The following is a 450,651-nucleotide window of genomic DNA, read 5'->3' on the forward strand; positions in this document are numbered from 1 at the left end:
GCACGGCGAACCTGAGGCGGGTGACGGCGTGGGCGATGAGCGGATCGATCCGGCGCAGCCCGTCCAGGCGGGCGAGCAGCGCCGCCTCGAAGAGATCGAGGCGGCCCGCCAGGGAGGGCGCCTCGGCCAGGCGGTTGCCCAGGGTATCGACCGCCGCGCGGCCCCAGACGTCCACCAGCGGCGTATGCGCCCCGGCGAATTCGCCGGCGGGCGCGCCGGCCAGAAAGGCAGCGGCACCGGGGCGCAGCAGCGCGCCCACGCTGGGCACCGGGTGGGAGATGTCCTTCAGGTAGGGCGCAGCGCGAGGGCCGCCGACCACCGCCGTGCCAAGGGTAAAGCCCACGCGGTCGCCGGCATCGCGGAATACCCGCAGCGGCCGATCCGCAAGCCGAACGACGAGATGGAGGGATCCGGTCGGCAGCACCAGTTCGCGCCGCGGCACCGCCGGACTGTCGCTGGGCCCAGCCTCGCCGGCCCAGACCCGCTCGACGAAGGGCTGCAGCGTGGCGATGGGAGGGCGGCTGAGATGCATCGATCGGCTCCGGAGCACAAGAGGCGCAGACAGCATAGGGGAGCATAGCCGCTTGGGAAATCTCCCTGCGGCGGCTATAGCTGGCGCGCATCCAACGCGGAAGGAAAAGGCATGGATACCGCCGATCTCGCCTGGCGGGCCGAGGAGGCCTGCATGAACGCTTGGCCGTCGCCGCGCGAAGCGATTCTCGATGGCTGGCGGCTGCGCGCGGCGGGCGGTGCCGTCCGGCGTACCAACTCGGTGAACCCGCTGCGCGGCGAGCGGGGCGACCCGCGCGCGATCATCTCCCTGGCCGAGGCGGTCTATACACGCCTGGGGCAGGCGAGCCTCTTCCGGGTGCCTTCTCTGACGGCGGACGTGGACGAGGCTCTGGACGCCGCAGGCTATGCGGCCGAGGGCCACACCCTGACCCTCTTTGCGGAGCTGCGGGCGCGCGCGGCTTTGCCGCACGGTGCCGAGATCTCGGCGACGCCAAGCATAGAATGGCTCTCAGCCCGTCAACGCCTGAACGGCGTCGATGCGCGCGAACAGCGGATCTACGAAACCATGCTGGACAGCATCCTGCTGCCCAAGTCCTTCGCCGCTGCCCGCGTGGACGCCGACATTGCCGCCCTTGCCTATGGCGTGGTGTGCGACGGACTGGCGGTTATTGAGTCAGTGATCACCGATGCGGCCTGGCGCGGACGCGGCCTCGGCAAGCAGGTCGTCGGCGCCCTGCTTGATTGGGCGCGTGAGGCCGGTGCGGCGGGCGCCTGCCTGCAGGTGGTGGCCGACAACGCGCCCGCCGTGGCGCTCTATCGCTCGCTCGGCTTCCAGCGCGAACTCTATCGCTACCACTACCGGCGCCTGCCGTTGGAAAGTCAGCGGCAGGCGTAGGTGACCTCGTAGCCGCCCGGCTCGCGGTCGGTATCGAGTTCGACGGCGTCCCTGCCGTAGGCTTCCTCGCAGTAGTTGTCGGCATACTCATCGGCCAGCGCCCGATCCGAGCTGTCGATGTAGCTGTACTTGATCACCGGTGCGTTCGCCGGCGGCGGCTCGTCGTCGGCCCGGTAGCCGCTGCTGCAGGCGGCCGGCAAGGCGGCCAGAGCCACCGCGCAGGTGGCCAGTATCAGGCTGCGCATTCTCATCTCCATCGCTGTGCTTGGGCTTGTGCGAAGAAACGCCCGAGTGTTTCGCCGGTTCCTCCCAAGTTACGGGACGCGAAAGGTGCGAATGGCGGTTCCGTGCGCGTCTCGGAAAATCAGCGGCAGGCGAAAGTCGCTTCGTAGCCGCCGGAGGTCTTGTCGGTGTCGATCAGGTAGGCGTCCGTGTCGTAGCGGTCGTCGCAGTAGTCGTCGGCCTTGTCGGCGACCTGCTCGGCCTCTTCCGCCTGGGTGTAGTTGAAGCTGACCGTCGGTTCCGTCGTTTCGGTGGTGTTGTAGACGGTGCAGGCGGCGGGCAGTGAGAGCAGTGCCGCCGCAGCGGCCAGCATGCTGAGCTTTGACATCGGGGGATCTCCTAGCGCTTTCAGGCTTCGATTGGCCTGTCAACGCGCGATTGATCGCCGGAGTTCCCATCGCTCCGCAGGTTACCCGGTTCTGTGGGAGTCCACCATGCGCTGCAGCAGCGGGGCGTAATGGGCAAAGGAGGGCGTTGCGCGGCCCGCGACCTTGGCCGCGTCGTCCCAGATGCGCACGCGCAGGATGTCGTCGAGGTTCGCCAGCTTGTGGAAATCCTCGATCTCGGACGGGCTCATCGGGCCGCCTTGCAGCTTCAGGGTCAGTACCGAAGCTTCGGAAAGGCGGGCGAAGTAGCCGGGATCGGTAGCACAGAGATAGCGCTTGGCCGGTACGTGGTAACGGACGCAGTCGGTGACGCGTTTCGGGAAGTAGGGCGCCAGCACGGCGGCACCCGCGACATCGTGGCGATTGTCGATACCCTGGTCCTGGGCGTCCGGCGGGAACTCGCTGGTGTAGTGGCCGATGTCGTGCAGCAGCGCGGCGGCGACCAGCGAGTCGTCGGCCCCCACCTGCTCTGCCAGATACGCGCTCTGCAGCATGTGCTCCGACATGGTTACCGCTTCACCGAGATAGGAATCGGCGCCGCGCCGGTCGAAGATATCGGCGATGAAGTCGACGATGCTCTCCGCGTCGAGTTTCGTCCTGTCGCGAACCGTCATGACGCGGCCTCCTCCAGCACACGCAGGGTGGACAGCAGGCCGTCCTTGTCGGCGTAGCAGCCCTGCAGCCAGCGCGAGCCCTCGCCGGAGAAGCCATGGCGCGCGTGCAGCACCCGCGTGTTGTCGACGATGAAGCACTCACCCGGCTGGAGCTTGAAGCTCACCTGCAGGCCTTCATCCTCAATGATCTCGCCGAAGCGGCGATAAGCCGCGTAATAGGCTTCCATCTCGTGGTAGGGCACATCGGTGATCGGCGCCGCCGAGCGATTGTTGAAACGCACCGCGATCATCTCGCCGTCGGGATTGAGCTCGATCATCGGACGCCGCGCGGCGAGATGCACCTCGGCGGAGCCGGCATAGTCGAAACGTGCGCAGTAGCGCGTCAGCAGGCCGAAGGCTGCCGGATCCTCGTCGCGCAGACACCGGGCGGCATGGAATCCATCGACCACGAAGGAGTCGCCGCCTTCGGCCGAGTTCTCCAGGCAGTAGAGGATCTGCAGGGTGGGCACCGGGTCGCGGTAGGGATTGTCGGTGTGGGCCTGCAGGCCGAGGCCGGTATAGGCGAGGTTGGTGGGGTTCACCTCGGCGCGCACCTCGAACCACTTGCCGTAGTTGGTCTCGCGCACGAAGCCGAAGAAACCCGCCACCGTCACCAGCGCGCCACTTTCGGCAGGGCCGCCCGAGAGCTTGGCAAAGCCATAGCGCCGCACCTGGGCCAACCAGTCGCGCCGCGCTGCCCCGCCCGCGGCAACCGCGTCATAACGCCCTTCGGGTACTTCAGCCGAAAGGGATGCGTCCCAGGTCTCGATCTCGGGCGCCGTCCAGCCGGCTTCGCGAGGGGCAGCGCCGTCGTAGCCATGGCGCCACAGCCAGGCGAGCGGGAAGCGCGTGCTGTGTTGCTCTGGCGCGAAGGTCACCTGCAATTCGTCGCCCTGCAGGGCGGCGGCGGCGATGCGGGTGTCCGCCGGGATCTGCTGCAGCGTCACCAGGCGCTGGCCGTTCTGCGGCGAGCGCGTGCTGTCGTCGAGGGCATTATCCCGCAGCCAGATGGCGTGGAAGCGCCGGCACTCTCCATCGTCCGAACTCATGGCGAGTGCCCTGCCGCCCTCGATCACCTCGACCCTTTGCGTCCCTCCGTTCTCTGTCGCAAGCGCTATCGCCATTGACGGTCCCCCACCCAGATTATGTCCGGTCGACATTTTCGGGGTCACAAGCCATAATGACAATTAAGCTATCTGACCCCTTTGACTAAATTTTTATTATGCCTTCGCGCAAACCTCCGGCGTCGCTGCCGCCGCTCGAATGGCTACGGGTCTTCGAGGCGGCAGGGCGCAGCGGCAGCTTCACCGCCGCCGCCGCGGAACTGGGGCTGACCCAGGCCGCCGTCAGCCAGCGCATGCGCAACCTGGAAACCCGGCTGGACGTCCGCCTGTTCGTGCGCAAGCCGCGCGGCATCGAGCTGACCGCCGACGGCGAGGCCTACCTGCCGCACGTGCAGAGCGCCCTGACGGCCCTGCAGCGCAGCACCGCCGACCTCTTCGCCGCCCCGCGCCGCAAGATCACCATCGCCACGCCTTCGTCGGTGGCACAGCTGTGGATTGCCCCGCGCCTGGCCGGGCTGGCCCGCGCGCTGCCCAACCTGCAAGTTGCCCTCGGCACGGTCCAGCGCCCGGCGGACTACGACATCATCGATGGGGATTTCGAAGTGCGCTTCGGCAGCGGCGCCTGGCCGCGGCGGCGCGCGGTACCGCTGTTCGACGAAGTGCTGGCGCCGGTCGCCGCCCCCGCCCTGCTGAAAGCGGCGCCGGATTGGCGGATGCTGCCGCAGATTGCCGTGGCGGGTCCGCGCGACGGCTGGCTCGAGTGGGCGTCGGCCGCCGGCACCGCGCCGCCTCGCCCGCCGTCACTGCGCTTCGACACCTTCGTTCACGCGCTGGCGGCCGCGCTCGACGGCGCCGGCGTTCTGCTCGCCTCCCTTGCCCTGATCGAACCGCAGCTGCGGTCCGGCGCCCTGCGCCGCCTGCCGGAGCCTGAATCCCGGATGCAGACGGCCTACTGGTTGGCCTGGCGCGAAGAGGATGCCGGTTTCGCCGAACGAGGCGGCGTCGTTGCCTGCCTCAGCGCGCCACGTGCTTCTGTGACGTGAGCACGGTCTCGACCTGGTAGACCTGGCGAAGGCAGCGGGCGATGTAGTCGCCGGTGGCGACGTCCAGGCCGTTCACCTGCACGTCGATGGCGAGCTCGCGGCCCTCGCCTGGCTTCTTCGGCCCGGTCACGTCGCTGTGCCAGCGGGTCGGCGTGAGGCCGCGCTTGGCGAAGAGCTCCAGCACGCGCGGCATGACCCCGGGCTCGGCTTCGGCGAGGATCGAGAAGCAGTAGACGGTCTCCGCCGCGGCCAGCGGCGCGGGAGCGGCAGAACTTCGATCGGAATCGAAAAACTCGGAAAAGGAAGGATGAGCGGCCATCGAAGGGCCCTCCTGTACGGTCACATCGAAAGACGAATCACGGAACGCCCGGCTACCCCCTGGGTGCCGGGTCCATAATTCGAATGATGAGGCCGAACGGAAGATCAGTGCTCATGACGAGGCGATGAAACGCCTTGGCAGCCGAGATGTCAACTGAGGAAGGCATTAACCAAAGGCCCCTCACCCCCGGCCCTCTTCCCCACCGTGAGAGGGAGGGGGCCCGCAGAGCGGAAGGGTGAGGGGGAACTTGGCGGCGGCTAACCCTCCCACACCATGCGGCGCTGGCGCAGCATGGCTTCCTCGAAGGAGCCCTGGTAGTGCGCCGCCTTCCCGGCAAAGTCCATGAAGGACGCGTGGATCTTGCGGGTGAGATCGTCGGTCTCGCCGATCTCCTCGATCACCGCCATGGCGATTTTGCCGAGGCGGGCGATGATCTCGTCGGAGAAGCTCCTGAGCTCAACGCCGTAGTCGGCGACCAGCGGGCCGAAGGCCTGGATGTTGTGGAAGGTGAAGTCGGTGGTGGTGTCCTGCGCCACGGCGGCGGCGGCAAAACGCACGATGGCCTTGAGGTCGGCCGGCAGGGCCTCAAACTTCGCCTTGTTCACCGAGACCTCGAGACCCGGCCCCGGCTCGTGGAAGGCCGGCACGTAGTAGTACTTGGCGACTTTCTGCAGGCCGAAGGCGATGTCGTTCCACGGGCCGATCCACTCCGCCGCGTCGATGGCGCCCGACTGCATGGCCGGCAGGATCTCGCCCGGCGGCAGCAGCACGACCGAGGAGCCGGCACGCCGCATCATCTCGCCGCCCAGCCCGGCCATGCGGATCTTCAGGCCCTGCAGGTCCTCCCAGGTGTTGATCTCGCGGGTGAACCAGCCGCCCGCCTGGGTGCAGCTCGATCCGGCGTAGAAGGGCTGCAGGCCGAAGTCGGCGTAGGCCTCCTCCCACAGCTCCTGGCCGCCGCCGTAGCTGAGCCAGGCCGGCAGTTCGATCGCGTTGAGGCCGAAGGGGATGGTGGTGAAGTAGTTGAAGGCCTTCGACTTGCCGACCCAATAATAGGGCGTACCGTGCAGCAGATCCGCCGTGCCGCCCTGCACCGCGTCGAAGCACTCGAAGGGGGGCACCAGCTCGCCGGCGGCAAAGAGTCTGATGACGAGGCGCCCGCCGCTCATCGCGTTCACCCGGTCGGCGAAGCGCTGCGCGTTCACGCCGACGCCCGGTGCGCCCTTCGGCCAAGGCGTCACCATGTTCCACTCGATGCGCTCCTGGGCAATCGCCGGCGCTGCCAGGGCCCCGGCAGCGGCAGCCAGTCCCGCGCCCTTCACGAATTCACGGCGTTTCATTCTTGTCTCCTCCCAAGGGCCGGACGCGCCTTAGCGGCGGCCCGGTGTCCTGAATTGGGCGGGAGATTAGCGGGCTTGGCAGGAGAAAACTAGGCCGCCTCTTGGGTCGCCCGGTCGACGATCTCGACGATGCTCTCGAGGATGGCCGTGAGGTCGTAGTCCTTGGGCGTGTAGACGGCGGCGACGCCGGCCTTCTTCAGAGCCGCGGCGTCCTCCGTCGGAATGATGCCGCCGGCGACCAGCGGCACACGGCCGAGACCGGCCTTCTCCATGCGTTCCAGCACCTCGCCGACGAGGGCGACGTGGGAACCGGAGAGGATCGAGAGGCCCACCACGTGGACGCCCTCCTCCAGGGCCGCGCCGACGATCTGCGCGGGGGTAAGGCGGATGCCCTCGTAGACCACCTCGAAGCCGGCGTCGCGGGCGCGCACGGCGATCTGCTCGGCACCGTTGGAGTGGCCGTCGAGGCCCGGCTTGCCGACCAGGATCTTCAGGCGGCGGCCGATGCGGCGCGACACCGCCTCGACCTTCGCCCGCACCGGCGCCAAGACATCTTCCTCCGCCGGGGACTGTGTGGCGGCGCCGCCGACACCGGTCGGTGCGCGGTATTCACCGAAAACCCGGCGCAGCACTTCGCCCCACTCGCCGGTGGTGACTCCGGCGTGGGCGCAGGCGATGGAGGGCTCCATGATATTGGCGCCGTCGCGCGCGGCTGCCTCCAGCGTGGCGAGCGTCCGCCGCACGGCCGAGGCGTCGCGCCCCTGGCGCCAGGCCTCGAGGTTGCCGATCTGCTCGGCCTCGGCCTTGGGATCGGGCGCCAGAAAGCCGCCGTCGGCACCTTGCGTCAGCGGCGAGGGCTCGCTCTCCCGGTAGGCGTTCACCCCGACCACCGTCTGCTGACCCGTCTCGATGGCCTCCAGGCGCTTGGCCGCGCTTTCGACCAGCTGCTGTTTCATGTAGGCGTTCTCGACCGCCACGATGGCGCCGCCCATCGCATCGATGCGCGCCAGTTCAGCGCGCGCCTCGGTCTTCAGGTCTTCGACCTTGGCGGTGATTACCGTGGAACCGTCAAAGATGTCCTCGTAGTCCAGCAAGTCCGTTTCGAAAGCGACGATCTGTTGCAGGCGCAGCGACCACTGCTGGTCCCAGGGCCGCGGCAGGCCCAGTGCCTCATTCCACGCCGGCAGCTGCACCGCGCGGGCACGGGCGTTCTTGGAGAGCGTCACCGCCAGCATCTCCAGGAGGATGCGATAGACGTTGTTCTCCGGCTGCTGCTCGGTGAGGCCGAGGGAGTTCACCTGCACGCCGTAGCGGAAGCGGCGGTACTTCTCCTCCTCGATGCCGTAGCGCTCGCGGCAGATCTCGTCCCACAGCTCAGTGAAGGCGCGCATCTTGCAGAGCTCGGTGATGAAGCGCAGGCCCGCGTTCACGAAGAAGGAGATGCGGCCGACCACCTGCGGGAACTCCGCCTCCGGCACCTGGCCGGCGTCGCGCAGGGAATCGAGCACCGCGACCGCCGTCGCCAACGCGAAGGCGAGTTCCTGCACCGGCGTCGCCCCGGCTTCCTGCAAATGGTAGGAGCAGACGTTGGTCGGGTTCCACCTCGGCACCTCACGGTAGGTGAAGGCGATCACGTCGGTGATCAGCTTCAGCGAGGGCTGCGGCGGGAAGATGTAGGTCCCGCGGGACAGGTACTCTTTGATGATGTCGTTCTGCACCGTGCCGGTCAGCTGGCCGCGGGCGGCGCCCTGCTTTTCCGCACAGGCGATGTAAAGCGCCAGCAGCCAGGGAGCCGTCGCGTTGATGGTCATCGAGGTGTTCATCTGGTCGAGCGGAATGCCGTCGAACAGCTTCTCCATGTCGCCCAGATGGCTGATCGGCACGCCGACCTTGCCGACCTCGCCCTTGGCCAGCGCGTGGTCGGAGTCGTAGCCGGTCTGGGTCGGCAGGTCGAAGGCGACCGAGAGGCCGGTTTGCCCGCGCGCCAGGTTCTTGCGGTAGAGCGCGTTGGAGGCCGCGGCGGTGGAATGGCCGGCGTAGGTGCGGATCAGCCAGGGCTTATCCCGTTTGGAGGCCGCCTCTTGGCTCTTGCTTTGCCTGTCGTCGCTCACGCTTCCATCCTCGCTTCCAACCCAAGCTTTTCTATGTTCTCCGGTTCCTCGCTGCGCCGCAACCAAACGCCGTGGCGAGGGCCGAAGATGACCAATTTTAGGTTATCATATTTCGCCTGGCAGCCAAAAATGACAGAAAGTTCCAAAAAAGTCGCTGTCGACGTAAAAAAGAGTACCGTTGTGCATTGCAAAAAAGCGATTGAGCGTCTATGAGTCAAGGAAAATACGGCACTGCAATGAGGGTTTCCCTAGGGTATTTCGGGCCGAGAGCCGCAGTTTTCTGCGGCTTCCCGAATTTACCCACCGCAGATGCGAAGGAACAGGCAGGGCGGCCCCGCCGTTTTTCGAACAGGGGCTGGCGAAACTGGAGGGTTTGAGCGATGGCTAAGGTGCTTGCCGGGACTGCGAGCGGAACGCAAACCGAGGCGGCCCAGGGAGAGTCTCCCGAGGGCCAAATCGGGGCGCCCCTGAAGGACCTCTACGAGGTTGGCGAGATCCCGCCGCTGGGCCACGTGCCGAGTAAAATGCACGCCTGGGTCATCCGCCGCGAGCGCCATGGCGAGCCGGAAAAGGCCATGCAGATTGAAGTGGTCGACACCCCCGCCCTCGACAGCCACGACGTCCTCGTCATGGTGATGGCCGCCGGTGTGAACTACAACGGCGTGTGGGCCGGCCTCGGCGTGCCGATCTCGCCCTTCGACGTGCACAAGGCGCCCTACCACATCGCCGGCTCCGACGCGGCCGGGGTTGTCTGGGCCGTCGGCGCCCAGGTGAAGCGCTGGAAGGTCGGCGACGAGGTGGTGGTCCATTGTAACCAGGACGACGGCGACGACGAGGAGTGCAACGGCGGCGACCCGATGTTCTCCCCCTCTCAGCGCATCTGGGGCTACGAGACGCCGGATGGCTCCTTCGCCCAGTTCGCCCGCGTGCAGGACCGCCAGCTGATGCCGCGCCCGCGCCATCTGACGTGGGAGGAGAGCGGCTGCTACACCCTGACGCTGGCCACCGCCTACCGCATGCTGTTCGGCCACCGTCCGCACATCCTGAGGCCCGGCCACAACGTGCTGGTCTGGGGCGCTTCCGGCGGCCTCGGCTCGATGGCGATCCAGCTCATCTCGACCGCCGGCGCCAACGCGATCGGCGTGATCTCAGACGAGGACAAGCGCGAGTTCGTCATGTCGCTGGGCGCCAAGGGCGTCATCAACCGCAAGGACTTCGACTGCTGGGGCCAGCTGCCGCCGGTGAACGGCGAGGGCTTCGGCGACTACATGCGCAAGGTGCGCGAGTTCGGCAAAGCGATCTGGCAGATCACCGGCAAGGGCAACGACGTCGACTTCGTGTTCGAACATCCCGGCGAGCAGACCTTCCCGGTCAGCTGCATGGTCGTGAAGCGTGGCGGCATGGTGGTGTTCTGCGCCGGGACCACCGGCTACAACCTCACCTTCGACGCGCGTTTCGTGTGGATGCGCCAGAAGCGCATCCAGGGCAGCCACTTCGCCAACCTGATGCAGGCCGCCCAGGCCAACAACCTGATGGTGGAGCGGCGCATCGACCCCTGCATGTCGGAGGTCTTCGCCTGGCGCGACATCCCGCGCGCCCATACCAAGATGATGAAGAACCAGCACCGCCCCGGCAACATGGCCGTGCTGGTCCAGGCCAAGCGGCCAGGGCTGCGCACCCTGGAAGACGCCGCGGCGGACGACTGAGGCGGCGGCAAGGAGAAGTGTCATGGCACTAGCCTGTCTGGCAGCCGAGGCCGAAGGCGCCGGCGACAAGCTCGTCCGGCGCGGCTACGCCCTGATCGACGGCTCGGCGGTGGACCTGACGGCCGCCGTCGCCGCCTTCGATCGGCTGCAGGGAAACTCCGGCGAGCCGCTGCAGATCGCACCGGACCACCCGCTGGTCGCCGCCCTGCTGGAGCAGCCCGCCGTCAGTGACCTGGTGGCCGAGGCCGTCGGGCCCAAGGCCAAGGTTGTCAGAGGGGTCGCCTTCGACCAGCAGGGTCATGCCAGTTGGTTCGTGCCCTGGCACCAGGCGGGCCGCGACGCAGAGGCGGCACAGCGCCTGATCCTGCGCTGGCACCTGGATCTCATCGGTCCCGCCGACGGCGGCCTGCGCGTGCTGCCCGGCAGCCACGTGAAGGGCCGGCTCACCGCCGAAGCCATCGACCGCCTTGCCGCCGAGACCCCGTCCATGGAACTGGCGGTTTCCGCCGGCACGGTGCTGGCTCTGCGGCCCCTGGTGGTGCAGGGTGCGCGCCGCCGCACGACCCGCGGCCACCGCCGCATCCTGCAGGTCGAGCTGGCGCCGCGCGGCTGAGCCCGGCATTCCCCGAGATGTCGAAGGTCCGAGAGATGGTCACCCCACACTCAGAATGTCATCCCGGCCAAGGGAGCGCCAGCGACCGCGAGCCGGGAACCATAGATGGGCCGGGCGCCAGGCGGCGCCATGGACCCCGGATCGCGCTCGCTGCGCTCGCTTGTCCGGGGTGACAGCGGTGGTATCGGGCGCCGTGCGTGCGAGCGCCGCCCCGAAGTGATAGTGGTAGAATGAAGAAGAAGGTTAGAGAGATGCCCGCCGTGCAAGTCATGGCCTGCTGCGAAGCCATAAGCCGCCCCGGCGATCTCCTCGCCCGCGACGGCTACGCGGTGATCGACGGCGCCGGTGCCGACCTGAGGGAGGCTGTCGCCGCCTTCGACAGACTGCGCAGCGACAGCGACGAGTCCGAGCGCATCGCGCCGGACCATCCGCTGATCGCAATGTTGCTCGGCACGCCTGCCATCCGCGATCTCGTCGCCCAGGCAGTCGGCACCGCCGCCCGACCGGTCCGCGCCATTGCCTTCGACAAGACCGGGCAACGCAACTGGTTCGTGCCCTGGCACCAGGATCGCACCATCGCGGTGAACGCGCGTGACGAGATCGCCGCCGTGACCCACTGGACCGTAAAGGCGGGCGTGCCCCACTGCGAGGCACCCATTCCCATGCTAGAGCGCATGCTGACGCTGCGCTGGCACCTTGATCCCGTCGGTCCTGCCGACGGCGGCTTGCGCGTGCTGCCCGGCAGCCACTGCCGTGGTCGGCTGACGTCGGAGGACATCCGCTCTCTTGCCGCCGCGACCCCAGCGGTGGAACTTGCGGCCGCATCGGGCAGCGTACTGGCCATGCGCTCGCTGCTGGTGCATGGCTCGCGCCGCCGCACAACGCAGGGGCACCGCCGTATTCTGCATGTCGAGCTGGCCGCCGGCGATCCGCCCGCGCCGCTGCATTGGGCCTGGGCCTAGGTGCGGGCCTGCCGTGATAAGGTGAAAAGACGAAGAAGGTAGAAAGATGCCTGCCGTGCACGCAGAGGCCCATTCCGAGAGCCTGATCCTTCCCGACCTGTTGCCGCTCTGCGCCGAGGCGCTGGCCGCCGTCGAGGGCTTCGGCGCCGCTGCCCGGCGCGCCGTCGCGCGGAAGGTGGCCCCAGGGGGCAAGGTGGACGCGACGCTGCTGGAGCAGGAGCAGTTCGCCGCCCACGGCTATGCCTGGCTCGCGACCTACGTCGCCGCTCTGCGCGAGATGCTGCACTGGGCCGAGCGCCTGCAGGCGGCGGGACAGCTCGGCGAAATTGAGAAGTTGATGCTGCAGGCCGCCTACGGCGAGTACCTGAACCAGCTGGCCGGCGGCCTTGCCCTCAGCCAGGTGGAGATCCTCCGCCCCGCCGACCTCGGCCTCGGCGGTGAAGACATCCGCGCGCTGGCAACGCCTGCCGTGACCAAGCTGATGGCGGGGGGCAACGGCAATGCCCTGCGCATGGCCATCGCACAGCACCTGGTCGATGGCCGCTTCGGCGAGGCCGGCCTGGCCGACGAGATGCTGGAGATGATCCGCGACCAGTTCCGCAAAGTGGCCGAGGATCACAAGGAAGCCGCCCACGAATGGCACCTGAAGGATGAACTCATCCCGCTGGAGGTCGTCGAGCAGCTCGCCGGCCTCGGTGTCTTCGGTCTGACGGTGCCCGAAGAATTCGGCGGCGCGGGGCTCGGCAAGCTCGCCATGTGTGTCGTCACCGAGGAACTCTCGCGCGGCTACATCGGCCTCGGCTCACTGGGGACGCGCTCGGAGATCGCCGCCGAGCTGATCCGCCTGGGCGGCACGCCGGCACAGCAGGAGAAGTGGCTGCCGCGCATCGCCTCCGGCGAGATCCTGCCGACCGCCGTCTTCACCGAACCCAACACCGGCTCCGACCTCGGCTCCCTGCGCACCCGCGCGATCCGTGACGGCGACGTCTACAGGGTGACCGGGAACAAGACCTGGATCACCCACGCGGCGCGCAGCGACCTCATGACGCTGCTGGCACGCAGCGATGCACAGTCGGGCGATTACCGCGGGCTTTCCATGTTCCTGGCGGAAAAGCCGCGCGGCACGGAGGCCGATCCCTTCCCCGCCCCAGGCATGACCGGCGGCGAGATCAAGGTGCTGGGCTATCGCGGCATGAAGGAATACGAGCTGGGCTTCGACGGCTTCGAAGTGAAGGTCGAGAACCTCTTGGGCGGCGTCGAGGGCCAGGGCTTCAAGCAGCTGATGGCGACCTTCGAGTCGGCGCGCATCCAGACCGCGGCGCGCGCCGTCGGCGTGGCGCAGTGCGCGCTGGAGCTGGGCCTGGAGTACGCCCGTGACCGCAAGCAGTTCGGCAAGGCAATCGTCGAATTTCCGCGCGTCGCCGGCAAGCTCGCCTGGATGGCGGTGGAGACTATGATTGCGCGCCAACTCACCTACTTCGCCGCGCGCGAGAAGGATTCCGAGCGGCGCTGCGACATCGAGGCCGGCATGGCCAAGCTGCTGGGCGCGCGCGTCGCCTGGGCCAACGCCGACAACGCGCTGCAGGTGCACGGCGGCAACGGCTATGCGGAGGAATACAAGATCTCCCGCGTGCTCTGCGACGCCCGCATCCTCAACATCTTCGAAGGCGCCGCCGAGATCCAGGCACAAGTCATCGCCCGCGGCCTGCTGTCAGGGCGGAATTAGCCTGAACGGACGGAGGCGGCCTGCGTCGGCCGCCGTGCCTCACGGCATCTCGACGAAGTCGGCCACCAGGCTGAGCAGGCCGTCGAGCGCCTGGCCGGTCAGCGTCATCGCGACGATGCCGGCGATGGACACGAGGGCGGCGATCAGTCCGTATTCGATCGCCGCCGCACCCGCTTCGTCTTTGGCGAAGCTTGTCAGAGCGTTTCGCATATCCTGTAGCACCCAAGTAACTCGCACCGCTTACCAGACTGCGCTTTTCGGCTTAGGATTCCGTGAAAAATCGCCGCGATTTTCGGGGTTTTCCTGCTGTATTCGCTGCAACTCCGCAAGCGGTTGAAACGCCGGCCTATCCCGCTTGCGGCGACACAATGGCACGCTGCATTGCCGCCGCCGTTTCGCCGTCGGCGGGAAAGAAGGTCTCGATGGTAAGCTCCGCGAGGCCGATGTCGAGGGCAGTGCCGAAGACGGTCGTGGCGCTGAGAAAACGCAGCACGCCGCCTTCCGTTCTCATCTCCAGCGGCACGGCGACGCCGCCCAGCGGGTCGGTTCCCGCGGCGCGGTACGGCTTGGCGTCGGGCGGCAGCGCATAGCCCTTCAGTTCCTCGCGTAGCGCGACGAGCTCGGCGTCGCCGGTTGCCTCGATCTGCCGCTCCAGGCGCTCGATGATGTGCGCGCGCCATTCGCGGATGTTGGCAATGCGTCCCGCAAGGCCCGAGGGATGCAGGCTGAGGCGCAGCACGTTCAGCGGCGGCTTGAGCAGGGCCTCGTCAGCGCCGGCCATCAATGGCGCGACGGCCTTGTTGGCAAAGACCAGATTCCAGTGGCGGTCGACGGCGAGCGCCGGATGCGGTTCGTGGCCGGTGAGGATCAGTTCCACCGCATGGCGGGCGGCGGCGAAACGCGGATCGTCGGCCGCTCGCTCGTGGTAGACCGGCGCGAAGCCGGCGGCCGCCAACAGCGCGTTGCGCTCGCGCAGAGGAACGGAAAGTGGCTCCGCAAGGCGCAGCACCATGTCGCGGCTGGGCGCTGCGCGGCCGGACTCGATGAAGCTGAGGTGGCGCTGCGAGACCTCGGCGGCGAGCGCGAGGTCGAGCTGGGTCAGGCGGCGCCGCTTGCGCCAGTCGCGCAGCAGGCCGCCGATGGGGGAGAGTGTGTCGGCGGTCATGACGCGACACTAGCGCCGGCGAATTCGCCGGTCCATTACCTGCGAGGTAATCGACCTGCAGCGGAATGCGGCCGATCTTCCGACTCAGGCGCCGCGGCCTGCGGCGCCAGCCAATCGGAGGAACCCGCCATGCCCAAGCTGCTGACACTGCGCCCCTTGCTGATCATCGACGCGGCCACCTGCGCCGCCATGGGCCTCGCCCTCTCCATCGGCGCGGCGCCGCTGTCCGCCCTCACCGGTCTGCCCGCGGCGCTGCTGTTTTACGCCGGGCTCAGCCTGCTGCCCATCGCCGTCTTCATGGCACTTGTCGCCTGGCGTCCGCATCCCGGGACGGTGCGGCTGGCCGTCCTCGGCAATGCCGCCTGGGTCGCCGCCAGCCTGCTGCTGCTGGCCTCCGGCCCCCTCTTCAGCTGGGTGGCGCCCAACGCCTTCGGCATTGCGCTTGTCAGCGTCCAGGCTATCGGCGTGGCGGCCCTGGCTCTGCTGGAACAGACCGCTGCGCGCGCTGCACGGCCCCAAGCCGCCTAAGTCTCTTTCCCAAACCAGGATCACATCATGACCGCGCCTCTCAAAGCCTATGCCATCGCCCACCTGCGCCAGGTGGACTTCGGCGCCGGCATCATCGAGTATCTGAAGCGCATCGACGCCACCCTGGAGCCCTTCGGCGGCCGCTACGTGGTGCACGGCGGACGACCGACCGTGCTGGAAGGTGGCTGGGTGGGCGATCTCGTCATCATCGGCTTTCCCGACCGGCAGAGCGCCGAGGCCTGGTACCACTCCCCGGCCTACCGGGAGATCATCGCCCTTCGCACCGACAACAGCGCGGGCGACGTCATCCTGGTCGAGGGGGTGAAGGAAGGCCATTGCGCGACCGGGCTGCTGGCGGAACTCGGCGTCTAGAGGCCTCGGGCCTTGCATCGGCGGGCAACATGGGCCACACCTGCCGCCGAAGTCGCCGCACCCGACTTCGGAGCCTGCCGTGACTGCGCTAAAGAGCCCCTTCCGCCCCGCCACCCCCGCGGATGCCGCCGTCCTTGCCGAGCTGGTGAACCACGCCGGGGAAAGCCTGCCGCTTTATCTCTGGGACAAGATGAAGGAGCCCGGCGAGACCGCCTGGGACGTCGGGCTGCGGCGTGCCGCGCGCGACGAGGGCGCCTTCTCCTACCGCAACGCGGTGATGATCGAGCATGACGGCAGAGCCGCCGGTGCCCTCATCGGCTACGGCATCGCCGACGAGCCTGAGCCGGTCGCGGCGGACATCCCGCCGATGTTCCGCCCGCTGCAGGAACTGGAGAACCTGGCGACCGGCACCTGGTACGTGAACGTGCTGGCGGTGTTGCCGGCCTTCCGCAATTTGGGGCTCGGCGGCAGGCTGCTGACTGTGGCCGAAGAAATCGGCCGCGCCGACGGCAAGACCGGTATGAGCATCATCGTCTCCGACGCCAATGCGGGCGCCCGCCGCCTCTACGAGCGCCTCGGCTATCGCTTCGTGGCCGAGCGGCCGATGGTGAAGGAAGACTGGCTCAACCCAGGCCACAACTGGCTGCTGCTGGTGAAGTGATCCGGCCGCGTCAGCCCACCCAGAGCTGAAACAGTAGGCCGGCGGCAAACGAGCCGGCGAGCGCCAGGGCGAGGTAGAGCAGGAAAACGCGCAGCTTCACCAGCGCGAAGACGGCGATCGCAGCGGGCAGCGAGGTAACGCCGCCGGCGACCAGGAAGGCGAGACCGGCGCCGGGCGCCATGCCCTGGCCGATGAGGCCGCCGACCAGCGGTAGCGCGGCGTAGCCGTTCAGGTAGGCGGGTACGCCGACCAGAGTTGCCGAGACGATGGGCAGCAGGCCCTCGCCGCCGAGCGCCGAGGCGACCCACTCCGCCGGCACGTAGGCCAGCATCAGGCTCTCGATGAGGAAGGCGAGCGTCAGCCACTTGGCGAGGAACAGCGTCGTCTTCCAGCCCTCGCGCGCGAACTTGGCGACCCGGGCGTCCTCCTGCCAGAAACGCCACACGACCGGCTTGGCACTGCGCACCTTGGCGCCGCCGCAGCCGCCGTTGCCGACGCCCTCGCGCAGGGGTTCGGCGAGCCCGCCCGCACGCATCAGCCCCAAGGTGGCGAAGCCGCCGAAGAGGCCGAGACCCACGGCGGCGAGCGTCTTGGCGACGGCGAACTCGCCGCCCAGCACGCCTGTGGTGAGGACGAACATGGAAGGATCCATCACCGGCGAGGCGAGCCAGAAGGCCATGACGGCAGAGAGCGGCACGCCCATGGCGAGCAGCGCGGCGATCAAGGGAATCACACCGCAGGAGCAGAAGGGTGAGAGGCCGCCTGCCAGCGCCGCCAGCAGGATCATCAAGGCCGGCGAGCCGGTGAAGGCGCGGGCGATGAGGTTGTCGGCGCCCGAGGCCCCGGCATAGGCGGCGATGCCGATGGAGAGCAGCAGGTAGGGCGCGGTGTGCAGCAGCGCATCCAAAGTGAAGGTCGCGCTGGCACTGCCCTGGGCCGGGTCGGCGGCGAAGGTCAGCGCCAGGATGACGGCCGCGGCGAGCCAGACGCGGGCGTCGCCCCAGGCAAAGCGGACGGCCTCCATCCCGAAGCTGCGGGCGCGCAGGGCAAGTTCGGTCATCGCGACACCTCTAGGTTTCTAGTTTTTTCAAGCCAAAGAAAAACGCTCGTCCCCCTCACGCCGCCGCCTCCCCTGCTGAGATCTCTTGGGAAAGGCTGACGCCGGCGCAGCATTTGTCGGTGAGGAACCCGACGGTGCGCCGCATGGCGTCGTAGTCGGCGCGGTTCACCACCTCGCGGCCCTGACGCTCCTGGATCACCAATCCGGCGGCAACCAGGGTGGAGAGATGATGGGCCAGGGTCGAGGCCGGCATCTTCAGGTGGGTGGCGATCTCGCCCACGTTCAGCCCGTCTTCTCCCGCACGCACCAGCAGGCGGTAGATGGCGAGACGCGCCTCGTGGCCTAGGGCGGCAAGGGCGCGGGCGATGGCGGCGTTCTGTGACATGGCAAAACTATATAACTAGATTTATAGTTTTGTCAAGCGACCCGGACCACCCGGTGTCATACGCCTGCCATGCAACTTTCGTAAGCTGGCCGCAAGACGTCGCTCAACAGATTGATATTACAGAAATCGCCCAGCGGCGCGGAAGCCTGCGGCGGTACAAGGTTAAGAACTGCGACGGCAGTGTGCATTTCATGATGGGACTTGCGGGAAACCCCGCGCCGTGGAAACTTCTCGCGCACTTGCCGCATTGCTGATGAAGCAGGACCACCGCCCGCAACGACGGACGGTGCTGAAAAACAAGCATTGAGCCCAAGAGGAATTGCCCTTCTATCTGTCCGCCGCGCGAGTGCGGCACAAGGAAGGAGCCTTCGTCCATGCTCGACATCAGCCCGCGCGGCGCCATCACCCGATCAGCCGACCGTCTCGATCCGCCTCCAGCGGCGTGGCGCCGCGAGGCCGCAGCCGGTGAAGTCAGTCTCGAGCGCCATAACGCGTTACGGGACGCGGCCGATTGCCTGAACACATTGCGCGTGAACCAGCCGCCGGCACCGGCGCAGGCGCCGCAGCAGCTGCGCATCGCCGCCTGGAACCTGGAGCGTTGCCGCCACGTCGGGGAATCCGCCCGGCTGCTGAAGCGCGCCGGCGCCGACATCTGCCTGTTGAGCGAGATGGACCTGGGCATGGCGCGCAGCGGCAACCGCGATACCGCCGCCGAGCTCGCCGCCGCGCTGGACATGGGCCACGCCTACGGCGTCGAGTTCATTGAGCTGGATCACGGCGACGCCCGCGAAGCGGCGGCCCACGGCGAAACGCCGAACGCGGCCGGCCTGCACGGCAATGCCATCGCCAGCCGCTTTGCCATCGACCGCGCGGCGATGCTGCCGCTGGATAACGGCGGCTTGTGGTTCGCCGGCGACGCCAAGGGCCGCCAGCGCCGCATCGGCGGGCGCATGGCGCTGGCCGTGCGCCACCTGCTGCCACAGCCGCTGTGGGTGGTGGCGGTGCACTTCGAAAGCCGTATGGACCCACTGGACCGCGACCGCGAAGCGCGGGTACTGCTGAGCCACGTCGGCGCGCTCTGCGGCGACGAGGCGGTGCTCCTCGGCGGCGATTTCAACTGCAAGTCCATCAAGGAGAACGGCCTGCTGGGCGAGCAGGTGCTGAAGACGCCGCAGGACACTGAGCCGATGTTCAGCCGCCTGGCCGAGGCCGGCTTCGACTGGTGGCACAGCAACAGCCCCGGCGTGACGACCCGGCGCCACCCCTGGCAGGACCCGGCCGAGCCGCGCCGCAAGCTGGACTGGTTCTTCTCGCGGGGTCTGACCTGCCACGATCCGCGGGTCGTCGCGGCGGCCGACCGCAGCCAGGGCAACCTCTCCGACCACGAACTGATCCTCGTCAGCGTCGACCTGTAGGGCCGGGGAGACCCGGGGAGACCCAGGGGCTATTGGGCCACGGGTGCGGCGCCCTTTTCCTGCGCCGCGCGGCGCGCCGCCAGGCTTTGCATGCTGCCCTGGTAGGCGATGTAGTACTTGAAGATGTTGCTGACGTAGCGCACCGGCTCGCGACCGACATCCTTGGCCACGACGTACTCCACGTTGTGGAACCAGCGGTTCGGGTCGTAGCCCTGCGCCGCCGCCTTCTCTCGCAGCTTGGCGATGCGGTTGGGCCCTGCATTGTAGGAGGCCAGGGCGAAGAGGCCGCGGTTCAACGCATCGAGTTCGTCCGGATGTATATAGTTGTCGAGCATGAAGCGCATGTACTTCGTGCCGGCATGCACGTTGTTCTCGATGGTGCTGATGTCCTTGATCCCGACGCTGGGATCGGCGGCGGTGGCCGGCAGCACCTGCATGATGCCGACGGCCCCGGCCTTTGACTTCACGCTCTGGTCGAGGCCGGATTCCTGATAGGCCTGGGCGATCAGCAACAGCCAGTCGAAATCGTAGGTCTCGGCGTACTGCTGGAATACCGGCGCGGTGTCGTGGAAGCGGTCGAGGCCGTCTTCGGAAAGGGCCTTGCCGACCCACTTGGTGGAACCGAAATAACGCTTGATGAGGATGTTGCCGAGCTGGGTGCCTTTCTTCGAGGTTTTCACGAAGTCGTTCAGCGCCGCCGCGAGCTGCGGACTGTCCTTGCGGATCGCCCAGGCGATCTGGCCACCCTGGCGCAGCGGCACGGCCTCGTGGATCTGCAGGTTATCCAGCACGCCGGTCCAGAAGTCGACCTGATGGCGGTCGACCACCACGGCGGGAATCATCTCTCCGTTGACCATTTCGAGCAGGTCCTCGTCGTCGAGCAGTTCGTTAGCCTCGACGATCACGGCCGGCTTCTGACCGGCGGCCTTGAGCCGCTCGTTCAGCGCCAGCAGGCTCTCGTGGTAGCTGCTGGAAGGGCGCACGGAGATCTCACGGCCAGCAAGGTCGGCTTCCGTCGCGATCGCCGCCGCCGACTTCGGCGTCACCACCACTTCGCTCACGTCGCTATAGAGCGGGTCGGTGAAGTCGACGGCGCCCAGCCGACCCTCGGTGATCGTCAGGTTGCCGGCGGCGATGTCGCCGTATCCCTCGGCGACGCCGGAGATCAGGCGGTCGAAGGGCGTCGGAATGATCGCGACCTCGACGCGCAACGCCTTGGTCTTCAGCTTCTTGTTGAGCTGTTCCTCGAAGGCGCGGGAAAACTCGTAGGTAATGCCGCGCTGGGTCGCCCCGTCCAGGAAGTAGAAGGTCTTGCTGTAGGGCACCAACATGCGGATCACCCGGCGCTCGACCATTTCGTCGAGATCGCCGGTCCAGGGCTTCAGGGCCGGCAGCGGCCCGGATTGTGCCAGGGCCGCCGGTATCGGCATCAGTCCGGCGGCGCCAAAGGCGGCGAGCAACAGCGCGGCCAGCGGCGCACAAAGCCTACGACTGAACAGGGTACCCACCAGCACAGACATCCGCCGTCTCCTCAGGCCCGCATATGCCTTCAGCTTAGCAGACGTCTAATCAATTTGATAATCCGTGAAGATGGCTATTTGGGCTGTACTTCCGTCCCCGAGACTGTCTTTGCTTGCTCCACGAACCTCAAAAGGCAGGACCTTCGCCCATGCTCGCCGTCAATCCGGAACTCTTCGCCGGCTTCCTCTTCGCCGTCGTCGTGCTGATCCTCATGCCGGGGCCGATCGTCACCCTGGTGATCGCCAATTCCCTGGCCTACGGGCAGCGCACCGGTCTGGCCACCGTCGCCGGATCGAGCAGCGGCAACGCCCTGCTGGTCGCCGCCGGGGCGCTGGGGCTCACCACCCTGCTGGCGCTGGCGGCCGAGCTGTTCGAGGTGCTGCGCTGGGCCGGCGTCGCCTACCTGGTCTACCTGGGCGTCCGGCAGTGGCGCCTGGTGTTCAGCGCCGGTGCCATGCCGACCATGCCGGCCATGCCGTCGCGCCGCGGCGTTTTCTGGCAGGGCGTGCTGGTGGCCGTCACCAACCCCAAGACAATCTTCTTCTACGCTGCCTTCTTCCCGCAGTTCATCGACCCGGCGCTGGCGATCGGCCCGCAGCTGGTCGCCATGTCCATCGCCATGGTGGTGATCGCGACCGCGCTGGACAGCGGCTACGCCTTGCTGGCCGGGCGGGTGCGCGGACTCTTCGCCTCGGCGCGCGCCAACCGGGTGCGCCACGGCATCACCGGCACGCTGCTGCTGGGGACGGGCCTGGGCTTGGCGCTGGCGCGGCGCTAGCAGGCTGCTGAAACAGGACGATAGAGCGCTTGGCCATCCTTCGAGACAACCCCTTGCGGGGCTTCCTCAGGATGAGGTTTTTGATTTAATATCAATAGGGTAACCTCATGCTGAAGAGGCGCGAAGCGCCGTCTCGAAGCATCTGTGCGCCGATCGAGCGACTTTTTCCGCACCCTGCTAGGGTAGAGGCCGACCGGGCGGGCCGAAATCCTGCCAGCGGTCGCCCCATACAATAATCTCGTACCCACCGCCCCGCTCGACGGGTTCGGTATCAAAATCGAGCGCAATCCCGTCGCGACCGTCATGACTTACCGCAAAGACGGTATCTCCATCAAAATCCAGTAGATCCAGCGCTTTGATCCAAAAGGCAGAGATCCGCAGTTCGATTCCACCCATAAACCAGTGGTGAGACAAAAACACGAAGCATTGCGCATCAGGGCAACCTAACTGAACGTCGCTAAGGATCGACTTCAGGTCACTCCGATCCGCTCGCCCGGATCGAAATTTCGGCGGAATACCTTTTTGCAGCTGGTCATAAAGACTGACCGACTTTTCAAGCTGCATGTATCGCGGCTTAACGATCCCGCAGGCTATCGCCAGGTCACGCTCGAAAGCCACCAATGCCATCTTCCGCTGGTTTCGGATAAGGGGTAGTCGCAGGCGGGACACAGGACTTCCTGAAGTCTAATGGACCAGTGATCGCTCACTACATATCTGAACATCGACCATAGTCATCGAATTTTGCGTTACAAACGGCTGCAGTGCGGGAGCAGCGAAAAAAACCACCCCCAGGGGGTACATCGTTTCGAATTTGACGCGAATTCAGGGCAATTTGTCGCGGCCGCTCCCGGGAAATCGCTGGCATCCCCCCGATCCGCGGGTTTAAGGTCCCGGGCATGAAAACTGTCATGTTCATCCTCGTGCTGATCGCCATGTTCGTCACCCTCGGGGTGCTGGCCACCGGCATTATCGGCATGGCGCGCGGCGGCGAGTTCAACGCCAAGTACGGCAACAAGCTGATGCGCGCCCGCGTGATCGCTCAGGGCGTCGCCCTGGCGCTGTTCGCCATCGCCGTCCTCGTCGGCAGCCAGGACTGACCACCCCTAGGGCCCGAGGCCAGAAAGCGACGTCCGGCGGCATGGTCAAGCTCACGCGCATCTACACCAAAGGCGGCGACAAAGGTAAGACGGCGCTGGGCAGCGGCAAGCGCGTGGTAAAGCACCACCCGCGTGTCGCAGCCTACGGCACGGTCGACGAAACCAATGCCGCCGTCGGCCTCGCCCGGCTGCACACAGCGACGCTGGACGATCCGGAGATCGACGCCATCCTGGGACGCGTGCAGAACGATCTCTTCGACCTCGGCGCCGACCTGGCGACGCCCGAAGTGGAGAACCCGGAGTTTCCGCCGCTGCGCATCGTGGCCGAGCAGGTCGAGCGCCTGGAGCGCGAGATCGACCGCCTGAACGCCGAACTCGCCCCGCTGAACTCTTTCGTGCTGCCCGGCGGCAGCGCCGCCGCAGCTTACCTGCACCTGGCGCGCACCGTGGCGCGCCGTGCCGAGCGCGAAATCACCGAACTGGCCGAAAGCGACACGATCAACCCCCAGGCCATCCGCTATATCAACCGCCTCTCCGACCTGTTCTTCGTCATGAGCCGCAGCGTGAACGACCGCGGCGCCGGCGACGTGCTGTGGGAGCCGGGGGCGACCCGCGGCGGCAAGTAGCCGTGACGCGGACGGGCCGGCGGGCGGCGCTGGCAAGCAGGCTGCAAAGCGGCGGAAACCCTAGGGTTGGGGCGGTCTGGTGGCGTTGACAGTATACAGCCATGCTCCTATTGTGCGGCTGCGAGATAGGCAGCTAAGTTTCCGTATGTCCGGCGCCCGGGGGTTCTGCGCAACGATCTTGCGCGGCCGTTGGCGGCGGATTCTTTGACAGCATCAAGAAAAAGGGTGGTCGCAGGGTTGCGATGAAAGTTCTCGTTCCGATCAAGCGCGTCATCGACGCCAACGTGAAGGTCCGCGTAAAGGCGGATAAGACCGGGGTGGAAACGGCCAACGTGAAGATGGCCATGAATCCCTTCTGCGAAATCGCCGTCGAGGAGGCCGTGCGCCTGAAAGAGGCCGGCACCGCGACCGAGGTGATCGTGGTCTCCGCTGGCTCCGCCCAGGCGCAGGAGACCCTGCGCACGGGCCTGGCCATGGGCGCCGACCGCGGCATCCTGATCCAGTGCGAGGGCGACCCGGAGCCGCTGGCCGTCGCCAAGCTGTTGAAGGCAGTGGTCGAGAAGGAAGGCCCTGAACTGGTCATCCTGGGCAAGCAGGCCGTCGACAACGACAACAACCAGACCGGCCAGATGCTGGCCGCGCTGCTCGGCTGGCCACAGGGCACCTTCATCTCCAAGATCGAGAAGGGCGGCGCCGGCTTCGCCATCACCCGCGAGGTCGACGGCGGCCTGGAAAAGCTGGAACTCAAGACGCCGGCGGTGGTCACCACCGACCTGCGCCTCAACGAGCCGCGCTACGCCTCGCTGCCCAACATCATGAAGGCGAAGAAAAAGCCGATCGACACCATGACGCCGGCCGACCTGGGCGTCGACGTCAGCCCGCGCCTGACCATCGTCGCGGTGAACGAACCGCCGGCGCGCCAGGCGGGTGTCAAGGTCGCCTCCGTCGCCGAACTGGTCGATAAACTGCGTAACGAAGCGAAGGTGATCTGATGTCCACGCTGATCGTCGCCGAGCACGACAACGCGGACGTCAAGCCCGCCACGCTCAACGCCGTCACCGCCGCACAGCAATTGCCCGGCGAGACCCACATCCTGGTGGCCGGTGCCGGCTGCGACGCCGCCGCGCAAGCCGCCGCGAAGATTCCCGGTGTCGACAAGGTGCTGAAGGCCGACGACACGGCCTACGACCACCACCTGGCCGAAAACCTGGCGCCGCTGGTGGCCAAGCTTTCTTCCGGCTACAGCCACGTGATCGCCGCCGCGACGACGTCGGGCAAGAACGTGATGCCGCGCGCAGCTGCACTGATGGATGTGCAGCAGATCTCCGATGTCTCGGCCATCGAGGGCGAGGACACCTTCGTGCGCCCGATCTACGCCGGCAACGCGCTGGCCACGGTCAAATCGTCCGACAAGGTGAAGGTGCTGACCATCCGCGCCACGGCCTTCGACGCCGCCGCGGCCGAGGGCGGCTCGGCCGCCGTCGAGGCGGTCGAGGGCACCGGCGACACGGGCCTGACCGTCTTCAAGGGCCAGGAGCTCACCAAGTCCGAGCGGCCTGAGCTCACCACCGCCGGCATCGTCATCTCCGGCGGCCGCGGCATGCAGAGCGGCGACAACTTCGTCATGCTGGAGCGCGTCGCCGACAAGCTGGGCGCCGCCGTCGGCGCCAGCCGCGCGGCGGTCGACGCGGGCTTCGTGCCCAACGACTACCAGGTCGGCCAGACCGGCAAGGTGGTCGCACCCGACCTCTACATCGCCATCGGCATCTCCGGCGCCATCCAGCATCTGGCGGGCATGAAGGACTCCAAGGTCATCGTCGCCATCAACAAGGACGAGGAGGCGCCGATCTTCCAGGTCGCCGACTACGGCCTGGTGGCCGACCTCTTCGAGGCGGTTCCCGAATTGGAAAAAGAACTGGGTTGAGGCGGTCGCGTCGTGGGGACGCCGGTCGAACCTGGTTTCGTGAGAGCAAAGGTATCTTGAACCACATGGCACAACAGGACGCGCCCGCCCCGGGCCTGACCGAGATCAAGTCCATCGGCGTCATCGGCGCCGGACAGATGGGCAGCGGCATCGCGCACGTCTGTGCCCTGGCCGGTTATGACGTGAAGATCTCCGATGTTTCCGCCGAGGCGGCGAAGAAGGCGATCAATATCATCACCAAGAACATGGATCGCCAGGTCAAGCGCGAGAAGATCAGCGAGGCGGACAAGCAGGCCGCGCTGAAGCGGATCTCCACCGGCACTGGCCTGGAGATGTTCGCCGATTCGGACATTGTGATCGAAGCGGCAAGCGAGAACGAGGAGGTCAAGCGGGAGATCTTCAAGGCGCTCTGTCCGATGCTGAAGCCCTCGGCCATCATCTGCTCCAACACCTCGTCGATCTCCATCACCCGGCTCGCCTCCGTCACCGATCGCCCGGCGAAGTTCATGGGCATGCACTTCATGAACCCGGTGCCGCTGATGCAGCTGGTCGAGTTGATCCGCGGCATCGCCACCGACGAGCCGACCTTCGAGACGGTACGCCAGCTCTCCGACCGGCTCGGCAAGACGACGGCGACGGCGGAAGATTTTCCGGCCTTCATCGTGAACCGCATCCTGCTGCCGATGATCAACGAGGCGGTCTACACCCTCTACGAGGGCGTTGGCTCGGTGGCCTCCATCGACACCGCGATGAAGCTCGGCGCCAACCATCCGATGGGCCCGCTGGAACTGGCCGACTTCATCGGTCTCGACACCTGTCTGTCGATCATGTCGGTGCTCTACGACGGCCTCGCCGACAGCAAGTACCGGCCCTGTCCGCTGCTGGTGAAGTACGTCGAGGCCGGCTGGCTCGGCAAGAAGGTCGGCCGCGGCTTCTACGACTATTCCACGGACACACCCGTCCCGACGCGGTAGGTCGGTCGATCAGGCTCCTACAACAGCGGTCGCCGTCGCGCCGGCGGCACTTCCCGCGCTAGCGGCGGACATACTCGAAGGTCTCGCCTTCGGCGCCTTCGTACTTGATCTTCAGCAGCTCGCCGCCCGGTCCGTACCAGAGGTCGCGGTCGATCTCGCCCGTCAGCTTGTAGTGCTCGGCCTCGATCTCGCCGCCCTTGGCTTCGATGGTTTCTTTGCCCAGCAAATCGCTACGCACGCGATAGACGCTGTCGCTGGCCGCCGAGAACAGCTTGCCGGCGGTCAGGCGGTCCTTGCTCCACAGGCTGTCGACCTTCACCGGCCCGGCGATTTCCTCTTCGGTGCCATTTACCGTGCGGCTGTAGTGACCCTCCTTGCGCACGATGGATATCTCGTATTCCTGCCCGTCGTCGTTGGTGATGCCGGCCAGCGATTCCAGCGTGCCGTCGCGCCAACGTTCGACGCGCTTGTGCTCGTAGCGGAACAGGGTGACGAAGGCGAAGGACACCGACATGGCGGTCTCCACCGAGACCTTTAGAGTGTCGTCGTCCTGGGGCTCGAAGACCAGGCGGTGCTCACCGACCTTGCTGCCGTCGCGCAGCACGTCGAAGACCACCGGCGAGTCGGGCGGCGGCACGGCGGCTTCCTGGGCCACCTGCCTGTCCGCCTGCTGCGCGGCAGCGGGGAGGCCCACGGCGGCCAGCAGCGGCGGCCCGAAAAGCAGGGCAGCGATCACCACGGCGGCGGGCGGCACCACCCGAAGGCGGCGCAGAAAGAAGCCCGAAGAAGCGGGAAATGCAGGCGATACGGCGGAATCCATGGTCAGGACCTCCCTCACGGGACAGCGGCGAACCAATACGTCTGCGAACGGCTATCTTGGCGGGAGACGGCCGGGCTCACAAGCGTGCCGTGCATTCGGCTTGTGATATTTGCGTAATTCAACCGGAAGTGTTCGTAACATCAGCCTGGGGGGCGCCCTCCGGCGCGTCGTTGCCTTGGCCTTTCAGATAGTGGCGCATGAAGTCGAGCGCCTCCGGCGAATCCCACTGCGCCGGCCCGACCAAGCCGGCCCGCACCTGTCCCGCACGGTCGATGACGAAGCTGGTCGGCAGGCCTTTCAAGGCGAACTGGCGGGCCAGCACCCCCTTGGGGTCGAGGTAAACCGGCAGACGCTGGAGATCGAGGCGGGCGAGGAAGGGCGCCACCACGCCGGAGCCGCCGCGATCCTGGGAGATCGCCAATACGGCAAAGCCCTCGTCCTTCAGGGCGGCATGCAGGCGCTCCAGGCTCGGCATCTCTTCCACGCAGGGCGCACACCAGGTGGCCCAGAAATTCACCAGGACCACCTGGCCGCGAAAGTCGTCAAGGTTCGCCGTTTCGCCGTTCAGGCTCTGAAAGGCCGCGCTCGGCGCTGGCACCGGCGGGTTCGAGAAGGTAAAGTTCTCGGCAAACGGGCCCTTTGGGGCCGAGGGCGCGCCCCCGGACGCTGCCGATTGCCCCTGCGCCGGCCCCTGCTGGGCCGCCACCGGGCCGGCGGCTAACACCAGCGCGGCAAGCCCGACGGCCGCGAGGGTTTTTCTTATGACCCCTTCTATATCGAGCATGGACGCGAGAGCCTCCTAAGGGCCGAATGAACGCAAAGACCGGACAACTGCCTGCGGACGATGCAGGTGCCAATACCATGTGGGGCGGACGCTTCGCCGCCGGCCCGGCCGAGGTGATGGAGCAGATCAACGCCTCCATCGGCTTCGACCGGCGACTCTACGCCCAGGACATCGCGGGGTCCAAGGCACACTGCGTCATGCTGGTCCACCAGCGCATCATCAGCCAGGAAGACGGCGCGGCCATCCTGTCAGGCCTGGACACCATCCTGGCAGAGATCGAGGCTGGCGACTTTCAGTTCAAGACCAGCCTGGAAGACATTCACATGAACGTGGAGGCGCGCCTCAGCGCGCTGATCGGCGAGCCGGCCGGCCGGCTGCACACCGCGCGCTCGCGCAACGACCAGGTGGCGACCGACGTGCGCCTGTGGACGCGCGACGCCGTCGACCGCCTGGAAGCGGCCCTGCGCGAGTTGCAGGCGGCGCTGATCGCCCAGGCCGAGGCCGAGGCCGACACCGTCATGCCCGGCTACACCCACCTGCAGGCCGCGCAGCCGGTGACCTTCGGCCACCACATGCTGGCCTACGTGGAGATGCTGGGGCGCGACCGCGGCCGCCTGCAGGACTGCCGCAAGCGCATGAACGAATCGCCGCTGGGCGCCGCCGCGCTGGCCGGCACCTCCTTCGACATTGACCGGGCGGCGACCGCCTCGACGCTCAGCTTCGACCGGCCCATGGCCAACTCCATCGACGCGGTCTCGGATCGGGACTACGTGCTGGAGTTCCTTTCCGCCGGCGCCATCATCGCCATGCACCTCTCACGGCTGTCCGAGGAGATCGTGCTGTGGTGCTCGGCCGGCTTCCGCTTCGTGCAGCTCTCGGATGCCTTCACCACCGGCAGTTCGATCATGCCGCAGAAGCGCAATCCCGATGCCGCCGAGCTGATTCGCGGCAAGGCGGGCCGCGTGATCGGCGCCCTGGCGAGCCTTCTGATCGTCATGAAGGGACTGCCGCTCAGCTACGGCAAGGACATGCAGGAGGACAAGGAGCCACTGTTCGACGCCGCCGACACCCTGCAGCTCTGCGTCACCGCGATGACCGGCATGATCGCCGACATGAAAGCGGACCGCGCCGCGCTGAAGGCGGCGACCGCCCACGGCTTCCTCACCGCAACCGATCTCGCCGACTGGCTGGTGCGGGTGCTCGGCATGCCGTTCCGCCAGGCCCACCACGTCACCGGCAGCATCGTGAAGCTGGCCGAGGAGCGCGGCTGCGGTCTGGAGGATCTGCCGCTGGCCGAGATGCAGAAGGTCGAACCCGGCATCACCGAGGACATTTTTTCCGTGCTCTCCGTCGAGAACGCCGTCGCCAGCCGCCTGAGCACCGGCGGCACCGCGCCGGCACGGGTGCGCGAGGCCGTCGCCGCCGCCAAGGAGCGTTTCCTATGATCCCGAGTGCACTCGGCCGAAGCCCGCGTCTGCTGCTGACCGCCGTTCTCGCCGGGGGCCTGCTGTTCGGCCTTGCGGCCTGCGGCAAGAAAGGCTCGCCCAAACCGCCCGAGGACCAGGAGGATCAGTACACCTACCCGCAGGACTATCCGGCGCCCTCCACCGTGGTCCCGAACGGCCAGGCGCAGCCGGAGGAGAACGCGGGGCCGCTGTCGATCTTCAACGACGACAACCGCACCAAGACGAAAACCTACTGAGATTGCGCCGTTGCGCGCGGCCGGGAGATCCGGGCCGCTGCGCTGCGGCGGGAAGAATGCAGGAGCCGATGAGCAATCGTTATTTCAGTTACCGCAATGGACGGCTCCACGCCAGCGGCGTGGCGCTCGAGCGCCTGGCGGCCGAGGTCGGTACACCCTTCTACTGCTATTCCGCCGACGCGCTGGAGCACGGCTACCGCCATTTCGCGGCGGCGCTGAAGGGCCTGCCGGCAACCATCTGCTATGCGCTGAAGGCCAACTCCAACCAGGCGGTCATTGCCACCTTTGCCGCGCTGGGCGCCGGTGCCGACGTGGTTTCCGAAGGCGAACTGCGCCGCGCCCTGGCCGCTGGCGTGCCGGCGCAGAAGATCGTCTTCGCCGGCGTCGGCAAGACCGCGAAGGAACTGGCCGCCGGCCTCGACGCCGGCATCATGCAGTTCAATATCGAGTCGCTTTCCGAGCTGAAGCTGCTGTCGGAGGTCGCGGCGGCACGCGGGGTGATCGCGCCGGTGGCTCTGCGCGTGAACCCCGACGTCGACGCCGGCACGCACGCCAAGATCACCACCGGCCGCGCCGACACTAAGTTCGGCATCGACGCCGGCGAGGCGCGCGCCTTCCTGCTTGCCAACCGCGACATTCCGGGCATCCGCATCGAAGGCCTCGCGGTCCACATCGGTTCGCAACTCACCGACATCGCGCCGTACCGCCTCGCCTTCGAGCGGCTCATCGCGCTCTACAAGGACCTGCGCGCGGCGGGGCTGCCATTGAAGCGGCTGGATTTCGGCGGCGGGATCGGCATCAGCTACCAGCACGGGCCCCTGACCGAGGAAGGCGGCGGCGAGGAGATTGATACCGCCGACGCCCGGGTCGACGCCTATGCGGGGATGGTGCGCGAGTTGGTTGAAGGTCTCGACGCCGAGTTCGTCTTCGAGCCGGGACGCCTGCTGGTCGGCAATGCCGGCATGCTGGTGACCCGCGTGCTCTATCTCAAGGACAACGGCCCGCGCCGCTTCGTCATCATCGATGCGGCGATGAATGACCTGATCCGCCCTTCGCTCTACGACGCCTGGCACGAGATCGTGCCGCTGAAGGCGCCGACGCCGGGCGCCGAACTCAGGCCTGTCGACGTCGTCGGCCCGGTCTGCGAATCGACCGACACCTTCGCCAAGCAGCGCCCGCTGCCGCCGGTCGCCGAGGGCGACCTGCTGGCCTTCTCCACGGCTGGAGCCTACGCATTTGTGATGGCGTCGACCTACAACTCACGGCCTCTGGCCCCGGAAATCCTGGTCCGCGGCGACCGCTATGCGATAGTGCGCCCGCGCATGGACTATGACACAATGATTGGACAGGATCGCCTGCCGGACTGGCTGGAAGATGCCGCACGGCAGGACCGCGACGCGGAGAAAACAGGGGAAACGCGCGGCGCGGCCTAGGTTTCGTCACGGAACGCTCTAGTTCCGTGAAAGGTAATACATAGCCTGCGGCTTTCCGGGGGCGTCACCGCAGGCGCCTGGACCACGAACAGGAAGCACGCATGAGCGAGACCGAGCGCACGCGCCCTTCTTCCCCGCCCCAGCCTTCGGGGGCCACTGCTCCTGGCGGCCGGCCGGGCCCTGACCACATCCGGCGGGCAGAGACCCGTTTTGGTTTCCTGCTGGCCCTGGCCCGCGGCGCCGTCGCCTGGGAGACCATCTGGCCGGCGCTGTGGCCGCTCTTCGCCGTCCTCGGCCTGTTCCTCGCCGTGGCGCTCTCCGGCCTGCTGCCGGCGCTCAGCGGCTGGCTGCACAGCCTCGCCCTCGCCGCCTTCGCCGTGGCGCTCCTCGCCGCCCTGGTGCATGCGGCGCGGCGCATCTCTCTGCCCGACGAGCTGGCCGGCAAGCGCCGGTTGGAGCGCGACAGCGGCCTCGACCACCGCCCGCTGACCGCCCTCGACGACCGCATGGCGACGGGCACCGGCGACGCCCAGGCGCGGGCGCTGTGGCGCGCCCACCAGCGCCGCGTCATCGCCCGCCTGAAGGGCCTGCGAGTCGGACTGCCGCGTCCCGGCATGGCCGCCTTCGATCCCTGGGCCCTACGCGGCCTGGTCGTGCTGCTGGTTCTCGTGGGCTTTGCCGCCAGCGACGGCAACGTCGGCGGGCGGCTGGCGGCCGCGGTGGCACCGAGCTTCAACCGCATCCCGCAGCTACCGCCCAGCCTGGATGCCTGGATCAACCCGCCCGCCTACACCGGCATGGCGCCGGTCTACCTGGAGGCCGTCGCCCCGGGCCCGAACGGCGGGAACGCCGGCGGCGAGCTGCCCAGCAGCGAAACGGCGGCGCCGGCTGCGGCCGAACGGCTGCGCGTGCCGGCCGGCAGCGTGCTGCTGGCCCAGGTGCAGGGCGGCGATGGCGAGCCCAGCCTGCAGGTCGGTAGCGCCAACCTGCCGTTCGAGAACTTCGCCCACGAGGCCTACCGCCTGGAGCACAGCCTGACCGAGGGCGACAGCCTGGCCATTGTGCAGAACGGCGAGACCCTGGCGGCCTGGCCGCTGGAACTGGTGCCCGACAACCCGCCGGAGATCGTCTTCCAGGAAGCCCCGGCGCGCACCGAGCGCTCGGCCCTGCGCCTGACCTATGCCGCCAAGGACGACTACGGCCTGGCCGAGGTGAAAGCGGTGGTGCGCCGTCTCGACCAGCCGGAGGCCGAGCCGCTGGAGCTCGACCTGGTGCTGCCCGGCGCCACGCCCGAGACCAGCGAGGCGACCAGCTACCACGACCTGACTCCGCATCCCTGGGCCGGACTGGCGGTGGAGATCCAGTTGGTGGCCAAAGACCAGCCGGGACAGGAGGGCCGCAGCGAGGCGCTGCGCACCGTGATCCCGGAGCGCATCTTCAACCACCCCGTGGCGCGCGCCCTGGTCGAGCTGCGCAAGCAGCTGACGCTAAACCCGGACCGCCGCCTGCCAGTGGTGCAGACGCTGAGCGCCATCTACGAGCACCCTGAACACTTCTATCACGACATTGTCGTGGCGCTGACCATCCGCTCGGCCGAGCGGCGGCTGATTCACGATTCCTCCGACGAGGCCATCGGCCAGGTGCAGGAACTGCTGTGGGACGCTGCCCTGCGCATCGAGGAAGGCGAGCTGGCGGTCGCCGAGCGCGAGCTGCGCGAGGCTCAGGAAGCGTTGATGGAAGCACTGGCGCGCGACGCGCCCGACGAAGAGATCGAACGCCTGATCGAAGAGCTGCAGCAGGCGATGAACGAGTTCCTCGACCAGATGATCGAGCAGATGCGCGAGCAGATGGCCCAGGAATCCATGCCGATGGAAAACCAGGAACTGCCGCCGAACAGCCAGATGCTGAATCGTCAGGACCTGATGGAAATGTTGGAGAAGGCCCGCGAGTTGGCCAAGGCCGGCGCAAAGGACGCGGCGCGCGAGCTGCTGTCGCAACTGCGCGAGATGTTGGAGAACCTCAAGGCCAATCCTTACGCCCAGCAGATGAACCAGGACATGCAGAACGCCTCGCGCATGATGCGGGAAATGGAAGACATGATGCGCGAACAGCAGGAGTTGCTGGACCGCAGCTTCGAGCGTTCGCAGCAACAGGGACAGCAGGGTGAAGGCCAGCAGCAGCAACAGGGCGACAACCAGGGCGATGCGCAGCGCCAGGAGCAGCTGCGCCGTCAGCTCGGCGAGCTGATGCGCCAGCTGGGCGACGCGCTGGGTGAGATCCCGCGCCCGCTGGGCCGCGCCGAACGCGAGATGCGCGACGCGCGCGACGCCCTCGGCAACGAACAGCCGGGCCAGGCTGTGCCCTCGCAGACTCGCTCCCTCGACCAGCTGCAGCAGGGCATGCAGTCGGCCATGGAGCAGTTCATGGAGATGTTCGGCCCCGGCGAGGGGGAAGGCGGCGAGGTCGGCTCACGCGGGCGCGACAACCAGCGCGACCCCTTGGGCCGCGAGTCGCAGGAAGGTCCCAACGGTCAGATGAGCGACAACACCGACGGCGTGCAGATTCCCGACCAGATGGAACTGCGCCGCACCCGCGAGATCGTCGACGAGCTGCGCCGCCGGCGCGGCGAACGCGAGCGGCCGCCGCTGGAGCTCGACTATCTCGACCGCCTGCTGGATCAGTTCTGACAGGATGTATGGAAGCTTTCGGCGCTGCCGGAGCGCCGGTCCCGAAGGGTGAAGCGACGGGGCCTCGACGGGGCCTCAGTGGCAGGTCATCTCTTCGGCGGTCAGCGCCGCCTCGGCGGCCTCGCAGATTTCCTGCAGGGTGAACGGCTTGGTGATGACCTCGCAGATCAGGACCTCGAGGTTGTGGGCGCGCTGGCGCTCGGCGGAATAGCCGGTCATCAGCAGCACCGGCAGCGACGGGAAGTCCTTCGCCACCTTCAGCGCCAGTCCGATGCCGTCCAGGCTGGGCATTACGATGTCGGTAATCAGCAGATCGAAATTGTCACCGCCAAGGGCTTCCAGCGCCTGCACGCCGTCTTCGACGGAGGTGACCTTGTGGCCTCGATGGGTGAGGGCTCGGCTGACAAAGCTCTTAACGGCCATGTCGTCTTCGGCGACCAGGATGCGCGCCATGGGATCTCCGTCTCCTGCGGGCTTGCGGGCGAGGCGACGGCCGCAAGTTACCGGCCGTTTCCTCTCCGGCCAAACTGCCACCCGCGTGGTTAAGCAAGGCTTAATGGGGCGCCGTGAGATGGTGGATAGACGGTGGATAGAAGCACTTGGTGGGACGGCGAATCCGGCAATCCCGAGAACGCGGCGCTCACTGCGCCGCGGAGTCCTCGACCGGTTGCGCCTGCCCTGCAAAAGTCACCGAGACGCTGCTGGCCGAGGGCGGCGGATTCTTGGTCACCGTCTCAAAGCTGACGGTCTCGCCGGCATCCAGCGCACCCTCAGGCACATCGAAGAACCACTCGGTGACCACCGCACCCGCCCCGTCGCTGAGCTGGATGCGCAGCGGCGGCAGCGTCTGCTTGCGTTTCGAGATATTGGCGAGCTGTCCGCGCACCGTGATCACGTCGTCGCCGTCGACCGCCGTCCGGCTGGTCGTCACGTTGCTGAGCTGCAGCGAGGCCCCCGATTCGGGCAACGGGATGCCCAACAGGTTGTACACGTCGGCAAGCTGCGGGAACTGGGTGACGATGCGCGCGCGCTCGAACCAGCCCACGGCGGCGACTCCGCCGATGAAGGCGAGCAGCAGCAGCCAACCGACCAGCACGCCCCTGCCCTTCTTCTTGGGGGGCGGCGCTGCACGACGGCGCGGCGGCGGGGGCGGCACGTCGGCCAGCCCCGCCCGCGGGTCATTTTCCGGCATCTGGTGCCAGCAGTTGCTGCACTTGCCGCAACGGACGATACGTCCGTCATAGCCGAGCTGCTCCTCATCGACTTGGAAGCGGCTCTCGCAGGCAGGACAGGAAACGATCATAGACGACTGCGCCCCTCCGAAGAGCTGTCACGGTAACCTTATATGGAGGAGGTATAAGCAAAGCAAGGAATGAGCAGGGGCCTTTACGGGACTGACTTGGCTATGCCATTTTCGAATCGGACTTCCGAGAAAAGGAAAAATGCACCTTGGTTCGCTTCGAGGACGTCGTGCTGCGCTATGGAAACGGGCCGGAAATCCTGAAGCGAGTCTCCCTGCAGTTCGACCCGGGATCCTACCATTTCCTGCTCGGCCCCAGCGGCGCCGGCAAATCGTCGCTGCTGCGCATGATGTTCCTCGCCCAGCGGCCGAGCGAGGGTCGAGTCGCGCTTTTCGGCCGTGACGTGGCCGGTCTCAGCCGGCGGGAAACCGCGCTGATGCGCCGGCGAATCGGAGTCGTTTTCCAGGATTTCCGCCTGCTCGACCACCTTACCGCGCGCGAGAACGTCGCCCTGCCGCTACGCATCGGCGGCCAGGCGGCGCTGCGCGGCGACAAGGGGCGCAGCGAAAGGGACGTCGAGGAGCTGCTGGCCTGGGTCGGACTGGCCGACCACATGGACGCCCTGCCGCCGACGCTGTCCGGCGGCCAGCAACAGCGGGTCGCCATCGCCCGCGCGGTGATCGCCCGCCCCAGCCTGCTGCTGGCCGACGAGCCGACCGGCAACCTGGATGACCGCATGGCCGTGCGCCTGCTCTACCTCTTCGAGGAGTTGAACAAGATCGGCACCACCGTGGTGATCGCCACCCATAACGAATCGCTGGTGCGCCGCTTTCCCCACCCGGTCACCCGGCTGCTCGACGGAGCGGTCGATACCTCCGAAGACACGCCGCCCGCCGGGGCTGCCGCCGGCAGCCTGCGCGGCGGGCGCTGAGCCATGGCCAAGTCCGACAGATCCAAGGGCGGCAAGCCCAAAGCCAGCAGACCCAAGTCCGGCAGAAGGGGCCGCCCGGCCGTTCCCCTCGACCGCGACGCCTCCGGACGCTACATGCCGCTGCTGGTCGCCATCATGGTCTACCTCGCCGCGCTGGCGCTGGCCGGGGCGCTGTCGATGAACAAGCTGGCCGTCCGCTGGGATACCGGGCTCGCCGGGACGCTGACCGTGCAGCTGCCGGCGGAGGCCGGCGGCGCCGACAGCCCCCAGCTCGCCGCCGTGCTGGCCGCCCTCGCCGAGACCCCCGGCGTCGTCAGCGTCGAGGCGATGGACGACGACGCCATGACCGCTCTGCTGGAGCCCTGGCTGGGCGAGGCGATGCTGACCGGCGACCTGCCGCTGCCGCGCCTCATCGCCGTCACCTTCGATCCAGCAGACCCACCGGACCTCGGCGCCCTCGACGCCCGTCTTGAGACGCTGGTGCCCGGCACCCAGGTGGACGACCATCAGCGCTGGCTGTCGCGCCTGCTGGATGTTGCCCGCGCGGTCGAGGTTATGGCGCTGGTGGTGGTGGTGCTGGTGGTGCTGGCGGCCTGCATCATGGTCGCCTTCGTCACGCGCATGGGCCTCGCCGCGCACGAGCAGGCGATCGAACTGCTGCATCTGATCGGTGCCCAGGACTCCTACGTCGCGCGCCAGTTCCAGAACCACGCGCTCAGCCTGGGCCTGCGCGGCGGGCTCATTGGCCTCGCCTTCGCGCTGCCGACCCTCTATCTCGCACGCCTGCTGCTGCAGCGCGTCGGCAGCGGCCTGCTGCCGGAGCTGAACTTCGTGCCCTACGAATGGTCGTTCTTCGCGCTGCTGCCGGTGGCCGCCGCCGGAGTCACCATGCTGACGGCCCGCGTCACGGTGCTGCGCACCTTGACGCGGATGCCCTGACGGGAGGGCACAATGGGGCTTCGCAGCCTACGGCAGGATCGCGGCAAGGCGCCCACGCGAGGTTGGCGCCGCCTGAAACGCCTGACCGTCCTGGCCGCCGGGCTGCTGATCGCCTATGGCATCGGCTTCCTGTGGTTCACCACGCTGCTGCCGACCGAGGCCGAGAGCGACCCGCGCCCGACCGACGCCGTCGTGGTGCTGACCGGCGGCAGCGACCGCCTGGGTGTCGCCCTCGACCTGCTGAGCGAAGACAAGGGGAAAAAGCTTTTCGTTTCCGGGGTCTACCGCGGCGTCGACGTGCGCCAACTGCTCGATCTCTCGCAGCACTCACCGGAAGATCTTTCCTGCTGCGTGGTGCTGGGCTACGAGGCCGACAATACCCGCGGCAATGCCGTCGAGACGGCGGCGTGGATGAAGGAACAGGGCTTCACCTCGCTGCGCCTGGTGACGGCGACCTACCACATGCCCCGCTCGCTGCTGGAGTTTCGCCGCCTGATGCCGGCGATCGAGATCGTGCCGCACCCGGTGTTTCCCGAGCACTTCAAGCGTGAGAACTGGTGGATGTGGCCCGGCAGCAGCACCCTACTGATCACCGAGTACACCAAGTACCTGGTCGCCCTGGTGCGCGGGGTCTTCGACCCCCTGCTCGACCGCCTCGCCCTGATGTTCTGATGACCGCCCTGCGCTCGCTGCTCTTCAACGGCTTCTTCTACGGCTGGACGGCGCTCTGCGTCTTTGCCGGGCTGCCGCTGCTGCTTGGACCGCGCGCCGGCATCTACTATCTGGGCCGTGTCTGGGCGCACCCGATCATCGCGGCGCTGGGCATCCTCTGCGGCCTGCGCTACCGGGTGCGCGGGCGCGAGAACCTGCCGGACGGCGCCGTGCTGATCGCCGCCAAGCACCAGTCGGCCTGGGACACCATCATCTTCTCCATCCTGCTGTGGGATCACAGCTTCGTTCTGAAGCAAGAACTGACCCGCATCCCGCTGTTCGGCCTCTACCTGATCCGCGCCGGCCTCATTCCCGTCGACCGCAAGGGCGGCGCCAAAGCCCTGCGCAAGATGGTGGCCGCCGCCAAAGCGGCCGCCGCCCTCGGCCGCCCCATCGTGATCTTCCCGGAAGGCACCAGGGTGGCCCCCGAACAGCACCGCCCCTACCACCCGGGCGTCGCCGCCCTTTACGGCCAGTTGCAGGTGCCGGTGGTGCCGGTGGCGCTCAATTCCGGGATTTTTTGGCGCCGCAACAGCTTCTGGAAGCGGCCCGGGACGATCACCCTGGAGTTCCTGCCGCCGATCGAGCCCGGCTTGCAGCGCCGGGACTTCCTCGCACGCCTGGAAACCGCCATCGAGGGGCGCAGCCGCGCCCTGGCCGCCGAGCCGGCCGGTGGGGACGGCGGCTTCGCCGATTCCACCCGCGGATCATAACGCCCGCAAACGCAAGCCCTTGACCGCGAAATTGCTGTGCGCACATCTGTGGATAGCTTTAGTGGTCTGCCCGCTCGTAGTGGAATGGCACTTGCCAACTCGGAATCTTAAAGCGACTCGGATAGATTGAAACGAAGCAGGAACGTTCGCTTGACCAGCCCCCGGGCCGCACCTATCGTCAGGCGAGCATTTCTGCCAAATATCGACGCGTCTGCCGCGACTGGCGGCCCGCGAAAGGCGGTGAAATGACCAAACTGACGGCCCTGTCCCAGGAAATCTGGGACATGAAGTACCGCCTGAAGACCGCTTCCGGCGAGCCTGTGGACAAAACCATCGCCGAGACCTGGCGCCGCATTGCCTGCGCCCTGGCCGCCGCTGAGGCCCCTGGCGAGCCCCACGAGCGTCGCCGCAAGGCTATGGAATCTCAGTTCTTTAGCGCCCTGGAGGATTTCCGTTTCCTGCCCGCCGGACGCATCCAGGCGGGCGCCGGCACCGACCGCAAGGTCACCCTGTTCAACTGCTTCGTCATGGGGACCATCCCCGACGACATGGGCGGCATCTTCGAGCACCTGAAGGAGGCCGCCCTGACCATGCAGCAGGGCGGCGGCATCGGCTACGACTTCTCCACCCTGCGGCCCAAGGGCGCGGTGGTGCACGGCATCGGCGCCGACGCTTCCGGCCCCTTGAGCTTCATGGACGTGTGGGATGCCATGTGCCGCACCATCATGTCCGCCGGCTCGCGGCGCGGCGCCATGATGGCGACGCTGGCCTGCGACCACCCGGACATCGAGGCCTTCATCGCCGCCAAGCAGGAGCCCGGCCGGCTTTCCATGTTCAATCTCTCGGTGCTGGTGAGCGACGCCTTCATGCAGGCGGTGCGCGAGGACCAGCCCTGGGACCTCGTCTTCGCCGGCACGGTCTACCGCACCGTCCCCGCCCGCGCCCTGTGGGACAAGATCATGCGCGCGACCTATGCCGCCGCCGAGCCGGGCGTGATCTTCATCGACCGCATCAACCAGCGCAACAACCTCGCCTACTGCGAGGACATCCGTGCCACCAACCCCTGCGGCGAGCAGCCGCTGCCGCCCTACGGCGCCTGCCTGCTCGGTTCGGTGAACCTCATGGCGCTGGTGAAGCAGCCCTTCGAGGAAGGCGCCGACGTGGATGTGGAGGCCCTGGCCGAGCTGGTGCCGACGGCGGTGCGCATGCTCGACAACGCCATCGACGTTTCGCGATTCCCGCTGGAGGCACAGCACCAGGAAGCCCACGCCAAGCGCCGCATCGGCCTCGGCATCACTGGCCTGGCCGACGCCCTCATCGCCTGCGGACTGCGCTACGGCAGCGCCGAGGCGGTGAAGGCGACCGAGCGCTGGCTCGCCGCTTTCCGCCGCCACGCCTACCTCGCCTCGGTCGAACTCGCCAAGGAAAAAGGCCCCTTCCCGCTTTACGACCGCGACGCCTACCTCGCCGGCGAAACCATCCGGGAACTCGACGCCGACGTGCAGGAGGCGATCCGCGCGCACGGGATCCGCAACGCGCTGGTCACCTCGGTCGCGCCGACCGGCACCATCTCGCTCTTGGCCGACAACATCTCCTCCGGCCTGGAGCCGGTATTCAGCTTCACCTACAAGCGCCGCATCCTGCAGGCCAACGGCAGCCGCCGCGAGGAGCAGGTGAGCGACTACGCCTACCGCCTGTTCCGCCGCCTGAAGGGCGAAGACGCGGCACTGCCGCCCGCCTTCGTAAACGCGCAGACCCTGGAGCCGGCCGCCCATGTGGTCATGCAGGCCGCCGTGCAGCGCTATATCGACAGCTCGGTCTCCAAGACCATCAACCTGCCGGCCGACATTTCCTTCGAGGCCTTCAAGGACGTCTACCAGCAGGCTTACGACCTGGGCTGCAAGGGCTGCACAACCTATCGGCCCAATGACATCACCGGCGCGGTACTCTCGCTCGGCGCCGAGGGTCATCCGGCGGCGACGACGGAACTGGTGGCGGCGCCCCCGGCCGGCGCCCCGACTGCGACCGTCCCGCCAAGCGGCGACGTCGTCTACATGACCGCACCGCTGGCCCGTCCCGAGGTCCTGCCGGGGCGCTCCTACAAACTGCGCTGGCCGGAGAGCGACCACGCGATCTACATCACGATCAACGACATCGTGGAGGAAGGGGCGGTCAAGCCGGGAGGGGGCAAGGAGCCGCGCCGGCGGCCCTTCGAGATCTTCATCAATTCCAAGAACATGGAGCACTACGCCTGGACCGTGGCGCTCACGCGCATGATCTCGGCCGTGTTCCGCCGCGGCGGCGACGTCTCCTTCGTGGTCGACGAACTGAAGGCGGTGTTCGACCCGCGCGGCGGCGCCTGGATGGAAGGCCGCTACGTGCCCTCGCTGCTGGCCGCCATCGGCGGCGTCATCGAGCGCCACATGATCGACATCGGCTTCCTGCAGGCAGCCAAGCCGGCGGCAGGCGAGGAGCAGAAGGCCGTGGTGAACCTGGGTGGTCCGGCCGGCGGCACCCGATTCGCCCAGTGCCCCAAGTGCGGCAGCGCCGGCCTGATCCGCCAGGAAGGCTGCGACCTCTGCACCAACTGCGGCTATTCCAAGTGCGGGTAGCGCGGGGCGGTTAGGCTGTTGCGTGCCGTTTGGACAGATTCGCCCTGAGCTGCTTTCCCAACACCCAGTCCAACGAAACGGCACCCGCGCCCTTCACCACCAGCACCAGAAGCAGGAAGATCCAGAAGGCGCGCTGGTCGAGGATCGTCGCGTCGGGCAGGCGGTCGAACCAGCTGCCGATGGTCTTGGCATCGACACCGTGGAAGGCGATGTCGACGTAGCTCTGCACCAGCGTGAAGCCGATCATCCCGAGCGCGGCGAGGCGCGTGAAGAGACCCAGCACGATCAGCAGCGGCAGGATGAACTCCGCATAGGTGCCGGCAAAGACAATAATGTCCCAGGGGAAGAACGGCACCTGCGAGGCGTCGTAGCCGTAGGCCTCGACCACGCTGGGCAGGATCTGGAAGTAGGCGTTGTCGCCGACGGCGAAGAAACCGGCGATCCCGTCCCCCACCTTGGTCGCAGCGGAGTTCAGGTAGTAGACCAACAGCACCGCAGCGAAGACGAAGCGCGCGAGAAGGCCAAGGAACCAGCCGTCAAGCGCGGCCTCGGCCCGCTCGACACTGCGGCCGTAGAGATCAATCAGCTTGGTGATCATTTTGCCGGACTATGCTTGTTGTGAAAAAGAGTCGGGAAGATGGATCGCGGCGACAGCCCCCAGGGCGAACAGCCCCTGCAGGTGCCGGGCGAGATCGAACTGGTCGTCGATGGTAAGCGCGCGCTCGGCGGCGACACTGAGGCTGTTGCCGGCGGCAAGCGCGAAGAGAAATGCGTAGCCATCGGGCAGCAGCACGCGGACCTCGACCGAGAGCATCGGGCGCAGCACCGCCACCGCTTCGCCCGCCTTCATATCGACCGCGCGCGATGGGTCGGCACCGCTGGTGACCGCCCACAGCGAGGCGGCGGGCCAGCGCGAATTCAGCAGATGCAGTGAGGGGTGGAGCGCAAAGCGCAGCTCCGGCAACAGTTCCTGCGGCAACTCGGCAACGCGCGCGATGGAAAGCGGCTCCGCGTCGGCGGCGTGATAGGCGGCCAGACGCACCCATTCCAGCCGCGCCACGTCGCCGAGGTAGGGCACGCCCGCCGCCGGTTCAAAATCCTCGAGGAAATCGCCGAAGCTCTCGCCATAAAGCAACAGCACCGGCGTCCGCGGCGGGAAACGTCGGATGTAGGACTTGGCCACCGCTTTGAAGAAATCGTTGCCGACCAGCCGCTGCACCACCGGAAAGGCTGCCTCCATCGCCTCGATGAGACTGACCATCCGGTTGTTGCGGTAGACGTCGAAGCGCCGGCTCTGCGCAAGCACCGTCTGGCGCTTGAGCCCCGCCGGGGCCGGCAGCGACGGATCGGCGAGCGCCGCCGCGAAGTCCGCCTGCAGATCAGCCAGCTGCGGCATGGGCCATCTCCGCTTGAAGAGCGTACTGGGTCACCATGATGCGCTCGGCGGTGCGCGCTTCGGCAAAGAGTGTCTTCCAGGCAGGCACATCATTGTCCCATTCGATGAGCGTCGGCGTCATCCCGGCGCGCGCAATGGACCGCGCGTAAAGCGACCACACCTTGTCGTCGACCGCGCGGTCGTGCGCATCGATCAGCAGCACGTTGCCGGCATCGTCGCGGTCGCGCGCATGGCCGGCGAGGTGGATTTCGCGCACTGCTTCCATGGGGAAGGCGTCGATATAGTCTTCCGCGCTGAAGTTTTGATTCGTCGCCGAGACCAGGACGTTGTTCACGTCGAGCAGCAGGTAACAGCCGGTCCGCAGCGACACCGCCTGCAAGAAGTCGAGCTCGCTCATCTCGCTTACCTCGAAGCTGACGTAGGTCGAGGGGTTTTCCAGCAGGATGCGGCGGCCGAGCACGCTCTGCACGCGGTCGATGTGCTCGCTGACATGCGCCACCGCCTCGCCGGTATAGGGCAGCGGCAGCAGATCGTTGAAGAAGACGCCGCCGTGGCTCGACCAGGCGAGATGTTCGCTGACCAAGCCCGGCTCGTAGCGGTCATTCAACACCTTCAGACGCTGCAGGTGTGATTCGTCAAGAGGCCGGTCGGCACCGATCGAAAGGCCGACGCCGTGCAGCGAGATCGGGTAGTCGCGGCGGATGGCCTCCAGATAGTGATGCGGCGGGCCGCCGGCGCCCATGTAGTTCTCCGCATGGACCTCGAACCAGCCGATGTCTGGCCGCTGGCCGAGGATGTCCTCGTAGTGCTGCGCCTTCAAGCCGACGCCGGCGCGTGCCGGAGCTGCTGCCGAGACCGTCATACCCGCCATCCTTCCGCCTGCACGATGAGAACAAAAGAAAGGGTGGGGCACCGGCTGCTTGAGGGGCAAGCGGCCGGTGCCCTTCTCCGCCAGCCGTCAGGCCGGCAGATCGCGCTGGAGCGCATCCAGCGAGCCCTTGCGGTCGCCCGGCAGCTCGTATTCGGCAGTCGATTCCTCGACGCCGTACTTCATGCAGTCGCCGGCGGGCACCAGCTTCCAGGCGTTGCCCTGGTAGTCCACCGTCGAGGTGCCGGCGCAGGTGGTGCCGGGGCCGGCGGCGCAGTCGTTCTGGCCCGCCAGTGAGATGCCGAAGCACTTCTCCTTCGCCTGTGCGGCGGCGGGGCTGACATCGACGCTCGCCGACACCGCCAGCGCCACGGCACCGGCGATCATGGCGGCACTCAGGATCTTGGTGTTCTCAGCCATTCTCGGAAACTCCTTGCTCAATCTCTCTATTGGAACGATGGGATTGGAAGTCAGTTCGTGACCGGCGCGGACACCGTGTAAGTGTCCTTGTTGTCCTCGATCGCCTTCCAGCTCTTGGTCGAAGCCGGCGCGGCTTCCTTGGCCTGCCAGTTGGACTCCGCCTTGGTCAGGTTGCCGGGGATGTCACTCTCCCAGAATCCGACCACGGTCGGCGTGATGTTCAGGTAGAGCTTGCCGTCGACGATGCGCCAGAGGTTCGGGTTGCCCGGCACCTTGCCGCCCTGGGCGATGCCGTAGGCACAGTGGCCATCGTAGGCCGGGACATACTTTGCCGGATCGGCGAGGAACTTGTCTCGGTGCGCCTCGCTGGCGAAGGCCCACTTGGCGCCGTTGTATTCGGCAGTGATGCCGGCCTTGCCCGGCACCGCCTCCGGCTGATGCTCGCCCGTCGGGGCCTGCTTCAGGTCGAAGTAGGCGACGGGATCGTAGCCGCTAAGAGCAAAGCCGCTCTCGTCGACATACTGTTCGCCGGCCTGGGCGGCGCCCAGGGTGAACGCGGAAAACGCCGAGGCCAGAAGAAGTCTTCGAATCATGGGGACCTCATATCTCCTGTTGCTTGTGGCGGCTTGTTGCCTGCCCTTCGCTAGAGATATTCGGCGGGCCCTGTTGCGATCAAATCACGTCACTACACTAAAATGTGACGGCGTAAGCCCTTGGATATCAGCCGAAATCGACGGCCGTGGTATTGGCCCCGCAGAGCAGCACGGCGACCCGCTCGCCCTCGGCCGGGACGTAGCGGCCGGACAGCAGCGCAGCCATGGCAGCGGCGCCGCCCGGCTCGACCACCACCCGCAGGACATCCCAGAGCGCCTGCTGAGCGGCACGGATGGCGTCGTCGGTCACCAAGACGGAACGCTCGACGTACTTCTGGGCCAGCGGGAACATCAGGCGGCCGACCTGTTTGGGCGCCAGGGAGTCGGCGGCAATGCCCTCGGTCGGCGCATCGACGGGCTTGCCAGCGGCCAGCGCGTCGTGCAGCGTCGGCGCGCCTTCCGGCTCCACTGCGACGATGCGGATGCGCCCGGCGAACCACGCGGCGGTGCCGCCGATCAGGCCGCCGCCGCCGGTCGCCACCAGCAGGGTGTCGATATGGGGCAGTTGCGCCTCGATCTCCAGCCCGACGCTGCCCTGACCCAGGAGGGTTTCCGGCTGGTCGAAGGCGTGCACCGGCAGGGCACCGCTGTCGGCGACGAAAGCCTCGCTGGCGGCCAGGGCATCGGCATAGCGATCGCCGCCGACCACCAGCCTGGCGCCATAGCGCTCGATGCGCGCGGCCTTGGCCGGCGAGGTGACCGAGGGCAGAAAGATGGTCGCCGGGATGCCCAGCTTCATCGCGGCATAGGCGACGGCGGCGCCATGGTTGCCGCCGGAAGCCGCCGCCACCCCCGCCGACGGGACGTCGCGGGTCAGGAGATTGGAGAAGGCGCCGCGCGCCTTGAAGGAACCGGAGTGCTGCAGGAACTCCAGCTTCAGGTCGAGAGGATGCGGCGCGGCATCGAAGTCGGCGAGATCGGCCGCCAGCACGGGCGTGTGGCGTACGAAGGGGCGGATCCGCCGTTCGGTCTCGACGATGCGCTCGCGGGTGATGCCCGAGTCGATAATGTTCACGTCTGGTCTCCTTGCCCGCGCAGCTTCCCGTCCCGGATGCGGCGCGCTTCCTTCAGCAGGCGTTCGAGGGCGCGGTCCCTGAGGCCCAACGCATGCAGGTGGTACACGGTGTTCTCCAGGTATTCGATGCAGGGGCCGCGGTTGCCGCAGCCCTGAAGGATCAGCGCCACCACGGAGTCGTGGTCCAAAGCGCCGGCGTATTGGCGGTGCTCGCGGTCCGCCACGAAGGTCATGGCGGTGACTCGCCCCGCCTCTGTCTCCGCCCGGCGCCAGGTCGGGTGGTACACGCCGGTCACCATCTCGCGCTCGTCGAGGTAGTCCAGCACCGCCTCGCTCTCTGCCGCCGGCACGCGGAACACCATGCCCTGGCAGGACCCGCCGCGGTCAAGGCCGAGGACCAGCCCGGGCGACTCCGGCGTGCCGCGATAGCGGTGCGAGTAGACGCAGAAGCTGCGGTGCAGGCCGCGCAGCCGCGCGACGCGCACCTCGATGTGCGGGAAGCCTGGGTGCCACATGAGCGAACCGTAGCCAAAGACCCAGAAATCCTCGCCCGGGGGCGGCGTCAGGCGGCGCGCCGCGCGCTCCTCCGCCGAGAGGGACGGCAGCGTTTCCAGGTTCGGCTGTTTCTGGAGGCTCATGAAATCCGGCAGTCTGATGGTGCTACCCCAATGTTAGGGGTGGGGCCCGGCGATGCAAGCCGCGCCCGGACATAACTGCCTTTTCGGGGCTGCCATTTCGGGGCTGCGGCGGCCGCCCGCGCCTTCTATCATGCGGCCCATGCGTCGCTACCGCCTCGCCATCTCCGTCACCCTCGTGCTGCTCGTCGCCTCGGCTGCGGTGGTCGGCACCTGGCTGTGGGCGCGCCACGCCCTGGGCGAGGGCATCGCCCGCTGGCGGGACGAGCAGATCGAGCGCGGCTACACCGTCGACTACCAGGGACCAGAGTTCGGCGGCTTTCCCTTCGCCCTTTCGGTCAGCTTCCGGACGCCGCGAGTGACCACGCCACAGGGTCTCACCTGGCAGGGACCGCCTGTGCTGGGGACAGCGAAGCTGTGGGACCCCTTCACCATAGACCTGCATTTTCCCGGCCTGCACCGCCTCAACGCTTCCGAAGAGGCAATCCCGGCGGCTGCGGATGTCGAGTTGCCGCGCCAGGCGGACATCGCCGCCGAGGCCGCCGCCGGCCGCGTGGTGCTGCGGCGCGACGGCAAGGTGGAGAGCGCCAGCATCGACCTCGCCAGCCTGGTGGCCAGCGGCCCGAAGATCGAGACCGTCACCCTGCAGAGGCTCACCGCGCGGCTGGGGCCGCTGCGCCCCGGAGACAGCGGTCCAAGCGGCGACACCTTGGAACAGCTGGACCTGGTCGGCGAGGTGCTGGGGGTCGGCCTGCCGGCAGAGCGCGGCGGCCTCTTGGGCGACCGGGTCGACCGCCTTTCGTTCGATTCGACGCTGGTCGGCGGCATTCCACCGGGCAAGCCCGAGACGGCGCTGCCGGCCTGGCGCGAGCGCGGCGGGCGCTGGCAGTTTCGCCGCCTCGCCGTCCTGTGGGGGCCCTTGGACCTCACGGCCGACGGGGTGCTGACGCTGGACGAGGCGATGCGCCCGGCGGGCGAGTTCGAGACCAAGATGAAGGGCGCCGGCAAGATCATCGACCGGCTGATCGCGACCGGCGAGATCAAGCCGGAGGCCGCCTTCGCGGCGCGCCTGGCGCTGGCGGCCATGGGCCGCCCGGACAGCGTTACGGGAGAATCGGTGCTGGCGGCACCGATCAGTCTTCGCCAGGGGATGCTTTACCTGGGGCCGATCCCACTAGTCCCGATCGCTCCGGTTCTCTAGCGTCGAAGGAACCGGCCTGGTGGGCGTCGATGACCCCGCGGCGGATCTCCCGCGTGCGGCGGAAGAGGCCTTCCAGTGTTTCTCCCTCGCCCCAGCGGATCGCGCGCTGCAGTGCGGTGATATCCTCCGAGAAACGCTGCAGCATTTCCAGCACCGCCTCGCGGTTGTTGAGGAAGACATCGCGCCACATCACCGGGTCGGAGCCGGCAATGCGGGTGAAGTCGCGGAAGCCGCCGGCGGAGAACTTCACCACCTCGGCGCGGGTGCTCTCCTCCAGATCAACGGCGGTGCCGACGATGGTGTAGGCGATGAGGTGCGGCAGGTGCGAGGTGATCGCCAGTACCTTGTCGTGGTGGCCGGCATCCATGATCTGCACGGTGGAGCCGCAGCGTTGCCAGAAGGCCGTAAGCCTCTCGACCGCCGCCTCCGGTGTGCCGGGGACCGGCGTCAGGATGCACCAGCGCTGCTCGAAGAGGTCGCCGAAGCCCGCCTCCGGCCCGGAGTGCTCGGTGCCGGCAATGGGGTGGCCCGGGATGAACTCGACGCCGTCGGGCAGATGGGGACCGATGTCGCGGATCACCGCCTGCTTCACCGAGCCAACGTCGGTGACGATGGTGCCGGGGGCGAGGTGCGGGCCGGCTGCCCTGGCCACCGCCTCGTTGGCGCCGACCGGCACGCAGAAGATCACCAGGTCTGCCCCTTCGACGGCCTCGCTGGGCTCGGCATGGAGCGAATCGGCAAAGCCCATGATGTCGATGACCTCGCGGGTTTCGGCGCGGCGCGAGTAGGCCGCGACATGGTCGGCGAGGCCGCGCTCGCGGATCGCCCACGCCAGCGAGGAGCCGATCAGGCCGGCGCCGAGGAGTGCCACCCGCTGGAACAGCGGTTCGCCCGTTACCTTGTTGGGCAGGGCGGCGCTCATTGCACGGCCTCGGCCAGGGCGTCCCCAAGGGCTTCAGCCGTGGCGCGCATGTCCTCTTCGGTGCCAATGGTGACACGCAGGCAATCGGGCAGGCCGTAGCCGACCATGGTGCGCAGCAGGATGCCCTGGCGCTTGGTGGCGGCCAGCACCGCCTCTGCCTGCGCCTTGCCGCCGGGAAAGCGCAGCAGCACAAAGTTGCCGGCGCTGGGCAGCGCCTCGATGCCGGACTTGGCGACCGCCGCGCTGAACCACGCCAGCCATTTTGCATTGTGCGCGACCGAACGTGCGACATGATCGCGGTCGCGTACCGCGGCGATACCGGCGGCCTGGGCAGCCTGGCTGACGTTGAAGGGCCCGCGCACGCGGTTCAGCACGTCGGCCACCGCCGGCGGCATATAGCCCCAGCCCAGGCGCAGCGCGGCGAGACCGTGGATCTTGGAGAAGGTGCGCAGCATGACGACGTTGTCGCTTGCCTCCACCAGCGGCGCCGACTGCGGATAGTCGGGCGCCGCCACGTATTCGGCATAGGCCGCGTCGATCACCAGCAGCACGTGGTCCGGCAGGCCTTTGTGCAGGCGCCGGAGCGCGCTTTCCGAGAGGTAGCTGCCGGTCGGATTGTTCGGATTGGCCAGGAACAGCAGGCGCGTGCGCTCGGTGACGCGCGCCAAGAGGCCGTCGACATCGGCGGTGAGATTCGCCTCCGGCGCCGCCACCGGCGTCGCGCCGACGGTCTTCGCCGAGATCGCGTACATGAGGAATCCGTGCTCGCTGTACAGCACCTCGTCGCCCGGGCCGGCGTAGGCGCGCACCAAGAGGCTGATCAGTTCGTCGGAGCCGGCGCCGCAGACGATGTTGGCGGCGTCCAGTGACTCCGCCTCGGCAATCGCGCGGCGCAGCTCCGTCGCACCGCCGTCGGGATAGCGGTGCAGCTGGTTCTTCTCCGCCTCGTAGGCGGCAATCGCCGCCGGGCTGGGGCCCAGCGGGTTCTCGTTGGAGGCCAGACGGATGACGCGGTTGGCCCCGGCGGCCTTGGACTCGCCGCCGACATAGGGCGCGATGTCGAGGATGCCGGGACGCGGTTTGATGGTCATGACATGACCCGCGCGCTGGTAGTGGCGAGGTCCTCGGCGGTGAGCGGCACGGCAAAGCTGCCGACCGACCAGGCATGCTTCACGGCATCGGCCTCTGCCTGCAGGGCGGCGATGCGCGAATCGTCGGCCGCCAGGAAGCCCTGCACCTCGACGAGGTGGAGGGTGCGGTCGGGCGAGTCGACCCAGGCCTGGATGTCGCAGACCTCGAAGCCGGCGTCCGACAGCAAGGTCTTCAGCGCGCCGCGCGAAACCGCCTCGTCGAGTTCGACGATCATGTAGCCGTGGTCGTCGCCGCTCTCTTCGGGCTCGGCCAGGGAAACCACGACGGCCTGCGGGCTATCGCCGCGCCCGCCGTCCAGCGCGGCGAAGGGCAGCTTGGCGATGATCTTGGGTGTCGCCTTGCCGTGGCGCGCCAGCTTCGGCCACCAGGGAGTGCCGCGGTCGGCCTCCGGCAACGGCAGCACGCCGATGTTGGCCTTGCCGCCGGAGACGGCGCGCAGCACGCCCATCTCGGACTCGAAGCGGGTGACCGGGGTCAGCGAGCCGAAATGGTCGCGGGTCAGGCCAAAAAGATCGGGTCCTTCCTGGGGGGCGTAGGCAGCCGCGGCGAAAGGGCCCTGAAGACGGGTGAAAACGGAGACGATCTCGCGCCAGATGCGCGCGACCACGGGCTTCGGGAAGGCACCCTGGTGGCGCGCCACCAGGCGGCGCAGCACGCGCGCTTCGCGGCCGGGGCGCATGAAGACGGCGCCCTGGCCCTTGGCACGGCCAATCTGCCGCGCCAGCTCGGTGCGGCGCATCAGCAAATCGTGTATGGCGTTGTCGATCTCGTCGATTTGACGACGCAGATCGTCCAGGGATGGTGTTTTGTCGGACATCTGGCCCCAATACCTGCAGGCTAGGCGGAGCTACTGATAGTCGCTGAACCGGCGAAAATCAAAGAAAACCTTGCGTTCAGCCCCCGTGCTGCCGAGGGTCTGCCCTGCGTCGGGCGGAAGGCTGGAGGCCCCCCGGAATCGCGGAGGAAAAAGCCAAGAAAGCGTTGACAGCCGCGGCCCCGGCTTCCTAGCTAGGCCCCCCCGGAAATGCCGCTTGGCCCCCGCCCCAAAAGTCGCGGACGCGGGCCGGACGCCGGGGGTGACGGTCGAGGATCTTACCCATGGTGATGGACGAACCGAAGACGGCGGCTGCCAGTCCACAACCGGCGACGGGCGCGCGCGGCCCGACCCCGCCGCACCTGGCCCCGCCGGGCTCGACCCAACAGGGCCTTGCGTGGGAATTCGGTCACGACGCCCCCCTGATACTGGACTGCGGCATCGGTCTAAGCCCTGTCACCCTGGCCTACCAGACCTACGGCACGCTCAACGCCGACAAGTCCAACGCCATCCTGGTCTGCCACGCGCTGACCGGCGACCAGTTCATGGCCGGTACCCACCCGGTGACCGGCAAGGACGGCTGGTGGAGCCTGATGGTGGGGCCGGGCCTGCCGCTTGATACCGAGCGCTACTTCCTCATCTGCATCAACGTTCTGGGCGGCTGCATGGGCTCGACCGGCCCCAAGTCGGTGAACCCGGCGACCGGCGAGCCCTGGGCGCTGGATTTTCCGGTGATCACCGTCGCCGACATGGTGCGCGCGCAGAAGCGGCTGATCGACCACCTGGGCATCGACAAGCTGTTCTGCGTCATCGGCGGCTCGATGGGCGGCATGCAGGTGCTGGAGTGGGCGGCCAAATACCCGCAGAAGGTGTTCGCCGCGGTGCCGATCGCCACGGCCGCCCACCACACGGCGCAGAACATCGCCTTCCACGAGGTCGGCCGCCAGGCGATCATGGCGGACCTCGACTGGTGCGGCGGGCGCTATATCGCCGAAGGCAGGAACCCCGACCGCGGGCTGGCCGTCGCGCGCATGACCGCGCACATCACCTACCTGTCGGAGCCGGCGCTGCACCGCAAGTTCGGCCGCCGCCTGCAGGACCGCAGCGGCCTCACCTTCGGTTTCGAGGCCGACTTCCAGGTCGAAAGCTACCTGCGCCACCAGGGAGCCAGCTTCGTGCAGCGCTTCGACGCCAACTCCTACCTCTACATCACCCGCGCCATGGACTACTTCGACCTGGCGCGCGAGCACGGCGGCAAGCTGGCAAACGCCTTCCGCGATACGCCGGTGCGCTTCTGCGTCGTATCCTTCACCAGCGACTGGCTGTTCCCCACCTCCGAAAACCGCGACATCGTGCACGCCCTCAATGCCGTCGCCGCCGACGTCAGCTTCGTCGAGATTGAAAGCGATGCCGGCCACGACGCCTTCCTGCTGGACGAGCCGGAGTTCCGCGACACCCTGGCCGGCTTCATCGCCGGCTGCGCCGAGCACCGCGGTTTGAAGAGCCGATGAGCCCCTTGGACGACGCCAGCGCGAAGAGGGCAGGAATGGCGCGCACGCCGCTGCGCCCCGACCTCGCGCTGATCGCCGGGATGGTCGAGCCCGGCAGCCGCGTACTCGACATCGGCTGCGGCGAGGGCGTGCTGCTGGAGCACCTCACCGCGGAGCGCGGCGTCGTCGCCCGCGGCATGGAACTGCAGCAGAAGAACGTGAACGCCAGCGTCGCCCGCGGCCTCTCGGTCATCCAAGGCGATGCCGACACCGACCTGGTCGAATATCCCGCCGACGCCTTCGACTACGCGATCCTCTCGCTCACCCTGCAGGCGACGCGCGACCCGCGCCGGGTGCTGGAGCAGATGGTGCGCATCGGACGGTATGCGATCGTTTCCTTGCCCAACTTCGGCCACTGGCGGGTGCGATTGCACCTGCTGTTCCAGGGCCGCATGCCGGTGACCGACGCCCTGCCGGAGCCGTGGTACGAGACCCCCAACATCCACCTCTGCACGCTGCAGGACTTTACCGCGCTCTGCACCGATTGCGGGATCGCGATCGAGCAAGCCGTGGTGCTGAACGACCGCCAGCGGCGCAGCGCCCTCAACACGCCCCGCCTGGCCAATCTCTTCGGCCAGAAGGCAATCTTTCGCCTGAGGAAAGATCACGAAAGACACTAGTCGGGCATTCGACCTGACGCGACAACGGGCGGCACGAGGCCGCCAAAAGGAAAGGCTGTGCATGACGACGGACAACAAGACGCGGCGCATCGTGTTCCTGGACCGCGAGACCCTGCCCGACGCGGTGACCGTGCGGCGTCCCGGCTTCGCCCACGACTGGCAGGAGCACCCGCGCAGCAGGCCGGAGGACGTCGTAGAGCGCGCCCGGGACGCCGAGATCGTCATCACCAACAAGGTGCCGCTGCGCGCCGACACCCTGGCTGAGCTGCCCGCGTTGAAACTCATCGCCGTCGCCGCCACCGGCACCGACGTCATCGACCTCGCCGCCTGCCGGGAGCGCGGCATCACCGTCTCCAACATCCGCGGCTATGCCGAGGCGACGGTACCGGAGCATACCTTTGCCCTCATACTCTCGCTGATGCGCTCGGTGGCGCCCTACCACCAGTCGGTCGCGAAAGGGCGCTGGGGCGAGGCGGCGCAGTTCTGCTACTTCGACTATCCGATCTTCAATCTGAAGGGCAAGGTGCTGGGCGTCATCGGCGACGGCGTGCTGGGCAAGGCCGTCGCCAGGATCGGCGAGGCCTTCGGCATGGACGTGCGCTTCTCGTCGTACAAAGGCGTCGACGGCATGGGGCCGCTCTACACGCCCTTCGAGACCATCCTCGCCGAGAGCGACGTCATCACGCTGCACTGCCCGCTGATGCCGCAGACCCGCAACCTGATCGGCCCGGCGGAGTTCGCAGCCATGAGGAAGCGACCCCTCGTCATCAACACCGCGCGCGGCGGCCTGGTGGACGAAGCGGCCCTCGCTGAAGCCTTGAAGAAAGGCCAGATCGCCGGCGCCGGCTTCGACGTGGTGACCAAGGAGCCGATCGCCGCCGACCATCCCTTCATGGACTTGATGGACCGCCCCGACTTCATCCTCACACCGCACGTCGCCTGGGCCGGGCGCGAGGCGATTCAGGCGCTCAGCGACCAGCTGATCGACAACATCGAGGCTTTCGTTGCCGGCAAGCCGCGCAACGTGGTGGGGGGCTGAAGGGCTGAGGCGCTAGTCTTCGTCGCGCTCGCGGTGCATGCGCCCGGCCGCCTGCGGCAGGGAGACCACCACCGGGCGGCGCAGCCTGCGCTGCTTGGCGGGTTTCATGGAGCCAGCGTAGAGCTGCTTGCCGGCCTCGATCATCACCACGCCGGAGAAGGTGGGGAAGAAGCGTGCGCCCATGCGCTCCCAAGCCGGGGCGGAGCGCAGGAAGGTATAGTTGGCGATCGGCGGCACGTAGAGCGCCCGCTCGGTGCGGGTCGGCGTGAACATGTTGTCGCGCAGTGCGCGGGAAAGCTGGGCCGCGCTGTAGGGGTGGCCCCAGCCGAGCGGCGTGCGGTCGGAGCGTGACCAGATGCCGCGGCGGTTGGGCACGACGACCAGGATGCGGCCATCCCCGGTCAGGACGCGCCAGATCTCGCGCAGCTGGCCGCGCAGGGAATCGGCGTTCTCCAGGCCGTGCACCAAAAGAACGCGGTCGACCGAGTAGTCGGGCAGCGGCAGGTCGGTTTCCTCCACCAGGCTGACCAGCCCCGGACCTTCCTGCGGCCAGTGCATGACGCCCTGGGAAGCCGGCATGAAGGCGAGCACGCGCTCGGCCTCGCTCATGAACTGCCTGAGGTAGGGAGTGGCAAAGCCGAGCCCCAGCAGCCGCTGGCCCTTCACGTCCGGCCAAACGGAGCGCACGGCACGGCGCACCATATGGCGCGCCACCTGGCCGCGGCGGCTTTCGTAAAACTCCCTGAGATCGACAACGTCATGCCACATGATGCAGAGAGCCTAACACATCCGGGGTAGATCCCGCGACAGCCTGATCTGTTATGCTAAACAGCAGGTTAACACAGTTCACGGAGGACCGGCGCGCCCATGACCGATGGCCCCCAAAACGTCCCTGGCGATGCCCCCGGCGATGCTGCGGCGATCATCCGCCTGCTCGGCCTGCAGCCGCACCCGGAGGGTGGCCACTATCGCGAGACCTTCCGCGACCCCGTCCGGGCCGGCGAGGACGCGGCCGCGCGCGGCGCCTCGACGGCGATCTACTACCTGCTGCAGGCCGGGGAGTGGTCGCACTGGCACCGTGTCGACGCGGCGGAGGTCTGGCACTGGTATGCCGGCGCACCGTTGGAACTGCTGATCTCCGCCGACGGCAAGGACACAGAGACCCTGAGGCTGGGCATCAACCTCGCCGCCGGGGAACGCCCGCAGGGCGTGGTGCCCGCCAAAGCCTGGCAGGGTGCCCGCAGCCTGGGCGACTGGACCCTGGTCGGCTGCACCGTGGCGCCGGCCTTCCGGTTCGAGGGCTTCGAGATGGCCCCGCCGGACTGGCGGCCGGGCCGGCCTGCGCCGAGGGAGCGATAAGGGCCCGGCAGAGGCGGAGGAAACTCCTCCTTGCCGGATCGGGCCAGCATGCCCACCTGGGACAGGCGACACCGCCATTAAGCCCTTGGCAAGCTTAGCATGCCTATGTTCTGCCTGCCGCGATCCGGCGAAGGGAGCCGGCGAAGCAGGCTGGCGACGGGGATCGAAGAGGCGTCTCGGACCTTCCGACCCAGGAGTCTCGACCGATGCTGTACTACCTGCACGAAATGGCGCGCCTTTCCATGGCCCCTGCGCGGGCGATGAGTGAAGGCATGCGCTTTGCACTGAACAGCCCCTTCAACCCCATGGTCGACACGCCGATGGTACGGGCGCTGGCGTCCACGGCCGATATCTTCGAGCACCTGACGCGCAGCTACGGCAAGCCGCACTGGGCCCTCGACACCACCACAATCGGCGGCGAAGAGGTCGCGGTCGAAGAGGAGGTGCTGATCAAGCGCACCTACTGCGACCTGTTGCACTTCAAGCGCGCGCAACAGCGCGACGGCCAGCGTAAGGACCCCAAACTGCTGATCGTGGCGCCGCTGTCCGGCCACTACGCAACCCTGGTGCGCGGCACTGTCGAGGCGATGCTGCCCGACCACGACGTCTATATCACCGACTGGCGCGACTGCCGGATGATCCCGGTGACCCAAGACCGCTTCAACCTGAACGACTATATCGACTACCTGATCGACTTCCTGCACGTGCTGGGGCCGAACACCCACATGATCGCGGTGTGCCAGCCCTCGGTCCCCGCGCTGGCCGCCGTATCGGTGATGTCGGCCTGGGGAGACAACTGCCTGCCGGCGAGCCTCACGATGATCGGCGGGCCGATCGACACGCGCAAGTCGCCGACGCAGGTGAACAAGCTGGCGATGGAACATCCCATCGAGTGGTTCGAGCGCAACGTCGTGGTGCAGGTGCCGCCGCCCTACCCCGGCGTGTTCCGCAAGGTCTACCCGGGCTTCATCCAGCTGACCAACTTCATCGCCATGAATTACGAGCGTCACCTGGAGTCCTATGGCCAGCTGTTCGACCACCTGGTCCAGGGCGACGACGAAGCCGCCGACAAAAAGCGCGCCTTCTACGAGGAATACCGCGCGGTGATGGACCTACCGGCGGAGTTCTACCTGCAGACCGTCGAGACCGTGTTCCAGAAACATTCCCTGCCCAAGGGCGAGATGATCGCCCGTTGGCATCCCGTGCTGCCGGCGCACATCACCCGCACCGCCCTGATGTGCATCGAGGGCGAGTTGGACGACATCTCCGGCATCGGCCAGACCAAAGCGGCGCTTGAGATCACGCCCAACCTGGCTGACGACAAGAAGGCCTACATGCTGGCCAAGGGCGTCGGGCACTACGGCCTGTTCAACGGCGGCAAGTGGCGCGAGAAGATCGCCCCGGCGATCAAGCAGTTCATCCGCACCCACGACCACGAGATCGGGGCCGGCGCGAAGGGCGCGGCCAAGTCTTCGTGGCAGGGTATCGATCGGCGGGGCGGTAACCGCAGAGGTTAGCGGCGCCGGCGCAGCATTTCCTTGGAGGCTAGCACCGCGCCGGCGACGATGAGCAGGCAGGCGAGGCCCACCTGCCACGTCGCCTCGGCCTGGCCGAAGGCAATGAGGATGAGAGTGGAGAGCAGCGGCGCGGCATAGGAAAGCGCACCCAGTACCTGAATGTTGCCGTGCTTGGTCCCGTAGTCCCAAACGAAGAAGGCGGCACCCACCGGCCCCAGGCCGAGACCGAGGATCGCCAGCCACTGCACGCCCTGAGGGGTGACGGTGGTTTCCAGCGCCAGATGGCAGATGAGCCCGAGCAGCGCGACGGCGCCGCAGAAGCCGCCGACCACCTCTGTCGGCACCGCGCCGAAGCGGCGGTTGGTGACGGAGTAGGTCGACCAGGTGAGCGCGCAGGCGGCCGCCGCGAGGTAGCCAAGGGTGTATCGCGCGTCGAAGGCGAGCGTGCCGCCCTTGGTGACCAGCAACCCGGCACCGGCGAGCCCCATGACGGCACCGGCGAGGTGGAACCAGCGCAGCCGTTCGCCCGGCAGCAGGGCCGACAACACCACGATGAGCAGCGGCCAGAGATAGGCGATGAGGCTGGCATCCACCGCCGGCGCGTTGCCCAGCGCGACGAAATAGAAAAAGTGGTAGCCGAAGAGGCCGCCGACCCCCAGCGCCCAGACCGGCCAGGGTTGGCGCCACGCGGCGAAGGCACGGGCGCCGCGCGTCGCCAGCACAGCGAGGCTGACGACGAAGGCGACGGCGAAGGTCATGGCCAGCAGCTGGAAGGGCGGAATGCCCGCCGCGCCGGTGGTGAAGAGGGCGAGCAGCGCCCACAGCAGCACCGCGATGCCGCCGATGAGGGTCGCCTTCACGCGCCGCGCCGCCAGCGCCGCATCTGGAGCCACACAGGTCATGGCACCGCTGATAACCGCCCCGCCGCGCGCTGGCAAGTCAGGGCTTGTTTCGTTTCTGCATCGCCAGCGCGATGATGCGCTGCGTCTCCTGCCAGAGATTGTAGGGGGCGAGATCGCCGGGATCGGCCCAGGCGACCTCGGCGGCGTCGTGGCCGGCCACGACCTCACCCGAGCGCCACTCGGCCAGCACGTCGACCAGGGTGTAGTGGTACTGCACGGTGCCGGCGGCGTCGTGTGTGATGGAATCGACGACGTCCACCAGGGGCCCGACCTCGATCACGATCCCCGCCTCCTCCGCCACTTCGCGCTCTGCGGCCTCGGCGACGCGCTCGCCCAGCCGCTGGCGCCCGCCGGGCAGCGACCACTGGCCCTCGCGCGGCGGCTTGCCGCGGCGGATCAGCAGCACGCGGTCGTCCTTGAACACCACGACGCCGACGCCGATGAGCGGGCGGTTGGGATAGTCGTTCATGCGGCGGTCAGCCGGCCTCGCCATGGGCGACGGCGCGCAGCTTCGGATCGACCGGCACGCGGTAGCCGTTGACCAGCGCATTGGTCTCGTTGGCCATGCCGACCACCGCCAGCAGTTCGTGCAGCATCGCGTCGGTCATGCCCTTCTGGATGGCGCCGGCGGTGTGCGACGTGATGCAGTACTCGCAGTTGTTGGTGACGCTGACGGCGATGTAGAGCATCTCCTTGGTCAGCGGATCGAGGGCGCCCGGCGCCATCACCTGCTTCACGCTCGCCCAGGTGCGCTCCAAAGTCTCCGGGTTCTGCGCCAGCGCCTTCCAGAAGTTGTTCACCCAGTCGGTCTTGCGGGTGGCCATGATGTCGTCGTAGACGGCGCGCACCTCCGGCGAGGCATCCTCATATTCGATCAGGCGGCCGAGGGGCATGGCGGTTCCTCCAAATCTTCCTTGGGACGCCGAGACTAGTCGAGATACTTGAAGCTGTCCGCCCCGTCGTAGTGCCGCAAGGGAATGCCGGCCACGTCCCGCGGCTCCAGGAGACGCGTGTTGACGCCCATGCGGTTCTCGGGCCGCGAAACGAGGCGTTGCCAATGCGTGATACAGCCGCAGGTGCGGCAGCGGTGGAAGGCCAGGGTGCGGTCGCCCCAAGCGTAGGCCTCCGTCGCGCTCGGATGCCCGGCGAAGCGCACCTCCTCTTCGCGGAAATAACCCCAGAGCGTGCCAAGCCGCCGGCAGATGGAGCAGTTGCATTCGCTGCGCCATTCCGGCGGCCGCGCCAGTTCGAAGGTCACGGCACCGCAATGACAGGAGCCTTTCAGCATGTCGATCATCCTTCCTCGGGAACGAGGTCGCCATGATAGCGCACCAGGAGGCCGATGAGCGGCAGGGCGATGGAGACCTCGAAACGGTAGGTCGCCGCCGCCGCCGTCGCATCGCCGACCACGGCCGGCCACAGCCAGCGCGGCAGGGGTACGCCGAAAATCCGCGCGCCGGTGAGCGCGAAACTGAGCCCGCGCTCCGAGGGGCGCGGGTCGATGGTGAAGTGCCCCGGGCCGAAACGCTCGTAGAGCCAGCCGGGGCGCCCCGCCACCTCGCCTTGCAGGGAGGCAAGGCGGTGGCCGGCAAAGTCTCGCTCCCAGCGTTCGCCCGCGCCCTCGGCGGTGATCTGGACCCGCAGCGGTACGTCGTTACCGGCCGGCGGGAAGCCGAACAAGGCCGCCAGCAGCCGGGCCAGGGGGTTGTCGCCCCGCTCCACGCGGCAGCGGCCGGATGCCACCACGCGCCCCGGGTTGTCATGCAGCGCCTTCACCGGCGCCGGCAGGCGCGCGAAGTCGGCCCCTAGCACACGCCCGTAAAGAGGCGGCCCGCTCCCCGGCTGTCCACTCATGACGGGAAGCGCCGCCGGAGCTCGGCATCAGGTACCATGCAGGTGTCATAGCGGCCGAAGATGCTGTAGCGGTTCCGCGCCAGCCGGTCGTAGGCCCAGTCGCGCCAGCGCCGCGGCAGGAAGCGGATTACCGCGTAACACGACCACGGCGCCTTCAACTGCCGGGCCAGGCGCAGCGTCGCGTCGGACTTCAGGAAGTAGCGGCCGGCATCGATGACCACGACACTGTCATTGCCGTCGTCCGGCTGGCCCAGCGCCGCCAGCACCCTCTGGCCGAGGGCTGATTGCACCGGCGCGAAGCTGAACTCCGGCGCCTTTTCGTGGCGCAGGATGAACTGCACCGCACCGCTGCACAGCACGCAGACGCCGTCGAACACCATCAGTTGGGGCGGCACCGCAAGGCCCAGGGACGAAATACCGGGCGGCAAGGGCTCGCCGCGCATCGTCACGGTCTCGGCAACTCCCGACCCTGGCGCCTCAGGTCATGTACTGACCGCCGTTGGCGGTCAGCGTCGCCCCCGTGATGAAGCCCGCCTCTTCGGCCGCCAGGAAGACCACACAGCGCGCGATCTCCTCCGGCTCGCCGAGGCGCCCGGTCGGGATGAGCGGCAGAATCTTGGTTTTCAGCACCTCTTCCGGCACCGCCTTCACCATTTCGGTGGCGATATAGCCCGGCGCGATGGCGTTCACGGTGACGCCCTTGGCGGCATTTTCCTGGGCCACCGCCTTGGTAAAGCCGAACACGCCGGCCTTGGCGGCGGAGTAGTTGGCCTGGCCGAACTGGCCCTTCTGGCCGTTGATCGAGGAAATCGAAATGATGCGGCCGTAGTTGCGGTTGCGCATGCCCTCGATGACGTTGCGCGTCATGTTGAACAGCGAGTCGAGATTGGTGGCGATCACCGCGCGCCAAGCCGCCGGGTCCATGCGGTGCAGCACGCCGTCGCGGGTGATGCCGGCGTTGTTGACCAGCACGTCGACGGGCCCCAAGTCGGCCTCGACCTTGGCGATGCCGTCCTTGCAGGCCTCGAAGTCGCCGACGTCCCACTTGTAGACGTGGATGCCGGTGTCGTCCCGGAACTTGTGCGCGGCCTCGTCATTGCCGCCGTAGGTCGCCGCTACGGTATAGCCGGCGGCCTTCAGAGCCACGGAGATCGCCTCGCCGATCCCCCGCGTCCCCCCTGTAACCAACGCCACGCGCGCCATCATCGTCCTCCCCGCTAAGACTGGTCCTTGCCGCCTGGGCCGGCGGTCTGAATTGCGGATCTATCAAACCACGGATGAACCCTGCCGCCAACCGCTGCCCGCCCGTGTCCGGTGCATCGGGCGCCATTTCGCCCGCTTGGCATGAAGATGCCACCGCCCGGCGGCGACCTGAACGAGACCGCGGCCCACCCCTTTTTTAGGGACGGGCCGCGGCAGCGTCATGACGCTTCGGTTGCGACGCTTCGTCGCGCCGGCGAAACGATTGAGACTCAGTCCCTTTCGAGGCACATGGCGATACCCATGCCGCCGCCGATGCAGAGGGTGGCGAGGCCCTTTTTGGCGTCGCGCTTGGCCATCTCATGCAGCAGGGTGACCAGCACGCGGGCGCCGGAGGCCCCGATCGGGTGCCCGATGGCGATCGCCCCGCCGTTCACATTCACCTTGGCGGGATCCCAGCCCATGTCCTTGTTCACCGCCAGGGCCTGGGCGGCGAAAGCCTCGTTGGCCTCGACCAGGTCGAGGTCATCGACCGACCAGCCGGCCCTTTCCAGGGCGCGGCGGCTGGACGGGATCGGGCCGGTGCCCATGATTGCCGGGTCGACGCCGCAGGTCGCCCACGAGACGATACGGGCCAGCGGCGCGACGCCGCGCTTGGCGGCATCCTCGGCCGACATCAGCACCACCGCAGCGGCGCCGTCGTTGATGCCGCTGGCGTTGCCGGCCGTTACCGAGCCCTCACGGTCGAAGGCGGGACGCAGGCCGGCGAGGGATTCCGCGGTGACGCCGTGGCGCGGATACTCGTCGGCATCCACCACGGTCTCCCCCTTGCGCGACTTGATGGTGACGGGGACGATCTCGTCGCTGAAGCGGCCGGCCTTCTGCGCCGCCTCAGCCTTGTTCTGCGAGGCCGCGGCGAAAGCATCCTGCTCCTCGCGGGTGATCTGCCACTGCTTGGCGACGTTCTCGGCCGTGTTGCCCATATGGTAGCCGTTGAAAGCATCCCACAGGCCGTCCTTGATCATCGAGTCGACCATCTGGAAGTCGCCCATCTTCACGCCGTTGCGCAGGTGCGCGACGTGCGGGGCCTGGCTCATGCTCTCCTGCCCGCCACAGACCACGACGCGGGTGTCGCCGAGCTTCACACCCTGGGAACCGATCGCCACGGCACGCAGGCCCGAACCGCAGAGCTGGTTGATCTGGTAGGCGGTCTTCTCGTAGGGGATGCCAGCCTCGACGGCGGCTTGGCGCGCCGGGTTCTGGCCGGCGCCGGCGATGAGGATCTGGCCCAGGATGGCCTCGTCGACTTCCGCGGCCTCGACCTTGGCGCGCTTCATCGCCTCCTTGATCGCGACTGCGCCCAAGTGGGAGGCCGGCACGGAGGAAAGGCTGCCGCTGAACGAACCGACCGGGGTACGGGCGGCACCTGCGATTACGACTTCGGTCATCTTCGGAGTTCTCCCTTCTGGCGGACACGCAAGCACCGCTGAGCGACGCAAGGAAAGCCGCGATGTCGGCGCGCGCCCCCACGTCTTGTGCGCAGGTGCCGCCCGCTCATTCGTTAATCTCTGCCCAGATATAAGGACAGTCGACCGCCCGGTGCAAGCCGCGCCTGGGGACAGCCCGATGACAATTGATTAATCGGCGCGCTTTGCCTGCGCCGTGATCCAGCTCAATAGCGGGCGCCACACGGCAGCCTCCGCCTGGGCACTGACCACCATGCCGATATGGCCGGCCGCCGGCATAATCCGTTCCGCGCCGGCAATGGCATTGGCCAGAGCGGCAGCCGAGGCCGGCGGCACGATACGGTCCTGCGCCGGGATGACCGCGAGCGTCGGCAGGCGGAGGCGGCCGGGATCGACCGCCGCCCCGGCGATCCGCCAACGGCCGGCCGCCGTTGCGTTCTCGCCGTACCAGCGCCCGAGGCATTCGCGCGCCACCGCGGCGGCCAGCGGCACACCGTCGTTCAGCCAGTCCTCCAGCGCAACGAAATCGCGCGCTTTGGCGCTGGTCGGATCGAGCCGCCCGAAGGCGAGGAACTTGCGCACCACCAGGTGCGGGTCGAGGCTGGCAAACAGCGCCTGCAGCAAGTCGACCGGCATTTCCCCGGTGAGGTCCAAGATCGGCGCCACCAGCGGCAGGCTGGCGGCGGCAAGGCGGCAGTGCGGTGCGTTTTCCGCATGGAAGTCCCACGGCGTTGCCAACAGGACCAGGCCCGCGAGCTCGTCCTGGCGGCGCAGCGCGAGGCCGAGGGCCAAGAGGCCGCCCATGCAGTAGCCCAGCACCAGCGGCGGCTCGCCGGTCTCGGCCCGCAGCACGTCGAGGGCGCGCTCCAGCCGCCCGGCGATGTAGTCGGTGAGCGTGAAGCCCCGTTCCTCGTCGCCGGGACCGCCCCAGTCGAGCAGCAGCGGGCGCACGCCCTGGCGCGCCAGCCAGCGCAGCAGCGAGCGCTGGGCCGTGAGGTCCAGCACGTAGGCGCGGTTGATCAGCGAGGGCACCACCAGGACCGTGGGGCCACCCGCCTTGGCCTCAGGGATCGCACCGTAGTCGAGCAGCCGGCAGGAACCTTCCTGCCAGAGCACCGGCGGATCGGCGAGGTCGCGGCGGTAAGGATGGTGGCGGTAGGCCTCGATGCCCGCGGCCAGATCCTTCAGGCGCCGGGCGACCTCGGCGTCGACCGCGGCGGCGAAAATGACGGGGTCAGTTCCGTTCAGGCTTTGCCGCAGATCCCTTCGCAGGCTTTCGGCGCGCTCGGCCAGATCTCCCTTCCAAGGAAGCGACCCGCTGTTCCAGAGTGGCAAGCCGCTCTTGGAGGACGCCCAGGTCAGTCCCGCCGCCATCAGATGCAGCGGCAGCGGCCGCGGGCCCAGCCGCGGCGGCGCTTGCTGCCCCGTTGTCGCGCTTTGCGCCTGCTGGCTCACCATGGATCTCCTGTCCACCCTCTTGACTGGGCCGCGCCGCCGCCATCACCGTGTTCATCGCGGCGGGCCAAGCGCCCCATAAGGCCGGCAGGCCGCCGGCCACGCCGCCCATGGCGGCCATCACCTTTTGGAGGGAGTCGGCGAACTCCGGGTCGGACGCCAGCGACGTCATCTGGTCCTGCCAGAGATCCACGTAGCGCCGCGCGAGCTCTTCCAAATCCCCATGCTGGTTCTGCGGCGGCTCCTTCGACTCGTCTGCCGGCATCCGTCCTCCCCCGTTCGAAACCCCAGTATAACGGCCCCCGGCGGTGCCTGGCCAGGGAGCGGAAAATGTCCGCTGGACTGCGCTCCAGGCCAGTGCCGCCCGCCGCTTAGCGGGCCGGTTTCCAGGGCCGGGTTTCTAGACGTTGACAGTCCTTGACGCGGCGCAGCAATATCCCTTTAGCATATGCGGTATAATAAACCGACTAGCCGGCAGCGACCGCCACGCGTGGCGACCGGCCAAAGGCGAGCGGAAGGACGACGACCCAAACCGCAAGGGCCCAGATCGCTGGGCCCCCAACCGCAGGGACCGAAACCGCAGGGAAACACGTCCCACCCGCCCGCAAAGCCCCGCCCAGAGGAAGCGACCGTGAGGAAGCAGCGCCGGGGGAAGCGCCCCAAGACTCCGTCTGGGCCTCTAGGGAATAGGGCTTTGCTGCAGGGTGCTTGACGGGAAAGGCATTGGAACTTGGCTGGCACTGAGAAAATCGGCAAGAAGCAGGCTAACGGCGACGGACCGATCGTCATCAAAAAGTACGCCAACCGGCGGCTCTATAACACGGCCACCAGCAGCTACGTGACCCTGGACCATCTCTGCCAGATGGTGCAGGAGGACGTCGACTTCGTGGTCTTCGATGCCAAGAGCGGCGAGGACATCACGCGCTCGGTGCTGACGCAGATCATCGTCGAAGAGGAGTCGAAGGGGCAGAACCTGCTGCCCATCACCTTTCTGCGCCAGCTGATCTCGTTCTACGGCGATTCAATGCAGTGGATGGTACCGCAGTACCTCGAGCACATGATGGGAGCCTTCTCGCAGAACCAGGACCGCATGCGCCAGTCGATGCAGGAAACCTTCGGCGGCATGTTTCCCTTCGGCAACCTGGAGGAAATGAGCAAGCAGAACATGGCGCTGTTCGAAAGCGCCATGCGCATGTTCTCGCCCTTCGGCGGCGCCGACGGAAAAGGTGGCGAAGCCAAGCCGGGCGGCGGCGAGGCGACCAGGCACGCCGGCGGCGCGCCCGCGGCTGGCGGCGCATCGGAAAGCGCCAAGGAATCGCTGGATGCCCTGAAGGCGCAGATCGATCAGCTGCAGCAGCAGATCGATACCCTCAACAAGGACAAGCCCTGATTTCGTCAAGAAACCGGCGCCGGCCGCCGGTCAGTTGCCCGCGCCGGCCGCGGCCGGAAGGGCGATGATGGAGGCTGCCTGTTTGCGGCTGGCATGGCCCGCCACTTCCGGACGGCCGAAGTAGTAGCCCTGCAGCAGATCGACGCCGACGCCGGAGAGATAATCGGCATCCTCACTCGTCTCCACGCATTCTGCGACGGTCGACACGCCAAGCGCGCGCGCCAGTGCCAGCAGGTTGTGGATGAAGATCTGGTTTTCCGTGTCCGTGGTGATGTCGCGGATGAAAGAGCCGTCGATCTTTACCACGTCGACGGTCAGTGCCTTCAGATGGTGGAAGGTGGTGAAGCCGGAGCCGAAGTCGTCCAGCGCCACCTTGCAGCCAAGTGCCCGCAGAGAGGAGACAAAGCGCGAGGTCTCGTCAATATCCTGCAGCGCGGTCGTCTCGGTGATCTCGACGATGAGGCGCGTGGCGAGATCGCGGCGCTCCTTCAGGCGCGCGACAAGGCCCCGGAACCACGAGCGTTCGGTGGCGGTGAGGCCCGAGATGTTGATCGCCAGCGCCACGTCGGGATTTAGTTCCAGCTCGCGGATGGCGAGATCGCGGACGCGGTTGTCGATGGAACGCATGAGCCCGAGCTGTTCGATCGCCGGCACGAAGTGCGCGGCGGGCACCAGCTTGCCGCTGCGGTCGAACATGCGGACCAGGCACTCGTAGTAGCGCACCTCGTGGTTCGTAGCGTCGACCACCGGCTGGTGGGCAAGGACGATACGGTTCTCCTTCAGCGCCAGCTGCACCTCCTCGCCGATGTCCATGCTGGCGCGATAGCCCTGGCGCTGAGCCTCGGAGAGGGCGAAGAACCGCAGGCAGTCGCGCCCGGCGGCCTTGGCCTGCTGCATGGCGCTTTCCGCCTTGGTCATGGCGTCGACGGCGGTCTTGGACTCGGCCGGGAAAGCGACGGCGCCGATGGAGACGGTGACGTGCACCTTGTCGGCGCCAACGGTGATCGGATGGTCGCGCATCGACTGCAGCACGCGCTCGGCGGCAATCTGCGCCGCCTCTTCGCTGCATGCGCTGAGGATCGCCCCGAAAAAATCGCCGCCCGGCCGGCCGATGACGTCGGCGGCGCGCAGATAATTGTCGAGGCGGCGGCCCAGTTCGACCAGCACCGCATTACCAGTCTCGTAGCCGTAACCGGTATTGATGCGGTCAAGGTGGTCGACGCCGACCACCATGTAGACGCCGGTCTGGCCGAATCGCTGCGATTGCGCGAGCGCATGCTCCAGCGCCTCGCGCAATCGTACCTTGTTGAAGTGGCCCGTCAGGTCGTCGAAGTTGGCGAGATATTCGAGACGCTCCTCCTGCTGCTTGCGCAGGGTGACGAGACGGATAACGCCCGCCATGCGGGCCGGCGTACCGGCGGGAGAGAACTCGACCGCGCCACGGTCGTGCAGCCATTGGAACTCGCCCTGCCGGGTGCGCAGGCGGAACTCGCAGTCATAGGCTGAGGCGCCGGCGAAATGATCGGAGAGTGCGCGGCGGCGGCGCGGCACGTCTTCGGGATTGATGCGTGCCTGCAGGGCCTCACCCGTCTGGGGCGCATCGCTGCCGCCGGCAGAGAACAGGGAAGTGACATCGCCCGTGAAGACCAGCTGGTCGGTCGCCAGGTCCCACTCGTAAACCACGTCGCCGGACGCGCGCAGGGCCGTCTCCAGGCGAGTCAGCGCCTGCAGGCAATCTTCCTTCGCCATGGTCTGCGGTACGGCGGCTTTGGTCACGGCTTCCCGTCTCCTACCTGAAGTCGGCCTCCGGGAGGAGGCCCAGCCGATCCGGGCAATTTCTGATGCCCGCAATGAGAGTCGAATGTGACAGTCGGCCCTTAATGAAGGGTGAAATACTGCAGCGCGAAGCTTGCTGTCCGAATAAAATCTGTAGTTTGTCTTTAGTTAATGGAGAAACAGAGGGAAACACTAAGAAATCATGCTTAATTTATATGGTTAATTTGTAAACTACGATAGATTCAATGCTTGATAAATTTTTCACAAGATGCATTTATTGTATGGTCTGAAATAGGATATCCACAGGCTCCCTGGCATGACCGGAGTTCCACGGCTTCAGCAGCTTCCGGTTCCCGCCGCTTCGGCGGGGGCGTTGACTGTTGCCGCCCCGGACCAGGCCAACGGCGGCCCGCGGATCAAGGCAGTGACCCCGGTCACGCCGACGCAGCGCCACCCACAGCGCCCCGACGGATCGGAGACCGCCCAGGGCCGCGAAGCCCGGCGCAACGACCCTCAGCGCAATGACCCCTGGCGTGACGATCCCCAGGCCGACGACTTTCAGGCTGGTCGGCGCAGCAGCGTTGCCGCCGCGCAGGAGGCTGCCAGCGGCAAGCTGATCAACTTCTCGCGCCTGTCGTCGATGCCTTTCATGGTGCAGGTGCTGGGCCAGCAGGCGACAGCGGGGCGCGCCCAAGCGAGCGCGCCGCAGACCAGCCTCACGGGCCACCGCGACGCCGCGCTCCTGGGCAGCGACACCTACCGCCGTGCCGGCGGCGAGCCCGAATTCCTGCCGGACTCGGCGACCTTCGTGCGCTTGGCCGTCTAAGCGGCTTTTCCTGAACAGATTCTAGCGCAGCTTGCCGGCCCCGGGACCGGACACGATCTCCTGCGCACTGGACGCCGCGGTGCCGGCAGCGGGCTTGTGGCCGGTCTGCTGGCGTTCCTCGCGCGGCATCTTGTGGAAGAACTCGCGGTAGCATTTGGAAAAGTGCGAGGCCGAGACGAAGCCGCAGGCCAGCGCGACATTGAGAATCGACATCGCCGTCTGGGTCAGCAGAGCACGCGCGCGATGCAGGCGCAGTTCCAGGTAATAACGCGTCGGCGTGCGTCCGAGATATCGGCGGAACAGGCGCTCGAGCTGGCGCGTCGACAAGCCGGCGCGGCGTGCCAGCTCGGCGCGCGCCAAGGGTTCCTCCAGGTGTGCCTCCATCATGGCGATGACCTGCAGCAGCTTCGGATGGCTGATGCCGAGACGACCCTGCAGGCTCATGCGCTGATGGTCATGGGTGTCGCGGATGCGTTCGTGGATGAACTGCTCGGCGACCTGCGCTGCGAGATCGCGGCCGTGCGACTGAGCGATCAGCGACAACATCATGTCCAGCGACGCGGTGCCGCCGGAACAGGTCAGCCGCGGACCGTCAATTTCGAAGAGTTCTCCGGTCACCTCGAGGTCGGGAAAGTCCTCGCGGAAGGCATCGAGGTTTTCCCAGTGCACCGTGCAGCGAAAGCCGTCGAGCAGGCCGGCCCAGGCCAGCAGGTAGCTGCCCGTGGACAGCGCGCCCAGCCGGCAGCCGCCGCGCGCCAGGCGCCGCAGCGCGGCGATCACCGCCGGGTCCCGCAGACGCTGCACCGCCAGGCCCGCCACGACGAAAAGGAAGTCGAGCCGGCCGCAGTCGTCCGGTCCGCCGCCCAATGCCCCATCCGGCAGCAGATGCATACGGCTGGAGGAATGGATGGGCCGGCCGTCGGCGGTTAGTATGCGCCAGTCGTACAGCGCCCGGCCGGACAGTCGGTTGGCCGCGCGGAGCGGCTCCACCGCCGAGCTGAAGGCCAGCATGGAAAACTCCGGCAGCAGCAGGAATCCGAAAGTCTGCTGCGCTTCGCGGCCGCTGCCCGCGCCGTTCACCACCTGGCCCCCTCTCGCATCTCTCGTCTCTCGCCTCTTGCGGCCGCTCGCCGGGCGGCCCGGCGGCAAGCTTAGCACGACAAGCTGTGCCGACCCTACACGCGGCGGCTTTCCGGCGGCACACCCACCTGCCAGGTGAGGCGGCCGAGTTCGCGGTAGATGAGATCGAGATTGGAGTCGCGCAGCGTCGGCAGGTGGTAGCGCGCCGTCAACACGGCTTGGAAATCCAGTTCGGCGAAGATGATCTCCTCGCCGTCGCCGGCCTGCGCCAGGACGTTGCCGTAGGGGTCCAGCACGCGGCTGCCGCCCCAGAACTGCGCACCGTTCTGCTTGCTCGCAAAGTTCGCCATCGCCAGCGGCATGCCGTAAACCATGGCGTAGAAGTCGAGTGCGCGCTGCCAGCCGACCGGGTTGGAGAACTCACCGCCGACCACGCCGAGCGCCGAGGCGACCGGCAGCAGCAACAGCGTCGCGCCCTGCACCGCCGCGAGGTGCACCAGCGCCGGATTCCAGCTGTCGGCGCAGATCAGTGTGCCGGCACGCCAGCGGGGGCCGAGGTTGAAGGTTTCCAGATAGCGCCCGGCGGCGAAGTGCTTGCCCTCCTCCAATTGACCAAAGGTGGCGAGGTTCAGCTTGCGGTGCAGGAAGGCGACGGCGCCGCCGTGCAGCACCGCCAGGGAGTTGTGGATCTGCGCCGCGACGCCTTCTTCGATGAAGCCGACCACGGTCCAGAGATCACCGCTGGCCGCGGCGAGACGCTGGATGACCGGGTGGTCGCGCGGCAGCGCCAGCGGCAGACTCCGTTCGCCGACGCAGTAGCCGGTCAGCGACAGCTCCGGAAAGATCAGCACCTCGGCACCACCGGCTCGCGCCGCGGCAATCATCGCGAGGTGCGTCTCCAGGTTGGCCGCGATGTCGCCGTAATGCGCCGCGGTCTGTGCGACCGCGATCTTCAGCTTGCGGCCAGTCTCGCTGGCGGTCCCGCCGGGGGTATCGATGGCACTGGGCACTGGCGTCTTTCCCTTTCCTCGCGAGGCGCGCCGCGGCGGGCACACGAAGCGCAAGTCAGCCGGGCGGCCACCGCCCTGTCCCGCGCGCAGGCGACTTTCCTTGTCGCCCTGGGATCACCCCGGGGTTGCCCTGGATCAATTTTGTGCTCGCCCTCAGGGCCGTCCGCCCTTTATTTGCCCCTGGCAGCGGACCCTCAGAGTTCCAACTATTTCATCTAGAGCGTTATTTTGTGGAACCGGCGGTGCCATCCGGTGGTTGGGTTCCAAAGAGCGCCAACGGGGTAGCTCTTAGATTGAGGCGCCTGCGGTAGTGGCGATGGAACGATCTTGGACCCACCGTGCTGACCGCTGACAAAACATTGGATCTGTTCATGTTTACCGCGCGCACGGTGCCTGGAGACGGCAAACCAGCCCAACTCCGGGATGTCGGTTCCGTTAATATCACAAGCCCCACTGGCGAAAAACTGCTTGTCTAATTTACTCGATGAAGTGATTATATATTTCATCATTTTGATTAGCTCTGCAGATTACTTAGATCCTTTGGGTGCAACTCCAACCTGAATGGTGAGATAGCGTGGAAACTGTGTCTGCAAACATCCAGAGCGTTGAGAAGTACGTTGGTCAGCGCATCCGCGAACGCCGCACCATGCTGGGCCTCACCCAGCAGCAGCTGGCGGAGATGATCGGCGTGACCTACCAGCAGGCCCACAAGTACGAACGCGGCATCAACCGCGTATCGGCGGGTCGGCTGTTCGAGATCTCGAAGGTCCTCGGCGTCGACATCGGCTTCTTCTACGAGGGGCTGAACAGTGAAGACAGCCGCCTGAACGAGCGCCAGCGCATGTGCCTCGATCTGGCGCGCAACTTCACGCGCATCAGCAACGACCGTCACCAGGAAGCGGTGAGCCAGCTCTGCCGGGTCCTCGCCGACGGCGTTCAGCACTGAGGCGTCTCGCAGCCTGAGCATTGGCGGCCCTAAGTCTCTTGGGTGGCCGTGCCGGTCTGTACGTCCAGCGTCGGACCCGCCGGTTGTTCCTGACTTCGCCCCGCCGTCCGGAGGCTCGCACCCCGCGTGGTAACGCGCTAAGCTGAAAGAGTCGTTCGGGCGATGCGCCGAACACGGAGCATCGCCCTTGTCCTTTCTCGCTGCAGAAACTGGCTCGTCCTCTCCTTTGTCCTCTCTCCTCCCCCAGCAGCAGCTGGTCCTTGAGCTGCTCCGCATGTCCGGTGAAATCGGCGTCACCGAACAGACCGGTGAGACCATCCTGTGGCGTACCCTCAGGGAATGCCGGTCCAAGGGCTGGATCGCCACCACCGAGGTCAGCCCGGGCGTCTATTCCGTCGCGCTGACCCCTTCCGGCCGCCGCCGCATCGAGGCCGCCTCCGCCTGAGCGTCAGCCGAAAAGGCAGAACAGCGCGTAGCAACGGTCGAAGAGGCCGGTGAAGACCGCATAGAGCAGCAGATCGACGACGATGCCGACCGCCAGGACCGGCAGACAGAAATACAGGACGAAGTAGTAGGCGGCCCAGCGCGTGAAGCGGCGCTTGGGAATCACGTGGCCCAAAACGGTCGCGCCCTCCGGGGCAGGATCCTGCTGTCTCATGGCGCCGAGACTAGCCGTTGCCGCCTGCCCGGAAAACCGGGAAACTGCCGGCCATGCTGGCCGAATCGCACAGTCTTTCAACCGCCGAGGTGACCTGGGAGCCCTGCACGCGTGGGCGCTGGGAGGAACTCTACGGCGCCGCCGGCAAGACCTCGCTGGAACAGGCCTGGGCCTACGGCGAGGCAGTGGCCGCGCAACATGGGCAAGCCGTCGAGCGCCATCTGCTGTCGGACGGCGGCATTCCAGTCGCCCTGTTGCAAGCCTTCCGCAAGCGGTACTGGACGGTCGGCGTGACGCGCATCCTGCGCGGACCGGTTTGGCTGATCGATCCGCTGGCGGACGCCCGCGCGGCAGAGGTCTGCCGCAGCATCGCCCGGCACTGCCGCGGCCGCCGCCTCGACTTCCTGTCCTGGCTGCCGGAACTGCCCGACACCCGCGCAGGCGCGGCGATGGTCGAAGCCACCGGGCTGCGCCGCGTCGTCACCGGCTATTCCTCCGCCTGGCTCGACCTGCGTCCCGGCCTCGACACTCTGCTGGCTGGCCTCAACGGCAAGTGGCGCAACGCGTTGCGCAAGGGGGAGCGCGAAGGCCTTGAGGTTACACGCGACCGCAAGGAGCGACAGCGCCAGAGCGCGCTGATGCTCTATGACACCTTCCGCCACAAGAAGCGCTTCGTGGGTCCCGCCGGCGATTTCATCGCCGCTGTAGCGGATGCCGACAAGGACGCGCTGCTGTCGCTGTCCGCCCGGCGCGACGGCACCCTGGTGGCCGGTGTCATCCTGCTGCGCCACGGCGTCTCGGCCACCTACATGGCGTCCTGGACCTCGGCCGCCGGGCGCGAGGGCCAGGCGCATAACCTTTTGCTGTGGCGCGCAATCGAGACATTGAAGGAAGACGGCACGCAGTGGCTCGATCTCGGCGGCCTCAACACCGAGAGCCAGCAAGGCCTTGCCCGTTTCAAGCTCGGCCTCGGCGGCGCGGTCTTCACCCTGACTGGAAGCTATCTCTAGCCTTTGCAGCCGGGATCGAGTGCCGTCAGGGTCGCGTCGTGGAAGCGCAGCAGGATGCGCCGCGGCATGGAGCGGCGGAGGTTGCGCCGCACCTTGCGCTCGATGACCAGGGGATCGATCTCGGCCTCGGGATCGCGTGAGAAGACCGCGGTGGTGGAGAAGTCGAGGAACTTGGCGTGCAGCGTGGTGGTCGCGAAACGCCAGGTGAGCTGATAGTCCAGGGGTTCCCCGCCGCTCTTCGCCTGCGTGCAGACTTCGTCGGGCGGGCCGTAGCTACCTTCCAGCGAATCGATCAGCGCGTCGAAGGCGCCCGGCACGGCCTGGGTGCGCCGACGTTCCAGCAGCACCTGCTGCAGCCGGTGGCTCTCGGCATTCATCTGCAGGTAGGCAGTGAAGGCAAGACCGCCGACGGCAGCATCCTCGACGGCAAGATCGGCATAAGCATGGCCGTAGAGCCAGCGCCCCGGCAGCCGCATGGTGCGGTCGCCCAGGGCGCTCTTGATCTCCTCCTGCGTCATGCCCCAGCGCGTTGCATCCCAGCCGGCAACGTCCTCCCGCGCGACCGCCGCGCCCCCCAGCACCATCAGGCCGAGCAGCAGGACGGGCGCACGCAGCAGGGTGCGCATCAGCCAAGGGCATCCTTGAGGCCGTAGTGGGCGTAGGCCCCGGTGAGGTAGACCTTGCGCAGAAAGGGCAAGGGAAAGCGCGGCAAGGCGCCGCGCACCACCGCCGGCAGCGCATCCGCGCCCTGCACGCCGGCGACCTGGGCGGCCACCGCCCGGCCGGCCCAGGCGGAGAACGAAACGCCGTTGCCATGGTAGGCCAGCGAAGCGTAGAGCCCCTCCTCCTCCAGCCTGCCGACGAAGGGCACCAGTGGCTTGGAGAGACAGACGAGGCCGCGCCAGAAGAACTCGGTCTCGACATGGCGCCAAGCCGGGAAATGGTGCTCGAAAGAGCGCCTGAGGCGCTGCTGCGCGCGCGCTGCCGAGGCCGGCGAGCCCGAAATGCCGCCGCGCCCGCCCCACAGAAAGCGGCCGTCGGGCAGCAGGCGGAAGTAGTGCAGCAGCTTGCGGGTGTCAGCCACCGTCACCGTGGAGGTCCAGCCCTGGGCGGCGCGCTCCGCCGCGCTCAGCGGGCGCGTCACGATGATGCTGGAAAGCGCCGGCAGCAGGCGGCCGGCCAGCTGGGGCAGAGATTCCTCCTCGCTGTAGCCGTTGGTGGCGACGATGACCTTGCGCGCGGTGAGGCGCCCCGCCGGGGTGACCAGGACGAAGTTCGCACCCTCGCGGCGGATCGCGCCGACCGGCGAGTGGCCGTGCACGACGACGCCGGCGTCGATGGCGACACGCGCCAGTCCGCGCAGGTATTTCAAGGGATGCAGACCGACGCCGAGCGGCAGTTCGAGGCCGCCGTGGAAACCGCTGGCCGTGAGCCCACGCTCCGCCAGTGCCGCGTCGTCGAGGAAGCTGCACTCAAGACCCAGCAGTTTCATCATCTCCGCGCGCTCCTCGCGCAGCGCGGTGGCGCGGTTCGGCTTGTGCGCCAGCAGGATCTCGCCGCCGCCGGTGATGTCGGCGTCGATACCCCGGGCGGCACAGGTTTCCTTCACCAGGTCGATGGCCTCCATCTGGACCGCGAAGAAGCGGCGCATCTCGTCGACGCCGTAGCGCGTGGCCATGACGTCGTAGCCCAGCTTGGCGCCCCCCAGGCAGCAGAAGCCGCCGTTGCGGCCCGAGGCGCCCCAGCCGGGCGTACCGGCCTCCAGCACCGTCACCGACGCGCCGTGCTGCTCCACCAGGGTGAGCGCGGCGGTCAGCCCCGTGTAGCCGGCGCCGATCACCGCCACCTCCGTCATCGCCTCACCGCTCAGCGCCGGAGTCTCACGGCCCAGCGGTGGGGCCGAGGCCTCCCAGTAGCTGCCGACGGACTGCGCGCGGTCGTAGAGCGCGGGATGGTAGAGGCTGCTCAAGGAAGGTCTCCTGCCTGAAAACACCGCAGTATGGCAAATACCGCTGAAGGGGATGCTTTGCCAAGAGGATCACAGGAACGGGTAGGAAGAAAGCCTTCCACGCGCTAACCTGTCATGCATAAGAAAGCACCCAAAAATCGAGCAGACGGGGAAGGCGACCATGGGCCTGTTGAGCAAGCTTTTCGGCGGCGGCAAGAGCAGCGACGCCGGGAACCGGGGCAGCGGCGGCAAGGAAGGCGCCGAGGTCGACTACAACGGCTTCAAGATCACGGCCGCCGCCCGGCCCCAGAACGGCCAGTGGCTGACCGCCGGCATCATCCGCAAGGAAATCGCCGGCGAGGTGAAGGAGCATAGATTCCTGCGTGCCGACACGCACGCTTCGCCGGAATCCGCCAACGACTTCGCCGTCGTCAAGGCGCGCCAGATCATCGATGAGCAGGGCGAAGGAATTTTCCGCGACTAGAAAGCGAACCGGAGCCGCACCTATGAACCTGAAGGCCTTTCGCGCCAGCCTGAACGACCCGGAACCGCCCAGCGGCCTCACAGCGCTGCAGCACGCCCTGTGGCACGCCGCGCGCGGCGAGTGGGACCTCGCCCACCGCCTGGCGCAGGACGACGGCAGCGCCGAGGGTGCCTGGGTGCATGCCTACCTGCACCGGGTCGAAGGCGACGAAGGCAATGCCGGCTACTGGTACCGCCGCGCCGGCAAGCCGCACTGCCACGACAGCCTGGACGCCGAGTGGACGGCCATCGCCGAGAGCCTGCTGCAGCCCGCGCCGCTCTAAACCTGCCGCTTCCGCGGTACGCCGATGCGCGGCACGGCCTCCAGCAGCGCGCGCGTATAGGGATGCTGCGGCGCGCGGAACACGGCCTCGGTCGCGCCCCCTTCCACGATCTTCCCGTCGCGCATGACGATCACCCGGTCCGCCACCTGGCGCACCACCGCCAAGTCGTGGCTGATGAAGAGATAGCTCAAGCCCAGCTGCTCCCTCAGGTCCATGAAGAGGTTCAGCACCTGCGCCTGCACCGAGACGTCCAAGGCCGAGACCGCCTCGTCGGCGACGATGAGGTCGGGCCGGGTGATGAGAGCGCGCGCGATGGCGATACGCTGACGCTGACCGCCGGAGAATTCGTGCGGAAACTTGTCGGCATCGCCCGGCCTGAGACCGACGGAGGTCAGCGCCCCGGCGATGCGTGCGCGGCGCTCGTCACGGCCGACCGCCTCCAAAGCGTCGAGCGGCTCGGCGACGATCCAGCCGACCTTGCGGCGCGGGTCGAGGGAGCCGTAGGGGTCCTGGAACACCATCTGCGCATGGCGCCTCAGCGCGCGCAGTTCGGACATGGAGAGCGCGAAGACATCGCGGCCCAAAAAAATGACGCGACCGGCGCTCGGCTTCTCCAGCGCCAAGACGCTACGCGCAAGGGTCGACTTGCCGCTGCCCGACTCGCCGACCACCGCCAGGCTCTCGCCCTTCGCCAGGGTGAGGCTGACATCGTCGAGGGCGCGATGCACCGGTGCCGGCGTGAAGAGGTGACGGCGCGGTAGCGCATAGTCGAGGATAAGGTTCTCCACCCGCAGCAGTTCGCTCACAGCGGAGTCTCCTCGCGGTGCGGGTGCAGACAGGCGACGGCGTGGCCGTCAATGGCGAAGTCCGCGGGCTGCGCGGGCAGGCAGTCGTCCTGCACCCGCGGGCAGCGTCCTGCGAAGACGCAGCCGGCCGGCCGGTGCCGCGGATCCGGCACCGTACCGGGAATCGTGGCAAACCGGCGGCCGGCAGGCAGAGGGGCGTCGAGCGCGCCCGGCGAAGCGGCCAGGAGGCCGCGTGTGTAGGGGTGAGCCATGCGCTGGAATACCGCCGCCGTCGCCCCGCGCTCCACCACGCGCCCGGCATACATCACCAGCATCGCGGCGGTGTTCTGCCAGACGACGGCGAGATCGTGAGTGATCAGCACGAGGGCGAGGCCGGCCTCTTCGGCCACCTCGGCCAGCAGGTCGAGGATCGCGGCCTGGCTTGTGACATCGAGCGCCGTCGTCGGCTCGTCGGCGATCAAGAGCGCCGGTTCGCAGGCCAGGGCCATGGCGATCACCACGCGCTGGCGCTGGCCGCCGGAGAGCTGGTGCGGATAGAGGCCGGGCGAGAAGCGCGGCTGCGGCAGGCCGACGCGGTCGAGCAGCTTCACCGCCCGCGCCTCGGCGTCCCCTCGCGCAAGGCCGAGGTGCCAGCGCAGCCCCTCGGCGACCTGGAAGCCGATGGTCTTTACCGGGTTCAGGGCGGTCATCGGTTCCTGAAACACCATGGCGAGCCGGCGGCCGCGAATCCTGCATAGCTCGGCTTCGGAAAGCGCCAGCAGGTCTTCGCCCTCGAAGACGATCTCGCCTGAAGCCCGCGCGCCTTCCGGCAGCAGCCCCATGATGGCGAGCGCCGTCATCGACTTGCCGCAGCCCGACTCGCCGACAATGCCGAGGCTCCCGCCCGCCGCGAGGTCGAAGCTCACGGCCTCCAGAATCGGTGCCGGACCCAGCTTGACCGAGAGATCGCGCACCGAGAGCAAGCTCATCGCTGCCTCCTGAGCCGCGGGTCGAGCAGGTCGCGCAGGCCGTCGCCCAGCAGGTTCAGGCCCAGCACCGTCACCATGATGGCGACGCCCGGAAAGATCGCGAGATGCGGCGCCAGAACCATGAGGGTCTGCGCCTCGTTCAGCATCTTGCCCCAGGAAGGCGCCGGCGGCTGGGTGCCGAGCCCGAGGTAGCTGAGGCCCGCCTCGGCGAGAATGGCGAGGGCGAACTGGATGGTCATCTGCACGATGAGCAGGCTGGCGATGTTCGGCAGGATGTGCTCGGCGGTGATGCGCGTCCTGCCCTTGCCAGCGACGCGCGCGGCCATGACGAAGTCGCGCTGCCACAGGCTGAGCGCCGCCCCGCGCGTCAGGCGCGCGAAGACAGGGATGTTGAAGATGCCGATGGCGATGATGGAGTTGATCGCACCGGGACCGAGGATCGCCGTGATCATCACAGCCGAGAGCAGCGCCGGGAAGGCGAAGGTGAAGTCGTTGAAGCGCATCACCACTTCCTCGACCAGGCCGCGCCGTGCCGCGGCCAGCGCCCCCAACGGCACGCCTAGCCCTGCGCCGATGCCAACGGCGACCAGGGAGACAGCCAGCGAATTCACCGCCCCGCCTATGAGCCGCGAGAGCACGTCCCGTCCGAACTGATCGGTGCCCAGCCAGTGGGCCGCCGAGGGCGGCTGCAGCTTGGCAGGAATGTTCATGACGTCGACCGGATAGGGCGTCCAGATCAGCGAGAGGAGCGCCACCGCGACCAGCGCCAAGGTGACCGTCAAACCGAAGACGAAGGCGGCGGAGCGGCGCCCGCGCAGCCAGTACTCACGCCAGATCTCCCGCGACCCGTGATCGCTCCCAAGGTCGCTCCCGAGGTTGCTCCCGGGGTCTCTCATGGCGCAGACCTCCCGCGCAGGCGCGGATCGAGCACGGCGTAGAGCAGGTCGACGACGAAGTTCACCACGATCACCGCGGCGGCCAGCAGGATCACCAGATCCTTCACGACGATGAGATCGTGCTGGGCGATAGCCTGGAAGATAAGGCGCCCGAGCCCCGGCAGGTAGAAGACGTTCTCGATGATGATGGTGCCGGCGAGCAGAAAGGAGAACTGCAGACCCATGATGGTGACCACGGGAATGAGGGCATTGCGCACCGCATGGCGCCACAGCGCCGCGCTGCGGGTGAGGCCCTTGGCCCGCGCCGTCCTCACGTAGTCCTCGCCCAGAGTCTCCAGCACGGAGGACCGGGTGACGCGGGCCAGGATCGCCGCCTGCGGCAGCGCCAGCGCCACGGCGGGCAGCAGCAGGCTCTGCAAGGCGGGCCAGACACCCTCCTCCCAGCCGGCAAAGCCGCCCGCCGGCAGCACCTGCCAGTGCACGGCGAAGAGCAGGATCAAGAGGATGGCGAACCAGAAGTTCGGCACCGCGATGCCGAGCTGCGTGAAGCCCATGACGCCAACGTCCGTCGCCCTGCCCCGCTTTGCCGCTGCCAGCACGCCGAGCGGAATCGCAAGGACCGTGGAGAGCAGGATGGCTAAGAGGGCGAGCGGCAGGGAAAGGCTCAAGCGTTCACGCACCAGTTCCCACACCGGCACGCCGTAGGTCACACTGGTACCGAGATCCCCGGTGACCAAGCCGCCGATCCAGGTCAGATAACGCGTCACTGCCGGCTCGTTGAGCCCCATCTGCTCACGCAGCGCCGCCAGGGTGTCCGGCCGCGCGTTCATCCCCAGCATGATGGAGGCGGGATCGCCCGGCAGCACCTCCATCACCAGGAAAACGACCAGGCTGGCGACCAGCAGAGTGATGACCAGGGCGGCGAGACGCTGCAGGAGGAACAGGGCCATGGCTCAGTGCCGACGATCAACGCAGAAGCGGTTGCCGCCACCCGGGGTGTCGTCCCGGGGCTTGACCCCGGGGCCCATCGGCGTCAATCGCACGCGCAGTCGTGCGAACCTTGCATCCTGACCAGCAGCCTGTGCGACGGTGGAGTCAATGGATCCCGGCAACAAGTGCCGGGATGACAGTTTTCGTGTGGGGAGGCCGAGACTCTCCGCCACGCTACTGCCAGTAAACTTCGGTCAGGTCGTTGCCGGGCGTGGGCGTGTTCTCCCAGAGGCCCATGACGTCCTTGTTCCAGACGCCATGCTTAGCAAGCTGGAAAAGAAAGACATTCACGCAGTCCTCCGCCAAGGTTTCCTGTGCTTCGGCAAAGATCGCATAGCGGCTTTTCTCGTCCACCGTCGTATCCAGCTTCGCCATCAGCGCTTTGAAATCCGCGTCGTGATAGTCGAAATAGTAGTCGTCGCGGGCGTAGATGCCGATGTCCATCGGTTCAACGTGAGACACGATGGTGAGATCGTAGTCCTTGGCCTTGAAAACCTGCTCCAGCCAGGGTTTCCATTCCAACTGGGTGATTTCCGTCTTCACGCCGATCGCGGCGAGCTGTGCGGCGACGATCTCCCCACCACGTCGCGCGTAGCTGGGGGGCGGCAGCATGAGGCTGAGGGTCACGCCATCGGCATAGCCGGCTTCGGCCAGCAATGCCTTAGCCTTGGCCATGTCGTAAGGATAGCGCCCCGTAAGATCCACGTAGGCCGGATGATGCGGCGCGAAGTGACTGCCGATCGGCGTGCCGTAGCCGAACATGGCGCCGTCGATGACGGCCTTGCGATCGACGGCATGGGCCAGGGCACGGCGCACACGGACGTCCTTCAAAGCGCCACGCCCATTGTTCATGGCGAGAATGGTCTCACCCTCGGTGGAGCCGATCACCACGGTGAAGCGCGGGTCGGCCTCGAACTGCGCCAACGCCTCCGGAGCCGGCACGTTGGGAAAGGCATCGACATCCCCCGCCATCAGCGCCGCGGTCGCCGCCGAAGGATCCGGGATGATCTTGATCGTCGCCTTGGCCAGCTTGGCCGGCGTACCCCAATAGTCGGGGTTCTTTACCAGTTCGACGCGGTCGCCCTTTACCCAGCGCTCGAACTTGAAAGGCCCGGTGCCGACGGGATTGTTCTTGTTCTCCGCCGCGCTTTCCGGCGCGACGATGACCGCATCGCCCCAGCCGAGATTAAACAGCAGGTTTCCGGTGGGCTGCTTCACCGTGATGACCACGGTCCCGGGGTCCGGGGCCGCCACCGAGGCGATGGAGGCGAAGAGCCCCTTCTGCGCATTGGTCGAGTCCTCCGCCATGGCGCGGTCGAGCGAGAACTTCACGTCGGCGGAGTCGAAGTCCGTGCCGTCGTGGAATTTCACACCCTGGTGCAGGGCGAAGGTATAGGTGAGGCCATCGTCGCTGACCGTCCAGCTTTCCGCCAGCGCCGGCTTCACCGCGCCGTTGCGGTCGATGCGCGTCAGCCCCTCGAAAATGTTGGCGTAGACCACCTCGTCGATGGCCGCGGCAGCGCCCGCCGTCGGATCGAGGTGCGGCGGCTCCAGCACCATGCCGAGGGTAAGGCTGTCCTTGGCGGCGAAAGCCCCCGACGCGCCGCCCAGGAGACCCGTTCCAAGAACGCTGGCGGCGAGGAAAGCTGCGGTGAAAGTCCGCTGGACACGCTGCTTCATGACTGCACTGCCTCCGTCATCTGCGGTCCGCGCTTGGCGCCTTCCGCTTTTTCTGCGTGAGCGGGAGTTTAGCGGCGCCCTGCTTCCCCCAAAAGCGCCAAAGTCGCGGCGGCCATCACCTTGGCCGAGGCCACCATGTCGTCGATGCCGACGTATTCGTCGGGCTGGTGCGCGAGGTCGAGGATGCCGGGGCCGTAGGCGATGCAGTCTTCCAGCTGGCCGACGCGCACGATGTGTTTCTGGTCGTAGGTGCCCGGCGAGACCACCTGCTCGGCCGGTCTGCCGAGCACTTCCTGGATTGCGGCGGAGACCGCGCGCACCACCGGCGCCTCGGGATCGGTCATGGTCGGCTGGAAGGCCAGAACCTCGCGCAGGGCATAGTCGAAGCCCTGGCGGTCGTGCTTAAGCCCTTCCAGCAGGGCGACGATCTCGCGCTTCACCTCCTCCGGGTCTTCCTCGATGAGATAGCGGCGGTCGAGCACCAGGCGGCAGGAGTCCGGCACCAGCGGCGCCGGCAGGCCGTCATAGTCCTCGGTGAGACCGCCGTGGATGGAGTTGATGTTGAGGGTCGACTGCCGCGCGCCCTCCGGTACCACCGGCATCTCGGTGCGCTTGCCCGCCAGCGCCGGGTAGAGCTCGCTTTCCAGCCTCTGCAGGAAAGCGCCCATGTGGCGCACCGCGCAGTCGCCGAGGAAGGGCATGGAGCCGTGGGCGATGCGCCCGTGGGTCTCGACCTCCGCCCACCAGACGCCGCGGTGGCCGATGCAGACGCGGTCGACGTTCAGCGGTTCAGGGATGATCACGTGGTCGACCCGCGGCCGGGAGAAGAAACCTTGCTTCGCCAGGTAGCCGACGCCGCCATAGCCGCCGGACTCCTCGTCCACGGTGCCGGAGATCTCCAGCGCGCCCGGCAGACCGTTGTGTTCCTCCAAAAGAGCCTCGACGGCGATAACGGCGGCCGCGATGCCGCCCTTCATATCGCAGGCACCGCGCCCGTAGACCTTGCCGTCGCGCACCAGCCCCTCGAAGGGATCGACGCTCCAGCCGTGGCCGACCGAGACCACGTCGATGTGGCCGTTGAAGTGGACGCAGGGGCCCGGCGCCGTGCCCTCCTTGCGCGCCACTAGGTTGGTGCGCGGGTAGCGGTCGGAATCGCCGGCCTCCCCCTCGCCCCGGTGATAGCCGACCTCGAAGCCGCGCGCCCTCAAACGGTTGCCGAGGAACTCGGCGCAGGGCGTATAGGCCTCGCCCGGCGGGTTCACCGTGGGAAAACGAATGAGATCCTGGGTCAGCGCGACCAGGTCGTCGCGCTTGGCCTCGATGCGGGCAAAGAGGGAATCGTGCATGGTCCCAGCCTAGTACCACTGGCACCCGGCCCGCCAAGGAAAAAGAACCAGATAGCCTGCCAGACGGCACTGCTATTACCATTGGATGATCCGCCGGCTTGAACAGGAAACAGATGCCAACGCTCCGATATTCTGCGATTTGCTTGGCGCTGGCGGTAGCCATGCCGGCAATGGCGACCGCCAAGCCCTCACGCAGCGAATGCATGGTGGGGTATCGGCTCGACTGGTCCAGCATACAAAAAGATAGAGGGGGACGTGGCCAACTCGATCGCGGCCGCGAATAGAGCTCTCGCAGATGAAACCCTGGCCGGCCTGATGTTTCAAAAACACCACAGCGAGCTGTATTTGATCTTCAGGGCGGACTGCGAAAACAAAGCGGCGAAAGCTGCCACGCTTTTCGACGGCTGGCGGGAGAATGGGATCGAACTACCAGATCTCGCGCGCATCCCGGACCCAATCATTCCGTCTACGCAGACTTTGGATGTTCAAGGGCCTTTTTGGCGTGATGGTATGCCCGATGGGATCCCACCCAGCCAATTCAGCGTGCCTCCCGCAGATCAGCAGATCTGATCGCTCTGCCCAGTGTGAGCGAGCAAGCTCAACCCTCGAGCGCCCGCAGCACCTCATAGCAGGCGCCCATGGTGTGGTAGTCGGTCTTGCCGGCGGGGGATTTCAGGTCGTCGTATTTGCGGTTGTCCTGCGTCAAGATGCGGAACCAGGCGCCGTGGTGGTGATCGACCATGTGGTCCCAGGAATAGCGCCAGATCCGGGCGTACCAATCACGGTAAGCTGGATCGCCGGTCGCCAGTTCCAGCAGCTTGGCCGCCGCGAAGCTTTCCGCCTGAACCCAGAAGTACTTGTCGCCGTCGCAGACGCGCCCCTCGGGATCGAAGCCGTAGCAGAGGCCGCCGTGTTCCGCGTCCCAGGCGGTTTCCACCGAACGGTCGAAGAGGCTGCGCGCCGTCGGCAAGTGCCAGTCGGCTGGGGCGTGGCGGTGGAGGATCAGCAGCAGCTTCGCCCACTCGGTCTGGTGGCCCGGCTGGAAGCCCCAGGGGCGGAACAGGTGCTTAGGGTCATCGCGGTTGTAGGCCCAGTCGACGGTCCAATCTTCATGATAGTGCTCCCAGACCAAGCCGCCGGCCAATGACGCCTGGCGCCGCGTCACGGTATCGGCGAGCAGCGCCGCGCGATCCAGGTAGCGGCGCTCCCGGGTTGCCTCGAAGGCCCAGATGAGGGCCTCGCAGGCGTGCATGTTGGCGTTCTGGCCGCGATAGGCGCTGATCTTCGAGAAGTCGAGCGAGGCCTCGTCCTTGTAGAGGCCGTGTTCGGCCTCCCAGAAATGGCGCTCCATGAGATCCCAGGCCTGCTCAAGGACCGGGCGCCCCTGCGGCAACCCGGCGAGCAGTGCCGTCGCGCCCGCCAGCATGACGAAGGCCAGGCCGTAGCAGTGGTTGGTGGCATCCGCCACCTGCTCGCCGTCGAGAACCCAGGCATAGCCGCCGGTGGGCTGGCGGTGGCGGTCCTCCAGGAAAGCGAGACCGTGCAGCGCCAGGGCAAGATGCTGCCCGCCGCCGAAGCGCCGCGCCGCCATGGCCTCGTTGAAGACGAAACGGGCGCTCGACACCAAGTGCCGTGTCTTCCGCTCATAGACGCTGCCATCGTCGCGGAAATGCTGGAAAAAGCCGCCCGCCGGATCGAAGGCGCTCGGCTGATAGAACGCCAGCGTCCGCCGGATGTGTTCTTCCAGAAAGCCGGGATCGGAGAAATCGATGTCCACCCGGATCGCCTCCCGCGCCGTCGAGGGTGCTGAAGTGCACCCTGACGCGCGCGGGCGCGATGGGCAAGGCCGCCAGCCAGCCTCTCACGCCGCGCAGCGCGGCGCCTCCGGCTTGGCGGCAACCGGCTCCAGGCCGAGGGCAAGGCGGCCGGTAAAGAGCTGCTGGCGCTTTTCCGGCAGCGGGTGGAACTGCGCGCCGTGGGCGTCGCGCAGCAGGCGTTCCAGCCCCAGCTTGCGGTAGAGACCGCTGCCGCCCGCCGTCTCCAACGCCTTTTCCGCCGTGGCGATGACGGCGTTGGCGGCGATGGTCTTGCGGACCAGCACCTTGCTGGCCAGATCGGGCGACGGCGCGAAATCGAAGCCGTTGGCCAGGCGGACCATGTCGTCGACGGCGATCTCCGCCGTGGTCAACAGGTTCTCCATCTCGCCGACCAGGAAGGGCGCCACCGGGTCGTCGCCGCGCGACTTGGCGCGGTCGCGGGCAATGGCCGCCGCCGCCCCGGCGACGCCGAGGTAGACGGACATAATGATCGGCATGGCCACGGTGACGATGACCGCGAAGGCCGGGTGGAACGGCCCCTGGGGCCGCTTCAGGGCCACCGCCGCCTCGGGCACGAAAACGCCGTCCAGCTTCACGGTTTGCGAGCCGGTGCCGCGCATGGTCATGGTCTGCCAGTCGTCGAGGAAGCGCACGCCCTCGGCCTTCAGCGACACCGGGAAGTGCATGACCTGCGGCCCCTCCGCGGGGTCGACGTAGACGGCCGAGGTGATCAGCAGATCGCCCAGCGGCGAGCCGCTGGCGAAGGGCTTCACCGCCGTGACACGGTAGCCGCCGTCGACACGCTCGACCCGGCCGTTGGACTCGAGCCAGTCGGCGGCACCGGTGGAGACCAGGATGGCGTCCTCCGCCACCACCTTGTCGAGCAGCTTGCGGCCCGGGCGCCCGGCGCGGTCGTTGGCGACCGCCGCGGCGACCAGATGCTGGTGCATGGCGAGCGCCAGAGCCGTCGCCGGGCAGTAGCCGGCAAGCCCGCGCAGGAAGGCGCAGACCTCGGCATGGCCCGCCCCGCCGCCGCCGATCTCCAGCGGAATCAGGGCGGTGAACACCTTGGCACGCTTGAGGGCCTGGTAGTTCTCGGCAACGAAGCTGTCACCGGCGTCGTGCGCGGCGGCGCGGGCAGCGAAACGAGGGCCGAGTTCGGCGAGTACGGCGGTCAGGTCGATCTTCTGGGGCATCGGAATGCCTCCTTTTCCATGTCAGGGCGGCGACGTCGTGATCATCACGGGCAAAGGCGGCGGCAATCAACTTCAGGAACTGAAGCTGCACGGCGATTTCAGAGGGACTAGCCTTTATTGCCAAGGCTTACCCGAAAGGTCAGACCGGCCGCTCCCGCCCGCGCGTCAGGGCCAGAGCCACCACCCGGTGCAGCCACCAGCCGCAGCCCCAGGGGTGGACGGCGCGGCACCAGCGACGCCAGCCGGTGACAGGCGGGTCGGCCGCTTCCAGTTTCACCAGCCGCAACGCCTTCACCGACGGACGCTCGGGATCGGCAGGCTGCTCGACCGCCTGGATGCCGTCGTCGGCCAGCGTCACGCGCAGACTGACCGGCGCTTCGCCACGGCGCGGATCGTAAAGCCAGAGCCGCACCCGCTCGACGCCGTCGCGCCCGAGGCTCAGTTCCTCCTCCAGGCGATAGACCACCGCGAGGTCGACGGCCGGCAGGTCGTCCTCGGCATCGCGGATCAGCTCGACGGGGCAGGCCTCGCGCCGGTCCAGGCGGCGGCGCAGCTCGGCCAAGGCCCCCTTCGCCTGCATGGCGATCCAGCGCCCGCCGCCCGCGACCGGCGGGTTCAGCTCCAGCGTCACCTCCACGGTGTCGAACAGGCCGCTGGCGTTCAGTTCCTGCTGCATGGCACGGGTCAGCTGGGCGACCGGCGCCCAGTTGTCGGCCACGCGCGCGAAGATGGCGCGCCACATGAGGGCCTCGGCGGCGTTGTCGCGCAGCAGCGCGGTGGCCCGGCGAACCAGGTACGGCTGCAGTGCTTTCCAGCGCCGGGCGTTGGCGGGATTGGCGAGGCCGCCGGGCGCGGCGCGCGGCGGCGTCAGGCGCAGGTGGTGATGATCGCAGGCGGCCAGTACCAGTGCCGCCCGCTGCAGCTCTTCTTCCGGCAGGGCAGCCGCCGCCATGGCCTCGACCAGGGCGACCGCGCCGAAAGTGTCGCTGTGCGCGCCGTAGAGATTGGTGAGGCGCTCCCCGGCCACCCGTCCGCCGTCGGCCAGCGCGGCGGCGAAGCCCGCGCCTTCCGCCGCCGTCAGCTCCCAAGCGGGCCAGGCGCCCGGATCGTCGAGCCCCAAGTGATCGAGCCAGGGACGGAAGCGGCTTTGGAAGATCGACAAGGCGGGCCCGGGAGGAGAAGGGGAACGGGGACGAAAGCTGCACCGCTGTGCAGGGTGCTGCCAGTCATCTTGGAATCCTCCCGGCCCCGGCGCAACTCCGGCAAACCGGTTCTCAGAACTCGCGCGCCAGCTTGGCTTTGCCGGTGATGATCCGAAGCATCGAGTTCAGAGTGGGCTCGTCGTTGTCGAAGCCGCCGTGGGTGCTGCTACAGGAATCGAGTTTCAGGCTGACCGGCACGTTCTGCGTGCGGATTACGGTCTTGCCGTTCTCGGCCTTGGGCGCACCGATGACGCGCTTCACACGCGCCACCTGCTTGCGATCTGCTTCCGGCGCGGCATCAAGCCGCTTCTTGGGGGGATTGACGAAGGCTTCCATGCCCAGCAACGGAGCGCGATGGCGCGGCTCGAAGCTCTCGGAGACCAGGTAAAGCAGGCTCTTGTGGTAGACCGGCCCGACGCAGTCGTCGCGCTCGACGCTGTCGACGAGATTGAACTGGGCGTAACGCTCGATGCGCTTGCCTATATGAGGGGCGATCTTGGCCTCGAAGAGGTCCAGGGTGCAGGCCGGCGCGAAGAGGGTCAGCGACTTCACAGGCAGGTCCAGGAGGTGCAGCACCTCCATCAGATGGGCAATGAAGATACTGCCGGCGCTGTGGCCGACGAGGTGCAGTTCCGCCTCGTCGCCCAACGCCTCGAAGCAGGCGGCGATCTTCGCCGCAGTGAAGCTGGCGCCGCCGCCGTCGTCCGAGGCGCGCAAGGCATTGTCCTTCATCTGCGCCCAGACCGGCCTTCCCAGCGGGCGCGCCGCCAGCTCGATGCCTTCGTCCAGCAGGTCGTAAAAGCGCTCCTTCATGTCATCGGTCCAGCCCTGGAACCGGCCGCGGCGGAAAGCGTCCTGCACGATGCCACGCGCGGACTCGAGGATGCCCGTCTCCCACATGAAGTGCAGCGGGTAGATCTGGTTGTCGAGGAAGTAGCGCTGCATCGAGGAGATGCGCGCCGCCGAGGCCTTCTCGTTGTTGAGGCCGCCGTGGCAGTAGATCATCAGGCGCCGGGCGCCGGCCCAGTCCTTCGACATCTCCTTGAAGCCGGCCAGCACCACATTCTCGACGTCTTCCTCGTCGCTGGAATAGAGGCCGGACTGCGAGAAGCGGCCATCGTTGCCGAGGTTCACGAAGTGCGGGCGGATGGTCTCCAGCACAACCGACTCGTCTGCCACGAAGCCAAACTCGGCGGCACGGCCGTGCTCCAGCGACGGGTCCCCGGCCAAGGTCAGCGTCGGCACGCCGAGACGCGCCACCCAACAGTCGTAGGCGTTCTCCAGCCAGTCGTCGTAGCCGATGTAGCAGAAGCCCTTGTTGCCCCACGTCGGACCCCAGGAGTTCTGGATCCAAAAGCCGCCGCGGTCGTATCCGACGATGGCGAAGGCATGGCCGCCGATCATGGTCTTGCTGTAGGGGACGACGCCGTCTTTGCCAACCTTCTGCCAGCCTTCGTGGACCTGGGCACTGGCGTAGAGGATGCCGGCCTCGGTGAGCGCCGCCTGCATCTGGTTGAGGTGCAGATGGCGCACCCGGTAGTAGGCGCCGAGCGGGCGGTCGAGGGCGGCGCGCTGGCGCTGCGGCGTGAGGCGGCCCGGCTTCTTGGCGTCGTAGGGCCAGTCGGCCCAGGCGCACACGCCGTGACGCGACCAGCCCTTCATGGCGCCGCGGATCGAGGAACCCTCGTAGTTCTCGCCCTGCCACTCGTCGTAGCGCTTGGCCATCTCATAGAGCATGCGGGCGCTGGCGCCCTTTTCTTTGTTGGCGACCGGCTTGGTCTTGGGCGGCGCGGAATCCAGTCGGTTGTGCAGGTGGTAGTTCACCACGGCCGCAAGCCCGAAGCCGGTGCAGGCGCCCTCCTGTCCCTGGTCGAGGATCACCGGCACGTTCTTGCGGTTGTCGACCTTGAACGGCAGCTCGAAGAGCCCGCTTTCGTAGATGAGGTCGCGCAGGTCGAGCGGATCCTTGACGACGCCGCCGTAGCTGTTGGAGTCCGCCATGGCACACCTCCCCCTTTCGCAATCCGACTGATTGGAGCGGAGTCTCCGGCCAAGCGAGCCGTCGCGTCAACGGCCCTAGCGCCAAATAGCCGGCCTTACCTCTAAAGACGGCGCCTTAAGACGGCGGGGAAGGCACGCTATTGCAGATGGAAGACGGGCCCGAGCGGCGGTTCGAAGGGCGTCGCGAAGCCGTCTCCCCTCTCCGCCACCGAAGCATAGCTCTGCGATGCGTAGGTAAGGGTGCGCAGGTGTTCGGTGAGCGCTCGGCGGTCTCGCAGGTGCGCGAGCTGAGCGTAGCGCAGCGGCGCGCCGATATTGACGGCGACTTCTCGGTCCATCTTGTTCACCACCTCGCGGAACAGCAGCGAGAGGCGCAGGGTCATCGAGACCTGGCTGACGAGTTGGAAAAGCCGGCTGTTCTGTCCCTCGAAAAACACCGGCACCACCGTCGCCTGCGACTCCTGCACCAGGCGGCCGACAAAGGGTTTCCACTCCGGATCGGCGGCACGGCCGAGCGGCGAGGCCGCGGTCGACACCGTCCCACCCGGGAAGATCGCGATGGCCCGCCCGGCGGCGAGGTCGGCGCGGGCCTGGCGCCGCGTTTCCAGATTGACCGCCTGCGCCTCGCGCGTCTCCGCGAAGTCGACGGGCAGCAGGAAAGGCTGCAGCTCCGGCAGGCGGTAGAGCACGGAATTCACCACGATGCGAAAGTCGGGCCGCACCCGCGACAGCAGATAGCCGAGCACGATGCCGTCGACGACGCCGAAGGGATGATTGGCAACCACCACCAGGGGGCCTTCGCAGGGGATGCGCGCGAGGGCACGACGCTCGATTGAAAGACCGAGCGACAGCCGCTCGACCGCCTCAGCGAAGAAGTCGCCCGCCCCCGACCCCTCTCGGCCCTGGGCGCCCGAGCAGTACTCGGCATAGAGGCGCCACAGCCGCGGCTTGCCGGTCAGCTGTTCGATACCGTGGATGACGGCCCGTCGCCAGGCGGCATCGTCGGGCGCGGCGTAGGTAAAGTCTTCGGCGGGGCTAAGGAATCGCATGTCGTTTCCCGGAGCGGCGCGAGGCGTTGTCACCTGCTGGCCATGAATCCGTTCTCTTAACCCTCCTGCATGACTTTCTCGCGACCTTGGGATGACAGCTTCGTGATCCGGCGGCCCCGCGGACTTTCGCGGCTTTCGCGGGCATTTTGACAACCTCGCGGTTGGGTTGTGGCGCTGCCGCCCTCTGCGCACTTGACTCCGCCAGCGCCCGAAGGCTAATGGCGCGGTATTCGACGGCGGCGGCCGAATATTCAAAGCCAGACAAATTCAACCTAACGGTCTCAGGCCCCGCCCGCGCAAAGCTGTAATGTGTTCTCACTGCCGAGCCCGGGCCTGACAGGTCCGGCCGACGTCGCCGCTTATGACGCTGGAGAGAAGTGCCTTCATGGCTTCAACTGGCATACAGAATTTGGGCAAACAGCACTTTGCCGAGCGGCAGGCCCTGCAGCCCTTCGACCTGTTGAACACGCCGATCTGGGTATTCGACGCGGAGCACCACACCATGTGGTGGGCCAACCGGCGTGCGTTAAGGTTCTGGCGCGCGCAGACGCTGGACGAGTTGCTGGCGCGCGACTTCAGCAACGACAGCCCGACGGTGCGCCAGCGCATCGCCCAGGTGATCGCCAATACCCCGCCGGGCGAGGTGGTGACCGAGGCCTGGACGCTTTATCCCGACAACGTGCCGACGCCGCTGCTGCTGGCGATCACCCCGGTGACCATCGCCGAGGGAAGCGACGCCATCCTGATCGAAACTTCGGCGCCGCTGGACATGAGCGGCAATGACGAGGCTCTGCGCCTCCTGGAGGCGACGCGCTACACCTCGCTGATGGTCAGCACCTATTCGATCGGCGGCCAGCTGCTGTCACGCAACCCTGCCGCCGTCGAGACCTACAGCCAGAGCCGGGACACGACGGCGGGCAGCGACCTCGCCGAGCATCTCAGCGATCCGCAGATCCTGCGGGCCATGCGCGAGTGCGTTGCCGCGGGCACCCCGTTCCTGCGCGACCTCAAGGTGCGCACCGCCAGGGGTCTGCGCTGGCATCAGGTGCAGGCGCGGCGCGGGCGCGACCCGCGCACCGGCGAATGGGTGGTGGTCGTCACCGAGACCGACGTGACCGAACGCGTCCAGGCAGAAGCACGCCTCGCCAACCTCAACATCGACCTGGAAAAGCGTGTGCGCCAGCGCACCGCCGCCCTGCAGCGCAGCAGCGAGGAAGCCATCGCCGCGCGCAATGAGGCCGAGCACGCCAACCGCACCAAGTCGAAGTTCCTCGCCAACATGAGCCACGAACTGCGCACGCCGCTGAATGCCATCATGGGCTTCTCGGAGATCATCCGCCTGGGCGTGTTCGGCGAGGTGAACGAGCGCTACCAGGAGTACGTAAACGACATCAACGCCTCGGCAGTGCATTTGCTGGGCCTCATCGATGGCCTGCTCGATCTCGCCAAGATCGAGTCCGGCAAGATGATTCTGCAGGAATCCGAGATCGATCTGCGCAGCCTGCTCGACGACACCTTGCAGATGATCGCCGCCACCAATCAGGGCCGCGACAAGGAAATGCTGCTGACCTGCGCGCTGCCGCGGGTAACGCTGATCGCCGACCCTCGCCTGATGAAGCAGGTCGCGCTGAACCTGTTGTCCAACGCCGCAAAGTTCACGCCGGAGCATGGCCGCATCGAGGTCACCGTCGCCGTGGACGCGGGCGGCGCGGAAGTGCGTTTCGCCGACAACGGCGTCGGCATCGATGCCGACAAGCTGGACCTGGTATTCCACCCTTATGAACACGGCGCAAACCTGGTGAGCGGCATGAAGAGCACCGGCCTCGGCCTGCCGATCGCGCGCTCCTTCGTCGAGCTCCACGGCGGCTCCCTGCACCTGGAGAGCGTGTCCGGTGCCGGCACCACCGCCGTGCTGCGCCTGCCGCTGGGCCGGGTGCTGACCGCGCCGCCGAGCGGCGATCACGGTTCCGGCGGCCACGGCGCCCGTGGCCGGAATCCCGCCAATCAGGATTCTGCCGAACACGATCCCGCCCAACACCATCCAGCTGGGCAGGACGGAAACGCCGGCAAGCGCAGCCTCAGCGCAGGTTGAAGTTCACCGGCACGGTGTAGATGAAGCGGCCATCCGTCGGATCGCCCGGCACCGGCGGCAGCGGCGCGGCCCGCTCGATCATCGCGGTCACCTCTTCGTCGAGCAGCTTGTAGCCCGAGCTCTTATCCAGGCGATACTCCAGCAGGCGGCCGTCGCGGTCGATCACGAAGCTGAGATAGGCCGTGCCCTCCTGGCGCCGCAACTTGGCGCGGCGCGGGTATTCCTTGTGCTTTTCCAGCCAGGCCATCAGCAGTGCTTTGTAATCGGCCGACTGCCCCGGCATACCGCCGGCGCTCTGGCCGCGCTCCATGCCGGTGGCCGCGGTGTCGCCCTTGCCCGCCTTGCCGCCGGTGCCGACCAGCGCGTCGGGGGCCGTCTCGCCGACCACAGGCGCGCGCGATGCCGAGGTCACTTCCGACTCGGCATGCCGTTGTACCTCGGCCGCCGGCTGCGGCCGCGCCGCCACCTCCTGCGGTTTTTCCGGCTCGCGCTGCGGCTTGCGCGGCGGCAGCGCCGGGGTGGCCATGGCGGGCGCGGCGGTGGTCTCCTCCACTGGCTCGGCCGCCGTTTCGGCCGGCGGCGGTACGACCTCGGCGACCTCGGCCACTTCCGGCTCGGCAGGCTCTTCCGGCGCGTAGAGCGGGACCTCGGCCGCCACGACCTCGCTTGGCGCTTCGGGTGCCACGGTCTCTGTCGGCGCCGCAACGGGGGCTTCGGCGGCCTCGGTCACCTCGGATACGGTCTCGGTCGGCACGCTTTCGGCCACCGCTTCGGTGACTGCCTCGGGGTCGACCGTCTCCGCCTCCGGCACGGAGGCCGCCTCACTGGTCGCCTCGTCGAATTCGACTGCCTTGGCCTCACCCGGCGAGCCGCCGGCAGTGCCGAGATCCACCGCGACGCCGCCGAGGCCCACGGCCACCGCGCCGGAAGCTTCCTGCAAACCGAAATAGAGCGCCACCCCGGCATGCAGCGCCAGCGCGCTGCCCAACGCGATCATCCAGTGCCGCGTCCTGATGCCGGTATCCAGGGAATTCATGGCTGGGCTCCCGTGGCCTGAGACGGCTCCTGCAGCTGAGGTGCTGCTTGGGCGAAGAGCTGCAGGCGGCGCACGCCGGCATCGCGCAGCGATTCCATCACCGCCACCACGGCGGTGGCTTCCGCCTCGGCGTCGGCCTTCAGGTGGACAGGGGTCGCCGGGTCTGTCGCCAGCCGCTCGGCAAGCTGCGCCTTCAGCGCCGCCGCATCCAGCACCGCGCCGTCCAGCGCCATGCGACCGTCGGCGGCGAGCCAGATCACCGTCTCCTGCGGCCTGTCGTCCCCGGCCGTCTGCGGCGCTCCGGCGGCCGCCGATTCCGGCGGCGCGACGTCGAAGGGCGCCGCGACGGTCAGACGGCCCGCGAGCATGAAGAAGATCAGCAGCAGGAAAACCACGTTGATGAGCGGCAGAATACCTTCCTCCGCGTCTGCCTTTCTCGCTGGTCGCATGAAACGCATCGCTTCAACCTCCTCAGCGCGCCGAATTTGGGACGCCGGGGTCACGTACAAAGGAGACTTGCGTCAGCCCCGCCGCCGTGATGCGGTCGATCAGCGCAACCGCGCCCTGCAGAGACACACCCGGTGCCGGCTTGATGAGCACACGCTGCTCGGGATTGCGCGCGGCATGCTCGGCCAGTCGGGACGCCAGTTGATCGGCTGTGAGCCGCTGGCCGGCTAGGCGCAGGCCGTCGCCGCGCAACTCGACCAGCAGGGCGCCTGCCATCGAGCTGCCGCCGACAGCCGCCGCGGGCGCATCGACCTTCAGGGCACGCTCGTCGAGAAAGCTGGAAGCAAGCATGAAAAAGACCAGCAGGATGAAGACGACATCGATCAGCGGCGTGAGGCTGATGCGCGCACGATGCCGCCGACCGCCTGCGAAGCCGCTGGCGCCGATTCCTCTGACCCCAGGGCCGCCCGGTGCGAAGCGGTCACTCGGCGCCGGCGAGGCGGAGACTTGCGCTGTCATTGCTTTGTTCCGGACTCCGCTCAGGCCGCTGCGGGCGCCGCGGCGTGAGATCCTGCGTAAAGACCTGGGTCACCAGGCTGTCCATCTCCTGCGCCACGCGGTCGATGCGACGCTCGAACCAGTTGAACAGCACCACCACGGGAATGGCGACGGCGAGGCCGACGGCGGTGGTCAGCAGCGCTTCCCAGATGCCGCCGGAAAGGATCGAGGGATCGACCTGGTTGCCGGCCTCGGCAAGGCGGCGGAAAGCCTCGATCATGCCCAGCACGGTGCCGAAGAGTCCGAGCAGCGGCGCGATGCCGCCGATGACCTCCAGCACCCCGAGGTGGCTGCGCAGGCTCTCGATCACTTCGTTGCCGCTGCGCCAGACTTCCTCGCGCACCACGCTTTCCGGCAGATCGCGGCGCTGGCGGCCATGGATGGCGCGGGCGACCACCTGCGCCACCGGGTTGGGCGAGCCCGCCAGCACGGCGAGGGCTTCCTCGGCCCGACCCTCGCGCAGCAGCGCGATAGCCCGTGGCGCACGCCGCCGCTCCCCCAGCCGCACCTTATGGAACTGCCACAGCTTCACCAGGATGATGGCGAGCGCCACCACCGAGCAGGCCAGCAGGATCATCACCACCGGGCCGCCGGCATCGAGAAACGCCAGCAGCCGATCGAGCGTGCCGTCTGCCGGCAGCGGCGCCGCCAGCATCGCATCGCTGCTCGCGCCGCCGGCCGTCGCGCCGTCCAGGGCAGTCCCGTCGGAGGCAGTGCCGTCGGGGGCCGCGGCGCCGTTTTCCACAGTGTCGTTCATAACGGACAACAACTTCCTTCAAGTCTTCGCCGCGCCGCCCGCGCGACACTCATTTGATGAAAGGCACATCCCCGCGCGCCGAGGCGGCAATCAGGCCCAGGCAACCGGCGCCGTCTTGCGGCGCCGGCGCGCAGTCCAGCACGTCGTTCAGCAGGATCGAACCGATGCCGGCGCAATCATGCCCGGTGATGTCGAAGACCTTCAGACTGGTCTTGCCGACCGGCAGCGGCGCCGCCTGCACGGCCAGGCGCTTGGCGACGACGCCATCGCGGTCGAACATCACCAGGTCGAGCTTCAGCGACTCGAATGCCGCAGCGTCGGCATTCTTCACCACCAGGTAGGCACGACAGGCTTCGCCGTTGGGCTCCAGCTTGTTCAGTTCGATGGCGACGCCGCGCGCCGCCTCTTCGGATTGGGCCCAGGAGGCACCCGGCAGCGCCACCACTGCCGCCAGCGCCAAGGCCCGTAAAAGTCTATCAGCCATACGCCTCATGATCTCCCGCCCGCCTTCTCCCGGAACTCCAGATTTCCTTGGGATTCCCGGCGTTCCGCGGCGCAACTTCTCCAGCGGGGTTAGTCCAATCCGCTAGATTTTGCGATTGCGAGTCATTTTCATGCGCAGTTCCTATCATGCTTTTCCGGGTGGCTCCAGGGAGATTTGCCGGCCGCCGGCCCGCCGGCACCGCCCCCTTGAGAATCGGGCGGACCTGTCCGGCGGACGGCCGGCAGCGCCTCCCCGCGCCGCTGCGGACCGGAGGCGCGCCTTGGACGCGGCCGATGGTAGCGATACCAAGTTGTTATTGTAGCGGCTTCGCGATTGGCTTAGGCTCCCACATCGAAGGCGCGGGAGCACAGCGCCGATAGCCGCGCGCCGCCGCAACGGCGCATTGCAGATGAATAGGGAGGAACATGATGAAAGTTCTCAAATGCGCCGCCGTGGCGGCGGCGACTTCGGTCTTTGGCCTCTCCTCGGCCCTTGCCGCGGACTACACCCTCAGAATCCAGACCCACTACGGGCCGGAGCAGACCTCCGGTAAGCTGGCCCAGCAGTTCGTCGACGACGTGGAGACCATGTCGGGCGGCCGGCTGGACATCGAGATGTTCTTCTCCTCCTCCGTCGTCAAGACGGTCGAGACCTTCGACGCAGCAGCCAGCGGCATCCTGGACGGCGACATGACTGGCGGCGCTTACCAGATCGGCAAGAACCCGGGCTTCCAGTTCGTCGGCGACATCATGGGCGGCTACGACACGCCCTGGCAGCAGTATGCCTGGCTCTACAACAACGGCGGCTACAAGACCGCGAATGAGCTCTACAACGAGTTCGACATGCAGTTGATCGGCTGGTGGATCTACGGCCAGGAGTCGCTGTCGTCGTCGACGCCGATCGCCGGGCCGGAAGACCTGAAGGACTGGAAGTTCCGTTCGCCGCCGGGCATGGAGACCGAGATCTTCGCCAATCTGGGCGCCAGCCCGATCGTGATGGACTTCACCGAGGTGTTCACCGCGATGGAGACCGGCATCATCGAGGGCACCGACTATTCCGGCCTCGCCAACAACGTCTCGATCGGCCTCTACGATCTGGTCAAGCACGCCACCTATCCCGGCTTCCACTCGATGCCGTCGGACCATCTGGCGATCCGCAAGGACGCCTGGGACGCCCTGCCCGACGACCTGAAGCGCATCGTCGAGGTCGCCATGCAGAAGCTGTCGTTCCAGACCGCGCTGACCTTCGAGGTGGCGAACAACGAGGCGGCCGCGAAGCTGCGCGAGCAGGGCGTCACCCTGCATGAGTGGTCGGCCGAAGACCGCGCGACCTTCCGCCAGGCGGCGCAGGCCTCGTGGCAGGAGTGGGCGAAGAAGTCGCCGGAGGCGAAGTCCCTCGTCGACAGCCACGTCGCCTTCATGAAAACCCTCGGCCTCATCCAGTAACCCGCCGGCACATCGGCGCGGGAAAGCAACCGGCCACGGTCCCTGTCAGGGCCGTGGCCGGTTCGACGATTGCCAGCAGGCGACCCGCGCGCCTTGTGCTAACCTTTTCCCCCGCGCCCGTGGGGCGAGCGGCAGACCCAGGAAAAGTCAGGGAACCAGCCGATGGTGGAACACCAAGCAGAGAACTGGATGGACCGCATCAGCATCGCGATCAGCCGGGTCGCGATGTTCCTGATCGTGTGGGTCGTGGCGGTCATGTTCTACGAAGTCGTCATGCGCTACGTCTTCGGCAAGCCGACCCTCTGGGTCAACGAGATGTCGCTGTGGACGGCCGGCGCGGTCTACCTGCTCGCCGGCCTGTACGTGATGCAGCAGCGCGGCCACATCCGCATCTTCATCCTCTACGACATGGTCTCGCGCAACTGGCAGCGCGCCTTCGACGTCGTCTCGACCCTGCTGATCTGCCTGTTCGCGGCCGGCGTGGTGTGGGGCGGATTCAACGAGGCCTACGCCAAGCTGATGCGCTGGGAAACCTTCGGCACCGCCTGGGATCCGCCGATCCCGGCCACCATGAAGCCGCTCGTCCTGTTGATCGTGACGCTGGTCGCTGTGCAGGCCGTGGTGAACCTGATTGCCGACTGGAACAAGGAAAAGCAGTCTCACGACCTCGTCGAGGAAGTGCTGCAAGAACACGTCGACTGACGCGAAAGCCCACAACGGTCGCGATTCGAGGAACTGCCTTTCATGGATATCGGAACGATCTCGCTGATCCTGCTGATCGGGATTTTCGTCCTGCTCGCGATCGGCATGCCGTTGGGCTTCGCCTCCGGCTTCCTCGCGCTCGCCGTCCTGATGATGAAGTTCGGCCCGGACCTGCTGTTCCGCTCCTTCGGCACCGGCCCCCTGAATATCCTCGCACAGCGCATGTACGGCTTGATGACCGACTACGTGCTGATATCCGTGCCGCTGTTCATTTTCATGGCCTGTCTGCTGGAAAGATCGAACATCGCGCGCGACATGTTCGACAGCCTGAACGTCTGGCTCAGCCGCACGCGCGGCGGCATCGCCATTGTCACCGCGATCATGGCGATCATCATGGCGGCGATGTCCGGCATCATCGGCGGCGAGATCGTGCTGCTGGGCCTCATCGCGCTGCCCAACATGCTGCGACTGGGCTACAACCAGAACCTGGCCATCGGCACGATCTGCGCCTCGGGCAGCCTCGGCACCATGATCCCGCCCTCGATCGTGCTGATCATCTACGGCCTGGTCACCGAGACATCGATCTACGCGCTGTTCCAGGCCGCCTTCGTGCCCGGCTTCATCCTGGGCGGCTGCTACATCATCTACATCATCATCCGCACCCGGCTGCATCCGGAACAGGCGCCGCTGCCCCCGGGCGGCGAGAGCGTGACCTTCGCGGACAAGCTGCGCGCGCTGCCCGGCCTGGTGCCGCCGCTGCTGATCGTCTTCGTCGTCCTGGGATCGATCTACGGCGGCATCACCGGCATCACCGAGGCCGCCGGCATGGGCGTGGTGGCGGTTCTGCTGCTGATCACCCTGCGCGGCGAGCTGTCCTGGCGCCTGTTCCTCGACGCCCTCATGCGCACCTACAAGTCGACCGGCACGATCCTGTGGATCACCTTCGGCGCCACCGCGCTCGCCGGCGCCTATTCGATCGCCGGCGGGCCGACCTACGTCGCCAACCTGATCGTCGGCGCCGACCTGCCGACCTTCGGCATCCTGCTGGTCATGATGCTGATCTTCCTGTTCCTGGGCGCCATCATGGACTGGGTCGGCATCGTGCTGCTGGTCATGCCGGTCTTCCTGCCGATCGTGCTGAAGCTGCCTGTCGAGGAACTGGGCCTCACCGGCGGCCTTGCCGCCGCGCCCGGCTTCGTCGCCGTGTGGTTCGGCATCCTGTTCTGCGTGAACATGCAGGTGAGCTTCCTCAGCCCGCCGTTCGGCCCCGCCGCCTTTTACCTGAAATCGGTGGCGCCGCCGCACATCACGCTGCCGGACATCTTCCGCGGCTTCCTGCCGTTCATCGCCATTCAGCTCCTCGTGCTGGCGATGGTGCTGCTGTTCCCGGAGATCACCATGGTCTTCGCGAAGTAGATCAGGCGATGCCCAGCGCCGCGCGGGCGTCCTTGGCGAGTTGCACCAGCCGCGGCCGCATCTCCTGCGGCGACGTGAGCGGCGTGTCGAACCACAGCCGCTCCACGCGGTCGCCGAACACCAGATCGAGGCCTTCGGGATCGAGCCCCGCGAGGCGCCAGGGGCCGGCCTCGGCCTGGCAGAAGGCGCGGGCGTAGAGTGCCACCGCGTCGGCATGGTCTTCGTTCATGTGGGCGACCGCACCGCCCTCGAAATCCATCAGCGCTTCCAGGCCGCCCATATCGCTGAGCACATCGGCCGGCGCCATCCCGTAGGCGCGCCCGAAGCCGCCGTTGAGGCTGGCGCGCTGGATCTCCAGGCGCCAGAAGCCGAAGTCCGCAAAGTCGACGTACAGTTCCGCCTTCGGGTGACGCGCCAGGTAGCGCCGCTTCAGGCGCTCGCGCGCGGGATCGCCGCCCGCGTCCGGGCCGGCGATGCGCCGCGCCCTGCCGCTGATTGTCAGGCGCGGATGGGCCAGCGGGTCGCCCTTGCCGGGCTCCCCCACCAGCAGAGAGCAGCGCGCATCGGCCAGGAGGGCCTGGGTGTGCGTCGAGAGCGTCGAGGTCAGGAACACCGGCGCGCCGTCCATGTCGGTCGCCAGCGCCGTGCGCGTGGCCAGCGGCATGCCGTCGGCGGGATCGAGGGTCGCCAGGGCGCCGTGCCGCGCCCGGCGCAGCAGGTCCTTGGCCAGGCGCCGCGCGTCGTCGTCGACGGGCAGCAGTGGGTCCTTCTTCTTGACGGCCGATTCCGCAGGGTCGCTCATGCGCGCCAGTATAGGCGCGCCGAAACTCGCCGCAACGCCCGCCCTAAAGCCCGAGGTCGGACAGCCCCGGATGATCGGCGGGGCGCGGGCCCTGAGGCCAGAAGTACTTGCGCTCCGCTTCGGCGATCGGCTTGTCGTTGATGGAGGCGAAGCGCCGCTGCATCAAGCCGTTCTCGTCGAACTCCCAGTTCTCGTTGCCGTAGGAGCGAAACCACTGGCCGCTGTCGTCGCGCCACTCGTAAGCAAAGCGCACGGCAATGCGGTTGCCGGCAAAGGTCCAGAGCTCTTTGATCAGGCGGTAGTCGAGTTCGCGGGCCCACTTGCGGGTGAGGAACTCGACGATCTGCGCCCGGCCCACCGGAAACTCCGCCCGATTCCGCCACCGGCTGTCGACGGTATAGGCCAGCGAAACCCGCTCGGGATCGCGGCTGTTCCAGGCGTCCTCGGCCATGCGGACCTTCCGGATCGCGGTTTCCTCGGTGAAGGGCGGCAGCGGGGGTTTCTGGGCAGAGAGCTGGCTCATGAGGGATCTCCTTCTCGCGGCGCCTCGGTTTACTGATCGGTACAGTTTGTGATAAAGTGAACAGATCGGTAAACTTTGTCAAGCGACACGCCAGCGTGTCCTCGGCTATAATCCCGGCCGGCAAACCAACGGGGGAAACCATGCGCCCGACGAAACGGGACGAACTGGTCGGCAAGGCCCTGAAGACCTTCTACGCCCATGGCTTTCACGCCACCGGCATGGACCGCCTGGTCGAGGAAACGGGGATTTCCAAGACCTCCATGTACAAGCACTTCCGCAGCAAGGAAGACCTGATCCTGGCGGCGCTGAGGCTGCGCGATGCGCAGTTCCGCGACTGGCTGTTCCACCGGATGGCGGCGCTCGGCAAGACGCCGCGCGAGCAGCTGGTCGGCCTGTTCGACGCGCTGGCCGAGTGGTTTGCCGAACCCGGCTTCCGCGGCTGCATGTTCGTGAAGGCGGCCTCCGAATACCAGGAGGCCCAGGACCCCATCCACGCCCAGGCCGCCGCCCACAAGGCGCTGCTGTTCGAACACCTGCACGGACTTGCCTCCGAGGCGGGCGCCCGCGACCCCGGCCTGCTGGCGCGCCAGCTGCTGATCCTGAAGGAAGGGGCCATCGTCACGGCCCAGATCGAAGGGCGCCCCGAGGCGGCAGCGGAAGCCAAGGCTGCGGCGGCCTGCCTGCTGGACGCCGCGCTGGCGCACTAGCTGTCGGGCGTCACCTTGGCGAGCTGCGCCTCGATGGCCTCGGTTACCTTGGGCGCGGTGGGCTTGGTGACGGTGGAGAACCAGTCGGCGATCTGGCCATCCGGTCCGATGAGGTACTTGTGGAAATTCCAGCGCGGCTTGGCAGCGAACCCGAGCTGCTCTGCCGCCCAGCGGTAGAAAGGATGCGCGGCGTCGCCGACCACGTGTTCCTTGGTGGTCAGCGGAAAGTCGATGCTGAAATTCACCTCGCAGAACTCTTTGATCTCCGACGCGCTGCCCGGCTCCTGTCCGCCGAAGTCGTTCGACGGCACGCCCAGCACCACCAGGCCGCGCTCGCGGTAGCGTTCCCAAACCGCCTGCAGATCGTCGTACTGCGGGGTGAAGCCGCAGAGCGAGGCCGTGTTCACCAGCAGCACCACCTTTCCCTTGTACTTGGAAAGCGGCAGCGGATCCCCCTCGATGGCGGTGAAGCTGAAATCATGCGCCGACGGCGCCAAGCCCGCCGCCGCCGGACCAGCGAAGAGCGAAAGAAGCGAAAACACCAGAACCCCCCTTAGGACGGTCGTGCGCGCAAGAGCGATTGGCGAAAGGGTCATTCTAGGCTCCACCATGAGCTTCAGGCATGGACTTCGGGAAATTCCTTCCCAGATTATCCTACAAGCCATGAGGTAGCACGGCGGCGCTCCGAATCAACGCGCCGCCATCGCAGCTCTGGCAAACGCAACTGGCAGACGACGATGTTCAACCCGCCCGGCGACAGCTTGGCCGCGCCCGCGCTCGCCTCCTTCGGAGTCGGGCTCTCCACCGTGGTCATCGGCGCTTCCGGCGGCATCGGCGGTGCCTTCGCCGCCGCGCTGGAGCGTGCGCCCGCCGTCGACCGCGTGTTCGCCCTCTCGCGCCGCCCGCTGGCACCTGACTGCCCGAAGACGACCTGGCAGGGCATCGACCTGGAGGACGAGGAGTCCATCGCGCGTGCCGCGACGGCCGTGAAGGCGGCGGCCGGGCCGCTGCATCTCGTCATCGTTGCCTCCGGGGTGCTGCACGGCAAAGACCTGCAGCCGGAGAAGTCTTGGCGCGCGCTCAGTGCCGACACGCTGCAGCGCGCCTTCACCGTGAACACCATCGGCCCGGCATTGGCCGCCAAGCACTTCCTGCCGCTGCTGGCCGACGACCGCAAGGCGGCCTTCGCCGTGCTGTCGGCACGGGTCGGCAGCATCGCCGACAACCGCCTCGGCGGCTGGCATGCCTACCGCGCCTCCAAGGCCGCCCTCAACATGCTGGTGCGCACCCTGGCGGTGGAGCTGGCCCGGCGCAACGACCGCGCGCTCTGCGTCGCGCTGCACCCCGGGACGGTAGACACCGACCTCTCGCGGCCGTTCCAGACCCAGGTGCCGCAGGAAAAGCTGTTCACGCCGGCGCGCGCCGCCGGGCAGCTGCTGGATGTCCTCGACGGCCTGTCGCCCGGCCATTCCGGCGGGCTCTTCGCCTGGGACGGCCAGCGCATTCCCTATTAGAGGGCCGGCTCCAGCGCGATCTTGGCCGCCGCCACCCGGCCGCCGTCGAGATCCTGGAAGGCAGCGAGCCCGCTCTCGAGCGGACGGCGCTCCACCCAGCCCAGTGCGCCGAGGCGCCCTTCGGCCAAGGCCGCGAGGGCGCTCGCGAAGTCGGACATGGTATAGGTGTAGGTGCCGATGAAGGTGACCTCCTGCAGGGTCATCTTGCGAATATCGAGCCCGCCGACGTTGTCGCCGAGGCCGATGTGCAGGATGACGCCGCCGGGCGCCACCCAGCGCGTGGCGGCCGCGCGGGTACCCTCATAGCCGACCGCGTCCATCACCAGCTCGGCGCTGCCCTCACCGGGCTCCGCCGCCGTCGGGTCGAAGACCTCGAAGCCCTCCGCCGCCACGGTTTGCCGGCGCAGCGGATTGGTTTCCGCCACGCGCAGGCCGGCACAACCGAAGGCGCGCAGCGTCAGCGCCGACAGCAGCCCGATGGCGCCGCCGCCGATGACCAGCGCGCGGGCCTCCGCCAAGGGACGGTGCAGCGCGCGCGCCGCCGTCACCACGCCGTGCCAGGCGGTGGCGGCAGGTTCGGTGAGCGCCGCATGGACCGGCGACAGTCCCTCGGGCACCTCCAGCACGTTGCCGTCGGGCGCCGTCACCAGTTCGGCGAAGCTGCCGGGCCGGTTCATCGACATCATCTGCCGCTTGCCGCAGAGATTTCCGCGCCCCTCGCGGCAGTGCTTGCAGGTCCCGCAGGAGACCAGCGGATTGATCACGACGCGGCGACCCCTGCGTGCTCCCTCGATCACCGTGCCGACGGCTTCGTGGCCGAGGATGAGCGGCGGCTTGCGGCGCTCGTCCTTGCCGTGGAAGGCGTGCATGTCGGAGCCGCAGATGCAGCAGGCCTCCACCTTCAGCAGGGATTCGCCCGTCAGCGGCCGCGGGTCTTCGACCTCGCGGTAATCCAGCGTGCCGGGGCCGGTGTAGACGAGTGCTTTCATTGGAGCGCCTTCATTTCGCGGTGAAACCGCCGATCATTTCGCGGTGAAACCGCCGTCCACGTAGATGACCTGGCCGGTGATGTAAGCGGCCGCCGCCGAGGCCAGGAACACGGTGATACCGTCCAGGTCCTCCAGCCGCCCGTTGCGCCCGATGGCGGTCTGCGCCGCCAGCCCGGCCGCCCGCGTTTCATCCTGGAACACCGGCCCGGTAAGCTCGGTGGGGAAGAAACCGGGCGCCACGGCATTGGCGGTGATGCCGCCGGCGGACCAGGCCTCCGCCATGGCGCGGGTCAGCTGCGCCACGCCACCCTTGGAGGCGCCATAGGCCATGCCGTTGGGCATCGCGCGCTCGGACTGCAGCGAGGCGATGTTGAGGATGCGACCGCCGCCCTTGGCTTGCATGCCGGGCACGCAGGCGCGCGCCAGAAAAAAGGGAATGGTGAGGTTCAGCGTCAGCGTCTTGTGCCATGACTCCGGGGTGATCGCCTCCGGCGCCTCGCGCAGGTTTACCCCCGCCGCGTTCACCAGGATATCCGGTGCACCGAAGCTCTCCGCCGCCTCGGCCGCCAAGGCATCCATTTCGTCTGGGTTGGAGAGATCGCGCGCGAGGCCCGCCGCCGTGCCGCCGGCCGCCTTCACCGCCGCCACGGCGTCGGCCAGCTGCGGCGCGCGGCGGGCGACCAGCACCACCGCGGCGCCGGCGCCGGCCAAGGCCTGCCCCATGCGCCGGCCGATACCGCTGGAGCCGCCGGTGACCAGCGCCACGCGTCCCGTCAGATCGAACAAGTCGCGCGAGCCCTTCATGCTGCTCCCCTCACGCGGCGGCCGTATCGAAGTCTTCGTCAGGGAAGTACTTGGCGAGGCGATCGTCGCCGGTGCGCGCATGCGCCTCCATGCCTTCCAGGCGGGAAATCCGCGCGGTAACCTGCGCCACCTCGCGGTTGGCCTCGCGGGTCATGCGCTGGTAGGTCACGGTCTTGATGAACTTGTGCACCGAGAGGCCGCCGGTGTAGCGCCCGGCGCCCTTGGTCGGCAGGATGTGGTTGGTGCCGGAGCATTTGTCGCCGAACGCCACGGTGGTCTCCTCGCCGAGGAACAGCGAGCCGTAATTGGCGAGATGCTGCAGCCACCAGTCGAGGTCTTCAGCCTGCACTTCCAGGTGCTCCGGCGCGTAGCGGTCGGAGACCACGCAGGCCTCCTCCCGCGTCTCGCAGAGCACCACCTCGCCGTAGTCGCGCCAGGCCGCGGTGGCGGCGTTGCGCTGGGTCTCCGGCAGGGTCGCGATGACTTCCGGCATCAGTGCCATGACGTCTTCGGCCAGCTTGCGGTCCAGCGTCACCAGCCACGCCGGCGAGTCGGGACCGTGCTCGGCCTGGCCGGCCAGGTCGGACGCGACGATGCGCGGATCCGCCGTGTGGTCGGCGATCACCAGGATCTCGGTGGGCCCGGCGAAGAGGTCGATGCCGACCTGGCCGAACAGCATGCGCTTGGCCTCGGCCACGAAGCGGTTGCCCGGCCCCACCAGGATGTCGGCGGGATGGCCGGTGAAGAGGCCGTAGGCCATGGCGGCGATGCCCTGCACACCGCCCAGGTTCAGGATGTGATCGGCACCGCAGAGATCCATGGTGTAGAGGATGCCGGGATGGATGCCGCCGTGCCCGGCGGTCGGCACCGAGCAGGCTACGATGTTCTCGACCCCGGCGACCTTGGCAGTGGCGATCGACATGATGGCCGAGGCGACGTGGGCATAACGCCCGCCCGGGACGTAGCAGCCCGCCGTCTTCACCGGAATGAGGCGCTGGCCGGCGAAGAGCCCGGGCGACAGCTCGGCCTCGAAATCCGTCACCGAGTCGCGCTGGCGCCGGGCGAAGTCGCGCACCCGTTGGTAGGCGAAGTCGATATCCGCCTTGAGGCGCGCAGGCACCTTGGCGGCGGCGGCTTCAATGGCGTCACGGCCGACCAGGATGTCGCCTTCCCACTTGTCGAAATCGGCGGCATAGCGGCGCACCCGCTTCTCGCCGCCCTCGCGGATGTTCTCCAGAATCTCGCCGACGATGCGGCGGGTGTCAGCTTCGCCGCTGGTCGGCTGCCTGCTGGCCTTCTTCAGGTATTCGGTCGCCATCTCGGATGTCCCGTGCGGTCTCTGCGAATTATGTAAACGTTTACATAAAATGCCCTGAGGGGCTTGGGGAGACAAGTGGATTCATGTAGTCCAGGTGCGGTAAACGGTTGCGCAAGTTGCGCTCAGCCGAGGGCCCAGAGCGAGAGCGCCGGCACGAAGGCGAGCAGCAGCACCACCGCCAGCATGGCGATCACGTAGGGCACCGCCTGGCGGGCGATGCCCATCACCGGCTCGCCGGTGAGGCCCGCCAGGACGAAGAGATTGAGGCCCAGGGGCGGCGTGACGAAACCGACCCCCAGCGCCGTCACCATGAAGATGCAGAAGTGGATCTCGTTCATCCCGATGTTTTCGGCCAGCGGCAGCATGATCGGCGCCAGGATGACGATGTTGGGGGTCGTCTCCATGACGCAGCCGGCGAGGATGAAGATGCCCAGCATGAGGAGGATGATAAGGGTCGGGTCCTCGGTGAAGGCGGTGATCGCCTGCACGAAGGTCTGCGGCACCTCCAGCGCCGCCAGGGCCTGGGCCAGCGGCAGGGCGAAGGCGATGATCGGCACGATGACGCCGTTCACCTTCGCCGAGCTGAGCAGCATCTTGGGGAAGTCGTCGAGCGTCAGCGTGCCCTGCAGCAGGCCGATGACGATGGTGGTAACCACCGCGACAGCCGCCGCCTCGGTCGGGGTGAAGACGCCGGAGTAGATGCCGCCCAGGATGATGAAGGGGATCATCAGCGCGTACTTGCCGCTCCACACCGCCTTGACCCAGCGCTTGAACGAGAACTTCACGTCGGAGAACTCGTAGCCTTTGCGCCGGTTGATGACGATGTTGGTCAGCATGATCGAGACCATGATCATCACGCCGGGAATTGCCGCGGCGAGGAACAGCGTCGAAGCGGAGATGCCGAGGATGAGGCCGATGATGATGTAGGCGATCGACGGCGGAATGAGGATGCCGGTGCAGGCGCCGGAGGCGACCAGCGCACAGGCGTAGGGCCTGGGGTAGCCGGCCTTCACCAGCCGGGCATAGGTGATGCGGCCGACCGCCGCAGCGCCGGCGGCGTCGGAGCCGGAGATGCAGGCGAAGAAACCGCAGCCGAGGATGGTCGAGGTGCCAAAGCCGCTCTTCAGGCTGCCCATGGTCGCCTCGGCGACGTCGAGCAGCTTGTCCGAGAGGCCGGAGCGCGCCAGCACGTCGCCGGTCAGGATGAACAACGGAATGGCGATGAGCGCGAAGGTGTCGATGCCGGAAAACAGCGCCTCGCCGAAGAGCGTGAGCGGCATGACGTCGGTCATCACCAGAAGACCGATGGCGCCGAAGCCGAGCGCCACCCATACCGGCACAGCGAGGCACAGCAACACCACGATGGCGAGCAGCGGCAGGCCAACCTCCCAGCCGAACTCGGTCGACGCCTCTGGGATGCCGTAGAGCTGGTACATGTCGCTTGGGGAACCTTTCAGTCGAACAGCCGGCGGCCGGTGAAGTGCGGGCGGCCGTAGCGCAGGTCGTCGATGTCGCGCCGGATCGACTGGCCGAGGCGCAGCAGCATGATGGTGAAGCCGACGGGCACGGCGAGGAGGAACCAGACCCGGATGATGCGCAGTCCATCGGTCACGTTGCCGTACTGCCACGAGACCAGCACAGGGTCGAGCGACCAGTAGATTGCGAGGCAGGCCAGCGCCACCGTGAGGATGTCGGACAGCAGGTAGATCAGCGCGGCGCCGCGCGGCGGCAGCATGTGGGTGATGACGTCGATGCGAATGTGCGCGCGGTCGCGCACCGCCACGGCGGCGCCGATCCACACCAGGTAGATGAAGGCGAAGCGTGCGGTCTCCTCACCCCACACCGATGAGTACATCAGCACGAAGCGCCTGATGACCTCGATGGCGATGACCAGCACGATGAAGCTGTAGAGAAAGAGCAGCAGCACACGCTCCCCGTTCTCGTCCAGCCATTTCACGGCGTCACGCATGGTATGTCCCGCTGTCGTTCTGATGCATCGGGCGGGCGCGGCGCCAAGCCGCCCCCGCCCGACGCGATGGCTCCCGCCCTAGACGTCGTGGACGAAATAGGGGCTCGCCGTGTTAGCCGCCTCGAGCAGCTTGTCGAAGGTCTCCATCGAGCCGGCAAGATCCTTCTTCCAGCTGTCCCACTCCGGGCGCTGGTGGCCGCAGGCCTCCCCCCAGGCGGCGATCTCGTCTGCCGTCGGCACGTAGAACTGCACGCCGGCCTTGGCCATCTCGGCCATCGCATAGGCGCGCGAAGCCGGCACCTGGGAGAGGTTCTGCAGGAAGGTGATGTGGCTGGCGTGCGCGATGGCCTCGCGCAGCTCGCCGGAGAGTCCCTGCAGCCACTGCGTATTGGCGGCATAGACTTGGCTGTCCGGCACCGGGGCGTTGAAGGTGACCCAGGAGAGGATGTCCTTGAATCCGAAGGCGTAGAGCGCACCGATCGAGGGGTCGAGGGCATCGGCGACACCCTGCTTGATCGCCGCGGGCGTCTCGCCCCAGGCAACCGGCGTCGGGTTGGCGCCGGCAAGCTGATAGAACTGCTGCAGGATCTTCGAACCCGGCACGCGGACCTTCATGCCCGCGAGGTCGCCCGGCGTCTTGATCGGCCCATTCACGCCCTGACGGATCGCCATGGTGCGCGGGTCGATGCAGAAATAAAACAGGGGCGTGAAGCCCTTGGCTTCGACGCGGCTGTTCACCTCGGTCTTCCAGGCCTCGGACGTCACCAGGTTCACGAACTTCTGGTTCGGACCGACCCAGTAAGGGATGTTGATGAGATCCACCGCCGGCGCGAAAGGCGAGAAGTTGGACAGCGAGAACTGTCCGGCCTGCACGGTGCCGGCCTGCACCTTCTCCGCCAGCTTCGTGCCGACGCCGAGCTGGCCGCCCGGGGAGAGTTTCACGTAGATCTGGCCGTTCGAGACGTTCTGGATGTTCTCCTTCACGTTCAGCTGCATGACGGGATACGATCGCGTGGTACCGATGCGGTACTCCGTCGCGATGGTCATGGTTTCCTTGGCCGCGGCCTGGCGTTCCTTCTCCTCCTCCGCGGTCTGCGCGAGGGCGGCGTCGCTCATCAGGCTGTTGGCGCCGAGGGCCACCAGCGCCGTGGTTGCGCCATAGCGCTTGGCGGCACGGAAGAACTCCCGGCGCTCCGGCTGGCTGACCGTCTTCGTTTCGGTCTTGTCGTTCATCTCAGGTCCTCCCTTTAGTCTTGTCGGTTGTTATGGTTTTCAGACGTCTTCGTCGGCGGATCCGTCGCGGCTGCCCACCGCCTTCTCGCGCGCCAGCGTCGCCAGGGTGAAGAACAGCGCGGCGCTGAGCAGCAGCAGAAACTCCGGCACGTCGCGCAGCAGGAAGGGCAGATCCAGTCCGAAGCTGATGCGCGCCTTGCCGAGCAGCACGTTGAGGCAGAACAGAAGGAAAAGCAGCGCGCAGACCGCCATCAGCAGGCGCGCGCGGCGCGCGGACCGCGGATCCGCCACCGGCTTCCGGGCCGGCGTTTGGAGGGGGCGCTTCGGCATTTCCCGTTCCCGTCGGGCTCGTCCCCGCGCGGCTCCCTGAGTGGGAAGCCGCGCCCGGAGCGCACCCGTTGTTGTCTTTATCGTGGCGCCGACCCGCCCCGGCCAGCCGGCCCGGATCGGGTAAGCGCTTACATTATTGAAGGCAGTGTACCGAAAGACGGCCCGGTCCTGTCAACTGAGAATCACGACCGCGGCGCGGCCTGATTGGTTGACCCCATTCATGTGTTGCTAAAATATGGGCACAACCCGGGCATGAGGCGGGATACGGCCCGGTATCGTCCGGACACCGTGCGGCCAGCGGACGGTGAAGGTCGGGAGCAGATTTTGAGCAAGCGCTTACAGAAAGTGACCCCAAAGAAGGCGCCGCCGCCGGCGCCCGCCGGAGCGGACCGGGTCCCGCAAAGCCGCGCCAAGCGCAACGACCGGCCGAGTGCGACCCTGAAAGACGTCGCCGAGCGCGCCGGGGTATCAACCGCCACGGTGAGCCGGGTGCTGAATGCCCAGGGCAAGGTGAACCGCGAGACCGAGGCGCGGGTCAGCGCGGCGGTCGCCGCGCTCGGTTACGTGCCGCACGCCGCCGCGCGCGCGCTGGCATCGCGCCGCTCGCGTACCGTTGGCGCGGTCACCGCCGCCCTCGACAATCCGATCTTCGCGCGCGGCATCCAGGCGCTGGAGCACCGCCTTGAACAGTCCGGCTACGGCCTGCTGGTCGCCTCCTCCAACTACGAGCCGGCGCGTGAACTGAAGCAGGTGCGCACCATGGTGGAGCGCGGCATCGACGCCATCATGCTGCAGGGCGACAGCCACCTGCCGGAGGTCTACGCCCTGCTGCAGCGCAAGGGCATCGCCTACATCAACACCTGGATCTACGACGCCCAGGCGCCGCACCCCTGCTGCGGCTTCAACAACGAGCAGGCCGGGCGCCACCTCGCCGACTACCTGCTGGAGCTCGGCCACCGCGACATCGCCATGGTTGCCGGCGTTACCGCCGGCAACGATCGTGCGCTGAACCGCATCAAGGGGGTGAAGGCGGCGCTGAAAGCACGCGGGCTCGAACTCCCGCCCGGCCGCGTCGTCGAGCGCCCCTATTCGGTCAGCGACGGACGCGACGGCCTGCGGGCCTTGCTGTCGGCGCCGGGCCCGCGCCCGAGCGCCGTCATCGGCGGCAACGATCTCCTGGCCATCGGCGTCATGCTGGAGGCGCAGCAGTCGGGCCTCACGGTGCCGGGCGACCTTTCCGTCGCCGGCTTCGACGACATCGAGTTGGCGGCCAACATCTCTCCCGCGCTGACCACCATCCACGTGCCGGTGGAGGAGATCTGCACGCTGGCCGGCGACTACCTCGTCGCCCGTATCGAAGGCCGCCCGGCACGCGACCACGTCTCGCTGGAAGCCCGCCTGGTGGTGCGCCAGAGTACGGCGCGGCCCGGCGCGCCCCCGCGCGGGCAGTAGATCAGCCCGCATCCTGTTTCGCGCTTGCGCGCGCGCCTTTGCCACGGTGGGTGTCGCGACCGGGATCACCTAAAGAAAACATCCGACGCACGGGCGCGGCCTGTGCCAAAATATGGTGGCAGCGGGGACATTGCGAGGAGATTGGGCCATGAGATGGCGCGGGCGTCGCGAGAGTTCCAACATCGAGGATCGCCGCGGGGGCGGCTTCGGCGGCGGCTTCGGCCGCAGCCTGGGTGGCGGCCTGGGGCGCATCCGCATTCCCAGCGGGCGTGGCGGACGCCGCGGTGCCGGCATTGGCGGCCTTGGCCTTGTCGCCTTCATCGTCATCGCCCTGCTGATGGGATTCGACCCCAGCATGCTGCTGACCGGTGGACAGAACTCCGGCAGCGGTCCTGCCCCCTATCCTTCCTCCTCCTCCTCCTCGACGGGCGCCCCCGACGATCCGCTGCGCGACTTCGTCGCCGTGGTGCTGGCCGACACTGAGGACGTCTGGCATGCGCAGTTCCGCCAGGAGGTCAACGGGGACTACCAGGAACCGGCACTGGTGCTGTTCAACGGCGGCGTCGATTCCGCCTGCGGCTTCGCCGGCTCCGCCGTCGGTCCCTTCTATTGCCCGGGCGACCGCAAGGTCTACCTGGATCTCGGTTTCTTCCGCACCCTGCGCGATCGCTTCGGCGCACCGGGCGACTTCGCCCAGGCCTACGTCATCGCCCATGAGGTCGGCCACCACGTGCAGACCCTGCTGGGCATCAGCGAGCAAGTCCATGCCGCCCAACGCAGCCGCCCGGAGGCGGAGGCCAATGCGCTTTCCGTCATGCTCGAGTTGCAGGCCGACTGCCTGGCCGGCGTCTGGGCCCATCACGCCGACGCGACGAAGGGCATTCTGGAGGCCGGCGATGTCGAGGAAGCACTGGGCGCCGCCAGCGCGATCGGTGACGACACTCTGCAGCGCCAGGCGCGCGGCCAGGTAACGCCCGATTCCTTCACCCACGGCACCTCCGCACAGCGCCAGCACTGGTTCAGCCGAGGCCTGGAACAAGGAACGATGGCCGCCTGCGACACCTTCAACGCGCCGTCGCAATAGCGGCGTGAGCCGGGGCGCCGCTGCAGGTTAGGGTGGCGCCGTCGTTCGCGGAGTCTGCCGATGCCCATCAAAGTCGACCTGCTGCCCCATGATCCACAGTGGCGCGACCAGGCCGAGGCCGAAGCGGCGCGGCTGCACGCAGCCCTCGGCGCGGTGCTGGTGAAGGTGCATCACATCGGCTCCACCGCCATCCCCGGCATCCGCGCGAAGCCGGTCGTCGACCTGATTCCCGTCGTCTCCAGCCTAGACCGCCTGGACGCGCTGCAGGACGCGGTCGAAGGGCTGGGCTACCGCTGGCGCGGCGAACTGGGGCTGCCGGGCCGCCGCTATTGCAGCAAGGACGATCCGGCAAGCGGCCGGCGCCTGTTCCAGCTTCACGGCTACCAGGAGGGCTCGCCGGAGATCACCCGACATCTGGCGTTCCGCGACTGCCTGCGCGCGAACCCCGCCTTGGCGCGGGCCTACGAAGCCGAAAAGCAGCGTTGCCAGGCGCTGCGCCCGGACGACAGTTATGCTTACACCGACTGCAAGAATGCGTGGATCCGCAGCGTCGAAGCCGCGGCCCTGCGCGCTCTAGGCGAAGCATGAGCGCACCGCTTCGCGCCGATATCCGCGACGCGGCGCAGAGCGATCTGTCCGGCATTCTGCGGATCCACCAGCAGGCGTTCGGCCAGGCGGAGGAAGCCGCGCTGGTCCGCGCGATCCTCAGCGACCCGACAGCGCAGCCGACGCTGTCGCTGCTCGCGGAGGCGGAAGGCCGGCCGCTGGGCCACATCCTGTTCTCCCGCGCCCGCCTGGGCTCGGCACCGCCAGACCGGGCCGCCGCCATCCTGGCGCCGCTGGCGGTAGTGCCGGAAGCCCAGGGCAAGCGCATCGGCGGCGCGCTGATCGCCGCAGGCGTCGAGCGCCTCTGCGCGGCGGGGACCGCTCTGGTCTTCGTGCTCGGCCATCCCGGTTACTACCGCCGCTTCGGCTTCGAGCCGGCCGGGCGTCTGGGCCTCGACGCCCCCTACCCGATCCCCGCAGCGCAGGCCGAGGCCTGGATGGTGCATGCGCTGCGGCCCGGCCTGATCGGCACGCTCCGCGGCACGGTCGCCTGCTGCGACGCGCTGATGCGGCCCGAACTCTGGCGGGAATAGCGGCTACTGCGCCGCCAGCTGGTAGGTTTGATCCAGCCTGGCGCTGCCGGCGCTGTCGCGCGGCAGCAACAGCGAGAGCAGCGGCGGAATGATCGCCAAGGTCAGCACGGCGGAGAGGCTGAGGCCGCCGATCACCACCGAACCGAGGCCGCGGTAGAGTTCCGATCCGGCGCCGGGAAAGACCGCCAGCGGCAGCAACCCGAACACCGAGGTCATGGTCGACATGAAGATCGGGCGGATGCGGTTGCGCGTCGCTTGCAGGATCGCTTCGCTGGAGCCCATGCCGGCGCGGCTGTTCTGCAGTGCCTGGTCGACCAGCAGGATGGCGTTGTTCACCACGATGCCGATGAGGATGACGAACCCAAGCATGGTCAGCATGTCCAGCGGCTGGGCGATGTAGACGTTGAGCAGCGCGAGGCCGAGCAAACCGCCGGCGGTGGCCAGCGGCACCGAGAGCATGATGATCGCCGGATAGACCAGGCTCTCGTAGAGCACCGAGATCACCAGGTAGACAATGATCAGGGCGACGACGAGATTCAGCTGCAGCGCACCCCAAGTCTCCGACAGGTCGTCGGCGGCGCCGCTGAGGCTGAGCTTCATGCCCGGTGCCAGCCACTCCGCCTCCAGCGGCGCCACGACCTCGTTGCGGACGATCTCAATGGCGTCCTGCAGCGGCATCGACTTGGGCGGGCTGACCGTGATGGTGATGGCGCGCTCGCGATCGACGTGAAGGATCTCCGTCGGGCCGCTGGTGATCTCGATGTCGGCCAGCGAGTCGGCCGGCAGCACCAGCCCGGTGGCGGTGACGATGGGCAGCGCGTTGATGCCCTGGGTGTTGGTCACCAGCCCCTCGGGGCCCTGCAGGACGACGTCGATGCGGCGGCTGCCGCGATTGATCTCGCCCGCCCGCGCGCCGTCGTTCATGACGTCGATGGAGACGGCGAGATCGCGCGCCGAGAGTCCGGCCTTGGCGAGGCGGCGCAGGTCGGGCGTCACGCGAATTTCCGGGGCACCGAGATCCAGACCCGGCTCGATACGCGTCTGCGCGCCACTTTCCTCGGGGAACGCCTCGGCCAGCAACTGGTCGGCGCGCTTGGCGGTCTCGAGGATCGCGGCCATGTCGGGGCCGGTCACGTTCAGGTTGATGGCGCGCGAGCCGCCCACCGAACGGCCGAAGATCGACGACTGCGACACGAAGCCCTTGGTCCCCGGGTCGGCCGCGTTGATCGCCTTGCGCAGCACCGGCACCAGCTCGCCCGCGCGTTCGATATCGGCACTGCTGGCGCCGACGAACATGATGTCGCGGAAGGTGACGAAGAAGAAATTCTCCATGCTCGGCGGGCCGTCCCGCCCGTCGTCGACCGCGCCGGTGGCGCGCCACAGCGGCTTGGTCGCCGCCTCGATGCGCTCGGCGATCTGGTAGGTGGTGTCCAGGTTGTAGCCCGGCGGCGGCTGGACGCGCGAGTAGACGAAGTTGCGGTTGCCGTCGGGCAGGTAGTCGAGCCGCGGCATGAAGACGTAGGTGGCGAGCGCCGCCCCGCCGCAGATCACGCCGACCAGGGCCACCGAGGCCACGCGGCTGGTGATGACGGCGCGCAGCATGGCCATGACGCCGCGCACGAAAAGCCCCGCCAGATCGTCCAGGACCGGCACGCGCAGGCGCTTGGTGAAATCGGCGTGCGGCCGCCCCAGCATACGGTTGGCGAGGGTCGGGATCACCGTGATGGCGACCAGCAGCGACAACAGCACCGACACCGAGATGGCGACGGCGATATCGCGGAACAGCTGGCCGGCCGGCAGCTCCAGCAGCAGGATCGGTATGAACACTACCACGGTGGTGAGCGCGGAGGCGAGAATGGCCCCCCACACCTGCCTGGCGCCCTCGCGAGCGGCCGCCGCCGAGGGGGCCCCGCCCTGGCGCAGGCGGAAGATGTTCTCCAGCACGACGATGGCGGCATCGACCACCATGCCGACGGCGAAGGCGATGCCGGCCAGCGAGATGACGTTCAGCGAGCGCCCGACCACAGCCATGGCCACGAAGGTGGCGATCACCGAGATCGGGATCGCGACGATGACGACCAGGGTGGCGCGCCAGGAGCGCAGAAACAGCATGAGAATGAAGGCGGCCAGCGCGCCCCCGACGAAGATGTTCTGGCGCACCAGGTCGATCGCCGAATCTATGTAGAGCGTCTCGTCGTAATAGACCTCGAGCTCGACCTGCTCAAAGCGCAGCGGCCCTTCGTTCAGCTCGCGTACCGCCGTGCGCAGGTTGTTCATGGTCGCGATGACGTTGGCACCGCTCTCGCGCACCACGTTGAGGCTGATCATGGGCTCGCCGTTGAAACGGCGATTGCTGGTCGGCTCCTCGTAGTCGAGCTGCACCTCGGCGATGTCGCCGACGGTGACCTCGGCCATGCGGCTGCCGCCGCCGCCGTCGGCGTCACCGTTTGGCGTATAGGACGTCTGCAGCACAATGGAGCGCACACGCTCCACGGTCGCGGTTTCCGAATCGGTGCGCACGATGTAGCGGCGCTTGCCCTCATCGACCGCGCCGGCGGTCAGCGAGACGTTGGCATCGCGCAGCGCCTGCATCACCCTTGGCACGGTGAGGCCGTAGCCGGCCAGGACCGCGGGCTCGATGATGACCTGCAGTTCGCGCCCGCTGCCACCGGAATAGTCGACCTGGGAAACGCCGGACACGCGCTGCAGGCGGTCGGCCACCAGGTCCTCCAGCAGGTCGCCGTAGGTTTCGATGTCGCGGGTGTTGCCGGGCAGCCGGCGCATCGCCATGCGGGCGATCGGCACGTCCTCGGAGCCAGAGGTGCGGATCGACGGCTCGCCCGCCTCGTCGGGCAGGTCGGAGACATTGCCCAAGCGGTTCGACACCAGCATGAAGGCGCGGTCCATGTTCTGGCCGATGTCGAATTCCAGGGTGATGCGGCTGCGCCCCAGCCCGGAATCGCTCGACATCTCGGCGACGCCCTCGATGCCGGTCAGTTCCTCCTCGATGCGATTGGTGAGTTCGCGCTCGACTTCCAGCGGCGACGCGCCCGACCAGGAGGTGGTGATCTGCAGCACCGGGCGGCGCACGTCCGGGGTAAGCTGAATCGGAATCGTCTGCAGAGCGACGAGGCCGAGCGCCAGCACGATAAGCACAGCCGCAGCAACCGCCGTTGGCCGCTTGATCGCGAGCCCGATGAGATCCATTCAGGTCAACCCGCCGTAAGCTGGCACCCATCAGCCAGCGGTTGCGATTATGAGGCCCCCCTTCCAACTAGCGCAATGGCTTCCTGCGGCAAGCGGCGGCCCCGAATTTGCGGAAATCCGCGGATTTGCGTTGTCGCTTGTGCGGCGCCCGTCGCTGAATCATCCCCGCCGGGCCTCTGACTTTCCGGGGCCGCTGCGCCCCTGTCGATATCCTTGTATTTGTGAATTTGCGGCATGAATTAAGTTCCAAAGACCCCCATTTTACCCGAAAGCGGCAGCCTTATCTGCAAAAGGGACCCAAAGAGTGGAGCCCGCCAGGCTGAGCAGAGGAGCAAACCGCCATGAACCAGACCGCCACCGCCCTTGAGCCGCGCGACCGGACCTTTCAGTCCGACACCGGCTTACGCGCCGCCTTGACCTTCATCCGCCCGCAGGCCGAGAAACCGGTCCTCCACAGCGCCGCGCTGACCGGCGGCGCGCCGAAATACTTTTTCGAGACCGAGGCGCGCGAGGTTTCCATCCACGATCTGCGGCCGCTGGCTGCCTCCTTCTCGCTCGACCGTGAGGGCTTCGCCCTGCACCGCGCGCCGACGGCGGCCGGCGACCTTCACGACGACGACGCCGTCGAGCAACGATATGTGCCGGAGACCGAGGCGCTGCTGGCGCGCCTGTTCGGCGCGAGCCGGGTCGTTGTCTTCGACGTCACGCGGCGCTCCGACGACGGCAAGGGCGCAGCCAACCGTGACGGCGCGCGCGGGCCGGCAGGCCGCGTGCATGTCGACTACACCGCCGGCAGCGGCCCGCGCCGCGCGGCCGACGTCCTCGGAGAAGCGGAGTTCGCCCGTCTCACCGCGGCCGGTGCGCGCATCCTGCAAGTGAACGTCTGGCGGCCGATCCGCGGTCCCGTCGAGCGCTCTCCGCTTACCCTGGCTGATGCCTCGACCGTGCATCCGGACGACCTCGTCGCCACCGACCAGGTTTTTCCCGATCGTGTCGGCGAGATCTATCACCTCGCCCATAATCCGGCGCAGCGCTGGTACTACGCCCCCCGCATGACGCCGGACGAAGTGCTGCTGATCAAGGGTTGGGACAGCCTGGACGACGGCCGCGCCCGCTTCACCCCGCACAGCGCTTTCCAGCCGCCGCAGTTGCGCAGCGACGCCCCGCCGCGCGAGAGCATCGAACTGCGCAGTTTCGTGGTGGTCGATTGAGCGCCGCCGGGCCGAGCGGACTTCGTCTCTAGGGTATGGGGCTTGCCGGCATGGCGCCGGCAGCCGCTATTGCCAAATGGCATTACATTTGCTATATAATGCCATATTGCAGGAGCATCCCATGCCTCACTTGCTGCCCATCGACACCCGGCCATCCGAATTCGTAGCCGGGCCCATCACCGACGAAGAAGCGGCGGCCCTGTTCCGTGCCACGCTCAATCTGTTCAGGCACTGGGAAATCACGGACGAGCAGGCGGCGATTCTGCTGGACCTGCCCGTCAGAACCTATCGCCGCTGGAAGGCCGAGGGCCCGGGCCGGATCACGCGTGACGGGAAGGCGCGGTTGTCCAACATCATCGGCATCCACAAGGCGCTTCGCATCGTCTTTCGCGAGCCTCAGCGGGCCTACGCCTGGATCAAGGCACCCAACGCCGCGTTCGCGGGACACACGGCACTTGAGATCATGCTGGGCGGCGAACTCACCGACCTGATGCGCGTGCGCCGCTATCTGGACGCAGAACGCGGCGCCTGGTGACCGACACCGCGGCGATACCGGTTTCGACCGTCGCATGGCGGGGCGCCGTGCGCATCATCAGGAGCCTCCATCCGCCCATTGATCTGTTCGAGGACATTGCCGATCCGGCGGACTGGCCGCTCCTGATCTCCGCCGAGCAGAAGACGAACCCGCGATTGATGGCGACCATCGGCAATCTGGACCTCGTTCCCGAGGCGCGGCGGGTGGGCGGCCCCGGCGCCACCTATCTGATGGCCCCCTTCACCCATGTCAGTCCCGATCGCCCGAGCCGGTTCGGCAACGGCTCTTTCGGCGTTCTCTATGCCGGGAATCGCTTCGATGTCGCTCTGCTCGAGACGGCTTACCACCACGGCCGCTTCATGGCCCGAACCCATGAGCGGGAGGGCTGGACGTCCCAGTTTCGCGAAATCGTCCTCGACGTGACGGCCGATCTGCATGATCTGCGCCCCGGGGCCTCGGCCCACGCCGACATCCTCGATCCGGACGACTATGCGGCCGCCCAGGCCCTGGGCGACCGGCTGCGCGCGTCCGGCGCCGACGGCATCGTCTATCCAAGCGTCCGCTGTGCAGGCGGGGAATGCGTCGGACTCTTCTATCCCGACGTTGCCGCCGCACCGCTGCAGGGGCGCCACCTCGATTACCATTGGGACGGCGCGCGGGTGGACCTGTATCGGGACGCCGGATCCGGCCAAGTCTATCGGATCGTCTGAGCCGCTTTGCGGCGCACCCCTGCCGATGCCGGCACGAACAGCGCTTGGGTCACCGACCGACCATCCTCATAGCAACAGAGCCCCGGGAAAACCGGGGCTCTGTTGCTATGGCGGAGGGGGAGGGATTCGAACCCTCGGTACGCTCTCGCGCACAACGGTTTTCGAGACCGTCCCGTTCAGCCACTCCGGCACCCCTCCGCAAGCTAGGGCGCGGCGGAATCCAGTGCGAAAGACCCGCCGCGAACGGCGCGCCCTTACTAGCGAAGCACCGCCGTGCTGGCAAGCGCAGGCTTTGCCGGGGGCGCCCCGAGCGATCCCCGGCCGTCCCCCGAGTACCCTTGGGGCTGGCGCCACGGCGATCCGCGCCCATTCTATCGACAGCGGGGAGCATTCAGCCCCCGGCGGCCGACCGGGAAAACGTGTTTCCCGTGGGGCCGTTAACCCTTTTCCGGCTTCGCCTGAAACCGGCGGAAAACGGGGCCCGGGAAGCCTTAAAATCGGGGCCAGAATCGCGTTGACAGGCCGGGCGTGAGAGCTATAGTGCGCGCCCATCAACCGTGGCTCCTTGGGCCGCGGTGCTTCATTTTGGGCCTTCCCGGCGGCGATGTTCGCGCCAGATGGCCCTCCAAAGGCTAACGATTAGGCCGAGAACCAGGCGAGCCCGCGCAATGTTTGCAGTGATCAAAACCGGCGGCAAGCAGTACAAAGTCGCTAAGGACGATGTCATCGTCGTCGAGAAGTTGAATGGCGAGGCCGGCGAAGTCGTGGCCTTCGACTCCGTGCTGATGGTCGGCGAAGGCGCCGATACCAAGGCCGGCGCCCCCTTCATCGAGGGGGTCTGCGTGGCCGGTGAGGTCATCGAGCAGACCCGCGGCGACAAGATCCTGGTGTTCAAGAAGAAGCGCCGCCAGAACTACCGCCGCACCGCCGGCCATCGCCAGGATCTGACGGTGGTCCGCATCACCGATATCCTGACCGACGGCAAGAAGCCGGAGGCCAAGCCGAAGAAGGCCGCCGAAGCCAAGAAGTCGGACGAAGCCGAAGGCGACGCGCCGAAGAAGGCCTCTGGCAAGAAGGCGGCCAAAAAGCCGGCTGCCGCGAAGAAGGCGCCTGCCAAGAAGGCCCCGGCCAAGAAGGCGGCCGCCAAGAAGACCACTGCCAAGAAGGCAGCTTCGAAGAAGAAGGAAGACTAAGCCATGGCACATAAAAAGGCTGGCGGTAGCTCTCGCAACGGACGCGATTCCGCCGGACGCCGTCTCGGCGTCAAGAAATTCGGCGGCGAAGTCGTCGTGCCGGGCAACATCCTGGTACGCCAGCGTGGGACCAAGTTCCACCCGGGCCGCAACGTCGGCCTTGGCAAGGACCACACCATCTTCGCTCTGGTCGAGGGCGCGGTTTCTTTCGAGACCAAGCGCGGCGGGCGGACCTACGTGTCCGTCGACGCCGCTGAGCAGCCGTCGCCGAGCGCCGCTGAATAACGCCGGTGGGTGCCACCGGGCGCCCATCTGCCAACAGCCGACTGAAGGAGGGAGATGGGTCGCCATCTCCCTTTTTCTATGTCCTCCTGAACGTGCGGCAGAGTGCAGTGGTTCGATGAGCGTCAGACTGGAAACGAAGCGATTGATCCTGCGGCCCTTCGCGGCCGAGGACGCCGCGGCGGTGCCTGCTTTCGCCGGGCGCTGGGAGGTCGCGCAGATGACCGCGCGCATCCCCCACCCCTATCCCGAAGACGCCGCCGCCGCGTGGATCGCCGGCCATGCCGAGGCCCGCAGCACGGACAGCGAATACACCTTTGCGGTTACCCTGAAAGACGACGGCCAGGTGATCGGCGCCGCCGGCCTGCGCCGCACCGAGCCCGGCAACATGGAACTCGGCTATGTGCTGGCCCCGGAGCACTGGGGCCGCGGCCTCGCCACCGAGGCGGCCCAGGCGCTGGTGGTCTACGGCTTCGAAAAGCTGGACGCCGAGGCGCTCACCTCCGGCCACTTCGCCGACAATCCCGCCTCCGGCCGGGTGCTGGAAAAGGCCGGCTTCGCCGCCAATGGCATTGCCCGCCAATGGAGCGAGGCACGCCAGGACTTCGTCGCCGCCAACCGCTTCCTGCTGACCCGCCAGACCTGGCGGCAGGCACGCGAGGCGACCACCGCAGGAACCGGATCATGAAATTCCTCGACGAGGCCAAGGTCTTCCTGAAGAGCGGCGACGGCGGCAACGGCTGCGTCTCCTTCCGGCGGGAGAAGTTCGTCGAGTTCGGCGGCCCCAACGGCGGCGACGGCGGACGCGGCGGCGACATCGTCTTCGAGGCGGTCGACAGCCTGAACACCCTCATCGACTTCCGCTACCGCCAGCACTTCAAGGCCAAGCGGGGCGACGGCGGCATGGGCAAGAACATGACCGGCGCCGCCGCGCCGCCCATCGTCATCAAGGTGCCCGCCGGCACCCAGATCCTCAGCGAGGACAAGGAGACCGTGCTGGCCGACCTGACCGACGCGGGCCAGCGCCTGGTCTTCCTGAAGGGCGGCGACGGCGGCTTCGGCAATACCCGCTTCAAGTCGTCAACCAACCAGGCGCCGCGCCGCGCCGACCCCGGCTGGCCGGGCGAGGAGATGTGGGTCTGGCTGCGCCTGAAGCTCATTGCCGATGCCGGGCTGCTGGGGCTGCCCAACGCCGGCAAGTCGACCTTCCTGGCCGCCGTCTCGCGCGCGCGGCCGAAGATCGGCGACTATCCCTTCACTACGCTGCACCCCAACCTGGGCGTGGTCAGCATCGGCGAGAACGAGTTCATCGTCGCCGACATCCCCGGCCTCATCGAGGGTGCCCACGAGGGCAGCGGCCTGGGCGACCGCTTCCTCGGCCACATCGAGCGCTGCGGCGTGCTGCTGCACCTGATCGACGGCACCCAGGACGACGTGGTCGGCGCCTACCGCACCATCCGCCACGAACTGGCCGCCTACGGCGGCGGCCTGGACGAGAAGACCGAGGTGATCGGCCTCAACAAGATCGACGCCCTGGACGAGGACGCCCGCAAGGAAAAGCAGGCGGCGCTGAAAAAGGCGTCCGGGGCCGAGGTGCTGTGCCTATCCGGTGTCTCCGGGGCCGGCATCGACACCGTCGTCGCCCGCCTGTGGCAGCATATCCAGGCCGAGCGGCAGCGCCGCAAGGAAGAGGCCGAAGAGGCGGCCGAACGTGCGGAGAGTTTCCGGCCATGACCAGGCCCTCTTCGCAGGAAGGGGCTGCTGAAAGTGCCCAGCCCGGCATTTCCAGCGCTCGCCGCCTGGTGGTGAAGATCGGCTCTGCCCTGCTGGTGGACGACAGTGGCACCATCCGCCGCGAATGGCTGGACGCCCTCACCGACGACGTCGCCCAGCTGATGCGCCGGGGCACCGAGGTGCTGCTGGTCTCCTCCGGGGCCATCGCCGTCGGGCGGCGCCACCTGGGCCTCACCCAGAAGACCCTGCGCCTGGAAGAAAAGCAGGCGGCCGCCGCCACCGGCCAGATCCGCCTCGCCCATGCCTACCAGGAGTCCCTCGCCCGCCACGACATCACCGTGGCGCAGATCCTGCTGACCCTGGAAGACACCGAGGTGCGCCGCCGCCATCTGAACGCGCGCGCCACCCTGAACACCCTGCTGCGCTTCGGCACCCTGCCGGTGATCAACGAGAACGACACCGTGGCGACCACCGAGATCCGAGTCGGCGACAACGACCGCCTGGCCGCCCGCGTGGCCGCGATGCTGGGCGCCGACACCCTGGTGCTGCTGTCTGACATCGACGGGCTCTACAGCGCCGACCCGCGCCTCGAGCCCGACGCAACCTTCTTCCCCGAGGTCGCCGAGATCACGCCCGACATCGAGGCCATGGCGGGCGTCGCCCCCACCGGCTACTCCTCCGGCGGCATGGTGACCAAGCTGGTCGCCGGCAAGATCGCCACCGGCGCCGGCTGCCGCATGGCCATCGCCAACGGCCGGCGCATGCACCCGCTGAACGCCGTCGAGGCCGGCGCGCGCTGCACCTGGTTCCTCGCCGCCGTGGAGCCGCGCACCGCGCGCAAGCGCTGGATTGCCGGCAGCCTGAAGCCCGCCGGGCGGGTCACCGTCGACGGCGGCGCCCTGCAGGCCCTCAGAAGCGGCAAGTCGCTGCTGCCCGCCGGGGTCACCGCCGTCGAGGGCCGCTTCGAGCGGGGCGACGCCGTGCTGGTCTGCGACGCCGACGGCAACGAGGTGGCCCGCGGCCTGGCCGCCTACTCCGCCGCCGACGCCCAGCGAATCAAGGGCCACAAGAGCCGTGAAATCGAAGCGGTTCTCGGCTACCGTGGCCGTGAGGAGCTGATCCACCGGGACGACCTCGTGCTGTCGTAAAATATTGAAGTAGCTGGAGTTTTTAGCCATGCCCGCCGAAGCCGCTCTCAAGCAGGAAGACCTGCAGGCCGTGATGACGGACCTCGGCCGGGCGGCCCGCGCGGCCGCCGCCGAGCTGGCCTTGGCCGACCCGGCGACCAAGACCCGGGCGCTGAAGGCCGCCGCCGGGGCGATCCGCGCCGATGCCGCGAAAATCGCCGCCGCCAATGCCAAGGACATGGCCGCCGCGCGCGCCAAGGGGCTGACGCCGGCGCTGCTCGACCGCCTGGAACTGACCTCCGATCGCATCGAGGCCATGGCCAAAGGCGTCGAAGACGTCGCCGGGCTGCCCGATCCGGTCGGCCGGGTGCTGGCCGAGTGGGAGCGCCCCAACGGCCTGAAGGTCGCCCGCGTCTCGGTGCCGCTGGGGGTGATCGGCATCATCTACGAGAGCCGGCCCAACGTGACCGCCGATGCCGGCGCGCTGTGCCTGAAATCGGGCAACGCCGCCATCCTGCGCGGCGGTTCCGAGAGCTTCCATTCCGCCGGCGCCATCCTGGACTGCCTGCAGGCGGGCCTGCGGGAAGCCGGTCTGCCCGCGGCGGCGATCCAGCGCATCCCCACCACCGACCGTGCCGCCGTCGGCATCCTGCTGACCATGACCGACTTCGTCGACGTCATCGTGCCGCGCGGCGGGCGCGGCCTCATCGAGCGGGTGCAGCGCGAGAGCCGCATCCCAGTGTTCAGCCACCTGGACGGCATGGTGCACACCTACGTGCACGCCGCCGCCGACCCCGAGATGGCGGTCGACGTGGTGGTCAACGCCAAGATGCGGCGCACCGGCATCTGCGGCGCGACCGAGACCCTGCTGGTCGATAAGGCACTGGCCGACAGCCTGCTCCCGCGGCTGCTGAAAGCGCTCGCCGACGCCCACTGCGCCATCCGCGGCGATGCCATCGTACGCCGGGTGATGCCCGAGGCCGAGGCGGCGACCGAGGCGGATTGGGAGACCGAATATCTCGCCCCCATCATCGCGGTGAAGGTGGTCGAGGACCTCGATGAGGCGATCGCCCACATCAACCGCCACGGCTCCCACCACACCGAGGCGATCCTCACCGAGGATGCCGCGGCCGCGGCGCGTTTCCTCGACGAGGTCGACGCCGGAATCGTGATGCACAACGCCTCGACCCAGTTCGCCGACGGCGGCGAGTTCGGCATGGGCGCCGAGATCGGCATCTCCACCGGCAAGCTGCACGCCCGCGGGCCCGTGGGTGCCGAGCAGTTGACCAGCTACAAGTATAAGGTGCAGGGTCAGGGGCAGACCCGACCGTGATGTTTGACCGGCCGGCGCTGCCGGGTCCGCGGAAAAAGGCGAGGGATTCCGGTGATTGCCGGCCTCGGGCCCTTTAAGCGCTGCGTCACGGCATCGTCATTGACAGGTAATTTGCCCGCCATTTAGCTTGCAAGTCCAGAAGCGGCGCGCTATCGCGCCACAGCCGCAATCAAGACAACAAGTCGACAACGGCTCTAGCAGGGAGTTCACCATGCATAAGAAGTTTAGCACCACAGCGCTCGGCCTGATTATGGCCATGAGCGTGAGCCTGGCAGCCGAGGCGAAGACCCTGGTCTTCTGCTCGGAAGGCAGCCCCGAGGGTTTCAACCCTTCGCTGTACACCGCCGGCACCACCTTCGACGCCTCCTCGCGCCAGGTCTTCAACAAGCTGGTCGAGTTCACCACCGGCACCACCAACATCGAGCCGGGCCTCGCCGAATCCTGGGACGTATCCGAGGACGGCCTGGAGTACACCTTCCACCTGCGCCAGGGTGTGAAATGGCAGACCACCGAGGGCTTCACGCCGAGCCGTGAGTTCAACGCCGACGACGTGGTCTATTCCTTCGCCCGCCAGTGGGACAAGAACCATCCCTATCACGGCGTTTCGGGCGGCTCCTACGAGTACTTCAACGGCATGTCGATGCCCGACCTGATCAAGGACATCGTGAAGGTCGACGACTACACCGTGAAGTTCGTCCTCAACCGGCCCGAGGCGCCGATGATCGCCAACCTGGCGATGGACTTCGCCTCCATCCTCTCGGCCGAGTACGCCGACAAGATGATGGAAGCCGGCACGCCGGAGAAGGTCGACCTGGAGCCGGTCGGCACCGGTCCCTTCCAGCTGGTCGCCTACCAGAAGGACGCGGTGATCCGCTTCAAGGCGCACCCGGACTATTGGCGCGGCAAGGCGGCCATCGACAACCTGATTTTCGCCATCACGCCGGATGCGAGCGTCCGCTATCAGAAGCTGAAGGCCGGCGAGTGCCATGTCATGCCGTATCCGAACCCGGCCGACCTGGACGCCATGAAGGCCGATGCTGACATCAACCTGATGCAGCAGGAAGGCCTCAACGTCGGCTATCTGGCCTATAACACCCAGAAGGCGCCGTTCGACAATCCGGCCGTGCGCAAGGCGCTGAACATGGCGATCAATAAGGAAGCCATCATCGATGCCGTGTTCCAGGGGGCCGGCAAGGTCGCCAAGAACCCGATCCCGCCGACCATCTGGTCGTATAACGAGACGACGGTCGACGACGCCTACAATCCGGAAGCCGCCAAGGCCCTGCTGGCGGAAGCCGGCGTCACCGACCTGAAGACCTCGGTCTGGGCCATGCCGGTGCAGCGCCCCTACAACCCCAACGCCCGCCGCATGGCCGAACTGATCCAGGCCGACTGGAAGGCCGTCGGCGTCGATGCCGAGATCGTCAGCTTCGAGTGGGGCGAGTACCTGGAGCGGTCCAAGGATGTGAACCGCGACGGTGCCGTGCTGCTGGGCTGGACCGGCGACAACGGCGACCCGGACAACTTCCTGGCCGTGCTGCTGGGCTGTGACGCCGTCGGCGGTGCCAACCGCGCCCAGTGGTGCTACCAGCCCTTCGAGGACCTGATCCAGGAAGCCAAGACGGTCAGCGATCACGACAAGCGGGCCGAGCTCTACAAGAAGGCTCAGATCGTCTTCAAGGAGCAGGCCCCCTGGGCGACCATCGCGCACTCCGTCGTGTTCAAGCCGGTGCGCAAGGAAGTGAAGAACTTCAAGATCGATCCCTTCGGTGGTCACGTCTTCTACGGCGTCGACATCGAGTAGGAACCCGGAAGCGCCCGTAAAGCGCGCAAGGGACGGGAGGAGCACAGGCTCCTCCCGTTCGCGCTTCGGCCCTTCCGCTTCGATACTATGTTTCGTTTCGTCATTACCCGGCTCAGCCAGCTGATCCCGACCTTCTTAGGGATCACCATCCTGGCCTTCGCCTTCATCCGGCTGTTGCCGGGCGACCCGGTCACCCTGCTGGCCGGCGAGCGCGGCGTCACGCCCGAGCGCCATGCCGAGCTGATGAGCCAGTTCGGCTTCGACAAGCCGATCTGGCAGCAGTACTTCCTCTATGTCGCCGACATACTTCAGGGCGATCTCGGCAACTCCCTGGTCACCAGACGGCCGGTGCTGCAGGAATTCTTCACGCTGTTCCCGGCGACGCTGGAGCTGTCGTTCTGCGCCATCGTCTTTGCCATCGTCCTCGGCCTGCCGGCCGGCGTCATCGCCGCAGTGAAACGCGGCTCGTGGTTCGACCACAGCCTGATGGGCGTCGCGCTGACCGGCTACTCCATGCCGATTTTCTGGTGGGCGCTGATCCTCATCATTCTGTTCTCGACGCCGCCGCTTTCCTGGACGCCGGTGTCGGGGCGCATCGACATCCTCTATTTCTTCGACCAGCCGACCGGCTTCATGCTGATCGACAGCCTGCTGTCCGGCGAGAAGGGCGCCTTCACCTCGGCGTTGCGCCACCTCATCCTGCCGACCATCGCGCTAGGCACCATCCCGCTGGCGGTCATCGCGCGGCAGACCCGCTCGGCCATGCTGGAGGTGTTGAGTGAAGACTACGTTCGCACGGCGCGCGCGAAGGGCCTGGCGCCCTGGCGGGTCGTCGGCCTGCATGCGCTGCGCAATGCGCTCATCCCGGTCATCACGGTGATCGGGCTTTCGGTCGGCGTGCTGCTGGCCGGCGCCATCCTGACCGAAACGATCTTCGCCTGGCCGGGCATCGGCAAGTGGATGGTCGATTCGATCTTCCGCCGCGACTATCCCTCGGTGCAGGGCGGCCTGCTGCTGATCGCCGGCATCGTGATGATCGTCAACCTGAGCGTCGACCTCATGTACGGCCTCATCAACCCGCGCATCCGGCATCGGCGCTAGGAGGAGAGCCCATGGCGAGCAGCGAAGACAGCCTGAAGATCCCCGCCGCCGAGCGCAATGTGCATGCCGAGCGCCTGCGCGAGTTCTGGCATTACTTCTCGGAGAACAACGGCGCCGTCGCCGGCCTCGCCATCGTCGTGTTGCTGATCCTGCTGGCGATCTTCGCCGACGTGGTGGCACCGCACTCGCCCATCCAGCAGTACCGCGAGCATTTCCTGCAGCCGCCGGTGTGGATGGAGGGCGGCAGCTGGACGTTCGTCCTGGGCACCGACGCGGTCGGCCGCGACATCTTCTCGCGCCTCATCCACGGCGCGCGCTATTCGCTCTACGTCGGCACCATCGTCGTCGCCATCGCCTTTTCCGCCGGCATCACCCTGGGCCTCGTCGCCGGATTCTTCCGCGGCTTCGTCGAGACCATGATCATGCGGCTGATGGACATCATCCTCGCCTTCCCCTCCATCCTGCTGGCGCTGGTGCTGGTGGCGCTGCTGGGTCCCAGCCTGACCAACGCGATGATCGCGGTCTCCGTGGTGGTACTGCCGCACTTCGTGCGCCTGACCCGCGCCTCGGTGATCTCGGAAAGCGCGCGCGACTATGTCACCTCCGCGCGGGTCGCCGGCGCCGGCCTGCCGCGCCTGATGTTCATCACCGTGCTGCCCAACTGCATGGCGCCGCTCATCGTGCAGGGGACCCTCAGCTTTTCCACTGCGATCCTCGACGCCGCGGCGCTCGGCTTCCTCGGCCAGGGCGCCCAGCCGCCGACGCCGGAGTGGGGCGCCATGCTGGCCGACGCCCGCGAGTTCATCACCCGCGCCTGGTGGGTGGTGACCTTCCCGGGTCTGGCCATCCTCGTCACGGTGCTTGCCATCAACCTCTTCGGCGACGGGCTGCGCGACGCGCTGGACCCGAAGATGAAACGCTCGTGAGCGCACCATGAGCCTGCTCGAGATCCGCAACCTCTCGGTCGACTTCCAGACCGCCCACGGCCTGTTCCGCGCCGTCGACGGCGTCGAGCTGGACGTCGACGAAGGCGACCTGGTCGCCATCGTCGGCGAGTCGGGCTCGGGCAAGTCGGTCTCCATGCTGGCGCTGATGGGCCTGCTGCCGTGGACCGCCAAGGTGACCGCGGACCGCCTGGCCTTCGACGGCCGTGACCTGCTGGCCATGCCGCCCCGCGAACGCCGCAAGATCATCGGCAAGGACATGGCGATGATCTTCCAGGAGCCGATGACCTCGCTGAACCCCTGCTTCACCGTCGGCTTCCAGATCACCGAATCCCTGAAGACCCACCTCGGCGGCTCGCGCAGCGAGCACCGCCGCCGCGCCATCGAACTGCTCGATCTGGTCGGCATCCCGGCGCCCGATACCCGGCTCTCCGCCTTCCCGCACCAGATGTCCGGCGGCATGAACCAGCGCGTGATGATCGCCATCGCGATTGCCTGCAACCCGCGCCTGCTGATCGCCGACGAGCCGACCACGGCGCTGGACGTCACCATCCAGGCGCAGATCCTGGAACTGCTGGTCGAGCTGCAGCAGGAACGCGACATGGCCCTGGTGCTGATCACCCACGACATGGGCGTGGTGGCTGAAACCGCCGAGCGCGTCGTCGTCCAGTACGCCGGCCAGCAGGTCGAGAAGCAGTCGGTCGCGGGCCTTTTTGCCGACCCGCACCACCCCTATACCGCCGCGCTGCTGGCCGCCCTGCCGGAGCGCGCGACCTCCAAGCGCCTGCCGTCGATCCCCGGCGTGGTGCCCGGCCAGTTCGACCGGCCCTCGGGCTGCCTGTTCAATCCGCGCTGCGGCTTCGCCACCGAGCATTGCCGCCGCGAGGAGCCGGCCCTCGACGGCCCGCCGCTGCCCGGTGTGCGCTGCCACTACGCCTTGCGGCAGGGCGTGCCGCAAGGGCACCCGGAGCCCCACGGACGCAGGGTTGGAGAGCCGGCATGAGCGCCCAGGCAGAAGTGCGCGCCAAGGGGCGCCAGGTGCTGGCGGCCGATGACCTCAAGCGGCACTACCACGTCGGCGGCGGCCTGTTCTCCGCCAGCCGCGTCCTGAAGGCGGTCGACGGCGCCAGCTTCACGCTGGCCGCCGGCAAGACCCTGGCGGTGGTCGGCGAATCGGGCTGCGGCAAGTCGACCCTGGCCCGCATGGTGACGCTGATCGAGCGGCCGACCGCCGGCACCCTGACCCTCAACGGCGTCGACGTCACCCAGGCCACGGGCGAAACCCAGCGCAAGCTGCGCCAGTCGGTGCAGATCGTGTTCCAGGACCCCTACGGTTCGCTGAATCCGCGCCAGAAGATCGGCACCATCCTGGAGGAACCGCTGGTCATCAACAGGAAGCTGTCCGCGGCCGAGCGGCGCCGGGCGGCGGAGGCCATGATGGCCAGGGTCGGCCTGCGCCCCGAGCACTACGAGCGCTATCCGCACATGTTCTCCGGCGGCCAGCGCCAGCGCATCGCCATCGCCCGCGCGCTGATGCTGAACCCGGACATCGTGGTGCTGGACGAGCCGGTCTCCGCCCTCGACGTGTCGATCCAGGCGCAGGTGCTGAACCTGCTGGCCGACCTGCAGCAGGAATTCGACCTCGCCTATCTCTTCATCTCCCACGACCTCTCAGTGGTGCGCCACATCGCCGACGACGTGATCGTGATGTACCTCGGCCATCCGGTGGAACAGGGGCCGCGCGACGCCGTCTTCGCCAATCCGCAGCACCCCTATACCCGGGCCCTCTTGTCGGCGACCCCCAAGGCCGACCCGGCGCAGAAGCGCCAGCGCATCAAGCTGACCGGCGAGTTGCCCTCGCCACTGAATCCGCCCGACGGCTGCACCTTCAACCCGCGCTGCCCCTATGCCAACGAGCGCTGCCGCGTCGAACCGCCGGTCATGCTGCCGTCCCCCGAAAGTGGCGGCGCCGTGGTCGCCTGCCACGCCGTGCAAGAGCGTCGACTGCCGCGAGAATCGGCGGTTTAGGCCTTGATTCTTAGGCCTTGTTTCCGGGGCGTGGCTGGTTTCTCATCCTCCCCGCCATGAAACCTGCCGTCGAAAACCCATGAGCGCGCCGCTGCCCAGCCTGACCCCCGCCGCTTTGAGCGCGGCACTGGACGGTCACCTGCCGCCGCCGGGCGCGCGCATCGGCCTGCTGGGCGGCTCCTTCAACCCGGCCCACGACGGCCACCGCGAGATCTCCGGGGAGGCGCTGAAGCGCCTCGGCCTCGACCGGGTGTGGTGGCTGGTCTCGCCGCAGAACCCCCTGAAGCCGGCCGACGACATGGCGCCCCAGGCCCAGCGCATTGCCGCCGCGCGCCAGGTCGCCGGCGACCGGCGCATCCTGGTGACCGGCCTGGAGGCCCGGCTGGGCAGCACCTACACCGCCGACACCCTGAGGGCACTGACCCACTTGCTGCCGCGGGTCCGCTTCGTCTGGCTCATGGGGGCGGATAACTTGATTCAAGTTGATCAGTGGCAGGACTGGCCACAAATCTTTAATCGCCTACCCGTTGCGGTTTTTGACCGGCCCTCCTATTCTTTAAGAGCGTTGTCAGGCAAGGCAGCGCGCGCCTTTGCCCGGCACCGGCTGGATGACCGTTCGGTGCGGCGTCTGGCCGAGGCACAGCCGCCGGCTTGGGCATTCATCCGTTGCCGTTTGAACCCCCAGTCAGCGACCGAGATCAGGGCCCGTCAGCCGGTCCCCCGCTAGGCTTTTGGGGGTGCCGCCGGCAGGCGTCAGGCCCATGGCAACAACAGACAGGAGACTTAGGGTCATACTGCAGGAGACCAAGGCCCGCCGGGCCGCTGAGCAGGACGTCCTCGCCGAGAGCCGGCGCCTGCTATCCGTTATCCAGTCGTCCCTGGAAGACGACAAGGCTGACGACATCGTCGTCATCGAGCTCGCCGACAAATCCAGCATCGCAGACTTCATGGTGATCGCCTCCGGCCGTTCGGTCCGGCAGGTCGGTGCCATGGCCGACCACCTGCGCGAAACCCTCAAGGCCGAGGGTTGCGACGGCGTTTCGGCCGAGGGCATGGAGCGCTGCGACTGGGTGCTGGTCGACGCCGGTGACGTCATCGTCCATCTCTTCCGACCGGAAGTGCGCGCGTTCTACAATCTGGAGAAGATGTGGGGCGTGAACCTGGTGCCACTCGGCCCAGAGACGACCGGGCGAACGGCCGGGGAGACGGCCGGAGACACGCAACGGGGCGCGACTTCCGCCTGAGGCCGGCTCTGAGGATCTGAAGAGCCGCCAGGGCGTTGCCGCCCTCGCGTGCGAGGGGCAGGGAAGCGCAGGTGGACGCATGCGAGTGACGCTGGTGGCCGTCGGCCGAATGAAGGCCGGCCCCGCCCAGGAACTCTATGAGCTTTACGCCGCGCGGCTGCGCCGGCGCATCGTTCTGAAGGAAGTGGAGGAAAAGCGCAGCCTGCCGCCCGAGGCGCTGAAACAGCAGGAAGGCGCGCTGATCCTGGCGGCGCTGCCGAAAGGCGCCAGAGTGGTCGCGCTCGACGAGGGCGGCCGCGAAATGACCAGCCGCGATTTTGCCGAACGCCTCGGCGTCTGGCAGGACGAAGGGACCCAGGATCTGGCCTTCGTCATCGGCGGCGCCGACGGTCTGTCAAATGAGGTGCGCGAGGCGGCCGACCTCATTCTCTCCTTGGGCCGCCTGACCTGGCCCCATATGTTGGTACGAGGCCTTCTGGCCGAACAGCTGTTCCGCGCCGAGAGCATCCTGGCCGGGCACCCCTATCACCGGGACTGAGCAGGCTGGGGACTGAGCAGGCTTGAGATTGAACGGGTTTTTCGAGTTAGAGTAGCGCCATGATCAAGAAATCGCCGCCCCGCCCCGTGATTCTCTGCATCCTGGATGGCTGGGGCCACCGCGAGAGCTGTGAGAACAACGCGATCTGCGAGGGCCGCAAGCCGAACCTCGACCGCCTCTTCGCCGACATGCCGCACGCCCTGATCGACGCCTCCGAGGGCGAGGTCGGCCTACCGGTCGGGCAGATGGGCAACTCCGAGGTCGGCCACATGAATCTGGGCGCCGGCCGGGTGGTGATGCAGGACCTGCCGCGCATCGACGCCGCCATCGCCGACGGCAGCTTTGCACAGAACCCGCTGCTGACCGACGCCGTCGCGGCGCTGAAAAAGTCCGGCGGCACCGCTCACGTCATGGGGCTGCTGTCGCCCGGCGGCGTGCATTCGCACCAGGACCAGATCGCACACCTCGCCGAGGTGCTGGCCGAGGCCGGCGTGCCGGTCGCCGTGCACGCCTTCCTGGACGGCCGCGACACGCCGCCGCGCAGTGCCCTCGACTACCTGAAGCGCTTTCAACAGAAGGCGCCGAAGGCCACCATCGCCACGGTCTCCGGGCGCTACTACGCAATGGACCGCGACAAGCGCTGGGCACGCGTCGAGAAGGCCTACAAGGCACTCACCGCCGCCGAGGGCGAGCGGGCCGCCGATGCCTTGCAGGCCGTCGAGCAGAGCTACGCCGCCGGCACCAACGACGAATTCGTGCTGCCGACGGTGATCGGCGGCTACGCCGGTATGCAGGATGGCGACGGCCTCTTCATGGCCAACTTCCGCGCCGACCGCGCGCGCGAAATCCTCACCGCGCTGCTCGATCCGGCCTTCGACGGCTTCGAGGCGACGCCGCGCCCGGCCTTCTGCTGCGCCGTCGGCATGGTCGAATATTCCAATGAGCTCAACCGCTTCCTGAGCGCCCTCTACCCGCCGGAGGATCTCTACGAAACCCTTGGCGAGGTGGTGTCAGAAGCCGGCAAGCGCCAGCTGCGGATTGCCGAGACCGAAAAGTACGCCCACGTCACATTTTTCTTCAACGGCGGCCGCGAGGACGTCTTCGACGGCGAGGAGCGCATCCTGGTGCCCTCGCCCGACGTCGCCACCTATGACCTGAAGCCGGAGATGTCGGCGCCGGAGGTGACCGACCGGCTGGTCGCCGCCATCGAAGGCGGCAGCTTCGATCTCGTCGTGGTGAACTACGCCAACGGCGACATGGTCGGCCACACCGGCGATCTGGTCGCCGCCATCAAGGCGGTCGAGACCGTCGATGCCTGCGTCGGCCGCCTGGCCGAGGCGGTGGAGAAGGTCGGCGGCTGCATCCTGCTGACCGCCGACCACGGCAATGCCGAGCAGATGACCGACAAGGCGACTGGCCAGGCCCACACCGCGCACACCATGAACAAGGTGCCGCTGCTGCTGGTCAACGGCCCGGACCGTGTCACGCGCCTGCGCGACGGGCGGCTGGCCGATATCGCGCCGACGGTGCTGGACCTCATGGGGCTGCCGAGGCCCAAGGCAATGACCGGCCACAGCCTGCTGCAGCCGGCAGCCGCGCGCGGCGAGGCGGCCGCGGAATAGATTTGACCCGCAACCGCCAGCTCCGCAGCCAGGCCCGGCGGCTCGCCGGTGGGTTCTGCTTGTTGGCAGTGGTGGTGTTTGCCGGGCCGGCTCCCGGGCAAGAAGTAGGTCAGCAAGCGGGACAGCAGGCCGACCTGCAGAAGCTTGAGCAGGAACTGGCCGCCGACCGCGCGCGCGCCGAGGAATTGAAGGCCGCCGCCGCGGCACTGGCCCGGGAGATCGAGGATCTGCGCGCCAAGTCTATTGCCGCCGCCAAACGCGCTCAGGACCTGGAGAGCGAGATGACCGCCGCCGAGCGGACCCTGGCTGCGCTGACCGCCGAGGAAGCCGACAAGGCCGCCGCGCTGGAAAAGCGCCGCGACCAGTTGGGCCGTACCCTGGGCGCCCTGCAGCGTCTGGCCCTGCAGCCGCCGGAAGCGGCCCTGGCGCGCAGCGAGGATCCTGTCGATTCCGCGCGCGCCGCCCTGCTGCTGCAGGTCGCGGTGCCGGCCCTGGAAACCAAGGCCGCGAAGCTGCGCGCCGAGCTGGGCGACCTCGCCGTGCTGCGCACCCGTATCGCCCTGGAGCGTAACGACCTCGCCGCCGCAACCGCTTCGCTGGGGATCGAGCGCGACCGGCTCGCCGCCCTTTTGGCGCGCAAGGACCAACTGCAGCAGAGCACCGACGCCGAGCGCCGGGACGCCGAGGCGCGCATCGCCAAGCTGGCCGGGGAAGCGCGCGACCTGCGCGAGCTGACCGAGCGCTTGGAGGCCGAGGCGCGGGCCGAGGCCGCCCGCCGGGAAAAGGCGCGCCAGGAGGCCGCGCGCGCGGCCGAGGCTCAAGCAAAGGCTCAGGCTCAGGCTCAGGCACAGGCTCAGGCCCAGGCCCAGGCAAAAGCGGAGGCGGATGCCCAAGCGCAGGCGCAGGAACAGGCGCGGCAGCAGCTGTCACGCCAAGTTGAACAGCAGAACGAGCAAGTTGCCCGCCTGGTGCCGCCGGACTCGCTGCGCCCCTTTCCGGAGATTGAGGCCAGCCTGACCATGCCGGTGCGCGGCCGGGTGGTGCGGCTTTACGGCCAGGAAAGCGTGGCTGCGGGCGCCACAGACAAGGGAATCTCCATCAGCGCCAGGGCCGGCGCGCAGGTGGTGGCACCCTTCGACGGCAAGATCGCCTATGCCGGGCCGTTCCGCGGCTATGGGCTAATCTTGATCATAGACCACGGCGGGCGATATCATACGATATTGGCCGGTTTCGATCGGATCGACGCCGTGGTCGGGCAGTGGGTACTGGCCGGTGAGCCAGTCGCGCGGATGGGAGATCCCACCGGCGGCAACCCGGAGCTTTATTTTGAACTCCGCCGCACAGGGCAGGCCATCAATCCGCTCCCCTGGTTGGCTACAACGGACGACAAGGTGCGAGGTTAATGCGCAAATATCTGATCACGGCCAGTGCTGCCGCCCTTCTTATTGCCCTGCCGCAGCTTTCGCCTGCCCAGGAGAACGCTTCCGATACCTATCGGCAGCTCAAGCTGTTCAGCGAGGTGTTCGAGCGCGTGCGCGCCGACTACGTCGAGGAAGTCAGCGACCAGCAGCTGATCGAGTACGCCATCCAGGGCATGCTCTCCACGCTCGATCCGCACTCCAGCTATCTGAATGCCGATTCTTTCGGTGACATGCGGGTGCAGACCAAAGGCGAGTTCGGCGGTCTCGGCATCGAGGTCACCATGGAGAACGGCTTCATCAAGGTGGTTTCGCCGATCGACGAGACGCCCGCCGCCAAGGCCGGCGTGAAGCCGGGCGACTACATCACCCACCTGGACGGTGAACCGATCCTCGGCCTCTCGCTCAACGAGGCGGTCGAAAAGATGCGCGGCCCAGTGAACACCGACCTGACGGTGACCATCCGGCGCGAGAACGAAGAGCCCTTCGATCTCACCATCACGCGCGACGTCATCAAGATCCAGTCGGTGCGCAACCGGGTGGAGGACAACGTCGGTTATGTCCGCATCACCACCTTCAACCAGCAGACCATGCCGGGCCTGGAGAAGGCGATGCAGGAGATCAAGGCGGAAGTCGGCGACCAGCTGCGCGGCTATGTCGTCGACCTGCGCAACAACCCGGGCGGCCTGCTCGACCAGGCGGTCGATGTCTCCGACGCCTTCATCGACCAGGGTGAGATCGTCTCCACCCGCGGACGCCAGACGGACGACGCACAGCGCTTCAACGCCACGCCCGGCGACCTTGCCGACGGGCTGCCGGTCATCGTGCTGATCAACGGCGGCTCGGCCTCGGCCTCGGAGATCGTCGCCGGCGCCCTGCAGGACCACCGCCGCGCCATCATCATGGGCACCAAGTCGTTCGGTAAGGGCTCCGTCCAGACCATCATCCCGCTCGGCCTCAGCGGTGCCATGCGGCTGACCACGGCGCGGTACTTCACGCCCTCGGGCCGCTCCATCCAGGCACTCGGCATCGATCCCGACATCCTGGTCGAGCAGGCCACCGTGGAGCAGGCCGCGGCGGCGCGTCCCGGTCGCCGCGAAGCGGACTTGCCCGGCGCCCTGGCCAATCCCAACGAGCAGAACGGCATCGACGAAGGCACGACGCCGGAGGGTGAGGCGCACAATCTCTCCGAGGCGGCCGAGCAGGACTACCAGCTTGCCCGGGCGATTGACCTGCTGCGCGGCCTGGCTCTTTATAATCAGCGGGTCGTGAACTAAAAGAAGGGCTCAGACTCGATACGACCGGCGCGGAGTCGCGCCGCAAAGAGGGCCGGTAGCTGTTCATGACGATCCGTCGTCGATCCCCCCTGCAAGCCTGCGCCGAGCGCATGCCTTGCAGGGGTGCGCGGCGCACGCCCTGAGCTACGGGCGGCCTTGAAGCGCTTTCTCGGAAATTGGGGTGTCCTGGCCACGGCGTGGCTCGCCGTGATCGCCATCATGGCGGCAACGGTGGGTCTTGCCCTGCTGCAGGCCCCGCCGCCGCCCCGCGGCGAACCGGTCACCGTCACCCTCCTGCCCCCGGAGCCGGCGGAAGAGACGCTAACGGCGGACACCGAAGACGCCGAGGGGGGAGAAGCAGAAACCAGTGAAGCCGTCCCGCTGCCGGCGGCGCCGCCGACGGCCGATCCCGGCCAGCCGGGCGACGCGGCGGCAGCCACCGGGGGCGATGCCTCCGCGCAGCCGGCGGAGACACCCGACGCGGGGGCGATCCCCGAGATACCGTCAGATACGCCCCCGGAAACCGCCCCGGAACCCACTCCTGAAACCGCCGGCAAAGCGGCCGACGAAACGGCTGAAGCGCCTGAAGCCGATGCCGGCGACACCGCCCCGCTACAGGCGCCAGCGCCTGCGGAACAGGCGGCACAAGAACAGACGGCGGCAATTCCTCCGCCCCCGGCCGAACCTGACCGGCCGGCAAGCGGAGCACCCGCCACCCCGGAAGCGGCCGCCCCCACGCCCGAGACGCCGGCCGCCGAGGCGCCGCAAGCCCCGGCGGAGGAGCAGATGGTCAATATCCCGGCCGTGCCGCCGGCGCCTGAGCAGCTGCTCTACTGGGAACGCTACCGCCAGCCCTTCAACATGGACGATACGCGGCCGCGCATCGCCGTGGTGCTGAGCGGCCTTGGACTTTCCGACAGCGCGACGGAAGCGGCGATCAATCAGCTGCCGCCGGCAGTCACGCTGTCGTTCAGCCCCTACGCCCGCAACCTGGAGCGCTGGATCGCGCTGGCCCGCGCGCGCGGCCATGAGGTGATGCTGGACCTGCCGATGGAACCGGCCACCTTCCCCAACGAGGATCCCGGGCCGCAGGGCCTGCTGACGACGCTCAGCGCGGAGGAGAATCTCGACCGCCTGGACTGGGTGCTGAGCCGCGGCAGCGCCTATGTCGGCGTCGCCGGCGCCATGGGCTCGCGCTTCACCGCCTCGCGCACCGCCATCGAGCCGGTGCTGCAGGCGGTGAAGGACCGCGGCCTGATCTTCCTCGACCGCCGCACCAGCGAGCATTCCCTGGTGCCGGAACTGGCCGACGAAATCGGCCTGCCGAGCGCGATCAATAACCGCTCGGTCGACGAGCGCCAGGCCAGCCGCGTTGCCATCGACGCGCGCCTTGCGCAGGTCGAGCGCATCGCGCTGACCGACGGCTATGCCGTTGCCATGGCGCAGCCCTATCCCGTGACCCTGGACCGTCTCGCCGAGTGGGCCACCGAGCTCGGCACGCGCGGTCTCGTCATCGCGCCGATCAGCGCCGTCGCCGACCTGCAGAAGGCACCCTGAGCGCCATGCCGAAACCCGAAGAGATCGCCAGGCTGCCCTACCGGGCCTGCGTCGGCATGCTGCTGCTGAACGCTGCGGACAAGGTCTTCGTCGGACGGCGCATCGACACCGCCAAGGAAGGTGACAATATCTGGCAGATGCCGCAGGGCGGCATCGACAAGGGCGAAACGCCCGAGCAGGCGGTGCTGCGCGAGATGGCAGAAGAGATCGGCACCGACAAGGCGGAGATCATCGCCGAGAGCCGCCAGTGGCTGCGCTACGATCTGCCGGACCACCTGGTCGGCAAGGTGTGGAAAGGCAAATACCGGGGCCAGAAGCAGCGCTGGTTCGCGCTGCGCTTCCTGGGGCAGGACAGCGACATCGACCTCGCCACCGCGCACCCGGAGTTCGACGCCTGGCGCTGGGTCGAATTGGAGGATGTGCCGGCCCTGGTGATTCCCTTCAAGCGCGACACCTACCGCGCCGTGGTCGAGGAATTCAGGATGCTGCTCGGCAGAGGCTAGCTCAGGCCGCTTTCAGCATGCGGCCGCGCAGGCGGATGAAGCCATAGGCCGCGCGTGCCGCGATATCGGCGGTGCGGCCCTGGGGATTGAGGCCGGCAGCCTTGAAGATCATTGCCACCGCGCGTTTGACCTGCGGCTCGCGATAGCAGGCGAAGGCCCGCTTCATATAGGCGCGGCCATAGGTCTTGCGGTCGTAGGGCGTTTCCCGGTTTTCGTTGGCGGCATAGAAGGCGTAGGCGAGCTCGTCGTCCTCGCTCTCGCCAATGCGGCTCAGCGCAACGCCGAGGCGCTTCCACTTGCCGATACCTTCGTGGTCCAGGTAGCGGCGCAGGTGGCTGTAGAACAGCTTGTAGTGGCGCAGTTCGTCGGCGGCGATGTTGCGGCAGATCTCACGCAGCACGGGCTCTTGCGTCGTGGCGGCGATGGAGGCGTAGTAGGACGAAGTGCCGACTTCGACGATGCAGCGCGCCACCAGTTCGCCGGAGCGCGAGCCGCGGATCGAGTCGCTGGCTTCGACAGAGATCTTGTAGCCGTCGCGGAAGCGCCCGAAACTTTCATCGAAGTCGAAGGTGGCATCCGCCAGCTTGGCCCAGCGCGCCAGGGCGGCGCCGTGTTGCACCTCTTCCTTGGCCCAGGCGTGCGCGGCCCCCTGGAAGCCGGCATCGTCGCTGAACACATTGCAGAGGTAGGCCGCGTAGTCGCCGCCGTTGTACTCGACCATGCTGGCGGCTTTGACGATCTTCACCAGCTCGGGATCGACCTTGGAGGGATCGAACTTGTCCCAGGGAATGTCGTCTAAGGTCCAGGAACCACCAGTCATCGCAAACGCCCCATCAAACGGCTAACGTCGAATTGGTCGTCTTCCACTTGGTCGTCGTCAACACTGCGGGCAACCCCCGAAAACCGCTTCTATGACGGTTTTGCGAAACCGCAAGCCTATCGAGAAGGCCTTGCCGAATCAACGGCTTCCGACGTCCCGGGCGTAAAGCCCCTGAACCACAACGACTTTCCGGCCCGGAAGGTTCCAGGCCGGAAAGTCGTAAATCCGGAATGACAAGGGGAGGCGAATCCGGCTCAGCCGGCCGCCTTCAGCATCTCCTCGGCGACCTTGATCTGGCGCTCGGCCACGGCCTTGCCGGCGGCATCCTTGGCGTCCAGCAAGTCGTCCTTGGCATCGGCGAGGCGCTGCTCGGTGGCCGCGCGATTGATCTCGCCGACCGGCAGAGCCTCCTCGGCCAGCACGGTGCAGCGCGCCGGGGTTACCTCGGCAAAGCCGCCGGCGACGAAGATGCGCTCGGTGACCGTGCCGCCGTTGTGCACCTGGATGACGCCCGGCCGCAGGGTCGAGATCAACGGTGCATGGCGGGTGAGGACGCCGAAATCGCCCTCCTCGCCCGGCACCACGACCATGTCGACGTCCTCGGAGAGCAGCAGGCGCTCCGGAGAGACCAGTTCGAATGCGACTTTACCTTCGGCCATCTTTGCGCCGTCCGTTCGTTATCGGTTCCCTGACGGAGAGGCCCTTAGGCCGCTTCCGCCGCCAGCTTGCGCGCCTTCTCGACGGCCTGCTCGATCGCCCCGACCATGTAGAAAGCAGCTTCCGGCAGATGGTCGTACTCACCCGCGCAGATGCCCTTGAAGCCGCGCACGGTGTCCTCGATGGACACCTGCACGCCCGGCGAGCCGGTGAACACCTGGGCGACGTCGAAGGGCTGCGACATGAAGCGCTGGATCTTGCGCGCGCGGGCCACCGTCAGCTTGTCCTCTTCGGACAGCTCGTCCATGCCCAGAATGGCGATGATGTCCTGCAGCGCCTTGTAGCTCTGCAGGATGCGCTGCACCTCACGGGCGACCTGGTAGTGCTCCTCGCCGACGACCTGCGGGTCGAGGATTCGGCTGGTGGAGTCGAGCGGGTCGACCGCCGGGTAGATGCCGAGCTCGGCAATCGAGCGGCTCAGCACCGTGGTGGCGTCGAGGTGGGCGAAGGAGGTGGCAGGCGCCGGGTCGGTCAGATCGTCGGCCGGCACGTAAATGGCCTGCACCGAGGTGATCGAGCCCTTCTTCGTCGTGGTGATACGCTCCTGCAAGGTGCCCATGTCGGTGGCCAGCGTCGGCTGATAGCCCACCGCCGAGGGGATGCGGCCCAGCAGCGCCGAGACCTCGGAGCCCGCCTGGGTGAAGCGGAAGATGTTGTCGACGAAGAACAGCACGTCCTGGCCTTCCTCGTCGCGGAAGTACTCCGCCTGCGACAGGCCGGTCAGCGCCACGCGGGCACGCGCGCCCGGCGGCTCGTTCATCTGGCCGAACACCAGCGCCACCTTGGAGTCGCCCTCCAGGTTGATGACGCCGGATTCGATCATCTCGTGATAGAGGTCGTTGCCCTCACGGGTCCGCTCGCCGACGCCGGCGAAGACCGAGTAACCGCCGTGGGTCTTGGCGACGTTGTTGATCAGTTCCTGGATCAGCACCGTCTTGCCCACGCCGGCACCGCCGAACAGGCCGATCTTGCCGCCGCGCGCGTAAGGCGCCAGCAGGTCGACGACCTTGATGCCGGTGACCAGCATCTCAGCTTCGGTCGACTGCTCGTCGAACTCCGGCGCGGCGCGGTGGATCGGCGCCTTCTGCGCGGTGTTGACCGGGCCACGCTCGTCGATCGGCTCGCCGATGACGTTGATGATGCGGCCCAGCATCTCCGGGCCGACCGGCACGGTGATCGGCGCGCCGGTGTCGGTCACCTCCTGGCCGCGGACCAGGCCTTCGGTCGCGTCCATGGCGATGGTGCGCACCACGCTCTCGCCCAGATGCTGGCCCACTTCGAGAACCAGGCGCTTGTCGCCGTTCGTGGTCTCCAGCGCGTTCAGGATCGGCGGCAGGTCGCCGGCGAACTGTACGTCCACCACCGGGCCCATCACCTGGGTAATCTTGCCAACGAGGTTTGCTGCCATCTTCTTGCTCCTTGGTGCCGGCCGGCCCGTTGGGACCCGCCTGCCCTCCACCGTTACATCGCTTCCTTAGCGGAAATAATCTCGATCAGTTCGCCGGTGATCGCCGCCTGACGCGTGCGGTTGTAGATCAGCGTCAGGTTGTTGATCATGTCGCCGGCGTTGCGCGTCGCATTGTCCATGGCGGTCATGCGCGCACCGTGTTCGCTCGCCGCATTCTCCAGCAGAGCCTTGAAGATCTGGATGGAGATGTTGGTCGGCAAGAGGGCGGTGAGGATCTCCTCCTCGCCCGGCTCGTATTCGTAGACGGCGCCGTTGAGGTCCCCGTTCGTGCCTGCGCTCTCGGCTTCCTCGCCGTTCTTGGACTTCGGGGGCGCGAAGGGGATCAGCTGCTGCGGCGTGACGATCTGCGAGATCGCCGAGCGGAACTCGGCGTAGATCATGGTGCAGACGTCGAACTCGCCGGCCGCGAACATCGCCACGATACGCTCGCCGATGGCCGCGGCCTTGTCGAAGCTGAGCTTCGGCCTGGCGACGTCCTCGATCGTCTCGATGATCATGCTGGCATAATCGCGGCGCAGCTGGTCGCGCCCCTTGCGGCCGACGCAGAGGATTTTCACCGTCTTGCCGTCGCTCACCAGGCTGCGGATCAACCGACGCGCCTCGCGCACGATCGAGGTGTTGAAACCGCCGCACAGGCCGCGGTCGGCCGTCGCCACCACGACCAGGTGGGTCTGGTCGCTGCCCGTGCCGGCCAGCAGCTTCGGCGCCCCGGCCTGGCCGGCGGCGGCTGCCGCCAGCGAGCCGAGCATACGCTCCATGCGCTGGGCATAGGGGCGCGACGCCTCGGCCTGCTCCTGGGCACGGCGCAGCTTGGCCGCCGCCACCATCTTCATGGCCGAGGTGATCTTTCGCGTCGACTTGACGCTGTCGATCCGCACCTTGAGGTCTTTGAGATTCGGCATCCGCCGTGCCCCGCTTCGACTTTGCTCAGTTCGCTCGCTTCAGGTCCGCGGGGGTCAGGCCGCGAAGGTCTTCACGAAGGATTCGAGGAAGCTCTTCAGTTTCTGTTCCGTCGCGTCGGAGATGACCTGCTCGCTGCGGATCGCCCCCAGGATGTCAGAGCCCTCGGCGCGCAGCTTGGCCAGAAGCTGGGCCTCGAAGGCGGTCACCTTGTTGACCGGGACCTTGTCGAGGTAGCCGCGCACGCCGGCGAAGATCACCGCCACCTGCTCCTCGACCGCGAGCGGCGAGTACTGCGCCTGCTTCAGCAGCTCGGTCAGGCGCGAACCGCGCGCCAGCAGGCGCTGGGTTGCCGCGTCCAGATCGGAGGCGAACTGCGAGAAGGCCTCCATCTCGCGGAACTGCGCGAGCTCCAGCTTGATGGTGCCGGCCACCTGCTTCATCGCCTTGATCTGGGCGGCCGAGCCGACGCGGCTGACCGACAGGCCGACGTTCAGCGCCGGGCGGACGCCCTTATAGAACAGGCCGGTCTCCAGGAAGATCTGGCCGTCGGTGATCGAAATCACGTTGGTCGGAATGTAGGCCGAAACGTCGCCGGCCTGCGTCTCGATGATCGGCAGGGCGGTCAGGCTGCCGTTGCCGGCCTCGTCGCCCATCTTCGCCGCACGCTCGAGCAGGCGGGAGTGCAGGTAGAACACGTCGCCCGGATAGGCTTCGCGGCCCGGCGGGCGGCGCAGCAGCAGCGACATCTGGCGGTAGGACACCGCCTGCTTGGAAAGATCGTCGTACACGATGACCGCATGGGTGCCGCTGTCGCGGAAGAACTCGCCCATGGTGCAGCCGGTGTAGGGCGCCAGGAACTGCATCGGCGCCGGCTCGGAAGCTGTGGCGGCCACGATGATCGAGTATTCCAGCGCGCCCTGATCTTCCAGGATCTTCACGAACTTGGCGACGCTGGAGCGCTTCTGGCCGATGGCGACGTAGATGCAGTACAGCTTCTTCGACTCGTCGTCGCCCTGATTGATGTTCTTCTGATTGATGATGGTGTCGAGCGCGATGGCGGTCTTGCCGGTCTGGCGGTCGCCGATGATCAGCTCGCGCTGGCCGCGGCCGACGGGGATCAGCGCATCGATCGCCTTGAGGCCCGTCTGCATCGGCTCGTGCACCGATTTGCGCGGGATGATGCCCGGCGCCTTCACCTCGACGCGGCGGCGCTCGGAGCTTTCGATCGGACCCTTGCCGTCGATCGGGTTGCCCAGCGCGTCGACCACGCGGCCCAGGAGCCCGCGGCCGACCGGCACGTCGACGATCTCGCCGGTCCGCTTGACCGTGTCGCCTTCCTTGATGCCGCGGTCTTCGCCGAAGATCACGACGCCGACGTTGTCGACTTCCAGGTTCAGCGCCATGCCCTTGATGCCGCCGGGGAATTCGACCATCTCGCCGGCCTGCACGTTGTCGAGGCCGTAGATGCGGGCCACGCCGTCACCGACCGACAGCACCTGCCCGACCTCGGCGACATCCGCCTCGTTGCCGAAATTTTCGATCTGGTCTTTGAGAATGGCGGAAATTTCCGCGGCGCGGATGTCCATCATCCGACCCCTTTCATGGCGAGTTGAAGTCGTTGCAGTTTGCTGCGCAGGGACGAGTCGATCATGCGGGAGCCGACCTTGACGATCATACCGCCGATGAGGGCGGGGTCGACCTTGAGGTCGAGCTGCACCTTGGAGCCGACAGCGCTGCGCAGCGCATCCAGAAGGGCCGCCTGCTGGGCGTCCGAGAGAGAGCGGGCGGAAGTCACCGCGGCGGTGATTTCGCCGCGGCGGCGCGCCAGCTCGGCCAGATAGCCTTCGATCATCGCCCGCAGGGCGAAGAGGCGGCGGTTGTTGGCGACCACCAGCACGAAGCGCTGGGTCAGCTGCCCGATACCCGCCTTTTCCATCAGCGCCGTCATCGCGCGGCGCTGTTCGTCGCGCGTGATGACCGGGCTGCCCAGCAGCCGGCGCAGGTCTTCGCTCTCGCCAATCATCGACCGCAGGGTCTGCAGGTCGCCGGAGACCTGGTCCAACGCTTTTTGTTCGTCGGCCAGATCGAGCAACGCTGAGGCATAGCGCCCCGCTAGGTCGCTCAAGCTCGTGTTGTCACCAGCCAAGCCCGATGTTCCTCGAAGTCCTAGTTTACGCCCTGGGTTTACGCCCTGGAGATAACGCCCCAGGCTTGCGCCTGGGATCACCCCTGCCCGTGCTGCTGGTCCGTTATCCTTGAATCGGCAACGCCGGACCTTGCACTGAACGGGGCACCCCGTCCACGAGCGCGCGTTTGGTATCATAGGTGCTGGGGTGTTGCAAGGCGCCACGGCCCGCCTTTTTCGGACTTTCTCGGCCCCGAACAGCCAGGCTTCCCCCTTCCCGCGCAGGGGCGTCCGGCAGGGGCAATCGGCCCCCCAATTCTGCCGCTTTTTTGATCACTTCCGCGAGGACGGAACCGGCCGACTACGGCGGCTCAGCCGTCACAAGAAACTGTAAGGATCGATATCCACCTGCAGCCGGACCGCGTTTGGCATCTTCGCCTGCCCAAGCCAGGCGCGCAGCAGCGGCTGCAGGCGGAAGGAACGCGGTGCCTTGACCAGGAAACGGCGGCGGTGACGGCCGCGCAGCACCGCCAGCGGCGCCGGCGCCGGGCCCAGGATGGTGACGCCTTCCACGCGCGGCGCGAGACGGGCCAAGGCGCGCGCCGCCTCGTCGAGCTGACGCGCGTCCGGACCGGAGAGGATAAGAGCGGCCAAACGCCCGAAGGGCGGCAGGCCGGCGGCTTCGCGCGCCGCCGCTTCGGCATCGAAGAAGGTGTCGCGCCCCCCCTCCTGAACGCCCCCTTTGCCAACCGGGGCGGCCAGCGCCTGCATCACCGGGTGATCGGGCTCCGCCGTCTGCAGCAGCACCCGGCCGCGATGCTCGGCACGGCCGGCGCGGCCGGCCACCTGATGCAGCAGTTGGTAGGTACGCTCGGCCGCGCGCAGGTCTCCGCCGTAGAGGCCGAGGTCGGCATCCACCACGCCGACCAGCGTCAGGTGCGGGAAGTGGTGGCCCTTGGCGACGATCTGGGTGCCGATCAGCAGGTCGATCTCGCGCGCCTGCACTTGCCGCATCAGCTCCGCGGCCGCGTCCGGCCCGGTCAGGGTATCGCTGGTCATCATTGCCTGGCGCGCCTGCGGATAGAGCACCTTCACCTCCTCGGCCAGGCGCTCGACGCCCGGGCCGCAGGCGGTCAGCGTCCCCTCGGCGCCGCAGTCGGGGCAGGCCGGGGGCAGCCGCGACGCATGGCCGCAGTGGTGGCACTGCAGGCGGCCGGCCAGGCGGTGCTCGACCAGCCAGGCGGTGCAGTTGGGGCACTGCAGGCGGTGCCCGCAGGCGCGGCAGAGGGTGAGCGGCGCATAGCCGCGGCGGTTGAGGAACAGCAGGACCTGCTCCCCGGCGGCCAGCGTCTCGGTGATCGCCTGCCTGAGGGCCGGCGACAGCCAGCCGGGACCGAGGCCCTGCAGCTTCTCCGGCTTGTCCTGGCGCAGGTCGATCAGGCCGACGTCCGGCAGCACCGCGCCGCCGTGGCGCTCGGGCAGGTGCAGCGCGCGGTAGCGCCCGGTCTTCACGTTGTTGAGGCTCTCCAGCGAGGGCGTCGCCGAGACCAGCACGGCCGGAATGCCGCCCAGCTGCGCGCGCACCACCGCCATGTCGCGGGCGTGGTAGGTGACGCCGTCCTCCTGCTTGAAGGCGCTTTCGTGCTCCTCGTCGACCACGATGAGGCCGAGGTCCGGGTAGGGCAGGAAGAGCGCCGAACGGGCGCCGACCACGACCGGAGCGCGGCCGTGGGCAATGGCGCGCCAGGTCATGCGGCGCTGTGCCGAGGTGAGATCGGAATGCCACAGCGCCGGGGCGACGCCGAAGCGCCGTTCGAAGCGTTCCAGCCACTGCGCCGAGAGGGCGATTTCCGGCAGCAGCACCAGCGCCTGGCGGCCGGCGGCGATGGCCGCGGCGATGGCCTCGAAATAGACCTCGGTCTTGCCGGAGCCGGTAACGCCGTCCAGCAGGGTGACGGAGAACTCCCCGGCGTCCACGGCGCCGCGCAGCGACTCCGCGGCGGCGGCCTGCTGGCCGGACAGCACCGGGCCGGCGCAGTCGAGATCGGGCGCGGCGAAGCGCGGCTCCTGCACCACCTCGAGGGCTTCCAGGACGCCGGCCTCGGTCAGCCCCTTCACCACCGAGGGGCCGACGCCGGCCGCCTGGGCGAGATCGGCGAGGCTGCGCGCCGGGCCTTCGTCCAGTTCCGCCAGCACGCGCTTGCGCGCAGGGGTCAGGCGCAGCGACTCCGAATCGGGCGTATCACAGCGTTGATACAGGGTAATCGGCTTGGGTTCTTCCAGCGCCGAGGGCGACGACAGCGCCATGCGCAGCACCGCACCGGGCGCCGCCAGGGTATAGTCGGCCACCCAGACAAGGAAGCGGCGCGCCACCTCCGTCAGCGGCGGCACGGCCAGGACCTCCAGGATCGGGCGCAGCTTTTCCAGCGGCACCGTCTTGCGCGCCGCCGCCCCGTCTTCTTCCGCCTGATTCAGGGGCGTGTCCCAGACGACGCCGACCAGTTCGCGCCGGGCCAGCGGCACCACGACGACGCTGCCGGGTTCCAGGTTCAACTCCGCCGGCGCCAGGTAGTCGTAAGGCCCGGTCAGCGGCAGCGGCAGCAGCACCTGGACGCGCCGCGCCGGTTCGGCCTGCGGGGCGAGGTCGAGCGGCAGGGTGGCAGTGCTGGCATGGCGGTCTGGCATCCGCTACACTCTAAACGAGGCCGGAAGTGGGGGCCAACGCCGCGACGGCGACGGATTCTCCGGCCCGGATTCTCCGGTACGGAGAAGCGGGAATAAATGCCCGCTGCACACCGTCGGGGGCAAGGTCCACGAGACGGGGCTCACGAAACAGGAAGGACGACCCTGCCAGCATGAAATTCTTCATCGACACCGCCGACATCGCGGAGATCCGTGACCTCGCCCAAACCGGCCTGGTCGACGGCATCACCACCAACCCTTCGCTCATCGCCAAGAGCGGCCGCAACTTCTTTGAAGTGCTGAAGGAGATCTGCGAGGTGGTGCCCGGCCCGGTCAGCGCCGAGGTCACCGCGACCGACTTCGAGAGCATGCTGCGCGAAGGCCACACCCTGGCGAAGCTGGCTGACAACATCGCGGTGAAAGTGCCGCTGACGGTCGACGGCCTCAAGACCTGCAAGGCACTGAGCGACGACGGCATCAAGGTGAACGTCACGCTGTGCTTCTCCGCCGCGCAGGCAATCCTCGCCGCCAAGGCGGGCGCCGCCTTCATCTCGCCCTTCGTCGGGCGCATCGACGACACCGGCGCCGACGGCCTGCAGCTGATCGCCGAGATCGTCGAGATCTACAACTCCTACCCGGACTTCACCACCGAGGTGCTGGTCGCTTCCGTGCGCCACGTCGGCCACGTCATCGAGTCCGCCAAGATGGGCGCCGACGTCGCCACCCTCCCGCCGGCGGTGCTGCGGGCCATGTACAAGCATCCGCTGACCGACAAGGGCCTGGAGGCTTTCCTCGCCGACTGGGCTAAGACCGGCCAGAGCATCCTGAGCGCAAAGGCTGGCGCTGACGGCAAGGAAACGCGCCGCAGTGCCTGAGCGAGAGATTCCCAAGGACAGTCCCGACACGGTGAACGGCGATGCCGCCGCGCGCGACTCCCGCAGCGGCGGCACCTCGCTTGGCGCCCTCGCCCAGCCGATTGCCGCCGATCAGGTCGAAGCCTACCTGCGCCGCCACCCCGATTTCCTGGCCGAACGACCCGATTTGCTGGACGTTCTGACTCCGCCGGCACGGGCGCGCGGCGACGGCGTGGTGGATCTGCAGCAGGCGATGGTGGAGCGTCTGCGTCACAAGCTGAGCGACGTCACGCAGCTGCGCGACGACTTGGTCGCCACCGGGCGCAGCAACCTGGCGATTCAGGCGCGCGTGCACGAAGCGATCCTGGCACTGCTGCGCGCGCACAGCTTCGAGGAGTTCGTCGAGACCATCACCACCGACCTGGCCGTGATTCTGGACCTCGACGTGGTCACCATCGGTGTCGAGCAGGCGGAGAACGGCCAGGCCTGGAAACCGGTCGCCGGCGTCTACTGCCTGAAGGCCGGCACCATCGACGCGGTGCTCGGCCGCGCCGGCAGCATGCTGCTGCGCGATGATATCGCCGGCGATCCGGCGGTCTTCGACGGCGCCGCTGGCCTCGTGCGCTCCGACGCGCTGATCCGCCTCGGCATCGGCAAGAACGCGCCGCCGGCCCTGCTGGCGCTGGGTTCTCGCCAGGCCGGTGCCTTCCACGCCGGCCAAGGCACGGAACTGCTGAACTTCCTGTCGCAAGTGCTGGAGGAAACCTTCCGCGCATGGCTGCATCTGCCGGGCGACGGCTGAACGCCAGAACGCCGGACGCCGAAACGCTGCTGCCTGCGGCACCTGACGTCGGCGCCGCGATGCGCGACTGGCAGGCTTGGCTCGCCGATGAAAAGCGGGCCTCGCCGCATACCTGTCTGGCCTACCGGCGCGACCTCGTCCAATTCCTCGGCTTCGTGAGCGGGCATCTGGGCAAGGCACCGTCGCTCGATGACCTCGCGCGCCTCAGCACCGGCGACTTCCGCGCTTGGCTCGCCGCGCGCAATTCGGAGGGCGTGAAGCGGACTTCTTCTGCGCGTGCGCTCTCGACCCTGCGGGGCTTCTTCCGCTGGCTGAAGCGCCGCGGCCTCGCCGACAACGCCGCGCTCGCCACCCTGCGCACGCCGAAACTCCCGAAGTCGGTGCCCAAGGCGCTCACCGCCGGCGAAGCCGAAGCCGCCATCGGCACGGTCGCCGAACTGAGCGACGAGGACTGGATCGGCAAGCGCGACGTTGCGGTGCTGCTGCTGCTCTACGGCTGCGGCCTGCGCATCGGCGAGGCCCTCGGCCTGACACGCGCCCAGGCGCCGAAACCACGGCAGGATTCGCTGACTGTCACCGGCAAAGGCAACAAGCAGCGCATGGTACCCCTGCTGCCGGTGGTGAGCGCCGCCATCGCCGACTACCTCGCCGCCTGCCCCTTTGCTTTCCAGGACGACACGCCGCTGTTCCGCGCCAAGCGCGGCGGCGCCTTGAGCGCACGCGAGATGCAGCGGCGCATGCAGCAGTTGCGCCTCCTGCTCGGTCTGCCCGAGAGTGCGACGCCGCACGCGCTCAGGCACTCCTTCGCGACGCACCTCCTGGCCGGCGGCGGCGATCTGCGCGCCATCCAGGAACTGCTCGGCCACAGCTCGCTCGCCGCCACCCAGCGCTACACCGAGGTCGACGTCGCCGGCCTGATGGACGTCTACGACAAGGCACACCCGCGGGCCAAAACCACCTACGCGCGCAAAATCCGAACCTAGTGCCACCATCAAATTTCGGGGACACATGGCGGGGCCGAACCGTATAGCCTCATAGGCCAACCTATGGATCGTCGAACGTATTGACTTGGAGACTTTTCGCCATGCTTCGCCTACTGGCAGCCATCCTCGCCCTCAGCCTCGTCGCCGCCACGCCGGCTCTCGCTGACAACGGCAAGGCAAAGGGCAAAGGTAACAACAACCCCGGCAAACCGAACGACGGCATCACATCCCAGGAGGTCATCGAAGGCGTCACCGCCGGGGTGCTCGGCGCGGTGCTGAGCGACGACGAGAGACGCATCATCCACCGCTATTTCGGCGAGCATCCGGATTCCCTCGGCAAGGTGAAGGAACTGCCGCCGGGCATCCGCAAGAAGCTGGCGCGCGGCGGCGCCATGCCGCCGGGCATCGCCAAGCAAGCCCTGCCGGACGGACTTCACCGCCAGCTGCCGCCGCGCAACGGCCAGCACTACGAGATCATCGGCACCGACGTGGTGCTGGTGGAGACGGCCACCCGCATCATCGTCGACGTCCTGAAGGACGTGTTGCGCCGCAGCTAGGCCGGCCGTCAGCTTGCTCTGCGCCGTCCCATCAGCGCCAGAACCAGCGGGCCGGTCAGCACGCCGAGGCCGAGCAGGCCGAAGGCAAGGCCCCAGGCGAGGCTCGACCCGCTGCCGCCGCCGAGATCGAGCACCGCGCCGAAGGCGAGCGGCGCGATGAAGCCTGTCCCGAAGCCCATCAGCGAATGCAGGGCCATGGTGGCGCCGCGGCGATCGGGCGTGGCGGCGATCACTGTGCCCGCGGTCAGCGCGCCGGAATCCATCATGACGACGCAGCCGAATACCACCAGCAGCGTGCCGAGCAGCCACAGCGGCGCCGCGGCGAGAAATCCGAGCGTCAGCGAGATCGCACCGGAAGCGATCATGAACAGCGCGACGCTGCGCCGCCGCCCGAAGAGGGTCGCGATTTCATTGCCGAGGATCGACGCCGGCATGCCGAGCAGCAGGATGACGGTCGCCACCTGAGTCGGCGTCCAGGTTCCATCCTGAAGCAGGGGCTGCTGGGCGAAGACGAAGACTAGGAAGGCCACCAGCCAGGCGCGGAAGCCGAACAGCTCCCAGATGTGCGCGGCATAGCCGAGGGTGTAAGCCATGGCGGGGCCGTTGCGCAGCACCGGGCGGAAGTCGAAGACGTGCGTGTCCCCGGGCGCCTGCGTTTTGCGTTCGAGGGGGCGCACGAAGAACGCGACCAGCACGAAGGCGAGGAAGGAGCCGAGACTGGCGGCGACGAAGGCGGCGGACCAGCCCGCGCGCGTTTCGACCTCGCCGGCGACGAACACCGACAGGCTGGCGCCGATACCGAAGAAGGCGGTGTAGATGGCGACTGCACGCGCACGGCGACGCTCGTCGAGGCGATCGGTCAGCAGCTTCAGGCCGACCATGTAAGTGCCGGCGAGGCTGATGCCGCCCAGCACCCGGAAGATCATCGCGCTCCAGAAGCCGTCGGCCAGGAAAGCGAAGGCGAGCGCGGCCAAGCCGCCGAGCAGGCAGCAAGCGAGGTAGATGGCGCGCGCGTCGGTGCGGTCGGTGATGGTGACCAGCAGCGGCACAGCCGCCGCGTAGCCGGCGTAGTAGATGCCGCTGATCCAGCCGGCCTCGGTCCCGCTCAGGCCCCACAGCGGCTGGAACACCGGGATCAGCGCCGGAAAGGTGGCATTGTGCAGCATGCCCAGCACCTGCGTCGTGCAGAGCAACGCCACCAACCACCAGCCGCGCGCTACGCCCCGCGCTTCACCTTTAGCCGCCTCACTCACCGGAGTGCCTGCACCAATCACCGCCCTCTTGAACAGGGGGTTATAGCGCGCGCCGCCACGTCCGCACGCGCTAATCCTGCGGGGGCTCCATGCATTCCGGGTTGCGCGGCGATCCCTCTGGCGACCGGGCCCGGGCCGGCGGAACCGCCGTTGCCCGCTCAGCGTTGATCTCCCGCTTTATCAGAAGTGCCTCTCACCAGGAGTGACTGCCATGCCCGCGACATCGAAAGCGCAGCAGAAAGCGGCCGGCGCCGCGCTGGCCGCCAAGCGCGGCGAGATGAAGAAGAGTGAACTGAAAGGTGCCTCGAAGGAAATGTACGAGTCGATGACCGAACAGCAGCTCGAGGACTTCGCCGAGACCAAGCGCAAGGACCTGCCGAAAAAGAAATCCTCCGGCTGACCCGCGCTTGGGTTCCGCCTTGAATCAGATGTGAATGGCGCGGCCGTCGGCGGCCATCGCCGCTTCCTTCACCGACTCGCCCATCGAGGGATGCGAGTGGCAGGTACGCGCGATGTCCTCGGCGGTGCCGCCGAACTCCATGACCGCGACGCATTCCGCCAGGATATCGCCGGCCAGCGGCCCCAGGATGTGCACGCCTAGCACCTTGTCCGTGCGCTTGTCGGCCAGCACCTTCACCACGCCGTCGGTGTCGCCCACGGCGCGCGCGCGGCTGTTGGCCATGAAGGGGAACTTGCCGACCTTGTAGTCGACGCCGGCCTCCTTCAGTTGCTCCTCGGTCTTGCCGACGCCGGCGACCTCGGGCCAGGTGTAAACCACGCCCGGCACCAGGTTGTAGTCGACGTGGCTCTTCTGGCCCGCCATGCGCTCGGCGGCGACGACGCCGTCCTCCTCCGCCTTGTGGGCCAGCATCGGGCCGGGGATGCAGTCGCCGATGGCGTAGATGCCCTCGACCGAGGTCTGGAAGTTGCCGTCGACCTCGATGAAGCCGCGGTTGTTCATGGCGACGCCCAGCTCCTTCAGGCCGAGCCCTTCGGTGAAGGGACGGCGGCCGATGGCCACCAGCACCACGTCGGCCTTCAGCTCCTCGACGTCGCCCCCCTTGGCCGGCTCCAGCGTCAGGGTGACACCGTCCTTACCGTTCTTGGCGCCCGTCACCTTGGTGCCGAGCTTGAAGTTGAGGCCCTGCTTGCCGAGCACCCGCTGGGTCTGCTTGCCGATCTCGCCGTCCATGCCCGGCAGGATGCGGTCGAGGAATTCCACCACCGTCACCTCGGCGCCGAGGCGCGACCACACCGATCCCATCTCCAGGCCGATGACGCCGGCGCCGATCACCACCAGGCTGCCCGGCAGCTTGTCCAGCGCCAGCGCGCCGGTGGAGGTGACGATCTGCTTCTCGTCGGTCGCGACACCCGGCAGCGGCGTCGATTCGGAGCCAGTGGCGATGAGGATCTTCTTGGCCGAGAGCGTCTCTTCGCCGCCGTCGTCGAGCTTCACCTTCACGCTGCCCACCGCCGGGATCGAGCCCCAGCCCTTCACGTAGTCGATCTTGTTCTTCTTGAAGAGGAACTCGATGCCGTCCGTGAGACCCTTCACCACCTTGTCCTTGCGGCTCATCATCGCCGCGAGGTCGAGCTTCAGGCCCTCGACCTGAATGCCGTGCTCGGCGAAGTGCTTCGAGGCGTCGGCGAACTTCTCGGAGGACTGCAGCAGCGCCTTGGAGGGAATGCAGCCGACGTTCAGGCAGGTGCCGCCCAGGGCGCCGCGGCCCTCCACGCAGGCGGTCTTCATGCCCAGCTGCGCGGCGCGGATCGCCGCCACGTAGCCGCCGGGACCGCCGCCGATCACCACCAGGTCGTACTGCTTATCGCTCATGATCTGTTTTCCCTCGGGCAGCGCTGGGATAGGTCTGAATTGCCGCCCAACATGCCGCAGCCGCCCGGGAGGGACAAGGCCGCAGGCGGCAGGGCAGCCTCCCGGGATCGTCAAGGCCGGGTGTCAATCCTCGCCCTGGTCCTCATCGTCGGGAACCCGGTGGCCGTGCAGCGGCACCAGGAAGACGAAGCAGGCGAGGAAAAAGAACACGCTGCCGGTCAGTGCCAGCAGGTCGCCCGCCCGCCAGCTCGCCCAGATGTAGAAGACCGCCGAGACGATGAAAAGCACCCAGCCGGCGGTCTCGAACCGCCGTTTCGTGCTGTTGCGCATGGTGATCGGTCCCTTGCTTGCCGACACGGAGGGTGGAGGCTATGACGAAAGGCGGAATCGGCCAAGCAGGCAGCAGCGAAGGATGGCGGCATGAGTGAAACGCGCAGCAAAAAGAGCCTCTACCGCGCCTGCACGCGCTTCCTCTCGCTGGATCCGCCGCCGGACCCGAAGCAGACCCTGACCGAACTGGCGGACTTCCTGCCGGACGGCACGGTAGCCGATCACTACGGCGGCGGCGTCCTCCTCGAGGATTTCGAACAGCGCATCGCCGAGCTGCTGGGCAAGCCCGCCGCCGTCTTCGGGCCCAGCGGCAAGATGCTGCAGAACGCGGCCCTGCGCGCCTGGGCCGACCGCGCCGGCTGCCGCAGTATCGCCCTGCACCCCGACTGCCACATCGCCGCCGACGAGGCCGACGCCTACCGCGAGGTCTTCGGCCTGCAGTCGGTCTGGCTGGGCGAGGCCGGGCGCCTGCCGCTGAGCGCCGACCTGGCAATGGCCGGCGAGCCCTTGGGTGCCGTCACCCTGGAACTGCCGCTGCGCAACATCGGCTGCCAGCTGCCCGGCTGGCCGGAGGTGGAAGCCTTCGCCGCGCTGTGCCGGGAACGCCGGATCGCCCTCCACGCCGATGCCGCGCGGATCTGGGAGATCCAGCCCTACTACGGCAAGAGCCACGCCGAGATCGCCGCGCCCTTCGACTCGCTCTACGTCTCCTTCTACAAGGGTCTCGGCGGCCTTGCCGGCGGCGCCTTGGCAGGGCCTGAAGACCTGGTCGAGGAGGTCCGCCTGTGGCAGCGCCGCTGCGGCGGCCGCCTGCGCCGGCTCTTTCCCTACATCGCCTCGGCGCAACAGGGGCTGGACCGGCGCCTGGCGCGCATGCCGCTCTACCATGAGAAGGCGAAGGCCATCGCCGCCGCCCTGGCCGCGCTGCCCGGCGTGACCATCACGCCCGATCCGCCGCAGGCCAATGCCTTTCAGGTAACCCTGGACGGGAAGGGCGATCTCATGGCGGCGGCCCTCGACGTCGCCGCCGAAGCCGGCTTCTGGCTTTTCGACGAGCCCCTGGCACCGTCAGCCGAGGGCGATGTCCGCTTCGAAGTGACGGTGCGCGAGGCGGCGATGGCGCTGAGCGAGGAGGAGATCGTCGCGGCGGTGGAGCGGCTGCAGGCCGCCCTCGCCCGCCGCAACGGCATGGGCGGGGGCGGCTGAGGTTTGCATTAGCGCAGCGACATGAGGCGGCTCATCAGCCAGGGATCGCCGGGAATCTCGTGGCCGCGGGAGATCACGTCGGCGTCGATGCCGATATCGCGCAGCTGCTCCAGGGTCAGGCTCTCGAGCTGGCGGCGGCTCTCCTGGCGCCGGTACCACGCAAAGACGGCGCGCAGCGCGCCCTGGGTGGCGGTGGTTCCAAGGCTGAAGGCCCGGGTGCTGTGCTGGATCGCGCTGGTGGTCATGGCTCTTACTCCGCTTCGGGGGGGACGGGCCGCCGGGCCCCTGTCTTCCCCTGGTGTCTTGATGTACTCACTTTCCGACCCAGGCGTTTCACGCGGGGGCTGGGCAGCGCGAAATCGCGATGAAATCGCTGCCTCCGAGCGTAAAATCTGCGTAAAATCGGCCCGAAAGTGCCGCTTTGCCGACCAAAAGGCCGACAGCCATGCCCCTCACCCTCCTCGGCGGACTGACCATCGCCGACTCCGCCGGCGCGGCCGTCTCGCTGCCGACCCGCAAGACCGCCCTGGTGCTCGCCGCCCTGGCGCTGCTGGGCGACAAGGGGGCCAGCCGCGAGGCCCTGGTCGAACTGATCTGGCCCGACCGCGGCGACGGCCAGGGCAAGTCGAGCCTGCGCCAGGCGCTGACCGCCATCCGCAAGGTCCTGCCGGCGGTGCTGGAAGGGGCCATTCTGGAGAGCGAGCAGGACAGCATCCGCCTGGCCGGCGCCGGCAGCGGAATCGACCTCCACGCCTTCGAGATCCTGAACGTGTCGGACAGTGCGGCCGGGCGCCGGCAGGCGGCGGACCTCTATGCCGGGGAGCTGCTGGAGGGCATGGCGATGCCGGAGCCTCTGGCCGCCCTGGTCGCCGCCCACCGCGAGCGCCTGCGTCACCAGGCCCTTGCCCTGGTCGAGGCCCTGAGCGAAGCGGACAGCGCCGACGCGGCGGGCCGCGCCGCCTGCGAGGCCCTGGCCAACCGTCTGCTGGCCGGCGACCCGGCGGCGGAGCCGGCGCACCGCGCCCTCATCCGCCTGCGCCTTGCCGAGGGCCAGCCCAATGCCGCCCGGCGCCAGTTCGAGCGCTGCACCGAGGCGGTGCAACGCGAACTCGGCGCGGCGCCGGAGGCGCGCACCGCCGAACTGCTGGGCACCGCCGCGGCAGCATCCGCCCCGGCGGCACCCGCCCCGGCAAGCGACCCGCCCTTGGCGAAGCCGGCCGCCCTGCCGCAGCGCTCCCAGGGCCAGCCCAGCGTGGTGGTCATGCCCTTCGACGATCTGGGCGGCCAGCAGGACGATTTCTTCGCCGACGGCGTGGTCGAGGAGATCACCGCCGCCCTGTCGCGCATCCGCGACTTCTTCGTCATCGCAAGGCAGTCGGCCTATGCCTACAAGGGCCGCTTCGTCGACGTGCGCGAGGTCGGCCGCGACCTCGGCGTCGCCTATGCCGTCGAGGGGACGGTAAGGCGCGGCGGCCAGCGCGTGCGCATCACCGTGCAGCTGGTCGAGACCGAAACCGGCCGCCAGCTGTGGTCGGACCGCTTCGAGGACGCCAGCAGCGGCCTCTTCGACCTGCAGGACCGCATCGCCTCCCAGGTGGCCGGCGCCATCAACCCCAGCATCCGCGCGTCGGAGATCGAGCGGGCCCGTGGCAAGCCGCCCGAGAACCTGCGGGCCTACGACCTGACCCTGCGCGCCCTGCCGCACTTCTGGGCGCACCGGAAGGTGGACAATGAAAAGGCCCTGGCATTGTTCGACCAGGCACTGGCGCAGGACCCCGACTACGGCGTCGCCCTCGCCTTCAAGGCCTGGGCGCACGCTCAGGAGACCGCCTATCTCTGGGCCGCGGATCCTGCGGCCGAGCGTGTAAAGGCGATCGCCGGCGCCGACCGCGCGGCCCAGCTGGTCCACGATCATGCCACCGCGCTGACCGCCATCGGCGCCGCCTACAGTCTCTGCACCACCGATCAGGCACGCGCGGCCACGTTTATCGACCGCGCGCTTGCCATCGACCCGAACAACGCTTGGGGCTGGATGCGCGCAGGCTGGTTGAGAACGCTGAATGCACAGATGAAGGAAGCGATCCCCTGCTTCGAACGCGCGCTCGCCCTCAGCCCCTTCGATCCCTTCACCTTCAACATCTATTTCGGCATGGCCGTCGCCCACGGCGAGCTGTGTGACTTCGCCGGCGCGATCGAGCTGGTGGAGAAGGGCCTCAATAGCGGACCCGGTGTCACCTGGGCCTATCGGATGCTGGCCTCCTACCACGCGCAGGCCGGCAACAAGGAGAAGGCGGCCGCCGCGCTGGCCGAGTTCCTGCGCCACAATCCGGGGATGACCATAGAGAAGCTGCGCCAGGGCATGCCGCCTTCGCTACAGGCCAGCCAGCCGCACTACATGGAAGGCATGCGCAAGGCCGGCATGCCGGAGCGCTGACCGGGAAGCGCTGACCGGAAAGCGTTGAAGCGGATCGGCCGCGAGATGCTAGACCGGCGTCTCGTCGTCATCGGGCAGCAGGCCGTCGAGACTCTCCCCTGCCGCCGGCTCCCTGCCAGCCGGCAGGGTGAGATTGAAACCGGCGCCATAGCGCGGGTCGAGTGGCGCCAGGGTGGCGACGAGGCCGCGCCGCTTCAGGTCCAGCAGGTGGCGCCCGAGGCGTCCGAACAGGGTCTCGCCGCTGTCGGGAGTCGCCGGGTCGATGCGCACCAGCACCGAGCGGCCGACGTCGCGAAAGCGCTGGCGCTCGACCATGCGGTCGACCGAGGCGGCGGCATGGTCGAAGTCGAGGCCGCTGAGGTCGAGCTCGTAGTCGGCCTGACCGTGGCGGTCCAGCAGGCGCGTGAGGCGCCTGCCTTCCGAACCGCCGAGACCCTCTTCCTCGCTCATTACATGCCAATCAGCAGGCGCTGCGGATCCTCGATGGCTTCCTTCACGCGCACCAGGAAGGTGACGGCCTCACGGCCATCGATGATGCGGTGGTCGTAGGACAGCGCCAGGTACATCATCGGCCGGATCTCGACCTGCCCATTGATGGCGACGGGCCGTTCCTGGATCTTGTGCAGGCCGAGGATCGCCGACTGCGGCATGTTGAGGATCGGCGTCGACATCATCGAGCCAAACACGCCGCCGTTGGTGATGGTGAAGGTGCCGCCCTGCATCTCGTCCATGGAGATCTTGCCGTCGCGGCCCTTCTTGGCCAGATCACCCAGCGCCTTCTCGATCTCGGCGAAGGATTTCTTGTCGCAGTCGCGCATCACCGGGACCATCAGGCCATTCGGCGTCGAGACCGCCATGCCGATGTCGTAGTAGTGGGCGTAAACGATCTCGTCGCCGTCGATGCGCGCGTTGACTGCCGGCACCTCCTGCAGCGCGCCGACCACCGCCTTGGTGAAGAACGACGAGAAGCCGAGCTTCACGCCGTGCTTCTTTTCGAAGGCGTCCTTGTACTGGCTACGCAGGGCCATCACCGCGCTCATGTCGCACTCGTTGAACGTGGTGAGCATGGCCGCGGTGTTCTGCGCTTCCTTCAGGCGGCGCGCGATGGTCTGGCGCAGCTTGGTCAGGCGCACGCGCTCTTCGCGCTTGCCGCCCGAGGAGGCGCTTGAGGGTGCCCCCGCAGGCGAGGCGGACGCGGCCGGTGCCGCCGGCTTGGCCGGGGCGGCCAGCGGCTTGGTCTTGCCTTCCACGAAGTTCAGCACGTCTTCCTTGGTGAGGCGGCCGTCTTTGCCGCTCGCCGGGATGACCGCCGGGTCGAGCTGCTTCTCCTCGATCAGCTTGCGCACCGCCGGGCCGAGATCGCCCACGGCCGCGCTTTCCAGGAAGGCCATGAGGTCGGCCTTGGTGATCTTGCCGCCGGTGCGCGGGGCGGCGGCGGGGTCCAGTTTCTTGGCGCCATCCCCCGCAGGTGCAGCCGCGGCGGCGGCAGCCGCCTTCGGCGCCTCGGCCCCGGCAGACTCCTGCTTGGGGGCTTCTGCCTTGGGAGTTTCCGCCTGGGCCGCGGGCGCGCTGCCCGAGGCGCCGGCCGAGAACACGCCGAGCAGCGCGCCGACCTCGACGGTGGCACCTTCCTCGGCGGCGATGGAGGTAAGCGTGCCGGCGGCGGGGGCGTTGACTTCCAGCGTGACCTTGTCGGTTTCCAGCTCGACCACCGGCTCGTCGGCGCCGACGGCCTCACCCGGCTGCTTCAGCCACTTGGCGACCGTGGCCTCGCTGACCGATTCGCCCAGCGTCGGCACGGTGATCTCGACGCTGGCGCCGTTGCCGCCGGATCCGTTGCCGCCCGAGCCGCTGCCGCCAGCGGCGGCCGCTTTCGGAGCTTCGGCGGGAGTCTCCGTTTTGGCGGCTTCGGCCTTGGGGGCTTCGGCCTTGGGGGCTTCCTGCTTCGCCGCCTTGGGCGCTTCCTTGGGGGCCGGCGCGGCGCCTTCGCCTTCGCCGATGCGGCCCAGGATGGCACCGACCTCGACGTTCTCGCCCTCGGCGGCGACGACCTCCGACAGCACGCCGGCGACCGAGGCATTGACCTCCAGCGTGACCTTGTCGGTTTCCAGCTCGACCACCGGCTCGTCGACGGCGACGGCGTCGCCGGGCTGCTTCAGCCATTGGGCGACCGTCGCCTCGCTGACCGACTCGCCCAGGGTGGGCACCACAATATCTGTTGCCATTACTCTCTCACTCTTGCGGGCGCTCCCATCAAAAGGGCGCTCCTTCCAACGTCACTCGCCAACCTCACTTGGCCGAACTTGAGGAACCGGCGCGGCGTTACTCCGCGGCCTGCCCCTTGCTTGTGGTCCGCTGCCGCGCTTCGGTCTGCACCTTGCGCGATTCGATGCGGCCCATGCGCTTCTTGCCCAGGGTGAGGGCGTCGTCGAGCAGGGCGGCCTGCTCTTCGACGTGGCGCTTGTGCGAGCCGGTGGCCGGCGAGGCGGACGACGGCCGGCCGGCGTAGCGCGGCCGCGGCTTGTCGAAGCCGATGCTCTCGGCGACCTCCTCGATGAAGGTCGACACAAAGGCCCAGGGCCCCATGTTGCGGGGTTCTTCCTGGCACCACACCAGATCGCAATGTTTGTAGGCTTCCAGCTCGTGCGACAGGGCGTCCACCGGGAAAGGATAGAGCTGCTCCAGGCGCAGGAAGTGGATGTCCTTGATGCCGCGCTTCTCGCGCTCCTCCAGCAGGTCGTAGTAGACCTTGCCGGAACACAGCACCACCTGCTTGGCGTCCTTGGGCTCGCTCGGCACGTTGTCGCAGTAGAGCACACGGTGGAAGCAGCTGCCCGGGCCAAAGGACTCCAGGTCCGAGACGCAGGCCTTGTGGCGCAGCAGCGACTTCGGCGTGAAGACGATCAGCGGCTTGCGGAACTCGCGGTGCAGCTGGCGCCGCAGCACGTGGAAGAAGTTCGCCGGCGTCGTGCAGTTGACGACCTGCAGGTTGTCCTCGGCACAGAGCTGCAGGTAGCGCTCGATGCGCGCCGAGGAGTGCTCGGGTCCCTGCCCTTCGTAGCCGTGCGGCAGCAGCATGACCACGCCGGAGAGGCGCAGCCACTTGGATTCGCCCGAGGCGATGAATTGGTCGATCATGACCTGGGCGCCGTTGGCGAAGTCGCCGAACTGCGCCTCCCAGACAACCAGCGCGCGCGGCTCGGCCAGCGAGTAGCCGTATTCGAATCCCAGCACCGCCAGCTCGCTGAGCGGCGAGTCGACGATTTCCAGGCGGGCCTGGTCGTCGCGGATGTGGGCCAGCGGCTTGTAGGTCTCCTCGGTCTGCTGGTCGATCAGCGCGGCGTGGCGGTGCGAGAAGGTGCCGCGGTTGCTGTCCTGGCCGGACAGGCGCACCGGATGGCCTTCGACCAGCAGGGTACCGAAGGCCAGGGCCTCCGCCATCGCCCAGTCGATATCCTTGCCGGTCTCCATCATCTTGCGCTTGGCGTCCAGCTGGCGCGCGATCTTGCGGTTCAGATCGAAGTCCCCCGGCACCTTGGTCAGCGCCATGCCGACTTCCTTCAGGGTCTCCATCGCCACCGCCGTCTTGCCGCGGCGCGGGTCGTAGCCGCGCGCGACGGCGAGGCCCGACCAGGCACCTTCCAGCCAGTCGGCCTTGTTGGGCTTGTAGGCCTTGGCGGTCTGGAAGTCCTCTTCCAGGCGGTCGTTCCATTCCTGCAGCAGACTCTCGACCTCGCCCTGGGTGCAGGTGTTCTCCGCGACCAGCTTTTCGGCGTAGATCTGGCGCACCGTCGGGTGCTTGCCGATCGCCTTGTACATCAGCGGCTGGGTGAAGGCCGGCTCGTCGCCCTCGTTGTGGCCGAAGCGGCGATAGCAGAACATGTCGACCACGACGTCCTTGTGGAACGTCTGGCGGAACTCGGTGGCGATGCGCGCCACATGGGTCACCGCCTCGGGGTCGTCGCCGTTCACGTGGAAGATCGGCGCCTGGATGATCTTGGCGACGTCCGAGCAATAGGGGCCGGAGCGCGAGTTGATCGGGTTGGTTGTGAAGCCGATCTGGTTGTTCACGATGAAATGAATGGTGCCGCCGATGCGGTAGCCCTTCAGCTCCGAGAGGTCGAGGGTCTCCGGCACCAGGCCCTGGCCCGCGAAGGCCGCATCGCCGTGCATCAGCAGGGCCATGACCTCGCTGCGGTCCTTGTACTTGCCCTGCTCCTGCTTGGCGCGCACCTTGCCGACCACAACTGGATTCACCGCTTCCAGGTGCGAGGGATTGGCGGTCAGCGACAGGTGGATGCTGTTGCCGTCGAACTCGCGGTCCGACGAGGTGCCGAGGTGGTACTTCACGTCGCCGGACCCGCCGACGTCCTCCGGATGGGCGGCGCCGCCCTCGAACTCCGAGAAGATCGCCGCGAAGGGCTTGCTCATGAAGTTGGCCAGCACGTTCAGGCGGCCGCGGTGCGGCATGCCGATGACGACCTCTTTCAGACCCAGCTGGCCGCCGCGCTTGAGGATCTGCTCCAGCGCCGGGATCATCGCCTCACCGCCGTCCAGGCCGAAGCGCTTGGTGCCGGTGTACTTCTTGTTGAGGAACTGCTCGAAGGTCTCCGCCGCGGTCAGGCGCTCCAGGATGGCGCGCTTGCCGTTCACGGTGAAGTCCGGCTGGTTGCGGATCGATTCGATGCGCTCCTGGATCCAGGCCTTCTGGGCCGGATCCTGGATGTGCATGAACTCGACGCCGATCGAGCCGCAGTAGGTGGCGCGCACGACCTCGACGATCTTGCGCAGCGACGCCGTCTCCAGGCCCAGCACGTTGTCGATGAAGATCGGCCGGTCCATGTCGGCGTCGGTGAAGCCGTAGCTGCGCGGATCGAGCTCCGGGTGCGGCTCCACCGGCTTCAGGCCGAGAGGATCTAGGTTGGCTTCCAGGTGGCCGCGCACGCGGTAGGCGCGGATCAGCATGAGCGCGCGGATGGAATCGAGGGTCGCGGCCCTGACCGAGGCATCGTTCACGTCGGCCCGCCCGGCGGCGCCCGCCGCATAGGCCGCCGCCGGAGCGACCGCCGCAACGGCAGCGGCGGCGCCAGGGGCGCCGCCGTTCAGTTTCTCGATCACGGATCTGGCTTCGTCATCCAGGTCGGCGAAGAAGCCTCTCCACTGCTCGTCCAAAGACCCAGGATCCTGGGTGAACTTGTGGTAGAGACCCGCAAGCATCGACGCTTGGGATTCCGAATAGATCGTCATGGTCTTTCCCGGCCCGGGCCGGGCAACCCCGACCCCAGGCCGCCTTCCGCGTTTAGCGCCGCTAGCCACCCATGGCTTGCAGCATGGTCGAACCCAGACTGGCCGGCGAATCCGCCATCAGGAAGCCGGCCGATTTCAACGCCTCGATCTTGTCGCCGGCACCGCCCTTGCCGCCGGCGATGATCGCCCCGGCATGGCCCATGCGGCGGCCCGGAGGCGCCGTGACGCCGGCGATGAAACCACAGATAGGTTTCTTAACCTTTGACGCCCGGTAGAACTCAGCCGCTTCCTCCTCGGCGGTCCCGCCGATTTCCCCAATCATGATAATACCTTCGGTCTTGGGATCGGCAAGGAAGGCCTCGAGGCAGTCGATGAAATTGGTGCCGTTCACCGGGTCGCCCCCGATGCCGATGCAAGTCGTCTGACCCAGGCCGGCTGCCGTGGTCTGGGCCACGGCCTCATAGGTAAGTGTGCCCGAACGCGAGACAACCCCGATCTTGCCGGCCGAGTGGATGTGACCCGGCATGATGCCGATCTTGCACTCGTCCGGGGTGATGATGCCCGGGCAGTTCGGCCCGATGAGGCGGGACTTGGAGCCGCCCAGCGCGCGCTTCACCTTCACCATGTCCAGCACCGGAATGCCCTCGGTGATGCAGACGATCAGGCCCACCTCGGCGTCGATGGCCTCCAGGATGGCGTCGGCCGCAAAGGGGGGCGGCACGTAGATGACGCTGGCGTTGGCGCCGGTCTTGGCGACCGCGTCCGCCACCGTGTCGAAGACCGGCAGGTCCAGATGGGTGGTGCCACCCTTGCCCGGCGTCACGCCGCCGACCATCTTGGTGCCGTAGGCGATCGCCTGCTCGGAGTGGAAGGTGCCCTGCGCGCCGGTGAAGCCCTGGCAGATGACCTTGGTGTTCTTATTGACCAGCACAGACATCAGGCAGCCTCCCGCACGGCCTTGACCACCTTCTCGGCGGCGTCGGCCAGGTTGTCGGCAGAGATGATCGGCAGGCCGGATTCGGCCAGGATCTTCTTGCCCAATTCCACGTTCGTTCCTTCCAGACGCACCACCAGGGGCACGTGCAGCTTCACCTCGCGGGCGGCGGCCACGACACCCTCGGCGATCACGTCGCATCGCATGATGCCGCCGAAGATGTTGACCAGGATGCCTTCCACGTTGGGATCGGAAAGGATGATCTTGAACGCTGCGGTCACGCGCTCCTTGGTCGCGCCGCCGCCAACGTCGAGGAAGTTGGCCGGCTCGCTGCCGTAGAGCTTGATGATGTCCATGGTCGCCATGGCGAGGCCGGCGCCGTTGACCATGCAGCCGACCTGGCCGTCGAGCTTGATGTAGTTCAACTCGTGCTTGGCGGCCTCGAGTTCCATGGCGTCTTCTTCGTCTTCATCGCGCATCTCGGCCACGTCCTTGTGACGGAAGAGGGCGTTGTCGTCGAAGTTCATCTTGGCGTCGAGCGCGATGACCTCGCCGCCGCCGGTGACCACCAGCGGGTTGATCTCCACGATCGAAGCGTCGAGCGACAGGAAGGCATTGTACATGGCGGTCATGAACTTCACCGCCGCGCCGACCTGCTTGCCTTCCAGGCCCAGGCCGAAGGCGATCTTGCGGCCGTGGAAGGGCATGAAGCCGACGGCCGGGTCGATGGCCAGCTTCAGGATCTTCTCGGGGTGCTCGGCGGCGACCTCCTCGATCTCCATGCCGCCCTCGGTCGAGGCCATCAGGGTGACCCGGCTGGTCGCCCGGTCGATCAGCATGCCGAGGTAGAGCTCGCGCGCGATGTCGCAGCCTTCCTCGATGTAGAGGCGCTTGACCTCCTTGCCCGCCGGGCCGGTCTGCTTGGTCACCAGCACGTGTCCGAGCATCTGGCCGGCGTTGGCCTTGACCTCGTCGACCGACTTCACGACGCGCACGCCGCCCTTGCCGTCGGGGTCGTCCTGGAAGCGCCCGGCGCCGCGGCCGCCCGCATGGATTTGCGATTTCACGACCCAGACGGGCCCGCCCAGATCGCGCGCCGCGCTCTCGGCCTCCTCAGGCGTATAGGCAACCGCCCCCCGGGGCACTGCTACGCCAAACTTCGCCAGCAGGCTCTTGGCCTGATACTCATGGATGTTCATTGACCGTCGCTTCAGTTTGGTTGGAGAAGATCAGGCATACCGGACAGGGCATTCCCACCAATTATTTCCACGTAATTGTAATGCCGTGTATTTGCGCAAAGCCCGCACCGTCGCCTCGCAATCGCCGATGTCGCCGCCGGTCCCAGGGGATCGCCCCAGGGAACCGGCGAAAACCGCCGGGGATCGCTGCGCTCCAGCAGTGTCCGGGACCCGCGATACCTTAACACTCCATACCTTCAGCGCAACCTGGCGAAAGCTTGAAAATCGGCTGTTTTCGGTCCAAAAATCGGCCCAATTCTGGGCTTTATTTCAATCCAGTCCAGCCGTTCCGCCACTTTCCTGCTTACTTCTTCTTGGCTGCTTTCGAAGTGGTCTTTTTAGTTGACGACTTCTTGGCGTCCGCCTCGTTCTTCATCATGCCCTTGCAGGTCTCGACCAGCCCGGCGACGGCGCCAACCGACTTTGCGAGCATGGACTTCTCGCTCTTGGTCAGTTCCAGCTCGACGATGCGCTCGACGCCCTTGGCGCCCAGCACCGCCGGCACGCCGACATACATGTCCTTCACACCGTACTGGCCGGTCAGGTAAGCCGCGCAGGGCAGCACCCGCTTCTTGTCCTTCAGGTAGGACTCGGCCATGAGGATGGCCGAGGAGGCCGGCGCGTAGAAGGCCGAGCCGGTCTTCAGGAGGCCGACGATCTCGGCGCCGCCGTCGCGGGTGCGCTGGACGATCTGGTCCAGGCGGTCCTTCTTCAGCCAGCCCATCTTGATGAGATCCGGCAGCGGGATGCCGGCGACGGTGGAATAGCGCACCATCGGCACCATGGTGTCGCCGTGGCCGCCCAGAACGAAAGCGCTGACGTCTTCTACCGAGACGCTCATTTCATCGGCCAGGAAGTAACGGAAGCGCGCCGAGTCCAGCACGCCGGCCATGCCGACCACCTTGTGGGGCGGCAGGCCGCTGGCCTGCTGCAGCACCCAGACCATGGCGTCCAGCGGATTGGTGATGCAGATGACGAAGGCATTGGGGCAGTTCTTCTTGATGCCCTCGCCGACCGCGTTCATCACCTTGATGTTGATGGCCAGCAGGTCGTCGCGGCTCATGCCGGGCTTGCGGGCGACGCCGGCGGTGACGATGACCACGTCGGCGCCCTTGATCGCCTTGTAGTCGCTGGCGCCGGCGAACTTGGCGTCGTAGCCCTCGACCGGAGTCGACTGGGCGAGATCCAGCGCCTTGCCCTGGGGCACACCGTCGACGATGTCGAAGAGGACGACGTCGCCCAGTTCCTTCAAGCCGGCGAGCAGCGCCAGGGTGCCGCCGATGTTGCCGGCGCCGACCAGCGCGATCTTGTTGCGAGCCATTTCCGTTGATTCCCCAATCGGTGTGTGCGGTCACATTTGGACATGCCGGGGGGCCTCCCCGGGGCCTTCGGATGCCGCCGGGCGTCCGCGGACGCTGCACTGCGACAATGCCGCGTTTCCTAGCGCGATTCAGCAGCAGTAGCAAGGCGCCACGGCGGCGAAATCGTTCACAGGCCGGCTATACTTACAGCCTGCAGTCACGTCATGTGCGCCTTGGCGATGTAGTCGGCCGAGCGCATCTCCTGCAGGCGGCTGACCGTGCGCTGGAACTCAACGGCCCCGTCGCCAGAGGGATACAGCCGCTCGGGCGGCGCGGCGGCCGAAACCACCAGCTTCACCCGGTGCTCGTAGAGCGCGTCGATCAGGGTCATGAAGCGGCGCGCCTCGTTGCGCTTCTCGGCGGAGAGTGCCGGCACGCCGGAGAGAATCACCGTGTGGTAGAGCCCGGCGATGGCCAGGTAGTCGCCGGGGCCGAGCGGCTGTTCGCAGAGCGCGGCGAAGGAAAAGCGCGCGACCCCGCCGGCGGTCAGCGGCACCGGGATCTCGCGGCCCTTGTAGACCACGCTGTCGGGCCGCGGGGCGAGGCCCTCGGTCAGTTCGGCGAAGGCCTTGTCGAGCGCCGCCTCCGCGCGCGGTCCCAGGGGCGCGTGATAGACGGTGATGTCCTTGATGCGCTGCTGGCGGTAGTCGACGCCGCTGTCCAGTTCCAGGACGTCGAGGCGCTCCTTCACCAGTGCGATGAAGGGCAGGAACTGCTCGCGCTGCAGGCCGCCCTCATAGAGCCGGTCCGGCGGCCAGTTGGAGGTCGCGACCACCACCACGCCCGTCGCGAACAATGTCTCGAAGAGGCGGGCGAGGATCATCGCATCCGCGATGTTGACCACGTGGAACTCGTCGAAGCAGAGCAGCCAGGCCTCCTCGGCCAGTTCCCCGGCGATCACCGGCAGCGGATCGGCCTTGCCCTTGTTGGCAGGGTCCTGGCGCCAGGCGTGCAGGCGCTCCTGCACCTCCTGCATGAAGGCGTGGAAGTGGACGCGGCGCTTCCTGTCGACCGGCGCGGTCTTGAAGAAGAGGTCCATCAGCATCGACTTGCCGGTGCCGACGCTGCCAAAGAGGTAGAGGCCCTGCGGCGGCTCGGCCTTGCGGCGGCCGAGACCGAGGCGCGCCTTCCAGCCGCCGCTTCCCACCGGGCTGTAGCCGCGCAGCGCGTTGTGCAGCGACTGCAGCTTCTCCGCAGCCAGCAGCTGGCCGGCGTCGTGACGCAGGTTGCCCCCGCGCCGCAGCGCCCGGTAGGCCGCCAGCGGTCCTGCCGGCTCGCCTTCTTCTGTTTCCGTGTCCAGCCCCATGGCGCGGTTGTTTACGGCAAAGCAGCCCGGAGTGAAAGGGGCGCGGAAAGGGCCGCCTCAGCGGCCCCCGGCGACGCGCAGCACGGCGCCGGTGGTGTAGGAGGCCTTGTCGCTCAGCAGCCAGAGCACCGCCTCGGCGATCTCCTCCGGCTCGGCCGCGCGGCCGATCGGCATGGTCGGCGCCACCTTCTCCAGGCGGTCCGGCATGCCGGAGGCGGCGTGGATCTCCGTGCGCACGAAGCCCGGCGCCACCGCGTTCACGCGGATGCCCTCGCCGGCATTCTCCTTGGCAAGGCCGAGGGTCAGGCTGTCGACGGCACCTTTGGAGGCGGCGTACCAGACGTATTCGCCCGGACTGCCGATGCTCGCGGCACCCGAGGAGAGATTGACGATGGCGCCGCCCCGGCCGCCGTAGCGCCGCGCCATGCGGCGCACCGCGGCCTGGCAGCACCACATGAGGCCCAGCAGGTTGAGATCGAGCACGCCGCGCAGCGTCTCGGTGGAAGCCTCTTCCAGCCGGCTCACCTGGCCGCAGACGCCGGCATTGTTCACCAGTCCGCTGAGCGGTGGCAGTTCGGCGTCGATGGTCGCGAAAAGCCGTTCCACGTCCTCTTCGCAGCCGACGTCGGCCTGCACCGCCCGCGCGCGGCCGCCGGCATTCTCGATCTCGCCGACCACTGCCTCGGCGGCCGCCGCGCCGCTGCGGTAGTTCACGCAGACCGTGTAGCCGGCGGCGGCACCGAGACGCGCCACCGCCGCGCCGATGCCGCGGCTCGCGCCGGTGACCAGCAGGGTTCCCGTCATGAACTTTCCCCTTCCCTATTCCGCTGCCACCTGCGGCGCCGCCCGCGGGCGCAGCAGCACCAGCAGATTGCCGGCCAGCACCAGCCCCACCCCGGCCAGCGCCAGCGGCGACCAGTGATAGTCCTCAACCACGGTAGAGATCGCCAGGGCGACCAGCGGGAACAGCACCGTGACGTAGCCGGCGCGGTCGGCGCCGATGCGCCCCAGCAGGGTGAGATAGGCACCGAAAGCGAGCACCGAGCCGCAGAGCGCCAGGTAGAGCAGCGCAGTGCTGTAGCTGAGCGTAGCCTCGAAGACGAAAGGGGCACCGCTCAGGAAGGCCACGCCGTACATGGCGACGGCGCCGTAGGTCATGCCCCAGGCGTTGCAGGACAGCACCGGCAGGCCCCGCATCTGGGCACGCGCCGAGGCGATGTTGCCGAGCGAGAAGCACAGCGTGCCGGCGAGCGACAGCAGCAGACCGCGGGCACCGTCATCCGCCAGGTCGAAGCGCTCGATCTCTGGCCAGAACAGCGCGGCGATGCCGGCCAATCCCAGCGCCGCGGCGACCAGGGTGCGCGGCGCCGCGCGGCGGCCGAGGAAGATCCAGCCGTTGAGGATGTTCAGCACCACGGTCATGGAGAACACCACCGCCAGCAGGCCGGAGGTCATGAACGCGGCGGCGCGGTAGAAGAAGTAGAAGTTGAAGGAGAACATGCACAGGCCCATCACCGCCAGCAGCAGGTGGACGCGACCGTCGAAGGCGAGACGCTGGCGTGCGGCCAGCGCCCAGAGGAAGACGACGGCGGCGGCGAGGGTGAAGCGGTAGGCGACCGACAGCTCCGGCGCCACCACGCCGACCTGGTACTTCATGGCGATCCAGGTGGTACCCCAGAACAGCACCGTGGCGGCATAGAGGCCGAGATTGAAAAGAGGGGCGTTGCGCATGGCAGAGGGCGCGCCTTCGGCAAAGGTCCGGGAAGCTGATCAGAGATGGGGTCGGACGCGGCAGAAACCGCCGCGGGCGACGGCGAGCATAGCGCGGCCGCCGTGCGGGCGACAACAAACGCTTTGTCTTCCGACAATTTCCCCTTCTGGGCGCCTTGGCAGACGCCGCCGCCTCGGCCACCATGGCGCCGCGATCATATGCCTTGGGGAATCCGCTCATGGCCCTGGTTCTCTACGAACGGCTCTGTGCCGACGACCGCCGTCCCAGCCCCTACTGCTGGCGCGCGCGCATGGCCCTTGCCCACAAGGGTCTTGCCCCGGAGATCCGCGCGATCAGGTTCACCGAGGGCGACAAGGTCGCCTTCAGCGGCCAGGCCAAGGTCCCGGTGCTGGTGGATGGCGATAAGGTGATTCACGACAGCTGGGGCATTGCCTGCCATCTGGAGGACGCCTATCCCGAGGCGCCCAGCCTCTTTGGCGGGCCCGGCGGGCGGGCGGTGACGCGGGTCTTCAACCACTGCATCGACCAGGGCCTGCAGAAGGCATTGGGCCCGATTCTCATTCCCTATCTGCTGGCGGTCGCCTGTCCGGAGGACCGCGCCTACTACCGCCAGACCCGCGAGGCACGCTTCGGCCTCACCGTGGAACAGTTGGCCGCGCGCCGGCCGGTCTACATGGAGGCGCTGCAGCCGCAGTTGGAGCCGCTGCGTCAGCGGCTGGCGGAGACCTCGTTCCTGTGCGGGGAAAAACCCGGCTATGCCGACTACCTCGCCTTCGGCGAGTTCCAGTGGGCGCGCTCGGTCTGCGATCGCGACATTCTCGCTGCCGAGGACAGCGCCCTGCGCGCCTGGCGCAGCGTCATGCTTGATCTCTTCGCCGGCCTCGCGCGTTCCGTCGTCGCCTTCGACACCGCTGCGTGAGGCGCGTTCCTGGCGGGCGGGTGGGATTTCTAGACGTTGGGTTCCTGGGCGATCTGGACCGGGGCGTTGTGCCAGCCGTCGCCGGAGCTGACCAGGCAGGTCGGTCCGTTGGGGACGGTGATGATGATGGTCCAGGTCCCTTCCGGGCTGGCCAGCACTTCCAGAAGGCTGCCGGTCGCGGTGACGCCGATGCTCACCGGTTCCTCATCATACTTGGACGACAGGCGGTCGAGCACCGCCTCGCGGGCGCCGCACTGGGACGCGGCCTGCGCGTTAGCCGGCTGGGCACCGATTGCTGCAGCGGCCAGCAGGGCCGCCGCGCTCGCCAGGGTCACCAGGAACTCAACCCCCCGGTGGCGATCGCTTTGACGCGTCGAGGGCTTTTCCGAGGACAGGTCGATGGTACGCATGGCTTGCGGCTCCTTGTCTTCGCCCCCAGGGTGAAGGTGGATGGACGATAGGCCAACACCGGGGCTGTTCGGATGGTTCCGGACAGGGACCAGTGTCCCTTGTTCGCCACAGAGCCGCGGTGGGTTTTGCCACAAGATGCGGGAAAAGAAGAGAAAAGCGGAACGCGGCCGCCGGCGTCCCTATTCCGCCGCCTGCTCGACCACGGCGGCGAAGCGCCGCTCCATCTCGCGCCGCGCCGTCACGGTGTCGTTGGCGGCGTCCGCCTCCCCTTCGCCCCAATCCACGTCGTCCCAGGCCAGGCTCTGACCCTTGGCGACCGCGCGGGTGAGCTTCACGCCCTGGGCGAGGCCGAGCGGCAGGGCACCGGCCGCCAGGGAGTCCGCCGCCGAGGAGAGCTTGCCCCACACCGTGTAGCCGCCCTCGCCGTCCAGCGTCTCGCCCGCCTTGAGGTCGCGCTTGGCGGTCGCCACCACGTCGCCGCGCCAGCCGCGCGCGGTCCCGGTCGGCTGGCCGTTGAGCGCCGCGTGGGCCACCGAGATGCCGAGCTCCAGGCCGATCAGATGGTAGGGCTTGTACATCGCCGCATAGCGGCCGCTCGCGTCGGTGGCGAGGCCGTACTCCTTGAAGCAGCGCTTGGCGTAGTCGCTCGGCGCCTCGAAGACGACATAGACGCCCCAGCGCAGGTCGCGTTCGACCGGGCTGCCGTCGCGCTGCAGGCTGGAGATCACCTCGACCTGGCCCTTGCGTTCCAGCACGCCGCCGTCCGCCTTGGGCTTCAGCACCTCGGCGAGGTCATCGCAGCCGACCGGCGGAAAGGCCAGCCCGCCCGCTGCCGGCGCCAGGTCGCAGGCATTGGCGACCGCGGCCATTTCGATCGCCGACTTGGTGCCGTCCATGAAGGAGTTGAACATCTGCGCATTCATGCCGCCGGCCGCCGCTTCCTCGGCGGAGATGCCGTAGTGGTTCCACACATCGTCGGGCGTGAGGTCATGATAGCTCGGCAGATACTTGGTGCCCTTGCCGGCGGCGACCACCGGGAAGCCGCAGGCGCGCGCCCAGTCGACCATCTCGGCAATCAGCGCCGGCTGGTCGCCGTAGGCGAGGCTGTAGACCGTGCCCGCCTCCGCCGCTTCCGCCGCCAGCAGGGGGCCGGCCAGCGCGTCGGCCTCGACGTTCACCATCACCATGTGCTTGCCGCTGCGGCGCGCCGCGCGCGCGTGGCGGATGCCGGCGGGCGGATGGCCGGTGGCGTCGATCACCACCTCGATCTCCGGCGCCGCGAAGATCGCCGCACTGTCGTCGGTCACCCAGGTCGCGCCGGACTTCAGCGCCTGGCCGAGATCGCGCGCGGCAAACTGCTCCGCCGCCCAGCCCGTCGTCTTCAGCGATTCGCGCGCCTTGGCGACATTCAGGTCGGCGACGATGGCCACGTGGAAGCCGGGCGTGAGGCGCGCCTGGGCCAGGAACATGGAGCCGAACTTGCCGGCGCCGATGAGGGCGATGCGGATCGGGCGATGCGCCGCGGCGCGCTGCTGCAACAGGTGATGAAGGTTCATGGACGTTTCCTACTCCGCTGCCTGGCCCGCGGACTTTTGGCCGGCCGCCAGTTCGCTGAGGCAGTCGTCGGCCAGCGGCTCGATCGGCGTGAAATCGCGATGCGCCACCCATTCCGGCCGCTTGAAGCGGCGGATATGGTTGTCGACGTGGCACAGGCTCAGATAGACGATGGTGCGGCCCCAGGGACTGATGTTGGGCGGGCTGGCATGCACGAGGGTGCCGTGGAACATCAGCATCGAGCCGGCCGGGCCGGTCGGTGCGACGATGCCGCCTTCTTCGGCGAGACGCTTCACCGTCGCGCGGTCCAGCGTCCACAGCGGATAGGAGGTCGTCTCCAGGTCATGGCCGGCGTCCTGCACGCCCTGCTTGTGGCTGCGCGGGATGAACATCAGCGGCCCGTTCACCGCCGTCACCTCGTCGAGGAAGACCGAGATGTTCATGGCGCGCGGCTCCGGCATCTCGTCGTCGCGCGCCCAGGTGCCGTAATCCTGATGCCACTGCCAGACCTCGCCGTCGAAGGCCGCCTTGGCGTTCACCTTGTACTGGTGCATGTAGATCGGGCCGTCCAGCAGCTGCATCACCGGCTCAATGAGGCGCGGATGCCGGCCGAGGCGGCGGAAGGGTTCGCTGTAGGTATGCGCGGCGAAGGCGGTGCGCGGCGCGCCGGAGCTTTCACGCCAGACCTCCTCGCGGTCCAGCGCGTAGACGCGCTCGGCCTCCTCGCGCAGCAGGCGGGTTTCCTCGGGCGAGAATACGCTGGGCAGGAAGAGGTAACCTTCGCGGTCGAATTCTTCGAGCTGTTCGGGCGTGAGTCTCATCGGGCGGCGCTCCTTCCTCTGTTCGGGACCTCTTGCGGGCCCTCGCGATCGCCCCAGCATTCCGCAGGCGCCTTGCTTTGGCAAGTAGGGCGCCGAAATCACACAGAAAAATGGAAGCCCTTTCCAACCGCCGCGCGCGCCGCTATCTAGAGGTCCAACCCCCGATATGAGGAGACGACGGATGGACGAAGAAATCTTCAACATGGAACTGCGCAAGTTCCTGAAGAAGGTCGGCGTGACCTCCCAGCGCGAGATCGAAACCGCGGTGCGCGACGCCCTCGACAGCGGCAAGCTGAAGGGCTCCGAGACTCTGAAGGTGAAGGCGGTGCTGACCATCGAGGGCCTCGGCCTCAGCCACGACATCGACGGCGACATCAAGCTGGGCTGAATCTCTCAATAGCCGGGCTTCGTCACCATCAGCACGATGATCCCGCCAACGCTGAGGAAACCGAGCCAGCCGAGCTGCGTCCAGAGCTGGAAGCGGTGACGGAAATCCTCCGGCAGCGCCGTGCCGGCGCGTGCCGCCAGCGCGGCGAGGCGCGCCATGTCCTTCTGCAGCACCACCACGACCAGCCAGGCGGCCCCCGCCAGGGCGTAGAGGATGTAGCTCAGCACCAGCCAGGGCGCGGTGAAGTCGTACCCGGCGAGATGCACGAGCCACAAGCCGGTCACCGGCTGGATGACCGCCGTCGGCGACGTGATCAGCCAATCGGCCTGCACCACCTGCCGCGCGACACGGGCGATGGCCGGAACCTCGCCGCTGCGGCAGGCGAGATACATTTGGAAAGCGGTGCCGAGACCGGTGCCGAACAGCAGCAGCGCGCTGGCGATGTGCAGCAGGCGGGCCAGCAGGTAGGTGTCCATCAACGCTCTTCCGACAGCACCATCTGCACCAGCACGAGCACCAGAATGGGCAGGTTCTTCAACAGCGGGCCGAAGGGGTCGGCCCACAGCGACGGTTCGATCACGGTCAGGAACACACTGTAAGCGGCAATGACGCCGAGCTGCAGCAGACCGAGCGCGCGCGGGCACCAGTTTAGCGCCAGGAGCCCGGCGATGACGAGGTCGAGCAGCGAGCCCGCGGCGCCGACGGCCCAGGCAAGCCCGGCGGGGAGGCCGGCGGCGGCCAAGTGCGGCACCGCGAAGCTGTCGAGCGTCGCCAGCCCCAGCAGGCCCGATACCAGCCACAGCAGCACGAGCACGCCGCGCACCAGAGGGCGCAGCAGGTAGAACCGCGCGTGCCATAGGTCCTGCGGCTGAGCGGGCCTCAGTTGCAGGCGCCTGGCCAGGCGCATCGGCTGGAAACCGATGGTGGCGATGAAACCGGACTCGTGGCCGGCGTTGCCGTACTCGATCTGCTTCAGCGCCGTGGTGGTGAGCGGCCCGCGCCCGAAGAGGTCGCCGATCCGGCAGGCGAAGCGGACCAGCCCCATCGGCAGGTGCAGCGGCCGGGCCGGCGGGCGGCCGAGCCAGGCGCGGTACTGGGCGATGATCGACTTCACCGTCTCCAGCGCCGGGCCGACCGGCTCCAGCACGCGGCGGACGAGGTCCGGGCGCTCCAGGCAGCGCACCACGGTTTCCGCCAGGTCCTCCACGTGCAGTGGGCGAAAGGGCTGGCCACCCTTGCCGACCAGCGGCGTCACGTAGGGAAAAACCGCCAGTGCGCGCAGCATGGCGGTGCCGCCGTAGGCGCCCTCGCCGTAGATCAACGAGGGACGCAGCACGGTCCAGTCGAGGTCGAGCCCCTTCAGGTGGTCGTCGGCCAGCTTCTTGGTGCGCGCGTACTCGGTGCCGGCGGCATCGTCGGCGCTGATGGCGGAAATCTGGATGACGCGCTTCACCCCCGCCTCGCGGCAGGCATCGAACAGCGCCGCCGGCGCGCGGTAGTGGATCGCCGCCATGTCCTGGCCGTGCCCGCCCTGCAAGACGCCGGCGCAGTTGATCACCGCGTCGATGCCATCCAGGCGCGGCAGCCAGGCCGCCGCGGTGACGTCCTGGTTCATGTCCGCGCGGATCGCCTCGGCATCGGGAAAGCGCGCGGCCATGGCCGCCGGCTGGCGCACCGCCGCGACCACGTCATGACCGGCGGCCAGCAGCGCGGCGGTGAGATGGGCGCCGATGAATCCGTTGGCGCCGGTCAGCAAGACGCGCTTCGGGCCCACGTTGTCCCCCCTCTCCCCAGCAACTCAACAACTTAAGCTCGATTGCGCGGCCAGCTTACTCGCCGGCCGATTCAATCGCCAGGGAAAGGGGGTGGTAGTGGCAGGCCCTTTTCGGCCAGAACGCGGCGGGCACGGTCGGGGTAGTCGGTGATGATGCCATCGACGCCGAGGTCGACGAGCGAGGCCATGTCGGCGGGATCGTTCACCGTCCAGGGCACCACGCGCAGACCCAGATGCTGCGCTTCTGCGAGGTCCGCCTCGGTGAGGTCGCGGTAGTAGGGCGACCAGACGGCGCCGCCGGCGCGGTGGATGGCCTGCGGCAGGGACAGCTGCGCCCAGTCGATGGCCAGGCCGCCGATCCAGGGCGACGGCTGCGGATCGCCGCGCCCGAGATTGTCGAGCCAGTCCTGCTCCGCCGTCAGGTAGACCGTGGCGATCTCCGGCGCCAGGCGCTGCACGATCTGGAGGCTGCGCCAGTCGAACGACTGCACCGCCGCGCGGTCAGCGACACCGGCTTCAGTGATAACGGCGACCAGCGCCGTGGCGAAGGCCTGCGGATCGGCCGAGTCCTCGGGTGAGTCCGGCGCGATCTTGGTCTCGATGTTGTAGCGGATGGCGCCGCCGGACAGCGCCTCGGCGCGCGCCAGCACCGCCGCCAGGCTCGGGATGGCGACACCGTCCAGTCCCGGCTGGTCCGGAAAGCTCTGGGCCACCCGGCTGCCGGGCCGGGCGCGGCCGATGTCGTAGCCGGCGAGATCTGCCTCGGTGAGGTCGAGCACGGCCGGCGGCGCGTCCTCCGCGAGCCACGCCCCTGCGGCGTCGCGGGTGCGCTGCGGCGCCAGGCGGCGGTCATGATGCACCACCACGACGCCGTCGGCGGTCAGCACGGTGTCGAGTTCCAGGGTGGTGACGCCGAGCGCCAGCGCCTTCTCGAAGGCCGGCAGCGAGTTCTCCGGCATCAGGCCGCGGGCGCCGCGGTGACCCTGCAGGTCGAAGTCGGGCAGATCGAATGCTGCCGTGTTCTCCGTCGCCGCCTGCTGCGCCGCGGGCGGTTCTGCCGGCCAGAACGCCGTCCAGACCGCCGCCGCGGCCAGCAGCAGGGTGAAGCCGAGCCAGAAGCGCGTGCCGCCGGAGAGGCGGGGTTTCGCACCGATCGGGTTCTGGGCTCTTTCTTCCGGCGCCTGCTTCACGTCGCTTCCGCTATGGCTGTTGCTCCAGCACCCGGCGCATCCACTGGCCGGTGGCCCGCGCCAGCGGGTCCGCCGCCGTCTCCACCACCGCCGTGGCGGCGGCGAACTGCGCCCGCGCCTTATTCTGGCTGAGCTTGGCCTTGGCTTCCAGCCGCGTGACCGGAATCTCGAAAGCGACGAGGCCGCGCAGCATGCCTTCCATGTATTTCTCGGTGAGCCCGGCGGTCGACCACGCCGGCTCGAGTCCGGATTCCTGCACCGCCACCAGCCGATCCAGCAGCGCGCGCTTTGCCACCGCATCCTCGATCACCCGCGGCACGCCGTAGGCGTGCACGGCGAGGTAGTTCCAGGTCGGCACGTTGGGCGACCCCGCGCCGTACCACGTCGGCGAGATATAGCTGTGCGGGCCCTGGAAGATCACCAGCGCCTCCTGCCCGCGCTCGGCCAGGATGGCGAAATCCTGCCACTGCGGGTTGGCGCGCGCCATGTGGGCGTGCAGCGTGCCGTTGGGGCCCGCATCCGGATCGTAGAGGAACGGCAGGTGGCTGGCCTGCGGCACGCCGCCCCCGGACGTATCACAAGTCGCGGTCACCAGCAGGGCGAAGTCGAAGGCGCGCATGACCTCGGCCACGGCGTCGCGGTCGTCCAGGCGGAAAGCCTCGGGCACATACATGGCAAAAACTCACGAAGAATGAAGGCGGCAGCGGACCCTAGGCGGCCGGGCGGTTCCGCGAAAGAGCCAGTCTGCGTCCTGCCGGACGGACCACTAGCGCGTTCCCGCCACCACGCGGTAGACCACCAGCACCGCCAGGGCATAGGTGAAGTTCAGCGCCAGCAGGGTCGGCCAGGCGATGACGGCGCCCAGCGCCAGCTTGGTGGCGAGGCTGGGCAGCAGCGTGAGCAGCAGCAGCGCCACGCCCGCCCCCCAGGCGCCAGGCCTCACGCGGTAGAGCAGCGGGACCAGCACCGCCAAGGCGATGCCGATGAGGTAGCGGTTGGGTGTCCCGGCGAGCTGCCACAGCATCGGGTTGACGAAGAGCGCGGCGGCCGCGGCGTTGGCCAGCACGCCCGCCGCCCCGGCCAGCACGACGGCGAGGACAGTTCGAAGCACCATGCCCCTAGAGATAGAACGCCGCGGCGGCCAACGCCAGGGCAGTGCGGGTAAGGGGAGGTCAGCCCTTGCGCTCGACCATGAGCTTCTTGATCTCGGCGATGGCTTTGGCCGGATTGAGGCTCTTCGGGCAGGTCTTGGTGCAGTTCATGATGGTGTGGCAGCGGTACAGCCGGAAGGGGTCTTCCAGCTGGTCGAGCCGCTCGCCGGTCGCCTCGTCGCGGCTGTCGGCGATCCAGCGGTAGGCCTGCAGCAGGATGGCCGGGCCGAGATAGCGGTCGCCGTTCCACCAGTAGCTGGGACAGGAGGTCGAGCAGCAGAAGCAGAGGATGCACTCCCACAGGCCGTCCAGCTTCTCGCGCTCCTCCGGGCTCTGCGGGCGTTCGCGTTCCGGCGCCGGGGTGTCGGCCTTCAGCCAGGGCTCGATGGAGGCGTACTGCGCGTAGATCTGCGTCAGGTCCGGCACCAGGTCCTTCACCACCGGCATGTGCGGCAGCGGATAGATCTTCACCTCGCCTTCCATGTCGCTGACATACTTGGTGCAGGCCAGGGTGTTGGTGCCGTCGATGTTCATGGCGCAGGAGCCGCAGACACCCTCGCGGCAGGAGCGGCGGAAGGTCAGCGTCGGGTCGATCTCGTTCTTGATCTTGATGAGCGCGTCCAGAACCATCGGGCCGCAGCTGTCGAGGTCGACCTCAAAGGTGTCGATGCGCGGGTTCTCGCCGTCGTCCGGATTCCAGCGGTAGACCCGGAAGGTCTTGGTGTTCTTCGCAGCGGCCGGCTTGGGCCAGGACTTGCCGGCACCGATCTTGGAATTGGCGGGAAGGGCGAACTCGGCCATCGGACTCTTTCTCTAGCGCTTCGCTTGCAGGGATCTCTGTTCTGATCGGCCCTTGGTGAACTCGGGCTCTAGTATACTTGGGGCCTTAGTAAACACGGGCTTTCGGCGGGAAGGCCTGCACTTCATTGGTCAGGGTCTTGAGGCTGACCGGCCGGTCACCGAAGGTGACTTTGCCGTTCTCGCCGCACCACGCCAAGGTGTGCTTCATCCAGTTCACGTCGTCGCGGTCCGGGTAGTCCTCGCGCGCGTGGGCGCCGCGGCTTTCGGTGCGGTTGCCCGCCGACTCCATGGTCACCTTGGCCTGGAACATCAGGTTGTCGAGCTCCAGCGTCTCGACCAGGTCGGAGTTCCAGATGAGCGTGCGGTCGGTGACCTTCACCTGGCCGCGTTTGTCCCATACCGCCTGCAGCTTCTCGACGCCCTCGGAGAGCGACTCGCCGGTGCGGAACACCGCCGCGTGACCCTGCATGGCGCGCTGCATCTCGTCGCGCAGGTCGGCGGTCGGGATATCGCCGTCGGCGTGGCGCAGGCGGTCGAAGCGGTCGAGCGCGGCGTCGCCGGCATCGACGCGCATCGGCGGCTGCTTCTCGCCCGGCGTCAGGATCTCGGCGCAGCGCCGCGCGGCGGAGCGGCCGAAGACCACGAGGTCGAGCAGCGAGTTGGAGCCCAATCGGTTCGCGCCGTGCACCGAGACGCAGGCCGCCTCGCCGATCGCCATCAGGCCGGGCACCGTGGTGTTGGGATCGCCGTTCTGCTCGGTCACCACCTCGCCGCTCCACAGCGCCGGGATGCCGCCCATGTTGTAGTGGCAGGTCGGGATGACCGGGATCGGCTCCTTGGTCACGTCGACGCCGGCGAAGATGCGCGCCGATTCCGAGATGCCCGGCAGGCGCTGGTGCAGCAGCTCCGGCGAGAGGTGCTCCAGGTGCAGGTGGATGTGATCTTTCTGCGCGCCGACGCCGCGGCCTTCGCGGATCTCCATGGTCATCGCGCGGGACACGACATCGCGGCTGGCGAGATCCTTGGCCGAAGGCGCGTAGCGCTCCATGAAGCGCTCGCCCTCGGAGTTGGTGAGGTAGCCGCCCTCGCCGCGCGCGCCCTCGGTGATGAGACAGCCGGCGCCGTAGATCCCCGTCGGATGGAACTGTACGAACTCCATGTCCTGCAGCGGCAGGCCGGCGCGCAGCACCATGGCATTGCCGTCGCCGGTCTGCGTGTGCGCGCCGGTGCAGGAGAAGTAGACGCGCCCGTAGCCGCCGGTGGCGATGATGACCATCTGCGAGCGGAAGCGGTGGATGCTGCCGTCGTCCAGGTTCCACGCCATGATGCCGCGGCACACGCCGTCTTCCATGATGAGGTCGAGGGCGAAGTATTCGATGTAGAACTCGGCGTGCTGGCGCAGGCTCTGCTGGTAGAGCGTGTGCAGCATGGCATGGCCGGTGCGGTCGGCCGCCGCGCAGGTGCGCTGGGCGATGCCCTCGCCGTAGTGCGTCGTCATGCCGCCGAAGGGGCGCTGGTAGATCTTGCCGTCCTCGGTGCGGCTGAACGGCATGCCGTAGTGTTCCAGCTCCAGGATCGCCGGCACCGCCTCGCGCACCATGTACTCGATGGCGTCCTGGTCGCCCAGCCAGTCGGAGCCCTTCACGGTGTCGTACATGTGCCAGCGCCAGTCGTCCTCGCCCATGTTGCCGAGCGAGGCGGAGACGCCGCCCTGTGCCGCCACCGTATGGCTGCGGGTCGGGAACACCTTGGAGATGCAGGCGGTCTTGAGGCCGGCCTCGGCCAGGCCCAGCGTCGCGCGCAGGCCGGCGCCGCCGGCGCCCACCACCACGACGTCGTAGGTGTGATCGATGATCTCGTAGGACTTGGTCATAAGCGGACCTCGAATGGCGCGTGGCGCGAGGATGCGGCCTTACGCGCGGGTAAACAGCAGCGTCAGGACCGAGAGGATGCCGGAGAGCGACAGCACGATGGCCAGTGCCTTCACCGCCAGCAGCAGCGCCAACTTCGTCATCTCATGATGAACATAGTCTTCGATGACGACCTGCAAACCCAGCACGGCATGATAGAAGACCGCCGCGATCAGCAGCACCAGCAGGCCGGCGACCACAGGCGAGGCGATCCACGCGACGACCGCCGGGTACTCGGCGCCGGTCATGGCGATCACCGAGACGCAGAACCAGATGGTGAGCGGGATGAGGGCCAGCGCGGTGAGGCGTTGGGCCCACCAGTGGCCGGTGCCGTCCTTGGCCGAGCCGAGGCCGCGCACGCGGCCGAGCGGGGAGCGCATGCTCATCGCCGTCAGCCCCCCATCATCATGTAGCCGGCGATCCAGCAGATCACCGTCAGCACCACCGCGCCGGCGACGGCGGCCAGGCCGCTGCGCTGCGCGGTCTCGATCTCGAAGCCGTAGCCGGCGTCCCAGAACAGGTGCCGGATGCCGTTGCAGAGGTGATAGAACAGCGCAAAGCTCCAGCCGAACAGCAGCAGCCGCCCGATGAAGGAGCCGATCAGGCCCTGCGCGGTGGCGAAGGCCTCCGGGCCCGAGGCGGCGGCGACCAGCCAGTAAGTCAGCAGCAGCGTGCCGACCGCCAGGGCGATGCCCGTCAGGCGGTGCAGGATCGAGAGGGTGGACGTGATCTGCGGGCGATAGACCTGCAGATGCGGCGACAAAGGCCGGTTCGAAGAGATCATGCGACGGCTGCCTTCAGGCTTTCTGCCCCTACCCTGCGCGCGGTGGGACGGCGCAGTGTACTCCGGAAGTCCCAAGAGACTCTTTTCTTGTTGGTCGGCCTGTGATTTAGACCGCAGCGCAACATAAGTCAACGCGGCCCCCGGTATAGAGGCCCCGCAAAGCCCCCGGGAAAGCCCCCGGGAAAGCGACCAAACCCAACCGGCGGGCGAACCCTCCGCTGCACCTGGCGGCGGCCCTGTGGACAGAACTGTGGGCAAGATGTGAAGGAAATGTGCAGTTCTGAGGAAACTATGCACAAGTTTTCGTAGGCTATCTGGTAATTTTATGTTGTCGCCTTCTGCAAGTTGGGCGAGCATCTCCTTGCACGTGAAAGCGCCGGACGACGGCGGGTGCGGCCCTCTCCCGAGAGCCATGGTTCACCGGAACTTCGGTTCCCCCGAGCCTGGACCGACGGAGAAGCGGCTTGAAGAGCCGGAAGCTTTCGGGCTTTGGGTTCGCCAAGCGGCAGCGGTCTTTGCGGGGACTTCGGTTTCCGCCGGCCTTGCCGACCAGGCCTTCGGGCCCGGCGGGTGAAGGTGCAGCGGCCCTCGGGCCGGAGACCGGCCCGGTTTTTCAGGGAGGTTCCTTCGGGAGCGTCCCGGGTAGATCGGGTGGCACGCCAGCGATTGTCCGGGGACGGAGAGCCCTTTCGGGGGCCATCCGTCCGGTGCCGGAAACCGGGTTGCCCTGCATATCCTGGTTTTCGGAGGGAAGGTGCCGGTCGAGCTTCGACCCTCACCTTTCCGGCGAGGACGGCTTCCCCTCCCCGTGTCGGGAGGCCGACCGATCCGGGACCGCGCGGTTCCCTCGTGGAATTGCGCGAAGGTCTCACCGGCCAAGGAAGGTACCCGCAAGGGCGCCGACCCGGTCCGGGAAGCTCCCCGCAAGGGGCGGCATTGGAGGCCTGGAAAAGACAGCCGGTGCGCCCAGCGCCGCCGACTGTTCGGACGGGATCCCTCGGGACCCTGCCCGCGCCCCGGGACGGTTCTGGACGATACCCCTGAAGGCACCGCCTTCGCGGGAGGACGCCGGGATCGGATGTCGGAAAGGCGGATTGGAGGGCTGACAGGCCCACGCCCGGTGAGTTCGCTCCCCCTCGGGGGAGATCAGCGATCTCGCTGCGCTGTATCGGTCACGCCAGGCCCGGTATCCGCGCGCGATTGCTGATCAAGAACCCATCCGCCGCCGCCGTAACGTTGAGCTGGATCCAGCTCCTGAGGCGTCGGGTGAGTGTCCTCCGGGACACGCCGCAGTCGGAGGAAACTCCTTCTGCAACCCGGCGCCTCACTCATTAGCGCAGCCGATTCACCGATTCAACTAAATTTTGTGGTGCGAATGCAAATTCGCACCAGATGTCGGGGTGGCTTGTCTCTCGTTGTCATCCCCCGCCTCACCCCACGCTCACCGCGGCAGCAGCACCGTGTAGTCGAGGTCCAGCACCACAGCCGGGTGATAGCCGTGGCGGCCTTCCTCGGACACCGCCTTGTAGGGCAGGGTGCCGCAGTCGATGTTCTTCGCCGCCACCGTGCGGATGCGCAGGGCGCCGAGGTCGCTGCGCCCCGGCAACTCGATGCTGTCGAGCACTTCCGACCAGGCGTAGATGGTGTCGCCGCCGAAGCTGGGCGCCGCGTGGGTGCCGCCGTTGATGGCCACCAGCTTCACGGCGTTGCCGAGGCCGTTGAAGCTCAAGGCCCGCGCCAGCGAGATGACGTGGCCGCCGTAGACGATGCGCCGGCCGAAGCGGCCCTGGCTTTCGACGTGCTGGTTGAAGTGCACCCGCGCGGTGTTCTGGTAGAGCCGAGTCGCCAGCTGGTGCTCGGCCTCCTCGATCGTCATGGCATCGCCGTGATCGATCCGCTCGCCGGCCGCGTAGTCGCCCCAGCGGTGCGGGCTGCCCGCCGCCGCGCAATCGAAGTCGGCGAAGTCGAGCCCGTCGGGCACCACGAGGTCGCCGGCCGCGACGGCCTCCGGCAGTTCCGGCAGCACCGCCTCAGGCGCCGGCGCGCCGGCGTCGCGCTTCTTCACCATGACCCAGCGCGTGTACTCGACCACCGCCTCGCCGCGCTGGTTCACCCCGCGGCTGCGCACGTAGACCACGCCGGTCTTGCCGTTGGAGTTTTCCTTCAGGCCAACCACCTCGCTCTCGGCGGACAGCGTGTCGCCAGGATAGACCGGCGCCAGGAAGCGGCCGCCGGCGTAGCCGAGATTGGCGACGGCGTTCAGCGACACGTCGGGCACCGTCTTGCCGAAGACGACGTGGAAGGCCAGCAGGTCGTCGACCGGCGCCGCCGGCAGGCCGCAGGCCTTGGCGAAAACATCGGAAGACTGCAGCGCGAAACGTCCGCCGTAGAGCGCGGTGTAGAGCGCCTGGTCGCCCGCCGTCACCGTGCGCGGCGTGGCATGGCGGATCACCTGGCCGAGGCGGAAGTCCTCGAAGAAGTTGCCCGCTTTGTTCTTTGGATTGTTCATCGGATTGGCCGGCGACATCAGGCGGCGGACTCCAGCTCCTTGATGGCATTGGACAGCGCGACGAGGCGCTTGGCGCTCTCGACGTGCAGGTTCTCGATCAGCTTGCCGTCGACCACCACCACGCCCTGGCCCTCGGCGCTCGCCTGGGCGTGGGCGGCGATGATCTTGTGCGACCAGTCGATCTCTTCCTCGGAGGGCGCGAAGATCTCGTTGGCCTTGGCGATGGTCTTGGGGTGGATCAGGGTCTTGCCGTCGAAGCCCAGTTCCTTGCCCTGGCGGCATTGCGCGGCGAAGCCCTCGTCGTCGGAGAGGTCCAGGTGCACGCCGTCGGTGATGGCGATGCCGTGGGCACGCGCCGCCAGGATGCAGAGGCCGAGACCGGTCAGCACCGGCAGGCGCTGGGGCGTGTGCGCCGCCTGCAGGTCCTTCACCAGGTCGGAGGTGCCCATAACCAGGCAGGTGATGCGCGGGGAGGCCCCGGCCACTTCCTTGGCGTTCAGCATGCCGAGCGGGGTTTCCATCATGCACTGGATGCCCATGGACTTCGGCGCACCGGCCGCGTCCATCAGCTTTTCCAGCGCGTGGATCATCGCCGCGGTCTCCACCTTCGGCAGCAGGATGGCATCGGCGCCAGAAGTCGCGATGGCCTTCACGTCGTCCTTGCCCCAGGCACTGTCGAGGGCGTTCACCCTGACGACGATTTCACGCTTGCCGTAGCCGCCCTGCTGCAGCGCCTCGACGATCTGCCGGCGCGCGGTCTCCTTGGCATCCGGCGCCACCGCGTCCTCAAGATCGAGGATCAGGCCGTCGGCCGGCAGGCCGCGGCCCTTTTCCAGGGCGCGGGCGTTGGAGCCCGGCATGTAGAGAACGGAACGGCGCGGACGGGCGCTGGCGAACATCGGTGGCATCTCCCTGGCAGGTCCCTTAGGCATTTCTTGTTCAGCCGTCGGCAGGCGCCTTTCCCGCGCCTGCGAACGCGTCGGCGACTATAAACGATGACCGGTCTGTGGCAAGCTGCCGCCCCTTTGGGAATCCCGCAAATCCGCCGTTGAACAGGCAAGCGAACCCCCTTTGATGAACGTGATCTCCATCCAGTCCCACGTGGCCTACGGCCACGTCGGTAATGCCGCCGCCGTCTTCGCCCTCCAGCGCCTGGGACTGGAGGTCTGGCCGGTCCACACGGTGCAGTTTTCCAATCACACCGGCTACCCGGAGTTCCAGGGACAGGTGTTCAGCGCGGACGACATTGCCAGGCTGATCGATGGGCTGGAGGCACGCGGCGCGCTGGCGCGCTGCGATGCACTGCTCACCGGCTACGTCGGCGACCCGGCCCTCGGCGCGGTGATCCTCGATGCCGCCCGGCGCATCCGCGCAGCCAACCCCCGGGCGCTCTGGGCCTGCGACCCGGTGATGGGCGACGACGGCAAAGGCCTTTTCGTGCGCCCCGGCATCCCCGGGTTCATGGCGGAAGAGGCCCTGCCCGCCGCCGACATCCTGACCCCCAACCGCTTCGAGCTGGAGATCCTGAGCGCTACGAAATGCAGCAGCCTGCCCGAGGTGCACGATGCCGCGGCCGCGCTGCTGCGACGCGGCCCCAAGGTCGTCCTCGTCACCAGCCTCGCCGCCGAAGGCAACGACGCGGGCGAGATGGAGATGCTCGCGGTCACAGCCGAGGGCGCGTGGCGCGTCGCCTGCCCGCGCCTGCCCTTCGCGCCCAACGGCGCCGGTGATGCGGTCGCCGCCTTTTTTCTCGGATTTTATCTCAAGAGCGGTTCCGTTCCCGAGGCGCTGGGCAAGGCCGCCGCGGCGATTTTCGAGGTGCTGCAGACCACCCTCGACAGCGGCGAAGAGGAGCTGCAGCTCATCGCCGCCCAGGGCCGCCTGGAGGCGCCGCGCCGCCGCTTCACGGCAGAGGCTTTTTAGCGCGGCACGCTCTTTTCAAGTCCGCTGGTGCGGACATAGAATGCCCGCCTCTTCAATGCTGGGAAGCGATCTCCTTTGCCTTCGTAACCGCCGGTCTCATCTGATCCACCGATGAACGCGGCAGCGCCTCCTTCGCGCTGACGAAGTGTAATGCGTGAGTTCGCCACGGTGGCGGTTCGAGACCGGTTTGGCACGGCAGGACCGCGACGGGCAGCTCGGCCGGCCCGCATCCGGCATTCCTCACCCAGACTCCGTCGTCACACCGCGCCTTCCAGGCATCTCGCGACCGCCGTCCTGACGGACTTCCCGATGGGAAGAGCAAACCGGCATGGTCGAAGTCTTTTCTGTCCTTTGGACAGTTATTCCTCAGAGCGCCCCCCAGCCCACCATGAACTGCCGCCGCTGCGGCGCGGCGAGACCCTTCCGCAGCAGCGGAAAGTTCCGGGTGAATGCCAACGGCAAGCAGGTCGATGCCTGGCTCATCTACAAATGCACGACCTGCGACGACACCTGGAACCGGCCCGTCCTGGAACGCCGCAGCGTCGACGGCATCGATCCCTGCCTGCTGGAAGCGCTCCATCGAAACGACCCTGCGCTTGCGGACCGCCTGGCCGGCGACATCGGCGATCTGCGAGGCGGAGCCGCCGCAGCGTCGGCGGCGGTCGCCGTACGCAAGGAGGTGCTATGCGAAGCCCCGTTATCGGCGCCCTGGCTGTCGGTTCGCCTCGCCGTCCCGCAGCCCGTCACGCTGCGCCTGGACCGGCTGCTTGCCGGAGAACTCGGCCTGTCGCGAAAGCGCCTTCAGGCCCTGCAGGAGTCCGGTCGTCTCGACACCGCGCCGAATGGCCCGCGCATGCTGCGCAGGCCCCTGCGCGACGGCACCTGCGTGACCCTCGAGCTCGCGCGGGAATGCGACGGTGCAACGATCTGCGCGGCGGCGGGGGACCTGGCTTAGCCGATCCCCCATCGGCGGCCTGCCGCCGATGGGGCCGGAGTGCCGCCGCGCTTTCGCGCCACGATCAACCTGTAATACTTTTGGCCGACGCCAAGAGCAGCCTGTACGATAACCGGGCCTGCCAGCAGGGAGCACGGAATCATGTCCAAACGCGACGACGACTTGAACCGCTTTGTCAGGGAGGCCTTGTCGAAGGGCATTGCGCGAGCGGAAGTCAGGGAGGCCCTGCTGCACGCCGGCTGGGCGGGCGAGCAGGTCGAAGCGGCGCTGGGCGCCTATTCGGAGGTGACCTTCGCCGTTCCCGTTCCGACGCCCCGCCCGTACATCTCGGCTCAGGAGGCTTTCTTCTATCTCGTCCTGTTCACGACGCTGTATCTCGCCGTCTATGCCCTCGGCAAGCTCAGCTTCAACTTCATCGAACAGGCCTTCCCTGATGCCCTTTACCGGGCCGGCGACACCGAGCGCTCGATCCGCTGGTCCTTGGCCTTGCTGGTCGTCACGCTCCCGGTTTTCCTGTTCACCACCCATCATGTGAATCGGCTGCTGACTCGCGATCCGATCAAGGCCGGGTCGCCGACCCGCAAGTGGCTCACTTACATCGCCCTGTTCATCGCGGTGACATTCCTGATCGGCGACTTCGTCACGCTGGTATTCGGATTGCTGGGGGGCGAGCTGACCCTGCGCTTCCTGCTGAAGGTCGCCACGGTGGCGCTCCTGGCCGGTGCCGTCTTCGGGTACTACCTCCATGACCTGAAGCGCGACGAGCGGGTGCCATGACGAAACCCTCAATCGGCCGGTTCCTCGTGGGCGCCTTCGTCGTCCTGTCCCTGGCGGCCATCACCGCCGGCTTTCTGGTCATAGGGTCGCCGGCCAAACAGCGCCTGCTCGCCCTGGACAGGCAACGCGTTGACAACCTGAGCCAAATCGCCGGTGCCGTCGACATCTACTGGCAGAACAACGAGCGCCTGCCCGCAAGCCTGAACGACCTCGAAGGTGACTGGGTGCGGCAGCTTGCGGATCCGGAGTCCGGCAAGGCCTACACCTACCAAGTGACGGGCGCGCAGGCCTACAGACTCTGTGCAGACTTTGCGCTGCAGAAAGATACACCGGCCGAAGGGCCCTGGGACCGCGACTTCGCAAATCATGGACAGGGACGGCATTGCTTCGACCTGCGCGCGGGAGGGCGCTGGCCACGCATGTCTCTGCCGCCGTTGATCATTCAGTGACGGCGGCGATCGGGACGTCCGATCAGTCCTCGGCCATCTCCACTTCGCGGCGGCGGCCGAGGTCGATCATCCACTGGGCCAGCGCCGGATCGCGGCTCACCTGCCGGCCGTAGTGGCGCTTCAACGCGGCGACCAGGCGGCCCCCACGCCCCAGCAGGTCGTCGGCATAGCCGACCATGACGGAGTTGGGCCAGGCCTGCGGACGGATGTCGCGCAGGCGTTCGAACAGCCGGTCTTCGTTCTCGTCGGCATGGACCTGCGCCAGCAGCGACAGCATCGCCGCCGTCGAGCGCGACACACCCATGTGGCAATGCACCAGCAGGTGGCCCCCGTCGTGTTCGCCGTCGCGGTCGCGCGCCGAGGCCTCCAGTTCCTCGCCGAACTGCAGGATCGAGGCGATGTCGTCGCGCGTCGGCATCGTCCTGCCCGGCTGCGGGTCGATGATGTCGTTGAAGTGCAGCGTCGTGCGGTGATGACGGTCGTAGCTGCGGAAGGCCTCGAGTTCCGGCCAGCCGGGATCGATCAGCGAGAGGACATGAGTGACGCTGCGCTTTTGGTGCGTCGGCAACTCCTCGATGCCGCAGATGGTGAGAACGGAAATGGCAATGGGCTTCATGCGGTCAGCGAATCCTTCTTGTGCCGGCAGGGGCCAGGGCGATCAATGATCGGAGCGGTGCAGCACCTGGTCGGCGAGGCCGGTGTCGTAGGCGAGTGCCGCGGCGCTCAGCATCGCGCCCATGGGATACATGGAGCGCAACAGGCCCTTGCGCTCCAGCACCGCGAAGACGTTGGGGTTGGCAAGGCCGGTGGCGTCGCGCGCCCGCACCACCGCGTCGCCGACGTGGAAATGGTCGCCGTGCGCGGTGGGGAAATTGGAGACGAAGACGCTGCCGTCTTCGTCGCCCGGCTGCGCATGGTTGGGGCTGCGCGCCAGCTGCTGCAGCAGTGTCAGGGTCTTCAGCTGCAGCGTGTTCAGCTTTAGCGGGTTCTTTTTGGCCATATCCGAGATTCAGCGCCTGCGCGCCCTTTCACCGGGAGGTACAGAAAAGCCGGGCGGACGGATCGCCCGCCCGGCGACGCCGGCTACAGGTAGCCGTCTTTGACCAGGGTTTCGGCGATCTGCACGGTGTTGAGCGCCGCGCCCTTGCGCAGGTTGTCGGAGACCACCCAGATGCTGAGGCCGTTCTCGACCGTCGGGTCGCTGCGGATGCGGCTGACGTAGACCGCGTCCTCACCGGCGCACTCGGCCGGGGTGACGTAGCCTTCGTCGGTGCGGTGGTCGATGACGATGACGCCGGCCTGCGCCTTCAGCGCCTTGCGGGCCTCCTCCTCGCTGATCGGGTTCTCGAACTCGATGGTCAGCGCCTCGGCATGGCCGACGAAAACCGGCACCCGCACGCAGGTCGCGGTCAGCTTGATGGACGGGTCAAGAATCTTCTTGGTCTCGACCATCATCTTCCATTCTTCCTTGGTGTAGCCGTCGTCCATGAAGACGTCGATGTGCGGAATCACGTTGAAGGCGATCTGCTTGGTGAACTCCTGCGGCCTCACCGGCTCGTTCACGTAGATGCCGCGGGTCTGGTTGAACAGCTCGTCCATGCCGTCCTTGCCGGCGCCAGAGGTCGACTGGTAGGTCGCCGCGACGACGCGCTTGATCTTGGCGAAATCGTGCAGCGGCTTCAGCGCCACCACCATCTGGATGGTCGAGCAGTTCGGGTTGGCGATGATGTTTTTCTTACTGTAGCCCTTCAGCGCCTGCGGGTTCACCTCGGGCACCACCAGCGGCACGTCCGGGTCCATGCGGAACTGCGAGGTGTTGTCGATCACCACCGCGCCGGCCTTGCCGGCCTTGGGCGAATACTCCGCCGAGACCTTGGCCCCTGGCGAGGAGAACACCATGTCGGTGCCCTTGAAATCGAAGGCGGCGAGGTTCTGGACCTTCACGTCGTCATCGCCGAAGGAGATCTCGCTGCCGACCGAGCGCTCGGAGGCCAGCGCCGCGATGTCGTCGATCGGGAAATTGCGCTCGGCCAGCGTCTTCATCATCTCGCGGCCCACGGCGCCCGTCGCGCCGACCACTGCTACCTTGTATCCCATAACGTCTACCTATCTGCCTTTCGCGTCTGCTGTTTGCTATGCTTGCCGGCCGCAGCCGGTTTCCGGTTTCATCTCTGCGAAGGAGCCGCCGAGCGATGATGCCCCGCTCCAAGACCTATCGTGACTTCTGGCCGCGCTACCTGGGCGAACATGCCCGCGCGCAGACCCGTGCCCTGCACTTCCTCGGCACCGGGCTCGGCCTCTTCCTGCTGGCCGGCGCGGTAGCGGCGGCGGACTGGCGCCTCGCCGTGGCGGCGCTGGTCTGCGGCTACGCCTTCGCCTGGGTCGCCCACGCCGTCGTCGAGCGCAACCGCCCGGCCACCTTCACCCACCCGTGGTGGTCGTTCGTCAGCGACTTCCGCATGTTCTTCGCCTGGCTGGGCGGCGGACGCCGCTAGCCAGCGTGCCGCCAGAATGGCGAACAGGCTGCGCTCGTCTTCGCCTGGATGCTGTCCGCTGGGGGAGGCCCCTAAGGAGAAAGGCCGCCCAGAGGGACGGCCTTTCGTAACGTCCATGGGTTTTTGCGCCTAGTTTTTGGCCGTCTCGGTCGTGGTGGTGGTGACCGGAGTCGACTGGCCGGCGTCGGCGGTAACGGTCGATTTCGTGCTCTGGGCGGTATGGAAGCTGCAGTCCGCAGCGGCAATGCCGGCGAACCCAACGACGCCTGCCGCAACCATAAGGGCGGTAAGGGTCTTCTTCATTACACGATCTCCCATTGAGGAGCCTTTGGAAGCAGGGACTTTAGTTGTCCCCGCCCCCGCCGTCAATTAACCGATTCGTGACCGCTTGTGCAGGCCACTCATGCCGCCCGCTTGTCGAGCGCCGCCAGGATGGCGTCGCCCATCTGGCTGGTCGAGACCACCGGCTGGCCCGGCTTGGCGATGTCGCCGGTGCGCTTGCCCGCGGCGAGCACGTCCTGCACCGCCTGCTCGATGAGGTCGGCATCGTCGCCCAGGTCGAAGGAATAGCGCAGCATCATCGCGAAGCTGAGAAGCGTGGCCAGCGGGTTGGCCTTGTTCTGGCCGGCGATGTCCGGCGCCGAGCCGTGCACCGGCTCGTAGAGCGCCAGGCGGCGGCCGGTGGTCGGGTCGGTGGCGCCCAGCGAGGCCGAGGGCAGCATGCCCAGCGAGCCGGTCAGCATGGCCGCGGCGTCTGACAGGATGTCGCCGAACAGGTTGTCGGTGACGATGACGTCGAACTGCTTGGGGTTGCGTACCAGCTGCATGGCGCAGTTGTCGGCGTACATGTGGCTGAGCTCGACCTCCGGGAACTCGGCCTTGTGCAGCTTGGTCACCTCCTCGCGCCACAGCACGCCGGACTCCATGACGTTGGCCTTCTCGACCGAGCACAGCCGGTTGCCGCGCTTCTTGGCCAGGTCGAAGGCGACGCGGGCGACGCGCTGGATCTCGCCGGTGGTGTAGACCTGGGTGTTGATGCCGCGGCGGCTGCCGTCGGGCAGCGTTTCGATGCCGCGCGGCTCGCCGAAGTAGATGCCGCCGGTCAGCTCGCGCACGATCATGATGTCGAGGCCGGAGACCAGCTCCGGCTTCAGTGCCGAGGCATCGACCAGGGCGTCGAAGCAGAGCGCGGGGCGCAGGTTGGCGAACAGCACCATGTCCTTGCGCAGGCGCAGCAGGCCGCGCTCCGGCTTCTGAGCGAAGGGCAGGTCGTCCCACTTCGGCCCGCCGACGGCACCCAGCAGCACCGCGTCGGCGTTCATCGCCTTTTCCACCGTGGCGTCGCTGACCGGTGCGCCCTCGGCGTCGATGGCGGCGCCGCCGACCAGACCCTCGTCGAGGTCGAAGCCGACCGAGCGGCGCTTGTCCATCCAGTCGATGACCCGGCGCACCTGGGCCATGGCCTCCGGGCCGATGCCGTCACCGGCCAAAATCAAAAGCTTCTTGTTGGACGCCATGGCACGCTTCCCTTTCTTACGTTTGCTTTGGTTCGATCTCTGCGTTGGACTGTCTGCCGCGGCGCTCAGCGCGCGACGAAGGCCGCGGACGCCGCCTTGCCGGCGACTTGGCCGGTCATGTAGGCGCCGTGGGCGGTGGCGTATTCACCGGGCGATGTCGCTTCACCGGCAAAGTACAGGCGGTCGTCGACCGGCACCGCGAGGCCGGCGCGGGCGCCCAACGCGCCGGGACGGGCATAGGAATAGGCGCCGCCGGCCAGCGGATCGCCCATCCAGCCGCTGGCGGCGAAGGCACGCAGGCTGCCGCGCACGGCGGAGCCGAAGTTGAACACCAGCTCCTGCTCCGCGAAGTCCGCCATGGCGGCAAGGCCCGCGGCCTCCAGCTCTCGCGCGATGTCGCCCCCCAAGTAGGCTGCAACAAGAGGTCGACCGAAAGGATGCAGGTGCATGAAGGCGCAGTCGGTGCGGTCGTAGCGGCTGGGCAGCTGCAGGTCGCGCGGCGGCCCGAAAGGGGCACCCTCGACCGCGAGGAACAGCTTCAGGTCGGCGCCCAGCGGCAGGTCGGCGGCGGCCTGCAGCTTTGCAGCCGGCAAGTCCGGGGCGAAGGCGACGGTACCCGCGGCGATCACGTTGGTCGGCAGGGTGACGATCACCCGCTCAGCGGTCAGGCTGCCGGCCGGCGTCCCAACGGTGATGGTCTTGTCGCGCCAGTCGATGCGGGTGACCGGGGTCGACAGACGCAGCGGCAGTCCCTCGGCCAGGGCCGCGATGACGGCGCCGTAGCCGCCCGGCAGGCGCCAGTTCACCTGCAGGTCGTCCATGCGGCCCACGTCGACGGCGGAAAGCTGGTCGAGGCGCCCACCGGTAATCCAGCCGCAGATGGAATCAATCGCCGCCCGCCAGGGCGTGTCCGCCGGCAGCAGGTCGCCGAAGGCGGCATCCGGTCCGCCGGCGGCGGCCAGCGCCTCGGCCTTCTCGAAGAGGGCCTCGGTGGTGCCGCGGAACTCGGCATAGGTCGCCGGACCCAGCTTTTCGGTGTTCCACTCGTTGGCCCAAATGTGCGGATATTCGTCGACCGCGTGGCCGAGGTCGCGCGCCATCGCCACCAGCGGATTGCGCGGCGCCGAGTGCAGCCATTCGCAGCCGAGGTCGATGGGGTAGCCCTCGCCGCTGTCGACGGTCCAGGCCCGCCCGCCGACGCGGTCGCGCGCCTCCAGGATGACGAAGCGGCATCCCGCCTCCGCAAGGGCACGCCCGGCACCGACGCCGGCCGCGCCGGCGCCGACGACCACGACGTCGAACTCTGCACTCTTGCTCATGCGCTTAGAGGTCCGGCGAAGCCGCTCCCCTGCTGCCGCGCAGCCAGGCGCGGATCAGGCCCACGGCTGGCTGACCTTGCGGGCGTCCTCGAAGGCGGCGATCTTGGCGTCCTTCTGCAGAGTCAGGCCGATGTCGTCCAGGCCGTTCAGCAGGCAGTGCTTGCGGAAGGGGTCGATGTCGAAGGTGATGGTGCCGCCGTCCGGGCCGGTGATCTGCTGCTTTTCAAGGTCCACGGTGACAACCGCGTTGGCGCCGCGCGAGGCGTCGTCCATCAGCAGGTCGACCTGCTCCTGCGGCAGCACGATGGGCAGAATGCCGTTCTTGAAACAGTTGTTGTAGAAGATGTCGGCGAAGCTGGGCGCGATGACGCAGCGGATGCCGGCATCCAGCAGCGCCCAGGGCGCGTGCTCCCGGCTGGAGCCGCAGCCGAAATTCTCGCCCGCCACCAGGATCCTGGTGCTCTTGTAGGCCGGCTGGTCGAGCACGAAGCCTTCCTTCGGCGCACCGTTCTCGTCGAAGCGCATCTCGTAGAACAGGCCCTTGGCGAGGCCGGTGCGCTGCACCGTCTTCAGGAACTGCTTGGGGATGATCATATCGGTGTCGATATTGACCAGCGGCAGGGGTGCGGCGACCCCGGTAAGGGTGGTGAACTTATCCATGACTCTCGGATGCCTTTCCTGGACGGAAGCCGGATCATAGAAAATCCGGCGCAAAGGTCAAAACCTTGCTGCGGGACCGCAAGGTCACGACCGCGGAGCCGCGCCGAAACAGCACAACCTAATGGCTTGATCGCGGTTCTAATGGCATCGCCGGAAATCCTTCAGGGTTCCCTCCCCCAGCGTCCGAAGACCCGGAATTTTCCCGTCTAACTCATTTGTTTAAATGGCTTTTTCGGCCCGCCATTAAGATGGGCTTCATCTATTCGGCGCTAGAGATGACCGAGCAACGTCCGGTTGCCGGCCTGCGCAGCCACGGCCGCAACGGCAGCCACCTTTGCCCGACTGGACCCTCCGCCGGCCCCGGCTGGCCCCTGGAACATCGAAGATCAGAGCCATGAACGCTTCCTCCCCGCAAGACACCCGGCCCTCCAAGTCCTTCCCCGGCATCGCGCGCCTGAACCCCGGCAAGCCCGGCATGCGCGCCCTGGGCATCGGCGCGCTGGGTGTCGGCGCCAAGATCTACGCCGGCTTCATCGCGGTCATCCTGCTGCTGGTGGCGCTCGCCGGCGCCTCGTGGCTCGGTTTCGAGCAGACCACCGACGGCATGGCGCTGAGCCAGGAAAGCTCGGACGCGGCGATCACCGCCACGGCGATGGAAGGCCACACCGCCGATGCCCTCTACTACGCCCAGAAGTTCATGGCGGGCGGCGATCCGCAGGACGCCAAGCTGGTGGGCGATCAGCTGGCCGGCGTCCGCGAAGCGGCGACAGCGCTGCGCGATGCGCCCGGCGCCCTGGCGCAAAACCGCGCCCTCAGTGAGGACGTGCTGCGGCTGGTGTCCGGGCTGGACATCGGCTTCACCCGCGTGGCCCAGCTGCGCGATGCGGCCTTCGCGCGCTTTCGCGACGAGTTGGAGCCGGCCGGGCAGCAGATGCGCGAGACGATTTCCGGCGTCATCGAAAAGGGGCTGAGCTGGGAGGAGTTCCAGATCGCCGCCAAGGCCGGGCAGACGCAGGAACTGGTCATGCTGCTGCGCCTGCGCCTGCAGACCTACATGCGCGAGGTCAGCGAGGAGAACGCCGCCAGCATCACCGCGGCGATCAACGACCTTGCCCAGTCGCTCTACGACCTGGAGGGACGCGCGGCCAGCGACGTCGACCGCGCGGCGATCAAGGATATGCGCGAGAACATCCTGCCGGGCTTCGCCGCCGGGATGAAGGACGTCATCGAGACCATGGCCGAGGCGAACGAGATCGACCAGGGCGTGCTGGTCCCCAACGGCGCCGAGATCGCCGCGAAGGTCGGCGAGATCCGCGGCAATGCCCTGAACGCCCGCGGCGAGGCCGCCGCCAGGACCGGCGACAGCGTCGCCTTCGTGCGCATGCTGACCGTGGTCGTCTCGCTGATCGCCGTGGTGTTCGGCGCGGTCACGGCCTTCGTCATCGGCCGCGACATTGCCCGCCCGGTGGTCGCCATGACCGAGGCGATGGGCGCGCTGGCCGGCGGCGACCATGCGATCGAGGTGCCGGGGCGCACGCGCCGCGACGAGATCGGCCGCATGGCCCAGGCGGTCCAGGTGTTCAAGGACAATGCCGTGGAAATGAAGCGGCTGGAGGCCGAGCAGGAGGCGCAGAAGCAGCGCGCCGAAGAGGAGCGCAAGGCCGCGCTCGACCAGATGGCCGATGCTTTCGAGACCAGCGTGAAGGGCATCGTCGATACCCTGAGCTCGGCCTCCACCGAGTTGCAGGCAACCGCCAAGTCGATGTCCGGCACCGCCGACGAGACGGCGCAGCGCTCGACCGCCGCGGCGGCCGCCTCCGAGCAGGCCTCGGCCAGCGTGCACACCGTGGCCGCCGCCGCCGAGGAACTGTCGAGCTCCATCGGCGAGATCAGCCGCCGCGTCGGCGAGTCCAGCAGCATCGCCGGCAAGGCCAGCGAGAATGCCCGCGCGACCAACGAGCAGGTCGAGGGCCTGGCCGCCGCCGCCGAGAAGATCGGCGACGTGGTGAAGCTGATCCAGGACATCGCCGAGCAGACCAACCTCCTGGCGCTGAACGCCACCATCGAGGCGGCGCGCGCCGGCGAGGCGGGCAAGGGCTTCGCCGTGGTCGCCTCCGAGGTGAAATCGCTGGCCATGCAGACGGCCCGGGCGACCGAGGAGATCGGCCAGCAGATCGCCGGCATCCAGTCCGCCACCGGCAGCGCGGTGGGCGCCATCCAGGACATCGCCAAGACCATCGGCGAAATCCATGCGATCTCGACCACCGTCACCAGTGCGGTCGAGGAGCAGTCGGCGGCGACCCAGGAAATCTCGCGCAACGCCCAGGAGGCCGCCGCCGGCACCCAGGAGGTCTCGTCCAACGTCGCCGGCGTGCAGGGCGCGGCCGGCGAGACCGGCGCCGCGGCGAGCCAGGTGCTCTCCTCCTCCGAGGAACTCGCCCGCCAGTCGACGGCGCTGCGCGGCGAGATCGAGCGCTTCCTGGCGACGGTGCGCGCCGCCTAGCAGGGTTGTGAAGAAGGTCTGATTGACCGCACTTCAAACGCCATCCTCATCCTGAGGAACGCCGCGCAGCGGCGTGTCTCGAAGGATAGCCCTCCCGGAAAATCAAAGCGCCCTCTTCCTTGAAGGAAGAGGGCGCTGATCTTTTATGCGGACCGAAGCGGGAAGCGTCGCGGCCTTACGAACCCCAGTGGCGCACGCGGCCGGTGTCGACGTGGACGAAGCCGGACTTGGTGTAGAGGCCGACGCCGCCGGCCTGCAGCGCCAGCGCCGTCTTGTGCAGCGCCTTGAGATCGCGCTCCGGCAGGCGAATGTCGGTCGCCTTGCCCTGCATGTGCAGCGAGCGCTTGGCTACGCCGCCGCTGTTGGACGCCAGGGTGGCGTTCGTCTGGGGGGAGCGGTAGCCGGAGATCAGCTCGAAGGGAGCCGTGCTGTCCATCCGCCGGCGCAGGGCGTAGAGCAGGTCGAAGAGTTGCGGGTCCATGTCCCAGACCTCGCCGCTGCGCCAGTCGCGCAGCACGTGGTTGAGCACCTGCACGCCCTCGGCCTGCAGCTGACCGTCGCGCAGGTAAGTAGCCGCGACCTCCTCCCCGGTGTGCAGCGAGCGGAACGCGAGGCTGCGGGTCGACGGCAGCGCCTTGGCAGCGAAGGCCAGATCGGGCAGCAGGACCATGGTACTGAAGGCGGCGATGCCCGCCCCGGCGGTGGCGAGAAACTGCCGGCGCGTGAACGCGCCCGCCAGGGAAGCTTTGGCCTTCTGGTGCATGCCGCTGCGGGTCCTCTATTGTAGCGGTTCCGGCTAGGAGTCTCGCCGCAGCTTGCGCGCCCAATCGCGAAGAGACCGTTAACGATTGCATGCTTTCACGAGGCGAGGCAACGGAGGACCGCTTAACCGCGGTTTTCCGGGCTTTCACCCCTCTGGCACCGGCACACTAGGCCCGACGATTCGGGCGACAATGAGGCAGCGACGGCGAAGAGGGTTAACAGTCTTCCCGCACTTCTCACGCACGCGAATTCATAGGCACAACCCACGTCATCGCCGCTGGCTGACTTGGCAGCTTGCTGAAAGGTCTGGCGGCCAATCTCATCCTGAGGAAGCCGCGCAGCGGCTGTCTAGAAGGATGGGCCGCCAGCCGGTTCAGCAACCAGCTAACGCAGGCTGTCGGCGCGCGCGCCGAACAGCGCGCCGGCCAGCGCGGCGTCGCGCTCGTAGACATCGTTGCGGAAGTGCACGCTGCCGTCCTTGTTGACCCAGGAGGTCAGGTAGCTGATGTGCACCGGCAGCGGCTGCTTCAGCGTGATGACGGTGCGCTCACCGCTGGCGATGGCCGCGTCGATCCGCGCGCGGTCCCAGCCCGCGGTGCCCTGCAGTACGACTTCGGCCAGCAGGGCCGGATCCTGCACGCGCACGCAGCCGTGGCTGAAGGTGCGCTCCTGGCGGCCGAACAGCGACTTTGCCGGGGTGTCGTGCAGGTAGATGTTGAAGCGGTTGGGGAACATGAACTTCACCCGGCCCAGCGCGTTGCCGTCGCCGGAGTCCTGGCGGATCTTGTAGGGAAAGCTCGCCTTCGAAACCTGCGCCCAGTCGATGCTCTGCGGATCCACCACTGCCGCTCCGCTGCTCCAGTCGCTGAACAGCACATAGTTGTTCTTCGCCAGATAGCTGACGTCGTGCTTGATCTTGGGCAGCAGTTCGTCGCGCGCGATGGAGGGCGGCACGTTCCAGAAGGGATTGATCTCCACGTAGGTCATGACATGGCTGAAGATCGGCGTGTGGTGATAGGGTTTGCCGACCACCACCGGCATGTCGAGCAGCGTCCTCGGCTCGTCGACCAGCTTCAACAGCTGATCGGCGAGGTTCACGAAGATGTGGCGCTGGCCCAGGTCATCGGGCATCCAGCGCCGGCGCTCCAGGTTCAGGATCATCTGCTCGATGCGGGCTTCGATCGGCACGTTGAGCGCCGCAAGGGTCTTGTTGCCGACGGCGCCGTCCTGCGCCAGGCCATGGCGGTACTGCATCCACTTCACCGCCGGCTCCATCGCCGGGTCGTAGAAGTCCGGCGCGCCGCCGCGCTCGGCCGCGTCGTCGGCCGGCTTCAGGTCGCCGACCAGGCGCAGGCGCTTGCGCAGCAGGCCGACGCGCGGATCGGTCATGCCCGGCTTCAGGGTCTCGCCCTCGGGGATCTCCGCCCAGCCGCCCTGCAGCGCCAGCGCGCGGTATTCCGCCAGCGCCACCTTCTGGCGGACGTAGCGCTCGGTCTGCGGGCGGTAGCCGTCGATGAAGCCTTCCAGATCCGTGGCGTCGGCGGCGGCGGCCAGCACGTCTTCCTTCGTCACTTCTTCACGGAACACGAAAAGTTCCGGGTCGGCGACGTGGGGCGTGGTGCGGCCCTGGCCGAGATCACCGGCGTAGCGCACGAGGCCGAGGCTCAGCAGCATCTCCAGCCGCGCCAGGTTCTCCGGGGTGCCTCCACTCTCCGGCGAAAGGGCGGCCAGCAGCCCGGCGATCTGCGGGGCGCGGTAGTCGGCCGGGTCGAGGCCGTCGAGGTCGGCGGCGGCGAGCAGGCGGGCGAGTTTCTCGGCGCGCGGGCCGGCGGCGGCTTCCAGCACCCACAGCGGGCGGTAGCCGCGGGCGCCGTAGAAGCGCTGCAGCACCGTCAGGGTCTCGATTTCCTCGTCGGTGAGCAGGCCATCCGCAGCGGCGTCGGCGCCACCGCCGGTCAGCGCCTGAGACAGCGCCAAGGGCAGAGCCTCGGCCAGCGCCGGGCGCGGCAGGCCACCGGCCAGGACGACGAACACAGCACAGACGATCCAGGCGACACGGCGCATCGGCGAACAGACTCCCAGGAAAAACGCGGCGGGCCAGTGGAGCACAGCGCGCGGCTTCGTGCCACTGCGCTGGCGGCCCGGGAACAGGAACAAAGGGAGCAGCGCGACGCGCAATGCGCCGGCCGGCGTCCCTGAAACGCGGTCAGGGAGAAGACCTGCCCGGCAAGGGCCGGAAATCAGATCCTTCTTCGCGCCGCCGCGCTTTGTTACAGGTCGCGCACGTCGGCCAGGTGGCCCTTCACCGCGGCAGCGGCGGCCATGCCGGGGCTGACCAGATGGGTGCGCCCGCCGCGGCCCTGGCGGCCTTCGAAGTTGCGGTTGGAGGTCGAAGCGCAGCGCTCGCCCGGGGCCAGGCGGTCGGCGTTCATGGCCAGGCACATGGAGCAGCCCGGCTCGCGCCATTCGAAGCCGGCCTCGAGGAAGATCCGGTCGAGGCCTTCCTGCTCGGCCTGCTCCTTCACCAGGCCGGAGCCCGGCACGACCATCGCCTGCACGCCGGCGGCCACCTTCCGGCCCCTGGCGACGGCGGCGGCCTCGCGCAGGTCCTCGATGCGCCCATTGGTGCAGGAGCCGACGAAGACCTTGTCGATCTTCACCTCGGTCATCGGCATGTCGGCCTTGAGGCCCATGTACTGCAGCGAGCGGAGCATCGCCTGGCGCTTGTTCTCGTCGCGCGCGGACTCCGGGTTCGGCACCCGGCCGGTGATCGCCACCACGTCTTCCGGGCTGGTGCCCCAGGTCACCTGCGGGTCGATCTCCGCGACCGCCAGGGTCACTTCCTTGTCGTAGCGCGCGCCGTCGTCGGACGGCAGGCTGCGCCAGTAGGTCACCGCCTGCTCGAAGGCACCGGCCTTGGGCGCCATCGGGCGGCCCTTGATGTAGTCGTAGGTGGTGTCGTCCGGCGCGATGAGCCCGGCGCGCGCGCCGCCCTCGATCGACATGTTGCAGACCGTCATGCGGCCTTCCATGGAAAGGTCGCGGATCGCCTGGCCGGCGTATTCGATGACGTGGCCGGTGCCGCCGGCGGTGCCGATCTTGCCGATGATCGCCAGGATCAGGTCCTTGGCGGTGACGCCGACCGGCAGCGCGCCGTCGACGCTGATGCGCATGTTCTTGGCCGGCGACTGGATCAGGGTCTGGGTGGCCAGCACATGCTCGACCTCGGAGGTGCCGATGCCGAAGGCCAGCGCGCCGAAGGCGCCGTGGGTCGCCGTGTGGCTGTCGCCGCAGACGATGGTCATGCCCGGCAGGGTGAAGCCCTGCTCCGGCCCGATGATGTGGACGATGCCCTGGCGGTGGTCGTTCATCTGGAAGATCGGCACGCCGAAGTCGGCGCAGTTCTTCTCCAGGGTCTCGACCTGGATGCGGCTTTCCTCGTCGGCGATTCCCTTGGTGCGGTCGGTGGTCGGCACGTTGTGGTCCGGCACCGCCAGGGTCGCCTCGGGGTGGCGCAGCTTGCGCCCGGCCAGGCGCAGCCCTTCGAAGGCCTGGGGCGAGGTCACCTCGTGGACGAGGTGGCGGTCGATGTAGATGAGGCAGGTGCCGTCATCCTGACGGTCGACCACATGGCTGTCCCAGATCTTGTCGAATAGCGTACGCGGCGCGGACATCTCTCTCGTTCCTTAACTGCAAGCACGGTTGTTCTTTTAAGGGTGTTCTTTTTGGGCCCGAAAAGACGGGGGCCGGAGGATAGCGCTCCCCCCCGGCCGTTGAAAGGGGTGGAGAAAAGGGCCCCGGAAAAAGGGCCGGAGAAAAGCAAAAGGGGCCCGCTGGCACGCTTGCGGAAAGCGGCCGGCGGAACCCCTCGAAACCCGTTACCCGGCAGCGGTCCCCGCGATCGCGCGGGGCGCCGGCCCGGAAGGCGTCGGCGTCAGGCCTTGGCGGCCTTTTCCTTCTTCGCGGTCTTTGCGGTCGCGGCCTCCTCGCGGGCGGCGGCGTCCAGCTTGCCGCTGTGGCCCGTGGTCTGCTCGCGGATGCGCGCGGCCTTGCCGGTGCGGCCCCGCAGGTAATACAGCTTGGCGCGGCGCACGTCGCCGCGGCGCACCACCTCGATGGAATCGATGCGCGGGCTGTACAGCGGGAAGACGCGCTCGACGCCCTCGCCGTACGACAGCTTGCGCACGGTGAAGGAGGAGTTCAGGCCGCGGTTGCGGCGCGCGATGCAGACGCCTTCGAAAGCCTGGACGCGCTCGCGCGTGCCTTCGACGACCTTCACGTTGACGCGCAGGGTGTCGCCCGGGGCGAAGGCCGGCGGCTCGCCCTCGGCGGTCAGCTTGCCACGCTGCTCGTTCTCGATCTGCTCGATGACGTTCATGACTCTCAATCCTCAGTATGGCCGGCGCTAGCGCTGGCCCTTCGTGTAGCGCGCCCAGAGGTCCGGGCGGCGCGTCCTGGTAATCTCCTCCGCCTGGGCGCGACGCCACTGGCGGACTTTCTCGTGATGCCCGGAGGTCAGCACCTCCGGCACCGTACGGCCCTGCCACTCGGCGGGCCGCGTGTAGAGGGGATACTCCAGCAGCCCCTCGAAACCTTCCGCCCCGAACGATTCCTCGCCGGAGCTCACCTCGTTCCCCATCACCCCCGGCAGCAGGCGGACCACCGCGTCCATCAGCACCAGGGCCGCCGGTTCCCCGCCGGAGAGGATGTAGTCGCCGACGGAAACCTCGAGAACGCCGCGGGCTTCCAGCACCCGTTGATCGACACCCTCGTAGCGGCCGCACAGCAGGGTCACCCCCGGCGCCGCCGCCAGATCCCGCACCAGGTCCTGCGTCAGCAGGCGCCCCCGGGGCGAGAGATAGATCACCGGAACGTCGCCCGCCTGATCCCCAGCCGATTCCCGGGCCAATCCCTGGGCCGGTTCCTGCTGCCACCTTTGCGCGGCGGCGGCGAGAGCCGTGTCCACCACGTCGGGGCGCATCACCATGCCGGCACCCCCGCCGAAGGGGGTATCGTCGACGCTGCGGTGTTTATCGCGCGCGAAATCCCGGATGTCCAGGACGTCGAGCGCCCAGAGCCCGCGCTCCAGAGCCTTGCCGGCCAGGCTCAGCCCCAGCGGTCCCGGGAACATCTCCGGAAAGATCGTCAGGACCTGTGATCGCCATGGCGCCATGGGACCTCTCCCAACCCGCTTTCCGCTACCCTTACCCGGGCCGGCTAGAGCCGAAGCGGCGCTTTATGCCGCCGCGGGACCCTTTTGTCCAGCCCTTCCACCGTCCGCCTCCGCATTTGGGCGGCATTTTCCATGAGCCCGTGGAAGCCCGGAAAAATTAACCTTTTCCCGGTTCTTCCTCGGGTTCTCCCGCCTCGCCCCCGGCCTCTTTGGAAGGCTGGACGACGATCTCCGCCGGCGGCTCGGCCACCAGGCGCCCGCCGGCCAGGTCGACCAGCGGGACCACCGCCTTGGTGAAGGCCAGCAGCAGCGGTTTGCCGTCCGGCGCTTCGATCTCCAGCAGGTCGCCGGCGCCGTGGTTCTCCACCGCCGTCACCCTGCCCAGGGGCCGGCCCTCGCGGTCCTCGACCCGAAGACCGATGAGGTCGGCGTGGTAGAAGGTCTCTTCCTCCTCCAGCGCCGGCAGCGCGGCCCGCGCGACATAGATCTCGGTGCCGTGCAGCGCCTGGGCCGCGTCGCGATCCTTCACGCCCTCGATGCGCACCAGCACCACGCTGTCGGCCTTGCCGGGCGCCGGGCCGGCGACCTGGAGGCGCCACTGGCGGCGCCCGCTCTTGTCGCTGACCGGACCGTAGGCGGCCACATCGGCGGGGTCTTCGGTGAAGGCCTTCACCTTCACCAGGCCGCGCACCCCGTGGGCGCCGACCATGACCCCTAAGCAAACCCGATCGCTAGGGGCGCGATCTTCCGCCATGGTCCGGCGCCTCCGCAGGCCTCGGCCGCCCGTTACTCGGAAGCGGCTTCCTCGGCGGGGGCCTCTTCAGCCGGCGCGGCGGCAGCTTCCTCGGCGGCCTTCTTGGCCTCCTCGGCGGCGGCGGCACGCTCCTGCGCCTTCTGGCCGGGCAGGTGGGCCGTGGTCTGGCGCGGGATGCGGCGCGCCGGCACCAGGTCGGCGGCGGCCAGGAAACGGCTCACGCGGTCGCTCGGCGTGGCGCCGACCGACAGCCAGTGCTTGGCGCGCTCGGTGTCCAGCGTCAGGCGTTCCGGGTGGTCCTTGGCGACCATCGGGTTGTAGGAGCCGATGCGCTCGATGAAGCGGCCGTCGCGCGGGCTGCGCGAGTCGGCGACCACGATGCGGTAATAGGGACGCTTCTTGGCGCCGCCGCGGGACAAACGGATCTTGAGGGACATGTCTGCTACTCGCTTTCTCGTCGGATACTGTTTGATTTCTTAAGTTCGTTCAGGGTCGTTCAGGGGATCAGCCGAAGGGATTTCCGCCGCCCATCAGGCCGCCAAGCCCGCCGCGCATCATGCCCTTCTTCCCCATCTTCTGGACCCGCTTCATGAGCCGGGTCGCATCCTTGTGCTGCTTCAGCAGCTTGTTCACATCCTGCACCGAGGTGCCCGAACCGCTGGCGATGCGCTGCTTGCGCGAGGCCTTGATGAGGTCCGGGTGCTTGCGCTCCTTCGGCGTCATCGACGACAGCACCGCCAGCTGGCGCTTCACCACGCTGTCGTCCAGCTTGGCCTTCTTCATCTGCTGCATCTGCGCCGAGTTCATGCCCGGCAGCATGCCCATCAGGCTGGAGAGGCCACCCATCTTCTGCATCTGCTGCAGCTGCTTGGCGAAGTCGTCGAGGTCGAAGGTGCCCTTCTGCAGCTTCTTGGCGAGCTTCTCGGCCTCTTCGGCCTCGATGGACTCGGCCGCCTTTTCGACCAGGGAGACCACGTCGCCCATGCCGAGGATGCGCGAGGCCACGCGGTCCGGGTGGAAGCCTTCCAGCGCGTCGAGCTTCTCGCCGACGCCGATCAGCTTGATCGGGCAGCCGGTGACCGCGCGCATGGAGAGCGCCGCGCCGCCGCGCGCATCGCCGTCGACGCGGGTCAGCACGATGCCGGTCAGGCCCACGCGGTCCTTGAAGGCGGTCGCGACGTTCACCGCGTCCTGGCCGGTCATGGCATCGGCGACCAGCAGGCTCTCGTGCGGCTTGGCGGCATCGCGCACCGCCGCCACTTCCGCCATCAGCTCCTCGTCGATGGCGAGGCGGCCGGCGGTGTCCAGCATGACCACGTCGTAGCCTTCCAGCGCGCCGGTCTGCATGGCGCGCCGGGCGATGGCGACCGGCGGCTCGCCGGGGACGATCGGCAGGGTGGCGACCAGCGCCTGCTGGCCCAGCACCTTCAGCTGCTCCTGCGCGGCCGGGCGGCGCACGTCGAGGGAGGCCATCAGGACCTTCTTCTTCTCGCGCTCCTGCAGGCGCTTGGCGATCTTGGCACAGCTCGTCGTCTTGCCCGAGCCCTGCAGGCCGACCAGCATGATGCCGACCGGCGCGGTGGCGCGCAGGTCGATGCCGACGCTCTCGCTGCCCAGGGTCTCGACCAGGTGGTCGTGGACGATCTTCACCACCATCTGGCCCGGCGTCACCGAGCGCAGCACTTCCTGGCCGACCGCCTTCTCGCGCACGCCGTCGACGAAGTCCTTCACCACCGGCAGGGCGACGTCGGCCTCCAAGAGGGCGACGCGCACCTCGCGCAGGGCGGCATTGACGTCCGCCTCGCTGAGCGCGCCGCGGCGCGTCAGCTTGTCGAAGACGCCGGAAAGCCGTTCCTGAAGGCTGTCGAACATCGGTCTAGTGCGGTCCTGGTCTCACGGTTTCAAATAGGCCAAACGCAATTCGCGCCAGCGCGCGAAACTCGCGGACTGGCGGGGCCGCCCCAACCTTTTGGGGCTTTAAGCCGGTCAAGTCACCTTGGCCTGAATGGCGCGGAACTTAGGGGCCCGCGCCCGCCCCGTCAAGCCGTATGCAACGAGCGGGAAATCCCGCCGCACAAACGAAAACGGCCGCCCTTACCTGGGCGGCCGGATCGAAAAGCTTTTCGGTCCTGGTGAGGAGACCGTTGGCTTTGGAGCTCAGCCAGCGGCCTGCAGATTCACCGCCTTGGGGCCGCGCGGGTCGGCCTGGACTTCGAAGCTCACCTTCTGGCCTTCGACCAGCGGGGGCATGCCCGAGCGCTCGACGGCGGAGATGTGGACGAACACGTCCTTGGAGCCATCTTCAGGTGCAATGAACCCGAAGCCCTTGGTGGTGTTAAAGAATTTCACGGTTCCCGTGATCATGTCTGGGTCTTTCCTTCGAACTTCAACGTAGTACGTCCCAGGGGGATCTCCCCCAAGGCCGGGTGAAAGCACGAATTGTCGGGAGCATCGAGGGACGGAAGGGCATCCTTGTAAGGCAAGAGCCTAAAGCGATGTAACCGTGCCCGCGGCTTCTGACCTTACGTCCGTCACCGCCTTTACACCTAGAGCCAGACAAGTTGAAAAGCAAGCTGATTCACACGACATTTTTTTGAAAATCCAAAAGGATAAGGCCACTTTTTTGCCCCTTGGCGGCGCCTTTTCGCGGAATCCCCACCGGAATCGGAAGCGTAGAGAGACCCTTGCGTCTACAACCTATGGGAATCACGATCGCGCGAGTATCTAAACCTAGCGGCCGGGCTGGGTCTCCCCGGCCCGGCGCTCGGCGAGCGCCAGGCGCAGGTCGCGCACCATGACCTCGACCTCGCCGGTGAGCCCGGCGACGGCCCGCGCCTCGGCCTCGGCCAGCGCCGAACGGTGGGCATCGCGGCTGTCGCTGACCGTCGTGAGCCGGTGGCTCGGCTTCTCGGCCACCGCCGAGGCGGTGCCGTAGGTGTAGCCGTTGCGCACATCGACCAGCACCGCCTGCGCGAAGCCCTCGGCCGCCACGTTCTCGGTCGGCAGGAAGAAGCCGATGAGCGCCAGCTTGGTCACCGCCAGCGGGTTGCTGCTCTCCTCGGAGTTGCCGAAAGCCTCGTAGATCAGCACCGCATCCAGGTGCTGGCGCGCGGCGCCGAGGCGGACCTGGCGGACAACCCGTGCCAGGCGGTCGGCAGAATTCTCCAGGCAGCCAAAATAGCCGCAGGCCTGTCTTGCCTGTGGCTCCTCGCCCTCCGGCGTCGCCAGGGCGGCGACCAGCGGCGAGACCGGCACGAACTCCCCATACCCGCCGCCCAGACGTCCGGCCAGGGCACGCCAGGAGTCCGCTTCCGCCGCCGGCACCGGCGCCAGCCCCTCCGGGCCGATGCGCGCCAGACCGATGCGGGCCGGAAAGCGCAGCTGCGGCTCGACGCTCGCGGCGGCGGCGATCTCCGCGTCGGTCGCGGCCCCGGCAGCATCGTCGCCTTCGTAGGCGGCCAGATACTGCGAGCCCGAGGTGGTCTGCACAGAGTGCCCGCAGGCGGCGAGCAGGCCGGCGAGGCCGGCCGCCAGGGCCAGCGAGACGAGGCGCTTGGTCATCATATTCTCCCCCTTGCAGCCGCATGGGCCCCCTGCCCGCGCGATGCGACATCGTGAAAGCGAAAACGCGCGTCAAGAGGGCGGCAATTGGGCAACATTGGGGCGGGGCGCTCAGGGCACGTCTGCGCCCAGGACCCTGGACTTTTCGGCCCCCGCGGCCATATAACCCGCCCATGAGCAGCCGCCCCTTCATCAAGATGCACGGGCTGGGCAACGACTTCGTGGTCGTGGATGCCCGCACCGAGCCCTTCCCGCTGACGGACGCCCTGGCCAAGGCCATCGCCGACCGCCGCGAGGGCGTGGGCTGCGACCAGCTGCTGATCCTGGAGCCGCCGGCGAACGGCAGCGCCGACGTCTTCATGCGTATCCGCAACCACGACGGCGGCGAGGTCGGTGCCTGCGGCAACGGCACGCGCTGCGTGGCCGCCCTGGTGATGGGCGAACTGGGGCGCGATGCGATTATCATCGAGACCTCTGCCGGGCTGCTGCGCGCCAAGGCCGCCGGCCCGGGCCGCGTCACCGTGGACATGGGCGAGGCGCGCCTCGGCTGGCGCGACATTCCCCTTTCCGAGGAACGCGACACCCTCGACCTCGGCATCGGCAACGGCCCGCTGCAGGACCCGGTCGGCGTGAACATGGGCAACCCCCACGCCGTCTTCTTCATCGACAACGTGGAAAGCCTGCCGCTGGAAGAGCTGGGCCCGCCGCTGGAGCATCATCCGCTGTTCCCGGAGCGCGCCAACATCGGCGCCGCCGAGGTCATCGGCAAGGACCGGCTGCGCCTGCGCGTGTGGGAGCGCGGCGCGGGCCTAACCCGCGCCTGCGGCACCGGCGCCTGCGCCGCCGCGGTCGCCGCCGCGCGCCGCGGCCTCACCGGACGCAAAGTCGAGGTGGTGCTCGACGGCGGCAGCCTGACCATCGAGTGGCTGGACAACGGCCACGTCGAAATGACCGGTCCGGTCGCCACCGCCTTTCATGGCGCGCTGAACGGGACGCTGCTGTCATGAGCGCCCATCCGACAAAGTCTCCTCGTATCCTCACCTTCGGCTGCCGTCTCAACGCCTACGAGTCCGAGGTCATGCGCGGCCACGCCGAGGCAGCGGGTCTGGGCGACGCCATCATCGTGAACACCTGCGCCGTCACCGGCGAGGCCGAGCGCCAGGCGCGCCAGGCGATCCGCAAGGCGCGGCGTGAGAACCCCGGCGCGCAGATCATCGTCACCGGCTGCGCCGCGCAGATCGACCCGCAAGGCTTCGCCGCCATGGCCGAGGTCGACCGCGTCATCGGCAACGAGGAAAAGCTGAAGCCAGAGAGCTTCGACAAGTCCTTCCTAACCGAAGACCTGCCGCGCGTGCTGGTGAACGACATCATGGCGGTGACGGAAACGGCGCCGCAGCTGATCGACGGTTTCGCCGAGCGCACCCGCGCCTTCGTTCAGGTGCAGCAGGGTTGCGACCACCGCTGCACCTTCTGCATCATCCCCTACGGCCGCGGCAACAGCCGCTCGGTGCCGCTGGGCGAGGTGGTGCGCCAGGTGCGTTCCCTCGTCGAGCAGGGCACTGCCGAGGTGGTGCTGACCGGCGTCGACGTCACCTCCTACGGCGGCGACCTGCCGGGCACCCCGAAGCTGGGCCAGATGCTGCGCCGGCTTCTTTCCCAAGTGCCCGATCTGAAGCGCCTGCGCCTCTCCTCGCTAGACGCCATCGAGCTCGATCCCGATCTCACCCGCCTCCTCGCCGAGGAGCCGCGCCTGATGCCGCACCTGCATCTCTCGCTGCAGGCCGGCGACGACATGATCCTGAAGCGCATGAAGCGCCGCCATTCGCGCCGCGAAGCCGTGGACCTTTGCAACGCGTTGCGTGAACTGCGTCCCGACATCGTCTTCGGCGCCGACCTCATCGCCGGCTTCCCGACCGAGACCGAGGCGATGTTCGAGAACTCGCTGAAGCTGATCGAGGACTGCGGCCTGACCTACCTGCACGTCTTTCCCTACTCCGCCCGCAAGGGCACGCCGGCGGCGAAGATGCCGCAGGTGCCGGGGCCCGTGCGCAAGCAGCGCGCGGCGCGGCTGCGCGCCGCCGGCGAGGCGGCGCTCGGCCGCTTCCTCGATGCACAGCTCGGCCGCACCGCTTCCGTCCTGATCGAGAAGCAGGAAGCCGACGGCCGCTGGTTCGGCCGCAGCGAGACCTTCGCGCCGGTGCTGGTGAACAGCGGCGTTGTCGGCGCCGTCATCGAGGTGACCATCACCGGGCGCGACGGCGACAGCCTCGTCGCGGTTCCCCTGCAACACAAACTCTCCCCGGCAGCGTGAGCGACACGACAGAACAGAAGAAGGGCGGCTGGTTTCAGCGCCTGAAGGCCGGCTTGAGCCGTTCGTCCTCCAAGCTGGGCGACGGCATCACCGGCATCTTCACCAAGCGCAAGCTGGACGACGCGGCGCTGGAGGAATTGGAAGAGCTGCTGATCACCGCCGACCTTGGTGTGACGACGGCCGCGAAGCTGACCGCCAATCTCGCCAAGACCCGCTTCGACAAGGAAGTCGACCCGCGCGAGGTGCGCGAGGCGCTGGCCGCCGACATCACCCGTATCCTCGAGCCGGTCGCGAAGCCGCTGACGATCGATCCTGCGCAGAAGCCGACGGTGGTTCTGGTGGTCGGCGTGAACGGCTCCGGCAAGACCACCACCATCGGCAAGCTGGCGACCCACTACGTGCGCGAGGGCCTGAAGGTGCGCCTTGCCGCCGGCGACACCTTCCGCGCCGCCGCCATCGAGCAGCTGAAGATCTGGGGCGAGCGCGCCGGCTGCCCCGTGGTCGCCGGCAACCAGGGCGCCGACGCGGCGGGCCTCGCCTTCACCGCCGTCGAGCAGGCCAAGGCCGCCGGCGACGACCTGCTGCTGATCGACACCGCCGGGCGCCTGCACAACAAGGCCGAGCTGATGGCCGAGCTGCAGAAGATCGCCCGCGTCATGAAGAAGGTGGAGCCGAGCGCGCCGCACCATGTCGTCCTCGTGCTGGACGCCACCACCGGCCAGAACGCCTTGAGCCAGATCGGCACCTTCAAGGAACTGGTCGACATCACCGGCCTGGTCGTCACCAAGCTCGACGGCTCGGCGCGCGGCGGCGTCCTGGTGGCCCTGGCCGAAAAGTTCGGTCTGCCGGTCCATGTGGTCGGCGTCGGCGAAGGCGCCGAAGACTTCCGCCCCTTCACCGCCCGCGACTTCGCCCGCGCGCTGGTGGGGCTGGAGCAGGCGAAGTAGGCGACATCGGTCGCACGACAGCAGATTGCACTCCGCTGTCGTCCCGGGGCTTGACCCCGGGACCCATTGGCATCAGCACGCGGCATTGTCTTGCCACGATTGCATCCTGCCAGCCGGCCACACCGCATTCCTCAGAGGAAAGACCTCTATGGCGACCGGGGCATTGGGTCCCGGGGTCAAGCCCCGGGACGACAGCTTTGGCGTGGCAGGAGCAAAACTTTTCTCCATGAGATCTGTGCGTCTTCTGGCGCCTGCGCGGGACACAACCGCGCGTCGACGTCGGGCGCAGGCCCGGCGAAGGCCAGACCACTCCGCCGCTAGGCGATCTTCGTCTTCCGACTGGCCTCCGCTCCTCCGTCCTCGAGGTGAAGCGCGAAGCCCTGCGTATCCGCCCCGCCTAGGTCGGGACGCAACGCCATGCTCGGGATCAGATAGTCGCCGCCGTTCTGACGCCGATAGGGAATCGGTGCGATCGTCGCGAGCGTCCGCATCCGCTCGCGCAGGCGCTCGGCGACTGATTCGAACCCGCTCTCATCGAAACGGTCGACCCTGTAGACCACGAAGGGCGGCAGCACGTCATAGCCCGGGTAGTAGAGGATGCCGTGATTGATCGGGAACAGCAGGTCGTCGATCGGGCCGTTGACTCCACGGGCCGCGTAGTGCTCCTCCCAACCGCCGGCGGTCACGATCAGCATCGCGCGCTTGCCCGCCAGGGTGCCCTCGCCGTAGCGGTCGCCCCATCGCCTCTCGCTGTGCTCGCCGACGCCATAGGCGAATCCGTAAGCGAACACCCGGTCGACCCAGCCCTTCAGGATCGCCGGCATCGTGAACCACCACAGCGGAAACTGGAGGATCAGGGTATCGGCCCAGAGCAGCTTCTCGATCTCGGCCTTGACGTCTTGGGTTTGCGTATCGGTCTCAAAGGCCTTCTTGGAGGCCGCGGCCGGAACCAGGCGCTCGTCCCGTGTCAGTGAGGGAAAGTCGGCGCGGTCCACTTCCGATTTCCAGCCGTCGGCGTAGAGGTCGGTGACGCGCACCTCGTGGCCCTGGGCCTCTAGTTCGCGGACCGCGACATCGCGCAGGGCGCCGTTCAGCGAGCGCGGTTCGGGATGGGCGAAGACAAGCAGTACTTTCATGGGTCAGTGCTCCAAGGATTGGCAACCGACCTCTCATCTAGCTAAGGCGCGCGCGATCCACTAGATATAGATAATAGATATTACTGTGCCGAAATATGGATAAGTCAGACATCACCCTCGAGCGCCTGCGCAGCTTCGTTCGCGTGGCCGAGCGCGGCAGCCTGTCGGCGGTCGCGCGTGAACTCGGCGTCGGCCAGTCCACCATCACCCGGCATCTGCGCGAGCTGGAAACGGCCCTGGGCGTGCCCCTGCTCAACCGCACCACCCGACGCGTATCGATGACCGATGAGGGCGCGCGTTACTACGCCAACTGCCTGCAGATCCTGCGCCTCGTGGAGCAGGCGGGCGACGAGGCACGCGCCACGCGCGGTGCGCCCGCCGGCACCATCCGCATATCCTGCACGGCGGCCATCGGCGTCCTGCACGTGACCAGGCTGATCTTCGCCTTTCAGGACCGCCATCCCGACATCGGCATCGACCTCAGCCTCACCGACGAGCGCGTCGATCTGGTGCGCGAGGGTGTCGATGTCGCGCTGCGCCTGGGGCCCCTGACCGACAGCTCGATGAAACTGAGAAATCTCGGCCACAGCCGACGTCTGCTGGTCGCGGCGCCGGACTACCTGGCGGCGCACGGCAGGCCGGCCGCGCCGCAGGACCTTTCCGGCCACGAGGGCATCCGCATGACCAACGTGGCCGGAAGCGACACGCTCGTCCTGCAGGGGCCGGACGGCGCGCGTCATACGGTGCCCTTCGGCGGAAGATTCCGCGTCGACCACGGGCTTGCCGCCCGCGAGGCCCTGGCCGCCGGGCGCGGCATCGGGTCCGCCCACCGCTGGCTGGTAGACGACCTCCTGTCGGCCGGCAGGCTTGAGGTGATCCTCCCCGACTACGTACCGCTCTCCGTGCCGCTCAACATGCTGATCGTGCCGCAACGCACGGGCATTGCCCGCGTCCGCCTGCTGGTCGATTTTCTCGCGGAGCGGATCCGCGCCATTCCGGGAATCGAGCAGACGCGGTAGGCGCCCCAGTCGCACCTCCGGCCCTCCCCCCAATCGTCACCCCGGACAAGTGAGCGCGAGCGAACGCGATCCGGGGCCCACGGATGGGCCTGGCGCCCTGCCTCTGCCATGGATCCCCGCCTGCGCGGGGATGACGGGTGATGGGTGCAACAGCCGCCGAGCGAACCCAGGTGCTACGCTGCGGCCTTTGATACACGCGGCCTTTCGTACAGGATGGTTGCAACTGGCCGACGCGGACATCTTCGGGGGACAAGCACTTTGAGATTTCCAACACTTGCGGCGATCGTCCTGGCCGCCATGCTGACGGCATGCACCGCGGCATCAAGCGGCGATCCGACGGCACGCACCGCGACACTAAGCAGCGATCCGTCGGGCGACGATCTCTCCACGTCGGAGACCCAGTTCTATTCCTTCCAGCGGCTCCTGCCCTTGCCGGTGTCTACAGCGCCCGGCGATACGATCTACCGCAACCCGATGCTGGCCATCGACGTTCTCGAAGTGCTGGCCGACGGTCGCCCGGTCGCGGCCGTGCCCTCCTTGGTTCTGTTCGTCGGCATAGACACGTCGGCGGTCACCGTTCACAGCGGCATCTATATCTACACCATTCACTTAGACCGATTGCTTTTCTTGAAGCAGCCAAATCAGTGGTTCGTCGAATACTCGATCCCGGAAGCCACCGAGGTCCTGGTGATCCGCTACCGGCTGGTGCGCTACGACGGCGACCCGGAACCGCGCGTCTACACCCTGACGGCGCGCCGCGCCGGCTGACCTATCCGCGAGAACAAGCGCACCGACGGTTCCACCTCCTCCTCACGTCACCCTCGGGCTTGACCCGAGGGTCCATTCATCGGTGCGCAAGGTCCTGTGCGGGCGTCGCAATGGATTGCCGGGTCAAGCCCGGCAATGACGACCAAGGGAAGCGGTGGCGACAGCAGGAGAGCAGCGCTGCGTCACGCCGCCGCCTCGAAAGGCGAATCAAAAGGTGTCTTGGGGCCCGGCGGGATCAGCGACGGGTTGGTGACGCCAAGGTCGTCGTAGTAGTGCCGCTTCACATGGTTCAGCTTCACCGTCGCGGCAACGCCGGGCCAGGCGTAGAGGCGCCGCGTGTGCGCCTCCAGCAGCGGATAGTCCGACAGGCGTTTCAGGTTCACCTTCAAGGCGCCGGCATAGGCCGCGTCGAGGCGCACCAGCGTCGGGAACAGCAGCCAGTCGGCCTCGGTGGCGCAGCGCCCCAAGAGGTAGGGCCGCCCGTCGCCGAGCAACGCTTCCAAATGGTCCAGCGCGGCGAAGAACTCTTTCACCGCGGCATCGAATGAATCCTGGTCGGCGGCGAAGCCCGCCTTGTAGACGCCGCCGTTCACGCGGCGCCTGATAAATCCGCCCAGCGCGTCGATGTCGTCGCGCAGGCGCCCGGGATAGAACGTCAGATCGTTGTGGCGCAGACGGGCGAAGCCGAGATCCAGCATGCGCATGATGTCGGCGGACTCGGTGCTGACGATGGTCTGCGTCTCAGTATCCCACAGCAGCGGCACGGTGACCTTGCCGGTGAAGGCCGGCGCCGCCTTCACGTAAAGCTGCCACAGCGCGCCCAGACCGTTCGCGCGATCTTCCGTCACCTCGGGAAAGCAGGCATCGGGCGTGAAGGTCCAGCCGTCGGAGCCGCTCCAGCGCGGGTGCACCACCGACATCGGCAGCACCGCTTCCAGGCCGAAAAGCGCGCGGTAGAGAATCGTGCGGTGGGCGAAGGGACAGGCGTAGGAGACGTAGAGGTGATAGCGCCCGGCCTCTGCCGGGAAAGCCGCCGCCGGATCGGCGTTCACCCAGTTGTGGAAGAGGTTTTCCGGCTGTTGGGCACGCGCCGTCTCGTAGGCGGTGCGTTCCTTGACATCAGAATGCCAGCGGCCGTGGATCAGGGCTTTCATCGTTGTCTCCTCCGGAATGAAAAAGGCCGCGCGCTGCAGAGGTTTCGGATCGGCAGCGCGCGGCCAGCACTCAAGACACCGGACTTGGAAGCGACGCCGGTCAGGCGGGGACCTTCTGACCGAGGAACGCCGGGCCCTTCACCGCGTAGGCGCCGCTGCCCAAGAGGGCCTGCACCAGCGCGGCGACGGTGAGGAACAGCGGATACTCCCAGCCGCCGCCCTCGGCGGAGAACACCCAGCCGTTGCCGGCGTGCACCCAGGTGGCGCCGAGCAGCACCGGGATCACCGCCAGGGCCACCAGGCGGGTCTGGAAGCCGAGGATGAGGGCGATGCCGCCGCCGATCTCCGCCAGCAGGGTGAGGTAGGCGGCGATGGCCGGCAGGCCGAGGCTCTCGAAGAAGCCGACGGTGCCGGGCACGCTGAACACGATGACCTTCAGGTAAAGGCTGTGGGCCAGGAACATGACGCCCAGGGAAACGCGCAGCAGCAGGGCGGCGTAGGGGGCGGTCTTGCTGTCGATCATGGAAATTCTCCAGTCTCAAGGACGCCCCTTCGAACTCGGGATGGCGTCGGGTTGCGATGACGGGGAAGGTATGGTTTGCTCATGCGCACGTCGATCCGCGATCTTTGCAAGTTTCCATTGCATCTGTGCAAACACCTGAATGAGCCCTACCCCCGACATCACCGCCGACCTGGCTACCCTGCTGGCCATCGCCCGCGAAGGCACCCTGGCCGGCGCGGCGCGGCGCCTGCGGGTGAACCACTCCACCGTGTTCCGCCGACTCGGCACCATCGAGGCCCGGCTCGGCACCCGCCTGTTCGAGCGCCAGGGCGGCAGCTATGTGACCACCGCCGCCGGCGAGGACCTGCTGCGTACCGCCGAGCGCGTGGAAGCCGAAGTGGAGGCGCTGGAGCGCCGGCTGAGCGGCCAGGACCTGCGCCTGACCGGCAGCCTCAGGCTCACGGCGCCCGACGACCTGGCCGAGGTGGTGGCCATGCCGCTGCTCGCCCAGTTTCGTCGCCAGTACCCGGAGATCGTGCTGGAGCTGGTGCTCGACAACCGCATGCTGAACCTCACCCGGCGCGAGGCGGACGTTGCCTTGCGCCCGACGCGTCAGCCGCCGGAGACCTTGGCCGGGCGCCGCGTCACCGGGCTGGCGAGCGCCGTCTACGCCAACGCCGGCCAGCCGCCGCCCAAGGATCCCGCCGGCCCGGAAGTGCGCTGGGTCGCCTGGGAGGAAGGCGCCGGGCCGCCGCTGGTGGCGCGCTGGCTGGCCGCCAATGTCGACCGCCACGCCATCGCCTACCGCTCCAACTCCATGTTCAACCAGGCCAGCGCCGCGCGGAACGGCCTCGGCCTCGCGGTGCTGCCGTGCTTCCTGGGCGACAGCGACCCGCGGCTGCAGCGCGCTACCCCGCCCCTGTCCGACCTCACCACCGAGCTGTGGCTGCTCACCCATCCCGACCTGCAGCGCACGGCGCGCATCCGCGCGCTGCTCGACCTGCTCTACGACTCTCTGCGCCGCCAGCGCCGCCTCTTCGAAGGCGCATGAGCCCCGGCGATAATCGTTTACCATGTAAACTAATTTTCGAACCCTCATGAAGACCGTGTGACGGATCCGTGACGCGAACCACAAACATTTCTTAACTACCAGCGGTTTAGCGTCCGCGCTTAAGATTTCCCAACCGACCGAGATGCTGCGCGCATGGTTCCCGCCCCCGCTCCCTCGCCCGACCCCGCCGGCCCGGTCAACGGGGCCGGCTTCGCGGCAACGGAAGACTCCCTGCGCGCGCAGCTGCTGGCGATCGACGCGCCGGCGGTGCCGCCGCAGATGACCTGCAGCGAGGTGCACGGCCTGCTGCGCAGCGACGAGCGCCTCGTCGCCGTCGCCGTGGTCTCGGGCGAGCGCCCCGTCGGCCTGGTCGGCCGCCTGGAGTTTCTCGCCAACATGGCCAGGCCCTTCTGGCCCGAGCTGTTCAACCGCAAGCCCATCGCGAAGCTGATGGACCCGGCGCCGCTGGTGGTCGAGTGGGACAACCGCATCGACCAGGTGAGCGACCTGCTGCTGACCTGCAAGCCCAAGGCGATGACCGACGGCTTCATCGTGACGCGCAAGGGCCGCTACGCCGGCGTCGGCTCGGCCGCGCAGCTGATGCGCATGACCTCGGAGCTCGCCGCGCTGCGCTTCGAGCGGCTGAGCCAGGCGCTGCACCAGGTGACCGAGGCCAATGCGGCGAAATCGAAGTTTCTCGCCAACGTGTCGCACGAACTGCGCACGCCGCTCAACGCCATCATCGGCTTCTCGGAACTGCTGCAGCGCCGGCTCTACGGCCCGCTCTCCGACCAGCAGGTCGAACACATCGGCCACATCCACCAGAGCGGCCAGCTGCTGCTGACCCTGGTCGACGACCTGCTCGATCTCGCCGTTGCCGAGTCCGGGCGCGACCTGCACGAAGACCTGGTCGACCTCGGCGCGCTGCTCGCCGGCTGCGTGAAGCTGCTGGAGCCGCGCGCCGGCGCCAACGGTGTGCATCTGGCGCTCGATCTCCCCGACACGCGCATCGAGGTCGTCGGCGACGAGGTGAAGCTGAAACAGGTGTTCCTGAACCTCCTGACCAACGCGGTGAAATTCACCCCGCCCGGCGGCGGCGTCACCGCGGGCCTGCGCGAAGGCGCCGGGGGCGCGCCCGCCGTCGTCATTGCCGATACCGGCATCGGCATCAGCGAGGCGGAGATCGACCACATCCTGCAGCCCTTCGGCCAGGCGCACGACCGCCGTGCCCACCCGAACCAGGGCGCCGGCCTGGGCCTGCCGCTGGCCAAGGCGCTGGTCGAGCTGCACGGCGGCAGCCTCGGCATCGAAAGCCGCCTCGACCACGGCACCTCCGTGGAAGTGAGCCTGCCCGCCGCGCGGCGCCACGCCGCCGAGGCGCGCCGGACCGCCCGCGCGTCCTGACGCCCCTTCCTCGAGCCCCCCATGCTGCCGCTTCTTCTTGAAGCGCAGCCCGGCGCCCCTCATCTAGTCCGGCAAGTCTCGGAACTGGACAGGGCGGGCGCGGGCGACCATGACGGCGGACAGTACGACCAAGACGGCCGCGGCACAGCCGCGGCTGCAGCGCTTTCTCGAATCCGCCGGCTTCCGGCACTTCATCACGGTACTGATCCTGATCAACGCGGTGATCCTGGGTCTGGAGACCTCCGCCACCGCCACGGCCGCCGCCGGCGACCTGCTGGTCGCCCTGGACCGCGTCATCATCGCTGTCTTCGTGTTGGAGATCGCGGCCAAGCTGTGGGTCTACCGCAAACGCTTCTTCCGCGATCCCTGGAACCTCTTCGACTTCACCGTGGTGGCGATCAGCCTGGCGCCCGCCTCGGCCGCCTTCTCCGTGCTGCGGGCCCTGCGCGTCCTGCGCGTCCTGCGCCTGATCTCCGTGGTGCCGTCGATGCGCAAGGTGGTGCAGGCGCTGCTCGGCGCGATCCCGGGCATGGCCTCCATCGTCGCCCTGCTGTCGCTGATCTACTATGTCTCCTCGGTGATCGCGACCAAGCTGTTCGGCGCCGCCTTTCCGGAGTGGTTCGGCACCATCGGCGCCTCGGCGTACTCGCTGTTCCAGATCATGACCCTGGAGAGCTGGTCAATGGGCATCGTGCGCCCGGTGATGGAGGTCTATCCCTTCGCCTGGGCCTTCTTCGTGCCCTTCATCCTGATCACCAGCTTTGCCGTGCTGAACCTCTTCATCGCCATCATCGTGAACGCCATGCAGGCCCAGCACGACGCGGAGAACAAAGAGGCGCTGGAAGCCTTCAGCCAGAAGTCGCACGGCGACGCCCAGCGTCTGGAAGACGACCTGAAGGCAATGCGCGAAGAGCTGCACGCGCTGCGCCGCCTGCTGGAGGATCAGCGCACCGGCGAAGGCGCCTCGAGCAAGCGTTCCTCGAAGCGGGCCGACCCCTCCGCGCAGGGCCGGTAGATCGACAGCGCATAGGCGACCGCGCCGTCGCCCTTCAGCACACCGCGCGCCGGATTGTCGTCCAGGTGATCGCGCACCACGCCCAGCAACTCGTCCAGAGTCTCCCGGCCGGTCAGGCAGGCCTCGAGCCCGTCGATGCGCGCGCCGGCGCCGCCCAGCATGTCGGCGACCGCCATGACATAGCCGGCGCAGCGCCCTTGCGCGACGGGCTCATCGGAACGGCAGTCGTCGAGCAGTTCGCCGCCGCTGCGATAGCGCGGCAGTTCGTGGGCGAAGAGAGGATCGGCGGCCGCCGCGGGCGAGGCCGCACCGTCAAGCAGCGGCAGCAAGACGCCCGCCGCCAAGAGCCGCCGGTACCCCTGTGCCATGGCGTGGTCTCCTTTCCTGCCTCTCTCCTCGGGAACGAACCGCCCCTCAGGGATGACTCCGGCCGCCGTCCTCTCCAGGGGGGTTGCCGCGCGGGGCAAAGACCGCCTGGCCGCGGACCGCGCGGTGGTCCTTCAAGGCCCAGTGTACCGAGGGAAAGGCCAGTTGGTCCCAGGGAATGGCGTCCCAGGTGAAGAGGTCGAGCTCCAGGGTCTCCGGCCCGGCGGCGACTTCCGGCGTGATCAGCCCGGCGCGGTAGATGAGCTGGATCTGCGAGATGCGTGGGATCGAATAGACCGCCAGCAACTGGTCGATCTCGAGGCGCGCACGCGCCTCCTCCCAGGCCTCGCGCCTGGCCCCCGCGGCGGCCTCCTCGTGGAGTTCCAGGTAGCCGGCCGGCAGGGTCCAGAAGCCGCGCCGCGGCTCTATCGCGCGGCGGCACAGCAGGATGCGGTCTTGCCAGGTCGCCACCGAGCCGACCACGATCTTCGGGTTCTCATAGTTCACGAAGCCGCAGTCGCGGCAGACCAGGCGGGTGCGGTCGTCGCCCGCGGGCACCTTGCGCTCGAAGCGGTGCTCCTGCTCCGCGGCCGTAGGGTCTTCGGAAGCGCTCATGGCGCTACTGTGGCGCAGCCGCACCCCAGCAACAAGGCCGCCAGAATGCTTAAGTCAGAGGAGGATCAGGCCCGCAGGTCGACGAAGCTGCCGCGTGGCGGCAGCGGTCCACCGCCGACAGCGGCGACCGGCTGCGTTGCGGCAGACAGGTCCGGCCCGGACGCATTGGGGGACGCACTGGGGGCCGCCTTGGCGGACGCCTGGGGCGCCGTCGCCTGAAAAGTCCCGGTCCTTGCCGCCGCGGTTGCGCGCGGATCGCCCGGCGTCGCGGCCGCGCCGGACGGGGCGGCGTTGTGGGCGCCGCCTTGGGCGCCGAGCGCCTTCAAAAGGGAGGGTGAGAGGGCCGAGGGGCCAGAGCCGATCTGCATAACGACAGTATCCACCCGGCCGGTTAAGGGCGCGTGAATCGGACGGAAAGACTTCCCTGGTTGGTCCGGCTGGTCACAGGTAATCAATCATTCTTATTATATAATCGTTTCAGCTAGTAATCTGAATGCAGTACTTGGGCCGGGGTCACCGCAATCCCTTGCCGAGGCTTGCCGGAAGAAATCTCAATAAGACATTGATTCTACAAGATATTATGACCAAGACCGCAGCGCCGACCAAGCCGATTTCACGAGATTGTAACGTTCCGAGGACTATATTTCCCTGCGTTGATCCGACTACTTACAAGTCGCGGCCGTAAATCGATAGAATAAATAAAGATCAAACTTCACATTGTTTTTACCTTGATTTACTATTTTTAAGGGGTGCCGGCCGTCTTGTCTGCGGCGACAGGGGATGAAATAGACAGTCCATCTGCCGCGGACGGGTTTTAACGACCAGCCGTTTTCGGGAAGGGCCGAATGAACGATCACGAACAGGATCTTCATTCTCTGTTGAAGCTTGCTCTCGACAAGTCGATCGAGGGTCGCGAGCAGTTGACGGCGCGCATCGCGCAGCTGTCGCTGGAACGCGAGCACATGCTGAGCGATCAGGAACGCGACCTGATCTTCGAGATCCTCGACAAGCTGATCCACGAATTCGAGCTGCCGATCCGCAAGCGCCTCGCCGACCGCCTGTCGCGCAACCCGGCGGCGCCGCGCGCCCTGGTCATCGCGCTGGCCAACGATGAGTTCGCCGTCGCCCAGCCGGTGCTGCTGCGCTCCACCCTGCTGACGGACGAAGAGCTGATCAGCATCATCCACCACCGCAGCCGGCAGCATCAGATCGCCATCGCCCGCCGCCGCGACCTGAGCGAGGCGGTCAGCGACGAGCTGGTCGGGACCAAGGACAGCGACGTCATCACCGCGCTGCTGGAAAACACCAGCGCCCGCATCTCCGAGGCGACGCTGGCCTACCTGACCGAGCAGGCCCAGCACATCGACAGTTATCAGGAACCCCTGGTGCGCCGCCAGGACCTCACCAACGATCTCGCCATGCGGCTCTACTGGGTCGTCGCCGCCAACCTGCGCGCCGAGATACTGGCGAGCTACGACATCCACCCGACCGCCCTGGACGACGCGCTGGAGACCAGCGTGCTGGAGATGGCCGACGATCTGCGCGGCGGCGGCCCCAACCTGGAACAAACCGCCGCCGACCTGGCGCGCTGCATGGCGCGCGAGCAGCAGGTGACCGCGGGCATGCTGATCAAGACGCTGCGCCAGGGCCAGGTGCCGCTGTTCGAGGCCCTGTTCGAGGAATGGAGCGGCATCACCCAGCCGCGCCGCACCGAGATTCTCTACGGATCCGGCGGCGAGGGACTGGCCATCGCCTGTATCGCGCTGGGCGTTTCCAAGCAGGACTTTGCGACGCTGTTCCTGCTGAGCCGAAGCGCCGGTTCCGGTGGCCAGAAGACCTCGCCCGGCGACCTGGCGCGGGCCACACGCATCTTCGACAAGACCAAGCGCGAGGACGCCCAGCACGTCCTGCGCAGCTGGCAGCGCGTCCCGGCCTTCCAGGCCGCCGTGCGCGATCTCGAAATGAACAAGACAAAACCAAGCAGGGGCTGAGCGGGGCCGGTGACGACCGATGTAAGCAAGCCGAAGATGGTGGCGCGCAATGCCGAGTCCGGCGGCGCGCCGAAAACGGCCACGCTGAAGGTGGCCGACCCGCCGCAGCAGGCCCGGGGGAGCGACGAGACCGGCGATCTGCTGGTGTCGCTGCAGCGCGAGCTGCTGGAGGAAGGCCCGCCGACCTGCCTGGTGTCGCCGGACGGCACGGTGCTGTACGGTAACAAGGCCTATCACAAGATCAGCGGCGCGCTGGCCGAGGCCGGCGCCTTGCCCAGCCAGTCCACACTGGGCCTGCTGCCGCAGAGCAGCGACTTCCTGCCCCTTGCCGTCAGCCAGGAGCACAAGCTGACCATCGACGGGCGAACCGAATACTACCGCGCCAAGCGCCGCTCGCTGCGCGCTGCCGACGGCAGTATCCGTGCCACCGCCCTGGTCTATGAATCCACAACCAAGCTGAAGGCGACCGCCACCGCCCTGGTGCAGGCGACCACGCGGTTGGACGATACCACCCGCCTGGTTTCCGACTGGGTGTGGGAAACCGACCGCAACCTGGTGCTCACCTTCGTGTCCCCGCGCGTGCATGACGCCCTGGGCTTTCACCCGCGCGAGATCATCGGCCGTCCGCTGAATGACCTGCCCGAGGAACTGTCGCCCAAGCTGATGTCGCTCGCGACCAGCGAGCGCCACGCCCCGTTCCGCGACATCGAGATCGCGGTACGCCACCGCAGCGGCGAGACCCTGCTGTTCCGCCTCAACGGCCTGCCGGTCTACTGCCCGGACAGTGGCAACTTCCTGGGCTATCGCGGCACGGCGGAAAACATCACCGCGCTGCGCCAGCGCGAGGAAGCGCTGATCGGCGCCAAGGAGAGCGCCGAGCTGGCCAACCGCGCCAAGACCGAGTTCCTCGCCAACATGAGCCACGAGTTGCGGACGCCGCTGAACGCGGTGATCGGCTTTTCGGAGATCATGGAGAGCGAACTGCTCGGTCCGCTGGGCAGCAACCAGTACAAGAGCTACGCCGCCGACATCCACGAGAGCGCCCAGCACCTGCTGACCCTGATCAACGACATCCTGGACGTCGCCAAGATCGAGGCGGGCGCCCACGAGCTGCGCGAGGAGGAAGTCGACCCGGCCGACGTGGTCGGCGCCGTCGAGCGGCTGGTCGTCGAACGCGCCAAGCGCGCCGGGCTGGATCTCAGCATCCACCTGCCGGAGCATCTGCCGCACCTGCGCGCCGACGAGCGCAAGCTGAAGCAGGTGCTGCTGAACCTGATGTCCAACGCCATCAAGTTCACGCCGGAGGGCGGCCGCGTCGCCCTGGCGGCGCGCTACGAGGCCGGCGGCGGCTTCGTTTTCGAGGTGAGCGATACCGGCATCGGCATCGCGGCGGAAGACATCCCGCGCGCCTTCGCTCCCTTCGAGCAGGTCGACAGCCGCCTCAGTCGCCAGTTCGAGGGCACCGGCCTGGGCCTGCCGCTGTCCGACGGCTTCGTGAAGCTGCATGGTGGCCGCCTGGACCTGGAAAGCACGCCCGGCAAGGGCACCACGGCCATCGTGCGTCTGCCCGCCGAACGGGTGATCTGAACCGACCTGCTGAATGAGCACCCGGCTGGCGGCCCATCCTTCGAGACGGCGCTGACGCGCCTCCTCAGGATGAGGACCTTGTTCTATGGAAGCAGCAAGGAAAGCGCCGGTTTAAACTCAAGCCTCATCCTGAGGAGGGCCGACAGGCCCGTCTCGAAGGACGAGGCGTCCGTCCGGCTGCACGGCAAAGCGCCGAACCTCCTTGGCTACCCTCGTGATCTCAGCCGAAGCCCGTGAGGACAATCCGGCCGCCAAGCTTTACGGCGCAAGCCGCCGGAGCGCCGTCCGGTCACGGGCCGAGCAATCCGGCCAGCAGTTCGCGCAGCTCGGCGGCGCGCACCGGCTTGACCACGACGCCGGCCATGCGCAGGGAATGAGCCTCGCCGAGCAGCTGCGCGGATTCCATCATCTGCGGATTGAAGCCGCTCATCAGGACGATCTGCGCGCGGCTGCCTTCCGCCGCCAGGAAATGCAGCAGCTCGATGCCGTCGGTGTTCGGCATCACCATGTCGAGCACCACGACGTCGGGCCGGACCTCGCGGTAGAGCGGGGCAAAGCCGTTGGCGTGCGCGGTAAAGTGCATGCGGTAACCCAGACCCTCGGCGATCCGCCGCACGAAGTCGCCGACCTGCGGCTCGTCGTCGCACATCAAGAGCTGCTTCGCCGTCACGATTCGCCACCTCCCGCGTCGAGCACCTCGCGCAGTTTGCGTGCGAGCTCGTCCTTGCGGTAAGGCTTGCTGAGCAGACTGCCGTCGAGACCGGCACCAGGCGCGCTGCCGATAGCACTCTCGGCGTAGCCCGAGGTGAAGAGGACCTTCAGGTCCGGCCGGCGCTTACGCGCCGCCTGTGCCAGCTGGGGCCCGGACATTCCGCCGGGCATGACGACATCGGTGAACAGCAGGTCGATGGTATCGTCGGCCGCCAGGGTCTCCAGGGCCTCGCGGCCACTGGTGGCTTCGACGACGCGGTAGCCGAAAGCGCGCAGGTGGTTCACCGCGACCTGACGCACCGCGGCGCTGTCCTCTACCACCAGAATCTTGGCGTCGCCGCCCGGGACAGGGCTCTCGGTTCCTACCGCCACGGCATCTTCGCGCTGCCTGCCATCGCCGCACGGCAGGTAGAGGCGCACCGTGGTGCCGTAGTCGATCTCGCTGTAGATCTTCACGTGCCCACCGGACTGCTTGGCAAAGCCATAGACCATGCTGAGGCCGAGGCCGGTGCCCTGGCCCATCTCCTTGGTCGTGAAGAAGGGATCGAAGACCTTGTCGAGGATCGCGGGAGCGATACCGGCGCCGCTGTCGGACACCGCCAGCATGACGTAGCTGCCGGGTGCGACGTCGGCGTTCTGCGCGACGTAGTCATCGTCAAGCTGCTTGTTCGCCGTCTCGATGACGAGGCGGCCGCCGCCGGGCATGGCATCGCGCGCGTTGATCGCCAGGTTGGCGAAGGCCGATTCGAGCTGCGCCGGATCGGCCAGCACCGGCCAGAGATCGGCGGCGAACTGGGTCTCTATTTCCACCGGCTCGCCGAGAGTCCGGCGCAGCAGCTCGATGGTGCTGGCGATGCGCTCGTTCATGTCGAAGGCCTTCGGCTCCAGCCGCTGGCGGCGCGCGAAGGCGAGCAGCTGGCGGGTCAGGTCGGCACCGCGCAGGCTGGCCTCCAGCGCCACGCGCGCCATCGCCGCGACCTCGCTGTCCCGGTCTATGCGCTCCAGCAGGAGATCGAGATTGCCGATCATCACCGTCAACAGGTTGTTGAAGTCGTGCGCCAGGCCGCCGGTCAGCTGGCCGACCGCTTCCATACGCTGCGCCTGCCTCAACTGGGCTTCCAGCGCCCTGCGCTCGCTGACGTCGCGGATGACGGTCATGAAGGTGACATGGCCGTCCTCGACGAGCTTCGAGATGGCTGCCTCCGCCGGGAATTCCTCACCATCCTTGCGCCGGCCGAAGATCTCGATCCGTTCGTTCATTCGCTGCACGCCGCCGGGCAGAGCCGCGAAATCGGACATGTGGTCACGGTGGTTCGCGACGAAGCGCGCCGGCAGCAGCAGGTCCAGCGGCTGGCCGATGGCTTCCTCCGCGCTGTGGCCGAACAGCGCCTCGGCCGCCCGATTGTAGAGTGTGATACGGAAGGCGCCGTCGGCGGCGACGATCGCATCCGGAGCCATTGCCAGCACCTCGCGAAAGCGCCGCTCTGCCAGCGCGCGCTGCTGCCGATCGCGGGCCTGTTCGTGGCGCGCGGTGGCGTCGCGCAGCTCGCGCTCGACCGCCGGCACCAGACGCTTCAGGCGGTCCTTCACGATGTAGTCGTGCGCACCGGCGCGCATCGCCGCGACCGCCATCTCCTCTGTCAGGGTGCCGGAAACGAAGATGAAGGGGATATCGATTCCCCGCCGGTGCAGAATCTCGAGTGCTTCGGCGCCGCTGAAACCCGGCATGGTGAAATCGCAGAGGATAATGTCCCAGTCGCCTTCTTCCAGCGCGCCCGTAAAGCTTTCACGAGATGCGACGCGGCGACTCTCCGGCTGAAACCCGCCGCGTTTGAGCTCCCACATGAGGAGGTCGGCGTCGTCGGCGGAGTCTTCGACCAGAAGGACACGAATTTGACTACCCATGCCTGCGGCGCCTCCTTAGCCGGAACGGCGCGGCGGCGCCTCGTTCAGCAGCAGCCAGTAGAGGCCGAGCTGGCGGGCCGCTTCGAGGAAATCGTCGAAGTTGACCGGCTTGCGCACGTAGCTGTTGGCGCCGAGACGATAGCCCTGCACGAGATCCTGTTCCTCGCGCGAAGACGTGAGGATGACGACCGGCAACAGTTCGGTACGCGTGTCGGCGCGGATGCGGCGCAGCACCTCCAGGCCGTCGACCTTGGGCAGCTTCAGATCGAGCAGCACGAGCTGCGGCAGATCGTTGGTGTCGCGTCCTTCGTAGGCGCCTTCGGCGAAGAGATAGTCGAGCGCCTCGGCACCGTCGCGCGCCACCACCACCTGGTTCTTGATGTTGTTCTTGGCGAAGGCGCGCAGGGTGAGGACCTCGTCGTCGGCATTGTCCTCCACCAGCAGTATCGTCTTCTCGATCATCAAAAATCCTTTACTCCAGCGTGAAATAGAAGGTCGCGCCCTTGTCGACCTCGCCGGCCGCCCAGATGCGGCCGCCGTGCTTGGTGACGATGCGCTGGACCGTGGCGAGACCGATGCCGGTGCCGGGAAACCGCGCCGCGTCGTGCAGCCTCTGGAAAGCGCGGAACAGCTGATCGGCATGCGCCATGTCGAATCCGGCGCCGTTGTCGCGGATGAAGTAGGCCTCGCCTTTGTCCTGGCGGCAGGATCCGAACTCGATGCGCGTCGGCGTCCGCCCGGCGGTGAACTTCCAGGCGTTTCCCAGCAGGTTTTCCAGCACGATCTGGATGAGGCGCGCGTCGCACTGCGCCGTCAGCCCGCCGGTGATCGCGAAATCGGCCATGCGGGCCGGATCTCGCGCGCGCAGATCTTCTGCGATGCCCTGGGCCAGTGCGCTGAGGTCGACCTGCCGCAGGTGCATGTCGGCCCGGGTGACGCGGGACAGCATGATGAGGTCGTCGATCAGGACGCCCATGCGCTGCGCCGCGCGGCGCACCCGGTTCAGATAGTCGCGGCCGGTATCGTCGAGCTGGTCGGCGGAGTCCTCCAGCAGCGCCTGGCTGAAGCCATCGATGGCGCGCAGCGGCGCGCGCAGGTCGTGGGAGACCGAGTAGCTGAAGGACTCCAGCTCCTTGTTCACCGCCGCCAGTTCCGTGTTGTCGCGCAGCAGCCGCTCGTTCAGCGTCTCGATTTCGTGGCGGGCCCGCTGTCGGTCGGTGACGTCGCGCACCGCGGCGATGATCAGCGTCCCCTGCTCCGTGTGTACCGGGCTGAGGCTGATCTCGACCGGAAACTCGCTGCCGTCGGCGCGCTGGCCGAACAATTCGCGGTTCTCACCCATGGGGCGGACGCGGGGCGCGGCGATGAAGGCGTCGCGGTAGGCGACATGCCCGCGGCGGATGCGTTCGGGGACCAGGATCTCGATCGGCTGGCCGATCAGGCGGTCGCGCGAATAGCCGAACAGCCGTTCGGTCTGCGCGTTTACCAGTTCGATGCGGCCTTGAGTGTCGGCGATGACGATCGCATCGGGCGCCGCCTCCAGCAGAGCGCGAAAGCGGGTCTCGCGGTCGCGCACCTCTTTTTCCGCCTGCTTGGCCCGGGTGACGTCGCGGATGGCGGCGATGACCAGCGTGCCCTCGTCGGTATCGGCCGGGCTGAGGCTGATGGCGATCGGGAACTCGCTGCCGTCGGCACGCCGCCCCGACAGCTCCAGGCCTTCGCCCATCGGCCGCACCCGCGGCGCGGCCACGAAGCCGAGGCGGTGACCGACATGGCGGTCGTGCAGGCGCTCAGGCACCAGGATCTCCACCGGCCGGCCGATGAGGTCGCGGCGCGCATAGCCGAACAGGCGCTCGGTCTGGACGTTGACCAGCACGATATTGCCGTCGCCGTCGGTGATCACCACGGCGTCCGGTGCCGCTTCCAGCAGGGCACGGAAGTGCGCCTCGCGGCTGGGGGTGGTCACCGGCACGCGCTTGCCAGCCTGCGCGCGCCATCCGGGATCTGCCCCCCCTGACAGAGGACAAACCGGTGGCGAAGCGGAACGAGCAAAACTAATAGACGCAGCGGCACATAATCGTCACCGGTTGTGCCGAGCCGATCCTCAATCTCAATCACAGACGCTCCCAGCCGGAATCCCGACCCCATCAAAAAAGGCCGAGACCCCTTCCCAATACGTCTCCGCTTGACTGCCGATTTATCCCTACAACTGATAGGGGCTTGTTTTGCTTTGGTACCATCTCCACGCGTATTGTTGCCTGGTAACCGACTAATTTTCTAGACAATTCTGAGCGTTGAGTTCCCTCTGCCGCGCTGGTACCGCCAGCCGCCAGGGATCTGCATGGCAGCCCTGTCCGATTAACGGCTGGCCCGCCCCCTGAGGCGCCGCTAGCTTTGCGGGCGATGCCCGTCCCCAGCGACTCGCCCGCAAAGTCCGACCCCGCCGCTCATCCTTCCGGTGCCTTCACCTCGCCGCGCGCCGCGGCGCTGGCCGGCCTGAAGGATTCGCTCGGCGTGCCGATGCTGGTGCTCGGCGCCTCCTATGTCGGCTTCGGCTCACTGGTGCACGGCGCCGGCCTCGACGTCTGGCTCGGCATCTTCTCCACCTTTTCCGGCTGGGCGCTGCCCGGACAGATCGTCGTCGTCGAGCTCTACAGCCTGGGCGGCTCGCTGCTGCTGGTCGCCGCCGCCGTCGGCATGACCAACGCGCGCCTGCTGCCGATGACGGTATCGCTGATGCCCTACCTGCGCGCCCGCGGCACCCCCGCCTGGGCCTACTACCTCGTCTCGCACTACGTGGCGGTGACCGCCTGGGCGGCCGGCATGCGGGTCTGCCCGACGCTGCCGCCCGAGCAGCGCCTGCCCTACTTCGCCGCCTTCGGCACCGCGCTGTGGGCGATGTGCCTGGTCACCACCGCCCTCGGCTTCTACCTGACCGGCCTGCTGCCCGGCTACGTCACCCTGGGGCTGGTGTTCCTCAACCCGATCTACTTCATGCTGGTCTTCGTCGCCGACGCGCGCCACCGCGCGCGCATCCTGGCGCTGGTGGTCGGCGCCCTGCTGGGCCCGCCGCTGCACCTGGTCTCGCCGGACTGGGGCCTCTTGGCGACCGGCGTCGCGGCCGGCTCCATCGCCTTCGGCCTCGACCTCGTGCTGCCGTCCAGGCCGAAGGGCCGCGGCGATGCTTGAGCAAAGCCTGAACGGCGGCCCCTGGTGGCCCTATGCCATGGTCATCGTCGGTGGCCTGGCGACCTATTTCTGGCGCGCCCTGGGCGTCGCGCTGTCCGGGCGCATCGACGCCGGCAGCCGCCTCTTCGAGTGGGTGGCCTGCGTCGCCTACGCCATGCTGGCCGGGCTCATCGCCCGCATGATCCTGCTGCCCAACGGGCCCCTGGCGCAGACCGCCACGGCGGACCGCATCGCCGGCGCCGTCATCGCGCTGGCGATCTTCTTCGTCGCCCGCCGCAGCATCGGCCTGGGCGTCGCCGCCGGAGCCGGCGCCCTGGTGCTGATTTCCTGGGGCCGCGCCGTCTTCTGAGCCGGCTTCCGGGCCCGCCTTGCACCCGGCGGGGAGTCGCCCTATACCGGGAGCAGCGAAACCTGCGAGCGGCAGATGACCACCCTCCTCGACAGCCTGCTGGCGCCCCTCGACCGCGACACCTTCTTCCGCGAGTACTTCGGCAGGAAGCACCTGCACGTGAAGGGCACGCCCGAGCGCAGCGCCGCCATCATGACCCTCGCCGGCCTCAACGGCCTGATGTCGATGACCTCGGTGTGGTCGCCCCAGACCCTGAAGGTCATGATGGACCGCAACCCGGTGCCGCTGCCCGACTACTGCACGCGAACCTTGGCGCTGGGGCCCGAGGGCAGCGCGCTGCGGCCCGATCCGGATCTGGTGCAGCGCTGGATCGGCAAGGGCGCCTCGGTGATCCTCAACGACGTCGACGCGCTGTCGCCCGGCGTGCGCCAGTTCGCCAACGAGCTGCAGGAGGCGACCGGCGGCCGCAGCCAGGCCAACGTGTACTTCTCCATGTCGCAGCACCAGGCCTTCGGCCCGCACTGCGACGTGCACGAGGTCTTCGCCGTGCACTGCAACGGCGAGAAGGTGTGGAACATCTACGAGAACCGCGAGGGCACGCCGATCAACCACCCGAGCTTCCAGTTCGGCGACGCCGAGCGCGAACGCCGCGCCGGCAAGGTGGCCGAGCAGGTGAAGATGCAGCCGGGCGATCTGCTGTACATCCCGCGCGGGCGCTATCACGACGCCCTGGCCTCGGCGAACGGCGCGCTCCACATCGCCTTCGGCGTGACGATGCCCAAGCCGCTGGACCTGCTGGGCATCATCTGGGAAGCCGCCGTGCAGGACCCCGAGCTGCGCGCCGACCTGCCGCACCGGGCCGATGCCGCCGCGCTCGGCACGCTGCTGAAGAAGATGGGCAGGAAGGTCGAGACAATCCTCGCCGGCAAGGCCGCGCAGGACGCCGCGGTGAAGGCGGTCGAGTCCTGGCCTTACGCCTTCAAGAGCTACGACCTGGAAAGCCAGGTGAAGATGCCCTGCGCCCCGGCCAAGGCGGCAAAGGGCGGCGACTACCGCGTCAGCAAGCAGGTGCGCGTGGTGCAGCAGAACGGCCGCCCCATGCTGACCGACGGCAAGCAGCACGTCGAGGTGCCCAAGGCCGTCGCCAAGCAGGTGAGCTTCATCATGAGCCGCGACACGGTCAGCGCCACCTCCCTGCGGCAGCAGTTCCCGGAGATGTCGGAAGCCGCCGTCGCCGAGCTGATCGAGAACATGAAGGCGATGCGCGCGATTGCGTAGATTCCCTCTCCCCTTTGTGGGAGAGGCAGGGGCCCGCGTAAGCGGGAGGGTGAGGGGTGGCGACGCCGCTCTGTCGTCTAAGGTTTGGCAAGACTGCTGCCCCCTCACCCAGCTTCGGCTAAGCTCGCTTCACTCGCCAAGCCTGCGCATCCCTCTCCCACGAGGGGAGAGGAAAGGAAAAAGTGATGATCGCTGACGTGAACCTGCCGCTCATCCTGCTGGCCGCGCTGATCGCCACGGCCAGCCCCGGCCCGGCGACGCTGGCCATCGCCGGCACCTCGATGGCCTCGGGCCGGCCCTACGGACTGGCGCTGGCCTCGGGCATCACCACGGGCTCGCTCACCTGGTCGATCGGCGCGGCAGCCGGCCTCAGCGTCATCATGCTGGCCAATGCCTGGGTGTTCGAGGCGATGCGCTACCTCGGTGCCGCCTACCTGCTGTTCCTGGCGGTCAAGTCGGCCCGTTCGGCCTTGCGCCGGGAAGTTCCCGTCGCCACGAAGGTCGCGGCGCCTTCCCTCGGGTCGGCCTACCGCCGCGGCCTGCTGCTGCATCTCACCAATCCGAAGGCGATCCTGTTCTTCGGCTCGCTCTATGCCGTCGGCGTGCCGGCAGGCACGTCAGCCGCGACGCTGGCGCTCGTCATCGCCGCCATCGGCCTGCAGAGCTTCGTGCTGTTTCACGCCTACGCGCTGCTGTTCTCCAGCCCGCCGATGGCCGCCGGCTACGCCAGGCTGCGCCGCTGGTTCGAGGCGGTCTTCGCCATCGCCTTCGCCGCCGCGGGAATCAAGATCCTGACGGCGCGGCTGGGGTGAGAACCCTCTCCCCCTCGTGGGAGAGGGAGGGGCCCGCGAAGCGGGAGGGTGAGGGGGCGTCGCGCCGCCGTTCACCCCTCACCCAGCTACGCCTAGCCTCGTTTCACTCGCCAAGGCTTCGCATCCCTCTCCCGCAAGGGGAGAGGAAGAAGAAAATCACGCAGCGTCCTCGAGGGCCTTCACGCCGGGTAGGGTCTTGCCTTCCAGCCATTCCAGGAAGGCGCCGCCGGCCGTCGACACATAGGAGAAGTCGTCGATGACGCCGGCATGGGCGAGCGCGGCCACGGTGTCGCCGCCGCCGGCCACGGTCAGCAGCTTGCCGTCTTTCGTCAGCTTCGCCGCCGCTTGCGCCACGCTGTTGGTCGCCTTGTCGAAAGGCGGAATCTCGAAGGCCCCCAAAGGCCCGTTCCACACCAGGGTCGCGCAGTCGGTGAGACGCTTGGCGAGGTGCTCGGCGGTCGCCGGGCCGCAGTCGAGGATCATCTTGTCGGAGGGCACCGCCTTCACCGAGACGACGTCGCTGGGCGCACCGGCCTTGAACTCGGCCGCCACCACCGCGTCGGTCGGCAACACCACGTCGCAGCCGGCGGCCTTGGCCTTGGCGAGAATCTCCTTCGCGGTGTCCGCCAGGTCGTGCTCGCAGAGCGACTTGCCGACGTCGACGCCGACGGCGTTGAGGAAAGTGTTGGCCATGCCGCCGCCGATCACCAGCATGTCGACCTTGGCGACGAGGTTGCCCAGCAGGTCCAGCTTGGTGGAGATCTTGGCGCCACCGACGATCGCCGCCACCGGGCGTTTCGGCTTTTCCAGCGCCGCGGTGAGATGCTCCAGTTCGGCCTGCATGAGGCGCCCGGCCGCCGCCGGAAGCAGGCGCGCGATGCCTTCCGTCGAGGCGTGCGCGCGGTGCGCCGCCGAGAAGGCGTCGCTCACGTAGGCGTCGCCCAGCGCCGCCAGGGCCTTCACGAAGGCGACGTCGTTGGCTTCCTCGCCGGCGTGGAAGCGCAGGTTCTCCAGCAGCGCGACGCCGCCGGCTTTGAGGCCTTTGGCGACCGTTTCCGCCTTGGCACCAATGCAGTCCTCGGCAAAGGCGACGTCATGGCCCAGCACCTTTTCGATCGCCGGCACCAGCGGCTTCAGCGACATCTCCGGGTTCGGCTTGCCCTTGGGCCGGCCGAAGTGGGAGAGCAGCAGCACCTTGGCGCCCTTGGCCGTCAGGTCCTGGATGGTCGGCGCCGCGCGCTCGATGCGCGTCGCGTCGCTCACCTTGCCGCCGGACATCGGCACGTTGAAGTCGACGCGCACCAGCACGGTCTTGCCGGCGACGTCGAGGTCGTCGAGGGTCTTGAACTTCGGCATAGGGGGCCTCGCTGAAATTGGCTGGACGGCGCGCCTTCAAGCGGCGGCTCTTGGTCTGTCGAGCGGGCCGGAGTGTCGCGGAAAGCCCGGCAGACGGCAAGAGTTCAGGCGGTGTCCATTCTGCGGCCTGTGGTCGCAAGCCCGGGCGGCGCGCCTCAATGCCTGGGCACTCATGCCGCCAATCCAGCGGGCTGCTGAAAAAGGGCGCCCGATCTGTGGCCCATCCTTCGAGACGCCGCCTTGCGGCGGCTCCTCAGGATGAGGCTTCGAGACGCCGCCTTGCGGCGGCTCCTCAGGATGATGGTGGAGTATGAAATGATTGACCTCATGCTAAGGAGCCTGCGCAGCAGGCGTCTCGAAGCACGCGGTCAATCAGGCCGTTGGGAGCAGCCTGCTAGGACTCCGTGCGGCCTTTGGCGGTGCGGTCGCGCTCGTAGCGCTTGGCGACGTCGAAAGGCGGCAGCCAGGCCTCGCGGCGGATCGTCCAGCTCTCGTAGGTGGGCGTAAGCTGGTCGGGGAAGTCGAGGCAGCCGGCGTGCAATTCGAACTCGTCGTCCCAGCGGTCAAACAGTGGTGAGCCGCAGGTCGGGCAGAAGGACCGGGTTTTGAATTCGCGCGTCTCGCCGGTAACCGTCACCGCATCCAGGGGGAAGACGGCGAAGCTGTGGAACAGCGCGCCCTGGCGCTTGCGGCAATCCAGGCAATGGCAAATTCCGACACGATAGGGCGCGGCGGTGATCTCGATCCGCACCGCTCCGCACAGGCATCCGCCGGTGTAGGGGGGCATGGCTGACCTCCAGCGTGGTGGCTGACGGAAACTAGCGGGGGAGCGGGCGCGCTGCAACACACCCCTCCCGCCCGTGTACCCACCGGATGAACACCGGCCGGCAGATGAGCGGACCAGGCAGGCGGGCCTAGGCCAGGGCGGCTTGCACCTGACCCTCGAGGTGCTGAACCAACGCGCCGGGCAGCGCCAGGCGGCTGGCCAGCGCTTCCAGATAGGCCTGTTCCATCGGATGGTCGGGGTCGATGGCGATGCGCGAGGCGAGGTAGAGTTCCGCCGCCTGCTCCTGGCCCTGTGCGAGGTTGGCGATGTCCTGCAGGCTGGGCGGCTTGGCGAGCGCGTCGAAGACGAAGCCCTTGTCCTCGGCATCGAGGGGCAGCTGGCCGACGCGATCGAAGATCGCCTTCTGCTCGTCGGGGCCGATGTGGCCGTCGGCGTTGGCCGCGGCGATCATCGCCAGCACCAGCGCCAGCTCGAAGGGCCGCCCGTCGCTGGCCGGCGCGTTTGCCGGCAGGAACTTGGAGTCCGCCGGGGGCGGCGCGCTGGGCAGCGCGGCCGGTGCCGGCTGGGCACCCGAAGCAGTCACCTGTTGGGGTCCCTGCTTGCCGGCCTGCCAGTTCTGATAGGCCTTGTAGGCGAGCGCGCCGAGCACCGCGGCGCCGCCGTAGCCGACGGCACCGCCGGCCAGCTTGCCGACGGACTTGCGCGCCTTCTTGTTCCCGAGCAGCAGCCCGAGCACGCCACCGGCCGCGAGGCCGCCGGCGACCCCGCCCATACCGCTGTTGTTCAGCTTGCCGCGGGCCTGATCCATCAAGCCGCCGGCCGAGCGGGCCGCGTCCGGCCCGAGGAACTGCTCAAGAAGACTCTGGGGGTTCATCCGCTGCCTGCCTCTCTGTTCTTGCATTCGAGAGGTGAGATAGGAACGCGCGGCGGCGATGGCAATCGATTGCGGCGCTCAGACCGCCTGCCCTGCCGCGTGGCCGGAGGACCAGGCCCACTGAAAGTTGTAGCCGCCGAGCCAGCCGGTGACGTCGAGGCATTCGCCGATGAAGAAGAGGCCGGGGACCGTCTTCGCCTCGAAGGTCTTGGAGGAAATCTCGTCGGTGTCGACGCCGCCGGCGGTCACCTCCGCCGTGCGATAGCCCTCGGTGCCGCCGGGTTTCAGGCGCCAGCGGTTCACCAGGTCGGCAAGCCCCCGCAGCTTTTTGTCGGAGAGATCGGCGAGGCGACCGGCCAGGCCCGCTTCCTCGCAGAGCATCACGGCCAGGCGTCGCGGCAGCAGATCCGCCAGCCAGTTGTGCAGTTCCAGCTTCGGCTTCTCGGCGCGTGCCTTGCGCAGGTCTTCGAAGGCGTCGCGGCCCGGCAGCAGATCGATGACGATCTCGTCGCCCGGATGCCAGTAGGAGGAGATCTGCAGAATCGCGGGGCCGCTGAGGCCGCGGTGGGTGAACAGCAGCGCCTCGCGGAACTTCGTCTTGCCGCAGGAGACCACCGCCTCGGCGGAAACGCCGCTCAAGGGTTTCAGCTTCTCCAGTACCAGCGGGTCGAAGGTAAAGGGCACCAGCGCGGGCCTGGGCGGCACCACCTTCAAGCCGAACTGCCGCGCGAGATCGTAGGCGAAGCCGGTGGCGCCCATCTTGGGGATCGAGGGGCCGCCGGTCGCCACCACCAGGGACACACCGTCGTAAGCGCCGCGATCGGTCGTCAGGTGAAAGCGGTCGCCGCGCCTTTCCACCGCGGTGGTCGCGACCGCCGTCTCGATCGTCACCCCCGCCGCCGCGCAGTCGCGCAGCAGCAGGTCGATGATCTGCTGGGAGGAGCCGTCGCAGAACAGCTGGCCCAGCGTCTTTTCGTGCCAGGCAATGCCCGCCGCCTCGACGCGGGCGAGGAAATCCCGCTGCGTGAAGCGCTTCAGCGCCGAGACGCAGAAGCGCGGATTGTTCGAGAGAAAGTTCGCCGGGCCTGTGTGGAGGTTGGTGAAGTTGCAGCGCCCGCCACCGGAGATGCGGATCTTCTCCGCCGCTTTCTTCGACTTTTCGATCACCAGGACCGAGCGGCCGCGCTTGCCGGCCTCGGCCGCCGCCATGAGGCCGGCGGCCCCGGCACCGAGAACGATGACATCGACGCTGCGCGACATGGAACTCCCAAACCCGGAACCAGAATCCTTGCCTCTCTCTCGCAGCTTTGCCACAGAAGGGAAAGCGCGAAGGAGCAGCCCCACCCATGACCGACCCGACTGCCGAGGACTCGAGGCTGATCGAGGCCCTGCGCCGCGAACTCATCGCCTGCGCCGCGGCCGGCGAGACCGTGACCTACCAGGATCTCGCCCGCCGCCTGCCCATGCCGGGTCCGCACGCCATCCACCGCCTGACGATCCTGCTGGAAGATGTGGTGCGCGAGGACCACGCCGCCGGCCGGCCCCTGCTGGCGGCCCTCGCCGTCAGCCGCGCCCAGAGGGGCGCCGACGGGCGCGGGGTTCCGGGCCGCGGCTTCTTTCAGCTGCTGAGCGAACTCGGCCGCTATCACGGCCCCGACCGGGGTCCGGAGGCCGCGGCCCACCATGCCGAGGAACTGCGCGCGGCGCTCGACCACTGGGGCCGCGCAGCGTCACCTTGACAACGCCCCGCATTGAGCGTCGAATCGCGGGGTTCGGGGACCCGCGATCTCCCCGTCAGGCAGCGTGCCCAAGCATCGCGTTCTCATCCTGTCTTGGGAGGAACGCATCCATGCCTGACCGAACGACACTTTCACCAAAAGACCTGCTGGACCGTATCGGCACAGCCGACTGCCCCGTCATCGTCGATACCCGCACCGACGAGGACTTCAGTGCCGACCCGCGCCTGATCCCCGCCGCGGTGCGCAGACCCGGTCTGCGTGCGGCCGAATGGGCCCAGGACTACGCCGACAGCAACGTCATTGTGTACTGCGACCGTGGCCTGAAGATCAGTCAGGGCGCGATCGCCTGGCTGCGCCATGCGGGCGCCCAAGCGGCCAGCCTGGAGGGCGGCTTCCAGGCCTGGAAGGCCGCCGGCCTGCCGCTGGTGCCGCAGGCAAAGCTGCCGCCACGCGATGCCGATGGACGCACCCTGTGGGTCACCCGCGCGCGCCCGAAGATCGACCGCATCGCCTGTCCCTGGCTGATCCGCCGCTTCGTCGACCCCCGCGCCGTCTTCCTGTTCGTCGAGGCCTCGCAGGCCACGGCAGTGGCGGAGCGCTTCGGCGCCACGCCCTTCGACATCGAAGGCGTGTTCTGGAGCCACCGCGGCGAGCGCTGCACCTTCGATACCATGGTCGCGGAGTTCGGCCTCGGCACCGACGCCCTGCAGCGCCTCGCCACTATCGTGCGTGGCGCAGATACCGCGCGGCCCGACCTGGCCCCCGAGGCGGCAGGGCTGCTCGCCGCGTCACTCGGACTATCGCGGATGTTCGCGGACGACCTGGCGCAGCTGGAGGCCGGCATGGTGCTCTACGACGCCTTCTACCTCTGGACCCGCGACGCCGCGACCGAGACCCACAACTGGCCGGCCGCCAGGCCGGAGCCCACCCCGGAGTCCGCCTATGTCTGAAATCGCGACTCTGGACTCTCGCCCCCTGGGCGCCGACGGCCGCCCCTGGCCCGGGTTCGCCGAAGCCGTGGCGGTGTGGACGCGCATCGCCCTGCTGAGCTTCGGCGGCCCGGCGGGACAGATCGCCGTCATGCACCGCATCCTGGTCGAGGAGAAACGCTGGCTCGGTGAGGCGCGCTTCCTGCACGCGCTGAACTTCTGCATGCTGCTGCCGGGGCCGGAGGCCCAGCAGCTGGCCGTCTACATCGGCTGGCTGCTGCACCGCACCGCCGGCGGGCTGATCGCCGGCCTGCTGTTCGTGCTGCCGGGAATGGCCGCCATCATGGTCCTCAGCATCATCTATGCGCTGTTCGGCGACGTCGGCTTCGTCGCCGCGCTGTTCTTCGGGCTGAAGGCGGCGGTGCTCGCCATCGTGCTGCAGGCCGTCGTGCGTATCGGCAAGCGCGCCCTGAAGAACACGGCGATGGTGGCGCTGGCGGCGGCCTCCTTCATCGCCATCTTCTGTTTCGCCGCGCCCTTCCCCGCCATCATTCTGGCGGCCGGCGCCATCGGCTTCTTCGGCGCCCGCAGCGGGCACAGGGTCTTCGCCGGCAACGGCGGCCATGGCGCGTCCAGCGCGCGCGGCGTGGACGATGCCGACACCCTGCTGGGCACCGGGGTGCCGGACCACGCCCGGCCCGGGCGCGGGCATTCGCTGAAGCTGGCAACGGTGCTGCTGGCCCTGTGGCTGGGGCCGACCGCCCTGTTGCTGGCGCTGCTCGGCCCGGACAACGTGTTCAGCGACATCGCCGTGTTTTTCAGCCAGATGGCGGTGGTGACCTTCGGCGGCGCCTATGCGGTGCTGGCCTATGTCGCCCAGGCGGCCGTCGGCTCCTACGGCTGGCTGGCGCCGGGCGAGATGCTGGACGGCCTCGGCATGGCCGAGACCACGCCCGGTCCGCTCATCATGGTGACCCAGTTCGTCGGCTTCATGGGCGCCTTCCGCGACCCCGGCGGCCTTGCACCGCTGACCGCCGGGGTACTCGGCGGGCTGCTGACCACCTGGGTGACCTTCGCACCCTGCTTCCTGTGGATCTTCCTCGGCGCGCCCTATATCGAGCGGCTGCGCGGCAACCGCGCGCTGTCTGGGGCGCTCACCGCCATCACCGCCGCGGTGGTCGGCGTGATCCTCAACCTCGCCATCTGGTTCGCCCTCCATGTGGTGTTCCGCGAGGTGGGCGTCTTTGAAGGCTTCGGACTGCGCGTGGCCGTGCCCGATCCCGCCTCGATCGATTGGGCGGCGGCGGCCCTGGCCGCGGCGGCGCTGATCGCCGTGTTCCGCTACAGGCTGGCGACCGGCCCTCTGCTGGGCGGCGCGGCGCTGCTGGGCCTGGCCTTGCACGCGGCCGAACTGGTAGTGCCCTGAGGCAGTCTCTCCTGGTCTTTGCCCCTCGATGTTTTGCGTGCGCTCATCGTTCCGGCTATCTTGGCGCCGCCGCGCGAGCCGGGAGACGAGACGATGCAGCACGATATCCGGGGCCTGGCGCAGACGGCGGCCAGGGCCGAAGCCCAGCGGGCCTTCGATGCCACGGTGGAAGCCTACCTGGGCTTCCAGCTGGCGACCGGCGACCGCCTGAAGGAGACCCTGGCGCTCGATCCGGCGATGCCGCTGGCGCACGCGCTGAAGGGCTGCTTTCTGCTGCTGTTCGCCAAGCGCGATCTCGCCGCACGCGCCGCAAAGGCGCTGGCCGACGCGCAGGCCGCCGGCGCCGAGGCGGGGCTGGTTCCGCGCGAGGCGCAGCACCTGAGCGCCCTGGAGGCCTGGCTGTCGGGCGACATGGCGGCGGCGGCCGACTGCTACGACGCCATCCTGCTGGATCATCCGCATGACATCGTGGCGCTGAAGCTGGCGCAGTACCTGCACTTCTATCTGGGCGACGCCGCGGCGATGCGCGGCTCGGTCGCGCGGCCCTTCCATGCCTGGAGCGAGGCCGTGCCGGGTTACGGCTACGTGCTGGGCCTCAAGGCCTTCGCCCTGGAAGAGACGGGCGACTATGCCGCCGCCGAGGCCACCGGGCGCGCGGCGGTGGAACGCAATCCCAGCGACATCTGGGCCGCCCACGCCGTCGCCCACGTGATGGAGATGCAGGACCGCCCGGGCGAGGGCGCGCCCTGGATCGACGGCCTGGAAGAGCACTGGGCCGGCTGCAACAACTTCGCCTACCACGTCTACTGGCACCGCTGCCTGTTCCTGCTGGAGCAGGGCCGCAGCGACGCGGTGCTGGCGCACTACGACACCAAGGTGCGCGGCGATCTCTCCGAAGAGTATCTGGATATCAGCAACGCCGTCGCCCTGCTGTGGCGCCTGGAGCAGCGCGGGATCGACGTCGGCGGGCGCTGGGCCGAGCTGGCCGAGAAATCGGCGCGCCTGGCCGAGGACCACATGCTGGTCTTCGCCGACGCCCACTTCCTGATGGCTTCGGCCGCCGCCGGGCGCCCGGGCGAGGCGGAGCGCCTGCTGGAAAGCCTGGAGCGCTTCGCAACCGGATACGGCACCGAGGCCGATGTCGCCCACGAAGTCGGCCTGCCGCTGTGCCGGGCGGTGCTGGCCCACCGGCGCGCACGCTACGGCGAGGCGGTCGACGCCCTGCTGCCGCACCGCGCCGCGCTGAACCGCATCGGCGGCAGTCGCGCCCAGCGCGACCTCTTCGAGCAGCTGTTGATCGACGCGGCGGTGAAGGGCGGCAAGCCGGCGCTGGCGCGCGCCCTGCTGTCCGAGCGTGCCGACGTCAGGCGCGACAACGCCTGGAATCGGCAGATGGCGGCACGCATAGACGACTAATAAGGGAGACCCGCACCATGCCGCGCGGCAAGGAACATCACTACGAAGCCCACGTCACCTGGACCGGCGTCGCGGGCGGCAGCACCAAAACCTACCAGGGATACTCGCGCGAATACCGCGCCGAATTCCCCGGCAAGCCGCCGGTCACCGGTTCGGCCGATCCCGCCTTCCGCGGCGACCCCAAGCTGCACAACCCGGAGGACATGCTGGTGCTGTCCCTGTCGGCCTGCCACATGCTGTCCTACCTGGCACTCGCCGCGCTGGAAGGCCTGGAGGTCGTCGCCTACGAAGATGACGCCGGCGGCACCATGCAGCAGGAGGGCAAGGGCGGGCGCTTCACCGAGGTGGTGCTGCGCCCCAGGGTGACGCTTGCCGCCGGCAGCGATGTGGCGCGCGGCGAGGCGCTGCACGAAGAGGCGCACCGGACTTGCTTCATTGCCAACTCGGTGAACTTCCCGGTGCGCCACGAGGCGGAGGTGCGCTGCGCCTGAGCGGGGCTCCGGCGGCCGGCAAATCCGTGGTAGGTATCAATGCGAGGCGACAAAGCGGCCCCTTAGTCTATGATGGGGCAGCCGTGAGGTTATGGCCTTAGGCTCTGAAAAGTCTGGGAAAATGGCGACGAAGGGGATTGCCGGCATGCCGGAGCGGTACCGGCGGAGACGAGCGTGAGCGCCGCCGAGGATCTCGGCCTGGGCGCCGGCGCGGCGTCGACCTTGCAGCTGCGGCGTGAGGGCGCCGTGCTGCGCCTCGGATTCGCCGGCGCCTGGACGACCCAGGAGCTGGCGCGCCACGACCCGGTACTGCGCAAGCTTGACCTGGACGGTGCGCGCGAGGCCGTCGTCGACCTGACCGCCTGCAGCGCGCTGGACAGCGCCGGCGCCTGGGTGCTGGACCGCACCCTTGACGACCTGAAGCAGCGCGGCGCCACCGTCACCCTGGTCGGCAGCACGCCCGCCATCGAGACCCTGCTGGGCACCATCGCAAGGCAGCACTGCGAGCTTCCGCCGGCGCCGCCGCCCGACAACCCGCTGATCGCCGTCGCGCTGAGGATCGGCCGGGAGACGGTGCGCATCGGCAAGGAGGCCGCCGACCTGCTGTCCTTCCTGGGCCTGACGGTGACGGTGCTCCTGCGCACCCTGCTGCGGCCGTGGCGCATCCGATTGGTGCCGCTGATCGCCCACATGGAGCAGACGGGCCTGAACGCCCTGCCCATCGTCGGCCTGATCTCCTTCCTGGTCGGTATCGTGCTGGCCTACCAGGGCGCCGACCAACTGGCCCGCTTCGGCGCGCAGATCTTCACGGTGGACCTGGTCGCCGTCGGCGTGCTGCGCGAGATGGGCATCCTGTTGACCGCGATCATCGTCGCCGGACGTTCCGGCTCCTCCTTCACCGCTCAGATCGGCACCATGAAGGTGAACGAGGAGATCGACGCCATGCAGACCCTGGGGCTCGATCCCATGGAAGTGCTGGTGATGCCGCGGGTCTTCGCGCTGGTGCTGGTGCTGCCGCTGCTGACCTTCTACGCCGACCTCATGGGCCTGCTGGGCGGCGCGGTGATGGCGACCATCGTGCTCGACATCTCGTTCTTCCAGTTCGCCCGCCAGCTGAGCGACGCGGTCACCCTGTGGACCTTCTGGATCGGCATCATCAAGGCGCCGCTGTTCGCCTTCATCATCGGCATGATCGGCTGCTACGAGGGCCTGCAGGTATCGCGCAGCGCCGAGTCCGTCGGCCGTCAGACGACGCGCGCGGTGGTCGAATCGATCTTCCTGGTCATCGTGCTCGACGCCATGCTGTCGATCTTCTTCTCGGTCATCGGGGTCTGAGCATGAGCGAGGCGGCGACCCTCTCCAACGGCGGCGGCCAGATCGGGTCGGGACGCATCCGGCGCGGCGAGGAGATCCTTTCGGTCACCGGCCTGAGAACGCAGTTCGGACCGACGGTCATTCACGACAACCTGGATTTCTCGGTACGCGCCGGCGAGGTGATGGGCGTGGTCGGCGGCTCGGGCACAGGCAAGTCGGTGCTGATCCGCACCATCATCGGACTCAACAAGGCGCGCGCCGGCCGCATCGTCGTCTTCGGCCAGGACCTGGCGGCCCTCGGCGATGCCGCGATGCGCGACCTGCAGGCGCGCTGGGGCGTGCTGTTCCAGGACGGCGCCCTGTTCTCCTCGCTGACCGTGGCGCAGAACATCGAGGTGCCGATGAAGGAGCACAGCGACCTGCCGCCGGCGCTGCGCCACGAGCTGATCGAGGTGAAGCTCGCCATGGTCGGCCTACCGCCCGACGCGGCGCACAAGTTTCCGGCCGAGCTGTCCGGCGGCATGCGCAAGCGCGCCGGCCTGGCCCGCGCGCTGGCGCTGGATGCCGACATCCTGTTCCTCGACGAGCCGACGGCGGGTCTCGACCCCATCGGCGCGGCCAACTTCGACTCTCTGATCGGCGACCTGCAGCGCGCCCTGGGATTGACCGTGGTCATGGTCACCCACGACCTCGACTCGCTCTACGCCATCTGCGACCGTGTCTCCGTGCTGGTGAACAAACGTGTTAAGGTGGGCACCATCGACGAACTGATGCGCGAGCCCGATCCTTGGATCCAGGAATACTTCGGCGGCCCCCGCGGGCGCGCCGCCGCCGGCAGCGCCCAGCGCAGCGCGCAAGAAGACCACCGCGCGGCCCGGCACAACCAATCGCAAGCGACGCCGCAAGAAGGGGCCTGAGAAGTCGTCATGGAGACACGCGCCAACTACATCATGGTCGGCTTCTTCGTCCTGCTGCTGGCCTTCGGCCTGCTCGGCTTCGTGCTGTGGCTCGCCAAGTTCCAGTTCGAAGAGGAATTCGAGCGCTACGACATCGTCTTCGAGAGCACGGTAACGGGCCTGCGCGAGGGCAGCGCCGTGCGCTACAGCGGCGTGCGCGTCGGCGAGGTGATCTCCGTCGACCTGGACGAGGACCGGCCGACCGCCATCCGCGTGACCATCGAGGTGCAGAAGCGCACGCCGGTGCGCGCCGACAGCATCGCGACGCTGGAGCTGGAAGGTCTGACCGGCGGGCGCTACGTGCAGCTGTCCGGCGGTTCGCCCTCGGCCCCGCCGCTGGAGCCGCCGCCGGGGCGCAAGCTGGCGGAGATCCGGCCCGGGCACTCCTCTTTCGAGCAGGTGCTGGAAGACGCACCGGAGATCCTGGAGAACGTCAACATCCTGCTGCTGCGCGCCCAGGCGCTGCTCAGCGACCGCAACCTGCAGAACGTCGAGAACCTGGTGGGCAACCTGACCGAAATCACCGCCGCCTTCGCCGAGAACCGCGGCAGCATCGAGAAGCTGATCGGCGACGCGGCGCTGACCATGGAGAACCTGCGCGACGCGACCGGCAGCCTGGAGACCATGGCGGGCTCACTGCAGACCAATGTCGAGACGCTGACCGAGCGCGCCGACAGTACCCTGAGCAGCTTCGAGGATATGGCCGGCAGCATCGACCGCGAGGTGACCCTGACCAGCACGGACGCGCGCAAGCTGATCGCCAGCCTGCAGACCACCGCCGGCCACCTGAACGGCGCCACGACGCAGCTGGAAGCGATGATTTCCGAAAACCGCGAGCCGATCCGCGACTTCACCAACACCGGCCTCTACGAGCTGAGCAACCTCTTGACCGAGGCGCGCGAGCTGATCGTGGTGCTGAACCGCGTCACCACGGAGGTGCAGCGCGACCCCGCCCGCTTTATCTTCGGCGACCAGCAGCAAGGCTATGAAGCGGAGCCAGGCTACGGTGGTCAACAGTAAGCTTATGGAGCCGATATCCCGATGACCCAAGCAACGCCCTCCAGCAATCTGCTCGACGCCCGGCTCGGCCGGCGGCGCCTGCTGCGCGCGGTCGCCGCCCTGCCGGTGGTGGCACTGGCGCCGGGCTGCAGCCTGCCGGTGCCGGGCCAGGGACCACCGCCGGAGCTGTTCCGCCTGACGCCCAAGAGCTCCTTCGAGGACGACCTGCCGACGGTCGACTGGCAGCTGGTGCTGGAGCCGCCGGTGGCCGATGCCGGCCTCAACACCACGCGCATCGCGCTGCAGCGCAGCCCGACGCAGATCGAGTACTACGCGCGTTCCGGCTGGGCCGACCGTGCGCCGCTGATGATTCAGACCCTCATGGTGGAATCCTTCGAGAATTCGCAGAAGATCGTCTCCATCGGCCGCGAGTCGATCGGCCTGCGCGCTGACTTCATCCTGAAAACGGAGCTGCGCGAATTGCAGGCGATCTATTACAACGGGGGCGCGCCGGAGACCTGGGTCAGCATCAACGCCAAGCTGGTGCAGATGCCGCGCCGTGCCATTGTCGCCTCGCAGTCCTTCGACGGACGCGTTACGGCCGCCGCCGACAGCCTGCCGCAGATCATCGAGGCCTTCGACGAGGCGGCCGGCAAGGTGCTGCGCCGTCTCGTGGAATGGACCCTGATCGAGGGAGAGCGTGCCTACCGCGCCGAGAGGCGCGGTTCCTGAGGCCAAAACCCGGGAAAAAGCGCACTCCGCCGCCGTTCCGAGGGCGCGCCGCGGACCTTAACAGCCGTGGTAAACAAATTCTTGCCATTAGGAAAAAGCTTACCTTTTCCTGGCAGGCTGCAGGGGTCAGCAGTTAAGAGGCCCCCCAGGAAATGACCGAAATCAACGACCTGCGTGAACGTGTTGAGGCCGCCGAGAAGCGCTTCGGCCTGATGGACGAGCAGCAGCGCCACTACAGCCAGCGCGTGATCGGCCTGATCGAAACGATCGAGGCGCAGCTCGCCGCGGCGCGCGACGAAATCGAAAAGCAGATCGACGACAACCAGCGCCTGCGTGAGGAGCTTGCGGCGGCGCGCGGCGAGATCGAAAAGCGGACCGCCGAGAACGAGCGCCTGACGCAGGAGAACGAGCGCCTGGCGCAAGAGAACGAAGAGCTGCGCAGCATGCTGCACTCGATGCTGCGCGCCATCGAAGAGAAGACCTTCACCGAAACCCTGCAGAACCTGGAATCGCGCGTCAGTGCGCTGGTAGCCGGGGCCGCCGGCGCCGCCGCTGCCGCGGACGCCGAAGCCGTCGGGGCGACGGAAGACGACGCGGCGGACGATGACGCCCTCGCCGCCACCCTGGATGCCGTGGTCGAGCCCGAGACGGATGACACCCCGGCCGAAGCGGCGGCGCTGATCGTCGAGGCCGAAGCAGAACCGGAAGCCGAGGGCGAGACCGAGGGCGAAGGCGAGACCGGGGCCGAGGCCGCCGCTGACGAAGCCGCCGATGAAGCCTTCGATGCCACCGCCGACGGCGACGGCGAGGTGGACGAGATCGCCGGCGACGAGATCCCCGGCGACGAGATGGCCAGCGACGAGACGCCCGTGGAAGCGATGGCGGACGACGCGATGGCGGCGGACGACGCCGCCGAGGCCATCGGCGACGCCGGGGCCGAAGCCGAGGGCGACGCGCCGGAGCTGGCCGCCGCCGACAGCGAGATGACCGATGACGAGATGGCCGGTGACGAGATGGCCGGTGACGAGACGGCCGGTGACGAGATGACCGGCGACGAGACGACCGGCGAAGGCGGCGACGAGCCGGCGATGGCCGAAGAGGTGGCCGAAGAGGCGGCCGACGAGCTGGGCATGGATGAGACCGATATGGACGACTCCGCGGCCGAGACTGAGGCGGAGCCGTCCGTGATGGAATCCCCCGAGGCCGAGACGGCCGACGAGACGGGATCCGAGACGGCCGACGATGGCGTCGATGGGATCCTCGCCGCCATGGCGGAGCTGAACGCCGCCGACGAGGCCTTCGTCGAGACGGTCGCCGAAGGCGCCGAAACCATGCCGGAAGAGCCGGAGATGGCCGAGCCGGAGATGGCCGAGCCCGAGATGGCCGGGCCCGAAGCCGCGGCCGAAGACCATGCCGCCGCGGAGGAAGAAGCCGCCGCGGAAGCGCCGGCCGATACGGCACCGACGGTGAAGGAGATCATCCGCCGCGTCGGCGACCTGGCGCGCGAACTGGAGCGGGCCGAAGCGGCGCGCCGCACCTCGCTGGACCGGGCGGACAGCGGCGGCGAGCCTCCTGCGGAAGCCCCCCCGCTGGGTCACGCCGCCAACGGCTGACGGCGCCCTTTCATCTCACGTATCGAAGCGGCCCTTTACGGGCCGCTTCTTTTTTGGGGCGACAGCGCCGGTCCATCCGCGTTAAGACCCCGGTCCTTCCCCATCACCGTCCAGCGGGAGGCCGTCATGAATGGGCCGGAGATCGATTTCGCCTGGGGCGGCGCCGGATTGACCGCGCTGCACGAGCGCTGCGACGCCTTCGTCATTGTCGACGCACTCTGCTTCAGCACCTCGGTCGACGTCGCCGTGGCGCGCGGCGCCGAGGTGCTGCCCTTTCCCCTCGGCAAGTACGGCGCGGACGAGGCGGCGCGGCAGGGTGCCGCGGTGCTGGCAAGGCCGCGCCGGGACGCCGCCGGCGGGCCCAGCCTGTCGCCCGCCTCGCTCACCGCCCTGGCGCCCGGCACCCGCCTGCTGCTGCCCTCGCCCAATGGTTCGGCGCTCTCGGCCATGCTGCGCGACCGGCGCGGCTTCGCCGGCTGCCTGCGCAACGCCACCGCCGTCGCCGCCGCCGTGCAGCAGGCCGGTGAGAAGATCGCCGTCATCGCAGCCGGGGAACACTGGCCCGGCGGCAGCCTGCGTCCGGCGATCGAGGACCTGCTGGGCGCCGGCGCCATCCTGGCCCGCCTGGAGGGCAGCTTGAGCGCCGAGGCGCGGGCCGCCCGGGCGGCCTACCGGGAGATGAAGGACGAGCTGCCCGCGACTTTCCGCGCCAGCCTGTCTGGCCAGGAGCTGATCGAGGCCGGTTTTCCCGACGACGTGGAGATCGCCGCGCAGGAGGACGTCAGCGCCGCGGTGCCCGCGCTGCAGGACGGCCGCTACCGCGACCTGGCACGGCGCTAGGCCGTCTCAGCTGCGCCAGCGCAGGGTGCACGGCTTGACCGGATTCTCGAAGGGGCGGCCTTCCTCGGCCGCGCGCAGCCATTCGCGCTTCAGGCGGTAGAACCACTTGGCCTGGGTGTCGGCGTCGTCGATCAGCATGAGGCTGGGATTGTGCGCGAGGCCCTGCTGCTGCATGTCGACCACGCGGCGGTCCTGGGTCAGGAAGACGTTGGCGAGATAGCGCGCGAGCGGCCTGAGCGGCGCCGCCCAGGGCAGCGTCCAGTAGAGCGCCTGGTGCACCATGGTGCGGCTGTCGCCGAGCGGGGTAATGGCGGTGAGGCCGGCGGCGCGGTGCCGGTCGCCCTCGATCAACTCGATGCGCAGGCCGGGCAGCGCGTAGCTGATCTCCGTCGTCACCCCCTTGCCGAGCAGGTGGTAGACGCGGTTCTGCGGTGGCAGCGCGTGGCGCTTCATGCGCCAGCCGAGCGGCGCCGGCTCGAAGTGCTTTTCCTTCTGCCTGAGCTTGCGGGCGTTCTTCTTCCACCACCAAGAGGTATGCACGAAGGCGGCGTGGGTCGGGTCCATCAGGCCGAAGGCGGCGGTGTCGGCGTCGCAGTCGAAGACCTGGGCGATGGCGACCTGCGGCGCGGCGTCGCCGAAGCCCGGCAGTTCCGGGACCGGCGGCAGGCCTTCCAGCGAGGACTGCGGCAGGCGCGCCGCCTTCTCCGCCATGTAGACCCAGATATTGCCCTGCACCTCGCGGCAGGGATAGGCACCGCAGCGGATGCGTTCCACCGCGAGGTCCTGGTCCGGCGTCAGCGAGGGGATCGCGGTGCAGTGTCCGTCGGCGCCGAAACGCCAGCCGTGGTAGCAGCACTCGACCTCGCGGCCGTCGAATTTTCCGTGGGAAAGCGGGATGCCGCGGTGCGGGCAGATGTCGCGCAGCGCGAACACGCCGCCGTCGGCCCCGCGGCACAGCAGAACGGGGTCGCCCAGCAGGGTCGTCGCCCGGGTCTTGCCGCGCGGCAGCTCCCGGCCCGCCAAAGCCAGGTACCAGAAGTTCCGCAGGGGCGGCTGCACGCTGTCGAGCATCGGTTTCCTTTCCGGACGCCCCCGGCGCCACGGGGATCCGGGGGTTGCATACACCATGGTGGCCGCATAGGCGAGAGGGGGGCGAGAGGGGGGGCGAGAGGCGGGGGTGAGAGCGGGGTGAGGTTGTCAGAGCGCCGCAGCGGGCCCATATTTTCCAGCATGAGCGGACAGGATCTGGTGCCCTACAATCCCGCCCAGGACCCCAAGGCCCAGGAGCCGGAGGTCATGCGGCGCAATGAGGCCAGGGTCGCGCGCAGCTTCTGGGCGAAGCTGCGCCGCGGTGTCGGGCGCGTGCCCTTCGTGGAGGACGCCGTCAGCGCCTATTTCTGCGCTTTCGACCCGGCGACGCCGCGCCCGGCGAAGGCCATGCTGCTGGCGGCGCTGGCTTATTTCGTGGTGCCCAGCGATCTGATCCCCGATTTCATCGCCGGACTGGGCTTTACCGATGACGCCACCGTGCTGTTCGCCACCCTGCGCCTGGTCGCCGGCAACATCACGCCGCGCCACCGCCGCCTGGCGCGCCGGCGCCTCGCCGCGCTGGGTCTGCGCGAGGCAGCCGCTGCCGATCCGGACAAGTCCGGCGTCCAATCCCCCGCCAAATCCGCCAGCAGTGACTGACCCCGCCGCCGTCGGGCCTGCCGCAAGGGCAAACCTCACAGACGTGCCGCGTCCGGCCCTGGTGCTGGGCTTTGCCGGGCTGCTGCCTTTCCTCGCCGGCGCCGCCGGCGCCTGGGCCGCCGGAAGCCCCGCCTACATCATCGTCATCAACATGCAGATGGCCTACGGCGCCGTCATCCTGTCTTTCCTGGGCGCGGTGCACTGGGGCGTGGCCCTGGCGCAGGACGACGCGGCGCGCTGGCGACGCCTGGGATTCCCGGTCGCCCCGGCGCTCGCCGGCTGGCTGGCGCTGATAATGCCCAATCCCCTGGGCCTGGTGCTGCTGATCCTCGGCTTCGTGGCGGTCTTCTTCGCGGATCTCCGCAGCCCAGGGGTGCCAGCCTGGTACAAGGCGCTACGCAAGCCGCTGACCCTGGTGACGATCCTCTGCCTCGGCGCCAGCTACGCGGCGCTGGTCGCCCGCCTGTAGGCCCGGCTGTAGACCCGTTATCCGAGGGGGGCCAGCGGCGCCTTGGCCGCGGCCTTCTTCAGCCGGCTGGCCTGCACCGCCTCGCGGCGGGCGATGTAGAGCGCCGCGCCGACGATGACGGCAGCGCCGAGCAGCGTCCACGGCCCCGGCACCTCGCCGAAGACGAGAAAACCGATGGCACCGGCCAGAATCAGCTTCAGATAATCAAAAGGCGCAACGAAGCTCGCCTCGCCGGCGCTGTAGGCGCGGATGATCATCGCCTGGGAAACCACGCCCAGGGTGCCGACGCCGGCCAGCAGCAGCCACTGGTCGAGGCTGGGCGGAGTCCAGTAGACCAGTGCCGGCAGCGCGGTGATCGCCAGCGACATGAGGCAGAAGTAGGCCAGCATGGTGGTGTGGCTCTCGCCCACCGGCAGGCGTTTCACCATGCAGACCGCGACGGCAATGCCGGCGACCGAGGTGAGCGCAACAAGGGCCGCCGGATCGAAGCTGCCCGCGCCGGGGCGCACCATGATGAGCACGCCGGCAAAGCCCACCGCCGTCGCCAGCCAGCGCCGCCAGCGCACCACCTCGCCCAGAAGAATGACGGCCAAGAGCGTGACGAAAAGCGGCTGGGTGAAGCTGAGCGCGGTGAAGTCGGCGAGCTGCAGGTGGCCGACCGCGTAGAAGCCGCAGACCATGGCGGCGGCACCGGCGAAGGCGCGGATGCCGTGCAGGAAGGGATGCCGGGTTTTCAGCGCCGAGGGCCCGGCGCGCAGCAGGAAGGGCACCACCAGCGCGAAGGAGAACAGCGCCCGGGCGAAAGCGACCTGAAAGGCATCCAGGCCACCCCCTTCTGGGCCGCCGGCGATCAAGGTCTTCACCATCGCGGAGTTGACGGTAAAGCCGAAGCTGGCAGCGATCATCCAGAGCGCGCCGCGGTGATTAGGGGACAGTCTGCCCCAGCCGCCGGCGAGCCGGGCCGCGACGCCGGAGCGGCTCGGCGGCGCTGGGATCACGGGCGGTTTTTCGGCGCTTCGGCGCTGACCTGCAGGGTCGGCCGCACGCGCGCGATGCGCGCTTCGCGCTGGGCGATGTAGATGGCGGCGCCGGCGATGACCGCCGCGCCGACCCAGGTCCAGACATCCGGCACCTCGGCGAACAGCACGAAGCCGAGGATGGCGACGAAGGGCAGGCGCGCGTAGTCGAGCGGCAGGATCGCCGAGGCATCGGCCAGCTTGAAGGCGCGGGTGAAAGCATTGTGAGCCAGCGCCGCGCAGAAGCCGATGAAGATGCCGAGGGCGAGCTCGGTCAGGGTCGGCCAGCGCCACACGAAGAGCGCCGGCACCAGCGAGAGCGGCGTCAGCAGCAGGTTCATGTAGAGCACCACCGCCGCCGGCTGCTCGGTGCGCGACAGCGACTTCACGATCAGCACGGAACAGGCCATGAAACAGGCGGCGATGACCGGCAGGGTCATCACGGGGGTGAACTCGGTAAAGCCGGGCCGCAGGATGATCAGCATGCCGACGAAGCCGACGATCGTCGCCGTCCAGCGCCGCGCGCGCACCACCTCCCCCAGGACCAGGGCGGCACCGGCGGTGGCAAAGAGCGGCGCCGTGAAGTTCAGCGCCACGGCCTCGGCCAGCGGCAGGTAGGCGATGGCGGAGAACCAGGTGAGCATGGCGATGAGGCCGACCCCGGCGCGCCAGAAGTGCATATGCAGGCGCTGGGTGTACAGCGCGACGCGGCCGTGGTGCATGAGCCAGGGCAGCATGAAGGCCAGCGCGAAGAGATTGCGGAAGAAGGCGATCTGGAAGGGGTGCATGCTCTCGCCGGTCCCGCCGTCCAGCGCATTGCCCCAGCCGTCGCCGAGCAGGCGGATCGCCCCGTTCATCACGGCGAAGAGGAACGAGGCCGCGGTCATGTAGAGCGCGCCCCGCACCGGGGCGGACAGGCTGCTGCCGCGCGTGAGGAGGGATCGAGAGGATGGCATCCGGCGGCCATCTTAGGCGCCGCGCCGGGTCGCCACCACCCCCAGCGCCGCAGGCCAGCCATGCGGGCACCCTGGGCGGCGTGCCGCGGAGGACGCCGGGCCGCAGCCCGGGCTTGCATTCCCGGGCCCCGGCGGCATAACCAAGGGGAAAGACCAGCCGGGCCGCGCGCAAAGCGGCCCGCGATCACGGGAGCGCAGCATGACCGGACCCCTGAAGGCCGAACCGCTTTGGCAGCCGTCCGCGGCGCGCATCGCCGCGGCCAACCTCAGCGCCTTCATGCGCCGGCTGAAGGAGACCCAGGGCCTCGCCTTCCGGGACTACGACGACCTCTACGACTGGTCGGTCCGGGATCTCGAGGGCTTCTGGGCGGCGGTGTGGGACTTCTGCGGGGTGATTGCCGATCCTGATCGGGGAGCGGTGGTCGTCGATGCCGGCAAGATGCCCGGCGCGCGTTTCTTCCCGGAAGCCAGGCTCAACTTCGCGGAGAACCTGCTGCGCCGGCGTGACGCCAGCGACGCCGTGGTGTTCTGGGGCGAGGACAAGGTGAAGCGCCGCCTCTCGCACGGGGATCTCTACGACCGCGTCTCGCGCGTGGCCCAGGCCTTGGCCGCCGAGGGCGTCGGCCCCGGCGACCGCGTCGCCGGTTTCATGCCCAACATGCCGGAGGCGGTGATCGCCATGCTGGCCACGACCTCCCTGGGCGCGGTGTGGTCGTCCTGCTCGCCGGATTTCGGCGTGCAGGGCGTGCTCGACCGCTTCGGCCAGATCGAGCCCAAGGTGCTGTTCTGCCCCGACGGCTACTACTACAACGGCAAGACCATCGACTCGCGCCCGCGCGTCGCCGAGTTCACCGCCGAGCTGCCGAGCCTCAGCAGGGTCGTCGTGGTGCCCTACGTCTCGGCGACGCCCGACGTCTCTTCAATCGGCAAGGCGGTGGCTCTCGACGACTTCGTCGCGCCCTACAAGGCAGGGGAGATCGCCTTTACGCGCCTGCCGTTCAATGCGCCGCTCTACATCATGTTCTCCAGCGGCACCACCGGGAAGCCCAAGTGCATCGTGCACGGCATCGGCGGCACCCTGCTGCAGCACCTGAAGGAGCACATCCTGCTGTGCGACGTGAAGCGCGACGACCGCGTCTTCTACTTCACCACCTGCGGCTGGATGATGTGGAACTGGCTGGTCTCGGCGCTGGCCGCGGAAGCGACGCTGCTGCTCTACGACGGCTCGCCCTTCGCGCCCGACGGCAACATCCTGTTCGACTATGCCGACGCCGAGAAGATGACCCTGTTCGGCACCTCGGCGAAGTACATCGACGCGCTGAACAAGGCCGGACTCGATCCCAAGTCGACGCACGATCTCTCGACGCTGCGGCTGCTCACCTCCACCGGCTCGCCACTGGTGCCTGAGGGCTTCGACTACGTCTACGCGCACATCAAGGACGACATCTGCCTGTCGTCGATCGCCGGCGGCACCGACATCATCTCCTGCTTCGTCGGCGGCAACCCCATCGGTCCGGTGTGGCGCGGCGAGATCCAGCGCCGCGGCCTGGGCATGGCGGTCGAGGTCTACGACGACAGCGGCAAGCCGGTGCAGGGGGAAAAGGGCGAACTGGTCTGCGTGAAGCCGTTTCCCTGCATGCCCATCGGGTTCTGGAACGACCCCGACGGCGCGCGCTACCGCGCGGCCTACTTCGAGACCTATGCCAACATCTGGCACCACGGCGACTTCGTGGAGCTGACCGAGCATCAGGGCATCATCGTCTACGGGCGCTCCGACGCGACGCTGAACCCCGGCGGCGTGCGCATCGGCACGGCGGAGATCTACCGCCAGGTCGAGAAGCTGGAGCAGGTCGAAGAATCCATCGTCATCGGCCAGGACTGGGAAGGCGACGTGCGCGTGGTGCTGTTCGTGAAGCTGCGGCCCGGCATCGTGCTGGATGACGCGCTCACCCAGCGCATCAGGACGCAGATCCGCAACGGCTGCACGCCGCGCCACGTGCCGGCCAAGGTGGTGCAGGTCGCCGATATCCCGCGCACCAAGAGCGGCAAGATCGTGGAACTCGCGGTGCGCGACGTGGTGCACGGCCGGACGGTGAAGAACAAGGAAGCGCTGGCCAATCCCGAGGCCCTCGACCTCTACCGGGAACTGCCCGAACTCAGCACCTGACGTTCAATCGCCGGCCGGCGCTTGCGTGCCGGCCGGCGTGGGAGCCGGCTTGCCGCCGGCCTTCTCGCGCAGCCACTGGAAGACGACGTAGAGCATCGGGATGAAGAAGATGCCGATCAGCGAGGCCGCGATCATGCCGCCGAAGACGGCGGTGCCGACCGCGCGGCGGCTGGCCGCGCCGGCGCCCTCGGCGATCACCAGCGGCAGCAGGCCCAGGATGAAGGCGAAGCTGGTCATCAGGATGGGGCGAATGCGCAGGCGCGAGCCGGTCACCGCGGCTTCCAGCAGCGGCACGCCCTTCTCGCGCTCCGCCTTGGCGAACTCGACGATGAGGATGGCGTTCTTGCTGGCCAGTGCGATCAGCACGACGATGCCGATCTGCGCGTAGACGTCGTTGCTGAGCCCGGCGATCAGCAGCGCCAGCAGAGCGCCGGCAAGCCCGACGGTGACCGAGAGCAGCACCGGGATCGGGATGTTCCAGCTCTCGTAGAGGGCGACGAGGAAGAGGAAGGCAAAGAGCACGGCGAGGCCGAGGATGATCGGGGTCTTGCCGGCGGCTTCCTTTTCCTGCTGGGCCGTGCCGGTCCACTGGTAGCCGTAGCCCTGCGGCAGCGATTCGGCGGAGATCCGCTCCATCGCCGCCAGGGCCTCACCGCTGCTGCGGCCCGGCGCCGGCTCGCCGTTGATCGTGACGCTGCGGTAGTTGTTGTAGCGGGTCAGCGAAGCCGGCGCGAGGATGAGCCGGGCATCGGCCAGCGAGCGCAGCGGCACCATCTCCCCCTGATCGTTACGCACATTGATGCGGTAGATGTCCGTCACCCGGCTGCGGTCGGCCTGCTCGCCCTGGATGTTGACCTGCCAGGTGCGCCCGAAGAGGTTGAGGTCGTTCACGTAGTAGCCGCCCAGCGTCGCCTGCAGGGCCTGGAAGACGTCGCTGACCGAGACGCCCAGCGTCTGCGCCTTGTTGCGGTCGATGTCGAGGTAGATCTGCGGCGTGTTGGAGGCGAAGGTGCTGAAGACGTTGCGCAGCTCCGGCTGCTGGTTGGCGGTGAACACGAGCCCGCGCATCGCCGCCGCGAGGTCGGCGGCGCTGCCGCCGGCGAGGTCCTGCAGCTGGTACTCGAAGCCGCCGGTGGTGCCCAGGCCGATGATCGGCGGCAGGCCGAAGGCCACCACGTTGGCCTCGTGAATGGCGGCGGTGTCGGCGCGGACCTGGCGCAGGATGCCATCGACTGAAAGCGCGGGATCGAGACGCTCCTCGAAGGGCGCCAAGGTGACGATGAGGAAGGCCCGGTTCGACTGGGCCAGGCCGTTCAGGAAGCTGTAGCCGATCACCGAGGTGACGTCGACGATGCCCGGCACCGGCGCCAGGATCTGCTCGACCCGCGCGGCTGTGGCGACCGTGCGGTTGGTCGAGGCACCCTCGGGCAGCTGCAGCTCGATGAAGAAGGCGCCCTGGTCTTCCTGCGGCAGGAAGCCGCTGGGTACCTGCGCGTTCAAGAAGACGACGGCAACGACGACACCCACGAGGCCGGCGAGCACCAGCACGGCGCGCCGCACCAGCCGGGCGACGATGCGGGCATAGCCGTCGCAGGCGCGCTCGATGCCGCCGAGGACATAGCGCATCGGGCCGCGCCGAGGGCCCGTATGCGGCTTCAGCAGGATCGCGCAGAGCGCCGGGCTGAGGGTGAGCGCGTTGATCGCCGAGATCAGCATGGAGACCGAGACCGCAACGGCGAATTGCTTGTAGAGCTCGCCGGTGAGGCCCGGAATGAAGCCGACCGGCACGAAGACGGACAGCAGCACCAGCGTGATGGCGATGATCGGCGCGGTGATCTGCCCCATCGCCTTTTTCGCCGCCTCCTTGGGCGGCAGCTTCTCGTGCTCCATGATGTGCTCGACCGCCTCGACCACGACGATGGCATCGTCGACCACGATGCCGATGGCCAGCACGAGGGCCAGCAGCGAGACGGTGTTGGCGGAAAAGCCCAGCACCAGCAGCACGGCGAAGGTGCCGATCAGCGAGACCGGCACGGCGATGATCGGGATCAGGGTCGCGCGCAGGCTGCCGAGGAAGAGGAAGACGACGATGGAGACCAGCGCGAAGGCCTCCAGCAGGGTCTTGATGACCTCGTCGATGGTGGCGCTGACGAAGACGGTGGTGTCGTAGACGACCTTGTATTCCAGGTCGTCGGGGAAACGCTCGGCGAGGCGGTCCATCGTCGCGCGCACGCCCTGGGCGACCGCCACCGCGTTGGCGCCCGGCGCCTGGGCGACGTAAAGGATGGCGCCGGGGCTGCCGTTGAGGCGCCCGTAGGAATCGGAGGACTGCGCGCCCAGCTCGACCCGGCCGATGTCGCGCACCCGCACGATGGAACCGTCGGGATTGGCGCGCACGACCACCTGCTCGAACTCCTGCACGTCGGTCAGGCGGCCTTTGGTGCGGATGGTGAACTGGAACTGCTGGTCGGCGGCCAGGGGCGCGGCGCCGATGCGTCCGACCGCGGCCTGGGTGTTCTGGCTCTGGATCGCCTGGATGACGTCGTTGGGCGAGAGGCCCAGGGTGGTCAGCCGGTTGGAGTCGAGCCACACCCGCATGGAGTAGTTGAGCGGGCCGTAGATGCCGGCATCGCCGACGCCGGGAATGCGCGCCAGCTCGTCGATGACGTTGATGGTGGCGTAGTTGCTGAGGAACAGCGCGTCGTAGCTGCCCTTGGGCGACGAGAGCCCGACGACCAGCAGCAGCGCCGAGGACTTCTTCTTGATCGACAGGCCCTGGCGGCTCACCTCTTCCGGCAGCTTGGCCATCGCCAGCTGGGCGCGGTTCTGCACATTCACGGTGTTGATGTCCGGGTCCGTCCCCAGGGCGAAGGTGACGGTCAGGGTGTAGCTGCCGTCGTTGCCGCTGGTCGACTTCATGTACAGCATCTGATCGACGCCGTTGATCTGCGACTCGATCGGCTGGGCGACGGTCGCCTCGACCACATCGGCGCTGGCGCCGGGATAGACGGCGGTGACCGACACCTGGGGCGGCACGATCTCGGGGAACTGCGCGACGGGAATGCCGAGGATCGCCAGTGCCCCGGCAAGGGTGATGACAATGGCGATCACCATCGCCAGCCGCGGGCGGTCGATGAAGACTGCCGAAATCATCGCCTCATCCCGATCCGCCGACCGATCCGGCAGCGGGAGCGGCCGTCGGCGAAGGGACCTCGGTCGGCTGCACCGCCAGGCCGGGGCGCACTTTTTGAATGCCGTCGACGATCACCCGGTCGCCCGCGCTGAGCCCTTGCTGGACGATCATCTCGCTGCCGATCGTCGCGCCGAGGGTGAGCCGGCGCACCTCCACCGTGTTGTCGGCGGTCACCACGAGGGCGAAGGGACCAGCCTGGTCGATCTGCAGCGCGGCCTGGGGGATGAGCAGCGCCGGGGTCGGCGTGCCGCGCTCGATGCTGACATTCACGAAGGCGCCGTCGGTCAGCAGGCGATCGGGATTGGCGAAGGCCGCGCGCACGGTCGCCGTGTCGGTGCCCGGGTCGACCTGGATGCCGAGGAAGTTGACCTTGCCGACCTCGGGATAGTCGCTGCCGTCGGGCAACTTCAGCCGCACCACCAGCGCGGAAGTGTCCGAGCCTTCCGCCGCCATGCGGCGCTGGGCGGCCAGGATCTCGCGCTGACTGACCGGGAAGGTGACGTAGATGGGATCCTGGCTGACGATGGTCGCCAGCGTGCCGGAATCCGGTCCGACCAGGTTGCCCTCGGAGTAGGTCGACAGCCCGATGCGGCCAGCGAGCGGTGCCTTGATCTCGGTGTAGGTCAGATTGATCTGCGCCACGTCGAGGGCGGCCTGACTGTCCTGAACGCGCGCCCTTGCCATGGCGAGGTCGGCGGCGCGGTCGTCACGCGTCGCAACGGCCACGGTCTGCCTCTTGACCAGCTGCTCGGCACGGTCGAGTTGAAGCTGCGCGTTGTGCGCATCGGCCTCGGCGCTGGCGACATCGGCCTGGGCCTGCTTCACCGCGGCCTCGAAGGGCTCCGGCTCGATGCGGAACAGCGTGTCGCCGGCGGCGACGTCCTGACCTTCGGTGAAGAGGCGCTGCTGCAGGAAGCCCTGGACGCGGGCGCGCAGTTCCACCTTGTCGGCGGCGACCACCCGGCCGACGAACTCGGTCGCCGGCGTGACGTCCTTCTGTTCCACCACCAGCACACTGACAGCCGGCGGCGGCGGTGCCGCCGCTTCCTCTTCCGCCTCACCGCAGGAGGCGGTTCCCAGGGCTATCAGCAAGAGCGCGCCGGCCCAACAGCACGGGCGCCGAGACATCGCGATCATCGAACGGACTTCCCCCATCGGCGAACAATTCCGTCGGCAAGAGTATGGAAGCAATCGGATAGAAGCGCACGAGGAATCCGATCAATTACGATTACGCGAAACGCTTGTTGCGGCTTTCCACACGACGGGCTGTACAGAACGGCCGGGCGGCAGCACAAATGGCGTGGTGGCCTTGCGCCACCATCCGCACCATTCAGGCTGAGCCGAGGTCACAGAATTGCCCCGTCCCATTCACGCAGGCGCCAGAACATCCCCGACACTTGAAACCCGACGCGCGTCATGAACGGGCCCGGACAAGACCGCCCGCGTCCAGCGCCGCTCAACCCGACAGCAGCGGGCCTTGCCCCGTCGAAGATCGTCGAGGTCTGGCAGATGGGCTTTGACGTCGAGAACCTCATTGCGCTGTTCGTCGGCGAAGGCGACGAGCCGACGCCGGCCTTCATCAGCGACGCGGCGGCGCGCGCGCTGGCCGACGGGCGCACCTTCTACACCCCCAAGCGCGGCATCCCGGAGCTGCGCCGGGCGCTCAGTGACTACCTGTCGCGCCACTTCGGCGCCGCGGTGGACGCCGAGCGCATCACCGTCACCTCTTCCGGCATGAACGCCATCATGCTGACGCTGCAGGCCGTCCTCGCGCCGGGCACGAGCCTGGTGGCACCGACGCCGGTGTGGCCCAACGTGCTCTCCGCCGCCGAGATCGCCGGCGGCCACGTGAAGACCGTGCCGATGACCGTGCTGCCGGAAGGCGGCTTCAAGCTGGACCTCGATCGCCTGTTCGACGCCTGCGACGAGACCGCCCGTGCGCTCTTCATCGTCTCGCCCTCCAATCCCACCGGCTGGGTGATCAGCCGGGAGGAGCAGGAAGCCGTGCTCGCGTTCTGCCGCCGGCGCGGCCTGTGGCTGATCGCCGACGAGGTCTATCACCGCTTCGTCTTCGACCCGGCGCGCTTTCCCGCCGGCGTCGCACCCTCCTTCCTGGAGATCGCCGAGGCCGACGACCCGCTGGTGGTGGTGAACTCCTTTTCCAAGGCCTGGTGCATGACCGGCTGGCGCCAGGGCTGGCTGGTGCATCCACCCGCCCTGGGCGACATCCTCGGCAACCTCATCGAATACAACACCTCCGGCGGCCAGAGCTTTTTGCAGGCCGGTTGCCTGGCGGCCCTCAGCGAGGGCGAGCCCTTCGTGGAGAGCCTGGTGGCGCGCTGCGGTCAGGCGGCGGAGATGGTTTTCCAGCAGCTCGCCTCGCTGCCGCGGGTGAGCCTCGCTCGCCCGGCGGCCTCCTTCTATGCCTTCTTCCGGGTCGACGGGATCGACGACAGCCTGGCCTTCGCCAAGCGGATTCTGGCGGAAACCGGGGTCGGCCTCGCCCCGGGGTCGGCCTTCGGGGCGGCCGGCGAAGGCCACCTGAGGCTGTGTTTCGCGGGTTCTCCCGCGCATCTGGCAGCCGGCCTGGACCGGCTCCGACCGGTTTTGTCTTGAACGCGACAAGTGACTGAATTCATTAAAGTTATGTGAATTCGAGCCATGCTCCGGCTGCATGTCGAGACTGTCCAGGCGGCATTTGTCCACAGGCACAAAAACGCTTATCTCCCCGCCAGCACTATTGGCACACATGCAGCGGCCCGGCCCACAAGCGCCGACCCACCGTCGACCCCCAAGGGGGACCGCTGGCGATTTAGATAAGGAGAACGGACGATGGCCAACGTTATCTTCACGGCTCGTCCCTATATGCCCGGTCAGATTCTTGGCGAACTGCTGGGCCGGATCGTCATGGGAACTTATGACCTGGCGGTCGAACTGAGCGACGCCTACGTGGCCGAGCGCAAGGCCCAGAAGCTGGCGCGGGCGACCCGCCACCTGGACCGTCGCCTGCTGCGCGACATCGGCCTGGATCTCGGCGCCAGCTGAAGACGCCGCTGCCCGCGCCTTTGCGCGGGCGATCACAGGACCGATCCGAGGAAACAAGAAGAGCGGCCCCGAGGCTTTCGGGGCCGCTCTTCACGTTTGCCTGAAACCAGCCCTCAGACCGGATAGCGCACCAGCAGGTGGTTGAGGCCGCCGAGCACCTGGTAGAGCTGGTCGAATTGCGCCTTGAAGTGATCCCAGTCCTGGCGCGGGTCGAGGCTCTGCAGGGCCCGCTGGATCTCGCCCAGCGAGGTGCGCCCGTCGATCCACGGCAGCACCGCCGGCGCCAGCCGAGGCAGCGGAAACTTCAGCGCCAGGCCGTCGAACTCTCCCTTCAGCACCAGATCGCGCTGCACCGCCTTGGCCAGCCTGGCGCCGTCCAGCACCCGCAGGCTGGGAATCGCCTCCGGGCTGTCCGGCCAGGCCAGGGTGTCGGCCGCCGTCAGGCGCGAGAGATAGAACACATGGGTCTTCAGGTTGCCGGCGAGCTGCTCGGCCAGCGTCGCGCGCTCCAGCGGGGCGAGGCCGGCAAGCTGGCGCAGCAGCACCGGATCGCGCAGGTAGGTCGCCGGGTCGTAGCGCAGCGGCTCGACAAAGGAGATCAGATTGAGCCCGGCGCCGGCGACCAGCTCGGCAACCTGCGGCACCGTGTAGGAGCGATCCTGGCTGTGCAGCAGCAGGTCGACCAGTTCGGCGTCGCTGCCGGCATGATCGCGCAGGATGGGATTGCGCGCGAAGAGGTTGGTCGCCGGCAGGCTGCCCAGCAGGCGGCGGGCGAAACTCACCTGCTCCGATAGAGGGCGCTCGCCGACCAGGGCGCGCAGCGCCGCCTGCAGCGAATAGATGCCGCTGCGCCCGTAGGTGCCGTAGACCATGATGCCCATGCCGCCGTCCTCGGTCAGCACGGCGGCCAGCGCCGCCAGCCCGGCATCCGGATCGGGCAGATGATGCAGCACGCCGCAGCAGTCGATGTAATCGAAGGGCCCGAGATCCAGCGCCGCGAGGTCCAGCAGCGAGCCGGTGACAAAACGGATGTTGGTGAGGCCGCGCGCGGCGGCACGCGCCTCGGCAACCGCGCGCGACGAGGCCGAGAGATCGAGATAGACCACCTCGCCCGCCGGCCCCGTGCCGGCCGCCCTGGCGGCGTCGGCGAGCTGCTGGGCCAGCATGATCGTGGCATCGCCGGTGCCCCCGCCCGCCACCAGGGCACGGAACGGCTTGGTGAAATCGCGCCGCCCGGCGAAGAGGTAGTGGTTGACCTCCAACAGGCTGCTGGGCGAGCCGACGATGAGACGCTTGGCCTCGTCGGCGGGATCGCGCGAGGGATAGGGATAGGCTTCGTACTGATCGCGAACTTTGTCGTTCATCGCTCGATCACTGGGACTCGGTCACTGTTGCGCTGAGAAATCGGGGCGCTGGGAAAACGGGGCGCTGGAAAAACGGGGCGCTGGGAAAACGGGCGCGGCGAACGCGGGAGCCCGCGGCCCGTTTCGGGAAGCAGTCTAGGCCGCGCCGGTGGTGAGAACCACCTTGCCGGTGGATCGCCGCTCCAGCAGCAGTGCCATGGCTTCGGCCGCCTGTTGGAGGTCAAGCTTATGTGAAACATGTGGCTTAAGACGGCGCGTCTCGACCCAGCCGAACAGCTCGCGGAATTCCGCTACCAGCCGCTCCGGCGCGTGCTTGCGGTAGGAGCCCCAGTAGACGCCCATCACCGCGATGTTCTTCACCAGCAGGATGTTGGCCGGGATCTGCGGCACGCGGCCCGCCGCGAAACCGATGACCAGGATACGCCCGGACCAGGCGATGCAGCGCAGCGAGGCATCGAAGACGTCGCCGCCGACGGGATCGAACACCACGTCGGCGCCCTTGCCGGCGGTGAGTTCCTTCACCCGCTCGCGGATGTCCTCCTCGCGATAGTCGATCAGGTGGTCGGCGCCGTGCGCCTGGGCGACCGCCAGCTTGTCCGCTCCGCCGGCGGTGGCGATGACCGTGGCGCCGATCGCCTTGCCGATCTCGACCGCCGCAAGCCCGACGCCGCCGGCCGCACCGTGCACCAGCAGCACCTCGCCCGGCTGCAGGTCGGCGTGCCAGCGCAACGCACAGTGCGCGGTGCCGTAGGTGATCGGAAAACCGGCAGCCTCCGCCCAGCCGAAACGCTCGGGCCCCAGGGAGTCTGGAATGGCGTAGACGTCGCCCGCGCGCGCCAGCGCGGCCTCGGCATAGCCGCCGTAGTCGGTCAACGCCATCACCCGCTGGCCCGCCCTGAGGCCGCTGACGTTGCTGCCCAGAGCGCGGACCGTGCCGGTGATCTCCAGCCCCGGCGAAAAGGGAAACGGCGGCTTCTCCTGGTACTTGCCGGCGATCATCAGGGTGTCGGCGAAGTTGACGCCGGCGGCGCCGACGTCGATCAGCACCTGATCGGGGCCGGGCTCGGGCAACGGCACCTCTTCGACGCTCAGGCTCTCGGGGCCGCCCCAGTCGCGGCAGATGACGGCTTTCATCGCCCCGGCCCCTTCAGAACGGACTCTGCGCGGCCGGGCGGATCTCGCCCACCGTGCTGCCGGCACGGTTGGTCACCGGCGCCGTGAAGAGGCCGCCGAGCTTATCGACCTCCGCCGCGCCGAGGATCCCGAAGTGCGCCAGCAGGCGGCCCATGATGATCTCCGCCGCGCGCCCGGCCCCGTCGTCGACCTTTACCGCGACGCCGAGGCCCAGGTCCGGCAGGGCGGCGCAATAGACGCCCTCGGCGCCGGTCTTGATGAAGGCCTTCTCGCCGGTCAGCGCCATCACCCGGGTGTCGAAACGCCCGCTGCCGGCGACCATGAAGGGATGCGCCGCCACCGCACGGCGCAGGCGCCGGCAGGCGTCCTGGCGCGCCTCCGGCTGATCGTCGGGGGCGCCGAGGCGGGCCATGGCGAGCGCCAGGTTGCCGAGCGGCACGCCGATCACCGGAATGCCGCAGCCGTCGATGCCGCGCGGCGCGGCGCCGAGGTCGAGGCCGGTCATGGCCTCCAGCACACCGAGGATGCGCTGCTGCACCGGATGTTCGTAATTGATGTAGCCCTTGGTCGGTACGCCGAGGTGGCGGGCGAGCGTCAGGAAGCCGCTGTGCTTGCCCGAGCAGTTGTTGTGGGCCGCCGTCGCCGCGCCGCCACCGGCCAGCAGGTCGATCAGCGCCGGTTCGTAACCCGGCAGCTGCGGACCGCATTCCAGGTCGGCGGGCGACAGGCCGACGCGGGCGAGCCAGGCGGTCACCGCGTTGACGTGGCGCGGCTCGCCGCTGTGGCTGGCGCAGGCCAGCGCCAGTTCGAGCTCGGACACCGCGAAGGCATCGGCCGCGCCGCTCTCGACCAGGGCGATCGCCTGCAGCGACTTGATCGCCGAGCGGGGGTAGACCGGGCGGTCGGTGTCGCCGGCGGCGAGCACCACCTTGCCCGCCGTGTCGACCACGGCGACGGCGGCGCGGTGGCGGCTCTCCACCTGACTGCCGCGGGTGACCTCGACCAGCAGCGGGTTGGCGGTATCCTGGGCAGGGGGTGTGACGGGGGTTTGGGAGGTCATGGCGGGGGCCGGGCTGTTGCGGTCAGCCCCGCCCATAGCATTGGGGCGGGCAGCTGCCAAGCCGCTTGCCTCCGCCCTGCGCGCCATGCAAGTTCTGCCGCCATGCGCGGATACTTTGCCATCGGCGCCGAAGGCATCAGCAAGCCCATGAACCTGGGCAGCCTGATCCGCTCGGCCCACGCCTTCGGGGCGAGCTTCTTCTTTGCCGTCCAGCCGGCCTTCAACGCCCGCGAGGTGAAGCAGTCGGACACCTCCGACGCGGCCAAGCACCTGCCGCTCTACACCTTCGGGTCGGTGGAGGAGCTGATGCTGCCGCGCGGCTGCGCCCTGGTCGGCATCGAGCTGACGGAAGACGCCGTCGAACTGCCGAGCTTCTTCCACCCGCAGGCGGCGGCCTATGTGCTGGGGCCGGAGCGCGGCAGCCTGTCGGCGGCGATGCAGGCGCGCTGCGACCACCTGGTGAAGATCCCGACCAAGTTCTGCATCAACGTCGGTACCGCCGGCGCCATCGTCATGTACGACCGCATGATCAGCCTGGGCCGCTTCGCGCGGCGCCCGGTGAACCCGCGCGCCGCCCCGCACCCGCTGCCCGAGCACGTCCAGGGCGCCCAGAAGATCCGCCGCAAGAAGGCCTGAAGGGTCCGCCGCTTAGATCGACGACACGATCGGGGTCAGCGGCACCGCCTTCATGGGCGCATCGTAGTAGGCAAGGCAGAGACAAGTCTCGTCCGGCAGCGCCACCGGGGCGTGGGTGACCGAGGCGTCGACGATCCAGGCATCGCCGCGCTCGTACTGGCCGAACTGGTCGGCAAAGCCGCCCTGCAGGATCACCGTCGCCTCGATCCCCTCGTGGGTGTGGCGCGGTGCCATCGCGCCCGGCGCCAGCCGCACCAGCAGGACCTGGGTGCGCATTGGCCAGGCCGGCGCCGCCAGCGGATGCAGGGCCGCCGCATCGACGCCGGCGGCGAGCGGCTGCCAGTCGAGTGCCGCCGGATCCTCGCCCAGATAAGCCACCAGGGGGCCGGGCAGCCGCCACTCCGCCGCGGCGCCTGGCGGCGGCGGGCTTGCAGCCGCCTCCTCCGCGTCGAGGCGGGCGAGCGTGCGCTCAAGGGCGTCCGGCGCCAGCACCGCCGGCGCGATCTCCGCCAGAAGCGCGCCTCCCGCCGCTTCGGCGGCCGCGACCGTGCCGCGGCAGATCTCGCAGAGTGCCACATGGCTGGCCACCACCAGGGCCAACGCTTCGCCAAGGGCGCCGGTGGCGTAGTCGAACAGCAACGCGTCGTCGAGATGGTGGGCGGGCGGATGGTGGGCTGAAAGCCGGGCCGTCATAGCGCGTCCTCCCCCACGGCCTTGCGAAGGCGCCCGAGCGCGAGGCGCAGGCGGGACTTGACGGTGCCGAGAGGCAGCGCCGTCTCCTCGGCGATGCGCCCGTGGGCCTTGTCCTCGAAATAGGCCATCCTGACCAGCTCCGCCTGTTCGGCGGGCAGCGCCGCGATGGCCTGGGACAAGCGCTCGGCCTGCTGGGCCGCCACCGCCGCCCGGTCGGCGGCCTCGGGGGCCGCGGGTTCCAACGCCGCCGCGACCGCCGGGTCTTGCGGGTCGTATTCCGGGTGCCGCTCGCGTCGCAGCGCGTCGATGCGCTTGTTGCGGGCGATGGTGAAGATCCAGGTGCTCGCCCCTGCCTTGGCCGGGGCGTAGGTCGCCGCGCGGCGCCACACCATGATCATGGCTTCCTGCGCCAGTTCCTCGGCCTCGCCCGGGGCGGTGCCGCGCTTGATGAGGTAGGCCTTGATGCGCGGCGCGAAGTACGCGAACAGCTCGGCGAAGGCCGCGCGGTCGCGCCGCGCGCCGACCGCCACGATAAGCTCCGCCAGCCGGGCCGGGTCCGGCGGCGAGGCCGCCTGGCGCTGAAGTGCCGCCATGCTAGCCCCCCGGCCGCGCGACCACGGCGAATCGGCAGGGCAGCCACCGCGCGCCGCGCGCCGTGAGACCACCCGCCGCGCCCTTCCCAAGGGTCATCGGGCACCACATGGCTGGCGCATTTCTGCCGTTGCTAGGCATATTTCCGGCGAATTACCGGCTCCTTGAACGCAAGGGTGGCGGCGCGGCCCGCGCTTCCTATAATATCCGCCATGCTCAAGAATAACATCCCATCCGCACGGACCATGACGCTTCGCAAAGCTTCCTTCCTGCTCGCCGCCCTCGCCGCCGCCCTCAGCCTCAGCGCCCTGCCCACGGCCGGCGCGCAGGCCCAGGCGATCGAACGGCTGGGCGACTTCTCAGATTGGAGCGCTTTCAAGTACGAAGAAAGCGGCAATCTGATCTGCTTCATGGCCAGCGAGCCGACCAAGGCCGAGGGCAGCTATTCCAAGCGTGGCGAGATCCACGCTATGGTAACACACCGTCCCGGCGAAAAGCGCATCGACGAGGTCTCCATCCAGGCGGGCTATCCCTATCAGGAGACGTCCATGGTCGACATCCAGGTCGGCACCCTGAAGGAGCGCCTGTTCACCCAGGGCGAGTCGGCCTGGACAGTGGACAAGGACACCGACAAGCGCCTGGTGCAGGCCATGATCAAGGGCAGCACCATGACCGTCCAGGGCACCTCGGCGCGCGGTACCACCACCAAGGACACCTATTCGCTGTCCGGTTTCACGCGGGCCTACCAGGCGATCAACCAGGCCTGCGGCCAGTAAAGGGGAAGTCGTCGGCCCCCTGCGGGTCCCGGGTGCTTGGCGACCCTCCGTATGAAGGCCGACACCGGAATCCGCTGGTTTTAACCCTTCGAGAGTCCTATCTAGGGCGCTATGAGCCGGCACGCCGACGTCTTTGCCCCGCCTTCCGAGGCCTTGGGCGCCGCCCACGACGGGAAACGCAATCTCGCCGGGCTGTCGCGCGACCAGCTGCTGGCGGAACTCGCCGGCCTGGGCGAAAAGCCCTTCCGCGCCAAGCAGCTGTGGCACTGGATCTACCACCGCGGGGTCACCGACTTCGCGGAGATGACGACCCTGTCCAAGGATTTCCGCGCCCGCCTGGCCGAGACGCACGTGGTGCGCCGGCCGGAGGTCGCCGTCGCGCAGGTGTCCCAGGACGGCACCCGCAAGTGGCTGCTGCGCCTCGCCGACGGCCAGGAAGTCGAGACGGTCTACATCCCCGAGGAAGACCGCGGCACGCTCTGCGTCTCCAGCCAAGTCGGCTGCACCCTGACCTGCAAGTTCTGCCACACCGGCACCCAGCGCCTGGTGCGCAACCTGTCGCCGGCGGAGATCGTCGGCCAGATCATGGTGGCGCGCGACGGCCTGGGCGAATGGCCGGCGCCGGCGGAAGGCCGCCTGATCACCAACATCGTGCTCATGGGCATGGGCGAGCCGCTCTACAACTACGACAACGTCGCCACGGCGATGAAGATCGCCATGGACGGCGAAGGCCTCTCCATCTCCAAGCGCAAGATCACGCTGTCGACCTCCGGCGTGGTGCCGGAGATGGAACGCTGCGGGCGCGAGCTGGACGTGAACCTCGCGGTGTCGCTGCACGCGACCACCGACGAGACCCGCGACATGATCATGCCGATCAACAAGAAGTATCCGCTGAAGATGCTGCTGGACGCCTGCCGCAACTATCCCGGCACGCACAATGCCCGCCGCATCACCTTCGAGTACGTCATGCTGAAGGGCGTCAACGACAGCGAGGACGACGCGCGGCGCCTCATCAGGCTGCTGAAGGACATCCCGGCCAAGGTGAACCTCATCCCCTTCAATCCCTGGCCCGGCAGCTTCTTCGAGTGCTCCGACAAGGCGACCATCACGCGCTTTGCCGACATCCTCTCCGCCGCCCACATCTCCAGCCCGGTGCGCGCCACCCGCGGCGACGACATCCTGGCCGCCTGCGGCCAGCTGAAGTCCGCCTCCGAGCGCAAGAAGAAGGCCGAGCGCACCGCGGCGCAGGCCGCGCCCTAGGTTCCGTCCGGCGGCCGGCGCCTGACGGCCCTCCCCGGACCGCCACTCCCCTTGCCCTCACCCACGCGATGCCTATACTCCGCGCGGATTTTTAGCTAGGGGCGTACCGCCATCATGTCCGAGATCAAGAAAGTCGTGCTCGCCTACTCCGGCGGCCTGGATACCTCCGTCATCCTGAAGTGGCTGCAGACCACCTATAACTGCGAGGTGGTGACCTTCACCGCCGACCTGGGCCAGGGCGAGGAGCTGGAGCCGGCGCGCAAGAAGGCCGAGATGCTGGGCATCAAGCCGCAGAACATCTACATCGAGGACCTGCGCGAGACCTTCGTGCGCGACTACGTCTTCCCGATGTTCCGCGCCAACGCGCTGTACGAGGGCGTCTACCTGCTGGGCACCTCCATCGCGCGCCCGCTGATCGCCAAGCGCCAGATCGAGATCGCCGAGGCGACCGGCGCCGACGCGGTCTGCCACGGCGCCACCGGCAAGGGCAACGACCAGGTGCGCTTCGAACTGGGCTACTACGCTCTGAAGCCGGACATCAAGGTGATCGCCCCCTGGCGCGAGTGGAACCTGACCAGCCGCACCAAGCTGATCGACTTCGCCGAGCAGCACCAGATCCCCATCGCCAAGGACAAGCGCGGCGAGGCGCCCTTCTCGGTCGACGCCAACCTCTTGCACATCTCGGCGGAGGGCAAGGTGCTGGAAGATCCCTGGGACGCGCCGGAGGAGTACGTCTTCTCGCGCAGCGTCTCGCCGGAGGCGGCGCCCGACACGCCGACCGTCATCACCATCGACTTCGAAAAAGGCGATGCGGTGGCCGTCGACGGCGAGAAACTGTCACCGGCGGCGCTGCTGACGAAGCTCAACAAGCTGGGCGGCGACAACGGCATCGGCCGCCTGGACCTGGTGGAGAACCGCTTCGTCGGCATGAAGAGCCGCGGCGTCTACGAAACGCCCGGCGGCACCATCCTGTCGGTGGCGCACCGGGCGATGGAATCCATTACCCTCGACCGCGGCGCGGCCCACCTGAAAGATGAGCTGATGCCGCGCTACGCCGAGCTGATCTACAACGGCTTCTGGTGGTCGCCCGAGCGCGAGATGCTGCAGGCCCTGATCGACCGCAGCCAGCAGCAGGTGAACGGCACGGTGCGCCTGAAGCTCTACAAGGGCAACGTGATCGTCGAAGGCCGCAAGTCGCCGGACTCGCTCTACTCCATGGAGCACGTGACCTTCGAAGAGGACACGGTCTACGACCAGCGCGATGCCGCCGGCTTCATCAAGCTGAATGCCCTGCGCCTGCGCCTGCTGAATCGCCAGAAGCGCTAATCCCAAACACACAGATGCCAGACGCGCAAAAGCAGGCGGCGCCTCTCGGGCGCCGTCGCGGCAACGGCTGGACGGCTGGCGAGGTTACTCCCCGGCGACCCCGCCTTCGGGCTCTGACTGGCCGAAGTTGGCTTCACCGGTCGGGTCGGTTTCGACCCGTCCGGCCATCACTTCGAAGGCCTGGGCGTTGTGGTCCATGTGCTCCTTGAGCGGCGGATTCTGCTCGCCGACCGAGCGGAAGAAGCCGGCGGCGTCGCGCAGCAGGCGCGCAGCAATTTCAGCATTGGTTGCCATGGAAGCTCCCAAATCAAAGATGTTGGCAAATGAAGGATTGGTCTCGCTGCCAAGCCTAACATAGCGCCGCCGGGCCTGTCGCCCCTTTGGGGCGAAGTATTTGCCCTTCAGCCGAGAAGCATCCGCAGCACCACGACGCCGAGACAGCCGCCCGCCACCGCGACGATCAGCGGCAGGCGCAGCGCCAGCAGGACCGTCAGCAAGGCGGCACCGCTTTCTGCTGCGCCGGTGGCAAAGGCCATCGGCGCGATGATGGCGGTGAGAATCGCCCCCGGCACGGCGTCGAGGGCGGCGGCCAGGCGACCGCTGACGGTCGCGCGCCGCACCAGCCAATAGCCGGCGAAACGCGTCAGCCAGGTGGCCAGCGCCATGGCGGCGATGGCGCCCAGGGTCAGCGGGTCGATCTGCCAGATATCAGACGGCATCGCGGGCCTCCCGCGGGGCGGGGTCCTGCAGGGCGCCCGCCAGGGTGCCGGCGAGGCCGCCGAGGGCGATGTACCAGACGCCCGGCAGCCAGGCGTAGGCGGCGGCCGCCACCACAGCGCTGGCGGCCCAGGGCAGCAGGCTGCGCCGGCCCTGCCACATCCCGACGAGGAGGGTCAGGAAGACGGCGGTGAAGGCGAAGTCGAGGCCATAGCGCGCCGGATCCGCCAGCACGCCGCCGAAGATGGTGCCGAAGAAGGTGCACACGATCCAGCCGACGTAGAGCGGCAGGGCGAGCCCCAGGTAATAGGCCGGCGTCAGCGGCGCCGTGGCGCCGCGCCGCAGCGCGAAGGCCCAGTTCTCGTCAGCCATCATGTAGAGCGAAAGAGCGGTCGCGCCGCGCGGCCAGCCTTTGAGGAAGGGCGCCAGGGCCGCCCCCATCAGCACGTGGCGCAGGTTCACCATGAGCGCCGTCGCCGCAAGCAGCAAGACCGCCGGCGGCGAGGTCCAGATCTCCACCGCGACGAACTGCGAGGCGCCGGCGAAGACCGTGGCGCTCATGATCGCCACCTCCATTGGCGACAGGCCTTTCTGCGCCGCCAGGGTGCCGAACAGCAGGCCATAGACCACCACCGCCACCAGCAGCGGCAGAATGGTGAGGACGCCGGCGGCAAAGTCGCCACGGCCGGCGGCAGCGGGGGAATGCATGGCTTGCCTCTAGGGATCGTTCGCGATCAGCCGCGCAGCATGGCGGCGGCGAGAGCCCCCGTATTGTAGGGAATTGCCCCGTCGCGGTAGGACAATCTGGATGCGAATTCTGCTGGGCTCTTCGCGTTTCAGGATTTAGGTTTAGGCGAATCCAGACCGGTCGGGGAAGCGGCTGCCGCAGGACGAGAGGGCCGGGCGCCGGTTTGGGCCAACGCGAGGGGGCTTCGCCGACGAGCCGCCACGAAACTGCGGGTCGAAGACTTTATGGTGATGTCCGAAATCTCCCTTGAGCGTGTGGCCGAGGCGATTCAGCGCCATCTCACCAAGGGAGGCGAGATTGCCAAGGTTTCCGCGGCCTTGAACCATGAGGTGAAGGACATTGCCCTGCACCGCGAGCCATCGGAGGCGGACCTGCCGCTGAAGGAACTGCGCAGCGTGCTGCGCTACTGGCAAGCCCTGCCGAAGGTGGACGGTGTCGCGGAAGTCCTGAAGATCGACCCCCTGGAGCTGCGCGGGTCCCTCGGCTACCTGATGCTGGTCGACTCCGGGCCGGGCGAGAACGAGTTCCGCTACGCCCTCTACGGCAGCAAGATCGCCGCCGTCGCCGGCTTCGACATGACCGGCAAGACCGTGTGGCAGGTCGCCACCTCCTCTGCCGTGCAGACTTTCTTCGCCGCCTGCTACCGCGCAGTGCTGATATTGCGCTGCCCGCTCTACACCGTGCACAAGGCGCCGCCGCAGATCACCGCCAGCCACTGGCACCGCCTGATCCTGCCGCTGGGCCCCAACGGCGTGGTAAAGCGCTTCCTGGTCTGCAACACGCCGATTCAGGACGGACACCTGGTCTGACAGCTTTCGGCAGCTTCAGGCCGCCAGGCGGGCGCCGCGGCGGTACTGGCCTGGGGTGACGCCGGTGCAGCCCTTGAAAGAGCGCGAGAAGTGGCTCTGGTCGTAGAAGCCGCAGGCCAGCGCCACCTCGCTGAGCGGCTGGTCGCCGGCGAGGAGTCCCTTGGCGGCGGCAATGCGCCGGCCGGTCAGGTAGGCATGCGGCGTGACCCCGACCTCGCGCCGGAAGGCACGCAGGAAGTAGTAGCGGCTGAGCCCCGCCGCCGCCGCCAGTTCATCCAGGGTCAGGTCTTGCATATAGAGATCGTCGGCCAGCCTTCGCGCGCGGCGGATCGGCGCCGCTTCCTGGCCCAGGCGGCGGCCCTGAGGCCGGCTCTCGCTGTGGCGGCGGACCAGGAGGGAGAGCGCAGCGGTGAAGGCCTGGTCGACCGCCAGCCGGTCGGCCCCCATCATGGAATGCGCCTCCATCAGGGCGTGCGCCTCGCTGAGACCGCACGCGACCTCCGCATCCTCCATCACCGGGGTGATGAAGGCCGGAAAGCCGGCAGGGCGGTCGTCCAGATCGTCGGCGACGGCCTGCACCAGGGCGACCGAGGGATAGAGCATGCGGTAGGCGAAGCTGTCCCCGGCCGGGGCGCCGTCGTGCAGTTCGTCCGGGTTCACCGCCACCACGCTGCCGGCCGGCGCAACGTGGCGCGCGCCGCGGTAACGGAAGGCCTCGGCGCCGCCCAGGATGACCCCCAGGGCGAAGGTGTCGTGGACGTGGGGCGCGTAGCTGTGGCGGGTGAAGCGGGCCTTCAGGCACTCCAGGTCGTCGAATCGCCGCTCACGCCAGAAGCACACGGAATCCGCCGGCCCGCCGCTTGCGGATAAGCCTTCGGGGCCGCGCCGGGAAAGCGCGTAGGCCGTCTGCTGGTCGATCGCCATGGCCCTAGTCTAACCGATCGCGGCCCGCCACCCTTGCAGGAAATTGCCCTCTCAGAGCGGCGGCAGCGGCGAGACGCCGATGAGGCCGCGGTGCAGGTGCAGCAGGGCGGCAAAGACCACGAGGCCCAGCAGCGGGCGCCACCAGCCGATGCCGCGCCAGTCGATGGCGGTACGCCCGGCGAGCACGGCGGCGAAGGGAAGCACGCTGGTGGTCAGTTTCATCGGCCCCCAGGTGGCACCCAGGCTGGACTCGCGGCGCTGGTCGATGTGGCTCATGCCGGCGAAGCTGAGGATCGCGATGCCGCCCATCATGACGATGGAACTGATGTCGCCGTTGGCCGCCAGGTGCGACAGCGCCCACAGTCCGGTGCCCCAGAGAAACGGGTGGCGGGTGATCGAAAGGATGCCGACGGCCGGCGAGCCCGGCGCGTCGTCGAGGTAACGCTCGCCGCCCACCAGGGTCGGGTTCGGGCTGGTCAGGCCGCAGACGATGAGAATGCTGGCCAGGGGCATCACCAGCAGCGGCACCCAGGCAAAGGCCGGCGGCGGATACCACAGCGGCACCACCGGCGCGGCGCGGAAGGCGGCCACCATCCAGACCAGCGCCACCGTCATGGCGAGCGAATAGAGGAGCCGGAAGCCGCGCGAGCCGAAACGTTCATGCAGCAGGGGTCTGAGCGGGCGGCTCGACAGCAGGAAGTGGCCGCCGACGAAGGCGAGCGTGGCGGCGATCAGGGCGTTGGTCGTCTCCAGCATGGACGAAACTATGGGTGCGCGGACCGGCGGCGTCCAGACCGAAAAGCCGGCCCGGATGCCGCCATGAAAAGGCGTTACCGAGGCCGCCTGCTGTGCTAAGCAGCGGCCCCATGACGGAACATGAAGATACCAAGCCCGATCCGGTGGCGCTGAAGATCCTGGAGCTGCTGGAGGCCGGCGGTCCCGACCACACGGTGAGCCCCGACGACGTCGCCCGCGCCTTCGCCGAGACCCGGCGCAAGAAGAGCGATCCGCCCGATGTGTGGCGGCGCTACATGAACGCCGTGCGCCAGCAGGCCATTCACCTGGCCCGCGCCGGCCGCATCGTCATCCTGCGCCGCGGCGAGCCGCAGGACCCCCACGCCCCCATCAAGGGCCTCATCCGTCTGGGTCTGCCGCAGGACTGACAGACTTCGGAGCAGCCCCCCGCCGCGCCCTTCGAGACGCGGTCCTCCCGGACCGCTCCTCAGGGTGAGGCGTGCATCCGGATATGCAGCTCGCAGTACGAGATCCGGCGCCTTAAGCGTTTCCACCCAACTCCGGCACCGGCAGGCAGGCCTGGCGGCAGGCGGCGGTGACCGTGTTGGCCAGCAACACGGCAATGGTCATCGGACCGACGCCGCCGGGCACCGGCGTGATGGCGCCGGCCACCGCCGCGGCCTCGTCGAAGGCGACGTCGCCGACCAGGCGCGTCTTGCCGCCCCCCGCGTCGACGCGGTTGATGCCGACGTCGATCACCGTGGCACCGGGCTTCACCCAGTCGCCCTTCACCATCTCCGGCCGGCCGACGGCGGCAATCAGGATATCGGCGCCACGGCACACCGCCGGCAGGTCCCTGGTGCGGCTGTGGGCGATGGTAACGGTGCAGCTCTCCGCCAGCAGCAGCTGGGCCATCGGCTTGCCGACGATGTTGGAGCGCCCGACCACCACGGCGTTCATGCCGGAGAGGTCGCCCAGACGGTCCTTCAGCAGCATGAGACAGCCGAGCGGCGTGCAGGGCACCAGAGGCGCCTCGGCGCCTTTGCCTCCGGTCATCAGGCGCCCGGCGTTGATGACGTGGAAGCCGTCGACGTCCTTGTTCGGATCAATGGCGGCGATCACGGTTTGGGTATCGATCTGCGGCGGCAGCGGCAGCTGGACCAGGATGCCGTGCACGGCGGGATCGGCGTTGAGCTCGGCCACCTTGGCCAGCAGGGTCGCCTGGTCGGTGTCGGCGTCCAGCTTGTGCTCGAAGGAGTTCATGCCGGCTTCGACGGTCTGCTTGCCCTTGGAGCGCACGTAGACCTGGCTGGCCGGATCCGCGCCCACCAGCACCACCGCGAGCCCCGGCGTCAGGCCGTGCCCCGCCTTCAGATCCGCGACCGCGGCGGCCACACGGTCCCTGAGACCGGCGGCGAAGGCCTTGCCGTCGATGAGATCCGCCTGCCCGGCGGACTTGCTGGCTGCGCTGCTGGTCAAGACGTCCCTCCGTGAATTTAGGCAGGCGATTCAAGCCGGGCCAGTTCACCCGACCCGGCCCGCCGGCACCCGCCCGAGAGCGCCGCCCTCTAGTCCAGGCCCGCCAGCCCCAGATCATTCAGCCAGCTTTCCAGTTGCCGCCGCAGGTCCTCGGGATCGCCCGCCACCGCCAGGGTCTTGCGGCGGTCCGTGTGGCCGGCCACCAGGCGCAAGGACGACTTCGGCAGCTCCCAGGCCTTGGCCAGCAGTTTGATGAGCGCGGCGTTGGCCTTGCCGTCTTCCGGCGGCTCGGTGACGCGGACCTTCAGTACACGGACGCCGTCGTCCAGCACGGTGAGGCCGTCGACCCTGGCCCGGCTGGCGCCCGGCTGCAGGCGCAGGTCGACCAGCAGGCAATCTTTCCCGGCGCGAAACGGCGAGCCGTCAGAGCCCACTTTGGTAAAGCATGACGAGCACGTTCTGGAGCACCATCTGCAGGAAATAGATGATGAGAATCAAAATGATGGGGGAGATGTCGATGCCGCCGAGGTTGGGCATGAAGCGGCGGATCGGCCTGAGCGCCGGCTCGGTAATGCGCCACAGGAACTCGCCGATCATGGAGACGACCTGGTTGCGCGTGTTGATGACCCCGAAATGCACCAGCCAGGAGAGGATGGCCGAGGCGATGACCAGGTAGACATAGATCGACAGCGCGAGGCTGAGAATGCGGATAAGCGGATCCAGAATGATCATCGGCCGGCCTTGCCACCCTGTTGTCTTGGGGAATCGAAAGACTTCGGAAATCAGTGGCCGCTACCCTACCCAGCGCCAGGGCCGGAGACAAGCGGCCGAGGTGGCCGGAAAAAGCCCGGATAGTGCGGGGATTTGGCGACAAATCACGGGGTTAACGCCCCGCTTGACAGGACCGGGCCTTGTCCACATTATCCGCCCGCTTGTGGCCGGTTTGCGAAAGCACCGTCCGCTTGCGGTTCCCATGCCGGGGCTTCGCCCCAGGCACGCAGCTTGTGGGGCTGTAGCTCAGATGGGAGAGCGTCGCGTTCGCAATGCGAAGGTCAGGGGTTCGATTCCCCTCAGCTCCACCACTTTCCTCTCCTGTAGGTAATCGCTAGTTTCTGCGCGTTTCTCGCTGAAGATTGCGCAAATTAACGATCTATTAATAAGCTCATCGAAATCACGCTACACCCGACTTAGAACGCTCTACACATCAGCCATGGTCGAGCAGCGCTGGCTAGGGGACCCTATCCCCTTTTTACTGCACCCCTGAGAGCTCGGGGCAGGACAACTTCCACACTTGCACGCTGATTCTGGTCGCACCCGCCGCGGTCGCGAGGGTTTCGGCTCGGCTCAACCTGGAATAATATTCAGGAACAATGGCTGAGTGGATCGATTCACTTTAGTCGATTGCGCATTTCTACGTGGAAAAGGTACGAAAAGAACCCGATGCAGACTGTCCAATGGGTGTCCCAAGAAGCAAACTTCCTCCCCGTCCAAGTAGTATCTTGCGGCCTCCCAGGACTAGTGACAGGGCACTCAGTCGGTGCCACACGCTTGGTTAACATGCCGGTCCAGTGCGCCATGTCGGAAGCATTCAGGCCTCTGGGCTTCCACGCGGCCCTCGCCTCACCGAAACGACAAGATCAACATATTGCCCTTCCGGAGCAGCCGACGGCTACCGGAGACCGGAAGAACAACGCTGAGGGAGCCCGCTGATGCTTGGCCTGAATCTACGACAAGAGTTCAAAGGACGCCGCCTGAAGGGCACGGCGATTGAACTCTCCAACGAGGCAAACACGGGTGCAACACAGGTATCGGCCCAGGATTTTCTTGAGATTACCTATCCCACCCACGACTTGCTGAAAGGGATAGAGGCCGTTGGGCCGAACCAGGGCAGGCCCGTGGTCGTGATCGGTGAGCGAGGCCTCGGCAAGTCTCACCTGATGGCCGCTCTTTATCACACTGTTAGTGATCCTTCCTCAACGGCAGCCTGGCTGAACAACTGGTCCAGCACACTCGGCGACCCTCATATCAGTGGCATCCAATTGCGCAATGGAATGTTGGTCATAGGCGAGAGCTTGCACCGACAGCGTTACAAGTTTCTCTGGGACCTGCTGTTCGAGCGTCATCCTCATGGGACCTACATCAAGGGAAAATGGGAAGGGATGGGTAGTGCCCAGACCGACATCCCGTCCGATCAGCTCATCCTTGAAATGCTGCGACACACGCCGACGATGTTGCTGCTCGACGAGTTTCAGACTTGGTATGACGGCCTCACGAACACCAAGCAATATCCTTGGAAAAATTGGGCCTTCAATTTCATCCAGATTCTGTCGGAAATCGCCAAGGAGCACCCTGATCTCCTTGTCCTTGTCGTGTCTGTTCGCAACGGTGACACGGACGCCTACCAGCAAATACATCGCGTCAATCCTGTCCAAATTGACTTCAAGGCTGGTGGCAGCCCCGAACGTATTCAGCACGACCGTAGGCGAATGCTGCTCCACAGGTTGTTTGAAAATCGCCTTCAGATTTCGCCGGCATCAATCGAAGGGCTGCTCGACAGCCATGTATCCGAATACTTCCGGCATCTTGGAACACCTTCTTCCGAACAAGATCGCAAACGGCGGGAATTTGTCGAAGCCTGGCCCTTTGCCCCGCATCTACTCCAGCTCCTTGAAGATCAGGTGCTGGTCGCCACTGATGCTCAGGAAACACGCGATCTGATCCGCATCCTCGCAAACCTGTTCAAAAGCAGAGGAAAAGACACGCCCATCCTGACTTCGGCAGACTTCCGATTGGACGATGACGCTTCCGGAATTGGGGCCTTGCTTGACTCGGTCGCCAACCAGCAGCATCGCACGCTGCGCGACAAGGCACTGCGGAATGTTACTTCGGTCATTGAAGCAGTTCCTGACCATGCGACTAAAGTGCCTCATCTCCAGGAAATCATGGGCGCTCTATGGCTACGGTCGATTGCGGTGGGCAATTTGGCCGGCGCTGAACCCGCAGTGCTCCAGGTGGATGCAACACAAGACAAGGCGATCGACGACAACGCCTTTCAGGTTGAGCTGGCGACCATCGTCGAAAACAGTTTCAACATTCACCAGGATGGCGCGCGTCTTGTTTTCAAGGAAGAAGAAAACCCGCAAGCCAAGGTCATGGCTTCGGCGCGAAACGACAAGCTGTTCACCGACGGTACCGATCTAGCACAGCTGGCGAAAGAGGTCCGATACGTCATTGGCGGCTCGGAAGAGGTTGCAAAGACATTCCGCGTGATCGCTTTGCCACGCAATTGGTGGAGTGATCCTTGGAGTGGCTTGGATGAGAACGAACAACCGGAGAGATGGGACGACCGGTTGCCCATTCTCGTTCTCCCCGAAGAGCCTGATCACCTGAACGAGCGGCTCGGAGCATGGCTCAAAGAGCGCCTGCAAAAACGCCGCAACACCGTGCGTTTCCTCTTGCCCAGAGCGGGAACGTCAAACGCATTCTACGACCGCGATCTCTTGATTCTGGCGCGCGCCGAGATGAAGGCACAGGAATGGGGCGGCCAGAACGCCGAATACCGCAAGCTTCAGGCAAGATATCAGAATGAGTTGCGCGACATTCTCAAAAAGCGGTTCGACAGATTTGCCATCTTGCACCGCTGGAACTTTGCCGAACCGACAAAATGCGAGTTCCATATCGAGACGCTGCGCGAACAGGGAGCCAAAATCCCGGAGGCAATCGAACAGGCTCTCGTGAACGATCTCTTCGTCCCCGAGGATTTTGAGGACTTGGTCGAGGAAGCCGCTGACGAAAACACTTCCGTTGGTAAACTGTTGCGGGAGCTTCAGGAACCTCGACCGGCCGGGCAGGATTGCATCCCTTGGCTCGGCGAGACAGCCATGAAGGAACGCATTGTGCGCATGTGCGCCCGGGGCAAGATCGCGATCAACCTCCGGGGGATGGAGTACCTCCAAACACAGGCGGGCGAAGACGAGGAGGCCGCCTGGAAGCGCTTGCGGCCGAAAATGGCCTATACGGGACGGCAGCTGGACGAGGTCTTCCTGCTTCAGCCTTCAGCCGCTCCATCCACCGGCGGCTCTACACCTCCAACGCCGCCGGCCGGCGATCCGGTCACTGGCGGTGGCATCTTTGGAGGCAACCCATCTCCGACACCTCCTGCGGAGGGGGGAGACACGCCACCGAACCCAGACCCAACGCAAACTGGCAGTGGAATCTTCGGAGGCGGAGGATCAAGCGGCCCGCGAACGACCCTGTCCAATCCGGCAACCTCACCACTCAACCTTATTGGCAAGATTGAGGGCTGGGGCATAGGACCGGCAACGCCTATCAAAGAAGTGACCCTGAAGGTCCCCGCTGCAACGGGTGCGCAGCTCAAGGAACTTTTGAAGAAGCTGCCTGACGGAATGACCTTCGAGCTGTCTCTCGACAAGGAGGACAGTTGATGGCGCTCGACACCAATCAGCTTCGGGAATTAACGACCGCGGTGTCCGCGGATGCTTGGCGCTCTATCATTGAAAGCACAATCGCACTCTGCGCAGGGCCGCTGTCGCCGAACAGTGCCCCCGGTCAGGTGACGAAACGGGACCGCGCCGTTGGCACATTGGATCATTTCCTGTCGGCGGGCGCCTGGGATCTGTGGGAGTCTTTTGGGGGCGATGTCAAACGCAATGCCGACCAGCTAGCCGATTGGTGGAAGGAGCCTTACAGCGCCAAGGCAATCCTCATCCTCGATGGGCTGAGCCTGCGTGAACTACCTTGGCTCGCTGAGGGCGCAAAAGAACGCGGCTTCACCCTTCACAAAGCAACGGCCTATGGCGCGGAGACACCCAGCGAAACGAACGCCTTCGCCCGCGCCTTGGGCTTCAACAGCCGCAGCCAATTGCAAAACAATGGCGGCGGCGGTTCCCACCGCCTTACCCCCTGCAAGACGGAATGCGTTGACCTGCCTTGGGCCGATTGTGCCGGCCTCATTGACGCCTCCCCCAATTGGGTGTTTTGGCACCAATGGCCTGACAGCAAGTTGCACGACGGCTCGGGAGCGGGGCAAGGTTTGGATACCCTTACCCGTGACATCGCCACACAGCTGACCAGCGACGATTTCTGGAACTTCGTTGAGCGTCTGGCAATGGGCCGCCGATTGGTCATCACGTCGGATCATGGGTATGCCGCAACGGGCCTGTTTTTCGACGCTGCTGACGAACAGGCTGCGTTCCTCAAGAGCACGCTGAAAAGTGGACGCCTTGTCCCGGGCGCGCATGACCCCGGACCTTTCGTGCCGCCTGTCGCCTTACAGGCGAACAGCCCGCACGGGCAACATCTCCTCGCCGTCGGCCGGTGGAAATGGAAAAGCCAGGGCGGTTACCCAACCTTGGCGCATGGCGGGCTTTCCTTGCTGGAAATGCTGTCGCCCTTTGTAGAATTAACGAAATAAGGAAAGCCGTGCATGGCCACGAAGAAGGAACTCATCGCCCAGGAAGTGGCACGCGCGGTCGGCGCCGGCAAAGCAGTAGCGATGGAAACGGTGGATTTCAGCGATCCAAACCGCCCGAAGACCTGCCTTGAAGTGGATTTTCCCATCCTGCCCGTCAACCAGGTGGCGGTTATCGAGGGCAACGCGGGCAAGCCAATCTACCAGATGTCCAAGTGGTGGGCACGCCGCCGGTCGAGCGTATTCCGCTCAATGCTGATAGCGGCCGCGACGAAGGCTCCCGACGACCCGTCGTTGGCTGCCAAACTGGTCTGGGACAACTACTACGCCAACCACCAGAAGAAAGGCGCCTTCAAGAATCTCAAGGTGGCTGACATCTTCATGGGCGGAGGAACGACGCTGGTGGAGGGTTCGCGCCTTGGGATGCAGATGTCCGGTAACGACCTCAATCCTGTGGCGTGGTTCGTCGTCAAACAGGAATTGGCCGATGTCGATCTGGACGCGGTGAAGCGCCTGCTGGCCGATATCGAGGCCGAGGTTAAGCCCCAGATCATGCCGTTCTACTACTGCGACGGGCCAAACGGTGAAAAAGGCATCTGGACGCACAAGCCGAGCGGCAAGGTGATGGGTGCTGGTTTCGATCCGCTGGCGCTGAAGCCCGAAGAGCGGAAGGAATACAGCTACGAGGGGCCTGAAATCATCTACACGTTCTGGGCTAAGCATGGCCCCTGTCAGGTGACGGGTTGCGGCCACCGCACACCGATCATGACCAATCCAGTCATGGCCGTGAAATCCCTGACCGTGAAGCATTGGGAACACACCTGCGCGTCCTGCGGTACCGAATTCGATATCGAAGATGCTGAAGCTCGCATGGCGCCAGACGTACCGCTCTACGTCGCACCAGATGAGAAGCCCTATTCCGTCATCGACCCGAAACGGGGCGTCCTTTGCCCCAGCTGTGGCCACACCGCGATGCTCAAGCTCGGCAAAGGCAAGAACAAAAAGGTCGAACTCTCGCTGCTCGTACATCCCGAATGGCTGGCGGGAAGCCCGAAGTCAGCCCCGGACGGAGCCGACTTCGGCGGAGCGGCGCAAGACAACGCGGCATCGACATCCGCATGGAACTCCGAACGGGCGCGCCACATCCGACTACTGGAGGTACGCGGTAAGCTTCCCGAGATGGTCACTTGCCCAGAATCCAAAGTGATCTTTCCGACCGGCAAGGAGGGCGGAACAGTTCCCAAGCGCTCTACCTTCACCTGTGGAGCCTGCGGTACGCAGCAAGATGTTCTGACTGCAATTCGACCGACCAAAAAGACCGGCCCTTGCGCTGGCTACGCCATTCAAGGCTTCTCGCCGGCTCGAAAGAGCGGTGGCTATTCCTATGGCGGACGTTTTTTTGCTGCGTTTGATGAAAGTCTTGCGCGCCAAGAATCTGCTGCAGAAGCCGAGTGGGAGGCACGAAAGGAACAGGACCTACGAGACTTCTGGCCGAAGAGCGAAGTGCCGTATGGATTTATGACCTCGTTGAATAACGGCGGAATCCCAAATCATGGCTTCACGCATTGGTGGACCATGTTCAACAGCCGTCAGATGCTGGTCTTGTCACAGCTACTGAAGGCAATCGTCAACTGCGGGAAGTACGATTGGCAGACTCGTGAATACGTCCTTGGCGCATTCCAGCAGTACATTCGAAACCAAAATATGTTTTGTTTTTGGGACATCGGATACGACAAACTCGTTCCGCATATGAGTAACAATAACTACCATCCAAAATCGAACATTGTTGAGAACTGCGTCTTTGGTAACCTCGGTCGAGGCAACTGGCTTTCTTGCGCTGAAACGATCGAGGCAGGGCGAGAGTGGTCTGAACATCCGTGGGAAGCAGTTAACGCAGACACACTTTCTGCCTCTCACCCAGTTATCGCCGAGCAAATATCTGGAAAGAGCGAAAAGGTATTCCCTGGCGATCCAGTCAGAGAAACCGAGATATTTCAAGGATCATCGACTGAACTTCGTCAATATGCCGACAACTCGATTGACCTAGTTATTACCGACCCGCCCTTCGGAGGGCTTCTTCACTATTCTGAACTCGCAGACTTTTTCCATGTGTGGCTCCGTCTGGCCCTGAAAGACAGGTATCCAGAATATTTTGGACCCGAATTTACTCCAAAATCTATGGAAGCCGTATCAAACAGAGCCCGAGAACCCGAAGATCCCGATGGCTTCTATCAACGGCTTCTCACTGCATGCTGGCAGGAGGCCAATCGAGTTCTAAAACCTAGCGGCATGCTCGCGTTTACGTTTCATCACAGCGAGGACGCACCTTGGGTTTCGGTTCTCGAATCTCTGTTCGAAGCTGGATTTTTCCTTGAAGCCACCTACCCGATCCGTTCGGATGAAACGAAGGGAGAGGGTAGCAGGCCAGGCACTTTCGGCTCCCAGCAGATCGAGTACGACATCGTTCATGTCTGCCGGAAGCGAACCGAAGAGCCTAAATCAGTCAGCTGGGGTCGCATGCGGCGCGAGGTACTCGCCGACGTGCGCCAGCTCCAGGGGTTGCTTGAAAATCATGCCCGTGCCGGCCTTCCTGCAGCGGACCTCCAGGTCATCAGGCGCGGCAAGGCGCTTGAGTATTTCTCGCGGCACTATGGCAAGGTCTATGTGGACGAAGGCCGTCCGATATCGGTGAAAGATGCTCTTGTCGGCATCAACCAACTGATTGACGAGGATAGCAATAAGTCGGTCGAACCGCCGCCCGTCAACGCGGAGCCGATAACTCGCCAGTTCTTGCGCATTTTCGACGGCAAGCCCGAGCTGGCCCGCGACCAAATGCAGAAAATGCTGCGCGGCTCCGGTATCGCCCCGGACGAATTTGTGAACCGCGGTTGGGTATATGAGGAAAAGAAGATCTTCTACGTGGCCGATCCCCTAGCCATTGCACAAGATTGGCAGGGCCGGCACCGGCGGCGACTGACAGCGGATCTCGATCAGGCGCTAGTTCTGACAGGTGCTTGCTATGACGGCAGCGGCATCAACGCTTCAGACACGCTGAAGAACGAAAACTTCAAGCCGCATCCGGCATTGAAAGGGTTGCTGGAATGGCTGAGCAGACGCGGCCAGACCCAACCGATGCGAAATGCGTCCTCGCGGGCACTGACCATCTACAACAACTGGGCTGCAAGCCACAAAGAAGAAGTGGCGCAGATGTCGCTGTTCCTGGAGGACTGAGCATGAAGCAGTTGCTCGATAGTGTTTGGCAGCGGCGCGGCATTAGCTGGATTTGGGACGACGAGGCACTTGCCGCCGTCACCAAACCGTCGGAGGTCTTCAGCCTACGCCAATTGATGCGCGCAGCAAAAGATTGGCCCGACGACCTGCCGAGCAATGGAGGAAACACGTTGATCGTGGCCGGCCTAGATGCCTGCCTCGACCTCCTAACCCCCTCCGACGCCGACAACTGGCTAGGAAGCGAATTAAAATCGGCCATCCTCTCTTTCCAGGACGCCTATTCAGGTGAAGCAGCGCTGATCTTTTGGCTACCGAAGAGTGAACGGCGCATCCATACCGACATGGCGACCGATGCCATTCGCTGGCGCTGCGCCGCTCCGCATTCGAACGAGAATATCGAGTTTGGCCGCATCCTATGGGGCGAGGCTCGCGAGTACCCGCAAGAAATTATCATGTCCGAGGGGGGCAAGCCGGTCGGTCTGTTCCATCTGCGAATTACCTGAGGCAACCAGATGGAGAGCATTTCCTTTACCCCAGGCGAACGGATCACACACCCGGAGTTCGGTGCCGGTGTTGTACTGGATACGCCGCGCGATGGTTATCTGCGCGCGTTCTTCAGTGTCGGCGAGCGTCGGGTACCGTTGGCCAATATCCAGCGAGAGCTGTCGCGAACCGAGCGCATCTTGCGTTCCGTCGAAGGAACGCCCGAGCGGCTCCGCAATGTCTGGCTTTCTTACGAAGCCCATGCACTGCCAGTTATGGAAAGCGCATCGGCGCTCACCTCTGCACGTATTGACCTCCTGCCCCACCAGGTCGTATTGACGCATCGCATTGCAACGGCATCGCCCCGCCGTTTCCTGATCGCGGACGAGGTGGGCCTCGGCAAGACGATTGAAACCGCGTTGATCCTCCGGGAACTCGCCAGCCGGGGCGAACTGGACCGGGCGCTGATGGTTGTTCCGGCCGGGTTGGTCAACAACTGGCACCGGGAGCTGAATGACGTCTTCAACCTTGATTTCGAGGTATTCGGTTCCGAAGGAGACATCACCGACCGTAAGACAAACGCCTTCGCCAAGCATGACCGACTGATTGCCAGCATCGACACGCTCAAACGTCCGGCCCGCATCAAACGTCTGCTCGAAGCACCCCGGTGGGACTTGGTGGTGTTCGATGAAGCCCATCACCTCACCGCGTACCGTGTCGGCGGAAAGGTTCGTAAAACAGAAAACTACAAGCTCGGCGAAGCGCTGAAGGAGCACACGCGCGACCTGATCCTGCTCTCCGCAACTCCGCATCAGGGCAACCACTTCCAGTTCTGGATGCTGGTTCAGCTACTCAACCCCACCCTTTTCGGCAGCCCAGAGGAGATGATCGAGAACCGGCACCGGTTGAACACCGTCATGTTCCGCCGCACTAAGGCAGATGCCTGCCGGCCTGACGGAGAACCGTTGTTTGCCCGCCGCTGGGTCCATACCGAGTCATTCCTGATGAACGACAGTGAACGGCGGTTTTATGAGAAACTGCGGGAATATCTCGAAGATGGTTTCGATCTCGCCAAGCGACAGGGCAACCAGGGTCGTGCCCTCGGCTTCTTGATGGCGATCTTCCAAAAGATCGCCGCATCGAGCTTCGCCGCGGTGTGTCGGACACTAAGGAGGCGGATGCTCATGCTCACCCTGCACGAGGCGCTTCTTCGCGACCGGGAGCTAGACATCGAGGGGCGAGAGCGGTTGTACGATGAAGCTCGGGAGCTGATCCACGCCGAATGGAATCTCGGCAGAGACCCGATTGGTCGAACAGAAGTCGATCGCGTTATGGCTGACCTCAAGTACCGGCTTGCAAAGAAGCTGGACGAGGAGGCGCTCGAAATGGCGTCGGATCCCTACGGCAGCGAATTTGCCTCTTCGCACATGGAAGACGCTGCATCTGCTGCCGTGGATCTTCATCTGCCGGAGGAACGCCTGCGCATCGCGGAGCTGCTCTCCATGTCCCCCGAACAACGGGAGACCAAGGCGCAGAAACTGCTCGATGGGCTTGGCACGCTATGGCGGCAGAATCCGAACGAGAAGATCGTGATATTCGCGACCTATCTCGGAACCGTTGAATTGCTGGCCAGAGAAATCGAAGAAGTCTATCCGGGTCAGGGCGTCGTCGTACTTCGGGGCGGAGACCACGGGGCTAAGGTCGCTGCCGAACGGCGCTTCAAGATGAAGGACGGGCCGCGCGTGCTCGTCTGCACCGCCGCGGGCCGGGAAGGCATAAACCTCCAGTTCTCGCGCGTCCTGTTCAATTTCGACTTGCCTTGGAATCCGATGGACATGGAACAGCGCATCGGACGCATCCATCGGTATGGGCAAGCGCATACGGCGCAGGTCTACAATTTGGTGCTTTCTGACACCATTGAGGGCCGTATCTTTCTCCTTCTCGACGACAAGCTGACTGAGATCGCCAGAACGCTGGGCAAGGTCGATGACCAAGGGAACATTGCCGAAGACCTCCGCTCCCAGATTCTCGGGCAGCTTTCAGAGCGGCTGAACTATGACCGACTCTATCAGGAAGCACTATCCGATCCTGAACTGAAGCGGACGGCCGTCGAGTTGGAGGCGGCATTGTCCAATGCGCGGGAAGCGCGAGAGGTTGTCTTTGACCTGTTTCAGGACTTGGATGGATTCAGTCTCGACGATTACAAACCATTCTCCGACATTTCGTCGAGCATGGCGAGGCTGGTGAACTTCCTCGCGGCCGCCCTAAGCGAACACAATCAGCGCCTCCACAAGATGGATGACGAAACCTACGAGATGATCAGTGAGGAAACCGAAAGAAGGAAGCGGTTCACACTGGACCGAGACACCGCGACCTCCACAGATAACATCGACCTGATGGGCCTTGATCACCCTCTGGTACAGGATGAACTCGGGAGATGGCGAAGCCTGCCACCCGAAGGTCTAGGAGCTGTGGCGCGGGGGGAAGGCAACGGAACAATACTCCTGTCGTTCTGGTTTGTAGAAGTGTCGGCGGGAAGCGGAGAGCGGCGCGTTGCCCTTCAAACCATTGCAGTCGGTACGGATGGCATTCGCGTTCCTGCCGTCGAGAGGCAAGCGAACCACTACCTGCAGGCCAAACCGGCCTTGCCAAAGCTGACTGAGGAAGAACGTCTAACTCTTTTCACGACGGCCGTAGAGCCCACATTGCAACGCGAGCTGAAGCACAAGGGTGCCGCCAATGGAGACGGCAGCTACTCGGCCGAGCTGATCGGATATGTTGAGATAGTTTGACAGAGAATATGCCAGAGATAGGTATATGAGAGTTGCAATTGGATAGGCTCCCACTTGATTTCAGGAACGCGCGCGATCCGACCAGCATAGCACCAAGTCTAAGAACTGCTCATCATCTCGCCATTCAAGATTGCTATCTTCAATAGTGAGTTTTCTGCGTTTCTGGAAGCGCGCTCGGCATTCCCTGTCTGCTCTACGAAGAGATTCCAGAAAGGGACCAATTTCTGGACGCCGTCTACCTAGAACAAGCAATCAGGTATGGCGAACGGGCACTACATTCTCTCATTTAAAAATCGGTCGTTGAGAACGAACCTGATGCTGTCACATTGTCCCGGATCGCCTTCTAATTGACTATGCACACAAGTTGCAGCTCCTAAGTGCCCACATGTTGAATGCAGCCGACTATCTCATTTGCTTGCACCGGAGTGTCTAGGAGAAATCCGTAACCGTGATCATAAAAGGGAGGAGGGAAGATGGCGTGTGTGTTGAGCATGTCCCCATCTCCTAGCCACGCCAATGCGTTTCGCAAATCGATCCGAATAATATCTGCCGTCTGCGCGTTATAGTCGAGAGGCCTCATGTCTCCTTTCGCTCGCATTCGAAACAGCACACCGTGTTGTGCGTGGGGCCTGAGGAACAAAGAGGGTGCAGCCACCCGGAGATCTACCAGCTCCGTTCGGCTTCCTCTCCACAATCCCGGAATGAAAGGGTCACTTGGAACAGTGTCGGCGGCGACGAGTAGGATAAAGGCGAATGGAACTGACTCATCGGCGGGGTTCCGACGCTCGAAATGCAGAAATCGGTCATGGGTGCCACTCACCAAAGCTCTATGACAGGCAAACCAGAGTGCAACCCAAACGTTGTCGACTAGGTCAATCCAACTGGTATTGAGCCCATAGTGCTGCATCAGCGGCTCATGTGCCGCTGGCGGAACCTTGTCAAATATGGGGTTGGCTTTAGCAATCAACCGACAGCAGGTATTTATTGCTCCTATTCTGTCGGACTGTGTTTTGGGATTTGATACTCCTCGAAACAATGCTGGCGCAAGTCCCTTGTACAATCGACGTTGGCCACGAAAGAATACCGCCTCCTGCTGAATGCCGCGCACATACTTCAGATATCCGGAAGCCTGCGTTAGAGCGTGCGGTGTAGTGACATGAAACACACGAGTGCCAGTTGTTTCGTCAACTTGACGACTACAGCCATCAATATATAGCTTTTCCAGAGTTTGATCACTCAACGCTGCTCCTCCTTGCCTTACTCTGGCCAAAAGCAATGCATTGGCGCCAACCAATAGCTTTCGGGATCTTGTTCTTCCGGCAATCGATCGAGCACCAAGTCCCGGGGCCATCGGCCAGAGAATCCTTCACGCGCCGCAACGGCCGAGATAATTGCATCGCGCTCATGTTGTGCCAAGTTTGCGTCGTTGATTTGGTAGAGATTAAAGAACTTCTGCTCTGAGGACATAAGGGCCTGCAGCAGAGCTTTCGGATGTGCTTCAGTTATTGGAAGGGCCGGATACCTCTTGCGAAGGCCCTCAGCAAAGACCGCCGCCTGCACAATGGCCGCTTCTCGCAGAGAATTTGCTGCCTGCACTGTACCGCTGTGAATGCTGTATGTTCGCCTCAGCCATTGGTCTGCAAGGCGGTCTCCTGATCTGCCTCGCGACCACCACATTGGAGCATCGATACCTACTGCAGCCGGATGCACCTCCAACCAATCCAAGGCTTCTTGGGCACAGGATAGGCAAGCTGTTTCTATGGCACCATCTTCATGCAACAGCGCTACACCGAAGGCTCCCAGACCGCCCGGGTCAGCGCCCAGCCATGCCGTGCTCATCGAGTGATAACCTTGTTCTGCAGAGTCATTTCTACTCTCCTCGGCAGAGCTGCTCAGTGCGGCTCGTCAACGCGATGGCGCGCGGTTACCCCCACTGAATTGAGGTTTTCGATATTTTCGCTAGCTCCATCTCGCCAACACTGCCGAAAGGAATTCGTTTGGCCGAACCAATTCAAACTGCAAAGCTGTCATAGGCAAGCTCCTAAGTTTTGTTTGGCGGGGTTCGTTTGCGAAGAGCGCAATCGAAGCTTGGCGACCAAGGTCTCCTGGGAGGCCTGAAGAGGCTTGCGCCGCCTTCACCCTTTCGCAGGCAGCAATACAGTTAATCATCCGTAGCATGGGCTCAGAAAAGGCGGTATCGGAGGTCAGGGTGGGCAAGTTGTTTTTCGTCGGATCCTTGACGGATTATGCCCAATCCTGTCTGAAGAGCGGCTCCAGGCTTCCCATGCTAGGTGGTAGGTTCCGCTCACATGTCAGGCCAAGGTAGGTAGCAGCACGTGTCGCACCAACATACAAGTATTTATCGAATAGATCGGGACGAGCCTTCGCCAGGCGATCGATACCTACGTAGAAGACGGCCTCGAACTCCAATCCTTTGATGTGTTGGACGTCGAAAACGCGTACAGCGCTATCCCGGCCTCGCACCTTACCTTCCAAACAAGCCTCGACGCTGATGTTGTTATGAGCGAGTGCATCGGCGAGAAGAGCCGCGAGAGGACGAACCTCTTCTTCGCTCTCGACCAGGACGGCAATAGACGGCAGCTCACCGACAAATCGCTCGATCTCATTAATGCGGCTGGCTAGCCACTTTGCGATTTCATGTTTATCCGCAAGGCCCTTCACTAGAACCGGTGGAACACCCTCGTTCTCTGCAAAATCCGGCAACTCCGCATCGGCTTCACTTTCACCAGACAAAGCGGCGATCTGCCGTGCAAGATTGTAAAGCTGGCCGCTCTGCCGATAGGCAATGGTGACCGTCCTGATGCCAATGTCCGGAGCCGCCCACCGCACTTCGTCTTCGGATCGCGTACCCCAGCTTGTGATGCGCTGATTAAAGTCGCCGCATGCGAAGAAAGATCGCATACCCGGCCGCGCTAGAGTCGCCATACATGCCAACTGAATTGGCGAGAAGTCGGTCGCCTCATCTACTAGAACCTGCGTCCGGTAGAGTTGTGCCATCCTTTCCAACGTGGCGTGAGCCGGCGTTCCCAAAGTGGTGAGATTGCGCGCGCCAACTATGAGCTCATCAGTTCCGCGCATCATCGCGAGCAAGATCGCATCGACCTCCAGTGGATGCACATCCGTGGGGCTAAAGCCATCGCTTCTATACCAGCGATCCTCGCTCTGGCGAAGGCGCCGGAATCGGCGGTACCGCGCTGGGACCCCGTCAATGTATCGGCGCACTGGGTTTACGAATACTCTGAGCGCAGATTGCACAACCAAGCTCTCGCCCACTTCTAGGAGTTCCTGATCACCCAATGCTCTTTCGCCCAACCATTCAATGAGACGCCCCGTTGGTCCGCTTTTGGGAAGGCTTCTTCTCCGAGCCCGCGCCCGTGCTGCGGCACGGACGGCACGCATGTAAGCCACGACCGCGGCCGCACGCCCCACGCGCGGTTGACTTGCCTCTTCGTCTTCATCGCCGTCCTGTTCGGTGTCATCCTCTGGCAAATCGTCCAAGCTCACGACGAACGAAGCTAGCTCATCTAGGAAGCTTTTGCTTCGGTTGACCTGAAGATTCAATGCTCCACGAATCTTCTCATCGGTGACTGCTTTCATTTCACTCACTAGAGAAGTTATCTCTTTGCCTACAGCTGCAAGGGAATCAAACGCTGTTGGTCTCAGGGTCGGGCTGGAAGTCTCGATAATAGTGGCGATCTCTTTGCCGCGCTTCGCTACCTTCGGCGACGCATTTCCGCTTAACGTCTTAGCTGCAGCACGCAATTCTTCCAGAAAGGCCGCCTTCTGCCACCCATCGAAATCTGTAAACCAAGAGACCTGCTCGAACTCAAATCCAGATGCTAGGGTTTGCACGCCCTCCTTCATAGTCATTGCACTTCTACTCACTGCCGATCTCAGTATTCGGAAGTCGTTGCGTGCCAGACCTTCACGAAACTCTGTCCAGGTGTGGATACGATCGTCCGGCGCGGGGATGCCTTCGAGATTGAACGCCTCTTTCACATAGAGTCTGAGCAGCTCTGTTGGGGCAAACATGATCCAGCTGTTTGCATGGTCGACATCTGGAGTTCTGCTTACTGCACGCCGCTCGTCCTCCCCCAAATGCTCTAGATCGAGTTTCTGACCGAGACGGTGAATCAACGTTGTGGTTTTTCCCGTACCGGGCGCCCCTAAAATCAAAAGGCGACTATCCAAGGGCATGCGAAAGATCTCGCCCTGGTATTCGTCGAGGACCGGCTGGTTACGCAAGTCCATCCTCGATATGACGGCACGCCGCACTCCATCACGTATGTTGGCGGCCGACTCCTCTTCTCTCAGGAGCCTATCGAGCGCCGTCCCATCATTCTCTTCATCTTTCTTGAAGAGAGCCCGCAGGGACTCGACGGTTAGCGGTCCGTACTCTTCACCATCGAGAATAGAGTTGCGAGAGTCCCATGTGTGACCCGATAGAATTGGTTGGAATCGAGCGTTCTCGATCACCCTAACAAATACAGTCTTGCCGGCTCTTGGTATCTCAAGTTCTTGGCCGACCCTCAATTCTGCCAAACGTCCTACAGGTGACCGATAGCTCGCAAATTTTACGCTCTTATCCGGAAGTGAGATCGGGGTCGCTCGACAGAAGAAATAAGTTGCCTTTGCCCCCTCTTCATCGATCACTACGACACGTGCAATCGCTGGTTCGCGTATCAGAACGCCATACCCTTCTCTGACCGCATGAGTGATCTGCCCAAGGTTTCTGACAGCCTTGTCGTACGTTGCAGTATTTATGGTAGCAAATGAGGAGGCGCCACTTTCCGGAGTACTTCTTGCTAGGCTAGCCCTTGCCGCCTCGGCCACTTCTTCGAATTTGGTCAAGCTTTCATCGGCAACAAAAAGAAGAAGCTTCTCTGGGTCTTGCTCACTTGTCATGCCTTGCCCCCTGCACATGCCTCTCACTGATCATTTTTGAGCTTTGTGGGCTCCACTCGCGGCGATCATGAAAACCCACATATCCCAGCACCTAGGTGTGCGTGCTATCGCTCCGTTCCTTGACTGTAGGTTCTAACCGGATTTGCAAGTCATCCAGTTTTTCTTCACCCAGATTTTGCTTGAAGCACGTCTGGAGGTACTCAACCAGGTCATCCTGTCGCGGTTGTCCAAAGGCGAGTCGATAGATGGTCAAGCTGCGCTTGAGCCAGGCCAGCCTTGTGATTTCCCGACTGAATGGCAGCATGGGTACGCGTCGCTCGACCTTCACTGAACCCTCATAGATCCAATAGGGAATGAGGTCGGTATCAGCGGCTGCTTCCGTGCGCGCCTGCTCGAACATGTGTGCCCAGGGGTCGTGAGGCACCGAATCTCGACCACGAACAACGTCGCGCTGCCGCTCCGCCAGGTTCAGCCGGACGGCATGCCCCTTGAACCGGTGCACCCTACCTTCTCGCTGTTCAAGGTCGACAGGGTTCGAGGGCAGGTTCCAGTGATAGATGCGGTAGCAATAGGGATGGAAATCCAGGCCCTCCTGACCGACCGACGTGGTGGCAAGAACAAAGGGTCGGAACGGCGAGTTGAAAGCCTCCCGAACGGTTCCTAGGCGAGCGACATTTCCCTCTTCATCGCTATAGTCAGAAAGGCGCATCGCAAAGCGACCACGCATTTGAAATCGACCGATCGAAAGCTTGTCTCTATCAAGCACCAGGTCATCAACGTCAATCTGTGAGGGGCGAACGGACAGCGCCGTTACCATCGCGTCTTTAACGCCGGCTACTCGCTTCTCAGGTGGCGCACCTACCAATCCCTCCGCGTCCACCAGATAATGCGCGTACTCATCCAGAACGGCCTGGAGATTGTGCTCGGCGCCATAGGTGAGCACACGGTGCCAGTAGCGTTCCTCCCCCTCCTGCCGAAGTAGCGCGATGGCGTCGTGCTGGTTGAACAACGTGCGAAAAGCCCAAGCAATTTCGGCCGCAGCGCTGAGAAGATTCTCATCGTCCCACGCAAGACTTGGAGCTATGCGGTGCAGCGCACGAAGTGCGCAAACGGCAGGACTGCCAAGAGCAACATCAACAAGGAGGTCGACTTGGCCGGCAGGCAGGATTCCGGCACTGTCTTCGGCAGTAAGCTTCACCAGCTCCGATATGTGCTGGTGAAACGCATCTTCGCTGGCGAGTGCAGACATTCCGTCCGCCGCCTCAAGCCAGCTGGCAGTGCTAGCCCCCAGCATTTGGTCGAGTAGCGCTGGCGCCGCCCACTCCGGCGGCCCCTTTGCGTCATCGCCATCCTTCGTCACCCGGAGAGGGTTTAACACTGCCCGCAGCCGCTCCGCGACATCAGTGCGGACGGCTTCGTAAGACAAGGTGCCGTCTCGCGTGGCGAAGATTGAGAGGGGATCGCCGATCTCCGCCAACTTCGGAGACGGATAGATAAGAAGAAGCGCCCGTAGCCCAGTCAGCCGGCCCTGGTCGTTCCGGAACTGCAGCGGCCTCAACCGATGCTTCTCGAAGTAGCGGCGCCCCGACTCGCCGACCCCCATTCGTCGCTCGGCGTCATAGGAGAGAATGGCAGAGATGGCGTCCGGCACCATCGACCAGGAAGAGAAAACCAGGGCCTTTGTCGGAGGCGGGGCGGACCTCTCCCCCCCGTAATAAGGCATCGAGGGCGGAATCCAGAGATTTTTCTCTAGGCCCTGACCAAAGATGTCGTCCATGAGAGCGCGCATGCGACCGTTAGCCGGGTCCAGCGGTTCGTATCGGTCAACAGCTTCGCGATCAAGCATTGCTGACCTGGCTGCCAAGATCGCCTCCCGTAGGCGTGCCGGAGGCGTGGTTAGCTGCTGCTCTAAAAGTCGCTTCAGGCTGTAGTGCCGCATGAAGTTCAGCAGGTAAGGTGCGGACTTCCAGTATTCGACAATCTCAGGGGCATCGAGCGCCCGGGCGACGTCGGATACGGCAGCTGCCTGCGCTAAATCGCCCGATTCAACTCGGACATCCATAGGCGGTTCTCCGACCATGGAGTCCCTTTTAGCAGTGCTAGAGACCCTTTCCGTCCGTGCCACTACCCGGCGCAGTTTCTCCTCTATAGCGCCACGCGATCGCACAGCATCGTCATGACTGCCAGGCAGCGCGAGCAACAGGCTGCGAAACCTGCGCATCTCGCGCTCCAAATCGGCGGCAATTTGGCGCCCCCGCTCGCGCCCATAAAGGAAGGCTAGTGTCTCGAGGAAATCTTGATAGTGGTCTCCCTCCTCGGCCTCATCGCCGGCGAGCGTCAACATTCGATATGGTGTCGCCGACAGGAGCAGTGTTCGGGCTGCGCCGCCCTCGTCGTCAACGTAATCAAAAAGCTCCCGGGCGAGGACTGCAGCGTCGCTGTCGCCATGTAGAAGCTCCCGGAAGCGCTGAAACTCGTCCATGATGATCAGATCGGGCTCCAGCGCATGAACGCAAGCGCGCGAGAGCTTAGCGCGCAGTCGCCCGATGAGGGCGTTCCGAGGCTGCGTCATTTCCGGTGGGTAATACTCTCGCCGACGTGGAAACATATCGCAGACGCGCTCGAGTTCTTGAAATAGCTCTTGATCTGCGCGTACCGCAGATCGAAAGCGCTCAATAATCCTCTTGTCGATCCCTGCAAGATCCATATCACTGGCTACGCGGTTCCATCCTTCGATGCCGGCGGTTGCCTGGAGCAAGTTGTGGAGGCCGCGCGGAAGCGAGACAGAATCTTCGAGAAGCCGCAGCAAGAGGGCGCGTTCGCGAGTCACCCCGGTGGAGGAGCGGAGATCGAACGTGGTGCCGGGCGTGAGACTGATGAAATTGACCTTGTTAGCCTCCAGCCCATTTTCGCCACGCAGCTGCAATGGAATGAGGGTCATTCGGGTCGGAAGCGCGAGCTGGTCGCGCCCGAGGACATTCAACCGGTTGAGGTTCTGCGCCGCGATCGCCTGGTTGGAGCAGATGTAAAGGACGTCAATCCGCCTCGTCGTATCCCAAAGGTGCTCGATCGTCTTGGCGATCACGCCGCGGGCCACCATGGTCTTGCCGAGGCCAACCTCGTCCGCCACCAGGAACTGCCGCACATGATCATCATCGGCGTAAAGTCGGCGAAAGACGTAATCCACGGTTCGCTGCTGGAATGCCTTGAGCGGCTCTAGGGCCTCTTTGGCAGAGAAGCGTTCAACCTTCATGGGTGTGCTCCCGCGCCCGGAGCGCCGCCCGGAAGGACTCCCAAAGAGCACGAAACTCCGGGGGAACTGGGTCCGACGCTTGCTCCTCAGCCGCCTCCAGCCTCGTGATAAGTCGCTCAATGGCCCGCAGCTGATCACCGCCGCGGCAGAAAGCGTGCACCATCTCTTCGAGCAGCGGCTCGTCGTCGACGCTGCGTCGCCAGCTGCCATTGCCAACCCCGGACTGGGCGGCGAGCGCCGCGGCAAAGGGATCGCCGAGGTCGCTGAGCAGCAGACGCAAATAGCGGAAGAATTGCTCTTTGTTGGCGATCACACGCCGTAGTATGGCGGCATGCCTTTCGGCTGGGAGGCCGTCGATCTCCAGGCGTGTGCTGAAAAGCAACTCTGTCTCGCTGTCGCCGTCCACTAGTTGAAAGGCGAGAAAGCGCGTGAGATCCGCAAGCGGCATTGTCCCAAGATCGACCGCTTGGCCCGAGCGAAGAGCCATCAGCACATCTCGACGGTGCCCCTCGCCTCGCGTGATTAGCCAGGCCCACAACGCGGCTACATCATTTAGTGCGATTGACTCCGTTGCTACCAGCCAGAGGCGCCAAAGAACGCCGTCCACATCCTGCGAGTCGGTTCGCTCACATCGGAGCTTGAGACCGCTTCCGCAAAGAAGTCTTCGTGTCCCCTCAAGTCGCCACTCAGCGGCCAGACGATCGGCGTCAGTAGCCGCCAACTCGCCTGGAATGTAGGGACGAGTCAGCCGCCCAAAGCCTTCGTCCCCAAAAATCTCTTCCACCCCACCCAACTTTGAACGTTTTCCGGTTAGGCTGGCAAAGATTTCCACATTGTGCCCGGAAGTGAGGGCGGGCCGCGTAGCGTTGCCGGATCCGATGGTGAGGGTTGTGCTCCACCCGTTTTCGGCAATGAAGGCTTTGGCGTGAAGACCCTGAAGCGCGGTAGAGTCGGCCTCCTCTCCATCTTCGGTAGCCGCAACGTCGTCCAAAACCGCCACACGATCGAAACGGTCGAGCGTGTCTTGATGGAGAGCAGCGAGTTCGTCAGCGCGACCAATCAGCTGCGCTTTCTCCTTTGCGGGGAGATCCGACAGCATTGACAGGGTAGCGTCATCGCAGAAAGGGGAAATAACCCCAAGCCGCGCGCAAGGCTCTGGGCGCCAAAGCTTACCGCCGAGGCCATTCACTGCGAAGGCAATGCTCTCGAAAGGCTCGGGCAGAGTCCAATCGGCCCGCCGCAGATCCTCTGCCAATCCTTCGGCGAGGGTACGGCTCTCCTGGGGCAGTCCTGCGACAGCCAGCTCCGGCAGTCTGCTGACGAAGTCTACGAGCGGCCGGTTCATAGCCCGCCGGCTTTTCGTGACGATGCCATCCAAAATCAATGAGATATCCCAGGAGCGATCGCGCGTCAGGTTGCGCGACAAGACCAGGAGGCGCACTCGCATTGGGTCTTCCGAGCGAATAGGCTTGTAGCGCAATGCCCACATCTTCGGATGGAACGCCCCTCCTCCCGGCGCCGTGACCTCAACGATCACGTCCTCCAGTAGCGTGCAAAGCCGCCCGTGTGCGCCGGCATCGGCCTGGATGTGGCCCGCATCCGTGAAGATCAGGAGACGGCCGGCAATCCGCTCGGCGCCCTCCAGCAGCGCCAGGGGGTGGGTTAAGATGTCTTCCCGATTCTCCGCGGCGTAGAGCGCAAGGCTTACCGGCACGGCCAGTGCGGTAGCCAAGTCGAGCGAGTAGGTGGTCGCAACCGCCCCGTCGAAGGTGTAGCCGGGCGGTGGCTGGAGACTGGCGCCGTAGAGGGCGCGGTGCTCCGGGTCCAGGCTCCAGTTACTCGGCATCAGCGAGATCCTTGAGATGCGACTGGACCACATCCCAGCGGTAAGAGAACGGCATGGTCCCTGAGGCCCCGCTCCAGCGATCAAGCACTGCGCGATTGACATAGCGGGACTGGGTCGTCTTTAGACGGCGCTCGCGCGCTCGGACCAGATCACGCGCCCGTGTTGAATTCTGAAGCTCGCTGGCGCCGGACAGAGCGAGATCCCGCCATTCCGCGACGAAACGCCTCGCCAATGGCTGGATGGTATGACTGGGATGAGCCACAGCGTCCCAGAAGTCCTCCAGAGACCAGTGTTCTATGGCTGAACCATCGAGCTCTGCGGCCCACTCTTGCATCCACCCCTGGTAATGTTCGATCCATTCCTCGTTCTCGCGGAGCTCGCTGAGCGCCAGGTTGTAGAGCAGTGCAGCGCCATGCATGACGTCCGAGAAAATCTCAGCATGCCCGACGAGCCGGCGGGCGGCTGCCGGAAAATCTGCGAGATTTGGGTGGGTCCAAATGTAGTCGCACTCCGCTTTCATCCGGCTTCTTGCAAGCACAGTTAGGAGCGACTGCCCGTGACTGACCACCAAACGATCAACGATGAACTGAGCTTCATCTGGACTCAGTTTGAAGACAGTGCTTTCCAGCAGGTTTATTGGCATTTCGGGCAGTGTCGGATGCCAGAACCCGTCTTCCCGCTGCCCATCTGCCTTGGCCTCCTTGTCCAATAACAGGCGACGCCGCTTCAGCCCCGGCAGCGAGGCAAAATAGCTATCGATCGAGCCCTCAAAATGACGAATCCCCCAGGCGCCAAGGCCGGCCCAGTAGACGGAGCTTGGCAGGCGCTGCAGCTTGGCTCCGGCATCCCGACCGAAGACGCCGTTGGTTTCCCCCCCGGCCTTGAGAGCCTCCGTGAGCTGCACCTCCATCGCCCGCGCCTGGGCCGCAAGCTCTATTTCCGATCCGTCACGGCCTTCCAAAGAACGGAAGATCCAGGGGACGAACAGCATGTATCGCAGCCGGGTCTGGATGGTGCTGGTACCAGGGAAGAGGTGGTCCGAGATGGAATCGCGGATCGCGCCCAAACCCAACTCGTCGCGGCTGTCCCGTTCCTGAAACAGCGCCATGATACGCTGCGCTCGCTGGCGCTCGGCCTCGTCGAAGTCAATCCAGGCCAGAGTGGACACCCTGCAGCCCCCAATCTCAGGACGCTGCCACGGCCGCCGGAGCGCCGGCAACATCGATGACGGTTCCTGAAGTGAGCAAGACGATCAGTCCCCGCTCGGCGCCTGTCACGTCGAGGTAGGCACTCACCTGGGCCCGGTAATGCTCGACGGTTTCTGGCGCCGGATTGACATCGCTCTTCCAGTCGACGATGACCTGCGGCCGTCCGTCAGCGTCGAAGGCAACAGCGTCCGCCACGCCGGCCGTTACCTCCTCCGTGGCTTCCACCACAGTCGACGCATAGACCGGCAGTTCCGGCGCCAGCCGCGGGCGCAGCTCTGCGATCTCATGAAGAGCGAGGGCTCGAATCACACAGTCGGCAAGCTCGGTCGGGGCGAGGCCAGCGGCGGGGTCTTCTGCGACCGTGTGCCCCACCTCCTCGATGAGGGTGGCCGCGCGGGACTCCAGCGCCGTGCGTTCCTCAGGCGTTTCGCCGGTTAGAACCTCCTCCAGCAGCTTATGGAGGATCCGGCCTCGATCGCGGCCACCCTGGACTGCGGGCGCCAGCGGCGCTTCGATCGTGGCACCGTCAGGGTCCGTCATGAGGATCTCCGGTACCTCTGACCGCAGCACGGGCCCGACTGCACTCTCGCCCCGGCTGGGCGCAGCCCAAGTCAGCTGTCTCTGCTTCGACGTGATTTCTGCAGCCTCCGCAGCGAAGACCTCGCGGGTCTGGCCATTCTCCTCTCCCGCCGCACCCAAGGCGACTTCGGGCGGAAGATGCGAGAGATCCAGCGCAGGGAGCTCCCCCAGTTGAAGGTCGGCAAGCGATATCCAAGCCGAGCTAGCAGGCTTCACGTCCAGCCGTGGCAGGACGAGCATTTCCCGAGCACGGGTCGCAGCCACATACCAAAGGCGGACACGCTCCCGGTCGAGCTCCGCCTTCTCGGCATCTCGTACATCCTCGTACCCTGTCGGCTTGACACCCAAGACAGGGCAATAGAGATGACCGCTTGCTCGGTCGACTACGGCGTTTTCTGGACCCTTTACCTGGGTCATCGTGTTGATCGGGACCACGATCGGCCATTCAAGTCCCTTGGCCGCATGCATGGTGTAGAGGGCCACGGACTCTTCCTGGGCATCGGGGCGCCCTTCGACGGCTCTCGATTCGTCAGCCCAGGCAGCGTTCATCGCCTCGGCAAAGGCCCTGATTCCCCTGACCGAGTAGGTCCGGCTCATGGCAAGGTAGAGGTCGACATTGGCGAGCGCCCGTTCAGCCTGGTCACGGTGTCGTTCCAGCAGGATGGGCCGCAGGCGCAGCACATCGACGGCCTGCGCCAGAAGCTCATGCGGTGTCGTCGAATGGATGCGTCGCCGCAGGGCCTGGAGCTTCTCGATGACGTCGCGAGCCAGGGGATGGGCGATCGCCTCAAGGTCAAGACTGAGATCAAGGCGCGGCAGCTTCTCCGGCGCTTCCTCGCTGCGGGGCAACGCCCAGACGATGTCGAGCAACTCTTCTTCGCTGAGACCGACGACCGGGCCGCGCAGGAGGGCCCCGAGCGCCAAGGTGTCCCTGTGATCGGCGAGCGTCCGGGTGATGGCGATCAGGTCCTGGACTTCCTGGCGCCGGAAAAAGCCCTTGCCCGCCTGGGTTGCCACCGGGATGCCCCGCTGTTCGAGTGCTTCCTCGTAGCGCCAGAGCTCACTGCCCGTCGGGGCCAGGAGGGCAATATCCCCCGGCCGACAGGCCCGCACGTGTCCGGTCTTGCGGTCCAGGATCGATTCGCTACCGATCAGCCGGGCACACATATCCGCCACCGCCTCGGCTTCGCCATCACGCTGCTGCTCTGCCGTGGCTTTCCCCTCTTCATTGGCAACCGCGATGTCGAGAGCAGCAACTGAGAGGCCGCCGTCTCGCGGGGGATGGAAGGAATCTAGAGCGGTGAAGCCGGGCTGGCCATTTTCAGCCGAAAGCAGTGGCTCAAAGCGATCGTTCACGTAGTGGAGAATGGGTGCGCAAGAGCGGAAGTTGGTCGAGATCGGCAAAACGCTATCAGGGTCCTGGGCGAGAAAGGCTTCGCGTGCCAGGAGGTAGGCCGCCACATCGGCGCCCCGGAAACGGTAGATTGCTTGCTTCGGGTCGCCGACCAGGAAGAGCGCGCCGGGCCGGATCCGGAAATCCTGCCAGTTGTCTCCAGACGCCCCCTCTGGCGGCTCACCACAAAGGCGCCAGAAGATTTCGATCTGGTGGGGGTCCGTATCCTGGAACTCGTCGACGAGAACATGGGCGAAGCGGGCTGCAAGTGCCTGGCGGACCGGCTCGTTGCCTCGCAGCAGGTCACGCGCCGCAAAGATCAGGTCATCGAAGTCGAGGAGCGCCGCCGAGCGCTTGTAATCCCGGAAGCGATCGACAACCGGCGCCAACAGGTCGGTGAGATCTGCCAGAACGCGCGTGGCGATGGCCTGCTTCATCTCGTCCCAGGCTGTACAGCAAGCGGTGTAGTGCTCGTTGGCCGCATCATTCAGGCGGCCACCATCGGCCTTCGAGAGGCCCGCCTGTTTGGCCGCCGCCTCCCACTTGCCCTTCTTCTGAAGTTTCCGGAAGCTTCCAGCCTGGGTGCATAGATCCGGATGGGGGTTTGCCAGCAGCAGCAGGACAAGGTCGCCAGACGTTTCGGCCTCGCTGCTCGGACTCACCTCCCCAGCCATCTCGACAAAGTAGTTCGCGATGCTACTGGTTTCCGGCTCTTGGACCTCCGAACCTGCCAGGGATGCAGCAAAGTCGCCTGCCGCCTGCTGGAATGCATCGACAAGAGCTGCCAAGTTCGTAGGTACTTCAACAGCAAGCTCGCGGCGGCTGCGAAAGTGACGGAGGATGGTGTTGACCAGATCCACCGTCTGCACCGGCTCCCGCAGCACCATCTCCGCCAGGAGGCCATCTCCCTCGCCTGAGAGCGCATCTCGGAGCCAGGCATCGGTAACGTCGAAGAAGGCCATGTCCGCCTGATCTCGGTCCATAACGGATGCGCCCGGATCAATATCGGCTTCCACGGGATAGGGCTTGATGAGCTTCTGGCAGAAGCCGTGGATCGTCGAGCAGGTAATCTCGTCGATCGCCACTGTGGCCGCGGCCAACCGTTCGCGCTGCGAGGCCGCTACCCCATCTGGCAAGGCCACCCGCAACTCAGGTGGGACGTGTCCCTCCGCGAGCTCTTCCACAAATTTGCGCACTCGGATTAGGAGCTCGCTCGCAGCAAGCTCGGTGAAGGTCACTGCGGCGATGTGCTTAGGTGCGGCCCCCTCGGCCAGCAGCATAGCAATGCGCCCAGCCATTACCGCTGTTTTGCCAGAACCTGCGCCGGCTTCGACCAACAGAGAGCGATCGAGGGCGATCAGGGCCGTGCAGCGTGCGGCGTCATCGGCGAGGGATTGGGGAGCGGAAGCCATCATGGCGCCTCCCAAATTTCAGCGGCTGGCCCGAGTTGCGCCTTCGCTGCAGGGATCTTTATCTTTGAGTAGGTAGCGCCGGCATTGGCCGGAAGTGCAAAGGCGAGGTCGTCATATCGCCCGCCCGTGTCTGGCCCAAGAACTCCCGACCCCGCCATCAGGCTTGCGCGCGCCGCCCGCAGGGCTTCTCTGATAGTGGCCAGCGTGGCCTCGGGATCGGCAAGCTGTAGGTCGACCTCGTCGCGGAGGTAGAGGAGAGATGCACTGACCTCTACCTGCTCCCCTAGGAGCGCCTTTACCGCGAAGGCATAGAGGCAACGCTGGAGTTCCCGGCCGCCATCGAGCGTGATGTCGTTCCTGGGCGCCTTTCCGGTCTTGTAGTCCCGAACCAGGGCGCGCTGCCCGTTGCCGTCGATATCCAGCCGGTCGATGTAGCCGTTAATCCGGAAGCCTGTTCCCGGAATTTCAACAGGCACTGATGCGTCCCATGGCATCTCGGCTTCGGCCGCGGGCTCGAGGCCACCAAACGGCACTTCGGCAAAGGAGCGGGCGTCCGGGAGCGGTTCGTCGTCGAAGGTGAGGGCCTGGGCACCCATTGCCCGCACGTCGTCCAGGGTACGCCGCCAGATGACCGGCGGCGGCACCGCGTGCTCCATCTCCCAGGACAGCGCCACGTCCTCGGCGGCGACGTCGATGGCAGATGCAATTTGCGCCGCCGTGGCGTTCGCGAGACCGTCTGCCGACTCGAGGCGGCGCAACGCCTGTTCCAAGGTCATATGGACCAGATTTCCCATCGCCAAGGCATCGAGAACCAGGGGGTCTTCGCCGCTCTCCGGTTCGCGCAAACGCAGGCCGTACTGCCAAACGAAACCCAGGGGATTGCGCAACAGCCGGCGCAATGAGCTAGCAGACTGGGTGCGCTCAAGAATCGACTGCAGTACCGGGTGGTCAGCCCGCACCAATCCGTCGTGCGGCGTGAGCTCGTTGCGCCACCAGTCACGCCAGCAGCAAGCAGCCGAAAGAGCCTGGGGCAGGGCGCGGAACTCTTCAGGGCGCGCCATGAGCCGGTCGGTTTCGCTGTAGGCATGGGGCGGCACGCGATTGCGCCGAAGATAGCCTTCCTCGGGTTGCCCCTGCAGCAGGGGGCTGCGTCCGAGGAGCCGGCCATCGCTGTCACGGCGCGCCCGGGACAGGACAACCTGGTGCTCGGTAGTGGCAAGGATGGTCCTGAAGTCCCGGCGATCGGCGGCACTGATCGGCAAGGGGTCTAGCTCGGCCGACGGAATGATGTGGTCCGAGAGGAGGCGGTCATCGGTGATCGGACGCGGCCAGCGCGCAGAGTTGAGGCCAAGGAGGCGCACAAAAGGCCTCGGTGAGGCTGCCAGCGCGCTCGCGGGCATCCAGGCCATGGAGACGCAGGCCTCGAGGCCGTCGTCCTCCTTCAAGGTCTCCAGGGTCTGGTCCAGGGAAGCCGCCGGCCCCGCGGCCAAAGCCTTTTTCCAAATTTTCAGGGCACGGCCGGTCAGCAGCTGCTGTCCCACCTTCTCTGCCACCCCTACACCTTCACCCAGCTGGGCTATCAGTGCTCGGAGTGCCGGCGTGTGGTCGGCCCCGTCAGGCCAGTCTTCGGCCGTCAGGCGGTCAGCTAGCCGATCCCATGCCTCGACCGAAGCCAGTGGCGCGTCGTTCGGCAGCACCCTTGTCCAGCCTTCTGGCAGGGCTTTGAAGAGCTCACCCCCGTCCCCGACGAGTGCCACCAAGCGCCGCATCCGGTTTTGTGAGATGCCGCGCACCAGGATATCCGCCAGGGCGGCCGCGGCCTGGCCTTCGCGACAGGCCGTCACAGGCACCCCGTGCACGAAGTGCAGATCCAAGTTGGCGTCGGAACGGAGCGCCAAGAAATAGTCGTCGTACTCGGCTGGCGTGACGGAGGCGATGGCGACCTCGCCCGGCGCCGCCTGCCCCGTCGCGATCAGGCGGCGCGCCCAGCGCAATGCCTCGATCGCCTCGTGGTACGCGGTAGAAGCGGAGACGGTCTCCACCGCTGGGGTCTTGGCTTCGGTTTGCACCACCTCCACCATCTTGCCATCTAGCCATGACGGCGTCTCACGGGGCCCGGCAACCCAGCGGATCGGCACCTTTGCAGCGAGCGCGTGAAGCAGTGGCCGCCAGCAGGGCGAGAGCTCAGTAATGCCGACGATCTCGACGGGACCGAACAAGGCCTCGGCATGGTCGAGACGCTGCATTCCTGCCGCGACGATATCGGTCGGGCGCAGCATCGATGGGGGCAGAGTACCGAGGACCGCCGCTTCGAGTTGGGCGATAGAGGCCAGGCGGGGTTGATCCCCCGCGCGTGCTTGAAGATCCACCCCTGCACGCCAAGCCTTATGCAGGGTCCCCACGGCGGCGCCGATCATTCCAGGCAAGGTCTTGATGCCATCGAGTTCGCCCAGATCGGCCTCCGCCAAGCACGCCTGGACGGCAGCACGCAGGGTTTCTTCGTCGATGGGTTGGCAGAACCCGCCAGCCAGCCGTACGGCCAACTGCTCGAAGGTCATGACCTGAACGCCATGGTCGCGATGCCGGGCGGATTTGAGGCGCATTTCACGCATCGCAAGCCGCCCATGGGCAACAATTGTGCGGCGCGCGGGTGCTGGCATCCCTCCCCTCCCTATGGTCGGCGTTTCTTCTTTGCGGTTGGCGACGGGGCCCATCCGTCGATGCAACCGCTGGCACATTGAGCCAGTCTCAAAATAAGACTATAAATTATACTGGTCGATTCGTTCTGTCCATATACTTTCTATACTCTTTTGTGAAGAAAGCAGCTGCACCATGAGAAAAGACAGCGCCGAATTGGCATGGGGAGTAGAACGCCGCCTTGAGTTTATCGAGTTTCGATTGTACTGGGAAGGTCGGGTAAACCGGGGCGATATCATGGAAACCTTTGGCGTTTCGGTGCCTCAAGCCTCCAAAGATCTGACGCTCTACCAGGAGCGGGCGCCCGGGAACGCCATCTATGACAAGAGCGCCAAGCGGTATATCCCGAGCGAGGGTTTCCAGCCTCGGTTCACGACGGCCAGCCCCGACGCCTACCTATCGCAACTGCGTTCTGTGGCGGACGGGTTCCTAGAGCCGTCTGCTGCCTGGATCGGGGACGCTCCCCCCTTCGACGCAGCATCCACACCCTTTCGGGCGGTGAGCGGTGAGATACTACGCTCGGTTCTCACCGCAATACGTCGAAGGCAAATGCTGGAGATCAAGTACCAGTCCCTCTCCAGGCCAGAACCGCGGTGGCGCTGGATTGCTCCTCACGCCATCGCTTTCGATGGATTCCGATGGCATGCACGTGCCTTTTGCGACATCGACAAGTCTTTCAAGGATTTCCTCTTATCGCGGATGCTCGCAACCGCCGAAAGCCGACATAGCGACATAGACAACACATCAGATCAGGATTGGCAGCAGCATGTAGTGCTGGAAATTGGGCCCCACCCTGACCTCTCTGAACTCCAGAAGAAGGTCATTGAGCTGGACTACGGTATGCGGGATGGCAAAACGGAAGTGCGAGTTCGTCGCGCCTTCCTCTACTACACACTCAAGAGGTTAGGCCTGGACACCGATACCTCTGAGCGTAGACCCCAAGACCAGCAGATAGTGCTACTGAACGCGCAAACGCTCCGCGCCCATTGATCTGGCCCAAGGTTGCAGTTTGCTAGAGGCAACGGATACCATCCTCGGTCAGGGGGAACCACATGCTTACATTGATTGAATCCCGAAAGGAAAAGCGGGAAGCCAGCGACGAACTTCGGGCGCGGCTCGAAAGTGCTTGGCGTGCTCGTGAAACACGAATTGTGACTTGGCGTCCTGGCAGCCAGCGGATGTCCATACATCACAACGAAAAGTACTGGTACAAATCATCACTGATCAGTCCGGACAAAGGAATTCGACGCTACTCGCACTCATTCGGGCCATACCGGGATAACGGCAACCTTCAGATCAGTGTGGAATTCAATGTGCCAACGGATGCGAATAGCCGAAAAGTATCAGGTTTTTTTGCGAGGGATAGTCAGACGGGTGCTACTTACCTTATGCACGACGGAGGAGTCGGAGGCGGTAAAGCAGGCGTCGGAAGAAAGGCATTTCTCGCATTTTCCGATTGTAAGCTGGTGTCCGTGGCAGACTTGCAAGGTGATACCCGTCTCGGAATCATTGTCACCCCCATCGATTCAGTCCGAAGCGCCGCTAACATTGCCCGCTTCATTGAGATGGTTGTCAGCTTCAAGAACGCTGTGCGAAAGGGGGAAACCACGACACCGCAAGCACGAGCAGCGCAGCGGCGTTATGGAGACTACTATGATGAATTTTCTGGCAGGAAGCGGAGGCAACGTGTCAAAGAACTTGAATACGTCTCTCGTCACGGGGACATCGTGCGTGCGCTGCGGAGCTGGCGGATGCAGTCGATGGCACCACACGAAAGAGTGTTCAAGGATGTTTTTGCCGATCTCGGCGTTCGAGTAAAAGGCGATACTTGCGAAATCTACGAGGTTAAAACAAGCTGCGATCGCCAATCTCTCTACGCAGCTATCGGCCAAATCATCGTCCACGACGATTCGTCGAACCAGACCTGCAAACGGTTTCTTGTGTTGCCTGACGATGGCTTGATTCCGGATGATATAAATCGCGCCCTCGTCCGTTCTCGCATTGCTTTGATTCGATTCGTATTTCAGGGCGATGCAGTTCAGATACGACCTCCGCAGCAGTCGTGAGCAATTTGGGCGGAGAATTGTGGTCGTTTCCGCAGGCGCAACAGCGTTCTCTCCTGCTAGAAAGCTCCCACCGGCAGGTCTCCGCACCATCGCAAGCCTTCTCAGGCACTATCCACTGACTTTCGATAAGGGGCAGTTATGGCAAGTCAGCGGCTGGGGCTCGACAATGACGGGGTGGTTCATTGGCGCGACGGCGGCAAATCATTCTCATCGGAGCGGGTTGAGCCGATTGTGCTCTTCGCTGACCATCTTCAGAGCCGCGGACGGGACGGCTTCGGATATCTGGAAGGATGCATCGATTGTAGCGAATCATCAGCCCGCTGCTTCGCGCCCGCTGACGGATCCGACGCTATGCAGCGGAGCTGGCTTTGCGATTAATGCCGCGTTCCTTCGGGTAAGCCCCACCCACGTCAGTCATCATCTGGTCGATCGCCCCGAGACTGCGTTCCATGTCACGTGCAATAAGTTCCAAGGCGCAAGAAACACGGTCTTCAATGCTAGATGCACGTGCAATTTCAACAATGGCTGCGTGAGCCTCGTTCAAATAGAGCATGTGGTCTCTCATATCGTTTACGAGCTGGTATGCCGCGTCCGGGTTAGACTGGGCATTGGACTTGGTGAGAGACAACTGTGAGTCTTCCGATTTTTGTGCCTTGGTCATGTCATGTTCCTGCGCAATAGCTAGTACGGTCCAACGGGTAGCCTGGATCCAGAGACTGATAGCGCGACGTAGAGCGCGCGGGCCTTTCCTCCTCGGGCAATGCATCGCCCGTCTCCAATAGGCGCATGGCTAAGCGCTCTGTCGGCTGCGGCGTTCGACTACCAGAAGGTTATCGGCTTGGGAGACAATGACGTGACAAGGGTAACGATTTCGTCAACGGATACCTCCCTGTTTATCTTCTGAACGGGCTAAGCCCTGGCGAGGGGCACCGTCTTGAGATGGTTCTCGATTGCCAGGATGGCGGCCGGTGATAGCGGCAGGTTGGCCCTTTCTGACTGCCAATGCTGATGAAATAGCGCCACGGTCTCGCGTGCGGTATGGAGCACCAGCGTTTCGGGGAGCCGCGCTTTGGCCGCGAAATGCGCAAGTTCATCTTCTGTGAAGTCGTCAAAGCGCTTGCTCCGGCTCACATTCAGCGCCGCCTTGTCATCTGGAATATAGGCGATGGTTGAAACAAAATCATAAGCTGGGGCCAGCGCCGCATTGCGCCGATCTGGATAGATCAGCGACCAGTTCTTGAGATGCATGTCGGCATTACCGATCAGCATGTTGAAGGTAAGACGGCGAACAAACTCTGTGATATCCGCCTCGTTGCCTTCCGCAGCAATCACGCGCGCGATACTGCGTGCGCTGGCTTTTTCGTATTTGTCCTTCGGGTAAACGCCGAAGACCTGGGCGAAGTCTTCGATGTGAACGGCGCTTCCATCCGATAGCCGGTCAAAGCGTTCGATGGCAAGAGCCTGGCCCCTCACGTTCTCGAGCCCGCTCGGCAGGTTCCTGACGGCATTTAGCTCTATTAACTGAAGTGCCGGCACATCCATGCCGATGAGTCGGGCGAGCGTCATCATGGCGTACTCGTTCTCGGGAACACCCTCATATTGCAGCGAGGGAAGTTTAACGATCCAGGATCCACCAACGCCTTTGACAGGTATGGTCAACCCGCCAGTGGCATCATTGATGGCCGAGAATTTGAGCTGAACGCCTGCGAGTGAGAACCGTAGGGCATTCTCACGGTGATGATCAGCCTCATGATCATGATCACCAGCATCATGAGCATCGGGAGGCCATTCTTCGCCGTCTGCCGGTTTTACGGTGATGGCACCGGGCAGATCATGGCCGAGCACCCAGATCAGAAAAAACTCCCGCTCGGCGCTCACCCCGGCGCGGTTGGCTAGGTACTCGCGCATATGACCTTCGGGCAGAAGGTTTGAAAAAAAGGGCATCAGCCTGGTTTGGGTGGACCTGAATTCGGTGATGAGATTCCCGAGCGCATCTTTGAATCCAGCTCCGAGCACGGGCCGTGCTTCATCCGCTATATAGGCGTCATTGAACGCAAAAATCGTGCGATCGCCGCCAACCCGCGTCAATGTGCCGATCGGTTCGCCGTATAGCAGGACATTGAGGACGAATACATCAGCCATCGTCGTCCTCATCCAGGCTATAGGCGGATTTCACGTACTCGGTCTGGGGCTCATGGACAGGCGCATGCGCCAGTGCATTGCGCAAACTCTGAAGCTGCGACAGAGAGTCGCGAATGGCCTTTAAATCGCTGTGGCGCGCCAGATACTTTTTGTAGACCTTGTATGCCTGTTGGATTGATTCCAGATCGGACTTTGCCAGTGGAAAGTGACGAAGCTCGCGAAGCTGACGCTGAAGCTGCGCCACTTCCTTCGGCGCTTTCGCGGCATTGGAGAGGGTTGCCAGATCCTTCTGGAAGTTCTGGAGTTCTTTAGCAGCCTGATGTGTTGGGCGTGTTTCGGGGGGCGTAGCGCGCGCAGAGCTCCGGACGATAGACTGCACCGCTGATATTGCCTTGCGCGGCACAAGCGTCAGCTCCAGATCAAGCGCTCTGGCCAGCTCGACGAGGCTGGAGAGCCTAAGGTCAACCGCTCCGCTCTCGATCTTCGAGATATGACTCTGGGGCACGCCAGCCCGCTCGCTAAGCGCGCGCTGGCTCAGCCCCTTCTCTTCGCGGACGGCCTTGAGCTTCCGCGCGATATGTTCGGTTTCGTAGCTCACTTGATCTGCTTTACTGCATCATTTGCGCTATTAGATATGTAGAAACATATCATTTCTAGGGGCCATTTCAAGAGTCGATATGTAATTATATATCAATATTGGTTTCTGATATATAAATACCGATCATGAATGACGGAGGCAACTCCAACCTCCTAGCGGCCTTGACCAGCCTCAGGTCTGAAGGCCGCTCTAGGCGGCCTCTTCGCTTTGATTCACCTGCGAGCTCCGCAGACTATCTGCGGCGCGCCGGCTTGATCTGATCCCGCTATCAGAACCTTCAGAAGAACCTCCTGGCTCCGGTGCCGAGGCTTTCTGGAGGATCACCGGCTGCCGCACCCCCTCAGACCCCGACCTTGGCCTTCGCGTGAAGCATGGCCAGGCTTTGCTCCACGACAGGTCTGGTGCGGTCGTGGACCAATGCCGCCGCTTCGTGCCAGAAGGAAGGATCGAGATCGGTGGCGCAGGTCTCGAGCGCTTCCACAGTCCGCGCTAGCTGATGAGCGTCTCGGAAAGGCGCAAGCCTGCTGAAGCGTTGAATGAAGACCTGCCGGCGAAGAGAGCGGCGGAGATTGGCGGGCTTTGCCAGGATCTCGAGTTCCCGCTGGTGGAGCGCGCCTCCCCTGGAAGCAAGCTGCGCGAGGAGTCGCAGATAGCGCTGAATGTCGGACGGGCTGAAGTAGGCCCGGGCGATCTTGGCGATCTCCGGCTCGGGATCGAAGGCCAGGTGAATGAGGCGCCGGTAGTCGCAGTACATCGCCTCATTCTCCAGCAGCAACTTCACGACTAGACGGCGAAGCGCTGGATCAGGGTCATGGCTGAAGGCGGCGATGCTATCGACAACATCGGCGCGACTGTTGACAAGCGACAGCGTTTCCAGGGCGGCACGCCGCACGAAGGCGATCGCGTCGGAGCTAAGCTGGCTCAAGGTGCTCAACACCGGGCTGGCGTCGGAAAGTGACGTGACCATGCGTGCTGCTATGTACCGAACGACTTCAGCCCGGTCCTGGAGAGCGCCGACGATCAGCTCGCACAGGTTTCCCTCGTCAAGTTTCATGCCGGCCGAAAAAACGGCTTGGGCCAGTCGCGCATCCCCGGCATCGATCGGCTCGCAGTTCCCGGACAGAGGATTGCGCCACTGAAAGTCGTCCTCGCGGCGCGCTTCCAGAAGACGAAGCAAGAACTGCAGTTCCAACACCGGGCACGGGGCCGCACCGCCTTGATTGTAGATCTCGCGTGGCGCCTGGTCGCGGAAGCTCTCGGTCAGGACCGCTTCGAGTCGGGCGATCCCGGCCGCTCCCGCTGCCAGCAGGTCGCGGACCGTCTCGCCCGATGTGACCTGATGGTCCAACAGGAGGGCGCAGTCCTCCGGCGCAAAGAGCAGCTCGCAGAGGAAAAGAATCCTCATCATGGACTCGGGTTGTTCTTCGGTAGCTTCGTCGACGAGGGCAAGGTCCTGCGCGTTCTGCGCCCAGAAGAGCAGGGTCAGCGCTTCGGCTACGTCGATATGATGATCATAGGTCACAGTACGTCTCACTTCTGGTTGTCCGTTCGGCCGCCACCACGAAGGCAGCGACTTGCTGTATTCGAAAAATGTGTACGTCCAGGCGACGATGGCCCTCACGGCACGAAATTTTTCATTCGAGGGCCGATTTTTGAGTTTGGCTGCTCCGCCGGAACCGGGCGGCACTTGAGCTGCTGGGTAGAGCTGCCCAGAGGTCAGCACTGCGTGATATACGCAAGGCCCCAGACCAAGGCCCCTCGAACGGCGCGAGCAGCATCCGGTGCGGGAAACTGCGTCGGGCACCCACCCGAGGCCCGGCGCTTCACGAGAGTGCTGCTCAGCTTCTCATCGCCACCGTTGCTTAATTGGCCCAGCAGCAGGAAATCGAAACGCGATGCTGCGAATGGCTCGGGACACAGTTGCCCAGGGGCCTTCCTGGTCGGCCTACCGGCGGCTCTGCTCTATAGAGCTGCTCTGAAGCGTTCAAATCGGAGCGCCAAGCGGTCGCGGTCGGGATAGTCTTTTTCTCGCGACGGCAGGTGCAGCAGACACCCTTGCAGTTGTTTCAGTGCTTCCAGCATCGGGCCATCACGCTGTTCGAGAAGCCGCTGCGAGACGTGCAAACGATAGTCCGGATCGATACCGATCAGGTGGGCGTCGAATGCCGCATGATGCAACTTCGAGAGAGGCAAACCGTTGGGGACCACTGGCTGGCCAAGGCGCTCATGCTTGTCCGCAACGATGTGGGCGGCGTCGAGAAGGCGTTGTTCGGGCAGGTTGGAGATTGCGCAGCGGCCTCTGTAGGCGGTAACCACCGCCTCTCGAAAGGAAGCTTGGTGCAGACGTTGCTTGACACTGCGCAGCGCGTAGCGCCTTTCTCCGGCGTCCTGCGGGACATAGCAGTCGTCGTTATCGGGGATGCCGAAGACAATTCGGGCCCTGAGGGCAACACTGTCCCAGCCCGCAATGAAAGTCGGGATCATCGCTTGGTAGCGCCCTGGGGCGATCCCGAGGAAATAGATGATGGGAATCTCATTCTCATGCGCTTCACGGAGCCATTGGTTGTCCGCAGCGTTTGGATCTTGCCCCATGAAGGCGTAGTCAACGGCTTCGTCGCTTTCGAAGATCTGCCGGTGCACCTCTCGCTGATCATCATACCAAACGCGGGCACCCGGACGCGGGAACACCGTCTTGATAGAGAGCAGATAACGCATCTGCCTCGGCTTGAAGATGCCCCGCTGCGGGTTCACCAGCGGAATGCGCTCGCCCTCGAATGTAAAGCCGGGGTTCAACTCCTTGGCCGTCAGGTGGCCATGGACTTCGCTTAACCTTCGCACGTGGTCGAAGGCTGCCGTGCGGATGAGCGCGTCGCGTTCTTTCTCATTCATTTCCCGCCCAATCTCCTCGCGACGCCGTCCCGTGCTTGTTTTCCGTCACCAGGATGACACCTCGCCACAGCATGCACCGTTCCGGCCACTCTGTCGGCGGCCTTCCGCTATTTGCGGGCATTCATTGCGCTCACGTGCGCCCTATTGCAGCGACTCGCCAGCCGATCGCTCTACATTCTGGAGCTCTTGCACGGCCCTTGCGATACGCTCCCAGATGCGTTGGCCCTCCCGGTCATTCTTCTCGGCCAGCGATCGGGCGCGGACCGCCGCTTCTCGGGCCGCCTGCGAGCCGAACTGACGGGCCATGACCGCGGCTGCGCGGTAGATGTCGAGATCTGTGGTCATCTTCTACTCGAACTTTCGGCTGTATTCTGACCGCACCAGGGACCAAATCTGAAATCAGACCATGCGGGCCATGGGCGCGCAGGTCGGCCCTCGCCGCCACGGTCCAGCCTAAGCGAAACCTGGGTCATCTCCCTACTCGCCTAGCAGAACATGCCACACAGCACGCCCGTCGGTTCCTTCCAGCAATGCCTCGCTTGAATCGTCAAGACCAGCGAAGAAATCCAGGCCCGTCAACGATTCGATGTCTGCCACCGTCACGATGCAGTCGTCGAGAACGGCATCAAGGGCACATCCCTTCGTGCCGATCCGCCCCGGATGGGCAAACAGGAAGGCCGCGACGCCAGGGTCCGATATCAAGAGCTTGTAGAACATCTGCGGGACCTGGATATCGGCGTTGGGACCGACGTGCTCTACGGGGGCATTGCCGAACACCGGGCCCGCAATGACATGGACGGTTTTGCCACGGCCAACGACGTCCTCGCGCACCCGGGTCTCGAGCTGGTTCCAGAGGCCGCCACTGCCGTTGAACCGGCTATGCAGCTGCGGGGCGATGTTCGACATGAAGTTTACCTCGAAGACCGTGCAGGCATCTTCGATGTCCGCCACAGTGAGGTCATCAGGAGAGTTGATGGCGGCCATGACGCCGTCACCATTGCGGTCCCCGCCAGCGATGAAATAAGGGGCCAGATGGCCTCGGGCCAGGTCCCGGGTGTCGAGCAAGTCGAGATAGTCTGTACTGCGGACGGGATTTGGGACCTCCCGGTCGATGCGGAAGCTCGCCCAGCGCCCGGCGCGTTTCGGCGTCTGGAGGTAGCCCGGCATGGCGTGCCAGGCGACCCATCGCGGCACACGGCGCAGTGCATCGTATTCGGTGACATAGGCGCGCCGGACGAGAATTTCCCCATTGGATGGCCGTCCCCCGAACAGGTGCTCCGCTAGGAGCACGGCGCGCCTGTATTCACTGAGGGGCGGACAGTCCTGCCCCCACGCGCTGGCCGCCCAGCCCAGGCAGATGACGAGCGCCACGTAAACCGCGATGGCCCAGCGAGAGGTCATGCTCATCCGGCGGCTCTCCCGGCTCTCGAGGGGGGAACGTGTTGCTCCGTCTTGCCCAGGTATGGCGCGCGCTTTACCACCTCCCGATGGTGGGTCCCTTCCCGCGCCGCTGGTCCAATCACAGGGAGCCGACAAACCGGCAGCAGCCCCATCGCGGCTTGCCTGATCAGCGCCGAACCGTTCCGGAATCGGCTCTGCAAGGCGCCCTCGAGGGGCAACGAATTCGCCCGTCAGCATCGTCTGGGGGCCACGCGTTCGCCGTTACCCAATATTAAGAATAAGACCATACGCTACTATCTGTAGTTGAATATCCCTTGTCCACAGCTTCCCGGGCACTGGCATGCGAAGGGCATTCCGTGTCGACGAGAAAGGAAGCTGAGCTCTTCGATGCCTTGATCCCAGGAGTCGGCCTATGCGTGTAGCTTCCCTGACAGCCGCAGCGGCCTTGGTCGGAGGAACAGGGGGGTACTTCCTGTTCGATCTCCTGGCCCCTTACTTGGGCCCGGTCGAGGCCGCCCCGACCGCCGTGGCTAGCCCCGAGATCATTGTCGGCCAGGCCTCTGTCGTCGATGGAGACACCCTCGAAATCCACGGGACTCGCATCCGGCTGCATGGCATCGATGCACCCGAAAGCGATCAACTGTGCACCCGCCAGCATGACAAGTATCGCTGCGGCCAGAGCGCAGCGCTGGCCTTGTCGGACAAGATCGGCAAGGGTGTCGTCGGCTGCGAGCCGAGGGACGTCGACCGCTACGGAAGGGTGGTTGCCGTGTGCCGGGCCCAGGGTGAGGACCTGAACGCATGGATGGTCGCCAACGGCTGGGCACTCGCCTACCGGCACTACTCGATCGACTATGTCCCGCAGGAAGAAGCAGCCGCGGCGGCAAAGATCGGTGTCTGGCAAGGCGCGTTCGTCCCGCCTTGGGATTGGCGGCGCAGCAGCCGCCTCGCAGACGAGGGGAAGCGACCCGATCAGTCCGCAGACTGCTTGGTGAAAGGGAACATCAGCATCAATACGGGTGAGCGCATCTACCACGTCCCGAGCGGGGAATATTACTCTCGAACCAAGATCAATCCGGCAAAGGGTGAACGGTGGTTCTGCAGTGAGGCAGAGGCTCGGGCAGCTGGCTGGCGGCCGTCGAGGCGGTAGCGTCCGGCGACGTTGTACTTTCGGCTAAGGCCTCCGCCTGCCGGTGGCGGTCGCCGCACCACAGTCAGGCATCGAGGCGCCTTTTGCCTATGCAGTCGGGATATCTCGTGCAGCCGAGGAAGGCGCCGTATCGCCCCTTTCGCTCAACCAACCAGCCTTCTGAACAGGAGGGACAGGCCGGGAACCTGGCCCCGCAGCCGCACGCCATCGCTTCTCCGTCTCCGCCGAGCCTGACAGGGATCTCGCCATTGCAGATACCACAGGCAGGAAGCGAGGCCCCACACAGAGTACCATGCTCGCAGTAAAAGCGGATGCGGCCGTTGTTCCCTTTCTTCGGTAGCATTCGTCCGCCGCAGATGCCACACCTACGTTCTGTGACCGCCTCGCCCCCAAGCAGGGCGATTCCGTACTCCTTTTCTTCCACCAGCTCTCGAACAAAGTCGGACTGCTTGTCCCGAGCAGCGAGAACCGTCACCGACCGCCGCGCACGGGTCAGCGCGACGTAGAACAACCGGCGCTCTTCTGCGTGCCCGAAGGCCTCCGGGTCGGGCAAGACAATATCGAGCAGCGGGTCATCGACGATCTCCGATGGAAACCCGAAACGATCTGTCTCGACTCTTAGGATGACGACATGGTCCGCTTCTAGGCCTTTCGAAGCATGCACGGTCATGAAGCGGATGGAAAGATCCGGATAGTCCGCCTCCAACTGCGAAAGACTATTTGGGCAAACATGGCGATAGCGGCCTAGCAGCAGCACCGATTGCGCTGCCTGATCGTGTCTACCCGAGGCCCCCTCTCGGATACTTTCGAGAGCGGCCCGCAATGCCCCTTCCTCCTGGCCCCGGCCGTAGTAGGCCACTTTGATCGCGGCGCCGTCGGTCGCTCCCGCCGGGATCACCTGCTTTTCGATCTGCGAGGGGTTCTTCAGCACGAACCTGCGCGCCGGCAGGGCGATCCGATCGACACTGCGGAACGTGCGCCCAAGGTCCACTGACCGGTGGACCCCGGTGACGCCGACGAAGGCTCCGCCGAACTCCACTCCGAAGTCGCGCATCAGGTGGATATCTGCACCGGAGAACCTATAGATTGACTGCCAATCGTCTCCCACCGCGAAGATCCGGGCGTCCTCGTGTTGTGCCTTGAGAGCCCGCAAGAGCTTCGCCCGGCCTTCCGAGATGTCTTGAAACTCGTCGACCAGCAGGTGCCGGTAGGGACTGCCGTAGCGGCCGGCTTCCACATGGTCGGTAGCCCGCGCAATCATATCCTCGAAGTCGATGCGGTCTCCCAGGCGGCGTTGATACTCCGAAAGCACGGGTTCGAAGATATCCAGAAAGGCGCCATTTCGGCGCGCTTCGGCAGAACCTTTGCAGCGCTGGCGGCAAGCTTCGATCGAAAGCCCCGCTCCTTTGAAATGCCGCAAGAAGGTACCCAGGGTCTGCGTGAAAGCGTCTACCCGACCGAGCTCATTCAGCTTTTCAAGGACCTGTGTAGCGGAAATCGGTGCCGGTTTTACAAAGGGCGCTAGCTTCTCTGCAAGCGCCTGGGTGAGGCGCCCATCCACGCGTTCGTAGCTAAACGTTTCAATGAGGATGGTGCCTTGCTCCAGGTGAACTTGGCGCTTCCAAGCCATGTCCTTCAGATAGCGCTCTCGATCCACGCAAGGAGCCGTGGTGAAGAGGTCCTCGCCGTCCGGCCCACGCTCCCTACGGACGCCGAAATGCTCGATGTAGACGCCCGATTCGGATAAGCGGAAATCCGGTGTGTACTCGCGTCGTCCAGCTTCGGGAAGCTGATGCTCATAGTTCGGCTCGTACTCATAGGCGATTCCGTTGAGATAAAGCCAGTTCGCAATCTCGCATTCTTCGAAGCTCCGAACGACTTCTCCCTGGAGGGTGCGAAGCTCATGGGCCTCGACGTAACTATAGTAGTCATCGAGGGTCTTGAAGTCCCACTCGCTGCGATAACACCAGTAAAACTCAGTGAACCATCGGAGGATCAGCCCCGCGCTTCGCGCATTCTCGCCGATCTCTCTTTCAAGAATGTCGCGCAACAGTGCCCTGAACTGCACATCGTCGCTCGCATGAGCCGCCAACGCCGGCGCCTTGCCTTCAACCTTTTTTATGATGTCGTAGCCAAGGGCATGGAAGGTTCGGGCGTCGATGGGCGAGCCACTGCGCTCCTCAATTCTCCTCGCCATTTCCTCCGCCGCTTTGGCACCGAAAGCCATCAGGAGAATTTCATCGGGTTGGCGAATCCCGCGGTGGAGGAGGTAGGCCGCTTTGGCGACGATGACGGCTGTCTTACCGGATCCTGCCCCAGCTAAAACCATTGTGGCGTCTTCATCCGTCACTACGGCGAGACGCTGTTCTGGCGTGAGGGGATTGGATTCGATTTCGTCCAGGAAGTCCTTACATTCCTTCAGTTCGGTCCCGACGAAGGTCTCGATTGCCGCGTTCCGCAGACTTAATGGGTCCTTTCGGAACGCCAAAATGGCTGCCAGCCTCTGTCTTAGGGTCGGCTCGATGAAGCCGCTCGGGATCTCCATCGGGATTCTGGAAAGCAAAGCGTCAACCCGCTTCATGTAGGGGGCCAAGAGGCAGGCCGCCGGATAGCGCCGGGGCGCCGAGAGGCGCTCCACTACCTCCGCGAGGGTGGTCAGCTCCGGGTCCACCTCCTTGAACAGCTCGGCGATGTGTTGGTGCCAGGCTGCGTTCGCTGCTTCGACACACCGCGCAGCAGCGTCGCGCTTTAGCCCGAAAATCCGAACATCAGACCCACTGGCCAGCGACAGGGAGACGCCATGAAACCAGAGGCGCTTTGCAAGGGTGACGGGACCGACCAAGTCACAAAGCGGAATATTCTGCGAAGACGGCCCCAGCACCTGGAGCCCTGCTTCGCTTAGCCGAATGCCTCGCTTCCTTTCACCGAGAAGGTTCAGGATCACGCCGGCGAGCCTGCTTCTTTCTACTAGCTGCATGTTCCGGTCGATCGCTGCCGCTCAGTTCGCAGGTTCCACATTCGATCGTATGCAAGTGCGTTTTCGAGGCGCAGTTGGGGCCTGGCTGAACCGACAAGGTGGAATGCTCCCTCCCCATCCCAACCTCCTTGCAGTCAGTGTCATCTGCCCGCAACTTAGCTACGTCAACTCTGCATACGCGAGATGAAGGGTGCCCCGTCATGATTAGCGTTGGGTAAAGGATCAGTGGATATTTTTTCTAACCGCTCGCTCACGCAACCACCTCATCGGGGTGAGAGAAGTCTCGATCAGCTTCTGGCAAGAAAGCCGCATGAAGGTGGGTGACGAACTCATCGAATGTCCACCGCGCCGGCTTCCGCCCTGGCCGAGGGCTATCACTCGAAGAGGCATTCGCATTGTAGATACGAGCAAGATCTGCAACGAAACCTGCAAAGCTGTCGTCTGCTCGCGTTTTGCGCCTTGCTGCCGGCGACTCTTCTAGTAGTCGGTAAGCAGCGCCGCAAATGCGCCGCAGATCGTGTCGAAACGCGGCAAGTTCAGTGTCGTTCTCACTCTGACCACGGTGGATTGCTTTCTCGGCAGCTCTTGTTCTATCCCGGGCAGGGTCTCTGCTGAGCTCCCATGCGAGGAGTTCTCGCGTTGTGTCGTCCAGTTGATCCAAGGAATTGAGAAGCAGCGCAGCTCGGCTTCGGAACTGGTCTAGCGAGTCTCTTTCCTCCTTTCGCCGCGGAAAAGAGGATTGCCCCAAGGAGTCGATGTATCTGGTTAGAGCGGCCGAAACGCCCTTGATGAAACGCGCCTCGGCCTCAACACCGGTCAGCCCCACACCCTCTGCGACTGTCCGCCAGTTGATCCAGCTCAGCCTGAGTTCCAATTCCCCGCGGTCATTCGATTGGGTGTGGTTTGAAACCCCATTCGGCACTGTCGGCATACTGTCGCCTCTCTAGTTGACGCTCTCGCCCAGTAGCTGGGCTCTTTCTGACCCCACATTAGATGTCATGGCAGTGATCTTTGTCAGCGGTCTTCGGGTCTCCGGACGTTAACTATCTTCGACGGCGGTACGCCTAGGATCTCGAGCCAGAGAACTGGGGCCAGATGTCGCAGTAATGGTTCCGAGAAAGAAAGTTCGGCCCAATCGGGCCCAACGGAACCACATCTCAATTCGAGGGGCCCGTCCCCCTATCGCCCAACATCGAATTGAGGACTTCATCTATGTCGCCTTTGCAGACCACGCTCCACCGGGCCATTCACTCTACCCATCCTCTGGATCTGATTCTTTCCGGACTCGTGCTCTCCCGGCTCCTCAACAGTTCGCCGGAAGGTCCGCTCTACTTCAGCGAGGTATTCGCTGCGGCAGAGACCGCCGCTCAGGATATTCTCTGCAAGAGTCTCCGAGACGTGATCGTTGAATGCGTGGGAGACGAGCTCAGCGGTCATCCCCATACTGTTGATGCCGCCCTAGCGGTTTACCTGCATAGACTCTGCGAGCGCGTCTCCGAGCTGCGGAATCCCACGCTGCCGTGTGCCGAGTCCGGTATCCTGGGGATTGTGCAGCTCGTCGAAAGGGAGCGTGCTCGGTTCATGGAGCTAGATCGTCTCTCCGGGACCAGCGGGGTGAATGTCGCGACGGACCGGAAGGTCGCAGAGGCGTACGAGACTGCCAAATCCGAGAGCTCCGCAAGTCTTCGCGCCAAGTTGGGCCTGGAGCTTCTGCGGAAGGGTGGCAACACCTGCCCCAGAACTGCTGACGAGTGGGCGGAAGCCGAGGTCATCTTGCGCGAGACGATGCTGCAGTCATTTCTCCTCTGGGCTAAGCGGCGCGGCTACAGGGTCACCGAAGGGGTCGATGTTGTCGATCCGCAGATGTCGCTCAATACAAAGTGGGCGATTGTCGGTCATGCCCATCGCATCGTCTCGGCTACGCGGTCGGTTACTGAAGCTGCTCTGACTTGATGTGGCGGGCGTTCGCCTCGGCCCATGCTGTTGGCGCATTTGCCCAACTCTCTCGGATCGAGAGAGCATTCGATAGCACCTCGTGGGGCAGCCCCTTGACACTCTCTATCCAGATCTCCCAATCCAAGGGCGCCACAGCTGTCTCTACGGTCCTTATCTAGCCACCAGCCCGCAACACAAACGTAATCCGGCCCCGTCGAAGATGATCGGGCTCTGCCCGATGTGGTACTGACTTTACGCCGGAAAGGGGTCGACACTTGATCCTATGAGCTAGGCGTCAAGCGATAGCCCAGCGGCCTTCCTCGCGGACTTGGTCGCCCAAGTCGGCCAGCTGCCCGCGCGAACCCTCGAGGCCCTCAAAGGCAAAGGGGTTTAAGAGCTGACGGCCCCAGATCACGTTACGCTCGGCGCCGGCCAGGCGTGCCTCGTCGGCCAGATCCGGCCAGGTGGAGCCGATTGACTCAATCTGAGCAGCTACGAGGCCGATCGCCTCTTCTTCGCTCAGAAGAAAGGTCGCCGCTGCGTCCAGGGCCAGGGAGAGCTGGCTCAGGCGCTCCTGGCCGGTAATCAGCATCGCCTGGGAAGCTTCTCCGCCGGTGCGCGCCTGCGGGCAAATGTCATAGGCCGGGGTAAGACTCAGCTGGTGACCATCCCAAAAAGCAGAGTGGTTGCGGGCATGGTCATCAGTGTTACCTACCAGAATGTTGAAGACGAGGCGGCCGAAGAGCTCCTTCAGCGTGGCTGAGGCGTTTGCAAAGCGGTGGTGCACTGTCTCGGCCAAGTCTGAATATGAGGCGTAGCGCGCGAAGCCCTCGTCGAGACCGAGAAGGGTTAGTCCAGAAACCATGGCCCGCCGCTCAAAGCTCTCGTTCCGGGGAGTCCGGTCAAAGCGCTCGACTAACAGGACATCGCACCCGGCCGCGGAGACCAGATTCACTGCAGCGACGTCGAGGCCTGCCCTGGCCGCCATTGCCATGGCAAGGTACTCGACCTTCACGACGGGATAGGTTTCGCGTGCGGCTGGAAACTTGGCGATGAGCGGCGTTTCGCCGTCGGCAAAGAGGGCCTTCGGCCGGGCTCCACCGACGCCTACGGCATGTTTCAAGACCTGCTCGAGCTCATGAGAGAGCGACCAGCCCTCATCCACCCGGCGAGCCGCATCAATCACCTCTTCGAGGGTCGCGGGCAGTGGAGGGTGTGGCTCGTAGTTGCTCGCCGATCGCTGAAAGTCGAGGGCACCGATTCGGTCGGAGCCGGCTGCCAAGAGGTAGGTAAGCTCGTCCAGGCGCGTGGTATCCGCCGCCTTGCCACGCAAGCCAAGATTGCGGTCTAGGATCACCCGACGCCCCCATGCATCAGGGGCGGCGTCCCGGAGACAGCTCGGCATCGGCATGCCTGGGAGGAGCGGCAGGAGACCGGGCTTTAGCGGCAGCTCCGATGTGTAAATGGCGATGGCGTTGTCGCGCTCGAAGTAGCTGCTTTCATAGGTGAAGACCAGGTTTTTGCCCTGGCGGATCAGGCGTCCGGCAACGACCGGGTCGGTCTCGCCAGGCAGCCAGATCCAAACGAAGGCTTCCTTGGTCTCTTCGACGTCTCCAGGCATAGAAAGCAAGAAGTTCACTCCCCGGCAAGCTCAGCTCACTGCGATCCCCTAGATCCGACTCTTCTTCTGATCTCGCGATCGCAATGCCCGGACTCACTTCGTGAACGCTGGACACCGCCACGCAACCGCGCGCTCCTCCAGCGAATCTTATGTCAAACACCGCCGATTCGGCGGCGCTACACCTCGACGACCAGCGGCTCGAAGATGGTGAAAGTTGGCTCCCCCGGATAGCCCCGCTGTCTTGTTACCAGACGGGTCTGTCCCAGGGCCATGTCCGCGTTACTGTGCGTATGGCCATGCACCCAGAGGCATGCGCCGCTGTCGGCGACGAATGAATCGAGGTTGGAGGCAAAACAAGGAGATAGATCTGAGCCTATATATTGCTGCTGTGATGAGAATGCCGTGGGTGCATGGTGCGTCATCACGATGGTGTCGCCCTCAAAAGGCTTTTTGAGTTCGCTCGAAAGAAAGGCGAGGGAAGACTCGTGGATCTGCACAGTGTCTTCGGGAGTCAGGCAGCGCCCCTCCCCATTCCCGATGAGACGAAAATCGTTGAGTTGCGCACGTCCCAGGTCCATCGATTGACTCACCTGTGCTTGAGAGTTCCCGAGAAGTTTAAAATCAGTCCACAGCGTCGTGCCGAGGATGCGCAGGCTGCGCCCACCTTTCCGGAAGACATGAACGTCGTTCTCCAGAAAGGCACAGGAGGAATCCTCTGCAGCCTCCCACATGTGGCGAATTTGGTCCGGCAGGTCGCTCCTATAGCTCTCGTGGTTTCCCATCACCAAAACTGACGGCAGGCCCAGAGTCTTGGCCCAGTCGACAGCGCGAACTCCCGGGCAGTGAATGTCGCCGGCCAGAAGAACCAGATCGACATCCGTGAGCGCCGGCGCATAGGGAGCGAACTCGAGATGCAAGTCGCTCATGATCGCAACGCGTATTGAAGAAGGCATTGTCGTCGGCCGAGCTAGCGTCGCAGGTGAACCGATCGTGCGGGGTAGGTCTGGTCAACGCCCCTCGTTGACCAGGTATCTCGGATCGCATGATCCCGCCATCGCCCGCACCAGTCATCCCGCCGCGTCGATGGCCAAACTGTGTGGACCGTTAGATCTTCGTCGGCTTCTCCGAATGCGTGGGTGCGCGGCGCGGAGACTCGACACAGCCCGACGCCGTGGGTCTGGGATTGCCAGTACGCACAATTCTCGCAGCTTCGATACTGGATTATCTCGTCTACCTGACTCACTCGCGCCATCTCCAATGGAGCTTCCGGTGCCGTGGAGAACGGCACCCGGCCGAGGCTAAGTGCGAACAGCGAGCGAGTCAAGAACAAAACAAGAACAATTGATGTTTGCTACCTGACCAGGCGGGCGCCACTCAGAGCCTTCCGTGATTGGCAGTGGGCCGGAAGCCCATCCCACTGGCAACCGGCCGCCGGGGATAGCCAACTCCTTGGCCCGAGACAGCGATTTCCGGGCCAGGGTCTCGCCGCCGGACCCATCTCCTTCTTAGGCCAACAGTCTCAGACAAGGAAAACCCATCAATACGTTCCATTTCCGGAGCGACCTACTCTATAGCCGGACTCTGCAAGCGTCCGACTGACAGCCAGGACACCACCCTTCGACACCACCTCGCGAACTCCGCCGCTCCCCGGCCGGCGCGAACGCCTCAGGCGAGGTCAATCTCATGGTCGAATGTCTGCAAGAGCGGTATCTGCAGCCGGGGCACCGCACCCTCCGGCACTGCTATGACTATTTCCTGTCTCGCTTGGCCGAACTGTGGAACGAAGACCCAGGGCTAAGGCGGGCGGTGCCTCCGTCCCTTTTGACTTTTGCTCGCGTCCTTCGCTGCCATCTTAGCGGGGCACAAATCATAGCGGCGCGGTTTCCACGAAAGCGTTCGAATCGTTGGAAGTATCCCAGCGTCGTCAATGGCACATCGTAAGTCGCATAGCTTCGAAGCCTTGCTAAGCGGCTTAACCGTCGCTTTTCTTTTCGCGTGCTAGCAGAGGACCAGCGCTCCGCTGCAGGTCTCAAAAATCTCGTTATTGGATTTCGTGTGAATGTAGTGCACCGCGCCCGACTGCCGGCTGCTTGCCGCCAACCCAGTCCCCAGATGAAAAACAACGCCGGGCAGTCGAGCGCGGCCTGAGGTCAGGCGGCGCGCAATGGCGCTTCCCAGTTCTCATAGCGTCCCAACGCGCGGGTCAGTGCCTCCTTATGGCGGCCGCGCGCTACCAGGCGGCCCACCTCCTCGTCGATGATGATTTCACGGGCTATCTCTCCCTCGATCTCCACCAGGTCTTTGGCGGCAGCTTTCACCCAGGCCAACTGCGCGGGCCTTGCCGCGCCGCCGGCCGGCTGCGGCCCGTAAAGCCCGCTCACAAAGATCTCGTGCACCAGGCGCCAGATATCCAAGCTCTGTTGCGGCGCCAGCGCCTTCAGAAGCGCTCCGGCACCTCCCGGACGGCCTTCGTCGCGCGACAGGCTCGCCAGCAGGGCCCCTGCCGTCAGGTACTTCCCAATCTCGCGCTCCGGCAACCCGGCTCGCGCCAGGAGCGCAGCCATCACCGCCTGGCCGAGGCCGCTGGAAAAGCTCGGCGCCATCCCTTTCGTGCGGATCATCGAAACAATGTTCTTGGCGAAACGGCGCCCTAGGCGCTTCTGCGCCAGGGCCGTCAGCTCCAGGTTGGAAAGACCCAGTTCCTCCTGGCGCGCCACAAACCAGTCTGCCAGCGCCTTCTCCGGCGCCAGCTGCGCCAACACATAACCGTCCTGCATCTTTGAAATCACTCCTCACTTGGGGTTTCTCTACCCCTATTATAGCAAGCGCGTCTTTGCCCTGACGCTTCAGCCCCAAGTACTTTATTTCCCTCGATCTTTTTTTGCCCAAGTTGCCCCTCGCCCAGGTCGGCGTCGGACCTCGACAGAACCCCTTTGCCGGCCTCGAAACGCGCCCTGCCGAGACCAAAGACAGGTCGCCGACCCCGAGCTTGCAGCGCGAAGAACTGGCGGCCTTGCAAGACTCAAAGTAGAGTTTAGGCACAGACCCAGACCACTCGGGGAGAACTGTATTGAGGTACAGCCTGCCAGCGGCAACGCTTTTCGCTCTTCTCGCTTTCATCACCGCGGCCCAGGCGGCTGCGCCCGCGCCCGGGAAAGTCGGCATCTACGCAACCGCCCCCTGTGGCGAGGCCGCGACCTACCTGATCCTCAACCAGCGCTACGCGATTCTCTACGACAGCCAGGACAAGGACGCCTCCATCACCCTGGGCCCGATCGAGTGGCAGGAGGATCACCTCACCATCGCTCACGAAGACATCGCCGCCGAGTTCCATCCGAAGCTCTCTGCTGCAGCCTATGCCACCACCTGTCCCGCCCTGCCGGGCGAGGCCTATGTCGCCTTCGGCGAAGCGCTGGCTTTCTTTCAGCAGGTCGACCATTTGAGGGCCACCTGCGAGAACCGCCCGGGCGGCGCCTGCGCGGCCGAGATCTTCTCGGCCCTCGACGTTTCCGCCGACCAGCGCCTCTCGCCGGCCGAGATTTCCCGGGGCCTGCGCGCGCTGGCTTTCTTCGTCACCTACGAGATCATCGTCTCCCGGCGCGCCAAGGACCCGGCGACCGCCCTCCAGGGCGATCTCGCGGTCTCGACCGGCGACCTCTTCGGCGCATCCACCCTCACCGCCATCGCCAGTCCGATCGTCACCTCGAGCCTCCTGCAGTCCTGCGACTACGACGGCGACGGCTTTCTGTCCCTGAAGGAGATCCTGCAGGACCGCGGGCCGCTGGAGTCCATAACCCTGGAGGCCGGCGCCGAGATGGAGTCTGCCGAGGCCCTACTGCAGAACGCCATCACCATGGCTCCCGTCGTCACCGGAATCATCACCCAGAGCATCCTGGGCGCCGGCCCTCGCTGACAGTCTCCCGCTCACATCACGAGGGCACCGGCAAAGGCGGTCCTTGTGAGCAAAGATTCGTTTGACGATCGGATTCCCGGTTGGGTACTTTCTGATTATGAATGCGCTGCACCTTTTCGCCCTGACCACCGCGACGACCGCCCACGGCGGGTCGTCCCCTGGTCGCGTGCGCTAAAGAGCAGCCGCCTCAACCAGAAAGGGCCCCGCCGGCAACGGTCGGGGCCTTTCTCTTTTTTGCGATACTAAGTCCCGGCCGTGCCTGCAGCAGCAGGAGCGAACATGGACGATTTTGATCACAGGAGTCTGGGTGCCAGGCTCGATCTTTTTCATCTCGAGGAGGACGCCCCGGGAATGGTGTTTTGGCACCCCCGCGGCTATGCCCTCTATCGGGTTCTGGAAGACTACATCCGCCGACACATGCGGCGTCTTGGTTACTTTGAGGTGAGAACGCCGCAACTCATGCCCCGCTCCTTGTGGGAGCGCAGCGGCCACTGGCAGAAGTTCGGCCAGTCGATGTTTTCAATGACCGAGGCTGAAGAGCGGTCGATGGCCTTGAAACCCATGTCTTGTCCCTGCCACGTCGCACTCTTCAATAAAGGGCAGCGGTCGTGGCGTGATCTGCCACTACGCTATGCGGAGTTCGGTGCCTGCCATCGCAACGAGGCCTCCGGAGCGTTGCTCGGCCTGTTGCGCACTCGCAGCTTCGAGCAGGACGACGCTCACGTCTTCTGCCGGCCGGAGGACGTTGCGGTCGAGGTGAGCCGCTTTGCAAACCTCCTTTCCGAGGTCTATAGCGAGCTGGGTTTCTCCGACTACACGGTAGCGCTTTCCACGCGCCCGGCTGTCCGGGCTGGCTCCGAGGAGCTTTGGGATTGGGCGGAAGCTACGCTCGCGGAAGCCGCCGACCAGTGTGGGCTCGTCTACGAGATCCAGCCTGGCGAAGGGGCTTTCTATGGCCCCAAGCTCGAATTCGCTCTGCGCGACTGGCAGCAACGATCCTGGCAGTGCGGAACGATCCAGCTGGATTGCGTACTCCCCGAGCGCCTCGGCGCCGCCTACGTTGGGCCTGATGGGACCGAGGAGGCCCCCCTGATGATCCATCACGCCGTCTTCGGTTCCCTTGGGCGCGCGATCGCCCTGCTGCTGGAACGCTATGGTGGGGCTCTGCCCTTTTGGCTTGCGCCGGAGCAGGTGGCGGTGACGCCGGTCTCACGAGATGTCGCGAGCTATGCGGGCGAAGTAGTGGATTGCCTTGACCAAGCCGGGCTTCGGCCCGTGCTCTATGACCGCCGGGCGACTCTCGCCCGACGGATCGTTGCCGCGCACGAAGCGCAGGTGCCCGTTGTGGCGGTGCTGGGTCGCCGTGAGGCCGAGACGCGCAGCGTCACCCTCCGCGAGCGGGACGGATCTCAGTCGACCCTTCCACTGAGCCAGCTTGGCCAGACATTAGCGGCACGACGATCATAGGGCTCCACGGCGCCCCCGGGGGTGAGGTGCTACCCGCGCATCACCCAGATGCTGAAGGGCAGATGGCAAGGCCTGTCGGGTCATGCCCGACCGCAGCCATTCCGCTAGGGGCATGGGTAGAGAGTAGACCCGTCCCGCAGGCTGAGGTGTAAAGTCACCAGCAGCAACAACGGGTAGCAAGCCGAACCGGCTGCTATTGACCCTCGCTTTTCGGGAGTTGGAATGGTGACGAAGGAAACGCTGCGACTCACTCGGCATGAGCTCTACGAGCGCGTCTGGAAGACCCCAGTAGACAAGCTAGCAATGGAGCTTGGTATGTCAGGCCGGGGTCTAGCAAAGATCTGTGAGCGCCACGGCATACCAGTACCTCCTCGAGGCCACTGGGCGCGCAAGGCTGCGGGTCAAAGGGTCAAGCGCCCCCAACTTATCGAAATTGTAGATCCTCGACATCCGGAGTTGCCAGTCAACCTGCGCCTGCGAAAACCCGCCGACGTCATAGAGGATGAACAGGCCCCTGCTACTCCTAGCCCGGCCCGCGAGCTTTTCGAAAAGCTACTGGAAGACATCGGCCCACTTTCCGTGCCACGTCAGCTCAGAAACCCACATCGAATTATTGTGGGCTGGCAGGAGGAGGAGCAGATTGAGTTGGAGCGCACCCGCGACTCTCTATACGGGCGACGCAAAGCAAAATCCGTACTAGCCACCCCACTTGCTCGGCGTCGTTTGCGGATTCTCAATACATTGTTCCACGAGCTCGAGCGCCGCGGCTTCAAAATTGAAGCGGAACGAAATCATTGGGCTGGATTCTCGGCAACCCTTGGATATGACCGTGTAGAAATGCTTCTTTACGAGCGCATTCTCTCTACACGTAAACGCCTCAGCGACGAAGAGGCGACCGCAATGGGCTTGTCTGGTCGCAAGTGGATACAGACAAGAGAAGCTACCGGGGCTCTGGATTTCGAAGTGAAGAGTTGGCTCCCGAAGGATGCTCCGTCTTCCTGGAGTGACGAAGAAGGTAGCCCCTTGGAAAGCAAGATCTCTGAAGTACTCGCCGGGGTGATGACCGCGGCGGGTCAAGAGGCGGCAAGGCGGGAGCAACGCGAGGCAGAAGAGCGCCAGCGGTACCGAGAGGCGGAGGAACGACGAAGGCTGGAAAAAGAGTACGAGGCAGAAAAGATCAAGGAAGTTGCCCTCCAACAGAGGGCGGCTGCCTGGCACCTCGCTGTGGAACTGCGCAGCTACGTCGCAGCAGTACAGTCTGCGGCAACCGATAGTGGGCTACAAACAACAGAGGAGGAGCTCAAAAACTGGTCTTCCTGGGCCCTTGATCACGCAGATGCAATTGATCCAATACATTCGGGCGATGCGCTTGGCACAGCACTCTTGTGGGAAGACGACGGCGGCCGACACGATACGGGAAATCATTTCGGTGCCGCCAGAACACATGGCGATCCAGATTGGTTTTGGGGGAATCGATGGTGGCTAAGGGAGTGACAAAGGATCTAAGGCGTTTGGGCACTTGCCTCCCCTGCGTCCATGCTCAATGGCTGTTCATAGGACCACACCTAGAAAGATACTGGTCACGGTGCAGATAGCTGCTAGCGGCAAGGGCTGAGGCTACTGGATTAAACTTGAGGTGGGCGCTGCCTAACGACTGGCACGACGCCAAAGTGAGTCAAACGGACGTGGATTCAAGGCCGGCATTCAACTGCCTGCGAACTAAGAATTTTCCTTCAGTAAAGCGTCGAGCCGGTCCAAGACCTTGTCAATTTCATCAATTAGCTGGTCCTTCTGTGGCTGAAGTCGTCCATCAGCCGCAGCGCCGCCAACCCAAGCAGCCGATTCTTCGCGCTTAGCGAGATCATTGATCCTGTTCGACAGTGTACCTATGCGATTAAGCAACCTGTCATATTGATCCGATTTCATGCTTATTCTCCTCAGTTCCAACCAACAGCGATTAATGTATTCATCAACGTCGCTCCCATACTTGCTCAGGTTTGCTCTCTATCCTTAGAACACTCGCAGAAGGGCAAGGGAGGAGTGATCATGCGCACACGTCTTTGATCTCCCTGCAACGTCCTTCTTTCTGAGCCAATCCAAACGCGCTCCTATGCTGGCGCTCAATACGCTGTTAGATCCAGGTAAACTAAAGTCGTCTCTGATGCATCCTAGGTGAGTGAACATACCACTTCGGGTAATGAGCCAACTTCCCTCTGCCAATACCCCAGGCCCGGCTATGTCATCTCAGGCAATATTCTCGGCAACCCGACCGCAAGGATGACTTTTGGAAGTATAGTAGACACGCACAACCATCGTTCGAATGTCAGGGCCGTACACAGCCAGCCTGACCGCGCGTAGCGATTTTCGTCAACCGCTGCATCGAGTGCTAACGCATCATTCCCATCGGTAAGGAGATCGAGGCCGATTACCTGCATCCCTATAAAGCGATTCCAGCGTGCGTGAAATTGGTGAAACCGGAGCATAGCCTCTGTATTGGCGTAAGATAGATCCATTGCGTCTCACGAAGGAAAGCCGCCGGCACTCGCACTTTATGCACTGTATCCGGACCGGATCGCCGAGGCGTTTGTCCGTCATTCTCAGCGATGTTTCTTACGGCGCCGCTCAACCGCTTCCTCTTTTGCCTCGGCTCTTCTTGCCTTTGGTGTGCTTTGACTTTTTCGATCTTGCAGAAACCAGCTGCGGTTCAACGCGCACACCTCGCAGGAAGTCAACAAGACGCCCAACGGCTGGCGCTTCTGGTACTGTCTGCACGGGCCTGGAGAAGTAGCTAATCTCGCTTTTCCTCGCATGTGACGCGCCAAACGTCTCTGAAACACGTTTCCTTTCCACCCTAGCAGAAGCGTTGAGACTTCCGGCATAGCAGATCGGCACCAGAACATCGCCCGAGTTTGCGCCATCATCTCCCACCACCACGGCTAAATGACCGTGGCTAGACGCCAGGTCTCTTGACGTCATTCCAGCAACAACAAATCGACCTGCCTTGGCCGCCTTGATCGCCCCGGTATGTGACTTTAAATGTTTTGTCCAGTCTCCACTGGCCTCTACTTCGGCGATTATAGCATCAGCATTCATGCCAGGTCCGCTGAAGAGGTCCGGTTCAAAGAATACAGCAGCGACTGCCTTGACAAATTTATTGCAGTCATCTGAGTTGCTAGAAAATGCGATGGCGCACTCTGCTATGATCTTGTCAGACGTACTGTCTGTCATCGTTCTTTTCCTTCAGAGAAATCCACTTCGCTTCGGTCCTGCCTACCACCCTTGCACGACCTCAATCAGTTGCGAGACCGATAGGATGCGTGCATAGGATTCGCCTAACTTCCCTTTAGCGTCCTCCTTGGGAAACAGCATCTCCCAGGAAAGGGGGTCCAACGGGCTGACTGCGTCGCGTCGCTGACCGAAAGAGTCGACTGTTGTAGGGGCTTCTTGTATCTGTAGAATCATTGCCGCGATGCTGGTGCCCACTTCGTCTATCACATCAGACAGTTTGCGCGAGTTTGGGGTGGGCAGGATGCGGCCGTTGGCGTCGGTGCCGTCGTATAGACCAATCTGGGCATAGCCCGCTGCAGCCACATTGACGGAAGCACGGACCTTCTTCAGCAACAGCACTGCGTAGTACATGCCCTGCCCGTCATCGCCCCAGTTTCCACCATCGGGCTGGCTCATACGCTCCCGACGGCCTGTTAGACGCACCGGGGCGCCCGATTCGCCGGCTATTATCGCAATAGGCTTATCGGGCTCACTATCATCTACAACCAACTGTAGCGGCGCGGCCGCATGCGCATGCGCACGTCGGACATTGGCCCATAGCGTCTGCACCGGCCTCGACCATTTGCTGGCAGCGAGCGAAGCGGCACGCAGGATCGGGAGGGCAGTTCCGCTATCGTCGGCCATCTTCCACTCAACCCCCGCAGATGCATCCAAAGGTGCGGACAACCGCAGACTGCCGCCCGCAATGGCTCGCCAATGCTCGCCAGGCCGGTCGAGATAGAGGCCTACATCCCATCGGCGCTCCAACTCAGTTCGCTGCTCTTCAATATTCAGAACCGCTTCTTCACCCAGCCACACTAACGCTAGAATGAGGCGGTCATCATTATGGAATGGAACCGAGGCCAAAGCGGCAATCTCATGCCCGGGAGAAACTTCAATGTATAGCCGCCCATCCACTGTCTGAAGACTGATGACTGTGTCGTAGCCACCCTCGCCGTTGCCAATAGCAAGACGGTGCATGGCACTTAACTTTTTCGCACACCATGCCAGCGCCGCATCGCGGCATACCACTACCTCATTTGCACCAGGCTCTTCGATGTCCACTCTCTGTGTCGCATAAGGATGCAGGACGCGACGAATACGGAAGATACCAATGGGTTCCGGCCACTCGAGCGAGCTGTCCAAATCTTTGACTGGCGCAAGAATGGGCGCCGGTACAAAGCCGGTCCCAGACACTAGCTTGGGGGTTTCGGTTTCGAGATCAAAACTGTGGCCGACGACTGACTCGCAGGTCAGCGGCAGGAACCTAGAGGTGTCGCCGGCCAACCCATTCCAAGCCGTGATCGCGCCAGACTTTGCTTCTATTGGGTTGGGGCCGATTGCCATGCGCACCCTGAGATGTCTTCCTGGGCCCCCATTGGTAGCGATATCGAACCGGGCCTCCCAGAGTTCAGCAAGACCGCCTACAGTGGTGGGGGCCTCGTCGACATGAAGGAGCACGTCGCCGAATACCTGGCTCTCGCGGCTGGCATGCAAGGTGGGCACGGCGAATGACACCGCAGGCGGCATGAGGGGACCGTCCGGCCGTGCCGGCACGAAAAGTCGCCGCCACGACGTATCCGCGGACCTTGCCTGGCACTGCCGACTCTCGGGCTTTGACATTAGGTAAGAATATCGGTGGCGAGCGACTACACCGACGCGGTAGTGCGTCGCCCCGAGACTGTTAGGCTCGAGAGCAATTTCCCCGGTGGCCCGTTCCGTGTCCACGGGGAAAGCTATCCGAAGGACGCGCGGCGGATCTCCCTCTTGGTTCTCAAAACCAATCGCTTCCCAGACAATCGCGTTTTCGGAGGGAGCCGTGTCAGCAGCATCAGGAATCTTGTCCAAGTCCTTCTGCTCGAAGGGATACGTCGGCAAGGGGCGCCCTGATGGCACGACACTCTGATAGCGAATGTCCAGACCTCCGACGTTGTGCCATTTGAGTTTCTCTGCCTGTGGTGGCGTAACTGTGGCAGCGATGGTGTTTCCAACAAGAGAGAGGCTTAGGGCCGAGAAAAGGGTAGCCTCTTTCGGTAGATCCTTGGTCACTGCCTCTATCCGCAGTGCGGTTGGCGGCCCATCTAGATCTGCGCCCCCGTTGCTCCATGCCGGATGGAACCTGGCAGTCGGCGTGGGCCCATTGGCGTTGAAATACTTTCCCGGCACGACCGCGTGGCAACGCAATTCCCATACAGCGCCAGGGGGCAATGTTATTCGTATCTTGTTTGCTTTCTCCGATTTTATTGTCGGTGTAGAACCGACGGAGGGATCCACCTTAATCACTATCCGCGGGGCATTTGTGGCGCGAAGACGCAAAATTGCTTCCATTCCCGCCACGGACCCGTCTACAGCTTGGCGCTTCAGGTCGATCGTCTTAGTTTGAGCTAGCCCAGGTTGTGCCGGATCGAACACCGGCTCGAGGACTAGCTTGATCTTCTCGACCGCCGGATCCTCAATTCCGCCTTCGCTGCGTTCATGTTCAGTCAGCTCCTGATAGGCTTCGAGCACATTTGACAATGCCTCTTTCCACTGGGGCTCTGCGAAAGAATCTAGCCTGCGCCATCGGGCAAAGGTTTTTGGTTCAACGGTTGGTGGTCGAAGTGTAAAAGCGACTTCAGTTGGGAGATTGAAATCTTCGCTGTCAGCGGCCTTGAGGAGGAGCACCGGAGGGAGCTGGGAAGCTGCTTCTGCTTCGACATTTTGCTCGTCGCTCAGCCATCCGATCGGGGTAGCCGGCTTTGCCGGGAGTGAGGCAGCTACAGTATCGATGCCCTCTATACGCGACAGAGCCTCGACTTGGCGGCGGGAGAGCAGATAGCCCTCATCGGGATCGACAATTGCCGGCGCGCCAAAAGGAGTGCGCCGAACATACCATTGGATAAACGATTCGGGTGCACTCGTTGGTGTCGCCGCAGAGACGGACCAAACGTCGTGGAGGTGCATTCTGAGAGCGGGCGGCAAAACGCCGCCGGATGCCATGGCAAATGGTGCAACTTCGTAGCGTGCACCGAAGGCGAGTGCGGGCGGTGTCATTAGTTCATCTAGGGACGCCCCATTGCTATCGTATAGCTCACCCGCTTCTGCTTCGATGAGATTGAGGAGTTCCGCGCCCAAGAAGAGCGATTGGTCGGGATCCTCGAGGTGTGGTCTCTCTTCGCGCTCCCGGTCGAGGAGCCCGAAAGGCTCTGCCTCATAACGCAGAAGACCGCTGCGACGATCATCCGAATAGCCTACCGGCAAGGGAGCGACGATCGGTAAGGGTGTTTCAGTCGGTGCCGGCGTGTTGTTTGCAATTTTCAGAAAGCCGCTGGGATCTGTAATAACTACATTTCCCGGTGCAGCAACCCCCAAGCTGGGTAAACGCCAGGGAGGATCGTGGGATTCGCTTGATGTCTTCTGACGCCGCATTAGCAGACCGTAGCCGGCCAAGTCGGCGGTAACTGGTTTTCCATTGCCGTCCGGTTCGCCGTGCATAGGCGCCACTTGTAGAATTAGAGGCTGCGCCATGCCCACCGGGCCAGATGGTCCAAACTCGGGTTGCGCGGCGTCGTATACGGATGCCAGAGCCTGCGTCAACTGTTGCTGAACCCGATCTGCCACCTGTACCGTCCCTAAACCAAGCGCGACCCGTATCTCCGTTGTTGGAATGGCTGCGTTTAGTCGAGATTCCATTTCAACTGTGGCCCTTCTCACAATCTCAGCAACAATCTGACGATGGGATTGGGGCGTCTGACGGCCGGGCAAAATTGCATTGACGAGGGGCCGCGCAATGTCATTGCCCACAAGGAGGCCGACCTGGATGCGGGGAAAAGCATCTGCGGTTAGCTTAGCACGAACATCCAGCCAGCGCGCACTATCCGGGAGGCCCGTCATTCGATCACCGAGCGCAAGGAGAAGGGCCTCAGCGCCGCTATCTGTGGTGAGTGCAGTCGCCAGCGCCAGCAGTGCATTGGCCCAAGTCTGCCATTCGGAATGAGTGCTGTCTGATTCCGGAGTCTTCAGCATATCCTTGGAACCAAGATCCAGCGTCTCAAACAAGTCTTCAGCCACTGCGGCGGCAAAATCTTGCGCGACGACCTGCATGAATGCCTGCTCGAAAGCAGGAACATGATCGTCGACCTTTGCTTCCTTCAGAAGTAGCCGCAAGGCCGGCACCTGTATGGAGGAGTCGCTCCAAGTAGAGCGATAGCGCGCATCGATACATCGGAAATAGGCGCTAAGGATTTCCTCTGCGATGTTATCGCCCGCGGGCACGTTCCCGCTTGCTAGCTTCTCCGCTAGGCCATCCGCAATCCAGAGCGGCAGATTGTAGATGTCGCCCGCTACTGTGGTCAAAGCCTCGATCGGATCGCCTCCGATCAAGGACGAGTTTACCGGGCCAGTGTTGTTGTACCGAGGCAGGGCGAAGTAGGTATCTGGATCGTAGAACACCTCCTCTTCGCTAGGGCGCTGTGACAACGCAACGCCCGCGATAGAAGCTTGCACTTGGATCCCGCCATGAGGGATGCTTGAATAATTGGCGCGCCACCTCCCGGTGAAGTTGTCATCGGGATCCATGATTGGAGCAATTGCTGGATCGAGCTCACAGGGATGGCCATCAATAGTGAACCTTGGCGCAATGACAACCGTTAGGGCCGTTGGGTCGGCTAGTGAACCTGGCGCGCCTACTTGGTCGAGGTCGAGCTTTGTCACGGAATGAAGATTTAGGCCTTTGTTGAGGCAGGTGAGGGAACCAGGGTTGTGCGCTGCCAAATCGGCCAGGGCAAAGCGCATACCACCACGCGGCATAACGCTTTCATCACCTATTTCGATCTCACCAGCAATCTGCCTGTCGTCGAATGCTTCCTGCCAGTTGGCGCGATTCACGAAGACTTCTGTATGGATTGCGTCAGCGAGGCGTAAGCGTTCCTGAGGAGTTAGGGGGGCGTCAGGCACAAGCGGGTGTATTGACGCATCTCCGATCAAGATCGCTGGCGTTTCTGGATTAGTGTCGTCCACCAGCCAGGCACAGAGCCCCACATTGGCCCAACGCCACGGAGCGAGAAGACTCTGCGCAATTTCCTCGGGTACGTTGCCAACGTCACTGGTCAGCCCGGTCGTAAATAGGCTAGTGAAGAGACCGCTGCGTGTGGCGGCATCCCAATCGGACCAGATCGGGGCGGTATCGACATAGATGGTGAAACTGGCCATGACTTCTGCCTCCCCTGCCCGCCTACGCTGCTCGCCGCTCACGCGAAGCGAGTTTGGCGCCGCTTCCCTTAGCGATGGTGTAGCGGAAGGACTTGTCGACTCTCACTTTGAAAAAGCGACTGATCTTAACGGTCACACAGATACGGCCGACGCCATACATCTCGCCGGATCTCTCGTAGGTGAGCGATAGCGTGACCTCTAGAGTGATCGTAACAATTCTGATGACGCAGACCCGCCCGCGGATAATGAGCATGACAGCAAAGGAAAGCCCAGCGTTCCGGCCTGAGGTGCGGTATTCGACGGAGGCAGCAACCGCAACCATGATGTCGCCGTTGGCCCAACCCACGTTGAACAGTGCTCCTGCGCCGGCGGAAATGGCCAGCGAAAAGCTGGCTGATAGGGCACGCGACTTGGTCGAGTAACGAGCGCCAGCAACGAGCCACCCGCCGCCCTGCAAAAAGGCAATTGTGATGGCGAATGGTGCGCCCTGGCGCCCAAGGTTAAATCCGCAGTCGATCACGAAGTCTTTGTCAACCACCCTTAGACCGAGAAAAGCGCCGAGCGCCATATTGCTAATGCCGACAGCGCCTGCCCCGATCGAAATATTTTGTATGTCCAGCGTTGCTTTCACGCCGATTGGTCGGCCGTCGATATCGGTATCGAGTGCGACAATGAACCCGTTGTCGGGATCGGATGCCGCTGCAAGAGCATCGCTAATGAGCTGAATGGCGCGATCGAGCTCGATTCCACTTGGCCGTATGTCAAAGGTGAATTTCCCCGTCTGGTCGAAATGTACGGCAGCGTCGCGGAACGCGACCATCTTCATGCCGCCGAGCGTCAGGTCCCATGTGCCCTTCAGGGTGCCTTTGGCGCTCTGGTGAACGTTGCCGTTCACATTTGCGACGATTTCGACCCGTGCCAACATGTTGGCACGATGCAAACGAAGAAGAAGCGGACCAAAGGCGAATACGGTTCCGCCACTGAAGGGCATCTGCACATCGGCGTATAAGTGTGCGGTTTGCTTTGCTTTGTCGATGCGATGCCGAATTTGGATTGCGTCGTGCGCAAGGGCCGGCATCTTGAGACCGGGAAATAGATTTGATAGGCGGAAACCGCCCAATGCTTCGGTCACCTTTGCAAGAGCGGCCTCTCCGATATCATGTGGTATGAGGCGGTCGAGAAACTCCTGCGTCGGTACACGCAGGCCCACCGCGTTCAGCACTTCGCCGACATCGTTGACGATAGCTGCCGCTGGCGACATCAGAATCGACTGCCGCGTGTCATCGAATATGTAGGCAAGACGATCACGGTTGAACTCTAACTGCGGCAGAATAGGTCCCTTTCCATAGCCGCGATAGAGCCGCATCGCGGCATCCTTTGCCTGATAGAGCTCGGAGTCCTTTACTTGCTCAAAGTACTCTCGCACGCGCCCTGCGAGATCGTCATACTGGCGCTCCCAGGTCTGTAGATGCTCGCGCATTTCATCTACATTCGGGCCGAGATTATTCAGTAATTCTCTCTTAAAGAACTCCTTTGGGTCATTGAGAAGTTCTCTATCGAGAGCACCGAAGATCTGCCCGCAAGTCGACCGTATCGCCGAATCAGCCGCCGCCCCGAGATCCCCGGCGCCCTGCTCAATGCTTTGCCGGATGGGATCGAGAGCACTCTCAACCGCGCTCTCGACGCTCTGAGGAAAGTTCGCCGGAACAGCGATCCTTTCGATCTCGAGGAAGGCCTGGAAGCGCAATGCGTCTGGCCAGGCGTTTAGCTCTGCTAATATCGAGGCCGCCGCCGCCTTTACACCGCCTATTGCGGAGCTGGCGATTTTCTGCGCATTGGCAACTGCTTCGTCTAGGATCGCGAACGATTCTCGGATACTTGCCCGCGCGTCTTCGAGCTTCTTCTTGGCGTCCGAGACATCTGTCTCAAATTTCGAGAGAGCAGCATCAACTTTAGTAAGGGTGGTTACTAGTGTCTTGGAAAGCGCCGCAATTTGCGGGTCAATTTCCTCTACGACTTTAGCAAAGCGGCCCTTTGCATGCCTTCCCAATGCGCGCCGCGCCTGTTCGCTAGCAACGCGCAGCTTGGGTTCGAGCACATCTAGACGGCGCCGCAGCTGGCGGGCGAGCACCTTTGCTTGTTCACCATCTTCCTGAATTTCTTTGATGAGAGTCTCAATGTCATCGTCGAGGACAGAAAGGCTGGCACGAGTACCGCCAACTGCGCTTTCTACGGCTCCTTGAAAGCCAGCCACTTCGTCGACGAGTCCCTCGAGCCCGACCGTGAAAGGCCGAACAGCTAGCTCTAGCCGTTCCACTATGTCACCAACTGCAGTGTTCGCCTGCTTCTTTAGATCCTCGAGCTTCTGCGCAGGATCTAACGCCTCAGACGCATCTCTAGCTAAACCTGGAAAGTGATTCAGTTCGGTTAGAGCGGTCTTGAGATGAGCGTTTATCAGTGCGCGAGCTTCCTTCCTGAGAACCGCGCAGGGATCAACGAAGATTGGATGCTGTTTTTCCTCGTCTTGCTTGAGGGCGCCGACAAACTTTCTGATCTGCTCGAAAGTGTCTGGCACGTCGCCCTTCTCCAATAGAGCTTCCAGGCGCTTCTTTGCCTGGTCAACTAGTGCCTGCCTGTCATTTGCGACCTGGCTTGCAGGATTACCGGTCTCGTTTGAGAGTTCACTCGCGTCCAATTCCTGGAGGTCTTGAACAAGCGTATCGGTAATCTGGAGAATCTGCGCCCGCACTTCTGCGTGCATGTCTACGCGGCGCTCAATGCTATCGCGGCTCTGAGTTACCTTACCAAACAGATCTCGAGCAAGTTGATCCGTCGCATCCAGCTTACCTTCTGCCGGGTAGGCGCGCATGAATGTGACGGTCTCAAGCACTGCACCTACCGGATCGCCGCTCTGGCCGGCATTGAGACGAACTGCGCGGCCTCCTGTATTGATCTGGTAAGTAAATCCTGGGAATCCTTCGATGGGGGGCGGACTCGGCAGTCTGCGTGCAGGGCCTTCGCCATCGATAATATCGTCTGGCCTCATGTAGGGCGGCATGACGGCTGGCTCGTCAGCATAGTCAACCCGGCGAACGGGCTCCCAGCGATCGGTATCTGCCCCGGTGTCGCCGCGAGTATCGGAGTAAAAGTAGACGATGTTGGGATTTTCAATCCCGGCTGGAAACTCCGCGTTTGGGTCATCGCTAGCTTCGGTCAGCAGAAGCTCGAGTTGTGGTTTCGGATAGATTGTCGGGTCGGCGTCGGGGCGCCAGATCGGGATTCGAAAGCCGGTGGTGCCAATGTCTTCTCCCCAATCGCCGTTTACAGGTATCCGGATTGAGCGGAATTGCGTCGCATTTACGAAGCCCGGCGGCTTTCCGGCCAAATCGCTCTCTGGGTATCGTCGCAGCGGCTGCAGAATCTCGACATACTCACGGACCTTTCGCAGTATCATTCGGCCGGCATGGAATGGCTGTGCGCCCGAAAACTGATATGAAGCAATCGGAGTGCGCTCATAGACAATGACGTGCTTTGCTCGGTTCCAAAGGTTTCCAATACGTCCGATCCGTTCGCGCGAGTAAAAGCGCGGCTGACCCAGGCTCACGTCTGCATAGATCTTGGTGCGGTCGCTGTCGAAGGCCGCCATCAGCCAACCGAAGCCGCCACGAGCAGAAAAGGCAGGCCGAATTAACTTCGCTGAGGTGGAGGTGGTATTGCGCAATACGGCTTTCAGCTCGTTTTGCTGCTCCAAAGCCCATAGCGCACCTCCAAAGAAGGCTCGCTTGCCTATCTCCTGTCCCAGATTGAGCCTTGGAGGCTTGGACTCGCCATCTTTCAGGTCGAGAAATCTCTGTGAATTTGGGTTGGTAGGATCGACAGCGTCTGTTTGGCGCAGTGCAAAACGAAGGCCCGATGCCAGTACAAGTTCACTGTCAGCCGCCAGATCATAGAGCGTCAACACTGATAGACGGCTCTGATAGTCGCGTCGGCGCGCTCGCCACAACTTGTCCCAGGCGTTAAACGCGGCCTGCTGAATTGTTGGTCGCTCTTGCGCTTGCGCCTCGGGCAGACGGTATTGGTAGGCACGCGCCGGGCGGGGCACGGCACCCATGCGCGCTTCGATCTCCGCGAGCATCAGGCCGCGTCGCCCCTCGAGTTCTCCCGATAGGCCATAGAGCAACTCGAATCCCAGATGTGCGACTTCAGTGCCTGGCGCCCGTTGACCGGCATACCCGAGCACGCGGCGCGTGTTCCAAGGTGCCTCTACATAACGCTGGTCGTTTAGGCTAGGGCGGAGCCTGAGACGCGCTCCTGGTGAAAGCCGGAAGTCTGATGCTTGTGGATCGGTATCGGTCCCAAGCGGGCGAAACGGCGACGGAGAAGAGATATCGCCGTACTTGTTGTTGCCCTTTTCCATTTCCTCGCCGATGGCCTGTGGCGGCAGATCGAGATGGAAGCTACTGTCCGGGCGAATGCCAAGAATCTCCCAGCGATCGCCCTCTAGACTGGACATTCGCCAGCGGGCAACCAGAGCGCCCTGAGCGCCACTAGCGCTGGGTTGCAGGGGTGGCACCTCCACTGATGCGACAAAAAATGGCGCCGGATCGATCACAAGCACGCGCCGTGTCTCGGTTGCCCCTTCTATATGCAGAAGCTCAAGTAAAACGCTGCGGCGCAGGTCGTCGCCAGTTCGCTCTGTCACGTCGAGCCTGTAGCAGGGTCTCTTTTTGGGAACCGGGCCGCTAAGATCGCCGGGAGAAGGAGGCTCGGTGACCTCGGCGAATGGAACTATTACAGGAAGCGCGGGAAGGTTTGTTTCCGCCGCACTGCCCGTGGCCCTGAGCTCATCTGGGCGTACATCCTGACTTCCGGGGATAGCTGCGAAAACCGGGAGAGTACCCTGCAAATTGAGAGTGACACCGACGAGCCCGTTGTACTCAAGGTGCTCGTCTGCAGCGATCTTCAGTGCATGTCTAGGGTCCGGCCCCTTCTTCCAACCACTGCCGCTCTCTAGCGCGAGAGCCAGATCCAACGCACCCATGCGACAAAGCCTAGGAACTGCACCTGAGGCCGGTAGCTCCAGAGTGAAGCAGAACAGGTGGTCGTCTGGGCTGATTGCTGTGGCATAGTTTCTAGCCTTCGGTTCACCTTGGCTGGGCAGATCCTCCGTTATCAGACTTGGTTCATTGCTATGTAATGCTTGCCCAACATGGTCGACAAGATTTGGCAATACTGCGTTGAACGGGCGCGGTTGTTTTTGATCGGCCAGTCGAAGCCGGTCAGCGACGATGACAGGGCTCTTGGCGCTGATGTCGATCGTGCGTAGATGGACAAACCCTTTGTGCAATTGCTGATCTTTTTTGGGACTTAAGTCTGGCAAACCCGATAACGGGCTGTCATCTAGGGCTGTTGCGAGGGATCGAAAATAGGGGACTGCGATCAGGTTTCGATAGGCGTCGGCAAATTCTTGGTCGGTGACTTCTGCACGAATGTCGAAGCGTTCAACGGATACTGGCTTTCTTGTTTGCCGGACTGCTTCTTCCGCACGTTCAAAGTCCTGAGCGGATTGCCTCCATCGCACGGCCAATGTTTTTGATGAGGAGAGTAGTAGTGGCTGAAGTTTAGGGTTTGCAATCAATAAAGCGCCATAGACACGGCCAGGCGCCCATGCTTCGCCGGGTTTTCGTTCATGGAGATAGGACATCTCGAAGAGGAAGCGGCCACCGTATTCTTGATCTTGCGCGAAATGCACAGTGAGACTTTCTGGGGCGCCGGAAGGCTGGCCATTACCGTACTTCTTGAAAGCATACCCAGCAGCTCGGCACGCTTTGCCGACACCGTAGACGCCAAAATCTATATCCTCGTCTTTGATGCTCTCGTTAAGAAAGGTCTTGAGCGGTACCACCCAGGACTCAAAAAACTCGGGCGGCATGGGAGCAGGATTGCTAGGTGTCTCACTCTTTCCCAGCCGTGGCGCGCCTGAGGGGTCGAAGAACCCATCTGACTTGCAGTGGAGGAATAGGGCTGGAAAGTTGTAACTTCCCCTGCCGCGGATGAGGGTTGGGCTATAGTGGAAGTTACATTTAACGATTGAGGGATGTGCGTCGGGATCGACGCCACTTCTTTGTTTTAGAAGGATCTTGCTCGTCTTGAATAGTGGACCAAAGGCCGCGAGGGCACTGTCGTTTCCCTCATACAGTAAGCCGGATGTCACATTTTCGAATGAGTAATCCGAGTCTGCTTTTAATTTGTAGGTTGTCTGTCCGGGTGTTCCCAGAGGCCCAATTACGGCAATCTGGTGGCGGTCCTTTGGTGCATCGCAGACTTCCCACCAACCAACCTCGGCGCTACTTTTGGCACCGGAAAACTTCGCGTAAACGCGCAACACCGCACGGTAGTCGGCCATATCCCGTCCCCCCCGGATTCCGGACGCTCATTTGTGCTCGCTAGAGAGCATCCGAGCAGTTCTTTCGGTTCAGTCTTGCACTTACTCCACCTCAGTTTGCTGATAACTAGAATCTCAATGCGGGCACGCAATGAGACTTGGTAGTCATAGTGGCCGCGCTCTAACTGCTACTTACAATTGTGTCTGTGTACCCGCCTAAAGGGACTACAACATGCAGAGAAGGGGTGGCTGGCGCAGTGCGGAGGCGCTTTACTCTGCAAGCGTCTAGCTACGGATGGCACTATCAGATGGTGCCTTGCCAACAGCCTCGGCTGCCATTCGACTTGCATAGCCAGTCTAGCTTGAACAGCCGTGCACATTCCGGAGAGGGATATCGGCGACGACATCCTGAGCTGTAAACGCGACAGCGTAGATGGAACAAGAGCACTAGCGCTCTTAGGAGGCAGAGTCCTGACCATCGGCACACACCGCATCAATCAAGTGCATTACCCTCCCATCAGCATACTATTGTACGTTTATCTTTTTTGCTTACTTCAACTCAAGAGCGATCTTAGCAAAGAAATTTGAGTGCGCCACCGGTACGTGTGTTTTCCCCGGGATTCGCAATACAAAATGGGGGTATGCGTCGCCTTTCGCGAGTAGATCGCCGCCCCAATCCCCAACGGGGTCCGTCGTCAGGTTACAAAATGTGATTGGCAACTTGCCTTGGCAGGCGAGATCAGGGGGCAGCGCGCATTCGTTTTTATGGCAAACGGACAAGTAACCCTCGCCCAACCCCGCCTTCTAGCTTCCCCCATCCGCCGGTTACGCCATCTTACGTTGGAAAGCAGCACTGGCTTGTTCCCTCCCAGATCGGGCCAATTTGAATCGGCCGCCGACCGGCGCGCATGGTCGAATCCCGCTCAGTGGAGCCTTCAAGCCGTCCCCTCCGCGATCCCATGGCTTTAAGCCGGACTTGACGGTTGTTGCTAAATCACTATGTTTATCTGATGAAAAACGTGAGAATAAGGGATCGATTTGGCAACAGTACGTGCCCCATATCGCTCGGGCTCGGCAGCTGAGTTCGTCGACCGCCTCCAGTCCCGCGGCCGCTACGGCTTTGCTGTTCGGGAGCTGGTCCAGGCAAGCGGCCTCAGCACCGCGGCGGCGGGAGCGCAACTGAAGCGACTTCATCCGCGGGTGAAGTCGCTCTATCCCAAGTCCGGCTTCTACGTCGTCGTGCCACCAGAGCACCAAGCCAACGGCGCGCCGCCGGCGAGCTGGTGGATCGACGACTTCTTCACCTACCACAACGAACCTTACTACATCGCGCTCCTGTCGGCCGCCGCCCACTGGGGCGTATCGCACCAAGCTGCGCAGTTGACCCAGGTGATGACGGTGACCCCGCGCCGCGCCTTCACCCTCGGACGAGTGAAAATTTCCTTTCTGAGCAAGAAGGCCCTGGGCAAAACACCTGTCGTCACCGCCACCGGTGGCCAGACGCCCTTCAAGGTGAGCACGCCCGAGGCGACCGTTCTCGACCTGTTGCGTTATTTGAAGCAATCGGGCGGCCTTCCGCGCGTGCTTCAGATCCTAAACGACCTCGCGTCCCAGCTGAGGACGGTCGAGTTCAGGAAGGCCTTGAAAGCGCATCCCGAGGTCACCCTCGTCCAGCGCACTGGCTTCATTCTCGAGGCACTCGGCCACCAGACGCTCAGCCGCTGTGCTGCCGAGGCCCTTTCAGGACAGCGCCTGCACCCAATTCCACTTTCCAGCGGAACCCCCACCGACGCGCCCTTCCACGCGGCCTGGGGCGTCTATGGCGTCCTGCCGATGGAGGCCGACGCCTGATGGCTCCCTTCACGCCCCCTATCACGCGCCAGGATATCCTCGTGCACCAGGAGACCGTACCCTGGCCAAGCCTCCTACAGGTTGAGCAGGATCTGCTGCTTTCCTTGTCGATGGTTGCGCTTTTCGAGGACCGCTTTCTCAGCGACCACATCGCCATGCGCGGCGGCACGGCGCTTCACAAGGTGCACCTGGCGCCGCCGGCGCGCTACTCCGAGGACATCGATCTCGTAGTCGTCACCGACCGTGACGAGAACCACATCCGTGCCGCCGTGAAACGCGTTCTGCTGCCGATTTTGGGGCGACACAAGGGCTTCGGCTGGGAGAGCGTGCGCCTTGCCATTCGCAATGCCGCACGCCCGTCACGAATCCTCAAGGTCGATTTCGAAACCGCCTCAGTCGCCGAGCCCGGGCGCACCATCAAAATCAAGCTCGAGGCCAACGTCACCGAACGACAGTCCTATCTGCCGACGACCCGACATTCCTTCACCGTATCGCTGCCGAGTGAGGTGCGGACGGTCGAGTTGGCCTCCTACGACATCAACGAGATGCTGGGAACAAAGATGCGGGCGCTCTTCCAGCGCAGCCAGGGCCGCGACCTCTTCGACCTTTACTGGGCGCTCACTACACCTGACGCCGGCATCAATCCGGCGATCGCCATCGACGCCTTCAACCACTACATGGCAGCGGAGAAGCAGGCGGTGCAGCGCGCAGGCTTCGAAGAGGCGCTGACAATTCGCCTAGCTGACCCGCACTTCCGCGCCGACATGGCGCCCCTGTTGCGCCACGGCCTTGCCTATGATGTCGACGAGGCTGGCGCCCGCGTCCGCCGGGATTTGCTAAGGCGCTTGCCGGCGTAGAGACTTGGCGATGCTGGCATAGTGCCGGCAGATTCAATGCCCATGGCTGACAACAATACCGGAAGAAAGCTTGGACTGGCTTGTGGCCACCTGCCACCAGAATTTGATTGGTGGGTGAGGGGCGGGCCGGCCGACACGTTCTGACCGGTTCGCTCTGGATGGCTGCCCCCACTCCAAGCGCAGCCGGCCCATCTGCATGGGTAGGTGAGATTGCAGGGCCACTATCCAAAAACGACCCCACCTTTCTCATAGGTCTAACCTGAAACAGGGCACATAGGTGTGCCGGCAAGCCCTTTCACTCCCGAACGTTGCTGCCTGCCGGAGCCCATTCACTTCAGCGGTATCCGTGTCATCGCGAGGGCCAGGCACGCCAGGTCCTGCGTTTTCGCAGGGAGCAAGGTCCTCGACAGAGAATCCCACATCAGAAGGAACGATTTCCTATTTTCGGCCACCGTGAAGCTCTTGAGCCCAATTCGCCCTTAAGGCCGTCGTCTACCGATCCCATCGCTAGGAGAGCCAAATGATCGGAACAAGTGAAATGGAAGCTTCGATTGAGAAGCGCTTGATCGCCGCGAACTCCACTATTCGCCTTGTTTCCTGTGCGGACCGACAAATCGCTCAGATTCTTCGTCCGGTCTGGGTCGATGGCTTGTCTACCGCTCCCGGAAGCACGGACGAGATCCCCATAGAACTGGACCTAGGCAGGCCAGTTCGGAACACTCAGAAGAGCAACGCAGTGCATGCAGCGGGCAAGCTCTTTTCGCCGAAGAACGAGCGCCTGATGGGCTGGGAATCGCATCTCGAGAAGCGGGCCATGATCCTTCTCGAATGCGATCCCACGGTCATGCGCTACTGCGTGCAGCCCATGACACTTCGATATGAGTTGGATGGCAAGCAGCGACACTATACGCCTGACATCTTTGTCTGGCGCGGCGACAAGCTGCAAATTCTGGAAATCAAGCCCTCCACAACAGCTGTCAAAGAAGCCAACCGTCTCCGCTTCGCTCTGTTTGCCAGATTCTTCCGCGCCTTCAGTGTCAGCTTCATGATTCTTGATGAGACGGCCATCGATATCCAGCCCAGGCAGCAAAACTGCCAATTCCTCCTTCGTCACGGTGGAGAGGCAGTTTCCCCAACCGACCTATATTTGCTCTGCACGGCCTTGTCAGGCGGAAGTGCCACAGTCAGTGACGTGGCTGGTCGTCTGTCTGGCTCGCGCCGCTTGAGTCGCGTTTATGCAGCGGTTCTCCGTGGCCATGCGCTGATCGACCATCGCGTGCCGGTCAGCGAGCATTCACTCCTGCGCCTCCCCTAGCCCTTCACGCTCGACTCCAGCAGGAGCCTCCATCTGATGGATTACAAGCTTCCTTTCAGAGCCCGAATCCCGGCTGGCTTTCGCGCCACGATTAAGGGTGTCCCACATCGGTACGAGACAACCACAAACTCGGAGTTGATCTTCATTAGTGAGGGCGCCAACCGCGCCATCCTAATTCCGCACCAAGAATACTGGGAAAAATGTGCAAAGGGAGAGATTAAAGAGATCCTCCAGTTCGATCGCAACTCTCCCCTTCACGGCCGTGAGGCCCTCACTGAGGTCGACCTCCTCGCTATTCCGGAGGGAAAGCTTCAGGAGTACGAGAGACGTCTTGCCTATGCGAAGGCGCTCAAGAATGCGCCCCGCGGCCAACGATCCGGTGCAAAAGCCCAGATCATAATCGACGATACCGCGCGTGCTCTTGGTGACCGAAAGCCACCGAAGCTTAGGACCGTCCAAGGATATGTTCGACTGCTGCGAGAAAGCGGCGGTGATGCGACGTTCCTGATCAGCCTGCATACCGTCAGCCGTCGTCGTGCCCTCCGCACGATGCAGCCGGTTGTTCGGATAATGATCGAGTGTCTTAGGCAGCACTACTTGATAAATGGAGAGCCTTCCCTCTTCTCCGCCTATGAGGCCTTCCTGGCCGCACTTCGGAAATACTGGGATGCCAATCCCACGCTCGCATCCGACGCGCCGCCAGCCTACACGACGTTCAAGCGAGTTCTTGAGAGAACCTTCGACATCTACCAGATTCTTTCCTACCGATATGGCGAAAAGGCGGCCCATAGATGGCTGCAGATTAAAGAAAAGGGGATCACGGCCAAACGTCCTCTTGAACTGGTCATGACAGATGCTACGCCATTCCAGGTTCTTGTTGTCGACGAGAATGGGCGTCTCCACAAAAGATTGACGTTGACGTTGGTGATCGACGTCTATTCCCGGCTCATTTTGGGATTCCATCTCGGATTCGAAGACGAAAGCTGGGCGGGATACTGCCAGGCCTTACGCAATGCAATGAGCCCTAAAACATACCTCGAAAAGCTCTATCCGGATTTAGCCGGGGCCTGGCCGGCCGAAGGCAAGTTCGAGACGATCATCAGCGACAGCACAACCGCACTAATGAATGCCCGGTTCACGAATGCATGCGGCGCTCTTCGCGTCAATCACGAGACAACAAACAAAGACAAGCCGGAACACAAGGGCGTCGTGGAGCGCGCATTCCTCACAATTCTACATCAGCTCACGGACCTACTCCCTGGCGGCATGAGGTTCAATAAGCACCAATGGCAGCTGCGCGATCCTGAAAAAGAAGCCTGCATGACACTGGACGATGTTCGTGAAGCGCTCACGCGATGGATCGTACAGATCTACCATCACACTCAGCATCGTGGATTGCGGGGAAGAACGCCTATGCAAATGTGGTTGGAAGGCGTCAAGAGGTATGAGCTCTCCCCACCGCCTTGCGAAAAGGATCTCGCGGTGTGCCTTTCGCATGGGTCATACGCAACCCTACAGAACGACGGAATTCACTTCGAGAGCATGATTTATCGAAGCCCAGAGCTGGCCCGCCTCCGCATAAAGCACAAACGAAACCCAAGGGTGGATTTTGTCTTCGACGAACAAAGCATGGATAAGCTCTATGTTTTTGACGAGGTTCGTGGTCAGGTGATCGAGGCCATCTCTGATGATGCGGCGTATGCGCGGAATCTATCGCTGAAGCTACACCGACAGGTCGAGGCTTGGCGCAGACAGGAGAACAAAGCCCACTCGCTATCGCCGATGGATCGTGCTGTAGCCAAGCGCAAGTTTCTGGAACGCTATGATGAGAAAATCAAGCGACCGAAGGAAGTCAAGCGCACTCTAAATGATATTGCTGCAAAGGACAGCCGCATGCCCTATGGGAATCGAGCGGACGGATCCGTCGACTTCACTTCGCAAGCCGGATTCGACGATCTTGCTGGTCCCTCCAGGACATCGCCCAACCAGCACGCCGCTCAGCCTCCCGCTCCCATCGAAGAGGAGCACACGCCGCCGGATGACACTGTTGGGGACATTTCGCTTGAAGCAGCGACTTCCGCCGACGGATTCGGGCAAGCCAATGATGTTGATACTAGCGAAAACGACGACACCGAGGATCTCGACCGCCTGCTTGGGGAGATGGGGTGGGACAAGCCAGATTCATAGTAGGTTGGCTTAATTGCGGCTGCGCCAAGAGCAACCGGTGTCGCGGCCGTCGCCAGAAAATGAAAATGACTGGACTTTCAATCAAATTCGAAACGATTGCGCTGCGGAGATGCCATTCCCTTGGGCCCGCTCAACATTTTCGAACCCATTTCAATATCAGAAGCAGCGGTAGCTGCCAGCCACGAGTGGCAATCACCTAGCTACCGCCTATGCTCCGTTTCTGGTCACCATATGGGTGCAGATAATGAAGAGTGATGAGAACATCCGCCTCGACGCACTGCGCGCTATCCGGGTCGAATTTGGCTTTGTAAAAGCCGCCTTGAAGCGGTTGAGCACGCTGCACGCGTCCGCGCCGCGGCCGAGAGAAGGCCATGTCTTCACTATCGTTGGCGAATCGCGAAGCGGGAAGACGACAATTCTCGACTTGCACGAAGAGAAGTTCGCCAGCCCAGGACCCCGCCCGCGGCGCGTCGCACGTCTGACGCTCCTTAGCAAGTGCAATGAGCGCACTTTGGCAGCAAGCGTTCTCGAAGCAATGGGCGATCCCGCGGCGTCGACGAACTCGCGCGTTCAGAGTCTTACTCGGATTCCTATGGTGTCTAAGACCATGGGTGTCGAGATGATCATAATCGATGAAGCGCAGCATCTCGTGAACCGGCGCAACAAGGAGATTAACTACGACGCGGCCGATGCCATCAAGGTTCTCGCGGATCTTGTAGGCATTCCGATCGTCCTAGCCGGAACCGAAGACTTGGATCGGCTCATCGCCGCAAACTTGCAGCTAGAGGGGCGCCTTAGGGGACGTATTGCAATTGCCCCATTCGATGTTAGCTCTGACGACTCCTTCAAAGAGCTTCGGTGCTTTCTTCGGTACTACGATCTCGAGATGCCGTTCCCAATGACCGGCGGCCTGCATGAGCCTCATCTGGCGCGGGCTATTCACTCGGCGACATCGGGGCTTATCGGACTTATCACTCGACTGTTACAGCGGAGTGGTGAGCTTGCCATCGACGATGGGCGCCCCTTCATCGACCTCTATCATCTTGGGTGTGCTTGGGAAGAACTGACCGCATCATCCGCTTACGGGCGCAGCCTCTCGAACCCTTTCGATCGGCTCAGGGAGCCGAAACGGGAAGAGAAACCGCAACGATCCGACTAAGGAATGATACCAGTGCAACGTGTTCTACCGCGATTTGAGCCAATCGCGCCAACCGAGAGTTTCAGTGGCTACTTGCTCCGGCGCGCAGAGATGAATCTGTACGACAGCCTTCATGTCATCACAAACCTCGTAGGCGCGCCAACTGGTACGCGTTCGATGACGGCTGTCCAAAAGCATGTGGATGAACTGAGCGAGCTGCTGGAGATCGATCCGCAGATGGCGGTGCAAAGGATTCCGACAATGCAAAAGGCAGGTAGCGCATCTCGGGCATGGGCGATCTGCGGTCACCATCTCGGCAGCGGTATGGTGGATGTGAGGCATCCGAAGGTGTGTCCCACGTGTCTAGCAGAAAAGTTGGTCATCCCAGTGGAGTGGGAACTTACGTTATTTACTGTTTGTCCGCGACACTGGGCGCCTTTGGTCAACAGCTGCACTACGTGCGGATCGAAGATTACGTGGGGTCGGCCGCATGTTGGGCGATGCAAGATTTGCAGCTCGGCCTTTCATTCACCTCCGGGTTCTGCCTCTGAGCACGAGGCCCAGTTAGCAGAGATGATTGCTAAGAAGCTCCATTCCGATAATGGTCGGCTCGGGTTCGACCCGGAACCCGATGCTCTTACTCGGCTTAGTTTGAATGGTCTGCTTTCAATGTCTGTGTTCATTGGCGGCATAACGTCAGACATCAAACGTGTCGACTCGGCGCATGTGGCCCGGCTCCCTCTACCCAAGCGATGTGAGCTCATGAAAGCGGCCTCGGTGGCAGTCAATGATGATTGGCCTAGGGGGCTTCATAAGGTTTTCAGTCAGTTTATCTCTAACAAACCTTTAGATTGCCGTACAGGCGAAGAGCTGTTTCCTGGACTGTACGAAGCGGTAATTCGTCGGCGCCGCAGGGAGGGCTTTCAGCATGTCGTCGCTGAGATGGGAGTTTACCTGGCGCAGTCGCACCCGTCAGCGTACGCAAGATGGAATGGCCAAGCAGAGTTCATGATCGCAAGCAGGGAAAGCTTTGCCCTTGAACCTGTCTCGGTGTTCTGTGCGCGCATGAGCATCAGTCATCGACGTTTCATTGAGTTGGCGACTGATCTCGGCTTACCTCATGCGGCTTGCACGAAGGGCGTAAATGCGCGGCAACGCTTGAACAAAGACGAGGTTGACCGTCTCGAGAACCTCATCCTGAGACAGCGACAGTTGACTAGAAGTTTGGTTGATCGCGATTCTGCTGGAGCTTTGTTCAAATGCAATAAGAGGGAAATGGGCCTGGGTTCCTTCCGCGAGGGCTGCGGATTTCCATGTCGCGATTTGGAGGCCTTAGCGGACATTTCCCTTCCAATTGGACTTGTTGCCGAGCGACTTAATGTCGGCGACGCCGTAGCTGCTCAGATACTGGAGCGTTTTGGAGTACTCGCCGCCAAATCCGGCACCAATCGCATACGTTCAAGGAGGCGGTTGGGTGCTTCCAGCTACCTGGAATTTGAGAGGAATCTGGCAAAGCACGTGAGATTCTCGCCCTCTACAAAACCGCCAGGTTCGATGATCAGCATTGGCGAAGCCGTCCGCAACAAACTTAGGCGATTCGACATCACGATTGGTGCCATTCTCGGCTTGATACTGAATGGGGAGCTTGAGGTCGCCGGATATGATGAAAATTGCCGCGGCATAGACCGCCTCTTAATCACCATGGCCGACACGGATGAAATCGCGACCACCGCCAAGCAATCGAGAATGGCTGGCCACCTTACTGGGGAGGCAGCGGCCAAGCTGCTTTATCTTCCGAGAGTGACAGCTATCTATTCCTTGCGAAATGCGGGCTATATCTCTGGCGATCAGACTGGGCCGAAATCTGGAGGAACCGTCCTCTTTGATCGTTCTTCTGTCGCTGAATTCCACAAGCGATATGTGACCATCTCAGAGTTAACCCGCTTGGGGGGATGTGGCAGAGCCTCTCGCCACCAGGGAACAATCAGGAAACTGCTGAGGGCGGCCGGCATTGCGCCAACCTTCCGGATCACTGCAAACGGAAAGCCCGTACCATTTTATGACCGCCACACATGTATGGCTGCACTCGCTAGCGACTAGTGCACCGCCGCAGTGAACTACCAGCCTCGGGGCGCTTCGGCGCCCCTTTTTAGTGTCCAATCCTGCGTTTCGAACCCACGTCGATAGATAAAAGAGGCATTTTTTTGCGCAGAACCGGACGCTAAATCCGGTGTTCTGCGCAGTTCTAAGCGCTAATTCGCTGCAACGCCTTCGATACAGACCCAGGAAAATCAATATGTTAGTGTGAAGAATGCGCAAAAAGATGCGATAACCGACATCTCCTTCTTCGTTCGTTAGACTGCCGGCCTGAGGCTTTCCTCCGGACGGGAGATGCGCCATGTCGAAGTCCGTCAAGAAATCCGACCTGCCGGTCCACCTGGCGCGACGCTACCTGGAGCCGGGCCCCATCGTCCTGATCTCCTCGGCCTGGCAGGGCGAGACCAACATCATGACCCTGGGCTGGCACACCATCCTGGAGTTCGCCCCCTCCCTCATCGGCTGCATGATCTCCGCCGGCAACCACAGCTTCGAGCTGGTGCGCCGGAGCGGCGAATGCGTCATCAACCTGCCGACGACCAGACTGACCGATAGCGTCGTGGGCATCGGCAACACCAGTGGGAACGAGATCGACAAATTCGCGCACTTCGGCCTGACGCCCGAGACGTCGGCGCGCGTGGCGGCGCCGCGCATCGGCGAATGCCATGCCCACTTCGAATGCCGCCTCTACGACGACGCGATGGTCGAGCGCTACAACTTCTTCATCTTCGAGATCGTGAAGGCGCAGGCCCCCACCCGCCCGAAGCACCCGGAGACCCTGCACTACACCGGCGAAGGCGTCTTCATGGTCGCCGGCAAGGTCATCAGCCGCCGGCGCCTGTTCAAGCCGGAGATGCTGGTCTAAGCCAGCGCCCCTGCGCAAGCCGGCCGGCGCCGCCTCAGGGCATGGCCTGCTGCAGCACGATGCGCAGGATGATGAACTCGGCCGGCCTGAGCGGCGCGAAGCCGATTTGCACGATCACGCGCCCATTGTCGATGTCGTCCTGCGTCATGCTGCGGCCGAGGCCCACGGCGACCGTGAAAGCGTGTTCCGGCTTGCTGCCTTGCAGAGCCCCCTGGCGCCACAGGCCGGTGAGGAAATTCTCCGCGGCGGCCCTGAGGCGTGCCCAGGTGCCGGCATCGTTCGGCTCGAAGACCGCCCACCGCAGGCCACGATCCAGCGACTGTTCGAGGAAGATGGCAAAGCGGCGGACGTTCACGTAGCGCCATTCGTTGTCGTTGCCCGCCAGCGTACGCGCGCCCCAGACCAGAGTGCCGCGACCCGTGAAGGCGCGGATGGCGTTCACCGACTTGCCGGTTACGGGGTCAAGGTTCAGTGCCTCTTGAAAGCTGTCGTTCACCGGGACGGCGGGCTGAACGATGTTGAGCAGCGCCTGTCCCGCCGGCGCCTTCCACACGCCCTGCGTCGCATCGACACGAGCATAAAGCCCGGCCACGGCGCCGGACGGCGGCACGCTGGCCCGGGCATCCCGCACGAAGGTCTGCACCGCCCGATACACCTCGGGCTCCTTCGTCCTCAGACGCAGCTCCGCATCGTGGAGGCTGCGTCCGGCGACGCCCGACACCGGCGTCACGGACTCGCTGCCATCGTGCGCCACCGTCACGATATCGAATCCGGAGAGCCGCACCCGCGGATCCGAAATGCGCAGGGGCAGATTCGTTTCGAGGTACGGAAAATACGCCGCCCCGTAGCGCAGCAGCGCGGTGTCGCCAGTCAGCGCGGAACGGAAACTCATGCCCACGGATGACGCCGTATCGGTCCCGCCCGGCACGGCGCGCGCCACGTCGGCGACAAGGAAGCGATCGCGCCGCCGCGCACAAGAGGCGAGTGCCGCGTCGAGAACCGCCGCGTAGGCGCCGTCGTCAAGCAGCGCCGCGTCGGGCATCACCAGCAGCGTCGGGCCCGCGGCGGCCTCCAGCGCGGCCAGGGCGGCGAGGAAGTCGTCCGGGCGGGCCTCACGATAGCGGCCGAGGGAATAGACGAAGCAGCTTAGGCCGCCGTTCATGAAGTAGAGCTGCACGGCATAGGATAGGAAATGCCGCGGTACGGGATCGAATTCAGCCCAGTCGACCGCGACGTCGAGCAGCTTGCCGGAAGCGTCGACGCGCTTGGCGACGCCCACCGAAACATTGTGCAGCGGCGCCTCCCCGAACAGCCTGCTGAAATCGTTCATGCCCGCGATGCGCAGAAGACGCCAATCAGTGCGCCCGCCACCCCTCGCACTGACCTTCGCGGCGTAGCCGACGAAGACCGGGATGGCGGTTTCCACCGGCGCGATGGCCGGCGGCCCGCCGGCGGTCTCTTCGACGTAGACGCCCGGCGCTCTGTACTCCGGCATCCCCCGCTTCCTCTCTAGGCCGTCTGGCCGGCCTTGCGCTTGCCCTTGGCGTCGACCTCTTCGCGCGGACGCAGGTGGGCGAACCAGTGCTTCTCCAGCTGTTTGAAGCCGCCGACCAGGGCGAAGGTGACGCAGAAATAGAGCACACCGACCGCGATGAAGGCCTCGAAAGGATTGTAGTAGCGCGAGGCGACGATGCGGGCGGCGCCGGTCAGGTCGACGATGGTGATGACGCTGGCGATGGCCGAGCCGTGCAGCATGAAGATCACTTCGTTGGAATAGGCCGGGAGGGCGCGGCGGAAGGCGCTGGGCAGGATGACGCGGCGATAGGTCTGAGTCTGCGACATGCCGCAGGCGCGCGCCGCCTCGATCTCCCCGTAGGGCGTGCCGGCGATGGCGCCGCGGATAATCTCCGTCGTGTAGGCGCAGGTGTTGAGCGTAAAGGCGAGGAGCGCGTACCAGTAGGCGTCCTTCAGGAAGGTCAGACTTTGGCTCAGCTCGATCATGAACTGCATCTGGCCGAGGCCGTAATACAGCAGAAACATCTGCACCAGCAGCGGGGTGCCGCGGAAGAAGTAGGTGAAAGCCCAGACCGGCCCGTTGACCAGCGGATTGCGCGACATCCGCATGACCGCCAGGGGAATCGCGAAGGCAAGGCCGATGCCCAGCGCCCAGAACACCAGCTGAAGGGTGACAACGAGGCCGTCGAGATAGAGACCGATGTTGGCGAAGATGGGCGAGAAGTCCATGGTATCAGGCCCGCCTGACGCCGACGGTGTAGCGCCGCTCGAGCCAGTTCAGCGCCCAGATCGAAACGGTGGTAAAGGCGAGGAACATCAGGGCGACGAAGAGATAGAACAAGAAGGGCAGGCGCGTCGATCCGCCGGCCTGGCCGGCACGGAACACGAGGTCGTGCAGACCGATGACGGAGACCAGCGCCGTCGTCTTCATCAGCACCAGCCAGTTGTTGCCGAGGCCGGGCAGGGCGTGGCGCATCATCTGCGGCACCAGGACGCGCTGGAACACCTGCCGCCTCGACATGCCGTAGGCGTAGCCGGCCTCCAGCAGGCCGACCGGCACCGCCATGAAGGCCCCGCGGAAGGTCTCACCCATGTAAGCGCCGAAGATGAATCCGATGGTGAGGGTGCCCGCGGTGAAGGCGTCGACGTCGATGTAATCCCAGCCGAAGTAGGCACCGATGTTGTTCACCTGGATCTGCCCGCCGAAGAAGATCAGCAGCATCAGCACAAGATCGGGAACACCCCGGATGACCGTGGTGTAGCTGCCAGCCACACCCCGTCCGAGGCGTGAGTTCGACAGCTTCATGGTCGCGGTGAGCAAGCCGAGAGCCAGGGCGATCGCCAGCGAAACGAAGGCGACGGTCAGGGTGACGACAAAGCCGTCCAGCATCAGCGGGATGTATTCGATCAGCTTGTCGAGGGATTCCATGCGGACCTGACCTGTGAGCGCTGTGGACCGCCCCAATGAGAAACGCCACCGCCGGGGGTCCAGCGGTGGCGTTCTCTCAAGGGGACGTCACAGGGCCGCCTCAGCTGCCGTAGACGTCGTAGTCGAAGTACTTTTTCTGAATGGTGTCGTAGGTGCCGTTGGCACGGATCGCCTCGATCGCGTTGTTGAACATCTCGCGGAGGTCCTCTTCGCCCTTGCGCAGGGCAATGCCGGCGCCCTCGCCGAAGTACTGCGGATCGCTGAAGTCCGGGCCGACGAACTCGAAGTCCTTGCCGGCATCGGTCTGGATGAAACCGCCGTCCATCGCGACGGAGTCGGCCAGCAGCAGGTCGACACGGCCGGCGACCATGTCGAGATAGGCCTCGTCCTGGGTGGCGTAGCGCTTCACCTCGACGGTGTCGCCGTAGACCTCGGTCACGAAGTTGTCGTGGATCGTCGCGCGCTGCACGCCGACGACCTTGCCCTTCATGCCTTCCTTGGTGATCTCGATGCCGGAGCCCTTCTTGCGCACGAACTTGGCCGGCGTGTTGTAGTACTTGTTGGTGAAGTCGACCTTCTCCTTGCGCTCCGGCGTGATCGACATCGAGGCGATGATGGCGTCGTACTTGCGTGCCTGCAGGGCGGGAATGATGCCGTCCCAGTCCTGGGTGATCAGCTCGCACTCCACCTTCATCTCCTCGCAGAGCGCGTTGGCGATGTCGATGTCGAAGCCGACCAGCTTGCCGTCGGCGGTCACTTCACTGAACGGGGGATAGGCGCCTTCGACGCCGATGCGCACCTTCTTCCACTCCTTGGCATCGGCCCCTGTCGCATTGAGCGCGGCGCCGAAAGCCAGGGCGGCGACGAAGACCGCGGAAATCAGTTTCTTCACGAGTTGCCTCCATTGGGGTTTGCTTTTGTGTTGTCGTCCGTGCCGATCCCGAAGCGCAGCCGTCATTTCAGGTTGCCCTCCAGGAACTGGCGAAAGCGCGGCGAGCGCGGGTTGCTGAAGACCTCCTGCGGCGGCCCCTGCTCCTCGACGCGGCCCTGGTGCAGGAACACCGTCTCGCTGGACACCTCGCGGGCGAAGCCCATCTCGTGGGTGACCACGATCATCGTCCGCCCCTCTTCCGCCAGACGCTTGATGACCCGCAGCACCTCGCCCACCAGCTCGGGATCGAGGGCCGAGGTCGGCTCGTCGAACAGCATCACCGCGGGGTCCATCGCCAGGGCCCTGGCGATGGCGACGCGCTGCTGCTGGCCGCCGGAAAGATGCGCGGGGTAATAGTCGCGGCGGTCGTCGAGGCCGACCTTCCGCAGGATCTCGCCCGCATAGTCGATGGCCTCCGCCTTCGGCCGCTTCAGCACATGGACCGGCGCCTCGATCACGTTCTCCAGCACCGTCATGTGGGACCACAGGTTGAAGCTCTGGAACACCATGGCGAGGCGCGCTCGGATGCGGCGGATCTGCTCGGGGTCCTCGGCGTCCAGGCCGCCGCCGCGCTTGGCGGGCTTCAGGCGGAGTTCCTCGCCGGCGACGATGATGCGCCCGGCGTTGGGCCGCTCCAGGAGGTTCAGGCAGCGCAGGAAGGTGCTCTTACCGGAGCCGGAGGACCCCAGCATGGCAATCACGTCGCCTTCCCGCGCCGTCAGCGAGACGCCCTTCAGGACCTCGAGGTCTCCGAAGGACTTATGAATATCTTCAGCCACCAGCGCGGCTGCGACCGCAGCCGTCGCGGTCTCCTGCTCCGCTAAAGCCAAACGCTTAGGCTCCCTGTGGGATGCGCCGATTTTTTTATGACGCTTTGATGGTGACGGTAAGACAGCCTCAGGAGGAAGCCAAGCAAAACCGTGCCGTTCGCAGGCCTGTGAACGGCCTGCCACCTGGAACGATTGCAGGCGCTGCCAAGCGCCTCAGGGCAGCAGGCGCTTGAGCTCTTCCAGGCGCTGGGCGAGGACGGCGCGCTGCGGCGCGCCCTCCGGCAGGGCGGCGATCTGGGCCTCGGCCCGGGCGAGGGACTCGCGGGCCTTGTCGACCTCGCGCAGCACCGTCTGGGCGCGGGCAAGACGCAGCCAGCCGTCGGGATCCTCGGGCTGCTCCGCCAGGCGGGTGGCCAACCGGTCGACCATGGAGCGCACAAAGGCCGTGCGCTCCGCCTCGGTCATGGTGCGGGCGGCCTCCAGGTCCTCCGCGCTGGGTCCGGGGGCCGCCATGCCCGGCGGCGCCGGCTGGGCGAGGGCCGGCGGCTCGATGCCGGCCTCTTGGGCGGCGCGCACGATCTGCTGGTGCAGCAGCGGCAGCCAGGGAGCGTCCGCAGGCGAGTCTTCGGCCAGGCTCTGCCACACGGCGATGGCCTGCGGGAACTGGCCGTCCTGGGCCATGGCGAGGCCGGCATAGTAGCGCGCCTGGCTGTTGCCGGGATCGGCCTCGATGGCGGCGGCGAAGGCGAGCCGCGCCTCGCGGCCGACCTGTCCGCCGGTGGCCGCCACCAGGGTCTCGCCGAGGGCGGCGTGGAGCGCGCTGGGCACCGCCCCTTCCAGGCGCTGCACCAGGTCGATGGCCTGGCGGTAAAGCGACGCCGCGTCGCCGAAGCGGCCGGCGCGCTCGAAGATCTGGGCCAGGATCAGGTGTGCCTCGATGTCCTCCGGATTGCGCTCGAGGCGCGCCTGGAGCTGGGCGACCATGAGGCCCATCTCCTGCGGGCCACCGGGATCGCGCTCGGCGAGCGGGAGGCCCGGCAGGCCCGGGGTCCCGAGCCGCAGGTAGAGGCCCAGACCCGCCGCCGGCGGCAGCGCGACGACGAGCACCAGGGCGATACGGCTGAGCCAGGGACGCGTTCTGGGCGCCGCGCCGGCCGCGGGACTTTCCGTCTGCAGCAGGCGGCGCTCGATCTCGCGCCGCGCGGCCTCGGCCTCGGTCGCGTCGATCAGGCCACGCGCGTGGTCCTGTTCCAGCTCGGTGAGCTGGTCGCGGTAGACGGCGCGGTCGTACTCGGCCGCCGCCGGGGCCGCAGCACGCCGGCGCAACAGCGGCCACAGCAGGGCGACCACCACCAGGGCGGCCATCACCGCGGCGACAATCCAGAACATCATGGCCGAGCGGTCCCCTCGCCCTCGTCCGTGCCGTCGGCCAGCATGCGTTGGACGCGCGCCTCCTCCTCCGCGCTGAGCGGCGGCGGCATCGCCGGAGCGGCGCGCAGCCGGCGAAAGTAGACAAAGACGCCGAGGGCGCCCAGCAGCAGAACGACGAAGGGGCCGAACCACAGCAGGTAGGTGGTCGGCTTCACCGGCGGGCGCAGCAGCACGAAGTCGCCGTAGCGGGCGACGAGATAGTCGAGCACCTGCTGGTCGCTGTCGCCGGCGACCAGGCGCTCGCGCACCAGCACGCGCAGCTCGTGCGCGATCTCGGCGTTGGAGGAATCGATCGACTCGTTCTGACAGACCACGCAGCGGATCTCGGCGGAGAGCTCGCGCGCGCGCTGCTCCAGCACCGGATCGTCGAGCATCTCGCTGGGCTCGACGGCCAACGCTGGGGCAGCCGCCGCCGGGGCGGCCAAGAGCAGCGCGAGAGCGAAGAGCAGACGCTTCATCCGCGCAACGCCTTCAGGAGCGGCGCCAGATCGCGCTCGATCACCTCGGGCACCAGCGGGCCGCGGTGGTGGTAGCGGATGCGCCCGCTGCCGTCGATAACGAAGGTCTCCGGCACGCCGGTGACGCCCCACTCGACCGCCGCGCGCCCCGGGTCGGCGCCGATACGGCCGTAGGGATTGCCGAGCTCGGCAAGCCAGGCGGCGGCATCTTCCGGCTTGTCCCGGTGATTGATGCCGTAGAGCGGCACCCCGGTCTGCTCGACGAAGGCGGTGAGGTAGGGATGCTCGGCGCGGCAGGGCACGCACCAGGAGGCGAAGAAGTTCACCATCACCACCTCGCCCGTGGCGAGGTCGGCGGTGGCGAGGCCCGGTACGTCGAGGCCGGGCACCGCGGCGAGATCGAAGGTCGGCGTCGGCTTGTCGATCATCGCCGTCGGCACATTGCCCGGATCGCGCTCCGGCGCCAGACCCCAGAGGAAATAGCCGGCGATCACCGCGAAAATGAGCACCGGCAGCAGGAAGAGAAGACGTCGGGTCATGGGGGTGCGATCCGCTGACGGGCTAGGCCGTGGCCGGGCGCGACGGCGACTTGTCGCCCGCCTGGCCGCCCGCCGGGCTGGCCGCCTGGCGGTGCGGGGCGCCGATGCGCAGGCGCCTGTCGCTCAGCGAAACCAGACCCCCGGCCATCATGACGAGGCAGCCGACCCAGATCCACGGCACCAGCGGCTCGTGATAGACCCGCACGGTCCAGCCGCCCTGGCCGTCGGCATCGCCGATGACGGCATAGAGATCGGCCAGGAAGGTGGTGCGGATCGCCGCCTCGGTGGTCGGCATGGAACGCACCTGGTAGACGCGCTTTTCCGGGAACATCACGGCGACCTCTTCACCGTCGCGGGTGACGGTGAAACGGGCGCGCTCAGCCGTGTAGTTGGGGCCGTCCAGCTTGCCGACTCCCTCGAACAGCAGGCTGTAGCCGGCGATCTCGACGGACTCGCCGGGCTTGAGGCTGGTCACCACCTCGGTCTTCCATACCGAGGAGCCGATCATGCCCACCATCACCACGGCGAGGCCGGTGTGGGCCAGCGTCATGCCGTGGGCGGCGCGCGGCAGGTTGCGCGCGCGGCGCCAGGAATCCCCCGGAGGTACGCGGAACAGCTTCACCCGGTCGGTCCATTCGACCAGTGCGCCGACGAAAAGCCAGGCTGCAAGCCCCATGGCGGCGACGGCGAGCACCGGCCCGCCGTTGCTGACATACCAGGCGACGAGCGCGGCAACGACGGCCCCCAGCGCCGCGAGCTTCAGACGCGCGAGCGCGGCGGCGAGGTCGGCGCGCTTCCACGGCAGCATCGGGCCCACCGCCATGAGGAACACCAGCGGCACCATCAGCGGCACGAAGGTGGCGTTGAAGAACGGCGGGCCGACCGAGACCTTGGAGCCGTCCAGCGCCTCGAGAAACAGCGGGTAGAGCGTGCCGAGGAAGACGGCGGCGCAGGCGGCGGAGAGAAAGAGATTGTTGATCACCATGCCGCCTTCGCGGCTGATCGGCGCGAAGAGGCCGCCGGCCTTCAGCGCCGGCGCGCGCAGGGCAAAGAGGACCAGCGAGCCGCCGATGGCGACGGCGAGCAGGATGAGGATGAAGAAGCCGCGCTCCGGATCGGTGGCGAAGGCGTGCACCGAGGTCAGCACGCCGGAGCGCACGATGAAGGTGCCGATGAGCGACAGCGAGAAGGTGAGGATCGCCAGCAGGATGGTCCAGGTCTTCAGGGCATTGCGCTTCTCCACCACGATGGCGGAATGCAGCAGCGCGGTGCCGAGCAGCCAGGGCATGAAGGAGACGTTCTCGACCGGATCCCAGAACCACCAGCCGCCCCAGCCCAGCTCGTAGTAGGCCCACCAGGAGCCGAGCGCGATGCCGCCGGTGAGAAAGGCCCAGGCGAGCAGCGTCCAGGGCCGCACCCAGCGCGCCCAGGCGGCGTCGACCTTGCCTTCGATGAGAGCGGCGATGGCGAAGGAGAAGGCCATCGAGAAGCCGACGTAGCCGGCATAGAGCATCGGCGGGTGGAAGGCGAGGCCCGGGTCCTGCAGCAGCGGGTTGAGGTCCTCGCCGTCGAGCGGTGCCGGGAAGACGCGCAGGAAGGGATTGGAGGTGAAGAGCGTGAAGGCGATGAAGCCGATGCCGATCCACGCCTGCACACCCAGAACACGGGCACGCAGCGAGGGCGGTAGGTTGCCGCCGAATACCGCCACCGCGGAGCCAAAGAGCGCGAGGATGAGGATCCACAGCAGCATGGAGCCCTCGTGGTTGCCCCACACGCCGGAGATCTTGTAGAGCAGCGGCTTGGCCGAATGCGAGTTGGCAACCACGTTGGCGACCGAGAAGTCGGAGGTCACGTAAGCATGGGTCAAGGCGCAGAAGGCGAAGACCACGAGGATCAGCTGCACCACCGCCGCAGGCCGCGCCAGCGCCATCCAGGCGGCATCGCCGCGCGCGGCGCCGATCATCGGCACGCTGCCCTGCAGCAGAGCGGCGGCGAGCGCCAGGATGAGCGCGAAATGGCCCAGCTCGATGATCACTGGGCGCCTCCCGTCCCGTCACCCTGCCACTGGCCGGATTCCTTCAGCGCGTCGACCACCTCGCGCGGCAGGTAGTTCTCGTCGTGCTTGGCCAGCACCTCCCGGGCGACGAAGGTGCCGTCGGGGCCCATGTTGCCGACGGTGATGACACCCTGCCCCTCGCGGAAGAGGTCGGGCAGGATGCCGCGGTAGTTGACCGGCACCGACTGGGCGCCGTCGGTGATCCGGAAGGCGACGCTGAGCCCGTCGGTGGAGCGCGAGACCGTGCCCTCCTCCACCAGGCCGCCCAGGCGGATGCCGCGCTCGGGCGGTGGCGGCGACGCCATGATCTGGCTAGGGCTCTGGAACAGGTCGAGGCTGTCGTCCAGCGCGGTCAGCACCAGGGCGGTGGCGCCGCCGAAGATCAGCAGGGCGGCGGCGACAATGTAGAGGCGCCTGCGTTTACGTGTCATGGGCGCTTGCGGGTCATGAATGGGCCTCCCGGGCGCTGCCGGCGGACGAAGAAGCGGGTGCGCCGGCACGGCGGCGGCGCTGGGCACCGGCCGCTTCCAGTTCGGCGAGGCGGCGCTGGCGCCAGCGCAGCTGGCGCAGGGTCGCGATCAGCAGGCCGGCCATCACCACCACCGTCAGGGCCAGCGACGGCCAGACGAAGGCGGCATAGCCCCCCATGTGAAAGAATGCCTGCACTTTCTCCATCACTCTCCCAAGCCTTTTCGGCCCGTTGCTTCGTCGCCCGTATCGATCCGGGCGTTGAGCCGCAATCTAGGCCGTCAGGCCCGCAAGGTCAGTACCCATTCGCATGAGTGCGACCGAATCGCGCAGCTTCCGCCTCATCCTCCGCCGGCGTCAGGCGCCCTTCACCATCGCCAGATCCAGCGCGCGCAGGCGCGCGGCGATCAGCTCGCTCTTGATGCGCAGCAGGACAACCGTCAGGTAATAGAGCTTGAAGCCCAGGGCGACGATGAGCAGCGGCCACAGCATCGACGGATGGATGGTCGGGCCATCCAGGCGCATCACGCTGGTCGGCTGGTGCAAGGTCGACCACCAGTCGACCGAAAACTTGATGATCGGGATGTTCACCACCCCCACCAGGGCAAGGATCGCCGCCGCGCGATAGCCGCGCTGGCTGTCCTCGAAGGCGTTCAGCAGCGCCATGTGGCCGAGGTAGAGGAAGAACAGGATCAGCATGGAGGTCAGGCGGCCGTCCCATTCCCACCAAGTGCCCCACATCGGCCGGCCCCACAGCGAGCCGGTGACCAGGGTGAGGAACGCGAAACCGGCGCCGATCGGCGAGGAAGCCTTGGCCGCCAGGTCCGCCAGGGGGTGCCGCCAGATCAGCGCGACGGCGCTCGCCACGGCAATGCCGACATAGATGAACATCGCCATCCAGGCCGAGGGCACGTGGACGTACATGATGCGCACGCTCTCGCCCTGCTGGTAATCGGGCGGCGAGACGAAGAGTGCCAGGTAGAAGCCGACGGCCAGCGCCAGCACCGTGCCGACGGCGACGAAGGGCAGGATGCGGTCGGCCAGGCGGGTGAAGCGGGCCGGATTTGCGAAGCGGTGCATAGCTGCTTTCCTAAGGGCTCAATCTATCTAGTGCCTTGAGCCAAGTCATGCCAGCCCGGGAAAATCCGGCCCGCACCTTGAAGAGACTTTATTCCTTACGTCGCCCGCGCCGCTATTCCAGCGCCTGGCGCAGGGCCGCGGCGCTTGCCAGCGGTGTAATGACCAGCATGACCAGCAGTACCGCGGCGAGCAAGAGCAGGTGGGGACGGGCGGCGAAACCCTGCAGCGCCGCGTCGACGGCGCCGACCCCGAAGATCAGCGCCGGAATGTAGAGCGGCAGCACCAGCAGCGGGATCAGCACGCCGCCGCGGCGGGCGCCAAGCGTGAGCGCAGCTCCGACGGCGCCGACGAGGCTGAGGATGGGGGTCCCCAGCAGCATCGCCAGCATCAGCACGCCGAGGCCGGCGAGGTCCATGTGGAAGAGGACGGCCAGAAGCGGCGCCGCAGCGATCAGCGGCAGCCCGGTGGTCAGCCAGTGCGCCAGCACCTTGGCGAGCACCGCCGCCTCCAGCGGCAGCGGCGAGAGCAGCAGCTGTTCCAGGCTGCCGTCCTCGAAATCGGCGAGGAAGAGGCGCTCGAGGGAAAGCAACACCGCAAGGAGCGCAACCACCCAGATGATGCCGGGCGCGATGCGCGCCAGCAGGTTGGGCTCCGGCCCGATGCCGAAGGGGAAGAGCGCCGCGGTGAGCACGAAGAACAGCACCGCCAGCCAGGCGTCGGCGCGCTGGCGCAGCGCGAGGCGCAGGTCGCGCCCGATGACCAGAAGGAAGCCCTTCACCGGACCATCTCCCTCACCACACCATTTCCGGCAGCGGCGGCGGCGCCAGGGAGTCGAGCGACAGCGGGATCGGGTCGCCGAGGTCGAGAGCGGTGTGGGTCGCCACCACCACGCGCCCGCCGCTGGCGCGGTGCTCGGCGATGGCGGCGGCAAGGCGGCCAACCGACGCATGATCGAGGCCGACGGAGGGCTCGTCCAGCAGCCATAGTTCCGCCGGGGCGGCGACCAGGCGCGCCAGCGCAAGGCGGCGGCGCTGGCCGGAGGAGAGAAGGCGGCCGGGCACCGCCGCGAGGTCGGTGAGCGCGAAGCGCTCGAGCGCCGCGTCCAACGACCCTCCCAGCGCCTTTGTGGTGCCGCGCAGGGCGGCCCAGAACTGCAGGTTCTCCGTGACGCTGAGCACCGGCTTCACGGCGTCGAGATGGCCCAGGTAGTGGAGCCGGCGGGCGTGCTCCTCCGGCGCCTCGGCGATCGGCCGGCCGTCCCACAGCAGCGCGCCGCCGGCCGGCTTCAAAAGGCCTGCCATGAGGCGCAGCAGGCTGGACTTGCCGGAGCCGTTGGGGCCCGTCAGCAATAGAGCCCCGCCCGCCGGCAGGGCGAAGTCGAGCGCCGCGAAGACGTCGCGCCCGCCACGCCGGCAATGCAGGGATCGTCCTTCGAAAAGCGCCATCGGCTGGTCCGGGCCCGTCCACGGAAAAGGGATGGCCGCCGGTATAGCAGATCGCCGGGGGAAGGAAAGCCGCCGTCCCGGTCCCGGCGGGACCGGGGGCAACTCAGATCTGGTAGGTCGAGATCAAGACGGCGAGTGCCGCCGCCGCCCAATCCAGGGTCTGCTGGGGATCAAGATAGGCGCCGTTCGCGTACTGCGCCGCGTTGATCGCTACGACGCCCGCATAGGAGTTCAGCCGCGCGAGGTGGCCGATGATGCCGTAGAGCTGGGCGCCGGTGTAGCCGTTCACGCAGTAGGTGCCGGAACGCCGGGCGATCAAGCCATCGAACCGCGTGTGGGGATAGGGCTCCATCGCCGCTGGATCAGGTTGGCAATAGCTGAGGCCGAGAAGCTGGACGACCGCGCCCTCGAACTGCGTGGAGACCATCTGCACATCGACCTGATTGGGGTTGAAGACCCCTCCGGTGAAGATCAGCCCGACATCGCTGACTTGCGACTCGGCAATACAGAATCCCGCCTCGTCGCGCAGCGGCATGGTCTCCGGCACGGCGATGGTGGCGCCGGTTTCGCCATCGACCCAGAGGTCGAAGCGGATCGCCGCCAGGTCGTCCAGCGGCACATGCTGCGAATATATGGCGACGAGAGCGATGAAGCTGGCGGGGTCGTCGAGGGTCCCCGGTTGCGACAGCGAATCGACGATCTGGTTCAGGTCGCGCGTCGCCAGGTGGAAATAGCTGCGCCCGCCACAGAAGAGGCTCTCGTTCACCGCCTCGGCCTGCTGGTCGCCGGCGGGCACCGAGAAGGCGAAGACCGTCTCGGCGGCCGGGCCGAGGCCGGCCGCATTGCCCGGCTCGCCGCTTTCCATCAGGTGCTGCAGGAAGCCGGCCGGCACCGCCCAGTTCAGCGACGCATTGCCGCCGTCCAGGCCGCCGTCCACGATCCCGACTACGTGGCCTTGGGCATTGATCACCGGACCGCCGGAGGAGCCCGGCTTCACCACGGCGGTCAGCCGGAAGATCTCCAGTTCGATCGACGGCGCGCCGAGATTACGGATCTGCTGGCGCGCCCCGTCGTTCAGGATGTCATCCAGCTTGCGCACATTGAGGGCGCGCTCGCCGTAGGCCTCCTGCCAGGTCTTCACGTTGAGGGGCATGCCGATGGCGGCAAGATCCTCCTGCTCACTGGCCTTCGCCATCTGCGACAGGATGGGCACCGCAGGCGGATCGGCCACCGACAGCAGGGCGAGGTCGGCGGTGCGCAGGAACCGTTCCGGTGTCGCCCGCCGCTGCACGCCGGTGTCAACATATTCGACGGTGATGGAGGTGCAATCCGCCACCACGTGCAAGGCCGTGACCACCTGGCCCGCCTCGGCCCAGACGAAGCCGCTGCCGACGCGCGCTCCCTGGGCACCGGGACAGCCGTCGGCCATCACGCGCACCACCGAAGCGGCGGCCTTGCGCACGGTTTCCGCCGACGGTTTGGCCGAAACTGTCGGCGCGCAGAGGCAGCAGAGCGCTGCGACCGCCAGGCCGCGGGAGAGCGCGCCGATCATTTCACATCTCCGCAGAGGCCCGTCCACACCGCCTGCAGGCTGTCCTTGGGCAGCGCCGCGAGGCTCTTGGCCAGCGCCGGCCAGGGTTCAGGCGCGAGCGACCAGCTGTTGCGGGCCTCGTCGGCATCCGGCGCGCGCGATGGATCAGTGCGCTGGCAGGTGGCGGCGTCGCCGGCGAACAGCACGGTCGCGGAGGCCCGCGCACCCGTGTCCTTGCCGCCACCCTCGCCGACGGCGCCGGCCAGCTGCCGGACAACGATGCCGCGCGCTTCCGCCGCTTCGAAGCCGGCCGCCTGCCACCGGGCCACCAGTTCGTCCGGGGTCGGCGACAGGGAATCGTGGGTGCGCATCCACAGGCCGCTGCCTAGCCCGATGATGGTCACGACCGCAAAGAAGAAGACGGCCCAGTCGTGCCCGGCCGAGCGTACGGCCGCGTCCTCGCCTTTCGGCAGGAAGGGATTGGCGATGCCGGTGAGGGCGACGACGCCGGCGACCATCGCCAGAGCGGCGGACACCACCGAGGCCGTTACCCCCGAGGTCGACATGCCGACCAGCAGGCCCGTCAGCAGCCCCAGCGCGCAGGCCGCCGCCATTTTCGCCATCCCAGCCCCCTTGTGACGTCCCGTGCCCGCGTTTCGCCTATCACGGATTACAGCAGGGATTCTCACCGCCGGATAATCGCAACGTCAACAGGTCATTGGGAGTGGCCGCGGGTAGTCCGCACGCAGCCAAAAAAAGGGACGGTCCCGTTTTGGCTTGGGGTACGGCACCGCCCGTAGTTGGAGCTTTTCGGAAGAAAGTCAGGGGCGGCCACGCTTGGTCGGGGCAGATGGCCGCCCCCTCTTAGTGCCAGCCGATTTGGGGCATCGATAGGAGGGCTGGGGCTCCTCTACAGAGAGGGGAAGTCTCCGTGACTATGAAGCTAGGAACCGATGGTGTCGGGAACTTGCTGCAAATGCGGCGAGATTGTGATTTCTCGTTGCCGCACTGAAATGCACCGGGAATCAGGGGGCTGGCGCGGAATCAGTCGTAGCTGCGCTGGTCGTCGATGACCTTGCCGTCGTTGGGCAGGCTGCCCGGGGCGACCAGCTCAACGGCGCCTTTCAGCTTGCAGGCGTCCTGCAGGCTGGCGGCGACGGCGGCCTGCAGGCCTTCGGGATTTCCGCCCACCTCACACCGGAGAGTCATGGCGTCGCTGTCGCCCTGGCGAGTCACCACCAGGCGGGCGCGGGCGATCTCGCCGTGGCGCTTCAGCACCTGGGCGACCTGGGCCGGCTGCACAAACATGCCCTTCACCTTGGTCGCCTGGTCGGCGCGGCCCATCCAGCCCTTGATGCGCGGCGCCGTGCGGCCGCAGGGGCTGGTCCCCGGCAGCAGCGCCGAGAGATCGCCGGTGGCAAAGCGGATCAGCGGATAGTCGGGGTTCAGGCTGGTCACCACCACCTCGCCCACCTCGCCCTCGGGCAGCGGGTCGCCGGTGCCGGGGCGCAGGATCTCGACGATGATCTGCTCATCCAGGATCATGCCCTCTCGCGCCTCGGACTCGTAGGCGATGAGGCCGAGGTCGGCGGTCACGTAGCACTGCAGCACGGCGACGCCGCGCTCGGCATAGGCCTGGCGCAGCGCCGGGAACAGCGCGCCGCCGGAGACCAGGGCACGGGTGATCGAACTGCAGTCGGCGCCGAGTTCCACCGCCTTGTCGAGCAGCACCTTCAGGAAGTCCGGCGTGCCGGTGTAGCCGGAGGGCCGGAAGTGGGCAATCGCCTCGACCTGCTGCTCGCTGTTGCCGACGCCGCCGGCGATGACGGCACAGCCCAGCGCGCGCGCCGCACCGTCCAGGATCCAGCCGCCGGGGGTCAGATGGTAGGAGAAGCAATTGTGCACCACGTCGCCGGCGCGAAAGCCGGCGGCGAAAAGCGCGCGCTCGACGCGCCAGAAGCCGGGCCGCGCGCTCTCGAACTCGTAGATCGGGCCGGGCGAGGCGAACAGCCGCGCCGCCTCGCCGAGGGGGATCGCGGCCAACCCGCCGAAGGGCTGCCGCGGCGTCTGGCGCTCCAACAGGTCGGGCTTGCGGGTGACCGGCAGCTTCGCCAGCGCGGCACGGCTGGTGACTTTGGCGGGGTCGACATCGGCAAGGATCTCGGCATAGCCCGGCGCCTTGGCCTTGGCGTGGGCGACCTGGCGCGGCAGCGCCGCCATCAGCGCCGTCTCGCGTGCTTCCGGGCTCCGCGTTTCGAGATCGTCGTAGTAGTCCATCACCTGCTTCTATAGCCAGCGCTTGCGGCGCTTGTAGTGCTTCACGTCCCGGTAGGACTTGCGCCCGCCGGCCGAGAGGCCGAGGTAGAATTCCTTCACATCCTCGTTCTCACGCAGCCGCACGGCATCGCCGTCCAGCACCACGCGTCCGTTCTCCAGGATATAGCCGTAGCGCGCGTAGCGCAGCGCCACATTGGTATTCTGCTCGGCCAGCAGGAAGGACACGCCCTCCTCCTCGTTCAGCCGCTTCACCGTCTCGAAGATGCTCTCGACCAGCTGCGGGGCGAGGCCCATGGAGGGTTCGTCGAGCAGGATCATCTTGGGGCGGCTCATCAGCGCGCGGCCGATGGCGCACATCTGCTGCTCGCCGCCGGAGGTGTAGCCGGCCATGGAGCCGCGGCGCTGCTTCAGGCGCGGAAAGTAGTCGTAGACCAGATCGAGGTCCGCCTGGATGGCGCCGCGCCCGTCCTTGCGGGTGTAGGCGCCGGTCAGCAGGTTCTCTTCGATGGTGAGGTGCTCGAAGCAGTGGCGGCCCTCCATGACCTGCACCACACCGGTCTTCACCAGGTCGTTGGGCGTGAGCGAGTCGACGCGCCGGCCTTCGAATTCGATGGAGCCTTTGGTGACCTCGCCGCGTTCGGCGCGCAGCAGGTTGGAGATGGCTTTCAGGGTGGTGGTCTTGCCGGCGCCGTTGGCACCCAGCAGGGCGACAATGCCGCCCTTGGGCACCTCCAGCGAGACGCCCTTCAGCACCAGGATGACGTGGTCGTAGATCACCTCGATGTTGTTGACCGAGAGGATCGGCCCCGCCGGTGCGGCGGCGGGCACTGTCTCAAGCGGGGCGGCTTGGCTCATGGTGTCGGTCCGGACCTGCCGTTAGCGAAAGAGGGCAAGGACGTGCGGGGCGGCCCCTGAAGGCCGCCCCGCTTCCCCTGCCTGACAGCGATCAGTTGCAGCTGCGGGGCGTCAGGCCCTTCTCCTGCGCGTACTGGGCGGCCGAGGCCTCATAGGCCGGACGCAAGGCGTCGCGCCGCGGCTCGATGAAGTCGGTGATCGCCGTCCACTTGGCGCCGTCCCACTGCTGCACGACGGCCGAGCCGCCGCCCTCGTGGTCGGCGCAGGTGATCTTCACCGGGCTCATCAGGCCGTTCATGCCGGCCTTGTCGATCATCTCCTGCGTGATATCGAGGCGCTCCATGCCCCACTGGATCTGCTCGCCGGTCAGCGGCTTCACGCCGAACTCGGCCTGCGCGATGCGGATCGCCTCGGTGTAGTAGAAGGCGTTCACCAGGGCGCGGTTATAGAGCACCGTGCCGATGTTGGCCTTGTCGGCGACGCCGTTGCCGTCGGCGTGCATCTTCTCGATGTCCCGGAAGATCGGCGCCGCGGTGCCGACGCCGGTGATGTTGAGCGACTTGTAGCCCGTGGCGGCGTCTCCGGCCGGGGTGACGTCGGCCTCGGCACCGGACCACCAGATGCCGACGAACTTCTCCATCGGGAAGCCGACCGCTGCGGCCTCCTTGATGGCGGTGGAGTTCATCACGCCCCAGCCCCACATAAAGACCCAGTCGGGGCGCAGCTGGCGGCCGATCTGCAGCCAGGTCGCCTTCTGCTCCAGGCCCGGATGGGCGACGGGGTAGGCGGAGAACTGGAAACCCTCTTCCTTGGCCAGGCGCTCCAGCGTAGCGATCGGCTCCTTGCCATAGGCGGAGTCGTGATAGACCAGGGCGATCTTCTTGCCCTCCAGGCTGCCGCCGGCCTCCTTCTTGGCGTACTGAACCATCACGTCGGCGCCCGCCCAGTAGGTGATCGGCATGGTGAAGACGTAAGGGAAGACGGTGCCGTCGGAGGCGTCTGCGCGGCCGTAGCCCATCGAGAGGACGGGCACCTTGTCGTTGGTGGCGCGCTCGATGAGGGCGTAGGTGATCCCGGTGGAATAGGGGTTCACCACGCTGGCGCCGGTCGGGCCCTGGCCCTTCAGGCGCTCGTAGCATTCGACGCCGCGGTCGTTGTTGTACTGGGTCTCGCACTCCTCCCAGCTATACTTCACGCCGTTGATGCCGCCGTCGCGGGTGTTCACCAGCTGCATGAAGTCGTTGAAGCCGTCCGCCAGGGGAATCCCGCTCGGCGCGTAGGGGCCGGTGCGATAGACCAGCAGCGGCACGAACTGCTCCTGCGCCGAAACCGGCTGAGTCGCGGCGAGCGAGCCGGCCATGGTCACCGCCGCCACGGCGGCGAGGCCCAATTTCCTGAACATCATCCTTGCTACCTCCCTTTTGTGGGCCCGTCTGCGCGGGCCGTCGTTATTTACCTGCCAGGTTTGTTTGTCTGGCAGGCTAACACTGCCCTACCTATGAGGCCAACAGCCGCCCCTCAATAGGGGAACGGCCACAGCCGCAGCTTCTCCTTGCCGATCTGCCACAGGCGGGCAAGGCCATGCGGCTCGACGATGAGGAAGAACACGATCAGTGCACCGAAGATCATGAATTCCAGGTGCGCGATCACCTCGACCCGGATTTGCAGACCCAGCACGCCCGGCGCATTGCTGAGGAAAATCGGCAGCAGCACGATGAAGGCGGCGCCCAGGAAGGAGCCGAGGATCGAGCCCAGGCCACCGATGATGACCATGAACAGCACCTGGAAAGAGCGATCGATCTGAAACGCCAAGGCCTCCACCGAGCCGGTGTAGACGAAGGCCCAGAGCGCGCCGGCGATGCCGATGAAAAAGGAGCTGACGGCAAAGGCCGAGAGCTTGGCCCAGAGCGGACGGATGCCGATGATCTCCGCCGCGATATCCATGTCGCGGATCGCCATCCACGACCGGCCGATGCGGCTGCGCACCAGGTTCTTGGCGACCAGCGCGAGAACCGTCACCAGCACCAGCAGGAACAGGTACTTCACCGCCGGATCGCCGCCCGAGCCGGTCACGGCGAAGCCGGGCAGAACGTCGCGCGGCGGCGCCGAGATGACGCCGGAGGGGCTGTAGTTGGTCCACCAGGGAAACTTGTTGAACATCCACACCAGGAAAAACTGCGCCGCCAGCGTCGCCACCGCCAGGTAGAAGCCCTTGATGCGCAGGCTGGGCAGACCGAACAGCACGCCGACCGCCGCGGTGCCGAGGCCGCCCAGCAGGAAGACGATGACGATGTGCAGTTCGGGAAAGGCGATCGCCAGCTTGTAGGAGAAGAAGGCGCCGCAGGCCATGAAGCCGCCGGTGCCGAGCGACAACTGGCCGCAGTAACCGGTCAGGATGTTGAGCCCGATCGCCGCCAGGGCGAAGACCAGAAACGGCACGAAGATGGTCTCGAGGAAATAGTTGCTGGCGAAGGCCGGCACGGCGAAGACCGCGACCAGCCCGAAGAGCGCCAGGCCGATGCGGTCCTGGCGGATCGGAAAGATCGCCTGGTCCGCGTTGTAGGTGGTCTTGAACTGGCCGGCTTCGCGATACAGCATGGTCCCGGTTCCGTTCCTAAATCCGCTCGATGATGCGTTCGCCGAACAGGCCTTGCGGCCGGACCAGCAGAAAGGCGAGCGCCAGCATGTAGGCGAACCACTCCTGGATCGCGCCGCCCACCAGGGGCCCGAGGAAGACTTCCGCCACCTGCTCTCCGGCGCCGATGATGAGGCCGCCGACGATGGCGCCGGGAATCGAGGTGAAGCCGCCGAGGATAAGCACCGGCAGGGCCTTCAGCGCGATGAGCGCCAGAGAGAACTGCACGCCCGCCTTGGAACCCCACATGATGCCGGCGACCAGGGCGACGATGCCAGCAACCGACCAGACGATGGCCCAGATGGTCTTCAGCGGAATGCCGACGGACAGCGCCGCCTGGTGGTCGTCGGCCACCGCGCGCAGGGCACGGCCGACTCGGGTGTATTGAAAAAACACCGCCAGCACGGCGACCAGCGCGGCGCCGACCAGCGCCGCCACCAAGTCGAAGGCGTTTATCCGGATGCCGTACTCGAAGACATCGGTCAGGATGGTCAGCCCTTGTTTGGGGATGCCGATCTCCAGCATCTTCACATCGGAGCCCCACAGCATCTGCCCGAAGCCGTCGAGAAAATAGAAGATGCCGATGGTCGCCATGAACAAGATGATGTGCGGCTGGTTCACCAACGGGCGCAGCACCACTCTCTCGACCGCTATGGCGACCAGCACCATGACGCCGGCGGTGACGACGAACGCCAGCGTCCAGTGCAGCCCCATCTCGATGAAGCCGACCATGGTAAGCGCGGCGAACAGCACCATGGAGCCCTGGGCGAAGTTGAAGACTCCGGAGGCCTTGAAGATCAGCACGAAGCCGAGCGCCACCAGGGAATAGAGGACGCCCTGCAGCAGGCCCGCGACGAGCACCTCGAGGTAAAAGGCCCAATCGAAAAACAGCGCGCTGTCGGTCATCGCCAGACCCTGGAGGGCGAGGCCGATGACGGCGATCAGCACGGGCACGAAGGCGACCCAGAGGCCGAAGCGCATGGCGGTGGGGTTCATGCTCGCCAGCTCCTAGTGACTGACGCCGAGGTAGGCATCGATGACGTCCTTGTTGGCGCGCACCTCGGCGGGCGGACCGTCAGCCAGCTTGCGGCCGTAGTCCAACACCACGACGCGGTCGGAGATGTCCATCACCACGCCCATGTCGTGCTCGATGAGGGCGATGGTGGTTCCGAACTCGTCGTTGACGTCCAGCACGAAGCGGCACATGTCTTCCTTCTCCTCGACGTTCATGCCGGCCATGGGCTCGTCGAGCAGCAGCAGGTCCGGCTCCATGGCCAGAGCGCGCGCCAGCTCGACACGCTTCTGCAGGCCGTAGGGCAGCCGGCCGACCGGCGTCTTGCGGATCGCCTCGATCTCCAGGAAGTCGATGATCTTCTCCACCACCTCGCGATGCGCGATCTCCTCGCGCTGGTTGGCACCCCAGTAGATCGCCTGCTGAAAGATGTTGCTTTTCATCTTCAGGATGCGCCCGGTCATGATGTTATCGAGGGTCGACATACCCTTGAAGAGGGCGACGTTCTGGAAGGTGCGCGCGATGCCCTGCTTGGCCGCCAGGTGCGGGCGCATGGCCTTGCGCTCCACACCGCGGAATTCGATGCGGCCTTGCTGGGGATGGTAGAATCCGTTGATGACGTTCAGCATCGAGGTCTTGCCGGCGCCGTTGGGGCCGATGATCGCCAGGATCTCGTGCTCGCGGATCTCAAAGGAGATGTCGGTCAGCGCCTTCACGCCGCCGAAGGCCAGCGTGATGTTGTCGACCTTCAAAAGGGTGCCGCCGATATGTTTTTCGCCGTAGGTCATGCGGCATTCCCTCGCACGAGAACACTTACTGTCATTCCCGCACCGCTGTCATCCCGGGGCTTGACCCCGGGATCCATTGGCCTCTGCGTGCGGTTGAACGCTGCCGGTTTCACACTGTCGAGGGACGGAAACGCGGCACGGGCATTGGGTCCCGGCATCAAGTGCCGGGACGACAGTCGAGTGGAAATCACGGTCAGTGCGCCCTCTCCTGCCATCCCCGTCAACTCGCCTTCTTCAGCGCCGGGGCGACCGGCTGGGTCTCGACGTCGACGATCGCGAGGTCGGCCTTGAGGACGCCCTTGCGGCCGTCCTCGAAGGTGACCTCCGTCTCGATGTAAGCCGACCGGGCGTTGGAGTAGAGCGCCTCGATCAGCGGCTGATAGCGCTCGGCGATGAAGCTGCGGCGCACCTTGCGGGTACGCGTCAACTCGCCGTCGTCGGCGTCCAGTTCCTTGTGCAGGACAAGGAAGCGGCGGATCTGGCAGCTCGCCAACTGCGGATCGGCGGCGAGGTCGCGGTTCACCTTCTCGATGTGACCCTTGACGATCTGGATGACCTGCGGGTTGGCGGTCAGTTCCTGGTAGCTGCCGTAAGGCACGTTGTTGCGCTCCGCCCAGCTGCCGACCGCTACCAGATCGATGTTCACGAAGGCCGCGCAGTAGTCGCGCTCGTGGCCGAAGGCCACGGCCTCCTTGATGTCGGGGAAGAACTTCAGCTTGTTCTCGACGTATTTCGGCGCGAAGAGGCCGCCGTCGTTGAGGCGCCCGACGTCCTTGGCGCGGTCGATGATCTTCAGGTGGCCCTTGTCGTCGAAGAAGCCGGCGTCGCCGGTATGCACCCAGCCGTCCGGCGTCTTGGTCTCCGCCGTCGCCTCGGGGTTCTTGAAGTACTCGACGAAGACACCCGGGCTGCGGAACAGCACCTCTCCGCTGTCGGCGATCTTGATCTCGACGTCGATCGCCGGCTTGCCCACGGTATCGGCCTCGATCTCGCCGTCCGGCTGGATGGTGATGAAGACACTGGCCTCGGTGGAGCCGTAGAGCTGTTTCAGGTTCACGCCCAGCGAGCGGTAGAAGTCGAAGATGTCGGGGCCGATCGCCTCGCCGGCGGTGTAGGCAAGGCGGATGCGCGTGAAGCCGAGGGTGTTCTTCAGCGGCCCGTAGACCAGCAGCGCGCCCAGCGCGTAGAGCAGGCGATCGCCCAGGCCGACCGGTTTGCCGTCCAGGATGCGGCTGCCGCTGCGCCGCGCGACGTCCATGAAGAAGAGAAACATGCGCCGCTTCAGCCAGCCGGCGTCCTCCATGCGGATCATCACCGTGGTCAGGATGTTCTCGAAGATGCGCGGCGGCGCGAAGAAGTAGGTCGGCCCCAACTCGCGCAGGTCCTGCATCACCGTAGCGCTGGATTCCGGGCAGGCGACGCAGAAGCCGGCGACGTAGCTCTGGCCGTAGGAGAAAATGTGGTCGCCGACCCAGGCCATCGGAAGATAGGCCACCGACTCCTCGTCGTCGGTAAGGCTTTCCAGCACGACGCCATTGGCCGCCGTCTTGACGACGTTGTCGAAGCTGAGGATCACGCCCTTGGGCTTGCCGGTGGTCCCGGAGGTGTAGAGGATGATTGCGGTATCGGACCCGCGGCTCCTCGCGATCTCCGCGTCGTAGAATTCCGGATGGATCTTGTTGTAATCGCGCCCTTCGGCCTGCACGGCGTCGAAGTGGTGCAGGAAGGGCTGCGTGTAGTGGCGCATGCCGCGCGATTCGTCGTAGACGATCGTCTCCAGGTGCGGGCAGCGCGCCTGCACCTCCAGCAGCTTGTCGACCTGTTCCTGGTCCTCGACCACGGCGAAGCGCGCCTCGGCGTGCTCCAGCACGTAGGTCATCTCCTCGGCCACGGAGTCCTGGTAAAGCGGCACCGGCACCGCGCCGATCGCCTGCACCGCCGTCATGGTCCAATAGAGCCGCGGGCGGTTGTCGCCGACGATGGCGACCTTGTCGCCGCGCTGCACGCCGATGGAGAACAGGCCGGCGGCGAGGTCGCGCACCTCCTGGGCGACGCGGCCCCAGGTGTAGGTCTGCCAGATGCCGAAGTCCTTCTCGCGGATCGCCGGCTTGCTGGGCCGGGTACGGCGCTGGTGCTCCAGCAGCTTGGGGAAGGTGTCGCAATCCGCCGGCGGCAGGGAAACAGCGTGGCGGGGCCGGTGGCGCGGCGCGCTCATGCCGCCGCACTCCACCACCCGTGCCGGAACGCACGCCGGCGTTTCGACGGGGCGGCGGTGATCTGCGCAAAGCCGGCCGCGGCGCCCCGAGGGGTCGCCTGACCAGCACACAGCTCTGATGGTTCCGCCATCATGCAGCCGGGCCTCCCTTTAAGCTTTCCGGTTTGTCGTTCGTTTTATAGCGGCTTGTCGCCACCCGGAAAGCGGTCGCAAAACTATGCGGTCTTCGACCGAAAAATCAACACTCTAGGCACTGTCCCCCGACCCCGATCCGGGCCGCAGCAGCCATTACAGCAGGCTATTCATACCTCACTTCGGTGCCGAAATGTCACTTCATCGTCGGGATGGAGAACTCCGCCCCTTCCTTCACGCCCGAGGGCCAGCGCGAGGTCACCGTCTTGGTGCGCGTGTAAAAGCGGAAGCCGTCCGGGCCGTGCTGGTTCAGGTCGCCGAAGCCGGAGGCCTTCCAGCCGCCGAAGGTGTAGTAGGCCAGCGGCACCGGGATCGGCACGTTCACGCCGACCATGCCGACGTTGATGCGGTCACAGAAGTCGCGCGCCGCATCGCCGTCACGAGTGAAGATCGCGGTGCCGTTGCCGTAGGGATTTTTCATCGTCATGTCGACGGCGTCGTCGTAGGCCTTGGCGCGCACCACCGAGAGCACCGGCCCGAAGATCTCTTCCTTGTAGATGTCCATATCGGTGGTCACGCGGTCGAACAGGCAGCCGCCGACGAAGAAGCCGTTCTCATAGCCCTGCATGGCAAAGTCGCGGCCGTCGACCGCCAGTTCGGCGCCCTGCGCCACGCCGCTGTCGACCAGGCGCTTCACGCGGTCGCGCGCGGCGGCGGTGACCAAGGGGCCCATGTCGACGTCGTTGCCGGCGGTATAGGGGGCGATCTTCAGGCCCTCGACCCGCGGAATGAGACGCTCCATCAGCGTGTCGGCGGTCTTCTCGCCCACCGGCACGGCCACGGAGATCGCCATGCAGCGCTCGCCCGCCGCGCCGTAGCCAGCGCCGATCAGCGCGTCGACCGCCTGGTCCATGTCGGCATCGGGCATGATGATCATGTGGTTCTTGGCGCCGCCGAAGCACTGCACGCGCTTGCCGTTGGCACAGCCGCGCGTATAGACGTACTCGGCGATCGGGGTCGAGCCGACGAAGCCGACGGCCATGATATCCGGATGGTCGAGGATGGCGTCGACCGCTTCCTTGTCGCCGTTGACGACGTTGAGGATGCCGGCCGGCAGGCCCGCCTCCATCATCAGCTCGGCCAGCATCAGCGGCACCGAGGGATCGCGCTCCGACGGCTTCAGGATGAAGGCGTTGCCCGCGGCGATGGCCGGGCAGAACTTCCACATCGGAATCATGGCCGGGAAGTTGAACGGCGTGATGCCGGCGACAACGCCAAGCGGCTGGCGGATGGAATAGATGTCGATGCCGGGGCCGGCGTTGCCGGTGTACTCGCCCTTCAGCAGCTGCGGCGCCCCGAAGCAGAACTCGGCGACCTCAAGGCCGCGGATGACGTCACCCTTGGCGTCGGGCAGGGTCTTGCCGTGCTCGCGCGACAGCGCCTCTGCCAGCTTGTCCATGTCGCGGTGCAGCAACTCGACGAACTTCATGAGCACGCGCGCGCGGCGCTGCGGGTTCACCGCGGCCCAGGCCGGCTGGGCCTCCTTGGCGTTGGCGACGGCGGCGTCCAGTTCGGCCGGGCTGGCCAGCGGCACGCGCTTCTCGACCTCGCCGGTCGCCGGGTTGAAGACCTCGGCCGTGCGGCCGCTCGATCCTTTGACGTGCTTGCCGCCGATGAAGTGCGTCAGTTCCTGCACCTGAAGTGTCCTCCCAGACGTGTCCGCAGTCGGGGCCACCTTGCCCGCCGCGCAATTCGGTAGTTGTGCGTAGTACATTCTTCTATGCGCCTAAACCGCCATTTTGTCATTTTCATTTTGCATTTCTGCAAGGACACGGCGAGCATGGCTGCAAGAACGCAAGCCTACCAGAAACCGACGCCGCTCAGAAGCCATCCATGCGCTGGGACGATCTGAAGTTCTTTCTGGCGGTCGCGCGCACCGGCCAGCTGACCATCGCCGCCAAGGGCCTGAAGGTCGACAACGCGACGGTGGCGCGGCGCATCCGTGCGCTGGAGACGGCGCTGGACGCGCGCCTGTTCGACCGCAACCCCAAGGGCTACAGCCTGACCGAGGTGGGCCAGCGCCTGCTGCCCTCGGCGGAGGCGATGGAGACCACCACCCTGCAGGCCCAGGCACAGCTGCAGGGCCGCGACGATTCCCTGGAGGGCGTGGTGCGCCTGGGCGCGCCGGACGGCTTCGGCAGCTTCTTCCTCGCCCCGCGCATCCACAAGCTGGCGCGCCGCCACCCCAAGCTGGAGATCCAGCTGGTCGCCCTGCCGCGGGTGCTCAGCCTGGCCAAGCGCGAGGCCGACCTGACCGTTGCGATCACCCGGCCGAAGTCCGGGCGTCTGCTGGCCGCCAAGCTCACCGACTATCACCTGAGGCTCTATGCGGCGCCGGACTACCTGAAGGAGAATCCGCCGATCCGCGACCTCGACGACCTCGCCCAGCACGCCATGATCGGCTACATCCCCGACCTGATCTTCGACCCCAAGCTGGACTACATGCCGATCCTGGGCCGCAAGGTGGTGCCGCAGATCTCCAGCAGCAACCTGATCGCCCAGCTGAACGCCACCCTGGCCGGCGCCGGCCTCTGCATCCTGCCGGACTTCCTGGCCGGCGAGCAGCCGGGCCTGCAGCCGGTGCTGCGCAAGACCTTCTCGCTGACCCGCACCTTCTGGATCGTCGCCCACGAGAACACCGCCGATCTGCGCCGCATCCGTGAGACCATCGAGTTCATCAAGGAAGAGGTCCGCGCCAACAAGGACATCTTCTGAGCGACAGGGCAGCGACCTGAAACGCGGCGCCGGCGATCAACCCTGCCTTGAAAGAGTTGCCCCGAAAGGTACGCGGGGGCGCTCGCCGCCCCCGCCGATTTCCTTACCCGCCGGGCCGGCAGAGAAGTGCGGGCGAGCCGAAACCGCCCGCCAGCCTTCACGAATCCTAGAGAAATCCCCAGTTAAAACGGCATGGACAACTTTGTGGCGGCGAGTATGGTATCGCCCGTATTCCCATAAAGTGAGCTCCCGCGGAGCGGTCGCAACCGGTCGCGGGGCACGCCGACGACCACACCCGGCTTTGCGGCGGTCCTTCGAGACCGCTGCGGCGCCGGGCGCAAGGGCGTCAGGTGTGGCCCAACGCAACCGAAGGAGAGAGGCTCATGCCAGCCAAGGACACCCTGAAAACCCGCCGCGACCTCAAGGTCGGGGGTAAGACCTACGCCTACTACAGCCTGGAGGCCGCCGCCGGCGAGATCGGTGACGTCTCGCGCCTGCCCTATTCCATGAAAGTGCTGCTGGAGAACCTGCTGCGCTTCGAGGACGGCAGCAGCGTCACCGTCGACGACATCCGCGCCATCGGCCAGTGGCTGAAGGACAAGCGCTCCGACCGCGAGATCGCTTACCGCCCGGCCCGCGTGCTGCTGCAGGACTTCACCGGCGTGCCCGCCGTGGTCGACCTGGCCGCGATGCGCGAAGCGCTGACGAAGCTGGGCGGCGACCCCAAGAAGATCAACCCGCTGTCGCCGGTCGACCTGGTCATCGACCACTCGGTCATGGTCGACAACTACGGCAGCGACGACGCCTTCAAGAAGAACGTGCAGGTCGAGTTCGAGCGCAACGGCGAGCGCTACTCCTTCCTGCGCTGGGGCCAGACCGCGTTCGACAATTTCCGGGTCGTGCCGCCGGGGACCGGCATCTGCCACCAGGTGAACCTGGAATACCTCTCGCAGGTCGTGTGGACCAAGAAGGAGGACGGCGCCACCGTCGCCTATCCGGATACCCTGGTCGGCACCGACAGCCACACCACCATGGTGAACGGCCTCTCGGTCCTGGGCTGGGGCGTCGGCGGCATCGAGGCCGAGGCAGCCATGCTGGGCCAGCCGGTCTCCATGCTGATCCCCGAGGTCGTCGGCTTCAAGCTGACCGGCCGCATGAAGGAAGGCACCACCGCCACCGACCTGGTGCTGACCGTGGTGCAGATGCTGCGCGCCAAGGGCGTGGTCGGCAAGTTCGTCGAGTTCTACGGCGACGGCCTGGACCATCTGACGCTGGCCGACCAGGCGACCATCGGCAACATGGCGCCGGAATACGGCGCCACCTGCGGCATCTTCCCGATCGACGAAGAGACCATCCGCTACCTGACCTTCACCAGCCGTGACCCCGAGCGCGTGGCGCTGGTCGAAGCCTACGCCAAGGCCCAGGGCATGTGGCGCGACGCCAACACGCCCGATCCGGTGTTCACCGATACGCTGGAGCTGGACCTCGGCAGCATCGAGCCCTGCCTGGCCGGACCGAAGCGCCCGCAGGACCGCGTGCTGCTGTCGGCCGTGAAGGCCTCGGCGGAGAAGGCGCTGACCGACATGGGCAGCGGCCCCTCCACGCCGGCGCCGGGCACCGACTACAGCATCGACCCGGCCGACGTGGTGATCGCGGCCATCACCTCCTGCACCAACACCTCCAACCCCGCCGTGCTGGTCGCCGCCGGCCTCCTGGCCAAGAAGGCCAACGAGCTGGGCCTGACGCGCAAGCCCTGGGTGAAGACCTCGCTGGCGCCGGGCAGCCAGGTGGTCACGGACTACCTGAACGCCGCCGGTCTGTCGGAGCATCTCGACGCCCTCGGCTTCGAACTGGTCGGCTACGGCTGCACCACCTGCATCGGCAACTCCGGCCCGCTCGACGCGCCGGTCACCGAGGCCGTCGAGAAGGGCAACGTCTCGGTCGCCGCGGTGCTCTCCGGCAACCGCAACTTCGAGGGCCGCGTGCATCCGCTGGTGAAGCTGAACTACCTGGCCTCACCGCCGCTGGTGGTCGCCTATGCCATCGCCGGTTCGCTGAAGGTCGATCTCTTCAAAGATCCGCTGGGCACCGGCAAGAACGGCAAGCCCGTCTACCTGAAGGACATCTGGCCGTCCAACAAGGAGATCGAGCAGGTCATCGGCGACGTGCTGACGCCGGCCATGTTCAAGGCGCGCTACGCCAACGTCTTCGAGGGCCCCGAGGAGTGGCGCGACATCGACGCCGGCTCCGGCATGACCTACCTGTGGAACCCCTCCTCGACCTACGTGCAGTACCCGCCCTTCTTCACCGAGATGAAGGCGGAGCCGGAGCCGATCGGCGACGTCGTGGGCGCGCGCGCCCTGGCGATGCTGGGCGATTCCATCACCACCGACCACATTTCGCCGGCCGGCTCGATCAAGAAGGAGAGCCCGGCGGGCGACTACCTGCTGGAGCACCAGGTGCGGCCGCTGGACTTCAACTCCTACGGCTCGCGGCGCGGCAACCACGAGGTCATGATGCGCGGCACCTTCGCCAACATCCGCATCAAGAACGAGGTGGCGCCGGGCACCGAAGGCGGCGTGACCCGCCACCTGCCCGACGGCAAGGTGATGCCGATGTACGACGCGGCCATGGTCTACGCCGACGAAGGCGTGCCGCTGGTGGTGATCGGCGGCAAGGAGTACGGCTCCGGCTCCTCGCGCGACTGGGCGGCCAAGGGCACGCGCCTGCTGGGCATCAAGGCGGTGATCGTCGAGAGCTTCGAGCGCATCCACCGCTCCAACCTGGTCGGCATGGGCGTACTGCCGCTGCAGTTCATGGAGGGCACCAGCCGCCACACCCTGAAGCTGACCGGCGAGGAGACCTTCGACGTCACCGGCGTGGCCGGCGGCTTGAAGCCGCGCATGCAGCTGACGCTGACCATCCACCGCCCGGACGGCAAGTCGGAGCAGGTGCCGGTGCTGTGCCGCATCGATACCGCCGACGAGGCGGAGTACTACCGCAACGGCGGGATCCTGCACTACGTCCTGCGCAGCCTGATGAAGGCGGCGTAAGCCAATCCTTCATCGGTATCGGCCGCAACGAGAAAGGCCCCTGCCATCCGGCAGGGGCCTTTTTGTCTGCACAGGCCGAACCCCGTTGCGCTCAGCGCGGGGCGGGCGCGGTGTCACCGATAGCGGCTTGCCGCAGGTCGCCGAGGAAGGCGTCTAAGACCCCTGCGGTGGCGCGGTTGAGCGCGTCGATCGAGGCGCCGACGCTGTCGTTCTCGGCAGCCTCCTCGGCGCTATAGGTGTCGACGACCAGCAGGGCGTCGTCGGAAAGGCGCTGCAAGACCAGCTCGATCTCCACCACCACCTTGGGCGCGCCGTCGCCGACCAGACGCTCGAAGCGCTTGGCCTTGCCGCTGACCCGATAGTCGGCGCGCACCCGCGTGTCGGGCGTGACCACCAGACCGGCGGCGCCGCTGCGGCGCAGGTAGGTGACCATCTGGTCCTGCAGCATGCGCGGCGGCACGTCGTTCCAGTAGTGATAGTTGTGCTGCTGCAGCTCGGTGGCGGCGACGCCCGCGCTGTAGAGCAGCGGGCGTTCGCGCAGCAGGCCGTCGGCCAGCAGCGGCTCCACCGTCATCACGCCGGGCAGCAGCGCCGCGCCGCTGACCTCGGCCGGCATCGGCACCAGCAGGCGGTAATAGTGGTCGCGCGGCACCGGCGGCGCGGATCCAAGGCAGGCGACCAACAGCGGGGCGAGCAGAAGCATGGGCAGCAGGCGCTTCATTGTGTCTGGCTCCGGGTCGTTCGCGGCGGCGACGCCTGGATATTCACTTCCTCGGGCGGCGAGCCACCCAGCAGCAGGCTGGGGTTCTGGCGGATCAGGCGGCTGAACTCGTTCATGTTGCGAGTCGTGCCGGCGAGGTTGTGATTGATCGTATCGATGTTCTGGGCGACGGAGCGCAGGATGTAGCGGGTATCGTCGAGGGAGGCGTCGACATTGCCGCGGTTCTTCTCCACGACGTCCTGCAGCTCGGCGACGACGCTCTCGAGCTGGCCTAGCGTGCCCTGCACGGCGGTGCTGATCTCGACGAACTGGCCCGACACTGCGTTGACGTTGTGAACCGTCTGCTGGACCTCCGCCACGTTCTGCTCCGACAGCAGCGCCTGCAGCGCGGCGAGCGTGGTGTTGAGCTCTTGCGTGAAGGTCAGCAACTCGGCGGCGATCTGCGGCACCTGGCCGCGGGCATCTGTTGCCACCGCGTTCAGCGAGCCGAACAGTGGTGCGACGTCGCGGTCGAGCATGCGGTTGGCGTTGACGACGAGATCGCCGAGGCGGGACAGCAAAGGCATCAGGCCATCGCGCGACAGCTCACCGACCTGCCCGGCGACGCTGGACATGGCGGCGAACATGTCGGCCGCCGGCGCGGAGGCGATGCGCGTCCCGGGGCTGAGCGCCGCCGCGGAGCGGCCACGCTGGATCTCGACCGTCTTGGCGCCGAGGAATTGCGAACTCTGGACGCGCGCCACGCTGTCCTCGGGAATCGCGAAACCCTCGCGCACGGAGACCTCCAGGCGGAAGACCGTCGCGCCGCCTTCCGTCACCGGCTCGATTTCCTCGACCTGTCCGACGGGAAAGCCTTCGAAGCGGACCTGCGTACCGAACTTCACGTCGGCCACGTTGTCGAACAGGACGACGTAGCGGTCGCGCGCGCCGGCGCCCCCGGCGAGGGTGACCGCCGCGCCGATCACAGCCGCGAGCATGGCAAGGACGAAAGCGCCGACGACGGCGTAGTTGAGGTGCTGGTGTCGCATCGGTCTAGGGCGCTCTCGCTTGCTCGCCGGCGCCGCCGAGGGAGGGCATCACCTCGCCGGTCAGGCGCTGCAGATAGGATTGGGCGTCGACCTCGGCGTCCTCGGAACGCCGGTTCAACAGGTTCTGGATGCGCCGGTTGTCCGACCGCCGGATGCCCGCGACGTCGTCGACCAGCAGGATGCGCCCGTGGTCGAGCACGGTGATGCGGTCGGCGATCTTGAAGGCGCTTTCCAGTTCATGGGTGACCACCACCATGGTCATGTTCATGGCGTCGCGCAGCTTCAGAATGAGGTCGTCGAGCGCCGAAGAGACGACCGGGTCGAGGCCCGCCGAGGGCTCGTCGAAGAACAGCAGAGCGGGATCCATGATGATGGCGCGGGCGACCGCCGCGCGCTTCAGCATGCCGCCGGAGAGCTGTGAAGGCATCAGCGCGTCAGCGCCGGCCAGGTTGACCACCTCGAGCTTCAGGCGCGCCATGATCTCCATGGTCTCGCGGGCGAGCCGGGTGTGCTCGCGCAGCGGCAGCATGATGTTGTCGAGGACGGTCATCGAACTGAACAGGGCGCCGCCCTGGAAGGCAACGCCGATCCGCCGCCGGAGCTTCAGCATTTCCATGGCGCCAGCGCGGGTGATGTCGGTGCCCAGGAGTTCGATGTGCCCGGCCGTCGGCCGCGTGAGCCCCACCAGATGGCGCAGCAGAGTGGACTTGCCGGAGCCGCTGCCGCCCATCACCACCATGATCTCGCCCGGCCGCACCTCCAGGTCGACGTCGTGCAGCACCTGGTGCGGGCCGTAGTGGGCCTGCAGGCCCGCCACGTGGATGGCGGGCGCCTGAGTTGCGGCAACTTGTGTGGAAGCGCTCATCGGCCTAGCCTGCGGTCACGACGAAGGCGAAGATCATGTCGACCACGATGATGGCCGCGATGGAGTGCACCACCGCGCGGGTGGTGCGCCGGCCCACGCCTTCGGCGCCGCCGTCGGCCAGCGCGCCGTTCACCGTGGAGACCAGGGCAACCATGGCGGCGAAGAGCACGCTCTTGCCGAGCCCGTGCGCCAGGTCGTTCACCGACAGCGCGGCGACGACGTCGGCGAAGTAGGCACTCATGCTGATCTGCAGCGCACCGGTGACGAAGACGCCCGCGGCGGCGAGCGCGACGATGTTGGCCCAAATTGTCAGGCAGGGCACCATCACCATCATGGCAAAGAGCGCCGGGGCAACGAGGAAGCGCACCGGCGAGATGCCGATGACGCGCAGGGCGTCGACCTCCTGGTTGATCATCATGGTGCTGAAGCGTGCCGCCAGGGCGGAGCCCGAACGCCCGGCAATGAGGATGCCAACGATGAGCGGCGCGAACTCGCGCACCACCGAGAGGGCGATGCCGATAGTCGCGAAGGATTCGGCCCCGAAGAGACCGAGGCTGTAGAGGCTCTGGATCGCCAGCATCATGCCGATCGTGGCGGAGAGCACCGTGGTGATGGGCAGCGCCCCGATGCCGATCTGCATCATCTGGGCGAACACCGCGGTGAGGCGCACCGGCTGGCGCCGCGTCGGCCCGAGCGCGGCCCACAGCAGGGATTCGAGGAACAGCGCACTGGCGAAGCCGACTTCCTCGACCCCGCGCACGACGCTCCGCCCGAACCCCTCCGCAACCCGCAGCATCCGCGCCACTCCTAGTCCGTAGCCGCCAGGGCGGCGTCGATGTCTGAGTGGATGGAGAAGACCTTGTCGAGGCGGGCCAGCTCGAAAACCCGGAGGGCCTGCGGACTCACCGCGACGAGGCGCAGGCCGGTGCCCCGCCCGGTCGCCCGCTGCAGCGCCTCGACCAGGCTGGCGATGCCGGAGCTGTCGATGTAGGTGACCGCGGAGAGGTCGACGAGAACGTCCTGCTGTCGATTGACGCAATCGAGCAACTGCCGCCGCACCGTCGGGGCGCGATCGAGATCGATGTCGCCGCCGAGCGCGACCACCAGGTGGCCTCGTACCTCGCGGATGCTTTCGGTCATATCGCCGGATCCTTCTTCTTGGTCATCTGCAGGACGTTGCCGACGCCGGTGGGCGAGCGCCCGAAATCGGCGCTGTCCATCAGCGCGTGGATGAAGTAGGTGCCGAGGCCGCCGGGCCGGAGGTCGTGCAGGGCACGCGGCTGAACCGCCGTGGGGGCAACGGCCGGGCCGAAATCGGTCACTCTCAGAATCATGCGGTCCGCATCGTCCAGGATGTCGAGCAGGATGGGTCCGCCGCCGCGGCCTTCGTAAGCGTGGAGGATGACGTTCTGGCACGCCTCGCCGACTGCGAGAACGATGTCCTGCGCGGTACGCTCGTCGAAGCCGCAGAACCGCGCGGCGCTGCGCACCGTGTCGCGTACCACCACCATGCGATCGGCGCGCGCCGGAACGCGCAGCTCCAGCAGGTACTCCGCGGTGTTCGCGTTCATGGCATCGCCTGCCGGCTGGCGGGGCCGGGTTGGCCGATGCCGGCATCGGTTGCCACCCAGGCATCGTCGATGGCGAGCACCGTCAGATCGTCGCGCGCCTCCCAGCCGCCGTCCTGGTCCAAGGTCGCGAGCAACGCCTCCAGCCGGCGCGCCAGCGGCAGCTCCGCAAGCGCCTCGATGAGCTGGATCAACCCCTCGACGCCGAGCCGCTCGCCGCTGACATAGCGGTACTCCGTCAGTCCGTCGGTGAACACGTAGAGCTCGCCGCCGTCGAGCGCCATCCGCTCGTCTGCCGCGCGAAGGGATTCCACGATTCCGAGCGGCGGGGCGCCGGCCGGGAACGACTCGTAGCTGCGGTCGCGGCGGCGCAGCAGCGGCGGCAGATGCCCGGCGTTGGCAAAGCAGACGCTGCCGTCCGTGCTGCAGTACTGGCCGGCGACCATGGTGACGAACATGCCCGCCGCGGCGGTCTCGTGAAGCTCCGTGTTGATCGCCTCGAGCAGCCCGGCGGGCTCGGCGATGCGCTTGCCGAGGCAGCGGAACAAGCCGATCGTCTTGGCCATCAGCAGTGCGGCGTTCATCCCCTTGCCTGAAACATCACCCAGCGCGAAGGCGATATGCTCCCCATCCAGAGGGTAGAAGTCGAAGAAGTCACCCGACAACTTGCGCGCCGGCAGGTTCACGCCCCAGATCGGCAGCGCGCCCGGGTCGCATTGCGGCTGCAGGCTCTGCTGCAGATCGGCTGCCATTTCTAGACTGTCGCCCACGCGCAACTGTTCGGTCAGCCGGTCGCGCAGCGCGGCGTTCGCCATGGCAAGCTGCATCAGCCCGGTTACTGCCGTGCGGAATGGGGCGCCCTCGCGGTCGGCGTCGGCCAGGATCTTGCGGAAGAGGGTATCAAGCTTCTCAGCAGAGTCATCGCCTGCGGCGAGGCCGCTGCTCAGCTCGCCGAGAAAAGTGAGCTGCCGGGACAGGCCGTTGCCGGCACTCCCTGCCGCTTCAAAATACCGCTGAACCGGCATAGCCCTATCGCGCAGTGTTTATGTTGAGTACGTCCGCAATAGTAGGAGGCAGAGGTTAACCATCCCTTTTGGCGCCTCTGGATACGGCACCCGGTGACAGAAAGTGAGTCCGGCGGCGCGCAACCGCCGGTCGCCGTAGCGCACGCCCAACGCGCAAGTGCAGGCTCAATGACGACAAGATGGCGTGGCTGCCGGCATGGACGGCAACAGCATGCGAAGGCTGCTCGAGTGAGCAGCGGAGCGGGCGGCGGCATCCTGCACGACGTGCTGTGCGACCTGATGAAGGCGGCGTAAGCCAAGCTTTCATAGGGAATGCCAAAACGAGAAAGGCCCCTGCCGTCGGCAGGGGCCTTTTTCATTGCAGCGCTGCGGAGCCTCAAAGGGACTCCGGAAGCTTCAGCGGCTTACTTCAGCTTCTTGGAGTGCTTGGCGGCATCGTCCTTCAACGCCTTGGCCGGCGTGAAGCGCGGCTGCAGGGTCGCGGGCTTGGCCTTGAAGGTCATCGCTTCGCCGGTGAAGGGGTTGGTGCCCTTGCGCGCCTTGGTGGCTTCCTTGTAGCGCATCTTGAGGCGGCCGAGGTTGCCCAGGGGCACGCTGCCCGGCGTCTTCTTCGTGGTGTCCTTCAGCGCGAGCGCCGAGACGACCGGCCACAGGGCATCGAGGAGCTTGCTGGCATCCCGGCGGCTGAACTCGGTGCCCCAGGAGTCGCCGAGCTGCTTGGTGAGGGCCGCGGCATAGGCTTCGGCAAGCTGCGTTTTGGTCACTGTCATTTTCTTCTTCCTCGGTATGCGGTCCCGTCAGGATGCGGGAGCGGTCTGAAGGTTTGCGGTGATGGCGGGTGCCGCCTGCTTACGCAAGCTATGGTTAACGAAGCGTTAAGCGAATTGCTAGTCCGCTGTCACAAATCGCGCAAGGCAACCCCGAGATTCGGCCTTGATGCGGCATAAAACCCTTTTTTCATGGCTTCTGGACGCCGGCAGGCAGGCTGGTGACGGCCCCGCCCGACAGGCAGAACAGCGCGTCCTGCGGCTCCGGCATCGTGAATACGGCTTCCTTCGGCGCACCCGTGTAGAGCGTGCGCAGGATGCGGCCGGCAAGGCCGTGGCTGACGACGATGAGTCTCGCGTCGTCGGATTGCTCGGCGAGCCAGGCGCCGATTCGTTCGGCGACCATGGCATAACTTTCGCCGCCCGGCGGGACGTAGCCCCAGTGATCGCCCTCGCGAGCGCGCCATTGGTCGGGATAGAGATCCTCGATGTCGTTGTAGATCTCGCCCTCCCACCTGCCGAAGCCGCATTCCATGAGGCGCGGCTCCTGCACGATGGCGTCGGGATCATGGCCGGTGACCGCCGCGACGCAGCGCGCGGTGGCCAGTGCGCGCCCCTGCGGGCTGGAGATCAGGCTGTAGCGCGCCAGACCGGCGGCGCCGATCGCCCGGCGCAGGACACCCCCCATTGCCACCGCCTGGGCCAGGCCGCGCTCGGTCAGCGGCGAATCGCCATGGCCCTGCAGCCGGCCCTCGCGGTTCCACGCGGTCTCGCCATGGCGCAGCAGGTAGATCACACCGCCCCCCCTTTCCCGTCAAAGTGACGATATAGGCAATATATCGACGGTGGCCCACAATATCTTGTGGCATCTTGCCGCTTTCCGTTAGGATCGCCGCACAACTTTTCCCCCTCCATGCCGGGCGCCGTTGCCCCCGACGACGCCCGATGATGGACGCTTAGATGGCCCTGCTGACCGTTACCCACACCACGGTCTACCGCTACAAGCGGCCGGTGCGCTTCGGCGAGCATCGCCTGATGTTTCGCCCGCGCGACAGCCACGATCTGCGCCTGGTCGATGCGGCCCTGACCATCTCGCCGCGGGCCAAGGTGCGCTGGCTGCACGATGTATTCTCGAACTCCATCGCCATCGCCTCCTTCAAGGACGCCGCCGAGGAGTTGAGCTTCGAGAGCCGCATCATGCTGGACCACTTCGGGCTGGAGAATCCCAAGTTCAACATCGAGCCTTACGCCCAGACCTATCCCTTCAGCTATCCCGCCGAGGAGATCCCGGATCTCGGCCGCTCGGTCGAGCGCGACTTCCCGGACCCGGAGCGCAAGGTCGACGCCTGGGCCAAGGCCTTCCTGAACGGCAGTGGGCAGATCGGCACCCAGGAGCTGCTGGTGAACATCACCAAGGCGATCCACGAGCAGTTCAGTTACGCCCGGCGCTACGCCCTGGGCACCCAGTCGCCGGTCGAGACCCTGGAGGCCGGCCGCGGCACCTGCCGCGACCTCGCCGCCTTCATGATGGGCGCGGTGCGGGCGCTGGGCCTCGCCGCGCGCTTCGTCTCCGGCTACCTCTACGATCCGGCGCTGGACAACACGCTGCCCGGCGGTGCCGCCGAGGACGCGGAGACAATCCGCGGCGCCGGCGACACCCATGCCTGGGTGCAGGTCTACCTGCCCGGCGCCGGCTGGGTGGAGTTCGACCCGACCAATGGACTGGTGGGCGGCGCCAACCTGATCCGCGTCGCCGTGGCGCGCGAGCCGCACCAGGCCATGCCGCTGCAGGGCACCTTCTTCGGCACCGCCGACGACTTTCTCGACATGGACGTCGAGGTGCGCGTGACGCGGGGATAGGACGGAAAAGACCTCACCGCCCCGTTACCAGAGCGTCACCCGAACGTGACTGGCCTGTGATGGGGGAAGGTCATAGGTTTCTTCCATCATGCTGCGCAAACATCCATCCACCCTCGCTACTCTCTGCGCCACCGGCGCCCTGGCGCTGTTCGCGGGCGTCGGCTTCTGGGCCGTCGAGGCGGCACCGGACAGCGAGTCTGCGCTCGGCGCCAAGCCCGTAACGCTTCAGCTCGCCGCCGATCCCGCCGCAGAGCGCCCGGTGGTCGTCGAGCTGTTCACCTCGCAAGGCTGCAGCTCCTGCCCGCCGGCCGACGCCGTTCTGGGCGAGCTGGCCCATCAGCCCGGCGTGCTGGCGCTGTCGTTCCATGTCGACTATTGGGACTACATCGGCTGGAAGGATCCCTTTGCCGCGGCACAGTTCACCGAGCGCCAGCGCGACTACGCCGCAAAGCTGGGCCTGCGCTACGTCTATACGCCGCAGATCGTCGTCAACGGGCGCCAGGACATCGTCGGCTCGAAGCGTCGCCAGGTGGCGGACGCGATCGAGGAAGCCAGCCACAGCGCACCGGTGGTGAAAGTAACGCTGGACGCGGAGAACGGCGGGCGCGCGCTGCTGTCGGCGGGCCATGCACCCAAGGGCGGCGCCACCGTTTGGTTGATCACCTTCGACGACGCCCACGAGACGCAGGTCGCGCGGGGCGAGAACGGCGGGCGCAAGCTCATTAACAGCAACGTGGTGCGCGAACTGACCACGCTCGGCACCTGGGACGGCGAGGCGAAGGAATTCGCCCTCGACGTCGCCGCGGCGCGCGCCGAAGGACGCGGCGGCTGCGCGGTCATCGTGCAGGAAGGCCGCGGCGGTCCGGTGATCGGCGCCGCCGTGATGGACCTTGACGGGTCTTCGTAGTCAGGTCGTCGACAATGCGCCTCGCCCTTCGAGACGGCGGCTGCGCCGCCTCCTCAGGGTGAGGCATGTTTCCATTTCAATACAACGACCTCATCCTGAGGAGGGCTACAGGCCCGTCTCGAAGGATGCGGCAGCGAAGACTCCTTAGCCCGCCAGCAGTCCCTTCTCCACCAGCTTGGAGAGCCGCTGCGAGAAGGCGACGGCATCGGGCAGCGGCTCGCCCTCTATGATGCGCGCCTGGTCAAGCAGCAGCCAGGCGGCGTCTTCCACCACGCCGCCGGCGCCGTCCTTGCCGACCTGCGCCGCCAGCGCCTTCACCATGGCGTGGCCGGGGTTGACCTCCAGGATGCGCTGACTGGAACGGTCCAGCTGATGCTGCGCCTTCAGCATGCGCTCCAGATGCATGTCGAGATCGCCTTCGTCGGCGACGAGACACACGGGACTGGAGGTCAGGCGCTTGGAGACGCGCACGTCCTTCACCTGGTCCTTCAGGGTCAGCTTCACGAAGGCGATGAGCGCGTCGATGCCCGGCGCGGCCTCGTCCTGCTGCTCCGCTTCCGCGGTATCTTTCTTATCGCCGCCGCCAATACTGTCCAGGTCGGCGCCGCCGCGGGTCACCGACTTGAACGGCTTGCCGTCATAAGCCGGCACCATGGAGAGCCAGAAGTCGTCGACCGGGTCGCTGAGCAGCAGAACCTCGATGCCCTTCGCGGCGAAGCCTTCCAACTGAGGGCTCTTCGCCAGCGCCTTGGGATCGTCGCCGGTGATGGTGTAGATCGCCTCCTGCCCCGGCTTCATATCTTTCACATAGTCGGCGAGGCTCACCCAGCCCTCCCGCGTGGTGGAGCGGAAGCGCGCCAGCGCCAGCAGAGTATCGCGCTGCTGGCCGTCCTCGTAGAGGCCTTCCTTCAGCACCGGGCCGAAGGTCTCCCAGAAGTTCGCGTACTCCTCGGGGGCCGCTTCGGCCTTCTGCTTCAGCTCGCCCAGCACCTTTTTCACCAGTGCCTGACGGATCTTGGCGAGGCGCGGGTTGTTCTGCAGCAGCTCGCGGCTGACGTTCAGCGGCAGGTCCTCGGTATCGACGATGCCGCGCAGGAACCGCAGGTAGGGCGGCAGCAGCTCGGCGCAGTCATCGGTGATGAAGACGCGCTTCACGTAGAGCCGCACGCCCGGCTTGCGGTCGGGATGGAAGAGGTCGAAGGGCTTCTGCGAGGGCACGAACAGCAGGCCGGTGTATTCCATCACGCCCTCGGCCTTGAAATGCAGGCGCAGCCAGGGGTCGTCGAAGGCATGGCCGACGTGGTGGTAGAATTCCTTGTACTGCTCGTCGGTGATCTCGCTCTTGGGCCGCGTCCACAGCGCCGAGGCGGCGTTCAGGGTCTCGTCCGGCTCGTCCTCCTTCTTCGACTCCAGCACCACCGGCACGGCGATGTGGTCCGAGTAGGTGTGCACGATCTGACGGATGCGCTGGGCGTCGAGATACTCCTCCTCGCCCTGGCGCAGGTGCAGCACGATGCGGGTGCCGCGCGCAGGCGCGTCGGCATCCTCGGCGACGGTGAAGGCGCCGCGCCCGTCGGAGGACCATAGCCAGCCCCGGTCCTCGCCGGCGCGCCGGGTCGCGACCTCGACCTTCTCGGCGACCATGAAGGCGGAGTAGAAGCCGACGCCGAACTGGCCGATGAGGTTAGCGCCCTCGGCCTTGTTTTCCAACTGCTGCACGAAAGCGGCGGTGCCCGACCGCGCGATGGTGCCGAGGTTGTCGATCAGCTCCTCGCGGTTCATGCCGATGCCGTTGTCGGCGATGGTGAGGGTTCTGGCGGAAGGATCGGCCTTCAGGCGGATCCTGAAGCTGCTGTCGTCACCCAGGAGGCCGCCTTGGGTGAGCGCCGCGTGGCGCAGGCGGTCGCAGGCGTCGGCCGCATTGGAGATCAATTCCCGGAGGAAGATCTCCTTTTCCGAATAGAGCGAGTGGGCAACGATATCGAGGAGTCGGCTGACCTCAGCCTGGAAATTCATCTGTTCTTCCGCCATGGCCTTTCCATCCGTCTTTCTTGCGGCGCGGGTTTTGGGTCCTGAGCCGTCGCCCGCGATCCCCCGGAACACAAGAGCAGGGGACGCGACGGCCGCGTGACATATGCGCACATTCCATGTTCACTGCAAGGGCTCCTGGCCCCACCCGGAACGGGCCGGCGCAAAGGGGAAAGCGGATGGCAGCGAACCAGAAGGCCGACAATCGCGCCAAGGAACGCGCGGAAATGCTGCGCCAGATCGAGGCGGAGGTGCTGGAGACCGCCCACTGGCTCGCCAAGGACAAACTCGATCCCAGGGTGATGGCGGCCATGGCGGAGGTGCCCCGCCATGCTTTCGTGCCGCGCATGGAGGACGCCTACGCCTACCGCAACGAGCCCCTGCCCATCGGCCTCGGCCAAACCATCTCGCAACCCTACATCGTCGCGGTGATGACCGACCAGGCGGGTGTCGGCCCGGGCAGCCGCGTGCTGGAGATCGGCACCGGCTCCGGCTACCAGGCCGCGGTGCTGGCTGCCCTGGGCTGCGAGGTGTGGTCCATCGAGGCACTGCCGGAACTGGCAGAAGAGGCGGCCCGGCGCCTCAAGGCCGCGGGCTATGCCAAGGTGCACTGCCGCCAGGGCGACGGTGCCCGGGGCTGGCCGGAGGCCGCGCCCTTCGATGCCGTCCTGGTGACCGCGGCGGCCACGTCGATCCCGCCGGCGCTGATCGACCAGCTGAAGCCGGGCGGGCGCCTCATCCTCCCGGTCGGCGCGCCGGACGGCGTTCTGCGCCGCAACGCCAGCCAGCGCCTGCTGCGCATCGAGAAGGGCCACGACGGCGGCCTCACCGAGACGGTCATCCTGCCGGTCGCCTTCGTGCCGCTGGTCAGCCCACCGCAGGATTGAGAACCCGGAGGCCCGGAGGCCCGGAGCCCGGAGGAAGGACTAACCTCCCAAAATTCGTCACGAAATCGTCTTCCCCGGACCGACGACAGCCCTTGCAATGGGGCGGGAAAGTCCCGATTCTCTTGGCAAGATGTCGCTCTTCGCGCAAAGCCGGGTAACGGCCGTTCTCGGCCCCACCAATACCGGCAAGACCTACCTGGCGATCGACCGCATGCTTGGTCATTCGAGCGGCATGATCGGCTTCCCGCTGCGCCTGCTGGCGCGCGAAAACTACGACCGCATCGTGAAGATCAAAGGCGCGGCACAGGTTGCCCTGGTCACCGGCGAGGAAAAGATCCTGCCGCCGGGCGCGCGCTATTTCTGCTGCACGGTGGAATCCATGCCGATCGACCGGCCGGTCTCCTTCCTGGCCGTCGACGAGATCCAGCTGTGCGCCGACCCGGAGCGCGGCCACGTCTTTACCGACCGCCTGCTGCACGCCCGCGGCCTGACGGAAACCATGTTCCTGGGCGCCGAGACCATCCGCCCGGTGCTGCAGAAGCTGGTGCCGGAGGCCGAGTTCGTCACCCGGCCGCGCTTCTCGACCCTCACCTACACCGGCCCGCAGAAGCTGACCCGGCTGCCGCCGCGCTCGGCCGTGGTCGCCTTTTCCGCCGCCGAGGTCTATGCCACCGCCGAGCTGGTGCGCCGCCAGCGCGGCGGCACCGCCGTGGTGCTGGGCGCCCTCTCCCCGCGCACGCGCAACGCCCAGGTCGCGCTCTTCGAGGCCGGCGAGGTCGACTACCTGGTCGCCACCGACGCCATCGGCATGGGCCTCAATCTCGACCTCGACCACGTCGCCTTCGCCAAGCTCAGAAAGTTCGACGGCCGCGGCCAGCGCCGCCTGACGGCGCCGGAGATCGGTCAGATCGCCGGGCGTGCCGGGCGTCACATGAGCAACGGCACCTTCGGCACCACCAGCGACATCGGCCCCTTGGACGCCGAACTGGTTGACGCCGTGGAGAACCATCGCTTCGACCCCATCGCCTTCGTGCACTGGCGCAACGTCGATCTGGACTTCCACGACCCGGCACGGCTGCTGAAAAGCCTCGACGCGCGCCCGCCGCGGCCTGAGTTGCTGCTGGTGCGCAACGCCGAAGACCAGCTGGCGCTGGCCACCCTGGCGCGCGACCCTGAGATCGCGCAGCTCGCCACCACCGCCGACTCGGTGGCGTTGTTGTGGGAGGTCTGCCAGGTGCCGGACTTCCGCAAGATCCTCTCCGACCATCACGCCCAGTTGCTGTCCCAGCTGTACCTGCGCCTGATGCGCAACGACCTGCGCCTGCCGGAGGACTGGGTCGGCGGCCAGATGGAGCGCCTGGACCGCATCGACGGCGATATCGACCACTTGATCCAGCGCATCGCCCATATCCGCACCTGGACCTACATCACCCACCGCGGCGACTGGCTGGCCGACAACGCGCACTGGCAGGGCCGCGCCCGCGCCATCGAGGACGCGCTGTCGGATGCCCTGCACGAGCGCCTCACCCAGCGCTTCGTGGACCGCCGCACGGCCGTGCTGGTGCGCCGCCTGCGCGGCGAGGGCGCCCTTGTCGGCGCCGTCCGCAAGAACGGTGAGGTGCTGGTGGAGGGCGAGTTCGTCGGCTGCCTGAAAGGTTTCAGCTTCCAGCCCGATGGTGAGGTGACCGGCGACGACACGCGCCCGCTGCTGACCGCCGCCCGGCGCGCGCTGACCGGCGAGATCCCGCGCCGGGTAAAGCAGCTGGAGCAGGACAACGACGGCGCCTTCACCCTGGTGGAGGACAAGCTCACCTGGCGCGGCACGCCCTTTGCCCGGCTGGCCGCCGGCGACACCGTGCTGACGCCGCGCATCGAGGTGCTGGCGAGCGACTTCCTGGACGGGCCGGCGCGCGAACGCCTGCGCAAGCGCGCCGCCAGCTGGCTGACCCGGCACATCCGCGCGCAGCTGAAGCCGCTGATGAAGGCGCAGGAGGTGGAACTGTCGCCACCGGGCCGTGGCCTGCTGTTCCAGCTGGTCGATGCGCTCGGTACTCTGCCGCGCCAGCCCCTGGCGGCGCAACTGAAGGCGCTGACCAAGGCCGACCGCAAGGCGCTGGCCGAACTGGGTGTGCGCCTGGGGGCGGCCAGCCTGTTCCTGCCGAAGCTGCAGCGCCCGCGGATGGTGGAGTTGCGCGCGCGGCTGTGGGCGATCCGCCGCGGCGTGCCGCTGCCGGCGCTGCCGCCGGCCGGCGCCAAGATCTTCGATCTCGCGGACTACGAGGGCGTGCCTGCGGTCGAGGCCTTCTGCCACGCCGTCGGCTACCGCCGCATCACCCGCCAGGACCGCACGGCCTTTGCGGTGCGCGCCGACGTGCTCGAGCGCCTGTCGCGCGAGATCTACAAGCGCGCCACCCGGAAGCCGGAAGAAACCATGCCGGAAGCACCGGCAGCGGAAACGCCAGCACCTGAAGCCGGAACGGCTGCACCGCTCGTGGCGACGGAGACGGCGGTGCCGCCGGGGGAAACGCAAGAGACCGAAACGCCTGTGGCGACCTCGCCGGAAGTCGAAGCCGCTGATGTCGAGACGGTGGAAGCACCCGATGCGTCGGCGGATGCCGAGTCGAACGTCGTGCAACAGGCAGACGCAGTGGCCGCCCCTGACGCCGCAAACACCGGGCCGGACGCGCCAGTTGAAGCCGCCAAGGCCAAGCCGCGGTCTCAGCAGCGGGAAAAGAAAGCCCACAAGTCGGTACCCATCGTCGCCGACCCGGCGCTCTGCGCGCTGGCCGACTGCGGCGAGGCGGATTTGGAGGCGCTGTTCTTCTCCCTCGGATACCGCCGCCACGGCAGCCAGGACGGCCAGCCCGTGTTCCTGCGCAAGGGTCCCAGGAAAGATGCCCGCAGAGAAAGCGGCAGCGCCGAGGGCACGAAGGAAGCGCGCAGGCGCCGTGGCCGTAAGCCGCGCCGCGAGGCGCAGAGCAGCGGCGCCCTGGAAGCGCAGGCGCCAGGAGCCGAGATGCCCGGCACAGACGCGCAGCCGGCCCCGCGGCCGGAAGATGCGAGGCCCGAAGGCGCAAGGCCCGAAGGCAAGGGCAGGCGGCGCGGCCGGAACCGCGACAGGAATCGTGAGAAAGCCCCCGGCCAGGAAGCCGCGCAGAAGGAAGGTTTGCAGGGCGGACCGCATCGCAAAGGGGGCGGCAAACACGCCGGCAAGCATCCGGGCAAGGGCGACCGCAAGCCGCTGGACAAGGAAGCCATCGCCGCGCGCAAGGCGCGCCAGGAAGAGGCCCGCAAGCGCGAGGAGAAGCGCATGGCCGACTCGCCCTTCGCCATCCTGAAGCAGCTTTCCTTCGGCAGCCGATGAGGGGCCGATGAAGGGCGCGCAGACGCCTCCCCTTCCCGACAATGAAGGCGCCCTGCGCGCCGACAAATGGCTGTGGTTCGCGCGCTTCTTCAAGAGCCGCAGTCTCGCCACCCAGATCTGCCAGGCCGGCAAGCTGCGCCTGTCCGGCCACGGCGTGGTGAAGCCACACTACAAGGTGAAGGTCGGCGACGTGCTGACCTTTCCGCAGGGACACCATATCCGCGTCATCAAGGTGATCTCACTGGGCACGCGCCGTGGGCCCGCGAGCGAAGCGCAGGCGCTCTACGAGGACCTCAGCCCGCCGGCCCCAGAAAGCCGCCTGCCACGGGGCACGCCCGACGCACTGGCGACGGCGAAACGCGATCCCGGCACCGGCCGCCCGACCAAGCGCGACCGCCGGGCGATGGAGAAGCTGCGCGAGAGCGACTAGGACAGCGCCGCACGCTATTCAGACTCATCGCCCGGCGATAGGATGGCCGCATGCTCGATCCCCTCGTCCTCGCCGCCATCGCCGCGACATTTCTGCTCGCCGGCTTCGTAAAGGGCGTGGTCGGCTTCGGGCTGCCCACCGTCGCCCTGGCGCTGCTGACCGTCACCGTCGGCCTGCCACAGGCCATGGCCCTCATGCTGGTGCCCGCCTTCGTCTCCAACGTCTGGCAGTCGGTCGCCGGCGGCGGATCGCGGCAGGTGCTGCGGCGTATCTGGCCCTTCCTGCTGGCGGCGGCGGCGACCATCTTCATCGGCGCCCTGGCACTGACGCGCATCGAGGTCCGCTGGCTCTCCGCCCTGCTGGGCGTCATCCTCATCGTCTATGCTCTGGTGAGCCTCGCCGGGCTGCGCCTGACCCTCACCGCACGGCAGGCGGTCTGGGCGGGCCCGCTGATCGGCGCGGCCAACGGCGTGCTGACCGGCATGACCGGCTCCTACGTCGTGCCGGGCGTGCTCTACCTGCAGGGCATCGCCCTGCCGCGCGACCAGCTGATCCAGGCGATGGGCATGCTGTTCCTGGTGTCCACCCTGGCACTCGGCGCGGCGCTGGGCGGCAACGGCCTGCTCGAGGCCGAGCACGGCCTCCTCTCCGCCGCCGCGCTGGCGCCCGCCCTGATCGGCATGACGCTGGGTCAAAGCCTGCGCCGCAAGCTGCCGGAGCCGCTGTTCCGCAAGGTGTTCTTCGCCGCGCTGCTGGCGCTGGGCGCCTACATCGTCGCGCGAGCGGTGACCTGACACGTCCCGGCAGGTTCCTAGAGGCGGCACGACTTACAGCCGATCAAGCAGCGAGTAGTAGAGCATGCCGGCGACGAGGCTGGGCCAGCGCAGCAGGGTGCCGCCGGGAAAGCGCGGGATCGGTATGCTGGCCAGCAGATCGAAGCGTTCGGCCTGGCCGGCAATGGCCTCGGCCACCGCCTTGCCGGCCAAGGTGGTAAGCGCCACGCCCTGCCCCGAGAACCCCATGGCGTAGTAGACGTCGCCGTCCAGCCGCCCGAAGGCCGGCAGGCGGTTCAGCGTAATCGCCACCTTGCCGCCCCAGGCGTAGTCGATCTTCACGTCGGCCAGCTGCGGGAAGACTCGCAGCATGCACTTGCGCACCAGCCCCGCGATGTCGGCGGGATAGTTCTGGCTGTAGCTCTCGCCGCCGCCGAACAGCATCCGCCCGTCGGCGGAGAGGCGGTAGTAGTCGATCACGTACTTCGAGTCGGCCACCGCCGCGTCATTGGCGATGAGGGCGCGCGCACGCTCGGCACCCAGCGGCTCCGTGGCGATGATGAAATTGTTGATTGGCATGATCTTGGATGCGATGCGCGGCTCCAGCCCGCCGAGGTGGCCGTTGCAGGCGAGCACCACGAAGTCCGCCGTGACGTCGCCCTGCGCGGTGTGCACGACGGGCTTGCCGTTGCGGCGGACGATCTGCTGTGCCGGCGTCATTTCATGGATGAGCGCACCGGCCTCGCGCGCGGCACGGGCAAGCCCCAGCACGTAGTTCAGCGGATGCAGGTGCGCGGCATCCGCATCGTAGGCGCCACCGTGGTAGAGGTCGCTGGCGACGATGGCGCGCAACTCCTCACGGCTCAAGGGCCGGATGTGCGCATAGCCGTAGTCGTCGCGCAGGTACCGCGCGTGCTCCTGCATCTCCTTGCCGTGCTGCGGTTTGAAGCCGGCATGAATGATGCCGGGCTTCAGGTCGCAGTCGATGCCGTGCCGCGCAATGCGCTGTTTCACCGTGTTCTTGGCTTCCTCGCCGAGATCCCACAGCTGGCGCGCCCGCTCGGCGCCGACGATTTTCGCCATCGCCTCCGGGTCGATGCGCTGGCCGCCGGAGAGCTGGCCGCCGTTGCGCCCGGAGGCGCCCCAGCCGACGCGCTGCGCCTCGAGAACGACCACCTTGTAGCCGCGCTCGGCCAGGTGCAGCGCCGTCGAGATGCCTGTGTAGCCGGCGCCGATGACGCAGACGTCGCAGCGCGCGTCGCCGTCGAGCGGCGGCTGAGGCTCCAACCCCCTGGCGGTCGCCACGTAGTACGACGCCGGGTGGGGAAAGGCGTTCGCATGGGGCGTGGGCTGCAGGGTGGTCATGGAAGGAACGGCCTCGTCCAGGTATCAGGCTTGCCGGGCGAACCAGAGCGACAGGTTGTTCGCCGGCATCGTCTCGACGCGCGGTGCGGCAAAGCCCTCCTTCTCGGCCAAGGCCGCCACCGCCTCCAGATCGCGCACCCCCCAGGCCGGGTCCTGCGCGCGCAAGCCGGCATCGAAGGCTTCGTTCGAAGGCGCGGTGTGCCGGCCGCCGCGCTTAAACGGGCCGTAGAGGTAGAGGCCGCCGCCCGGCTTCAGGTGGCGCGCCGCCCCGGCGAAAAGGCCCTCAGCCGCCGCCCAGGGCGCGATGTGGATCATGTTGCAGCAGACCACCGCATCGACGGGGCCGTCCAGGGGCCACACGCACGCGGTGGCGTCGAGGTCGAGCGGCGCCTTGAGATTGGCTTGACCTTCGGCAGTGCGGTAAGCATCGATGCTGCGGCGGTTCGTCGCATCCGGATCGCTGGGCTGCCAGACGAGATCGGGAAAGCGGGCGGCGAAATAGACGGCGTGCTCGCCGGTGCCGCTGGCGATTTCCAGCACCGTGGCGCCGGCAGGAGCGTCGAGCGGCAGCCAGCCGGCCAGGACCTGGGCGATGGCGGCGCGATTGCGCAGGGTCGCCGGGGCGTGCAGGCGGCCGCCGCCCGGAGGCGTGCCGTGGGCCATGCCGCGGCCCTCCGGCTGGGGCGGGAAAAGCGGCTTGCGGGGCGTCATCGGCGGGCTTCCATGGCCGGCAAGCTATGCCAGCCGGAAGGGCCCCGGCAAGCACCAATGACCGCAATTCGGGCAGGGTTGCGCGGTTTAGCGGGGGGTGATAACCAGTGCCGTGCTTGATCGACTGAAAGCTTTCCTGGCTGGCCAAACCGACGCGCAGGACGCCCTTGCGGGCACCGGCGACAAGGTCCAGTTGGCCACCGTCGCCCTGCTGGTCGAGGCCGCTCAGATGGATGCCGAGTTCGGCGCCGAGGAGCGGGCCAAGATCATCGAACTGGTCGAGGGACGTTTCGGCCTGAGCGCGGCGGAGAGTCGCGAACTGTTGCAGGTGGCCAGCGAAAAGGTCGAGCAGGCGGTCGAGGTGTTCGGCTTTACCCGCGAGATCAAGAACGCCTTCTCGCCGGAAGAGCGGATCGAAATGATGGAAATGCTGTGGGAAGTGGCCTACGCGGATCGCGTGCTGCACAACCTGGAAGCCAGCCTGATGCGCCGGCTGGCCGGCCTGCTGCACGTCAGTGACCGCGACAGCGGACTGGCGCGCAAGCGGGTGCTCGTCCGCCTGGGCCTGGAAGACTGATCCCACGCGTTTTTACACGGCCCTGCGGCCCTCCGCGCCCGTAATGGCGGCGGAAGGCGGTCAAGTCCGGAGCAGGAACAAGAAGGTAGAGAAGACCGCCCCATAGGGAATAACCGGCGGGCGGCCGCATGAGGAGAGTAAAGTCGATGACCTATGTCGTCACCGAAGCGTGCATCAAGTGCAAGTACATGGACTGCGTTGAAGTCTGCCCGGTGGACTGCTTCTACGAGGGCGACAACATGCTGGTGATCCATCCCGACGAGTGCATCGACTGCGGCGTGTGCGAACCGGAGTGCCCGCCGGAGGCCATCGTGCCGGATACCGACCCGCAGGCCGAGACCTGGCTGGAGTTGAACCGCGACTACTCCGACAACAAGTGGCCGAACATTACCCGCAAGGGCGAGCCGCCGGCCGACGCCGAGGAACACCGCGACGAGGCCGACAAGTACAACAAGTACTTCTCCGACAAGCCCGGCAAGGGCGACACCTGAAAGGGCGCGACGTCTTCCCGACCCAAGAATATCGTCCTGTGAGAATTCTGAAGCTTGTTGTGGCCGGGACCGTCTGAATTAACCACCGGGACCCTTGGCCTGCCTGGATTGCAGGTAATCCTGCCGCTATTCAAAGGAAAACAACGGCCTTTCGCACCTGCGACAGTTGTTTTTCCACAGATAGTGTGATAAATTAGTTACATGAAAATCTGACCAGCAGCAGCGCGCCGTCGGCTCCCCGATGGCGCTGTTGTTTGTTTCGTGTACCGCATTCGGGACCAGGACCTTGCCAGCGGGCGGGACGTCCCCCACCTCGAGAGCGGCAGCAAAATTTCCCCCGCGCCTCGGCCATCCCCTAGGGGATGGCGGCACAAATGGGGGTGATAATTGGTGACCGGTAACCTGACAGTGATTGGGTAGCGCGTTATGCGACGGTCCGGAACAGGCGTTGAGGAACCTTCGGCCGGGAGCAGCCCTCCCCATAGGGGTTGCCCCGGCCAAACCAAATGCCGATTGGAGAGAGCGTAGCATGGCAAAGAGCGAATACGGTGAAGGTGATTACGTTGTCTATCCGACCCACGGCGTCGGCAGGGTACTGGGTATCGAGGCGCAGCAAGTCGGCGACATCACGCTCGACCTGATCGTCATTAAGTTCGAGAAAGACCGGATGACCTTGCGCGTGCCGGTCGACAAGGCCGCCAACTCCGGCCTGCGCAAGCTGTCCAGCCGCAAGATGATGGACACGGCCCTGACCACCCTGAAGGGACGCAGCCGCGCCAAGCGCACGATGTGGAGCCGCCGCGCGCAGGAGTACGAGGCGAAGATCAATTCCGGCGATCCGGTGTCGATCGCCGAGGTGGTGCGTGACCTGCACCGCAGTGCAGACCAGCCCGACCAGTCCTACAGCGAACGCCAGATGTACCAGGCTGCGCTGGACCGCCTGGCCCGCGAACTGGCGGCCGTCGAAAAGATCGACGAGACCGCGGCGGCGCTGAAACTGGAAAAGCTGCTGGCCGCCTGAAGCCACGGGCCAGCTACGGCAGCGTCCCAAGAGGCGCCGCCGATCATCTAACCGGGGAGCCGCCGCTTGGCGGCTCCCCTTTCTTTCTGGCTTCTTTCTGGCCCGGTCCACACTTTCCCCCCGACAAAGCCCGTGGAGTGTGAGAGTCTGGAGCGCAGCGATTCGTTTAGAGAAGGAACCGGCCCCGAGACCATGGGGGATCCGCAGAAGTTCACGAGGCTGCGCGCCGCCCGGCGGGTCTGGGCGGTTTCGTCTATTCACGGCGACATCGACGCGCTGAACCGCCTTCATCGCAGCATGATCCCGCATCTCAGGGGCGGCGATAAACTGGTCTACCTGGGCAACCTAATCGGCCGCGGTGCCCGCTCCTCGGATACCCTGGACAGCCTGCTGCGCTTCCGCAGCCTGTTCCTGGCGCGTCCGGACGCCTTCGCCTGCGACGTCGTGCACTTGCGTGGCAGCCAGGAAGAGATGTGGCAGAAACTGCTGCAGCTGCAGTTCGCCACGGACCCCCGCGCCGTGCTGCAGTGGATGCTGGACCAGGGCGTCGCCGCCAGCCTGGAATCCTATGGGATCAGCCCGGCCGATGGCCTGCGTGAGGCGGCCGCGGGCCCGCGCCAGTTGACCCGCTGGACCGGCGCCCTGCGCGAGCGCATTCAGGCCCGCCCCGGTCATTGGCAACTGCTAGGCAGCCTGCGCCGCGCCGCCTACACGGACGGCAACGGCGAGGCGGTGAGCAATACGGGCAGTGGCTTGCTGTTCGTCAATGCGGGACTGGACCCCAGCCGGCCGCTGGAGGCCCAGAAGGACAGCTTCTGGTGGGGCAGTGCGGCTTTCGCCGGCATCGACCAACCCTATGGCGGCTACCGCCGGGTGGTGCGCGGCTTCTGCCCCCAGGGGCCAAGGCCGCATCCGGGCCTGGAGCTGGGCGATTTCACCGCAACGCTGGATGCCGGCTGCGGCTTCGGCGGTCCGCTGCTGGCCGCCTGCTTCGCCGTCGACGGCGAAGTGCTCGAGCAGATCGAGGCCTGAACCGCCGCAACGGCCCCGCCGGCGGCTCTGACTCCCCCATCTCGTACGCATACAACTGAAACGATCATCCGTCCCGGCAGATCGCCTGGATCAACTATTCGCGAGCGCCGGCGGTGATCCATAGCCGCGCCCCCGGCGTATGCCCTAGTGTGACAGTCGGATATCCGCCGATTGATACGCATGAGCCAGGAAAGCCTTCCCAGGTGAGCTGAAGTGTTCGCCAGGGGGGCCCGCCAAGCAGGGTGGAGGGTGTCGGCATGCCGCAGTTCGAAGACACGCAGGCCCAGCGGGCGCAGGCTCGCTTCATCCGGCAGTCGATGGCGGAGCCCCTGCTGTCGCGCGATCGCGAATACCGTCTCGCCCGCTCGTGGCGGGAAGACGGCGACGCCGACTCCCTGCAGGAGTTGATTCGCGCCTATACCCGCCTCGTCGTTTCTCTCGCCACCAAGTTCCGCAACTACGGCCTGCCGATGAGCGATCTCATCCAGGAAGGTACGCTGGGCCTGCTGCAGGCGGCCAGCCGCTTCGAGCCGGAGCGCAACGTGCGCTTCTCGACCTACGCGTCGTGGTGGATCCGCTCGGCGATGCAGGATTTCATCCTGCGCAACTGGTCGATCGTGCGCACCGGCACCACGGCCTCCCACAAGACGCTGTTCTTCAACTTCCGCCGCCTGCGCGCGCGCATTGAGGACGCTTCCGGCCGCCCCTTCGATGACGAAGGCCGCCAGACCGTGGCCGACGCGCTGTCTGTGCCGCTCGGCGACGTCGCCCACATGGAGGGCCGCCTGTCGGTTTCCGACCAGTCGCTGAACGTGCGCCTGGGCGAAGACGGAGAGACCGAGTGGCAGGATCAGTTGACCGATGATCGCGCGAGCCCGGAAGACCTGGTGATCTCGTTCCACGACAGCACAACGCGCAACGAGTGGATCGAGCAGGCGCTGCTAGAATTGAGCCAGCGTGAGCAGACCATCATCCGCGCCCGCCGCCTCAGCGACGACTCGGCGACGCTGGAGGAACTGGGCCAGGCGCTGGGCGTCAGCAAGGAGCGCGTGCGCCAACTGGAGCAGCGCGCGCTGCAGAAGATGAAAAGCCTGCTGCTGGAGCGCGTGAAGCGGCCGACCGACCTCTTCGTCGAAAGCTGACGGCTACCCTTCCGACAGCAGCCTGAAGACGCCGACGCGCCCGGCGCGGCCGCGCATCTGGTGTTCGCCGAGATCCGCCACCCGCCAGCCGGGGCCGAGACGGCCGCGGGTTGCCGCCGACAGCAGGATCATCGCCGCGCTGTCCGCTCCGGTATCGACGGCGGCGGCTTCCTTGCCGTAAGCCTCCAGCCGGTTGGCGACATTCACCGTGTCGCCGATCAGCGTGTAATTGACGCGTCCCGGTGCGCCGATGTTGCCGACGATGGCCGGGCCCGAATGCAGACCGATGCGCATGCGAACCGGCGGCTGGCCGGCCGCAGCGCGCGCGCGGTTGTCCGCCTCCAGCGCAACAGCGACGGCCAGCGCGGCGCGGCAGGCGCGCTCTGCGTGGTCCGGTTGATCGTCCGGCGCGCCCCAGAAGGCCATCACCGCGTCGCCCATGTACTTGTCGAGCGTGCCGCCGGTCTTGTCGATTTCCGTGGCGATGAGGCCGAAGTGATGGTTCAGGAAGTCGGCGGTGTCGTGCGGCGTGAGCTTCTGGCTGGCGGTGGTGAAACCGACGATGTCGGTGAACATGACGGTGACCTGGCGCTCCTCCGACTCGACGCCATCTTCGCCGAGGCCGATCAGTCGCAGCACCAGGCTGCGCGGCACGTAGGTTTCGAACCAGCGCAGCCCCGACAGCATGGCGTTGAAAGCCTCGGCGGCGCTGTCCAGTTCGCGGAAGACGCTGCCCTTGGCGCGCGGCACGCGGCGGAAGTCGAAGCTGCTAACAGCGCGTGCCGCCTCCGCAAGGTCACGCACCGGGCGCGCGATGAAACGGCCCAGCACCACGGCGAGAAGCAGCGAGAGGGCGAGAATTGTCAGGCCGATCCAGCCGGCCAGCGCCACGCGATCGGTTTCCGAGGAGTCTATTTCGCTGTTGCTCGCGTAGACACCCATGTAGAGCTGCCGCGGCCCATAGCCGCCGATCACACGATAGAGGTAGTAGACGAAATCGCCGTCGACGCTGCGGCGATGGCCGAGCAGCGATCCGCTGAAATCCTCCAGCAGTTCCAGCGGCTGCTTGTCGTCGTTCCAGATCTCCGCCAGCAGGGGGTCGCCGACCTCGGCCAGGCTGGGCAGCGGCTTGGCCGGACCGAGGCCCGCCACCTCGCCGGTCAGCGAAGGATGTGCCAGGACTGCATCGCGGCCGTAGAGAATGAAGGGATGCAAGCCCGTCTGCAGCGCGTAGTCGTCGACGAAAATCGACAGCGCCCGCATCGACACCACCGAAGAGATGATGCCGGCGTACGCGCCGTCGATGCGAACCGGGGTGGCCACGGCGAGATGCGGTTGCATCAGGTTCGACACCCAGAAGATGCCGCCCCACATGGAGCGGCCTGCCGTGGCCATGTCCCGCACGACTCGCTGAACCTCGGCGTCCGGCTCCAACGGGTCGAAGTAGCGCACCGGACCGCTGTCCTCGCGCGCGACGCGCAGCGACCAGCCCTGATCGGAAAAATAGGCGATGCCCGTGACCTGCGGTGCCGCCGCCATCGCGCCCAGCATGGCGTCGCCGAGGTTTTCGCGGTTGCGGATGTCAATAGCGCCACGCCCGATCATGGCGGCGAGGTATTCCGACTGCTGCTGCGCCGAACCGAGGTGGTAGCCGATGCGGTCGATGAGGCTGGCGACCGAAAAGTCGGCGGTCTGGCGCAGCAGCGCGACCGTGTTTTTCTGGGCCGTGCCGAGCGCCACAAGCATGACGGAGGACACCGCGACCAGCACCAGCAGGCCGAAGCCGAAGATCAGCACCACGGCGATGGTGGGGCGCCAGCCATGCGGCTTTCTCCCGTTCTGGTCACCAGCCTGCTTGCCCGTGGGAGAACCGGGAGGCGGTACGTCGGTCTTTGTCACCTTGGAACGGCCATCCTCATTCGGTGACGATCTTCACCCGCTGGCCGGGCACAAGCGTGGTCGTCTCGGTAAAGCCGTTCAGCACCAGAAAACGCGTCAAGTTTTCCTCCGCGAAGGGCATGCGCGCGGCGATCTTGGCAGGACTGTCGCCGGCTTTCACCTCGTAAATGCCGATGCGCCGCGGCTTCAGCGCGGCCGCCTCGGAATCGGAGAGCTTACGGAAGCTGTAGGTGGTCTCGCGGAACCGCCGGTTCAGTGCCGCCGTGCGATCGCCCGCCGAGACAAAAATGAAGCGGTAGATGACATTGCTGTCGTAGCGCAGTGCCAGCAGGCGGTAGTCTTTGCCGTTGCCCGAAACGCTGGCAGTCGCCGCCGGCAGGCCGTTCACCGTGATCGCCTCGACGCCGGACAGCCGCACGTTGGCACCCCAGACCCGGGTCAGGTAGTCGGTCATCGAGCCGCCGTAGGGCTTTGGCGCGCGGTCGAACTGGATCGCCGCCTTGCCCTCGCCGTCGCGCGCAACCACCGCCTGCGACTGGTTGTAGAGTCGAAAACCCTCCGGCACTTCGAAGGCGAACTTCAGCTTCGGGTGCGCGAAGGTGCGCCCGCGGATGTATCCCTCGTCGGCCTTGTCGCCGTAGATCATGCCCTCGAGCTTGTCGAAGTAGACGTCCTGCCCGACCAGCGGATCAGCCACCGGCGTCGCGCCGGCCTGTTCCAGCGCGCGCTCGATGCGGTCGGCGGTGCGCGGGTGGGTCTGCATGATGTCGAAGGCGTCGGCCTTCTCCGGCTGCCCGGCGAGCGCCGCCTCCAGCCGCGCATGCGCCTGCAGCTGCGACAGGAAGCCGGCCATCGCCTTGGTGTCGTATCCGGCGCGCGCCAGGTAGCGTCCGCCCAGCATATCCGATTCGAATTCCTGCTCGCGCGAGTAGCTGCGCAGCAGCAGGCCACCGAGCGCGCCGCCCGCCTGCGCCGCTTCGCCGCCCAGAAGAACACCCAGTCCCACACCGGCGATGTTGGCGGCCATCGTCTGGCCGTAGCGCTCGGCGGTATGCCGCGCCGTCACATGGCCGATCTCGTGGCCCAGCACGCCGGCAACCTCGGCTTCGCTGGTCGCCAGCGCCAGCAGCCCGCGGGTGATGTAGACATAGCCGCCCGGCAGCGCGAAGGCGTTCACGACGGGCGTGTCGAGGATGGTGAAGGTGTAGTCCAGATCCGGCCGCTCGGAGGTCTGCGCCAGGAAATTGCCGATGCTGGAGATATAGCGGTTGAGCTCCGGGTCCTGGTAGGCGCCGCCGAATTCCGCCAGGACCTTGGGATGCTCCTGCCGGCCGAGATCGGCCTCGCCTTCCTCCGTCAGGCCGCCGGTGAAGATCGTGCGCCCGGTGCCCGGCGCGGTCGCGCAGGCGGCCAGCAGCGGCAGCGCCAGGGCCAGGGCCAGGGCCAGCAGAGGCGACAGGATGCGGCGGGGGAGCGTTCGAGGCGGGGTTTCGGGCATCAGTCTTCCAGCTCTTCGATCTGTTCCGGATGGGTAACCTCTATCATCGGCCCGTTGCGCGCCTTCAGCCAGCCGCGCACCCGGACGCGCTTGCCTTCGTAGGCGCCGAGGTCGAGGCCTTGTTCCGCGAACAGCCGCTCCGCGCGGCGGTCGAGCGAAATGGTGAAGTCCTGCCGCCAGTCCTCGGCGAAGTTCAGATAGGTCTTCCCGCCGCCGCGGCCAACCGCAATGATGCGCCCCTCCACCAATTCGAAGCCGCCGAGGAAGCGCCCGGCTTCCTCTGCACTACGCACGGCGTAGAAAGAATGTCCCCAGATGCCGCGCCCGGCGGCGCGCGCCTCGCGCTCCAGCGCCAGCATCTCGGCGATCGCCGCGCGGTTGTCGGCGAAGCTGTAGACCCGCGCCAGGCCCGCGCGCAGCATCTCACCCTGGATCCAGCGGCCTTCACGATCGAAGAGGTGGGCAAGCACGCGGCCGTGGCGGTCGCCGCTCCGCCCGCCGGTGCCGAGGTCGAGCGTCTTGCCGAGGGTCATGTCCTCGAGCTTCCGCTTGGCCTCCTCGGCCAGCGGCCAGGCCTCGAAGCCTGCCCGGCCCAGCGGCAGCTTGGGTGCCTGAATGCCCACCAGACGGATCTCGCGCCCGTCGGCAAGCACGAGGGTGTCGCCGTCGATGACGGTTAAGACGGCGCCGCCTGCTTCGGCTTGCAGCTGGCCGGCCAGAGATTCGGGCATCCCGGCGGCGGCCGGAACGGGCAGCAACAGGGCGACGAGGAGGAAAAGACGGCTGAGCGAAACCATGCCGGCAAGTCTAGCAGGGGCCGAACGCCGTCGCTAAGCCGGAAGAAGAGTTGGCCTCGCGCGGCGCCTGCGATATGACGGAGGGGCCCCGAGCGCCAGGGGCTGCGGAGAAACCCATGGATCCAGCCCGTTCGATGCTTGCACAGGACCTGTTTCCGCCAATCGAGCCCTACAGCCAGGGACGCCTCGATCTGGACGGGCGCCATTCGATGTACTGGGAAGTATCCGGCAATCCGGAGGGCCGCCCGGTGGTTTTCCTGCACGGCGGTCCGGGGGCGGGCGCCGGGCCGGACCATCGGCGCTTTTTCGACCCGCGCCACTATCGCATCGTCATCTTCGACCAGCGCGGCGCCGGCCGCTCAGCCCCGCTGGGCGAGACCGCCGACAACACCACCCAGCACCTGATCGCCGACATGGAGCGCCTGCGCAGCCACCTGGGCATCATGCGCTGGCACGTGTTCGGCGGCTCCTGGGGCTCAACGCTGGGCCTCGCCTATGCCCAGGCGCACCCTGAGCGGGTCAGCGCCCTGGTGCTGCGCGGCATCTTCCTGGGCAGCGAGGCGGAGATCGACTGGTTCCTCTACGGCATGAAGAAGATATACCCGGAGAACTGGCGCAACTTCGTCTCGATCATCCCCGAGAACGAGCGCCGCGATCTCATGACCGCCTTCGAGAAGCGCCTGAACGATCCCGACCCCAAGGTGCACCTGCCCGCCGCGCGCGCCTGGAGCGTCTACGAGGGCAGCAGTTCGACCCTCCTGCCCTCGCCGCAGACCGTCGCCGCCTTCGGTGAGGAGCGTCACGCCCTCGGCCTGTCGCGGATCGAGGCGCACTACTTCAAGCACGAGATCTTCATGCCGGCCGGCGAGCTGCTGGCCGGTGTCGCCCGCATCCGCAACATCCCGGCGACCATCGTGCAGGGGCGCTTCGACATCGTCTGCCCGATCGAGACCGCCGACGCGCTGCACCGGGCCTGGCCGGAAGCCGACTATCTGGTGGTGCCCGACGCCGGCCACTCCGCCATGGAGCCCGGCATCCGGCGCGCCCTGGTGGCGGCGACCGAGCGCTACAAGGCCGTCGAGTAGGGCAGGGGTCAGTCCCCGGCGATCCCTTGGGTACCGGACCGGCCTGGGCGGGCGCGCGGCAGCACCGCTTCCAGCACCAACGAGCAGAGCGCGAGGAGAGTAAGCGCCGCGCCGATGGCGTGGCCGTATTCCCACTGCAGACGCAGGGCGCGCCAGTCATTCGGCATGAAGGTCCAGTTTTGCGTCTGCTGGTTGACGGGGAAGGCGCCGAGGAAAAACGCTGCAAGAGCCGCGGTCACCAGCAGGAAGGCCAGACAGGCCAGCGCGAAATGCCGGCCTCCACCGTGCAGCATCACCGCCAGCACCAGATTGGCCGTCACGGCACCGACGATCACGAAGCCCAACAAGGCCCAGCCGCGGTAGATGTCCTGGACGATGAGATACTCTTCGCGCGACAGGGCGAGCTTGCCCGGCAGCTCCAAGAGGTGGGCGCCGGCCGGAACCAGGGCGAGTGCCGTCAGCACGATCGCGACGAACTGCATCACCCGCAAAGACATGATTTTTTCCTCCAGGCCGCAAGCCACGGCAGAAGGCCATGATTCCTTGCCGCCCGTGGAAGGAACGCTCCCGGAATTTGTCCGGTTCCCCGCTGATGCCCGGGCCGCCCCACCCCGGATTGCCTAATCGGCGCCTTTGGCTTATCTCTAGGGCGCCATTCCCCGGAGATCGGGAAAATGACACAAGTCCTGGCCCGTTAGCGGCACGAGGGCCCCGTAGCTCAGTCGGATAGAGCGACAGATTCCTAATCTGTAGGTCGCAGGTTCGAATCCTGCCGGGGTCACCAACCGCTTTCTTCAGCCCGCGAGTGAACCATGAACGCGCTGCGCGTCATCCACCCCTACCGCTACGAAGGCATGTGGGTCTTCGACGACGCAGCCGTGGGTCTGGTGAAGGAGCCCTTCGTTTCCGGCGCTGATACGGTAATCGACCGCATGGTGGCGTCGATTCCGAATGCCGCGGAGGGCTTTACCCTGGTTTTCTCCGACAAGCCCTTCCCAGGCTACCAGGGCGAATTCGAGTGGCGCCGCGAGGAGTACGAAGGCAACTGGTACTACAGCCCGGCCCTGGACATGGAAGGCTGGCTCTGCCCGGCCCTCTTCAAGTACTTCGACGGAGCGCCGCCGAAGCTCTTCGCCCAGTTCAAAGCGAAGCAGGCGTAGAGTCTATGGTTCGCATCCTCTGGATACTCCTTGGCCTTCTGGGCCTCGCCGGCGTGGCCCTGGGCGCCTACGCCAGCCACGGCAATGCCTTTGCCGATGCCTATCACCAGGACGTCTTCGAGGTGGCCGTGCGCTATCACCTCGTCCACCTGCCGGCCCTGGGGCTCGCCGCCCTCATCGGCAGCCTGGTGCCGCCGATGGCGCGGCGCGCCGGCATCGCCGGGGCCTTGTTCCTGGCCGGCATGGCCCTCTTCTGCGGCTCCTTGTACCTGAAAGGCATCGGCGCCGCCGATCTGACCAACCCGACGGCGCCGACCGGCGGCTTCCTGCTGATGGCCGGCTGGCTGGCGCTCGCCTGGGCCGGACTGGGCATCGTCCGGTCGCGATAGCCCCCTCACGGCCCTTCATTTTTTTAGTTCGGCGGGCCAGTCTCCTGGGCGGCGAACAATCAGCGGCGAGGACCGGCGATGAAGCTCGAGCTGCGGCGGGTGACGATCTTCACCAGCAATATGGACGCGCTGGCGCGCTTTTACGGCGAAGTTCTGGGCCTGCCGGCCTTGAGCGACACGCCAAGCTGGAAGCTGTTCGATGCGGGGGCGGTGCAGATCGCTCTGCACAACGGCTCCGCCCAGCTCGGGCGGCGGCCGCCGAAGCTGGTGTTCCATGCCGCCGATGTGCCGGCGGCGCGTGACGCCGTGAATGCGCGGGGCGCGAAATTCGGCCAAGTGAAGCAGGCCGAGGACTTTCAGATGTGCGACGCCAAGGACCCGGACGGCAATCCCATCCAGATTTCCAGCCGGATCTGACCGCCCGATCTAAACGCCCGATCCGAACGCCCCCCGAGGCTCGTCTTCGTGCCGCCGCTCTGCTATAGAGCCGGCCGACAGCCAACCCAGAAAACAGGAAAGAAGAACATGGATGTGAAGGGGCTTGCAGCGATCGTGACGGGCGGCGGGTCGGGCCTGGGCGCCGAGACCGCGCGCCACCTGGCGGCGGCCGGCGCCAAGGTGACGGTACTGGACGTGAACGTCGAGGCCGCCGAGGGCGTGGCCAAGGAAATCGGCGGCCTGGGCCTGACTTGCGACGTCGGCAGCGCCGCCGCGGCGGAGCAGGCCGTAGCCGAGGCACGCGCCGCCCACGGCCCCTGCCGCGTGCTGGTGAACTGCGCCGGCATCGCCCCGGCCAAGCGCATCGTCGGCCGCGACGGCCCGATGCCGCTGGAGGCCTTCGAGCAGGTCATCCGCGTGAACCTGATCGGCAGCTTCAACATGCTGCGCCTTGCGGCCGCCGACATGCTGGGCAACGAGCCCCTCAACGATGACGGCGAGCGTGGCGTCATCATCTCCACCGCCTCCATCGCCGCCGTCGAGGGCCAGCTGGGCCAGGTCGCCTATGCCGCCTCCAAGGCCGGCATCATGGGCATGATGCTGCCGGCGGCGCGCGAGTTCGCCAAGACGGGCGTGCGCGTGCTGACCATCGCCCCCGGCCTGATCGGCACCCCCCTGCTGCTGAACATGCCGCAGGAGGTGCAGGATAATCTGGCCGGCCAGGTGCCCTTCCCGCACCGCTTCGGCCACCCGTCGGAATTCGCCAGGCTGGTGATGCACATCTGCGACAACGTCATGCTGAACGCCGACACCATCCGCCTGGACGGTGCGATGCGGATGCAGTGACATCCGGCGTAGGGGGCTTCACCTCGCCCGCTTCCCGGCGTTAGACTTCCGGCAACGAAGAAAAATCCGGGAGGAAACCATGCCGGGCGAAGCCGCACCGCGAGGCCCTGCGCCTGACTACAAGCTGATCGCGCCGAGGCCGCTGTGCGGCGCGCTTGGCGCCGAGATCGCGGGGATCGATCTGTCGCAGCCGCTGAGCGACGCCCTCTTCGCCGAGATCGAGGCGGCCTTCCACGAGCACATCGTGCTGGTGTTTCCCGGCCAGCACTGGACGCCGGCGCAGCAGGTCGCCTTCACCGCGCGCTTCGGCCCGGTGGAGGAGCATCCGCTGCGTTCGCGCCCCGGCCTGCCGGAGCAGCCCGAGGTGCTGGTGCTGGTGAACAAGCCGGGCACCCGCGGCGCGCGCAACGACATCTGGCACAGCGACATTTCGTTCTGGGAAACGCCGCCGCTGGGCTCGGTGCTCTACGGCATCGAGGTGCCGGAAGGCTACGGCGACACCATGTTCTGCAACATGGCCGCCGCCTACGAGGCACTGTCACCGGCGCTGCGGGCGGTCCTGCGCCCCTTGCGGGCGCTGCACTCGGCAGCGGGCCTCGCCGCGCGCAACAATGCCGGCGACAACAACGCCAGCCCGATCGCCCAGGTGCCCGACCCGGTCTCCCATCCCGTGGTGCGCACCCACCCCGGCAGCGGCAAGCTCGCGCTCTACGTCAACCCCTGGTTCACCGAGCGCTTTGAAGGCATGACGGTGGATGAAAGCCGCCCGCTGCTCGACTTCCTCGCGGCGCAGGCGACCCGGCCGGAGAACGTCTACCGCCACCGCTGGCGCCGGGGCGACGTCGTGATGTGGGACAACCGCGCGGCCATGCACTACGCGATACGCGACTACGACGAAAATCAGGTGCGCATCATGCACCGCACGACCGCGCTGGGCGATCGGCCGGTCTGACGCAGGCCTTATTGCGCATAGCCGTCGATCCGCTTGGCCAGCTTCACGTCGAGGTCGGAGAGGCCGTCGCAGTCGTGGGTCGTTAAGGTGATCTCGACGCGGTTGTAGACGTTGAACCACTCCGGATGGTGGTTGAGTTTTTCCGCCGCCAAAGCAACCCGCGACATGAACCCCCAGGCTTCACTGAAAGTCTTGAACTTGAATGTCTTTTTTAAGGCATCCCGGCCTTCGACCGGGGCCCAGCCGGGCAGGGTCCCGGCAAGGCTCTGACGGGCCTCGGCGCTTAACCTTTCCGCCATGATTCCTCCTCTGAAATCGAATTCGCTCAAGTAAGGTTAACCGGAGGTTACTGTGCTTGGCCTGCCGGTCAAGGCAGGCTAGGGTGGGCCCAACGAAGGCGATTAGGAACGGTTATGGCACAGATGCACGATGTCGGGCGATTTACGACTCCGCCTGAGACCCAGCACCTGGAAGCGCTGGCCCGGGAGGCTTATGCCGAGATCCCGGAGGAGCTGCGCCAGGCCCTGGGCAACGTGGTCATTCGGGTGCTCGACTTTCCGGACGACGACACCCTGGAAGAGATGGACTGCGAGTCGCCCTTCGACCTGCTGGGCCTTTACCGGGGCGTCGACCTGCTGCGAAAGTCGACCTACGATTCGGCGGAAGACCTCGACATGATCTACCTCTACCGCCGCCCCATCCTCGACTACTGGTGCGACAGCGGCGAGGATCTGGCGGAGGTGGTGAAGCACGTGCTGGTGCACGAGATCGGCCATCACTTCGGCTTCTCCGACGACGACATGGACCGCATCGAGCGCGCCGTCTAGCCGACAGCGCCGCACGGCAGAGATGGAACGGCCCGCCTGACCGGCGGGCCGTTTTCATTGCGGCAGCATCCCATCTCCCTGAACGGGCAACCCTTTCGCCGGCGCGTCTGCTGTGCCGTCAGGCGGGACAGCCGCCCTGGCGCGGGAATAGGTGCCGGCTGCGCAGGATGCGCAGGCAGATCGCCGCACAGACCTGGCGGATGACGCGCTTGCTTGCAGACTTCATGCACATGGAATCTCTCCTCATCCTTCGGCGCTGACGAAGCCCATCGCCTGGTGGGCGACCCGCAGCGGATGCTTGCGCCGCAGCGGTTCGTTGAGAAAGCGGTTGAGCGCGGCCAACAGTATCGGCACCCAGTCGGCGTCGGGCGCCGCCGCGATCTCGGCCTTCGCCGCCGAGAGCAGCTTCACGTGGTGGATCGCGACGATGTATTCGAACTGATCGTGATCGAGCAGGCCGGCCAGCGCGCCGTCGAGAAAGCGTTTCCCGTCAGCGACGCGCCAGGACGCCGCATCGACTGCCTTGTCGACGAAGCCGGCGTTGCGCCCCACGAAGCAGGCGATCTGCAGCAGGCCCTGCGGCCAGAGGCGCGGATACTTCGTACAGAGGTCGCGCACGGCATGGCCGAAGGTGAGGGCGTGGGTGAAGTCGAGCCAGTTCACGTTGTGCGACACGGGCTTGTCGGTGGCCTGCATCATGGCGATGTCGAAGTGCAGGAACTGCCAGCTCGCCGCGCCGACCAGCGCATCGTAGAGCGCGCGGACGTCGCCGGACGAAGTATTCGCCCGCGCCAGCACCTTGGGCACCGAGAGCCCGAGCAGGTCGTCGGCGACAACCGGCGCCGTTCCCTTGCCGTCCCAGGCGGCCAGCGCCGGGCCGTAGGCGCGGAACTCCGGAATCAAGTCCTCGCGGGTCGCGTAGACCAGCGAACGCACCAGGGAAAGCAGCAGCGGTTCGGCGCTCTGCGGCCCAAGACGCGCAATGAGTTCGCCGGTCTTCTGGACGTAGATGAGCGAATGGCCGAAGTCGTTGTAGTGCGCCAGTGCCGCTTCGGCGAGCGGCTCCTCCAGATCGGCGAAGGTCATGCCCGCGGCCAGCGCGCCGCGGACGAGCGCCACCGCCGCCGCCTCGTCCTCCGCCTCGATCGCGGCGGTGAGCGCGGCGGCGTCGTAGGGGCGCGTCCCTTCTGGATAGGGATAGGGCCGCTCGCGCAAGGTATCCCAGGCGAGGTGACCGACGATTTCGACCAGCGGCACCAGGCGCTGCTGCTCGGTCGTGGCGAAGGCATCGCGGATCGCCAGCCAGTCGGCGGCGCCGGCCTGGGCGTGGGTGCAGCCGAATTCGAAACGGTCGGCGGTCCAGGCAAAGGCCGCGCGCAAGGCGTCCAGCGGATCGGCGCCGGCCTTCTGCAGGCGGGAGATCTCCCGCGCCATGCGGTCGTACTCGTGGCGGCGGAACGACTGGCGCAGCGCATCGAGCGCGGCCGCGGCGACTTCCTCGGCCGGCGGGTCGGCGATGTCGATGAAGACCTCACCATCGACAATCTCCACAGGATAGCGGCGCAGCTTGTCGCCGCCCACCAGGGTCTCGCCGCTGGCCAGGTCGAACTTCCAGTTGTGCCAGTTGCACGTCAGCACGCAGTCCCCCGCCCCGCCTGCCGTCAGGCTGCCCTCCATAAGCGGATAGCCTTCGTGCGGGCAGCGGTTGTTGCAGGCGAAGACGCCGCCGTCGCCGGCGAAGACTGCGATCTGCTTGCCGCCGGCCTTGAAGAGGTGGCGGCCCTTGGCCCGCAGTTCCTCCAGCGGCGCGACGCGGACCAGCGTTGCGGCGGTTCTGCCATCGCTTTCCCGGGCCTCTTTCTGTGCAAGGGCCATGGTCAGTCTCCCGCTTCCTACTTTCGAAAGGGTTATCTTTCGAAATAGCCTAAGCCGGAGACTTGTCTTTCTCAAGAAAAATCTTTAGTAAGTATCCATGAGCACCCGTAACGCCGTTCCGGCGGAAAAGCGCAGCCGCCGCGCCATCATCGACCGCCTGAAGCAGGACGGCCCGCAGGACGCGGCGAGCCTCGCTCGCCGCCTCGGCATCTCCGCCATGGCGGTGCGCCAGCATCTCTACGAGCTGGAGGGTGAAGGCCTGGTGACCCACGAGGCCGAAGCGCGCCCGATCGGCCGGCCGGCCAAGCTGTGGGCGCTGACCGCGGCGGCCGACCGCTTTTTCCCCGACGGCCATGCCGAGTTCACCGTCGGCCTCATCAACTCCATGAAGCAGGCCTTCGGGTCCGAAGGCCTCGACAAGCTGCTGAAGGTGCGCGCGAAGGATCAGGTCGCCGGCTACCGCGCGCGCCTCGACAAGCAGCCGAGCCTCTCGAAGAAGCTGCAGACGCTGGCCGAGATCCGCACCGAGGAGGGCTACATGGCCGAGGTGCAGAAGGCCAGCGGCGGCTATCTGCTGATCGAGAATCACTGTCCCGTCTGCTCGGCCGCCGCGGCCTGCACCAACCTCTGTAATCTGGAGCTGGAGGTCTTTCAGAAAGCGCTGGGCCGCGCCTTCGATGTGAAGCGCATCGACCACATCCTGGCCGGCGCCCGCCGCTGCGCCTACCTGGTCACGCGCAAGGACTAGATCAGATCACGGCCGGATGGAATCGCCTGTGGCGATCCACCGACTGTGTGAATCTGATCTGTCTTTTCGTTACAAAGCGGATCGTGATCCGCTTTAGGCGATCAGCTTCTTCACCCGCTGTCTCAGATCCGGCAGCAGGTCTTCCTCGAACCAAGGGTTCTTCTTCAGCCACGCCGTGTTGCGCCAACTCGGGTGCGGCAGCGGCAGGAACTCCGGCCAGTAGTCGCGCCAGTGGCGCACGGTCTCGGTCAGAGTCTTCTGCCGCCGCTTGCCGAGGTAGCGCGCCTGCGCGTACATCCCGACCAGCAGGGTGAGTTCGACGTTCTTCAGCGCTTCGCGCAGCGGCGGGTGCCACAGCGGCGCGCATTCCGGGCGCGGTGGCCTGTCGCCGCCCTTGGCATCGACGCCGGGGTAGCAAAAGCCCATCGGCACGATGGCGATCTTGGCCGCGTCGTAGAACATATCCTTCGAAATGGAGAGCCAGTCGCGCAGACGGTCGCCGGAGCGGTCGTTCCACGGGATGCCCGTCTCGTGCACGCGGGTGCCGGGCGCCTGGCCGACGATCATGAGACGCGCCGCCGGCGCTGCCCGCAGCACCGGGCGCGGGCCCAGCGGCAGGTGCTGTTCGCAGACCCGGCAGGCGCGCGCCTCGGCCAGGAGCTTCTCGAGATCGCGCTCGGCTTTTGGAAGCGCCTTACCAGCCATCTGCGAGGATACGCTCGACGAAGGCCGGCACCTCGACGGTCGCCGGGCCGTGGTGGCATTCCGCGAAAGCGGTGAAGCCGTCGGAGGGCTCCAGGTTCAGCTCGACGGTGTGGGCCTGGCCGCCGGCGCGCACCTCGGCAACGAAGCCGGCCGCCGGATAGACGTTGCCCGACGTGCCGATGGAGACGAAGAGGTCGCAGGCGCCGAGCGCCTCGTAGATGCGATCCATCTCCAGCGGCATCTCGCCGAACCAGACGACGTGGACGCGCAGCGTGCCTTCCGCGCCGCAGAGCGGGCAGAGGCTGTCGCGGGTCATCGCCTCGCCCCAGGGGCTGACGCCGCCGCACACCAGACAGCGCGCCTTCAGGAGCTCGCCGTGTATGTGGATGAGGTTCTTCGAGCCGGCACGCTCGTGCAGGTCGTCGATGTTCTGGGTCACCAGCAGGACCTCGCCCGGCCAGTCGGCCTCCAGCCGGGCCAGCGCCTTGTGCGCCGCATTGGGCGCCACCTGCGGTTCCAGCAGGGTCTGGCGGCGGTGGTTGTAGAAGGCGTGCACCCGCCCCGGATCGCGCGCAAAGGCCTCCGGCGTCGCCACGTCCTCGATGCGCACGCGCGCCCACAACCCGTCCGGGTCGCGGAAGGTGTCGAGGCCGGATTCCTTGGAGATTCCCGCCCCGGTGAGAATGACGATGCGGCGGCCCTGCATAGACCCTGCGACTGACCTGATCCCTGAGATGCTGCGCTTTGGCAAGCCGTTGCGTGTTTCTTGGGGCGATGATAGACGAATCGGCGGCTCGGGAAACACCGCCAACTTCGTCATGGGAGATCTGCGTGCCTTTCAGGGTTCTGACCGTCTGCACCGGGAACATCTGCCGCTCGCCGAGCGCGGAGGTCATGCTGCGCGACCGGCTGGCCGCCGCGGGCCTCGGCGCCCTGGTCGAGGTGGATTCCGCCGGCACCGCCGACTACCACATCGGCGAGCCGCCGTCCGAGCCGGCCACGCGCGTCGGCGCCGGGCGCGGCTACGACCTGACCGCGCTGCGGGCGCGCCAGATTGCGCCCGCCGACTTTCATGACTTCGATCTGATCCTGGTGATGGATCACGGCCATTTCAGCCGCCTCTCCGCTCTGCAGCCGGCCGGCAGCAAAGCTGAAGTGCGCCTGTTCCTCGCCCTGTCGCCGGAGGCCGGTGCCGAGGTCCCCGATCCCTACTATGGCGACGACAGCGACTATCAGGCGATGTTCGACCTGCTGGAGACGGCAATGCCCACCTGGGTCGCCCACCTGCGCGACCGCCTCAGTACGCCGGCATGAGCCTGACCGGCGCCGTGGCCGAGATCTTCGGCGCCGCACCGCTGCAGATGACACCGCTGGTCGGCGGCTGCATCGCCGAAGTCTACCGCCTCGACTTCGCCGAACGACCGCCGCTGGTGGCCAAGGTGGCACGGCAAGGCGGCCTCGCCATCGAGGGCTTCATGCTCGACTACCTCGCCGAGCACACGGAGCTGCCGGTGCCGGCGACACGCCACGTCAGCGACACCCTGCTGCTGATGGATTTCGTCGAGAGCTCGGCTGCGCGCAGCTTCAAAGCCGAGGAGGACGCTGCCGAGCGCCTCGCCGCCCTGCATGCCGTCCGTGCCGAGGCCTTCGGCTTCGAACGCGACACGGTGATCGGTGCGCTGCCGCAGCCCAACCCCTGGACCACCGACTGGTGCGCCTTCTACCGCGACCAGCGCCTGCTGGTGATGGGGCGCATCGCGCGGGAATCCGGGCACCTGCCGGCCGCCACCCACCGCGACCTCGAGCGCCTCTGTGCCAGGCTGGAGGACTTCATCGACTCGCCGTCCGCCCCCGGCCTGGTGCACGGCGACGTGTGGTCCGGCAACGTGCTGTACGGTGAAGGGCGGATCGCTGCCTTCGTCGATCCGGCGGTCTACTTCGCCGACCCGGAGGTGGAGATCGCCTACATCGAGCTGCTGTCGACCTTCGGTCCCGCTTTCCACCGGCGCTACCGGGCGCTGCGGCCCTTGCGGCCCGGCTACGCCGAGGGCCGGCGCGACATCTACAACCTCTTCCCCCTGCTGGTGCATACCAGGATCGTCGGGGGCGCCTATGCGCAAATGGTGCAGGACATTCTCGACCGCTACCGCTAGACAGAGGGATGAGCGGAACCACCACAGCAAGCGTGCCCGAGGAGCGCATCGCCTTCGGTATCGGCTGCGCCCTCGTCGGCCTCTTCGGCATGGCGCTGATGGATGCCTGCGCCAAGTTCCTGGGCGGCGGCTACGCGGTCAGCCAGATCATCCTGGCGCGCAACGGCATCGGCGCGCTGGCCATCCTTGCCTTCGTGGTGTTCAGTGGCGCCGGCCTCGCCAGCCTGAAACTGCGGCGGCCCGACCTCATGGTGCTGCGCACCGCGGTGAACCTGGGCGCCGCCTTCCTGTTCTTCACCGGCCTGCGCTACCTGCCGCTGGCCGATGCCTTCGCCATCGCCTTCGCCGCCCCACTGTTCATCACGGCCCTCTCGGTGCCGGTGCTGGGCGAGCATGTCGGCATCCGTCGCTGGGCCGCCGTCATCGCCGGCTTCATCGGGGTGCTGGTGGTGGTGCAGCCGGGCACCGAGAGCTTCCGCATCGAGGCGCTGCTGCCGCTGGGCGCCGCGCTCTCCTATGCCCTCGCCATGCTGATCGGGCGCAAGATGACGCGCGAGATGCCGACGGCGGCCATCATGTTCTGGCCCAGCCTGGGCGCCGTGCTGGTGACCGCGGTGATGATGCCGATGCAATGGCAGACCCCGGCGCTGCCAGACGCGGGCCTCTTCGTCTTCATGGGCCTCATCGGAACCGGCGGCATGGCCCTGATCACCCAGGGCTACCGCCACGCGCCGGCGGCGGTGATCGCGCCCTTCGACTACTCGGTGCTGGTGTGGGGCGTCATCATCGGCTGGCTGGTGTGGCGCGACATTCCGGCGCCCAACGTGTGGCTCGGCGCCGCCATCCTCATCGCCAGCGGCCTCTATATCCTGCACCGAGAGACCCGCAAGCCGAAGCCGGTGCAGCCGGTGCCAGGCCCGCTGGGTCCGACTTCCTGAGCCTCTACTCCAGCGGGTAGACAGCCTCCGGCTGATAGATCGCGCCCTCGTGCGCCAGGAAGCTGGAGTAGAGCGTGAAGTCCGCCACCTCGAACGGCGGGCAGCGGAACAGCGCATGCTCGGTGAAGTAGCTCTGCAAGCGGTCACCTGGGTGCGACTTGAAGCGGGCCAGGGTCACGTGCGGCTTGAACTTGCGCTTTTCCGGCGGCTGGCCGGCGCGCTGCACGGCTTGTTCGACCTTTGCTTGCAGGCGCTCCAGCATCTCGTTGGTCTCGACCCCGACCCAGACGGAGCGCAGGCGCTTGCCGTCGCCGAACTCGCCGACGCCGGAGAGCGTGAGCGGGAAGCGCGGAAAGCGGATGCCGGAGAGCGCGGCGTCGATGTCTTCCGCGTCGTGGCCGTCGACCTCGCCAATGAACCGCAGCGTCAAGTGCAGGTTCTCCGGCGCCACCCAGCGGGCGCCCGGCAGGCCGGAGCAGAGGCCGCAGAGCCTTTCACGCAGGGTTTCGGGCAGGGAGAGGGCGATGAAGAGACGCATGGCGATGCTGAGCCTGTGATCCGCGGGGACCGACGATCCCTTTGAACGACAATAAACCGCGATCCCGCCCCAAGGCAGGGATCAGGGGCCGCGATCAGGGGCAGGGATAGGTGTAGCGCTTGTGAATATCCTCCAGCGCGGCCAGCAGATCGTCGCTTAGGCTGACCTCGGCGGCGCCGATGTCGGTCTTCAGCTGGTCCAGGGTGGTGGCGCCGATAATCGCCGCCGTGAGGAAGCGCTGGCGCAGCACGAAAGCCAGCGCAAGCGCCGCCGGATCGAGGCCGTGGTCCCGGGCGATCTGCACGTAGGCCGCCGTTGCCTTGTCGGCCTGCGGTCCCTGGTAGCGACGGTTGTCCGGCCACAGGGTGCGCCGCGCGCCCGCCGGCCACTGATCGTTCAGGTACTTGCCGGTCAGCGTGCCGGCGGCGAGCGGCGCGTAGGCCAGCAGACCGACGTCCTCGCGGATCGCGACCTCGGCCATGCGGGTCTCGAAGCTGCGGTTCAGGAGGCTGTAGGGGTTTTGAACTGAGGCCACCCGAGGACCCTTACCCTGCTCGGCGCCGGTGACGAAACGCATGACGCCCCAGGGATTCTCGTTGGAGAGGCCGACATGACGCACCTTGCCGGCCTTCACCACGACATCGAGTGCCTCCAGGGTTTCCTCGATCGGCGTCTCTTGCGCGCCGTCCTCGTGCTGGTAGGCCAGCTTGCCGAAATCGTTCGTGGCGCGGTCGGGCCAGTGCAGCTGGTAGAGATCGATGGTGTCGGTCTTCAGCCGCTTCAGGCTGGCCTCCACCGCCGCCGCGATGTGCTTGCGGTCGAAGCGGGTCTCGCCGCCGCGAATGTAGGGGAAGCGCCCGGCGTTGGGGCCGACGATCTTGGTTGCGATGATCACCTTGTCGCGTGTGCCGCGCGCGGCCATCCAGTTGCCGATGATCTCTTCGGTGCGGCCGTAGGTCTCGGCCCGGGTGGCGATGGGGTACATCTCTGCGGTGTCGATGAAGTTGACGCCCTGGTCGAGGGCATAGTCCAACTGTTGGAAGCCCTCCTGCTCGCTGTTCTGCTCGCCCCATGTCATGCTGCCCAAACAGATCGCGCTGACCTTCACGTCCGTGCGGCCAAGCCGGCGGTATTCCATCGATCGTCCCTTCCAAACAAAACGGCACGGCCGCGCGCCCGACCGGCGGCGGCCGTGATAAAGACAGAGCGCCCTACAGCAGCAGCGTGAGCACGCCGGTGTAGCCGTAGAGCCGGTTGTTGCAGATCTCGCCGTTGGCGAAGAAGCCGGTGAGCGGCATATCCCCGAAAGTCTCACGGATCAACTGCAGTTCCTCGGAATTCGGGCCGAAGAGATGCCGACCGCGCGCCACGCAGGAGAAATAGAGCGCGCCACGCGGCGTGCCGCCGGCCCGCTCGCGCAGGTCTTCCAGCATGCGCTTCAGGTCGGCCTGCGCGGTCTGATGATCGCGGCGGCAGAATTTCAGCCGGTCGCCGGCGCGCAGCTCGGCGCCGACCTGCAGCCAGCCGCGCCCGGGGTCGATGCCGATGAGGTTGCGCACCAGGTAGTCGCCGGTGTCGCTGCCGGGAATCGGCAGCGCCGCGAAGATGTAGCCGGCGATGCGCCGGAGATCGCGCGCCAGCAGTTCGCCGACCTCCTCGCGGAGCACGTCCAGCGCCGGTCGCCCGTCGATCATGGCGACCACGCCCGGGCCGCCGATCTCGGTCACCCGGTGCTCATCGCCGATCGGCGAGCAGCCCTGGGAGAGGCCGGTGACCACCATCTGCTCGGAGCTGAACAGCACGCCTGACAGCCCGCCGTCGCCCACGTCGCAGCGGCCGACGTCGCCGGCGACCTGGGGCAGATCGTGCTCCGAGGCGGTGAGGCCGCCGACCAGGAAAGCCGAAGTCGTCGCGGCGAGACCCTCGACAATCTCGATGATCGCCGGGTTGCGCGGATCGCCGTGCACCACCCCGAGGATCGGGCGGTGGCGAGCGATCCAAGCGCCGTGCGCGGCGGCAAAGGACTGGAAACCGCCTGCCGCCGGCGCGGCGGTGAGCGGCCCGAAGGTCCGGCAGGCGTCCTCCGGCAGCGCGGCGACCAGCAGCGAGAGGGCGGGACGGTCATAGTATTCGATGCCGTTGGCGACCACACCGAGGCCGACGGTTCCCGCCCAGCGCGGAATGCCGGTGCGCTCTCGCAGGAAGGTGACGATGCTGCCAAGGTCGTCGGCCAGCACGTCGGTGGCGTAGACGAAGCCCAGGTTGGCCCCTTCCGGCAGCTCGCCCAGCGCGTCCAGGCAGGCCTTGGCAACGGCGGCCCAAGACTGGCCGCCGGCCGCGCCGTCGCTCTCCTCCAGCGCGGCGTGCGCCGCCTTGTAGCGCCCGGCGCGCTGGGCGCCGCTGTGCAGGCTGGAGAGGAGAGTCATGGCGCTGGCGTTCCCCTAGTTGCCCGCAGCGTCGCCCGCATCCGGCCGTTGTGCCAGGTTCTTGGCCTCCAGCAGGCGGACGACGTGGGGCTTGATGCGCGCGACGATCTCCGCCACGCCCGCGGCATTGGGGTGAATGCCGTCGGCCTGGTTCAGCGCGGGGTCCGCCGCGACACCGTCCAGAAAGAAGGGATAGAGCGGCACGTCATGCTGCTTGGCGAGGCGGGGGTAGACCGCGTTGAAGTCCTCCCCGTACTCGCGGCCCAGATTGGGCGGTGCCAGCATGCCGGCGAGCAGGACCGGAAGGCCTTCGCCGGTCAACTTTGCCAGGATGGCGTCGAGATTCTCGTAGGTCGCCTGCGGATCGAGGCCCCGCAGGCCATCGTTGGCACCGAGTTCCACGATCACCGCGTCGGGGTCGTCTGCCAGCGCCCAGTCGATGCGCGCCAGGCCGCCGGCGGTGGTGTCGCCGGAGTTGCCGGCATTGAGCACGGTGACGTCGAGACCGTCGGCCTTCAGAGCCGCCTCCAACTGGTCCGGAAAGGTCTCGCCGGCCGGCAGGCCGTAGCCGTGCGTGAGGCTGTCGCCGAAGGCCATAAGGCGCACCGGCTCCGCCGCCGCCGGAGAGGCCGCGGCCAGCAACAACCCGAGCACCGGGCCCAGCAGCCCGGCCGGGCCGGTCATTCGCAAGCAAGAGATCTGGGTGGAAAATCGCATCCTGCAGCCTGTGGCGGGTATCAGGCCCCGTTTGCAGGGCGGCCCGAAGGAGAACTCAGTCTTTTCAAGAAGTAAGGCCTTCGTGTCCGGGGATCAAGCCGGGTGGGCCGGGCCGGGCGGCCAGCGGCCGCGCCATAGCCAGTGGACAAAAGCGCTCCACAGCCTAGCATAGGCTTGAAGTCATTGAATTTTCCGACGGGAGGGGACCGTGGGCAGGCGGACTGCACCCCGCTCTCCCGGTAGCCCCATCTAAAGGTATCGCATGCCAATGAGGGGCTGACCGCCGCCGCCGGCATCGCCCGAGGGCACCGCGTCAACGCGTTGAAATCCCCGCCAATCGGTCCATATGCCTTCCAGGCCGTACAACAAAGGCGATCCATGACCCCGCACGACCCCGTCCCTGCCCGGGCCACCGCCGCCATGTCCCGGCCTTCTTCCGGCACCGCCGCGACAATCATGATCGAGCTCGACGGGGTGGAACTCACCCTGCCGTCGGCCGCCGGGCCGGTGCACATCCTGCGCGGTCTCGACCTGGTGATCGGGCGAGGCGAGACGGTGAGCGTCGTCGGCCCTTCGGGCTCGGGGAAATCATCGATGATGATGATCGTGGCCGGGCTGGAGCGCGCCAGCAAAGGCGCGGTCACCGTCGGCGGCACGCGCTTCAACGGCCTGGACGAGGACACGCTTGCCCGCTTCCGGCGCGATTCGGTCGGCATCGTGTTTCAGGACTTCCACCTGGTGCCGACCATGACGGCGCTGGAGAACGTCGCCATCCCCCTGGAGTTCGCCGGCCGCGACGACGCCTTCGAGCGCGCGGCCGAGTGCCTGGAAGCGGTCGGCCTCGGCCACCGCCTGACCCATTATCCGGGCCAGCTGTCGGGCGGCGAGCAGCAGCGCACGGCCCTGGCCCGCGCCTTCGCGCCCGGCCCCGACCTGCTGCTGGCCGACGAGCCGACCGGCAATCTGGACGGCGAGACCGGCCAGCAGATCATCGAACTGCTGTTCCAGCTCCAGGCCGAGCACGGCACCACCCTGGTCCTCATCACCCACGACCCGCAGCTCGCTGCGCGCTGTGCCCGTTCGGTGAAGCTGCTGGACGGCCTCATCGTCGATGACGTGGCAAACGGTGGCACCAAATACGGCGATCCGGCTGCCAGCGCGGCCGGCCTGTGAGCAGCCTGGCGGAAAGCGCGGCCGGCGCGGCCGGCGCCGGTCGGCAAAGCCGCTGGCCGCTGGCCCTGCGCCTCGCCCGCCGCGAGCTGCGCGGCGGCCTCAAGGGCTTTCGCATCTTCCTTGCCTGCCTGACCCTCGGCGTCACCGCCATCGCCGGCGTCGGCTCGGTCTCCGACTCGCTGCTGACGGGACTGCAGCGCGACGGACGCATCCTGCTGGGCGGCGACATGGACCTGCGCCTGACGCACGTCGCCGCCGACGCCCGCCAGCTCGCCTTCCTCGACAGCCGCGCCGACGTCTCCCAGGTTGCCGAGATGCGCGCCATGGCCAGGGCCTCAGAGGCCCGTAGCGACGGCGGGAGCGCACGCCGGGTGCTGGTCGAACTGCGCGCCGTCGACTCGCTCTACCCGCTGTTCGGTGCCGCGGAGATCACGCCGGCGGGCGACCTGTCCTCCGCGCTGGAGAAGCGCGACGGCCATTGGGGCGCCGCCATCGATCCCAGCCTGCTGCGCCGACTTGATGTTCAGCCCGGCGCGCTGGTGCGTGTCGGCGACATCGACTACCGCATCACGGCGGTGCTGGAGCGCGAGCCGGACCGCACCTCGCGCGCCTTCACTCTGGGACCGACCTTCATGGTCGCCCATGACAGCCTCGCCGACACCGGCCTGGTGCAGCCGGGCAGCCTGATCCAGCACCACTACCGCTTGCGCTTCGATGCCGGCGTGACGCCGGCGGCGATGCGCACCGCCCTGGAAGACAGCTTCCCCGAGGCCGGCTGGCGCATCCGCGATACCACCGAGGCGGCACCCGGCATCGGCCGCTTCATTAACCGACTGACCCTGTTCCTGACCCTGGTCGGCCTCACCGCCCTGCTGGTCGGCGGCGTTGGCGTCGGCAACGCGGTGCGCAGCTACCTGGACGGCAAGACGGCAACCATCGCCACGCTGAAGTGCCTCGGCGCACCGGGGCGGCTGATCTTCCAGGTCTACATGGCGCAGATCCTGGCGCTGGCTTTCGTCGGCATCGCCATCGGCCTGGTGCTGGGCGCCAGCGCGACCTACCTCGCCGCCGGCGTCCTGGGCGACGCCCTGGGCTGGCGCGCCGAGGTCGGGATCTATCCCGTGCCGCTGGCCGTCGCCGCCGCCTTCGGGGTGCTGACCGCCATCACCTTCTCGCTGTGGCCGCTGGCCAAGGCGCGCAGCGTCGCCGCCGCCAGCCTGTTCCGCGACCTCATCGCGCCTTCCGGCACGAGCGCGGCGCTGCTGCGCAGCACCCTGCCGGCGCTGATCCTTTTCGGGGGCCTGCTGGCCGCACTGGCGATCTTCACCGCCGCCGACCGGCGCCTCGCCTTCTTCTTCGTCGTCGGTGCGATCGGTGCCTTGCTGCTGTTCCGCCTCGCCGCCGTCGCCATCATCGCCGCCGCGCGCCGCCTGCCGCGGCCGCGCCGGCCCGGCCTGCGTCTGGCGCTGGCCAACCTCTACCGCCCGGGCGCGCCGACCGCCTCGGTCGTCATGTCGCTGGGCCTCGGGCTCACCGTGCTGGTGACGATCGCCCTCATCGAAGGCAACCTGACGCGCCAGGTGCGCCAGAGCCTGCCGGAGGAGGCGCCCGGCTTCTACTTCATTGATATCCAGCCGGACCAGGTCGCCGAGTTCGACGCCCTGGTGGAGAGCTTTCCCGGCGTCACCGAGCTGCAGCAGGTGCCGATGCTGCGCGGGCGCATCGCCGCCGTGAACGGTGTGCCGCCCAGCGAGATGGAGATTCCCAGCGACGTGCAATGGGTGTTCCGCGGCGACCGCGGCCTGACCTGGATGCGCGAGCCCCGGGCCAGCGACAGCATCACCGCCGGCGACTGGTGGCCGCCCGACTACGACGGCCCGCCGCTGGTCTCGCTGCACGACGAGGTCGGCAACGCACTGGGCATCGGGCCCGGCGATCAACTGACCATTAACATCCTGGGCCGCAACGTGGATGTCACCATCGCCAACCTGCGCGAGGTCGACTGGGCGAGTCTCACCATCAACTTCGTGATGATCTTCTCGCCCGGCCTGCTGGAGCAGGCGCCGCAGAGCCACATCGCCACGGTGAAGGCGGATCCGGAGACCGAGGACGCGCTGGAGATCGCCGTCACCGACCGCTTCACCAATGTGTCCTCCATTCGCGTGAAGGAAGCCCTGGAGCAGGTCGGCGCCCTGATCGCGCAGATCGCCGTCGCGGTGCGCGCCATCGCCGCCGTCGCCCTGGTCGCCGGCGTTCTGGTGCTGGCCGGCGCCGTCGCCGCCGGGCACCACCGGCGGGTCTACGATTCCGTGGTCCTGAAGGTCCTGGGCGCCACCCGCGCCAGCCTCGCCCAGGCCTTCCTGCTGGAATACGGCCTCCTGGGCCTGGTCACCGCCACCATCGCCGCCGCGATCGGCACCCTGGCCGCCTTTCTGGTGCTGACCGAGATCATGCAGGCCGACTTCGTCTTCCTACCGCAGGCGGTGATCGTCACCGCCCTGCTCGCGACCGCCATCACCGTCGGCTTCGGCTTCGTCGGCACCTGGCGGGCGCTCGGCCAGAAGGCGGCGCCCCTGCTGCGCAACGAATAGCCAAAACCACATGGCAAACCTGTGGTTTAGCGCGCTGATTTTTGGGCAAAATTTACGCACAATCCGTGCGATAATTGGGTTGATTCGCCTCTGGGAACTCCCAATATTACCATACGAGATAAAGGGAGAGCGCGGCCCTGTCCGCGCAACATAACGAAAGGGTGCTTTAGATGGCTCTCGGTGACCGCAGATATATGGCCCAAACGCAGACCCAGGCCGGCGTTGGGCAGATTGATGAGGGCCTGCGCAAGTACATGCTCGGCGTCTACAACTACATGGCGCTGGGCGTCGCCTTTACTGGCGTCGTCGCCCTGTTCATCGCTTCGCAGCCGGAGTTGATGCAGGCGATCGCCTTCAGCTCGTTCCGCTGGGTGCTGTTCATCGGCATTCTCGGCCTCGGCTTCTTCGCGCCGCGGGTTATGATGAGCGGCTCGATGGCGATGGCGCACGGCGCCTTCTGGGTCTATGCCGGGCTGTGGGGCGCGCTGATGTCCCCCATGTTCGTGCTCTACACCGGCGACAGCATGGTGCGGGTGTTCTTCATCACCGCCGCCACCTTCGCCGGCGTCAGCCTGTACGGCTACACCACCAAGCGCAATCTCGCCCCCATGGGCGCCTTCCTGGCGATGGCGACCATCGGCATCCTGATCGCGCTGCTGGTGAACATGTTCCTGCTGCAGTCCGGTGGTTTCCACCTGATCCTGTCCATCGTGGTGGTGCTGGTCTTCTCGGCCCTGACCGCCTACGAGACGCAGATGATCAAGGGCATGTACGCCGAGGGCGACAGCGGCGAGATACAAAGCCGCAAGTCGATCTTCGGTGCCTTCGCCCTCTACGGCAGCTTCGTGACCCTGTTCGTCTGGCTGCTGTCGATCTTCGGCGTGGCGCGCGAGTAACCGTACCAGCCCACTCAAACGACGAAGGCCCGGAACGAAAGTTCCGGGCCTTTTGCATTGGGCAACGGAAGCTCAGATGCAGCGGCCGCCGTCGACCTCCAGGGTGACGCCGGTCAGGAAGGCCGCCTCGTCGGACGCGAGGAAGGCGGCGGCGTGGGCGATGTCCTTGGGCGTCGAGAAACGGCCCAGGGGAATGGTCGCCTCGAACCTTCGGCGATTCTCCGGTGTGTCGGGCACGCCCATGAAGGTCTCCATCAGCGCCGTCTCGCCGATTACCGGACAGATCGCGTTCACCCGGATGTTGTCGGGCGCCAGCTCGACCGCCATCGACTTGGTCATGACGTTCACCGCGCCCTTGGAGGAATTGTAGACCGTCAGGCCCGGGCGCGGCCTGATCGCCGCCGTCGAGCTGGTGTTGATGATGCAGCCGCCGCCCTGGGCACGCAGCAGCGGGATCGCCTCCAGCGCCGCCAGGTAAATCGCCTTCACGTTCACCGCGTAGATGCGGTCGAACTCCTCCTCCGTCACCTCGGTCATCGGCTTGTTGCGGTGAGCAACGCCGGCGTTGTTGACCACCACGTCGAGGCGCCCGTAGGTATCGAGCGCGGCGCGCATCATCGCCGCCACGTCGGCCTTCACAGTCACGTCGGCTTTGATGCCGACTGCTGCGCCGCCAGCGCGGTCGATCTCCGCTGCCACCGCCTCGGCCGCCGCGCCGTCGATGTCGGCCAGCACCACCCGGCCGCCCTCGGCGGCGAAGAGCCTGGCGATCCCGGCGCCGAAGCCGGAGCCCGCGCCGGTGACCACGGCAACCTTTCCCTGCAGGCGCATGACGCTTTTCCTCCCTGAGCTAAATTCTGGGCCCCAAGACGCTGGCCCCGGCGACTCCGGCACGGAACGCTCATAGACCTTTCGCTGCCCAGCGGCGATACTGTCCAGCGATATTTCAGCACTTTATTATATAGAGCGGCGCCTATTGAATGGGGGTGGGCCCACGATGACAGCCTACGTTATCGCGCAATTGACGGTAACCGATCCCGAAGGCTTCGAGGCCTACCGCCAGGCGGCACACCCGGTCGTCGAGGCCTACGGCGGGCGGTTTCTGGTGCGGGGCGGCACCATCTCGGCGCTGGAAGGCGAGCCCGGCCGGCCCAGCGTCATCGTGCTGGAGTTTCCCGACAAGGCGGCGGCGGAGCGCTTCTACAATTCGCCGGAGTATCGGGCGATCCTGCCGATGCGGCTGAGTACCGCCACGGGCACCGTGATCGTGGTCGAAGGCGGCGTCTAGAGCAGATCAGGGTCGGATCCACACGGTCAGAAGGCACCCCCAGTGTAGCGCCGTCTGAGCGCGATCCGATCTAGAGAATGCTGTCGCTGAAGCCGGGCGGCTTCCAGCCGGCACGCCACTGCTCCAGCGGTATCACGTGGGCGGCGCGTCCGTTGTCCTCGAACCAGCTGTCGATGGCGTAGGCCCTGCCGCTGGCGGTTTCGATGACCACCGCGCTCTGATGCGGCCAGGCGCCGTCGATCAGCACGCCGCGTCCGGCCCAACCCTGCAGCTTGTGCCAGTGGAGATAGCCGGCCTTGTCCAGCAGCGTCAGATAGACCGAGGTGTTGGTGGTCTCGTCGTAGCAGTCGATCTGGTCGTCGCCGCCCATGGCGTTGAAGGTGCCGCCACGGTCGCCGGCCGTGCCGGTCTTGCGGCCGACGGCGGCCTCCAGGATACCGATGGCGCCGGCGATGCGGTGACGCTCGATGCTGGCCTCCGCTGCCGGCTCGGCGAAGAGGTCGGCGACCGGCTGCCATTCCAGGGCGGTGAGCCCAACCTCGGAACGCAGGCGGCAGCCGTGGCCATGGCAGATGGTGAAGGCGCCGCGTTCGGCACCGACGACTTGACGCTCGGCCATCAACTCTTCGTAGCCGCCGCCGGACGTGCCGCAGGCGGCCAGCGCGAGCGCCAGACCGGTCAGCGCCGATAGGCCGCCCCTGATTGCCATGTTTCCCTTCTCCGCAGCATCCCCCTCGAAGGACCGCATTAAATCATCCCGGCGTTGGGCAGGCAAAGCGGCAGATGGGTTGCCGGAGCCGCCTCGCTTCACGGGGATTCTTTGGCCTGTGCGGATGTGTTTTAATCGCGCCCCGATGAACGACGTACCGGACGCCGCGCCGACGGCGGCGGCGTGTAACCACAGGGAGGCTTTGCCATATGCGCTGGAGCGAGCGCCGCACGCGTTTTCGTGCCCTTTTCGCGGGCGACCGCTGCGTCCATCCCGGCTCGGTCTTCGATCCGCTCTCGGCGCGCATCGCCGAGGAGCTGGGCTTCGAGGCCGGCATGTTCGCCGGCTCGGTCGCTTCGCTGACCGTACTGGGCGCGCCGGACCTCATCGTGCTGACGCTCAGCGAGTTCGCCGAGCAGGCCTACCGCATCAACCGTGCCGGCGAACTGCCGCTGATGGTCGACGCCGACCACGGCTACGGCAACGCCCTCAACGTCACGCGCACGGTCGAGGAACTGGAGGCCGCCGGAGTGTCCGGCCTTTCCATCGAGGACACTCTGCTGCCGCAGTCTTTCGGTTCCCTCGATAAGGCGCAGCTGATCTCCGTCGAGGAAGGCGCCGGGAAGATGCGCGCGGCACTCGCCGGGCGGCGCGATCCCAAGCTGCTGATCGCCGGGCGCACCTCGGCCGTCTCGATTGCCGGCGTCGACGACGCGATGCGCCGCATCGCCGCCTACGAAGCCGCCGGCGTCGACGCCATCTTCCTGATCGGCGTGAAGACGAAGGAGCAGTTGCAGGCGCTGCGCGGCGTGGTGAAGCTGCCCTTCATTCTGGGCGGCGCCGGACCGGAGATCGCGGACCTCGACTATCTCTCCGGCATGGGCGTGCGCCTCTGCCTGCAGAGCCACGCACCCATCATGGCGGCGGTGCAGGCGACCTACGACACCCTGAAGGCGCTGCGCGACGGAACGCCGCCCAAGGAACTGAAAGGCATCGCCACGCCCGACACCATGAAGCGGCTCACCCGGGCCGCCGACTACAGGATGTGGACGGAAGACTTTCTGGGCGGCAGCTAGGAAACCTGAATCTGCGTCGCCGTGTTGTTCACCAAATCAGTGAGTGAATCGACGCTACCGGTACCGGAGCCGACGAAAGTGATCGAGGCGCCGTTGTCGAAGGCCACGGTGACATCGCCGCCGGCCCCACCGTCGCTGACATCGCTGACCGCGGCCAGCAGGTCGCCAAGATCGCTGTCACCGTCGTTGTCGGCATCTACCACATCATCGAAAGCCAGGATGTCCTGGCCGCGCGCGAAGCCGGCGATGCTGTCGTCACCGTCGCCGCCGGCCGTGCCGAACTTGGCGAAGCGATAGGTGTCTACCCCCGCGCCGCCATCGAGCAGGTCGTCGCCGCCCGCGCCGGTGAGCCGGTCATTGCCGTCGCCGCCGCGCAGCACGTTGGCACCCGCGTCGCCGATCAGCCTGTCGTTGGCTTTGCCGCCGATCACGTTCTCGATGGAGACGAAGGTCTCGCTGCCGCTCGCTGTCGTCATGACGCCGGCGGCCAGGTCGACGTGCAAGGCGGCGCGCGCGCCGGTAAACAGGATCGTGTCACTGCCGGCGCCACCATTGTAGCTGTCGGTGCCGCCACCGCCCTTCAGTGTGTCGTCGCCCGCTCCGCCGAGCAGCAGGTCGTCGCCGGCGAGACCGCTGATGACGTCGTTGCCGGCGCCGCCGTCGAGGGTGTCCGCCGCCGCCGTGCCGGTGAGGGTGTCGTCACCGCCATTGGCGCCATCCGGCACTGACGCGTCGCTGAGCGCATAGGTGCGGATCCAGTCGATCTTCATCTCCGCGCCGTCGGCGAGGTCGGCGCCCGGCGTGCCGGCGATGCCGCCGAGCGCCAGGTTCACGATCATGTACATCGGATCGTGCATGTCGCTCGGCGTCTCGGTCGTGGCGACCACCACGCCGTCGTAGGTCCAGGCGATTTCCTCCGGTCCCCAGAGGACGCCGTATCTGTGGAAGCCCTCGCTGTCGGCGACGTCGGCATAGAGCGTTTCGGTGATGTGCTGGCCGCTCGCCGCACTATGCGCCGTGAGGATCAACTGGTCCGGCCTTTCGCCGATCTTTTCGATGACGTCCAGTTCGGGCGGCCAGGTGCCGTCCGCCGGCAGCAGCCAGAAGGCGGGCCATGTGCCGTGGTCTTCCGGCATGTCGGCGCGGATCTCGAAGTAGCCGTAGGTCTGCGCGAAGGACGAGTAGCTCGTCAGCATGCCCGAGGTGTACTTGTAGCCGCCGATTTCGGCCTGGATGTCCGCCTCCGCCGGCGCGGCGGTGATGGTGAGGACGCCGTCGTGGATGCTGAAGGGATTGACCGCGGCGGTCGGCGCGTAGTCGGTGTCGATGTACCACTGGTCTTCGCCGCTCAGCGAGGAGCCGGAGGGATCGCCCCACCAGTAGTTCGAATCCCAGGTGCCGCTGTCGCCGGTCCGGAGGTCGAGGCTGTCGAAGTCGTCCTGGAAGGTGAGCGTCCAGGCGCTGGTGTCGACCTCCAGGGCAAACTGCCCGGCGGCGAGGTCGTCGACGTCGGTGTCGGCGAAAACCAGGATCTCGCCGTCGCCGAGGTCGAGCACCGCGTCGGCGCCGTCCTGCGTGAGGTTGGCGGTGATCTGATCGAAGGAAGAGAAGCCGAATCCAGTCAGCCGCAGACTGTCCTGCGCGGTGAAGTCGAGGATGAGGTCGCTGCCGTCCCCCCGCGATACGGCGAAAACGTCGGCGCCCGCACCGCCGATCAGCACGTCGTCACCCGCTTCGCCGTCCAGCGTCTGCGAGCCCGATGCGCCGGAGACGATGTTGTCGAGAGCGTTGCCGATGGCCTGTCGGCCGTCGCCCGTGACCACCAGGTTCTCTACGTGGGCCGGCAGGCGGTAGTCCATCCAGGTCTTGACCGTGTCGGTACCACTGTCGGCCTGTTCGAGCACCGCGTTGCTGCGCGAGTAGATGTTGTAGATGTCGTCGCCGAGACCGCCGGCGAGCGTCGTGGTGACGCCGCTGTCGCCCCAGAAGGAGTCCGCTTCGCCGGTGCCTTCCAGCAGCGGGCCGGCGTTGGTGGCGGAAAAATGATGCAGCGAGGTGGCGCTGTAGGAAAGCAGCACACCCCGAGCGTTGGCGACATCCGTCATGGCGGAACTCCCGCTTCCTGTGTTGAACATTCGGGCCAGCCCTCAAGAGAGCCCCTTCAGGGAGACGGCCTAACATCGAAAACCATTCAAGGTGGTAAACGGATTTCGACTTCGCCCGTTGATGTCACAAGAATCTGCGCGGGTTCCCGGATCGGCGGAATGGGCGCGGCGCTTCCGCGCGTCACGCGGGAAAACGGAGAAGTGGCGCGGGAGGAGGAGGAATGGTGCCGCCTGGGTGACTTGAACACCCGACCCTCGCATTACGAATGCGATGCTCTACCAGCTGAGCTAAGGCGGCACTGCGGCCGGGGCCCCTCGAGACTTGAGGCAACCCGGCAGTTCCTGGGCGCGGACATTACGGCGAAGCCGCGCGTTGCGCAAGACCCGCGGCGCCCGGTCATAAGACGGCGCAAGTCCGCTTCTAGCTAAGGCTTTCGCCTTAAACCGCGGTTAACGCGGCGGCCTCCGCGGCCCTCAAAAGGCCGTCTTACGACGTGGGGCGGGGCGGCATGTAGCCCTCGACCGCCGCGGCGTCGGAATCGTCGTCGTCGGCCGGCCGCGCAGCCGGTTCGGCCGCTTGGGGCCTCTGGGCACCGTCGCCCTCGCCTTCCGGCTTGGCAATCGGCTTCACCCGGTCCGGCGGGCCGGGCAGCGGGGTCACCGCCGGCAGGCGCGGCGTTCCGGCGGCGGACAACTCGACCACCGGCGCGGCGTGGGGGGCCGGGGGAGCCACCGGGGGTGCCGCCTTGGCGGCGATGCGCGGCAGGTCATCACCGGCGGCGGCCAGCGCCCCGACACGGCGCGGCAGACGCCAGTCGAGGCTGTCGAAGGTGCCGCAGGAGCCGCAGTTGGCGCTCCAGCGGCTGGCGACGGCGCCGCAGCTGTCGCAAACCCAGGCGGGATCGGGCGGGGCCGCGGCGGCGCGCTCCAGCCAGCGCCGCGCGCTGGCGGTGTCATGGCGCTCGGCCTCCTCCAGGCGGGCCATGAGGCGGCAGACCTGCGCACGCGGCGGGTCCTCGCCCGCCAGGGTCACCAGTTCGGCGAGGTGGCGCCGCGCCTCGCCCCACAGCCCGGCCTCCAGGGTCGCCTCGGCCAGCGCCAGGTGGCTTTCGCGGTGCTTGGGGTTCAGGGCCGCCAGCCGGGTGAAGCGCTTCACCTGCTCCAGCGGCTTGGCCTCCGGCGCGGCGGCGCGGTAGAGCGCCGCCAGCTCGGCGCTGGGCGTGCGCGGCCAGGAGCGCTCGACCACCTTGGCGGCCTCCTTCCAGGCCTTGCGCTCGACGGCGAGGCGCGCGTGCAGCAGCGCGGCGGCCAGCAGGTCGGGATCGCTGCGGTCGGCGAGCCGTGCCTGGGTGAAGGCTTCCTCCTTCTGGCCCTCGGCCAGCAGGCGTTCGGCCTTGGCCAGGGTGATGACGGCGCCCTTGTGGTCCGCATCGGCCTTGTCCATCGCCTTGATCTTCACGGCCTGCTTCAACGCCGCGGAGGCGGCCTCCAGGTCGCCGCTGCGCTGGCTCAACTCGAAGAGGTTGGTCACCACCCAGGGGGTCTTCGGCCGCAGGGCATGAGCCTGGCGCACGTAGCCGAGGGCGCGCTGGTGGTCGCCCTCGCGCAATGCCTGCATGAGCAGGCCGCGCAAACCGAGGAAACGTGTCTCCGGCTTTTCCAGCATGGCGTTGAAGTACTTCTCCGCCGCCTTCTCGTCGCCGTTCAGCTGTGCCGCCTGGGCGGCGAGCAGCAGGGTGATCGGCGGATCCTCCAGCAGGTCTTCGGCGCGGCGTGACCAGCGCTGGGCCTCCTGCGCGTCGCCGGCGGCGACCGCCACCATGCCTTGGCTGAGTGCCTTGTACCCGCGGCTGCGGCGGCTGTCGGTTCTCGCCTGGCCGATGCGGCGAGGCGTCCCGAGAATGGCGCGGATGACACGGTAGAGCAGGATGACCACGACGGTGAAGGCAAGCACGGCCAAGACCAGCAGGCCGATCGGGGGTTCCAGGCGATAGCCGAGCCACTGGATGGAAATTTGCCCCGGATGGAGCGCCAGCCAGTAGGCGGCGAGGCTGGCGGCGGCGGCGAGGACCGCGAAGAGGATTGCGCGGCGCATGGGCTTCAGCCGCCGGCCATGCCGGAGAAACGCTCCGCCACCAGGGCGCCCAGCGCGCTCACGGCGCGGTTCGCGGCGAGGCGTGCCTCGGCATCGGCGCGCCAGTTCGCCGCTGCCTCGGCCGCAGCGCCCTCCAGCGTCGCGATCTCGGCAACCGCACCGGCGAGGTCGCCGTCGTTCAGCTTCACCTCGGCGCGCGCGGCGACGGCCGTGGGTGCGTCACCCTCGACCAGGCCGACCGGCCTGAGGTTCACCGCTTCGGCGACGCGGCGCAGCACGCCGGCGGTCCAGCCCTCGCCTTCCCGGCCCACCTCGATCGCGGCGATGCGGCGGGCGACCTGGGGAAAGGCCGCCTGCAGGTCGCGCAGGCTGGGCAGCCCGGCCGGCGCGCGGCGTTCCAGCGGTTCGATGATCGGCATCAGCGCCTCGTCTTGCTCCGCCAGGGCCTTCAGCATGTCGAGCGGCTCGGCGAAGGGCCCGGAGCCCTGCAGCGCGTCGCGCAGCTGCAGCGCCGCCAGCAGCAACAAGGTTTCACGGCTGCCCGGCGCCGCCTCGCGGGCCGCCGTCGTCGCCTCCAGATCGGCTTCCGCCGCGGCAAGACGCTGCGCCAGCTCGCGCTGCTGCACCAGCATCTCGTCGAGACGCTGGGCTTCGCTGCCCAGGCGGTCGATCACCTCCGACGAAGGTGCGCCGGCAAGTTCACGCGCTGAGGCGACGTCCTGCTCCAGCGCCGCGAGGCGGTCGGTCATGCGCGCCAGCTGCGCGTTCAGCGATTCCACCGCGGCGCGGGTATCGGGGTCCTGCGCGCCGCCCTGCGACAGCGCGGCTTCCAGGGTCGCCAGACGCTCGTTGAGCGAGGAAAGCGCCGCCGCGTTGTCAGCCGGCAAGGCCGCCTGCAGGTCGTCGAGGCGCGCCTGCAGATCGCCCAGGGCGGTCGCATCGCTCTGTACCGCGCCGCCGGGTTGCAGGAAGGGGCCCCAATAGGGCTGGGTCAGCACCGTGGCGGTGGCGACGCCGGCGGCGAGTACCACGCCGATCACCAGGCCCGGCATGAACCCGGACGCGCGCGAGCGCGCGGGTGCCGAATCGCGCCGCGCGTCCGCCGGGCCCATCCCGCCCTTGCCCGGTTCGCTCTTGCCCGGCTCGGTCTTAGCGGCAGCCGCCCTTGCGGCGGCGGCGGTCGCTGCGGAAGCCGCCGGCCTGTCCGCTTTTTCCGCCGGTTTTTCTGCGGTGCCTTCGTTCACTTTGCTTGCCTCGCCCTCGATGACCTGCGGCTGCGCGGATGCCCCTTCGGCGGCCGAGGCGCGCAGCATCTCGGCGTCGATGGCGATGTTGTTCTCACGCGCCGCGGCGCGGATCTGATCGTGGCGGTTGGCGGGGATCGCGGCGCGTTCCTTCCAGCCCTGCACCGTTGAGACGGCAAGCCCCAGCGTCTTGGCCATGGGGCGGATACCGCCGAAGGCTTCGATGATGGTCAGCGCCGGCGCCTCGGCCGCAGCGCCCTGCTTGTGCTCGCCCGGATTTTGATCACCCGGATTTTGATCACCCGGATTTTGATCACCCGGATTCTGGTGACCGGGTTTCCGGTCGCCGCCCTGCGGGCCGCTGCTGCCGGCCCCGGCGTTGCCGCCGTTTTGCCCGTCGGATGTGGTCATGTCTTCTTGTCGGCTTCCCCGCTGCTGTCCTGCCGGCTACTGCCGCGGCGGTTGCCCCACCCCGTGTTCGCCCGCCAGCATTCGTACGTTCCTTTGTACGCCCCTCAGGCGTACGTTGCAGCCGCTAAATCGCCCCTATGCCTCTGTATCCATAGCTTCCAGTTGCGCCAGTAACGCTGCCTGGTCGGGACGCTCGGCCACGACGGTACGGCGCCAACTCACGTCACACAGCGCTTCGGCGACAGCCGGACTGAGGCAAACCGCCACGACGCGGCGGCAGGTGTCGCCTAACCCCGCTGCCTCGACCAAGTTAACAAAGCCGGCGGCCGTACGGGGCGAGAAAAAAGTGGCCGCGTCGATCAACCCACCGTTTAGGCCACGGATGCAATCTTTTGACAGCGCCGTTACAGGGACGGCGTCGTAGAGCACCGCGCGCAAAACCGTGAAGCCGGCGGCCCTGAGCGTGCCCTGCAGATCCCCGGCCAGCTTGCCCGCCGCAGGATGCAGCAAGGGGCCCCGTGCCGGATCGAGCCGCCGTTTCACCAACGCGGCTAGGTCGTCGACGTTCCCTGCCGCCGAGTGCACTTCTGCAAAGCCAAGGGCGCGGGCCGCGGCCGCGCTGGCATCACCGACCGCGTAGACCGGTAGATCGCGCCGCGCGTCAAGCCGCGCGAAGGCTCGCGCGCCGTTGGCGCTGGTGACCAGCAGAGCCTGCGCATTTTCATGCCCGTCCGGCCAGACGGCCGGATCGCGCGGCCGGATCGTCAGCAGCGGCTCCAGCATCACGGCATGGCCGCGCGCCTCCAGGTCCGCCACCAGGCCGGGAGCATCCTCGCGCGGACGCGTGACGAGGACGCGCATCCCGCGGCGCCCCTCAGTGGCCGGTGATAGCGGCGAAGAAGGCGGCGCCGCCCAGGGCCTTCAACTCCTCGCCGAGCGCCTTGCCGAGTGCGGCACCCTCGGCAGCGGCACCACTTTTTTCGGCGGCGTGGGCGACACTGCCGTCCGGCAGGGCGACGAGGCCGCGCAGACGCAGGCCCGCGCCGCCGTCTTTCAACTCGGCGAGGCCGGCGATCGGCGTCTTGCAGGAGCCGTCCAACTCGGCCAGTAAGGCGCGCTCGGCGCCGACGCGGGTCATGGTCTCACCGCAGGCGATGGCGTCGAGCCACCCACGCGTCTTCACGTCGCCGGCACGGATCTCCAGGCCGACGGCACCCTGACCGACCGCCGGCAGCATCTCCTCCGGTTCCAGCGCGGCGGTGATCTTGTCCGCCTCGCCGAGCCGCTTCAGGCCGGCGACGGCAAGCAGCGTCGCGTCGACCTCGCCCTCGGCCAGCTTGCGCAGGCGGGTCGCCACGTTGCCGCGGAAATTCACCACCTTCAGATCGGGACGGCGGGCCATCACCTGGGCCTGGCGGCGCAGCGAGGCGGTGCCGACAACCGCGCCCTGCGGCAGATCGGCGAGGCGCGGCCCGTGCGGCGAGAAGAAGGCGTCGCGCGGGTCTTCGCGCGGCAGCAGATGATCGATGGTGAGGCCGTCCGGCAGCCAGGTCGGCACGTCCTTCATCGAATGCACGGCCGCGTCGATCTCGCCGGCGATGAGGGCCTCTTCGATCTCTTTGGTGAAGAGGCCCTTGCCGCCGATCTCCGAGAGGGCGCGGTCCTGAATCCTGTCCCCGGTGGTCTTGATGACGACGATGGCGACGGCGCCCTCGCCGGACAGTTCGGGATGGGCCGCGGCGAGGCGGCGGCGGGTCTCCTCGGCCTGCGCGAGGGCCAGCGGCGAGCCCCGAGTGCCGAGGCGCAGAAGCGGTGTCGTGTTCATGGCGCTAAGAATTAGATCATGCGCCGGCGGAATGAAACCGCTGTGCGGAGAGCATGGCCATTGTGGCGACGGCATCGTATGGTCCGGCGCCATGACGAAACCCTCCGATACCTTGACCGTTCTGGGCATCGAGACCTCCTGCGACGAGACCGCCGCGGCGGTGGTGACCGGCGCCGGCGAAATACGTGCCAACCTCGTGCTGTCGCAACTGGACGAGCACCGCCCCTACGGCGGCGTGGTGCCGGAGATCGCCGCGCGCAGCCACCTCGACCACATCGACCGCCTGGTCGAGGAGGCCATGCGCGAGGCGGGCCTCGGCTTCGCCGAGTTGGACGGCATCGCCGCCACCGCGGGCCCCGGCCTGATCGGCGGCGTCTTCGTCGGCGTGATGACCGCCAAGGCCATCGCGCTGGCGTGGGACAAGCCCTTCCTGGCGGTGAACCACCTGGAAGGGCACGCTCTCTCCGCGCGGCTCAGCGACAAGCTCGACTTCCCCTATCTGCTGCTGCTGGTCTCCGGCGGGCACTGCCAGATCCTCGCCGTCGAGGGCGTCGGGCATTACCGGCGCCTGGGCGGCACCATCGACGACGCGGTGGGCGAGGCTTTCGACAAGACCGCCAAGCTGCTGGGCCTCGGTTATCCCGGCGGCCCGGCGGTGGAGCAGGCGGCCGCCTCCGGCAACCCAGCGGCCTTCGCCCTGCCGCGCCCGATGCAGGGACGCCCCGGCCTCGACTTCTCCTTCTCCGGCCTCAAGACCGCAGTGCGCCAGGCCGCCGGGAAGGCGGGGGTGCTGGAGGGCGCGGGCGACGACCGCAAGCGTGCCGATCTCGCCGCGTCTTTCCAGGCCGCCGTCGGCGACGTCCTGGCCGACCGCTGCGCCAAGGCGCTCGACCTCTTCAAGAGCGAGTACGGCACGGCCGGGCCGTTGGTCGTGGCCGGCGGTGTCGCCGCCAACCGCTTCCTGCGTGCCCGCCTCGACACCGTCGCCGAGGCCGCCGGCAGCCGCCTGGCGGCGCCGCCACCCCAGCTGTGCACCGACAACGCGGCGATGATCGCCTGGGCCGGCGTCGAGCGCCTCGGCCTGGGCCTCACCGATCCGCTGGACTTCGCGGCGCGCCCGCGCTGGCCGCTCGAGAGTCTCGCCCCTGAAGGGAAAGCCGGCCGTGGCTGACGCGCCGCTGACCATCGCCGTGGTGGGTGCCGGCGCCTGGGGCAGCGCGCTGGCCAGCGTCTGCTGCCGGACCGATCATCGGGTGTTGCTGTGGGGCCGCGACGCAAAGCTGGTCGCCGCGATCAACGCGCGCCACGAGAACCCAGGCTACCTGCCGGGCATCCCCCTGGACGAGGCGATCGTCGCGACCGACAGGCTCGCCGGTCTCGCCGCCGCGCGGCTCTGCCTGCTGGTCGTACCGGCGCAGGCGCTGCGCGCCGTGGCCGAGGAACTGGACGACGTGCTGGGCGCCGACGTGCCGGTGGTGCTCTGCGCCAAGGGCATCGAGGCGCGCACACATAAGCTCATGACGGAGGTGGCCGCCGAGGCGCTGCCCGGCCGACCCCTGGCCGTGCTGTCAGGCCCCACCTTCGCCGCCGAGGTGGCCCGCGGACTGCCCACCGCCGTCGCCCTTGCGAGCCACGACCGCGACCTCGCCGCGCGCCTGGTCGTCACCCTCGGCAGCCGCAGCTTCCGCCCCTACCTCTCCGACGACCCGCTGGGCGCCGAGATCGCCGGCGCGGTGAAGAACGTGCTGGCCATCGCCTGCGGCATCGTCGCCGGGCGGCAGCTGGGCGACAACGCGCGCGCCGCCCTCATCACGCGGGGCCTGGTCGAGATGTCTCGCCTGGTGCTGGCGCGCGGCGGCAAGGCGGAGACCCTGATGGGCCTCGCAGGCCTCGGCGACCTCACCCTCACCTGCACGGCGACGCAGTCGCGCAACTACAGCTTCGGCGTCGCGCTGGGCCGCGGCGACGGCGTCGCGGCGGCGCTGGCTACCAGCCGCGGCGTGGTCGAGGGCCGCTTCTCCGCCGCCGCGACGCTGGAGATGGCCGCGGGCCTGAGGGTCGAGATGCCGATCTGCGCGGCCGTCGACGCGGTGGTGAACCGCGGCGCCGATTTGGAGCAAACCATCGCCGGCCTGCTGGGCCGGCCTTTCAAGGCCGAGGGCTTTTCGGCATAGTGCGCCCCTTGGGTGCCGCCCCGGCCCTTCCGGGCCGGAGTCAATTCAATCAGCCTGTTGCCTTCCAGGGAGTTCCGCCGATGTTGTTCGTCCTCTATTGCCTCGACAAGCCCGGTCACAGCGACGTGCGGGCCGCCAACCGCCCCGACCACCTGGACTACCTGAAGAGCAAGCTGGACAGCATCGTCATCGCCGGCCCCCTGCTGGGCGACGACGGCGAAAGCGTGGTTGGCAGCATGCTGGTGATCGACGCGGCCGACCGGGCCGGCGCCGAGGGCTTCGCCGCCGGCGACCCCTATGCCAAGGCGGGGCTCTTCGAGAGCGTCGCCATCAAGCCGTACAAGAAGGTCCTGCCGTAGGGGAGCCGCAGATCATGGCGTATTGGCTGGTCAAGTCGGAGCCGGGCACCTGGTCGTGGGACGACCAAGTAAAGGCGAAGGTCACCGGGTGGGATGGCGTGCGCAACTACCAGGCCGCCAACAACATGAAGGCGATGGCGCTGGGCGACCTCTGCTTCTTCTATCACTCGGTGAACGAGAAGCAGATCGTCGGCATCGTCGAGGTGGTGAAGCTGTACCGCCCCGACCCGAGCGATGCGAGCGGCCGCTTCGGCATGGTCGACGTGAAGGCGGTGAAGCCCTTCGTGCGGCCCGTCACCCTGGCTGAGATCAAGGCCGAGCCGCGCCTCAAGAACCTCGCCCTGGTGCGCCAGTCGCGCCTCTCCGTGCTGCCGGTCGGCAAGGACGAATGGGCGCTGATCTGCAAGATGGGCCAGACGCCCACAAAGTAACGCAAATCATGCCTCATCCCTTCGCCGGTAAGCCCTTGTGCCGCCTCGCGGAGATCGAGGACGGCGAGGGGCGCGGCTTCGTTCTCGGTTCGGGCGCCGACCAGCTGCTGATCTTCGTCGTGCGCCAGGGCGCGGCGGCCCACGCCTACCGCAACAGCTGCCCGCACCAGGGCACCCCGCTGGACTGGGGCGGCTTCTCCGGCGAGGGCCGTTTCGTCAGCGCCGACAGCGGCAACCTGCTGTGCGCCACCCACGGTGCCGAGTTCCGCATCGAAGACGGATTTTGCCTCTGGGGCCCCTGCGCCGGTTACAGTCTGCAGGCTGCCGAGATCAGCCGCGACCCCGACGGCCTGCTGCGCTTCCAGGGCCTGCGGCCGCCACCGCCAGGTCCCGGCGGCGGTCCCAGCCGCTGAGACCCCGCTAATCCCTTGTTTTCAGCGGTGTGAGCAGAAATAATCGCGGCAAGTCTAGAAGACGGCAGTAGGGCAGCAGGCCGTCCAGTCCTATCACCGAGCAGGGAGGCCGGTAGTTCCATGTCGGAAAATTCAGTATTCCCCGTGCCCGCCGATGTGGCGGAGAACGCCTGGTGCGACGAGGCGGGTTATTTCAAGCTCTACGAGCAGTCGATCGCCGATCCGGAAGCCTTCTGGGGCGAGCACGGCAAGCGCATCCACTGGTTCAAGCCCTACAGCCAGGTGAAGGATGTCAGCTTCGGCCCCGGCGAGGTGAGCATCAAGTGGTTCGCCGACGGCACCACCAATGCCAGCTACAGCTGCATCGACCGCCACCTGCCGGCCAAGAAGGACGACACCGCGATCATCTGGGAGGGCGACAGCCCCTCCGAGCACAAGCACATCAGCTACGGCGAGCTCTATGAGAACGTCTGCCGTCTGGCCAACGCGATGAAGGCGCGCGGCGTCCAGAAGGGCGACCGCGTCACCATCTACATGCCGATGATCCCGGAAGCGGCCTACGCCATGCTGGCCTGCGCGCGCATCGGCGCCGTTCATTCGGTGGTGTTCGGCGGCTTCTCGCCGGACGCGCTGGCGGGCCGCATCCAGGACTGCGAGTCCAACTGCGTCATCACCGCCGACGAGGGCCTGCGCGGCGGCCGCAAGGTGCCGCTGAAAGCGAACTGCGACGCGGCGCTGAAGTCCTGCCCCGGCGTGAAGACGGTCTTCGTCGTGCGCCGCACCGGCGGCAGCATCGGCTGGGAGGACGGCCGCGACATCTGGTACCACGAAGCCTGCGCCGCGGTCTCCGACGACTGCCCGGCCGAGCCGGTGGACGCCGAGACTCCGCTGTTCATCCTCTACACCTCCGGCTCGACCGGTAAGCCAAAGGGCGTGCTGCACACCACCGGCGGCTACATGGTCTTCGCCTCGATGACGCACCAGTACGTCTTCGACTACCACGACGGCGATGTCTACTGGTGCACCGCCGACGTCGGCTGGGTGACCGGCCACAGCTACATCGTCTACGGCCCGCTCGCCAACGGCGCCACCACGCTGATGTTCGAGGGCGTGCCGAACTATCCCGACGCCTCGCGCTTCTGGCAGGTCTGCGACAAGCACAAGGTGACCATCTTCTACACCGCGCCGACCGCCATCCGCGCTCTCATGCGCGAGGGCGAAGACCCGGTGAAGAAGACGAAGCGCACGTCGCTGCGCCTGCTCGGCAGCGTCGGCGAGCCGATCAACCCGGAAGCCTGGCTGTGGTACCACAACGTCGTCGGCGACGGGCGCTGCCCCATCGTCGACACCTGGTGGCAGACCGAGACCGGCGGCATCCTGATCACACCGCTGCCCGGCGCCACGCCGCTGAAGCCGGGCTCGGCGACGCGGCCGTTCTTTGGCGTGCGCCCCGTCATCGTCGACGCCGAGGGCAAGCACCTGGAAGGTGCCGCCGAAGGCAACCTCTGCATCGCCGATTCCTGGCCCGGTCAGATGCGCACGGTCTACGGCGACCACGAACGTTTCGTGCAGACCTACTTCTCGACCTATCCCGGCAAGTACTTCACCGGCGACGGCTGCCGGCGCGACGCCGACGGCTACTACTGGATCACCGGGCGCGTCGACGACGTCATCAACGTCTCCGGCCACCGCATGGGCACCGCCGAGGTGGAGAGCGCGCTGGTGGCGCACGAGAAGGTCGCCGAGTCCGCCGTGGTCGGCTACCCGCACAACATCAAGGGCCAGGGCATCTACGCCTACGTGACGCTGAAGGCCGGCGAGGAGCCGACCGACGCGCTGCGCAAGGAGCTGGTGCAGTGGGTACGCAAGGAGATCGGCCCGATCGCCTCGCCCGACCTCATCCAGTGGGCGCCCGGCCTGCCGAAGACGCGCTCCGGCAAGATCATGCGCCGCATCCTGCGCAAGATCGCGGAGAACGACTATTCGAACCTCGGCGACACCTCCACGCTCGCCGACCCCGGTGTGGTCGACGACCTGATCAACAACCGCATGAACCGGGGCTGATCCTCAAAGACGCTCTGCTTTAGGAAGGGTCGGTCCCGAAAGGGGCCGGCCTTTTTCCTTTCAGGGGGAAAAACCTAAAGCGCGTTCCTGAACGCCGCCGCGAGACGCCGCGCGGCGCGCTCGATCTCGTCTTCCGGCACCGCGGCGTAGCCGAGCAACAGGCCTTGGAGGCGCGCTTCATCTTTGGCGGGCGGGCCGGCGTAGTAGTCGCTGAGCGGCGTGACGGCCACGCCGGCCTCGGCGGCAAGCTGGGCCGCGCCCTTGTCGCCCAGGCGTTCCGCCAGCGGCGGTTTCAGCCAGGCGACGAGGTGCAGTCCGGCGTCGTCGGGCGGCACTTCCAGGAAATCGCAGAGGTGGCGTTCCGCCGCCGCCCGCAGGGCCGCCTGGCGCGCGGCGTAGAGCCGGCGCATGCGTCGCACGTGGGTGGCGAAGTGGCCTTCCTCGATGAAGGCGGCGAGCACCGGCTGGATCACCGCCGTCGGCTGCGCGCCCAGCGCGTGCTGCGCATCGCTCACCGCTTCGACCAGACTCTCCGGCACCACCAGGTAGCCGACGCGGATCGAGGGGAACAGCACCTTGGAGAAGGAGCCGATGTAGATGACCCTCACCGTGTCGCCGCCACTGCGGCGTTCCGAAGCGAGGCCGAGCAGCGAGGCCAGCGGCCGCCCGGCGTAGCGGTACTCGCTGTCGTAGTCGTCCTCCAGGATCCAGGCGCCGCTGTCCTGCGCCCATTCCAGCAGAGCGAGGCGCCGCGAGAGCGACATCGGCACCCCCAGCGGATAGTGGTGGGTGGGCGTCACGATGGCGGCCCGCGCCGCGGGCGCACGATGGCGCCCGGCGTCGACGCGGATTCCCTCGCGGTCCAGCGGCACCGGCACCGGCGTGACACCGGCGGCGATCAAGGGACCGCGCAGGCCGGGATAGCCGGGGTCCTCGACCCAGGCCTCGTCGCCCGGCGCCAACAGCAGCTGGATCATCAGGTCGAGCGACTGCTGCGCCCCGGCGGTGACGATGACCTGGCGCCAGTCGCAGGCCAGCCCGCGGAAGGTGGCGAGGTAGCGCGCGATGGCCTCGCGCAGCACCTGCAGGCCCGCCGGCATGCCGATGCGCAGCAGCGCCGACGACGGATGGCGCCAGATACGGCTGTGCAGCCGCGCCCAGACGTCAAAGGGAAACTCGTCGGTCTCGGGGACGCCGGGCTGGAAGGCGCGCTGCGGGCCCAGGTGGATACGGCGCAGGCCGATGAGGGCCCGCCCGCGCGGCGACAACAGGGCGCGAGGATCTGTGGGCGGTGCTTCGCGCGGCACCTGTCTTGCCGCCGCGCCCGGCGGCGCGAGCCCCAGCAGGTCCTCCGGCAGCACCCGGCTGACGAAGGTGCCCGAGCCTGCATGGCCCTCCAGGTAGCCTTCGCTCAGCAACTGGTCGAAGGCACTGACCACGGTATTGCGCGAGCACGCGAGCTCGCCGGCCAGCGCGCGGCTGGACGGCAGACGGGTACCCGGCGCCAGGCCGCCGGCCAGGATGACCTCGCGCACCTGATCATAGAGCTGCTGCTGCAGCGGCACCGGCGAGGCGCGGTCGAGCGCCAGGGATAGCAGCGGCGTGCGGCGTCTGCTTGGAAGTTTGGGCCCCCGCCGTTGCGCCGCCGGCCAACCCGCGCTCATGGCGGGGCGCTCCGCAAAGTGGTCCCTGGGTTTGGCAAGAAGCGGTCCTTTCGATGAAACCACTATCGCTCTAGCGTGCCCTGCAAGCCAACCCCTAAGAAACCCGCCCGGCAGGCACCCTCCCCGGAGAGCGCCAAGGTGGATGACCTGAGAGAGATCATGAGCGATACCGTTGACTTTCCGCCGACCGAGCGCACCCGCATCAAGCGGCTGCACCAGCGCGCCCACTATGACCGCGAGACCGTGCACGCGATCCTGGATGCCGGCCTCATCTGCCACGTCGGCTACGTCATCGACGGCCAGCCCTACGTGACGCCGACGATGTACTGGCGCAAGGACGACCGCGTCTACTGGCACGGCTCCTCGGCCAGCAAGATGCTGCGCCACCTGGGAACCGGCCCGCGCGTCTCATTCACGGTTGCGCTGATGGATGGGCTGGTGCTGGCCCGCTCGGGCTTTCACTCCTCGGTGAACTACCGCACCGTCATGGCCTACGGGAACGCCGAGCTGGTGAGCGACCCGGAGGCCAAGCTGACCGCCCTGGAAGACATGATGGAGCGCATCGTGCCCGGGCGCTGGCCGGACCTGAAGCCGCCCAGCCCGCAGGAGCTGAAGGCAACCACCGTGGTCTCGCTGAAGCTGGAGGAGGTCGCCGCCAAGGTGCGTGACGGCGGCGCCAACGACGAGCCGGAAGACCTGGCGCTCGACGTCTGGGCCGGCGTGGTGCCGACCACGACGGTGCTCGGCGCGCCGATCGACAACCCCGACCTGAAAGCGGGCATCCCCGTGCCGGAGAACCTGAAGCTGATCCGCTTCGGCTGAAACGGCCGCACACCCTGAGGAGCGAGCGACAGCGAGCGTCTCGAAGCACGAGGTCCGGCACCCACACGGCTCAGAGGCGCGACCCACCCATGCGGGATGGGCGTTTGCCGCGGTACGCAAGCCGGGCTATCAGCGGATATGACCAGCGACGCACCCGCAACCAAAGCCCCCGCACCCAAGGCTGGCGCCCGCGACCTCAGGGGCCTGGGCGCCGCCGCGCTGTTCGTGCTGCTGTGGTCGACCGGTTTCATCGGCGCCAAGCTGGGCGTGCCGCACGCCGAGCCGCTGACCTTCCTGGCGCTGCGCTTCATCCTGGCGACGGCCTTGCTGCTGGCGCTGGCGCTGGCGACGCGCGCGCCCTGGCCGCGCGATCCGATGCAGATCCTGCACTTCTGTGTCGCCGGCATCCTGCTGCACACCCTCTACCTGGGTGGCGTCTATGTCGCCATGTCGCTGGGGGTCGAGGCCGGGCTCTCCGCGCTCATCGTCAGCACCCAGCCGGTACTGGTCGCCGCGCTGGCCGGCTTCCTGCTGGGCGAGAAGGTGACGCCGCGCCAGTGGCTGGGCCTCACCCTGGCCGTCTGCGGCGTGACCCTGGTGGTGTGGCGCAAGCTGGGCGGCGGCCTCGGCACCCTGGAGGGGGTGGTGCTCTGCCTGGTGTCGCTCTGTGCCATCTCCGGCGCGACGCTCTACCAGAAGCGCTTCTGCGGGAAGATGGACCTGCGCAGCGGATCGGTCATCCAGTATGCCGCCGCGGCGCTGACCGCCAGCCTTGGTTCGCTGGTGTTCGAAGAGCAGTACGTCGACTGGAGCGGCGAGCTGATCTTCGCGCTCGCCTGGCTGGTGCTGCTGCTGTCTCTGGGCGCGGTCAGCCTGCTCTACTGGCTCATCCGCCGCGGCGAGGCCTCCAAGGTCTCCAGCCTGTTCTTCCTGGTGCCGCCGGTGACCGCCCTGGTCGCCTGGCCGGTGTTCGGCGAGACCTTTGGCCCGCTGGCGCTGGCCGGCATGGTGATCACCGTAGTCGGTGTCGCCCTGGTCAATCTCGAAAAGAAGAACCCGGTGGCAAAGCCGCCGCCCGAGGATCTCGCCTAGACAGCGTTCGATCCAGAAATCGACCTAGAAATCGACGCAGATGCCCTTGCGTTCCCAATCGCCGTAGCGCGTCGGCTCCGGCCCGCTGGGGCCGCCGAGTTCCCTGGGTTTACTGGCGGGTTTATCGGCGGGTTTATCGCCGGCAGGCTTGGCGGCCAACGTCGGCGCCTCCTTCAGGGGCGCCACCGAAGCGGCACGCGGCTTGGGCTTGCGGCTGATGAACTTCATGGTCATGACCCTTTATATGGCACCGTCACGGCGGCCCGCCAAGTCTTGAAGCGATGCCGCCGACGGCCTACTTGATGGGAACCGCGATAGCGGTATTTTTCCCAGTTTTCAGGGATTTTCGGCGGATCTCGCGATGATGAACGGCTTGCGTACCGGTATCCTGATGGCGGCCATGACCGGCCTGTTCCTGGCCGTCGGCTATCTGCTGGGCGGCGCCGGCGGCATGGTCGTCGCCTTCCTCGTCGCCGTCGCCATGAATGCCTTCGCCTACTGGAACGCCGACAAGATGGTGCTGCGCATGTACCGCGCACGCCAGGTCGACCGCGCCGGCGCCCCGGCCCTCTACGGCATCGTGGAGCAGCTGGCCGACAACGCCGGCCTGCCGATGCCGCGCGTCTACATCATCGAGAACGAGCAGCCCAACGCCTTCGCCACCGGCCGCAACCCGGAAAACGCCGCGGTCGCCGCCACCACCGGCCTGCTGAAGCGCCTGACCGCCGAGGAGGTCGCCGGCGTCATGGCGCACGAACTGGCGCACGTGAAGAACCGCGACACCCTGACCATGACGATCACGGCGACCATCGCCGGCGCGATCTCCATGCTGGCCAACTTCGGCCTGTTCTTCGGCGACAACCGGAACAACCCCCTAGGCATCTTCGGCGCCATCCTGGTGATGATCCTGGCGCCGCTGGCCGCCGCCCTGGTGCAGATGGCGATCTCGCGCACCCGCGAGTATGCCGCCGACCGTGGCGGCGCCGAGATCTGCGGCCAGCCGCTGTGGCTCGCCTCGGCGCTGGAGAAGATCGAGCGCAGCGCGCGCGGCATCGACAACCGTACCGCCGAGGGCAACCCGGCGACGGCGCACATGTTCATCATCAACCCGCTGCACAGCCAGCAGATCGACAACCTCTTCACCACCCACCCGCGTACCGAGAACCGCGTCGCCCGCCTGCGCCAGATGGCCGCAGAGATGGGCCAGGCGGCACAGCCCCGCCCCTGGGGCTGACATCCGGCAAGAACCCTCGGTCGCCTCGGCCTTGCGGTTAGGGAGCGGAGGCCTTACAGCCTAGCCGCATGAAACAACCGTCCAAGCAGGCTCCCGCCGCCAAGACTCCCGCGAAGGGCGACGCCCGCAAAACCGCGCTCGCCCTATTGCGCGCCGTGCTCGATGACGGCCGGCCTCTGGACGAGGCGCTGGCGCGCAATCCTCACCTCGCAAAGCTCGAGGCGCGCGACCGCGCCTTTGCCAGGCTGCTGCTGGTGACGGTGCTGCGCCGCCTCGGCCAGATCGACGCCGTCCTCGACACCTGCCTCGACCGTCCGATCCGCGCCAAGGACATCATGCTGCGCCACATCCTGCGCCTCGGCGCCGCGCAGCTGCTGTTCCTCGAAACGCCGCCGCACGCGGCCGTGAGCACCGCGCTCGACCTCGCCACGGGGCCGCGTCTCGCCGGCCAGCGCGGCCTCTTGAACGCCGTGCTGCGCCGCCTGTCGCGCGAGGGCGCTGAGATCGTCGCGGCGCAGGACGCCGCCCGCCTCAACACACCGGACTGGCTGTGGGACTCATGGTGCGCCGTCTACGGCGAGGAAACCGCGCGCGCCATCGCCGCGGCGCAGCTGGGCGAGCCGCCGCTCGACCTTTCCTGCAAAGGCGATCCGGCCGCCTGGGCGGAGAAGCTTGGCGCCGAGGTTCTGCCGAACGGGAGCCTGCGCCTGCCCGCCGGCCAGGGCGACGTCGCCCGCCTGCCCGGCTACGCCGAGGGCGCCTGGTGGGTGCAGGACGCTGCCGCCGCGCTGCCGGCGCGCCTCCTGGGCGACGTTTTAGGCAAGACCGTCATCGACCTCTGCGCCGCGCCCGGCGGCAAGACCGCGCAGCTCGCCGCCGCCGGCGCCGAGGTGATCGCGGTGGAGAAGAACCGGGAGCGTCTCGCCCGTCTCGGCGAGAATCTGCAGCGCCTGCAGCTGGGCGCCGCCACGGTGGCCGCCGATGCCGCCAGCTGGCAGCCGCCGGCCCTGGCCGACGCGGTGCTGCTGGACGCGCCCTGCTCGGCAACCGGCACCCTGCGCCGCCACCCGGACATCGCCTGGCTGAAGGACAAGGCGCAGATCGCCACGCTGACCCCCAGCCAGGACAGACTGCTGGCCCATGCCGTCGGCATGGTGAAGCCGGGCGGCATGCTGGTCTATGCGGTCTGCTCGCTACAGCCGGAGGAAGGGCCGCAGCGCATCCACGCCCTGCTGTCGTCGGACGACCGCGTCGAGCGCCTGCCGCTGACCCCTGCAGACCTCGGTGGTGGCGACCTGGCTGACATGGGCGGGATGATCACGCCGGAGGGCGATCTGCGCAGCCTGCCTTGTCATCTGGCGGAGCAGGGCGGGCTCGACGGCTTCTACGCCTGCCGCCTGCGCCGGAAATAACGACCGCGCTGTCATTTAGGGGCAGTCCCTTGCAGGGCCGGAATCTTGCTGATACCTAGAGCCCTACCAGAGCAACGCGAACGAGCCTCTGCCCCCTATTCGAGACAAGCGGGACCCGCGCCCCATGCAGCAAGCCGTCCGGATCGCCCCCTCCATCCTGGCCGCCGATTTCGCCCGCATGGGCGAGGAAGTGCGCGCGGTCGCCGAGGCCGGCGCCGACTATATCCACGTCGACGTGATGGACGGGCACTTCGTCCCCAACATTACCCTGGGGCCGGACATGGTGGCGGCGCTAAGGCCCTACACCGACAAGGTGTTTGACGTCCACCTGATGATCTCGCCCATCGATCCCTACATCGAGGCTTTCGCCAAGGCCGGCGCCGACATCATCACCGTGCACCCCGAGGCCGGCCCGCACGTCCACCGTACCCTTCAGCTGATCAGGAGCCTGGGTAAAAAGGCGGGGGTATCGCTCAACCCCGGCACCTCCGCCGACGTGGTCGACCCGCTGATCGGCGACGTCGACATGATCCTCTGCATGAGTGTGAACCCCGGCTTCGGCGGCCAAAGCTTCATCGCCTCCAGCCTGGACAAGATCGCCGCCCTGCGGCGCAAGATCGACGCCAGCGGGCGCAAGATCGACCTGGAGGTCGACGGCGGCATCAACGCCGAAACCGCGCCCCAGGCGATCGCCGCCGGGGCCGACGTGCTGGTGGCCGGCAGCGCCACCTTCAAGGGCGGGCCACAGGCCTACGCCGGCAACATCCGCAAGCTGCGCGGCGAGGACTGATGGCGACAAGCAGCCCCGCGGAGAACCACGCGAAGGCTGGCATGGCCCCCGCCGCAGGCGACGGGCGCGGCACCCGACGCAAGAGGGCCCGACAGGGATCCCTTGCCCGCGCGCGCGACCGCTGGCGCGCCTTCATCGCGCTGCCGCGCGACCTCGCCCTGGGCAAAATCGTTTACCTGGTGAAGCGTCCGCTCTTCGCTCTGCCGGAGGCGCCCTGGCGCTGGCCGGGCAACCCGCCGGCGACCACGGCGCTGGTGCCGCCCGATCCCTGGCCCGGCAACGCCCAGCGCGGCACTGCCATTCTCGACGACACCTTCCACTTCCACGGCCGCAGCCTGGCGCACCCCGCACCGCGCTGGAACCCTGTGGGGGTCGAGCGCGCCTGGCTGGAAGCGATGCACGGCTTCGGCTGGCTGCGCGATCTGCGCGCCGCCGGCGGCGATGCCTCCCGGCGCAAGGCGCGCGCGCTCACCGCGGACTGGATCGAGGCCAACGCCGGCTGGTCGCCGGTCGCCTGGCATCCGGTGGTGACCGGCAACCGCCTTGCCCAATGGTTCAGCCAGTACGAGTTCTTTGCCGCCAGCGCCGAGGTAGAGTTCCGCCAGCGTTTGCTCGCCGCCGCCGCGCGCCAGGCGCGCCATCTGGCCGGCGTGCTGCCGGCCGGACTCAGCGGCGCCGCTCTGGTCGCCGCCGCCAAGGGCCTGTGCATCGCCGGCCTCTGCCTGCCGGGCGGCGAGGCCTGGCTGCAGCGCGGCCTCGCCCTGCTGACACAGGCCCTGGAGGCGCAGATCCTGTCCGACGGCGGCCAGCGCGAGCGTTGCCCGCTGCTGCTGCTGGCGGTCTTGCGCGACTGCATCGATCTGCGCGCCGCCCTGCTGGCCGCCGGCCGCGAGGTACCCAGCGATCTCAACCTGCGCATCGACGGCATGGCGGCGATGCTGCGCCTGCTGCAGCACGGCGACGGCGGCCTCGCGCTGTTCAACGGCGGCAACGCGGGCGAGGACCTGCAGATCGGCCTGGTGCTGCAGCGCGCCGCCAGCGGCAAGGGCCTGCTGCAGAGCGCGCCGGCCAGCGGCTTTCAGCGTCTGCAGGCGGGGCGCAGCCTGGTGCTGATCGATGCCGGCGCGCCGCCGCCACCGGGCTACGACGCCCTGGCGCACGCGGGCACCCTGAGTTTCGAGATGTCGGTCGGGCGCGAGCGCCTGATCGGCAACTGCGGCGCTCAAGCCAATGCGATCCATGCCGGCAGCGGCGAATGGGGCGCCGCGCAGCGCAGCACGGCGGCGCATTCCACCGCGATCCTGGCGGACACCAATTCCTCCGAACTGCTGGCCGAGGGGGGCATCGGCCGGCGTCGCGCCGCCGTCACCTGCCGGCGCGACGAGGACGACGGCAACATCTGGCTGGAAGCGAGCCACGACGGCTATCAGGCATTGTTCGGCCTCACCCATCACCGCCGCCTCTATCTCTCCGCCAGCGGCGACGACCTGCGCGGCGAGGACCGCTTTACCGGGACCGCCCCGCGCGCGGTCGGTTTCGCCCTGCGCTTCCATCTGCACCCGGAGGTGCAGGCCATGCAGGCACAGGACGGCCGCTCCGTGGTCCTGCGCCTGCCCAAGGGGGGCGGCTGGCGCCTGCGCAGCGTCGGCGCCGACCTGGCGCTGGAACCCAGCGTTTACCTGGGCCAGCCCGGCCAGCTGCGGCGCAGCCAACAGATCGTGCTGAGCGGCGAGACGACCGGCGAAAACACGGTGGTGAAGTGGGCGCTTCAGCGCCTGGACGGCGTGCGCTGAGATGACAGGGTATTGGACGCCGTGGTCCGTGGGCCTGGCGCTGGCGCTGGTCGCGCTCGCCAGCTGGGCCGGCACCGCCGGGGTGCGGCACCAGCTGATCGCCTGGCAGGTTTATGACGAGCCGAATCATCGCAGCAGCCACGCCGAAGCCAAACCGCGCGGCGGCGGCCTGGCGGTGGTCGCCGTGATGCTGACCGCCTGGATCGCCGCCGCATTCATCGAAAGATACCTCGACGCGGAAGTCTGGCTGATCGTCGCCGGGGCGCTCCTGCTCGCTGCCATCTCCTGGGCCGACGACCTGAAGCCGCGCCCGGCCAGCCTGCGCTTCGGCGTGCAGGTCGTCGCCGTGGTCCTGGGCCTGTCGGTGCTGGCGCCCTCGGAGCTCGTGTTCCAGGGGCTGCTGCCGGCGTCCCTCGATCGCGCGCTCGCCGCCCTGCTATGGCTGTGGTTCATCAACCTGTTCAACTTCATGGACGGCATCGACGGTATTTCCGCGATCGAAACGATCACCGTCAGCGGCGGGCTGGCAGCGGTCTTCGGCCTGGCGGTCCAATCGCCCTTGGGGGTGTTTCTCGCCGGCGTACCGGCCGCCGCGGCGCTCGGCTTTCTGTACTGGAACTGGGCACCGTCGCGCATCTTCCTGGGCGATGTCGGCTCCGTGACCCTGGGATACCTTCTGGGCGGGCTGTTGATCGCTGCCGCCGCTTCGGGGTTCTGGGCCGCCGCCCTCATCCTGCCGCTCTATTACCTGGCCGATGCCAGCATTACCCTGGCCAAGCGGGCCTTGCGGCGCGAAAAGCTGTGGCGCGCGCATCGCGAGCATTTCTACCAGCGTGCGGTGCAGCGGGGCTTCAGCCACGCCGCCGTGGCCATCCGCGTCCTGCTGTGCAATGCCGTACTGGTCGGCCTTGCCCTCGTCGCCGTCCTTGCGCAACCCACACTATCGCCCTGGATTCCCGTGGCCCTTGCATCGCTTGCGGTTATCGCCCTGCTGTTTATTCTGGCCCGGCAGGCACCGCCGCCTGAGCGGCCCGAGTCGGCCTCCCAGGGCCCGCGGACGCCAATCCCTTGAAGAGGCCCAAGAGGCTGGCATGAAGTTGGGCTCACCCAGATTCCCCAGGCAGATCGTCGCCTTCCTGCACGACCTGGCGATGGCGGCGCTCGCCTTCATGATCGCCCTGCTGCTGCGCCTGGGCAACGAGGCCTGGGCATCGCTGATGACCAACCTGTGGCCGGCGATGCTGATGTTCACCGCCGTCTGCGGCCTGGTGTTCCTCTCCACCGGCCTCTACCGCGGCGTCTGGCGCTATGCCTCGATGAACGACCTGGTCGCCATCATCAAGGCGGTCAGCCTGTCGCTCGCCGTGTTCCTGCCGGTCACCTTTCTAATCACCCGCCTGGACAGCCTGCCGCGATCCTGGCTGGTGATCAGCTGGTTCGTGCTGATCTTCCTGCTCGGCGCGCCGCGCATGCTGTACCGCGTGTTCAAGGACAAGGGCTTCCATCACCTGCTGGAGCGCGACAGCCACCGCCACGTGCCGGTGCTGCTGGTGGGGGCGGGCGACGCGGCGGAGACCTTCATCCGCGAGATGGCGCGCGACCGCGACAGCGCCTTCAAAGTGCTGGGCGTCATCGATGAAAAAGGTACCCGCATCGGGCGCCATATCCACGGCGTGCCGGTGTTCGGCCACCTTCAGGACCTGCCGACGGTGATCCAGCGCCTGGCCAAGCGCGATCGCAAGCCGCAACGCTTCATCGTGACCAAGCCGCTGGAACGCGAGGAGGTGGACTACCTGCTGGAACTCGCCGACCGCCATGGCGCCACCGTCGCGCGGCTGCCGCGGCTGACCGATTTCAGCGGCGGCGTGGAGGAGCGCCTGCAGATCCGTCCGATCGCGATCGAGGACCTGCTGGGCCGCCCGCAGACGCCGCTCGACCGCCCGGCGATGCAGCGGCTGATCGAGG

General features: G+C 66.5%; 418 protein-coding genes, 4 tRNA genes and 2 pseudogenes (2 of these 424 cut by a window edge). 186 read left to right on the top strand and 238 right to left on the bottom strand.

What is annotated here, in order from left to right; translation table 11 throughout:
• Positions 1–532, bottom strand: partial view of an AraC family transcriptional regulator gene (locus WDC82_RS03550; protein ID WP_340115874.1) — the 5' portion only. Its footprint begins 287 nt before the window's first position; 532 of the gene's 819 nt are visible here — the first part of the coding sequence; its start codon is at positions 530–532; the stop codon falls past the left edge of the window.
• A 111-nt stretch (positions 533–643) separates the two neighbouring features.
• On the opposite strand from WDC82_RS03550, the gene WDC82_RS03555 reads away from it, so the two are divergent.
• Positions 644–1,408 carry a GNAT family N-acetyltransferase gene (locus WDC82_RS03555; RefSeq protein ID WP_340115875.1) on the top strand — a complete coding sequence of 255 codons (765 nt, stop codon included), beginning with the start codon at positions 644–646 and terminating at the stop codon, positions 1,406–1,408.
• On the opposite strand, the gene WDC82_RS03560 is transcribed toward WDC82_RS03555, so the two are convergent.
• The 4 genes from WDC82_RS03560 to WDC82_RS03575 form a co-directional block, all read right to left on the bottom strand.
• Positions 1,393–1,653 carry a hypothetical protein gene (locus WDC82_RS03560; RefSeq protein ID WP_340115876.1) on the bottom strand — a complete coding sequence of 87 codons (261 nt, stop codon included), beginning with the start codon at positions 1,651–1,653 and terminating at the stop codon, positions 1,393–1,395. The two genes, WDC82_RS03555 and WDC82_RS03560, sit on opposite strands and share 16 nt — an antisense overlap.
• Before the next feature lie 119 nt (positions 1,654–1,772).
• A complete protein-coding gene (locus tag WDC82_RS03565) occupies positions 1,773–2,018 on the bottom strand; it encodes a hypothetical protein (RefSeq protein ID WP_340115877.1) in 246 nt (81 codons plus the stop codon).
• Between the two features lie 81 nt (positions 2,019–2,099).
• Positions 2,100–2,690, bottom strand: coding sequence for an HD domain-containing protein (locus WDC82_RS03570; RefSeq protein ID WP_340115878.1), 591 nt, complete (start codon positions 2,688–2,690; stop codon positions 2,100–2,102).
• Positions 2,687–3,853 carry a gamma-butyrobetaine dioxygenase gene (locus WDC82_RS03575; protein ID WP_340115879.1) on the bottom strand — a complete coding sequence of 389 codons (1,167 nt, stop codon included), beginning with the start codon at positions 3,851–3,853 and terminating at the stop codon, positions 2,687–2,689. Before WDC82_RS03575 ends, WDC82_RS03570 begins: the two co-directional genes overlap by 4 nt.
• Before the next feature lie 98 nt (positions 3,854–3,951).
• On the opposite strand from WDC82_RS03575, the gene WDC82_RS03580 reads away from it, so the two are divergent.
• Entirely contained in the window at positions 3,952–4,836 is an 885-nt protein-coding gene (locus tag WDC82_RS03580) for a LysR family transcriptional regulator (protein ID WP_340115880.1), read from the top strand.
• Here the strand turns inward: WDC82_RS03580 and WDC82_RS03585 are convergent.
• The 3 genes from WDC82_RS03585 to WDC82_RS03595 all read right to left on the bottom strand — a co-directional run bounded on the left by WDC82_RS03585 (position 4,808) and on the right by WDC82_RS03595 (position 8,606).
• Entirely contained in the window at positions 4,808–5,155 is a 348-nt protein-coding gene (locus WDC82_RS03585) for a hypothetical protein (protein ID WP_340115881.1), read from the bottom strand. The two genes, WDC82_RS03580 and WDC82_RS03585, sit on opposite strands and share 29 nt — an antisense overlap.
• Positions 5,156–5,412: 257 nt before the next feature.
• Positions 5,413–6,495, bottom strand: a complete 1,083-nt coding sequence (locus WDC82_RS03590; RefSeq protein ID WP_340115882.1) for a TRAP transporter substrate-binding protein — start codon at positions 6,493–6,495, stop codon at positions 5,413–5,415.
• Positions 6,496–6,584: 89 nt separating this feature from the next.
• A complete protein-coding gene (locus WDC82_RS03595; protein ID WP_340115883.1) occupies positions 6,585–8,606 on the bottom strand; it encodes a protein meaA in 2,022 nt (673 codons plus the stop codon).
• Positions 8,607–8,986: 380 nt separating this feature from the next.
• Here WDC82_RS03595 and ccrA point away from each other — a divergent pair, with 380 nt between their 5' ends.
• From ccrA to WDC82_RS03615, 4 genes are all read left to right on the top strand, one after another.
• Positions 8,987–10,312 carry a crotonyl-CoA carboxylase/reductase gene (gene ccrA / locus WDC82_RS03600; RefSeq protein ID WP_340115884.1) on the top strand — a complete coding sequence of 442 codons (1,326 nt, stop codon included), beginning with the start codon at positions 8,987–8,989 and terminating at the stop codon, positions 10,310–10,312.
• Between the two features lie 22 nt (positions 10,313–10,334).
• Positions 10,335–10,925 (top strand): phytanoyl-CoA dioxygenase family protein, encoded by a 591-nt coding sequence (locus WDC82_RS03605; protein ID WP_340115885.1) that lies wholly within the window; start codon positions 10,335–10,337, stop codon positions 10,923–10,925.
• Positions 10,926–11,176: 251 nt separating this feature from the next.
• A complete protein-coding gene (locus WDC82_RS03610; RefSeq protein ID WP_340115886.1) occupies positions 11,177–11,887 on the top strand; it encodes a phytanoyl-CoA dioxygenase family protein in 711 nt (236 codons plus the stop codon).
• A 46-nt stretch (positions 11,888–11,933) separates the two neighbouring features.
• On the top strand, positions 11,934–13,613 hold the full coding sequence (locus WDC82_RS03615; protein ID WP_340115887.1) for an acyl-CoA dehydrogenase family protein: 1,680 nt from the start codon (positions 11,934–11,936) through the stop codon (positions 13,611–13,613).
• A gap of 39 nt (positions 13,614–13,652) precedes the next feature.
• On the opposite strand, the gene WDC82_RS03620 is transcribed toward WDC82_RS03615, so the two are convergent.
• Both WDC82_RS03620 and WDC82_RS03625 read right to left on the bottom strand, forming a co-directional pair.
• Complete coding sequence (locus WDC82_RS03620; RefSeq protein ID WP_340115888.1) at positions 13,653–13,823, bottom strand: Flp family type IVb pilin; 171 nt, start codon at positions 13,821–13,823, stop codon at positions 13,653–13,655.
• A 136-nt stretch (positions 13,824–13,959) separates the two neighbouring features.
• Positions 13,960–14,778 (bottom strand): helix-turn-helix transcriptional regulator, encoded by an 819-nt coding sequence (locus WDC82_RS03625; protein WP_340115889.1) that lies wholly within the window; start codon positions 14,776–14,778, stop codon positions 13,960–13,962.
• Positions 14,779–14,907: 129 nt separating this feature from the next.
• On the opposite strand from WDC82_RS03625, the gene WDC82_RS03630 reads away from it, so the two are divergent.
• The 3 genes from WDC82_RS03630 to WDC82_RS03640 all read left to right on the top strand — a co-directional run bounded on the left by WDC82_RS03630 (position 14,908) and on the right by WDC82_RS03640 (position 16,339).
• The gene (locus tag WDC82_RS03630) at positions 14,908–15,306 is read left to right on the top strand and encodes a hypothetical protein (RefSeq protein ID WP_340115890.1); all 399 of its coding nucleotides are present in this window, start codon (positions 14,908–14,910) and stop codon (positions 15,304–15,306) included.
• Positions 15,307–15,333: 27 nt separating this feature from the next.
• Positions 15,334–15,678 (top strand): DUF1330 domain-containing protein, encoded by a 345-nt coding sequence (locus WDC82_RS03635; protein ID WP_340115891.1) that lies wholly within the window; start codon positions 15,334–15,336, stop codon positions 15,676–15,678.
• Positions 15,679–15,757: 79 nt separating this feature from the next.
• The gene (locus WDC82_RS03640; RefSeq protein WP_340115892.1) at positions 15,758–16,339 is read left to right on the top strand and encodes a GNAT family N-acetyltransferase; all 582 of its coding nucleotides are present in this window, start codon (positions 15,758–15,760) and stop codon (positions 16,337–16,339) included.
• Positions 16,340–16,349: 10 nt separating this feature from the next.
• On the opposite strand, the gene WDC82_RS03645 is transcribed toward WDC82_RS03640, so the two are convergent.
• Together WDC82_RS03645 and WDC82_RS03650 are read right to left on the bottom strand one after the other, a co-directional pair.
• Entirely contained in the window at positions 16,350–17,399 is a 1,050-nt protein-coding gene (locus WDC82_RS03645; RefSeq protein ID WP_340115893.1) for a permease, read from the bottom strand.
• 55 nt (positions 17,400–17,454) lie between these two features.
• Positions 17,455–17,784 (bottom strand): metalloregulator ArsR/SmtB family transcription factor, encoded by a 330-nt coding sequence (locus WDC82_RS03650; protein ID WP_340115894.1) that lies wholly within the window; start codon positions 17,782–17,784, stop codon positions 17,455–17,457.
• Between the two features lie 374 nt (positions 17,785–18,158).
• On the opposite strand from WDC82_RS03650, the gene WDC82_RS03655 reads away from it, so the two are divergent.
• On the top strand, positions 18,159–19,199 hold the full coding sequence (locus WDC82_RS03655; protein ID WP_340115895.1) for an endonuclease/exonuclease/phosphatase family protein: 1,041 nt from the start codon (positions 18,159–18,161) through the stop codon (positions 19,197–19,199).
• A gap of 29 nt (positions 19,200–19,228) precedes the next feature.
• Here WDC82_RS03655 and WDC82_RS03660 read toward each other — a convergent pair whose 3' ends face one another.
• The gene (locus WDC82_RS03660) at positions 19,229–20,719 is read right to left on the bottom strand and encodes a lytic transglycosylase F (protein ID WP_340115896.1); all 1,491 of its coding nucleotides are present in this window, start codon (positions 20,717–20,719) and stop codon (positions 19,229–19,231) included.
• 149 nt (positions 20,720–20,868) lie between these two features.
• Between WDC82_RS03660 and WDC82_RS03665 the strand changes: the two genes are divergently transcribed.
• Positions 20,869–21,498, top strand: a complete 630-nt coding sequence (locus WDC82_RS03665; protein ID WP_340115897.1) for a LysE family transporter — start codon at positions 20,869–20,871, stop codon at positions 21,496–21,498.
• A gap of 177 nt (positions 21,499–21,675) precedes the next feature.
• Here WDC82_RS03665 and WDC82_RS03670 read toward each other — a convergent pair whose 3' ends face one another.
• Complete coding sequence (locus WDC82_RS03670; RefSeq protein ID WP_340115898.1) at positions 21,676–22,116, bottom strand: hypothetical protein; 441 nt, start codon at positions 22,114–22,116, stop codon at positions 21,676–21,678.
• 278 nt (positions 22,117–22,394) lie between these two features.
• Here WDC82_RS03670 and WDC82_RS03675 point away from each other — a divergent pair, with 278 nt between their 5' ends.
• The 5 genes from WDC82_RS03675 to WDC82_RS03695 all read left to right on the top strand — a co-directional run bounded on the left by WDC82_RS03675 (position 22,395) and on the right by WDC82_RS03695 (position 26,119).
• Positions 22,395–22,595, top strand: coding sequence for a twin transmembrane helix small protein (locus tag WDC82_RS03675; RefSeq protein WP_340115899.1), 201 nt, complete (start codon positions 22,395–22,397; stop codon positions 22,593–22,595).
• Between the two features lie 41 nt (positions 22,596–22,636).
• Positions 22,637–23,221, top strand: a complete 585-nt coding sequence (locus WDC82_RS03680; protein ID WP_340115900.1) for a cob(I)yrinic acid a,c-diamide adenosyltransferase — start codon at positions 22,637–22,639, stop codon at positions 23,219–23,221.
• 242 nt (positions 23,222–23,463) lie between these two features.
• Positions 23,464–24,213 (top strand): electron transfer flavoprotein subunit beta/FixA family protein, encoded by a 750-nt coding sequence (locus WDC82_RS03685; protein ID WP_340115901.1) that lies wholly within the window; start codon positions 23,464–23,466, stop codon positions 24,211–24,213.
• Positions 24,213–25,145, top strand: coding sequence for an FAD-binding protein (locus WDC82_RS03690; RefSeq protein WP_340115902.1), 933 nt, complete (start codon positions 24,213–24,215; stop codon positions 25,143–25,145). Before WDC82_RS03685 ends, WDC82_RS03690 begins: the two co-directional genes overlap by 1 nt.
• 65 nt (positions 25,146–25,210) lie before the next feature.
• Positions 25,211–26,119 carry a 3-hydroxybutyryl-CoA dehydrogenase gene (locus tag WDC82_RS03695; protein ID WP_370661525.1) on the top strand — a complete coding sequence of 303 codons (909 nt, stop codon included), beginning with the start codon at positions 25,211–25,213 and terminating at the stop codon, positions 26,117–26,119.
• A 58-nt stretch (positions 26,120–26,177) separates the two neighbouring features.
• On the opposite strand, the gene WDC82_RS03700 is transcribed toward WDC82_RS03695, so the two are convergent.
• Positions 26,178–26,939, bottom strand: coding sequence for a DUF6134 family protein (locus WDC82_RS03700; protein ID WP_340115903.1), 762 nt, complete (start codon positions 26,937–26,939; stop codon positions 26,178–26,180).
• Positions 26,940–27,057: 118 nt separating this feature from the next.
• The gene (locus tag WDC82_RS03705) at positions 27,058–27,537 is read right to left on the bottom strand and encodes a TlpA disulfide reductase family protein (RefSeq protein WP_340115904.1); all 480 of its coding nucleotides are present in this window, start codon (positions 27,535–27,537) and stop codon (positions 27,058–27,060) included.
• A 212-nt stretch (positions 27,538–27,749) separates the two neighbouring features.
• On the opposite strand from WDC82_RS03705, the gene argH reads away from it, so the two are divergent.
• The 4 genes from argH (at position 27,750) to WDC82_RS03725 (ending at position 33,545) form a co-directional block, all read left to right on the top strand.
• The gene (gene argH / locus WDC82_RS03710) at positions 27,750–29,168 is read left to right on the top strand and encodes an argininosuccinate lyase (RefSeq protein ID WP_340115905.1); all 1,419 of its coding nucleotides are present in this window, start codon (positions 27,750–27,752) and stop codon (positions 29,166–29,168) included.
• On the top strand, positions 29,165–29,425 hold the full coding sequence (locus WDC82_RS03715; RefSeq protein ID WP_340115906.1) for a hypothetical protein: 261 nt from the start codon (positions 29,165–29,167) through the stop codon (positions 29,423–29,425). Before argH ends, WDC82_RS03715 begins: the two co-directional genes overlap by 4 nt.
• Before the next feature lie 68 nt (positions 29,426–29,493).
• A complete protein-coding gene (gene lysA / locus WDC82_RS03720) occupies positions 29,494–30,858 on the top strand; it encodes a diaminopimelate decarboxylase (RefSeq protein ID WP_340115907.1) in 1,365 nt (454 codons plus the stop codon).
• Positions 30,859–30,959: 101 nt separating this feature from the next.
• Positions 30,960–33,545 carry a TIGR02302 family protein gene (locus WDC82_RS03725; RefSeq protein ID WP_340115908.1) on the top strand — a complete coding sequence of 862 codons (2,586 nt, stop codon included), beginning with the start codon at positions 30,960–30,962 and terminating at the stop codon, positions 33,543–33,545.
• Positions 33,546–33,620: 75 nt separating this feature from the next.
• Here the strand turns inward: WDC82_RS03725 and WDC82_RS03730 are convergent, their stop codons facing one another.
• The gene (locus tag WDC82_RS03730; RefSeq protein ID WP_340115909.1) at positions 33,621–33,998 is read right to left on the bottom strand and encodes a response regulator; all 378 of its coding nucleotides are present in this window, start codon (positions 33,996–33,998) and stop codon (positions 33,621–33,623) included.
• A gap of 187 nt (positions 33,999–34,185) precedes the next feature.
• Complete coding sequence (locus WDC82_RS03735) at positions 34,186–34,848, bottom strand: DUF3426 domain-containing protein (protein WP_340115910.1); 663 nt, start codon at positions 34,846–34,848, stop codon at positions 34,186–34,188.
• Positions 34,849–34,994: 146 nt separating this feature from the next.
• Here WDC82_RS03735 and ftsE point away from each other — a divergent pair, with 146 nt between their 5' ends.
• The 5 genes from ftsE (at position 34,995) to WDC82_RS03760 (ending at position 40,692) form a co-directional block, all read left to right on the top strand.
• Positions 34,995–35,717, top strand: coding sequence for a cell division ATP-binding protein FtsE (gene ftsE, locus WDC82_RS03740; protein WP_340115911.1), 723 nt, complete (start codon positions 34,995–34,997; stop codon positions 35,715–35,717).
• 3 nt (positions 35,718–35,720) lie between these two features.
• Entirely contained in the window at positions 35,721–36,656 is a 936-nt protein-coding gene (locus tag WDC82_RS03745; protein ID WP_340115912.1) for an FtsX-like permease family protein, read from the top strand.
• Between the two features lie 12 nt (positions 36,657–36,668).
• Complete coding sequence (locus WDC82_RS03750; protein WP_340115913.1) at positions 36,669–37,328, top strand: YdcF family protein; 660 nt, start codon at positions 36,669–36,671, stop codon at positions 37,326–37,328.
• Complete coding sequence (locus tag WDC82_RS03755) at positions 37,328–38,080, top strand: lysophospholipid acyltransferase family protein (RefSeq protein WP_340115914.1); 753 nt, start codon at positions 37,328–37,330, stop codon at positions 38,078–38,080. Before WDC82_RS03750 ends, WDC82_RS03755 begins: the two co-directional genes overlap by 1 nt.
• Before the next feature lie 245 nt (positions 38,081–38,325).
• Positions 38,326–40,692: an adenosylcobalamin-dependent ribonucleoside-diphosphate reductase gene (locus WDC82_RS03760; RefSeq protein ID WP_340115915.1), complete on the top strand. Its 2,367-nt coding sequence runs from the start codon at positions 38,326–38,328 to the stop codon at positions 40,690–40,692.
• A gap of 10 nt (positions 40,693–40,702) precedes the next feature.
• Here the strand turns inward: WDC82_RS03760 and WDC82_RS03765 are convergent, their stop codons facing one another.
• From WDC82_RS03765 to WDC82_RS03795, 7 genes are all read right to left on the bottom strand, one after another.
• On the bottom strand, positions 40,703–41,290 hold the full coding sequence (locus WDC82_RS03765) for a DoxX family protein (RefSeq protein WP_340115916.1): 588 nt from the start codon (positions 41,288–41,290) through the stop codon (positions 40,703–40,705).
• 9 nt (positions 41,291–41,299) lie between these two features.
• Positions 41,300–42,088: a DNA-binding domain-containing protein gene (locus WDC82_RS03770; RefSeq protein WP_340115917.1), complete on the bottom strand. Its 789-nt coding sequence runs from the start codon at positions 42,086–42,088 to the stop codon at positions 41,300–41,302.
• On the bottom strand, positions 42,072–42,950 hold the full coding sequence (locus tag WDC82_RS03775; protein WP_340115918.1) for a DUF692 domain-containing protein: 879 nt from the start codon (positions 42,948–42,950) through the stop codon (positions 42,072–42,074). Before WDC82_RS03775 ends, WDC82_RS03770 begins: the two co-directional genes overlap by 17 nt.
• Positions 42,951–43,046: 96 nt before the next feature.
• The gene (locus WDC82_RS03780; protein ID WP_340115919.1) at positions 43,047–43,376 is read right to left on the bottom strand and encodes a DUF2282 domain-containing protein; all 330 of its coding nucleotides are present in this window, start codon (positions 43,374–43,376) and stop codon (positions 43,047–43,049) included.
• Between the two features lie 50 nt (positions 43,377–43,426).
• On the bottom strand, positions 43,427–43,969 hold the full coding sequence (locus tag WDC82_RS03785) for a YHS domain-containing (seleno)protein (protein ID WP_340115920.1): 543 nt from the start codon (positions 43,967–43,969) through the stop codon (positions 43,427–43,429).
• Between the two features lie 127 nt (positions 43,970–44,096).
• The gene (locus WDC82_RS03790) at positions 44,097–45,044 is read right to left on the bottom strand and encodes a threonine/serine dehydratase (RefSeq protein ID WP_340115921.1); all 948 of its coding nucleotides are present in this window, start codon (positions 45,042–45,044) and stop codon (positions 44,097–44,099) included.
• Entirely contained in the window at positions 45,041–45,682 is a 642-nt protein-coding gene (locus WDC82_RS03795) for a gamma-glutamylcyclotransferase (RefSeq protein WP_340115922.1), read from the bottom strand. Before WDC82_RS03795 ends, WDC82_RS03790 begins: the two co-directional genes overlap by 4 nt.
• Positions 45,683–45,821: 139 nt before the next feature.
• Here WDC82_RS03795 and WDC82_RS03800 point away from each other — a divergent pair, with 139 nt between their 5' ends.
• Positions 45,822–46,880 (top strand): DUF2125 domain-containing protein, encoded by a 1,059-nt coding sequence (locus WDC82_RS03800; protein WP_340115923.1) that lies wholly within the window; start codon positions 45,822–45,824, stop codon positions 46,878–46,880.
• Here the strand turns inward: WDC82_RS03800 and WDC82_RS03805 are convergent.
• The 3 genes from WDC82_RS03805 to pheA are packed head-to-tail and all read right to left on the bottom strand — an operon-like array spanning position 46,813 to position 49,771.
• Complete coding sequence (locus WDC82_RS03805) at positions 46,813–47,802, bottom strand: prephenate/arogenate dehydrogenase family protein (RefSeq protein ID WP_340115924.1); 990 nt, start codon at positions 47,800–47,802, stop codon at positions 46,813–46,815. The two genes, WDC82_RS03800 and WDC82_RS03805, sit on opposite strands and share 68 nt — an antisense overlap.
• Positions 47,799–48,893 (bottom strand): histidinol-phosphate transaminase, encoded by a 1,095-nt coding sequence (hisC, locus tag WDC82_RS03810; RefSeq protein WP_340115925.1) that lies wholly within the window; start codon positions 48,891–48,893, stop codon positions 47,799–47,801. The genes WDC82_RS03805 and hisC overlap by 4 nt, the downstream gene beginning before the upstream one ends.
• Entirely contained in the window at positions 48,890–49,771 is an 882-nt protein-coding gene (gene pheA / locus WDC82_RS03815; protein ID WP_340115926.1) for a chorismate mutase, read from the bottom strand. Before pheA ends, hisC begins: the two co-directional genes overlap by 4 nt.
• Positions 49,772–50,058: 287 nt before the next feature.
• Between pheA and WDC82_RS03820 the strand changes: the two genes are divergently transcribed.
• The 3 genes from WDC82_RS03820 to WDC82_RS03830 all read left to right on the top strand — a co-directional run bounded on the left by WDC82_RS03820 (position 50,059) and on the right by WDC82_RS03830 (position 52,977).
• The gene (locus WDC82_RS03820; RefSeq protein ID WP_370661540.1) at positions 50,059–51,279 is read left to right on the top strand and encodes a homoserine O-acetyltransferase; all 1,221 of its coding nucleotides are present in this window, start codon (positions 50,059–50,061) and stop codon (positions 51,277–51,279) included.
• A 35-nt stretch (positions 51,280–51,314) separates the two neighbouring features.
• Complete coding sequence (gene metW / locus WDC82_RS03825) at positions 51,315–51,938, top strand: methionine biosynthesis protein MetW (RefSeq protein WP_340115928.1); 624 nt, start codon at positions 51,315–51,317, stop codon at positions 51,936–51,938.
• 61 nt (positions 51,939–51,999) lie between these two features.
• On the top strand, positions 52,000–52,977 hold the full coding sequence (locus WDC82_RS03830) for a D-2-hydroxyacid dehydrogenase (RefSeq protein WP_340115929.1): 978 nt from the start codon (positions 52,000–52,002) through the stop codon (positions 52,975–52,977).
• Between the two features lie 12 nt (positions 52,978–52,989).
• On the opposite strand, the gene WDC82_RS03835 is transcribed toward WDC82_RS03830, so the two are convergent.
• Positions 52,990–53,745, bottom strand: a complete 756-nt coding sequence (locus WDC82_RS03835) for a methyltransferase domain-containing protein (RefSeq protein ID WP_340115930.1) — start codon at positions 53,743–53,745, stop codon at positions 52,990–52,992.
• Positions 53,746–53,844: 99 nt separating this feature from the next.
• Between WDC82_RS03835 and WDC82_RS03840 the strand changes: the two genes are divergently transcribed.
• Positions 53,845–54,336, top strand: a complete 492-nt coding sequence (locus tag WDC82_RS03840) for a cupin domain-containing protein (RefSeq protein ID WP_340115931.1) — start codon at positions 53,845–53,847, stop codon at positions 54,334–54,336.
• A 206-nt stretch (positions 54,337–54,542) separates the two neighbouring features.
• Positions 54,543–55,853 carry a polyhydroxyalkanoate depolymerase gene (locus WDC82_RS03845; RefSeq protein WP_340115932.1) on the top strand — a complete coding sequence of 437 codons (1,311 nt, stop codon included), beginning with the start codon at positions 54,543–54,545 and terminating at the stop codon, positions 55,851–55,853.
• On the opposite strand, the gene WDC82_RS03850 is transcribed toward WDC82_RS03845, so the two are convergent.
• The 9 genes from WDC82_RS03850 to WDC82_RS03890 all read right to left on the bottom strand — a co-directional run bounded on the left by WDC82_RS03850 (position 55,850) and on the right by WDC82_RS03890 (position 62,730).
• Positions 55,850–56,755 carry a DMT family transporter gene (locus WDC82_RS03850; protein ID WP_340115933.1) on the bottom strand — a complete coding sequence of 302 codons (906 nt, stop codon included), beginning with the start codon at positions 56,753–56,755 and terminating at the stop codon, positions 55,850–55,852. The two genes, WDC82_RS03845 and WDC82_RS03850, sit on opposite strands and share 4 nt — an antisense overlap.
• Before the next feature lie 37 nt (positions 56,756–56,792).
• Entirely contained in the window at positions 56,793–57,224 is a 432-nt protein-coding gene (locus WDC82_RS03855) for an NUDIX hydrolase (protein WP_340115934.1), read from the bottom strand.
• Positions 57,225–57,231: 7 nt separating this feature from the next.
• Positions 57,232–57,648, bottom strand: coding sequence for a carboxymuconolactone decarboxylase family protein (locus WDC82_RS03860; protein ID WP_340115935.1), 417 nt, complete (start codon positions 57,646–57,648; stop codon positions 57,232–57,234).
• 35 nt (positions 57,649–57,683) lie between these two features.
• Complete coding sequence (locus tag WDC82_RS03865) at positions 57,684–58,043, bottom strand: hypothetical protein (RefSeq protein ID WP_340115936.1); 360 nt, start codon at positions 58,041–58,043, stop codon at positions 57,684–57,686.
• Positions 58,044–58,048: 5 nt separating this feature from the next.
• Complete coding sequence (locus tag WDC82_RS03870; protein ID WP_340115937.1) at positions 58,049–58,609, bottom strand: DUF4166 domain-containing protein; 561 nt, start codon at positions 58,607–58,609, stop codon at positions 58,049–58,051.
• The gene (locus WDC82_RS03875) at positions 58,606–59,052 is read right to left on the bottom strand and encodes a DCC1-like thiol-disulfide oxidoreductase family protein (RefSeq protein WP_340116952.1); all 447 of its coding nucleotides are present in this window, start codon (positions 59,050–59,052) and stop codon (positions 58,606–58,608) included. Before WDC82_RS03875 ends, WDC82_RS03870 begins: the two co-directional genes overlap by 4 nt.
• 34 nt (positions 59,053–59,086) lie before the next feature.
• Positions 59,087–59,812, bottom strand: coding sequence for an acetoacetyl-CoA reductase (gene phbB, locus WDC82_RS03880; RefSeq protein ID WP_340115938.1), 726 nt, complete (start codon positions 59,810–59,812; stop codon positions 59,087–59,089).
• Between the two features lie 269 nt (positions 59,813–60,081).
• The gene (locus tag WDC82_RS03885; protein WP_340115939.1) at positions 60,082–61,257 is read right to left on the bottom strand and encodes an acetyl-CoA C-acetyltransferase; all 1,176 of its coding nucleotides are present in this window, start codon (positions 61,255–61,257) and stop codon (positions 60,082–60,084) included.
• 189 nt (positions 61,258–61,446) lie between these two features.
• Positions 61,447–62,730, bottom strand: coding sequence for an alpha/beta fold hydrolase (locus WDC82_RS03890; RefSeq protein WP_340115940.1), 1,284 nt, complete (start codon positions 62,728–62,730; stop codon positions 61,447–61,449).
• Positions 62,731–63,460: 730 nt separating this feature from the next.
• Between WDC82_RS03890 and phaR the strand changes: the two genes are divergently transcribed.
• The gene (gene phaR, locus WDC82_RS03895; RefSeq protein ID WP_340115941.1) at positions 63,461–64,120 is read left to right on the top strand and encodes a polyhydroxyalkanoate synthesis repressor PhaR; all 660 of its coding nucleotides are present in this window, start codon (positions 63,461–63,463) and stop codon (positions 64,118–64,120) included.
• Between the two features lie 30 nt (positions 64,121–64,150).
• Here the strand turns inward: phaR and WDC82_RS03900 are convergent, their stop codons facing one another.
• On the bottom strand, positions 64,151–65,896 hold the full coding sequence (locus WDC82_RS03900; protein ID WP_340115942.1) for an EAL domain-containing protein: 1,746 nt from the start codon (positions 65,894–65,896) through the stop codon (positions 64,151–64,153).
• A 373-nt stretch (positions 65,897–66,269) separates the two neighbouring features.
• Between WDC82_RS03900 and WDC82_RS03905 the strand changes: the two genes are divergently transcribed.
• Complete coding sequence (locus WDC82_RS03905) at positions 66,270–66,722, top strand: hypothetical protein (protein WP_340115943.1); 453 nt, start codon at positions 66,270–66,272, stop codon at positions 66,720–66,722.
• 21 nt (positions 66,723–66,743) lie between these two features.
• On the opposite strand, the gene WDC82_RS03910 is transcribed toward WDC82_RS03905, so the two are convergent.
• Together WDC82_RS03910 and WDC82_RS03915 are read right to left on the bottom strand one after the other, a co-directional pair.
• The gene (locus tag WDC82_RS03910) at positions 66,744–67,805 is read right to left on the bottom strand and encodes a GlxA family transcriptional regulator (protein ID WP_340115944.1); all 1,062 of its coding nucleotides are present in this window, start codon (positions 67,803–67,805) and stop codon (positions 66,744–66,746) included.
• A gap of 92 nt (positions 67,806–67,897) precedes the next feature.
• Positions 67,898–68,812: a nitrilase-related carbon-nitrogen hydrolase gene (locus WDC82_RS03915; protein ID WP_340115945.1), complete on the bottom strand. Its 915-nt coding sequence runs from the start codon at positions 68,810–68,812 to the stop codon at positions 67,898–67,900.
• 583 nt (positions 68,813–69,395) lie between these two features.
• Between WDC82_RS03915 and WDC82_RS03920 the strand changes: the two genes are divergently transcribed.
• Both WDC82_RS03920 and WDC82_RS03925 read left to right on the top strand, forming a co-directional pair.
• The gene (locus WDC82_RS03920; RefSeq protein WP_340115946.1) at positions 69,396–69,758 is read left to right on the top strand and encodes a helix-turn-helix transcriptional regulator; all 363 of its coding nucleotides are present in this window, start codon (positions 69,396–69,398) and stop codon (positions 69,756–69,758) included.
• Between the two features lie 274 nt (positions 69,759–70,032).
• On the top strand, positions 70,033–70,203 hold the full coding sequence (locus WDC82_RS03925) for a hypothetical protein (protein WP_340115947.1): 171 nt from the start codon (positions 70,033–70,035) through the stop codon (positions 70,201–70,203).
• 3 nt (positions 70,204–70,206) lie between these two features.
• Here WDC82_RS03925 and WDC82_RS03930 read toward each other — a convergent pair whose 3' ends face one another.
• Entirely contained in the window at positions 70,207–70,416 is a 210-nt protein-coding gene (locus WDC82_RS03930) for a hypothetical protein (RefSeq protein WP_340115948.1), read from the bottom strand.
• 53 nt (positions 70,417–70,469) lie between these two features.
• Between WDC82_RS03930 and WDC82_RS03935 the strand changes: the two genes are divergently transcribed.
• On the top strand, positions 70,470–71,426 hold the full coding sequence (locus tag WDC82_RS03935) for a GNAT family N-acetyltransferase (RefSeq protein ID WP_340115949.1): 957 nt from the start codon (positions 70,470–70,472) through the stop codon (positions 71,424–71,426).
• On the opposite strand, the gene WDC82_RS03940 is transcribed toward WDC82_RS03935, so the two are convergent.
• Both WDC82_RS03940 and WDC82_RS03945 read right to left on the bottom strand, forming a co-directional pair.
• Positions 71,423–72,052 carry a hypothetical protein gene (locus WDC82_RS03940; protein ID WP_340115950.1) on the bottom strand — a complete coding sequence of 210 codons (630 nt, stop codon included), beginning with the start codon at positions 72,050–72,052 and terminating at the stop codon, positions 71,423–71,425. The genes WDC82_RS03935 and WDC82_RS03940 overlap by 4 nt on opposite strands.
• On the bottom strand, positions 72,052–73,395 hold the full coding sequence (locus tag WDC82_RS03945) for an FAD-dependent oxidoreductase (protein ID WP_340115951.1): 1,344 nt from the start codon (positions 73,393–73,395) through the stop codon (positions 72,052–72,054). Before WDC82_RS03945 ends, WDC82_RS03940 begins: the two co-directional genes overlap by 1 nt.
• 160 nt (positions 73,396–73,555) lie before the next feature.
• Here WDC82_RS03945 and WDC82_RS03950 point away from each other — a divergent pair, with 160 nt between their 5' ends.
• Together WDC82_RS03950 and WDC82_RS03955 are read left to right on the top strand one after the other, a co-directional pair.
• The gene (locus WDC82_RS03950; RefSeq protein WP_340115952.1) at positions 73,556–73,858 is read left to right on the top strand and encodes an HlyU family transcriptional regulator; all 303 of its coding nucleotides are present in this window, start codon (positions 73,556–73,558) and stop codon (positions 73,856–73,858) included.
• A 22-nt stretch (positions 73,859–73,880) separates the two neighbouring features.
• Entirely contained in the window at positions 73,881–74,180 is a 300-nt protein-coding gene (locus tag WDC82_RS03955; RefSeq protein WP_340115953.1) for a hypothetical protein, read from the top strand.
• Here WDC82_RS03955 and WDC82_RS03960 read toward each other — a convergent pair.
• The 6 genes from WDC82_RS03960 to WDC82_RS03985 form a co-directional block, all read right to left on the bottom strand.
• A complete protein-coding gene (locus WDC82_RS03960) occupies positions 74,177–74,986 on the bottom strand; it encodes an ATP-binding cassette domain-containing protein (protein WP_340115954.1) in 810 nt (269 codons plus the stop codon). The genes WDC82_RS03955 and WDC82_RS03960 overlap by 4 nt on opposite strands.
• Positions 74,983–75,954, bottom strand: a complete 972-nt coding sequence (locus WDC82_RS03965; protein ID WP_340115955.1) for an ABC transporter ATP-binding protein — start codon at positions 75,952–75,954, stop codon at positions 74,983–74,985. Before WDC82_RS03965 ends, WDC82_RS03960 begins: the two co-directional genes overlap by 4 nt.
• On the bottom strand, positions 75,951–76,850 hold the full coding sequence (locus WDC82_RS03970) for an ABC transporter permease (RefSeq protein ID WP_340115956.1): 900 nt from the start codon (positions 76,848–76,850) through the stop codon (positions 75,951–75,953). Before WDC82_RS03970 ends, WDC82_RS03965 begins: the two co-directional genes overlap by 4 nt.
• On the bottom strand, positions 76,847–77,800 hold the full coding sequence (locus tag WDC82_RS03975) for an ABC transporter permease (protein WP_340115957.1): 954 nt from the start codon (positions 77,798–77,800) through the stop codon (positions 76,847–76,849). Before WDC82_RS03975 ends, WDC82_RS03970 begins: the two co-directional genes overlap by 4 nt.
• A 214-nt stretch (positions 77,801–78,014) precedes the next feature.
• On the bottom strand, positions 78,015–79,520 hold the full coding sequence (locus WDC82_RS03980) for an ABC transporter substrate-binding protein (RefSeq protein ID WP_340115958.1): 1,506 nt from the start codon (positions 79,518–79,520) through the stop codon (positions 78,015–78,017).
• A gap of 68 nt (positions 79,521–79,588) precedes the next feature.
• Positions 79,589–80,866 (bottom strand): acetylornithine deacetylase/succinyl-diaminopimelate desuccinylase family protein, encoded by a 1,278-nt coding sequence (locus WDC82_RS03985; protein WP_340115959.1) that lies wholly within the window; start codon positions 80,864–80,866, stop codon positions 79,589–79,591.
• 255 nt (positions 80,867–81,121) lie between these two features.
• On the opposite strand from WDC82_RS03985, the gene WDC82_RS03990 reads away from it, so the two are divergent.
• Positions 81,122–81,436, top strand: coding sequence for a hypothetical protein (locus WDC82_RS03990; protein WP_340115960.1), 315 nt, complete (start codon positions 81,122–81,124; stop codon positions 81,434–81,436).
• A gap of 28 nt (positions 81,437–81,464) precedes the next feature.
• Here the strand turns inward: WDC82_RS03990 and WDC82_RS03995 are convergent, their stop codons facing one another.
• From WDC82_RS03995 to WDC82_RS04015, 5 genes are all read right to left on the bottom strand, one after another.
• Positions 81,465–82,643, bottom strand: a complete 1,179-nt coding sequence (locus WDC82_RS03995) for an AGE family epimerase/isomerase (protein WP_340115961.1) — start codon at positions 82,641–82,643, stop codon at positions 81,465–81,467.
• 84 nt (positions 82,644–82,727) lie between these two features.
• Entirely contained in the window at positions 82,728–83,879 is a 1,152-nt protein-coding gene (locus tag WDC82_RS04000) for an acyl-CoA dehydrogenase family protein (protein ID WP_340115962.1), read from the bottom strand.
• A 139-nt stretch (positions 83,880–84,018) separates the two neighbouring features.
• Positions 84,019–85,041 carry a hypothetical protein gene (locus tag WDC82_RS04005; RefSeq protein ID WP_340115963.1) on the bottom strand — a complete coding sequence of 341 codons (1,023 nt, stop codon included), beginning with the start codon at positions 85,039–85,041 and terminating at the stop codon, positions 84,019–84,021.
• A 112-nt stretch (positions 85,042–85,153) separates the two neighbouring features.
• Entirely contained in the window at positions 85,154–87,082 is a 1,929-nt protein-coding gene (locus WDC82_RS04010) for a C1 family peptidase (RefSeq protein ID WP_340115964.1), read from the bottom strand.
• Positions 87,083–87,219: 137 nt separating this feature from the next.
• The gene (locus WDC82_RS04015; RefSeq protein WP_340115965.1) at positions 87,220–88,131 is read right to left on the bottom strand and encodes a lysophospholipid acyltransferase family protein; all 912 of its coding nucleotides are present in this window, start codon (positions 88,129–88,131) and stop codon (positions 87,220–87,222) included.
• Between the two features lie 385 nt (positions 88,132–88,516).
• Between WDC82_RS04015 and WDC82_RS04020 the strand changes: the two genes are divergently transcribed.
• Positions 88,517–90,223, top strand: coding sequence for a HAMP domain-containing sensor histidine kinase (locus WDC82_RS04020; protein WP_340115966.1), 1,707 nt, complete (start codon positions 88,517–88,519; stop codon positions 90,221–90,223).
• Here the strand turns inward: WDC82_RS04020 and WDC82_RS04025 are convergent.
• The 5 genes from WDC82_RS04025 to WDC82_RS04045 are packed head-to-tail and all read right to left on the bottom strand — an operon-like array spanning position 90,210 to position 93,505.
• Complete coding sequence (locus WDC82_RS04025; RefSeq protein WP_340115967.1) at positions 90,210–91,259, bottom strand: TonB family protein; 1,050 nt, start codon at positions 91,257–91,259, stop codon at positions 90,210–90,212. The two genes, WDC82_RS04020 and WDC82_RS04025, sit on opposite strands and share 14 nt — an antisense overlap.
• Positions 91,256–91,717 carry a biopolymer transporter ExbD gene (locus tag WDC82_RS04030; RefSeq protein ID WP_340115968.1) on the bottom strand — a complete coding sequence of 154 codons (462 nt, stop codon included), beginning with the start codon at positions 91,715–91,717 and terminating at the stop codon, positions 91,256–91,258. Before WDC82_RS04030 ends, WDC82_RS04025 begins: the two co-directional genes overlap by 4 nt.
• 13 nt (positions 91,718–91,730) lie before the next feature.
• On the bottom strand, positions 91,731–92,225 hold the full coding sequence (locus WDC82_RS04035; protein ID WP_340115969.1) for a biopolymer transporter ExbD: 495 nt from the start codon (positions 92,223–92,225) through the stop codon (positions 91,731–91,733).
• Positions 92,188–93,021, bottom strand: coding sequence for a MotA/TolQ/ExbB proton channel family protein (locus tag WDC82_RS04040; RefSeq protein ID WP_340115970.1), 834 nt, complete (start codon positions 93,019–93,021; stop codon positions 92,188–92,190). The genes WDC82_RS04035 and WDC82_RS04040 overlap by 38 nt, the downstream gene beginning before the upstream one ends.
• Before the next feature lie 49 nt (positions 93,022–93,070).
• Positions 93,071–93,505: a Tat pathway signal protein gene (locus WDC82_RS04045; protein WP_340115971.1), complete on the bottom strand. Its 435-nt coding sequence runs from the start codon at positions 93,503–93,505 to the stop codon at positions 93,071–93,073.
• Between the two features lie 428 nt (positions 93,506–93,933).
• Between WDC82_RS04045 and WDC82_RS04050 the strand changes: the two genes are divergently transcribed.
• The 3 genes from WDC82_RS04050 (at position 93,934) to WDC82_RS04060 (ending at position 97,068) form a co-directional block, all read left to right on the top strand.
• Entirely contained in the window at positions 93,934–94,950 is a 1,017-nt protein-coding gene (locus tag WDC82_RS04050; protein ID WP_340115972.1) for a TRAP transporter substrate-binding protein, read from the top strand.
• 162 nt (positions 94,951–95,112) lie between these two features.
• Complete coding sequence (locus WDC82_RS04055) at positions 95,113–95,652, top strand: TRAP transporter small permease (protein ID WP_340115973.1); 540 nt, start codon at positions 95,113–95,115, stop codon at positions 95,650–95,652.
• A gap of 42 nt (positions 95,653–95,694) precedes the next feature.
• Complete coding sequence (locus tag WDC82_RS04060) at positions 95,695–97,068, top strand: TRAP transporter large permease subunit (protein ID WP_340115974.1); 1,374 nt, start codon at positions 95,695–95,697, stop codon at positions 97,066–97,068.
• A 1-nt stretch (position 97,069) separates the two neighbouring features.
• On the opposite strand, the gene WDC82_RS04065 is transcribed toward WDC82_RS04060, so the two are convergent.
• Both WDC82_RS04065 and WDC82_RS04070 read right to left on the bottom strand, forming a co-directional pair.
• Positions 97,070–97,870, bottom strand: a complete 801-nt coding sequence (locus tag WDC82_RS04065) for a DUF2470 domain-containing protein (RefSeq protein ID WP_340115975.1) — start codon at positions 97,868–97,870, stop codon at positions 97,070–97,072.
• 43 nt (positions 97,871–97,913) lie between these two features.
• On the bottom strand, positions 97,914–98,393 hold the full coding sequence (locus WDC82_RS04070; protein WP_340115976.1) for a nuclear transport factor 2 family protein: 480 nt from the start codon (positions 98,391–98,393) through the stop codon (positions 97,914–97,916).
• Between the two features lie 140 nt (positions 98,394–98,533).
• On the opposite strand from WDC82_RS04070, the gene WDC82_RS04075 reads away from it, so the two are divergent.
• The gene (locus WDC82_RS04075) at positions 98,534–99,100 is read left to right on the top strand and encodes a TetR family transcriptional regulator (RefSeq protein WP_340115977.1); all 567 of its coding nucleotides are present in this window, start codon (positions 98,534–98,536) and stop codon (positions 99,098–99,100) included.
• On the opposite strand, the gene WDC82_RS04080 is transcribed toward WDC82_RS04075, so the two are convergent.
• On the bottom strand, positions 99,097–99,696 hold the full coding sequence (locus WDC82_RS04080; RefSeq protein ID WP_370661526.1) for a glutathione peroxidase: 600 nt from the start codon (positions 99,694–99,696) through the stop codon (positions 99,097–99,099). The two genes, WDC82_RS04075 and WDC82_RS04080, sit on opposite strands and share 4 nt — an antisense overlap.
• 141 nt (positions 99,697–99,837) lie before the next feature.
• Between WDC82_RS04080 and WDC82_RS04085 the strand changes: the two genes are divergently transcribed.
• Complete coding sequence (locus tag WDC82_RS04085) at positions 99,838–100,614, top strand: SDR family NAD(P)-dependent oxidoreductase (protein ID WP_340115979.1); 777 nt, start codon at positions 99,838–99,840, stop codon at positions 100,612–100,614.
• Here WDC82_RS04085 and WDC82_RS04090 read toward each other — a convergent pair.
• The 7 genes from WDC82_RS04090 to WDC82_RS04120 form a co-directional block, all read right to left on the bottom strand.
• Positions 100,611–101,603, bottom strand: coding sequence for an alcohol dehydrogenase catalytic domain-containing protein (locus tag WDC82_RS04090; protein WP_340115980.1), 993 nt, complete (start codon positions 101,601–101,603; stop codon positions 100,611–100,613). The genes WDC82_RS04085 and WDC82_RS04090 overlap by 4 nt on opposite strands.
• Positions 101,604–101,636: 33 nt before the next feature.
• Positions 101,637–102,407: an SDR family oxidoreductase gene (locus tag WDC82_RS04095; RefSeq protein WP_340115981.1), complete on the bottom strand. Its 771-nt coding sequence runs from the start codon at positions 102,405–102,407 to the stop codon at positions 101,637–101,639.
• A 10-nt stretch (positions 102,408–102,417) separates the two neighbouring features.
• Entirely contained in the window at positions 102,418–103,725 is a 1,308-nt protein-coding gene (hisD, locus tag WDC82_RS04100; RefSeq protein WP_340115982.1) for a histidinol dehydrogenase, read from the bottom strand.
• A 122-nt stretch (positions 103,726–103,847) separates the two neighbouring features.
• Entirely contained in the window at positions 103,848–105,161 is a 1,314-nt protein-coding gene (locus tag WDC82_RS04105; protein WP_340115983.1) for a TRAP transporter large permease, read from the bottom strand.
• Positions 105,162–105,178: 17 nt separating this feature from the next.
• Positions 105,179–105,694, bottom strand: coding sequence for a TRAP transporter small permease (locus WDC82_RS04110; protein WP_340115984.1), 516 nt, complete (start codon positions 105,692–105,694; stop codon positions 105,179–105,181).
• Between the two features lie 78 nt (positions 105,695–105,772).
• The gene (locus tag WDC82_RS04115; protein WP_340115985.1) at positions 105,773–106,927 is read right to left on the bottom strand and encodes a TRAP transporter substrate-binding protein; all 1,155 of its coding nucleotides are present in this window, start codon (positions 106,925–106,927) and stop codon (positions 105,773–105,775) included.
• A 39-nt stretch (positions 106,928–106,966) separates the two neighbouring features.
• Positions 106,967–107,257, bottom strand: a complete 291-nt coding sequence (locus WDC82_RS04120) for a hypothetical protein (protein WP_340115986.1) — start codon at positions 107,255–107,257, stop codon at positions 106,967–106,969.
• Positions 107,258–107,602: 345 nt separating this feature from the next.
• Between WDC82_RS04120 and WDC82_RS04125 the strand changes: the two genes are divergently transcribed.
• From WDC82_RS04125 to WDC82_RS04140, 4 genes are all read left to right on the top strand, one after another.
• Positions 107,603–108,709 carry a substrate-binding domain-containing protein gene (locus WDC82_RS04125; protein ID WP_340115987.1) on the top strand — a complete coding sequence of 369 codons (1,107 nt, stop codon included), beginning with the start codon at positions 107,603–107,605 and terminating at the stop codon, positions 108,707–108,709.
• Positions 108,710–108,857: 148 nt separating this feature from the next.
• Complete coding sequence (locus WDC82_RS04130) at positions 108,858–109,793, top strand: neutral zinc metallopeptidase (protein WP_340115988.1); 936 nt, start codon at positions 108,858–108,860, stop codon at positions 109,791–109,793.
• A 60-nt stretch (positions 109,794–109,853) separates the two neighbouring features.
• Positions 109,854–110,381 (top strand): GrpB family protein, encoded by a 528-nt coding sequence (locus tag WDC82_RS04135; RefSeq protein WP_340115989.1) that lies wholly within the window; start codon positions 109,854–109,856, stop codon positions 110,379–110,381.
• Positions 110,378–110,932, top strand: coding sequence for an N-acetyltransferase (locus WDC82_RS04140; RefSeq protein WP_340115990.1), 555 nt, complete (start codon positions 110,378–110,380; stop codon positions 110,930–110,932). Before WDC82_RS04135 ends, WDC82_RS04140 begins: the two co-directional genes overlap by 4 nt.
• Before the next feature lie 3 nt (positions 110,933–110,935).
• Here WDC82_RS04140 and WDC82_RS04145 read toward each other — a convergent pair whose 3' ends face one another.
• The gene (locus tag WDC82_RS04145) at positions 110,936–114,139 is read right to left on the bottom strand and encodes an efflux RND transporter permease subunit (protein WP_340115991.1); all 3,204 of its coding nucleotides are present in this window, start codon (positions 114,137–114,139) and stop codon (positions 110,936–110,938) included.
• Positions 114,140–114,480: 341 nt separating this feature from the next.
• On the opposite strand from WDC82_RS04145, the gene WDC82_RS04150 reads away from it, so the two are divergent.
• The 3 genes from WDC82_RS04150 (at position 114,481) to WDC82_RS04160 (ending at position 116,595) form a co-directional block, all read left to right on the top strand.
• On the top strand, positions 114,481–115,350 hold the full coding sequence (locus tag WDC82_RS04150; protein ID WP_340115992.1) for a CmcJ/NvfI family oxidoreductase: 870 nt from the start codon (positions 114,481–114,483) through the stop codon (positions 115,348–115,350).
• 130 nt (positions 115,351–115,480) lie between these two features.
• Positions 115,481–115,885 (top strand): MbcA/ParS/Xre antitoxin family protein, encoded by a 405-nt coding sequence (locus WDC82_RS04155; RefSeq protein ID WP_340115993.1) that lies wholly within the window; start codon positions 115,481–115,483, stop codon positions 115,883–115,885.
• Positions 115,882–116,595 (top strand): RES family NAD+ phosphorylase, encoded by a 714-nt coding sequence (locus WDC82_RS04160; RefSeq protein ID WP_340115994.1) that lies wholly within the window; start codon positions 115,882–115,884, stop codon positions 116,593–116,595. Before WDC82_RS04155 ends, WDC82_RS04160 begins: the two co-directional genes overlap by 4 nt.
• A 108-nt stretch (positions 116,596–116,703) precedes the next feature.
• Here WDC82_RS04160 and WDC82_RS04165 read toward each other — a convergent pair.
• Positions 116,704–116,793, bottom strand: a tRNA-Ser gene (locus tag WDC82_RS04165).
• 470 nt (positions 116,794–117,263) lie between these two features.
• Between WDC82_RS04165 and rplU the strand changes: the two genes are divergently transcribed.
• The 19 genes from rplU (at position 117,264) to WDC82_RS04260 (ending at position 136,300) form a co-directional block, all read left to right on the top strand.
• Entirely contained in the window at positions 117,264–117,788 is a 525-nt protein-coding gene (rplU, locus tag WDC82_RS04170; protein WP_340115995.1) for a 50S ribosomal protein L21, read from the top strand.
• Positions 117,789–117,791: 3 nt separating this feature from the next.
• Positions 117,792–118,073 (top strand): 50S ribosomal protein L27, encoded by a 282-nt coding sequence (gene rpmA / locus WDC82_RS04175; protein ID WP_340115996.1) that lies wholly within the window; start codon positions 117,792–117,794, stop codon positions 118,071–118,073.
• A gap of 115 nt (positions 118,074–118,188) precedes the next feature.
• Positions 118,189–118,758 carry a GNAT family N-acetyltransferase gene (locus tag WDC82_RS04180; RefSeq protein WP_340115997.1) on the top strand — a complete coding sequence of 190 codons (570 nt, stop codon included), beginning with the start codon at positions 118,189–118,191 and terminating at the stop codon, positions 118,756–118,758.
• Complete coding sequence (gene obgE / locus WDC82_RS04185; protein WP_340115998.1) at positions 118,755–119,804, top strand: GTPase ObgE; 1,050 nt, start codon at positions 118,755–118,757, stop codon at positions 119,802–119,804. Before WDC82_RS04180 ends, obgE begins: the two co-directional genes overlap by 4 nt.
• Complete coding sequence (gene proB / locus WDC82_RS04190) at positions 119,801–120,952, top strand: glutamate 5-kinase (protein WP_340115999.1); 1,152 nt, start codon at positions 119,801–119,803, stop codon at positions 120,950–120,952. Before obgE ends, proB begins: the two co-directional genes overlap by 4 nt.
• A gap of 28 nt (positions 120,953–120,980) precedes the next feature.
• A complete protein-coding gene (locus tag WDC82_RS04195) occupies positions 120,981–122,264 on the top strand; it encodes a glutamate-5-semialdehyde dehydrogenase (protein WP_340116000.1) in 1,284 nt (427 codons plus the stop codon).
• Between the two features lie 211 nt (positions 122,265–122,475).
• Entirely contained in the window at positions 122,476–124,068 is a 1,593-nt protein-coding gene (locus WDC82_RS04200) for an ABC transporter substrate-binding protein (RefSeq protein WP_340116001.1), read from the top strand.
• A gap of 87 nt (positions 124,069–124,155) precedes the next feature.
• Positions 124,156–125,169 (top strand): ABC transporter permease subunit, encoded by a 1,014-nt coding sequence (locus WDC82_RS04205; RefSeq protein ID WP_340116002.1) that lies wholly within the window; start codon positions 124,156–124,158, stop codon positions 125,167–125,169.
• Positions 125,170–125,180: 11 nt separating this feature from the next.
• A complete protein-coding gene (locus WDC82_RS04210; protein ID WP_340116003.1) occupies positions 125,181–126,095 on the top strand; it encodes an ABC transporter permease subunit in 915 nt (304 codons plus the stop codon).
• A 7-nt stretch (positions 126,096–126,102) separates the two neighbouring features.
• Positions 126,103–127,116, top strand: a complete 1,014-nt coding sequence (locus WDC82_RS04215; protein WP_340116004.1) for an oligopeptide/dipeptide ABC transporter ATP-binding protein — start codon at positions 126,103–126,105, stop codon at positions 127,114–127,116.
• On the top strand, positions 127,113–128,141 hold the full coding sequence (locus WDC82_RS04220) for a dipeptide ABC transporter ATP-binding protein (RefSeq protein WP_340116005.1): 1,029 nt from the start codon (positions 127,113–127,115) through the stop codon (positions 128,139–128,141). Before WDC82_RS04215 ends, WDC82_RS04220 begins: the two co-directional genes overlap by 4 nt.
• A 79-nt stretch (positions 128,142–128,220) precedes the next feature.
• The gene (locus WDC82_RS04225; protein WP_340116006.1) at positions 128,221–128,868 is read left to right on the top strand and encodes a nicotinate-nucleotide adenylyltransferase; all 648 of its coding nucleotides are present in this window, start codon (positions 128,221–128,223) and stop codon (positions 128,866–128,868) included.
• A 34-nt stretch (positions 128,869–128,902) separates the two neighbouring features.
• Positions 128,903–129,385, top strand: coding sequence for a ribosome silencing factor (gene rsfS / locus WDC82_RS04230; RefSeq protein WP_340116007.1), 483 nt, complete (start codon positions 128,903–128,905; stop codon positions 129,383–129,385).
• Positions 129,386–129,464: 79 nt separating this feature from the next.
• A complete protein-coding gene (gene rlmH, locus WDC82_RS04235) occupies positions 129,465–129,923 on the top strand; it encodes a 23S rRNA (pseudouridine(1915)-N(3))-methyltransferase RlmH (RefSeq protein WP_340116008.1) in 459 nt (152 codons plus the stop codon).
• Between the two features lie 59 nt (positions 129,924–129,982).
• Positions 129,983–131,545: a 2,3-bisphosphoglycerate-independent phosphoglycerate mutase gene (gpmI, locus tag WDC82_RS04240; RefSeq protein ID WP_340116009.1), complete on the top strand. Its 1,563-nt coding sequence runs from the start codon at positions 129,983–129,985 to the stop codon at positions 131,543–131,545.
• Positions 131,546–131,547: 2 nt separating this feature from the next.
• Complete coding sequence (locus WDC82_RS04245) at positions 131,548–132,948, top strand: peptidoglycan DD-metalloendopeptidase family protein (protein WP_340116010.1); 1,401 nt, start codon at positions 131,548–131,550, stop codon at positions 132,946–132,948.
• Positions 132,948–134,240 carry a S41 family peptidase gene (locus WDC82_RS04250; protein ID WP_340116011.1) on the top strand — a complete coding sequence of 431 codons (1,293 nt, stop codon included), beginning with the start codon at positions 132,948–132,950 and terminating at the stop codon, positions 134,238–134,240. Before WDC82_RS04245 ends, WDC82_RS04250 begins: the two co-directional genes overlap by 1 nt.
• Positions 134,241–134,396: 156 nt before the next feature.
• Positions 134,397–135,797, top strand: coding sequence for a divergent polysaccharide deacetylase family protein (locus tag WDC82_RS04255; RefSeq protein ID WP_340116012.1), 1,401 nt, complete (start codon positions 134,397–134,399; stop codon positions 135,795–135,797).
• A gap of 5 nt (positions 135,798–135,802) precedes the next feature.
• Positions 135,803–136,300: an RNA pyrophosphohydrolase gene (locus tag WDC82_RS04260; RefSeq protein WP_340116013.1), complete on the top strand. Its 498-nt coding sequence runs from the start codon at positions 135,803–135,805 to the stop codon at positions 136,298–136,300.
• 1 nt (position 136,301) lies between these two features.
• Here the strand turns inward: WDC82_RS04260 and WDC82_RS04265 are convergent, their stop codons facing one another.
• The 7 genes from WDC82_RS04265 to WDC82_RS04295 form a co-directional block, all read right to left on the bottom strand.
• A complete protein-coding gene (locus WDC82_RS04265; protein ID WP_340116014.1) occupies positions 136,302–137,120 on the bottom strand; it encodes a ferritin-like domain-containing protein in 819 nt (272 codons plus the stop codon).
• Between the two features lie 254 nt (positions 137,121–137,374).
• A complete protein-coding gene (locus tag WDC82_RS04270; protein ID WP_340116015.1) occupies positions 137,375–137,779 on the bottom strand; it encodes a F0F1 ATP synthase subunit epsilon in 405 nt (134 codons plus the stop codon).
• A gap of 44 nt (positions 137,780–137,823) precedes the next feature.
• Positions 137,824–139,245 carry a F0F1 ATP synthase subunit beta gene (gene atpD, locus WDC82_RS04275; RefSeq protein WP_340116016.1) on the bottom strand — a complete coding sequence of 474 codons (1,422 nt, stop codon included), beginning with the start codon at positions 139,243–139,245 and terminating at the stop codon, positions 137,824–137,826.
• 53 nt (positions 139,246–139,298) lie between these two features.
• Positions 139,299–140,207, bottom strand: a complete 909-nt coding sequence (locus WDC82_RS04280; RefSeq protein WP_340116017.1) for a F0F1 ATP synthase subunit gamma — start codon at positions 140,205–140,207, stop codon at positions 139,299–139,301.
• Positions 140,208–140,261: 54 nt separating this feature from the next.
• The gene (atpA, locus tag WDC82_RS04285) at positions 140,262–141,794 is read right to left on the bottom strand and encodes a F0F1 ATP synthase subunit alpha (protein WP_340116953.1); all 1,533 of its coding nucleotides are present in this window, start codon (positions 141,792–141,794) and stop codon (positions 140,262–140,264) included.
• The gene (locus WDC82_RS04290) at positions 141,794–142,354 is read right to left on the bottom strand and encodes a F0F1 ATP synthase subunit delta (protein ID WP_340116018.1); all 561 of its coding nucleotides are present in this window, start codon (positions 142,352–142,354) and stop codon (positions 141,794–141,796) included. The genes atpA and WDC82_RS04290 overlap by 1 nt, the downstream gene beginning before the upstream one ends.
• Positions 142,355–142,711: 357 nt before the next feature.
• On the bottom strand, positions 142,712–145,018 hold the full coding sequence (locus WDC82_RS04295; RefSeq protein WP_340116019.1) for a primosomal protein N': 2,307 nt from the start codon (positions 145,016–145,018) through the stop codon (positions 142,712–142,714).
• 170 nt (positions 145,019–145,188) lie between these two features.
• On the opposite strand from WDC82_RS04295, the gene fsa reads away from it, so the two are divergent.
• The 4 genes from fsa to WDC82_RS04315 all read left to right on the top strand — a co-directional run bounded on the left by fsa (position 145,189) and on the right by WDC82_RS04315 (position 148,211).
• Positions 145,189–145,890 (top strand): fructose-6-phosphate aldolase, encoded by a 702-nt coding sequence (gene fsa, locus WDC82_RS04300; RefSeq protein WP_340116020.1) that lies wholly within the window; start codon positions 145,189–145,191, stop codon positions 145,888–145,890.
• On the top strand, positions 145,883–146,671 hold the full coding sequence (locus tag WDC82_RS04305) for a DUF484 family protein (RefSeq protein ID WP_340116021.1): 789 nt from the start codon (positions 145,883–145,885) through the stop codon (positions 146,669–146,671). The genes fsa and WDC82_RS04305 overlap by 8 nt, the downstream gene beginning before the upstream one ends.
• Positions 146,644–147,654 carry a tyrosine recombinase XerC gene (locus tag WDC82_RS04310; RefSeq protein WP_340116022.1) on the top strand — a complete coding sequence of 337 codons (1,011 nt, stop codon included), beginning with the start codon at positions 146,644–146,646 and terminating at the stop codon, positions 147,652–147,654. Before WDC82_RS04305 ends, WDC82_RS04310 begins: the two co-directional genes overlap by 28 nt.
• Before the next feature lie 101 nt (positions 147,655–147,755).
• On the top strand, positions 147,756–148,211 hold the full coding sequence (locus WDC82_RS04315; protein ID WP_340116023.1) for an anti-virulence regulator CigR family protein: 456 nt from the start codon (positions 147,756–147,758) through the stop codon (positions 148,209–148,211).
• Positions 148,212–148,219: 8 nt separating this feature from the next.
• On the opposite strand, the gene WDC82_RS04320 is transcribed toward WDC82_RS04315, so the two are convergent.
• Entirely contained in the window at positions 148,220–149,464 is a 1,245-nt protein-coding gene (locus WDC82_RS04320; RefSeq protein ID WP_340116024.1) for an MFS transporter, read from the bottom strand.
• A 211-nt stretch (positions 149,465–149,675) separates the two neighbouring features.
• Between WDC82_RS04320 and WDC82_RS04325 the strand changes: the two genes are divergently transcribed.
• The gene (locus WDC82_RS04325) at positions 149,676–149,864 is read left to right on the top strand and encodes a DUF3008 family protein (RefSeq protein ID WP_340116025.1); all 189 of its coding nucleotides are present in this window, start codon (positions 149,676–149,678) and stop codon (positions 149,862–149,864) included.
• Between the two features lie 24 nt (positions 149,865–149,888).
• Here WDC82_RS04325 and lpdA read toward each other — a convergent pair whose 3' ends face one another.
• Both lpdA and WDC82_RS04335 read right to left on the bottom strand, forming a co-directional pair.
• Entirely contained in the window at positions 149,889–151,298 is a 1,410-nt protein-coding gene (gene lpdA, locus WDC82_RS04330; RefSeq protein ID WP_340116026.1) for a dihydrolipoyl dehydrogenase, read from the bottom strand.
• Between the two features lie 123 nt (positions 151,299–151,421).
• On the bottom strand, positions 151,422–151,628 hold the full coding sequence (locus tag WDC82_RS04335) for a hypothetical protein (RefSeq protein WP_340116027.1): 207 nt from the start codon (positions 151,626–151,628) through the stop codon (positions 151,422–151,424).
• Between the two features lie 90 nt (positions 151,629–151,718).
• Between WDC82_RS04335 and WDC82_RS04340 the strand changes: the two genes are divergently transcribed.
• Positions 151,719–152,834 (top strand): beta-eliminating lyase-related protein, encoded by a 1,116-nt coding sequence (locus WDC82_RS04340; protein WP_340116028.1) that lies wholly within the window; start codon positions 151,719–151,721, stop codon positions 152,832–152,834.
• A gap of 8 nt (positions 152,835–152,842) precedes the next feature.
• On the opposite strand, the gene WDC82_RS04345 is transcribed toward WDC82_RS04340, so the two are convergent.
• A complete protein-coding gene (locus tag WDC82_RS04345; RefSeq protein ID WP_340116029.1) occupies positions 152,843–153,079 on the bottom strand; it encodes a DUF1127 domain-containing protein in 237 nt (78 codons plus the stop codon).
• 200 nt (positions 153,080–153,279) lie between these two features.
• Between WDC82_RS04345 and WDC82_RS04350 the strand changes: the two genes are divergently transcribed.
• Complete coding sequence (locus tag WDC82_RS04350; protein ID WP_340116030.1) at positions 153,280–155,268, top strand: BTAD domain-containing putative transcriptional regulator; 1,989 nt, start codon at positions 153,280–153,282, stop codon at positions 155,266–155,268.
• Positions 155,269–155,316: 48 nt separating this feature from the next.
• Here the strand turns inward: WDC82_RS04350 and WDC82_RS04355 are convergent, their stop codons facing one another.
• The 10 genes and pseudogenes from WDC82_RS04355 to WDC82_RS04395 all read right to left on the bottom strand — a co-directional run bounded on the left by WDC82_RS04355 (position 155,317) and on the right by WDC82_RS04395 (position 167,085).
• The gene (locus WDC82_RS04355) at positions 155,317–155,718 is read right to left on the bottom strand and encodes a hypothetical protein (RefSeq protein WP_340116031.1); all 402 of its coding nucleotides are present in this window, start codon (positions 155,716–155,718) and stop codon (positions 155,317–155,319) included.
• On the bottom strand, positions 155,718–157,073 hold the full coding sequence (gene odhB, locus WDC82_RS04360) for a 2-oxoglutarate dehydrogenase complex dihydrolipoyllysine-residue succinyltransferase (RefSeq protein ID WP_367576126.1): 1,356 nt from the start codon (positions 157,071–157,073) through the stop codon (positions 155,718–155,720). Before odhB ends, WDC82_RS04355 begins: the two co-directional genes overlap by 1 nt.
• A 204-nt stretch (positions 157,074–157,277) precedes the next feature.
• Positions 157,278–157,493: pseudogene (locus WDC82_RS25185) on the bottom strand (biotin/lipoyl-containing protein); the annotation flags it as partial.
• A gap of 97 nt (positions 157,494–157,590) precedes the next feature.
• Positions 157,591–160,515, bottom strand: coding sequence for a 2-oxoglutarate dehydrogenase E1 component (locus WDC82_RS04365; protein WP_340116033.1), 2,925 nt, complete (start codon positions 160,513–160,515; stop codon positions 157,591–157,593).
• Between the two features lie 61 nt (positions 160,516–160,576).
• Entirely contained in the window at positions 160,577–161,452 is an 876-nt protein-coding gene (gene sucD, locus WDC82_RS04370) for a succinate--CoA ligase subunit alpha (RefSeq protein WP_340116034.1), read from the bottom strand.
• Positions 161,452–162,648: an ADP-forming succinate--CoA ligase subunit beta gene (sucC, locus tag WDC82_RS04375; protein ID WP_340116035.1), complete on the bottom strand. Its 1,197-nt coding sequence runs from the start codon at positions 162,646–162,648 to the stop codon at positions 161,452–161,454. The genes sucD and sucC overlap by 1 nt, the downstream gene beginning before the upstream one ends.
• A 343-nt stretch (positions 162,649–162,991) precedes the next feature.
• Positions 162,992–164,008, bottom strand: coding sequence for a malate dehydrogenase (mdh, locus tag WDC82_RS04380; RefSeq protein ID WP_340116036.1), 1,017 nt, complete (start codon positions 164,006–164,008; stop codon positions 162,992–162,994).
• Positions 164,009–164,205: 197 nt separating this feature from the next.
• Positions 164,206–165,354, bottom strand: a complete 1,149-nt coding sequence (gene zapE / locus WDC82_RS04385; RefSeq protein ID WP_340116037.1) for a cell division protein ZapE — start codon at positions 165,352–165,354, stop codon at positions 164,206–164,208.
• 57 nt (positions 165,355–165,411) lie between these two features.
• Positions 165,412–166,158, bottom strand: coding sequence for an SDR family oxidoreductase (locus tag WDC82_RS04390; RefSeq protein WP_340116038.1), 747 nt, complete (start codon positions 166,156–166,158; stop codon positions 165,412–165,414).
• A 15-nt stretch (positions 166,159–166,173) separates the two neighbouring features.
• A complete protein-coding gene (locus WDC82_RS04395) occupies positions 166,174–167,085 on the bottom strand; it encodes a DMT family transporter (protein WP_340116039.1) in 912 nt (303 codons plus the stop codon).
• 218 nt (positions 167,086–167,303) lie between these two features.
• Here WDC82_RS04395 and WDC82_RS04400 point away from each other — a divergent pair, with 218 nt between their 5' ends.
• A complete protein-coding gene (locus tag WDC82_RS04400; protein ID WP_340116040.1) occupies positions 167,304–168,005 on the top strand; it encodes a glutathione S-transferase N-terminal domain-containing protein in 702 nt (233 codons plus the stop codon).
• 29 nt (positions 168,006–168,034) lie between these two features.
• On the opposite strand, the gene WDC82_RS04405 is transcribed toward WDC82_RS04400, so the two are convergent.
• The 3 genes from WDC82_RS04405 to WDC82_RS04415 all read right to left on the bottom strand — a co-directional run bounded on the left by WDC82_RS04405 (position 168,035) and on the right by WDC82_RS04415 (position 170,791).
• Positions 168,035–168,415, bottom strand: a complete 381-nt coding sequence (locus WDC82_RS04405) for a hypothetical protein (RefSeq protein WP_340116041.1) — start codon at positions 168,413–168,415, stop codon at positions 168,035–168,037.
• Between the two features lie 180 nt (positions 168,416–168,595).
• Complete coding sequence (locus WDC82_RS04410; protein ID WP_340116042.1) at positions 168,596–169,972, bottom strand: SAF domain-containing protein; 1,377 nt, start codon at positions 169,970–169,972, stop codon at positions 168,596–168,598.
• 9 nt (positions 169,973–169,981) lie between these two features.
• Entirely contained in the window at positions 169,982–170,791 is an 810-nt protein-coding gene (locus WDC82_RS04415) for a phytanoyl-CoA dioxygenase family protein (RefSeq protein ID WP_340116043.1), read from the bottom strand.
• A gap of 181 nt (positions 170,792–170,972) precedes the next feature.
• Here WDC82_RS04415 and WDC82_RS04420 point away from each other — a divergent pair, with 181 nt between their 5' ends.
• On the top strand, positions 170,973–171,179 hold the full coding sequence (locus WDC82_RS04420) for a DUF6494 family protein (protein ID WP_340116044.1): 207 nt from the start codon (positions 170,973–170,975) through the stop codon (positions 171,177–171,179).
• Between the two features lie 5 nt (positions 171,180–171,184).
• On the opposite strand, the gene WDC82_RS04425 is transcribed toward WDC82_RS04420, so the two are convergent.
• The 11 genes from WDC82_RS04425 to WDC82_RS04475 form a co-directional block, all read right to left on the bottom strand.
• On the bottom strand, positions 171,185–171,655 hold the full coding sequence (locus tag WDC82_RS04425) for a DUF2269 domain-containing protein (protein ID WP_340116045.1): 471 nt from the start codon (positions 171,653–171,655) through the stop codon (positions 171,185–171,187).
• Entirely contained in the window at positions 171,655–172,953 is a 1,299-nt protein-coding gene (locus tag WDC82_RS04430; RefSeq protein WP_340116046.1) for an SDR family oxidoreductase, read from the bottom strand. Before WDC82_RS04430 ends, WDC82_RS04425 begins: the two co-directional genes overlap by 1 nt.
• A gap of 71 nt (positions 172,954–173,024) precedes the next feature.
• A complete protein-coding gene (locus tag WDC82_RS04435) occupies positions 173,025–174,143 on the bottom strand; it encodes a glycerophosphodiester phosphodiesterase (RefSeq protein ID WP_340116047.1) in 1,119 nt (372 codons plus the stop codon).
• Positions 174,144–174,153: 10 nt separating this feature from the next.
• Positions 174,154–174,816: an FMN-binding negative transcriptional regulator gene (locus WDC82_RS04440; RefSeq protein ID WP_340116048.1), complete on the bottom strand. Its 663-nt coding sequence runs from the start codon at positions 174,814–174,816 to the stop codon at positions 174,154–174,156.
• A gap of 93 nt (positions 174,817–174,909) precedes the next feature.
• Positions 174,910–175,257: a hypothetical protein gene (locus tag WDC82_RS04445; protein WP_340116049.1), complete on the bottom strand. Its 348-nt coding sequence runs from the start codon at positions 175,255–175,257 to the stop codon at positions 174,910–174,912.
• A 58-nt stretch (positions 175,258–175,315) separates the two neighbouring features.
• Positions 175,316–176,095 carry a succinate dehydrogenase iron-sulfur subunit gene (locus WDC82_RS04450; protein ID WP_340116050.1) on the bottom strand — a complete coding sequence of 260 codons (780 nt, stop codon included), beginning with the start codon at positions 176,093–176,095 and terminating at the stop codon, positions 175,316–175,318.
• A gap of 85 nt (positions 176,096–176,180) precedes the next feature.
• Positions 176,181–177,968, bottom strand: coding sequence for a succinate dehydrogenase flavoprotein subunit (gene sdhA, locus WDC82_RS04455; protein ID WP_340116051.1), 1,788 nt, complete (start codon positions 177,966–177,968; stop codon positions 176,181–176,183).
• A 39-nt stretch (positions 177,969–178,007) separates the two neighbouring features.
• A complete protein-coding gene (gene sdhD / locus WDC82_RS04460) occupies positions 178,008–178,391 on the bottom strand; it encodes a succinate dehydrogenase, hydrophobic membrane anchor protein (protein ID WP_340116052.1) in 384 nt (127 codons plus the stop codon).
• 5 nt (positions 178,392–178,396) lie between these two features.
• A complete protein-coding gene (sdhC, locus tag WDC82_RS04465) occupies positions 178,397–178,789 on the bottom strand; it encodes a succinate dehydrogenase, cytochrome b556 subunit (RefSeq protein ID WP_340116053.1) in 393 nt (130 codons plus the stop codon).
• Between the two features lie 1,441 nt (positions 178,790–180,230).
• Positions 180,231–181,316, bottom strand: coding sequence for a MaoC family dehydratase (locus WDC82_RS04470; RefSeq protein ID WP_340116054.1), 1,086 nt, complete (start codon positions 181,314–181,316; stop codon positions 180,231–180,233).
• Positions 181,316–182,197 (bottom strand): CoA ester lyase, encoded by an 882-nt coding sequence (locus tag WDC82_RS04475; protein WP_340116055.1) that lies wholly within the window; start codon positions 182,195–182,197, stop codon positions 181,316–181,318. The genes WDC82_RS04470 and WDC82_RS04475 overlap by 1 nt, the downstream gene beginning before the upstream one ends.
• Before the next feature lie 175 nt (positions 182,198–182,372).
• On the opposite strand from WDC82_RS04475, the gene pdxY reads away from it, so the two are divergent.
• The 4 genes from pdxY to WDC82_RS04495 all read left to right on the top strand — a co-directional run bounded on the left by pdxY (position 182,373) and on the right by WDC82_RS04495 (position 185,402).
• Positions 182,373–183,221, top strand: a complete 849-nt coding sequence (pdxY, locus tag WDC82_RS04480) for a pyridoxal kinase PdxY (protein ID WP_340116056.1) — start codon at positions 182,373–182,375, stop codon at positions 183,219–183,221.
• Positions 183,222–183,549: 328 nt separating this feature from the next.
• Positions 183,550–184,176, top strand: a complete 627-nt coding sequence (locus tag WDC82_RS04485) for a DUF1062 domain-containing protein (protein WP_340116057.1) — start codon at positions 183,550–183,552, stop codon at positions 184,174–184,176.
• 141 nt (positions 184,177–184,317) lie between these two features.
• Positions 184,318–184,953, top strand: coding sequence for a DUF5671 domain-containing protein (locus WDC82_RS04490; RefSeq protein ID WP_340116058.1), 636 nt, complete (start codon positions 184,318–184,320; stop codon positions 184,951–184,953).
• The gene (locus tag WDC82_RS04495) at positions 184,950–185,402 is read left to right on the top strand and encodes a hypothetical protein (protein WP_340116059.1); all 453 of its coding nucleotides are present in this window, start codon (positions 184,950–184,952) and stop codon (positions 185,400–185,402) included. The genes WDC82_RS04490 and WDC82_RS04495 overlap by 4 nt, the downstream gene beginning before the upstream one ends.
• 22 nt (positions 185,403–185,424) lie before the next feature.
• On the opposite strand, the gene WDC82_RS04500 is transcribed toward WDC82_RS04495, so the two are convergent.
• From WDC82_RS04500 to WDC82_RS04510, 3 genes are all read right to left on the bottom strand, one after another.
• Complete coding sequence (locus WDC82_RS04500; protein WP_340116060.1) at positions 185,425–186,018, bottom strand: protein-tyrosine-phosphatase; 594 nt, start codon at positions 186,016–186,018, stop codon at positions 185,425–185,427.
• Between the two features lie 42 nt (positions 186,019–186,060).
• Positions 186,061–186,402, bottom strand: a complete 342-nt coding sequence (locus tag WDC82_RS04505) for a hypothetical protein (protein ID WP_340116061.1) — start codon at positions 186,400–186,402, stop codon at positions 186,061–186,063.
• A gap of 83 nt (positions 186,403–186,485) precedes the next feature.
• Entirely contained in the window at positions 186,486–187,499 is a 1,014-nt protein-coding gene (locus WDC82_RS04510) for an aspartate-semialdehyde dehydrogenase (protein ID WP_340116062.1), read from the bottom strand.
• 95 nt (positions 187,500–187,594) lie between these two features.
• On the opposite strand from WDC82_RS04510, the gene WDC82_RS04515 reads away from it, so the two are divergent.
• Entirely contained in the window at positions 187,595–187,897 is a 303-nt protein-coding gene (locus WDC82_RS04515; protein ID WP_340116063.1) for a DUF962 domain-containing protein, read from the top strand.
• A gap of 129 nt (positions 187,898–188,026) precedes the next feature.
• Here WDC82_RS04515 and WDC82_RS04520 read toward each other — a convergent pair whose 3' ends face one another.
• The 5 genes and pseudogenes from WDC82_RS04520 to leuD form a co-directional block, all read right to left on the bottom strand.
• Positions 188,027–188,200, bottom strand: coding sequence for a hypothetical protein (locus tag WDC82_RS04520; protein WP_340116064.1), 174 nt, complete (start codon positions 188,198–188,200; stop codon positions 188,027–188,029).
• A 98-nt stretch (positions 188,201–188,298) separates the two neighbouring features.
• A complete protein-coding gene (gene leuB / locus WDC82_RS04525; protein ID WP_340116065.1) occupies positions 188,299–189,414 on the bottom strand; it encodes a 3-isopropylmalate dehydrogenase in 1,116 nt (371 codons plus the stop codon).
• A gap of 65 nt (positions 189,415–189,479) precedes the next feature.
• Positions 189,480–190,514 (bottom strand): FAD-dependent oxidoreductase, encoded by a 1,035-nt coding sequence (locus tag WDC82_RS04530; protein WP_340116954.1) that lies wholly within the window; start codon positions 190,512–190,514, stop codon positions 189,480–189,482.
• Positions 190,491–190,742: pseudogene (locus WDC82_RS04535) on the bottom strand (FAD-dependent oxidoreductase); the annotation flags it as partial. The pseudogene WDC82_RS04535 and the gene WDC82_RS04530, both read right to left, overlap by 24 nt.
• 45 nt (positions 190,743–190,787) lie before the next feature.
• Positions 190,788–191,393 (bottom strand): 3-isopropylmalate dehydratase small subunit, encoded by a 606-nt coding sequence (leuD, locus tag WDC82_RS04540; protein WP_340116066.1) that lies wholly within the window; start codon positions 191,391–191,393, stop codon positions 190,788–190,790.
• 394 nt (positions 191,394–191,787) lie between these two features.
• Here leuD and WDC82_RS04545 point away from each other — a divergent pair, with 394 nt between their 5' ends.
• Complete coding sequence (locus tag WDC82_RS04545; protein ID WP_340116067.1) at positions 191,788–193,896, top strand: methyl-accepting chemotaxis protein; 2,109 nt, start codon at positions 191,788–191,790, stop codon at positions 193,894–193,896.
• 175 nt (positions 193,897–194,071) lie between these two features.
• Here WDC82_RS04545 and WDC82_RS04550 read toward each other — a convergent pair whose 3' ends face one another.
• The 10 genes from WDC82_RS04550 to WDC82_RS04595 form a co-directional block, all read right to left on the bottom strand.
• A complete protein-coding gene (locus tag WDC82_RS04550; RefSeq protein WP_340116068.1) occupies positions 194,072–194,659 on the bottom strand; it encodes a DUF882 domain-containing protein in 588 nt (195 codons plus the stop codon).
• Between the two features lie 383 nt (positions 194,660–195,042).
• Positions 195,043–196,722 (bottom strand): L,D-transpeptidase family protein, encoded by a 1,680-nt coding sequence (locus WDC82_RS04555; RefSeq protein ID WP_340116069.1) that lies wholly within the window; start codon positions 196,720–196,722, stop codon positions 195,043–195,045.
• A gap of 206 nt (positions 196,723–196,928) precedes the next feature.
• Positions 196,929–198,332, bottom strand: coding sequence for a 3-isopropylmalate dehydratase large subunit (leuC, locus tag WDC82_RS04560; protein ID WP_340116070.1), 1,404 nt, complete (start codon positions 198,330–198,332; stop codon positions 196,929–196,931).
• A 260-nt stretch (positions 198,333–198,592) separates the two neighbouring features.
• On the bottom strand, positions 198,593–199,036 hold the full coding sequence (rplS, locus tag WDC82_RS04565; protein ID WP_340116071.1) for a 50S ribosomal protein L19: 444 nt from the start codon (positions 199,034–199,036) through the stop codon (positions 198,593–198,595).
• Positions 199,037–199,063: 27 nt separating this feature from the next.
• Complete coding sequence (trmD, locus tag WDC82_RS04570; RefSeq protein ID WP_340116072.1) at positions 199,064–199,831, bottom strand: tRNA (guanosine(37)-N1)-methyltransferase TrmD; 768 nt, start codon at positions 199,829–199,831, stop codon at positions 199,064–199,066.
• 157 nt (positions 199,832–199,988) lie between these two features.
• The gene (gene rimM / locus WDC82_RS04575; protein WP_340116073.1) at positions 199,989–200,585 is read right to left on the bottom strand and encodes a ribosome maturation factor RimM; all 597 of its coding nucleotides are present in this window, start codon (positions 200,583–200,585) and stop codon (positions 199,989–199,991) included.
• Between the two features lie 32 nt (positions 200,586–200,617).
• Positions 200,618–201,022, bottom strand: coding sequence for a 30S ribosomal protein S16 (rpsP, locus tag WDC82_RS04580; RefSeq protein ID WP_340116074.1), 405 nt, complete (start codon positions 201,020–201,022; stop codon positions 200,618–200,620).
• Positions 201,023–201,089: 67 nt separating this feature from the next.
• Positions 201,090–202,457, bottom strand: coding sequence for a signal recognition particle protein (gene ffh, locus WDC82_RS04585; RefSeq protein WP_340116075.1), 1,368 nt, complete (start codon positions 202,455–202,457; stop codon positions 201,090–201,092).
• A 285-nt stretch (positions 202,458–202,742) separates the two neighbouring features.
• The gene (locus tag WDC82_RS04590) at positions 202,743–202,949 is read right to left on the bottom strand and encodes a cold-shock protein (RefSeq protein WP_340116076.1); all 207 of its coding nucleotides are present in this window, start codon (positions 202,947–202,949) and stop codon (positions 202,743–202,745) included.
• A 366-nt stretch (positions 202,950–203,315) separates the two neighbouring features.
• Positions 203,316–204,146, bottom strand: a complete 831-nt coding sequence (locus tag WDC82_RS04595; RefSeq protein WP_340116077.1) for a hypothetical protein — start codon at positions 204,144–204,146, stop codon at positions 203,316–203,318.
• Between the two features lie 173 nt (positions 204,147–204,319).
• On the opposite strand from WDC82_RS04595, the gene dapF reads away from it, so the two are divergent.
• The 3 genes from dapF to ftsY are packed head-to-tail and all read left to right on the top strand — an operon-like array spanning position 204,320 to position 207,404.
• Positions 204,320–205,153, top strand: coding sequence for a diaminopimelate epimerase (dapF, locus tag WDC82_RS04600; protein ID WP_340116078.1), 834 nt, complete (start codon positions 204,320–204,322; stop codon positions 205,151–205,153).
• Complete coding sequence (gene mtaB / locus WDC82_RS04605; RefSeq protein WP_340116079.1) at positions 205,150–206,457, top strand: tRNA (N(6)-L-threonylcarbamoyladenosine(37)-C(2))-methylthiotransferase MtaB; 1,308 nt, start codon at positions 205,150–205,152, stop codon at positions 206,455–206,457. The genes dapF and mtaB overlap by 4 nt, the downstream gene beginning before the upstream one ends.
• A complete protein-coding gene (ftsY, locus tag WDC82_RS04610) occupies positions 206,454–207,404 on the top strand; it encodes a signal recognition particle-docking protein FtsY (RefSeq protein WP_340116080.1) in 951 nt (316 codons plus the stop codon). The genes mtaB and ftsY overlap by 4 nt, the downstream gene beginning before the upstream one ends.
• A gap of 317 nt (positions 207,405–207,721) precedes the next feature.
• Here the strand turns inward: ftsY and WDC82_RS04615 are convergent, their stop codons facing one another.
• Positions 207,722–208,540, bottom strand: a complete 819-nt coding sequence (locus WDC82_RS04615; protein WP_340116081.1) for an NAD(P)H-dependent oxidoreductase — start codon at positions 208,538–208,540, stop codon at positions 207,722–207,724.
• Positions 208,541–208,635: 95 nt separating this feature from the next.
• Between WDC82_RS04615 and WDC82_RS04620 the strand changes: the two genes are divergently transcribed.
• The gene (locus WDC82_RS04620; protein WP_340116082.1) at positions 208,636–209,559 is read left to right on the top strand and encodes a LysR family transcriptional regulator; all 924 of its coding nucleotides are present in this window, start codon (positions 208,636–208,638) and stop codon (positions 209,557–209,559) included.
• Positions 209,560–209,817: 258 nt separating this feature from the next.
• Positions 209,818–210,327 (top strand): hypothetical protein, encoded by a 510-nt coding sequence (locus WDC82_RS04625; protein WP_340116083.1) that lies wholly within the window; start codon positions 209,818–209,820, stop codon positions 210,325–210,327.
• Positions 210,328–210,509: 182 nt separating this feature from the next.
• Here the strand turns inward: WDC82_RS04625 and WDC82_RS04630 are convergent, their stop codons facing one another.
• The gene (locus tag WDC82_RS04630) at positions 210,510–211,481 is read right to left on the bottom strand and encodes a glutathione S-transferase C-terminal domain-containing protein (protein ID WP_340116084.1); all 972 of its coding nucleotides are present in this window, start codon (positions 211,479–211,481) and stop codon (positions 210,510–210,512) included.
• A gap of 100 nt (positions 211,482–211,581) precedes the next feature.
• A complete protein-coding gene (locus WDC82_RS04635; protein ID WP_340116085.1) occupies positions 211,582–212,004 on the bottom strand; it encodes a DoxX family protein in 423 nt (140 codons plus the stop codon).
• A 139-nt stretch (positions 212,005–212,143) separates the two neighbouring features.
• Here WDC82_RS04635 and WDC82_RS04640 point away from each other — a divergent pair, with 139 nt between their 5' ends.
• From WDC82_RS04640 to WDC82_RS04650, 3 genes are all read left to right on the top strand, one after another.
• Positions 212,144–213,034, top strand: a complete 891-nt coding sequence (locus WDC82_RS04640; RefSeq protein ID WP_340116086.1) for a LysR family transcriptional regulator — start codon at positions 212,144–212,146, stop codon at positions 213,032–213,034.
• A gap of 153 nt (positions 213,035–213,187) precedes the next feature.
• Positions 213,188–214,438, top strand: coding sequence for an ATP-binding protein (locus WDC82_RS04645; protein WP_340116087.1), 1,251 nt, complete (start codon positions 213,188–213,190; stop codon positions 214,436–214,438).
• 109 nt (positions 214,439–214,547) lie between these two features.
• Positions 214,548–215,453 carry an ion transporter gene (locus WDC82_RS04650; RefSeq protein ID WP_340116088.1) on the top strand — a complete coding sequence of 302 codons (906 nt, stop codon included), beginning with the start codon at positions 214,548–214,550 and terminating at the stop codon, positions 215,451–215,453.
• On the opposite strand, the gene WDC82_RS04655 is transcribed toward WDC82_RS04650, so the two are convergent.
• The 3 genes from WDC82_RS04655 to WDC82_RS04665 form a co-directional block, all read right to left on the bottom strand.
• Positions 215,381–215,821: a Rap1a/Tai family immunity protein gene (locus tag WDC82_RS04655; protein WP_340116089.1), complete on the bottom strand. Its 441-nt coding sequence runs from the start codon at positions 215,819–215,821 to the stop codon at positions 215,381–215,383. The genes WDC82_RS04650 and WDC82_RS04655 overlap by 73 nt on opposite strands.
• Before the next feature lie 46 nt (positions 215,822–215,867).
• Entirely contained in the window at positions 215,868–216,434 is a 567-nt protein-coding gene (locus tag WDC82_RS04660) for an NUDIX hydrolase (protein WP_340116090.1), read from the bottom strand.
• A gap of 65 nt (positions 216,435–216,499) precedes the next feature.
• Complete coding sequence (locus WDC82_RS04665; RefSeq protein WP_340116091.1) at positions 216,500–216,802, bottom strand: hypothetical protein; 303 nt, start codon at positions 216,800–216,802, stop codon at positions 216,500–216,502.
• A 477-nt stretch (positions 216,803–217,279) separates the two neighbouring features.
• Here WDC82_RS04665 and WDC82_RS04670 point away from each other — a divergent pair, with 477 nt between their 5' ends.
• Complete coding sequence (locus tag WDC82_RS04670; RefSeq protein WP_340116092.1) at positions 217,280–218,425, top strand: DUF2336 domain-containing protein; 1,146 nt, start codon at positions 217,280–217,282, stop codon at positions 218,423–218,425.
• A 9-nt stretch (positions 218,426–218,434) separates the two neighbouring features.
• The gene (locus WDC82_RS04675) at positions 218,435–220,012 is read left to right on the top strand and encodes a PAS domain-containing sensor histidine kinase (RefSeq protein ID WP_340116093.1); all 1,578 of its coding nucleotides are present in this window, start codon (positions 218,435–218,437) and stop codon (positions 220,010–220,012) included.
• 289 nt (positions 220,013–220,301) lie between these two features.
• Here the strand turns inward: WDC82_RS04675 and WDC82_RS04680 are convergent, their stop codons facing one another.
• From WDC82_RS04680 to WDC82_RS04695, 4 genes are read right to left on the bottom strand one after another with little or no spacing between them, the layout of a single operon-like run.
• Positions 220,302–220,682, bottom strand: a complete 381-nt coding sequence (locus tag WDC82_RS04680) for a response regulator (protein ID WP_340116094.1) — start codon at positions 220,680–220,682, stop codon at positions 220,302–220,304.
• Complete coding sequence (locus WDC82_RS04685; protein ID WP_340116095.1) at positions 220,679–222,628, bottom strand: response regulator; 1,950 nt, start codon at positions 222,626–222,628, stop codon at positions 220,679–220,681. The genes WDC82_RS04680 and WDC82_RS04685 overlap by 4 nt, the downstream gene beginning before the upstream one ends.
• A 15-nt stretch (positions 222,629–222,643) precedes the next feature.
• The gene (locus WDC82_RS04690; protein WP_340116096.1) at positions 222,644–223,090 is read right to left on the bottom strand and encodes a response regulator; all 447 of its coding nucleotides are present in this window, start codon (positions 223,088–223,090) and stop codon (positions 222,644–222,646) included.
• Positions 223,091–223,100: 10 nt separating this feature from the next.
• Positions 223,101–224,594 carry a PAS domain S-box protein gene (locus tag WDC82_RS04695; RefSeq protein WP_340116097.1) on the bottom strand — a complete coding sequence of 498 codons (1,494 nt, stop codon included), beginning with the start codon at positions 224,592–224,594 and terminating at the stop codon, positions 223,101–223,103.
• Positions 224,595–225,031: 437 nt separating this feature from the next.
• Between WDC82_RS04695 and WDC82_RS04700 the strand changes: the two genes are divergently transcribed.
• From WDC82_RS04700 to WDC82_RS04715, 4 genes are all read left to right on the top strand, one after another.
• Positions 225,032–225,817, top strand: coding sequence for an AzlC family ABC transporter permease (locus WDC82_RS04700; RefSeq protein WP_340116098.1), 786 nt, complete (start codon positions 225,032–225,034; stop codon positions 225,815–225,817).
• Positions 225,810–226,166 carry an AzlD domain-containing protein gene (locus WDC82_RS04705; RefSeq protein ID WP_340116099.1) on the top strand — a complete coding sequence of 119 codons (357 nt, stop codon included), beginning with the start codon at positions 225,810–225,812 and terminating at the stop codon, positions 226,164–226,166. The genes WDC82_RS04700 and WDC82_RS04705 overlap by 8 nt, the downstream gene beginning before the upstream one ends.
• 75 nt (positions 226,167–226,241) lie before the next feature.
• Positions 226,242–227,444: a JmjC domain-containing protein gene (locus WDC82_RS04710; protein ID WP_340116100.1), complete on the top strand. Its 1,203-nt coding sequence runs from the start codon at positions 226,242–226,244 to the stop codon at positions 227,442–227,444.
• A gap of 185 nt (positions 227,445–227,629) precedes the next feature.
• Complete coding sequence (locus WDC82_RS04715) at positions 227,630–228,256, top strand: LysE family transporter (RefSeq protein WP_340116101.1); 627 nt, start codon at positions 227,630–227,632, stop codon at positions 228,254–228,256.
• 156 nt (positions 228,257–228,412) lie between these two features.
• On the opposite strand, the gene pgk is transcribed toward WDC82_RS04715, so the two are convergent.
• The 4 genes from pgk to WDC82_RS04735 form a co-directional block, all read right to left on the bottom strand.
• Positions 228,413–229,612, bottom strand: a complete 1,200-nt coding sequence (pgk, locus tag WDC82_RS04720) for a phosphoglycerate kinase (protein ID WP_340116102.1) — start codon at positions 229,610–229,612, stop codon at positions 228,413–228,415.
• 394 nt (positions 229,613–230,006) lie between these two features.
• Positions 230,007–230,399, bottom strand: coding sequence for a GFA family protein (locus WDC82_RS04725; protein WP_340116103.1), 393 nt, complete (start codon positions 230,397–230,399; stop codon positions 230,007–230,009).
• Between the two features lie 127 nt (positions 230,400–230,526).
• Complete coding sequence (locus tag WDC82_RS04730) at positions 230,527–231,273, bottom strand: tellurite resistance TerB family protein (protein ID WP_340116104.1); 747 nt, start codon at positions 231,271–231,273, stop codon at positions 230,527–230,529.
• Positions 231,274–231,351: 78 nt separating this feature from the next.
• Positions 231,352–232,533: an NAD(P)/FAD-dependent oxidoreductase gene (locus WDC82_RS04735; protein WP_340116105.1), complete on the bottom strand. Its 1,182-nt coding sequence runs from the start codon at positions 232,531–232,533 to the stop codon at positions 231,352–231,354.
• Positions 232,534–232,619: 86 nt separating this feature from the next.
• Here WDC82_RS04735 and WDC82_RS04740 point away from each other — a divergent pair, with 86 nt between their 5' ends.
• The 11 genes from WDC82_RS04740 (at position 232,620) to WDC82_RS04790 (ending at position 243,728) form a co-directional block, all read left to right on the top strand.
• Positions 232,620–233,012: a hypothetical protein gene (locus WDC82_RS04740; protein WP_340116106.1), complete on the top strand. Its 393-nt coding sequence runs from the start codon at positions 232,620–232,622 to the stop codon at positions 233,010–233,012.
• A 110-nt stretch (positions 233,013–233,122) separates the two neighbouring features.
• Positions 233,123–233,962: a sulfurtransferase/chromate resistance protein gene (locus tag WDC82_RS04745; RefSeq protein ID WP_340116107.1), complete on the top strand. Its 840-nt coding sequence runs from the start codon at positions 233,123–233,125 to the stop codon at positions 233,960–233,962.
• Positions 233,955–235,367 carry a chromate efflux transporter gene (gene chrA / locus WDC82_RS04750; RefSeq protein ID WP_340116108.1) on the top strand — a complete coding sequence of 471 codons (1,413 nt, stop codon included), beginning with the start codon at positions 233,955–233,957 and terminating at the stop codon, positions 235,365–235,367. Before WDC82_RS04745 ends, chrA begins: the two co-directional genes overlap by 8 nt.
• A gap of 93 nt (positions 235,368–235,460) precedes the next feature.
• Positions 235,461–236,783, top strand: a complete 1,323-nt coding sequence (locus WDC82_RS04755; protein WP_340116109.1) for a tetratricopeptide repeat protein — start codon at positions 235,461–235,463, stop codon at positions 236,781–236,783.
• Positions 236,784–236,800: 17 nt separating this feature from the next.
• A complete protein-coding gene (locus WDC82_RS04760; RefSeq protein WP_340116110.1) occupies positions 236,801–237,274 on the top strand; it encodes an OsmC family protein in 474 nt (157 codons plus the stop codon).
• Positions 237,275–237,448: 174 nt separating this feature from the next.
• Complete coding sequence (locus tag WDC82_RS04765) at positions 237,449–238,609, top strand: MlaE family lipid ABC transporter permease subunit (protein ID WP_340116111.1); 1,161 nt, start codon at positions 237,449–237,451, stop codon at positions 238,607–238,609.
• 2 nt (positions 238,610–238,611) lie between these two features.
• A complete protein-coding gene (locus WDC82_RS04770) occupies positions 238,612–239,505 on the top strand; it encodes an ABC transporter ATP-binding protein (RefSeq protein ID WP_340116112.1) in 894 nt (297 codons plus the stop codon).
• 9 nt (positions 239,506–239,514) lie between these two features.
• The gene (locus WDC82_RS04775) at positions 239,515–240,564 is read left to right on the top strand and encodes an MlaD family protein (protein ID WP_340116113.1); all 1,050 of its coding nucleotides are present in this window, start codon (positions 239,515–239,517) and stop codon (positions 240,562–240,564) included.
• A gap of 21 nt (positions 240,565–240,585) precedes the next feature.
• A complete protein-coding gene (locus tag WDC82_RS04780; RefSeq protein WP_340116114.1) occupies positions 240,586–241,275 on the top strand; it encodes an ABC-type transport auxiliary lipoprotein family protein in 690 nt (229 codons plus the stop codon).
• A 152-nt stretch (positions 241,276–241,427) separates the two neighbouring features.
• Positions 241,428–242,888 (top strand): hypothetical protein, encoded by a 1,461-nt coding sequence (locus WDC82_RS04785; RefSeq protein ID WP_340116115.1) that lies wholly within the window; start codon positions 241,428–241,430, stop codon positions 242,886–242,888.
• Positions 242,889–243,014: 126 nt separating this feature from the next.
• Positions 243,015–243,728, top strand: coding sequence for a 2-phosphosulfolactate phosphatase (locus tag WDC82_RS04790; RefSeq protein ID WP_340116116.1), 714 nt, complete (start codon positions 243,015–243,017; stop codon positions 243,726–243,728).
• Between the two features lie 6 nt (positions 243,729–243,734).
• Here the strand turns inward: WDC82_RS04790 and WDC82_RS04795 are convergent, their stop codons facing one another.
• Entirely contained in the window at positions 243,735–244,799 is a 1,065-nt protein-coding gene (locus WDC82_RS04795; protein WP_340116117.1) for an aromatic ring-hydroxylating dioxygenase subunit alpha, read from the bottom strand.
• A gap of 159 nt (positions 244,800–244,958) precedes the next feature.
• On the opposite strand from WDC82_RS04795, the gene WDC82_RS04800 reads away from it, so the two are divergent.
• On the top strand, positions 244,959–245,417 hold the full coding sequence (locus WDC82_RS04800) for a YkvA family protein (protein ID WP_340116118.1): 459 nt from the start codon (positions 244,959–244,961) through the stop codon (positions 245,415–245,417).
• A 43-nt stretch (positions 245,418–245,460) separates the two neighbouring features.
• Entirely contained in the window at positions 245,461–245,886 is a 426-nt protein-coding gene (locus WDC82_RS04805; protein ID WP_340116119.1) for a DUF3429 domain-containing protein, read from the top strand.
• A 17-nt stretch (positions 245,887–245,903) separates the two neighbouring features.
• Here WDC82_RS04805 and WDC82_RS04810 read toward each other — a convergent pair whose 3' ends face one another.
• A complete protein-coding gene (locus tag WDC82_RS04810) occupies positions 245,904–246,884 on the bottom strand; it encodes a DMT family transporter (protein WP_340116120.1) in 981 nt (326 codons plus the stop codon).
• Positions 246,881–247,858 (bottom strand): DMT family transporter, encoded by a 978-nt coding sequence (locus WDC82_RS04815; RefSeq protein WP_340116121.1) that lies wholly within the window; start codon positions 247,856–247,858, stop codon positions 246,881–246,883. The genes WDC82_RS04810 and WDC82_RS04815 overlap by 4 nt, the downstream gene beginning before the upstream one ends.
• A 199-nt stretch (positions 247,859–248,057) precedes the next feature.
• Here WDC82_RS04815 and WDC82_RS04820 point away from each other — a divergent pair, with 199 nt between their 5' ends.
• Positions 248,058–250,025 carry an acetoacetate--CoA ligase gene (locus WDC82_RS04820; RefSeq protein ID WP_340116122.1) on the top strand — a complete coding sequence of 656 codons (1,968 nt, stop codon included), beginning with the start codon at positions 248,058–248,060 and terminating at the stop codon, positions 250,023–250,025.
• A gap of 3 nt (positions 250,026–250,028) precedes the next feature.
• Here WDC82_RS04820 and WDC82_RS04825 read toward each other — a convergent pair whose 3' ends face one another.
• Positions 250,029–253,178: a multidrug efflux RND transporter permease subunit gene (locus tag WDC82_RS04825; protein ID WP_340116123.1), complete on the bottom strand. Its 3,150-nt coding sequence runs from the start codon at positions 253,176–253,178 to the stop codon at positions 250,029–250,031.
• 4 nt (positions 253,179–253,182) lie between these two features.
• A complete protein-coding gene (locus tag WDC82_RS04830; protein ID WP_340116124.1) occupies positions 253,183–254,355 on the bottom strand; it encodes an efflux RND transporter periplasmic adaptor subunit in 1,173 nt (390 codons plus the stop codon).
• A gap of 279 nt (positions 254,356–254,634) precedes the next feature.
• Between WDC82_RS04830 and WDC82_RS04835 the strand changes: the two genes are divergently transcribed.
• Positions 254,635–255,834, top strand: coding sequence for a pyridoxal phosphate-dependent aminotransferase (locus WDC82_RS04835; protein ID WP_340116125.1), 1,200 nt, complete (start codon positions 254,635–254,637; stop codon positions 255,832–255,834).
• A 216-nt stretch (positions 255,835–256,050) separates the two neighbouring features.
• Complete coding sequence (locus WDC82_RS04840) at positions 256,051–256,263, top strand: hypothetical protein (protein WP_340116126.1); 213 nt, start codon at positions 256,051–256,053, stop codon at positions 256,261–256,263.
• Positions 256,264–256,376: 113 nt separating this feature from the next.
• Here WDC82_RS04840 and WDC82_RS04845 read toward each other — a convergent pair whose 3' ends face one another.
• From WDC82_RS04845 to WDC82_RS04855, 3 genes are all read right to left on the bottom strand, one after another.
• Positions 256,377–257,627, bottom strand: coding sequence for a class I SAM-dependent methyltransferase (locus WDC82_RS04845; protein WP_340116127.1), 1,251 nt, complete (start codon positions 257,625–257,627; stop codon positions 256,377–256,379).
• 135 nt (positions 257,628–257,762) lie between these two features.
• Positions 257,763–258,761, bottom strand: coding sequence for an NADPH:quinone oxidoreductase family protein (locus tag WDC82_RS04850; protein ID WP_340116128.1), 999 nt, complete (start codon positions 258,759–258,761; stop codon positions 257,763–257,765).
• 13 nt (positions 258,762–258,774) lie between these two features.
• Entirely contained in the window at positions 258,775–259,821 is a 1,047-nt protein-coding gene (locus WDC82_RS04855; protein ID WP_340116129.1) for an asparaginase, read from the bottom strand.
• Between the two features lie 102 nt (positions 259,822–259,923).
• Between WDC82_RS04855 and WDC82_RS04860 the strand changes: the two genes are divergently transcribed.
• Positions 259,924–260,457: an RNA methyltransferase gene (locus WDC82_RS04860; RefSeq protein ID WP_340116130.1), complete on the top strand. Its 534-nt coding sequence runs from the start codon at positions 259,924–259,926 to the stop codon at positions 260,455–260,457.
• Positions 260,458–260,469: 12 nt separating this feature from the next.
• On the opposite strand, the gene WDC82_RS04865 is transcribed toward WDC82_RS04860, so the two are convergent.
• Together WDC82_RS04865 and WDC82_RS04870 are read right to left on the bottom strand one after the other, a co-directional pair.
• Positions 260,470–261,150, bottom strand: coding sequence for a ChrR family anti-sigma-E factor (locus WDC82_RS04865; protein WP_340116131.1), 681 nt, complete (start codon positions 261,148–261,150; stop codon positions 260,470–260,472).
• Positions 261,147–261,743, bottom strand: a complete 597-nt coding sequence (locus tag WDC82_RS04870) for a sigma-70 family RNA polymerase sigma factor (RefSeq protein ID WP_340116132.1) — start codon at positions 261,741–261,743, stop codon at positions 261,147–261,149. Before WDC82_RS04870 ends, WDC82_RS04865 begins: the two co-directional genes overlap by 4 nt.
• A 243-nt stretch (positions 261,744–261,986) precedes the next feature.
• On the opposite strand from WDC82_RS04870, the gene WDC82_RS04875 reads away from it, so the two are divergent.
• From WDC82_RS04875 to WDC82_RS04885, 3 genes are all read left to right on the top strand, one after another.
• Entirely contained in the window at positions 261,987–262,517 is a 531-nt protein-coding gene (locus WDC82_RS04875) for an invasion associated locus B family protein (protein ID WP_340116133.1), read from the top strand.
• A 111-nt stretch (positions 262,518–262,628) separates the two neighbouring features.
• A complete protein-coding gene (gene rlmN / locus WDC82_RS04880) occupies positions 262,629–263,777 on the top strand; it encodes a 23S rRNA (adenine(2503)-C(2))-methyltransferase RlmN (protein ID WP_340116134.1) in 1,149 nt (382 codons plus the stop codon).
• Positions 263,778–263,891: 114 nt separating this feature from the next.
• Positions 263,892–265,103 (top strand): argininosuccinate synthase, encoded by a 1,212-nt coding sequence (locus WDC82_RS04885; protein ID WP_340116135.1) that lies wholly within the window; start codon positions 263,892–263,894, stop codon positions 265,101–265,103.
• An 84-nt stretch (positions 265,104–265,187) separates the two neighbouring features.
• On the opposite strand, the gene WDC82_RS04890 is transcribed toward WDC82_RS04885, so the two are convergent.
• The 3 genes from WDC82_RS04890 to WDC82_RS04900 form a co-directional block, all read right to left on the bottom strand.
• Complete coding sequence (locus WDC82_RS04890) at positions 265,188–265,397, bottom strand: hypothetical protein (RefSeq protein ID WP_340116136.1); 210 nt, start codon at positions 265,395–265,397, stop codon at positions 265,188–265,190.
• 107 nt (positions 265,398–265,504) lie between these two features.
• Entirely contained in the window at positions 265,505–265,822 is a 318-nt protein-coding gene (locus WDC82_RS04895; RefSeq protein ID WP_340116137.1) for an AzlD domain-containing protein, read from the bottom strand.
• Positions 265,812–266,528 (bottom strand): AzlC family ABC transporter permease, encoded by a 717-nt coding sequence (locus WDC82_RS04900; protein ID WP_340116138.1) that lies wholly within the window; start codon positions 266,526–266,528, stop codon positions 265,812–265,814. Before WDC82_RS04900 ends, WDC82_RS04895 begins: the two co-directional genes overlap by 11 nt.
• Positions 266,529–266,798: 270 nt before the next feature.
• Between WDC82_RS04900 and WDC82_RS04905 the strand changes: the two genes are divergently transcribed.
• A complete protein-coding gene (locus WDC82_RS04905; protein WP_340116139.1) occupies positions 266,799–267,377 on the top strand; it encodes a PAS domain-containing protein in 579 nt (192 codons plus the stop codon).
• 15 nt (positions 267,378–267,392) lie between these two features.
• Here the strand turns inward: WDC82_RS04905 and WDC82_RS04910 are convergent, their stop codons facing one another.
• Entirely contained in the window at positions 267,393–268,301 is a 909-nt protein-coding gene (locus WDC82_RS04910) for an AraC family transcriptional regulator (protein ID WP_340116140.1), read from the bottom strand.
• 51 nt (positions 268,302–268,352) lie between these two features.
• A complete protein-coding gene (locus tag WDC82_RS04915) occupies positions 268,353–269,057 on the bottom strand; it encodes an NnrU family protein (protein ID WP_340116141.1) in 705 nt (234 codons plus the stop codon).
• A gap of 110 nt (positions 269,058–269,167) precedes the next feature.
• On the opposite strand from WDC82_RS04915, the gene WDC82_RS04920 reads away from it, so the two are divergent.
• Positions 269,168–269,464 (top strand): DUF3253 domain-containing protein, encoded by a 297-nt coding sequence (locus WDC82_RS04920; protein WP_340116142.1) that lies wholly within the window; start codon positions 269,168–269,170, stop codon positions 269,462–269,464.
• Positions 269,465–269,576: 112 nt separating this feature from the next.
• Here WDC82_RS04920 and folD read toward each other — a convergent pair whose 3' ends face one another.
• From folD to WDC82_RS04935, 3 genes are all read right to left on the bottom strand, one after another.
• Entirely contained in the window at positions 269,577–270,515 is a 939-nt protein-coding gene (gene folD / locus WDC82_RS04925; RefSeq protein WP_340116143.1) for a bifunctional methylenetetrahydrofolate dehydrogenase/methenyltetrahydrofolate cyclohydrolase FolD, read from the bottom strand.
• Positions 270,516–270,604: 89 nt separating this feature from the next.
• Complete coding sequence (locus tag WDC82_RS04930) at positions 270,605–270,949, bottom strand: DUF167 domain-containing protein (RefSeq protein ID WP_340116144.1); 345 nt, start codon at positions 270,947–270,949, stop codon at positions 270,605–270,607.
• Entirely contained in the window at positions 270,939–271,247 is a 309-nt protein-coding gene (locus WDC82_RS04935) for a YggT family protein (RefSeq protein WP_340116145.1), read from the bottom strand. Before WDC82_RS04935 ends, WDC82_RS04930 begins: the two co-directional genes overlap by 11 nt.
• A 274-nt stretch (positions 271,248–271,521) precedes the next feature.
• Between WDC82_RS04935 and WDC82_RS04940 the strand changes: the two genes are divergently transcribed.
• The 6 genes from WDC82_RS04940 to WDC82_RS04965 all read left to right on the top strand — a co-directional run bounded on the left by WDC82_RS04940 (position 271,522) and on the right by WDC82_RS04965 (position 282,452).
• A tRNA-Ala gene (locus WDC82_RS04940) sits at positions 271,522–271,597 on the top strand.
• A gap of 627 nt (positions 271,598–272,224) precedes the next feature.
• Entirely contained in the window at positions 272,225–274,960 is a 2,736-nt protein-coding gene (locus WDC82_RS04945; RefSeq protein WP_340116146.1) for a DUF499 domain-containing protein, read from the top strand.
• Positions 274,960–275,949: a hypothetical protein gene (locus WDC82_RS04950; protein WP_340116147.1), complete on the top strand. Its 990-nt coding sequence runs from the start codon at positions 274,960–274,962 to the stop codon at positions 275,947–275,949. Before WDC82_RS04945 ends, WDC82_RS04950 begins: the two co-directional genes overlap by 1 nt.
• Before the next feature lie 12 nt (positions 275,950–275,961).
• Complete coding sequence (locus tag WDC82_RS04955; RefSeq protein WP_340116148.1) at positions 275,962–279,177, top strand: hypothetical protein; 3,216 nt, start codon at positions 275,962–275,964, stop codon at positions 279,175–279,177.
• A gap of 2 nt (positions 279,178–279,179) precedes the next feature.
• Positions 279,180–279,680 carry a hypothetical protein gene (locus WDC82_RS04960; RefSeq protein WP_340116149.1) on the top strand — a complete coding sequence of 167 codons (501 nt, stop codon included), beginning with the start codon at positions 279,180–279,182 and terminating at the stop codon, positions 279,678–279,680.
• 9 nt (positions 279,681–279,689) lie between these two features.
• Positions 279,690–282,452, top strand: coding sequence for an SNF2-related protein (locus tag WDC82_RS04965; RefSeq protein WP_340116150.1), 2,763 nt, complete (start codon positions 279,690–279,692; stop codon positions 282,450–282,452).
• Positions 282,453–282,825: 373 nt separating this feature from the next.
• On the opposite strand, the gene WDC82_RS04970 is transcribed toward WDC82_RS04965, so the two are convergent.
• The 8 genes from WDC82_RS04970 to WDC82_RS05005 all read right to left on the bottom strand — a co-directional run bounded on the left by WDC82_RS04970 (position 282,826) and on the right by WDC82_RS05005 (position 299,681).
• Entirely contained in the window at positions 282,826–283,692 is an 867-nt protein-coding gene (locus tag WDC82_RS04970) for an FRG domain-containing protein (protein ID WP_340116151.1), read from the bottom strand.
• Between the two features lie 17 nt (positions 283,693–283,709).
• Positions 283,710–284,291, bottom strand: a complete 582-nt coding sequence (locus WDC82_RS04975) for a DUF429 domain-containing protein (protein WP_340116152.1) — start codon at positions 284,289–284,291, stop codon at positions 283,710–283,712.
• 405 nt (positions 284,292–284,696) lie between these two features.
• A complete protein-coding gene (locus tag WDC82_RS04980) occupies positions 284,697–287,378 on the bottom strand; it encodes an ATP-binding domain-containing protein (protein ID WP_340116153.1) in 2,682 nt (893 codons plus the stop codon).
• Between the two features lie 91 nt (positions 287,379–287,469).
• The gene (locus WDC82_RS04985) at positions 287,470–290,631 is read right to left on the bottom strand and encodes a helicase C-terminal domain-containing protein (protein WP_340116154.1); all 3,162 of its coding nucleotides are present in this window, start codon (positions 290,629–290,631) and stop codon (positions 287,470–287,472) included.
• Positions 290,621–292,477, bottom strand: coding sequence for a phospholipase D family protein (locus tag WDC82_RS04990; RefSeq protein WP_340116155.1), 1,857 nt, complete (start codon positions 292,475–292,477; stop codon positions 290,621–290,623). Before WDC82_RS04990 ends, WDC82_RS04985 begins: the two co-directional genes overlap by 11 nt.
• A complete protein-coding gene (locus WDC82_RS04995; protein ID WP_340116156.1) occupies positions 292,467–293,645 on the bottom strand; it encodes a DUF6361 family protein in 1,179 nt (392 codons plus the stop codon). The genes WDC82_RS04990 and WDC82_RS04995 overlap by 11 nt, the downstream gene beginning before the upstream one ends.
• Before the next feature lie 16 nt (positions 293,646–293,661).
• A complete protein-coding gene (locus tag WDC82_RS05000; protein WP_340116157.1) occupies positions 293,662–297,072 on the bottom strand; it encodes a UvrD-helicase domain-containing protein in 3,411 nt (1,136 codons plus the stop codon).
• Positions 297,069–299,681: a PD-(D/E)XK nuclease family protein gene (locus tag WDC82_RS05005; RefSeq protein WP_340116158.1), complete on the bottom strand. Its 2,613-nt coding sequence runs from the start codon at positions 299,679–299,681 to the stop codon at positions 297,069–297,071. The genes WDC82_RS05000 and WDC82_RS05005 overlap by 4 nt, the downstream gene beginning before the upstream one ends.
• 220 nt (positions 299,682–299,901) lie before the next feature.
• Here WDC82_RS05005 and WDC82_RS05010 point away from each other — a divergent pair, with 220 nt between their 5' ends.
• On the top strand, positions 299,902–300,756 hold the full coding sequence (locus tag WDC82_RS05010) for a WYL domain-containing protein (protein ID WP_340116159.1): 855 nt from the start codon (positions 299,902–299,904) through the stop codon (positions 300,754–300,756).
• A gap of 62 nt (positions 300,757–300,818) precedes the next feature.
• Positions 300,819–301,832 (top strand): hypothetical protein, encoded by a 1,014-nt coding sequence (locus WDC82_RS05015; protein WP_340116160.1) that lies wholly within the window; start codon positions 300,819–300,821, stop codon positions 301,830–301,832.
• A 349-nt stretch (positions 301,833–302,181) separates the two neighbouring features.
• Here WDC82_RS05015 and WDC82_RS05020 read toward each other — a convergent pair whose 3' ends face one another.
• The 7 genes from WDC82_RS05020 to WDC82_RS05050 all read right to left on the bottom strand — a co-directional run bounded on the left by WDC82_RS05020 (position 302,182) and on the right by WDC82_RS05050 (position 308,868).
• Positions 302,182–302,493: a hypothetical protein gene (locus WDC82_RS05020; protein WP_340116161.1), complete on the bottom strand. Its 312-nt coding sequence runs from the start codon at positions 302,491–302,493 to the stop codon at positions 302,182–302,184.
• A gap of 248 nt (positions 302,494–302,741) precedes the next feature.
• The gene (locus WDC82_RS05025) at positions 302,742–303,974 is read right to left on the bottom strand and encodes a HipA domain-containing protein (protein WP_340116162.1); all 1,233 of its coding nucleotides are present in this window, start codon (positions 303,972–303,974) and stop codon (positions 302,742–302,744) included.
• Complete coding sequence (locus WDC82_RS05030; protein WP_340116163.1) at positions 303,967–304,572, bottom strand: helix-turn-helix transcriptional regulator; 606 nt, start codon at positions 304,570–304,572, stop codon at positions 303,967–303,969. Before WDC82_RS05030 ends, WDC82_RS05025 begins: the two co-directional genes overlap by 8 nt.
• A gap of 340 nt (positions 304,573–304,912) precedes the next feature.
• The gene (locus tag WDC82_RS05035; protein WP_340116164.1) at positions 304,913–306,193 is read right to left on the bottom strand and encodes a hypothetical protein; all 1,281 of its coding nucleotides are present in this window, start codon (positions 306,191–306,193) and stop codon (positions 304,913–304,915) included.
• A 341-nt stretch (positions 306,194–306,534) separates the two neighbouring features.
• Positions 306,535–307,461 carry an HNH endonuclease gene (locus WDC82_RS05040; protein ID WP_340116165.1) on the bottom strand — a complete coding sequence of 309 codons (927 nt, stop codon included), beginning with the start codon at positions 307,459–307,461 and terminating at the stop codon, positions 306,535–306,537.
• Between the two features lie 141 nt (positions 307,462–307,602).
• Positions 307,603–307,806 carry a hypothetical protein gene (locus WDC82_RS05045; RefSeq protein ID WP_340116166.1) on the bottom strand — a complete coding sequence of 68 codons (204 nt, stop codon included), beginning with the start codon at positions 307,804–307,806 and terminating at the stop codon, positions 307,603–307,605.
• Between the two features lie 132 nt (positions 307,807–307,938).
• Positions 307,939–308,868: a DNA/RNA non-specific endonuclease gene (locus tag WDC82_RS05050; protein ID WP_340116167.1), complete on the bottom strand. Its 930-nt coding sequence runs from the start codon at positions 308,866–308,868 to the stop codon at positions 307,939–307,941.
• A gap of 406 nt (positions 308,869–309,274) precedes the next feature.
• On the opposite strand from WDC82_RS05050, the gene WDC82_RS05055 reads away from it, so the two are divergent.
• On the top strand, positions 309,275–310,012 hold the full coding sequence (locus WDC82_RS05055; RefSeq protein WP_340116168.1) for a thermonuclease family protein: 738 nt from the start codon (positions 309,275–309,277) through the stop codon (positions 310,010–310,012).
• Between the two features lie 64 nt (positions 310,013–310,076).
• Here the strand turns inward: WDC82_RS05055 and WDC82_RS05060 are convergent, their stop codons facing one another.
• A complete protein-coding gene (locus WDC82_RS05060) occupies positions 310,077–312,956 on the bottom strand; it encodes a UvrD-helicase domain-containing protein (protein ID WP_340116169.1) in 2,880 nt (959 codons plus the stop codon).
• A gap of 1,245 nt (positions 312,957–314,201) precedes the next feature.
• Between WDC82_RS05060 and WDC82_RS05065 the strand changes: the two genes are divergently transcribed.
• Complete coding sequence (locus WDC82_RS05065; RefSeq protein ID WP_340116170.1) at positions 314,202–314,942, top strand: hypothetical protein; 741 nt, start codon at positions 314,202–314,204, stop codon at positions 314,940–314,942.
• A 277-nt stretch (positions 314,943–315,219) separates the two neighbouring features.
• Here WDC82_RS05065 and WDC82_RS05070 read toward each other — a convergent pair whose 3' ends face one another.
• The 3 genes from WDC82_RS05070 to WDC82_RS05080 form a co-directional block, all read right to left on the bottom strand.
• The gene (locus WDC82_RS05070) at positions 315,220–316,545 is read right to left on the bottom strand and encodes a HipA domain-containing protein (RefSeq protein WP_340116955.1); all 1,326 of its coding nucleotides are present in this window, start codon (positions 316,543–316,545) and stop codon (positions 315,220–315,222) included.
• Positions 316,546–316,721: 176 nt separating this feature from the next.
• On the bottom strand, positions 316,722–317,498 hold the full coding sequence (locus WDC82_RS05075; RefSeq protein WP_340116171.1) for a metallophosphoesterase: 777 nt from the start codon (positions 317,496–317,498) through the stop codon (positions 316,722–316,724).
• A 1,197-nt stretch (positions 317,499–318,695) separates the two neighbouring features.
• Positions 318,696–319,304 (bottom strand): hypothetical protein, encoded by a 609-nt coding sequence (locus WDC82_RS05080; RefSeq protein WP_340116172.1) that lies wholly within the window; start codon positions 319,302–319,304, stop codon positions 318,696–318,698.
• 311 nt (positions 319,305–319,615) lie between these two features.
• Between WDC82_RS05080 and WDC82_RS05085 the strand changes: the two genes are divergently transcribed.
• The 3 genes from WDC82_RS05085 to WDC82_RS05095 all read left to right on the top strand — a co-directional run bounded on the left by WDC82_RS05085 (position 319,616) and on the right by WDC82_RS05095 (position 323,419).
• The gene (locus WDC82_RS05085; RefSeq protein ID WP_340116173.1) at positions 319,616–320,458 is read left to right on the top strand and encodes a hypothetical protein; all 843 of its coding nucleotides are present in this window, start codon (positions 319,616–319,618) and stop codon (positions 320,456–320,458) included.
• Positions 320,459–320,737: 279 nt separating this feature from the next.
• Positions 320,738–321,925 carry a threonine--tRNA ligase gene (thrS, locus tag WDC82_RS05090; protein ID WP_340116174.1) on the top strand — a complete coding sequence of 396 codons (1,188 nt, stop codon included), beginning with the start codon at positions 320,738–320,740 and terminating at the stop codon, positions 321,923–321,925.
• Between the two features lie 222 nt (positions 321,926–322,147).
• Positions 322,148–323,419: a hypothetical protein gene (locus WDC82_RS05095; protein ID WP_340116175.1), complete on the top strand. Its 1,272-nt coding sequence runs from the start codon at positions 322,148–322,150 to the stop codon at positions 323,417–323,419.
• 225 nt (positions 323,420–323,644) lie between these two features.
• On the opposite strand, the gene WDC82_RS05100 is transcribed toward WDC82_RS05095, so the two are convergent.
• From WDC82_RS05100 to WDC82_RS05115, 4 genes are all read right to left on the bottom strand, one after another.
• Entirely contained in the window at positions 323,645–323,851 is a 207-nt protein-coding gene (locus WDC82_RS05100; RefSeq protein ID WP_340116176.1) for a hypothetical protein, read from the bottom strand.
• Between the two features lie 696 nt (positions 323,852–324,547).
• On the bottom strand, positions 324,548–325,153 hold the full coding sequence (locus WDC82_RS05105) for a hypothetical protein (RefSeq protein WP_340116177.1): 606 nt from the start codon (positions 325,151–325,153) through the stop codon (positions 324,548–324,550).
• 42 nt (positions 325,154–325,195) lie between these two features.
• Positions 325,196–330,382 carry a hypothetical protein gene (locus tag WDC82_RS05110; protein ID WP_340116178.1) on the bottom strand — a complete coding sequence of 1,729 codons (5,187 nt, stop codon included), beginning with the start codon at positions 330,380–330,382 and terminating at the stop codon, positions 325,196–325,198.
• A 22-nt stretch (positions 330,383–330,404) separates the two neighbouring features.
• On the bottom strand, positions 330,405–336,788 hold the full coding sequence (locus WDC82_RS05115) for a hypothetical protein (RefSeq protein WP_340116179.1): 6,384 nt from the start codon (positions 336,786–336,788) through the stop codon (positions 330,405–330,407).
• A 1,017-nt stretch (positions 336,789–337,805) separates the two neighbouring features.
• On the opposite strand from WDC82_RS05115, the gene WDC82_RS05120 reads away from it, so the two are divergent.
• The 7 genes from WDC82_RS05120 to WDC82_RS05150 all read left to right on the top strand — a co-directional run bounded on the left by WDC82_RS05120 (position 337,806) and on the right by WDC82_RS05150 (position 347,077).
• Positions 337,806–338,618, top strand: coding sequence for a type IV toxin-antitoxin system AbiEi family antitoxin (locus tag WDC82_RS05120; protein WP_340116180.1), 813 nt, complete (start codon positions 337,806–337,808; stop codon positions 338,616–338,618).
• Positions 338,618–339,475, top strand: a complete 858-nt coding sequence (locus WDC82_RS05125; RefSeq protein ID WP_340116181.1) for a nucleotidyl transferase AbiEii/AbiGii toxin family protein — start codon at positions 338,618–338,620, stop codon at positions 339,473–339,475. The genes WDC82_RS05120 and WDC82_RS05125 overlap by 1 nt, the downstream gene beginning before the upstream one ends.
• 520 nt (positions 339,476–339,995) lie before the next feature.
• Entirely contained in the window at positions 339,996–340,790 is a 795-nt protein-coding gene (locus WDC82_RS05130) for a Tn7 transposase TnsA N-terminal domain-containing protein (protein WP_340116182.1), read from the top strand.
• Between the two features lie 36 nt (positions 340,791–340,826).
• Positions 340,827–342,977, top strand: coding sequence for a Mu transposase C-terminal domain-containing protein (locus WDC82_RS05135; protein ID WP_340116183.1), 2,151 nt, complete (start codon positions 340,827–340,829; stop codon positions 342,975–342,977).
• Positions 342,978–343,221: 244 nt separating this feature from the next.
• Positions 343,222–344,136, top strand: coding sequence for a TniB family NTP-binding protein (locus WDC82_RS05140; RefSeq protein WP_340116184.1), 915 nt, complete (start codon positions 343,222–343,224; stop codon positions 344,134–344,136).
• A 3-nt stretch (positions 344,137–344,139) separates the two neighbouring features.
• Positions 344,140–346,215 (top strand): TniQ family protein, encoded by a 2,076-nt coding sequence (locus WDC82_RS05145; RefSeq protein WP_340116185.1) that lies wholly within the window; start codon positions 344,140–344,142, stop codon positions 346,213–346,215.
• Between the two features lie 298 nt (positions 346,216–346,513).
• Positions 346,514–347,077, top strand: coding sequence for a flavin reductase family protein (locus tag WDC82_RS05150; protein WP_340116186.1), 564 nt, complete (start codon positions 346,514–346,516; stop codon positions 347,075–347,077).
• A 34-nt stretch (positions 347,078–347,111) separates the two neighbouring features.
• On the opposite strand, the gene WDC82_RS05155 is transcribed toward WDC82_RS05150, so the two are convergent.
• The 24 genes from WDC82_RS05155 to WDC82_RS05270 all read right to left on the bottom strand — a co-directional run bounded on the left by WDC82_RS05155 (position 347,112) and on the right by WDC82_RS05270 (position 372,340).
• On the bottom strand, positions 347,112–348,572 hold the full coding sequence (locus WDC82_RS05155) for a phage tail sheath C-terminal domain-containing protein (RefSeq protein WP_340116187.1): 1,461 nt from the start codon (positions 348,570–348,572) through the stop codon (positions 347,112–347,114).
• A gap of 14 nt (positions 348,573–348,586) precedes the next feature.
• Complete coding sequence (locus WDC82_RS05160; RefSeq protein ID WP_340116188.1) at positions 348,587–349,321, bottom strand: ABC transporter permease; 735 nt, start codon at positions 349,319–349,321, stop codon at positions 348,587–348,589.
• Between the two features lie 4 nt (positions 349,322–349,325).
• Positions 349,326–350,021, bottom strand: coding sequence for an ABC transporter permease (locus WDC82_RS05165; RefSeq protein ID WP_340116189.1), 696 nt, complete (start codon positions 350,019–350,021; stop codon positions 349,326–349,328).
• Between the two features lie 100 nt (positions 350,022–350,121).
• Complete coding sequence (locus tag WDC82_RS05170; protein ID WP_340116190.1) at positions 350,122–350,913, bottom strand: ABC transporter substrate-binding protein; 792 nt, start codon at positions 350,911–350,913, stop codon at positions 350,122–350,124.
• 62 nt (positions 350,914–350,975) lie between these two features.
• Positions 350,976–351,734, bottom strand: coding sequence for an ABC transporter ATP-binding protein (locus WDC82_RS05175; RefSeq protein WP_367576127.1), 759 nt, complete (start codon positions 351,732–351,734; stop codon positions 350,976–350,978).
• A 201-nt stretch (positions 351,735–351,935) separates the two neighbouring features.
• Positions 351,936–353,114 carry a c-type cytochrome biogenesis protein CcmI gene (ccmI, locus tag WDC82_RS05180; protein ID WP_340116192.1) on the bottom strand — a complete coding sequence of 393 codons (1,179 nt, stop codon included), beginning with the start codon at positions 353,112–353,114 and terminating at the stop codon, positions 351,936–351,938.
• Positions 353,111–353,611, bottom strand: coding sequence for a cytochrome c-type biogenesis protein (locus WDC82_RS05185; RefSeq protein ID WP_340116193.1), 501 nt, complete (start codon positions 353,609–353,611; stop codon positions 353,111–353,113). The genes ccmI and WDC82_RS05185 overlap by 4 nt, the downstream gene beginning before the upstream one ends.
• Positions 353,608–354,150, bottom strand: coding sequence for a DsbE family thiol:disulfide interchange protein (locus tag WDC82_RS05190; protein WP_340116194.1), 543 nt, complete (start codon positions 354,148–354,150; stop codon positions 353,608–353,610). The genes WDC82_RS05185 and WDC82_RS05190 overlap by 4 nt, the downstream gene beginning before the upstream one ends.
• 22 nt (positions 354,151–354,172) lie before the next feature.
• Positions 354,173–356,185, bottom strand: a complete 2,013-nt coding sequence (locus WDC82_RS05195; RefSeq protein ID WP_340116195.1) for a heme lyase CcmF/NrfE family subunit — start codon at positions 356,183–356,185, stop codon at positions 354,173–354,175.
• Positions 356,182–356,637 carry a cytochrome c maturation protein CcmE gene (gene ccmE, locus WDC82_RS05200; RefSeq protein ID WP_340116196.1) on the bottom strand — a complete coding sequence of 152 codons (456 nt, stop codon included), beginning with the start codon at positions 356,635–356,637 and terminating at the stop codon, positions 356,182–356,184. The genes WDC82_RS05195 and ccmE overlap by 4 nt, the downstream gene beginning before the upstream one ends.
• A gap of 13 nt (positions 356,638–356,650) precedes the next feature.
• Entirely contained in the window at positions 356,651–356,872 is a 222-nt protein-coding gene (gene ccmD / locus WDC82_RS05205; protein ID WP_370661527.1) for a heme exporter protein CcmD, read from the bottom strand.
• A 159-nt stretch (positions 356,873–357,031) separates the two neighbouring features.
• Complete coding sequence (locus WDC82_RS05210; protein WP_340116198.1) at positions 357,032–357,754, bottom strand: heme ABC transporter permease; 723 nt, start codon at positions 357,752–357,754, stop codon at positions 357,032–357,034.
• Between the two features lie 112 nt (positions 357,755–357,866).
• Positions 357,867–358,532 (bottom strand): heme exporter protein CcmB, encoded by a 666-nt coding sequence (ccmB, locus tag WDC82_RS05215; protein WP_340116199.1) that lies wholly within the window; start codon positions 358,530–358,532, stop codon positions 357,867–357,869.
• 13 nt (positions 358,533–358,545) lie between these two features.
• The gene (gene ccmA / locus WDC82_RS05220) at positions 358,546–359,199 is read right to left on the bottom strand and encodes a heme ABC exporter ATP-binding protein CcmA (RefSeq protein WP_340116200.1); all 654 of its coding nucleotides are present in this window, start codon (positions 359,197–359,199) and stop codon (positions 358,546–358,548) included.
• A gap of 103 nt (positions 359,200–359,302) precedes the next feature.
• Positions 359,303–360,751: a serine protease gene (locus tag WDC82_RS05225; protein ID WP_340116201.1), complete on the bottom strand. Its 1,449-nt coding sequence runs from the start codon at positions 360,749–360,751 to the stop codon at positions 359,303–359,305.
• Positions 360,748–361,353, bottom strand: a complete 606-nt coding sequence (locus tag WDC82_RS05230; RefSeq protein ID WP_340116202.1) for a hypothetical protein — start codon at positions 361,351–361,353, stop codon at positions 360,748–360,750. Before WDC82_RS05230 ends, WDC82_RS05225 begins: the two co-directional genes overlap by 4 nt.
• A 421-nt stretch (positions 361,354–361,774) precedes the next feature.
• Positions 361,775–363,007, bottom strand: a complete 1,233-nt coding sequence (locus WDC82_RS05235) for an AMP-binding protein (RefSeq protein ID WP_340116203.1) — start codon at positions 363,005–363,007, stop codon at positions 361,775–361,777.
• Positions 363,008–363,016: 9 nt separating this feature from the next.
• Positions 363,017–363,862 (bottom strand): ABC transporter ATP-binding protein, encoded by an 846-nt coding sequence (locus tag WDC82_RS05240; RefSeq protein ID WP_340116204.1) that lies wholly within the window; start codon positions 363,860–363,862, stop codon positions 363,017–363,019.
• A gap of 91 nt (positions 363,863–363,953) precedes the next feature.
• A complete protein-coding gene (locus tag WDC82_RS05245) occupies positions 363,954–365,267 on the bottom strand; it encodes an ABC transporter substrate-binding protein (protein ID WP_340116205.1) in 1,314 nt (437 codons plus the stop codon).
• Between the two features lie 113 nt (positions 365,268–365,380).
• On the bottom strand, positions 365,381–366,460 hold the full coding sequence (locus WDC82_RS05250; protein ID WP_340116206.1) for a branched-chain amino acid ABC transporter permease: 1,080 nt from the start codon (positions 366,458–366,460) through the stop codon (positions 365,381–365,383).
• 16 nt (positions 366,461–366,476) lie between these two features.
• On the bottom strand, positions 366,477–367,493 hold the full coding sequence (locus WDC82_RS05255) for a branched-chain amino acid ABC transporter permease (RefSeq protein ID WP_340116207.1): 1,017 nt from the start codon (positions 367,491–367,493) through the stop codon (positions 366,477–366,479).
• A 12-nt stretch (positions 367,494–367,505) separates the two neighbouring features.
• A complete protein-coding gene (locus WDC82_RS05260) occupies positions 367,506–368,297 on the bottom strand; it encodes an ABC transporter ATP-binding protein (protein WP_340116208.1) in 792 nt (263 codons plus the stop codon).
• A 220-nt stretch (positions 368,298–368,517) separates the two neighbouring features.
• Positions 368,518–370,512: an AMP-binding protein gene (locus WDC82_RS05265; protein ID WP_340116209.1), complete on the bottom strand. Its 1,995-nt coding sequence runs from the start codon at positions 370,510–370,512 to the stop codon at positions 368,518–368,520.
• Between the two features lie 328 nt (positions 370,513–370,840).
• On the bottom strand, positions 370,841–372,340 hold the full coding sequence (locus WDC82_RS05270) for a CoA-acylating methylmalonate-semialdehyde dehydrogenase (protein WP_340116210.1): 1,500 nt from the start codon (positions 372,338–372,340) through the stop codon (positions 370,841–370,843).
• Between the two features lie 197 nt (positions 372,341–372,537).
• Here WDC82_RS05270 and WDC82_RS05275 point away from each other — a divergent pair, with 197 nt between their 5' ends.
• Together WDC82_RS05275 and acnA are read left to right on the top strand one after the other, a co-directional pair.
• Complete coding sequence (locus WDC82_RS05275; RefSeq protein WP_340116211.1) at positions 372,538–373,419, top strand: LysR family transcriptional regulator; 882 nt, start codon at positions 372,538–372,540, stop codon at positions 373,417–373,419.
• Between the two features lie 383 nt (positions 373,420–373,802).
• Positions 373,803–376,472 (top strand): aconitate hydratase AcnA, encoded by a 2,670-nt coding sequence (gene acnA, locus WDC82_RS05280; RefSeq protein ID WP_340116212.1) that lies wholly within the window; start codon positions 373,803–373,805, stop codon positions 376,470–376,472.
• 91 nt (positions 376,473–376,563) lie between these two features.
• Here acnA and WDC82_RS05285 read toward each other — a convergent pair whose 3' ends face one another.
• From WDC82_RS05285 to WDC82_RS05325, 9 genes are all read right to left on the bottom strand, one after another.
• Positions 376,564–377,193: an ABC-type transport auxiliary lipoprotein family protein gene (locus WDC82_RS05285; protein WP_340116213.1), complete on the bottom strand. Its 630-nt coding sequence runs from the start codon at positions 377,191–377,193 to the stop codon at positions 376,564–376,566.
• Complete coding sequence (locus tag WDC82_RS05290; protein ID WP_340116214.1) at positions 377,190–378,221, bottom strand: MlaD family protein; 1,032 nt, start codon at positions 378,219–378,221, stop codon at positions 377,190–377,192. Before WDC82_RS05290 ends, WDC82_RS05285 begins: the two co-directional genes overlap by 4 nt.
• A gap of 4 nt (positions 378,222–378,225) precedes the next feature.
• On the bottom strand, positions 378,226–379,086 hold the full coding sequence (locus WDC82_RS05295) for an ATP-binding cassette domain-containing protein (RefSeq protein ID WP_340116215.1): 861 nt from the start codon (positions 379,084–379,086) through the stop codon (positions 378,226–378,228).
• 4 nt (positions 379,087–379,090) lie between these two features.
• Complete coding sequence (locus tag WDC82_RS05300; RefSeq protein WP_340116216.1) at positions 379,091–379,882, bottom strand: ABC transporter permease; 792 nt, start codon at positions 379,880–379,882, stop codon at positions 379,091–379,093.
• A gap of 11 nt (positions 379,883–379,893) precedes the next feature.
• On the bottom strand, positions 379,894–380,226 hold the full coding sequence (locus WDC82_RS05305; RefSeq protein WP_340116217.1) for an STAS domain-containing protein: 333 nt from the start codon (positions 380,224–380,226) through the stop codon (positions 379,894–379,896).
• Positions 380,223–380,657 (bottom strand): ATP-binding protein, encoded by a 435-nt coding sequence (locus WDC82_RS05310; protein ID WP_340116218.1) that lies wholly within the window; start codon positions 380,655–380,657, stop codon positions 380,223–380,225. The genes WDC82_RS05305 and WDC82_RS05310 overlap by 4 nt, the downstream gene beginning before the upstream one ends.
• Positions 380,654–381,679: a PP2C family protein-serine/threonine phosphatase gene (locus WDC82_RS05315; protein ID WP_340116219.1), complete on the bottom strand. Its 1,026-nt coding sequence runs from the start codon at positions 381,677–381,679 to the stop codon at positions 380,654–380,656. The genes WDC82_RS05310 and WDC82_RS05315 overlap by 4 nt, the downstream gene beginning before the upstream one ends.
• A gap of 404 nt (positions 381,680–382,083) precedes the next feature.
• Positions 382,084–382,449, bottom strand: a complete 366-nt coding sequence (locus WDC82_RS05320) for an HU family DNA-binding protein (RefSeq protein ID WP_340116220.1) — start codon at positions 382,447–382,449, stop codon at positions 382,084–382,086.
• 187 nt (positions 382,450–382,636) lie between these two features.
• Positions 382,637–383,242: a histidine phosphatase family protein gene (locus WDC82_RS05325; protein ID WP_340116221.1), complete on the bottom strand. Its 606-nt coding sequence runs from the start codon at positions 383,240–383,242 to the stop codon at positions 382,637–382,639.
• Between the two features lie 164 nt (positions 383,243–383,406).
• Between WDC82_RS05325 and WDC82_RS05330 the strand changes: the two genes are divergently transcribed.
• Both WDC82_RS05330 and WDC82_RS05335 read left to right on the top strand, forming a co-directional pair.
• Positions 383,407–384,306 carry a transglutaminase family protein gene (locus tag WDC82_RS05330; RefSeq protein WP_340116222.1) on the top strand — a complete coding sequence of 300 codons (900 nt, stop codon included), beginning with the start codon at positions 383,407–383,409 and terminating at the stop codon, positions 384,304–384,306.
• 88 nt (positions 384,307–384,394) lie between these two features.
• On the top strand, positions 384,395–385,213 hold the full coding sequence (locus WDC82_RS05335; RefSeq protein ID WP_340116223.1) for a DUF1223 domain-containing protein: 819 nt from the start codon (positions 384,395–384,397) through the stop codon (positions 385,211–385,213).
• Between the two features lie 144 nt (positions 385,214–385,357).
• Here WDC82_RS05335 and htpG read toward each other — a convergent pair whose 3' ends face one another.
• Positions 385,358–387,244 carry a molecular chaperone HtpG gene (gene htpG / locus WDC82_RS05340; protein WP_340116224.1) on the bottom strand — a complete coding sequence of 629 codons (1,887 nt, stop codon included), beginning with the start codon at positions 387,242–387,244 and terminating at the stop codon, positions 385,358–385,360.
• Between the two features lie 176 nt (positions 387,245–387,420).
• Between htpG and WDC82_RS05345 the strand changes: the two genes are divergently transcribed.
• From WDC82_RS05345 to WDC82_RS05360, 4 genes are all read left to right on the top strand, one after another.
• Complete coding sequence (locus tag WDC82_RS05345) at positions 387,421–388,128, top strand: protein-L-isoaspartate(D-aspartate) O-methyltransferase (protein ID WP_340116225.1); 708 nt, start codon at positions 387,421–387,423, stop codon at positions 388,126–388,128.
• A 97-nt stretch (positions 388,129–388,225) separates the two neighbouring features.
• Entirely contained in the window at positions 388,226–391,492 is a 3,267-nt protein-coding gene (locus tag WDC82_RS05350) for a helicase-related protein (RefSeq protein ID WP_340116226.1), read from the top strand.
• A 7-nt stretch (positions 391,493–391,499) separates the two neighbouring features.
• Positions 391,500–391,922 carry an RNA-binding S4 domain-containing protein gene (locus WDC82_RS05355; RefSeq protein ID WP_340116227.1) on the top strand — a complete coding sequence of 141 codons (423 nt, stop codon included), beginning with the start codon at positions 391,500–391,502 and terminating at the stop codon, positions 391,920–391,922.
• Positions 391,923–391,972: 50 nt separating this feature from the next.
• Complete coding sequence (locus WDC82_RS05360) at positions 391,973–392,716, top strand: sulfite exporter TauE/SafE family protein (RefSeq protein ID WP_340116228.1); 744 nt, start codon at positions 391,973–391,975, stop codon at positions 392,714–392,716.
• A gap of 33 nt (positions 392,717–392,749) precedes the next feature.
• On the opposite strand, the gene WDC82_RS05365 is transcribed toward WDC82_RS05360, so the two are convergent.
• Positions 392,750–394,060, bottom strand: coding sequence for an FAD-binding oxidoreductase (locus tag WDC82_RS05365; RefSeq protein ID WP_340116229.1), 1,311 nt, complete (start codon positions 394,058–394,060; stop codon positions 392,750–392,752).
• Between the two features lie 24 nt (positions 394,061–394,084).
• Entirely contained in the window at positions 394,085–394,771 is a 687-nt protein-coding gene (locus WDC82_RS05370; RefSeq protein ID WP_340116230.1) for a DUF938 domain-containing protein, read from the bottom strand.
• 112 nt (positions 394,772–394,883) lie between these two features.
• Here WDC82_RS05370 and WDC82_RS05375 point away from each other — a divergent pair, with 112 nt between their 5' ends.
• From WDC82_RS05375 to WDC82_RS05395, 5 genes are all read left to right on the top strand, one after another.
• On the top strand, positions 394,884–395,348 hold the full coding sequence (locus WDC82_RS05375) for a TerB family tellurite resistance protein (RefSeq protein ID WP_340116231.1): 465 nt from the start codon (positions 394,884–394,886) through the stop codon (positions 395,346–395,348).
• Between the two features lie 146 nt (positions 395,349–395,494).
• Entirely contained in the window at positions 395,495–395,839 is a 345-nt protein-coding gene (gene fdxA / locus WDC82_RS05380; RefSeq protein ID WP_340116232.1) for a ferredoxin FdxA, read from the top strand.
• Between the two features lie 529 nt (positions 395,840–396,368).
• Positions 396,369–396,860 (top strand): CarD family transcriptional regulator, encoded by a 492-nt coding sequence (locus WDC82_RS05385; protein ID WP_340116233.1) that lies wholly within the window; start codon positions 396,369–396,371, stop codon positions 396,858–396,860.
• A gap of 192 nt (positions 396,861–397,052) precedes the next feature.
• Positions 397,053–397,892, top strand: a complete 840-nt coding sequence (locus WDC82_RS05390; RefSeq protein ID WP_340116234.1) for a hypothetical protein — start codon at positions 397,053–397,055, stop codon at positions 397,890–397,892.
• Positions 397,893–398,149: 257 nt separating this feature from the next.
• Entirely contained in the window at positions 398,150–399,034 is an 885-nt protein-coding gene (locus tag WDC82_RS05395) for an RNA polymerase factor sigma-32 (protein ID WP_340116235.1), read from the top strand.
• Between the two features lie 3 nt (positions 399,035–399,037).
• Here WDC82_RS05395 and WDC82_RS05400 read toward each other — a convergent pair whose 3' ends face one another.
• From WDC82_RS05400 to WDC82_RS05410, 3 genes are read right to left on the bottom strand one after another with little or no spacing between them, the layout of a single operon-like run.
• On the bottom strand, positions 399,038–400,933 hold the full coding sequence (locus WDC82_RS05400; RefSeq protein ID WP_340116236.1) for an adenylate/guanylate cyclase domain-containing protein: 1,896 nt from the start codon (positions 400,931–400,933) through the stop codon (positions 399,038–399,040).
• Positions 400,934–400,949: 16 nt separating this feature from the next.
• A complete protein-coding gene (locus WDC82_RS05405; RefSeq protein ID WP_340116237.1) occupies positions 400,950–402,431 on the bottom strand; it encodes a M48 family metalloprotease in 1,482 nt (493 codons plus the stop codon).
• The gene (locus WDC82_RS05410; RefSeq protein ID WP_340116238.1) at positions 402,431–403,228 is read right to left on the bottom strand and encodes a thermonuclease family protein; all 798 of its coding nucleotides are present in this window, start codon (positions 403,226–403,228) and stop codon (positions 402,431–402,433) included. Before WDC82_RS05410 ends, WDC82_RS05405 begins: the two co-directional genes overlap by 1 nt.
• Positions 403,229–403,344: 116 nt before the next feature.
• Between WDC82_RS05410 and pip the strand changes: the two genes are divergently transcribed.
• Positions 403,345–404,313, top strand: a complete 969-nt coding sequence (gene pip, locus WDC82_RS05415) for a prolyl aminopeptidase (RefSeq protein ID WP_370661528.1) — start codon at positions 403,345–403,347, stop codon at positions 404,311–404,313.
• An 8-nt stretch (positions 404,314–404,321) separates the two neighbouring features.
• Here the strand turns inward: pip and WDC82_RS05420 are convergent, their stop codons facing one another.
• A complete protein-coding gene (locus tag WDC82_RS05420; RefSeq protein WP_340116239.1) occupies positions 404,322–404,810 on the bottom strand; it encodes a hypothetical protein in 489 nt (162 codons plus the stop codon).
• Between the two features lie 210 nt (positions 404,811–405,020).
• Between WDC82_RS05420 and WDC82_RS05425 the strand changes: the two genes are divergently transcribed.
• From WDC82_RS05425 to WDC82_RS05450, 6 genes are all read left to right on the top strand, one after another.
• Positions 405,021–405,097, top strand: a tRNA-Arg gene (locus WDC82_RS05425).
• 28 nt (positions 405,098–405,125) lie between these two features.
• A complete protein-coding gene (locus WDC82_RS05430) occupies positions 405,126–405,473 on the top strand; it encodes a DUF6717 family protein (protein WP_340116240.1) in 348 nt (115 codons plus the stop codon).
• A 5-nt stretch (positions 405,474–405,478) separates the two neighbouring features.
• Positions 405,479–405,862, top strand: coding sequence for a DUF423 domain-containing protein (locus WDC82_RS05435; protein WP_340116241.1), 384 nt, complete (start codon positions 405,479–405,481; stop codon positions 405,860–405,862).
• Between the two features lie 78 nt (positions 405,863–405,940).
• Positions 405,941–406,279: a VOC family protein gene (locus tag WDC82_RS05440; RefSeq protein ID WP_340116242.1), complete on the top strand. Its 339-nt coding sequence runs from the start codon at positions 405,941–405,943 to the stop codon at positions 406,277–406,279.
• Positions 406,280–406,387: 108 nt separating this feature from the next.
• Positions 406,388–407,146, top strand: a complete 759-nt coding sequence (locus WDC82_RS05445; protein ID WP_340116243.1) for an SDR family NAD(P)-dependent oxidoreductase — start codon at positions 406,388–406,390, stop codon at positions 407,144–407,146.
• Between the two features lie 79 nt (positions 407,147–407,225).
• Complete coding sequence (locus tag WDC82_RS05450; protein WP_340116244.1) at positions 407,226–408,098, top strand: TauD/TfdA family dioxygenase; 873 nt, start codon at positions 407,226–407,228, stop codon at positions 408,096–408,098.
• A gap of 8 nt (positions 408,099–408,106) precedes the next feature.
• On the opposite strand, the gene WDC82_RS05455 is transcribed toward WDC82_RS05450, so the two are convergent.
• Complete coding sequence (locus tag WDC82_RS05455) at positions 408,107–408,397, bottom strand: 4a-hydroxytetrahydrobiopterin dehydratase (protein WP_340116957.1); 291 nt, start codon at positions 408,395–408,397, stop codon at positions 408,107–408,109.
• A 123-nt stretch (positions 408,398–408,520) separates the two neighbouring features.
• Between WDC82_RS05455 and WDC82_RS05460 the strand changes: the two genes are divergently transcribed.
• Entirely contained in the window at positions 408,521–408,925 is a 405-nt protein-coding gene (locus tag WDC82_RS05460) for a metallopeptidase family protein (RefSeq protein ID WP_340116958.1), read from the top strand.
• 243 nt (positions 408,926–409,168) lie between these two features.
• Here WDC82_RS05460 and WDC82_RS05465 read toward each other — a convergent pair whose 3' ends face one another.
• On the bottom strand, positions 409,169–410,800 hold the full coding sequence (locus tag WDC82_RS05465) for a Rieske 2Fe-2S domain-containing protein (RefSeq protein ID WP_340116245.1): 1,632 nt from the start codon (positions 410,798–410,800) through the stop codon (positions 409,169–409,171).
• A gap of 97 nt (positions 410,801–410,897) precedes the next feature.
• Here WDC82_RS05465 and WDC82_RS05470 point away from each other — a divergent pair, with 97 nt between their 5' ends.
• Entirely contained in the window at positions 410,898–411,548 is a 651-nt protein-coding gene (locus WDC82_RS05470) for a metalloregulator ArsR/SmtB family transcription factor (protein ID WP_340116246.1), read from the top strand.
• 93 nt (positions 411,549–411,641) lie between these two features.
• Here WDC82_RS05470 and WDC82_RS05475 read toward each other — a convergent pair whose 3' ends face one another.
• Both WDC82_RS05475 and cobB read right to left on the bottom strand, forming a co-directional pair.
• On the bottom strand, positions 411,642–412,253 hold the full coding sequence (locus WDC82_RS05475; RefSeq protein WP_340116247.1) for a uracil-DNA glycosylase family protein: 612 nt from the start codon (positions 412,251–412,253) through the stop codon (positions 411,642–411,644).
• Entirely contained in the window at positions 412,243–412,959 is a 717-nt protein-coding gene (cobB, locus tag WDC82_RS05480; protein WP_370661529.1) for a Sir2 family NAD+-dependent deacetylase, read from the bottom strand. Before cobB ends, WDC82_RS05475 begins: the two co-directional genes overlap by 11 nt.
• Before the next feature lie 125 nt (positions 412,960–413,084).
• On the opposite strand from cobB, the gene WDC82_RS05485 reads away from it, so the two are divergent.
• From WDC82_RS05485 to WDC82_RS05495, 3 genes are read left to right on the top strand one after another with little or no spacing between them, the layout of a single operon-like run.
• The gene (locus WDC82_RS05485) at positions 413,085–413,567 is read left to right on the top strand and encodes a low molecular weight protein-tyrosine-phosphatase (RefSeq protein ID WP_340116249.1); all 483 of its coding nucleotides are present in this window, start codon (positions 413,085–413,087) and stop codon (positions 413,565–413,567) included.
• Positions 413,564–414,406, top strand: coding sequence for a fructosamine kinase family protein (locus WDC82_RS05490; RefSeq protein ID WP_340116250.1), 843 nt, complete (start codon positions 413,564–413,566; stop codon positions 414,404–414,406). The genes WDC82_RS05485 and WDC82_RS05490 overlap by 4 nt, the downstream gene beginning before the upstream one ends.
• Positions 414,407–414,414: 8 nt before the next feature.
• Positions 414,415–415,344 carry a DMT family transporter gene (locus WDC82_RS05495; RefSeq protein WP_340116251.1) on the top strand — a complete coding sequence of 310 codons (930 nt, stop codon included), beginning with the start codon at positions 414,415–414,417 and terminating at the stop codon, positions 415,342–415,344.
• A 4-nt stretch (positions 415,345–415,348) separates the two neighbouring features.
• Here WDC82_RS05495 and thpR read toward each other — a convergent pair whose 3' ends face one another.
• The 4 genes from thpR to WDC82_RS05515 all read right to left on the bottom strand — a co-directional run bounded on the left by thpR (position 415,349) and on the right by WDC82_RS05515 (position 418,992).
• A complete protein-coding gene (thpR, locus tag WDC82_RS05500; protein WP_340116252.1) occupies positions 415,349–415,882 on the bottom strand; it encodes an RNA 2',3'-cyclic phosphodiesterase in 534 nt (177 codons plus the stop codon).
• A gap of 94 nt (positions 415,883–415,976) precedes the next feature.
• On the bottom strand, positions 415,977–417,020 hold the full coding sequence (locus WDC82_RS05505; protein ID WP_340116253.1) for an NADP(H)-dependent aldo-keto reductase: 1,044 nt from the start codon (positions 417,018–417,020) through the stop codon (positions 415,977–415,979).
• Between the two features lie 73 nt (positions 417,021–417,093).
• Complete coding sequence (locus WDC82_RS05510) at positions 417,094–418,308, bottom strand: FIST C-terminal domain-containing protein (RefSeq protein ID WP_340116254.1); 1,215 nt, start codon at positions 418,306–418,308, stop codon at positions 417,094–417,096.
• A 15-nt stretch (positions 418,309–418,323) separates the two neighbouring features.
• The gene (locus tag WDC82_RS05515; RefSeq protein ID WP_340116255.1) at positions 418,324–418,992 is read right to left on the bottom strand and encodes an arylesterase; all 669 of its coding nucleotides are present in this window, start codon (positions 418,990–418,992) and stop codon (positions 418,324–418,326) included.
• Positions 418,993–419,445: 453 nt separating this feature from the next.
• Between WDC82_RS05515 and WDC82_RS05520 the strand changes: the two genes are divergently transcribed.
• From WDC82_RS05520 to WDC82_RS05530, 3 genes are all read left to right on the top strand, one after another.
• Positions 419,446–420,198 carry an ABC transporter ATP-binding protein gene (locus WDC82_RS05520; RefSeq protein ID WP_340116256.1) on the top strand — a complete coding sequence of 251 codons (753 nt, stop codon included), beginning with the start codon at positions 419,446–419,448 and terminating at the stop codon, positions 420,196–420,198.
• Entirely contained in the window at positions 420,195–422,789 is a 2,595-nt protein-coding gene (locus WDC82_RS05525; protein ID WP_340116257.1) for an FtsX-like permease family protein, read from the top strand. Before WDC82_RS05520 ends, WDC82_RS05525 begins: the two co-directional genes overlap by 4 nt.
• A gap of 170 nt (positions 422,790–422,959) precedes the next feature.
• Complete coding sequence (locus WDC82_RS05530) at positions 422,960–423,685, top strand: Bax inhibitor-1/YccA family protein (RefSeq protein ID WP_340116258.1); 726 nt, start codon at positions 422,960–422,962, stop codon at positions 423,683–423,685.
• A 72-nt stretch (positions 423,686–423,757) separates the two neighbouring features.
• Here the strand turns inward: WDC82_RS05530 and WDC82_RS05535 are convergent, their stop codons facing one another.
• The gene (locus tag WDC82_RS05535; RefSeq protein WP_340116259.1) at positions 423,758–424,516 is read right to left on the bottom strand and encodes a glucose 1-dehydrogenase; all 759 of its coding nucleotides are present in this window, start codon (positions 424,514–424,516) and stop codon (positions 423,758–423,760) included.
• 166 nt (positions 424,517–424,682) lie between these two features.
• Between WDC82_RS05535 and WDC82_RS05540 the strand changes: the two genes are divergently transcribed.
• Positions 424,683–424,973, top strand: coding sequence for a DUF1330 domain-containing protein (locus WDC82_RS05540; RefSeq protein ID WP_340116260.1), 291 nt, complete (start codon positions 424,683–424,685; stop codon positions 424,971–424,973).
• Between the two features lie 70 nt (positions 424,974–425,043).
• On the opposite strand, the gene WDC82_RS05545 is transcribed toward WDC82_RS05540, so the two are convergent.
• A complete protein-coding gene (locus WDC82_RS05545; protein ID WP_340116261.1) occupies positions 425,044–425,682 on the bottom strand; it encodes a hypothetical protein in 639 nt (212 codons plus the stop codon).
• A gap of 209 nt (positions 425,683–425,891) precedes the next feature.
• On the opposite strand from WDC82_RS05545, the gene WDC82_RS05550 reads away from it, so the two are divergent.
• Positions 425,892–426,758, top strand: a complete 867-nt coding sequence (locus tag WDC82_RS05550) for an isocitrate lyase/PEP mutase family protein (RefSeq protein ID WP_340116262.1) — start codon at positions 425,892–425,894, stop codon at positions 426,756–426,758.
• On the opposite strand, the gene WDC82_RS05555 is transcribed toward WDC82_RS05550, so the two are convergent.
• From WDC82_RS05555 to hemC, 6 genes are all read right to left on the bottom strand, one after another.
• Positions 426,755–428,863, bottom strand: coding sequence for a family 16 glycosylhydrolase (locus WDC82_RS05555; RefSeq protein WP_340116263.1), 2,109 nt, complete (start codon positions 428,861–428,863; stop codon positions 426,755–426,757). The genes WDC82_RS05550 and WDC82_RS05555 overlap by 4 nt on opposite strands.
• 222 nt (positions 428,864–429,085) lie before the next feature.
• A tRNA-Thr gene (locus WDC82_RS05560) sits at positions 429,086–429,161 on the bottom strand.
• Between the two features lie 189 nt (positions 429,162–429,350).
• The gene (locus tag WDC82_RS05565; RefSeq protein WP_340116264.1) at positions 429,351–430,958 is read right to left on the bottom strand and encodes a heme biosynthesis HemY N-terminal domain-containing protein; all 1,608 of its coding nucleotides are present in this window, start codon (positions 430,956–430,958) and stop codon (positions 429,351–429,353) included.
• Positions 430,959–430,963: 5 nt separating this feature from the next.
• A complete protein-coding gene (locus WDC82_RS05570; RefSeq protein WP_340116265.1) occupies positions 430,964–432,613 on the bottom strand; it encodes a carph-isopro domain-containing protein in 1,650 nt (549 codons plus the stop codon).
• Positions 432,614–432,748: 135 nt separating this feature from the next.
• Positions 432,749–433,474 (bottom strand): uroporphyrinogen-III synthase, encoded by a 726-nt coding sequence (locus WDC82_RS05575; protein ID WP_340116266.1) that lies wholly within the window; start codon positions 433,472–433,474, stop codon positions 432,749–432,751.
• 13 nt (positions 433,475–433,487) lie between these two features.
• On the bottom strand, positions 433,488–434,438 hold the full coding sequence (hemC, locus tag WDC82_RS05580; protein ID WP_340116267.1) for a hydroxymethylbilane synthase: 951 nt from the start codon (positions 434,436–434,438) through the stop codon (positions 433,488–433,490).
• A 112-nt stretch (positions 434,439–434,550) separates the two neighbouring features.
• Between hemC and tsaD the strand changes: the two genes are divergently transcribed.
• From tsaD to acs, 6 genes are all read left to right on the top strand, one after another.
• Positions 434,551–435,609 carry a tRNA (adenosine(37)-N6)-threonylcarbamoyltransferase complex transferase subunit TsaD gene (gene tsaD, locus WDC82_RS05585; protein WP_340116959.1) on the top strand — a complete coding sequence of 353 codons (1,059 nt, stop codon included), beginning with the start codon at positions 434,551–434,553 and terminating at the stop codon, positions 435,607–435,609.
• Positions 435,602–436,612 carry an NAD(P)H-dependent glycerol-3-phosphate dehydrogenase gene (locus tag WDC82_RS05590; RefSeq protein ID WP_340116268.1) on the top strand — a complete coding sequence of 337 codons (1,011 nt, stop codon included), beginning with the start codon at positions 435,602–435,604 and terminating at the stop codon, positions 436,610–436,612. Before tsaD ends, WDC82_RS05590 begins: the two co-directional genes overlap by 8 nt.
• A gap of 80 nt (positions 436,613–436,692) precedes the next feature.
• On the top strand, positions 436,693–436,971 hold the full coding sequence (locus tag WDC82_RS05595; RefSeq protein WP_340116269.1) for a YciI family protein: 279 nt from the start codon (positions 436,693–436,695) through the stop codon (positions 436,969–436,971).
• A 14-nt stretch (positions 436,972–436,985) separates the two neighbouring features.
• Complete coding sequence (locus tag WDC82_RS05600; RefSeq protein WP_340116270.1) at positions 436,986–437,402, top strand: EVE domain-containing protein; 417 nt, start codon at positions 436,986–436,988, stop codon at positions 437,400–437,402.
• Between the two features lie 8 nt (positions 437,403–437,410).
• Positions 437,411–437,815, top strand: a complete 405-nt coding sequence (locus tag WDC82_RS05605; protein WP_340116271.1) for a Rieske (2Fe-2S) protein — start codon at positions 437,411–437,413, stop codon at positions 437,813–437,815.
• A 120-nt stretch (positions 437,816–437,935) separates the two neighbouring features.
• A complete protein-coding gene (acs, locus tag WDC82_RS05610; RefSeq protein ID WP_340116272.1) occupies positions 437,936–439,879 on the top strand; it encodes an acetate--CoA ligase in 1,944 nt (647 codons plus the stop codon).
• Between the two features lie 74 nt (positions 439,880–439,953).
• Here the strand turns inward: acs and WDC82_RS05615 are convergent, their stop codons facing one another.
• Positions 439,954–441,543, bottom strand: coding sequence for a PLP-dependent aminotransferase family protein (locus WDC82_RS05615; RefSeq protein WP_340116273.1), 1,590 nt, complete (start codon positions 441,541–441,543; stop codon positions 439,954–439,956).
• 159 nt (positions 441,544–441,702) lie between these two features.
• Between WDC82_RS05615 and WDC82_RS05620 the strand changes: the two genes are divergently transcribed.
• Positions 441,703–442,365, top strand: coding sequence for a pyridoxamine 5'-phosphate oxidase family protein (locus tag WDC82_RS05620; protein ID WP_340116274.1), 663 nt, complete (start codon positions 441,703–441,705; stop codon positions 442,363–442,365).
• Between the two features lie 138 nt (positions 442,366–442,503).
• Positions 442,504–443,457 (top strand): DMT family transporter, encoded by a 954-nt coding sequence (locus WDC82_RS05625; RefSeq protein WP_340116275.1) that lies wholly within the window; start codon positions 442,504–442,506, stop codon positions 443,455–443,457.
• A 24-nt stretch (positions 443,458–443,481) separates the two neighbouring features.
• On the opposite strand, the gene WDC82_RS05630 is transcribed toward WDC82_RS05625, so the two are convergent.
• The gene (locus WDC82_RS05630; protein WP_340116276.1) at positions 443,482–443,685 is read right to left on the bottom strand and encodes a succinate dehydrogenase assembly factor 4; all 204 of its coding nucleotides are present in this window, start codon (positions 443,683–443,685) and stop codon (positions 443,482–443,484) included.
• A 136-nt stretch (positions 443,686–443,821) separates the two neighbouring features.
• Here WDC82_RS05630 and htpX point away from each other — a divergent pair, with 136 nt between their 5' ends.
• The 6 genes from htpX to WDC82_RS05660 all read left to right on the top strand — a co-directional run.
• On the top strand, positions 443,822–444,691 hold the full coding sequence (gene htpX / locus WDC82_RS05635) for a zinc metalloprotease HtpX (protein WP_340116277.1): 870 nt from the start codon (positions 443,822–443,824) through the stop codon (positions 444,689–444,691).
• Positions 444,692–444,759: 68 nt separating this feature from the next.
• Positions 444,760–446,103: a transcription antitermination factor NusB gene (locus WDC82_RS05640; RefSeq protein ID WP_340116278.1), complete on the top strand. Its 1,344-nt coding sequence runs from the start codon at positions 444,760–444,762 to the stop codon at positions 446,101–446,103.
• Between the two features lie 124 nt (positions 446,104–446,227).
• Complete coding sequence (gene rpe / locus WDC82_RS05645) at positions 446,228–446,893, top strand: ribulose-phosphate 3-epimerase (RefSeq protein ID WP_340116279.1); 666 nt, start codon at positions 446,228–446,230, stop codon at positions 446,891–446,893.
• Complete coding sequence (locus tag WDC82_RS05650; RefSeq protein WP_340116280.1) at positions 446,893–448,686, top strand: heparinase II/III family protein; 1,794 nt, start codon at positions 446,893–446,895, stop codon at positions 448,684–448,686. The genes rpe and WDC82_RS05650 overlap by 1 nt, the downstream gene beginning before the upstream one ends.
• A gap of 1 nt (position 448,687) precedes the next feature.
• Positions 448,688–449,758, top strand: coding sequence for a glycosyltransferase family 4 protein (locus WDC82_RS05655; protein WP_340116281.1), 1,071 nt, complete (start codon positions 448,688–448,690; stop codon positions 449,756–449,758).
• A 19-nt stretch (positions 449,759–449,777) separates the two neighbouring features.
• Positions 449,778–450,651 carry the beginning of a nucleoside-diphosphate sugar epimerase/dehydratase gene (locus tag WDC82_RS05660; RefSeq protein ID WP_340116282.1) on the top strand. Its footprint extends 1,082 nt past the window's final position, so only the first 874 of its 1,956 coding nucleotides appear in the window; the start codon lies at positions 449,778–449,780; its stop codon lies off the right edge, out of view.

It is taken from the genome of Pelagibius sp. 7325 (genome assembly GCF_037652055.1).
In the GTDB taxonomy this organism is placed as follows: domain Bacteria; phylum Pseudomonadota; class Alphaproteobacteria; order Kiloniellales; family Kiloniellaceae; genus Pelagibius.

What these genes read in the sequence shown, in the direction of transcription:
- WDC82_RS05240 (WP_340116204.1), bottom strand. Translation starts at nt 363,862, where the DNA reads ATGAGCCAAGCCGCCCCGCTTGAGACAGTGCCCGCCGCCGCACCGGCG.
- WDC82_RS05420 (WP_340116239.1), bottom strand. Translation starts at nt 404,810, where the DNA reads ATGTCTTTGCGGGTGATGCAGTTCGTCGCGATCGTGCTGACGGCACTC.
- WDC82_RS04650 (WP_340116088.1), top strand. Translation starts at nt 214,548, where the DNA reads ATGACGGCGGACAGTACGACCAAGACGGCCGCGGCACAGCCGCGGCTG.
- WDC82_RS04065 (WP_340115975.1), bottom strand. Translation starts at nt 97,870, where the DNA reads ATGAGCGACCCTGCGGAATCGGCCGTCAAGAAGAAGGACCCACTGCTG.
- WDC82_RS05410 (WP_340116238.1), bottom strand. Translation starts at nt 403,228, where the DNA reads ATGGTTTCGCTCAGCCGTCTTTTCCTCCTCGTCGCCCTGTTGCTGCCC.
- WDC82_RS03610 (WP_340115886.1), top strand. Translation starts at nt 11,177, where the DNA reads ATGCCCGCCGTGCAAGTCATGGCCTGCTGCGAAGCCATAAGCCGCCCC.
- gpmI (WP_340116009.1), top strand. Translation starts at nt 129,983, where the DNA reads ATGATCAAGAAATCGCCGCCCCGCCCCGTGATTCTCTGCATCCTGGAT.
- WDC82_RS04615 (WP_340116081.1), bottom strand. Translation starts at nt 208,540, where the DNA reads ATGAAAGTACTGCTTGTCTTCGCCCATCCCGAACCGCGCTCGCTGAAC.
- WDC82_RS03560 (WP_340115876.1), bottom strand. Translation starts at nt 1,653, where the DNA reads ATGCGCAGCCTGATACTGGCCACCTGCGCGGTGGCTCTGGCCGCCTTG.
- WDC82_RS03925 (WP_340115947.1), top strand. Translation starts at nt 70,033, where the DNA reads ATGTCCGGTGAAATCGGCGTCACCGAACAGACCGGTGAGACCATCCTG.
- WDC82_RS04485 (WP_340116057.1), top strand. Translation starts at nt 183,550, where the DNA reads ATGGTCGAAGTCTTTTCTGTCCTTTGGACAGTTATTCCTCAGAGCGCC.
- WDC82_RS05650 (WP_340116280.1), top strand. Translation starts at nt 446,893, where the DNA reads ATGGCGACAAGCAGCCCCGCGGAGAACCACGCGAAGGCTGGCATGGCC.
- WDC82_RS03620 (WP_340115888.1), bottom strand. Translation starts at nt 13,823, where the DNA reads ATGCGAAACGCTCTGACAAGCTTCGCCAAAGACGAAGCGGGTGCGGCG.
- WDC82_RS04310 (WP_340116022.1), top strand. Translation starts at nt 146,644, where the DNA reads ATGGCTGCATCTGCCGGGCGACGGCTGAACGCCAGAACGCCGGACGCC.
- WDC82_RS05310 (WP_340116218.1), bottom strand. Translation starts at nt 380,657, where the DNA reads ATGAACGCGAACACCGCGGAGTACCTGCTGGAGCTGCGCGTTCCGGCG.
- WDC82_RS04655 (WP_340116089.1), bottom strand. Translation starts at nt 215,821, where the DNA reads ATGGCACAGGGGTACCGGCGGCTCTTGGCGGCGGGCGTCTTGCTGCCG.
- WDC82_RS04935 (WP_340116145.1), bottom strand. Translation starts at nt 271,247, where the DNA reads ATGATCATTCTGGATCCGCTTATCCGCATTCTCAGCCTCGCGCTGTCG.
- WDC82_RS04195 (WP_340116000.1), top strand. Translation starts at nt 120,981, where the DNA reads ATGCCCGCCGAAGCCGCTCTCAAGCAGGAAGACCTGCAGGCCGTGATG.
- WDC82_RS05290 (WP_340116214.1), bottom strand. Translation starts at nt 378,221, where the DNA reads ATGCGACACCAGCACCTCAACTACGCCGTCGTCGGCGCTTTCGTCCTT.
- WDC82_RS04770 (WP_340116112.1), top strand. Translation starts at nt 238,612, where the DNA reads ATGAGCGAGGCGGCGACCCTCTCCAACGGCGGCGGCCAGATCGGGTCG.
- WDC82_RS04710 (WP_340116100.1), top strand. Translation starts at nt 226,242, where the DNA reads ATGACCACCCTCCTCGACAGCCTGCTGGCGCCCCTCGACCGCGACACC.
- WDC82_RS04025 (WP_340115967.1), bottom strand. Translation starts at nt 91,259, where the DNA reads ATGAATTCCCTGGATACCGGCATCAGGACGCGGCACTGGATGATCGCG.
- WDC82_RS03795 (WP_340115922.1), bottom strand. Translation starts at nt 45,682, where the DNA reads ATGAGCCTCCAGAAACAGCCGAACCTGGAAACGCTGCCGTCCCTCTCG.
- atpA (WP_340116953.1), bottom strand. Translation starts at nt 141,794, where the DNA reads ATGGACATCCGCGCCGCGGAAATTTCCGCCATTCTCAAAGACCAGATC.
- WDC82_RS05125 (WP_340116181.1), top strand. Translation starts at nt 338,618, where the DNA reads ATGGCTCCCTTCACGCCCCCTATCACGCGCCAGGATATCCTCGTGCAC.
- WDC82_RS04225 (WP_340116006.1), top strand. Translation starts at nt 128,221, where the DNA reads ATGAGCGCGCCGCTGCCCAGCCTGACCCCCGCCGCTTTGAGCGCGGCA.
- WDC82_RS04475 (WP_340116055.1), bottom strand. Translation starts at nt 182,197, where the DNA reads ATGTTCGCCAGCGCCCGTCCGCGCCGTTCCGTTCTCTACATGCCGGGC.
- WDC82_RS04745 (WP_340116107.1), top strand. Translation starts at nt 233,123, where the DNA reads ATGCCTGACCGAACGACACTTTCACCAAAAGACCTGCTGGACCGTATC.
- WDC82_RS04730 (WP_340116104.1), bottom strand. Translation starts at nt 231,273, where the DNA reads ATGAACCCCCAGAGTCTTCTTGAGCAGTTCCTCGGGCCGGACGCGGCC.
- WDC82_RS05510 (WP_340116254.1), bottom strand. Translation starts at nt 418,308, where the DNA reads ATGACTCTCCTCTCCAGCCTGCACAGCGGCGCCCAGCGCGCCGGGCGC.
- WDC82_RS04085 (WP_340115979.1), top strand. Translation starts at nt 99,838, where the DNA reads ATGTTCAACCCGCCCGGCGACAGCTTGGCCGCGCCCGCGCTCGCCTCC.
- WDC82_RS04365 (WP_340116033.1), bottom strand. Translation starts at nt 160,515, where the DNA reads ATGACGATCTATTCGGAATCCCAAGCGTCGATGCTTGCGGGTCTCTAC.
- WDC82_RS04685 (WP_340116095.1), bottom strand. Translation starts at nt 222,628, where the DNA reads ATGGGTAGTCAAATTCGTGTCCTTCTGGTCGAAGACTCCGCCGACGAC.
- WDC82_RS05655 (WP_340116281.1), top strand. Translation starts at nt 448,688, where the DNA reads ATGACAGGGTATTGGACGCCGTGGTCCGTGGGCCTGGCGCTGGCGCTG.
- WDC82_RS05160 (WP_340116188.1), bottom strand. Translation starts at nt 349,321, where the DNA reads ATGGACTTCTCGCCCATCTTCGCCAACATCGGTCTCTATCTCGACGGC.
- WDC82_RS03630 (WP_340115890.1), top strand. Translation starts at nt 14,908, where the DNA reads ATGCCCAAGCTGCTGACACTGCGCCCCTTGCTGATCATCGACGCGGCC.
- WDC82_RS04210 (WP_340116003.1), top strand. Translation starts at nt 125,181, where the DNA reads ATGGCGAGCAGCGAAGACAGCCTGAAGATCCCCGCCGCCGAGCGCAAT.
- obgE (WP_340115998.1), top strand. Translation starts at nt 118,755, where the DNA reads ATGAAATTCCTCGACGAGGCCAAGGTCTTCCTGAAGAGCGGCGACGGC.
- WDC82_RS04665 (WP_340116091.1), bottom strand. Translation starts at nt 216,802, where the DNA reads ATGCAGATCGGCTCTGGCCCCTCGGCCCTCTCACCCTCCCTTTTGAAG.
- WDC82_RS04845 (WP_340116127.1), bottom strand. Translation starts at nt 257,627, where the DNA reads ATGAACGACAAAGTTCGCGATCAGTACGAAGCCTATCCCTATCCCTCG.
- WDC82_RS04420 (WP_340116044.1), top strand. Translation starts at nt 170,973, where the DNA reads ATGGACGAAGAAATCTTCAACATGGAACTGCGCAAGTTCCTGAAGAAG.
- WDC82_RS05520 (WP_340116256.1), top strand. Translation starts at nt 419,446, where the DNA reads ATGTCCCGGCCTTCTTCCGGCACCGCCGCGACAATCATGATCGAGCTC.
- WDC82_RS04270 (WP_340116015.1), bottom strand. Translation starts at nt 137,779, where the DNA reads ATGGCCGAAGGTAAAGTCGCATTCGAACTGGTCTCTCCGGAGCGCCTG.
- WDC82_RS04640 (WP_340116086.1), top strand. Translation starts at nt 212,144, where the DNA reads ATGAGCCCTACCCCCGACATCACCGCCGACCTGGCTACCCTGCTGGCC.
- WDC82_RS03940 (WP_340115950.1), bottom strand. Translation starts at nt 72,052, where the DNA reads ATGCGCACCCTGCTGCGTGCGCCCGTCCTGCTGCTCGGCCTGATGGTG.
- htpG (WP_340116224.1), bottom strand. Translation starts at nt 387,244, where the DNA reads ATGGCGGAAGAACAGATGAATTTCCAGGCTGAGGTCAGCCGACTCCTC.
- WDC82_RS05465 (WP_340116245.1), bottom strand. Translation starts at nt 410,800, where the DNA reads ATGGCCCTTGCACAGAAAGAGGCCCGGGAAAGCGATGGCAGAACCGCC.
- fsa (WP_340116020.1), top strand. Translation starts at nt 145,189, where the DNA reads ATGAAATTCTTCATCGACACCGCCGACATCGCGGAGATCCGTGACCTC.
- mtaB (WP_340116079.1), top strand. Translation starts at nt 205,150, where the DNA reads ATGAGCGCCCATCCGACAAAGTCTCCTCGTATCCTCACCTTCGGCTGC.
- WDC82_RS03770 (WP_340115917.1), bottom strand. Translation starts at nt 42,088, where the DNA reads ATGCCGCAGCTGGCTGATCTGCAGGCGGACTTCGCGGCGGCGCTCGCC.
- WDC82_RS04350 (WP_340116030.1), top strand. Translation starts at nt 153,280, where the DNA reads ATGCCCCTCACCCTCCTCGGCGGACTGACCATCGCCGACTCCGCCGGC.
- WDC82_RS05110 (WP_340116178.1), bottom strand. Translation starts at nt 330,382, where the DNA reads ATGGCCAGTTTCACCATCTATGTCGATACCGCCCCGATCTGGTCCGAT.
- WDC82_RS03755 (WP_340115914.1), top strand. Translation starts at nt 37,328, where the DNA reads ATGACCGCCCTGCGCTCGCTGCTCTTCAACGGCTTCTTCTACGGCTGG.
- WDC82_RS03745 (WP_340115912.1), top strand. Translation starts at nt 35,721, where the DNA reads ATGGCCAAGTCCGACAGATCCAAGGGCGGCAAGCCCAAAGCCAGCAGA.
- WDC82_RS04095 (WP_340115981.1), bottom strand. Translation starts at nt 102,407, where the DNA reads ATGAAGGGCTCGCGCGACTTGTTCGATCTGACGGGACGCGTGGCGCTG.
- atpD (WP_340116016.1), bottom strand. Translation starts at nt 139,245, where the DNA reads ATGGCAGCAAACCTCGTTGGCAAGATTACCCAGGTGATGGGCCCGGTG.
- WDC82_RS05615 (WP_340116273.1), bottom strand. Translation starts at nt 441,543, where the DNA reads ATGAGCGCGGGTTGGCCGGCGGCGCAACGGCGGGGGCCCAAACTTCCA.
- WDC82_RS05145 (WP_340116185.1), top strand. Translation starts at nt 344,140, where the DNA reads ATGATACCAGTGCAACGTGTTCTACCGCGATTTGAGCCAATCGCGCCA.
- rplU (WP_340115995.1), top strand. Translation starts at nt 117,264, where the DNA reads ATGTTTGCAGTGATCAAAACCGGCGGCAAGCAGTACAAAGTCGCTAAG.
- WDC82_RS03765 (WP_340115916.1), bottom strand. Translation starts at nt 41,290, where the DNA reads ATGATCACCAAGCTGATTGATCTCTACGGCCGCAGTGTCGAGCGGGCC.
- WDC82_RS03650 (WP_340115894.1), bottom strand. Translation starts at nt 17,784, where the DNA reads ATGTCACAGAACGCCGCCATCGCCCGCGCCCTTGCCGCCCTAGGCCAC.
- WDC82_RS05475 (WP_340116247.1), bottom strand. Translation starts at nt 412,253, where the DNA reads ATGGCTGGTAAGGCGCTTCCAAAAGCCGAGCGCGATCTCGAGAAGCTC.
- WDC82_RS04145 (WP_340115991.1), bottom strand. Translation starts at nt 114,139, where the DNA reads ATGGATCTCATCGGGCTCGCGATCAAGCGGCCAACGGCGGTTGCTGCG.
- WDC82_RS04010 (WP_340115964.1), bottom strand. Translation starts at nt 87,082, where the DNA reads ATGGCGGACTCCAACAGCTACGGCGGCGTCGTCAAGGATCCGCTCGAC.
- WDC82_RS04850 (WP_340116128.1), bottom strand. Translation starts at nt 258,761, where the DNA reads ATGAAAGCCGTCATCTGCCGCGACTGGGGCGGCCCCGAGAGCCTGAGC.
- WDC82_RS03845 (WP_340115932.1), top strand. Translation starts at nt 54,543, where the DNA reads ATGCTGTACTACCTGCACGAAATGGCGCGCCTTTCCATGGCCCCTGCG.
- WDC82_RS03885 (WP_340115939.1), bottom strand. Translation starts at nt 61,257, where the DNA reads ATGACCGAAGTCGTAATCGCAGGTGCCGCCCGTACCCCGGTCGGTTCG.
- WDC82_RS03590 (WP_340115882.1), bottom strand. Translation starts at nt 6,495, where the DNA reads ATGAAACGCCGTGAATTCGTGAAGGGCGCGGGACTGGCTGCCGCTGCC.
- WDC82_RS05260 (WP_340116208.1), bottom strand. Translation starts at nt 368,297, where the DNA reads ATGACCTACGGCGAAAAACATATCGGCGGCACCCTTTTGAAGGTCGAC.
- rpmA (WP_340115996.1), top strand. Translation starts at nt 117,792, where the DNA reads ATGGCACATAAAAAGGCTGGCGGTAGCTCTCGCAACGGACGCGATTCC.
- WDC82_RS05460 (WP_340116958.1), top strand. Translation starts at nt 408,521, where the DNA reads ATGCACGATGTCGGGCGATTTACGACTCCGCCTGAGACCCAGCACCTG.
- WDC82_RS05330 (WP_340116222.1), top strand. Translation starts at nt 383,407, where the DNA reads ATGGCCCTGCTGACCGTTACCCACACCACGGTCTACCGCTACAAGCGG.
- trmD (WP_340116072.1), bottom strand. Translation starts at nt 199,831, where the DNA reads ATGGCGCCATGGCGATCACAGGTCCTGACGATCTTTCCGGAGATGTTC.
- WDC82_RS03850 (WP_340115933.1), bottom strand. Translation starts at nt 56,755, where the DNA reads ATGACCTGTGTGGCTCCAGATGCGGCGCTGGCGGCGCGGCGCGTGAAG.
- WDC82_RS03865 (WP_340115936.1), bottom strand. Translation starts at nt 58,043, where the DNA reads ATGCTGAAAGGCTCCTGTCATTGCGGTGCCGTGACCTTCGAACTGGCG.
- WDC82_RS03645 (WP_340115893.1), bottom strand. Translation starts at nt 17,399, where the DNA reads ATGACCGAACTTGCCCTGCGCGCCCGCAGCTTCGGGATGGAGGCCGTC.
- WDC82_RS04015 (WP_340115965.1), bottom strand. Translation starts at nt 88,131, where the DNA reads ATGCGATTCCTTAGCCCCGCCGAAGACTTTACCTACGCCGCGCCCGAC.
- WDC82_RS04865 (WP_340116131.1), bottom strand. Translation starts at nt 261,150, where the DNA reads ATGACGGCCCGGCTTTCAGCCCACCATCCGCCCGCCCACCATCTCGAC.
- WDC82_RS04020 (WP_340115966.1), top strand. Translation starts at nt 88,517, where the DNA reads ATGGCTTCAACTGGCATACAGAATTTGGGCAAACAGCACTTTGCCGAG.
- WDC82_RS04000 (WP_340115962.1), bottom strand. Translation starts at nt 83,879, where the DNA reads ATGCCCCAGAAGATCGACCTGACCGCCGTACTCGCCGAACTCGGCCCT.
- WDC82_RS04520 (WP_340116064.1), bottom strand. Translation starts at nt 188,200, where the DNA reads ATGAAGAAGACCCTTACCGCCCTTATGGTTGCGGCAGGCGTCGTTGGG.
- rlmN (WP_340116134.1), top strand. Translation starts at nt 262,629, where the DNA reads ATGAGCCGGCACGCCGACGTCTTTGCCCCGCCTTCCGAGGCCTTGGGC.
- WDC82_RS05390 (WP_340116234.1), top strand. Translation starts at nt 397,053, where the DNA reads ATGGGGGATCCGCAGAAGTTCACGAGGCTGCGCGCCGCCCGGCGGGTC.
- WDC82_RS03970 (WP_340115956.1), bottom strand. Translation starts at nt 76,850, where the DNA reads ATGAGAGACCCCGGGAGCAACCTCGGGAGCGACCTTGGGAGCGATCAC.
- WDC82_RS04340 (WP_340116028.1), top strand. Translation starts at nt 151,719, where the DNA reads ATGAGTGAAACGCGCAGCAAAAAGAGCCTCTACCGCGCCTGCACGCGC.
- WDC82_RS05010 (WP_340116159.1), top strand. Translation starts at nt 299,902, where the DNA reads ATGAGAAAAGACAGCGCCGAATTGGCATGGGGAGTAGAACGCCGCCTT.
- metW (WP_340115928.1), top strand. Translation starts at nt 51,315, where the DNA reads ATGGCGCGCACGCCGCTGCGCCCCGACCTCGCGCTGATCGCCGGGATG.
- WDC82_RS04635 (WP_340116085.1), bottom strand. Translation starts at nt 212,004, where the DNA reads ATGATCGACAGCAAGACCGCCCCCTACGCCGCCCTGCTGCTGCGCGTT.
- WDC82_RS04135 (WP_340115989.1), top strand. Translation starts at nt 109,854, where the DNA reads ATGCCCATCAAAGTCGACCTGCTGCCCCATGATCCACAGTGGCGCGAC.
- WDC82_RS03805 (WP_340115924.1), bottom strand. Translation starts at nt 47,802, where the DNA reads ATGAGCGCCGCCCTGCCCAACAAGGTAACGGGCGAACCGCTGTTCCAG.
- WDC82_RS04045 (WP_340115971.1), bottom strand. Translation starts at nt 93,505, where the DNA reads ATGGCTGATAGACTTTTACGGGCCTTGGCGCTGGCGGCAGTGGTGGCG.
- hisC (WP_340115925.1), bottom strand. Translation starts at nt 48,893, where the DNA reads ATGACCATCAAACCGCGTCCCGGCATCCTCGACATCGCGCCCTATGTC.
- WDC82_RS03835 (WP_340115930.1), bottom strand. Translation starts at nt 53,745, where the DNA reads ATGTGGCATGACGTTGTCGATCTCAGGGAGTTTTACGAAAGCCGCCGC.
- WDC82_RS05370 (WP_340116230.1), bottom strand. Translation starts at nt 394,771, where the DNA reads ATGACGCCCCGCAAGCCGCTTTTCCCGCCCCAGCCGGAGGGCCGCGGC.
- WDC82_RS04670 (WP_340116092.1), top strand. Translation starts at nt 217,280, where the DNA reads ATGAACGATCACGAACAGGATCTTCATTCTCTGTTGAAGCTTGCTCTC.
- WDC82_RS05360 (WP_340116228.1), top strand. Translation starts at nt 391,973, where the DNA reads ATGCTCGATCCCCTCGTCCTCGCCGCCATCGCCGCGACATTTCTGCTC.
- WDC82_RS04785 (WP_340116115.1), top strand. Translation starts at nt 241,428, where the DNA reads ATGACCGAAATCAACGACCTGCGTGAACGTGTTGAGGCCGCCGAGAAG.
- WDC82_RS05300 (WP_340116216.1), bottom strand. Translation starts at nt 379,882, where the DNA reads ATGCTGCGGGTTGCGGAGGGGTTCGGGCGGAGCGTCGTGCGCGGGGTC.
- WDC82_RS03700 (WP_340115903.1), bottom strand. Translation starts at nt 26,939, where the DNA reads ATGGATTCCGCCGTATCGCCTGCATTTCCCGCTTCTTCGGGCTTCTTT.
- WDC82_RS03715 (WP_340115906.1), top strand. Translation starts at nt 29,165, where the DNA reads ATGATCCCGAGTGCACTCGGCCGAAGCCCGCGTCTGCTGCTGACCGCC.
- WDC82_RS04035 (WP_340115969.1), bottom strand. Translation starts at nt 92,225, where the DNA reads ATGACAGCGCAAGTCTCCGCCTCGCCGGCGCCGAGTGACCGCTTCGCA.
- WDC82_RS04515 (WP_340116063.1), top strand. Translation starts at nt 187,595, where the DNA reads ATGATGCCCCGCTCCAAGACCTATCGTGACTTCTGGCCGCGCTACCTG.
- WDC82_RS05005 (WP_340116158.1), bottom strand. Translation starts at nt 299,681, where the DNA reads ATGCGTGAAATGCGCCTCAAATCCGCCCGGCATCGCGACCATGGCGTT.
- ccrA (WP_340115884.1), top strand. Translation starts at nt 8,987, where the DNA reads ATGGCTAAGGTGCTTGCCGGGACTGCGAGCGGAACGCAAACCGAGGCG.
- WDC82_RS03860 (WP_340115935.1), bottom strand. Translation starts at nt 57,648, where the DNA reads ATGCCCCTCGGCCGCCTGATCGAATATGAGGATGCCTCGCCGGAGGTG.
- WDC82_RS05540 (WP_340116260.1), top strand. Translation starts at nt 424,683, where the DNA reads ATGACAGCCTACGTTATCGCGCAATTGACGGTAACCGATCCCGAAGGC.
- WDC82_RS04510 (WP_340116062.1), bottom strand. Translation starts at nt 187,499, where the DNA reads ATGGGATACAAGGTAGCAGTGGTCGGCGCGACGGGCGCCGTGGGCCGC.
- hemC (WP_340116267.1), bottom strand. Translation starts at nt 434,438, where the DNA reads ATGAACACGACACCGCTTCTGCGCCTCGGCACTCGGGGCTCGCCGCTG.
- argH (WP_340115905.1), top strand. Translation starts at nt 27,750, where the DNA reads ATGAACGCAAAGACCGGACAACTGCCTGCGGACGATGCAGGTGCCAAT.
- WDC82_RS04870 (WP_340116132.1), bottom strand. Translation starts at nt 261,743, where the DNA reads ATGGCGGCACTTCAGCGCCAGGCGGCCTCGCCGCCGGACCCGGCCCGG.
- WDC82_RS04050 (WP_340115972.1), top strand. Translation starts at nt 93,934, where the DNA reads ATGAAAGTTCTCAAATGCGCCGCCGTGGCGGCGGCGACTTCGGTCTTT.
- WDC82_RS04490 (WP_340116058.1), top strand. Translation starts at nt 184,318, where the DNA reads ATGTCCAAACGCGACGACGACTTGAACCGCTTTGTCAGGGAGGCCTTG.
- WDC82_RS05315 (WP_340116219.1), bottom strand. Translation starts at nt 381,679, where the DNA reads ATGCCGGTTCAGCGGTATTTTGAAGCGGCAGGGAGTGCCGGCAACGGC.
- leuC (WP_340116070.1), bottom strand. Translation starts at nt 198,332, where the DNA reads ATGTCCGCGCCGCGTACGCTATTCGACAAGATCTGGGACAGCCATGTG.
- WDC82_RS04075 (WP_340115977.1), top strand. Translation starts at nt 98,534, where the DNA reads ATGCGCCCGACGAAACGGGACGAACTGGTCGGCAAGGCCCTGAAGACC.
- phbB (WP_340115938.1), bottom strand. Translation starts at nt 59,812, where the DNA reads ATGGCGCGCGTGGCGTTGGTTACAGGGGGGACGCGGGGGATCGGCGAG.
- WDC82_RS04055 (WP_340115973.1), top strand. Translation starts at nt 95,113, where the DNA reads ATGGTGGAACACCAAGCAGAGAACTGGATGGACCGCATCAGCATCGCG.
- WDC82_RS04080 (WP_370661526.1), bottom strand. Translation starts at nt 99,696, where the DNA reads ATGACCCTTTCGCCAATCGCTCTTGCGCGCACGACCGTCCTAAGGGGG.
- fdxA (WP_340116232.1), top strand. Translation starts at nt 395,495, where the DNA reads ATGACCTATGTCGTCACCGAAGCGTGCATCAAGTGCAAGTACATGGAC.
- WDC82_RS03840 (WP_340115931.1), top strand. Translation starts at nt 53,845, where the DNA reads ATGACCGATGGCCCCCAAAACGTCCCTGGCGATGCCCCCGGCGATGCT.
- WDC82_RS05015 (WP_340116160.1), top strand. Translation starts at nt 300,819, where the DNA reads ATGCTTACATTGATTGAATCCCGAAAGGAAAAGCGGGAAGCCAGCGAC.
- sucC (WP_340116035.1), bottom strand. Translation starts at nt 162,648, where the DNA reads ATGAACATCCATGAGTATCAGGCCAAGAGCCTGCTGGCGAAGTTTGGC.
- rpe (WP_340116279.1), top strand. Translation starts at nt 446,228, where the DNA reads ATGCAGCAAGCCGTCCGGATCGCCCCCTCCATCCTGGCCGCCGATTTC.
- WDC82_RS05150 (WP_340116186.1), top strand. Translation starts at nt 346,514, where the DNA reads ATGTCGAAGTCCGTCAAGAAATCCGACCTGCCGGTCCACCTGGCGCGA.
- WDC82_RS05365 (WP_340116229.1), bottom strand. Translation starts at nt 394,060, where the DNA reads ATGACCACCCTGCAGCCCACGCCCCATGCGAACGCCTTTCCCCACCCG.
- WDC82_RS03930 (WP_340115948.1), bottom strand. Translation starts at nt 70,416, where the DNA reads ATGAGACAGCAGGATCCTGCCCCGGAGGGCGCGACCGTTTTGGGCCAC.
- WDC82_RS04840 (WP_340116126.1), top strand. Translation starts at nt 256,051, where the DNA reads ATGGCCAACGTTATCTTCACGGCTCGTCCCTATATGCCCGGTCAGATT.
- WDC82_RS05000 (WP_340116157.1), bottom strand. Translation starts at nt 297,072, where the DNA reads ATGATGGCTTCCGCTCCCCAATCCCTCGCCGATGACGCCGCACGCTGC.
- WDC82_RS05065 (WP_340116170.1), top strand. Translation starts at nt 314,202, where the DNA reads ATGTCGCCTTTGCAGACCACGCTCCACCGGGCCATTCACTCTACCCAT.
- WDC82_RS04875 (WP_340116133.1), top strand. Translation starts at nt 261,987, where the DNA reads ATGACGCTTCGCAAAGCTTCCTTCCTGCTCGCCGCCCTCGCCGCCGCC.
- WDC82_RS03605 (WP_340115885.1), top strand. Translation starts at nt 10,335, where the DNA reads ATGGCACTAGCCTGTCTGGCAGCCGAGGCCGAAGGCGCCGGCGACAAG.
- WDC82_RS05495 (WP_340116251.1), top strand. Translation starts at nt 414,415, where the DNA reads ATGAGCGGAACCACCACAGCAAGCGTGCCCGAGGAGCGCATCGCCTTC.
- WDC82_RS04755 (WP_340116109.1), top strand. Translation starts at nt 235,461, where the DNA reads ATGCAGCACGATATCCGGGGCCTGGCGCAGACGGCGGCCAGGGCCGAA.
- WDC82_RS03855 (WP_340115934.1), bottom strand. Translation starts at nt 57,224, where the DNA reads ATGAACGACTATCCCAACCGCCCGCTCATCGGCGTCGGCGTCGTGGTG.
- WDC82_RS03870 (WP_340115937.1), bottom strand. Translation starts at nt 58,609, where the DNA reads ATGAGTGGACAGCCGGGGAGCGGGCCGCCTCTTTACGGGCGTGTGCTA.
- WDC82_RS04990 (WP_340116155.1), bottom strand. Translation starts at nt 292,477, where the DNA reads ATGCCGAGTAACTGGAGCCTGGACCCGGAGCACCGCGCCCTCTACGGC.
- WDC82_RS03565 (WP_340115877.1), bottom strand. Translation starts at nt 2,018, where the DNA reads ATGTCAAAGCTCAGCATGCTGGCCGCTGCGGCGGCACTGCTCTCACTG.
- thrS (WP_340116174.1), top strand. Translation starts at nt 320,738, where the DNA reads ATGGACGATTTTGATCACAGGAGTCTGGGTGCCAGGCTCGATCTTTTT.
- WDC82_RS04315 (WP_340116023.1), top strand. Translation starts at nt 147,756, where the DNA reads ATGCTTCGCCTACTGGCAGCCATCCTCGCCCTCAGCCTCGTCGCCGCC.
- WDC82_RS05620 (WP_340116274.1), top strand. Translation starts at nt 441,703, where the DNA reads ATGAGCGATACCGTTGACTTTCCGCCGACCGAGCGCACCCGCATCAAG.
- WDC82_RS04415 (WP_340116043.1), bottom strand. Translation starts at nt 170,791, where the DNA reads ATGAGACTCACGCCCGAACAGCTCGAAGAATTCGACCGCGAAGGTTAC.
- WDC82_RS03830 (WP_340115929.1), top strand. Translation starts at nt 52,000, where the DNA reads ATGACGACGGACAACAAGACGCGGCGCATCGTGTTCCTGGACCGCGAG.
- WDC82_RS04200 (WP_340116001.1), top strand. Translation starts at nt 122,476, where the DNA reads ATGCATAAGAAGTTTAGCACCACAGCGCTCGGCCTGATTATGGCCATG.
- rplS (WP_340116071.1), bottom strand. Translation starts at nt 199,036, where the DNA reads ATGAACGTCATCGAGCAGATCGAGAACGAGCAGCGTGGCAAGCTGACC.
- WDC82_RS05385 (WP_340116233.1), top strand. Translation starts at nt 396,369, where the DNA reads ATGGCAAAGAGCGAATACGGTGAAGGTGATTACGTTGTCTATCCGACC.
- WDC82_RS05265 (WP_340116209.1), bottom strand. Translation starts at nt 370,512, where the DNA reads ATGAGCGCGCCGCGCCACCGGCCCCGCCACGCTGTTTCCCTGCCGCCG.
- WDC82_RS04120 (WP_340115986.1), bottom strand. Translation starts at nt 107,257, where the DNA reads ATGCCGAAGCGCCCCCTCCAAACGCCGGCCCGGAAGCCGGTGGCGGAT.
- WDC82_RS04180 (WP_340115997.1), top strand. Translation starts at nt 118,189, where the DNA reads ATGAGCGTCAGACTGGAAACGAAGCGATTGATCCTGCGGCCCTTCGCG.
- WDC82_RS04760 (WP_340116110.1), top strand. Translation starts at nt 236,801, where the DNA reads ATGCCGCGCGGCAAGGAACATCACTACGAAGCCCACGTCACCTGGACC.
- leuB (WP_340116065.1), bottom strand. Translation starts at nt 189,414, where the DNA reads ATGGCGTCCAACAAGAAGCTTTTGATTTTGGCCGGTGACGGCATCGGC.
- WDC82_RS04220 (WP_340116005.1), top strand. Translation starts at nt 127,113, where the DNA reads ATGAGCGCCCAGGCAGAAGTGCGCGCCAAGGGGCGCCAGGTGCTGGCG.
- WDC82_RS05225 (WP_340116201.1), bottom strand. Translation starts at nt 360,751, where the DNA reads ATGATCGGCGCGCTCTCCCGCGGCCTGGCGGTCGCAGCGCTCTGCTGC.
- WDC82_RS04705 (WP_340116099.1), top strand. Translation starts at nt 225,810, where the DNA reads ATGCTTGAGCAAAGCCTGAACGGCGGCCCCTGGTGGCCCTATGCCATG.
- WDC82_RS04470 (WP_340116054.1), bottom strand. Translation starts at nt 181,316, where the DNA reads ATGTCGCCGGCCAATCCGATGAACAATCCAAAGAACAAAGCGGGCAAC.
- WDC82_RS04915 (WP_340116141.1), bottom strand. Translation starts at nt 269,057, where the DNA reads ATGCTGGAGACGACCAACGCCCTGATCGCCGCCACGCTCGCCTTCGTC.
- WDC82_RS05115 (WP_340116179.1), bottom strand. Translation starts at nt 336,788, where the DNA reads ATGGCCGACTACCGTGCGGTGTTGCGCGTTTACGCGAAGTTTTCCGGT.
- WDC82_RS05535 (WP_340116259.1), bottom strand. Translation starts at nt 424,516, where the DNA reads ATGCGCCTGCAGGGAAAGGTTGCCGTGGTCACCGGCGCGGGCTCCGGC.
- WDC82_RS03730 (WP_340115909.1), bottom strand. Translation starts at nt 33,998, where the DNA reads ATGGCGCGCATCCTGGTCGCCGAAGACGACATGGCCGTTAAGAGCTTT.
- acs (WP_340116272.1), top strand. Translation starts at nt 437,936, where the DNA reads ATGTCGGAAAATTCAGTATTCCCCGTGCCCGCCGATGTGGCGGAGAAC.
- zapE (WP_340116037.1), bottom strand. Translation starts at nt 165,354, where the DNA reads ATGGGGCTGGACACGGAAACAGAAGAAGGCGAGCCGGCAGGACCGCTG.
- WDC82_RS05595 (WP_340116269.1), top strand. Translation starts at nt 436,693, where the DNA reads ATGTTGTTCGTCCTCTATTGCCTCGACAAGCCCGGTCACAGCGACGTG.
- WDC82_RS04500 (WP_340116060.1), bottom strand. Translation starts at nt 186,018, where the DNA reads ATGAAGCCCATTGCCATTTCCGTTCTCACCATCTGCGGCATCGAGGAG.
- WDC82_RS05435 (WP_340116241.1), top strand. Translation starts at nt 405,479, where the DNA reads ATGGTTCGCATCCTCTGGATACTCCTTGGCCTTCTGGGCCTCGCCGGC.
- WDC82_RS04265 (WP_340116014.1), bottom strand. Translation starts at nt 137,120, where the DNA reads ATGACTGGTGGTTCCTGGACCTTAGACGACATTCCCTGGGACAAGTTC.
- WDC82_RS03820 (WP_370661540.1), top strand. Translation starts at nt 50,059, where the DNA reads ATGGACGAACCGAAGACGGCGGCTGCCAGTCCACAACCGGCGACGGGC.
- WDC82_RS03555 (WP_340115875.1), top strand. Translation starts at nt 644, where the DNA reads ATGGATACCGCCGATCTCGCCTGGCGGGCCGAGGAGGCCTGCATGAAC.
- WDC82_RS04815 (WP_340116121.1), bottom strand. Translation starts at nt 247,858, where the DNA reads ATGCCATCCTCTCGATCCCTCCTCACGCGCGGCAGCAGCCTGTCCGCC.
- rlmH (WP_340116008.1), top strand. Translation starts at nt 129,465, where the DNA reads ATGCGAGTGACGCTGGTGGCCGTCGGCCGAATGAAGGCCGGCCCCGCC.
- WDC82_RS03675 (WP_340115899.1), top strand. Translation starts at nt 22,395, where the DNA reads ATGAAAACTGTCATGTTCATCCTCGTGCTGATCGCCATGTTCGTCACC.
- WDC82_RS05230 (WP_340116202.1), bottom strand. Translation starts at nt 361,353, where the DNA reads ATGGCGAAAATGGCGGCGGCCTGCGCGCTGGGGCTGCTGACGGGCCTG.
- WDC82_RS04690 (WP_340116096.1), bottom strand. Translation starts at nt 223,090, where the DNA reads ATGATCGAGAAGACGATACTGCTGGTGGAGGACAATGCCGACGACGAG.
- WDC82_RS03660 (WP_340115896.1), bottom strand. Translation starts at nt 20,719, where the DNA reads ATGTCTGTGCTGGTGGGTACCCTGTTCAGTCGTAGGCTTTGTGCGCCG.
- WDC82_RS04775 (WP_340116113.1), top strand. Translation starts at nt 239,515, where the DNA reads ATGGAGACACGCGCCAACTACATCATGGTCGGCTTCTTCGTCCTGCTG.
- WDC82_RS03575 (WP_340115879.1), bottom strand. Translation starts at nt 3,853, where the DNA reads ATGGCGATAGCGCTTGCGACAGAGAACGGAGGGACGCAAAGGGTCGAG.
- WDC82_RS03965 (WP_340115955.1), bottom strand. Translation starts at nt 75,954, where the DNA reads ATGAGCTTGCTCTCGGTGCGCGATCTCTCGGTCAAGCTGGGTCCGGCA.
- WDC82_RS04450 (WP_340116050.1), bottom strand. Translation starts at nt 176,095, where the DNA reads ATGGCCGAGTTCGCCCTTCCCGCCAATTCCAAGATCGGTGCCGGCAAG.
- WDC82_RS05345 (WP_340116225.1), top strand. Translation starts at nt 387,421, where the DNA reads ATGGCAGCGAACCAGAAGGCCGACAATCGCGCCAAGGAACGCGCGGAA.
- WDC82_RS04060 (WP_340115974.1), top strand. Translation starts at nt 95,695, where the DNA reads ATGGATATCGGAACGATCTCGCTGATCCTGCTGATCGGGATTTTCGTC.
- WDC82_RS05295 (WP_340116215.1), bottom strand. Translation starts at nt 379,086, where the DNA reads ATGAGCGCTTCCACACAAGTTGCCGCAACTCAGGCGCCCGCCATCCAC.
- WDC82_RS05575 (WP_340116266.1), bottom strand. Translation starts at nt 433,474, where the DNA reads ATGCGCGTCCTCGTCACGCGTCCGCGCGAGGATGCTCCCGGCCTGGTG.
- leuD (WP_340116066.1), bottom strand. Translation starts at nt 191,393, where the DNA reads ATGGATAAGTTCACCACCCTTACCGGGGTCGCCGCACCCCTGCCGCTG.
- WDC82_RS04895 (WP_340116137.1), bottom strand. Translation starts at nt 265,822, where the DNA reads ATGCCGTCTGATATCTGGCAGATCGACCCGCTGACCCTGGGCGCCATC.
- WDC82_RS05135 (WP_340116183.1), top strand. Translation starts at nt 340,827, where the DNA reads ATGGATTACAAGCTTCCTTTCAGAGCCCGAATCCCGGCTGGCTTTCGC.
- ccmE (WP_340116196.1), bottom strand. Translation starts at nt 356,637, where the DNA reads ATGACACGTAAACGCAGGCGCCTCTACATTGTCGCCGCCGCCCTGCTG.
- WDC82_RS04405 (WP_340116041.1), bottom strand. Translation starts at nt 168,415, where the DNA reads ATGCGTACCATCGACCTGTCCTCGGAAAAGCCCTCGACGCGTCAAAGC.
- WDC82_RS04645 (WP_340116087.1), top strand. Translation starts at nt 213,188, where the DNA reads ATGGTTCCCGCCCCCGCTCCCTCGCCCGACCCCGCCGGCCCGGTCAAC.
- WDC82_RS05565 (WP_340116264.1), bottom strand. Translation starts at nt 430,958, where the DNA reads ATGCGCCGCGCAATCCTCTTCGCGGTCCTCGCCGCCGCCGCCAGCCTC.
- WDC82_RS03750 (WP_340115913.1), top strand. Translation starts at nt 36,669, where the DNA reads ATGGGGCTTCGCAGCCTACGGCAGGATCGCGGCAAGGCGCCCACGCGA.
- WDC82_RS05335 (WP_340116223.1), top strand. Translation starts at nt 384,395, where the DNA reads ATGCTGCGCAAACATCCATCCACCCTCGCTACTCTCTGCGCCACCGGC.
- cobB (WP_370661529.1), bottom strand. Translation starts at nt 412,959, where the DNA reads ATGCAGGGCCGCCGCATCGTCATTCTCACCGGGGCGGGAATCTCCAAG.
- pgk (WP_340116102.1), bottom strand. Translation starts at nt 229,612, where the DNA reads ATGCCGAAGTTCAAGACCCTCGACGACCTCGACGTCGCCGGCAAGACC.
- WDC82_RS05040 (WP_340116165.1), bottom strand. Translation starts at nt 307,461, where the DNA reads ATGAATGAGAAAGAACGCGACGCGCTCATCCGCACGGCAGCCTTCGAC.
- WDC82_RS05020 (WP_340116161.1), bottom strand. Translation starts at nt 302,493, where the DNA reads ATGACCAAGGCACAAAAATCGGAAGACTCACAGTTGTCTCTCACCAAG.
- WDC82_RS03950 (WP_340115952.1), top strand. Translation starts at nt 73,556, where the DNA reads ATGGGCCTGTTGAGCAAGCTTTTCGGCGGCGGCAAGAGCAGCGACGCC.
- WDC82_RS04820 (WP_340116122.1), top strand. Translation starts at nt 248,058, where the DNA reads ATGACCGGACCCCTGAAGGCCGAACCGCTTTGGCAGCCGTCCGCGGCG.
- pheA (WP_340115926.1), bottom strand. Translation starts at nt 49,771, where the DNA reads ATGTCCGACAAAACACCATCCCTGGACGATCTGCGTCGTCAAATCGAC.
- WDC82_RS05440 (WP_340116242.1), top strand. Translation starts at nt 405,941, where the DNA reads ATGAAGCTCGAGCTGCGGCGGGTGACGATCTTCACCAGCAATATGGAC.
- WDC82_RS04410 (WP_340116042.1), bottom strand. Translation starts at nt 169,972, where the DNA reads ATGAACCTTCATCACCTGTTGCAGCAGCGCGCCGCGGCGCATCGCCCG.
- WDC82_RS05255 (WP_340116207.1), bottom strand. Translation starts at nt 367,493, where the DNA reads ATGAACCCCACCGCCATGCGCTTCGGCCTCTGGGTCGCCTTCGTGCCC.
- WDC82_RS05450 (WP_340116244.1), top strand. Translation starts at nt 407,226, where the DNA reads ATGCCGGGCGAAGCCGCACCGCGAGGCCCTGCGCCTGACTACAAGCTG.
- WDC82_RS05045 (WP_340116166.1), bottom strand. Translation starts at nt 307,806, where the DNA reads ATGACCACAGATCTCGACATCTACCGCGCAGCCGCGGTCATGGCCCGT.
- WDC82_RS05570 (WP_340116265.1), bottom strand. Translation starts at nt 432,613, where the DNA reads ATGACCACATCCGACGGGCAAAACGGCGGCAACGCCGGGGCCGGCAGC.
- rimM (WP_340116073.1), bottom strand. Translation starts at nt 200,585, where the DNA reads ATGGCGGAAGATCGCGCCCCTAGCGATCGGGTTTGCTTAGGGGTCATG.
- WDC82_RS04975 (WP_340116152.1), bottom strand. Translation starts at nt 284,291, where the DNA reads ATGAGCACGGCATGGCTGGGCGCTGACCCGGGCGGTCTGGGAGCCTTC.
- WDC82_RS04355 (WP_340116031.1), bottom strand. Translation starts at nt 155,718, where the DNA reads ATGAGCGAGGAAGAGGGTCTCGGCGGTTCGGAAGGCAGGCGCCTCACG.
- WDC82_RS04030 (WP_340115968.1), bottom strand. Translation starts at nt 91,717, where the DNA reads ATGCGTTTCATGCGACCAGCGAGAAAGGCAGACGCGGAGGAAGGTATT.
- WDC82_RS05490 (WP_340116250.1), top strand. Translation starts at nt 413,564, where the DNA reads ATGAGCCTGACCGGCGCCGTGGCCGAGATCTTCGGCGCCGCACCGCTG.
- WDC82_RS04660 (WP_340116090.1), bottom strand. Translation starts at nt 216,434, where the DNA reads ATGAGCGCTTCCGAAGACCCTACGGCCGCGGAGCAGGAGCACCGCTTC.
- WDC82_RS04835 (WP_340116125.1), top strand. Translation starts at nt 254,635, where the DNA reads ATGAACGGGCCCGGACAAGACCGCCCGCGTCCAGCGCCGCTCAACCCG.
- WDC82_RS04425 (WP_340116045.1), bottom strand. Translation starts at nt 171,655, where the DNA reads ATGGACACCTACCTGCTGGCCCGCCTGCTGCACATCGCCAGCGCGCTG.
- WDC82_RS04530 (WP_340116954.1), bottom strand. Translation starts at nt 190,514, where the DNA reads ATGGCGCGCGACCTCGGCCACGCGGTCGACGAATATCCGCACATTTGG.
- lysA (WP_340115907.1), top strand. Translation starts at nt 29,494, where the DNA reads ATGAGCAATCGTTATTTCAGTTACCGCAATGGACGGCTCCACGCCAGC.
- WDC82_RS04295 (WP_340116019.1), bottom strand. Translation starts at nt 145,018, where the DNA reads ATGCCAGACCGCCATGCCAGCACTGCCACCCTGCCGCTCGACCTCGCC.
- ccmA (WP_340116200.1), bottom strand. Translation starts at nt 359,199, where the DNA reads ATGGCGCTTTTCGAAGGACGATCCCTGCATTGCCGGCGTGGCGGGCGC.
- WDC82_RS05155 (WP_340116187.1), bottom strand. Translation starts at nt 348,572, where the DNA reads ATGCCGGAGTACAGAGCGCCGGGCGTCTACGTCGAAGAGACCGCCGGC.
- WDC82_RS04445 (WP_340116049.1), bottom strand. Translation starts at nt 175,257, where the DNA reads ATGGTGCTTCGAACTGTCCTCGCCGTCGTGCTGGCCGGGGCGGCGGGC.
- WDC82_RS04215 (WP_340116004.1), top strand. Translation starts at nt 126,103, where the DNA reads ATGAGCCTGCTCGAGATCCGCAACCTCTCGGTCGACTTCCAGACCGCC.
- WDC82_RS03695 (WP_370661525.1), top strand. Translation starts at nt 25,211, where the DNA reads ATGGCACAACAGGACGCGCCCGCCCCGGGCCTGACCGAGATCAAGTCC.
- WDC82_RS04555 (WP_340116069.1), bottom strand. Translation starts at nt 196,722, where the DNA reads ATGCGCCGTGTCGCCTGGATCGTCTGTGCTGTGTTCGTCGTCCTGGCC.
- WDC82_RS04960 (WP_340116149.1), top strand. Translation starts at nt 279,180, where the DNA reads ATGAAGCAGTTGCTCGATAGTGTTTGGCAGCGGCGCGGCATTAGCTGG.
- sdhC (WP_340116053.1), bottom strand. Translation starts at nt 178,789, where the DNA reads ATGATCTCTTCGAACCGGCCTTTGTCGCCGCATCTGCAGGTCTATCGC.
- WDC82_RS04545 (WP_340116067.1), top strand. Translation starts at nt 191,788, where the DNA reads ATGAACGCTTCCTCCCCGCAAGACACCCGGCCCTCCAAGTCCTTCCCC.
- WDC82_RS03685 (WP_340115901.1), top strand. Translation starts at nt 23,464, where the DNA reads ATGAAAGTTCTCGTTCCGATCAAGCGCGTCATCGACGCCAACGTGAAG.
- WDC82_RS04700 (WP_340116098.1), top strand. Translation starts at nt 225,032, where the DNA reads ATGCCCGTCCCCAGCGACTCGCCCGCAAAGTCCGACCCCGCCGCTCAT.
- WDC82_RS04140 (WP_340115990.1), top strand. Translation starts at nt 110,378, where the DNA reads ATGAGCGCACCGCTTCGCGCCGATATCCGCGACGCGGCGCAGAGCGAT.
- sdhA (WP_340116051.1), bottom strand. Translation starts at nt 177,968, where the DNA reads ATGACCAAGTCCTACGAGATCATCGATCACACCTACGACGTCGTGGTG.
- WDC82_RS03665 (WP_340115897.1), top strand. Translation starts at nt 20,869, where the DNA reads ATGCTCGCCGTCAATCCGGAACTCTTCGCCGGCTTCCTCTTCGCCGTC.
- WDC82_RS04345 (WP_340116029.1), bottom strand. Translation starts at nt 153,079, where the DNA reads ATGACCACCAGCGCGATCCAGCACAGCACCCGGGCCTTCAGCCTTGGA.
- WDC82_RS05190 (WP_340116194.1), bottom strand. Translation starts at nt 354,150, where the DNA reads ATGACCCGACGTCTTCTCTTCCTGCTGCCGGTGCTCATTTTCGCGGTG.
- WDC82_RS05165 (WP_340116189.1), bottom strand. Translation starts at nt 350,021, where the DNA reads ATGGAATCCCTCGACAAGCTGATCGAATACATCCCGCTGATGCTGGAC.
- WDC82_RS05470 (WP_340116246.1), top strand. Translation starts at nt 410,898, where the DNA reads ATGAGCACCCGTAACGCCGTTCCGGCGGAAAAGCGCAGCCGCCGCGCC.
- WDC82_RS04910 (WP_340116140.1), bottom strand. Translation starts at nt 268,301, where the DNA reads ATGGCGATCGACCAGCAGACGGCCTACGCGCTTTCCCGGCGCGGCCCC.
- WDC82_RS03935 (WP_340115949.1), top strand. Translation starts at nt 70,470, where the DNA reads ATGCTGGCCGAATCGCACAGTCTTTCAACCGCCGAGGTGACCTGGGAG.
- WDC82_RS04945 (WP_340116146.1), top strand. Translation starts at nt 272,225, where the DNA reads ATGCTTGGCCTGAATCTACGACAAGAGTTCAAAGGACGCCGCCTGAAG.
- WDC82_RS04115 (WP_340115985.1), bottom strand. Translation starts at nt 106,927, where the DNA reads ATGAACGACAAGACCGAAACGAAGACGGTCAGCCAGCCGGAGCGCCGG.
- WDC82_RS04630 (WP_340116084.1), bottom strand. Translation starts at nt 211,481, where the DNA reads ATGAAAGCCCTGATCCACGGCCGCTGGCATTCTGATGTCAAGGAACGC.
- WDC82_RS05210 (WP_340116198.1), bottom strand. Translation starts at nt 357,754, where the DNA reads ATGCACCGCTTCGCAAATCCGGCCCGCTTCACCCGCCTGGCCGACCGC.
- sucD (WP_340116034.1), bottom strand. Translation starts at nt 161,452, where the DNA reads ATGTCTGTGCTGGTCAATAAGAACACCAAGGTCATCTGCCAGGGCTTC.
- WDC82_RS04590 (WP_340116076.1), bottom strand. Translation starts at nt 202,949, where the DNA reads ATGATCACGGGAACCGTGAAATTCTTTAACACCACCAAGGGCTTCGGG.
- mdh (WP_340116036.1), bottom strand. Translation starts at nt 164,008, where the DNA reads ATGGCTCGCAACAAGATCGCGCTGGTCGGCGCCGGCAACATCGGCGGC.
- WDC82_RS03800 (WP_340115923.1), top strand. Translation starts at nt 45,822, where the DNA reads ATGCGTCGCTACCGCCTCGCCATCTCCGTCACCCTCGTGCTGCTCGTC.
- WDC82_RS05630 (WP_340116276.1), bottom strand. Translation starts at nt 443,685, where the DNA reads ATGAAGTTCATCAGCCGCAAGCCCAAGCCGCGTGCCGCTTCGGTGGCG.
- WDC82_RS04955 (WP_340116148.1), top strand. Translation starts at nt 275,962, where the DNA reads ATGGCCACGAAGAAGGAACTCATCGCCCAGGAAGTGGCACGCGCGGTC.
- pdxY (WP_340116056.1), top strand. Translation starts at nt 182,373, where the DNA reads ATGAACGTGATCTCCATCCAGTCCCACGTGGCCTACGGCCACGTCGGT.
- WDC82_RS04105 (WP_340115983.1), bottom strand. Translation starts at nt 105,161, where the DNA reads ATGTACCAGCTCTACGGCATCCCAGAGGCGTCGACCGAGTTCGGCTGG.
- chrA (WP_340116108.1), top strand. Translation starts at nt 233,955, where the DNA reads ATGTCTGAAATCGCGACTCTGGACTCTCGCCCCCTGGGCGCCGACGGC.
- WDC82_RS04825 (WP_340116123.1), bottom strand. Translation starts at nt 253,178, where the DNA reads ATGATTTCGGCAGTCTTCATCGACCGCCCGCGGCTGGCGATGGTGATC.
- WDC82_RS05070 (WP_340116955.1), bottom strand. Translation starts at nt 316,545, where the DNA reads ATGCCTGGAGACGTCGAAGAGACCAAGGAAGCCTTCGTTTGGATCTGG.
- WDC82_RS03625 (WP_340115889.1), bottom strand. Translation starts at nt 14,778, where the DNA reads ATGACCGCCGACACACTCTCCCCCATCGGCGGCCTGCTGCGCGACTGG.
- WDC82_RS04495 (WP_340116059.1), top strand. Translation starts at nt 184,950, where the DNA reads ATGACGAAACCCTCAATCGGCCGGTTCCTCGTGGGCGCCTTCGTCGTC.
- WDC82_RS04395 (WP_340116039.1), bottom strand. Translation starts at nt 167,085, where the DNA reads ATGCGCAACGCCCCTCTTTTCAATCTCGGCCTCTATGCCGCCACGGTG.
- htpX (WP_340116277.1), top strand. Translation starts at nt 443,822, where the DNA reads ATGAACGGCTTGCGTACCGGTATCCTGATGGCGGCCATGACCGGCCTG.
- ffh (WP_340116075.1), bottom strand. Translation starts at nt 202,457, where the DNA reads ATGTTCGACAGCCTTCAGGAACGGCTTTCCGGCGTCTTCGACAAGCTG.
- WDC82_RS05025 (WP_340116162.1), bottom strand. Translation starts at nt 303,974, where the DNA reads ATGGCTGATGTATTCGTCCTCAATGTCCTGCTATACGGCGAACCGATC.
- lpdA (WP_340116026.1), bottom strand. Translation starts at nt 151,298, where the DNA reads ATGAGCGATAAGCAGTACGACCTGGTGGTGATCGGCGGCGGTCCCGGC.
- WDC82_RS05130 (WP_340116182.1), top strand. Translation starts at nt 339,996, where the DNA reads ATGATCGGAACAAGTGAAATGGAAGCTTCGATTGAGAAGCGCTTGATC.
- WDC82_RS05455 (WP_340116957.1), bottom strand. Translation starts at nt 408,397, where the DNA reads ATGGCGGAAAGGTTAAGCGCCGAGGCCCGTCAGAGCCTTGCCGGGACC.
- WDC82_RS04110 (WP_340115984.1), bottom strand. Translation starts at nt 105,694, where the DNA reads ATGCGTGACGCCGTGAAATGGCTGGACGAGAACGGGGAGCGTGTGCTG.
- sdhD (WP_340116052.1), bottom strand. Translation starts at nt 178,391, where the DNA reads ATGAGCATGCGCTCCCCGCTCGGCCGCGTGCGCGGCCTCGGCTCGGCC.
- WDC82_RS05625 (WP_340116275.1), top strand. Translation starts at nt 442,504, where the DNA reads ATGACCAGCGACGCACCCGCAACCAAAGCCCCCGCACCCAAGGCTGGC.
- WDC82_RS04795 (WP_340116117.1), bottom strand. Translation starts at nt 244,799, where the DNA reads ATGCTCGACAGCGTGCAGCCGCCCCTGCGGAACTTCTGGTACCTGGCT.
- hisD (WP_340115982.1), bottom strand. Translation starts at nt 103,725, where the DNA reads ATGGCGACCGAATACCTGAAGAAGGCCAGCAGGCAGCCGACCAGCGGC.
- thpR (WP_340116252.1), bottom strand. Translation starts at nt 415,882, where the DNA reads ATGCGTCTCTTCATCGCCCTCTCCCTGCCCGAAACCCTGCGTGAAAGG.
- WDC82_RS04830 (WP_340116124.1), bottom strand. Translation starts at nt 254,355, where the DNA reads ATGATCGCGATGTCTCGGCGCCCGTGCTGTTGGGCCGGCGCGCTCTTG.
- WDC82_RS04250 (WP_340116011.1), top strand. Translation starts at nt 132,948, where the DNA reads ATGCGCAAATATCTGATCACGGCCAGTGCTGCCGCCCTTCTTATTGCC.
- WDC82_RS03680 (WP_340115900.1), top strand. Translation starts at nt 22,637, where the DNA reads ATGGTCAAGCTCACGCGCATCTACACCAAAGGCGGCGACAAAGGTAAG.
- WDC82_RS03580 (WP_340115880.1), top strand. Translation starts at nt 3,952, where the DNA reads ATGCCTTCGCGCAAACCTCCGGCGTCGCTGCCGCCGCTCGAATGGCTA.
- WDC82_RS04070 (WP_340115976.1), bottom strand. Translation starts at nt 98,393, where the DNA reads ATGAGCCAGCTCTCTGCCCAGAAACCCCCGCTGCCGCCCTTCACCGAG.
- WDC82_RS03635 (WP_340115891.1), top strand. Translation starts at nt 15,334, where the DNA reads ATGACCGCGCCTCTCAAAGCCTATGCCATCGCCCACCTGCGCCAGGTG.
- WDC82_RS03760 (WP_340115915.1), top strand. Translation starts at nt 38,326, where the DNA reads ATGACCAAACTGACGGCCCTGTCCCAGGAAATCTGGGACATGAAGTAC.
- WDC82_RS05350 (WP_340116226.1), top strand. Translation starts at nt 388,226, where the DNA reads ATGGGGCGGGAAAGTCCCGATTCTCTTGGCAAGATGTCGCTCTTCGCG.
- WDC82_RS05105 (WP_340116177.1), bottom strand. Translation starts at nt 325,153, where the DNA reads ATGACAGACAGTACGTCTGACAAGATCATAGCAGAGTGCGCCATCGCA.
- WDC82_RS05305 (WP_340116217.1), bottom strand. Translation starts at nt 380,226, where the DNA reads ATGACCGAAAGCATCCGCGAGGTACGAGGCCACCTGGTGGTCGCGCTC.
- WDC82_RS04150 (WP_340115992.1), top strand. Translation starts at nt 114,481, where the DNA reads ATGAACCAGACCGCCACCGCCCTTGAGCCGCGCGACCGGACCTTTCAG.
- WDC82_RS03570 (WP_340115878.1), bottom strand. Translation starts at nt 2,690, where the DNA reads ATGACGGTTCGCGACAGGACGAAACTCGACGCGGAGAGCATCGTCGAC.
- ccmI (WP_340116192.1), bottom strand. Translation starts at nt 353,114, where the DNA reads ATGATGTTCTGGATTGTCGCCGCGGTGATGGCCGCCCTGGTGGTGGTC.
- WDC82_RS04800 (WP_340116118.1), top strand. Translation starts at nt 244,959, where the DNA reads ATGAGCGGACAGGATCTGGTGCCCTACAATCCCGCCCAGGACCCCAAG.
- WDC82_RS04985 (WP_340116154.1), bottom strand. Translation starts at nt 290,631, where the DNA reads ATGAAGGTTGAACGCTTCTCTGCCAAAGAGGCCCTAGAGCCGCTCAAG.
- WDC82_RS04260 (WP_340116013.1), top strand. Translation starts at nt 135,803, where the DNA reads ATGCCGAAACCCGAAGAGATCGCCAGGCTGCCCTACCGGGCCTGCGTC.
- WDC82_RS04550 (WP_340116068.1), bottom strand. Translation starts at nt 194,659, where the DNA reads ATGCACCAGAAGGCCAAAGCTTCCCTGGCGGGCGCGTTCACGCGCCGG.
- WDC82_RS03875 (WP_340116952.1), bottom strand. Translation starts at nt 59,052, where the DNA reads ATGCGCGGCGAGCCCTTGCCGCCCGGTATTTCGTCCCTGGGCCTTGCG.
- WDC82_RS03955 (WP_340115953.1), top strand. Translation starts at nt 73,881, where the DNA reads ATGAACCTGAAGGCCTTTCGCGCCAGCCTGAACGACCCGGAACCGCCC.
- WDC82_RS04890 (WP_340116136.1), bottom strand. Translation starts at nt 265,397, where the DNA reads ATGGCAACCAATGCTGAAATTGCTGCGCGCCTGCTGCGCGACGCCGCC.
- WDC82_RS05055 (WP_340116168.1), top strand. Translation starts at nt 309,275, where the DNA reads ATGCGTGTAGCTTCCCTGACAGCCGCAGCGGCCTTGGTCGGAGGAACA.
- WDC82_RS05445 (WP_340116243.1), top strand. Translation starts at nt 406,388, where the DNA reads ATGGATGTGAAGGGGCTTGCAGCGATCGTGACGGGCGGCGGGTCGGGC.
- WDC82_RS04280 (WP_340116017.1), bottom strand. Translation starts at nt 140,207, where the DNA reads ATGCCGAATCTCAAAGACCTCAAGGTGCGGATCGACAGCGTCAAGTCG.
- WDC82_RS04885 (WP_340116135.1), top strand. Translation starts at nt 263,892, where the DNA reads ATGTCCGAGATCAAGAAAGTCGTGCTCGCCTACTCCGGCGGCCTGGAT.
- WDC82_RS05275 (WP_340116211.1), top strand. Translation starts at nt 372,538, where the DNA reads ATGCGCTGGGACGATCTGAAGTTCTTTCTGGCGGTCGCGCGCACCGGC.
- WDC82_RS04965 (WP_340116150.1), top strand. Translation starts at nt 279,690, where the DNA reads ATGGAGAGCATTTCCTTTACCCCAGGCGAACGGATCACACACCCGGAG.
- WDC82_RS04205 (WP_340116002.1), top strand. Translation starts at nt 124,156, where the DNA reads ATGTTTCGTTTCGTCATTACCCGGCTCAGCCAGCTGATCCCGACCTTC.
- WDC82_RS03615 (WP_340115887.1), top strand. Translation starts at nt 11,934, where the DNA reads ATGCCTGCCGTGCACGCAGAGGCCCATTCCGAGAGCCTGATCCTTCCC.
- WDC82_RS04620 (WP_340116082.1), top strand. Translation starts at nt 208,636, where the DNA reads ATGGATAAGTCAGACATCACCCTCGAGCGCCTGCGCAGCTTCGTTCGC.
- WDC82_RS05320 (WP_340116220.1), bottom strand. Translation starts at nt 382,449, where the DNA reads ATGACAGTGACCAAAACGCAGCTTGCCGAAGCCTATGCCGCGGCCCTC.
- WDC82_RS05050 (WP_340116167.1), bottom strand. Translation starts at nt 308,868, where the DNA reads ATGAGCATGACCTCTCGCTGGGCCATCGCGGTTTACGTGGCGCTCGTC.
- WDC82_RS03780 (WP_340115919.1), bottom strand. Translation starts at nt 43,376, where the DNA reads ATGGCTGAGAACACCAAGATCCTGAGTGCCGCCATGATCGCCGGTGCC.
- WDC82_RS05235 (WP_340116203.1), bottom strand. Translation starts at nt 363,007, where the DNA reads ATGGACTACTACGACGATCTCGAAACGCGGAGCCCGGAAGCACGCGAG.
- WDC82_RS04040 (WP_340115970.1), bottom strand. Translation starts at nt 93,021, where the DNA reads ATGAACGACACTGTGGAAAACGGCGCCGCGGCCCCCGACGGCACTGCC.
- WDC82_RS05515 (WP_340116255.1), bottom strand. Translation starts at nt 418,992, where the DNA reads ATGACCGGCCCGGCCGGGCTGCTGGGCCCGGTGCTCGGGTTGTTGCTG.
- WDC82_RS05430 (WP_340116240.1), top strand. Translation starts at nt 405,126, where the DNA reads ATGAACGCGCTGCGCGTCATCCACCCCTACCGCTACGAAGGCATGTGG.
- WDC82_RS04950 (WP_340116147.1), top strand. Translation starts at nt 274,960, where the DNA reads ATGGCGCTCGACACCAATCAGCTTCGGGAATTAACGACCGCGGTGTCC.
- WDC82_RS05250 (WP_340116206.1), bottom strand. Translation starts at nt 366,460, where the DNA reads ATGCTGTATCGCGAAGCCGGCCAGTTCAAGACCACCTACAACGCGGAC.
- WDC82_RS04595 (WP_340116077.1), bottom strand. Translation starts at nt 204,146, where the DNA reads ATGACCAAGCGCCTCGTCTCGCTGGCCCTGGCGGCCGGCCTCGCCGGC.
- pip (WP_370661528.1), top strand. Translation starts at nt 403,345, where the DNA reads ATGGATCCAGCCCGTTCGATGCTTGCACAGGACCTGTTTCCGCCAATC.
- acnA (WP_340116212.1), top strand. Translation starts at nt 373,803, where the DNA reads ATGCCAGCCAAGGACACCCTGAAAACCCGCCGCGACCTCAAGGTCGGG.
- WDC82_RS04335 (WP_340116027.1), bottom strand. Translation starts at nt 151,628, where the DNA reads ATGCGCAACAGCACGAAACGGCGGTTCGAGACCGCCGGCTGGGTGCTT.
- WDC82_RS03655 (WP_340115895.1), top strand. Translation starts at nt 18,159, where the DNA reads ATGCTCGACATCAGCCCGCGCGGCGCCATCACCCGATCAGCCGACCGT.
- proB (WP_340115999.1), top strand. Translation starts at nt 119,801, where the DNA reads ATGACCAGGCCCTCTTCGCAGGAAGGGGCTGCTGAAAGTGCCCAGCCC.
- WDC82_RS05245 (WP_340116205.1), bottom strand. Translation starts at nt 365,267, where the DNA reads ATGATGTTCAGGAAATTGGGCCTCGCCGCCGTGGCGGCGGTGACCATG.
- WDC82_RS04790 (WP_340116116.1), top strand. Translation starts at nt 243,015, where the DNA reads ATGAATGGGCCGGAGATCGATTTCGCCTGGGGCGGCGCCGGATTGACC.
- WDC82_RS03785 (WP_340115920.1), bottom strand. Translation starts at nt 43,969, where the DNA reads ATGATTCGAAGACTTCTTCTGGCCTCGGCGTTTTCCGCGTTCACCCTG.
- WDC82_RS05600 (WP_340116270.1), top strand. Translation starts at nt 436,986, where the DNA reads ATGGCGTATTGGCTGGTCAAGTCGGAGCCGGGCACCTGGTCGTGGGAC.
- WDC82_RS05545 (WP_340116261.1), bottom strand. Translation starts at nt 425,682, where the DNA reads ATGGCAATCAGGGGCGGCCTATCGGCGCTGACCGGTCTGGCGCTCGCG.
- WDC82_RS05605 (WP_340116271.1), top strand. Translation starts at nt 437,411, where the DNA reads ATGCCTCATCCCTTCGCCGGTAAGCCCTTGTGCCGCCTCGCGGAGATC.
- WDC82_RS04735 (WP_340116105.1), bottom strand. Translation starts at nt 232,533, where the DNA reads ATGTCGCGCAGCGTCGATGTCATCGTTCTCGGTGCCGGGGCCGCCGGC.
- WDC82_RS03690 (WP_340115902.1), top strand. Translation starts at nt 24,213, where the DNA reads ATGTCCACGCTGATCGTCGCCGAGCACGACAACGCGGACGTCAAGCCC.
- WDC82_RS05505 (WP_340116253.1), bottom strand. Translation starts at nt 417,020, where the DNA reads ATGGAATACCGCCGGCTTGGCCGCACGGACGTGAAGGTCAGCGCGATC.
- WDC82_RS04920 (WP_340116142.1), top strand. Translation starts at nt 269,168, where the DNA reads ATGACGGAACATGAAGATACCAAGCCCGATCCGGTGGCGCTGAAGATC.
- WDC82_RS04390 (WP_340116038.1), bottom strand. Translation starts at nt 166,158, where the DNA reads ATGACGGGAACCCTGCTGGTCACCGGCGCGAGCCGCGGCATCGGCGCG.
- rpsP (WP_340116074.1), bottom strand. Translation starts at nt 201,022, where the DNA reads ATGTCCCTCAAGATCCGTTTGTCCCGCGGCGGCGCCAAGAAGCGTCCC.
- WDC82_RS05640 (WP_340116278.1), top strand. Translation starts at nt 444,760, where the DNA reads ATGAAACAACCGTCCAAGCAGGCTCCCGCCGCCAAGACTCCCGCGAAG.
- WDC82_RS05405 (WP_340116237.1), bottom strand. Translation starts at nt 402,431, where the DNA reads ATGCCCGAAACCCCGCCTCGAACGCTCCCCCGCCGCATCCTGTCGCCT.
- WDC82_RS05185 (WP_340116193.1), bottom strand. Translation starts at nt 353,611, where the DNA reads ATGAAGCGTCTGCTCTTCGCTCTCGCGCTGCTCTTGGCCGCCCCGGCG.
- WDC82_RS04725 (WP_340116103.1), bottom strand. Translation starts at nt 230,399, where the DNA reads ATGCCCCCCTACACCGGCGGATGCCTGTGCGGAGCGGTGCGGATCGAG.
- WDC82_RS04715 (WP_340116101.1), top strand. Translation starts at nt 227,630, where the DNA reads ATGATCGCTGACGTGAACCTGCCGCTCATCCTGCTGGCCGCGCTGATC.
- WDC82_RS04325 (WP_340116025.1), top strand. Translation starts at nt 149,676, where the DNA reads ATGCCCGCGACATCGAAAGCGCAGCAGAAAGCGGCCGGCGCCGCGCTG.
- WDC82_RS03775 (WP_340115918.1), bottom strand. Translation starts at nt 42,950, where the DNA reads ATGACGGTCTCGGCAGCAGCTCCGGCACGCGCCGGCGTCGGCTTGAAG.
- WDC82_RS03975 (WP_340115957.1), bottom strand. Translation starts at nt 77,800, where the DNA reads ATGGCCCTGTTCCTCCTGCAGCGTCTCGCCGCCCTGGTCATCACTCTG.
- WDC82_RS05075 (WP_340116171.1), bottom strand. Translation starts at nt 317,498, where the DNA reads ATGCCTTCTTCAATACGCGTTGCGATCATGAGCGACTTGCATCTCGAG.
- dapF (WP_340116078.1), top strand. Translation starts at nt 204,320, where the DNA reads ATGAGCAGCCGCCCCTTCATCAAGATGCACGGGCTGGGCAACGACTTC.
- WDC82_RS05550 (WP_340116262.1), top strand. Translation starts at nt 425,892, where the DNA reads ATGCGCTGGAGCGAGCGCCGCACGCGTTTTCGTGCCCTTTTCGCGGGC.
- WDC82_RS03980 (WP_340115958.1), bottom strand. Translation starts at nt 79,520, where the DNA reads ATGAAGCAGCGTGTCCAGCGGACTTTCACCGCAGCTTTCCTCGCCGCC.
- WDC82_RS04780 (WP_340116114.1), top strand. Translation starts at nt 240,586, where the DNA reads ATGACCCAAGCAACGCCCTCCAGCAATCTGCTCGACGCCCGGCTCGGC.
- rsfS (WP_340116007.1), top strand. Translation starts at nt 128,903, where the DNA reads ATGGCAACAACAGACAGGAGACTTAGGGTCATACTGCAGGAGACCAAG.
- WDC82_RS04905 (WP_340116139.1), top strand. Translation starts at nt 266,799, where the DNA reads ATGTCCGAAATCTCCCTTGAGCGTGTGGCCGAGGCGATTCAGCGCCAT.
- WDC82_RS05100 (WP_340116176.1), bottom strand. Translation starts at nt 323,851, where the DNA reads ATGAAATCGGATCAATATGACAGGTTGCTTAATCGCATAGGTACACTG.
- WDC82_RS04980 (WP_340116153.1), bottom strand. Translation starts at nt 287,378, where the DNA reads ATGACAAGTGAGCAAGACCCAGAGAAGCTTCTTCTTTTTGTTGCCGAT.
- WDC82_RS05395 (WP_340116235.1), top strand. Translation starts at nt 398,150, where the DNA reads ATGCCGCAGTTCGAAGACACGCAGGCCCAGCGGGCGCAGGCTCGCTTC.
- WDC82_RS04400 (WP_340116040.1), top strand. Translation starts at nt 167,304, where the DNA reads ATGGCCCTGGTTCTCTACGAACGGCTCTGTGCCGACGACCGCCGTCCC.
- WDC82_RS05285 (WP_340116213.1), bottom strand. Translation starts at nt 377,193, where the DNA reads ATGAAGCGCCTGCTGCCCATGCTTCTGCTCGCCCCGCTGTTGGTCGCC.
- WDC82_RS05555 (WP_340116263.1), bottom strand. Translation starts at nt 428,863, where the DNA reads ATGACGGATGTCGCCAACGCTCGGGGTGTGCTGCTTTCCTACAGCGCC.
- WDC82_RS03985 (WP_340115959.1), bottom strand. Translation starts at nt 80,866, where the DNA reads ATGCACGATTCCCTCTTTGCCCGCATCGAGGCCAAGCGCGACGACCTG.
- WDC82_RS04090 (WP_340115980.1), bottom strand. Translation starts at nt 101,603, where the DNA reads ATGAAAGCACTCGTCTACACCGGCCCCGGCACGCTGGATTACCGCGAG.
- WDC82_RS04740 (WP_340116106.1), top strand. Translation starts at nt 232,620, where the DNA reads ATGACCGACCCGACTGCCGAGGACTCGAGGCTGATCGAGGCCCTGCGC.
- WDC82_RS05140 (WP_340116184.1), top strand. Translation starts at nt 343,222, where the DNA reads ATGAAGAGTGATGAGAACATCCGCCTCGACGCACTGCGCGCTATCCGG.
- WDC82_RS05355 (WP_340116227.1), top strand. Translation starts at nt 391,500, where the DNA reads ATGAAGGGCGCGCAGACGCCTCCCCTTCCCGACAATGAAGGCGCCCTG.
- WDC82_RS03735 (WP_340115910.1), bottom strand. Translation starts at nt 34,848, where the DNA reads ATGATCGTTTCCTGTCCTGCCTGCGAGAGCCGCTTCCAAGTCGATGAG.
- WDC82_RS04900 (WP_340116138.1), bottom strand. Translation starts at nt 266,528, where the DNA reads ATGCATTCCCCCGCTGCCGCCGGCCGTGGCGACTTTGCCGCCGGCGTC.
- WDC82_RS03725 (WP_340115908.1), top strand. Translation starts at nt 30,960, where the DNA reads ATGAGCGAGACCGAGCGCACGCGCCCTTCTTCCCCGCCCCAGCCTTCG.
- WDC82_RS03585 (WP_340115881.1), bottom strand. Translation starts at nt 5,155, where the DNA reads ATGGCCGCTCATCCTTCCTTTTCCGAGTTTTTCGATTCCGATCGAAGT.
- WDC82_RS04440 (WP_340116048.1), bottom strand. Translation starts at nt 174,816, where the DNA reads ATGTATGTGCCCGAGGCTTTCCGCCTGGACGACCGCGACGCCGTGGCC.
- WDC82_RS04860 (WP_340116130.1), top strand. Translation starts at nt 259,924, where the DNA reads ATGCGCGGATACTTTGCCATCGGCGCCGAAGGCATCAGCAAGCCCATG.
- WDC82_RS05095 (WP_340116175.1), top strand. Translation starts at nt 322,148, where the DNA reads ATGGTGACGAAGGAAACGCTGCGACTCACTCGGCATGAGCTCTACGAG.
- WDC82_RS05530 (WP_340116258.1), top strand. Translation starts at nt 422,960, where the DNA reads ATGGCTCTCGGTGACCGCAGATATATGGCCCAAACGCAGACCCAGGCC.
- WDC82_RS04505 (WP_340116061.1), bottom strand. Translation starts at nt 186,402, where the DNA reads ATGGCCAAAAAGAACCCGCTAAAGCTGAACACGCTGCAGCTGAAGACC.
- WDC82_RS04130 (WP_340115988.1), top strand. Translation starts at nt 108,858, where the DNA reads ATGAGATGGCGCGGGCGTCGCGAGAGTTCCAACATCGAGGATCGCCGC.
- WDC82_RS04855 (WP_340116129.1), bottom strand. Translation starts at nt 259,821, where the DNA reads ATGACCTCCCAAACCCCCGTCACACCCCCTGCCCAGGATACCGCCAAC.